A 461,373-nucleotide genomic window follows, 5' to 3' on the forward strand; every position below is an offset into this window, starting at 1 on the left:
GACCAGATAACTTGACGGGTCAGAGACCGTTTCCTGGATCACATTACAATCACTAATAGCATCCTGGTAATCCGGAATACCGTCATTATCACTATCGGTGTGACCTTCCTGGTTATCCGGGATCAAGTCACCATCACTGTCTGCATCACCAAGCACTGCCAGAGCAGCTACAACCTCAAGGTACACGTCTTCTTTCACTGACAGCGGCCCGCTATCCGTCACCGTCAGCTGCAAGTGATAAATCGCCGAGCTCAGCTCTGATGGCGAGAAGCTCAGGGTAGCTCCCTGCGTCTGACCCGCAATGGCTGCTGTCAGCTTGTCATCAGCGGCTACCCAGGCATAGGTATGGGTATCTCCGGCGTTCGGATCAGCTACCGTTGCGGTAACAGTCACAGCCTGATCGCTGTTTTCCACCTTGCTTCGCTGCTCTTCACCCTGCTTCACTGTTACGCTCACTTTCGGCGCGACATTCTGCTCATAGATAGTCAGCGTATACTGGTTTTTACTGCCCAGGTTCAGGGATGAATCCAACGCAATGGTAAGGGTTTCTGCTCCTTCAGATACCTCATCAGAGTTCACCTTAAAAGTAATCTCCCCGACAGTGCCTGTCGTAATGTTCACTTCGCCACTTGTCAGTGAATGATCTGCGTTATTATCACCAGGCCCAGTACTGCTTCCTGACACGGTATAAGGGATCGTCACTGGATACGAAGGGGCCGAACCATTGAGGTAGACTTTCACAGTATGCGAAGTGCCTTCCGTGGTTTCCCCGTCTTTTTCGATGCTCACCAATGGATGAACAGTCACCTTCTGACTCGCTTCGGCCACATTTCCTTGTGAGTCTTCCGTCTGCCAGTACACAGTATTCACACCGGGACGGAAGAAGGTCGTGTTCTCGGCCAGAGAAACAGGCAATGGTTTACCGGTACTGTCAAAGGCTACCGCTGTCCCCAGATCCACTTTGGTCGACAAGGCGGTCGCATTCACTTCCACTTCATCCGGTGCCGTGATCGTCGGTACCTCCAGTTTGTTGCTCTTAATGGTCACCGTAGCTTTAGCCGTCGCTTTCCCGCCGTTGCCATCAATAACCCCGTACTGCACCGTTACCGTACCGCTTTGTGTGGTAGCCAGCAGGATCTTGCCATCTTGATGGCTGGCCTGCCCTGAAGTTGGTTTCACCCAGTTCAGCTGCAATGTGTCTTCATCAACATCCGTATCATTGGTCAGAACATCCAACGTATAAGCCGCCTGATCATTAGCTGTCAGAGCAAAGCTGTCATCCAAAGCAACAGGGGCATCATTCACGGCAGTAACGTTCAACGTCACGGAATAAGTCACCGACGACGCCTGACCATCACTCACCTGGTACTCGAAAACATCGCTACCGTTGTAGTTTGCGGCAGGGGTATAGGTCCAGCCATTCGAGACTGCCACCAACGAACCATGTGATGGTGCAGAAACCACCTTCCGTGTCAGGTTGCTACTATCCACATCGGACAATGCCGGTGTAATGTCAGCGCTTGCATCTTCGTCCAAATTGATAGACAAAGACTCACCCACCGGCGCATCATTGACGTTTTTCACCGTTAGATTGAAGGCAGGTAGTGAGGCGCTTGCCGCCCCGTCAGAGACCGAAATCACAATCCCGCTGGTCGTGCCGACATGACTGTTATCAGGGGTACCACTCAGCGTCCCCGTCGCTTCATCGAAGCTAGCCCAAGTCGGTTTGTTGGTAATGCTGAATGTCAACGACGTACTGTCAACATCCGTCACCTGCGGTTTGTAATAATAGGCGCTATCCTCATTAACCTCCGTGGCCGGATTGCCACTGATCACCGGTGCATCGTTGACATTATTAACCGTCAGACTAAAGGCAGGCAGCGACACTTTTTCCGTGCCATCCGACACAGAAATGACAATATTACTGGTAATGCCAACATGAGCATTGCCTGGCGTGCCACTCAGAACCCCGGTTGCCTCATCAAAGTTGGCCCAGTTCGGCTTATTGGCGATACTGAAGCTCAGTGTGTCCGCCGTATCATTATCAAGACCCACAGGGGCGAAATGATAAGCCGTATCTTCATCAACCGAATTGTCTGGCGTACCACTGATCGTCGGTGCGTCATTGACCCCTGCAATTGTTATCGTAACTGTCGCAGGTACCGAATCCAGCTCACCGTCATTGGCCTTGTAGGTAAAGCTGTCCTGACCGAAGAAGTTAGCATCCGCCTGATACGTCACTTCATTGCCACTCAACAGAACACTGCCATTTTCCGGTTGCGTCACCAATTGATATGTCAGTGACGAGCTTTCCACATCGCTGCCTGCCAGAGTAATGGCCAGGGCTTTATCTTCTTCTCCGTCTACCGACAGGCTCTGTACACTTGGCGCGTCATTGACCGGATTAACCGTCAGCGACACTTCAACCGGTTCGGAGTCAAGCTCGCCGTCATTGACCTTGAACTTGAAGCTATCTGCACCGTTAAAGTGGGTATTCGGTGTATAACGCCAGCTATTTTCACTCAACTGCTCAAGTTTACCGTTACTGGTGCTTTCAGTAATGCTGTACACCAGGGAATCGTCTTCGATGTCTGTCCCGCTCAGTGTGAGTGTCAGTGTGGTATCTTCATCCAGCGTTTGAGACTGAGCGGTCGCAACCGGCGCATCATTGACCGGTGTAACAGTCATCGTCACGGTTGCTTCATTGGAGATCGCGCCTGCGGCATCTTTGACTGTATAAGTGAAGGTATCATCACCGTAATAGTTGGCATTGGCGGTATAGACAATCGCCCCTTGTGACGTCACTTGAACCTGGCCATTGGCCGGGGCATTTACCACCGTCACACTGGTCAGGTCAAAGCTATCATTGACATCGACATCGGTATCATTACCCAACACGTTGACTTCGAAAGAGCCTTCCTCCTGCAGCTCAGCCGTATTATCTTCCGCTACTGGCGCATCGTTGACCGGGGTAAGCGTAACCGTTACGGTCGCAGGCGCAGACTGCAACCCTTCGCTATCAGTCAGGGTATAGGTAAAGCTGAATGTACCATTTTTGTTTGCACGCGGCGTGATCACCAAGCTGCCATCGTCCCGAATACTGACTTCCGCTTTCGCATACCTTCCCGCACCATTGCCTTGATTTTCCAAGGTGATATCATTTTTGCTAAAGCTCTGATCTTCGATATCGGTATCGTTCGCCAAAATTGCCAAGGTGGTTGCCACATCTTCATCAGTGGTTACGCTGTCATTACCTGCGACCGGACGGTCGTTCACCGCACCAATATTTATCGTCACAATAGCTGGTTCAGAAACACCACTTTCGCTATCGGTAATGGTATAGGTAAAGGTATCCGTCCCAACTTCGTTCAAGTTTGGTGTGTACACCAAAGTGCCAGCAGTTTGATCAATCGCCACACTACCCATTGACGGCTCTGTGGCAATCGCTATATCACCCGTTGGCTTACCATCTTCAATATCGTTGGCCACCGCACGCACCGCTATTGCATCAGTGACGTTATCCTCATCAATCGTCGCAGTCTGGTTACTCACGATAGGCAAGTCATTGACCGCCGCGATAGTGACCGTTACCGTGGCTTCTGCCGACGTATTCAAGGCCGCATCTTTTACCGTATAGGTGAAGCTGTCCTGTCCATTCAAATTGGCAGTCGGTGTATAGGTGGCAATACCATTGGCAATTGTTACGCTGCCTTTGCCTGGCTGGGTCACCACTGCAGCTGAGGAAGCCACCATATCGTCTTCCGGATCATAATCATTATCCAGCAGTTTGATAATGACTGCGACATCCTCATTGGTGGCTGCCGTATCGTTGACAGTAACAGGTGCATCAGCCACCGCATTCATGGTCAAACTCACGGTACGGATTTCAGATCTTGCACTGGACGCATCAATAACCTGGAAAGTAAAGCTGTCGCTGTGGTTTTCACTGCCATTATGTTGATAGCTGAAGCTGCCATTTTCACTTAGGTTAAGCTGACCATATTGAGGGCCTGTGACAACGGACACCGTTAAGGTATCGCCACTGTCCGTATCGTCATCCGCCGCATTGCTGAGCAGACCATTTGCAGTAGCCACCGCCAGAGTGGCGGCTTCATCCAGGGTAAAGCTGAAGTTTTGCCCAACCGGGGCATCATTGGTATTGACAACTTCGATGTTGAAGCTGTCCAGGGTATCCTCATCCGTGCCATCGGAGACTTTAATTTGAACAGCACTGTAGCTGCCAACCGCAGCATCATCCGGTGTACCACTGAGCGCACCGGTCGAGGTATCAAACTCCGCCCAGCCCGGTTTGTTTTCAATACTATAGGTATGTGTATCCCCCTGATCCGAATCGATCAGAGTTGGGGTAAAGCTATAGGCGGCGTCCTCATTGACCGTGGTTGCAGGCGTGCCGGACAACTGCGGCGCGACATTATATTTCTTCACGACCGTCGCAGAAATGCTCGCGGCAGCATTGCCTGCTTCATCCGATATCACCACCGACAATGTCAAAGTACCCTCAGCCAACGAACTGACATCAATCCCCGTCACTTGCTCACTCACAGCATCAATTGCTACCGACGAAGAACCAGACACGCTGTTGGTACCGTCACTGATTTGATAGGTAAATGAACCGGCACTTTCCAGACCCGATACTGTAAAGCTGAGCGCAGCCTCGTTATTTCGGTTAATCAGCGCCTGATCGATAACCACGCTGTGCCCACTCGGTGCCTGGGTATCGACCGTCAGCTCCAGCTGGGTCGCTGCAGTATTGCCGTTGCCCGCCGCATCGGTGAAGGTATCTGCATTGATATCTAACGTCGCATTGGTTTCTGAGTTAGCTGTCGGGGTGAAGAGCACGCTGTACTGAGTACTGCTGGTTGCCACGAAATTCGACAACTCACCGCCGGTCACGCTGATATCACCAATATTGAAGTCGCTGCTGGCTTCACTCAGAACAATGGTGATCGTTGCGGTTTCATCCGCCTTCAGGCTAGTCTTGTCGCTGGTGATTGTCACGCTTGGCAGCACGGTATCGACTGTTTGGATACTTTGTGTCGCGGCGGTGTTGTTATTGCCTGCCGCATCGGAAGCCACGTTGGCAGCCACATTCACTGTGATGTTGGCGGTGCTGGACGCATCAGGTGTTACCACCAAGGTGTATACGCTGCTGCTCACGGCGGTGAAGGCACCCTTGCTGCCGCCGCTGACGGTGATATCGTCCGCGGCAAAGCCCGTCACCGACTCACTGAAGGTGAAGGTGTAGATCACATCCCCCGTCGCCGTCCCGGTGGTGTCATCGCTGATCGCCACGCTCGGTACGGCCGTGTCTACTGCCTGTGTGCTTTGTGTCGCGGCGGTGTTGTTATTGCCTGCCGCATCGGTGGCCACGTTGGCGGCCACATTCACCGTGATGTCACTGATGCTACTGGCATCCGGCGTCACCACCAGGGTGTATACGCTGCTGCTCACGGCGGTGAAGGCACCCTTGCTGCMGCCGCTGACGGTGATGTCATCCGCGGCAAAGCCCGTCACCGGCTCACTGAAGGTGAAGGTGTAGATCACATCCCCCGTCGCCGTCCCGGTGGTGTCATCGGTAATGACCACCGTCGGTACGGCCGTGTCCACCGCCTGTATGCTTTGGGTCGCCGCGGTGTTGTTATTGCCTGCCGCATCGGTGGCCACGTTGGCGGCCACATTCACCGTGATGTCACTGGTGCTGGACGCATCCGGTGTTACCACTAGCGTATAAACGCTACCACTCGCGGCAGTGAAGCTACCCTTGCTGCCGCCACTGACGGTGATATCGTCGGCGATAAAGCCCGTCACCGCCTCACTGAAGGTGAAGGTGTAGGTCACATCCCCTGTCGCCGTCCCGGTGGTGTCATCGGTAATGGCCACGCTCGGTACGGCCGTGTCCACCGCCTGTATGCTTTGGGTCGCGGCGGTGTTGTTGTTGCCTGCCGCATCGGTGGCCACGTTGGCGGCCACATTCACCGTGATGTCACTGGTGCTGGACGCATCAGGTGTTACCACCAAGGTGTATACGCTGCTGCTCACGGCGGTGAAGGCACCCTTGCTGCCGCCGCTGACGGTGATGTCATCCGCGGCAAAGCCCGTCACCGCCTCACTGAAGGTGAAGGTGTAGATCACATCCCCCGTCGCCGTCCCGGTGGTGTCATCGGTAATGGCCACCGTCGGCACGGCCGTGTCTACTGCCTGTGTGCTCTGGGTCGCAGCGGTGTTGTTATTGCCTGCCGCATCAGTAACCACGTTAGCGGCCACATTCACCGTGATGTTGGCGGTGCTGGACGCATCCGGCATCACCACTAGCGTATAGACGCCACCACTCACGGCAGTAAAGGCACCCTTGCTGCCGCCGCTGACGGTGATGTCGTCCGCAGTAAAGCCCGTCACCGACTCACTGAAGGTGAAGGTGTAGGTCACATCCCCCGTCGCCGTCCCGGTAGTGTCATCGCTGATCACCACGCTCGGTACGGCCGTGTCCACACTAATCATTTCTTGGATAGCCGCAGCATTATTATTACCTGCACTATCCGTAAACTTACCAACTACCACGTCAATAGTGGCAGTGACATTGCTATCCTCACTAGGAGTGAAAGTCGCTGTATAGCTTGTTCCGCTACCAGAAAGTGCACTTAGTGTTCCGCCAACCACGGTAACATCGTCTTTGATGAAGTCACTGCTGCTTTCACTTAACGTAAAACTAATTGCGGCCGTCTCGCCACGTTTCAGAACAGACTTATTGCTACTGATCGTGACTGTAGGTTGCGTAGTATCAATCACAAGCGCCTTATTGGCACCCAGGCTATTGGCTGCACCCGGCGATGCCAGCGTCAAATCTGCTGCATTGCCATTACTGTCATTGATGGTACCGCTGTTAAGCTCCAACGCTGTTGTGCTGGCATAATCAAGATCACTGGCGATATCACCCGTCTGTACCGTATATTGGAAGATTAATGCGGTGCTGCCCGAACCAGATGTATAGGCCGCATAACGATCTGTGGTACCCGTTTCTAACAATAAACGCGGTGAGCCTGTTGCTGTTACTGCCTCGTCAAAACTTACAGCAAGAGAAATACTATCGCCTGCTTTATATTGACCGTCAGCCGTACTGGCACTCACTCCCGTTACCGTCGGTGCCACACTATCGACCCGCACATTCGTCAACGAACCAACTGAATTAAGTGCAATATTTAAGTCATTTCCTGCCGCGTCCTGGATCTCGTTGGCATTCATACTCAATGCCGTTAACGAAATCCCATCATTATCGACCAGACCGGATTCGACAGAATAAGTAAAGACCAATGCCTGAGAGCCTGAACCCGACGCATAGGCTGCTGATTTCGTGGTGCCGCCAATATTCAGCGTCAGGCTGGGCGAACCGCTGACAGTCACGACCTCATCGGTATTGACGGTAAAACTAAATGATTGACCCGCAACATAGGTATTATCAGCAGGCACAGAAACGCTAGCTATCACAGGCGGGGTTGTATCATCATCATCACTGATCGTGATTGTCTGTTGCTGAACGCCATTTTCAGAAGCACCGCCACCAGCAACACTACTGACATCGATAATAATGGTTTCAGCACCTTCCTCGTCACCATCATCGCTGCCGGTTATACCCGTTGCAGCATTGCCCGAGGTAGTGCCACTTGAAATAGTGATGCTACTGCTCGGTGTCGCAAAGTCGGTACCACTTGTCGCGGTACCCGAATAGCTCAGGCCAACCGTAACATCTTCATAGGTCGCATGCCCCAGTGTCGCGGTTATGCTGGCAGTGCCGCCATTTTCGGCCACCGTGCTCGTGCCCACAGACAGCGACACAGTAGGAGCCGCTTCGGCATCAGTAATTGAAATTGTCTGTTGCTGAGTACCATCTTCAGTGCCAACCGACACAGTAGAAACGTCAACAATCACCGTTTCTGCGCTGGCCGCATCGTACAAGGTATCCGCCACGCCCGTGACCGCAGCGGTGCCAGAACTACTGCCCGCGGAAATAAAAATACTGTCGGATTTGGTATAGTCCGCCGTGATTGTGGCTGTCCCCGAATAGGACAAATTAACGGTAATATCTTCGGGCCACTGATTATTCAAACTATTTGTGAGCGAAGCCGTAAGGGTGCTGACCCCGCCATCTTCATTGATGGTATTGGTATCAGCCCCCAGTGAAACTTTAGGGTAGTTAGCATAAATAGCATCGTCTGACTGACTGATTGCTGTTAAATAGGCGCTAGAGGCATTACCGACGCTATCTGTGAGGGTAGCGTTAACCGCTACATCACTGCCCGCTGCGACATCGGTGCTGCCATCGACAACAGAAAAAGTTGCGCTATATGTTGTGTCGGTTAACTTAGCTAAGTTACCTAATGAATAACCGTTGATATTACTTGTATTAAGCGTATAGATATCAGAAGAAGAATCGACGGTAATCATAGCAGTGACCGTATCACCGACTTTATGCGAAGAGTTTGGAATAGAAACGTTGGTGATTACAGGACCAAGCGTGTCAACGCTAATCGTAAACTGCGATACTTGCGAAGTATCATCACCACCATTCGAAGTACCACCATCATCTTGTACTTGCACATTAATAGTCGCAGTTCCAGCAACATTAGATGCCGGAGTATAAGTTAATGTACCGCTATTACTTATCGCAACGCCTGAAACTACATTATTCGGGTCGCTAGCCTCACTAATTATAAACGAAGAGACAGACTGGGAGGTTTCATCACTTCCTCCACCCGGAGAACTCATACTGGCAAAACTAGTAACAGTTTGTAATACGCCGGCATCAGCCCCCGAATTATTTTGATTTGCACCTATAGTGAGTAAAGGCTCATCATTGACAGCATTAATATTTAAAGTCGATGTTGCAGCAGACCCATCGACAGTACCATCATTAGGGGTAAGCGTCAGAGTAACAGAGGAAGTTGAGTTAGAAGCAGTCGTATAATTAATTTTAGTTATTGAGTCCAAATAGCTATTAATGCTCGACGCAGTGCCAGCCAAAGTCATGCTGGTAGTTCCTGAATTTGAAACCGTTACCGACGAAAAAGTACCATTGCCATCACTGGATGCTATCACGCCTGAATTAACGGCTAACGTCAGTGTCACTGTGTCTCCATCAGCATCCGCAACGAATACTGATGATAAATCAATACTTGTAGCCACATCTTCGGAAACACTGGCACTTATCGGTAAGCCAGAGAGTGTAGGCGAACTGTTACCATCCCCCTGAACAACTTTGAATAGTAAGTCATAATCACCAACTATACTGCCTCCCACATATAAAGAACCACTAGAATAGCTACCTGACTGTTCGTATAGCAAGTCACTGCAATCTGACGGAGTAATTTCAAAGGTATATGCATTACCACTTATAATAGGTAAGCTTTGGTCCAAAACATATGTCGAAAAAGAGAAACTAGTAAGTGAATTTATCGTACTTGGCAAAACGCCAATATTTTGAGAATGCACAGCTTCACTGCTTGTCCCTGAGCCGTTATAAACCTTTAAAGTACATGAAGTTCCAAGTGTAGATGACCCACTAGCAAAACCTATACTAGTCAGAAGCCCATTCTTTGTAGCGATAAACGATTGTGCAAGAATTTGAGTTCCACCAGATGTACCATCTCCCTTCCCATCATTATTAGTAATCGACACAGAAGCAGCATTCGCAAAAACGGAAAAAGCGAGCAACAATATTGAGCAAACTTTCAATATTTTTGAAAGTGACGTTTGTATTTCGCCTCGATTGGTAAAAGCTAATAAAGTTTCTTCTGCATTTGCCTTGATTTTCTTTATGAGATTACCCATAAGCGTCCCTGCTTACTCTACTTCTGCGACCAAAGATTGACGAAATATATACCTTAATAATCAAATAACCACTTTCGTGCCTTTTGATTACTAATTCCTAGAAGGAAAAGTACCTATTAACGCCATTACATAATTAACACCCAGATAAGGGTTTTGAATATTAATAGATGCTCCGTTCCCAGTATTATCAATGACGACAGTACCATCTCCGCCGGAACCTGATACATTGAGGCCACCGATATCAACCGTTGTTCCTACATTATTTGGAGCAACAAACCCTTTCACACTGTTAAAACCTTGCTTACCGTTGGCAAAATAATTACCTGCAGCTGCATCTTGATTTCCATCCGACGTCGAAACTGACAATGTCCCACTGGAAGAGCCTCCACCACTTGGAGTAAATGTGGCTAAGTGGTTATGAGCAGGTAATTGAGAAACAGCTAAATTAATCTCTTGAGCCCCTCCTCTTTGTCCCCACGCTATAGGAGAAACAGGGGGCAATGGAGTTCCCATAACACTACTACCAACAGGTGTACGTCCCCGTAAATCAGGCACCCCCATTGATGTTCTGGCATCACCACCATAAGTCGCACCGATTAGGGCAAATAATGCTGAAAAATCTGAGATTTGGAGCAACTGACCCGCACAAAAAGCGTAATTTCTAGGAGCGAAAGTTAAATGCACTCGGATAGACAAACCCAATAAAAGATTCCATTACTTTATCTCCTTATTCCATTTTCTGAACTCTAGTTGGCTTCGGCCATAAATAGATAAAGCCACACAGAAACTAAACAATCATTCACCAACACTATTGAACTAATTTCGAGGCGGATAAATTCCTTTCATCGAAATAACATAATTCAAACCTAAATAAGGGTTTCGGATGTCTATCGGGGTACTACTGCCAGTAGTACCCACTTCTACAGCACCACCGCCTTCTGAACCCGATACATTTAAACCACCTACATCAACCGTCGTTCCTGCATCCGCCGAAGCCACAAACCCTTTCACACTATTGAAGCCTTGCTTACCATTGGCAAAATAATTTCCTGTCGCGGCATCTTGATTCCCATCCGACGTCGAAACTGCCAGTGTTCCGCTAGAAGAGCCTCCACCAATTGGAGTGAAAGATGCCACATGACTATGGGTAGGCATCTGAGCTACTGAAAGCGATGTATATTGCCTCCCTCCCAGTTCCCCCCAAGCTACTGGGTTAAGTGTTGGTAAAGAAGGTGACCCAAAACCTATTGGCGTACGCCCCCGTAAATCAGGCAGCCCCATAGTTGACCTTCCATCACCGCCATACGTCGACCCAAGCAACGAATACAGCGCTTGATTATCTGAAATCGTAATAATTTGACCTGCACAAAACGCGTAATTGACTGGTGCAAAATTAAATGCACTAGGATGGACAAAGCCTAAAAATGAATCCATAACACTACCTCCTTATTGTCATTACAAAAGCGACATCAACATAGAAGCAAACTAACCACTTGCGAGTAATTATTAGTTAATTTCGAGGCGGATAATCCCCTTCCATAGCAATAACGTAATTCATCCCTAAGTAAGGATTTCGTATATCTATTGAGCTACTACCACCTGTCGGATCAACTGCTACTGTGCCACCACTGCCAGAACCGGACACATTTAAACCACCTATATCAACCGTCGTTCCTACATCCGCCGAAGCCACAAACCCTTTCACACTATTGAAGCCTTGCTTACCATTGGCAAAATAACTACCTTCCCCGGCATTTTGCTCACCATTTGACGTCGAAACTGCCAGTGTTCCACTAGAAGAGCCTCCACCACTTGGAGTGAAAGATGCCACATGACTATGGGTTGGCATCTGAGCTACTGAAAGCGTTGTGTATTGCACTCCGTACATTTCTCCTGGAGCTATTGGAATTAATGGTGGCAAAGGGCTCCCCATTCTGCTTGAGCCTACGGGTGTACGGCCGCGTAAATCAGGCAGCCCCATCGTTGACCTTCCATCACCGCCATATGTCGACCCAAGCAACGAATACAACGCTTGATTATCTGAAATCAGAATAATTTGACCGGCACAAAACGCATAATCCCTCGGTGCAAAGTTAAATGCACAGGGGTAGACAAATCCCATAAACGAATACATTACCTCACCTCCCTATTTACAAATTTATTGTTATAAAAATTTCTGCGACTTAAGTGAACTCAAACGCGTAACCAAATTAACTATGCCACTTCATAATCACTCACTGCTTTTTATTGACTAATTTCGCGGAGGAAATAGCCCATCCATAGCAATGACGTAATTCATTCCTAAATACGGGTTTCGTATATCAATAAATGCATCGCCGCCTGTTTCACCAACAGCTACAGTCCCACCACCTCCAGCCCCTGATACATTTAAACCACCAATATCAACCGTCGTTCCTTTATTAGCCGACGTAACAAATCCTTTCACGCTATTAAAACCTTGCTTACCGTTTGCAAAGTAATTGCCTTCTCCAGCAATTTGATCGCCACCTGACGTAGAAACCGCCAAAGTTGCACTGGAAGAATCACCACCATCGGGAGTAAATGTTGCAGAATGACTGTGCGCAGGCAATTGAGCGGAAGACAGTTTCGTTATTTGCAGCCCTCCCCTCCATCCAAGACCTATAGGGCTTAGTGGAGGCGTGGGATAACCCATCTCCATAGATCCAACTGGTGTACGTCCTCGCAAGTCTGGTAACTCATAAGTTACCCTTCCGTCACCGCCATAGTAGGTACCGATCAATGCAAACAATGTTGTGTTATCAGCAATTGAGACAGGTTGCCCTGAGCAAAATGCATAATCTCGCGGTGGAAAATTAAATGCACAGGGATAAACAAAACCTATAAACGTTTCCATGTTTCCATCTCCTTATTCCCGATATATTGATAATTTCTATTAATAAAACGAACACAACAGCAAAATTACCAAAAACCCAAATAACTTACGTACTACAAAATAATGAGCTATGCTGGTTCAAATTAACTGAACGCCAGCATCTATCCCATACCGGATGGCATACTGATATCCGGAAAAATAACCACTCTGACTCGCCACGACATCCAATGACACACTACCGTTAGTGACTGCAACCACCCAGCCTTTAAACTTATCAACCAATAAAACGGTACCGGGCTCAGCACCATAGGTAGGCTGCTGACTTTTAGAGATCTGTAATATCTGAAACGGCCCTTGCGCACATGTCACCGATATCCCGCCATGATGCGGATTACCGGCTTTAGTCGCCCCGATATACTCATCAACGGTATTTTTATTCCAATTTAGCTGTAAATCTTCAGTGGTCAGCCGCCCGGCAGCATAATCATATTCTGTTAACTCACGCTGAGGTATCCAGACAACTGACTGATTTTTAAATGATTCAATAAATTCACTGGCTAACTGAGGTGCCAGTTGCATTATCTTCATATTCAATGTCTGAAAATTATCAAAAGGGTGAATGGGCAAAGACAGCTGATGACCAATATCACCACTGTCAAACTGTTGCACTAGTCTGTGTAATGTTAGCTTCGTTTCATCCAGGTTATGCCTTAGCTGCCAATAAACAGGCATACTTCCTCTATAATTTGGAAGGTCTGATGCATGAATATTGAATATTTCACCAGCAAAATAATTAACTATTTGATAAGGAATTCGTTTGGGGAAATTAAAAACTACCCCCATATTGGCCTGCCAGCTATCAAGTTCAGCGGCTAGAGACTCTTCTTCTGAAAAAGAAGCAATAGGTATCGACATTGCTTGTAAGTTAGCAACTAATTGCTGAGTATCTGCATTTGCTAGAGGATCCGTACTAACCGTCACAACCACACCAACTAACAGATGTTTATTCTGTAACATATTCACCAATGGTAAACACATACAGCTTGAGGAAAAAATAACAATCTTCAGAGGTTGCTGCATATTATTCCCTAATATCCCTTTCCACGATTTAATAGATTACGCACTGGCCTTCGTAGGTATAAACCTTGGTAGTCCAGTTAACTGATAGTAAAATTTGACAGCATCACCGCTATTAACGATAAAATGCTTTAACTCCGGAGCCTTTGGACGACTATCGATATAGAATGTCATATCAGGTAACGGGTGGCTGATACCTGAGTCGTACTGCTCTACCGACTCTTCATCAAACGTTTCTACACGAGCATATATAGCAAAAATGCGTTCCTTCACATCTTGAATGCCTGTTGGTAATAAAACAGTATTAGCCTCAACAACTTTTATTCCGTCATCAAGTTCAATCTCTTTCATTGCAAGCAAGGTAGATTTCGACACTTTCAGGATCTCGCCCAATTCAACCCTATCCGCTTGAGCGTTGTCACTGACATATTGTGAATGCGTATACTCAACATCTTTCCATTGTTGATTAAACTCAGTTTCACCATGAATCAGAATTCCACGTACCGATATTTCTTTTGGAATTAGCCAACCATCAATAGAAAGAAACTGGATCAAATGCTTTGCAATACTAAGCTGGCCTTCTTTCGTGAAACCATGCTGCATAGCCTCCAGCACCAACAGATCGATATCATGTTGAGGGACATACTGAGTTGCGTCCTGCTCAACAACTTCCTCAATGTAATCGCTGATAGAAAGGTCAGTGATAAGCTGACGAAGGGCTAATATGGCTCCCGGCTGAATATCAACTAAAGTCACTTTTAGCTGTTCGCTCGTAATATTTCCCTGCTCTTTATAAAACTGCAACAATGGCAGCAATAACGGAGCAAATGGCCCACAAGCAGGATATAAAATATGAATTTGTTTTTTATGTTCTAACTGCCCTTTTACTGCTTTATCAACACCGCGGGCAAACCCACTTATACGATAGATATCTTTAATCGTGGTACGGCAATTAAGGGGGGACATAATTAACCCCGATTCGCTCACGAACTGACAAGTTAACTGTTCCTGGCTAAGTCCAGCTTGCGCCATGGATAAAGCCGCACAGTCATACATGTCCGTAAACAACTTGGTTAAAGTATGATGTTCTACTTTTTCTTCTAGCAAAACAGCTTCAATCGCTTTGGTAAAACTCTTCTGTAATAAGTCCCTTCGCTCCCAATCAGACAACTTGGCTTTAGTCAAAGACTCAAGCTGTTCTCTCAGCGAGTGTTTAAGTAAATCATCCACTACAGGTTCAGCAAAACCAAGCGGCTGAGTTTGTTGCTGCTGTTTTTGTCTTATCATTCTAATTCACTTCTTTATCACTAAACCTGAAATGACCAGACTTGGTCTCCACTATTACCACCAATCACCACGATAGGATCTCGCCCGTCAATACTTCTCACCATCTGTACCGGGCTAAATCGCGCCTGACCGTACTGGCGTACAAATTGGTTATCGGGAGTGAATACTTTTATTTTTCGTGCCCCGGAGTCCCAGACATGAATATTACCCAGGGAATCTATCGTCAGTGAACTAGGCCCGTTTAACTGCTGGGGTTTATCAATGCCAAACTCACCAATTGTCTGGACGAAAGCCCCGTTTGAACTCAGATGAGTAATGGTGTGTCGGCCGGTAAAAAGCGCAAAAACATCGCCACTTTCGCTCACTGCAAAGTCTTTTAATATGCCTAGCTGAGCACCGAATGGGATTTCGAATCGAGGCAGCAAAGAGGTTGAATCATAGACATGTATTGAAGACTCGTTCTGGAAGGAGAGATACAAGAGATCCTGATATCGTCGCGCCATACGAAGCTGGCGTGTCAATGTCTGCATCTCACCTTGTGGCGTTTCAACCGTAAAGGTTGGCGCGTTTATTCCCATTGAAGCAACCTGCAGCTCCGTCAATCGACTGCAGTTATCTTTAGAGGCTCTTTCTGTTGATAATTGATTATTGGCAAATGCCGGCGCTGGTAACCCCGCCACACTGGCCACGCCAAAGGCGGCAAGACTTGAGCCGATAAAACGACGACGTTGCTGATCTAATTCTACAGGTGATCCTTTTCGCATTATTCTTAACCCTCGATAGCTGTAGTGTCAGTAGTTGATGGTATGAACGATAAGGTGTAACCCGGCTCTGAACCTGTGGAATATGCCAGCTGTACATCACCTCCAGCCTCTGACTTGTTAAAACCACTGATTATTTGCTGTGTCGGCAGTGAAAACGGGATCACGAAAGGAAGGTTAAGGCTACAGTCATAGTCGGTTAATCGGTGATGCCCATAAACTTGAATTTCAGTGCAAATCTCGATGGCCTGAATACTGCCCTGATCGGGTAAAGGTGCACTCATATCCAATGCTTGGTGATTACCATTAGCAAAATCACACGCTGTTGTCCGATCCAGCCGTCCTTTGGCCGTTAACGGTATGCGTTTACCGTTGAGATCCAGCCCGTTCACAGTCAGCTCAACGGCCTGCGGAATCAATGTTCCTGTCGGTTTAAGATATGACACCAAGTGCGAGAAAACACTGACCTGCGGCTCTGTAGCCAGCGCTGCCTTCATGGTTTCCGACACAACCAAATCAAACTGGGCTTCAGACTGCCAACTGGTTGCATCGGCACAGATATAATCTGCCACGCGATCTTCCAAACCAAACGCTTCGACTAAAGATTGGAGCTTCTCCAAAGACTCGGCGTGAATATCGAGCATGGTTACCTGAAGCTGGGCTGCTGAAAACATTCCCATCAGAGGCAGTAGCAAAGTCGCAAAAGGACCAGTTCCGGCATATAACACAGAAACTGGTTGTTCAGAGGGTAATCTTTCACTGATGGCCTGATGAATACCGCGTACAAGCACCGCTGTGCGCAACACTTCTTCCGCACACTGCGCTGCCGTTGTCATCGATACCGCTTTCCCAAAGGGTGTCATGGTAAAATCAGTGTCCAGGAAAATATCAGGATGCAATTCCAGCTCGACCAATTTAGCTAGGCTGGTTGCCAGTTCCCTTACCGGCTGACGTAATCCGTAACGCTCTTCATGCGGACAGGACACAATCTGCTCAGCCAATTTGGTTAACCAAGCTTGCCGCTCTGGAACTGAAGAGTCCGCTAGCTCACGATGCTCCGGCAGACCCAACATATTTCGCAGCCAATCATTGGCAATGCAGTCAATCACTACATGGATACGGTCTTTGCTTCCCCGATGGTAGACCGCATGTTCCATATCGGCATTGAGGTACCAAAATTCCCCCTCACCCATATGGACCGACTCGCCCTCGACGATAAACTCGACATCGGGATCAGTTTGCAGACATAGATGGAGTCGAGCCTGTCCCTTCGAAAAACACAATCCGTGATCACGGTGCGGAGCAATCGCCGCGCCGGGGCTCAAACGCATTAATCGAACAGAAAGAATGGGACAACTTAGCTGATTGAGAAAAGTGGTCAGCTCCGGGCAGCTCTGTAGCGAAGCATAGTTATCAAAATCTGCTTCAGATTCTGACTCTTCCAACGCAAATGCCTGCAGGATTGGGGACTGGTTTTGATACTTTGCAAGGCCGCGCAATGGGAATACATCCCATGCGCCGTCATAGCAGGCACGATTAACATGAGCGAGCCACTCACCATTCGAGAGCGCTTCAATAGAAGCCATCAACGTTGGAGAGATAGAACAATCTATCGGTAGGCGACGGAAACCAATGTCTAACATTTGACACCAAATCGCAAAGAAACATATACACAATACTAACCAATGCTTTTTATTGTGCAAAACTTACGCGATACAACCGAGATTATAAATTCAATATATGCAACACGAGTCACATTTACGCAATTTGTGCAAATGCTTCTCTGTGTAAGCATTATGCAAACCAATAGGTTACATCGGCATCACTCTTAGCGACCGGTCTCCTTCTCGCCCTATAGATTCAACTTAAACTCCTAGCCTTCCCCCCTCACTAACTGGTAAAATCCGCCCTCAACAAAAGTCCCAAATATCAACATAGAGAGTTATTCCTCATGGGAAGAAAGTTCGAAGTACGCAAATTGTCTATGGCAAAAACGGCAGGCGCAAAGATCAAGGTTTACTCAAAGTACGGTAAAGAAATCTACGTCTGTGCTAAGAACGGTAGCACTGACCCAGATAGCAACCTTGCACTTAAGCGTTTGATCGAAAAAGCGAAAAAAGACCAAGTACCATCTCACGTTATCGAGAAAGCGATCGATAAAGCCAAAGGTGGTGGCGGTGAAGATTTTGCAACTGCGCGCTACGAAGGTTTCGGCCCGGGTAACTGCATGGTTATCGTTGACTGTCTAACAGACAACAACAACCGTACTTTCATGGATGTTCGCCAGGCGTTCGTTAAGAACCATGCCAAAATTGGTGGTCCGGGTACTGTTGGCCACATGTTCGAACACCAGGCTGTATTCCAGTTTAACGGTGACGACGAAGAAGCCGTGCTAGAAAACCTGATGATGGAAGATGTTGACGTCAGCGACATCGAGTGTGAAGACGGTGTCATCACTGTTTATGCACCGCACACAGAATTCTTCAAGGTGAAAAATGCGCTAACGGCGACAATGCCAGAAGTTACGCTTGACGTTGAAGAGATCTCTTTCGTGCCTCAGACAATGACAGAGATTTCTGGCGATGATGTTGCGGCATTCGAGAAGTTCCTTGATACGCTGAACGACTGCGACGACGTACAGAACGTCTACCACAACGCTGAAATTGCTGAATAAGCTCAATTCCACGTTGAATGAAAAGGCCGAGCATTGCTCGGCTTTTTTGTTTTCTGCACTTCCCGAATAATCGCAAAAAAAACGGCGGCACAAGGCCACCGCTAGAAAAAACATTCTATAAAAACACAAGTTTAAAAAGGCTGCTCCAGACGATTCGTAAATGCGGTTTATTGCATCCGATACTAGAACCAGGTCTCCATCTGCATTGCGAAGATCACTTCACCACCTTCGCCCATGGTGCTTGCATCATTAGCCAAGCTCACAGAGTAATTGTTTAGATCTTCACTCCAATCAACATATGACGCCGCAAAACGAATTTCCGGACGCTGGAAGAAACCACCAGACGTATCTAGCTTAAAGGTTGGTGCAATCGTGGCCTTATAAAAGCTACCGTCTGCTTGCTCGGTACCGTTATCCAAATCCATGTACTGGTATGAGCCTTCATACACCATTTCAAAGTTTTTGGTTAGCTCCTGTGCCAAGCGCACATTCGCCGTCGCCCACAGGAACTCGTCGCCGTCTTTAACGCGATCTTTACTGAATTCACCTAGGAATGCCGGAGCAATACGCCAGTTATCGGCAAAGCGAGTGACACCGTAACTAAATAGTCGAACCGCCTGAGCATCTTCGTTCAGATCACCGTTGGAGCCTATCCCTTTCAACTCTGCACCTAGGCCCTGGCCAACTAGCACACCAGTCTTAGAGAAACCTTCACCACCACCGTAGAAGTTGTTGCCGTGATAGGCTAATAATGCGTGGAAACCATTATCGGCACGTTTGGTCGGTGTTGTTCCGTTAGTATTATCAGCTCTATCTTCATTGTCTCCCGCTGTCATAGCATTCAGCATTAACTGCCACTGACCGATGTAGTTGTTCATCGTGACGATATAGTTTTCAACTTCAAGGCTTGAGCTATCAATGGTTCCGAAGTCACGCCCATATACCGAGAAGTTAGTGCTCCAGTCCTCGCTGAACTGAACATCATAAATACCGGCACCAGTACCAGACAGGAAGACAATATCGGTATCCATGAAGTGAATATCAAAGTTATCTCGGTCAAAGCGTTTACCCGCCCAAATCGAAGCATGGGCCAGAGCTCCATCAAATGACTCCAGGCCACCCAGCTCGGCAAAAACCTGACGTACATTCAGTTTCGAATCATCGGCAGTCCATTCGTTGTTGGTTTCCGTGCTATCAGCCAGCATCACACGGTACTTCGACCATGAACCGTCATCCTGCTGGATATTATGATCAAGCACCACTTCAACGTAGTTATCATCTTCGACACCCAGACGACCAACCGCTCCACCTAGCGCACCAGCCGCTGTCATGTACGGGCCAGTCCCCGTTGCGCCATTCAGGTTGTCATCTATTAGCAAACCTGAGCGAGCATACCCGTGAAATTCAAATGCAGATGCTTGGCTTTCAGCATCAGCTGCCACCTGCTCAGTTTTTTCCAGACGCTTCTCTAGATCAGCAATCCTTTGCTCTAAGCTCGCCGCATCGTCTTGTGCAAAAGCAGCACCAGAACAAGTTACGGCAAAAGACACTGCAAGTGATAAGAGGCATTTTTTCATCATTCTAATTCCATCTATCCGTTAATTTGTAAACCACTACACAACTGAGCTGATTATTGCTAAACCGTTTTAGTTGATCGAGGAAAACCTGCTAAAACCGTTTAGCTTTGTGATCGTAGTGTCATATTTACTCAATATGTGATCTCGACATATGCAGAGAGGGAATATTATTCAGACACCAAATCGTGCGCTTACCACACATACGGTATTGTTATGCTGAAAATTCGACTGATTACTCGTTAGTGGAATTTCGCGTTGGGCTATTTGATAGAAGAGGAGAGAAAGAGTAGAAAGCTACACACTGGTGCATCCGCACCCATATAGTGCAAACCAAAATATGACTCTTTGCCCGTTTCAAGGGGTTTTGAAGAACTAAACAGTAAAAAAGAAATTATCGGCGCAATTTATCCTTTTAACTCTTCATTGTCCGCTCAATTGTCCCCTCTTTTTATCTTCATAGAAGATGGCACCAAGATTGCTTTAAAGGTATTAATATCATTAAGTTAAGGAAGACATAAGATGAAATTGTCGGAGAAAGAGAAGCGCTGGTTACCGTTCTGGGGCACGACGGGGAAACTAGCAATGCGCAAGGCCTGTTGGTTAAACCGCTCCCGCCGATCTACGCTAGAGCAAACGTTTGAGAATATTGCTAACAACCGTGTTCACTTACTCCAGTCATGGGTAAACAGCCAGTGGGATTTCCTACAAAATGCAGCTTTATATGTTGCAACAAAACCAGACAGCGAGAAAAACAACGTACTGAAGCATTTGCTAGAGCGCAATGGTGATTTCTCGGAACTATTCATTGTTCAGACAACAGGAAGTGTGAATTTCTCGAGCTATGCACGGCATATCGGTACCCAGCATGCTGACAGATCCGTGCTTACAAAAGGCTTAAACAACCAGTTTCTGCACGGACCCTATGTTGATAGAGCTACCTTGCACATCGGACCTTCAAGCTCAGCTTTTCATGACGAGGTAACACTGATGTTCTACCAGCCTCTTTGTTATGACAACCAGGTTGTCGGCTGCCTTTGTGGCCGTGTTCCTAATGATGTCATGGGTGATTTAATTCAGCGGGAAGCCGGTCATATTTATAATGAGTCTGGTGATAACTATATTTTTATGGTCGAATCTCACCTCAACCGAGACATACTTCCCGGTACCGCACTCTCCCGATCCCGTTTTGAAGACGACACTTTTTCCCATGGTGAGAATTTAAAATCCGGAGTAAACACCAATTGGGGAATGGTCAAGATCCGACAACATACCGAGTTTGAGATCCGATTTACCGATCCGGCTACCAACGAGCTGCACCCCGGCGTCAGGGAAACCATCGCCAATGGCTCCAACCTGTATATCGATTACCCGGGCTACTCTGATTATCGGCACATTCCGGTGATCGGCAAGGGCGTGACCTTTCAGCTAAAAGGATCACCCGATCGCTGGGGTATGATGTGCGAAGCCGATCTGGAAGAGGTCTACCGCCATCGTTCTCTTGGCTTCAACCTTAGCAAGCAATACACTCTAGCATTGGTATTCTCCCTTCTCACCCCGTTACTACTTACCCACTGGCTGTCACTGTCAGTCTTACAACAAGGGCTTGTCACCCTACTTACAATCATTATCAGTACTCTGGTCTTTACCTTTATGGCGGCAAACCCCATCGCCAGGCAGCTACAAAAGATGTCGGATGTCATTCAAACCATTGCTGAAGGAAATGGCAACCTAAAGCAGCGATTAAATACACGCCAGTTCAAACCGGACGAATCGGGTGATATGGGACGCTGGATCAACAGCTTCATCGACAACCTCGATGGGATCATGCGTGAAATGATCCATGCCTCCAGTGAAGTCAGGCAGGTCAGTGAATCCATGTTAAGACGCTGCGACATTGTTGATGAGTCAACCATTGCCACAGCAGGTTCTATCGAAGCAATGCTGTCTCTCGCCGACAGTCAGCAACGAGAAATATCCAATGCCACTATTGCCGCCAACACGATGCAGCATGAAATGCACAATACGGTTAATAGCGCCCAAAAGGAGTATCAACAAGCTGTCAGCAATACCAATAAAATCAAAGAGATTGTTGAGGCCTCTGCGCGCAGTGTCAACGATGTGAACAACCAAATGAAAGAGATCGACGATATTGTCAAACTGATTTCGGAGATCACCGACCAAACCAATTTGCTGGCCCTGAACGCTGCCATTGAGGCTGCCCGAGCAGGCGAACATGGTCGGGGATTCTCGGTTGTGGCTGACGAGGTACGTAATCTTGCAACCAAGACTTCACAAGCGGCAAATCACATCGGCAGTATTATGAACAAGTTACGAAAGGAATCGGAAACCGCAGTCAACTTCATGGAGAAAGGAGTCAAGAATGTCGAACAGAATTCTTTCCGTCTGGATGACGGACAACGAAGCGAGAAGCTTCAGCAAGCAGTCGACACTATGTTCGATAACATCAGCCACATCGCCAGTACAAGTGAAGAACACACCAATACCGCTAAAAGGGCTCAAAGCACCACACAATCTCTAGAGGTTTCATCACAGCAGCTAGGGCGAAGAACAGCGCTACTCAAAAATGCGGTCACCCGGCTAAACCAACTCGTCGATCGATTCGAAGTATCTAAAGCTGCCTAAAAGGCAGCGGTTTGCCGCTTACTGGCTTCGCCAGCAAATATTGGCATCAAGGGCAAAGGAGGTTGGTGTTACTCGCTGACTCGATAACAGTAGCCGGATCAGCTGAAAGCTGGTCTGGGCTATTTTTTCACTATCCTGAGCGACGGAATCAATATTCAGCGGCAGACAATCCAGCAAATCATGATTATCAAAGGTTGCCAGCCGCATCTTTTTACTGACCAGAGCCTCAAGGCAATTGTGCTCTTTAAGGTAGCGTAATACTCCTTCAAGCAAGGTGTAAGAGGCCGTAAACAATGCCTCAGGCAAACGCCCCAGTTCCTGGTGCAGCTGCTGCATCATTTCATAGCCCGAGCCAGGCTGATAATCACGGTGGCGGATCCATTCGGACTTTTCTTCAAGCCCAGCTCGCTTCAAACCAAGCTCAAAACCCGCCAAACGGTGACGGCTTGGGGACAGCTCTAGCTGACCACCAAAATAATAGAATTCAGAAACAGTAGAAGCGGCTATCGTCTCGACCAAATCTGCTGTCACTTTGGCTGCATCGGTCAGCACCAACGGCAACGTAGACTGGCCGATATGTCTGTCTAGCTGCAATACCGGGATCTGCTTGGTTAATGTTTGGTAGAACTCATCAGACGTTTGGCTTGAAGCAACAATCAACCCATCAATTTGTCGACGAACCAGCCCGTCAACCACCAGGCACTCTACTTCCGGATCATCTTCCGAGCAGGCAATCAACAATTGCAGCCCTGCCTGACGGCAAAGCTTTTCCAGCTCACGGGCGATCGAGGCAAAACCAAAGTTAGTCAAGTCGGGAATAACCAAACCAATTGCATCAGAGCGGTTTGCCTGTAATGACTTTGCATGCATGTTTGGCGAATAATGGTTTTCTCTCGCAACAGCCATCACCCGCTCACGGGTTTCTTCTTTGATCCGGAACGTAGACGCCCGGCCATTAAGTACCATACTCGCTGTCGTTTTAGAGACACCCGCCAGTTTGGCTATATCCGCAATTGTTATACGTTTTCTTTTTTCCACAACTAAACCGTTTTAGCCATTTTCATCTACTTATTATCTGGCCAATTAACTCGAATGGAAAGCAAAACGAATTAAAACTGGCTTTGGATCATAAGAAAATAGACTGAATTAAGCATAAATTCCGAACAAATAAAAAAGTCAGCTGGAAAACCAACTGACTTAATAAATATTGTTAAGCATACTTTTATGCTCAGGATCGCTATTTTACTGTCAAATCACACTCTCAATTCATTCAGCTTCACCTGAGCCTGACCGTAAACCGAATCCAGCGGATAGCCACTTTCATCAGACAAGATTCCAGCCGATTTACCAGTCAGGATCTCGAGTGCCTCAGTGACATGACTTATCGCCCAGATCTGGAATTCCCCTTTCTCGACTGCCGCCACAACGTCCTTGCGAAGCATCAAATTGTGCGCGTTAGATTTAGGAATAATGACACCCTGTGTTGGCAAGCGACCTTTGATGCCACAGACATCAAAGAAACCTTCAATTTTCTCATTCACACCGCCGATTGGCTGAGCCTCACCAAACTGGTTCATAGAACCGGTGATTGCCACATCCTGTCGAAGCGAGCTATTTGAAAAAGCGGAGACAATCGCACACAGTTCGGCCATTGATGCACTATCACCGTCAACACCGCCATACGATTGCTCAAATGTGAGATGAGTGGTTAACGGGATCTTCTTGGCCTTGCCAAAAATTGAAGCTAAATAAGCCGACAGAATCATGACACCTTTCGAGTGAATACTGCCTCCGAGCTTCACATTGCGTTCAATATCAAAGACCTCGCCTTCCCCGTAAGCAGTCGTTGCGGTGATGCGATTGGGGGCTCCAAACTGGTAGTCAGTTGTTGATATCACTGACAGAGCATTGATTTGACCAACAACCTCTCCCTGGGTATCGATCAGTGTCGTACCGTTGGTAAATGTTTGCATAACATGATCTTTGAGCCTGCTAACCCGCTTTTCCTGGCTCTGCAAGGCTTGCTCGACATGATTAGCCCGGATCATCGTCGCTTTCGATGACTTCGCCATGTAATTACTTTCGCGAAGCAAATTAGCAATATCGGCAGAGTGCAGAGACAGCTTGTTCTGATCATCGGCCTGCCGTGAACTGTAATCAATGATCCTGGCAATCGCTTTTCTATCGCAGTGCAGCATTTCGCTGTCATTCACAATACTGGAGATAAAACGGGCATATTGAACCTCGGACTCGTCAGTACGCGGCATCTCGTCTTCAAAGTCGGCGGTAACACGGAACAACTCGCTAAAATCCGGATCATAATGCTGAAGCAACTGGTAGGTCTGGTAGTCCCCGAACAAGATGATTTTAACATTCAGCGGAATATCTTCAGGCTCCAACGAGATAGTTCCAGACAGGGTTACTTCCCGTTCCAGCGAACTCACGTTCAACTTTCTGGCTCGCAGTGCTCGCTTAAGGCCATCCCATACATAAGGCCGCTCCAACACTTTTACCGCATCCATCAGCAACACACCACCGTTTGCCCGGTGCAGGCTGCCTGAGCGGATCAATGAAAAGTCGGTAAATACCGTTCCCTTGTAGGTCGCATTTTCCACATAACCGAATATGGAGTGGTAGCTCGGGCTATCTTCGACCACGATAGGAAACTTCTGCTCCGACTGGCTCACCAACACATTTACCTGATAACGCCGTGGCATTTTTTTGTCCAGCGCCGCGTAGGCAAGAGCAACTTGTTCTTCGCTTTCTTCCAGAAAGATATCCAGATTCTCCAGAATATCTTTCTGCATCGCTTTCAGATACGCCTTTATCTCTGACTGGCCCCGATAGGCCTCTTTGAGCGGCTTGATAAAATGCACCACCACATCGAGAGCAACTTCTTCATTCAGCTTCTGAATTTTATCGGAGAACTCTTCCTCTAGCTCGGTTAGCTGGCGTACGATGCCACGAAGTTTTTTCTCCAGATCGTTAATCGTTTCTTCAAATTGTTCCTGTTCTTCCTCTGACAGCTGAGCAAAGCTCTCTTCTGTATGAGGCTCCTCACCGTTCAGAGCCACCAGCTGATACTCGCCCTGAGTGGTCAACGACAGGCTGACACTGTTCTCTTTCGCCTCATTGGTCAGGGTTAACAGTGAACTTTCCTGCTTCTGCGTTAGCTGATTCTTCAATGTTTCAGAACGGCTATAATACATTTCATTGTCGAACGCCAGCGGCAAAGCCTTAACTAACCTCAACATCAGCTTTTCGATTTCTTTCTTGAATTTATTCCCGGTACCCGCTGGTAACTTCAATACTTTCGGGCTTCGGGTTTCTTCGAAATTCGCCACATAACACCAGTCATATAACGGTGTCCCATTCCCGTTCGGATCATGGCGGTTGAGATAACGCAGCACCATGGTGCGCTTGCCAAGACCGTTGCGGCCAATGGCATAGATGTTGTAACCCTTCTCTTTAATCGACATAGCAAACTCAACGGCCTGCTGTGCCCTTTCCTGCCCGACAATTTCATCAAGCGGAGTCAGGTGCTTGGTCGACTTGCAATCAGCCGCCAGCCCATTCAATTCTGATGCGCGATACAGCTTGTCACTGCTTAGAGGTTTAATTGACATAAAGATCCCTCTTCTTATGACACTAAATAACTTCAGTGTAGACAGTAAATTATTATATTTTAGTGACTTATCTACCGTTTAGCGGGCTAAGAGGCCATTCACGCTGCCTAACCGCTCACTTTGTGAACAGATACCATATAAGTTATAAGGTTTATAGAATAAAAACGAAGCATCTATTACCGCGCTACCGCTCCTTCATTTGCTTTGTTAGAATGCCGCGCTCTTTCATACCAGGTAAGCGGAAAACATTGATGAAAAATACCCAGGTCAGTATTGGACTAAGTAACCCGAAAAGCCCAACAAACGTCGGGGCCGTCATGCGCGCCGCAGGGTGCTATCGAGTCGACAATGTAATTTATACTGGCGAGCGTTATGATCGTGCAGCGAAATTTCAGACTGACACCAAAAGCATGTCACGCAAAATCCCGCTCACTGGCGTGAACTCTTTGCTTGATGACTTGCCTGCAGATACTCATATTGTTTGCGTTGAATTGGCAGAAGGTGCAATACCACTACCGCACTTTCAACACCCGGAAAACGCGCTATATGTATTTGGCCCCGAAGACGGCACGATTGCGCAGGATGTGGTCGACAGAGCTGATGCTGTCGTTTATGTTCCGACAGTCGGCTGTATGAATCTGGCCGCTACCGTGAATGTATTGCTTTATGACCGTTTGGCAAAGTCAGAAGATATGCTGGCTGGTGATGAGCTTATTCGCCAAAGCCGTGATAACCGTAACCACCTGGTGGTAAAAACCAAAGCCACAGCATAATCTATTTATACCCAAGCTAGCTTGGGTATAAAGCAGACCCTAAATAGGCACTTATGGGCCCACACCAGCTTGTTAATATCTACACAACAAGTCTTCTTAATCGCCGTCACTGTCAACACTGTAAGTTAACGCCTTCGCATATTGAATTAATCTCCAAAACCTTAACTAAACCTCTAACACCTTACGTTAACAACCACTCATTCTTACCCACATTTAGCCCTTATAAAAAGCAAGGTTATGGTGTTTTTGTGTGATGAATGTTCGATTGTTAAATATATAAAACATATATCATGTGCAACCAAATTTTTAATCTATCTTAAACGCTGTCATCAAGGAGATTGATGTGTTTTTTGTTGAATTTCTGATTGTACTTGTCTGTATTTTGATCGGTGCCCGGATCGGTGGTATCGGTTTGGGTGTTATGGGGGGCGTCGGCTTAGCCGTTTTAAGCTTCATCTTTGGCTTGCAGCCTACCAGTCCACCTATCAATGTAATGTTGATGATCATGGCTGTTGTTGCGGCAGCAGCATCAATGCAAGCTGCTGGCGGTCTTGATTTCCTGATCAAAATTGCTACCAATATCCTGCGCAAAAACCCTAAATACATTACTTTTATCGCGCCGGTTGTTACCTATGTATTCACTATGATGGCGGGTACAGGCCACGTAGCCTATTCCGTACTACCTGTGATTGCGGAAGTTAGCCGCCGCAGTGGCATTCGTCCAGAACGCCCAATGGGTATGGCAGTTATTGCCTCCCAGTTCGCCATTGTCGCCAGCCCAATTGCAGCCGCTGTTGTTGCTCTTGTTGCCTTCCTTGAGCCTCAGGGAATTACCCTTGCCGACGTTCTCATGGTTACGATTCCAGGCACCAGCCTAGGTCTAACGGCTGCCTGTGTTATCGTTAACAAGCTAGGCAAAGAGCTCAAAGACGATCCTGAATATCGCCGCCGTATGGAAGATCCTGTTTTCCGTAAAGAAATGGAACAGGAAGTGAAGGTTGAAGAGCTTGTGATCAAGCCTGAAGCCAAGAAAGCCGTATCACTGTTCTTGTTTGGTTCATTGATTGTTGTACTGATGGGAGCATTCCCGTCACTACGTCCGAGCTTTGATGGCAATGCCATGGGAATGGCCCACACGATTGAGATTGTCATGCTGTCTGTTGCAGCCATGATCATCCTAATCTGCAAGCCTGACGGTTATGCCATTACCCAAGGCTCGGTGTTCCATGCAGGTATGCGTGCCATTGTTGCTATCTTCGGTATCGCGTGGCTAGGTGACACCTTCATCGGCGGTCACGGTGTGATGGTAAAAGAAACTGTGGCTGGTTTGGTAGAAGTTGCTCCTTGGACCTTTGCCTTTGCTCTGTTTGCACTGTCTGTCATGGTGAACAGCCAAGGTGCGACAACCGCTGTACTTGTACCGGTTGCGATTACCCTAGGCCTTCCACCGGAAGTGATCATTGCAACATTTGTTGCAGTTAACGGTTACTTCTTCATTCCAAACTACGGCCCAATCATCGCTTCAATCGATTTTGACCGTACGGGCACAACAAACATCGGTAAATATATCTTTAACCACAGCTTCATGATCCCGGGTCTGTTGAGCATGGTCTTCAGTATTATGTTCGGCTTCCTGTTTGCCGGCATCGTACTGTAATAAGCAATATTATCTATCCAAGCCCTGCCGTCGCAGGGCTTTTTTTATCTCTATTTTCTTACTAAGCATACGGATAAATCGATGGCTTACTGTGGTTATTGCTATGTATCTTGCCCTAAGCTGCTCAAGATGAATCGAACTTTTTTTTCATTCTCTTCATAGTCCGTTATGGCCTGAACGACTTTGAGACAAGCGATTGTCAAACGATGCCAGTTGGTATGCCGAACATCGGTATAAATTGCGACCGGAAAATCATCAGGTATACCGAGCGGTTCAATATAATTAGCAGACGGCTCTTGATAGTCGCGGTGGTATTTCAAGCAGGGCCAACTAATAATTTCAACGGCTGCTTTGGCAATACCGACTTTCCATCCTTCTTTAGCTTCTTCCGGAGAGAGATCAACGTAACTATCGGTACTGACATCGGCATCAAGCCAGCTTTGAACCGTGGCAAGATAATGTTGATGATCATAGTCTTCAATCAATTCGTTGACGGCTGATGACTGGAAGGTAAAAGAAACATTGAGCTGATACAGCTCGGCCAGTGTCATGTCATCAAGTGCTGCAAGTGCAACCTCAAACGCCCTTTCATGCAACTTTGCTTCCGCTGCCAGGCGTTGTTTTTCCTCCCTGCGGCGCTTTTCTTTTAAATACCGGATTCGACTCTTGCCATCTTCAATTAGCTGCTGAGCTTGCTGCAAAACTTCAATTTCTGCAGGGGAATAGAGTTCGTTGAGATCGGACAAGATAACATTCTTGATAATATTGGATGCGGTGGTCGCTTTCGTCTGTTTGCTTTTCAAAGCTTGGCTGTTCGCAAAATCGAGCATGATCAATCCCTCAATATCAAAACAACAGTGCCTGAACCATCAATACAAAAACGGATTAAGCCAGATGTCCTCTAAGGCCTCGACGGGTATGGTCTATTGGCTGTATCTCTCCTCTTGCTTCGTTCCCAATACTTCTAGTGTAGACAAAAAATCATATTTTTTAGTGATTTGGCTCGAAAATGAATCACAGTACCAAGCAGAGAACCAAAGCACCTCCCCTAGGGCTGAGGTGCCATCAAAACGCTTTGCGAAATTACACTCAATTTAGCCTCATGCTAATTGCTATTACAAATCACTAAGGCGCATATTTTGCAAACACTTCCGCTTCGGTCATATTTTGAGTGTCATTACTAAAAGCATAATACCCAGGCTTTTTATCAATAAAAATTTGATGATCCATATTCATTTGATCTTGCTGCTCCAGAAGACCTGCAGAAATAATATGCTGGCCGCTATCCTTGAGCAGATAGAACAGATGCGTACCGCATTCCTTGCAAAAAACACGCTCTGCCCACTCCGAAGAAGAATAACGACTTACAAACTCTTCACCATTAATAGTGATTTCAGTTCCGCCATCGACCGCTAATAACGGGCCACCTCCCCATTTACGACACATACCGCAATGACACGCTCCAACATGTAAATCAGCGGCTTTAGCCTCAATCGCGATTTTTCCACACAGGCAACTGCCTGATACTGCTTGTTTCTCATCCATACATCCTTCCTTGTCTTTGTCTGTTTATACATAGTTCACATCAAAAATAACTGTACATACATACAGGTAAATTATTCAACTAAAGACGCTCAACTCTGCGATCAATGTATAATTATTAGCCAGTATCGATAGTAGATACTGGCTAACCGTCCAAACAGCCAATCCCAACTAAACCTTAATTCCAACCGCTATCAATAAATAAAAACACCCTAGTCGTTCAACGGAACAACTAGGGTATTTTTAAATCTAGGGTGCAATTAAATGCTTGGCAAACAGCTAAACCAGCAACTGGCTCCCCAGTGCCTTGGCCTGTTCGTCGTCGACGACCGCCTGCACCGAGATATCCATATCGCTATTCCATTTCAGGGCATAGGCAGATATCGCCTCGATGCTATCAGACTCACAAATTGCTACCCCTGTACCGCTGGCCAGATCATGCCAGCGTCCAATCATCTTGATATGTTCTCCCATCATAGCCTGATCCTGCTCTTCAGAAAGTTGAGAGAAATGGGCCAGAGTCGGGTGAAGCTTGCCTTGATGTAACTGCCAGGTAATTAAAAATGTCATCATCAGTACCTCGTTTAAGCACTGAGGATAAGTATAGATAAGCAGGTAGGTATCAGCGTCTAAGGCTGTGCTTGCGCAAGCTGCGAATAATCCAACCACTCCAGCCTGTCTTGCCACCAATATGTCGTACGCACTGGCAGAGAGAAATCCAGTGACTCACCGACCAAAGGGGTAACCAAATCCGCATTACGAACCTCAGCCTCGACAATTAGATCATTCACCGGCTCATCCCAGCGATGGAGAAACAGTTCGTAGGTTGACCAATGCACCGGAAAGAGTTTCTCGGCCCTGACATCCAAATGCGCCTGCATGGTATGAGCGGCCTGCATATGCCCCCAGCCTTCGACTGGATAGCCTTTTTCTTCCTTCACATTGGCTGCGACTTCGATAAACGATAAATCAAACGGACCTAGGCGATCACCAATCTGTTTGAAGTGTTCTCCGTAGGCTGAGTCACCACTGAAAAACACGCTACCAGCGTCTGCCTGAATCGCCCAGGATGACCACAAGGTTTTATTGGAATCAAACAGGCTACGTCCCGAATTATGATTAGCCGGTGCCGACGTAATCGTTACGCTATTGAGTTGCTGGCTCTCCCACCAGTCAAACTCTTGAATGTTTGACGGTTTCACTCCCCACTTTTCAAGGTGACGACCAACCCCTAACGGAACAAAGAATTTTACTTCTTTATTGGCATAGTATCGCGCAGTGTTTTCTTCCAAATGATCAAAATGATCGTGAGAAATTAAGATCACATCTGGAACAGGCAGATCCTCTCGGCTAACTGGTGCATCGACATTCCGCTCAAACCAGCGAGAAAAAAATGAAGGCGCAGCATAGTCAAAAACTGGATCGATCAACAAGCGGGTATTATCCACCTCAACAAACAAAGATGAGTGCCCCAACCAAGTCACTCTAAGTGATTTGCTTGGCTTAGCGAGTAATTGAGTATCGACAGCCTGAAACTGAAGTCGCTCAGCTGGCTTGAGCCGATCACGCTGCATGAAAAACTTCCACATGGTTTTTAGCATACCTTCTTCAGCGTTTACTTTAGGCAGATGAGAAACAACTTTACCATCAACAAATTGTGGGGAGCTAGCAATACGCTCTTGCCTCAGATCTGCGCTTCGAACGTAGTCGATATCAACCTTGTCGTTGCCACTCGCTACCGCTCCAAGCGCTGCCAATACTGCTACCATAGATATTTTTAATTTTGTGTTCATTCCTAGCTAGCCCCAAAAGTAAACGATGGTGTATACTTTTAATCTTAACGGGAATATTGAAAAAGTAAACACATGTGTTTACCTTTAAATTCATCAATGGTGTTGAAATGGCTAAAATCGCTGAAATAAAACAAGAAAATATCATTCTTGCTGCAATTGATATTTTCACTGATAAAGGACTGGAACAGGCGAGTATGGAAGCCATTTCAAAAAAGGCCGAAGTCTCGAAACGTACGCTTTACAAGTATTACCCAACCAAGGAAAGCTTGTTCAGTGCCATTATTGAGCGCTTGTTATCAAATGTAGGGGTCACCAGCCAGGTCCCCTTCAATCCTGACGTGTCTGTTAAGGCCCAGCTGACTGCAATGGCACAAACAAAAGTCGAGCTGCTATGCTGCCCGCACTTTCATTCATTAGCCAGAATGGTACTGTCCGAATGTATGCGTTCGAGCAGCTCAGCGACACTAATGGTAGAAAAAGTACAGCAACTAGAAGGCTGCCATGGGCTTACCAGATGGATTGAAGCAGGTGTTGCAGCTGGGAAACTTGATGTCGAGTATCCGGAGATTGCTTCCGAGCAATTTATCGCCGCCCTGAAGGCAATTGTGTTCTGGCCGCAAATACTGGTACATCTACCCGCAGCCAGCCAGCATGAGAGAGAGGTAGCCATTGAAATGGCCGTCGCGCAATTTCTTAGTGCCTATCTCAAAGAAAACTAACCGATATACCTGCCATATTTTACAACCAGATCATTAATGATCTGGTTTATAAATATCATGGTGTGTCACACAAAATATGAATTTATCCTTCACTTCAAGTTTAATAACTAATATTTATAAAAAAGTCTCACTTACAATCCGAACATATATGCTGAATGAGTTAGTGTGCTGCATCCAAATATTATTTACGTAATATTTCTATCCTCGATTCCCCCAGACGAATATTGTTCGAAATATTTTTAGATATCCTCATATATTTGATCTGCCTTCAATTTCATTTGATAGATATGTAGATATCGTCTCGGTTTATGAGAATTGCGTGCTGTATCCTCGGCAAAATCGATATTGAATAAATGCTCAACTTGCATTTTAAACACAGTTGTCATCGAACCCATGAGCGGATTTTTCGATTTTGCAATATTCGACTGATCATTCATGAAAACTAATGCCTCTAAAATATATCGTTATCTCTTAAGATCCTATCTATGGCCATCTTAAGGAACTGTCATTTAATAAAGCCATCGAAAGGAGTGTAAAAGTGAAGCTAACGATAAGAAATAAAGCGATACTGGCTACAGTATCTGCCGCTTTAGTGATCATTGCTGCGATGGGAACGTATTCCTTTAACTCGAGTTGGAACATACTGATCGACAAAACATTTCAGCGTGAGTTGCCCGCAGTCTTGGGAGAGGTGAGCAACGATTTAAATGCTCAACTCAACGTCCCCGTCACAGCTTCACAAGTTATCGCCCTATCCCCTCTTTTTACCCAATATTCAAGCAATAGCTCCAAGCAAGAAATTTCAGCGTACCTTTCCGAGGTGAGGACTGAATTTAATGCCATCACCTCTTACTTTATTTCGGACGAGGATAAGACCTACTATACCCCAGCCGGAATATTGAAAACGATGAGCGCCACCGGCGCAGCAGATCAATGGTTTCACCAATTCATGAAATCAAACAAACCCTTTGAGCTATCTATTGATACAGAAGGTGCAACAGGCATCCCAACGATGTTTGTTAACTATGCCGTCATGCGCAATGGCCGTCGGATAGGTGTCGCCGGTATCGGACTCACCCTCGACAAGGTTACCGAACTTATTAGCCAGTTTCGTATAGGTGAAAGCGGTATCGTCTTTCTGGCCGACGATAAAGGTATAATCAAAGTTCACCCTCAAAAACAGCTTGTTGGGCAATCACTTTCCGTTCTGGGCATAAACAACTTTCAATCCTTTCTCGGAACAAAAGAGTCCACAGTACGAGAATTAGAGCTTGCCGGTAGTCCACAGATAGTTGGTAGCAAGGCATTGCCGGGAATAGGCTGGACGCTGATCACCCAGTTGCCAAGGCAAGAAGTATTGGCCTACCTAAACAGCTTTAGCCTAAACATGATCATTATGGGGCTGGTCATCGCAGCGATATTTATTCCTCTCTCTGCCTGGTCAATCAACCGACTGCTTTCGCCTTTCGTGCATGTTGCCCTGCTATTGGAAAATATTGGCAAAGGTGGCGGCGATTTAACCCAAAGGCTAGATGATTCTCGTCATGATGAAGTCGGACAAATCGCCAGAGGATACAACCAGTTTGTGCAATACCTCAGCGAGTTGCTCCAAAATATATCTGATACCGAAAAAGAGATTTCGTCTTCGATTCAGAGTGTCGACCAGCTTGCCTGCTCGATGGAACAAGAAATCAAGCAACAGACAAGCAAAATAGAACAAGTTGCCACCGCAATACACGAAATGGGAGCGAGCTCGGACGAAGTAGCCCAAAGTGCCAATGGTGCAGCTACCAGTGCTGCTGCAGCCTCCGATGCGATATCAACAGGCCATCAGTCTGTTACCGCAACCTATGAAAGTGTCGAAAACATGAACAAACAACTGAGCGATACAGATGAGGTTGTGGCCCAGTTAGCTCAGGACGCCAATTCCATTGATACCGTACTTGATGTCATTAGCGGGGTATCAGAGCAGACCAATCTCCTTGCACTCAATGCCGCTATTGAAGCCGCCCGAGCCGGTGAGCAGGGACGTGGGTTCGCCGTCGTAGCAGATGAAGTCAGAACTCTGGCGTCAAGAAGCCAACAATCGACGGAAGAGATCCGCGTCATTATTGATCAACTGCAAAAACGTACCGATGCGGTAGTCAACGCGATAGCAACAAGTTCAGATCTCGGAAAAACCTGTCAGACCGAAGCTTCTCACTCAGAGCAACAGCTCACCGCAATTTCGACCAATGTCAGCGAAATGAATGCAATCAACATGCAAATCGCCTCCGCGACAAACCAGCAATCAAGTGTAATTAATGAGATATCTCCTCACGTCACCAGTATTGCAGAAATTGCCCATCAAAGTGACGCCATGGTTGAGCAGACAGCAAGAGATTGCCATCAGTTAAAACAGAAAGCCGATCACCTCTCAAGCTTGGTGAGTCAGTTTAAGTTTTAATTTATGAAAAAGCCCCCAAATCAATTGGGGGCCTTTTCATCATCCTAGTAAGTTTTATAGATTAATGTGCTATTGATCAAAAAACACTTCTGTTCAAAAAACGTTATTGGTCAAATATCATTATTAACCAAAATTTATTAATCCATTATTTTTTTCTGAGTTCAGCTAACCCATCTACACCAGACTTGGCGACGGTCTTACCAAGGTCACTTAAATCCACGCCTTCCTCATCATAATTAAAGAAGTAGAGCATTGCGTTTCCAAATATCGCAACGGCACAGCAGGCCATTACAATCATCGGTACCAATCCCAGCAAATCCAATTCTAATAAAACAAAGCAAACAACCATTACACTGGCATTCATCGCCATTGCGAATAATTTCTTTTTCTTATATTGAGTCATGATCAAACCTCGGTGCTTATTCAGCACTTTTTATTACCTAGCAATATATAAGCAATGAATATCATAGAGGTTTTACGCAAATGTCGACTCAGCTCTCATTTGTAGTGTTTCCTCTGTGTCAGCTCTGTTTATTTCTCGGCTAAAAAACGTCAGGTACATGCACGGGATCACGATAAGTACGACGGGCAATGAAAACAATAAGCCATAGCCCAATGTAAGTGACATCGGCCCCATGTAGACATCGGTTCCACCAACCCCATAAGCGAGGGGAAGCAATCCAGCAACAGTTGTCATTGATGTCAGAACAATCGGCCTCAATCTGCTTGTAGATGCTTCAATTATCGCTTCCAACACCACCACGCCTTCAGCTCTCAGTTCATTGATTCGGTTGATCAGTACCAACGAGTTATTCACCACAACCCCTGTCATCCCGAGAACACCAATCAGCGCAAAGAGTGACAATGGCTGCATGTGGACAAACAGCGCCATCAATGAAGCAGCAATTGCAAACGGGATCACCGTCATCACCAACATAGGTTGCAGCAAAGATCCGAACATAACAGCCAATACGAAATAAATCCCGATAATTGCCGCCGGAAAGGCAACAACAAAGCCACTCATGGTTTCATTGGTACTTTCGGCTTCACCGCCTATTTCTAGTTTTATATTAGCCGGCATTATGCCTTCAAGCGCTTGTGTCAGCGTTTGACTAATCATATTTGGCGTGAGCTCTTGATCGATAATTTGTGCCGTTACAATGACCTGGCGCTCACCATTGTAATGCTGGATCTGGCGCGGTACATCGATACGCTCAACTTTCGCCAGCCGACTAAGCGGCACCTGCGAGCCATTTGCCGTATATATTTTAGTTGTACTGAGGCGGCGAATATTACGATATTCCGCATCCATGAGAACACGCATCTCAACTTCCTGATCTCCCAGCCAGGTCGACGTTACTGTCTCACCTTCAAAAGCAATGCGTAGCGTGGTCGCCAAATCAGCCACTGTCAGGTTGTAACGAGCTAACCATTCGTACTGGGGAACGATTTGCAACTGAGGATCTTGCAGTGCTTCGGTATTGGTCACTTTACTGAGGCCTGACTGTTGATTTAGCCACTCCGTCACCAGCGCAACCGCTTCATCACGATCCTGCTGTTTCCCTCCAAGTACTCGTACTTCAACAGGTTCCCCGGGAGGGGGGCCGCCAGCATCAATCGACAGCTTGACGAAAGCCAATTCCGCAACATTCTCTAACTGTGTATTTAATTCAAGCAGGATATCCTCGGCACTGCGTTCACGCTGTTCAAAACTTGATAATACAATCAACCCCGTTGTCGCCGGACTACTAAAGGTAAGCTGATAGCTGACCAGCTCATTCTCGGGCAAAGACAGAATAGCCTGTTCAAGTAAGACATGCGCGGCTCTTACATCTTCGAGTGGTGTTCCCGGTATTACCTCGGTATACACTTCAATATATTTTGCCGATTCAGAAGGGAAAATATCTAACTTCAGTGTCGTTACCAGCCAACCGCTTAGACCGAGTATTAGCAGTGCGACAAACAATACGCTCTTTTTATAGTTCAGGCAGCGCGTAAGCAACCGGGTGTAGACCGACATGACAGACTGAAAACGATCTGGCTGGGAAGCCTTCTGCTCTGTATCTTTCAGTGAGTCGGCCAAGTGTGCTGGCAGGGTGAACGTACATTCCGCAAGCGAGAACAGCAGCGCGGCAATCACCGTTAATGGGATCACTACTATCGCCTTACCCATTGTTCCCGGAATAAAGAACATCGGGATGAAGACCAACGCCGTAGTCGTCAGGCTCGCCATTATGGGCTTAAGCACCTTTTGGGTTCCGTCGATCGCGGCTTCTAAGGCCTTTTTCCCTTTTTCTTTCTCTTGATAAATACTCTCGGCAATAATCACCGAGTCATCCACAATAATGCCGATAACCAGCAATAGCGCTGACAGAGTAATACTGTCGAGATTCATGCCCAAAGCGGGCAAGATTGCCATCACACCTAGTACGCAGAACGGGATAGATACCGAGACCCAAAAAGCAATTTGTCGCTTCAGGATAAAACTCAACACCAACAGCACCAATATCAACCCGATACCACCGTTAATCGAGACAATTGAGAACTTGTCGCTCATATCATCAGCCAGATTCAAGCCAATTTCAAAACGATATTGGTCACCCAAACGCTGCTGCTCGGTAGCAATAAGTGTCTTGATATTATTAACGGTGGCAATAATGTCGGCACTGGCGCTATTAGTAACACTGAACAAAATAGCCGGCTGACCATTGATCACCGCTTTCTCGGTCGCTTTCTCGAAGGTATCGGTCATCGTGGCAATATCAGACAGTCGAACCAAGCCTCCCGTCGGCAATACCTTGATCACCAGTTGGCCGAGCTCTTCCACCGACTGTATTTGAGTCATGGTCACAAGACGCTGCTCGCTATTCCAAGACTCCACCACACCGCCGGACAGCGACAGGTTTCGGCTGTTCACCGCGTTGATCACGTCATCAAACGTCAGTTGGTAGCGACTCACTTTTTCAGGATCGACTTCTATCCAAAACTCGCGTTCGCTAAAGCCCGTCATTGTCACGCTACCCACACCGGAAAGGCTTTTTAGCGACTTTTCAAGTGTTCGGGCATAAGGTTGCAGGCTCGCATAATCGCCGTCATGGCTTACACCAAAAGTCAGTACTTCGAACGAAGATGTACCGCGCTGTTCGACAACTGGCGGGTTGGTAATATCCTTAGGTAGGCCCTTAACACGATCGACCGCTTGCTGAATATCGCGCAGCACTTTGGCAATATCAGCCGCTTCATCCACCTCGATAGATATATGAGAGACGCCTTCTGTCGATTGCGACGAATATTTTCTGATCCCCTGAACTGACTTAAGCTCTTTTTCGATTTGGTTGGTAATATTTAGCTCAATATCCTGTGCCGTGGCACCAGGGTATTGCGTTGTTATATCAACTTCTTCAAAGGCAATATCAGGAAGCTCCTGAAGCTTCAACATGCTCAGCGAGGCCAGACCGATCATTAACACCATCATCGTCAAAATGCGGGCGAGAAAACTCCTACGGGAAAAATAAGCAATAAAACCCTTCATGATCCTGCCCTTTAAGATTGGTTATTAGAATGTGTAAGGCTGCCAGTCAATGTTGTCGATGCATGTATCGACATACCCGGCTTAAACAGATGATCGGGATTACTGATTTCCACCTCGACAGGGTAGGCAAAAGTGGCCGGATCAATTTCCACTCCGATTCGCTTGATTTGAGAACGAACCTTGTGATCAGGATTGGCTTCTGCCCAGACTTCTACCTCTTGCCCGATACGGAGCTCTCCAATGTCATACTCGCTGGCTAACAAACGTACATTAAGCACATCAATATTGACGACCTGATAAAGCAGATCGCCCTGATTCACCCAGGCACCGTCTTCTACTGAACGGTTGACAATGTAACCATCGATTTCGGCACTCACTCGAGTACTTCCCAAATCCAACTGGGCTTTCTGAAGTTCTATTTGTGCCAGAGCCACCGCAGCCTTGGCGGCATCAAAATCGGCGGCGGCAATATCTAGCTCGTTCTGTGACAGGCTGTTTTTGTTTCTCAATTCGTTATAACGGTTGTAGAGAGACTGTTTGATTGTCAGATCAGCCTTAACCAAAGCGAGGTTGGCTTTTTGCTTGCTAATTTCCAGTTCAAAATCCTGCGCCTTAATTTCTGCAAGCACACTGCCAACGGACACGATAGAACCAGTTTCAAAATCTGCCGATTCAACCATACCGCTAACTTCAGACACCACACTAACCATGCTTTTGCTTTTGGTGTGACCAATAAGATCCACAGCCAACGACGAAGTTGATAGCAAGGCTCCTGTTAACCCAATAGCAATCAAACTATTTTTCATGACGATACTCCTCAACTGTTAATGCGTTTAGTCTGACGGCAGGAATGTCGAGTTTTTGTCAAATGCACGAATTGACAAAAATTCGACAGAAAGTTGCTACCATAGAGAACAAAGACCATCGACTCCCGAGGCAACATGCTGACTGACAAACAAATATTGATTGTTGAAGATAACGACGAATTACAGGGGATTTTGGCCGATTTTCTGGAAGTTAAAGGCGCGGAAGTCGATTTTGCCGATAACGGCGAGCTTGGCCTAAAGCTCGCAATCGAGAATGAGTTCGATGCGATTATTCTTGATGTGATGATGCCGAAGAAAGACGGTTGGCAGGTCGCAAGGGAACTCAGGGATCAAGGCTGTACCACACCAATCTTGATGCTAACCGCTCTTAACGGTAAGAGTGATTTACTTAAAGGCTATCAAAGCGGCATCGATGACTTTGTTACCAAACCCTTTGATTTTCAGGAACTGGAAGTTCGCTTGGCGGCGATCATCAAGCGCTACCGTGGTGAGGTTGCCAGTGCAATCATTCAATTCGGCGACTTGAAAATTGACCAAAACTCGCACCGGATAACGCGTAACAATACCGAGTTAACCGTCACCCCGGTGATGTATCAAATACTGGTCAAGCTCGTCAAAGCGGCCCCTGAAGTTGTCTCGCGCGAAGCGCTAATCCAAGCGGTTTGGGGCGATGAGTCACCCGACAAAGATCTCCTGCGTGGCCATATTTATTTACTGCGTAGCGTACTGGACAAGCCTTTTGAGAAAGCAATGTTGGTAACGGTTCCTAAATTTGGCTTCAGGCTGGAAGGATAGACCAGATGTTCAAATCGGTTCGCGGCAACGCGATTAAACACGTCAAAGCCCGATTGCTATTTATTTTTTCAACAATTGCATTGATTTCGTCCTTTCTGGTCTTTTTTCCTTTCTCTATGTACTTAGTGCTCAATGAAGATAACCAGATAGCCCAACATCTGGTGTCCTTCAAACAAATTGCCACAAAGCATTACACCTTGGAACAAAATGATTTCGCTCAGCTTAGTCCTAATGTAAGCGCCTACTACAACCAAGAAGCCCTGCCGGACAGAATCAAAAAGCTGATACCTTTGGCAGAAAATGATATCACCCGGCATCGTTCGTTTTTCTCGGATGGTTTTGTCGTTTTCCACTCGAGTTTCACCGATCTCCAAGGTAAACAAATTCCCCTCTACCTGACGATTGATGCACGAGCGATGGAGTTTGGCGATGATGGCTGGGACGTGCTTTTACTGATATCGTTCGCGCTAATGATTTTCTTGATTACATTTTTGCGCTTTTCCCTCCGTCGAGTATTCGATGGCTTAATGTCGCCAATCACTGAACTCAGCCACCAGCTACAACATAACCCAAACGACAACTTTGCAGTATCGGATCGTTCAATTGACGAGTTGCAAACCCTCACCAGGCATTTGAATGAATACAAACAAATGAAAGAGCGCCTCGCCAAACAGGAGCTGATGTTTGCCAAGTATGCAAGCCACGAACTGAAAACCCCCATCGCCATCGTGCTAGGGGCAGCCAACCTCCAAGGAATGAAAGATGATCCTGTTTTTCAGGCCAAACAGCGGGAACGCATTCTCATCGCGGCCACCAATATGCATGCAACCGTTGAAGTACTCCTGAATATCGTAAAGCAGGAGAATGCCAACGAAGCTAATGCTATGCGGACGGTCAGTGAAAACGAAATATCACAGGATAAGTTTCGCACTAAACTCAGCGATGGAGTCGAGCTGAGGTTTTTGATTGAACCCGATACCCAAACCAACATGCCGGAACCGGTACTGCACATGATCATCAAAAACCTTGTAAACAACGCCATTCGCTTTACCCCGAAGGGACGAATAACCGTCCATATTGATAGCAATGCAGTCAGCGTAACAGACACCGGGTGTGGCCTGATAGGCAACACCGAGACCGAGCACGGTTTGGGGCTACTTATCGTCAGGCGGCTATGCCAAAGCTATGGCTGGGAATTTGAGCTAAGGCAGAATCCAGAACAGGGTTGTACGGCAGAGTTAAATTTGCTGCCGATATCAAACTAATTAGCTATGACTTTGATATAGCTTTATGGTGAAAAAAGCCAGCCGCAGGGCTGGCAAAGGTTGGCTCGTACACAGAACACAAACAAGGTTATGGTGCTGAATTATCAACATTGAGCATCAGGCCGCCCGCGAAGTCATCCGTCGCCACCACAGAGTAGACACCACCGTCCTCGACCATGGCCATCGCTTCGACAGCCGGAGAAAAAGTGCCGTCGCTAGCCAAGATCACCGCCAAGAAATAGGTACCGGCAGGTACGTTCAGCGTCGCTGTATCTTTAAAATCAACACCCTTGATGACCGCCGTTGTTTCATCAAACACACCGTCTGCCGACGCATGGATATCAACTAAACCTAGATCACCTGCTGTCGGGCTTGCATGAACAACACGTACTTTCCCGTACAGTGCAACAGAGCGGAGATCTTCAGCAATAACCAAAGGCTCTATGGTCGAGTCGGTAACGCTATTTAGTTTACCGACGGCATAAATACTGGTCGTGGTTCCAGCCTCGATACTGGTATCAGGCGCATCAATAACCACTAAACTGTTGTCTATTGAAGCAGCAACGCTCAAGTCATAGCTATCGGGTTCAAGATCCAAGCTCCGAAACTCCCTAAAGGCAATCATAGTTAGGCCATCAACAGGCGAACCAGAAGCCAGCACATCAACCTCGGGAGCATCATCTACTGCATGCACCACCCTCACAGTGGCTTTTTCCTCTTTATTTCTCAAAATTGCTGCGCCTTCCCCATCAGCCACCAAGAGGTTAACGGGTGATACTGCGCCTCCGTCAACATTCGGTACCGCCGTGATCATTAAATCACTTCCCCCAGCCAGATCTAACTCGCCACTGTCAAACACAATACTTTTTTCACCAGCAAGAGTTACTCGAATTCGGTAAGTACCAGACGAAATAGTCACCGGTAAGTCAGGGCTATCGATCTTGAATTCAAGCCCGCCGACAGACGGCTCAACGCCGTCAATAGTCTCATCCGTTGCCAGGTAGATGTCGACTCCAGACACATCAGGATGAGCATGCAGTACATCAATACGTACTTCACCGGCTTCAGGGCCGATACTCTCCCGGCTTAGCACGACAGGCTCAATATCAGCGGCACTATTCAATGCAATAATGTCGTACTGCATATCTGGCGCAAAATCCAGATTAGCCCCAATAACCTCGGTTTTCTCACCTCCGGCAAGCAGTGCCTCGACACCGATATTGTAAGTACCTTCCTCTAGATTCAAAAAGCCGCTCGCAACTTGATAATCCACTTCTTCCAGCCCATCAACCACTTTACCATTTATCGTAATAGCAACCAGCGGAGCATCGCTACTGGCATGAGTCACACGTAACTGCGGTTCATCTTCAAGCAAACAGCCAGTTAATAACACTGTCGAACCTAACACTAACGCTAACGAATTGGCTTTCATTCGAATACCCTCTTCCTGTTCATTGTTGGTCGGGATAAGTTACGAACAAGAATATTGATTCGATCATCAATATCTGGGGATATTCTTATATCCGGCGATAGGCCAATAATTTCACAGGCATTTTTATTTCAGTCATCTAAATCATCAATTGGTGCGTAATGAATAAAAACGACCACTTGGAGATGCTTGTGCAAAAGAAACTTTTTCAACCACACACACATCAAATACGCACTCTGCCTTTTCTCGCTACGACCGACCACCAGCTACCGCAAGGCAGGGATCAGATACGGGGAAGCGGAGTTCTGTTTAGCCAAATGGTTCTCGATGCTGTTCGCTCGGGGGGAATTTGGATCATGATGCAAGATTACAACGGAGTTAAAGCCGATAGACCAGGAGACATTGTTACATTCGCGCAGATCAACACCGTTGATTGGCTCTCCGGAGACCAAATTCAGGTAAATATCGAGCTTACCCATTGGGGCAAGATAGATCCCGTACAAAACAAACGATCGGATCAATATCTAACCGCGAACCCATTTCCTCTATGGCAAACCAACCAGACAATGAATGCGGATGACAGGCTCGTTGTTCGGCTAAAACAATGGCAGGCAGAATACGCACACCTGCAGCAAGCACAAGATGTTAGGCATACCTCAGCCAATGACCCATGCTGGCTTTGTTGGCGATGGCTGGAACTACTGCCCCTACCTATATGTACCAAGCAAAAACTGCTTAAAAAACCGGGGCCAAGTCTTTGTCTCCGCTACATCAAAAAAATGATCCACCAAAGTGATCGTTATACCGGCTTGTTGCGTTAAACAGGTATTGATCCCATGCTTGCAGTAGAACGATGATAAAAATCAGTCGATATACTCACTCCGAGAAGATCAAGGAGCCCATGCTCAACGAAGACTTACCTGCTATTGATGTGGCATCGCTATTGTTTAACATTGCTAATTCGCGGTGTAAGCACAGCTATGAAAAACTTTTTGTTCTGGTCGCTCCCAAACTACTCAATTTTTCGCGCAAACAGCTGAGAGATGATTCGATGGCGATGGAAGTTGTTCAGGAAACGATGCTCAAAATATGGCTCAAATCTCATCTCTATGATGAATCTAAAGGTGCCGCTTTAACATGGATTTACTCGGTCGCCCGAAACGTCAAATTTGATCTGCTGCGCAAATCAAAGCATCAAAACGACTGGGTGCAGGGAGATGACCTTTGGCCAACATTGAGTGAGGAACCTGATCCTGAACGTATCCCCAAAGAGTTTCATGCCATCGTCACTCGCGAACTCAAAGATCTTGTCGAAACCTTGCCACCGGCTCAGGCCGAGGTGGTCAGACTGATCTGTTTGCAGGGAGCGTCACACCAGGAAGTAGCTGACGCATTAGGCGTACCGTTAGGTACGATAAAAAGCCGGCTTCGATTAGCATTACAGAAAATGAAGGAGGCTATGGATGACTGATATCCGTTTCCACCCAACCGATGACACATTGGCATGCTACACCGCGGGCGATCTCGACTCTGCTTCCAGTATCATGCTTAGCGCACATCTGGAAATGTGCAGCCATTGTCGTGCCCGTGTTGACACACTTGAAAATACTCAGGCGCAACAACTGGCTTTGACGCCATCGGAGCCCCTATCCGATGAACTCAATAACCTGCTCGGTACTATTCTCTGTCATCAAGAAATGCCTCAAGAGGAAGCCCACGATTCTGACAAAGCTACCGAAGCACATATTGAAGTCAACAGTAAGACATTTCGACTACCCCGTGTATTGCAACGGCACGAAGACCAAATCGGTCCCTGGAGCCGCTTGCCGGGAAACATAAAGCGGGCCAATGTGTCAACTAGCGGCCACAGCAAAATGAACTTCATCTATATGGACTGTAATAGTTCTCTACCACAGCACACCCACCAAGGGCAGGAAATCACCCTGGTACTTGCTGGAGAGTTTATGGACGAACACGCCACCTACAAGCCCGGTGATTTTATTATCCAGACACCGAAGCATCAGCATTCGCCTAAAACTCGGGAGGATCAGGATTGCCTTTGCCTGACGTTATTAGATGCTCCGCTGCACTTTACTTCAGGCCTTGCTACCCTTCTGAATCCATTTAGCCAGTTGTTCTTCCGCTAACCCGTTTTTTGCTAGCCCGTTTCTTTTGCTAGCGTAGTATCTACTCTACCGGCCTAAATTGTCAGTTCACCATGCAACTGGCAATTGGGCGCTTAGTCACAATTACATCATTAGCACTGTTCAAAAAACATCCAATTAGGTTTATTGCTCTAAATCGCTCCCATACACTTCACCTTGCATTCCTTCGGGATGTTAGTACCGAACTATTATGCGAATCTAGCGTCCGCTATTGGTACAAGGCCTCTTCACTCCATCACTGACCAACCATTGAAGAGGCCTTCTTCTACCGCTTCCTTTTCAGGTTCGCTTCCAAAACTGCTACTTAAACTACAGCCTACTGATACCAAGCCATGTACACTGAGGGTTATTCCTAAAAAACAGCAACATAAGGATGGAGCATGCTTCGAATTGAAAGTAAAGAGCGGCCACACTGGCGAACTCTAGCCAAAGAATACGGATTTGGCTTTCATAGCATGTATGATCAACCCTATTGGGACGAAACCGCCTACTACCAATTTACTCTTGAGCAGATCGAGCGGGATCTGGAAGATCCCACCGAAGAAATTCACCAAATGTGTCTCGAGGTAGTTGATACTGTTATTCGCGACGAGTACTGGCTACGACGATTCCAGATCCCCGAGGCGATGTGGCAAAACGTCCTCGACTCCTGGCAGCGCAAAGAGCCCTCGCTCTATTCCCGACTCGATTTCGCCTATGACGGCAAAGGGCACGCAAAGCTGTACGAGAACAATGCCGATACGCCGACCTCCCTCTATGAAACCGGTTTTTGGCAATGGCTATGGCTGGAAGATCAGGTCAACAACGGCTCGCTAAGACGCGATGCCGATCAGTTCAATCTGCTCCAAGAACTGCTTATGGGACGATTCCAGCAACTGGCTAGCCGTCAACCGGGACAAACGCTGCACTTTTCCTGCTGCAAAGACACCGAAGAAGACCGCGGCACCGTGCAATACATGGAAGACTGTGCCAAGGAAGCCGGACTCTCGACCGCCTTCGTTCACGTCGAAGATATCGGCCTCAACGGCAAGGGGGAGTTTACCGATCTAAAGGACAGGCCTATTCGCTGGATGTTCAAACTCTATCCGTGGGAGTTCATGTTTCGAGAGGAATACGGTAACAAGTTAGCCAGTGCCAATGTCAACTGGCTAGAACCAATGTGGAAGTCAATACTGAGCAACAAAGCGCTGCTGCCGATGTTATGGCAAAAGTTCGAAGGTCACCCCAACCTGCTACCCGCCTACTTCCCCGATGACCGGAAACTCGGCAATCTGCAAGACTATGTCATCAAACCTATTTTTGCCCGAGAAGGCGCCAACATTGAGATTGTTCAGGGTGGACGGCAGACCCTGAGAACCGAAGGTCCCTATGGTGACGAAGGAGTGATCTACCAAGCCTATCACCCGTTGCCAAAATTTGGCGACTATTACACCCTGATCGGCAGCTGGCTGGTTGATGATAAACCAGGCGGGATCTCAATCAGGGAAGATACCTCACGCGTCACCCAGGACATGTCACGCTATCTGCCCCATGTGATCTTGTAATATTGCTCAATCTATTAGTGTCGAATCGGGTATACACATATACCCGATTCGACAATTCCTAAGCCCGTCGCAGCGCCATTCTTGAGAAGACCAAGGCCTCTACAGTACACAGAATCAGTCCGATCCAGATGAAACCAAAACTGACAATTTTCACCTGATCCAATACTTCGCCAAAAATAAAAACTGCCAATATAAACTGCAAGCTGGGCTCGATATATTGGGTTAAACCAATCATTGTCAACGTCGTTCTTTCCACCGCCAGGGCAAAAAACACCAATGGCAACAAGGTAACGGGTGCTGCACCCGCATAGAGCCAAAAAGTGGTCATATTGCCCGCCAATACCGTCGAACTCTGATCTAGGTACCCAAACAGTACATAACCCAGCGCGAATGGCATTAGCAATGTCACTTCAACGGACATCGAAGTCAGCGAGTCGAACTTGATATATTTCTTAGTTAATCCGTAAAGGGCAAAAAAGCTGCCCATAACTAACGATAACCAAGGCAACTCACCATAGTAGTGAACCTGATAAGCAATACCGCAGATGGCAAATACCACCGCCGCCTTTTGCGCCCAGGTGAGCCTATCTTTAAGAAACAGCACACCAAAGGCGATGGAGAACAGTGGATTGATAAAATAACCAAGGCTTGCAGCCAATACCTGGTCGTTGGTTATCGCCCAGGTAAACGCATACAGTGAAATGCAATTAAGAATTCCGGCGATAAAACACAAGCACAATGACTGCTTATTTTTCATCGCCTGAGTGAAAGACAGGTTGGGTATTTTCAGGCACTTTAGAATCAATAGCATTAGCGGCACTGAGAAGATGATCCGCATTGCTATTAATTCATTAGTATCAGCCTGAGGCAAAAACTGAAAGTACAGGGGTAACAGCCCCCATAATACAAACGCTATGGTCGCTATAACATTGCCATGTATTCGAGCAAACATAATACCCATCCTGTAGGCGAACGAAATTAAACAATAAACTTGTTCAACAAAGTCTCTTGCTGTTGAACTTTCGAAACCTGCTCATTCATTTGCACTGATGACTCATGGGCACGGTCCGATACCTGCTGAGAGAGATCTTTTATCTTCAGCGTATTGCTGTTGATCTCTTCCGCAACCAAGCTCTGCTCTTCTGCCGCTGAGGCTATCTGAAGGTTCATATCAGAGATCTGAATAATTGAGTGCTTGATTTGGTTAAGTGAGCCGCCAGCTTCCAGCGCCTTGGCAACAGCCTCGTCGGTCAACGCCTTGCTTTTCTCCATAACGCTAGTGGCAGAACGAGCACCAGACTGAAGCTGGGCAATCATACTGTGAATTTCTGTTGTCGATTGCTGAGTGCGCTGCGCCAACGTCCGAACTTCATCCGCCACAACCGCAAAACCTCGGCCTGAATCACCGGCCCGGGCCGCTTCAATGGCTGCATTCAGTGCCAGTAAGTTGGTTTGGTCTGCAATCTCGTTGATCACCGAAAGGATTGATTCAATATTCCCCGTCGCGTTTTCCAAGTCCTGAACAACAATAACCGTCTCATCGATTTGCGTCGCCAGCGTACTGATAGCATCGGTCGTATGGGATACAACACTGACACCATCCTCTGCCGCCTTATCTGCCTCTTGTGCAGCAGCAGCAGCACCTTGGGCATTACCCGCAACGTCTGCAGACGTCGAAGCCATTTCATTCATTGCCGTTGCAAGCTGTTCCACTTCTGCCAATTGATTTGTAATATCCGTTGCGGTCAGCTTGGCCCCCTGAGTCGTGACTTCGGCATCAGAACCAATTTCAGTCCCAAGGAGTTTGGTCTCTTGGATAAGGAGCTGTAACTTTCCGGTAAATGCATTAAAGTTTGTAGCCAGTTCGGAGAATTCAATATCCGTATTGGTATCTAACCGGCGAGTCAGATCACCCTGCCCTGAAGCCACATCCTTCATTGCCTCATTCAAAATGCCTAATGGGCGCATAAAGTATTTCAATACAAACACCAGCGCGAGAACAGCAATAAGAACAAAGGCAATCGTCATAACCATTGATGACGAACGAAGCTGCAGAATTGATGAATACGCTTTTTCATAATCAAGAATGACACCGATATACCAGTCTTGACTATCAATAGGGGTAAAATCGATATAGGTCGGCTTACCTTTATAATCGATGAGTTTGTAGTTTTCGCTGATATCTTGGTTGCCAAGGAAATCTTTCAGGTTTTTACCAACCAACTTAGGATCAGGGTGAGAAACAATCGTTCCCCCCTTATTCACCATGAATATATATCCGGCATCAAACAAAGAGATCTGGTTAATGGTGTCAGAAAGAATACCTAAATTTAAATCATAAAAAATAGCCGCATCAAAACGTCCATTGTTATAAACAGGTGTCGCAATCGAGACCAGAACACTGCCCGTATCCCCCATGTAGGGAGCCGTGATAATGGTTTTGCCTTCGTTTTTGGCTCGTCTGTACCATGGACGAGTTCTCGGATCGTACGAACTGCCCGGCTGCCAATTAGGATCGTTACTCTGTATACGCCCGTCGGCCTCAAAGCCCATGCCAATCAAGGAAAAGGCATTCTTGGCAACTGGCTTATTGATAATACTGGCAATATGACTGGTTGAAACTTCATTCTCAATCACCTGTGCAGTATAGGTAGCCAATTGTGATTTTGATTCAATTTCACTATCGACAGTTGTTTTTACACCATTAACAATTTCTGCAATGCTCTGATGAATTAATGGCTCTACTTGTGATTTAACCTGTTTGTACTGTTGAAGTGATAATACAGACAAAGCCGTAAACACAATGATTGAGGATATGAACACAACCTTATGTTGAAATTTTATTTTCATAAATAGAAGACTTAACGTTGATTAATATTTGTTGAGGGTTTATTTACCTATGTAACTTTACGATATTGTTTGAACGTGAATCTGACCATACCAGCATTTCTCGGTAGTAGTGTTTAAGCAATACAAAGAATAGGCTAAACAAAATGAACATCAGTGTAATAAGGTGACTACTGTCTTTCACATTTGATGATGTGATGCTGAGTATAATACCAAGCCCAACACCTATAAAGCATAATAATTGTAACATCGGATAGGAAAGATAAAAAAAAGACTTAAGACTGAAAAGAATAGTGAATAACCATTTTTTAATCATCATCAAAACAAACCCCTTCTACTTATTAAAACATTATAAATAACACAGTCAGTTCCTTTGTCATCAATATTATTATTTAGTGGTATTTACTGATGACTAACAATACCTTTTAAGCCTCACTCAACGTTTGTATCAGGAAGTATATATCCCAAGGTGGTACAAGCTGTATCTACTGATGATGGTTGTCGAAATACCATTGAAGAGAGGCAGTGACCCGTATATTTACAAGCCGCTGCCATCATAGTCGGGAGCAATTTCTATAAAGTAGGTGATCTAGCCTTTATCTAGTTGCTGCTCAACCAGTGCCTGCCAATAGTTGACACCTTTCACTAGGATATTGTCATTAAAGTCGTAGTTTGGATTATGCAGCGCCGTACCGCCACACTCACCCTGGCCATTACCGACAAGAATGTAACACCCCTTCACCTCACGCAGCATGAAAGAAAAGTCCTCACTGATCGTAAACGGTTCGCAGCTACCATTCACATTCTCAGTCCCAACGACAGCCTCGGCGGCTTTAATAGCATGGGCCGTCTCTTCCGGGGTATTGATGGTAGACAGGAAGCTATTATTGAAATGGTACTTATAGTCCACACCTGCCGACATGCATTGCCCTGCGACAATACGCTCAATGGCTTTTTCAATCTTATGCAGGGCTTCATCAGTAAAACTACGGGTATCACCCGTGATCTTCACCTGAGATGGAATAACATTTACGGTGCCGTTTGTGGCAAATTCAGTCACGGAAATAACAGCCGTTTCATTAATCGCACTTAGATTACGCGATACAATTGTCTGCATGGCAGTAACAATCTGCGCGCCGACAACAATCGGGTCAGTCCCCATATGCGGCATCGCAGCATGGCCACCCGTTGCGATGACATCAATCTCAAAACTGCTCTCACTGGCCATCAACGAACTGGGGCGTGTTACAAACTGTCCTTCTGGAATACCGGGCAAATTATGCATGGCATAAATCGCATCCATATTCCAACGTGTGAACAGACCGTCTTCAATCATGGCTTTTGCACCAGTACCACGCTCTTCATCTGGCTGAAAGATAAAGTAGACTGTGCCATCAAATTTTTTGTTTTTTGATAACTCAGATGCGGCACCAAGAAGCATTGCTGTATGACCATCATGACCGCAAGCGTGCATTGCCCCCTCATGAACGGAAGCGTGATCAAATGTATTCGCCTCACAGATACGCAATGCATCCATATCGGCCCGCAGGCCAATAGAACGCTCGCTATCGCCGCATTTTAGAATCCCGACGACACCTGTGCCACCAATACCGCGATGAACGTCAAGCCCAAACTCTTCGAGTTTGTTGGCAACAAACTCTGATGTTTTATACTCTTCAGTACCAAACTCAGGATGCTTATGTAAGTGACGACGCCAGTCGATAACTTTCTGTTCAATGGTCATTTTTATTCTCCAACAAAATCTGCGCAGTAATGCTTAGCCACTGCGCATCTATCAATTAAGCTTCTTGAGGTTTAAGCTCTTTTTCATCAGTTTCTGTCGTTTCAAACTTGGTGAACACATAAAGCGCCACAACAATCAGTGAAACAATAACGGTTTTGCCCAGTGCCATTTGCTCGCCAAGCGTCACAACTGCAACCAAGTAACCGACAAGTGGCATCAAGTTAAGTGCCATCGTCGCTTTTTCTACACCGATACGTTTGAATGAGTAAAGCTGAACGAGGTAACTACCACCAGATATACCCGTGCCAAGGAAAATAAGTAAGCCAATCAATAACGGGCTAGATAGGATAATGCTAATTTGTGATAAATCTAAATCCAGTACAAAGACCATTACAATACCAAGCGCGGCAACAGAGATGTACTGGTAAAGCATCGATACAACAGACCCATACTTATCAGCAAGGCTCGCACGTAAATGCGCCGTCCATGCCAGTGCCAGCATCGAACAAGTTACATAAACATAACCCAATAGCGGTGTACCGCCTTCAATGCTGTTAGTTGGCCCAACGCTCATTGCGTAGATACAAATCGCAGAGGCAATAAATGCTCCCCATTGGATTTTGTTCATTTTAAAGTTCATGAACATCATGCCAAAGAAAACCGTCGCAAATGGCTGCATTCCCTGAATTACACCGTTTTCCGTCGCACCAATATGAGACAAAGAGAGAAAGTTAAACAGTGAGAACACACCTTGGCCGACAATCCCGCACAGAGCTATTTTCAGATAGTCTTTTTTCTCTATCTTTAACGATGAACCTAAATCTTTGCTTAAACTTGTACTGCGCGATGTGAAGAAAAATATGATGGAAAGACCGATCACCGCAGTTACATAACGAAAGAAAACCAACGTCATTGGATCGACAGCCATAGACAATGGCTTAGATACAACACCGGTAACGCCCCATATTACTGCAACAGCAATTGCAGCAACCCAACCTAAAAATGTATCTTTTTTAGTAATACTCATGGTACATGCCTTTCAAATTGCAAAATTCTTTCATGCAAAATGGGCAGTACACATTATGTACTGCCACATTAACTTATTATTCAGTTACAGTTTTTGGTTCTGCCGCCGTTTCTTTATGAGCAAACTTCATAAATAGCATCATAGAAACAACAACCACAGCCATCGCAAGCAAGCGCATTGGCGTTACCGCTTCACCCAGTGCGAAGACAGCCAGTACAAACGAAGACAGCGGCATTAGGTTCAGAGCCATACCGGTACCATCAACACCAACACGCTCCATTGCGTAAATGTACACGAGGTAACTTGTACCGGAGATACCCACACCAAGGATTACGATACATAGAACGCGTAGCGGCGAGCTAAAGATACCCAACGCTGAAGCGAAGTCAGCACCAGAGAACATCAGGTAAACCCCAAAACCAATCGATGCGAAGATAAACTGGTGGAACATAGTGGCAACAGAGCCATACTTTTCAGCTAGTTTTGCGCGAGCGTATGCTGTGCAAGAGAAGCTTGCAGCACTACCTAGGCAAATTAAGTGACCGATGTTGAAGCCGTTCGTTTCTGAGTTCGGATCCATAACCAAGATTGCAACACCAACGAAAGCACCAACAGCAGCGAGCATTTGCAGCATTGTAAAGCGGGCATTGTGACGGAAGAATCCGACAGTCAGGATCAAGATTGGGATCAGGCCCTGAATAACGCCATTTTCAGAGGCTGTAATGTATTCTAACGATAGGAATGACAGATAACTAAATGCACCCTGACCGACGATGCCACAGGCAGCAGCCCAGAACACATCACTGCGGTTATCCCACGTTAGTTTGAAATCAGCTTTTTTCTTCATCTTGCCAGTTGATAAACCGACATTAAACACTATGCCTAAGGTAATGAAGGCCACGGTATAGCGAGCCCATACCAGTACCTGCGCATCCATCACTTCCAGAATAGGTGTACCGACAATCCACGGTATACCCCAAAGCAATCCGATAAAGATCGCTGCAATCCAACCCTTCACTGTGTTACTCATGATCTAATCCTTTCTTCTATCACTTATTGGTTTAGTAGGCGTCCATAACCTGGACACTGCGCTGCTTTTCCAGTCAGATGCATCGCATGCCAGAACATTGCTGAATTACTGCAAACAACGGGAATATCAAATTTGTCTTCAATTTCCTGAATATGATCGAGCACACGCAGGTTGGTACAAGACATAAAGACCAAATCGGCACCGGAATCCGGCAGGATTTTATCTAGTGCTTCTAGCATCGACTCTTTCGAGACTGTTGTTATATCTGTATCTTTTTCAATACCCAGCGAGCCCAAAACGACAACGTCAAATCCAGCGTTGGTCAACTGTTGATAAAGAGGGAAATTAACTTCAGTCGGGTATGGAGAGAAGACCGCAATTTTTTTTGCACCTAAATGCTTGAATGCAGCTTGTGCAGCGGTCCATGGGTTGGTCGCAGGAATGTCACCACGATTTTTCGTCAGCAGGTTAGCAACCTTCTCCTCACCAATAATGATAGAGGCCGAGGTACAACCGAAAGCCATCACATCCATCGGCAAACCTGTGGCAATTAAGTCCGAGGCTTCGCTGATTCCTGTTGCTATCTGATCCAGTGCTTCAGGTGTCATTTCACTGCTGTAATAAACGCGAGAGCTAAATACGCCAGCTTGGGTACCGAGCAACTTTGCCCAGTCCATTTCTAATGAATGATCAGTACTGAGCTGAACAAGGCCAATGTGAACACGACCAATACGCGGTGCCTGTACATGAGTAAGTGGCGTTTCAAACTTCTGGAATTCTTCAATCGTTTGCATGATTATGATCTTTTTATAGTTATGTTGCTTTGTTGCCATGCCGAATGAATCGACATGGCACACAGGAATCAATTTTATGGGATAACAATCAACTCAGGCTCGGCACGCTTGCTCAGCCACTCTGCACCGTCTTCGGTGATCACGATGTTCTCTTCGTGAACCATTGACTTACCAGGCGCATACACCATTCCCGGCTCAAGAGTCATCACCATTCCAGGCTTCAGAATCGTATTGTCAGTTGCTGTGTTGGATGGACGCTCAGTCAGCTCCATACCCAGGCCGTGGCCAAGACGGCCAACATCGTTGCCCAAGGCACCATTCGCTTCTAGCACCTTCCACATTGCGTTGTAGATATCGGTAGTAGTCGCGCCAGGACGTGCGGCTTCAAAGCCTTTCGTCGTTGCTTCATAGGTTGCGCGGTAAGCAGCTTTGGTTTCTTCGCTTGCACTTCCGAATGCCCAGTTACGGTCAAAGTCAGAGAAGTAACCATCACGAACTGCACCGGTATCAATGATCAGCACATCGCCCTCTTCGATGACGCGATCTGTTGGTCCCATAATGATGCTGTCGTAACCATCAGGACCAGAACCGGCGATGATATACGGACATTCATCGGCACCTTCAAGCAGCATGTCGATGCGGAACTGCTTACAAATTTCACGTTCTGTCATGCCTGAACGAGCATAATCAGGGATCTTGTTGAAACCGATGTTGGTGATGCGACAGATTTCACGAGTCTTCTCAATCTCAGCCTGTGATTTAATCTGACGTAGCTCGTGCATCGCTAGTGACACATCCACAAACTCTTTTTTCACCATGGTGGTCAGTTTCAGGTAATTGTTAACCGGCATACGTAGGTGAGATTCAATACCTAATGTTGCGCCCACTCGGCCGTAACGACATGACATTGAATTCAACGCACTGGCTACCAGGCTGATCCCGTCATCTTCAGGACGTGGTGACGGCCAGGTTATGATGTTTTCAACCCAGGTACCCGCCATACCGCTGGCGCCGATTTCAGGAATAATCGCAACTGGCTTACCTTCTGCAGGCACAATGACAAACCAAGGACGAGTCGGGCTGTGCCAGAATTGAGTATGGAAACCGGTAAAGTAGCGAACATTCGGCTCGGTAGTAAAAATCATCGCGTCGAGTTTCATCTCATGCATGACTTTCTGTGCACGCGCTGTTCTGTGTTCAAATTCAGACGTTTCAAAACCACGTTGTAAATAGTTAGTCATTACGACCTCTTCCTTATTGTCATGGCTGTGTGGTGATGGCTTTAGGGCACAGAAGTGAACGATAAGCGCCACACAGTTCAATATTGTTTACGTTACTGTGGTGCATCTTACTGAAAGCTGAGTTAAATAATGTGACCTGCGTCGCGCAGTTAACTTTAGTGCACTATCAAGAGAGTTATTTGGAATATTATGTGATTTAAGTCAATTTTAGTGACCTTTAGTTAACTTTGCAGTTGTCAGATATCGCAAATTATAGTTTTATAGTTACACAAAGTTGATTTTAAACTTGCTTTATAACCAACTGAGGAACAAAATAGTTAACAGTCTCAGTTCACAATAGTGGTCATAAATGAAAACAACAGCATATGCATCGTATAATGCAGAATTTACCGACAAAGACAGAGAGTTCTTAGTTACTTATTTTCGGTTAGCCGACACCATTGCTGATTTTATCGGTCCTCATTGCGAGGTAGTGATCCACTCGTTCGAAAGCTTAGAGAAATCAGTCGTCAAGATCGTCAATGGCCACCATACCGGTCGTACGGTTGGCTCTCCGATCACTGATCTCGGGCTAAAAATGCTTAGTCTGATCGAGAAAACAGGCGAAGTGACACCAAAGAGTTACTTCACCACCAGCAAAGACGGCTCTTTGCTTAAATCAACCACCTGCGTATTGGCAGGTGAGAACGGTAAACCGATAGGATTATTCTGTATCAACATGAATCTTTCCCATCCCTTTCCGGAAATTATCAAAACGCTAATGCCCGATATGGCAAACACGCATGTCGCTGTTAGCGAGAATTTCAGTTCATGTGCGACCGATGTGATTGAGCAGGCGCTTAGTCACGCTATTCAAGAAATTGAAAACGACGCATCGGTCAACTTGAAAGGCAAAAACAAAGCGATTACCAAGCTATTGCTTGAAAACGGGGTATTTGAATTAAAAGAGGCGACAGCAATGGTTTCCGAGCGACTCGGGATCACTCGCCATGCAGTTTATAAATATATCCGCGAATTCAAATCGTAACTACTGACACTAAAGAGAAAGACAATGAAAACAAAAATCCACACAGATCTAGCCCCAGCAGCAATTGGTCCATACTCACAGGGCCTTGCATTCAAAGATATGGTTTTCACCTCTGGCCAGCTTCCGCTAGACCCGAAAACAATGGCTTTTGTTGAAGGCGGCATTAAAGAGCAGGCTCGTAAGTCGCTTGAAAACCTGAAAGCGGTGCTGGAAGAGAGCGGTGCATCATTGGACTCTGTGCTGAAAACAACTTGTTTCCTGTCTGATATGGAAAACTTTGCGGCGTTTAACGAAGTGTATACCGAAGTATTTGGTACCGAAAACGCACCGGCTCGTTCATGTGTCGAAGCTGCCCGTCTACCTAAAGATGCACTGGTTGAAGTTGAAGCTATCGCTTTTATCAACCAATAAAATGAAGTGAGGCCATCCGTCGCCGACGATGGCCTCATCCCTGTTCAGCCCCTTTCGAAGTGATGATTATGCTTAAAGTATCTAATAACCAGTTTTATACCGGTGAAACCTGTTCTCTCTTCACGACAGAAATCGCGCAACGTACTCGCGAATTTCATCGTCAAATTGATGGTTACCAGCCAACACCTTTAGTTTCATTGCCTCAGCTTGCCTCTAAACTCGGCGTTAAAGCCATTTTGGTGAAAGATGAATCACACCGTTTCGGCCTAAATGCATTCAAGGTGCTAGGCGGTTCATATGCGCTGGGCAGACTGCTGGCTGAACACCTGGAAATGGATATTTCTGAAATCGACCTGAAAACCGTTGCCTCGAAGTTAGACAAGCCGCTGGTATTTACCACCGCGACCGCAGGCAACCATGGTACAGGCGTAGCATGGGCCGCTCGCGAAATGGGCCAGAAAGCCGTGGTATACATGCCAAAAGGCTCGGCACAAGCCAGTGTCAACCGAATCAAGGGGCTTGGTGCCGAGTGTATCGTTACCGATGTTAACTACGATGATACGGTTCGCCTCGCCAACAAGACCGCCGAAGAAAACGGCTGGATGTTGGTACAGGATACGGCGTGGGAAGGTTACGATAAAATTCCGACTTGGATTTCTCAGGGTTATATGACAATGGCCGACGAAGCCATTGAGCAAGCAACCGCAATGCCTGAAGGCCTGCCGACACACGTTATGCTTCAGGCTGGCGTTGGCGCTATGGCCGGTGGCGTTCTGGGCTACCTGGCTGACAAACTGGGTGCAGATAACTTTAAAACCGTTATTGCCGAGCCAAGTGCTGCTGATTGCATCTTCCGCTCTGGATCAAGCAAAGACGGCAACATGGTCAACGTAACGGGCGACCTAAACTCCATCATGGCCGGACTGGCCTGTGGCGAACCAAACCCTGTTACCTGGCCAATTCTACGTAATTGCAGCGATGTATTCGTCTCTGTAGACGATAATGTTGCCGCAACAGGGATGCGTATCCTTGGCAACCCTTTACACGGCGATACAGCTGTCACCAGCGGTGAGTCAGGCGCAATCACAATGGGTCTGCTGCACCTACTGGCAAATCATCCGGAAGGTCAGAAAGTCGCGCAAAATATTGGCCTTGACCAAGATGCTGTCGTTATGATTTTCAGCACCGAAGGCGATACCAATGCCGACCGTTACCGCCAAATCGTTTGGGAAGGCAAACTGCCTCTTAACGACTAAGCATAATCAGAGACCCATCATTAGCTTGATGGATTAACTGACAAAATATGACCCCCTCTAAACAACAAGTTTAGAGGGGGTTATTTTTCGCATTAGCTTAGTGTTGCAGCAAAGCCTTCTGAGACCGACGACGCCACCATTTATGCAGTTCTTCAACAACGAATAAGTTGGAAGCAATCAGCAGCAGTTGGATCCACTGGGCTAAAGAAATCGGCTGAATTACTAATACATCACTGATACCCGGAGTGTACATGGCTGCAATATGCACCAGTTGGGCGATAGGAACAGCGCACATCAAGAATGGGTTAGCAAATAATGGCAATGTAAATAATGACAGCGTTTCAGAACGGCTATTTAGCGCGTGAATATTGCCAAACAATACCATCAGCATAAGGGTCAGGTTTCTCGCCTCCTCCACCGGTTGGCCAGCTTCAAGAGCCAGGTAATAATGGACAAATGCCAGTCCCCCCATTACGGTTCCAGAAACCACGATATGCTCGATAATTAATTTTTCAAAAATCGGCTCGCTGGGCTTTCTTGGCTTGCAAGTTAATTCATTGCCTTCTTTAGGTTCAAACGCCAATGCGACGTCCTGCAACCCATTAGCAACTAAATTCAACCACAAAAGTTGGACTGCAATCATGGGCATAGGCAACCCAGCAAGAACTGAAAGGAAAAACAGCCAGAGAGCTGAAAATCCGGTTGCCACCAATAAGGCAATAACCTTGCGTATATTGTTGTATACCACACGGCCTTGCTCGATACCGGACACAATAGAGGCAAAATTATCGTCAGTAATAATGAGGTCTGCGGTTTCTTTAGCGACATCTGTGCCGCGTTTTCCCATCGCGATGCCAGTATTAGCCTGACGCATCGCCGGGGCATCGTTCACACCATCTCCGGTTACCGCTACAAAATGTCCTTGGCGCATGAAGCTATCAACAATCTGCTCTTTCTGTTGCGGCTCAATACGGGCAAAAACGCGGACTGGCCGGATTAATTCATCTGCGGCTTTTGGGCCTTTGGCATTGGCCTGGTGGATCATGTCACCGGTCACTACCGGGGCATCTTGCTCACACATACCAAGCTCTATTGCAATCGACTTTGCTGTCGCGGGATGATCTCCTGTGATCATCGCAACTTTAATACCACCATCACGGCACCGGGTTATAGCACCAAAAGCTTCATGACGAACAGGATCAATCATGGCCACCATACCTAAAAAGCTCATCTGCTCTAATCGCTTATGGCTATTTTCGATTACTTCCCTCTTCGCAAGGGCAATAATTCGATAGCCTTGTTTTGCAAGAGATTCAAATTGGTCTTCGATCAGAGCCTTGTCAATTTGTACCGAACCAGATGACGTTTCCATTTGACTACACATACTGAGCATTTTTTCAGGGCTACCTTTGGCGTATAACCAAGCTCTGTTACCATCAAAATTTACGCTCCCGCTGTAGGCTTTTTCTGGTTCGTAAGGAATAAGCTCCAACTGAGTTTGCTGTTGCCGCAGCTGAGTTATCGACATACCCAGCTTCTTGGCTAGCACCAGAAATGCAACGTCAACAATATCACCGTCCGATACCCACTCTCCCCCGGCATAACTTAGGTGGCTTTCATTAGCCAGAGCACCAGCAATGCACAGCTGCTGCAGGTGCTGTTGTTCGGTATTGCCACAAATCTCCCCCCCCGGTGAGATCCCCTCTCCCGTTACCTGGAATACCTTGCTATCAGGCAATACAACTTGACGGATCGTCAACTCATTCACGGTTAATGTGCCCGTTTTATCAGAGCAAATAAATGTGCATGAACCGAGTGATTCCACGGCAATCAGTTTGCGGATAATGACATTGTTCTTGGCCATTCTCCTCATGCCTATTGCCAAAGCAACAGTCAATGCTGCGGGCAACCCTTCCGGTATTACCGAGACGGCAAGGCCAATAGTCATTAAAATAATGGCCTCTGAGGTATAGCTCCCTTTCAGCAACATCATGACCGTAAGCGTTAAGATGGCCATAAAAATACCGCCAGCAACCTGATAGGTAAAAGCCCGAATGCGGATCATTAATGGGGGTTCGGAAACACGCTCTTTTGTGACATGACGAGCGATACGACCAATTTCGGTATTGGTAGCGGTTGCTATAACAATTGCTTGCGCACGGCCATGGGTAATAATACTCCCAGCAAAACACTGGTTTATCTTTTCAGAAATCGGCGCATCGTCATCAACCGTGGCCATCGCATTTTTACTTACCGCCAGAGATTCGCCTGTTAGCATCGACTCGTCAACAGCAAGATTCTGGCTGCTAATAAGAGTTACGTCAGCAGGAACCTTATCGCCGGAAGAGAGCAGTATCAGATCACCCGGTACAATTTCTTCAACATCAATAGTACGGGCGATACTGTCGCGGATAACATGAGCCACCCCTTTGATCATATTGCGTAACGCCACCGCTGATTGTTGTGCCGAATACTCCTGAACGGTACCTATGATGGCATTAAGGGTCAGTACCACAATGATAAAAAAACCACTGGGATTTTGTCCCAAAATAAATGAAATAATGGCGGCAACAACCAGGATATAGATAAATGGACTGAAAAACTGCCGAACAAAGATTAGTGCATAACCGGGCATCGGAGGATCAGGCAGGCGGTTGAGACCATATTCTTTCAGTCTCTCTTCTGCCTTCTTTTGCGTTAAGCCGTCAGAACCCTGATCAGTAGGATCCAAAATCTCTGGATTTTGGCCAACACACTCTGACTTTATACCTTCTTTCAGAGAATTTAACGTCATGTGCAAATTCCCGCACTTTCAAATTAATCATTCATCACTTAACTGAATGATCAATCATTACTGGGTACATGGGATGCATATTACAAATAAGAATAGACCGATCTGGTCAACAAAGCCTTGAAGCGTTCAGAAAATGCTCAATGGTTCCATTAACACTAATATCAGTTTGTCGTTAGACGTATGGCTTCCACTCTCTCGTGTCTAGCCTAAAGTGCGGTTATTACATTTTTAAAAGAATGAATAGATGTCATTTTCGAATTGGTTACTCTAACTCATTTTCCTGAAAACGAGTTAGAGTAACCTGTCAGGTTGCACCATTTTTTGTAAATTGACAGGTTACATCTGGACTAGTCCACATTAATATCTCATCATTCGTTACTTGCTTTTTTATCTATCTGCTTCTTTACTGATTTTGTCTCTGCCTTGCCTTTCGGTGTTAGCTCTACAACCTGCTCTTTTTCTGCTGGATGTGTACTGCCGAAAAACTTACCACCTTGTTCAATGCTCAAGTTATCACAGTAAATTGTGCCTGAAATTTTACCGTTATCGATAATTTCAATGGCATTGGCGTAGCAAGTACCTTCAATAAGCCCATTTACAATGATTTTATCGGCGTAAATTTCACCTTTAAGGCGCCCAGATTTGCTAACGACTAAGTTTTTCTCGATACGTAGCTTACCTTCAATAATACCATCAACCTGAATATCGCACGCTAGCTGGAATTCGCCGGTGATATTGCATCCCTTTGCAATGACAGTTGTAGTTGCATACTGACTTGTTGCTTTACTTTGTTTGTTAAAGATACCCATTTAACTTTTTTCTCTTTTTCAAAAATATGTTCAAAATTATTTATATCCCAATCCACAAATGGTCGAGGGTTGAGAGCCCTACCAATAAAGCGAACTTCATAATGCAAATGCGGACCAGATGACAGGCCTGAGTTACCGGAATATCCAATCAAATCACCTTTGCTGACAAAATCGCCACTTCGGACAGCAAATTTTTTCAGATGTGAATATGACGATGTAAAGCCAAAGGAATGCTGCAATCGCAGGAAATTTCCTGACCCTTTGTTATTCGGTCGTACTGTCGCGACAACCCCGTCAGCAGGAGCGTAGATTGGCGTACCAATATTCACCGCAAAATCCAACCCTCGGTGCAAACGTTTAGTACCTGTCACCGGGTGTATGCGTACACCAAACTGAGATGACTGCCTGGCATTCTTAACAGGAGCCCCGTTAGGTAAACTCTTCAGAATAGCCACTCTGACTGCCGAATTGAGCTCAGCCACATCCAGGCGGGACTCTAACTGCATGTCTCCGTCGGCATTGACGCCAAGCACATTTTCCAGGCTTCCCAATCGCTCAGACACCATGGTCAACTGGTTTTCTCGTTCATCAAGCTCGTGCTCAAGCTTTGTTCTGAGCTGCTCTAGCGTATTGAGATCCTCACTTAACGAATAGGACTGGTTTTCTAGCTCTTCTTGCTTAACTTTGGAAAAATAGACCTCGTTAATAAGGTATACAATTGTGCCAGCAATCAGTAATGAAGCGACCAACAGTGAAGCGACAGCCCAGCGAAAAGCTTTTTGTTTCGTCTTCCCTAAATGGAAGTGTTCAGATCCATTTATCGTGGATACCGAAATAGTGATACGATCCTTCATGAAATTGCATTTTTAATTGCCACCCTTATTAATTCATAGGCGACCGCTTTAGTAATATCTTAAGGGAGTATCACACCACAAATCCTTTATCATGGTTAAACTTATAGAGAAATAAATCTGTGGGTTCCGTTTATGCGTTTAATGGCTCTGATCATCATCTGCTTTGGCATCATTTCGTGCACCAGCCTGCCGGAACCAATACCGGAGACAGTATCTGATCAGCTTCAGCACTACCCAACATCCGTACAGAACTGCGCATTTCAACTCGTAGATTTCAAACGGGCCGTTCAGCAACAGGGTGTACAGGATGCACAGCTGCTGTGGACACCCCGCTATCCTCACCTCGCTTTTGACCGTTTTAGTGTGTCACTTATCCCTGGCCTGATTTCGCCTCAAAGCAAGAAACAATGGCTACGCTATGTTGCCCGGCAGGCCGAAATACAAAGGAAGGTTGAATTCCAAAACCTACCGAATAAGGCCGGCTTTCAGCTTGGAAGCAATGAGGAATGCGCCCAGCAGCTAACAGCCTCGACAATCAATGACCGTCAATTTTGGCTTCATTTACAGCAGCTTCCTCCGACAATTCCTTCAGACTATCAAAGTTGGCAACGTGTGTTCGGGCTTTACCCTATAAGCAAATCGCTGGCGACGCCTTCCATTGATTCAGAAAAGAAGCGAATAATCAGTGGTTTTATCCAGCCTTTGCATGATGACAATGTTACCTATGCCGTCACGGAGAAGTCCCCTCTCAACCAGCAAGAAATTCACCGCTGGTTCCAACAAGCAACCCAGCTGACACCGCTGAGTTGGCCGCTGCTTTCGGACAAGCAAATTGCCCGTTTGGCAAACCATTATGCGCCAGAGTTTCTCATTGAAACGGTATCCCTTGATGACAAACCCGGACAATTAGAATACCAACGCAATGGTCAGCCTCGGGTTAATACCAACAAGCCCACTCTCTATGTCAGCCAAAGCTATACCCAGTTTCACGGCAAAATTTTGCTTCAATTAAATTACAGCCTTTGGTTTGCTAACCGAACGGCCAAAGCCTCGCTAGATCCCTATGCCGGACAGTTCGACGGGATTCTCGTCAGGCTCACCTTAGACAGCCAAGGTAAGCCTTATATCCTTGACAGTATTCACCATTGCGGCTGCTACCATATGGTTTTTGCCCTGGATCAACAATTAGCATTCGCCAAACGAAATACGAATATAGAAGCCCCTATAACCATGCGATTACACCCGAAACAAAATGCCCAAACACTACGGGTCACATTTACCAATGGGGATCATATGGTTAAAGGGGTGCACTGGAGCCATAGCAGCTCTCAGGCCCGCCATTTGAACGTACTCAACTACCAGCAGTTGCGCAGCATGCCGATACAGGGAGGCCAATACAAAAGCTTGTTTGACGAACAAGGAATGCTGATGGCCAGCAAACGCCTAGAGCGCCTATATCTATGGCCCTTTGGCGTGAAGTCGCCTGGGACAATGCGTCAGGTGGGCCACCATGCCATTGCCTTTATTGGTGAAAGGCACTTCGATGACGCTTATGTATTAAGTGAGCTTTTCCTGAAGCCCTAACGGTTGTTCCCTACGGCTTCCTGCTCTGCTCGCCTCTCCATACACAACACGCATTCATTCCATCTCGAAGGTAAGAAAAGATTGCACAACTGAACAACCACGACCGATAACCCTTCACTACACTCAAGGTTAGTGATCAAGAAAAATGTCCACCCTGCTCATCAGTGAAATTTTCTTTTTCATCACTATTTTATACTGATTCAGAAAGTGGTCAGGCAAGCTAGGTTATACATGATCCCCATCAAAACATTTATAACGACAATAACAACCAAGGCAAAATGGCATTGTGATGAATACACGCAGTATCACGATATACACCTTATCTGGAGTAGCAGCACTCTGTAGCCCCCATTATGCAACAGCAGAGGACATTACCCGCTTTGATGACTACGGTCCGTTGAAGACCTACGCCCAGTCTCCCATACAATCCAATAGCCTGACGCCGCTAATGCGCAATGGCTTTAGCTACCAACCCGGTACGGTGGAACTCTACACCACCGCAACAATTGCCAGTGTCTGGGCACATACCGAAGAGTACAACGCCGATTACTATCAGAACGCGCTATCCATTGGCGGCCTGTGGCAGATCAGTAACAAATGGGTTGTCGAGCTCGATTATACGTTTCGCTTTGCTGCCAACAATCACCTAGACAGCCTGACTTCAGCCTTTCACGACGTATTTGGTCTCAGCCAGAACGGCAGGGATGAAGTCGACAAGCATTCTTTTGATATATCAGTGCCACAGTACGGGGTTGAAATTCATGATTTCAATCGTGAAACTCTAGGCAGCGCGCTAACCTTCTATACCGGTTACCAACTGATAGAAAACAAGCATCATGGTCTATCTATCGGTGGTTCGCTGTACTATAACTATGTGCCTAGCGGCCCGTTTGAAACCAGCAATTTCGAACAGGCATTACAGCTCAACTACAGCTATCGCCGCAATAAACATCTGTTTTACAGCCTACTTGGCCTGTCCTACCGACGTAACGACGAAGTGCTGGGAGATATACCCTATAACACCATGGCTTACGCAATCGGTGCAGGCTACCAGCTCCAATTAAATGAAAAGCATCGCCTGCTTTTCGAGTATCATATCTATGAAGGAGCAACCGATGCGGCATCTGATCTTTCCAAACCGTCCAATGAAGTACTGCTCGGCTATCGTTATCACATGAAAAGCAGTGCCATTGAAATATCTATGATTGAAAATGTCTTCAACATGGATAACAGTACCGATATCGCATTCACACTCGGCTATCGTCACCGGTTCTGATTTACATTGTAAAGTCTATTTTCACCGTATGTTTTTACGGCTTAGTAACCATCGATACCAGCCGGATGATCAGCACGATAATTTTGCCATTCCGGCTAATTGTTATAACTACTCTGGTTTGTCTCTCATCATATTCGTCGTATCGCGCTGTTCAAATCGTTCGATTAAGTAATCGATAAAAACCCTCAGTCGCTTAGGAAGCAACTTACGTTGTGGATAGACAAAGCTAATCGGTGCCTCCGGCATTTCCCAGTCCGGTAGTAGGTGCACCAGTTTGCCACTGGCAAAATGTTCTCGGCAGAGAAACTCCGGCAATAGAGCAATACCTAAACCGTCCAGACAAGCCATTAAGGAAGCCGTTATCGTATTAACCCTAAGCCGATAAGGTAAATCAATGGACACTTCATTATCGGCTTGCATCAAATGCCAGTTAGGTAGCTTTACGGCTTTATTATAGATTTTCACCTGATAGTGAGGAGCTTTCAGATCATCAGGACTGATGATCTGACCATTTTGCGCAAGATAGTACGGGCTTGCAGCCATCACCCGCTTTGAGGAATAAAACGTTCGGGCAACCATGCTGGAATCAGACACTTCACCAACCTGAGTATACAGGTCTATCCCCTCGCCGATGATGTCGACTTCACGATTTGTTAGTTCAAGGTGGACTGTTACATTGGGATATAACTTGAGGAACTCATTGATATAAGGACCAAACACCTGCTGGCCCACCTCGACAGGCATAACCACATTAAGCCGTCCTCGTATCAGATCTTGATTGGCTGTCACTTCAAGTTCTGCCTGCCCCATGATCTCGAGCATCTGCATGCAAGACTGATAGAAAGTCTCACCTTCCGGGGTCAGTGTTAGGCTGCGGGTTGAACGTGTGATCAATCGCACACCTAAGTGTTGTTCAAGCTCGGCCACTTTGCGGCTTACGGTCGATTTCGTTAAATCCAGAGCTTCAGCTGCTTGGGTAAAGCTTCCACATTCAACAACTTGAGAAAAAATAGCAATGGTATTGAGATCCATTCCGCCACCCATTAGTTAGATATCTGCAACAGTGTTTCCTTTTTCTCCTATCTAATCAACTAATCATTATCATTTACACTCTGTAACACAAAAAATCACAATATTTCAGATCACCAGAAGAGGCCCTCATGACAGATACCCCACAAACCAAAAAGCACAAAGCGCCGCTGATCGCAACCTTAATCATGCTGGCCCTGGGTCTTGGTGCCGGCGGGTATTGGTTTAGCTACGGACAATTCTTTGAATCGACAGACAACGCCTACCTGCAGGGTGATATCACCAATATCAGTCCCAAGGTATCCGGTTACATCACCAACTCGTATGTCATTGACAACCAAACAGTCAAAGCCGGACAGCTCCTGGCAAAAATTGATGAAAGAGATTTTATCGCGGCCCGTGACAAAGCCGAGGCAAATATTGCCGTCAGCCAGGCAGCTATCAGCAACCTGACCGCTCAGCAGCAATTACAAAAAACCCTGATCCGCCAGTCTGAAAGCCAAATCGCCTCGGCCAGTGCCGAATATGAACGAGCGCAGCAACAGGTTAACCGTACCCGTAGCCTGCTCAAGCGCAATTACTCTTCACAGGACGAACTAGACAGTACCACTTCTCACCTGAAAGTGACCAAGGCCCAGCTTGACGAAGCATCAGCCAGCTATCAGGCAGCCAAAGATCAGCTCGCTGTCATTGCCAGCCAGATAGGACAGGCAGAAGCATCTGTCGGCGAAGCCAATGTTCAACTTGAACAGGCACAACTCAATCTCAGCTATACCAATATTTATGCGCCAGTTGACGGTATTGTCGGCAAACGCAGCCTGCGAATCGGCTTATATGTGCAACCAGGTATGCCGCTAATGAGTCTGGTACCTACATCGAATGTTTGGATTGAGGCCAACTTCAAAGAAACCCAGTTGGCTGAGATCCATCAGGGCCAAAAAGTAACAGTCGAATTGGATGCCTTTCCAGACCAGGCATTGGAAGGTATTGTCGACAGCTTTTCACCGGCAACGGGGGCTAAATTTGCCCTGTTACCTCCGGAAAACGCGACCGGAAACTTCACCAAAATCGTCCAGCGCGTCCCCGTAAAAATTACCATCGTCGATTCTGCTCAGCTACAAGGGCGATTGATTCCGGGTCTTTCCGTTGTAGCCACTGTAGATACCCGAGGCTAACCCAATGAATTCCTCAGTCACTGCCACGGAGCAGCCGTCTATATCGCACATTGAGCAGGTAGATCAGTCACGAAACGATGTACCACGTCGTCACTGGATAGCCTTGATCGGTGGTCTGATCGGCGCATTTATGGCTATTTTGGATATCCAGATCACCAACTCTTCTCTGAAAGATATTCAGGGCGCACTCTCGGCAACGCTGGACGAAAGCTCATGGATTTCGACCTCTTATCTGGTGGCAGAGATGATTGCGATTCCGCTGAGCGGATGGCTCTCAATGGCACTGGGCAAACGTCGCTATCTGACCTGGACGACAGTGATCTTCACCCTGTCATCACTGCTGTGTTCAATTTCGTGGAATATGACCTCTATGATTACGTTTCGGGCATTGCAGGGGTTTAGTGGTGGCGCCTTGATCCCGCTGGCGTTTTCTCTGGTCGTTCAGTTGCTGCCGGTCCACAAACGAGCGATTGGTATGGCGATGTTCGGCGTTACTGCTACCTTCGCTCCGTCAATCGGGCCAACGCTTGGTGGCTGGCTGACGGAGAACTTATCATGGCACTATATTTTCTATATCAATATTCCACCTGCAATCCTGCTGATCACTATGGTGCGCTATGGTCTGGACGATGAGCCGCTGAATATCCAGAGCCTGTTAAAAGCCGATTGGGTTGGTATTGTTACCATGGCTCTAGGCCTGGGTTGCCTGGAAGTAGTATTGGAAGACGGTAACCGCGAGGAATGGTTCAACTCTGATTTTATTGTCACGCTGGCTACCATTTCCGCCGTCAGCCTAGTGTACTTTGTGATCAATGAACTGCAACACAAGAAACCGCTGGTCAATTTGCGACTGCTGAAAAATGGGCAATTTGCCATGTCATGCCTGGCTTATCTGATCCTCGGAATGGCTCTGCTAGGTTCGATTTATGTTTTGCCGCTCTACCTGACTCAAATTCAGCACTACAATGCAATGGAAATCGGCGAGGTACTTATGTGGATGGGGTTTCCGCAGCTATTAATTTTTCCGCTGGTACCTAAGCTGACCAATATCATCAAGCCAAAGTATTTGGTCACGTTTGGTTTTGTAATGTTTGGACTAAGCTGTTACGTCAACACTCACATGAGCATTGACTTCGGCGGGCAACAACTGATTTTCTCGATGCTACTTCGTGCCATCGGCAGTCCTTTCATCATGGTGCCGCTGTCGCTTGTTGCCATGCAGGGGATCAGCAAAGCAGATACGCCAGATGCTTCGACACTCACCAATGTTATGCGTAACCTTGGTGGTGCATTCAGCATCGCAATCATCGCGACAATGCTCGACAACAAAACCCGGGAACACCTGGCCCACATAAAAGAATCAGTACCGAGTGTCAGCTCCAATGCCTGGCAACAACTATTGCAGCAAAGCAGTTATTTTGTACAGGCAGGTAGTGATGCCAACACGGCAATGGTACAGGCTCAAGCCTCTTTAGTGGCAACCATGCAGCGTGACGCGGCGATCATGGCCTATAACGATGCCTTCCTGATGATGAGTGCCTTTTTAGCCATGGCTGCCGTCATCATGCTTAGCTCGAAGAGCTAGCCGAAACAACATTAAAAAGCGGCAACAACCTAAGGTTCTTGCCGCTGTCTATTGCGTACTTGGTTCTATCCGGTAGCTTACGCTGTAGCCAATTGCTGAACCATGACTTTCGGTTTACGCTGGGCCAGAACCACTCCCGCCAATACCATGCCACCACCAATATAATGATAGGCTGCAAGCTGTTCGTTCAACATCACGCTCGCGATACCAGCGGTAATAACAGGCATCAGATTCATAAACATAGCAGTACGATCCGCCCCCAGGCGCTGGATCCCTTGCATCCAGCACCACGGTGCTATAACCGACGCCGGAATGGCTGCATACATAATCAAAGGTAGCGACTCTGCCGTGATCTCCACCCGCTCACTGTTCAAAAACAGTGGAATTAGCATCAATACAGCCAGCACACCTTGGACATAAACAGACTGCCAAGTGCTCAGCGGCATCTGCCAACGTTTCAGCAAAACACAATACAGCGCATAAACAAACGCCGCCAGCAACAGCAAGGCGTCGCCCACCGTAATACCTTGTTCCGCCAGATGACGGATATCACCATGGCTAAGCATCAATACCAATCCAGCCAAGGATAATACGGCACCGACAATAGCCAACGGCAGCAAACGTTGGCCCAATAGCGGCACGCTCAGAAACATGCTGATAAGTGGCACCAAAGAAATAATTAATGCCATATTGGTAGCTGTCGTGGTTTCAGCCGCAAAGTAACCCAGCGATTGGTTCAGTACCATGCCTAGTAACGCCAAAAAAGCTAGCTTGGGGATATAACGACGGATCGTTGACCAGTTACGCCATACCGAACCCAGGACAAACGGCGTAAGTACCGACATGGCAACAAACCAGCGGTAAAAGGAAATCGCTCCCGGATCAATTACACTGATCGAAAGCTTGTTTACAATGGCATTCCCTGCCCAAATCGAAACTGTTAACAACGGAAATAAGTAGAACATGGCCTGCCTTTACAATACGTTTTCAGGTGTTTTCGCATGAATTATTATTCATCTACGTCATAGTTTGGCAGGTCATTTTAGATATAAATATCTCTAAAAAGACATTATAACTCTATTGTCAGACATTTAAGGAAAATACCCGTGTCACCTATACAATCGCTTTTCTTTCGAGATACCATTACAACAACTAAGCAATTGAATTATATTCATAATTTCACATTCAGATTGTATAGATTAAGAATCATTCCTGATAAGAAAGAGTGATCTTTCCATGAGGAAAAATCTAAAGGCTTACCAACACAATCCATACAGTTGCGATGTGTAATATGGCAGAGCTCGCGGGCAGAATAATGACAGATGTATCTGTAGCGGTAAAAAGCCGCTGGCTTCCGGTAGGCATGACTATGGAGTATTTAAAGAAAGCCACAAATACCATAGCCATACCGCCACATTAACGGTATGACTTACTGTTCCACAGGTTGATTAACCTCTTCAGGCAACCAGCTAAACATAGTATCAAACAGCTCTTGCTCTGTGGGCCTACCAAGCTTCCCGTTAATCAGCGAACTCATTTCCAGCAAATGCCCCACCTTCGCAACTGGCTTATAGGGCTCATCGAAAAAACGGAATATTGGAGAGTGGCGAATATAGAAGCTTGCTGCCGCCGACGCCTCGCTAACATCCTGATGCTCTGAGATCCGTCTAGGACAATCCCACGTGGCCCCATCAAGTACATAAACGCCAATCTGTCCCGTTTCGACATAACTGAGCTCATCAACAAAAGGAACATTCCACCAGCACCTTAGCTCTTCGTGTGTTCTTTCTTCATTCATGATATCGCTACGAGGAAACAAAGCCTGCGTACGTTCATTTCTTATGGGAATGTCACACTCGGTAAACTCAATCTCCATACCTTCAACACCTTATAAAACCAATTTGATATGAATTTTACAGCATAAGCTCATATTAAACAGGTCGCTATCAATAAAATTCAGGTATAAAAGGCAAGAAAAAAGCCGCATAGTGCGGCTTCATTAATAAAATTAAGGATTATTCATTCGGCGGGATGAATAATTTTTTGGCGAGACGGGCAAGGTTATAGGCATCAACGTAGCCTGAATGCTGGCGACCTTCCCACTCGACACCTGCCATCTCCATTGCCGCACGTTGACCGCAGCGCTTATTGTTTACATGACGTTGCAAGCGAAACAGTGTCGCCAAATTTAAATACTCGTTAAACGGAACCTTGAGCCCTTTCTCTTTGCACTCAGCGCGCAAAATCAGATCGTCACGTCCCCAGGCGGCATAAATTTTATGTCGACCGCCAAACTTCTGTTCAATCGATTTTAGAATCGTTGCCAATGGCTTGCCATTTTTAGCAATGACCTCCGGCTTGATACCTGTCAGCTCGGTACAGAACAGAGAAACGTCATCATGCTCCGGTGTCACATAATGCTGCGCTCGACGAACAATCTCACCAGTTACCAAATCCAGCTCGGCTACGCCAATCTCGATAATCTCTCCGGTCCTCGACTCCCGCCCATCATTCCAACAACACATTTCGAGGTCAAAGCAGACAATACGATTAAAATTCATTACTTTTCCGGCACAACATTAAAACTGGGCAGGCAGGATACCATCTAGGGCGGTGTTCGCCAAAGTAGGTACATGAGAAAAACACCGCTAGGCCTCGCAGCAGATCTCTGCAATCATACGCAAGCGGCGCTGTGGTTGGGCTATAAACGGGTTGGTTGTATCCCATGCATAATCACGTTGCCAATCGACAATTTCTCCGTTGAAGTGCTTGATCAGCAGATCCGTGGCCAACTCTGATGATTTCATCGCAATAGTCACCCTGATGAGAAGACAGGATCCAAAATTCACCCACATTACCCAGCAAGGCAAATTTATTGCTGCACAATGTGGTGACATTGGCAGAATACCCCCCAATCTCACCTACAGGGTTCGGATATTCAGCCTTGGCTGGCACGGTCGTATCAAGCACAAAATCGGCTTCGATTTGATATGTCTGCAGGTCCGCGTCAACCACGGCTAAAGTGCTGATATGTGATTTCGACACCTTGCGTTGCCGCTTCATCAGCCAGAACTTTATCAAACTGTGAACGCTGTTCCTAGAACGTGGTGCCTGCCCCTGCAGTGAATTTTTCGGTGAAATTAAAGCAAGTGTACGCGCCGTTACGTCGAAATGCCGCGCCGCCTTTACACATGCCTTCACAGCCGTGCCACACAAAAATTGACTGATTTTCTCATTTTATTGAGATCGAATTCATTTCCTCTGCCGTAAGATCAGTAAAAGAGAGGGAAATAATAATGAAGCACCTATTATTATCTGTACTGTTTCTGTATCTGCAGGGCTGTGCAAATAAAGCATTTTTCTCGCCATCCCAAGCTGCATCGTTAAACCCAGATATACAATGGTTATCATCCCTATCAGGAAACACCATTGCCTACCTGTGGATCCCTTCAAGTACAGCAACTCCAGCGAAAGGCATTGTTGCCCACTTCCATGGCAACAGTGGGCACATGGAAGCCACTCAAGAAAAAGTTAACTGGCTTTCAGAACATGGTTACGATGTGATGGTATTCGACTACTCTGGATTCGGTCACTCTACCGGTAAGGTCAGTGATGAAGCCGCCTATTACGATGCCATCACGGTACTTCAATACTTGGCTATATTACGCAGCGACTCCCAATTGCCATTGTTTGTAATCGCCACCTCGACTGGAGGCAACATTTTCATGCGTGCTCAAGCCGATTATCCGACAACAATTGATGGCATGGTCATCGACTCATCCTTCACCAGTTACATCAATGAGGCCGAGTACATACTTAATAAAGGATTTCTTGGCGATTGGTATTCTTGGCTAGCCCATATCGTGATGCGAGACGATTATGCAGCAAAAGAACGTGTTGATGCATTACCGGATACTGACAGTCTGGTAATTCATTGTGAGGGTGATCGTATTGTGCCAATTGCTTCGGGCGAAGCAATATACAGCCAATTGTCAGGTAAGAAACATTTCTGGCGCTTTAGCAACTGTTCGCATGCGCGTGCTATGACCAACGATTTTCCAGATAACCAGCGACGTATTGTCGAGTGGCTAGCACGATCAGCAAATGATCGCGACATGCCGAGCAATACCACAGATTCCAATAGCCATGATTTACAGCTGGCTAATGCGAGCAAGTAATTGTGCTCGCATTAGGTTAAAAAGAATGGAGATAGTACGATTAGCTTGCTTTTAAGGCCAACAACGTATGTCCTAGCCCGATATCATCAGTACGGCTTTCCACAATGAAACCCGCTTCCGACACGATTTCGAGGAAGTCTTCACTGCGATAGAAACGACTATTGCCATTCGCCAAGCACGTGAAGTATAACGAGGTCGCGTTCAGGCTGTACGCAGCAGCATCATAACGCTGTGCGTCCCAAAACAATTCCAAGATATACACAATCGCATCCTCAGACATCGCCGCTCTAACCCGACGTAAAATACTGAGAATTTCCATTGGTGAAAAGCAATCTAAGAATTGGCTCATCCACCACACATCCGCCCCTTGGGGTAATGCCTGCGTCTTATCCAACATGTTGGTAGGGTAACCATGAATCCGATCTGCAACCCCTTGAGCTTGTGCATTTTCCATCGCCATCGCAATTTGCTGAGGCAAGTCAATAATAGTGACCTCAACATCATCATCATGCTGACAGCACTGCAATGCCCACTTCCCAGTGTTACCGCCGATATCGAACAAACGCTTAGGTTTAGAGGCAAACACGCGCTCAAGCAATATCGGGAAAGAACGGTCAGAATAGAAATGATCGAAATTAAACCAGCTGGTTTTCGCTTTCTCAGGTAGCTGAGATAACCCTTCGTAGATGGTCGTCCACTCGCCAAGCTCTTTGAGGCCAGCAGGTGTCCCTTCTTCAATCGCTTCGGTTAGATGCATCATCGCTGCATAACAAACATCTGCGGTAAAATCCATATTGGCTCGGGTCATACCATCATTAACTAAGAAATGCCCTAAATTGGCCAACACATAATTGGGTTGTGACCAGGTCACAATGTTTGCACTCAGTGCCATATCCAATAGCACCTTGACACCATACTCACTAACTTCGGTTTGTGTCGCAATATCTTCCGCAGACAAGCCAGCTTTGCCTGCCTGATCCAGTACAGTCAGAATCCCTAAATCACGTAATGTTCTGGCGGTGTGGAACACAATTGGTGCAAAGGCCATTTTTTGTGCTTCCGTTTTGGCTTCTAAAGCATTAAACGGATCGTTTTGGTATGAAGTCACAGAAAGTCCAATTTAGCTAATAAAAATGTAATATCTCGACACAAGATAGGAAAAATCACTGCGCAACCATCGCCAGTTCTTTCTTAATATCGACATCTAAATTGTTCACCCAGCGATTGTAGTTACGATGTATTTTTCCATCTTCGTACATAAGGTTTTCTGAGCTAACATAATCAATAGAATAGGTTTTGTCACTGTAGACAATATCCACGATGGCAATATGTGTCCGAGCAGTATATTCAGCGCGAATAACGCCCGGTTTTGTTTCCATCATGACCCAGTTCCGACGCATTCCAGCTTCCATAATAGCCTGTTTTACCTGGGTAATTTGAAGGTTATACGCAACTGGGGTATTCTCTACATTTCGTAGAGGCTGAATACGGCCACAACCAGCTAGTGTTACTAACATAGCTGCAATAGCAAGACCCTTAAGGATTTTCATTGTCACTCCTTTATATAATCAAAGAGGGGGAGATAATGATCTCGTTACGACGGTACGGTAGCACAAAAATACTTGCATTCATTACCTCGTTAATTATCTAATGACTACTTTATTTGTTTTAGTGATAGAACTAACAAAATATCGAGTATACAATACCGCCAATGAACAGTGTACATTTCAATGTAATTAATTGGCTGGCGCTTTCACCTGGACTTACCGATTCATCGGCATGGACAACTTGGTCAAACGACAAACAGTGGCCTGAACACTGTGACGCCGTCCCTGCCACACTTATCCCTGCCATGATGCGTCGCCGCATGAGCTCGCTCAGCAAGATTGCTATGCAGGCAGCGATGTCGTTGGTTGATACACACGACACCCAGGTTGATTACATCGTCTTTGCTAGCCGCCACGGTGAACTGACCCGCACCGTTAAATTGATGCACGATATCCTAACCGGTGAAGATGCATCCCCAACCGCATTCTCTCAATCCGTACACAATACGGCATCTGGACTTTATACCATCGCCACCAAACAGGCGATTCCGGTAGCCTCATTAGGGGCCTGCGAGAACACCCTGCACGCAGCACTCATCGAAGTCGCAGCGTATTTAGTCGAGCATCCCTCTCACACGGTGTTATTAGTCGATTTTGATGAACCATTACCTGCGCCATACCAACGTTTTGATGCCCCTAATTATCAAGGTTATGCCTTTGGCATGTTACTGACAGGTGGTAATGACATAGAGTTGGCATGGGAGCCTCAGTTATCTTCTCATGGCACCTCAAACACTGACCGCGCTTTGATTGAAGCCAGCAAACAAGCTTTTCCTCAATCGTTAGATGTGCTTGCCCATTGGGTGAAGAACGACAGCTCTTGGACTATCGATAGCGCTCGGGCGCGTTGGCACTGGAAACGTAAATAAATGGCGAGAAAGACACTGCCCCTTACACAACGTATTAATAAGCTCTGGCGGGTGCTCGCCACGGGCTTCTGCTTTTCCATTTTTGGATTAGGAGCGCTTTGTCTGACGTTCATTGTCTTTCCTGTCATGACGCTATCGGCAAAAAATCAGCACCAGCGTGAAATGCGAGTGCAGTCAATCATTCAGCGATCATTCGCCTTTTTCTCTCACACCATGCGGTTTTTTGGCGCCATTGATTACAGTTTTGAAGGTGTTGAAAGCCTGCAGCAAGATCGCAACTGTCTTGTAATCGCCAATCACCCCAGCTTGATCGACTATGTCCTTATTGCTTCACGTCTACCGCAATGTGATTGCTTGGTAAAAGCAGCCATTTGGCATAATCCGTTCATGAAAGGTATCGTCAAAGCGGCTGGCTACATTCCAAACCGCGACCCGGAAAATTTGCTCGATGATTGCAGCGAGCGCTTACAAGACGGTAATGTATTGTTGGTTTTTCCTGAGGGGACACGCACATCACCGGGGAAACCCTCTAAGCTTCAACGAGGCGCGGCACAAATTGCGGTGCGTACGGAAACAGATTTGCGGTTAATCCACATCACAGTGGAACCCAGCTTTTTAACTAAAGAGAAGAAGTGGTACCAAGTACCCGACACCAAGCCCTTTTTTCGTGTCGCAATCAAAAGTAAGATAGCAATTGAGCCCTTTCTGCAACATGCCGATTCACCGACATCGGCCGCTCGTCATCTCAACCGTCATCTTACCGACGTGTTATTCCCATCCATAGATGAAAAAAAGGCGATAAAATAACGAATCTCGGTCCGTCAAGACAGAAACGGACCGTTATCAGGCGCATATTACATTCGCCAAACACATGGTAGTTTTATAAAACAACATCTTAGATAAATAAGTAGGTCACAGTGGAACAATTACACACAGAACTTAAAGCGCTAATCATAGAATCGCTTAACCTTGAAGACATCACTGTCGATGATATCGACACCGATGCACCACTGTTCGGCGACGGCCTTGGCTTAGATTCGATTGATGCGCTAGAGCTCGGCTTAGCCATAAAAAAAAGCTACAACATTGTGATCGATGCCGATGACACCAAGACCCGAGAGCATTTTGCGTCAGTTGCGAATCTCGCAAGTTATATCTCACAGAACAAAGCATAATATCACTTATGTCCTGCGGACTGATCCAGCAGGGTGATAACCATCGAAAGCGTAACCATTATGACAGAAGTAAACCGTAGTGAAGTATTTGACCAAGTCCGTGATGCCTTGGTGGAATTATTTGAAATTGATGCAGATGACATTAAACCTGAAGCGCAACTCTATCAGGAGCTAGATCTTGACAGCATTGATGCCGTGGATTTGGTTGTGCACCTGCAAAACCTGACCAATAAAAAAATCAAACCCGAAGAGTTCAAAACAGTTCGTACCGTCGATGATGTCGTCGATGCCGTAGTTGAACTATTGAAGGCAAACTAATGCGCTGGCTGACCGCGTTGTCAGCGATAGCGTTATTGGCATATCCGCTAGCGGTGTACTACGGGCTTAGTCGTGGGGGATTAGGCTTTGTAGCAGGTGTGCTAGCGGTATTGTTTTTACTGCGTATTGTCGCCGGAAGCCAAACTCGATTACGGGAATTGAAATACATCGCGTGGTTAAGCGGTGGCGCAGGGATCACGCTAGCCTTACTTGGCAGCGTGTTCAAACAAGAAGGGTGGTTCACCTTTTATCCGGTGATCGTCAATGCCCTGATGCTTGGGTTGTTCAGCGCCAGCCTGTTGCAAAAACAAACCTTGATTGAGCGCTTGGCGCGATTGCAAGAACCAGATCTTCCAAACAGTGGCATACGTTATACCCGTATGGTCACCAAAGTCTGGTGTGGATTTTTTGTAATCAACGGCGGTATCGCATTAGCAACATGCTTTATGCCACTCGCTACGTGGACCTTATATAACGGCTTAGTGAGCTATCTGTTGGCTGGCAGTCTATTTGCCGGTGAATGGATAGTGCGTCGCCATGTTCGTCATCAACAAGAAAATTAATACGTAATGGAAGCAGTAAGAATGAACATCCCGTCTATCGCAGCCTTAATGAGTCAACCACACGCAGACACGCATGTTGTTGCTATTTCTGCTACAGAAACGTTAGATTGGGCACAATTTCGTACTGATGTCAGTGTACTCACTCAGGCATTGCAACACAGTGAACACCAGCGGTGGGCTCTGTGCTTTGAGGACAGCTACTTCTTCGCCGTTGCGTTTTTGGCCGCCGCTCACGCAGGCCGTCACCTGATCTTACCCGGTAACCACCAACCTGCAGCCCTTGCGGAATTGGCACCACATTATGATGCCATCTTGCACGATGATATTGTCAATATAGCCGATGATGCCATGGCAGACTGTTTGGCATCTGGGCTGGGGCAGCGGACGGTTACTGAGCATGCGAATACCATTCAATCAACGAAAAATTTGGATAGCTTTACGCCACTTACCTTGTCAGATGTACCACTGACCTTGTTTACATCAGGCTCAAATGGTACCCCGAAAGCCATTGAGAAAACGCTTGCGCTTTTGGATGCCGAATTAGCCCAGTTACAAGCAATCTGGGGAGAACAGCTAAGCAACGCAACCATTGCCAGCACCGTGTCACACCAACATATCTATGGCTTACTGTTCCGAATTCTGTGGCCACTGTGTGCTGGCCGTGCATTCGAGCGTCACGATTTGGTTTACCCGGAACAAGTAATGACTCATGCCAATATGGACACGGTTTTAATCAGCAGCCCGGCTTTATTGAAGCGCTTGGCTGAAGAATCACCAACACAACCTTACCGTGCCATCTTTTCGTCAGGAGGTCCGTTATCACTGGCTGCAGCTCAACAAAGCCATCTTTTATTTGAGCAACTCCCGTTTGAAGTATTTGGTAGCACTGAAACAGGGGGCATCGGTTATCGTCAACAAATCATCGAAAACACACCTTGGCAACTCTTCCCCGCACTGTCCATGAAACTCAATGCCGAAGGTTGCCTACGCGTACTGTCGCCGTTTATTGATACCGAGCAGTGGTACCAAACCAGCGACCAATGCAAGCATTTGAGCGAAAGTACTTTCATGCTGAAAGGCCGTGCTGATCGCATTGTTAAAATTGAAGAAAAACGTATTTCACTCACCGACGTTGAACATCGTTTATGCCAATTACCATGGATTGAGGAGGCCGCTGTTTTGCCGTTGGAAGAAACCCAACGCCTAAGCCTGGCCGCGGTCATTACCTTGACACCAAGTGGCCACGAACGCATCGCTGCGATGGGCAAAGGAAAGTTCTGGTTGATGTTACGCCAATCGTTACGTCGATGGATAGAACCTGTCGGTGTTCCCCGCCGTTATCGTACGGTTGATGAGATTCCGCTTAACAGCCAAGGAAAACGCTTAGTGCGCGATTTAGAGCAATTGTTTGCAGACTGAGTAAGACATAACAAGTGGTGTGACTAAAGATACGAATCACTAGAACCTCGGAACTCGAACACGCTTGCTTCAATGACTGACTTTCACCACCAACACGAAGACCATAATGACAAAACGTAAGCCAACCATCACAGCTCAACACTGCACAGCCTCTCAGGTCGAACTGACGCTGCACGTCGAGGCGGACATTTTGGATTTCCAGGGACACTTTCCGCAACATCCCCTTTTACCTGGTGTTACCCAAATTGATTGGGCCATATATTATGGCCACAAACTGCTGAATACCTACCCGCATTTTGCGGGGATGGAAGTGATTAAATTCCAAGAGCCGATCTTACCCGGCAGTAACATTACGCTCACTTTGGAATGGTTTGCCGACAAGCAGAAACTGCATTTCGCTTATACCTCAACCAAAGGAACACATTCCTCAGGCCGTATAAAACTGGATACTAACGTATGAGTACGTTCCATCCTTGCTTCCTGATCCCATGCTATAACCATGGTACAACAGTACCTGACGTATTAGATGCGTTAGCTCCGTATGGTTTCCCGATCATCATCATCGATGATGGCAGCGAACCCGAGACACAAGGCATCTTGCAGGCACAAACTACCCGTAAAAACGTTATGCTGGTAACGCTGGCCAAAAACCAAGGCAAAGGCGGTGCGGTCACGGCAGGTTTATACGAAGCGTTCAAACGCAGTTTCAGTCATGCCATCCAAATTGACGCCGATGGGCAGCACAATTTGGATGCCTTGCCGACACTGATTACCGAATCGAAAACACATCTGACGTCGTTAATTTCCGGTCAACCGGTATACGATGACACCGTACCAAAATCCCGTTTGTACGGCCGCTATGCGACCCACATCTGGGTATGGATTGAGACGCTCTCCTTTGCCATCAAAGACAGTATGTGTGGCTTTCGCGCCTACCCAATCGGCCCTACGATAAAAGTACTGGAACGTAGCAACCTCGGTAAACGTATGGATTTCGATACCGAAATTATGGTGCGCATGTATTGGGACGATTGTGACATTCGTTTCATCGATACCAAGGTAATTTACCCGGAAGGCGGCGTTTCACATTTCGATGCACTATGGGACAACATCAAGATCAGTACCATGCATACCCGGCTCTTTTTTGGCATGCTGCCGCGCATTCCGAAACTGCTTAGGCGTCAACCTACCCAGCAGCAACATTGGTCATCCCATGCCGAGCGTGGCACCATCATGGGTATCAAAGCCTTGCTCACTATTTATTCGCTATTGGGACGCCGTGCGTTTAATCTGATCCTGAAAGGTGTAATGGCCTATTATTACCTCACAGGTAAATCTGCCCGCCGCGCCTCTGAAAACTATTTATCACGCCTGCAAACTTATGCCATTGAATGTAATAAGGTATTACCGTCTAAGCTCACCAGCTACAAGCATTTGCTATCATTCGGCCATACCATGCTTGATAAGCTGGCGGCATGGCGTGGCGATTTCTCAGCTGAGAATTTAACAGTTCATGGGCTTGAACATTTTGATCACATAGTAGAGCAACAGCGCGGGGTGGTCGTTTTAGGCTCGCACCTGGGAAATCTAGAGCTTTGCCGTGCACTGAGTCGACGTCATACGCATATCAAAATCAACGCGCTGGTCTTTACCGAACACGCTGAACGCTTCAATGCTGTCATGAAATCCGTTAACCCGAAATCCGACCTGAACCTGATCCAAGTCCGCGAGTTAGGACCAGATACCGCGATTTTATTACAACAAAAAATCGAACAGGGCGAATGGATTGTCATTGTCGGCGATCGTACCTCTGTTACCAAAGAACAACGTGTTGTGTGGGCAGATTTCCTCGGAAAACCGGCCCCCTTTCCGCAAGGTCCATTCATGTTAGCCACAGTGTTAAAAGCACCGGTTTACTTGATGTTTGGGCTACGAGACGACACACAAACATCGCCGCACTTTGATGTATATTTCGAACCCTTTAGTGAACAAATCAAACTGCCCAGAGGGCAACGCGAAGAAGCACTTACCCAAGTTGTTAGCCAGTACGCCAGCCGTCTAGAACATTACACGATGAAGGCGCCTCTGCAATGGTACAACTTCTTTAATTTCTGGCAGTTAAGTGGAAAAGATGATGAAAAATAACACCCAGCACCCCGTCACTTTTGGTGCAGAGCGCCTCACGATCGAAGACGTAATGGCTATTTCCAACGGCACACCAGCCGCCATGAACAACACGCCAGAATACTCCGCCAAAATCGACCGTGGTGTGGCATTCCTAGAGCGCCTGTTGAAAGAAGAAGGGGTGATTTACGGCGTCACAACCGGCTATGGCGACTCCTGTACGGTGGCGATTCCGCCAAACCTAGTCGATGAACTGCCGTTGCACCTGACCCGCTTTCACGGTTGTGGTTTGGGTGAGAACCTCGACCACCAGCAAGCCCGAGCTGTACTGGCAACGCGTTTATGTTCCTTGTCACAAGGTGTCTCGGGAGTCAGTCATGACTTGCTGAATCAACTGGTAACTCTGATCAACCACGACATTTCACCGCGTATTCCACAAGAAGGTTCAGTCGGTGCAAGTGGTGATTTGACCCCACTGTCCTACGTCGCAGCGGCCTTAATTGGCGAGCGTGAAGTGATCTACAAAGGCGAGATTCGCCCAACTGCCGAGGTCTTTGAAGAATTGGGGATAACCCCAATCAAACTCAAGCCCAAAGAAGGCCTGGCATTAATGAACGGCACTTCGGTGATGACAGCATTGGCTTGTATTGCTTACAAACGAGCAGAATACTTGGCACAACTGGCCACACGTATAACCGCGATGGTATCCGTCGGCATGCACGGTAACGACTTCCACTTTGACGAAGCATTATTCGCGGTAAAACCACACCCAGGTCAGCAGCAAATTGCCAGCTGGTTACGTTCTGACCTACAAGCCAATCGTCCGCCTCGCAACAGTGACCGTCTGCAAGATCGCTACTCGTTACGTTGCGCTCCTCATGTAATTGGCGTACTGCAAGATAGCCTGCCTTGGCTACGCCAGATGATCGAAAATGAGCTTAACAGCGCCAACGATAACCCAATCATCGACGGCGATAACGAGCGTGTCCTGCACGGTGGCCACTTCTATGGTGGCCACATTGCGATGGCTATGGATACCTTGAAAACCGCCGTGGCCAACATTGCTGACCTGTTGGATCGCCAAATGGCCCAGTTAATGGACTACAAGTTTAATAATGGTTTACCGTTTAACTTAACCGGCGCCGAAGGTGATCGTAAGCCGATTAACCATGGCTTCAAAGCGGTACAAATTGGTGTATCTGCCTGGACAGCGGAAGCGCTGAAAAATACCATGCCTGCCAGCGTGTTCTCTCGCTCGACCGAATGTCATAACCAAGACAAAGTCAGTATGGGCACCATAGCTTCACGCGATTGCTTACGCGTATTGCAATTGACCGAGCAAGTAACGGCAGCCTCATTATTAGCGGCCACTCAAGCCCTAGAGATCCGTAAACGCCATAACGAGTTGGATGCCAGTCACTTCAGTCCGGCATTGAGAACCATGACAGATGCAGTACTCAGCGACTTTAGCCCAGTGATAGAAGATCGTCCGCTAGAAGGGGATCTACGCAACTTCGTTGAGAAGATTCAACAGCAGCACTGGGCGCTGTACTGATTCAATTACAATCCAAACTCATGAGTCGATCCTGTTTACGGCGCCTAAAGCGATGCAGGATCGCAATTTTTATCCAAGGTGGATCGATTAATGACCGAACAACCTCGACCATTACGTACCGAGGTCACCATGGTGACCTCGTTTCAAGATGCCGATCCTATGGGTGTGGTATATCACGGTAACTACTTCCGCTTCTTTGAAGAGGCACGCCGTATCTTGATGGAAAAGATCGACTACAGTTATCACGCCATGATGGCGTCAGGCTACATGTGGCCGATCATTGATACCCGCGTGAAATACGTCAAACCAATCCCGTACAACCATGCGATTCGCATTTCCGCGACCTTAACAGAATGGGAAAACCGACTTCGTGTAGATTACGTGATTTATGATGCGAAAACCGAGCAACGTATGACCAAAGCCCACACCATGCAGGTGGCCGTTGGGATAGAAGACCAAGAAATGTGTTTTGTTTCGCCGAAAGTATTCACCGACAAAGTGGAGGCATGGCATGCAGGTAACGCCTAACACAACAGAACAAGTAACTACGTCAACATTAAAGCCAGTGAAAAAACGTCGCTTAATCAATACATTCAACGCTGCCTTGGCTTTATGTTGCATACTTGGCTTCGGCGGTTTGACTACAACCGCACAGGCTATTACGCTGCCGGAATTACAACAGACATTGTCATCACAACCTTTGGTTCGTGGCGATTTCGCGCAAACCCGCAAGATGGAAATGTTCGATGCGCCATTAACCTCACAAGGTCACTTTCTGTTAGCTGAGCAACACGGATTATTATGGCAACAAGCGACGCCGTTCCCGGTATCACTGGTGCTGACCAAAGACAAATTGAGTCAGCAGTTCGGCGATCAGGCTGCACAGGTAATGTCAGCCAGTGACAATCCAATGGTGTTCTATTTCAGCCATATCTTCCTGTCACTTTTCAAGGGCGATACCCGCCAATTGACCGAGCAGTTTAACCTCACCTTGAGTGACAAATCGGACGGTCGTTGGCAACTGCTGTTAACGCCGAAAGCAGCACCGTTGAATGCCGTCTTCAAAGCCATCGCTCTTGACGGTAAAACCTTCATTGATCACCTGATCCTGACCGAAGTGCGTGGAGACCAAACCACCATCACGTTCAGTAATCAGCGTACCACTCCCTCCGATCTGACGGCAGAAGAACAACGTGCTTTCCAATTCTAAACTGGGCCTTATGTGGCTGTGTACCATGCTGATGCTGGCGGGCATCTTGGGTTACCAACTGACCGCCAACGAACAGCTGCCGATCGAAACTAATATATTGGCTTTGCTGCCGGAAAACCGCCAAGACCCTATAGCTCAAGAAGCCTTTGATCATGTTGCCAATAGCATGAGCAACAAGGTCATCTTCTTGATCGGTGCACCAGCATCTGCTGATCAAAACAAGTACGATGATAAAGAGGAGAAAGGTAAGCCAGCACTGACGCTCGCCGCTCAACAATTTACCCAATCCTTAAACACGCTAGGCATGTTCAGCGAGGTCACCGGCCCTATTAGCCAAAGTGCCCAGCAAGCATGGGGCGAGCTGTATTTCCCGAAACGCCACCAGCTGCTGACCGCTGAACAACAAATCCGATTACGTGACGCGCCTGCACAGCAGGTTCAGCAGGTGGTTCAAGCTGTCTACAACCCTTTCTCAGGCGTCACAGGTACTGAATTGGCCAATGACCCTTTCCTACTGTTCCGTGACTTTTTATCGCAGTTAACCCGCCAAGCAGGCAATTTCACCCTGAAGGACGGCTTTTTAACCACGAAATATCAAGGCAAGACCTACGCATTGATCACGGCCGAGTTGAATGATTCCGCCTACAGTTTTACGTTACAAAAACAGCTGCCTGCATTGACCGAACTAGAGCACCAACTCGCAAGCCAGTACGACGTTGAAGTACTTCATACCGGCGTCATTTTCTATGCGGCATATGGGACCGACAGTGCAAAAAGTGAAATCAGTACCATCGGACTAGGCTCTCTTGTCGGCATCATTGTACTGTTACTAGCGGTATACCGCAGCCCATTGCCTCTTGCCCTGGCACTGCTCTCGATTGGTTGCGGCCTATTGGCTGCTTTTGTGTTTACCATCGCCCTCTTTGGCAAAGTGCATCTATTCAGTTTGGTGTTTGGTGCCAGCTTGATCGGCGTCTCAATTGACTACGCGTTCCATTACCTGACCGATCGATTATCCGCTGGTAAATCCTGGGATGCTCGTGCCGGGCTCAAGCACATTTTTACCGCCATCACGCTGGGGTTGATCACCAGTTTAATCGGCTATTTAGGAATGTTGATTGCGCCGTTTCCAGGCTTGCAGCAATTGTCGCTATTTTCAGCCATCGGTCTCTCTGCCGCTTACGGTACCGTGGTGTGTTGGTACCCGATTTTAGCGAAAGTACCGAGCAAGCCGCGCGCGCTGCCATTACGTCAGCCGATGACACAATGGCTCACGATCTGGCAGCACCGTGGCGTGCGCTTCGCCTTTCCAACGGTGCTTGTGTTAGCTTCAGCAACTGGGTTGTATCACGCCCAGTACAACGATGATATTCGTCAGCTTCAAGCATTACCGACACAATTGAAACAACAAGAAGACACGATCAAAACCATTACAGGTGTCAGCAGCAGCCAGCAAATATTGCTGGTAACAGCAGGCGATGAGCAGACGTTGTTAAGTCAGTTGCAACGCGTCAGCCAACAGCTCGACATATACCGCAAGCAAGGTGTGCTCGATGGCTTTCAAAGCTTAAGCCAATACTTACTGCCTGCGGATGTGCAAGCCGCCAACTTCACAGTAGTAAAAGGCCTCTATCAACAGCAAGGTGCGGAATTAAGTCAGCGTTTACAACTATCCACGCCTGTCCATTGGGAAGCAACCTTCAGTCCGCTGACACCGGATGTATTCTTGGCCTCGCCCGCCTCCAGGCACTTACGTTTTCTGTGGCTCGGACAGCTACACGGCACACAAGCGGCGATCGTAATGTTGAATGGCGTGTCACAACCCGGCGTGCTGAAAATGTTCGCGACTCGTGATGCCAACCTGAGTTACTTGGACAAAGCAGATGAAGTATCTGCCCTATTTGGCGAATACCGTATACGCGTCACTGAATTGCTGATTGCAGCAACCTTGGCAATTGGCGCATTATTGGCATGGCGTTACGGTTTCAAGAAAAGTCTGTTGCTAATTCTGCCACCGGTGATCGCCGGTTGTGCAGGGATTGCCGTGACCACGTTAACCGGCGTGCCATTGAACTTGTTTAACTTGCTCGCCTTAGTTTTGATTTTGGGCATTGGCATTGATTACACGTTATTCTTTGCGGAGCAGAGTCACAGCGATACATCGGCGAGTGAAACGATCAACGCCGACCATGCACAGAGCACCTTGTTAGCCATCAGTTTATCGGCTGCAACAACCTTATTGTCGTTTGGTTTACTGGCCCTGAGTGATACCCAAGCGATCCACAGTTTTGGCATTACTGTTCTAATCGGTATTTTGGTGGCCTGGTTATTGGCACCACTTTCTATGTCGATATCGCGCCCCCGTAAAAACACACAGCCGCAAACAGCATCACATGCGACCGCATCGATTCAGCAAGAGGAACAGGCATGAGTCATAGCTTTACCCAACACCGTACCATGTGGTGGTCAATGAAAGCGGCCCTACTCGGGGCCAGTTTGATCACCATAGCAGGCTGCAGCTTGACTCCCGTGCAACAAGCCAATCAGGTCAGTATTGCACCCAATACTTTTGTTACCTTGCCCACACCAGCGGATTTAGGCCAGACGCTATCAGCCAGCCAGCTGATTACTGCGCAATGGCCTGCATCACCAGGAAAAGAGACAAAGGGCAGCGCGGATAAGCACGGTAGTCAACCGCAAAACCAGCAACAATTGCCGGTACAGCTGCAAGTCGACAGTGGCAAGGTTGCACTTGCCGGATTCTCATCGTGGGGCTCGCGCATTCTCAGCCTGACTTATGAAAACAATGCTATTGAAGCCAGCGTACTACCGGGGTTGGGTGACACTTTGCCCAAGCCCGAACAAGTGCTATTTAATTTGATGATCACCTTGTGGCCATTGGATGCCTGGCAGGGCCCGCTGTCACAGGTAGGATGGCAACTAGTTGAAATCCAGCAACACCGCCAGCTAATAGATAATCACGGTACGGTTGTCGCCGACATCCGATATCAGGCAGCCGATCGCTTAACTGGAGATATTGTCTTTATTAACCATCAACTTGGTTACACCATCATCATCAAGACATTGCAGTACTCACACACCTGATAGTTGGAAAACCAACTGATCTTGTGCCCAAGTAAAACCTTAAACCACGCGTTTTATCGCGATAATGATAACAATGACCAACAACCAGACTGACACAACACGCCAAGCGTTATCCGCCTCACCCATTTATATCCACGGGTGCGGATTTCACTCGGCGTTAGGAAAGTGTCATAACGACATTCATGCCCATTTACAGCAAGGCAAGTCACCCGACATGGTGCCGGTATCAGGCTACCTGAATGACGGGAAGGATACCGTGATCGGTAAGGTCGCTGCTAAACTGCCCCCTATAGCGTCACGCTACCAGCACCAAGATACCTCAAACAATCGGTTGGCATTATCTGCCTTGCTTGATATTGCACCACATATAGAACATGCCGTTAAAAAATATGGTGCAGACCGTACAGCTGTGATTGTGGGCACCAGCACCTCCGGTATTTCGGATGGTGAACGCGCGTTACTCGCTAATGAGCGGGACGGGCACTTCCCAGGTGACTACCATTATTATCAGCAAGAAATTGGCAATACCGCGGAGTTCATTGCCGACTATTTTTCGTTGACGGGCCCAACCTACACACTATCGACGGCCTGTTCATCCAGTGGTCGTGTTTTTCTATCGGCTAAACGTTTATTGAAGGCCGGTATCGTCGATGCAGTGATCGTTGGTGGCGTCGATACTCTTTGCAAATTGACATTAAACGGTTTCCACTGTTTAGACGCACTCTCGCAGACAATGTGTAACCCTTTTAGCCAAAACCGGAACGGCATCAATATCGGTGAAGCCGCAGCCTTTATGTTGCTGTCTTTGTCTCCACAAGACAAAAAAGAAGTATCCACACCTACTCATGCTCCGGCCCACCCGCCTATCGCTTTGTTGGGTGCGGGTGATAGCTCAGACGCCCACCATATCTCAGCACCACACCCGGAAGGGATTGGTGCTGAAGCTGCAATGCGCAAAGCGCTAGACGATGCGAGTCTCATACCTGATGACATTGGCTACGTCAATGCCCATGGCACCGCAACTCAGTTGAACGATGCCATGGAAGCAAAAGCCATTCATCGAGTATTCGGTAGTCAAACCCCGGTGAGCTCGACCAAGCCGTTTACTGGCCACACCTTGGGGGCAGCAAGTGCGGTAGAAGCAGCGATTTGCTGGCACATACTGCATTATGGTATTGATCTACCCATGCAGGTCAATGACGGTCACATTGCCGAAAATTTGGCACCGATCAATTTGGTGACGCCACATCAAACACTGACCAAGTCAGCGATATTAAGTAATTCTTTTGCCTTTGGTGGCAACAACATTAGTCTGATTTTTGGATATGCACATGACTAAGATTCCACACCTTCATCAATTACTTCCCCACGACACACCCATGGTACTGGTCGATGAACTGATCGACGTTGGAGAAGAACATATCCACTGCCAAGTCACCGTTCGCGAAGACTGTATTTTTTTCAATGCGCATTCCCGTGCAATTCCTGGGTATGTCGGCATTGAATTTATGGCCCAATCCGTAGCCGGATGGTCGGGGTACCATTCATGGTTGCAAGACCAGCCGTCTCCGATCGGTTTTTTATTGGGTTGCCGTCGCTACCAAGCAGAATGCAGTGCTTTTTCTGAAGGCGATACCCTCGACATTTTTGCCGAGCGCCTGATGGAAAGTAATGGCATGGCCGTGTTTAGCTGTCGTATTGAACATCAAGGACAGCTGCTCGCCACCAGCCAATTGAATGCATTTGTACCATCACAAGAAAAATTAGATCAAATGATTGGTCATTCTCAAGATAATAGGACTACTTCATGATACGACACGTATTAGTGACAGGCGCAAGCAAAGGCATTGGACGTGCGATTGCCATTCAGCTTGCAAAAGATGGGTTTACCATTGCGGTTCACTACATGAGTGACAAAGCCGGTGCTGAGGCGACCTTAGCCGAGATTGAACGCGTGGGCGGTACCGCTCGCATACTTCAGTTTGATATCAGTGACCGTGCCCAGTGTCGCGACCAATTGGAAAGCGATATTGCCGAACATGGTGCGTATTATGGTGTAGTCAGCAATGCCGGCATCACCCGTGACACCGCCTTTCCTGCCATGACAGAAGCTGAGTGGGACGGCGTGATCCACACCAACCTCGATAGTTTTTATAATGTACTGCACCCGTGTGTAATGCCAATGGTGCGAAAACGCAAAGGCGGTCGAATTGTAACCTTAGCATCGGTATCAGGCATCACCGGTAACCGAGGACAAACCAACTACAGTGCGGCGAAAGCCGGTGTGATTGGTGCCACAAAATCGTTAGCCTTAGAGCTGGCCAAACGGAAGATCACCGTGAACTGCGTGGCCCCGGGCCTGATTGATACCGGCATGGTCGATGAACATGTCAAAGAACATGCCTTGCCGCAAGTACCGCTTCGCCGCATGGGTGAGCCAGAAGAAGTCGCCGGACTTGTTAGCTACCTAATGTCCGACATAGCATCTTATGTAACACGCCAAGTAATTTCAGTGAATGGAGGCCTAGTATGAGCCATCGTGTCGTTATCACTGGTATGTCAGGAGTTACCGCTTTCGGTAATGACTGGCAAACCGTCGAGCCAAAATTACGTGCCTGCGAAAATGCCACTATTTACATGGCTGATTACGAGCAATACGACGGCTTGAACACCAAGCTGGCGGCACCGATCGAAAACTTCACGCTACCGAAGCATTACACCCGTAAGAAGATCCGTTCGATGGGGCGCGTATCAAAACTCTCGACATTCGCGACTGAAAATGCCCTGCTGCAAAGTGGCCTGATCGATAATGAGGTACTCACCAACGGCCAAACAGGTATCGCCTACGGTTCTTCAACTGGCAGTACCCCAGCCGTTGGTGCATTTGGTGTGATGTTGAACGAAAAAAGCACTCGAGCTATTACGGCAACCACCTATGTACAAATGATGCCGCACACCACGGCCGTGAACGTCGGGTTGTTCTTTGGGCTGCGAGGTCGGGTGATCCCAACCAGCAGCGCCTGTACATCAGGCAGCCAAGCAATCGGTTATGCCTATGAAGCAATCAAACACGGCTACCAAACCGTAATGGTCGCTGGAGGGGCAGAAGAGCTGTGTCCGACTGAGTCAGCTGTTTTCGATACTTTATTTGCAACAAGCCTAAAAAACAACGCCCCGAAATCGACCCCTCGTCCATACGACACTGATCGTGATGGCTTGGTGATTGGCGAGGGTGCAGGCACCTTAGTTTTGGAAGAGTATGAGCATGCCATCGCACGTGGCGCCACAATTCACGCAGAATTGGTCGGCTTTGCCAGTAACTGCGATGCGGCCCATGTGACACAACCGCAAACGGAAACCATGCAATTATGTATGGAGATGGCGTTAAAAGACGCAAACTTATCACCTGATGCTATTGATTATATTTCTGCGCATGGAACAGCAACAGAAAAAGGTGATATTGCGGAAAGTAACGCTACCGCGAACATATTTGGTGATAACGCCCCGATTAGTTCGCTCAAGAGCTACTTCGGTCATACATTGGGGGCATGTGGTGCCATCGAAGCCTGGCTAAGCTTAGAAATGATGCGCTCTGGTTGGTTTAGCCCAACTCTCAACCTTGATAACATTGATGAACGTTGCGGGGCCTTGGACTACATCCGTGGTGAAGGTCGTAACTTAGATTGTCAGTACATAATGAGCAATAACTTTGCCTTTGGGGGTATCAACACCTCATTGATTTTCAAACGCTGGCAAGACTAACAACATTCCCTATGTTCCCTGAGCACCACGCTCAGGGAGCCATTTCTGCAACGCATTATCCCACGGCTTCACTCTCTGTTTTATCCCCCCCCCTCTCAGCTGTTCATTAACGCCCGTAATGGGACATAGACTCTGCTGCTCATGCTGTAACAACGCTCTAGAGCCCAAGAGAGCGCCTAACCTAAAACAAATATGCATCTCGTTCATTCAAATAAATGCTTATGGGATAAATATCACATCACTTTTACTTAACCCTCAGCGAAACACGTTAAATGTCATATTTGCACGCAAAAACTTACAGCGATGTACAATTATTTTGAGAGCTATTACATGCTGTTACATTGAAAGTAATAAACAACTTGCATTCACACATTGGATATTACTAGGCAACTAAGTATAGCTAAAACAATTGATAACTAAGTAATTAGCTATCGCTAAGCAACTAATATCACTATCAGCAAAACTCTACATACATCACAAAAATGAAGCAAGTTACATATCGGTACAATCAGTTTGTGTGAGCTGATATGTGTACATATTATCCCTCAACTATACTAGAGTATATACTCAATAAGTGTTTTGCCCTGATAATCCTGTATTTTCAGGATTTAGTAAAAACACATGGTTTGGTTAATAATATTCATTATCATAATTTACGGTAAAAAACAGACAACTAATAATTATTCACCAAATGTCTAAACACAAACTAAGAATAAATTAAATAAAGAGTAAGTAAAACCGAATTCAAATCAAATTGCATTTGATAATTAAAAATTACAAATTGATAAATAAACAAACTAAATAAAATTAACTTTTCAAATATACAAATCTCACATTAATTATTGCCATTTATTACACGCCGACTATTTAAACATTCAAGCAAATACAAATTTAAAAAATAATAATTAAAACAAATTTAACCATAAGTTATTTCATCAAAATATTAGTTTTGTTGAATTATAGTGTACAAAGTGTTTTTTGTGACACGCACATCAATATCAACAGCTCTTAACCAATAGAATAAAATCAAGCCAAATCATTGACACAACCACGCAAAACCAATAAAAACAACAGCTTACATAAAATGGAAATAACAAAAACGAAGAGTGACCTCACACCAGACAAAGTTTAATCAATATTTAAAGCCCCTTCATTCCAAATTATCAATTGCGTTATATGAAAAAGCATGTAGTTTAATAAAGACATATCTCGCGCAATAAATTGTGCATTCAGATATCACTGCAAAACTTGCTAATTGTTGAATCCTGTTCCATTTGAACAGTCTTAAAATCAATTTTTGCCCTGCCTGTTCGGCAGGGTTTTTTTTGTCATACCGAAAAGTAAAAATCCAGAATTCGACCTGAACACTATAAACCAAACACTGATAAATATTATTTAATCCGAAATTTCGCCATTTAGTGCAATCGTTTGCTTGAGCTTTGCGTCACGAATTTTGAAAGCAAATATGCACTTTTAACGAAATAACTTGTACGTCATTTCTCAAATGATTAATGTTTTTGCCGCGAAACATACACAATCTTTTACAAGGATTTTATAATGAAAAAAACAATTATAGCAGTGGCATTGACTTCCCTTATCTCTGGCGCAGCCCAAGCAGCAACAGTCTACAAAGCTGACAACGGCGACAACGTTAAAGTGTACGGCGGTGCGGAAGTTGGCGGTACTTTTGTGTCTGATACTGACAAAACTACTTTTGGCCCAGATACAACTTTTGTTGATGACTCTTTTGCTACTATCGGTCTTAAAGGCCAAACTGGCGACTTCTACGCGAAATTCGAGCTTGATGGCGAGCGCACTGACTGGACTAAAGATAACAACATGCGCATCGTTATCGATAAAGCGTATGTTGGTTACAACGTAACAAAAGGCCATTCAATCGAATTCGGTCGTACCGATACTGCATACGATCACGTTGATGCATTCGGCGACGTAACCAACGAACTAGGTCTTAGCATCTCTGAAGCGGGTGACCAGGACAGCACCATCAAGTACCGCGGCAAGTTCGGTAACGTGAAAGTGGGTATCTCTCATTCGCTAGAAGGCTGGGATGGCACAACAAAGGCTGATGGTCACCCAAAGGAATACAGCTACGAAACAGATTCACTATTTGGCCAAGTAACTAACGGTTACATCGGCTACTACGGTGAAACGTTCACTGTTATTGCTGGTGCTGAAGAAGGCGACGAAACATCTATCTACTCACTGCACGGTGAAGTAGAACTAGGCAAAATCACTCTTGCCGGCCTTGTATTCGATGAAACCAAGAACTTTGACAGAGGTTCCGATACAAACGAAGTGGGTGTGAACCTGGGTGGTAAGTACGCAATGACAGAGAAACTAAACCTGCTTGCTAACGTTAACTACTCTGACTCAGATGCATTTGCTGATGAAGCATACTTTGGTGTTGTTGGTGCTGAGTACCGCTACGCATCAAACGTAAAACTGGCTGCTGAAGTTGCATTTGGTGACGTGCTTAAAGGTGCTAAGGATGCAAACAAGAAGAAGACAACTGAATCAGGTGCTTTAGCCTACCTAATGGCTTACTACTGGTTCTAATTTAACCCGATACAACAAGAGAGCTAATCTTTCGTCCCTTGATTAGCTCTCTATCTTTTCTTCCCCCCTTCTTATGAGGCATCTCATGAAAAAAATCGTTTTATCGGCTCTCGCACTTGCAGTTGCTACCGGATGCACAGCCCAAAATTCTTCTGTCCAAGAGCCATCACATGAATGGGTTCAAGATCAGGAATATAACCTAACCATTCTTCATACCAATGATAACCATGGCAACTTCTGGCAAAACAAATACGGCGAACGCGGTATGGCAGCTCGCGCCACACTGATTAAGCAAATTCGATCAGAAGTAGAAGGTGAAGGTGGTTCTGTTCTTCTTCTCTCTGGTGGTGATATCAACACCGGCGTTCCTGAGTCAGATCTTCAAGATGCAGAGCCAGATTTCATTGGTATGAACATGCTAGGTTACGATGCAATGGCCGTCGGTAACCACGAGTTTGATAACCCGCTTGATGTGTTGGCAAAACAAGAAGGATGGGCTGAATTTCCATTCCTTGCCGCTAACATCTACAAAGACGGCGAACGTATGTTCGATGCTTACAAAGTCTTTGATAAACAAGGTATTAAAATCGCCGTTATCGGCCTGACGACTGAAGATACAGCGAAAATCGGTAACCCGGAATATGTCGGCGCTGTTGAGTTCAAAGATCCTAAAGAAGAAGCAAAGAAAGTTATCGCTGAGCTGAAAAGCAAGTACAACCCTGATGTGATCATTGCCGCTACCCATATGGGCCATTACCAAGATGGTCAGCACGGTTCAAATGCGGCAGGTGATGTGAAACTAGCCCGTTATTTGAACGAAGGCGATCTGGATATGATCGTTGGCGGTCACTCACAAGAGCCAGTCTGTATGGAAGGCGCAAACGAGTATGCCTCATTCAAAGCAGGCGATACCTGTAAGCCAGATGTACAAAATGGCACCACAATTGTTCAGGCACACGAGTGGGGCAAGTATGTGGGTCGTGCTGACTACACATTCAAAAACGGTGAGTTCACATTAAAGTCTTACGACTTAATCCCTGTTAACTTGAAGAAAAAAATCAAAGTTGACGGTAAAAAAGTTCGTGTCTTCATCCAAGATGAAATCTCCCAAGACGAAACCGTCTTCAACACACTGAAACCTTTCCAGGACAAAGGCCAGGAAGCACTAAGTGTGAAAATCGGTTCTTCAAACGGTGATCTTATCGGTGAACGTAAGATCGTTCGTAACAACCAGACAAACCTTGGTCGTCTAATCGCTACTGCTCATATGGAGCGCGCCAAAGCTGACTTCGGCGTAATGAACTCAGGTGGTGTGCGTGCTTCTATCGCAGGTGGTGATATCACCTATAAAGATGTTCTGACTGTACAGCCGTTCGGCAATATCGTGACTTATGTCGATATGACAGGTACCGAAATTCAGGACTACCTGGATGTTGTCGGTACGAAAACTAAAGATTCAGGTGCTTACGCTCAGTTCGCAGGTCTTACTATGACAGTCAATGGCGACACCGTTTCTGATGTTAAAATTAGCGGTAAAGCCCTGAACGAAAAAGAAACTTACCGTTTCACCATTCCTTCTTTCAACGCTGCTGGCGGTGACGGTTACCCGAACATCACTCAGCACCCTGCATTTGTAAACACAGGTTATGTTGACGCTGAAGTACTTAAAGATTTCATCGAATCTAAAGGTGCTGTTGACGTTACTGCATTCCAGCCAAATGGCGAAATTGTTTATAAGTAAGTATGGATTTATGCCCTGTTAAGGATAGCAGGGCTTCTTTAGGATAAAAATAATGAAAAAATCAATTCTAGCACTATCCATCGGTGCTGCTGTTTCATACGGTGCTCAGGCAAATATCATCATCTCTGAGACTACTGAAAGCTCCGGATTTAATAAAGCCATTGAAATTGCGAATACAGGTACTGATACAATTCCGCTAACAGGCTACTCATTAGTTAAAGCTTCTAACGGCGGAGGCTCTTGGGGTGAGCCTATTGATTTAAGTGCATATACGTTAGCACCTAACGAAACACTTGTTATTGTTCACAATAGTACGCAAGAAGGAAAAATATCTGATGAACTACTCGCTGCAGCAGACATCCGTGATGGCAGCGTTGCCAACTTCAACGGTGATGATGCTTTAGCACTACTAAAAAATGGCGTTGAACACGACGTCATGGGCAAGAAAGATGTACAAGAAAACTATAATAAAGATGTAACGTTACGCCGTGTAGATACAACGCCTTCTGCAGTATATGATGCGTCTAAGTTTTCTACTCATGATGGTAGCGATCACAGCAATTTTGGTAAATTCAGTAACGAACCTACGCCTCCCCCTGTAGCAACACCATCAACAATTCAGGAAATTCAAGGCCAGAGCTGGTCATCAACAATTGATGGTATTGATGTACCAAACAAAGTTTATGAATCAGCGAGTTACCACGAAGTAACAGGCGTTGTCACCGCTATTCAAAAAACAGCACTAGGAAGTGATCTTAAAGTCGGTTTCTTCATGCAGGCCCCAAGTGATAGTGACGCACTAACTTCCGACGGTATCTTTGTTGAAACAAGCAATATCTCAGATCTTTCTGTCGGTTCTGCTGTTACCGTTGTTGCAAAAGTTAAAGAAGACTACGGCTGGACAAAGCTTGTTAAAGTTGACTCTGTAAAAGTGACAGGCTCAGAAACAGCGCCAGCAGCAACGACTCTACGTGTTCTTGATTCAGACAAAGAAGACTTTGATTTCACACTAGAACGCCACGAAGGCATGTTGATTCAATTCAACAAAGACTCTGACATGCGTGTCAGCCGTACCTTCGGCTTCGACTATGGTCCGAAACGCAACAACATGGTGGTTTCTAATGGTCAGGTGAACCTGCATCCAAACCAAAATAATGCACCTGTTGTTCATGACAGAACAATCGATACTGCCCCAGAAAGACAAACCGACTGCAACAAAGACAAGCGTATTATTGTTGAGTCTTTCGAAGCTGTTACAAAAGGTACTCACATTCCTTGGTATCCAGACTTTGGTAAAGAAAGTGCAGTACCAATGCCAGATGGCAGCACAACTTCTGATGATTACGTTCGTATCGGTGATGTTCTTGACGGCTTCGAGGGCGTAGTAAGTTATTCCTACGGCGAATACCGCTTCTATGTCACCAACACAGTGACAAAAGATAACTTCGCTCGTGAAAGCTCCGAGCGCACACAAGCACCAGTACTAAAGGAAGGCGGAAACCTTCGTGTGGCTACCTTCAACGTTCTGAACTACTTCAACTCACCGTTTGGTGGCGACTGTAACCCAACAGACCCAAGCGATAGAGACTCTGTTTCAGGGGGAAGCTGCAGTAATCGTGGAGCAGCATCAGAACAAGAGTTTCAGTTACAGGGCGATAAAATTGCTCGAGCAATTATTGCAGTCAATGCTGACATCGTCGGTCTGATGGAAATCGAAAACAACGGCTTTGGTGAAAAGTCTGCTGTTGCACACTTAGTTGCCAAAATTAATAACCTCATTGATGATGAAAAAGATCACTACTCGTACGTTGCCGATAAAGATGGCAGTCAATACGTCGGTTCTGATGCGATTGCCAGTCAGGTTATCTTCAAAGAAAGCAAAGTTTCTCTAGATACTTATCGTCTAATTGAAATGCCAGAACAACATGCACCTAAAACTGACGGTGAAAGCGGAGATAACTATCAACGTGATACCATCACGCCAACATTCAAAATCAACGGAACAGAAGAAAAAATTACTGTCGCTGTTAACCACCTAAAATCAAAAGGGTCTAAATGTTGGGAAGACGCTGCACCTGTCGCCGAAGGCGGTCAGGCTGGTAAAGACCCTGACAAACAAGGTTCTTGTGAAAACTTCCGTGTATCAGCGGCTTTCCACCTAGGTCAAGAGCTAAGCAAGATCGATGGTTCCAAGCTAATTCTTGGTGACTTAAATTCTTACGGTAACGAAGATCCAATCATGGTTCTGACTAACCGCGATAACGCACCTCAAGATCATGTAATCAAATCTGCACGTAATACGTATATTGGTGGTGATAAAGACGTACTGGGAACACCGCTACACGGTGATGAGGGTGCTGTAATTACCGATTCTTATGGTTATGTTAACATTGTTCGTCAGCTTCACCCTGATTCATACAGCTACTCCTACAACGATGAAGTTGGCACACTCGACTACATCCTTGTTACGCCAGAGCTTGTGGGTAAAGTAATCGATGCAACCGACTGGAACATCAACGCTGGCGAATCGACTCTATTCCAATATGCAGATAAAAATAACTGTCTGGATGGCGAGTGCTCAACACGATTCAAAGATATGTACCGTGCTTCGGATCACGATCCAGCGATTGTTGTTCTTAACTTCGACGGTTCCGTTGTTCCACCACTAGACCCATGTGATGATCCAAATGATGACTCATGTGTGCCTTGGACTCCAATTGGCCCAAGCGATCCTATTGACCCACTAGACCCATGTGATGATCCAAATGACGACTCATGTGTGCCTTGGACTCCAATTGGCCCAAGCGATCCTATTGACCCAACAGAACCACCGGTTGAAATTACTCCACCATCTAATCCAGTAAATCCGCCAGCAGATTTGCCTGAGATTCCATCTGCACCTGTTGTTGGCGAACCGATTAAGGTTATGTTCGACTTAACAAATATCAATGGCACCCAGCTTCATGCCGGTGACAAAGCTGTACTGAACATCGCCAAGATCAGCGCGTTCAAAGCGGCTGTTGCAGGGGCTGATACCAACACAGTGATTCTAACAAAAGCAATCATTGAGCAAGGCTGGGTCGAGCTTGAAGGTGATATTTCTGAGGCCGGTGAATTCAAGATGACGAAACAAATCATCGATGGAGTAACAGGTCTGCCAACCTATACTTCTCCGGCAGAGACTATCAAAGTTGCCGAGAAAAACGATGACAAAACTCAGCCAGTTGATTCTAACCCTGGCCACAGCCACGGTGGTTCAACCGGTCTGTTCGGTCTATTGTCACTACTAGGTCTTGGTTTCTTCCGTCGCAAGATGAACAAATAACTCAAACCTAGCTAATCAAGGGAGGCTTTCAATGCCTCCCTTTTTTCTGAGACTAAGATATGAAAAAGACACTGCTCGCTATACTGACCCTCTCTTGTTTCAGCGCCAACGCAGCTTATGTTCAGGCTGATGACCCGCACGTTGTCGCACCGTTTTCTGTTACTTGTAAAACTAAGCAAGTGGCGCCACCGGTTAATCCGGGCGACATTAACAACCCAGACGGTTACTACAATTTAGCGCTGAACAAAACGGGTGACGAGCTAAAGAGTACGCTTAACATCATCATCTCGACCGGTATAGCCAAGCTTCCCTACTCTTCTTCTTCGTTTGATGTATGGGATGCATTAGATATTACCGATGAAGACCCTAACAACTCAGATAACGTTATTCTTATCTACACTGGGCGCTCACAAGCGAAAGGGCAAAAAACCGGACAGGGCAACCTCGGGCGTGATAACTGGAACCGAGAACACTCCTACCCTAAGTCCAATGGCGGCTTCAATGACAGAGGTGCTTATGGGTATACCGATATTCACCACCTTCGTCCATCCGACGAAAGCGTAAACTCAACGCGTGGTAACCTAGAATACGACTATAGCGATAAGCCTGTCGCCGAAGCACCTGAAAACCGCTACGACTCCGATTCATTTGAACCGCGCGACGCCGTAAAAGGTGATGTGGCGCGTATGATGTTCTACATGGCGACCCGCTATGAAGGCAAGGACAGTATCACGCCGGATTTGGAACTGGTACCAAGCATTTCCAACAATGGTACAGCTCTAGGTAATGTTTGCTCCTTGCTTCAGTGGAACCAGCTTGATCCTGTAGATGATTTTGAGTCAAACAGAAATACTAAAATCCAAAAGATTCAAGGAAATAGAAACCCATTCGTTGATAACCCTCAATGGGCAGACGAAATCTTTGCCAAGGATTGTAAATAACAAAAATAAAGGTCAACGCAAGTTGACCTTTATTTCATCATGCTACGCTATAGAAAAAGTACGAGATCAGATACGATCTGTATCTCTAATCATCTCTTTATCACGGTCTTGTCTATCAGCATACTCATCATCGACGGTCGGTTGATAAGAAAGCTCATCTGTGGAGCTGCACCCTAGTAATGTTAATCCGAACAGTAAAATTATTATTCTCATATCACATCCTTTTCTACCTATGGCAACATAATCCTAGTACATTAGTCTGATTTATCCACACAATAACCATCAACATAGAAACAAATACGGTTTTATATAATAAAATACAATTTATTATTTATTGAATAGATCATAAAAAGGAGGATACAGTGCTAATTAATTAATGACTTACTATTTTCAGACCGGGTGCATCCTTGCTAGCTACATTCTTTAATGCCTAATTATATCTATTTGTTTTTAGAGGCATTTAACTATACCCCTTTCACTATTCTTCGCTTTCACCCACAGACACAACAAGCCTCGCATAACTATTGCTTACTCAAAATGTTACCCTGTTATGATGATAGAGTTGGCAAATAAAACCGTATTCATTCGCCCTATTAATAAACGGAAGTATATCAACTGGCAACTGGCATATTTAACGAAGGAGGTAACCATGAAAAAGGTATTTGGCTCCGCCAGTATAATACTACTATTCATTTTCGGCGCTTCTATTTTTTATAAAACTGAACTGTTACAGCTCTATCATACTGTTAGATTATTCGACCATGATGTGGTCGTTGGGAACTTTTCCAACATGAAACGGCTGGCTCCCACAAAGACCATTGCACCTTCCGGTACCATTGACAAGCTCGGGCAACATCCCTTCCCTCTACCTCGGCACTTTACCTATAACAACCAGACAATTGACATGCAGCACTGGATTGAAGGCTCAAGTACTACCGCTCTGATCGTCTTGAAGGAAAACAACATTACCTTTGAAAAATACTACCAAGGCACCGATGAGTTTGACCAAAGGATCTCCTGGTCAATGGCCAAATCATTTCTCAGTGCTATTTTCGGCGTTGCTGTCGAAGAAGGACTCATTCCTGATTTAAGTGAACCCGTTACACAATACGTTCCCAGTTTAATCGGATCGGGCTACGACGGTGTAAGCATTAAAAATGTGCTGCAGATGTCCAGTGGTATTTATTTCAATGAAGACTATAGCGACTTTGGCAGTGATATTAACCGGATGGGACGACTCATGGCTTTTGGCGGTAGTTTTGATGAATTCGCAACCACACTGACTCGTGTTCGAGAACAAGGAACTTATATGTCGTATGTCAGTATGGATAGTCATGTCGTTGGTATGGTACTTCGGGCAGCGACGGGAATGAATATCGAAGACTATTTTGATGAAAAACTATGGTCAAAATTAAATACTGAACGCGAAGCTATCTATATCACCGACAGCACCGGAGAGCCGATGGTATTGGGAGGGTTAAACCTGATAAGCCGCGATTATCTTCGCCTGGGTAAACTCTATCGCGACGACGGCCGACTCGATAACGAACAAATTATTCCCGCCCGCTGGATTGAGGACAGTATAACGCCTGATGCTCCCCATTTGATGCCAGGAAAAAGAAACAGTGCCGATACCCATTGGGGATATGGCTATCAATGGTGGATACCTGAAAACGCCAATGAAGAGTTTCTGGCGATTGGAATATATGGCCAATATATTTATATCAATCGCCTAGCGAATGTCGTCATTGTTAAAAATAGCGCCGATCTCGAATTTATGGCCAACGGTTATGAAAGCATGGATTATGCTCTAGCCGCATTTAGGGTTATCGCTCATTCATTATCTGACAAGCCATAAGCACATCCAGCGGCCTTGTTGAATCTATGTGCAAATGTGCTCAAACAGCTGGTCGGCAAGGCTCTGAAGCGTACCTTCGGAAGGCTGGGTATGCGAAAACGTTCTAATCCCGTAGATCCCCATAACCAAAAATTGTGCCAACTGATGATGATCACGCTCTGACGATAGCTCATTGTCCTGCTGTGCTTGTTGGATTTTTGCTGCAATGGCTTCTTCCCACTGGTTAAGCATTTGGGTGATCACGTTTTCGACTTCGTCATCTTGCTTAGTAAGTTCAGTCAACGCCTTTTGTAACAAACAATCTTTGATTTCTTCTCGCTCGCACTCATCTACAACACTATCGAGATACCGTTTTAGCGCATCAAGACTTGATACTTCACCATCGAATAACGCCATAAATTCAGCTTGACGATCGGAGCGATATTGTTCAAGTGCAGCCAACAACAGTCCGCGCTTATTATCAAATGCACAATATATTGACCCTGGGTGTAATCCCGTGGCTTTCTTGAGATCTTGCATGCTGGTTTTACTATAGCCCTTGGCGATAAATGCAGCCATGGCAGCTCTTAATACATGCTCTCGGTCAAACTCAGCACTTCTCATCGGTAAACTCTTTCTAACAGCTCTATATTTCTCAATTCTACTGAATCTTGAGTGAACATTCAAAAAACAACTTGAATGTTCGTTCAAATAAGTCTAACTTGAACATGTATTCAAGAATGAGGCGAGACACATGACGGAAAGTTTATTTCAACCATTTGTACTTAACGCTACGCTTACACTCGACAACCGCATTTTAATGGCACCACTAACACGCTGTATGGCCGACGATAATCTGGTTCCGACCCAGGCTATGGCTGACTATTACGCTCGAAGGGCTGATACCGGATTAATTATTTCTGAAGCAGCCATTATCCGTCCCGATGGTCAGGGTTATCCCAATACCCCAGGTCTTTTCTCGGCAGAACAAATTGCTGGTTGGCAGAACGTAACAAGTGCCGTGCATGCAAAAGGCGGGAAGATTTTCGCTCAACTTTGGCATACCGGCCGAGTCGCTCATTCTCACTTCTTCGGCGGCGAATACGCACTAGCACCCTCAGCGAAAAAAGTCAATGGCAGTGTGCCGCGTATGCGTGAACTAACTTACACGGTACCGAAACCAGCAACAGCTGAAGAAATCGAACAGTTAGTTGCTGATTACGCACTAGCAGCAGAAAATGCGATCAAAGCCGGTTTTGATGGTGTGGAAATCCATGGCGCCAACGGCTATCTGATCGATCAGTTCCTGCACTACAGCAGTAACGACCGTGAAGATGAGTTCGGTAGTACGCCTGAAAATATGACTCGTTTCCCGCTTGCCGTTGTTGATGCCGTCGCCAGCCAAATTGGTACAGATCGGACAGCGCTGCGCGTTTCACCTGGCGCATATTTTAATATTGAAGGTGATAAGCGCGATCGCCAGGTATTCGATCACTTCCTTGCTGAGCTGGAACAGCGTGAACTCGCCTTCCTGCATATCGGTATTTTCGATGACAGCATGGAGTTTGACTACCTAGGAGGAACCGCCTCCAACTACGTTCGTAGTCGATACTCAAAAACCTTGGTGGGTGTGGGTAGCTATACCGCAGAAACAGGTAGCGAGGCTATCCATAACGATAAGTTTGACCTGCTGGCGATAGGCAGACCACTGATTGCCAATCCGGACTACGTCGAGAAAGTGAAGAAGGGCGTAGCGCTGGTTGAATATTCCGATACAATGCTCGCCGAGTTAGTGTAACTCTCCCCCTTTACCAGAATGACGGAGAGGCCCCTTGCCTCTCCGTTACTACACCTCATTAACCCATTAGCCTCAAGTTGCTCATTCTTGCAATGTAGTGGCATAGCCAAATTCTCCCAGATAACCTCCTATCCCGTTTAGGCATCTTGCAACTAAGGAAAATCGAGATCTTTACCACAGAACATATGCACACAATCGAATAGAGTAGGCGTAACATCTTGCAAGATAAAACAATTTAAGGCTCTTTATACAAGTAATCATTAAATGAAGCCAAGAGTGTGCTGCTATTCGCTACAAGCAACTATGTCTATTCGCCATTACCTCCAGAGTAATACGACAAGTCCACTTTCGTTTGCAACTCTAGAGCAATAGCAAACATAAATTGGTTTTTATCTCACTGATTATATTTTAATGAATACTGAGAAACGTATTTCTACGTTTGTAACATGGCTTTATTGCGTTAATTGCCAGTAACACTTTCTGCTCAGGATTTTGAACAATGAAGTTTTCTCATAAACTGGTTATTTCAAGTACATTAATTGCAACCGGTGCCATTGCGGCTTTGTCAGCCGTTCTGTATTTCAACTCATACAAAGATATTACTACCAATGTCACCCACCAAATGGAAACTGACTCCGTCTCTATGGCAAACCACATAGGTACCTGGTTACAGGGGAAGGAAAAGCAGATAAGAATGCTTCGTCAGAGTATTTCACAAGCAACCAATGATGAGGGTATACAAAATCTTATCGACCTACCACTTCTCAAGCAGGAGTTTTCTGTTACCTATGTCGGCCTCGAAGATCGGCCAAACCTTATTATTAACTACCCTTTCAATAAAAAGGATTACGATGCCCGAAAGCGTTCTTGGTACAAGGAAGCGAGGGCGAAAGGTGACATTAACATCAAGAAACCCTACCTCGACACCAAAACCCAAAAACTGATGTTTGCAATAGGTGCGCCGATTGCCGACTCCCGTGGTATTCAAGGTGTGGTAAACGGAAAAATTGAATTAGATGCATTACTTGCGATCCTCAATCACCACTCTTTAGGTAATAGTGGTTATGCCTATCTTGTGGGAGATGACGGTATTATCATCAGCCACCCAGATCAGAGCTATAATGGCAAACCGCTTTCTGCACTCTTCGCGCAAACACCGACAATGGGAAACAAACTCCAAGTAGCCCAAATTAGCAGTGAAGATAAACTGCTCTCTTTTGCACCAGTCAATATTAAGGGGGCAGGCTGGAAAGTTGGCCTGGTAATGGACTCATCAACAGCCTACGCATCCATCAGCCATATGAGGAGTCTCATTATCGGCTTTATGCTTGGAACAGCCGTTCTCTGTTTCTTTTTCTACCAACTGATCATTGCTCGGCTTCTCAAGCCCATGCAATTAATCAGCGATGCCATGCGTCAAATCGCCAGTGGCAAAGCAAATCTCGGCCAGCGCATTAATACTAGCAGCGGCGATGAGTTTCAAGATTTAGCCGATGACTTCAACCACTTTATGGGTTCACTCCAGAACCTGGTTGGCGAAATTCAGACTATCGGAAACAACTTGCTAGATACCAGCCTTGCAGCCAAAACGACAGCGGGTGATGCCGCCAGCCATACTTCGAATCAACGCCAAGAAATTGATCAGCTCGCAGCCTCTATCAATGAGATGGCAACAACCTCTAACGATGTTGCCGAAAATGCCCAGCAGGTGGCACATTATACCGAAGATGCCAACAAAGCCGTTTGTGAAGGCAGTAATATGGTGCAAAACACCGCTGTCGCTATCAACGTATTGTCTGAACAGCTTGAGCAGGCACGGCAGACCGTTAATGTTCTCGCAGAGCATAGTGAGGGGATCGAATCAATCACTAGTGTTATCAGTGCTATTGCCGATCAAACCAACCTATTGGCACTGAATGCGGCCATTGAAGCAGCCAGAGCCGGAGAACAAGGCAGAGGCTTTGCGGTCGTGGCCGACGAAGTTCGCAGCCTCGCATCCCGCACCCAAGATGCCACCAGCGAAATTAACACCATGATTGGCATACTTCGCGAAAAAACCAACGAGACGGTAAACGTGATTGAAACCAGCCGTAAAGGTGCTCAAAAGACCGTTGAAGAGGCAGAGCTAGCCAGAGATTCTCTAAGTAAGATCAACAGTTCAATTGAACAAATCTCGGGTATGACACTACAAATAGCCAGTGCTGCAGAGCAACAAAGCTCTACAACCGAAGAAATAAGCCGAAACTCTGAAGCGCTCCTGGCTGCTACCGCCTCACTCAACCAGAGTGCATCCGACACACATAACATGAGTGAATCTCTGCAGGAGCAATCACAACAGCAGCAGGTACTGCTCGGCCAGTTTAGCCACTAGAGGCATACCTAACTACATACCTTAGGACAACCAAGTCACATCCGAACACCTCAACACAGCAAGGGTGGGAAGTCTCACCCTTGTTCCTCCTACAGCAACACCTACAACAAGACCAAGCAGCTATTGCTCGATACTGGGAGTAGCTAAAGCTCTGCTATGCTTTGAAAAGTGTCCGACTGTTTCGCAGAACCTTTTTTCAGCCGTACTTTTTTAAGTAATGTTTTTCGGTAGCCGTTATTCAACGATAGTTTTTGCAGGGGATCTCGTATGGAACAATCACCAGACAAAATCATGACCCGGCTTGCTTACCTCGGACTCCTGCCATTTGTTATCAGCCTTGTTTGCATCTGGACCGATAAAACCTTATTTGGCCTAAGTGCCCAAAAAGTATTTATTGCCTACAGCGCGGTGATATTGAGTTTTCTTGCCGGGATCCTATGGGGAAATGCGATTGATCACATCAAACATAAGCTCAGCCGCAATGCACTGATCCTCAGTATTCTGTTCTCTCTCATTGCATGGGGCGTACTGCTTCACTCTCCCGAGAGCTATGTGGCTTCTATACTGGTGCTGTTGTTTGGGTTTGTGGCAGTATGGTTTGCCGAAATGAAGATCCGCCAAATAGAAAAAGAAGGGAAACCTGAAGGCTACCAACCAATGCGCAACAGGCTGACTGGACTCGTGGCCCTGATACACCTAGTGGCTTTGGCTAGCTGACAGATTTAGGTGATTTGGTTGGGGGAGAGTTAGAGGTTCGCGCATAGCGCAAACCTCTTTTCATATGTTACGAGGGATAGACTAACTGGCAATCAATTTAAATCGGATCACTTCAAGGGTTTGGGGATGGATAACATGAACCTCTGTTTCCGTGTACTGCTTCACCACAATATGACCACTTTTAGGGAGGACCTTTTTTGCCGAGCCGACCACATGATGGGCCTTGAAGGCTTGGCCTGTAATATTCAGCACACCCGTTAACGCTCCTTCAGAGTCATCATTGGCGTTAGGGTTAACCGAAAGAATGAACCCGCCCTTCTCATTGACCTTCAAGATAAAGTGATAGTCTTTGCCGCTATACCCCTCCCAAGTGCCCACAGGCATAGGAATGTTGTCCAAGCTCGAATAATGGAGATACAAGTTTCTATGCTCTTCGCTTTCGGGTTGGTACTTAGCCGTCACAAACTTGTATTTAGGCCCTTCATTATCCTGCTCTGGCGCACTTTGTAAGATAAAAAAGCCAGCCACTGCCAACAAAGCGATAGCGATTAAAAATTGAAAAAAGCGAATCACCACAGTTCCTTTTGATACCCGTTCAATACAGCAGATCGTGGATCACCATCCACAATGGCGTTACTGGTATTACTTCGGTTAAATAATAAACTTCTTTAGCCAGATAGCAAAAATACGCTTCCCAACTAGCTTCCAAAAACCAGCATAGAGTGCCATATCATTGCTACTGATAGATATATGCAACCCCTATTAATAATCGAAAGACTGTGCCGCGTATCACTAATCACCATTTAAAATAAGCACTTCCTGCCATGTTTTCTATGCTTAATAAACTAAATAATTTGCCTGATGCACGAAGCTCATAAGTAACAGAACTCTCATTTCGACAATATAGATGTAACGACATGTGAATAAATTGATCTTAATCATGAAGATAAATTAAAAGATACATCTAAAATACCACATTATACATAGCCACTTGAGCAACACGATTGCACGGGAGTTCGTTGGTGAAAGCAATCAGTCTATTTAACATCGCAATATTACGTGTGATCTTGTTCATCTCGCTCTTTGTGGGGGGAATATCACCCGCGAGTGCACTGTTTGTCAGTCCACCTAAAGATCCAATGCCCCTGATCAAAGAAACCTTCCCTAACGCAACCAATATCGATGACAAACAGGGAGACCCCCCGGTCTGGCGTATCTATAACGATCAGGACATCATAGGCTATGCCTTTGAAACTAATGATATAGCTAAAATTCCGGCCTACTCGGGTGAACCGGTCAATATGTTGGTTGCTATCGACCCTCAGGGAAACTACCTGACAACAAAGGTACTCGAGCATCATGAACCCATTATTTTGGCCGGTATTCCGGAACAAAAACTATGGCGATTTGCCGATCAGTACACCGGACTGTCAGTAAAGGACAGGATCAAGGTCGGTGGTAATAGAAATGAAGGATATGTTGCGGTTGATGGCCTGTCTGGGGCAACGGTAACCGTTATGGTCATGAATGTGGCCGTAACCAAGGCGGCAACAAAGGTGGCCCAGGCTCTGGGGATTGTTAAGAAGCAACAAAGCATTATTCAACCTCCATCCACCATCCTACAAGACCAATTTGAAAAAGCAGACTGGCTCCAGCTCACTGGTGACGGTTCAATCCGTAAACTCTACCTTACCAATGAGAAAATAGATGAAGCTTTTGTCGGCACTGATGCCGAACATATTGATAACGCTCCGGCTGATGAAAAGCAGGACATGTTCGCCGAGATCTACTTTGCCTTAGCCGACGTCCCCACCATCGGGCGCAACCTGTTCGGCGATGCTGACTACGAGTGGTTAACGTCAGCTCTCAAACCAGGAGAACACCTGGTTGCCGTACTGGGCAACGGTTATTCGTTCAAGGGCTCGGGTTATGTTCGCGGCGGGATATTCGATCGTATACAAATCCATCAAGGTGAGAACGAAGTTTCGTTTCGCGATCTCGACCACAACCGTATTACCGATCTCTATATCAATGGCGCACCGTCGTTCAAAGAAATGTCTGTCTTTAGGGTACAGGCTCACCATGAACTGGATCCGGGAGCCAGCTGGCAACTCGAGCTACTGGTAAGACGACAAACCGGTCCGGTCGACAGCCTTTTTACCAGCTTCAAAGGCAGCTACGACATGCTGGAAAAATATGTCGATACGCCACCTGCAATTGTCCCCGAACCTGAATTATCACTCACCCAGCAGGTATGGAAAGAACGTCAGGTCGAAGTCGTAATACTCCTCATTTTATTGGCTGTCTTGTTAATGATCCTGTTCTTCCAGGACATACTGGTTCGCCACCCAACCTTTGTCCACAACCTGCGTCATGGCTTCCTGGCGGTCACGGTGGTATTCATTGGCTGGGCTTGGAGCGGACAGCTGTCGGTAGTCAATGTGTTCACCTTCTTGCATTCGCTCATGAGTGACTTCTCGTGGGATCTCTTCCTGCTCGATCCGATAATCTTCACCCTGTGGTGTGCCGCCGCCGTTACCATTCTGCTGTGGGGACGCGCTGTTTATTGTGGCTGGTTATGTCCGTTCGGGGCACTGCAGGAGCTAGTCAACCAATTTGCCCGTCACTTCAAAATACCCCAATTTGAATTGCCGTATGCGGTTCATGAACGCCTGTGGGCAATCAAGTACCTAATCCTGCTGGTACTGTTCGGTATTTCTCTCGACTCGCTGGCACTGGCTGAGCAGTTTGCAGAAATCGAACCGTTTAAGACAACCTTCTTGCTGAAATTTGACCGGGAGTGGCCGTTCATTGCCTGGGCCGTATTCCTGATTCTGATAAACCTAATAAACCGCAAGCCCTTCTGTCGCTATTTGTGTCCGCTAGGTGCGGCCTTGTCGGTAACTAACAATATGCGTCTGTTCAGCTGGCTTAAACGCCGCCCTGACTGCGGCACACCTTGTAAAACCTGTGCGAAAGAATGCGAAATACAGGCCATCCAGCCCGATGGTGTGATCAACATGCGTGAATGCCATTACTGCCTGGATTGCCAAATCACCTATTACAACGATGAAAAATGTCCGCCACTGAAAAAACTCGCGCGCAAGAAACGCCGGGGCTCGGAACTGGATATCCCTGTCGTTGTTACCGAATAAAGAGGAAATACGAGCAAAAAACAGAACATCGAATGTATATGACCCTACAACTATAAATAACCGTGGCGCGTAGATAATAACGGTATGGAGAGCCAACCATGAGCGACAACAAGAACAATGATCTGATAGAGCAATCTAACCAAGACACATTGCCTAACGAAGAACGACGTAAATTTTTCGGTAAAACCGCCGCTATCGGTCTAGGTGCGGCGGTTGCCCCAATGTCTGCAGCAATGTTTGCCTCGATGGCACAAGCCAAGGCAGCAGAAGCGGCTAACAGCCCGTTTGTTCACCCGGGCGATCTGGATGAATACTATGGATTCTGGAGTGGTGGCCATTCCGGTGAAGTACGTATTATGGGTTTGCCATCAATGCGTGAATTAATGCGTATCCCTGTATTTAACATTGATAGTGCAACCGGATGGGGCCTTACCAACGAAAGTAAACGTGTTAAAGGCGACAGTGCGGATGTGCTGGCGGGAGATTCACACCACCCTCATATGAGCATGACGGACGGTCGATACAACGGTAAATACGTTTTTATTAACGACAAGGCCAACAGCCGCGTAGCCCGTATCCGCTGTAATGTAATGAAAACAGATAAGATGCTGACCGTCCCGAATGTCCAGGCTATCCACGGCCTGCGGGTACAGAAAGCGCCTGAAACCAAGTACGTGATCTGTAACGGTGAGTTCGAAATTCCGATGGACAATAACGGCAAGTCGACACTGGAAGATGTCAGCACTTACCGCTCACTGTTCAACATCATTGATGCCGAGAAGATGGAAGTCGCTTTCCAGGTAATGGTTGACGGCAACCTCGACAACACGGATGCTGATTACGACGGTAAATACTTCGCCTCGACGTGTTATAACTCTGAAATGGGTATGACGCTGGGCGAGATGATCACCGCCGAACGTGACCATGTGGTTGTATTCAATCTGGCGCGTTGTGAAGCGGCATTAAAAGCCGGCGAGTTCAAAACTTACAACGGTAACGATGTGCCCGTTCTTGATGGCCGCAAAGGCTCCGAGCTTACCCGCTACATTCCGGTTCCGAAATCACCGCATGGCCTGAATACATCGTCAGATGGTAAGTATTTTGTAGCCAACGGCAAGCTATCGCCAACAGTATCGGTTATTGCTATCAATAAACTTGATGATCTGTTCAGTGATAAAATCAAGCCGCGTGACACAATCGTCGCAGAGCCGGAACTGGGCCTCGGTCCTCTTCATACCGCCTTTGACAACCGCGGCAACGCCTATACCACCCTGTTCCTTGATAGCCAGATTGCCAAGTGGAACGTCGAAGACGCCATCAAGGCCTACAACGGCGAAAAAGTAAACTATATCCGCCAGAAACTGGATGTGCACTATCAGCCGGGACACAATCATACATCACAAGGTGAAACCCGTGATGCCGATGGCAAATGGTTGGTATCACTATGTAAATTCTCGAAAGACCGCTTCCTGCCGGTCGGTCCGCTACGTCCAGAAAATGACCAGCTGATTGACATTTCCGGTGACGAAATGAAGCTGGTACACGACGGACCCACTTTTGCCGAACCTCATGACTGTATAATTGTTCACCGCAGTAAGGTCAAGCCGCAGAAACTATGGACACGTGACGATCCAATCTTCGCCGAAACACTGGCTATGGCAAAAAAAGACGGTGTTGATGTCATGACCCAGAACAAGGTGATCCGAGATGGCAACAAGGTCCGAGTCTACATGACCTCCGTTGCACCGAATTTCGGGCTCACGGAATTCAAGGTCAAACTGGGTGACGAAGTGACCATGGTTGTGACCAACCTCGACATGGTGGAAGACGTAACCCACGGTTTCTGTATGACCAACCATGGCGTGCAGATGGAAATTGGTCCGCAGGCAACGGCATCCATTACTTTCATTGCCAACAAGCCCGGGGTTCAATGGTACTACTGTAACTGGTTCTGTCACGCACTACACATGGAGATGCGTGGTCGGATGCTAGTTGAAGCTTAATCCGCTGATTCAGTTAGCATAATCCGCTAACCTGACCGACAAAGTGCCAGCAGGGCTGGCACTTTCCCCCCAGGAAATTAAACAGCCGATGATGAAACCAATAATTGCTCTGTTAGTTCTGCTCTGTTTCCAACCCGTCGTGTTGGCCAAAACAGTGCAGGTAACGCTCAACGATAACTTGCAGGCAGTGCTGGACTCAGCCTCTGATGGCGATGTCGTCTCGCTCTCCGCTGGCGAATATAAAGGTAATTTCATTCTTCGCCATGCAATTTCCCTTACGGGTAACAACACAGCCACTATCAACGCAGGCGGACAGGGACATGCCCTACTGCTGAAAAGCTCAAACATCCTGATAGAAGATCTCACTATCATCAACTGGGGCAGCGATTTAACGGCACAAAATGCCGGTATCTACTCCGACAAAAAAGCCAACAACCTGATCATTCGCAACAACAAACTAAAAGGTGACGGTTTCGGCATCTGGCTACAGAGCGGAAAACATATCAAAGTCGAAGGGAATGAGGTTGAAGGCAACCCCACTCTACGCTCGGCCGACAGAGGCAACGGTATTCAGCTGTCCAAGGTTGAAGATGTTGAAGTTACCGGCAATACCGTCAGCAAAACCCGTGATGGTCTTTACATCATTGCAAGTCAGCAAAACATACTGAAAAACAATACTATGCATGACCTTCGCTACGGGATCCACTACATGTACTCCCACAGCAACCAAGTTTTGGATAACTTGGCCTACAACACCCGGGCAGGGTACGCACTGATGAGCTCGCGCAAGCTGACAGTGCGTGGCAACGAAAGCCGCGACAGCGAAGATTACGGTTTCCTGATGAACTTTATCACCTACTCCGACATCAGCCACAATCGAATTAAGAATGTCTGGACCAAACCCGAGAACAAGGTAATGGGTCGCGATGGCAAGGGGTTATTTGTCTACAACTCCGGCTATAACACCATTAGCTACAACAGTATCGATACTGCCGAGATAGGAGTTCACCTCACGGCGGGATCAGAGAACGTCAAAGTATTCGGCAACAGCTTCATCAATAATCCGGTGCAGGTGAAGTATGTCTCTAATCGCAAACAGGAATGGAGCCAAGACGGGGTAGGCAACTTCTGGAGCAACTACCTTGGCTGGGATTTAGACAATGATGGCCGCGGTGATACGCCCTTCGAGCCCAACGACGGAATAGACAAGCTTATCTGGCAATATCCGGAAGCCAAGGTATTACTTGATAGCCCGGCAATTATTATGCTCCGCTGGATACAAAAGCAATTTCCGGTACTCAAGCCTGCCGGTGTCAAAGACAGCTTCCCTCTGATGTCGGTTCCTACGACAACAGAGAGCAAGCAACCAATTCACGACCGAGCTGCGGGGTAACAGCATTACTATGACCACTTCAAATAAAGCGACTACTCCAATTGTCTCATTGCACAATACAAGCAAGCATTACCAGCAGGTTGAAGCATTGAAAAACATCAACTTGCAGTTAGATGCGGGTGAAGTTCTCGGCCTGTTCGGTCACAACGGGGCCGGCAAGACAACCATGATGAAGCTCATTCTCGGCGTTATCGAAGCCAGCCAGGGTGATGTAAGAATATTCGGTGTCGATCCGCAGTCCAAGCAAGCCTGGCACAGCAGGCGCCAAATCGGCTACTTACCGGAAAATGTCAGCTTTTATGACCACCTTACAGGGCTAGAGGTACTGACTTATTTCTCGCGACTAAAGTCGGTGAGCAAACAACAAGTCATCGCCCTGCTAGAACAGGTCGGACTTACCGCAGCCATGAAACGCAAGGTAAAGACTTACTCCAAAGGAATGCGTCAGCGGCTGGGCCTTGCCCAGGCTTTTTTGGGTGAGCCTAAACTACTGCTGCTCGACGAACCAACCGTCGGGCTTGATCCTATTGCGACGAAAGAGTTCTATCAAACCGTCGATGCGCTAAAAAGCAACGGGGCCAGTATTATTCTGTGTTCCCATATCCTGCCAGGCGTGGAACAACATATCGACCGGGCCATGATTTTATCGGGCGGTAAACAGCGGGCAATGGGAACCCTGTCCCAACTACGCGAACAGGCCAGCTTGCCTGTCACAATTCACGCCCAAGGGCTCGGCACAAAACTGCAAGATGATCCGTTACTCTGCCAATACCTGGCCAATGACAGCCAATTACGGGTCCCCGAGAGCGATAAGCTGGCTGTACTCCGTAAGCTACTCGATTATGAACAAATGAGTGATCTACACATCGAGCCGGCCAACTTAGACCAGCTCTATCAATACTATCTCAACGATAGCACAGCCTTTGACTCTGCAGCACCGGAGCAACAGGAAGCACCAAGTCAATCTGCCGTTCACAACAAATCGGAGGCCGTCAGCTCATGAATCCTGTTTTTGCCGTCGCGATTAAAGAGTTTCAGGATGGCCTGCGCAACCGCTGGCTGATTTCTATCACCCTGATTTTTGCTGTGCTTTCACTAGGGCTGAGCTATTACGGCTCGGTCGCATCCGGACAACTCGGGGTGGCGTCGTTGTCTTCGACAATTGCCAGCTTGTCCAGCCTTGCGGTATTTCTGATCCCGCTGATTGCGCTGCTTTTAAGTTACGACAGCTTTGTCGGCGAGCAGGAATCCGGTACGCTGCTACTGCTACTGACCTACCCAATCAGCCATGTCCAGTTGCTGCTCGGTAAATTTTTGGGACAAGGAGCCATCATCACCCTGGCAACCTGCCTCGGTTTTGGTAGTGCCGCCTTATTGCTTGCCATACAGTCTGATTTCATTGCTGTCATCCCTGCGTTTAGCCTGTTTATTCTCACTGCAACCCTGCTAGGGCTCTGTTTTATCGCTATTGCCTATGTGATCAGCCTGGCGGTATCAGAGAAGTCCAAAGCGGCAGGTATTGCACTGATGATCTGGTTTTTCTTTGTCCTGGTTTTTGACTTAGCGCTACTGGCTATCTTGGTTGGGATCGAAGATGGGCTATCGCAGCAGCACTTGATACAGCTGATGATGTTCAATCCGGCAGACTTGTTCAGGCTTATCAACCTTGCCGCATTAGACACGGGAGATGTTAACGGTGTGCTGGCGGTTGCAATAGATCAAAGCCGTTCACCCGCAAGCCTGCTACTGATGATGATTGGCTGGGTGGTAACGCCGCTGGCTGTCGCCTCTCTGGTATTTAAAAAGAAAAAGCTTTAATAGCAAATAACTCAAATCAATTAAGCGTTTAATGATTCAATAAGTAAGGAAACAATAATGCGTAGTTTACACCCACTAAGGACTGTCAGTGTTGCCCTAATGCTTGTATTGGGCGTGGCCTGCAGCGAACAGGACTCAGCGGAACAAGCCATGGTGCGACAAGCCGTTGCAATAGAGCAGGCAGATGAATGCCACCTGTGCGGTATGATCATCAGTAATTTCCCGGGACCAAAAGGAGAGAACTATACCAAGTCATCCGATTCGGTGAACAAGTTCTGCTCTACCCGAGATTTGTTCAGCTTTGTTCTCCAGCCGGAAAACAAGCGTCAGGTCAAAGAGATCTACGTGCATGACATGAGCAAAACACCTTGGCAGAGTCCGGAAGATGAATACTTTATCGACGCCCGGGAAGCATGGTTTGTGATCGGTTCAGAGAAAAAAGGGGCGATGGGCAAGACACTGGCCAGTTTTGCCCAGCAAGCTGATGCGGAGGTATTCATCAAAGAGTTTGGCGGAAAGCTATACCGCTTTGACGATATCACCATTGATGTGCTGTAAAGCCTCTATCTATACAATGACCTAGCTAAGCAATAACCCTATCAAAACAAGCCCGTAGATCGGCGGGCTTACATTACCTCTCATTACTGCGTTTGCAGATCTTTCGATACCGTTCATACTTTTTCTATACGCAAAATTGTTCCTAGAATTGTTCCCAGAAAACAATAAAAACTCAGCGAGGAAGCATCAGGCGGTCACCAATTGAAGAAGGGGTAATCAGCATGTGCGGACGATTCAGAGTGTCAGGCGCGATGTTCAACCAAATGGTTAGCGACGAAATCGGATGTGATTTTAAAGCCGAGGAAAACCCAGATCTTCGCCCTAGCCAAAATGTATCAACCATTATCTATGTGCAGGGTTCGGTAGAACAGCAAGACGCCCAGTGGGGGATCAAACCGGATTGGGCCAAAAAGCAGATCATCAATGCACAGGCCGAAACGGTCAACGAGAAAAAAACCTTTCACCATGCGATGCAAAATCACCGTTGCCTCATCCCCTGTAGTGGCTGGTTTGAATGGCATGACGAGGGAGCACCACGCAAACAGAAATACCTGTTTAGCCACCGTGACGAAAAGCCGTTTTACATGGCCGGGATATGGTTTCCTGGCGACGTTCTGCAGCTAGTCATCCTAACGACAGCCGCCAATAACATCTGCCGCCCCTACCATGACCGGATACCGGTACTTATCCCGACCAAAGCGGCATGGAAGTGGCTGGAAGAAAGTATCACCACTGTTACCCCATTGCTCACTGTCAGCAACAAACTCCCCATCACGGTTACCGCTGTTCACTAAGACTACCATTAGATATTTTGAATGCACCTCGCATTCCTGACGAAAAGATCATTGGCGCCTAGATAACAATACATTAACGCCAAGACTGTTTACTACAATTCTTATTGTCTCCGTCAATGTGAGGTGCTCCCTATGAAACCTGTTCTATTTTTGGTTCACGGTATGGGTAACCATACCGAGGCTTCATTCAAATCCGAGGTCGTCACATCGCTGAATGCGGCCTTATCCTATTATCCCAACCCAGACACCACCAATATTGAATCCGCCTTTGATATTGTCGTTTTTTCTTATAATGACATTTTCGAAAATTATCTAGAAAAGTTAAAAAACGAATTTGGCGATATCATTACTGCCGCCACATCAATGCCTGAACTAGCCGCTATAAATGATGTTGTAGACTTTAAAAATGACCTGCGATCAATAAGCGAAAAAGTCCTCTTCACCACCCATTGGCTCGATGTGGTGCTATATCGCTTTACATTACTTGGGGAGGCCATCCGGGCTCGTTTCACCAGCCAGCTGAGCCAGCTTATTCGCAGCCGGGGTTCCAGCAATGTCCATATCATTGCCCACTCGCTGGGAACCGCTGTCACTCTCGATGCCTTGAGCATTCTCTATGACAAAAATCTGCTCATTGATCCTACCGATGGCAAACTAAATCCTATCGTCAACCGACTGGGTAGCGTGACCTATCTGGCCAATGTAGCCAAGATACTCGAAGACATCGTTCCCGTTGACCAGACTGTCGTCAACCCGTCAGACACGGGATGCTCCAACCGTGTTTTCAACGTCAACCATCAACTCGATCCTTTCACCAAGGTCCGCCCTTACAAGCCAACCGGCGCTCTTTGGACCCAACTAACCAACATCGATGACGAGCTTGAACATCTGGCCACCAAGTTCCCGCATGATGTCGGCAACTACCTCAAGAACCCTGTCGTTAATCAACCATTATTTGAAGTTTATTTCAATAGCCCGAACTACAGCGAAGGCGTTGATATCGCCCAACGCCAATTCCTAGCAAATAACAAGCTGGTAGCTGCCAGTGAAGAGGTTATCCAGCTCATTGAGGCACTCAAACAACCTGATGGCAACGACTGGCAACGCTTCTATTCCGCCTTCAAAGCTGTCTATCAATTAATCAAGGAGTAGTCACATGTCCAGATGGCTGATTTATCTTGTTCTTCTTTATGGTGTTGCTAGCGCATCAGCTCAGACCGAGCAGGAATATTGCGACAACCTAGAAAAACATCATCAAAACACACAACGTACAGTCCATGCCTCATTGAAGCCTTTTGCAAACGAGATGCAGACCATCCAGCAAAATTACTGCATTGAATTTCACACACAGAAGACATTGGATAACGCTGACTATACCGACATCAATAACATGTTGATCCGCGCGATAGAAAAACAAAACAATGTTCTCATCCGCAACACAGATATGGGTCAAACAAGCTTTGACCGCTACATCAAGCAGCTAAAGAGCCAGCCATACATTCCCCCTCAAGAAAAGCCACTATATATCAGCAATCGCGAACTCCCTGACGGGTACTATGACGCAAGTAAGTCCATATTGCTGTGCAACAAAAATAATCCTGACTGTACACGTTTCATGACTAGCTTTTTCCAATTGCTGGGTCACTCTCATAAATTACTCACACTGCAAGACGTTGACGCCGCAGCAGTTGTTCACACCAATGCCAGCAAGCAATGGGATCAATTCCTGGAAGACAGCCTAGTCCAAATGCCGTGGGAACTTTGGTTCAATAGCAACCGCTTGTATTCACAACGACAGTCATCTGCTAATCCTCAGCTTTTATCACCTCCAAGCTACCAGTATATTTTCCTGAGACCCGGACTTGTCTATGACTTTGTCAGCAATGCCGAAGACGGCAGCCAGAACAAGGCCACCTTAATGCTGGAAGGCCTCGGAATTGATGTCTGGAATCGTAAGCAGTGGTATATACCGTCAGGAATATCGGTTGTCGGACTGTATACCGATCGCGACGGCGTAGATGACCTTGGATGGGGAGTCGCACTCAGGTTCAAGACCAAATTCATGCTCGGCGCCTCTTTCTACGGCAGCGACGATACGGGCGTATTCTTGTCGGTCGACTTACTTGAGCTCTTCAGAGACAAAAAACAAACCTTCAAACAGTACAAATCGGAATTTTATCAAGCCCAGCGCGAGCTCAGCCGTCAAGGCCAACATTATTGATGATCAGCTCCCGTAGCCAGCGATGACTGGGATCGAGTTCAAAATGCTTATGCCATAACAAGACATAGCCTCCCGGTTCCACCATCACTGGCACATCAAGCGTCAGCAAGTCAAAGTGTTGGCTCATTTTGGCGGTATATCTTGCTGGCGCACACAAAATAAGATCGCTCTGCTCGCACAGGCTCATCGCACTATAGAAATCCGTCATATTCACAGCAATATCACGCTTCAGGTGCTGAAGGCTCAGCACCTCGTCCAGTAACCAATGCTCAATCCCGCCAAAAGTAACCTGGAGATGACGATACTTTAGGAAAGTCGCCAGATCCCACGTTTCTTGAAGCAGTGGGTGCTCCTTTCTTATTAAACACACCGGGCGATCACGTACCAGCTCGATATAATTCAGTTCGCCGGGAATCGTATTAATATGTAGCTGCGAGCGCTCATCCCACTCCCGTGTACAGATTGCCATGTCAATGTCGCAACGAAGCAGATTAGCGATACTTTCTTGATTCCAAGTTTGGCTATTGAGAGTAATGTTCGGAGCCTGTGCCAACAAGTCCGGCATAAAAAATGGGTAGGTGAGCGAGTAAGCCGTCTCGACCAAATCAATGCGAAACACCCGCTGGCTAAGCGATGGATCAAACGAGCTCGGGCGAGTAAACTGATCGAGCTGTTGCAATACCTGACGTAACTGCGGTGCCAGCTGCATGGCTCGCGGCGTCGCTCTCAACCCGTGAGCCGTTCGCTCGAACAACTGATCATCAAAGGTTTCCCTGAGTTTGGCCAGCTGCTTACTGACAGCCGACTGGCTAAGGTGCAGTCGTGATGCTGCCGCCGTTACGCTTTGTTCCTCAAGCAATATCTCAAGCACCCGGAGCAAGTTATAATCGAAATGATTCAAGGTTTTAACACCATCCAGCCAATAAGCATTAATCATATACCCAAGCTACCTCAAGATGCTCGTTTCAGCGAGAATTACTTGACTACTAGGTTAGGTGCCGATTAGACAAGCCAGTGGCTATAAATGAAAATAATTCGCAACAAATTGCTTGCAATTCAAATGAGAATGGTTATTATTAACAGGCACTCAGGCGAGAGGAAAAAGATTCATCCCTCTTGCTCTGAAGGCACGACATTGCTCACATTGCTTCCAGTGTACTTCAGCTTCGGTTGAGTGTTTTTAGTGTAGGGCTAGAAACAGATTACCACTTTTGCTGAGCGGCTCTCCTGCCAAAGTAGAGCCGCTTTTTCTTTCCATAAACAAAATGATTACTTCTCAAGGTCGTACACCACATAGCCCTTGTTATCTAAACAACGACGAAGCACTTTAGCCTGAACCTCTGTGGCATCATTTGCACCTGATACCGCACCCGCTCCCCCTCCGATAGCCCCACCAGCCAAGGCACCAACGGCTACACCGGCAAGCCCGTCTTCAAGACCACCGACAACCGCCCCCACTACAGCTCCTGATGCCGCACCGTTTTGTGCGTTAACTTTGGCCGACTCAGCTTTATCGACACTCTTGGCATAAGATTGGCAGTATGAAAAATCCTGTTCGTATTGCGCCTGATCGACATTAGTCATATCGACAACAGGCTTTTGCTGATACGCACAGGCAGATAACAGGGTAGCAATCGTGGTGGCAATAAAGAGCTTTTTCATCGGTATCTCTCTCGGTTGAAGGCAGCGCAAGAACATCCTGCTCTGACAATGTAGGTCATTGGTGACAAATGTACGCTGTTTTTTATTTTACCTATAACACATCTCTGTCCGTATTTGTCGCCATCGATACAAAGCCATACATTGTTACAGTGATATACCTAACCCGCTTTATAATGTGAACTCCTGAGTGTTCACTAGAATATGCCCGGCGATCTCAAAATGCTTGGGGATCGTCCTGTGCACACGGAGAAACACTCTTATTACCTCTTACGCGTATTTCAACCCGTGAATATTCGTTAATATAAAATTCAGCATCATAATAAAACACAAAACAAGCACACTGTTATCAGTGAAATGGCACACATAGAAAACAAATTTAAATCAATGTATTAAACATTGCTCTTAGTGTACCGAGTACAACAAAATAGGATTTCAAGGATAAGAAATGTCCGATATTAAAACGCTTGGTGAATTCATCATCGAGAAACAGAATGACTTCCCCCATGCCAGTGGTGATCTGTCTTCGCTACTGGGTTCGATAAAATTAGCAGCCAAGATCGTAAACCGTGAAATCAACAAAGCGGGATTAATTGATATTACGGGATCCGTCGGCAAGGAAAATATTCAAGGAGAACAACAACAAAAACTCGACCTTTACGCCAATGAAAAATTTAAAGCAGCACTAGAAGCGCACGCCCAGGTATGCGGGATTGCCAGTGAAGAAGAAGATGAAGTTGTCGCTTTCAGCAAAGAACAAAACCGTAATGCCAAGTATGTTGTTCTGATAGACCCGTTGGACGGATCTTCAAACATTGATGTAAATGCTTCCGTCGGCACTATATTTTCCATCTATCGCCGCTTATCGCCAGTTGGCACCCCGGCGACTGAAAGCGACTTTCTTCAACCTGGTAATTGCCAGATTGCCGCTGGATATGTCATTTATGGCTCTTCTACCATGTTGGTTTATACCACAGGAAAAGGGGTTCATGGTTTCACCTATGATCCTTCTCTCGGGGTATTTTGTCTTTCCCATGAAAATATTCGAATCAGTGAAAACGGCAGTTGCTATTCAACCAATGAGGGCAACTATATCCGCTTTCCTATCGGTGTAAAAAAATACATCAAGTATTGCCAAGAGAATGTACCCAAGGACAATCGCCCATATACATCGCGTTATATTGGCTCTTTAATTTCAGATATTCACCGTAACCTGCTGAAGGGAGGGATTTACCTTTACCCTAGCACTGCTGCTTATCCAAATGGTAAGCTACGCCTGCTCTATGAATGCAACCCTATGGCTTTTATTATGGAGCAAGCTGGCGGTAAAGCATGCAATGGGTCAAGCCGGATCCTGGATATTAAACCGACATCGCTACATCAAAGAATACCTTTTTTTGCCGGCTCAACAGAAATGATCCGCAAACTCGAGCAGTTTCTCACCGAACCCTCGCATAATGTACAGTCATAAATACAGCGCCAAAATACTCACTGATATTTTGACTTAGCGACTCGTTTCAGAAAAACATTTTCCAGAAAGAACACCCTGTTCTTTCTGGTGGCTCATATCTCTCCAGCTAAGAGCTGACGATGTCAATTTTATCGCCCTTCACTAAGCTTGGTACTAAAGTGAGCCTGCTGAACTTTCGTCGGTGGCAAGCGCCTGCGGCACAATCAGCGTAAACCGCGCACCGCCAGATTCGCTCGAGCCAATTTCTATCCTGCCCTGATGGCGAGCCATTATTTGTGCCACAATAGCCAAACCAAGACCGTGCCCTCCAGACTCGCGGTCCCTTGCGGTGCCGACTCGGTAAAACGGTTCTAAAATTCGCTCTCTCTCAGTATCGGGGATCCCGATGCCGTCATCGTCTACTTGAATGTGCAACTCATGATCACTGCGGAATACACTGACATCAATGCCTTGTTCGGCATAGCGGGATGCATTTCGGACAATATTCGACACAGCACGTGTCAACTGGTACACATCGACACTTGCTCGCTCTTCGTGTTGATAATTGACCGTAATCGGAATATCCGTTTCTTTCTGGCAGTTTGTCACCAACTTGTCGAGCCACTCACTCATATAAGGCGAGGTAAGATTCAGTGGAATTACCGCTCGATCCATCTTGGCAAAGTAAAGCAGCTCTTCAATCATTAGCTCTAACTCGGCCATATCATCATGAATGCCAACAGCATAATTCAACTGATCTGGTGTTAACCCCAAATCTTCCAGCATTTCAAGCTGGCACTGCACCCGAAACACCGGCGTACGCAATTCATGGGCAACGGCATTGGTAAGCTGTTTATGGCTAGTAATCAATGCAGAGATCTTATCTGCCATCTGGTTAAAGCTGCTGTTTAAGCTTCCCAGCCGATCGCCGGGTTTTTCCGAAGCCCTAACAGCAAAATCCCCTTCGGCAAAGGCCAGTGTTGTTTGCTCCAGAACACGAAACCGACGAGATAATATCTTCAACATCAACGCGCTGTAGATAGCAAACGTGGTATAGAAGAATACCCACAATAATGTATCGTCGAAATCGATCTGTTCCCATATTGGCTTTGATAGATCAGGGGCAATGCTGTAAATCTGGCGTCCGTCACCGTAAACAACAAAGTAGCTATACATATCATCGCAATAAATACGTCTTTGCTTCAAACTATCGATAATCTCAGCCGAGAGTTCCGGGCTTTCCCACGAATATGCAACAATACTTAACTGATTTTCTTCCGCATACTGAACGAACCACTCATCGGCACGATGTTGGCCCAGATCATGAGCAACCTTATCCAGAATGCTTATTACGCTATGCACTTGGTTAATCTCAACAATTTCTACGTAATCAGGTGTCAGTTCCTCGGTGACATAGATATAACTAACAATACTCAGAAAAAAGAGCACCGCAACGCCAATAAAAAACTCACAGTACAACCGTTTCATCAGTCGCACCTACCAACGATCAGGAACAAAAAGATATCCTTTACCGCGTACCGTGATTATTTTCCGCGGCAATGCCGGATTGTCATTGAGCTTTTTACGCAGCGACACGATTTTATTATCGATGGTGCGATCAAGGCCGTCATATTCTATCCCCCGGGTACTCTTGACCAGAAAGTCACGCGACAGTACCTCATCAGGGCGGCAAGCCAATAACCACAAAAGATCGAACTCGCTATCAGTCAGACAGATCTCTTCGTTATCGAGCGAACATGACTTTCGTCGGCAATTAAGACTCAAACTGCCATGGTTGCGTTCTGTTGCTCCATCACCGGACAAGCTCTCATCCAACAAAGCAGGTTCAGAATCTACCGTATGCTCCTCATCCCCGCGGCGTAGAAGCATACGGATTCTGGCTAGCAAGACTCTGGGTTTGATGGGTTTGTTGACGAAGTCATCGGCACCTATTTCCAGGCCGGCAACATGGTCGATATCATCATCGCTCGCAGTTAGCATCAAGATCTTGCTGCTTACCATCGGCCTGACGTTTCTACAAATCGTCAGCCCGTCAACACCGGGTAACATTAAATCAAGTACAACGAGATCAGGTTGATGTTGAATAATCGTATCAGTGGCCAAGTTTCCGTCGGAGACGGTCACAACGTCAAATTGCTGCTGTCTGAAATAGTGCGCCAGCAACTCACATAACTTGAGGTCATCCTCGACTAGTACGATCTTTGTCATCTCATCCCATCCATCAAATTAAACAGCGTTCAAAACCGTATGACGCGCATTACATAATGAAATGACAACTTTATCAAGCAATAGTGTCAATATCCGTTGCAAATGATTTATTCCGTTACATCACGCTCGCAAATCAATTAAATCCCCTAGTGAAATCTGTGCCGGTCCGCACTTTGACTATATGGCTGTTTCTTCCTTTAATTGAAGTAGCCATATCCCGAGGCTGACATCAACAACATATCAGCATGGAACATGTATATACTGACCAACATACAAACCTGCACCCGATCGTTCTAGTAGTATTGACGGGGGCCTTGCTCGCTCCACTTTCAATGTCGGCCGACAATACTCTGCTCGAACCATTACAAGGTTGCTGGCAGGGGAGGGCCATCAAAACACCTCGCGGGCCTTTGCCCTACTCTATCTGCTTTGAACTACAAAATGACAATACACTCTATGGTGTTGCAGACTTGAATGTTTCTCACCATCACTGGCGTTTCTATTTAGAGGAGGATATGAATCAGCTGAGCTTTATCTCAACCTTTGCCGGCAATGAAACTCCGCTTTATCTGTCAACGAGCCAAGTTGGTTCCGATCATCTCACTTTTAGCACGGTGGATGGTCAATACCTACAAGTTCAGGTGCAACAGCAAAAGGAGGGATACCGCTTCACGATCAAGGTTAAAGGAAAGGAACTCAGTGAGACACATCAGGGAATTTATGCATTTATAACGACATAAATGATGCACCAATGATGCCTGTTCTTGAGTTTGAATGAACTTATTGTGATCAACTTATCAAAATTGGATTAAATTCATCGGATAGAGCATTTAAATCACTGAGATTATATTCACAATTGACGAATCATTCGTGACAAAAAATGACATAAAAGCCAGATTAACCGCATAATCGTGGATAATTAATCGAATAATGACTATTAATTCTATTAATAGGCAATTGCTAGTGAAATGATATTTTGAAGTGCCTCACATTTACCCTAAATAATTTAACTTACCATTGCGCCACTATAAATATTCTTTCAAATACGATCTATTAAAGATAAATACGTATTTCTGTACTCTATTAAAAGGATAAATGTCTAATGAGCGACGATATCATTAAGTTTTCAAGAAACACTGAAAATGCACCAAAAAGTTCTGTATCTACACAAACTGTAGCTTTTTCTCATTATAATAATATTTCAGCTCAATTACCTATAGATCCTAAAACTGGTGAGATTGTAGTTGGTTCTGTAAAAGACCAAGCTAAACAATGTTTAGAAAATATTAAAGCAATTGTAGAAAGTATCGACCACGTGATGGACGATGTTGTTAAGCTAAATATCTTTGTTAAAAACATTTCAGATATTGAAGCTATCGACGAAGTTTATACAACCTTCTTCCAAAGTGCTCTTCCTACACGTACGTGTGTAGCAGTTGCAGCTCTACCTATGAGTGATGCTTTGGTTCAAATTGATGCACTTATTTCAAACGGTGAAGGTACAACGCCACAAGCGCCTTGTGATCTAATTAAAGTTTCAAGAAATACAGAAAATGCACCAAAAGGTCTATACTCACAAACTGTAGCTTTCTCTCATTACAATAACCTAGCATCTCAATTACCTGTTGATCCAAAAACAGGTGAAGTAGTAGATGGTGGTGTTAAAGAGCAGACTGAACAGTGCTTGAACAACATTAAAACAATTTTAGAAAGTATCGACCACGTGATGGGCGATATTGTTAAAACAACTATTTTCCTTAAAGATATCTCGGATGCTGAAGTTGTAAACGAAGTTTGTGCAAAATTCTTCCCAAGCTATGTTCCTGCACGCACAGTTGTTAGCGCTGCAGCTCTACCTATGGGTGCGTTGGTACAAATTGATACAGCAGTATCACATGGCGATGGTACACCACCACAACTTCCTGAAGATACTCGTTTACTTGTTATCGAAGCAAGCAATACGGAAAATGCACCAAAAGCACCGTATTCACACACTGTAGCTTTCTCTCACTACAACCATGTTTCTGGTCAATTACCTCTAGATCCAAAAACAAATGAACTAGTTGCTGGTGATGTAAAAGCGCAGGCTGAGCAATGCTTGAACAATATTAAGGCAATTATTGAAAGTGTTGACCATGTAATGGACGATACAGTTAAAATCAATATCCAACTTACAAATATCGATGATATTGATGCTGTGAATGAAGTTTACACTACTTTCTTTAAAGGCGATCTTCCTGCAAGAACAGTAGTTGGTGTTTCAGCTATCCCTATGGGTGCTTTAGTACAAATTGATGCTGTTGTTTCTAACTGTGAAGGTACACCTCCACAGGCATAATAGGCATTTGAAAGCAGCTAAGTAATTTTGAAATTGCTATAGCTGCTTTCAGTTTTCAACTGATTGGGCAGGTTTTTATTATTTGATAGTTTAAACAACGATCAAATGATAAAATCCTGCCCTTATTTTTTGCCCATCATGATTAGTGGCAATAATGCTATTACCGATATATATTTCAAACTAAAATTAATTTCTTTTATATTTTACGCCTAAATAAAAACGTTAATTTATATCGTCAAAATTAAATTTATTACTTCAAAGCTCTAATACAACTTCATTTACTATGATAATTGGTGGGACATAAAAATAATTAATGACCTTAAGAGAAGGGATAAAATAAACTGATACAGAGGAATTCTAGCCAAGCCCAAAGGGCTTGACTATCAGATAAGGGAAATAAAAGGTACTTTTACTTAAGGAAACGCACACAAAGATCAGTAAAAACTGACTTTGCATTTTCCTCAATAATATCACCGTGAGTCACGATGATCCGCTTAAAATCCCAGCTCTGGACGTGACGAATAAATTCAGTGAACTTCGGCTTGTCTTTGATCATAAAGCCTATTTTAAGCGGCGGAGCAATACAGGTGCCCTTAAACCCAATAGGCTGGAATACATATTTGGTCATGATACCGGCAAACCCTGTCGGTACATGATCAGGATAATTCTGGATCAAATCAGTGACAATCAGTGACTGGGTCTTTTTATGAAAAAAAACGGTTTCATTAAACATCGGAACCGCAGGCATAAATTCCCACGACAGATCTTCTTCCCAGACGTTTTCAAAACCATCACGCAATATATGGTAATTGGACAGTGGCACTTTTCTCGGAATACCGGCACTAACATAAGCTTCGGCCTCGGGATAAGCCTCGCACCAGTCCTGCAGCCAAGTGTTATGAGCGTTGCTGGCCGCAACGATATGCTTCACTTCACCGATCTGATCGATCTCCTGCTTCAACTCCGGAGACAGCGCGGTGACTGAATGCACCCACAACGAACCATTAGCAAGCTTCACTACTGTCATTCGTAACCTGAGCTTGGTGCCAGCTAATTTCATTGAATCATCATGTACCCAAAGATCGTCTCCGACTTTTTGCATTCTTGGCCTCATTAGCTATCTGAATCTATTCAATTATATTGCCAGACCACTCACATTTCGCACCCTGTCGCGATCACAGAACACTACTGAAATCAGACTGAAACCATGATCATTCTCTCAGGCTTAAGATATCTATACCCAGCCACCACCATCAAGTACTGACCAATAGTCAACTTAACGCCCAGCCATTGGATGGCTCGGGTCAAGCTCAAGCAAATCCCATAGGTTGCCATACAAATCTTCGAACACTGCTACCGTGCCGTAGTCCTGCTTTTTAGCTTCACGCACGAAGTTGATGCCTTCGGCTTTCATTCTGTTGTAATCTCGCCAGAAATCATCGGTACTAAGAAAGAGAAACACCCTACCGCCACTTTGGTTACCAATAAACGCTTCCTGCTCAGTTTTCGAGGCTTTTGCCAGCAAAATGGCTGCACCATTGGAGCCCGGCGGAGAAACCACGACCCAGCGCTTGTCTTGCTCTGGCTGGTAGGTATCTTCTATCAGTTCAAATTTTAGCTTTTGGGTATAAAAATCGATGGCCTCGTCATAATCTTTTACAACCAGGGCAATGTGAATTAGAGACTGCTTCACACACTTCACTCCTCTTGATGCGGCATATCTTGCGGTTGGCTAGAGGGTATATCATATCCAAGCTTTTTCAGCGAAAAAATCGCCCCCCATTACCAACTCCCCCAACAGTCAAAACACCATAAATACTCAGGAAGTATCTTTTGTGTCTTCACATTGCCCTTAAATAGAAAGCAGCCATTCTCTCATGACCTAAAGCCCCGAAATTTTAAGTGTGACCCTAAGCAGGGAAATATAATTCCCCCTCCGAGTTAAACAACACTTATATGCAACTAATGACACAGATCAAAAATAAGATGCAGGCTCTGTTATATACCGACCACTCACAACTTAACACTGCTTATGAGGAATTAATGAGCATCTTTATCTCCATAATAGTGGTATCCATAGTCGGATTCGCCATTCTAAAAAAGTATAACGCAATTGCCACCCTGTTCTTGGGTGCCGCAGTATTGATGGCGGTTTGCGCCATTATGGGTTTGCCGGTTATTCCAGAGGCAAAATCAAGTGGTAGCGCTTGGCTGGATATCTTTGAAGCAATGAACATTATGTTCAACAACCGCTTTGGTGGTATGGGGCTGATCTTATTTTCATTGCTGGCATATGCCCGCTACATGACCTACATCGGCGCTAATGACATTGTCATCAACAATGCACTTAGGCTACTTGGCGGGATCAATAAGCCCTACCTATTACTTGCCGTCACTTTCCTTATCGGTAGCTTTATCTCTTTGGCAGGGTTCGGTGCTACCAGCCTCGCCGTACTCCTTATGTCGACACTATTCCCGGTATTGAATGCCCTAGGTCTGCCTGCGATATCAATTGCCGCCGCAATCGCGACCACAGCAACAATCAGCTTCTCGCCGCTTGCTGTCGATTCGGTGATTGCAGCAGAAAATGTGGGTATGTCTGTCGAAATCTACACCCTCAAATATCAAATTCCTCTGGCTATTCCAAGTATGCTGGCTATGGCGGCCGCCCATTACTTTTGGCAGCAGTACATGGACAAGAAACAGGGCTTGCTACAGCAAAGTAACAGCAAGAAAGTCGATCTCAAAAACGTCGATGTCCGTACCGCCGAGGTAGAAGGCAAGGCTCCAGGTTTCTACGGCTGGCTGCCTATGCTGCCGATTATTGTACTTATCGTAACCAGTGGCGAGCTAGGGCTGGTTGAAGGCGTCACAATGAATATCGGCACCATTGCCATCCTCTGCTTGTTTACCGCAATGGCCCTAGAAGCCATCCGTCACCGCAGCGGTCGCTCGGCCATGGAAGGCATGAGTGCGATTGTTAAAGGCATGGAAGATGCGCTGCCGGTGGTATTGATCTTGGTCGGTGCCGGTGTTTTTGCCCAAGGCCTGAAGGCCATCGGTGCCATTACTATGCTCATTGAAACAGCCTCCCAAGTCGGATTCGGGGCAACCGCTATGATGTTGGCACTCGTCGGCTTAACCGGCGCTGTTGCGTTTTTAACCGGTTCAGGCAATGCGGCATTCTATGCATTCGTCGAGCTGATCCCCAAAATTGCCGATGGCATGGGCATCAACGGTGTGTACTTAGTGATGCCAATGCAGCAGGCTTCGAATGCCTGCCGGGCTATGTCGCCAGTTGCCGGGGTTATTGTGGCGTCTTCGGGCATGGCAAAGGTATCGCCATTTGATCTGATCAAGCGAACAATTCCGCCTATTACCTTCGGATTGGCCGTGAACATTATCCTGAGTATTATCTTCTTACCAATGGCGTTATAACTACCATCAAAAAAGCCTGATACCCGTTGTATGGGGTATCAGGCTTTTATACTGGACAGGTCAATCTTGATAAACACCCTCTTGCCGAAGTAACCTGAAGAGGCACACTAACCAGAGCCCAGTACGTCTGTTATTGCTAACTTGCTTATGCCTTACAATATACTCTCGCATCTCGAGGTGTATAAATTCCAAATGTAACAGTCCTCAGGACACCATTTAAGAAAGTCTCTTGAACCTCAACTCTTGATACATTTTCAATTCCACCACAAACTTCAGCGGCATTGATTTCCTTTTCCTGAGCCAGTCCATTGATAAAGAAGTGCTGAGAATTTTCTTCTTTAATCTCACCGTTACTATCAGACATCACAAATGATTGTTGAGCACATCCACTCATAAGCAAAGCCAAACATGCCGCAAAAATTACTTTTTTCATATTCACCAAACTGATTTAAATAGCAAAAAAAGTATTAGAACAAATAACGATTATAAAAACGATGTTTTCAATTTACCTACCCCAGCCACACACTTGTATAATGAGAGAATCCCACATTAAATCATTTTATTTTTTCATTTAAAATCAACAAATAACCATCGCCCTACCTAATTTGTATCCCTCTGTATGACATTGTATCTTTGTGGTTATAGAATCGATAACGAGCTTACTAGATAATTCCCCCCTCAACGGGCAAACTAATATAATAAAATAATGTGATAGACCGCTAATATATTCATGAAACCCATAAATACATAATTCAAATTTGTGATACTCACCCACTCTTAACAGTTGATTAACCTTTATCCTTTATTGACTTTTACGTCAATAAACAGAAGGTTACATGTTAAATAGAATATTTACCCTAAGTGCCGTGGCCCTGCTCTCCTCAAATAGTGCTTTTGCTCAAATTGAGAACGGCGACTTCGAAAAATGGAATGGCAATACGCCTGAAAACTGGAGTGTCATTGACTCCGGTATCGCTGTTTCCCCTTCATCGACACAGGTTAAAGCCGGTGGACTTGCGGCTGAAATAACCGTAAATACGGGATCACAAAGCAATACTGACTTTTTGCAGACCGTCAGTGTTGAACAAGGTAAAACCTATCATTTCGCCGTGTCCCTCTACCATACTGAAGGCAAAGTAAAAGCACGCCTACTTGTCGATGGTTATCATGATTACTCCAACAACTTGCAAACCAATCAATGGCAAGACATTCGCTACTCTTACACCGCGACGGCCAGTAAAGACATTCAGGTAGGCTTACGCTTCTATGATGTGGCGGGCTTTGACGGTTCCGAAGTGGTCTATGTCGACAACTTCCAGCCAACAGAGGCAGGCTCTACACCACCTATCAGCAGCTGCGGCGATACAACAACAACGTTAACTCTAGTGACGGATCAATATGCCTCTGAGACAAGCTGGGTACTCAACAACAGTAGTGGTAATACCCTTTTTTCAGGCTCTGGCTACGACAATTCAACCACTAACACCAAGGAAATGTGCCTGACCGATGGAGATTATACCTTTGTAATCAGTGATTCTTATGGTGACGGTATCTGCTGCGGTACTGGAAACGGCTCATTTACCCTTGGGGCCAATGGCAAAACATTCGCCTCTGGCGGCGAGTTTCAGTCAAGTCAATCGTTCAACTTCACTATCGGCAACTCCGGCACCACACCGCCGACCGAGCCGCCAGTGGTTGGCGAATACTATAAGTCAGCAGAAGGTAAATCTGGCTTCGTGCTGAAAACAGCCCTCTACAACATCATTACTAATCACAACAGCCAGGGATATAGCGCTATTTGGGATCTGGCAAAAGTTGCCGATCTGGACAGCTACTACGAGAAAGATGGTTCTATCTTGGATATGTATTCTGAAAAACCATCTTCTGGTGATAGCACCAGCTTTACCAAAGTAACCAACCAGTGTGGACAGTACCGTAAAGAAGGCGATTGCTATAACAGAGAGCACTCTTTTCCGAAAAGCTGGTTTGGCGGCAAAGTAGAGCCAATGAACTCAGACGGCCACCATATTTTTGCTACCGACGGCTACGTTAACTCCAAGCGTAGCAATTGGCCATTTGGTGAAGTTGGCACAACTTCGTATACCTCCAGCAACGGCTCCAAACTGGGTTCCGCCAAATCTGGGCTCGGTTACTCTGGCACGGTTTTCGAACCGTTGGATGAGTTCAAGGGTGATTTCGCCCGCGCTTACTTTTATATGGCTACACGATATGAAAATGCGATCGCAACTTGGGAGGGGAATTCAATCAACTCTAATGCGGTGCTTGATGGTACAAACACCTCTGTATTTGAACCATGGATGCTTAGCATGCTAAAGCGCTGGCACAAAAATGATCCGGTAAGCCAAAAAGAAATCGACCGTAATCAGGCTGTGTTCAATTTCCAGGGCAACAGAAACCCATTTATTGATCACCCTGAATTTGTTGACGCTATCTGGAGCAACTAGTTCTACTCTCCCCCGAGGTTTCGGCCTTGGGGGACTGGGCATCGTTTGTCTATACCCTCGCGGGACTTTGAGGAGCGACCGGAACAGCCATCGCTGATGGCGCAGAACATTGTAACCAAAGAACGCTGGGGCAAAATAATGAGGGCGGCAGGGTTTAATGAGGAGGAAATGCAAAACTGGCATAAGCAATTAGAATTGGGCTTTTAGGAAAAGCCCATAACCTTCACTCTTTCATTTCTTTGGCTCAATGAATTTGGCTGATGCACGTGCCAATACTTGTTGTTCTTGGGTAATTAACGCCTCCAGTTGATAAATACCTCTTCTATGCCCGACAAGGTGCGCAGTTAGCATGACTTGCTGTTCTGTACGGACAGGGGCAATAAACCGAACTGTCAGCTCTGCAGTCAAAGCCTGAATACCGTGAGTAAACAAGCAGTGGGTCATCGCCGCATCTAGAAGAGTGCTGGCCATCCCTCCGTGTAACAGCCCATCATACCCCTGATGGCGTGACGTCACCTGGAACGGAGCCGTTACATTCCCTTCGCTATCTTGGCTAAATGCCAATAGCAATGTATCAGGGTTATTTTCAACCGTCCCACAAACCATACAGCTGTTATGAGCTTGCTTAGTAAAATGATAAGAAGTCATCGGAATAACCACTGTCGTCAATTAATGGGAGCTTTTGTGGCAACAGCGTCGACCCTTCGATTCTCCGTGCCCACCACGTCCGTGGCCCTTGCCACAACCGTTGCCGTGTCCCTTGTCATTACCGTGACGATGGCCACATCCGTCGCCGTGCCCCTTGTCATTACCGTGACGATGGCCACATCCGTCGCCGTGCCCCTTGTCATGGCTATGGCATCGACGCTGACCATGACGACAACCGTCATGGTTGGGTGAAGGGCGCCCCTGTTCAGGATCAGTCAGAGAAACCAAGCCCACAGCCTCTGAATTAACAAGCTCAACCGCACTACGGCGACCGGAATCAGTTTGAACAACCGCTAACTGATGTGAAAGCAGCTTTCCTAACATCTGTTGGCCTATATTGCGCACAACAATGCGCTTAGCCTGTTGTTCGAGCAACAGCTTCAATAACTCTTTTTTACCGGCATAATGGGCACCTTGGACTGGATTAGGATACCGGCTAATTTCTACCCCTTGTTCGTTAATAAACAGAAAATGCTCTGCCTTAGAAAAATGATTGGCGATGTGATTTTCATTCATCGGAATTGCCGTGATCATAATGTATTACTCCTTTTTATTGTCACTTTGGATTGTAAGAGCCTTGTCATCAGGCTCTTTTAATTGGCATATGCCATTTATACGCCTAGTTTCTGGCATATGCCAGAAACTTTTATATGACAATTGAGGCAAATCAAAGATTGGGAGATCTTTCTCATACCTAAGGTGGTTGTTAAGAAGGAGTACCAGGACATCACCGCCTGACAACAGGCTTATATCTCCGTGATCAACCTACTGATACTGAGCCGCCGTAATAAACTGGCCAAACGTCTCGCACCAAATAATCACGGTCGTATATTGGGCGGGATCAATAGCAGAATCCAAGGGCACCATGAACCTCGAGAAAGTTTTAATTTCACCCACTTTGATCATGCTGGATTTCAATCGATTAAAATCGGCTTCTGTTTCGACAAACTGCGGCGACAAATACAGTTTGTAGTCAGGCCCAGGTGCCAGCTCACCCTGAAATGAAACCACATCAGAGCTAATAGAAACTTGCCCCTCGCCCCAGTGAAGAAAATCACTATCGGCAAGATCACGGCGGAACTCACCGCTAAACCGGGCATTTTGTACAACCTGCTGAACCTCGCCCGAAGAAGGGTTATCAGGTGCAATTAAAATAGGTAATGCGTAAATCCCGGCGGCGAAGCCAAAGGCCAGCATCAATAAATGGCTTAGCAATAGTCCAATTGCTTTAATCATAACGGTTGCATCCCTACATGGTAAGTTTCACATTAATATAGCAAATCATAAGTATAACAATGAGACAACCAGTCTTTGGTTACCGCTTTTCTCTATGCCCGAATACCATCCTTAATACCTCGACAATGGCTTCTCTGACGGGACCACTTTGATGCCGGCGGGTCGTCACCAAGTCGATAGTATTCATCCAACCATTAGGCTCATACTCAATATTCAACGCCTGTAACGTACCGGTATCAAGAGACATAGCGGCCAACTGTTTAGGTACAATCGTCCAACCAACGCCTTGTTCGGCTAAAGCCAGCAAAATCTGATGGGAGCTGGCATACCATACTTGGGAGCTAATGGCATAACTGAACCATAACTCTTTACCACTCGAGGAACGCTGCACCAACTGCCGGTAATTGCGCAAATCAGTATCTTTGACACTCGGCAGATCCGCCAAGGGATGAGAGGGCGATGATACGGTGATAAAGTGGTTATAGCCGAGCGTTACAAAATCAATATCATCTTGCATGCTACCGTCCGCATATACTACACCAATATGCGCCTTGCCCTGACTTACCATCTGCTTGATATCAAACGTCGAGGCCGCCGTGATATCGATATTGGTCATAGGGAAATGTTCCGCCAACTCACCCAGTTTTCCAAGCAAATCCGGACCAACCAAGCTTTCCTCTATAGCCAGAACCAGCTCATGTTCATACCTTGCCTCTAGGGCCGCGACCTTCTGATCAAAATGTAACTGCTGATGTAAAATCGACTTGGCGATAGGCAGTAACGCTTTTCCCTCGGAGGTCAAAACCGGTGTATTTCCGCTCCGGTCAAACAATGGCTGATTAAGAGTAATTTCCAAATTCGATACTGACTGGCTCACCCCTGACTGCGCGCGTTTCAGCTTACGTGCCGCCGCAGAAAAAGAACCGTATTCACAGACCGATACAAATATCTTTAACTGCTCAAAGCTATACATCACGAACCCACTCGCTTTCATTATTTAGCTCAAGGCTATCACAGTTTGTGATAGCTGCTAACTTTCACCTATTTTCATCGTCTTTAAGATGAGAATTAAAAATACGCTATTGATATTAGCCAATCAGCACAAGATTCACTCCAATAGCAACCAACCTTCTTGTCGGAAAGAAGGATAGCTATTTTGCAATCCATCGAGATACATATCAGGTAATACGATAATAAAAATACCATCCCTGCAATATCAAGCGTCATACCATGCTAACTCACAGTAAGCTAAGCCACATAAGGAAAATTCATGCCTTCACTGCAACAAGTGCTCGAGATCATAAAACGCGGCACCAATAGCATCATTCCCGAAGCAGAACTTGTCAGCAAACTCGCTCTAAATCGACCGCTACGGGTTAAATTGGGTGCCGATCCAACAGCTCCGGATATCCACCTTGGCCATACGGTGATCCTCACCAAGCTACGCCAGTTTCAGGATCTGGGACATCATATTACTTTTCTGATCGGCGACTTTACCGGCCGTATCGGTGATCCTTCAGGCAAGAATACCACCCGGCCACCACTGACTACCGAACAGGTTCTGTCCAATGCCGACACCTACCAACAACAGGTATTTAAGATCCTCGATCCTAAGAAAACGACCATTGAATTCAATTCACGCTGGCTGTCTCAGCTAGGTGCCGAAGGCATGTTGAAGTTAGCCGCCAGCCAAACCGTCGCCCGAATGCTGGAACGTGAAGACTTCAAGCAACGCTTTGCAGATCATCGAACCATAGGGATCCACGAATTTATCTACCCATTGCTACAAGCCCATGACTCTGTCGAGCTAGACGCCGATATCGAACTTGGCGGGACCGACCAGACTTTCAACCTGCTGATGGGACGCGAGCTGCAAAAGCACCACGGTATGCAACCTCAGGTAGTAATATTAATGCCGTTGTTGATTGGCCTTGACGGAGTAAAAAAGATGTCTAAATCGGCCAACAACTATATTGGTGTCACAGAGTCACCCGACAGCATGTACGGCAAACTGATGTCGATCTCCGACACGCTAATGTGGAACTACTTTGAGCTGTTATCTTTTAAATCAATGATAGAAATAGACCAGCTAAAAGCTGATATCGAAACAGGAAGGAACCCGAAAGAAGTTAAGGTTCTGCTGGCAAAAGAGATCGTTGCCCGTTTCCATACCGAACAAGACGCCAATCTTGCCGAACAGGCATTTGAGCAACAGTTTAAGCACAATGTCATTCCCGATGATCTGATAACCATCGAGCTCAATCATGGCCTGGCTATCGCCAATGTTCTCAAGGAGGCTGGGCTGGTGACTTCTACCTCCGAGGCAATGCGCTTGATTCGCCAAGGGGCCGCAAAAATCGATGGTCAGAAAATCACTGATACCCATATCGTACCGGCACAAGGAACTGCGGTTTATCAAGTAGGAAAACGCCGCTTTGCACGGATATACCTAGAGAGCAAATAAAAGTAATAAGCAACAATGGCCGCGGTGTAATCTGCGGCCATTGTGATTTCAATAAGTACCGTTACTTCTTACCTTCTATAGCACCTTGTATTGCGGGACCAATCTGGCGCTTACGGGATGTCACGCCGTCCAACACCAACCAGCCTTGCTTCGGTTGACCAGTGAAGGCTTGCGCCGCTATAGCCGCGTCAATATCGTCAATCCATAATAGATTGGCGCGCTTGTTCTTGGTGTCTATCACCGCAAAGAACAAGTGATCCAGTTTCTGGCTTTCTTTATACGTTATCATCGCGGCAACAAACTCATTGCGACGATCAAGCAACTGCTGGGCTGTCAAAGTTTCAGCTACACCGATACCGACTTTCTTCCCCCCGTAAGAGAAGTTTTTATAATCCATGGTCAAGATCTCAGCAGCGCTGACGTGGCTAAGATCCGACTTAGCCTCCAACATTTTCTGGCCAAAGGCTGTCAGATCCGCGATACCGGCTTCCTTCGCCAACTCTTTTGCATAGTAACGATCATACTCAGTGGTGGTCGAAGACTGGAATACCACCGTATCAGACAGGATCCCGGCCAGAGTAGTACAGGCTAAATGAGCCGGTAAATCGACATCCAAGCTCTCGGCACGATCGGCCAGGATAGTCGCTGCTGATCCCCATGCACGGATATCAATCGGGACAACCTGAGACATATTGACAGGCGCTCCGCCAATCGCGTGGTGGTCAACTATCGCAACGATGCTGCTTTCATCAATCGTCGGATGCAACTGTGTTTTTTGGTTAAAATCAACCAGACCGACAGCCTTCTGGCTGAAGTCACTCAATTGGTTAGGTGCATTCACCTGGCAATAATCCAAAACAAATTGGCTTTCCGGATTAATGCCTTCCGGAACAACAGCGGTACCACCGTATATATGGGCAGCAATTAATGCCGATGTAACGGAGTCGGTATCCGGACTAAGATGCCCGGTCCACACAAGGTTATCCGTGTTATTGTGTTTCGGTGCATTTAGCTCAAATGCAGCAGCGCTCGTACTCGCCAATGACAGCAGCAAAAGAAGGTGACTCGATTTCATGATTTTACCTATGATTATCAGATAATTAGACCGAGAAAGATATTCTACATTCATGACGGTACAGTGACAGCAGTTTGACTTTATCTTGCTGAATCTATTGTGAATATTTTAAAAGACTCGCAAAAAAGAATGTCAGATAACAGACGTTGCATCATCAACCGAAAAATGCCGCCCAAAGTATTGGTGGAATAACAAAACCCATTGTCTGTCATATTATTGATTTCGACTTGCAACCTTGTTTCTCCGTTTCATCGCCCGACTCACACTTTTCCCCACCTCAACAAGGTACATTCTTTTAAAAACAATGGAGTACCCTCATGAGCCGTCCAATAATTATTGACTGCGATCCTGGTCACGATGATGCTATCGCCCTTATCCTTGCCTGTGCCTCACCTTCCCTTGATATCAAGGCAGTCACAACCAGTGCCGGCAATCAGACCCCGGACAAAACCCTCAACAATGCCCTGCGCATCCTGACCTTGCTCGGTCGCAGCGATATACCGGTCGCAGGCGGCGCGTTAAAACCACTGGCCCGCGAGCTCATTATTGCAGACAACGTTCATGGGGAAACTGGGCTTGACGGCCCAGCTCTGCCCGATCCAGGCTTTAAGCCGCAAACAGAACATGCCGTTGAACTGATGGCGCGTGTCCTTGAAGAAAGCGACAAGCCAGTAACACTGGTACCGACAGGGCCGCTTACCAACATTGCCCTGCTGCTGGCCACCCACCGCGAGCTGACCGATAAAATAGAACGCATTGTATTGATGGGCGGTGGTGCAGAAACCGGTAACTGGTCACCTGCAGCTGAATTTAATATCTATGTTGATCCGCAGGCCGCCGATGTAGTGTTCCGTTCCGGTATTCCGATCACCATGTGCGGGCTGGATGTTACCCACCGAGCCCAGATCATGGATGAAGATATCGAACAAATTCGCGCTATCGGCAACCCGGTCTCCGATGTCGTCGCCGGCTTGCTCGATTTCTTTATGATCTACCACCGTGATCCCAAATGGGGACTGGAAGGTGCTCCACTCCATGATCCGTGCACCATTGCCTGGCTACTCGCTCCGGAATTATTCACAATACAAGAATGCTGGGTCGGCATTGAAACCCAAGGTGAATATACCAAAGGTATGACAGTCGTCGATCGCTACCAGCTCTCCGGAAAACCAGCCAATGCAACCGTACTGTTTGATGTCTACCGTCAGGGGTTTGTCGATTTGCTGGCAAAGAGCCTGCGGTATTTCGATTAAATAAATAACGCTAACCTGACATTAACAAGGGAGATAATTAATCTCCCTTGTTATTGAATATTAACGGCTACTAGCATTACACGTTAACCCCGTGACTCTATCCCGGCAAGGATAGAGGGACTTTTTGTAATGATTAACAATGAAAGAAACAGTACTTAATCCCCAAGACGGTGATTCAGCCAACCCCCGATTAAATCATCGGCCACTACGGCGCAATCCAACGCTTAAAGACAAATTCGCCTTCTTTGACCTCAAGCAGCACCGCACTTTTCGTTGGGTCACCAGAACCCTTAAACTCGATTCGCCCGGTAACCCCTTCAAAGCCAACTAGGGCATTCAATGCATCGCGAATGCCCTTCGGATCAATACCGCCATGATGCCTTACGGCTTCAAACAATACTCCGAAGGCATCATATGTCAGCGCGGCAATATCATTCGGATCCTTGTTATAGGCCTCTCTAAAACGTGCCCTGAAGTTCAATGCTTCGCCATCCGCTTTATCAACAGCGTAATGAGTACTGAAGAAAGCGCCTTCAAGCGCATCGCGATCGACTGCCGGGATTTGAGTCCAGGTATCACTGCCAAGCAACTGAGCACTGATCCCCAGCTCTCTTGCCAGACGGGCCTGTTCAGGCACTTCATTATAATAATTAGGTAAGAACAAGACCCCGGGGTCAGTCGCCTGGATCCGATGCAACTGCTCAGTCACGTCAGGCGCATCCCGGGTATACAATTCAAAAGCCACAACCCTCCCCCCAAGAGCCCTGAAGGCGGTTCGAAATACTTCAGCCAGGTTACGATTGTACTCGCTGGAGACATCGTAAAGCACCGCCGCTTTTTGATAACCGAGATCTTGGAAGGCAAATCTTGCCATCCGTTGTCCCTGAAAAGTATCATCAAAGGCAATACGGTATACCCAGTTTTTATTTCTCGTGGTTTCCGGATTTGTCGACCAGGGGCTGAGCATAGGGAGCTGGGCGAATTCAGCATACCTTGCTGCTGGAATGGCATTTCGGCTCGCCTGCGGGCCAATAATAGCGCTGACGTTTTGCTGATTGATAAGCCGCAATGCGGCACTGATTGTTTGTTCGGCATTATCCTGATTATCTTCAATCAGCAAAGCAACGTGATAATGCTTGTTATCAATAATCAACCCACCGCGATCATTCACTTCTCGCACTGCCAGCTCGGCGGCTTCAATTGTCGCCTGTCCGACTTCCGGAATTTGTCCGCTAATCGGTGCAATTAGGCCAATTCTCAACTCTCGGCTCTGCGGTGGCTGACTATCGCAGCCCGTTATCAGCAAAGCAAAAACAATAAACAAACTGGAAGCTAACTTCATACTCCTATCCTTATTCGTTGACCGCTTCTTCCTTACGTCCTTTGAGCATATAAGTGTGCATTTCTCCTTTTCCCTTGATCACGACGATTCCTCGGTCGTCAAAAACATAGTTATTCTGCAAATGCTTGTAAGTTGCTTCGGTGATCTGAATACCGCCTTTCAGCCCTTGTGACTCCATACGGGAAGCCGTATTGACGGCATCTCCCCAAATATCATAAATAAACTTTTTGGTACCGATCACCCCGGCGACAACCGGCCCGCTATTGATCCCGATACGAATACTCAATGTCTTGCCATGCCGGCGATTAAAACTCGCAATCACCTCCAGCATATCCAGCGCCGTTTCGGCGACCACTTCAGCATGATCATCACGTGGAATAGGGATCCCAGCCCCTACCATGTAGGCATCGCCGATAGTCTTGATTTTTTCCAGTCCACGACGTTCACTCAAGCTGTCAAATCCACAAAATATCTCATTGAGCATCCCCACGACTTCTGCCGCAGGCAGACCCGCAGACATTGGCGTAAAATTAACAATATCTGCAAACAAAATGCTCACCTCGGAAAAGCTATCCGCGATAGTATCTTCACCATGCTTCAGGCGTTCGGCAATCGGTGCCGGCAGAATGTTCAGCAATAGATGCTCTGATCGTTCCTGCTCTTCGGCCAAATCATCGAGTGTTTTTTTCAACCTGCAGATCATATAGTTGAAATTTTGTGCCAATAATCCAGTTTCATCCTGAGTCAGCACTGGTGCTGTCTGGGTCAGATCTCCCGCGGTAATTTTCAGGGTCGTGTCCGTTACTGCCAAAATGGGCCGAGTGATCCGAACCGCAATCAGGTAAATACCGATACTCAACAAGCCGACAGCCAGCAAACCAACAGCCAGGATCATCACACCAAACCGGTTGGCCGGAGCCAATGCTGCCGATGCCTTCACTTCAGAAATCAAGGCCACTCCCAATTCGGGAAGCCAGCGATAGCTACCTATTACAGAAACACCGGCATAGTTATCATAAAGCCCGGCCCCATTTTCTCCCTTCAAGGCCGCTTCAATACCAAAGCTATGGACACCTCGTGGATAAGATGCCTCACCAAATCGCTCGGTAGAAATAAAACGGTTGTGAGCATCAATAAGATACGCCTCACCGCTTTCTCCCAAACCGGTCCGTCTGCTGACAATCTCAACCAGCACCGACAAGCGGATATGAGCAGCCAGCACCCCCAACAGCTCACCAGCCGGACTAAGCAGCGGCGTTGACACCGTTAGAGTCGGTGCGGCAGTCCCCGGGGTCGGATACACCTTTTGCAAAAATGTATCCTGGCGTCCTTTGATGAAATACTGATCATTGAGCCGATACTCACCCTCATCAGAGGGCTGCGTCGAGAAAAAAACCCGCCCCCCCACCTTGGTCATCATGAATATTTCAGTCAAATCAGATGCCGTCGCCAAACCATAATCAAGAAAGGTAGACAGAAACAGTACCTCAGCCAACTTAAAATAAGCCTTCTCGTATTGCTCGCTTCCTGTTTCTTCCGCGAGCAATACATCAGCAGCACTGCGCAACTCATCAAGTTCTGCAATATTTGCCACAATCGTAACTTGCTCGGAAATATAGCGATTGATTTCGAATTCTTTATGGTCAGCCGTCAAATCAAACTGAGCAATTGCCATCTCTTTTTGCGTCTCAGCCGCAAGAAAATACGTCACCGATGCCAGGGCTACCACCACCAATACTGACACCAATAAAAAATAGGCAGTCATACGGGCCTTCAGACTCTTTTGCAAAAGCCCCATTAAATCCCCCTCAAAAATAAAAACATCCCAATCAAAATCAGTATAGACGCCCAGACTACCTCCTTTTCTCAATTGCGTACGAGTTCTCCACCAGCAACTGCCAGCACGTAAGCTAACCTCAATAGATAGGTGATATCGCACAGGGTGCCGAACAGCCGATAACCAACTACTGACCAGAGAGACAATCCCAAAGGCAATCTAAGAGGCAGTCTGAGAAGCAATGGTCCAGAAACACTCAAGAAAAAGAAACGTTCAAGTTCACTTAAATCAACTGAGCAGGCGGCGTATTCTCCGCACCGCCAGTTTGATAGGTACGGCCGGAACGATTTCCTTACTCGTTCCGGGGCTCCTTCATGCCCGAGACAGCGATCCACCAGAAATAACTCTTCCTTCTATAAAGATCGGAGCCTGCGGGCCATTTAGCGGCCCAGCCAAGCACACCGGCGATGCCATCAAGCAGGGGATCCTGATGGCGCTCGAAGATGCCCGTACTGCAGGTGAAGTCCCCATTACTATTGATGGTACGTTACATGATATCGATATCGTATGGGTAGATAGCCGCTCAGCCCCAGCCAGCGCAGTCAACGCTGCTACCGATGCCATAACACGCCAAAATGTGAAACTGATGATTGGCGGCTGGCACTCATCCGTCGCACTGGCGCTAATGGAAACCGAAGCTGATCTCAACACCATTCATATCGGTCACCTCGGGGCTTCACAGTATATTGCGGCCAAAATTAACGATGATCCCCAACGCTATAGAGGCTGGTTTAAAGGTTGGCCCTCGCCGCCGAAACTGGCTGGCCTGTATGGTGCACCTCTGAAGTACATGCGGAAACAAGGGCTTTGGCAACCGGCCAATAACCGGGCCGCCATATTGGTAGAAGACAGTGCATTCGGGCGAGGCTGGGGCGAGGCCCTGATGACCAGCCTCAGTGAAGCCGGATTCGACCCGCTGCCCTACGATGTTGCCGCGCTCGACGAAACCGAATTTAGGCCACTGTTGAATAAATACAAATCCGAGCAGGTTTCGCTGGTAGCCATGACCTCAACCGGTGATGTTGCTGTCAGCAATTTCGTCAGACAGTTCAAGGAACTTGGCATCAAAGCCTTATTAATTGGACACGGACTACGCTGGTCAAGTAATTGGTATGCAGTAACAGGTGATGCTTCAAATTTCGTGATCGCCATGGACTCAGCAATGCCTATCGCACTTTGGCAACGATGGTGGGTTAGGCGATTTAAAGCCAAATATGGCGAAGATCCCAGTATTCCGGCAGCTGGCTTTCACTACGACTATACCCGGATGGCGATCAGGGCTCTCAATACCGCAAATACATTCGATTTCAATACACTGACAGCGACTCTCAGCCAACTCTCATACAAAGGGGTCTGGAATTACTACCAGTTCTCGACGGAGCCCGGAGCACATGCACTATCTGCCAACGAGGTCATGACAGGCCACTTTATGAAAGGGTTTTACCTCCCGATGGTTCAGCTATTCGATGGGCAGGCAAAAATAATCTGGCCAATTAAATATGCCGAACAGCGTTTCAGGCAACCCCCGTGGATCTAGGCTGAATACTCAAATGGAGGCTATAGCATGCACGAAACATTCCTTTTGGTGCTGGGGCTTGTCGGCCTACTGACTATTGCCAGCCTGCTGCTGCCGATTGCCAATCGTATCAACTTTCCCTACACCGTATTGCTCGCCGTCGCTGGTTGTATACTGGGCGGAATAGTCTTGGCAACCAGCAACCTTGATCCTCCGGGAATATTGGGTGATTTCCTCATATCACTCGAGGCAATGGATATCACCTCCGAGGTGGTGTTCTTTGTTTTCCTGCCGGCTCTGATCTTTGAATCAGCCCTTAATATCAATGCCCGTCACCTAATGACAGATATTGGCCCCATCCTGTTGCTGGCAATACTCGGGCTGCTCATCTCCACCATGCTGGTCGGCGTATTTGTGTGGAGTGTATCGGGGCTCAGCCTGGTTGCCTGCCTGCTGCTCGGTGCTATCGTATCAGCTACCGATCCCGTCGCCATTGTCGCCATTTTCAAAAACCTAGGCGCCCCAAAGCGACTTACCATCCTGGTCGAAGGTGAAAGCCTGTTTAACGACGCAACAGCGATCGTCCTCTTTACTATTCTGGTAACCATACTGCTCGGCAACACCGAGGCAGGCATCATCTCTGCAGCCGGAAATTTTCTGGAGGTCTTTTTCGGAGGAATACTGGTTGGCCTGTTTGCATCTTGGCTTGTCGCATCTCTGATAGGCCGACTGCGTAATCTACCGCTGGTCGAAATCACGCTGACTATCTGTCTTGCCTACCTGAGCTTTCTGCTTGCAGAGCACTACCTACATGTTTCGGGAGTAATGGCGGTCGTCACTGCCGGGTTGGTGATCAACTCATTCGGTCGAACCCAGATTTCCCCTCACACCTGGCATACCCTGACCGAAACATGGGAAGAACTGGTTTTCTGGGCCAACTCGCTGATCTTCTTCTTAGTTGGCCTGATCGTACCCAAAGTATTGGTCGACTTTACCATGGCTCACTTTATCTCGTTAATTGCCCTGATCTTTGCCGCATTTACCGCCCGCACAGCCGTGTTGTATCTGGTACTGCCGCTCATCAATAGAGTCGGCCTGGGGCAGCAGATCAGCATAGCCTTTCGCACCGTTATGTTGTGGGGAGGATTACGCGGCGCCGTCTCTCTGGCGCTGGCCTTGGTGATCCTCGAAACACCGGGGATCGCGACCGAGATCAAGACTTTTATTGCCTCGCTGGTGACCGGCTTTGTTCTGTTCACCCTGTTTGTCAATGCACCGACCATGGGCATGATGATGCGGATTTTCGGGCTTGATCGGCTTCCCCCTACAGAACGGATGATCCGCAACCGCGTGATGGCACTATCGATCAAGCGGATCCGTGAAGGACTCGAGCGTGCCGCTCACGTTGACAACATCAAGTCCACGATTGCCACCGGCGTAGCTGATATTTATGAACAGCGTTTAAACCGCGTCGAACACTCAATGTCGAAAGGTGAAAAGCAGTCCGATACCGTCACCCTCAGTGTCGGATTAAGTACCCTGACCAATCACGAACGCCATCTCTACCTCAAACGTTTTTCTGACGGGTTGGACTCGGCCAAGATCACCCGATCCCTACTATTCCATGCCGATGATCTACAAGATGGGCTAAAGATCAGCAAAGTGCATGGTTACCAGGAAGCCTATATGAATGCACTTCGATTTGGGCTATTGTTCCGAATGGCCCTATGGCTTCAGCGGCATGTGAAGCTAACCCGCCCTCTGGCTATCCAGCTGGCCAACCGTTTTGAGGTACTGAGCGTCCACGAAACTGCCGTGACAGCACTGATCGACTATAGCCAAGACAAAATCCCGCCCTTATTCGGCGAAAGCCTGGCTTTGAGCCTGGATCCATTGCTAACCGGGCGCCTGAAAGCGACTCAGCAGGCACTTGATGCCCTTCGGCTGCAATACCCGGAATACGCGGAAACATTGCAGAAACGCCACTTGGTCCGCGTTGCCCTACGGCTTGAAGAAGCCAGCTACCATCAAATGCTTGATGAGAACATTATCAGTCCGGAAGTATTCAATGACTTGGCCCGGGAACTGGACAAACGCAACCGTATCATGGATCGCCAGCCGAAACTTGACCTTGGGCTTGAACCCACCAAACTCGTGGCTAAAGTGCCGTTTTTCACCAAGATAGGCGCGCACCGGATCAGCGAAATAGCATCAATGCTTATGCCCCGGCTTGTTGTTCCGGGTGAACGTATTATCAACCGGGGAGAGCCCGGTACAGCAATGTATTTTATTTCCAGCGGTGCTGTTGAGGCCACAACGAAATACCAGCCAGTCCGCCTTGGAAGCGGTGATTTCTTCGGTGAACTGGCATTACTTACCCAAGAGCCCCGTAGTGCCACTGTCACTGCCATTAGCTATTGTCAGCTACTGGTCCTGCAGCTGGACGATTTCAACCGCATTACTTCTGCCCACCCTTATCTGCAGGAGCGGATCACCGAGGTTGCCGGCAAGCGATTGGATCTGGATATGCTGATCGCCAAGGTGCCCTTGTTCACTTCGCTTGATAGCAGCGATATCACTGCAATTACCAAGCAATTGAAGCCGCGAATGGCGGCTCCTGGTGAGAAAATCATCGTTCAGGGAGAGTCCGGCGATGCCATGTTCTTTATTGCGGCAGGTAATGTTGAAGTCACCTCGAATCAGCAAACATCTATTCGCCTTGGGCCCGGTGATTTCTTCGGAGAATTAGCGTTGCTTACTCGGGAAACACGAAACGCAGACGTCATCGCAATTGGCTATTGCGAGCTGCTGGTTTTACCCAAACAAGACTTTTACTTGCTGCTTGAAACTCAACCAACTCTAAAGGCACGGCTTAACCCTCGAGAAGATGGCAAGCAATCTTGAAAAGATCCAAAAGGTAAACCTACCAACTAGATAAGACCAGCAACGAGTATCCCCCGAAAGCATGATCAAGGTAGATTTCAAGACATCTGTGTATTCTTTTCTGTTTTCTTAATGATGACTCAAAGTACTAACAATATTTATCTAGTGTTGTATAGAAGGAGATAAATTGCGGATGGATTGTTGGTAACTATGGCAAAAAGAAGCAAAGGGGTACGATGAAGAAACTATTTATAATAATTCTAATCAATATTATTCCTCTGTTGGTATTATTAATCAGTTCATTAAGTGTTAACTGCAACTCTTCGTTAAGCCATAATAGTAACAATCAAGAGAGATGGGAGGATCAGGCAAATTTCAGTGTAAAATGTAATTTCACCGAGTCGTCTCCGACAGCAAAGTGATTATTTCATCTACTTTTTTCTTTACAAGATCAGCACAATACCGAGCTTCGATATTTAGCCTCACTAGATTTTCGGTATTTGATTGACGCAGGCTAAACCGCCAATCATCAAATTCAAGGCTGATCCCATCAGTTTCATCCACCGTTATTGCCTCCAACTGGTATTTATCTCGTACCCGTAAAATCGCTCGATCTGGCAATGAAGGGGCTGTATTAATCTCACCTGATGACGGGAACGCCTTTACCCTCTCACCAATTGCTCGAGAAAGCGGTATCTTTTTAATACTCAACAGTTCAGCGACAACCAACCAAGGAATCATTCCACTATCACAATAGGCAAAATCTCGAAAATAATGATGACCACTCATTTCACCGCCATATACGGCATTTTCATTGCGCATCGCCTGTTTTATATAGGTATGCCCGGCCTTTGACTGAACTGGCACCCCTCCAGCCGCTTTTACAATGTCTATCGTATTCCAGCTCAATCTTGGATCGTGAATAATAGTTGCTCCTTCATGCTTATAAAGGAACAATTCGGCGAGTAAGCCGACTATATAGTAACTCTCGATAAACTGCCCTTTTTCATCAAAAAAGAAACAACGGTCAAAATCACCATCCCATGCAATACCTAAATCGGCCTGATGCTCCCGTACAGCGATTGAAGTCGCTTTGCGACATTCAACAAGCATCGGGTTTGGTACGCCGTTAGGAAAATCCCCGTTCGGCTCATTGTCGATTTTTATAAATTCAATCGGAATCGCGAGCTGGGAAAAACGGTTTTCCAACGCATCGACAATATGCCCTGCAGCTCCATTGCCAGAGTTGGCAACAATGCGCATTGGCCGGATATTTTCTGGAGAAATATAGCTAAGTAAATAATCAACATATGCCGAAATATAACTCTTGTTAGTCAAGATCCCTTTCACCTCAGCATCTTCAAATTGACCACTCTCGGCAATCAACCTGATCTCAGTTAAGCCAGACTCTTTTCCAATTGGCCTAGCCCCCAGCCCAACAAACTTGATGCCATTATAGTTGGCAGGATTATGGCTTGCCGTCACTTCAAGCCCACCATCAACCTTGAGATGCTGGACGGCAAAATAGATTTCTTCCGTCCCTGTCAGCCCGAGATCAATCACATTGACTCCTGCATCCATCAGTCCCTGGCAGATCGCAGACTTAATCTCAGCAGTAGACAATCTGGCATCGCCACCAATGACAACAGTTTCCGGACGCAAGTGCTGGCCATACGCCCGTCCAATGCGGTAAGCAATGTCGATATTAAAATCCTCACCCAATTCACCACGTACGTCATAGGCTTTGAAGCAGGTCAATTTGGCCATTGTCTTTTCCTTGCTATCGAGAGTGACAAGAATGGATCAAGCACGTTTATCAGGCACATCAATACGCTCAATATCATCTTCATCCAAGTAGCTACCCGTTCGGACCTCAATAATTTCAAGCATCACCTTGCCAGGGTTTTCAAACGAATGGGGAACACCTATAGGGATGTAGGTTGACTCATTTTCAGAGAGCAAATAGCACTTACTGCCGTTGCTAACCCTCGCAGTTCCGGTCACCACAATCCAATGCTCGGCCCGGTTATAATGAATTTGGGTTGTTGTCTTCTCGCCAGGTTTTACCCTTACTTTTTTCACATGATAACGATCGCCTTCGGTAATTGCGTCGTGTGATCCCCAGGGCCGGAATATCTCCCTATGTTGCAGGCATTCGTTCCGTGATTGCTGCTGTAACTGAGATACAACATGCTTGATCTCCTGCACCTTATTTTTATTGGCCACAAGAACCGCATCTTTGGTCTCAACGATAACGAGATCATCCGCGCCAACAACCGATACCAACCGGTGTTGGGCGTTGATGTAACAATTACTGCTACTCTGAGGAAGTACATCGCCTGTAATCACATTACCGTTATCATCCTTACTATTGATATCCCATAGAGCTTGCCATGATCCGATATCACTCCAGTTTGCGTCCATCGGAGCAACCACTACATTTCGGGACTTTTCCATGACCGCATAATCAATAGAATCACTCGGGCAAGCACGGAAAGCAGCCTCATCCAATCGAACAAAATCCAAATCAAAACTGCGCCCTTCAACCGCCTCTTTGCAGAAAGACAATATTTCGGGATGGTATTTCTCCAGTTCATGGATAAACGCCGAGGCCTTGAACAAGAACATACCGCTATTCCACAGATAATCACCCGAAAGAACATACTGCTTGGCAGTCTCAATATCCGGCTTCTCAACAAACGCTTTTACCTGATAGATATATTCTGATAATGCCTCGCCTTTGCTGATATACCCGTAACCCGTTTCCGGGGCCGAAGCCGTACAACCAAATGCGACAAGTTTGCCAGCCTGTGCAGCAGGAACCGCCTGAGACACTGCAGCTGTAAAACCTGCCGGATTCAAGATGGCATGATCGGCAGCTAAAATAAGCAGAAGTGGATCAGAATCTTGTTCCAGAGCCAGTAAGGCCGCTGCTGTGATGGCTGGCGCCGTATTGCGGCCGACCGGTTCAAGAAGAATACCGCTGTGAGATAAATCTCGCTGTCGCAGTTGTTCGGCGACAACAAACCGATGCTCTTCATTGCAGACAATCATTGGCGCAAGGCAAGGCAGCGAATCCAGTCTGGTAATCGTCTCCTGCAGCATCGAGCCCTTCCCTGTCAGGGACAAAAACTGCTTGGGATACAGAGAACGAGAAAGTGGCCATAGACGCGATCCCGAGCCTCCGGCCATAACCAAAGGAAGAAGTTCGACTTTATCCATATTCAAGCTCCTTGATGATAGAGATCGGCGTAGGCACCGACCATTACCCGTTGGCTAAAATGCTCTTCAACTCTTGCCCGTGACAACAGCCCCATTGCCTCGCGTAGCGCGCGATCATGGAATAGTATTAGCAAGCCATCTGCCAATGAGTTCTGATCCTGACTCTCTACGCCCAGCCCGGTTTCACCCTCCAGAATAACTTCCTTTATCCCCCCCACCCGGGTAACTACGTGAGGAACGCCCATAGCCATCGACTCAAGCAGGGTAACCGGGATCCCTTCGGCAATCGATGACATGGCAAAGACATCGAAACGTGAGTAGTAATCACGGACACTTTGCTGCCTACCGGCAAATACTATTTTTTTTGCACTCAGAGGATCGGCATTAGACAGCGCTTTCAACACTTGCAGTTCATCTCCGCTCCCCACCAAAATCAACTCGGCAAGTCGTGAAAAATCGCAATCTTGACGGCAAGCTTGTTGAAACGCATTAATTAACAGCTCTTGGTTTTTAATTCCCTGAAGGCGGGCCACATGCCCGACAGTAAACTTCGCCAAATTTGTTTTTTTGAAATATGGGGAGAAATAATCGACATCCACTCCATTGGTGATCAATACCAGTTTAGTTTCATTGATCCCAACGTCACATTGCAGCCACCGATACAGATCCTGTGAGACGGCAACCACTTTATGGATGATCAATGAACTGATTTGGCGTAGATATCGATATTTAGCCACTTTTCCATGCGGATCATAGGTATCTCTGCCATGTTCGGCATGGATCCGCTTCGGCACCTTGGCCAACCATGCCACCCATTGATATTCGATTGTGCCCAGATTATAGCTATGAAAAACATCCGGCTTCAGATCTAACAGCAGCCGAAACAAACGCCAATGTATCGACAGATCATTACCCGCCTTCTTATTCATCTCGATAACGGTTACCGAAGACGGTAGCTCTTCGACTAAGTCACCCGCCTGAGTCAATACCACGATCGTATGTTGATATTGGTCTCCCAACTCATTAATACAATTGACAATAATCTTTTCCAACCCGCCGACATGAAAACCATAGACGAGATGACAAATATGTTTTTTGGCTATCATATTCCGACAAATATCCTTTCATCATGGTGAGGAACAAGACGACACTATTCATGCCAATCACCAACCAGTACAGATTTATACGCTTGATTTTATAGAGTATTCATCAACAGCCTTGATTTGCCCTCTCGACAATACCTCAAAGAGTTTGGCTATTTTTGTCGCATTCTGATGCCACGTTAACTGCCTGCATTCAATTGTCTGGATAGCCTGCTGCTGTACCTCGGCTTTTAACTCAGCCTCCACCGCCAGCCGTTTGATTGCTTCTAGCATCTGGTTGTTATCCCCGTCTTCAAACAGAAGAGCGTTCGACTCATGTACTAACAACTCTCTGATATTGGGGGAATCAGGGGCGACCACCGCCTTGCCTGTCGCAAGGTATTCAATGAGCTTTAACGGCGAGCACCAAGGGGTTACAGCTGGCTGAAGGGCAATATCAATCTGCGCCAGCCATCTGGGCATGGCTTCACGGCTGACTAATCCGGTAACACGTACCTGTTGTTCAATATTTAGTTCACGGGCTTTCTGTTGCAAATCATCCAGCACCGAGCCTATACCGATAATTAACAGCACAATGTTCGGGTTGTTCATCTCTGCTATCGTTTCAACAACCAAATCTAAGCGATGCCACTCGCGACAAAACCCAACAAAACCAATCACCATTTTATCGGCCAGTTCAGGCAACCTCTCATGATGTGTCGTTACGTTAAACTGGCTGGCATCTATCCCGTTGGCAATCACCGTCACATTATGCGGCTTGACACCAGCCCGGTATAAATAGCCAGCCAGTACATGTGTCACAGGCAAAATATGATCTGCATTACGCCAAGCATAAAGCTCAGACCATTTGGCCAGCATGGAAAGAGATATCCCACCATAGGCTGCTCGTTCTTTATATAGCGGTGAGTTAACCTCAAGGATCAGCGGCAACTTGAACAACTGTTTGGCCCAGACTCCTGATGGCAGAAATAAGTTATAGCGCTCGTAAATCGCCTCTGGTCGGTGCTTTCTGATAGCCAGACAAAGCTTGATGAAATCATAGAAGCTATAGCCAAACTCAAGCAGTTCGCTGATAAACCCAGGCAAAGCGTGGCGGAGCCTCGACATCCAGCCGCCATCATCACCGAACTCGGTGGCATCAGCGATGGTCGGGGCCACAATAATAACCTCATGCCCCTGCTGCCTCAGCGCACTAATAATCGCCTCGATATGTACGAACTGCCCGTCTCTTGAAGCAACGCGGTGATGATAAAGTATCTTCATACTGTTACCTCTTTGTCGTTTTCTACCGTGTCACTGTCCGTGCTCGATGAAGAGCTATCGTGCGTACCGCTACCCAGCAAATTTGAAAATATTCGGTATAGCTGATCGGTTGTTTCATCCCATGAAAACTGCTCTGCATATTGCCGTGTTTCAGCCCGCGGAGCCGGGGAGTTCAATAGCCGACCAATCGCAGTCGCAATGTCTTGGCTGTTTCGGTCAACCAACACACCCGCAGCACATGTTTTGACGACCTCCGGTGTTCCCCAAATATTAGTCGCAACCACGGGGGTTCCACATGCCATTGACTCCAGCAACACATTTGCCCACCCTTCTCGGCTTGAAGCCAGCACAGAGAGATCACAGGCCTGAAAATAGCGGGCAAGCTCGGGCTGGGAAAGCCCGCCAAGAAAGGTCACCCGATTTGATACGTTCAATTTTTTGGCCAGTCGCTTTAGCTTGAATTTATCCGGTCCCATGCCCACGATCAGTAACTGCGCCTCAGGGTGAGCCTTCATGGCTTCAATCACCAGATGATGCCCCTTTCGCTCAATGAGCAGTCCGGCCGAGAGTAATATTGGCGTGCTTAGCGGTAATTTCAGCTGCTGCCGCACTGCCTGCTGTTTCCTCTCATCGGTAAATGAGAACAGATCCAAATCAACACCGTTGCGCGAGGCAGACACCTTGGCAGGATCGGCCCCCAGATCGATCATTTCCTGCCGAAGCGCTTCGCAAACAGCAAGGTTGTGATCGCTGGCATGAAAAGTATCCTGAATTTGCTGGCGCGGCGTTTCATACTGGGGAATAAGGTTAATATCCGATCCCCTAGCCGTTACGGTAAACGGCTTATTGAGTTTTCTGGCCACCTCAGCGATCGCCACCCCGTCAGGATAAAAATAGTGTCCATCAATAAGGTCAAAATCTTCCCCCTTTGCCATCAGTGCCTTGATTTGCCGATAAAGGCTAAATGCCATTGTTTTAGGGGCTAATGTCATTCCGACCTTAGGTAGCACCAGATAACGAGGGTGATAGACCGACATGCCAAAGCGCTTTTCAAAATAGGGCGCTTTGGCGTATTGGCTATATTGACCAAAAATTGACGACTTAAAAGGAAACCAAGGGATTGGGGCTATCACTGTGATCTCGACGTCTGGATAACGCTGCCGCAACTGTTTCAGTCGAGTTTCGATAAATACACCGTGCTTAGGGTCTGCAGCATTTGGAAACAAACTCGAGATTGTCAGGATTTTCATTGCTACTGCCTCGCCATAAATAGAGAAAACATCAACAGACACCATAATGACGCGCCGTGATCCCGGTAACCTTGCTGATGGTCGCTGACCATTTTTCTCAGCCAGTCAACATCGAAAAATCCGCTATCACACATGTTGGTCGATAGAACGTGACTAGTAAGCGTATCCCTGAGGTTGGTTCTGAACCACTTTGAAATCGGCATACTGAACCCCATTTTTGGGCGATATAAAATGTTATGACCGACATAGTTTTCAAGCGAACGCTTGAATGCGTATTTTCCCTCACGGTTTCGAATATTATTTTTGCTGTTAATCGAATACGCCCACTCAACAAACTCGTGATCCAGCATCGGCGCCCTTACCTCCAGCGAATTGGCCATACTTGCCCGGTCAACCTTGGTCAGGATGTCGCCGACCAGCCATGTTTTCATATCGAGATACTGAACTTGTTTAAGAGGATCATCGGTGGTGAAAAAACGGGCATGGTGCTTGAGGATTTCAATGCCGTTATAACCATTTAAGCTTTGCTGATACCGGGAACTAAACAGGGATTGACGCTCATCACGCCGTAACTTCGATATTGAATTGGCATAGCCTTCTACGGCGTCCATTGCCAGAGACTGAAAAGTTGTTTTGGCCCGCAATGGGCGCGGAGCCCAGTCAGCCTTCGGATACAAATGCCCCAGCGGGCCAAAAAAAGACTTCCTGATTGGTCGAGGAATTGCATTTCGCAGTCGCTGCTCGACAAGGTGCATTCGATGGCGCCGGTAGCCACCAAATATTTCATCCCCACCGTCCCCAGACAGCGCTACTTTTACCGACTTACTGGCCAACTGGCAGACCCTAAAAGTTGGCAAAGCCGAGCTATCGGCATACGGCTCATCATAAATATCGACCAAGGTATCAATCAGGCTAATATCATTCGGGTCAACAATCTGCTGGCTATGCTCGGTATGATAGCGACTGGCGACCTGTTGGGCATACTCGCTTTCATCAAAAGCCTGCTCACTAAAGCCGATAGCACAGGTGTGGACGGGCTTGGTTTGCAGAGAAGCCATTAGCGACACCACCGCACTCGAATCTACACCACCGGAAAGAAATGCCCCAAGGGGAACATCTGCCGCGAGACGGATCCTTACCGCCTCCTGTAGCTTGTCGATCAGCGAGTCTTGGGTTTGCTCCCAGGACAAGACCTGATCCGGCGCACACAAATCCCAATATTGCTTAGGAGCTATCTCGCTCCCGGGGCTTAATGTCAGGTGATGACCGGGGTTGAGCTTGAATATATGTTTATAGGCACTGAATGGCTCGGGAATATAGCCATACATAAAGAACTCTTCCGCCATTTCATTCCTGAGCGTGGTGTCGACCTCAGGGTGTCCCAACAACACCTTCAGCTCAGAAGCAAAAAGAAACTGTCCATGTACTGTAACCGTATAAAACAACGGCTTCTTTCCGAGTCGGTCGCGGGCTATAAATAGCTGTTTTTTACTGCGATCCCATACTGCGAAGGCAAACATCCCGCGAAACCGTTTAACGCAATCTTCCCCCCAAGACTCCCAGGCATGAACAATCACCTCGGTATCACTGTATGTTGTAAACTGGTGGCCGAGTCCTACCAACTCATCAGCTAATTCCAGATAGTTATATATTTCCCCGTTAAACACGACAACAACAGACTGATCTTCGTTAAATAACGGCTGGTGGCCACCAGCCAGATCGATGATAGACAAACGGCGATGCGCCAGTCCGATATACTGATCGAAAAAGTACCCTTCGTCATCCGGACCACGGTGGCTCTGCAGCCGATTGATCTTCTCGAGCAAGGGCCTATCAATTCGATAAGGCTGACGCAAATTAAACACCCCAGAAATCCCGCACATTTTCAACCTCCTTACGAAGTCCTAGCGTCCCGTCTTCATGAGTTCTGTATTGGTCCGACAGGCTTTGAACTCAGCATGGGAAGGCTCTAGGTAGCCAAGCAATGGAGAGAGCTGAGCATCCCAACTATAGTGTTGCTCTATCCACTCCCTTGACTCAGTGGCAACGGACTGCTTAGCCTTCAATTTGTCGACCACCCAGCCAGCAATGTCACTTGGGCTGTCGGAGACTGCAACATGACAGGGTGGATAATTATCTAGCCCTTCCATACCCTGCGGTGAGGCAATCACCGCGCGTGACATTGACATCGCCTCCAGAATTTTATTTTGAACCCCTCTTGCTATACGCATCGGTGCAACAGCGGCTTTCGCTTTCTGAAGGTAGGGACGCACATCAACTACACGCCCCGTGACAATAATTCCCGGGATCTCAGCCAAGGACTTCACCTTTGCGGTCGGCGAGCTACCGACAATGTAGAATTTCCCATCCGGTATTTCGGCCAGTACCTTTGGCCAGACAACACGGGCAAACCAGGCGACCGCATCTTCGTTGGCCCAATAATCCATCACACCGGTAAACACCACATAATTTTCATCTTCTAGTCGATAGGCCTCTGCCAGCGGAGTGGATACAGATGAAGAGAAGAATTGGCTGTCTAAACCATTTTCCAATGTCTTTATACGGCCCCGTATACGATTATCAGCCATGTGTCGGAAAGCCCTGGTCTCCGCCTCGGTCACAAAGCAACTGATCTCAAACGTCGAGGCGACTTTTTTCTCATATCGTTCAAGCGTTCGGTGCTCCCGCCGGTACACCGCACGCATGATGCCTTGCTTTTTCTCTGCATACTGGCGCCATTTGTCAGAATCAATATCAACAAAATGCATCACCGTTCGAGGCCTGTATCGACTTGAGAGCAGGTACTGAGCCATGCAGCCCGACACAACAAACGCCTTACTAACCTGATGCTGCTCAATCGTAGAGTCGACCCACTGCTGCATCTCTTTTCGCGAATAATAAGGAAGCGTAATCGGTTTGCCGGTCAACAACGCACTTGCCCCCTTTAGCTTGCTAAAAGACGGAGAGATAGAAATAAAAAGGCTCTCTTTGCAGTATTTTTTAACTTTGGACTGATACTGCAAATCAAATGGATCATCAATGAAACAGCCCAAGTACACATCAAAGTGTCTGCTGAGATATTTAAGGATATGATAATTGGCTATTTTATCTCCCTTATTGGGAGGATAAGGAATGCGGTGGCACAGATATAATAATGGCTCTTTCATATTGCTACCCCAGATACTTAGATAAAGCCGGGCCAATAAGGCGGCTGAGCGGAAGAGGAAGCTTTTTCCAAGCTTTGATGAAGTACTTATATTTCGGGTTATCTGGTGACAAATTCGGCAATGACTTGGCATTTACCAGCGCCACCTTGTAATGAAGCGGATGGTGATCCATCCCCCAATGCTTCTTGTTGTTATACGCGCCAGAATTATTCTTGCTTCTGCCATAATCAAACAACGTTACACCTCTTCGCAGAGCGATGTGCATCAGCTGAAATATCATGTAATCACTACCACTCAACGCCTTGGATTCATAGTTTCCACCACCGTAATAGGGCATTATTTGGTCTTTGTAATAAAAGCTCAGCATGCCGGATATCGGTTGCTGATCTTTGTCATGCACCAATATCGTTTCGCAACTATCGGAAAATGTTTCTTTTAACTTCGAAAATAATTTAGGACTGAACACTGGTGTACCTAAGTTTCTGACACTTTCTGAATAGACGTCATAACAGGCTTCAATATTGTCGGAATTATCCCAGCTCAGGTTATTTTTCAACGAATGACGAATTACGTTACGTCGTTTGCGTTTTATAGTGGCTAATATCGCATCGGGTTCTTCAGGCAACGAGAGTGTAAAACGGGTATGGTGGCAATGCTTCTGCCAAGGCTCATCAGACTCGACATCGTGTTTGTCTCGCAGCTCGACATAGTCAACGTTCAGCTTACATCCCAACGCCAAGGCTTCCGCCTCAAGCATTTTTCTGATATTTGCATCGTCGGCAAGGGCGCCGCCATAAACACAAAATGGCGTGGAAACTAAGGTATGACCAAACAGCCAGCTTTTTTGCTCAAAAAGTGGGAGTACACCGACAAGGCTATCTTCTGTTTCAGCCAGCATATAATGGTGTTTGTGACCAAAGACAGAATCAATCACATCAAGCCAGCCCGATAGATGAAAAAAGCTGCCTTCCTGATGATTGTCAACATAGCTATCCCATGCTGGGTAATCGTTCCTTGATAACTTCCTGATTGCTACTTCTTGCATCGCTCTCAAATCCATTTAGTTGATAAACATTGCGCATCGTGCTCCAGCGAAAATCAGTTAATAACCGGTGGAGCTTTGCTTCCATACTGCCCAGGTTCAGATAGTGGCGGAACCTAGATTTTGCAGATACCCCCATAATCCTCGGTTGTTGCGGGTCAACTTCCCACGGATGAAAGTAGAAACTGTAAGGCTGAGATGTCTGGGTCATGAATGCATTGATGAGGTATTTGCTCAGCCAATAAGGATAAAGCCGAAAGAAGCCCCCTCCCCCGATTGGAATATTCCTTTCCAGCTTTTGAAGCGTCGGGATCGGCACTTCAACAACCCCTTCCTCACGGACATGCCGGAACCGAGGCCAATCCGGTACCCCATAGAGATCATGTTTTACCGGGTAGGTACTACTGGAATAAGCAAAACCCAACGTCTTTAATACCTCGAACGCCCACGGGTTACTGGTATCAATGGAAAAACTCGGTGCGCGGTAGCCTAATACAGCCTGACCGCTAATATCCTCCAGTAATTTTTTGCTGCGTACGACGTCATCATAAAAAGCTTGCCGTGACTGCCTGTTGGCACGCTGATGGAAATACCCGTGACTGGCAACCTCATGTCCCTCATTCACTATTGCTCTAACGATTGAAGGGCATTGCTGAGCCACCCATCCCAGTACAAAAAAAGTCGCTTTAACATCATGCTCATCGAGAATGGTCAACACACGCTCGGTATTCACCTGAGCACGCAATGGGTACCGCTTTCCCCAATGAGAAGATTTAATGACCGATGAAAAAGCCTCCACATGAAAATAATCTTCGACATCGATCGTCATGGCATTAGCAACTTGGTTTATATCTGCAGCCTTAGACCCAGCAATATTACTCCTAGAAGCCTTAGGCATAGTCACCTTCCTTTCCCAAACAAAATGATCTCAGACGTTCTGATCAGGATCAGAATATCGAGCATAAAACTACGATGTTTGATGTAGTAAAGGTCAAATTTTAACTTCTCGATTGCATCATCAAGGCTATCCCCATAGGGATATTTCAGCTGAGCCCATCCCGTAAGTCCCGGCATCACATCATGACGCTGGCTGTAATAAGGAATACTACTGTCGAATCTTTGGCAAAATTCAGGTCTTTCTGGCCTTGGCCCGACAAAGCTCATATCCCCTTTGATAACGTTATATAACTGCGGCAATTCATCAATTCGATATTTCCTCAAGAAAGCACCGACCCTAGTGATCCTCTCATCCGACTTGAATGACATTTGCGCACCATTATCTTCGGCATTAACGCACATGCTACGAAACTTATATATAGAAAAAATCTTACCTTGCCTTCCAACACGTTGCTGGGAATACAATATCGGAGAAAAAACGCCATCCTCGAGTTTAATAAACAGCGCGGCAATAATGATTAACGGCCAGGTAAGCAGTAAAACAAAAGAAGAAACAAAGCAATTAAAAAGCCACTGACCAAACTTACCAATATAACTGCGTGATGATTTCGTATTATATATAACCCATGACGGATGAATGTGGCTAACAGCTATCTGTCCGGTTTCACGCTCAATAAAATCAATAATATCAGTAATTAAAACACCATTAAGCTTACAATTGAATAATACATTGGTCGGAAGGTTACCTCGTCGTTCATCTGCCCCAATAATTATTTCTTCTATGCTATTGTCTATAACGTATTGTTCCAGTGAAGAGCTTAACTCAATTTTTGGAACAGTAGCGCTCATACATACACTATCCCCATTCATATGAACATAACCAACTAAATCAAAATTGACTCGGTCAGCACGCCTTTTCATACAAGTATTGATCAGGCTTGCCCGTTCACCAGAACCAAGCACGATAACTTTTCGGCGGTTTAAATTGGTATAATCTGTTGATAATGCTATTTGACGGCAAATCAACAGCCCTGTTGCAGAGCAAACATACAACAGCTCTCGCAGTAAAAATGGAAACGATGTGACTGGTATAAAAAAGAAAACAAAAGAAGAGAGACCATAAGCAAGGATTATTGCCACCAGAATTCTAATAGCAACACTCTTGAAAGTCGCCCTAAGCTTTTCATTATATAGTCCTACTGCTAGTGTGGATATCTGCAACGTTGAAGAAAACAGAAAAAGCTGAATGAAATAAAGGTATCCTCCAGCTTTTGGCAAACTCTCAGCATAATACACTTCAGCAAAATTCAAACCTAACGCAAACACAATAAAAATAACAATAAAGTCAGAGACAATTAATACGGTGTTACTTCTATTTAAATCATGGTATCGCATATTGGCGTTCCCGAACCTTTATATGACAATCCGTTTTATTGTTACCCTATTATTGTACATAATAAAAAAGCTGCACCATAAAAAAGTATTATATAGTTAAATAAGTTAAACATAATTATTCAACTACACTGAAGAACATAGACTTAGGTAGGCATAGATATATGCCACAATACGCAGGATGGGTATGTTTATGATAAAGAAAGGGAAATGCTTTATAACATTATTAATTGCATTTATTTCAACAAACTTATTAACTGGATGTTCATCATCTGACTTGCAAAATTTACCGTCAGCAACTACTCATCCTTCACTAACCAAGAATATAAATGATTACAATTATTTAATCGGGCCCGGTGATAGCTTGAATATTTTCGTATGGGGAAACCCAGAAATATCAGGCACATTTGATGTCCGCCCAGATGGTAAAATTTCAACCTCTCTGGTTGATGATATTGACGCATCTGGTAGAACACCGTCAGATCTAGCTCGCAGCATTGAAGCACGTCTTTCAGAATATGTCCGGGATCCGATTGTCACCGTCATCGTACAGGATTTTGTCGGCCCCTATAGCGAACAAGTGCGTGTTATCGGCGAAGCTTCCCAGCCAAAGGCAATTAATTACCGCGAGAATATGACACTGCTTGATGTCATGGTCGCTGTCGGAGGATTAACTGAATACGCTGACGGAAACGATGCCCGCCTCATTCGGGTCATCAATGGTCAGCAGCGTCAGTTCGGATTAAAAATGGGGGACCTCATCCGAGATGGTGATATCCAGGCAAACATCGATATTTTGCCCGGTGATATCATCATTATTCCTGAAGCATGGTTTTAGGAGGAAACGAAATGAAAGAGCAATTCGACCTCCTTTTACAATACCTGCAAGGGATCTGGCTTCAGCGTCGATGGGTAGTTATCTCTCTCTGGGTCATTTGCCCGCTAGGCTGGATAGCCGTGACCTTGATGCCGAACCAATATAGCGCCGAAGCACGCGTCTATGCCGATACGCAATCCATTTTACAGCCTTTGCTTCGAGGTATAGCCATTGATACTGATCCTTCGCAGGAACTGGCACTGATGATCAAAACGCTATTAAGCCGCCCGAACCTTGAAAAAATAGCGCGTTACACCGACGCTGATATGCGTGCCAGCACCAGCCAAGAGTTCGGAAAGATCGTTTCCGATCTCAAAAAGAATATATCAATAAAATCGGCAGGAGAAGAAAACCTTTTCACTATCAACTATTCAGGCTCTGATCCGCAATACACCAAAGAGGTTGTTCAGGCTGCTATTGATGTTTTCATTGAAAATACCGTAGGTCAAAAGCGTCAAGATACTGATAAAGCAAATAAATTCCTTACAAGCCAATTAAAGGAATATGAAACTCGACTGATCGATGCCGAAGTGCAACTTGCCGATTTTAAACGACTAAATACAGGCTACATGCCGGGATCTGAACAAAACTACTATCGCCGATTGCAAACCTTGCAGGATCAGTTAGAAGACACCCGGCTAAGCGTGCTAGAAACCGAAATACAGCTCGCAACAGCGCAAAAGCAGCTCAGTGACGAAACCGCAATTGCTGCTCAACAAATGGCCAACTTTAGTACTGAGTACGACATACGCCTAGCCAGTCTCGAAACACGCCTCGATGAATTGCTCTTCCGTTTCACCGACAAGCATCCGGATGTCATTGAAACCAGACGTCAGATTGCCGATCTTAAATTGCTACAACAAGGGTCTCAGAAACGGGCGTCATCCAACTCTCCCTACTCCAACGCAGTCTTGCAGGATATTAAACTCAATATCAGCCAACTTGAAAATCAACTCGCCTCCCTGAAGGTCCGCGAGGCCAACCAGATCGAAAAGAATAACCTTCTCGCTCAAAAGCTAAAACAAGTACCGCACGTCGAAGCACAGCTGACCAACTTGATGCGTAACTACGATATAACCAAATCCAAATACGAAGATTTGCTTTCACGCCGCGAAGCTGCGCTAATATCAAAAAACGTAGATGCCAGCTCAGACGAAATCAACTTCCGTGTCATCGATCCCCCTCTCGCCCCCCAAAGCCCTTCAGGCCCCATAAGGCCATTGCTGCTAACTGTTGTGCTGATTGCAGCTATCGGGGCGGGAGGATGCATAGCCTTCGTGTCGAGTCAGCTCTCACCTGTTGTGGTCTCGTCGGTACAGCTTTACCGTCTAACTAACCTACCTGTATTCGGTCATGTTTCGCTTACAGAAAGCTCTGGCTTAGTTACCAAGGAACGACGCAAGATTTGGCTCTTTTCCTTTATCTGCATCGTGCTCGTTGTCTTCTACGTTGGTTTTATTGCTATTAACTCAACACCTTCCATTCATTCTCGTATTATCCAGGAGATTGAATACCTATGAGCATCATTGAAAAAGCACTTCAGAAACAGAAAAAGGCGGCCAAGCCAAGCCTCATTAGCCAGGCAATGGCAGATCACCCCGTCAAGGACCCTCAACGGGTTTCACCTCAGCTGAAAGAAAAAAACACACAAACTCAAACTAGTGTTCTTTTAAACATAGACACCGACAAACTGGAAAAGAACGGAATGGTGTCGCATACCAATAACAAAGCCAATCCGCAGATCACCAATGAGTACCGTTCAATCAAACAAAAAATTATTCACAATGCCTTTGGCCCTGCCGCTTCTCATCATGAAAATGGCAACTTGGTCATGGTCTCTAGCTCACGCCCTTCAGAAGGGAAGACATTCACAACAATTAACCTCGCACTTAGCCTGGCCTCAGAAAAAGACAAAACAGTATTGCTGGTCGATGCCGATGTGCTGAAGCCGTCAGTCAGCAAAGTACTCGATCTCGATATCGACAAAAAGCCGGGCTTAATTGATTACCTGTTGGGTGATGCTGAGTCACTCTCAGACATCATTTATCAAACAACCATTCCGAATCTTCGTATCTTGCCGGCAGGCACTGCTCACCATCTGAGCAATGAGCTATTGGCAAGCGACAAGATGAGAGATCTCACCAAAGAGCTCGCTTCACGCTATCCTGATCGCATTGTCCTGTTTGATTGTCCCCCTCTATTAGGGGTTGTGGAAACCATCACCGTTTCAAAGTTGCTCGGGCAGGCGATGATTGTCGTGGAATACGGGAAGACCAAGATGGCTGATGTAGAAAACGCCATTTCAGAGCTTAACAAGAACATGGCAATAGGGTTTATTGTCAACAAAGCCATGCAAGGTGCATATAGTCAATATGAGTATGGATATGGGTATGACTATACAAAAGAGAGCCAATCATAAACGCTGGCTACTTAGCGGCATGGTCTTGATGACAGCTCGCTGTCTGGCTGCAGGTGTCGAGTTTCACCCGTATGTCGGCGGTGGATTCACTTATACCGACAATATCGACCGAGTTTCCGAAGGGCAACAAGGCAGCCTGATCTCTGACATTAGTGCCGGCATTTCCACCGATATCCAAGGTGTCGATGGTACGGTTGATCTCGACTATGAACTGAATCAACTCATTTATAGCCATGACTCAAACAACAATGAAACCTATCAGACCCTCTCATTCGCAGCAGATAAAGGGATCAATAGAACAGGGTTCCGGATTAATGCCGATGCCTCGATAGAAAATATCGCCAGAGCCGTCGATCAGAACGCCAACGCCGATATTCTTTCTGGAGATACCATTGAGAACAAAGATGCCAGCTTAGGGGTAAATTACCACTCCAACCCACGCAGTAAAATCGACCTGTCAGCCAAGGCTTACACCGATATCGTCAATAACGAAGACGATATTGGCAACTACAACGGCTATGGTGCCGAGTTTTCTTTTGCCAACGGTTCAACGGTAAAAAAAGTTTTTTGGAAAATAGACGGCTCCTATCAATATAAAGAAAGCAGAGATAACGAAGACGATACCGCTTTTACCCTATTCAGACAGGACTTTGGCCTACAGACTTTGTCAGGCTGGGTACCTTTTATTCGTCTCAACTTCGAAGACTACGAAGGCACAACAGACGCTGACAGTGCTGATTCATTAAGCTGGGGCCCTGGACTGAAGTACTTTTGGACCAAAAGATCTTACCTCGAGCTTAGCTATAACTTCTCTGAAGATGATAACAACCCCGATTTTTGGGCAGGTGCAGTCAATATCAATCCAACCCCCAGAACACGGCTATTTGTCTCCTATGACAAACGCTTCTTTGGTGATGCCTATGAAGCCTTGCTGTCCCACCGTTCGAGACGCGTGAACAACAGTATTCGCTACACCGAAGAAGCGGTAAGTTTTGATCGTGATTTATTCACCACAGGATCCTCCGTCGAGGAAATCTCTCTCAGTCGCCGGCTCGAATGGTCATCAGCATTAACCGGAAGGCGAACCGAGTATGAACTCACCATTTACCGGGACGAGCGCGAAAGCCTTGACGTCGACGCCGAGGAGCAGAACGACGAAGTTGATGGTATAGGTATCGCAGTACGTCATCGCCTATCTCGGCGCTTTAGCGTAGCTGGTAGTTTCGATTATGAGTATTACCAATTTACCGGCCGTACCCTCCCCACCCAGAACGATTACTATCGAGTTTATGAACTTGAAGGGCAATACCAGCTCAATCGACACCTTTCAACCTCTCTGGGATTCAAGCACAACAATAAATCGTCATCATTTGAACCCAACAGCTACGATGAAACTCGAATTTTTATCGACTTAAGGATGCAATTATAATTATGTACGAATCCCATTTTGGCCTCTCGGACAAGCCATTCAAACTGAGCCCGGATCCCCGCTTTTTCTTTTCTAGCCCTCATCATGAAAAGGCCGCTTCTTATTTGAAGTATGGGTTGTCGCAAGGGGAAGGGTTCATCGTTATTACCGGTCCAATCGGAACCGGCAAAACAACAATCGCCAGAAGCCTTGTGGCCTCTTTGGATGAATCGATTGTTGCGGTACAAATAGCAACAACTCGCCTTACTCCCGAAGAGCTGGTCAGGCTGGTCGCGGCCAAGTTTGATATTCAGGTCGAAGGCCTGGGTAAGGCAGAAATACTCAAACGACTCGAACAATATTTGCTGAAGCTGCATCAACAACAACGGCGGGCACTGTTAATCGTCGATGAAGCCCAAAACCTCCCGCCTGAAACCGTCGAAGAGCTGCGCATGCTCTCCAACTTCCAACTCGATGACAAACCGCTTATCCAGAGCTTCCTATTGGGACAAGAGGAACTCAAAGGGATCATCGAACTACCCGAAATGGAGCAATTCAGACAAAGGATCATTGCCTCATGCCACTTGAAACCATTCGATTGCGAGCAGACCTGCAACTATATCCACCACCGCCTAAGGCAAGTTGGATGGCAGGGAAAGCCAAGCCTGTGCGAAAATATCTTCGAAATAATCACTAAACACAGCCAAGGAATACCTCGTAAAATTAACATCTTGACCGACAGGCTATTCTTATACGCCTATCTGGAAGACCTAACCGCGATAAAAGCCGTCGATGTTCACCATGTTCTTGAAGAGATGCAAAGCGAGTTATCCGGATCCATGATGCCGAGCAGCCGTCGGAAAGGTGAAGATGACGAATCGCCAGTCTCTCAGGAAAATACATCCCTACACATATTAGCCGCCCAAGGAGAATCACACGCAGCTCAAACGCTGGAAGCTGTGTCGGAAATACTCGATACGGTTATTGATAGAAAAATTTCTACTATCCGCCACTTAGATAAACTATTAAGGCAAAAAAGGAAATCATTATCAGAGTTAGGAACAACGCTACATGACGAAACAATTTTAGAAAGCGATGAATTAGATAACGAAAAAAACAATTCCGCATTACAGAAAAAATATTGGTGCAGGGAGTTAATGGCCAAGAAAAGCTCTTACCACAATTAGATGATATAACAAGTTCTATTCCGGCTAAGGCAACCAAATATATCCAAGCAGAATCAAGATGCTCGTTCCGCCGAGAATTAGTTGGGCACCCTAATTACACCCTTTATTACAAACCGCTGTGTCGATACTATTAAGCTAATAGATATACCGACTAATGCCCAAAAGAATTCTAGGTAAGCCAGTGACACTGCAGCTCCTGCCGTACCGTAAGCAATCATTGATAATTGAAGCATTCTGGCCAATTCTGATCGCCACCGGTGCTCTTCACCCAGGTGCTGAGTTTCTCTAGCAACCCAAGCTAACTTAAGAAAACAAGTTGCCATTATAGTGAGATATATTATCAGCCCAAGTACGCCATGATCGCCCAAGACCTGAAAATAAATGCTATGCGCGGCCCATCCTGCATCATCAGAGGGAAGCGGGGTTTCAATAAAATCCAGCTTGTCGAAATCTTGTGCCTTCTCTTGCCAAATATAGCTATATGATCCAGTTTTGAATCCCCCTCCTAATAAAGGCCTATCCATGGCTAGCAACGTATGGACTTTCCAAGAATTCAGCCTCGTCACAAATGAGCTATCTTCAGTTGCCGATTCGATGGTATTCATTCTGTTATACCAATCCTGAGAAAGGTAAAGAGCCGCGATACCAACGACAATCAGTATTCCGCTGGTTACAATAAACTTATGATTCGACTTAAACCAGTAATAGCCACCCACAACTAACAGACCGATAAACCCACCTCGCGAGTGGGTACCTAGAACTGCAACCGTGCATAAACATAGCACTCCAATCAGGCTTATTTTCAACCATTTACTACGAGACACCTGTAAGAGAAATACGACCAGAGGAATGAGCATGCATAAAGCAACCGCAAAGTGATTATTATCCGACAACAAGTGTCCCTGAGGGCCTACAATTTTATGAGCACCACCAGTGAGGATAAATTTCAAGCTTTCAACAGAACCGTAAAACCCTATCGATAATATGGTGATCCAACAGATCAGCTCTAGCTCATGCTTCTCTCTTATACATAAAAAAATCATCACGGTAAGCAGGATAATTTTTGTTAATTTTATCCATTCATCCCATACCAGATCAGGAACACCTATTGTCAATACACTCGTAAGAGTTGTATGGATCCAAAAACAAATCACCCAAAAAAAGCTAAAGTTGAAGCTGAATTTTTTCTTATTGCTCTGAAACAAATAACCAATCAAAGCTGTAAACGCAAAAATACTATTGAAACTTATGTTTTGCGCAAATCCATAAAGCCAGTAAACAGGAACAAATAAACCCACCCAAAGCCAGAGAGAGATAGCAACATATGGTTTTTTAAAAGAAAGATACATTAGGTACGTTGAAAAAATAAGAAATACAATGTCTCTCATCATTTTTCCCTCTTTCCACGTTGCTCAGTTGCTCCTTTCTGGTTTTCATTATCATGTTTCAGTGCTTGACGACATCTATGGACTAGCATTACCAAACAAAAAACGAATAATAATGACTCCATAGTATGCTCTCCAGTTTATTAAGCCGAAAATAGTTAAAACTTCTTTCCGGCCATCAAAAATATCAACAATCTTCCACGCTAATAAATACCTTATGCAACGCTTCTCTGCAGACCTAAACGTAAGCTGGCTTGCTTTTTTAATTGCTGAACAATAATTTGAAATTCATATACCCTACTCTTAAGAAGACTAACACTAACAATAGCTAGCACCGCATACAAAACAAACCCAGACACGATAGCAAGTACTAACTTATAATGATCATTATCAACGAAACCAATCAACCAGGAGACAGCTTCATACATAAACCAAGAACACCCCAGCGGAAGAAGAACTAACGAAAGCAGGTGGATTGAGTTTAGCTCTGCAACAACCGTATATAAACCAATCATAAATAATAAAAAGAACATACCAATCAATAGTCTATTAAAAGAAATAACATCAATCGAAGACCCAAAAGATAAATAGAGCATAATTGAAATGAGAATCACGATTATCACATCGGCTACGAACAAAATATGCATTTTGTTCTTCACCGTTAGAATGACCGTCAAAGGCATATACACCGTCATAACGACCATTAATCCAGCTAAGTTACTCATCACAGGTATAGCTTCTAGCCATTGTTGCCCGAGAACAACCTTAACAAAAGGCTCGCTAATAACACTCACCCCAAAAGCACAAGGCATTACAACAAACAATAATACTGCCAGCTGCTGGTAGATACTTTTTTTAAATTCATCCGGATTATTTCTTAACTGCGATATCACCGCGAAAAAACCACGGTTAAGCGGTGCGACAACATCAGTAAAGGGCAACCATGCCAGCTCCTGAGCAAAATTATAAATTCCAAACGTTCGACTGCTAAGCTGATTACTTAGAATCATCACATCAACGCGAGAACGTAAATAACCTGATATTGTCGTTAAATATAGCCACTTTGAAAAATGCCACTGTTTTCGCCACAAACTGGTAGACCACCGAGGACGGTAGCTGCAAACTCGATATCCAATAACCACTTCGATAAAATTACTGAGAATAACGGCAACGATCATGGACCAGTAGTTTTGCCATATTACCGCTATAACAATTGAACAAATAGTACCTATCGTTTTGGCCGCAATACTGACAACCGTAATCGTTTTAAAATTGAGTTGTTTTTCATAGACCTCTAAACCGATATTTCGAAAAGCCATAAGAAAAGGAATGATGGCAACAACCTGAATAACAAGCTCCGCTCTTGTTTCGTTGGTATACGATGCGATTAGAGGGGCAGAAATAAAGAGCAAGAGAGCACACACCACCCTTAAAACCAAGTTTAACGACCAAATGCTGTTAAGGCTCTCATCCGATACCTCCTCTTCCAGAATCACTATTCGGTTCGTTCCAACAGAAGTAAACGCCAAGAATAAATAAATAAAGAACGAGGATATCGCAACAATGCCAAAATCTTCTGGAGTTAGCAGCCGGGCCAAAATAAAGGTACTGACCAGCCCCAATACTCGGTTATACCATGTTGCTATGATCGCCCACTTAGCCCCTGAGATAAGTGCACTGCTATACTTGTTGTTCATAATACAGTACCAAGCATCACTTCCCTACCCGTAACATTGACTCTATCTAGTACACAAGTTGCTTGGGAAGCATTGCTTGTCCTCCTTGTTCACCAATAAACCAACAAACAAAGTCTCGGGTATTTAATGCAAGCTGCTTTGATTCTATATGGTTTTTGGCATAGGACGTCATCGCAGCCTTAACACTGGGCGAATGCAATGACAATATGAAATCCCTTTGTCCAATTTTTTTCTGGGAGTGCGTCAACTGCTGCATTTCCTTCAAGGAAAAACCTTCGGGAGAAAGACGATATCTACGCAATCTCAAACATTTACTAATAACTTTTTTAATCATATTATTTTGACACTGGGTAAAAAAGGAAGTGTGCTTATTTGCATAATCTTGTAACACAGAAACTGTCGATAAAATTGAACAAGTGTGGGGGAAATAAATAATCTCATCCCGTTCAAAAATCGTATTTCCATAATGACTAAAATCTGGCCCACCCTGGCTTGTAAAATCACAATACGCACTAATACTTAAATCTATTTTATAGCCTAGCCTGACTAAACTCCGGGCCGTGTTATTACCGATACCATATCGACCAGCCAAATACGTCACAGGTCGTACTCCCGATACTGACTCTATCTTTTCTGTCAAGCTTGCCAGCTTCTTATACTCCAGCTCTTTAGGTAAATTACCCGGGTAGGTATTCACCGCTGCGACACTATCGCCTGAGGCGAGATCCTCAAAAGGAGGATTAACCCAAGGATGTAGGTGAGCCGCAAATTCAATGTTACTATCAGCCAAACCCCGGTATCTCTCAACAACAGAAGCACCTTCAGGACTAGAGATGAATGGATAGTCCATAGCCAAAGTCACTTTTGCCCCAGCAGCCAACAGCTCGTCAATAAGCAATATCAGCTCATTGTGGTGAGTAACCGACTGGTTTGTCGTCTTAACCCCTTTGCTCCAATCAAACTCTTCTTCTGCATGGATAACTACAGCAAGCCTGTAGGCCATAGCATGCCTCCGTAACAAAAAAGTGCCGCCTACATCAAAATTTTCTTCTCATTGATAATGGCACAGCACAAGAAATTTAACCGAAAAAGAACAAAAAAATTACATCTGAATATATTTCCGCATTCCGTCTTTCCTCAATATTCCACTGGCGAAACTAGGGCTCATTGTGAAAATCTTGCCATAGACAACCTATACTCATTGCTAACAATAGCTTAGAGAGAAAAGGGAATGACCTGTCTTTTTTTAAAGTTTAACCGCACTTTTATGTTTATTGGTTTATTTGCCACTTTTTCACTGGGGCCAAATTTTCATTCGCTTGCCCAACCGAATCTATTCCAAGATGATAAGTTACCGACAAAAGCTATACAGATAAAAGCCCCCCCAATAAGAGCAATAGAATACAAAACGGATACTTCTCGCTACTTTTGGCGTCGGTTCTCAGTGGCCTATTGGCCGACTGTTGGCCCTGACTGGTCAAAGGGAAGCAAAAATAGTCACATACCGAAAAATGCGATTCTAGTTGCTGACCCCGAAAATCTAAGTAAAGCGCTACAAGAAGTATTGCCCGGTCAACACATCGTTATTAAAAGCGGTATATACCCAATTAGCGGAAAACGTCTCCGGATCACTAACCGGTCCCCAAGTAGGCACCAGCCGATTACGCTACGGGCCCTCGAGCCGGGAAAAGTCACCATCGAACTTGATAGTACTGAAGGCCTCTATCTCAACCAGCCATATTGGCGAATATCAGGCCTGCGTTTTGTGGGAAAGTGCTTAAGCCAGTCCAACTGTGAGCATGCTATCCATGTGGTAGGAAAAGCCAGCCATACTATTATTGAGCATAATGAATTCATCGATTTCAATGCCGCAATAAAAGTGAACCGAGACAAGAATGCCTTCCCTGATCACGGTGTAATCCAAAACAACCACTTCTATTTCACCAGCCTCAGAGACGTCACCAAACCCGTCACTCCCATCAATGTCGATCATGGCAACAACTGGCTCATTAGCCGAAATATTATCCGTGATTTTGTCAAGCTCGGCGGAAATAAAACCAGTTATGGCGCCTTTATCAAAGGAGGGACGATAAAGGGGACGATAGAAAATAATCTTGTGATCTGCAATACCACCAATCGGCATTATCCCGGAGCTCAAGTAGGTTTATCTCTGGGAGGCGGAGGCATGGCACAAAAGCACCGCCGGGAAGAAATTAAAGCCGAAACCGTTGGAGCAACCATACGAAATAACATTGTTATGCATTGCAATGATGTGGGCTTATATATAAACAAGGGTAAACAGGCGACAATAAGTAACAATATCCTGTACAACACTCAGGGAATAGATATCAGGTACTCTCAATCAAATGCCCATATCATAAATAACATTCTAAACGGTAAAATCCGCCTGAGAGATAATGGCAAAGCTGAGTCGACAGCCAATTTAATCAGCTCCCGTAGCTTTTGGTCTGGACGAGAGGACATTGATAGCTGGTTCCAATCTCCGAGCATTGGTAACTTCACCATCAAGACAAACCGCGCCAGAAAACAATTACATTCGCAGGCTACGCCCTACCGGCTTTTACCGGGCCAGGAAAATACCGATTTCTGTGGAAATACTATCACTGACAATGACCGGTTTAGTGGCCCATTCAAAGAGGCGAAGGCCTGTTTCCAGTAGTAAACCGCTGCTTCAAGCCTCGAAGAGTCGCTTCAATTTTCAGTACCAGTTGGGGGAATTGATAGTGATAGATAGCAAGTGATGACTCGCAGTTAGCAAACGTTTTCTTATAGCGAGTAGTGCCGCCCATGAAGTCGTAGCTGAGCATGCCGTCAGCTAGCGCCCGCTCTATTAAAAGGTAATGAGCAGTCAATCCTGGCTTCATGTGTTTATCCTCCAGTTCATAATTCAGTGCACTCAAATAAAAATACACCTGATTGCCGTAATGAAAATTGTAAATAACCCCTAAAGGCTCATCACCGGCACGAATATAGTGCAGAACGACCTCACCGCTTTCTACCCCGCGTTTAATCAAGGTATGGTGGAAATGCTTAAATTTGGGATTTGAAAATCCGCTCTGACCCAGCTGGTTCCCCCAACGTTTGATATGAAAAGGCTCTGCTAGTGCAAACACCTTCAACGCCTCTTCCGTCGTCGTTGCTGTCGATATGGTTATCTCGCCTTTGCTCTCATATTTGCGCAGGCTTCTCCTTATTTGATACCGACCACTGCGTGAAAGACTCTGATCCAGTGAGCAATTGTTATCCCGAAGCTGAGTAAAATCCAGTTTATACGCAATAGAATCCCAAACACATCGACGTTCAGCGCCTAGACTCAAAGCTCCGTCAAAAACACCTTTCTCACTCGCCCCGACAACAAAAGTGCCATTGCCAATGACTGAAAGCATCACTGTTGATAACATTGCTGTACGCGTTTTTCCTTCATACTGCGGTAGCAACAAGAAGTCATTGTACTCGATCCATAGCTGATCCAGTCCCTGATCCCCAGTTCGGTGAAGGTAATAGGCCTTCCTTGAGTCAAATGGTAATTTGCTCTTTTTGCCAACAAGGATCCCTAAGCCGACGACCTCGCTCCCAATGCTGGCTTCGATAAGAATACAGTCATCAACACAGCAATCTAACCATGAGCCAATCCATAACCATGACAGGAAAATATTCGGTTGAGTCTGCTCTTCAAGTTGTTGCCATACACTGGCAAGTCTGTCTCTATCCGGATTATAAAAAACCTCACAATGCACAGGATTATTACAGTGTTCCATGGATGACAACCTCGTCTTAATACCTGAAAAACCTTCTATTGAGCATAAGCATAGCAGTCAGGAAAAATATGAGACCGTAAATTAAAACTAATCAATCTCAGGCAAATTAATTGTTTCTGGCTATTATAAAAATAATGAGCTTTTTTGATATTAGAGGGAAAAACATGGACAAAGCCAACTATTTAAAACCCAGCTTGAGGAGCAACTGGACAACTATCAATGCTTGTTGATCGCCATCCTTTCCCATGGCTAATACTGGCGTGCTACTCCATCTTCATCACCTACATTTCATTACTACCGGGCCAGGGCAATGGTGATATTACCGATCTCAAACAATACAAAATTCCGCACCTAGATAAGGTGCTTCATGTAGGGGCATACTGGGTCTATGCACTGCTGGCTCTATTTGCCGCAAAAATGAAATATGAACGCTGGCTGGTCTGTTGCTTACTATTGCTGCACGGTATTCTTCTTGAATATCTTCAGATAACGCTGGCAACGGGTCGAGAAGCCTCAATACCAGATATCATTGCCAACACCGCAGGGGTTATTTTGGGGTATTTTACAGCCCTGATTTATCAACATCATCCGTCTAATCCTCATCATTAAATCATTACATCAGGTTCATCCTTTTTCATCGGGTTTAACCTATAGACACTCTTTCGGATTAGATGCGGAACCAGCTTGGAAAAAGGCAAACGCTTTAGGTGCCCTCTCAAATAGAGAACAAGCAAATACCACTGATCACCAAAGTCATTGTGAACCGGATAAATCGAGCTGAATACTTTACGAAAAGCAGGATCGGTTAAATAGAACACCAATTGGCCCGGCCTGAACTGCTCATAGAAGGCAACCACATCTTCAGGCACATCAAGTTGGTAAATAATGCGACAATAGCGAATGGCATAGAACATACATTCTCCATTGCCAATTGAATGCTGTAACCGTACAAGGTTTTCCCAAAAGTCAGGCTGTTGACTAAAATATTTAATTAACTGAACAATATCGAAAAGATCTCTCACGCCTTTATGAAACTCACTCTCATAAAAAAGATGTATCGCACTGTGAAGGACCATGGCCTCCGGGCTAAGAGTCTGGGCACCGCTACTGTCAGGAATCATATGGGTATGAGTAAGCAAGGTAACGGGATCTGGCCCATGGTTTAATACTGTTGGCAATATATTGAAATGTACATCCAGCTCGGTCTGACGATCAAAATGTCTTAAAGGCGGGATCTCTTGTGAATAATCCCGGTAAAACTTATCATCATAGTCAGTCAGTTTTTTATGCAGCCAGCCATGCTCCATCAAAGCCTGCTCAGCCGTAGCAATCTGCTCTTGCGGAACCAAAATATCAATATCACTCATCAGTCGGCCCTGCATACACCTAATATCTGTAAGCTGGTAAGCCGCCCCTTTTAAATAGACCCAGCGAATATTAAGCCGACTAAACAACTGGCTAATATGCTGATGCTCTTGCACCAGCAACCTCAATTGATTGGTATAGGTATATTCAGCAGATAATACATGCCGCTGAAATTCAACCGGGAGCTCAAACCAAATATCGCACTGTTCACAAAGCGGCTTCAGCTGCGCTAACATATTATAATAACGAGCTTCAGCAATAATTTGTGACAGCTCACGAGGGCTCATTGAGAGTAAAGTCGTGGGGGTCTGAAGAATATCGACCAACTTTAGTGTCGTTATCTTTTTCATCGATCCCTTTCCTGATTGCCACTTCGCAATCTGCTAACTGGTTATATTCAATATATATTGCATCTGCAGCCTCAACGATCTGCTTGGCACAGGCAAAGCCCGTCTGATTCAGTAAACCAAAGTTAAAGCTGTTGGTGATCAGTTCCATCAGTACTTCGCATTTTTCAACCTGTTCGACATAACACTGCTCGGCCGCAGAATACTTTACAAACACAATAAGCGAAATCGGCGCGCTGATATGGACTCTGGCCACACTGGGCTTAGGCGGTTTAACCAGACACACTTTTCCCTTGAGGGTATCAGCAATTTCCTCACCGAAACTCGCGGAAGGCAAGAAACACCGCGCAAGCTCAATGGCATTATTTTTCAGGTTGATCGGTCTTGCCAGACCATGGATTTGCAGCGTTTCGGGGCAAACCAATGCTAATTCATCCGATAATAAGCGCCAGCCTTGTGAGACAAGATAGGCGCACAGGGTACTTTTCCCCGAGCCCGAAGGGGCTGAAATAACGATACCTTTACCGTTCTTTTCTAATGTAGCCGCATGGATAATCAGATATTGATGGGCATGATTGGTAATAAGCCAGTTCATTCCCCATTCCAGCATGGCCGGAGCCTGGTTGAGCGGAAGAGGCTTGAAAGGTTCGCGACCATTGAAATAAAAGCGTGCCTGAGGTTTTATCCATCTGCGCCCTAGCATTCCCGGAATCATCGACACATGAAAATCAACAAAATGCAGTTCAGGATCAGCAAGCAGATTATCTTGATAATGCGTTTTCAGATAACGCTGGACGCTAGGAATTGACGTTTCTACCTCGGTGATAAAAGGGCCGGTTTGCAAATAATAACGCTGCGTTGAAAGGAGCATCCTGCTAGTCCTTAGCTGGCAATAAGATCTGCATCGAAAGTAACTCTTTAATCACACCCAACGCAGATTCAGGCCGCTTTTTCACATAGCTGTCGACTTCACCTGTCATGCAATCCGCATGACTTAAGCGTTCGAGCAACTCTACGACGGAGATATCACATAACATTGACTCAGATGTAAACGGGCTATAGATAACACTTCGAGATTGGTGCTTGAAAGTGCAGTGAATAATGGAAAACTTGCCGTTCAACTCTATCCTTTCGGGTCGCTTGTCTTTCATGCGCCTCCCTGTTTATTAACTCCACAGCTGTAGCTGGCTGATTAAATCATGAAAAGATTTTTTTATCGCAGGGGACTGCTCGTTAACACTGGAATTGTTGTTGAGCTCGTCTGCCAACCTTGAGGCTAGCACCATGATCATTTCAATAACGGCGCTTTCAATTTGCCGAGTATTATAGGGATAACGGATAATACTCGAAGAAAAGAAAGCATTTAAATAAGCAGTAACAAGTACCTGATGAAAGTGCCTGGGCCGAAGTACAACATTCACACCTTTACCTGTGGAACTGGACTCCGTGGGTTCCAGTTTAATTGCCAGCTTAAACTGACCACCACCATGTGCACCCAGTACATGCTTGATTCTCACATCACCGGATTGCTGAACGTTGATCTTAAATTTCCAACCTTTCATGGGGAGGTTTTGCCAATGATAAAATGGCGTGAGAAAGAGTTGGCTGAAGTATGTGCTGCCGCTTATTCTGCTATTGTTTAAAGCTTGCCTCAACGGATAGGTACTATCTCCCTTGCGACTACGAATTACTTGGCTCCAGCGATGGGGGCCAGCAGCATCATTGCTACATAACTCCGGATTCGATGCATTACCAGACACCATTATTGAGCAGTTTTGCCCACCCGCTCCGCTCCCCCAACCTGCGTGACTTTTCAATGAAAACAGGACTGGTGAGATTGCCGCCGAAGTATGAAGAAAACGACGCCGGGAAAAGCGGGATTGTTCTATTGCCGGTCGATCTACAACTTTATCGGCAGTATCTCCATCCAGGTGACTATTCTCCTGAAGACCCGGCTTATCTTGATCCATAATAATCCCTACCGAAAGTACAACACACCGATTGAATACGAGTAAAACTTCTACCACATAAACTTACAACAAAAGTAAAGTTCATATCTTTTGGCCTTGCAAGTTTATTTCCGCTGAAGAAACATCGACTCTCTTGCCAATATTTCTGATAATACCTTCACCTATTTTATAAGCGATCGCCCCCGCCCCAGGAACCAGAACAACTTAAAATTAACAGCCTTTTCTATCTGAGCGGGCCAAGCACCCAAATCAAATTCTAATAATTTTCTTAGCTGAACTTTTCAATAGTCGTAAAAATTCCACGATCACAATACCTTGCCAAATTTGTTCAAAATTTACACTGCATCGACGTTTGAAACATGACAAAAAGCTGACAAAAGGTGACGTAATTTTATCCACAATGCTTCGAGACAAACACAGCAGCAGCGTGAATAACAATGAAATATCAAAAGCTTACAATAAAAACAAGCGCATTGGCTTGCGTATTGCTCCTTAGCGCCTGTGGCTCAGGATCGACCTCATCCACGGGGATCGGTTCAGAACAACCAGGCGGTACACCAGGTATCCCTAGTGAAGGAACACCAACCAATCCGGGAAGCGGTACACCGAGCAACCCCGGCACCGGGATCCCCGACAAACCCACCGTTCCTGTCCCACCGGTACAAAACTCGGTGATAGTCGTTGACGGCAAAACGTTTACGTCCCCAAGCGAGGCCGAGAACGCGATCCAGAATAATAGCCTAGTGCAGTTTGGCAGCGGTGTATTCACCCAGGGGATGACAATCCGTCCAGATAACGTGAAACTCGTCGGTAGCGACGGCACCCACTTCAAAGGCGCACAAGTTCAGAACAAGGCAACTTTTGTGATCGCGGGTGACAATGTCAGCATGGACAACATCGAGTGCAGTGGTGTTAGTGTTCCGAACGAAAATGGTGCCTGTATCAGGCAGGAAGGCAAAGACCTACGACTTAGCGGTGTCTACTTTCACGACAGCGAACAGGGGATCTTAACAGCCAAAAATACCGGCAGTCTGATCATTGAATACAGCACCTTTGAGCGACTAGGAAAGGCAGGATATGCCCACGCGGTTTACAGTGCGAACGATCGCCTTGAGATCCGCTACAGCAAATTTTATCGCTCTAAGGACAACGGCCATGAAATCAAATCCCGGGCGAAGGAAACTCTTATCGAATATAGCGAGATTGCCTCGCTGGATAGCGCAGATAGCCGACTGGTTGATATCTCCAACGGCGGCAAGCTAACAATAAGAAACAGTCTTCTTGAGCAGGGACCAAACACCGCCAACTTTCAGGTAATCGGGTTTGGTATGGAAGGTATCGATCAATCTGTTCCGCAGTCTGTCGAGCTGACCAACAACATCATTCTGATGGAAAGACAAAAGGGAAATGTACTATTGGGTCTGCCTTCTGACAGCTCCTCGGTTCAGATATCTATCACCGGCAATAACCTTATCGGAACACCCTTCAATGACAAGGCTGAACATAACATTCAGCAGAACAACAATATCTATGACAGCCGTTCAGCCTACGGGCTTGGCGCTTTTCCTGAGCTGCCGAGCATCGGCCTTTAAGGCTGACTCGCCAGATAGCAGCTTACGTTCTGTATAAATACCACGGTTACTGCGTTGTGATTTGCGGATTCAGCATGAATTCGCTATCACTCGCAGCACAGTCGATCTCAACCACGGCCTTGATTCTAAGTCCCTAAACGAGAAGCACTCTCCCTCACCTCCAAGCTTCCGGCTTCACTCTACGTTACTCAGAACTTAATTAAGCTTGAACTGCTACACTCTCACAATGACTAAGCTTGGCGCTTAACGCACCCGGAGAGAGTAAGCATGAAAATTATTGCTTTTGCCGCAAGTACCCACAAGAAATCAATCAACAAACAGCTGGTTCACTATGCCTGTGAGCTGTTGGATAAAGCGGAAGTCGAAGTATTGGATCTCAACAATTATGAATTACCGCTATACAGCCAGGATAAAGAAGAAGAGCTTGGCCATCCACAGCTTGCCAAGGAATTTCTGAATAAAATAGGTGAAAGCGATGGCGTGCTCATCTCATTCGCCGAGCATAACGGTTCGTATTCCGTCGCCTACAAGAACATTTTTGACTGGTGTTCACGCATCGAGCCGAAAGTATTTCAGAGCAAACCCATGGTGCTGTTATCCACCTCGCCAGGCTCGATGGGCGGTGCCAGCGTACTGGCCGCAGCCGTACAATCAGCCCCCTACTTCGATGGCATCGTCAAAGCTAGCCTGTCTATACCGAGCTTTTACGATAACTTCGATACCGAAAAACAAACCCTGAACCATGAAGAACTCAATGAGCAGTTTAAAGATGCCGTCAGTCACTTAAATCACTTTAAATAGCCGTATAATTTTAGAAACAATCAAAATGTTAGCACCATTGTTCAGGCAAAAAAAAGCCACCTCGACAGGTGGCTTGTTTTAGCAGTGTTATTTCTTGTTAGCCAATACTGTTAGATTGATAGTTAGCCAACTTGTTTTACGGAGTCAGCAGATACAGGCTGCTTTTGAGCAAACTTGTTTACCCACAGCGATATAGCACCATCACCCGTGATATTACACGCAGTACCAAAACTGTCTTGCGCCATATACAGGGCAATCATCAGTGCCAGCTCGGCTTCGCCAAAGCCAAGCATCGTCGACATTAATCCCAGTGCCGCCATTACGCCGCCGCCCGGGGCACCTGGAGCTGCAATCATGGTAATACCCAGCATCATGATAAACGGCAGCATCTCAATCAAGGATGGCAGAGCAATATGCTGACTTAATGCCATCACCGCCGTCGAGCAGGTGATCAGAGTAATGGTAGAACCAGACAAATGAATAGTGGCACATAGTGGAATGGTGAAATTGGCAATGGAATCATCGACGCCATTGTTCTTGGTCTGTCGCAGGGTAACAGGAATAGTCGCCGCTGAAGACATAGTGCCAATAGCCGTAAAATAGGCCGGTAGCATATTTTTGATCAGCTTAACTGGTGACAAACCCAATGCGACGCCTGTCAAGGTATACTGAATGGTGATCCAAACCCAATGCATCAAGACAGCCAGTGCCAAGACGACACCAAAGGTTTTCAAGGTCGTAAATACAGTGCCCTCTGCTGCCATCTCGGCAAAGATACCGGCAATATAAAATGGCAGTAGCGGAATAATAACATTTGATAACAGCAGATCGATAATACTGCGACCGTCATCGGCAATTTCTTTAAGCCGAACACTGTTGGTTATACTGATCCCCAATCCAAACAAGAAGGCGGTTGCCAGCGCCGTCATGACCCCAAACATTGGCGGAATTTCCAAACTGATAAAACTGGTCAGTTTAGCACCCGCATCGGTAGCGGCTTGATCTGGTGCTGGTAGACCTGCGATCACCGAACTGGCGACAAGAAACGCCAGGCTTCCGGCAAGAACAGTTGAACCGTAAGAAAGTGCGACCGTCTTACCCAATAAGCTACCTGAGTTTTTCGGCAAGCTGGCAATGCCGCTGGTAATGTAGAAAAGAATAATTAAGGGAATGGTAAATCCGATCAGTTGGCCACCGAGCAGTTTCACTGTCAGCAGAATGCGGATGACGGCTTCTGGGGCAAAAAATCCGATTAAAATACCGGCAACGATACCGGCAATTAATTTCAGTATTAATTTCATTAAGTTGTTTCCTGATGTGTGTTTGATAACAGCTGAACGCATGAGAATCTGAATGATCCATTGATATGCACTACTTGGCATTATATTTTTAGAATATGGATACTCTGGAGCATTATTTCAGCCGTAAGGTCTATTTAGCATCTTTATGCTTACATGTCACTTTTTTTGAAAACTTACGGATGGATTTTAGCCTTGATAATAAAAAGCAGAGCGGCAGTAGCACGCAAGGGCATGTAAAAAGCAATTACACGGAAGGAGTTCTGAACGGAAAACAGCCAGCACGTTGCAAGTACTGGCTGGTATTTTTATTGATAGGTGGGCCTACACCTATTTAACGTTAACGGCCATAGGTCGACACAATGTATTGCTCAAACTCGTCGCACATACCACTGTCGGAACGCTGGTTGTTGGCTATCTGGCTGGCGCCGTCAACAATATAAATAGTGGCATTGAGCGGAGCGACCTCAGCTCGGGCTCTTGACTGCAGCGCCGATATTTTTTGCTGTTCCATTTCCCACGCCTGTGCTGCGGACAGGTTGCACTCGTCTGCCAGGTACTTGGCGTTAAAGCCTTCGCCCGTCAAGTTCAATATGGTCGCGTTATGGTTAACGCTATTACCGCCATGCCAGTAGTGTTTCGCCAGTAGCGGTCCAATCTGTGGGTTATCGGTTAAGTAGCCAAACTTCTCGGTAAAGTATGCCCTTGTCTGGTACACCGCCATGTTGGCCAGCAGGTAGCCTTGATAAGCGCATGCCGCCTCATCCGATAGCAAATGCGGAATCGCCATCAACGGACGCGGACCGCAAGCCAGCCCAAGGATCTGTTGCTCAGTTGCCCTTGCCAGCTTTGTAACGGCTTCACCACTCAGCTCATCATCACTCAGACGGTACAATGCCCGCTCAAAATATGGGACAACCAAGATGCTTCTTTCGCCATACGCTCTAAAAGGCTGCTTGCTGTCAATCATTGACTTAATCACGCTATCCGGTACAGCATCACCGTTGGCATCCAGTGCGTACTGCTTCAACCAGTCTGCATCGCTAAGCAAGCTATCACAGAACATTGACTGAGTTTCTGCATACGCCATCGAAGTTGGCGCAAACTCCTGCGAGAAACACGGCGCATTCATCTTCACATTAGAGAAATGTGCGGCATGTCCACCTTCATGAAACAAGGTGTTGATACCGTCATACCCGCTTCCAACCTGATCCGGTTTGGCGTTGCTGGTGAAGTTCACCTTGGCTGGTATCCAGCGGCCTTGATCATAAAATGAAGGAACCGGGCCATGACAAAAACCATTTTGGTATTTACCTTTACGATCAAGAAGATCCAGCGTCAGCTCAGCACCTGAGTATTCAATATTCAAGCGACCAAATGATTCAACCCAGCGCCGCAACGACTGTGAAAACGGGACATAGGGATCCAAGTCTCGCATTGCATCCCCAGAAAACGAGAACACAAAGTTATATCCTTTCAACGATTGCTCACCCTTGGCATCGGCCAACCGATCCAAGCTGCTTAGATGGCTATCTCTTGTTCTCGCTTCAAAATCATCAAGAATCGTAAACAGCTCTGTCGTCGTCATCTGCTCAGTTTTGACAACAGAGTAATCAAAGAAGTTGTCATACCCTAACGACCGTGCAAACTCGTTGCGCAGCTTTACCAACTCTAAAAAGCCGTTTTCAAGTAGCCACTGTTCTAAGTCGAGCAAAGCCTGATGCGAGGAGCGGCGAACACTTTCATTACTGCTCGTACGAATATTGGCAGCAAGAACAGGCAACGATCCTTCCGCTTCGTTTCCGTCTTCCTCGACATATTTCATCACATGGTTTTGTTTTTTCTCAAACAAATCCGCTTCGAATTTAATCAGTTTTGCTTTTAGCTTCTGCGCCTGCTCTGATTCCAGCGCATGAGCCCGAAAAGTATTCAACCAGCCATTAAGTCCAATCAAGGTTTGCGTTTTTTCATCAGAGTCAGCGAGTAACTCGACAGCCTCGATCTGCTTTCTTAGCTCGGTGATCTGGGCTGGAGAACTTAGGAATGCCGCCCATTCCGTCTCTGCTTGTGTCGATCCCTCATGGTCATCACTGGTTCCCATGTAGGTTTCCCAAAAGAAATCTTCTTTGGCTCGATGCAAAGATAAATAGCGCTGGTTCAATGAATCAAGAAAAGCTATTGCTGTCATTTTCGTCCCTATAAATGTAAGTGCCTGATTAGGTTCTTTTTATCTTTCATTCAATGATAATACAATCATAATAGCTCGCAACATCAGCCGTCATTTATTGCAATAATTATTAATACGGTTTCGATTAGCTAAAATCTGCGTCATTTACATTGTAAATTCATTTCTCCGATACATTCAGCCCCTCTTAAGCCACATCAGCATATTATTTTACATGAAAATGATAGTAAGCCATCAAGCGATGACCTTATGAAACAACCCTGCGACAACCTTGATAGCAGATCGCTGCTACGTTTATATCTCGAACAGATCAATATTTGACCACGTTCGCCTACAAGCGCGGAGGAAACACATGAAAAAAGTTATAGCAGTACTTTGCATTACCTTTTCTGGTATTGTCTTTTCTGGCTTAGCCTTTGCCGAAATGGGAGGAGGCAGCAGAGTAACCGTTCCTCATATTATCTGTATGCAAGATGGTAAAATGATCAGTACCACAGCGATCCCGGTTACCGAATGCAATAAACTCAAAGCGGAAAAAGCAGACAACAAATAACCAACCGATTAATCTGCTCATCTCCTCAAGGCCGGCATTTCGCTGGCCTTTTCTATTCACCCTCGGTGAATTACCTCTTTATAACAAAAACATACAAAGATCATATGTCGAATAGCCATCTATTCGTGCTATATATGAACGGCGTTCAGTATTAACGAAAACCAATAAGTCATGGGCGCAACTTGTTTATTCTTAAAATGACCAACAAGGATTATGTCATGAGACCATTCGCGCGCTGTTCATTACTTGCCGCACTCATTTCCAGTTTGCTATCACCGGCCTTTGCTTCCGGTAGCCAGCCGCTTTCCGCTCCCAATACTGATAGCCCCCTCTGGTTGCGCAATACCGCCTTATCACCAGATGGAAAGCAACTCGCATTTACCTATCAAAGCCGTATCTACTTGGCATCCAGTGACGGCGGTAATGCACGAGCAATAACCAATGGTGAGTTCTACCCTCATGCCTTGATTTGGTCACCTGACAATACGACACTGGCTTTTGCCGCCAACCCATACGGAAATGATGATGTTTTCACTGTTTCCTTAAAGACAGGTGAGATGACCCGTCTCACCTATCACTCTTCAGCCGATATCCCGACAGCCTTTACCGACAATGGCGATACGGTTCTATTCAACACCACACGTTTAACCGCTGGCACGCAAGATTTTTACAGCCTGCCAGTTTATGCGTTCGGTACCAAAGGCAATCAGCTTTACCGTGTTGATACGAAACAAAAAGCTGCACAGGCTTTATTACCGATCCCCGCCAAGTCTGCCGTCTGGAACAATCAAAAAACACAACTGCTCTATAACTCCCCACACAAAGATCAGTTATTTAGAAAACATCAAACATCTTTTGCCGTTCCCAGCATTTGGCTATTTGATGCAACGACAGGTAAGCACAAGCAGCTGACAGAAAACAAAGTCGCGGCGCAACACCCGCTTTGGAACAGTAACAATAGCGGCTTTTACTTTCTGAGCGAACGCAGCGGCAGCTTCAATGTCTGGTATTACGACCTAGGCACCAATCAAGAAACCCAGCTCACAACCTTAACCGATCACCCCGTCCGTCACCTGTCGGCATCGGACAATGGCGATTTGGCTTTTTCCTATAACGGCGAGCTGTACCGGTTAGAAAAAAACCAAACAACGCCGAAGAAACTTGATATCAATATCAATAGCTACGCTGTCACGCCAAGCCAGTTCTTTCATAGCGATACCGCAACTCGCTTTATGCCATCCGCTTTTGATGCCGACGAGGTGCTATTCAGCACCTATGGTGACATCTATGCCATGAATACAAAAACCGAAAAGGTCAAAAAACTGACCCAGTCAGCCTCTGAAGAAAAACAAATGGTTTTTACCCCCGATGGGTATGGCGTGATGTATTCAGCCATGCGCAATGGACACTGGGGGTTATACCAGGCTCACTCCTCCAGCAAGGAAGAAATGCTGTCCAATGCACCAGCAGTCAACGAACAACCTTTCTTGGTCCTGCCTGATCACGATGTCTCGCAGCCAGTTTACTCGCCTGACGGGCTCAAGCTCGCCTTTGTTATTGACGGCCGTGCATTACATGTGGTTGACCTTGAAACTTATGACACTAATTCCTCCGAGCCATCTTGGCTCAGCACCGTACCGTCACTGCTATCGACTAAAAATGATACCAAGACCAAGGCCAACTCACGACCAAACACAGGCAAGGAGCTGATTGCCGCTGACATGGTAAGCGAGTCAAACCGTCTTGAATTTGTGTGGTCACCCGACTCCACTCAGCTGGCGGTTCACCTTTCGCCGCGTCCCTATGTAGAGCAGATCTATGTTGTCGATGCCGAAGGTAAAAATCCCGCAGTGAATGTCTCTCAGAGCGGATTCTACAATGGCAAACCCAAGTGGAGCCAGGACAATCGCATACTCACCTGGACAACCTCGAAGTTTGGCTTGAAAACCGCCGATGGCGAAGACTGGGATGAAACCGTCACCGGTATTTTCACCAATAGCAGCGCGATGAAAGATTTTAAGGATGCTCGAGAAGTGCCGGAAGAGGTCGAAAGCTATCCGTTTTCAGCCAGCAACATCGAATATCGCGATGCGTTTCATCTGCCTTTTTCCAGTGCCGTACTAGAAACACACTTGCTGGGTGATCAACTGCTGGTGGTTGATATGGTTGCTTCACCTTCCGGCGACGAAACCACTCGCGGTTTTATTTACAACCTTCGAACCGAAGAGTCTCATACCGTATTTGCCGACCAACCAATGGCAACCGATGTCTATATCACGGCAGATCAAAGCTATGTCTACCTTCTGGCTGAAGGTGAAGTATTCGAAGTGGATACGGCTACAGGAGAGTCAATCAGTTTACCTATCGAGCTACCCGTTGATTATCAAGAAGCGCCAAGAAAACTGGCGGCGTACCAGCAGTTCGTACGACAAACACAGGATCTGTATTATCGCCCCGACATGGATAATGTCGACTGGGCATTCTACAGCGAAAACTACCAACGCTTTCTCCCGCACATCAATAACAACCGTGACTTTGTCAATGTGCTCAAAGAACTTAGCGGGGAGCTAAATGCTTCGCACACTGGTGCCTATGCTGAGCCTGCCTATACTATGCGAGAAGATGCAACCGCGGAACTCGGGCTGATCTTCAACCAGCATATCGCCCCCACTTCACAGTCGTCAGACTCCGGACGTGAAAACAAGCAAAATCAGACCGATGGGTTGATTATTAGCGATATTCTTCCGGGCGGCCCGTCAGATAATGATGCCTACGAAATCCAGTCGGGCGATCGTCTTGTTGCCGTAAACAACATACCGGTTCAAACCCTGGCAGAACTTGCCATAGCACTAAACAACAAGGCCGATGAACCTGTTGCGCTGACACTGCAACGCAATGACGAGAGCAGCTGGCAGCAACGTATTACTCCCGTTGACCGCTACGAGGCCTATTCACTAATTCTGAAACGCTGGGAGATCGCCCGACGAAACTATGTCACGCAGAAAACCAACGGTAAGGTAGGTTATGTCTATCTACCAGATATGAGCAATGACGCTTTTCTGCACCTTCGTTCTGAAGCGCTGGGTCGATTGAGAAATGCCGAGGCACTGATTGTCGATGTCCGCTTTAATGGCGGCGGTTTTCTGGCTGATACGCTCATCGAATTCCTTACAGCGCGTAAAGTGGCCGATGTTGTCCCTCATATAGGCCAAGCTGCGTCGGATGCCAGCCGTCGTAGTTGGCTAAAACCGTCCGTGGTCATCGCTAACTCGGGATCATATTCAGAAGCTTCTGCCTTTAGCCAATACTACAAAGATCTCAATGTAGGTCCGATTATCGGTGAGCCGGTTCCGGGCACAGGCACGACGGTAATGGGCGTGGAGTCTCAGGTCTATCAGGGCGTGGGTTATATGTTCCCCTATCAACCGTTGCGAACTATTGACGGAAAGTTGTATGAAAACCTCGAGCTTCAGCCCGATGTTACCGTATTCAATACTCCATCCGAGGTCGCAACCGGCAAGGACAGCCAGCTCGATACCGCTATTGCAGAAGCGCTCAAGAACATATAAGTCACACAGCATAATCTTAACGATACAAAGCCGGCACTACGCCGGCTTTGTTGTATCAAATCTTTGCTGAATGCCGTCAAATAGACACGAGATAAATTATTATCAAGCCAGCTAGAAAGAAACGTCTTTAGTAGCTCAGCTCAAATACCACTGAGCCGCTATCGACTTCGATGGCCTGATCATCAATTACCTCGCCGCCAGCCTCGACCGAAATGCTGAAATCTTCGGTGGCATTAAATTTCAAGCCTGCACCAAACTCCGTAGGATCAGTTTGGTTTTTATCTTGGTAGACACTATCTTTATCCACCATCGTATTGCCGACAGGCCTATTGCCTCCGCCAATAAACTCAAGCTTCTGCTCAGAGCCCGCGGCATCAACAAAGACCTCCCCCAGCTCCCGCTCATCAGCCTGCGAGGCCAAAGAAAACAGCAAAGCTGTAACAACCAATCCAATGCGCACCTGCATCCTCCTTCACCCTAAGAGCACTAAGCAGTATCAGCTTAACCATACTCATTAAATAACCTAACACGAAAAGAAAAACAATCTAGCCCTTACTAAATAACAGTCGAAGAAACCATTTCTAACCCGTTCAATTACGCGTACGCTTATAACAACGGTACTCGAGACAGGAACCTAGTAATGTCAGTCAACCTTCCATTAGAAATCGTCCAGCTCGGCAATCCCATCCTGCGCCAGCTGGCAGCCCCGCTGACTCCAAGTCAATTCAAGGCGTATGCGCCGTTCTTTGTTGCACTGGAAAAAAAGATGCTGGATCACAGTGGCGTCGGTATTGCCGCGCCACAGGTTGACAAATCTGTCCGTGCGTTCATCGTTGCTTCCAGTCCCAACCCTCGTTATCCCAATGCCCCGCACATGGAACCAACCCTGATGCTCAACCCCGAGCTGACATGGTCGAGCAAAGAAACAGAAAAAGACTGGGAAGGCTGCCTGAGTATTCCCGGCATGCGGGCGAAGGTAAGCCGCCACAAGCAAATTGAAGTGCGCTATACCACCCTCGAGGGACACGAGATAAAAGCCACCATGGAAGGGTTTATTGCTCGGATCTTCCAACATGAGCTGGATCACCTCAACGGAATCGTCTTTCTCGACCGGGCAGAAAAACATGATTACGCCACCGAGGCGGAATTTATCAAGATCATCAGCTAGTTTTACTTAGGTATGCACCTTTGCAAACGCTTTAAGCTCATCGCAGCAACCAGTTAATAAAGGGGTAAACTATGTCCGACCATACATACAAACTGATAGAGCTGGTAGGCTCGTCTCCGAACGGTGTGGAAGATGCTGTCAATTCAGCCCTTAGCAAGGCTAACAGCAGTATTAGCAACATGCGGTGGTTTGAAGTCTGCGATATTCGGGGCAATATCGAGAGTGGAGAGGTCGACCACTGGCAGGTAACGGTAAAAGTTGGCTTTACCCTCAAAGAAGAATAAACCTTTACCATGTATATTCGGTGATCACATAGGCTGGTTAATTACTGATTGGTTACCGAATCCGCGCCCCCATTTACTGTCGAGGGAAGAGGAGACGATGTCACTTTTGCCCTCAATAATGTCAAATATGCCACTCAAACTCTATTATCGTTATTGTCATACTGTCTGCCGTACCTCACTAAAACGTTATACGGGAGAACACTATGACTCAACAATCCGGCAAAGCCCTTATTATTATCGATCCACAGAATGACTATTTCCCAGAAGGAAAATATCCATTATGGGACATCAGCAATACACTGGAAAAAATCAAAAAGGCGATTGAACGAGCCAACCAGCAAGACACGCCGATCATCCTTGTCCAGCATATTGCCAGTCGCGATATAAGTGTTGCTCCTTTTTTTAACGAAGGAACGCAAGGCGCAGCAATCCACCCAGAAATAACAGCAGCAGCGCCTAATGCCATCATAGTTACCAAAACATTTGCCGACAGCTTCGAGCAAACCAATCTGGATCAGGTATTAAGCGAGCAAGGTATTAACACGCTGCTGCTGTGCGGGATGATGACCCAGAACTGCGTCACCCACACGGCAATATCCAAGCAGGCTGAAAAGTATCAGGTCGTAGTACTGGCAGATTGCTGTACCACAGTTGACGAAATGCTCCACAATATCGCCTTGAATGCAATTTCACCACGAATAACGCTTTTACCTGCAAAACAAGTTATATAGCTGGTTTCAAACCAGCATACTAATATAAACGGGTGTTTTTTATAGGTGGCGGGGTAAAAATACTTACCCCGTAAAACCTATTTAAATCTTATATGGCATCATCTATTACTAGCCCAATTTTTTAAACTCGACAGTATTCTCTTCTGCCAGCTGCTGCTCCAGTTTATGCGCCACAAACTCCGGACTGTTGGTATGTCGAGCCAGCAAACTATACACAACAGGGATCACCAACAGGGTAAAGAAGGTTGCTACCAGTATCCCTGTCAATACCACAATACCAATAACGAACCGAGTTTCTGCTCCCGCCCCTGTTGCCAGGATCAAAGGCACGGCACCAGCCGCCGTCGTAATCGCCGTCATCAGGATCGGACGTAACCGAGCCACCGAGGCCTCCTCAATAGCCTGCTCAAACGTCATCCCCTGATCGCGTAATTGATTGGCGAACTCAACAATCAATATCCCATTCTTTGCTGCCAGCCCAACCAACATAATGATCCCGATCTGCGAATAAATATTTAAGCTCTGATCGGTAAAATACAGCCCAAGCAATGCCCCGAACGTTGCCAGCGGCACCGTCAGCATGATCACCAACGGGTGAATATAGCTCTCAAACTGTGCAGCCAATACCAGAAACACCACCACCAGAGCCAATATAAACACAAATAATACCGAGGAGCTGGAATCCTGATAGTCCTGCGATGCTCCTTTGTAATTCACAACAGCATCGGCAGGCAGAAACTGCCGAACCAGTTCATTCAAGTAAGACAGCCCTTCTCCCAGGGTGTAGTTATCCGCAAGATTGGCCTCAATGGTAATAGCCCTCACTCGGTTATAGCGGTTTAGCTGCGGCGCGCTGGCAAACTCTGTCACGGTGATCAAACTAGAGAGCGGGATCAACTCATCACTGCGATCCGAACGAACGTACAAATTACTGAGATCGGCGGCGGTATTCTGCCTTTCTCGCTGGCCTTCAATCACTACATCATATTCTTCGCCACGCCACTTATAAGTGGTAACCAACCTAGAGCCAAGCATCGACTCCAAAGTCTGGCCGATATCACGAAGCGATACCCCGAGATCACCGGCCCTGTCACGATCAATCTGAATTCGGAGCTGGGGCTTGGTTTCCTTATAATCATGGTCAACACTGGTCAGCCGCGGATTTTCTGCCACTTTATCAAGCAAGATATCCCGCCACTGAGCAAGCTCTTCATAACTGCTGCCTCCGAGAACAAACTGTACTGGTTTGCCGACCCCGCGGCCAAACGGCTGGCGCATGACCGGAAACGCCCTTACTCCGGCCAAATCAGACAATCTGCGATGAATGTCGCCAATGATTGCCGAGGCACCGCGTCGCAGCGCCCAATCTTCCAGCACCACAATGGCAAAACCGTTGGAAAAGTCCTCGAGCCGCCCCCAGCCACGCGGAGCACGCACCAGCAAACGCTTGATCTCTCCGGACTCAACCAAGGGCATTAGCCGGTGCTCAATTTCATTCATGTAAGGCTGCATAAATGCATAGCTAGCCCCCTGCGGCCCGTTGATAATGATAAACATCGCCCCCCGATCTTCCCGCGGGGCAAATTCCGACGGGATCCGACTTGCCAGCCAACCGCTGCCCGCCAACGCAATCACCATGATCCCGGCAATCAAGTACGGACGCTTAAGCCAACTATCGAGTACCTGACGATAAAATGCAGTTACCGAAGCCAGGATATGGCCTGTTTTTCTCACCAGCCAAGGCTCATGTTCTACACGACGCATTATCTTCGAGCCCATCATCGGGCTTAGCGTCAACGCGACCAGTGACGATAGAATTACGGCCGTACTGATAGCAATCGAAAATTCACGGAACAGCTTGCCCAAGTCTCCTTCCAAAAAACCAATCGGCAAAAATACGGACACCAGTACGACAGTGGTGGCAATGATCGCAAAGCTCACTTGGCGGGCCCCCAGAAAAGCTGCTTTTAACGGTGGTTCTCCCAGTTCGATGCGGCGATGAATGTTTTCCAGCATCACGATGGCATCATCGACCACAATGCCGATTGCCAATATCAGCGCCAGTAAGGTCAGCAGGTTAATGGTAAAGCCCAGTGCATACAGCACCGTAAAACTGCCAATCAACGATACCGGCAATGTCAGCACCGGGATCAGCATTGCGCGAACACTGCCGAGAAACAGATAAATCACCAGAACGACCAGCAGCAAGGCAATCAGCAAGGTCTTATAGACCTCATCTATCGAGGCCTGAATAAACACCGATGAATCATACGAGCGCTTGATTTCCATGCCTTCCGGCAGGGTCGGATTTAACTTATCAACCAGGGTATTGACGGCCCTGGCCACCTGCAGGGTGTTGGCCGTCGACTGGCGGTTGATCCCCAGCCCAATCATGTCTTGGGTATTGCCCCGGAAGGTAATTCGCTCTTCTTCGGCCGCCAGATCTACCCGGGCAACATCACCTAACCGGATCAAATGACCATCCGTCCCGGCACCAACCACCAGCCTGGCGAAGTCCTCTGGCGCGACAAAGCTGCGTTGGGTACGGATAGAGAACTGCCGGCTCTGCGACTCGATTGTTCCGGCTGGCAGCTCGACATTATCGGCACGCAAGGCGTCTTCAATATCCGTCACGGTCAATCCCCGGGCAGCCAGCTTCTGCCTGTCTATCCAGATCCTCAAAGCATATTCCTTACCACCGCCAATGCGAATATTGGCGATGCCGTCAATGACCGAAAAACGATCGACAAGATACCGGCGGGCATAATCGGTCAGCTCCAGTGTCCCCATCCGATCGGACACTAGGTTCAACCACATGATCACTTCCGAGCTTCCTGCCGCTTTTTGAACCTCTGGCGGCTCGGCCTCGTCCGGCAAATTGTTCAGGATCCCGGAAATCCTGTCCCGGACGTCATTGGCAGCAGCATCTATATCGCGACCAATGCCAAATTCCAATGTCACCGTCGAACGTCCATCGCGACTTTGCGAGCTGATATTGCGGATCCCTTCCAGCCCGGAAATGCGATCTTCCACCAGCTGGGTAATGCTGGTTTCAACAATTGAGGCCGACGCCCCGCGGTAGCTGGTAGAAACGGTAACAATGGGAGGATCGATATTGGGATATTCGCGCAGCGGCAACCTCTCATAGGCCACCAGGCCAAAGGTGATCAGCAGCAAACTGATCACCGAGCCAAACACAGGGCGTTTGACCGAGATATCAGTCAATAACATCAGCCCGCCTCCTGATAGCTAAAACGCTCGCCCGTGCGGGTCTCAACAGCCTGTCCGGGTCTTACCCGTTGGATCCCCCGGGTAATAATGTGTTCGCCTTCCGCAACACCACTGAGGATTTCAGCCTCTCCCCGGCTGCGAAAGCCGACTTCGACCAGGCGCTGCTCAACAATATTCTCCCTGTTGACGACAAACAAATAATTGTCGCGCTGTCGCGGGACCAGGGCTTCTTCCGGCACCACCAGTCCCTGCCGCTGCTCGACAATCAAACTTAGCGTCATGAGCATGCCGGGGCGTAGCAGTAGTTTTGGGTTGTTGATTTCAGCCCGTACCACAATTGCCCGCGTCAGCGGATTTACCCTGCTGTCGATCCCCGTCACGCTGCCGGCAAACAGCCGATCGGGAAAGGCAGCTACGCCTCCCTCAATGACGGAGCCTAGCCGCAACTGGCCGATAAACTGCTCCGGAACGGTAAAGTCGAGCTTGACCTTGACAAGATCATCGAGTGTGGTGATCACCGTCCCCGGCGTTAGCAATGCACCGGGGCTGATCTGGCGAAACCCCAACACGCCAGCAAACGGCGCCTGAATAAATCTGGCTTCCAGCTCAGCCTGATTCTGCGCCAGCACGGCACGGGCTATCTCTATATCGGTGAATAGCTTATCCAGCTCGGAGCTGGCAATCGTATTGCGCCTGACCAAGCCTTCAATCCGTTTATATTCCCGCTGCTGCTCTTTCAGATTGGCTTTGGCGGCGCGCATCTTGGCCTTCTGCTCACCCGATCTCAAGGTCACCAGCAGATCGCCGGCATTGACTTGCTGGCCATCTCTAAAATGTACCTGCTCGACTTTTTCAGTCACCTTGGCCGACACGACCACCGATTCGCGAGATTTAATTGTGCCGAGTGCCTCGACCTCATGCCGGACATTCTGCCGACTCACCACCGCGACAATGACACTCGGAGTACCGCCTCGAGAAAACGAGGAATTCTGACTACGGGCCTGTTCCTTGTACCAAATTCCAGCCGCCAGGCCGGACACCAAGATAATACCGATGATCAAGGTTGTTCTCATGGTCCCTGCCTGATAAAGAATCGCTGCGTCCAATCGAAAAGATAGTTATTTTTTAAGTATAGTGTGACAATAAATTACTGAATTTCCTGACTCAGCTGTGGATAGATAGGCCGTAATTGTTCTTACTAATCCAGTATTTTCTAATCAGGGCTACATTCTTTTGCACAACAAACCGCTAAAATGCCCTCACATTAAATAAGCCGTTATAGTTTCTATGCCCCCTCGTCATGCGTTGACCAAAGAGATTTGGCAAGCCTTTGTATCGCAGCCTTCTGTTGAGGCCAGCCTTCCCGATATGGATCCTCACTTACAGCAGGTCTGGGCGCGATGTCGTCGACAACAACGCCATGATCATTGGCCGGTTCCCCACCGGGCCAAAGGCGTGACATTCGACTCAATATTAAAAAGCAAAGCGTCTTTTCTGAATGTTGCCGTACCAGCTATTGAGGACATCTACGAATACCTGGAAAACGACAGCTGCGCCTTTCTCGTTTGCGATGAAACCGGCTGTAGCTTATATGGCTGCGCTACCCCCGAAATGGAGGATAAGCTGCATGCTCTGGGCATCGCTGAAGGGGTGTACTGGCGGGAAGGTGTTATCGGCAACAACGCGATTTCCAGCGCCATGCATTTGGCCAAAGCAACCCAAACAACAGGCTATGAACATTTTAAACAGGCGCTGCACGATCTTGCTGTCTATGCCGCTCCAGTCTTTGATGGTAACGGCTCGGCACAAGGCTGTATTGCCTTGGTACTGCCCGTCGAAAAAGCGAGCGTATCCGCCCTTGGATTGATCCATTCTGCCGCCCGGGATATTGCCAGCCAAATGCGGGCCGAAAGTATGCTGACGGAATCGAATCAGCACTTATCCGAGGTACATGTGCTGCTGGAAGGCGTTGAGGAAGGTGTACTGGCCTGGTATCCCAGCGGGAAAATCCATTACCTGAATCAGAAGGGATGCGAACTGCTCGGCCTGACCACCAGCGAATCAGGCCGAGAGATCAATACCATATTGGCATTACCCCAGTGCGTCCAACAAGCCATCAGACATGGCAAAGGACTGGATATGGTCGAAACAACGATAGAGTGCAAAGGAAAACTGATTTCCCTGGTGATATCACTCAAAATAGTCAGGAACGATCACAACGAAACCCATTGCTATATCGCCCTTCTCTATCCGCTTAAGCATATTCGTGATTTGGTCCACCAGCATGCCGGTAACCGGGCCAGACTGACGTTCGATGACATTGTCGGGGTCTCTGATGCGATGCACCGGACAATCCGCCAGGCTCGCCATGCGGCAAAAGGACGTGGGCCCGTCCTACTCCATGGCGAAGACGGGCTGGGGAAAAGTCACCTTGCCCAGGCGATTCACAATGCCAGCGAAAGGCGGGGGCAGCCATTTATCGCCATGAACTGCCAGGCGATTCCCAAAGAGCTGATGGCAACTGAGTTTTTGGGATCGGTACAGGACGGCGACAAAACCTCGCCATCCAAGTTCGAACTGGCCCACGGCGGCACCCTGTTTCTCGATCAGGTAGAATGCCTGTCCTCCGAGGTACAGGCTGCACTGCTTCACTTATTAAAAACAGGTCTGCTCAACCGGATGAACGGTAATATCATTGCTGTCGATGTTCGGATCATTGCATCCTCCACAATCGACTTGATTCAGTCTGTCGAAGAGAAACACTTTCGCGGGCAGCTACTGCTGGAACTGCAGACATTTGATATTCATATTCCGCCGTTACGGGATCGCCTCGAGGATGTACCGGCCCTGGCCGAGCGAAAGCGGCGTCACCTGGAGGCAGAAAAAAAGCTATCCCTTTCTATCAGCCAGGAAGCAATGTCATACCTTGAACGCTATCGCTGGCCCGGCAATCACCGTGAACTTCGCAACGTTATCGAACGCGCGGCGAACTTTGCCCATGGCAATATCATCCTGGCCAGAGATCTTCCCGATAGTATTCTTCACACAGCAGAACATGAAACAACCGGCAACCAGCCGCAATATTCGAACAATCTGGCCGATGCCGAGAAAAGTACCATCATTCGTTCTGCCATCCATTGCCACGGTATTATCAGCAAGATGTGTGACGATCTACAGATAAGCAGAACGACATTGTGGCGCAAACTGAAACACTACGGCATCAAAATGGGCGATTACAAGTAACCGCCCGATATACCCAATTACAGCAATGACATCACTTGTTTCAACGTTGCAGCATTAAGTACCTTGCCAGCCGTTTGTTCAGCCAGCTTGCTCTCTGTTGCCCTTACTGCCTGCTTGACTGCCGCGATACGGTTCGAGCTCATGCTGAGCTCATCAATTCCCATACCGATCAATGCCGCGGTTAGCTTGGGATCACCAGCCATCTCACCGCAGATCCCGATAGTTATCCCGGCCTCATGGGCTGCCTGCGCAGCCTGTTCGATCATTCTTAGCACTGCAGGCTGGGCAGCGGAAACCAAGTAGGAAACACGATCGTTGCCTCTGTCCGCCGCCATCACATACTGAGTAAGATCATTGGTACCGACACTAAAGAAGCTAACCTCTTTCGCCAACTGTCTCGCATTGGCGACCGCAGCAGGCACCTCTATCATGATGCCAATTTCTGGCATCGCTGCCGGGATCCCACTATCTTGCAGGGCTTCATAACAGCCATTGAGCAGATACTTGGCCTGGTTCAGCTCCTCCATGGTCGACACCATCGGAAACATTATTTGCAAATTAGGGCTCTTGGCTCGGGCGCGAAGCAGGGCATTGAGCTGCACTTTGAACACCTCAACATTTTGCAGACACAGACGCAGACCGCGACAGCCCAGGAACGGGTTATCCTCCCCCCCTTGTTGCAGGTAGGCCAAAGGCTTATCACCACCAATATCCAAGGTACGAATGATCACCGGCTTGTCACCAAAAGCCGCGGCTATCTGGGCATAACTTTCGTACTGGCTCTGCTCTGAAGGTGCCTGCTCGCTATCCATAAACAAGAATTCACTGCGAACCAATCCAACCCCTTCAGCGCCATGGCACAGCGCCTGTTGTGCGTCCTCCAGACTGGCAAGGTTGGCATAGACATTCAATGCCTTGCCGTCTTGGGTTCGGGCATCTTCCATCGCCTGCGCTCTGGCCAGCTTGCTTTGACGGTCTAGGCTGTCTTGCTCTCGGCGAGCTTTTTCTAGCCGTTGGGCTGTTGGTGCCAACCAAACCTCGCCGCTACTGCCACGGATAACGGCAAGCTGTCCTTCCTGGCACTTCGCTGTTACCCCATTAAGACCGACAACGGCCGGAATACCCAGCGAGCGAGCCAAAATAGCAGAATGCGACGTACTCCCCCCCTGTTCGAGGATAATCCCCTTCACCATTGCTGGATCAAGCTGGGCGGTATCTGACGGTGACAGATCGGTGGCAACCAAAATAACCGGCTCGGTAAGCGTAATCTGTTGTTCTGCCTCGCCGATAAGCAATCCCATCACTCGACGGCCGACGTCATAGACATCATTGGCTCGCGCCTGCATATAATCACTGGGGGAGTCTTTATAGGCCTGCGCCGTCTTCTCGATAAGCTGAGACCACGCAATTTCTACATTGACCGCTTCTTTGAGTCGCTGTTTGATGGTCTCGACCAGCTCGGGATCAGTCAGTATCTGGCTATGAGCCGTAAAAATCTCACTGTCAGATTGCGAGCCAGTCATTGCTGTCTGCTCTGCCAGCTCGGCAAGGGTCTTCTGGGCTGCACCGCTGGCATCGGAAAATAATGCCCATTCCCGTCCGTACCCGAGGTAATCACGATCTCGGGCTTTGGGCATGGTGGCGCGGTAATGCCAAATGGGCGCTATCGCGATCCCTTCAGATGCCGCGATTGCACTCAGGCGGCCATCTTGATGCCGAGTAATTTGTTGCCTAACAGCTTGATGATGTTGCTGATGAGAAACCGGCACGGCAGGCGCATCAATCGACTCATTGAAATGATTTTCGGCAAGCGAAGCAAATGCCTGTAGCGCCTGCGAAGCCTCATTACCGCTGGCTATGCATGTAAGGTTATCGCCTTGCCCTGCCCCCAGTAGCGCAATACTGTTTATGCTCCTCGCACTGACTCTTGTTCCGTGACACTCAAGCCAAATCTGGGTATCGAAGGGACTGACAGTACCCACAATAGCCGAGGCGGGCCTGGCATGAATGCCATGGGGATTTTGTACCTGCCATTCAAATGTGATTTCATCTTCGGCGGCGGGCAGTTCAGGTGAAGTATTATCCTGCACGCTCCCCGTACCGGGAAGTTTTTTACCCTGATCAAGCAAAGTATATTTTGCTACCAAGGCAGTGTGGGCTTCATTGATCACCTCTTCCAGGGGCATACCCGCCGCTGCAGCAACACAGGCTGACATGGCACCTTCAATCAGCGGGGCCGCGCAGACATGTACATTTGCAGCCTGTTCGCTATCAATGAGCTCCAGCGCCGTATCGGTGCTTAGGATCGCACTGCCCATATCAACAAGTACCAATACACCCTGTGGTGAATAGACATCTTCAATCGCCGTCATTACCGCAATCGCATCGGTACCGATTGGGTTTTCAGGATCGTCCACCCCTGCCGCAACGGCAATTTTGACCTTTCCCTGGGTCATCTGGGAAGCCAGAGCATGGACGCCTTTGGCCAAGTCCGGGCTATGGGAAACAATTACAATACTGACCATAATCTAACCTTAAATGAGGTGGCACGATGCCACCTCGAACAGCAAAGAAAGTGAGGTTATTGCGCAGAAGCGCTGCGGAGTGCAGAGAAGAGCAAATAGGTGGAAGTGGCACCTGGATCCTGATGCCCGATAGAACGTTCACCCAGATAGCTCGCACGCCCTTTTCTCGCCTGTAGCGGAATTGTCCCCTTCATCGCCTTTTCTGCATCGGTAACTGCACCGTCCAAGGCATCGTACAGCGTGATATCCTGATTGGTATTCAGGCTGGCAAGGATACCGTTCCAGGTATCAACCATGGTCTTGTCGCCTACTTCGGCTTTACCCCGCTGGACAATACCGTCAACACCGTCCTGAAGCATCTTGGTCAGCTCGGCCAGATTGAGCTCTTCCTTGGCCATTACGCTAGCCGCACTTCGAATAAAGAAAGTGCCGTATAGTGGGCCGCTGGCCCCACCAATACTCGATAGCAAGGTCATTCCCGTGGTTTTCAATATTGTGCCGATATCCTTGTCCGCCACGCTTGGCAGTTTCTCTTTGACTTTCTTGAAGCCACGGTTCATGTTGAGGCCATGATCCGCATCACCAATCTCTCGATCCAAGTCAGTCAGAAAATCTTGCTCGTTCTTGAAGATCTCGGCCGACAGCTCAAGCCACTGGACGATTTGTTGTTTGGTTATTGTCATCCTGTTCTCCTTTACGCTTAGCAGCCCCAGCGCATCGCAGGTGTATTTACCGGTGTGTCGTACAGCGACAGCATTTCATCATCGACTTTCAGCAGTGTGATGGAAACACCCTGCATATCCAGCGACGTGCAATAGCTCCCAATCAGATTGCGCTCGATAGAGATATCCAACGGTTCGAGGATCTCCGCTACCTTGCGATAGACCATATACAGCTCAGACTGCGGGGTAGCACCAAGGTTGTTGACCAGCACAATCACTCTGTCGCCGGCCTGAAGAGATTCGGTGACCCAGGTTTCGTCCTGCCATTCACCGCTATCATTATCCCAGCGACGAACGGTGCGCTCATAGGGTTGGTTATCCAGGATCTCACTCATCATATCGGTTGTGATGGAATCTCCGTCAGTAAATGCCCGGCGCTCGATACCCGGCTCACCGTGGATCCCGACACCAAACTCAATTTCTTGATCATTAAGCTCAAAACTTGGCTTACCTGCCGCCGGTACGGTGCAGGCTGCGAGCGCGACACCCAGTGAACGGCCACGATTGGCAATTCGTTTTGCCAGCTCGCTGATTTTATCCAGATCATAGCCTTCCTCGGCGGCGGCCCCGAGAATTTTTTCGGCCAATACCGTCGTTGCTACACCGCGACGACCAGCGGTATACAGGCTATCTTTAACGGCAACATCATCATCAACCAAGGTTGACTGTACCTTGATCCCCTCGGCATGCAGCAGCTCGACCGCGGTTTCAAAATTCAGTACATCACCGGTATAGTTCTTGACCAGAAACAAAACACCTTCGCCAGAATCCACTTTCTGGCCGCATTCATACATCTGATCAGGGGTTGGCGAGGTGAACATTTCCCCCGGACAGGCTCCATCCAACATACCCTTGCCGACAAAACCGCCGTGCATCGGTTCGTGGCCACTACCTCCGCCAGAAATAAGCGCAACCTTGGCCGCCTTGCGATCGCCTCGGACGATATACATAGGATCCAAATTCACCTCGAGTTCAGGATGAGCTTTGGCAACCCCCTGAAGTTGCTCCTTAACCACATTATCGACTTGATTAATCATCTTTTTCATCGTTCTATCCTTATTATTCTGCGCGGGGTAGCGGTGATACAAAACTGAACAATTGTCTGATGGTATGCCAGCAATAAAATATATGTTACTCGGGTTGATTTGTTTCATTATGGAACGCCATTCATTCCAACGCCGTTTCAGAATGAAACTCAGAACGTGTTCAAGTTATTGATCCTTGAACTTCATCATGGTTTTTCATGGGTTACAGAGATGCAACAGCACACACAAGCCACAATTACAGACGAGCCCGCAGAAAACTTATTTGCTGATTTGGAAGGTTGCTCACAAAAGAGCATCAGTAATGCCCCGGGGGGCTATCGGAGAGGCAAAAAAAAGCGAGCCAGTGACGGGCTCGCAAAAACTCATATATTGCTTTTCGAAAGGGTGGTTAGATGAAAAAGCACCGACATCCATGCCGGGGCCCTATCTCTATCTTCGAAAGGGACAAAGGTTATATCAGGGACCAGTTTATCCGGTCAGCCAGATGGAATGTCAGTAAATTGTCAAAACATTCATTTAGTTAAATGCACTTCCCACCGAGAGATAAAATGAGCTCTCACCGGCTTCTGCCTGACCGTAGCCAAAGTACAACGGACCTACCGGCGAATCGACACCGACGAATATGCTCGCAGCACCAATGCTGCTATCCCAGCTAACATCACTACTCTCATCCCACACCCCGCCGCGTTCGATTGAGCCACCAATATAGACTGGGGCAGAAAAAGCGCCGAAATGATTATCCAGTAGACGGTAGCGGTAATTCAACGCACCAAATAGCCGATAACGGCCGTTCAGCTCATAGCGATGAAAACCGGAAAGATTAAACAATCCCCCCAAATCCTGAACATAGATCGGGATTAACTCATCAGACTCAGAGCCGCCGGCCTTGAACATAGCGATCAAAGTATGGCGTTGAAAATTGAGCGGCTTCATCAATTGGGCATCATAGAAGATATTCTCCCCGTTGATTGATGAGTCATTATTGAGCGTACTGCGGCTGATCCCAAGTCCCACTTCGGCTTCGAGCAACAAACCTTCCGTCGGGAAATAGAGATTATCCAGATCATCATAGGCAAACGACAGGTAAGGACCATGGGCGGTATAGTCCTGCTGATCATTGCCATCAATTTCTTTGGCTGTTCCGCTGATCCCGTTATAGCCAAGAGCAACGGCACTCCACGGCCTAATATTCCAGCCAATTTCAGCAAAAGTTGTAAATTGCTGATACTCAGCATCGATAATAGTCAGATCCTCGCGGCCAATCTGCTCTCTTTGTTCCTGCGTGAGGTTAAACTCGCGATTCTCGCGGTTCCAGCCAAGGCCCAAAGCGGTGAAATACTGCTTTTTGTAGTCCAGCGGGAAATACAATTCGGTATTGACCTGCTTCCAGCTTCCGAGCAGCCATTCAAACTTCCACTCGCCCCCCTTGTCTGTCAGGTCGGTATAGATGTACTGGGCACCAAACGAGAAATCCGACCGGTTGGCAAAATCATCTTCAAAGGCAAATTTAAAATTGAGGTAACCGGGTCCCCAGGACTTCTCATTCACTTTGATGGCCAACACATTTTCATCACCCTGCTGTTTTATTGTATAAGTGATCCGGGCAAAGATATCTTGGGCGTTGAGCTGGTTGACCGCTTGTTCCAGCTCCTCATTCGGTATCACTCTGCCAACCTCTAAATCCAACAGGGCAATCAGCGCCTGATCCGACCGCAGGGTATTGTTCTCAAGCTCGATCCTATCGATATAATAGGCCGTACTGGCTATCACCTGGCTTCGTCGATCATACTTCCGCTTCATGTAAGACTGGTAGTCTTGCGGCGAAAGCTGAAAGCGAAGCAGCTCAGGCAGCGCTGCAAGGGCAACCTTTCTTCCGGCAACATAGGCCAGTTCCATCTTGTCAAAGTCAGGAGCGAGCATAAATGAAACCTCGGGCGCGAGATACACATCACCCGGCTTCATCAGCATCTTCTGCTGATCCGCACTACTGTTGGTCATGAAGGTGGTTAATTGGGCAATAATATTAAGCGCACTGTCGAGATCATTTTCTTCAAACAGCGCATCACGCAAGTCAACGGCAATAATTGCATCGGCCCCCAGCTGGTGGGCGGCATCAACCGGCATATTATTGACCACTCCGCCATCAACCAATAAGTGCTGCTGCCAGGTAACAGGCTTAAGAGCACCCGGCACCGTCATCGACGCCTGCATCGCAGCAGCAAGGTGGCCGCTGTCAATCATGATCGGTTTCACTTTGGCAATATCGGTAGCAACCGCACGGTAGGGAATAGCCAGATCATCGAAACTAGTCAGCTCCGGTAAGTTCTCAGTCAGGGATCGCAGCAAAACAGCCATGCCCTGCCCCTGAAAAGCGCCGGGCTTTGCCTGGAATTCACCATCAAGATCGAGCCCGATATCGGCATAAATCTGGTAATCGTCGCTTTGCTTTTTGCGTCTGAGGATCAGATCATTGCGGCTGGCACGATCTTCATAGCCGCTTTGCCAGTCTGCTGCCAGGGTACGGTTTTTGATTTCCTCGGCAGACAGTCCCATTGCATACATCCCACCAACATATGCCCCCATGCTTGTGCCGGTAACGACATCTACGGGTATGCGGTTTTCTTCCAGAACAGCAAGCACCCCGATATGGGCAGCGCCTTTGGCACCGCCGCCACTTAGCACCAAGCCAATTTTCTCTCTTTCGCCGGTTACAGCCGCTTGCGCCTGCGGGGCGAGTGAGCAGAATAACGTCAGCAAAATAAGTCCAATGCTGCTGCAGATCCTTTCTGTCGACGACATGATGAGTCCTTCAAAGCTCGCTAAACAAATAGTTACCGCTTAAAGCTACCCTTCTCCTTCATTAATCGCAACGTGCAATAATCTGCTTTTGGCTGGTTATATCAAGGCATAGCTATTGCGCCACACGCGATCAAAAAAGCCGGGAAAGAAGCTGTCTTTCCCGGCTTTGCTCATCATTTGGAGGCGCTCAGTTAACGCCCGAACTGGTTATATTATTTACAGTGTAAATAATATAACTGAACGAGAAACAGTCAATTATATTCCACGTGCCATATCATCCAGAGCCTTCATGACCTGTTCATTCATATGTCCTTCCTGCACCAGCTTACAAACCTTACGCCGTACGGCAAGTCCGGAAATCAGTTTTTCAATGGAAAGATGGTTTGATTCCTGCTCATTGTTGTATAACTCGATAGTTTTGCTTAACGTCTCGTAAGTCATCGCTTCCTTACCGACCCGAAGCCAATCAAGCTTCTCTAGCAGCCCATGGCACTCTTCTGTGATAGAAGTCGCCGAATGACCCGTCATTGCAGATAAAGCCGTTATACTGCGTTGCAGGGCCTCTGGCGAGGTATATTTGGACAGAGTAATTGTCAACTCATCCGCATTTATCTCAACCAGATGCTTTCTAAGCTTCACCCGGCGTCCTAATCGGCCTTTTGTCCGTCCCTCTTTCCGCTGAATGGGTTCAAACTCACCGTCAACGATCTCGGAAAGCTGATCAAGCTCCTGCCGGGGCATAATTTCATTACGCAACGGATTCGGCATCGTCGGTGCCATCGAGCGCTTACCTTCGTTGGTCGTTTTTGCCCGCGAATACCGGATCACCTCATCGGCATCACACTTAATATCAATGCGGTAGTCACTATAACGCTTGTCTTGATCCTCCGGTGTGATCGTCAGGTGATAGCCCCATAGATTAACCGCGAAAACATCCTCGGTGATCTTGTCTTCGGCCAATTTGCGCAGTTCACGGATCAAGTCAGACGAAAAGCGCCGCCATTCGATGTTTCGAGCCAGTTTCTGATTGAGCTCACTCAGCAGCATAGAGTCATTGATCCGACGGGACATACGGCTTCGGAAGAACGTATATAACTGGAATACCAAGGTATGCTGGCGAAGGATCTCAGGCGGAAAGAGGAAGAAATAATCCCGCGTTAGCAATTCGTCAAAAAACGACGGTTCCCACACCAGAATATACAGATTTGGCTTGATCCTGATCTCACCGTCGTCACCTTCCTGCGGTGCCTCTTCAGAAGCGGTGATCGTCCTGGCAAGGAAGCGGAAACGATCACTCTTAAAACCTTCAGGCATATTATCGCTTAACCAGCGGCCGGTAAGCTCGTGGAGCTGAAAATCAGTAAATTCAATACGATCAATGCTTTCACGGATAGAATCCCGTGCAGGTCCGCTGTCTTTCTTCCCGCGCAAAGCCAAAATATCAGTGATATAAATTGGGGTTTTGTTGCCCATATTACGCGTCTGGATCTCGTAATCCGACAAATGATGATCATGATATTGAACAGTGAGGGTGAACAGGGCAAATAATGTCATCAGATCATCAACCGTCATGATCGATTTTGAAGATCGTGTCTCAATAATCGCCTTGGTGCCACTGATCGCGACCATCGATTTCTGATAACTTTTTTTAGTTCTTGGGGGAGCCAATGCCTGATCAATGATCCCGGCCCAGCTTGTTGGTGATACCACAATCTGATCAGCTTCGTCTGGCATCATCGGAGGGGTACCGAGGCCATATTCGTTTAAGAGTCGTCGATTTACATGGTTTTGCGCCAGTGCCTTGGAGCGTTTTTGTTTTTCTTTGGCCTTACTTTGCTCCGAGTTCAAACTACCGGTTCCAAGCTGAGAGATCAGCATGGCTGGATTGATAAAATGGTGGAGCATGGTTTTGCCAGCCAAGCCTTCTTCGAAACGAACAGGCTGTTGGCTGAATAAGCCTATATTTACCGCTGCACGCAGGCGTTGCTGAATAGCCGCTCGGGTAAGCTGGCCTTCTGTTGCTTCTACAAGCTCAGTTGTTGACACCATACCATCCTGGCTGGATAGACCACGTAACGAAATTAAATTCAGCAGTTCGATAATACTTTTTGTCACACCTTTGAAATGCTGATACTGCGGAAGCCAGTCAACAAGTGCCTGTGGTATTGCGAACATGTGGCCGTCTTTGTGTGATCGTGGCGCAGGGATCAAAATCTTTTCGCCGGTTTTATTTTCGTTGTTACCAGGGGCTTTCATTTGTCATTAGCCGTAGAAGCATCATCTTTCCGGAAAGATTAATAGAAAAAGATCAAGAAATAAAGCTCTTTTTATTTAATTAGTTAAATACTGATCTTTATGTTTAATGTGATCTTATTGATATAGTGATCTTATGATCCGGGCGAAAAATTATGCGTAAACTCATGATTGTAATGCTATTTTTTTTAGGTGCCTATGGAACAATGATCAACGGTAATCCGGAACGCTGATCATAACCGGGCAGAAACGATGATCAAATGGCACCTGAAAGCATGATCATCAAAATGTCGCAACGATGATCAGCATTGCCCAGAAACAATGATCATGTAATTAATACAGGTTATCCACAAGGTTATTCAGTAATGATCTTCGATTAAGCCACATATATCTATTTTGCGTCCTGTTCAGCTTCGGAAAAATGATCATAGCAGCGTCAGTTCAACTTCGGATCCTGTCTTTATCATTGCGATTGCGGATATATTAATCAAAATTGAAATAGCATTAACCGTAATAAGTCTGCTGGTTATCATGTGTCCGAGTCCGGATAAATGATCAAGTATCTGACTGTGCATTTCAACTTATGCTGCAATACTGGATATCTTGCTGTTGTCCGGGTTATTTACAGGAACCTATCGGTCATTATACCAGTTGCAACCTACAACCACCGTAAGTTAGTAAGAGAAGAGCATGCTTCCGGTATGTGGTCCGTTATCGAAAGAGCCCGGATCGTTCTCTTGATCATTTTTCCGGGTTTGTGGATATGATCGATGCGCTGTATCTCTGTTTGTTTACACGGTATTTCGCCTTGATCATTGTTTCAGATCGCGAGGTTTTCTGCGGAAGAATGATCAAGTGATAATGGTTGAATCTTGTCCATGCGACTGACGTGCTGCTGTTGAGCTTGATTTTCAGGCTGATTTTACGCAATTCACCATTATTATAATGAAAGCCTACCCTTTTTCGCTCGGTTGTCTTGTATTTCAAATTGAAATCACACTGACCGTAAATTGTACTGTTATTTATACGCTTCCGAGCGAGTCTAGCTCCATATTGAAATTTACATTGTAAAATGGTGACGCTGTAACACTTTTGTCCAAATGTATTTCTAGACGTATTGTCGGTGAATATTTACGTTTGAATTGATACCAATATGATGTTTTTTGCTTCTTATGCTTGTTTTCATTTGAGAAGAATATCACACCGGCTTGTTCAGCTTTTTATTGTATCAGCTCGATGTTGCTGTACAATGTGGTCAAAAATAAATAATGGTGAACTATACAATGAATAGGGAACAGACGATTCAAAATTTGCTCAATATTGCCGAGCAAACCAAGCAGGTACAAGCTGACCGGATCGAGATCGTATTGGAAGAGCGCCGTGAAGAGCTTTTCCCGCCTATGTCCAAAGCACTAATGGAAACACGTTCAGGCCTTACCCGCCGCAAGCTAGATGATGCTATTTCTCGTGTTGAAGCAACAGGACACCAGTTCACCAAGAATAATGCTAACCATTATTCAATCACGTTGGACGAAGCGCATCAGCTGATGGATGCGGCAAAAAAGCCAGCGTTCCATGAGCGTGAAGGTGCCGGGCGTAAGCCTTGGATTGTTAATGTGCAAAACCAAAAAGGGGGCACTGGCAAATCGATGACCGCGGTACATCTTGCGGCCTGTCTGGCGCTTGATCTTGATAAACGCTACCGTATTTGTCTTATCGACCTTGATCCGCAGGGCTCTCTTCGTTTGTTTCTCAATCCGCAGATCAGTGTCGGAGAGCAGGAAACTATCTATTCCGCCGTTGATGTGATGCTGGGAAATGTACCCGAAGGGCAGGTAATGGATAAGGATTTCTTGATGGATAATGTGGTAATGCCGACCCAATATCCAAACTTGAAGACGATAGCTGCCTTTCCTGAAGATGCGATGTTTAATGCCGATGCTTGGCAGGATCTGGCTGTGAACCAGGATTTGGATATTGTCCGTTTGCTTAAGGAGCGGATGATTGATCCGATAGCCAGTGAATTTGACATCATTATGATTGATACCGGGCCGCATATTGACCCGTTGGTATGGAACGCTATGTATGCGTCGAATGCACTGATCATTCCTTGTGCGGCAAAGCGTCTTGACTGGGCATCAACTGTCAACTTTTTTCAGCACCTCCCGACGGTGTATGAGATGTTTCCCGAAAAATGGCACGGGCTTGAATTCATTCGTTTGATGCCGACGATGTTTGAGGATGATAACAAGAAACAGGTATCGGTTTTGACCGAAATGAACTACCTATTGCGTGAGCAAGTGATGATGGCGACAGTTCCCCGCAGCCGTGCATTTGAAACCTGTGCAGATACCTACAGTACGGTATTTGATTTGACGGCGGCTGAATTTGAAGGTGGAAAGAAAACCTTGTCGACCGCCCAAGATGCAATCCAGCGTGTCGGCCTCGAGTTAGAGCGAGTCATGCACAGCCACTGGGCGAATTTGAATCAGGAGTAACATAGCAGATGGCAATTAAAACCAAAGATCTGAATGCTCGTCTGTTTGGAAAAGCAGATAAACGCCGGGCGACGACTGTAACCGAGGCACAGAAGGCTGCCCGTGACAAAGCTTCTGTCATTGAGCTGGCTGTTGCCGGTGAAGATATGGTTGCATTTGAGTTGGTCAAGATTAATGCGGCCGATGTTGAGAAAACAACACAGGTATTTGCAGAAAATGCTCGAGAGCAGGCTTTCTTGAATGAGCATGCTCTGGCCGATATTTTGACTACCCTGAAAGATCGAGGGCAACAGTATCCGGCAGTCGGGCGTTGGCTTGATGATGGGAGTATCGAAGTCCTTGACGGTAGCCGCCGTCGAATGTCGTGTATTCTGGCTCAGAAAGATTTCCTAATTTATGTTGCTAAAGGGATCAATGGCGAACATGCCAAGTTCCTGTCGGATGTGGCAAATGCACACAAGCCGCTGTCTCTATATGAGCGAGGCAAAGAAATGCAGCTGCTGCTGACATCGGGCAAGGTTGCAGATCAAAAAGAGCTGGCAAAATACTGCCAATGCAGTGAAGCCTTGGTAAGCGGCGCGCTGAAAGCGGCAAGTCTGCCGATGGAGCTGCTGATGGCCTATCCAAGTGTCGGAGAGCTAGGACGTCCGACGATTGTTAAGCTGCACCGCTTGTTTTTCGGCTTGAACGACGAACAGCGATCTCAGTTGGTAGGCAAGCTTACTGACGGCGAAGATGCAATGTGGAAGACAATCGACGCGCAGGGGATCACCCGTATCACTCGCGAAGTGACGATGCTGCTCGAAGAAATCAGCGAAGAGCTTCAGCCAAAGATTGAAATTGAAAAGCCTAAATCTCAGGATTTGATCAAGGGAAAAGCCAGCTTTACTCGTGACGGTGATAAGCTGCAGCTTAAGCTGAAGAAACTTACCGAGAGACAGGCTGATGATATTCTTGCTTACCTGTCGGACTATTTGAAATAGACACGAATTAGACTTGCAATTGATTTTAAAAGCCACGCATAGCGTGGCTTTTTTACACGTTTACTTAGAGGAGTTTTATTACTCCTTTCAGCCTCCTTGTTGGATTCGGTATTAATCTCGCCGCTATCAACACCGTCATGCTATGATCCGTGCGTTAGTTATTGTTGAGTACCCCAATGTTCGATCTTATCTGTTTTAGCACTGCACTTATCGATAGTGCTCAGCTGGCAAACATACGCTACCTCATTGTTGCTGAAGGCGATGAGCTGTGGGGACGCGAGACCGCCCGTTGTTTCATTGACCGCTATAATCATCCTTTGTGGGCTGGCGATTCTGCACCGGAGCACATTGACTCGGTAACATTTAAAAAGGCAAAACAGCTTCTCGGACAGGAATGTGGCTGCTTGATCTACAATGCCCATCATGCTTTTGATGCCGAAGCGTTAGGGGCATTATCGGGCACGGTAACCGGAGGTGGTGTGTTGCTTTTGCTTGTCCCGCCAGACTGGTTTCAACGAACTGAAGCTCAGCGGCCATTTATCCGTAGAATGACGCGTTTATTATCTCTGTATGACACCATACATCTTCGCCAGGATCATCCTTTGCCTGACCTGCCTGCCACTACCACCACACCGGATCGATATGAAGACCCGGAGTTTGGCTGCCTGACGCCGGAGCAGTATGAAGCTGTTGTATCTATTCGCCGAGTTGTGACCGGTCATCGCAAGCGGCCGTTAGTGCTAACGGCAGATCGTGGACGGGGTAAATCATCTGCCCTTGGTATCGCGGCGGCTAGTCTGATGACTGAGCGGACGATACGGATAGGAGTGACTGCGCCCGCCTTTGCCAATGTTGTGACCTTATTTTCTCATGCAGCCCGACGGCTTGGTGTTGACTATGACCGTCAGGGATCGTTGATTTTTGGTGATAGTGAACTGCGGTTTCTTGCGCCAGATGCGCTACTGGCGGAAAAAATTCCGCTCGATTTTTTGATTGTTGACGAGGCTGCGGCGATCCCTGCTCCTATGCTGAACCAGTTGTTACGGCAATATAACCGGATCGCTTTCGCCAGTACGGTCCATGGCTACGAAGGAACCGGGCGAGGATTTGCGATAAAGTTTCGCCAGCAGCTCGATGCCGTGTCTCCACAATGGCGTCAGCTCAGGATCAGTCAGCCAATCCGCTGGGCGGAAAACGATCCGCTTGAGCGATGGGTATTTAGAGCCCTGCTGCTTGATGCTGAATACGCATCGCTGGCATCGGCACACTGCGACGTGATTAAATACCGGTGTGTCCCTACCGAGAGTTTGCTCGGGGACGAACAACTTTTATCCCAGCTGTTTGGTTTGCTGGTGAATGCGCATTATCAGACCTCACCGGCCGATATTGTTCAGCTGCTTGATGATGAGTCGGTTCGTCTTGTCGTTGCAGAGTCCGGTATAAATATTGTGGCTTGTTGCCTGCTTAGCCTTGAAGGTGAATTTTCACCTGATCTGGCACGACAAGTAATGCTGGGACAGCGTCGGCCCAAGGGACATTTGTTGGCGCAGTCAGTTGCTGCCCATATTGGTTTCGAGCTGGGAGCAATTCAGCGCTGTGCTCGGGTGATGCGAATTGCCGTTCACCCTGACAAACAACAACAAGGTATTGGATTATCGTTATTGCAGTATTGTCGCGACTGGGCCAACTCTCAAAATCTCGATTATCTTGGCACCAGCTTTGGCTTGGTATCTGAGCTATATGATTTTTGGCTTAAGGCCGGATATACCCCTGTTCGGCTTGGTATTAGTAAGGATGCTTCTAGTGGAGCCCACTCGTTATTAACTGTGTTGCCTCTGTCACCTTCCGCTACCTCTTGGTCTACTCAGGCGGTTCAGTTGTTTGCTTCGAATTTTCAGGCCCAGCGAGTTGAACAGTTCAGTGATTTGGATACGCCTTTGTTCAGTCAACTTTATCGGTTAGCTCTTCAAGTAGGCTCGCGGAACACGACAACAAGCGATAGCCTTGTTGAGCATCAGGTCGGTATTTATGCTAACGGCGGGCTAGGGTATGATCTGGCTGTCGGATGTTTGGAAAAGTGGTTATCTGATTACCTGGCTAGCCAACAGGGTGAGTTGGATTCTAGTGACTATCTGGCCATTGCCAAGTTACTCCAGCGCCAAGAGTGGTCGAAGGTTGTGGCTGACTATGGCTTCGCTAGTCGAAAAATGGCAGAAAAAGCACTTCGTGATTATGTCAGTCAGCACACACCTCATCATCATTTCATGTCTGACAGTAAAGATAATAGGCGCTCGATATAAATGTTATTTCTAGCTTAAGGAGCTGAGTTTATGCAATTTTCGATTGATACCCACACCCATACGATTTCAAGTGGTCATGCATATAGTACGTTGCTAGAAAATGCCCAGGCGGCAGCGAGCAAAGAATTGGCTTTATTCTGTGTAACCGATCATGCACCGTCGATGCCGGGAGCTCCGCACTTTTGGCATTTTGCCAATCAGCGTGTATTGCCTCGATTTCTCCATGGGGTGGGCATCCTGCGTGGTATCGAAGCGAATATTCTAAACCAACAGGGAGAGATTGATATTGCTCCCCGAATTTCATCCCAGCTAGACTGGGTTATCGGCAGTCTTCATGAGCCAATCTTTTCGCCAGCAACAAGGCAGTTGCATACAGAAGCGCTATTAAATGTTATTCGCTCCGGCCGCATCCATGCTCTGGGGCATCTTGGCAACCCTAATTTCGATTTTGATTTCGAAGCAGTTGTTTCTGCTGCGGCTGAACACGATGTGTTGGTTGAGATTAATAACTCTTCTTTGTGTGGCTCTCGAGAAGGTAGTCAACCTCGATGCGAGCAGATAGCAGCTTTTGCCAAAGAGGTGGGAGCAAGAATAACGACCGGTTCGGATGCCCATTTTGCGCATGATGTCGGTAATTTCAGTCATGTAAGCCAGCTGCTTAAAAAGGTTGGGTTTCCGCTCGAACAAGTGGTCACGCATCATCCTCGTTGTTTTCTCGATTTTCTTCAGGATCGTGGACAACAGCCGATCGAAGCTTTTGCTGATTTATAGCGTTAGTTTCAATGGTTATTTACACTGTAAATTATACTATTCTTTAAGATGGAAAATGGTTTACAGTGTAAATCAAACATAGCATTATTTTTAAGCTAACTTCTTCATACCTATCTAATCGTATTTGTTTGGCATTAGGCAACCTCAAGATTGCTGCGTATTGAATTTCTTCAAAATAACCATAGACTTATCAATAAGAAAAATAATAAAGCGTATTTCATTCCATATATAGCGTGGAAAAAATTTGGTATTGCTCCCAAAAAATGGTCTAGAGTTAAATAACTAAGGGAGGAATTATTTGTTGTAAAATTCGGCCCATAAAGTGGATTGGAATGATAGTTTATGGGGGTGCCATGAGTTTAGTTAAAGTTCAAAACAAAGCCCTTGAAAAGATGATGGCTTCAGCGCATCACTGTGTCCAGCCGGATATCGCCTTCTCACCAGGCCAAGATGGACTAGCAGCACGGCTTCACAAAAATTCAATTCATAGTGATAACAGTCGGTTCGATATTGGCTCCCGTGTCACGGTTTCTCGGTTGAGCAAACGTTGTTTGTTTTTGCATTCAGCTGCATCACTTGAACTGAAAGCCTCATACGAGCTGACCCTGCAAGGTTTTTATGAGCTAACAGGTTATCTCACACCGGTTACAAATGATGATGATAGCATTCACCAGTATATGTTCCATTCAAACACATGGCTGACAGACGAGCAGCTGATGCGACTGGTCATTGATTATGATTAGAAAAAATTGAAAAAAAAGCCCCGAAAGCCGGGGCGAATTTGGACTAAATAATTGCTGCTCAATCGGGGGGAACAGCAGCAATGGATAATAAAAGTCCTAGAGTTCCTATTTATATAGCTAATTCCGTGCCATATCTCATCATCTTTAAAATACCTCATAACCTATTGATTTATTTGTTATCATAATTTTGTATGTACATTTATCCACTTACCAATGGGTGCTTTTCCACCCCTGGGCGATATTTGCTGTGTCAGTACCCACCCATTCCTCTGCAAGCCATTACCTTATTTGATGCGGTTTTATTGATCATTGATAACAACTTTTCCGTTCTTTAAGCATAATTACTTACACTTATCGGTTAAGTTGCTAACGGATCTGTGACTTGGCGTGTACATGATTTGGATGTGGTTAGGTTAAGATGAACAGTGACATCGTAATTATGATGCAACCGGTTATTAGTGTAAGGAGTGCTCTATGACGCAACAGCTTCTTCAGCTGTCTCAAGATGGTCAGACGATATCTTTGATCGCCAAGCCTTTCAAGGAAAGTCCAGATCATGTGATATCCCGAAGTGATATAGCTGGCGAGCTAGTAGAAATAGATGCAATAAACTTTTACCTTTTTGAAAATGCAATTGATTCTGCGCTGGGCATTATTAACTCCAGACAAAAAGACAGTGATGTTGAAGTAAAAGTTCAGCAGTTTGTGATTGCCGAACGACGCGACTCTAGTCTGTTGATAAAGACTGAGCCGGATCTGATGAAAACCTCGATAACCGTTATCGGGGCCTATGGCGGAGCTCCTGTCACCGGAAACGCATTGATTGATGCGCTTAAAGAGAATCATATCGTCAAGGGGATCCGCAAGACCCAGCTTCAGGAATTACTCGGTAGGTCGAAGCTATTGGCGCCAGGTGAGAAGCTTACCATGCCAGTGGCCTTTGGCCGTTTTCCCGTACACGGCACGGATACGACCTTTGAGCCTCTTGTTGATGATTCAAGCCAGCGTATTCTGCGACCGCAATCGACTGATGACGGTAAGGTCGATATGCTTGATCTTGGTGATTTAATTACTGTAAAAGCCGGTCAGGCAATTATGAAGCTGGTTCCTGCTACGACGGGCTGTAATGGTTTCAATGTTCTCGGCAAGGAGATTGCTGCAATCCCTGGAAATGAGCTGGTATTTGACTGCGGTGATGGGACGGCTATTAGCGAAGATGACGTGAATATCTTAGTGGCGACTAAGTCTGGTGTGCCACTACGGAAACCCTGTGGCATGCAGGTCGATGACGCCCTCACGTTGAAAGGCGTCAACGTTACAACTGGTCACATCGATTTTGATGGCAGTATATTGATCACTGGTGATGTGACGCCGGGAATGAAGGTCAGTGCGACAGGAAACATTATTGTTAGTGGTTTTGTCGAGCTTGGTGAACTGAAGGCCGGCGGTGATATTGCCGTCGCGAAGGGCATTATTGGACGCCAGCAAGAAGGAAAGCATCTAGCTTGCTATTTGCAAGCTGCCGGCAAGGTAACCAGCAAGTTTGCGCAGTTCGTCGAAATTGATGCCGGCCAAGATGTTAGTTTTTCTATTCATGCCCTCCATTGCCTTATTCGCACCAAGGGTGAGCTGAGTGTTATTGACCAGATCAAGCGTCACGGGACGCTAAGTGGTGGATATGTAGAGGCTGGCTCTCGCGTTAAAGCGCTCAACATTGGTGCCCTCGCAGGCGTCCCGACAGAGATCATTGCATTTACTCAACACTCTGCCTTGCGTGAACAGTTAAACACAGCTTATCAGGCGGTTGAACGTGAAAAGACGCAGATGCATAAAATCAAAGAGGCGCAGCTAAAGTTATTGAAAATTCCTTCCACAAAACGTCCACCTGAGCTGGTCGAAAAAGTTAAAGCTTCTATTCAGCTACATAGACAAAGAATGTCCGAGCTAAATTCGGCTTTCCAGAACTTAAAGCAGGATTACGAGGAGCAACTGGCACAAGCCTCTATCGTAGCTGTTGGACGACTGTTTTCTGGCGTGAGCTGTCAGATTGAAAAGGAAAAACTAAATATTTTGCAAGAACATGGGCCGTCAGTGGTTGTCTATAAAGACCGAGCCCTCCAGCGACTCTCCTATAATGCCTGAGTTTACACTGTAAATTTAGGCTTCTTTATTTCAGATTCTTATAGTCGGACAGATCTGTTTTCTTACCTACATCGCTAATATTTACAGTGTAAATCACTTGTCCTTCCTCCATCCTCCCCTGAGGCCTTCCTACTTGATCATTATTATTATCAATCTGCTGAGTTAGTACCGAATGACCAACGGGAAAGCGATTAGTCTTTAGTTGTTCAGTCTGTTGCTCTGCGTTGAAACGTTCGATTATAAAACCTTGAAATCCACTTACAAAAAGTTCAGACAATCGCTCTAGCTGAGTTTCCGTCTCCACGCGAGTCGCAATTGTCATGATATTGAGGCTGTGAGCTGTTCTTGATATTGATGACAAGAGGCGTGACTTGCTCTTGTCATTGAGCTGGTGTGTATAGACGAAGTCAATTTTCACATAGTCAGGGCGAAACTCCGTCAGGTAGTCCAATGATTTGAAGTGGCGGCCATAATTATCGACACCAAACCTGAATTTGTAAAAGCGAATAGCAGAGCAGAGCAAATTGGTCGCGTCTGGGTGACGAACAAAACTGGCTTCGGGCAACTCGAAAAACAAGCGTGAAGATAATGATTGGTTGTGCTCCAAAATTTTGCTTAGCCAACGTATGAAGGCTGGCTCACAAATACTACTGTGTGTGATGTTAATAGCTAAGGGGCCGAGTTGATGATCAGCATTTAAGCGGTTAATAAGCTGTGCGACAACATGGCGGTCGAATAAACTACCGATCCCCAGATCTTCAATCGCTCCTAAAAACTGGCTCGCGGTATAGACATCATTATTGGTTTTTATTGCGCTGAACACCTCATGGTGATATATGCCATTTCTATTGTTGGCGACGGGTTGAAAGTGATAGATGAACAGGTCGTTGTCAATAGCCTCTACCAGCAATGATTTCCACTGCTGTTTACCAAAGGCTATTTGTGCCGAGGCCTCTTTGATTAACGTGATCGGCTGCTGTGGAGTCAGTGCCGCCTTGCTAAGTGCGTTATCAAGCTGCGAGAGTAGCGTGCTCGATGTCGAGGGTTGATGATTGAGCAGTAGGCCGACATGTGCCGAGTGTGGAATTGTTACAGCACTCTCGGATTGTAAATCATCGATAACGGATAGCATTGTTTCGCCGACTATTTTCAGTTTATCTGCGCTAATGTCCGGAGCGAGCAAGGCAAATTCGTCATAAGATAGGCGCGCGAGCGTGATATCGTTGTAAATGATCCCCTCATTCAGGCCCGTCGCAATTTCTTTTACTAGCTGGTCACCTCGGTTGAATCCGTGGTTCTGATAGCAATCTTCTATCAATGACGTCTTCAGCAGAGCGAGGCCACCCTTGGGGGATTTGGCGAGCCAGGAATTGAGTTGGCTGATAAAGAAACTTCGGTTTCCCATGCCCGATACGGAATCGCGATAGACTTGCTCGCGCAGTTTGGCGGCCTCGCGGGCTTGGGTTTTGAAGTTGATTTCTAATTGGGAGGATAAATGGTTAATTGTTTTGACTATGATCCTTAAGTCATTGCTAGATGGCTGTGGTATCGGGGAACCAAACTGGTTCGTTGCCAGATTTTGTGCGCGGTGAACGATGGTATCTAAGGGCTTGAGACCGCGTCTGAGAGCAACAATGATTACTGTCACACTAACTATCAATGAAAGCAGGGTCGTTAATATTAAGTGGTCAATAGCCTGCCACAGTTGTCGGTTTGCGGATATCGAGTCAGCAGTGATGGAAAGTGTTGCCAGCTGTTCCCAGCCATAGCTTATTGTGTGTGACTTCGTGAGTGGCTCAAAAAGACCCAGATTGACAAACCAATTCGGTATCTCATCATTGTTCACGGGTCGTTGCTTTTCGATGACGCCTTTATTCTGCGAGAGGATAAGGCGAAAACGAAGCCAGTCTTGACCGGAAAATACCTGTTCAATAACACTTGTCAGTTGTTGGGTATTTTGGCTAATAAGTGAAGGCTTAACTGCCGCTTCTGCGCTTAATATATCATGATGTAAACGCACATACGCCTGTAATGCTATCTGGTCTCTTAGTGAGCTGAAATGACTGGCTGTAACAGTTAGGCTAAAGAGAATAAAAATAGCCAGAATCCAAGTGGTTAACTGTTTGTATAGGGTCATAGGATTTTCTCTAGCGATGACGATGTAATAAAAGGTCAGAGATATCGGCGAGTGATATTGTGGTTACAATTGCTTTGCTATCAGCTGGATCTGACAAAACTTGATGATTATTAAGCTAAATTTATCAAAAGTTCTGGCCTGTCTGCGTATTCATTTTTGCTGCGATAGTGGTTTTTGAAGATACTTCGAAGTTATTCTGAAACGGTGCAGGTGTTTCATTGCATTGATGTATATGGCCTAGCGGCCACGGTGTTATAGATAATATGCTGAGTGGTAATATGATTCGAACAGAAGTGAAGAAGCATGACTCTGCCAGTCATGCTTCTTTGGGAAGGGACGCTCTCAGCCAGAAACTTTGAAATCGTCTTTGTCTATATGGTGCTTTCTCATTTTGTCATACAGTGTTTTGCGAGCAAGCCCGAGTTCGGCCTGAACTTCTTTAAGGCGGCCGTTATGACGTTTTAATGCATCACTTAGCAGCGTATGTTCGAACTGATTCATGCGCTCTGCCAACGTATGTATCAAAGGCGTGTCGCTAAACTGGCTATTATCGCTGAGCGTTGATGTATCGCCCATTAACAGCAGACGTTCGGCTAGGTTCCGTAGCTCTCTGACATTGCCGGGCCAGTCATGTTCGAGAAGTTTTTGTTGTTGTTCAAGACTGATTGAAGGCGGCTCAATGCCATATCGGGTTGAGGCTGAGCGGGTGAAGTTTTGAAAAAGCATTGGTATATCATCTTTGCGGTTACGCAGCGGAGGAATATCGACACTGACAACATTGAGTCGATAATAGAGATCATGCCGGAATAGTCCGCGATCACTCATCAGCTTTAGATCTTTTTTGGTTGCGGCGATGATCCGTAAATCAAGTGCAACCGACTTGTTGGTGCCGAGTGGCTCGACAGACCTTTCCTCCAGTACCCGCAGAAGCTTGATTTGAAGTGACATCGGCATCGATTCAATTTCATCAAGGAATAACGTCCCGCCATTAGCATGAGCAATTTTGCCTATCCGCTTTTTTTGGGCGCCTGTAAAAGCGCCGGGCTCGTAGCCAAACAGTTCACTTTCGATCATTGTTTCTGGAATAGCCCCGCAGTTGATGGCCACAAACGGATTGTTTTGACGCACGCTGTGGTCATGGAGAAAGCGTGCAACCAGTTCTTTCCCGGTGCCAGTCTCACCGTGGATCATTACATCGGCTGGGGTATCTTTGATATGGGAAAGAATACGTCGGAGCTGTTTTATCTGCGGAGTGTTGCCTAAGATCCGTGGTCCCGGGCCACTTTGTGCTTCAAGCTCACGTCGTAGATCGCGGTTTTCGAGGACCAATTCTCGTTTGTCGGCGGCACGTTTTACTACATCAAGTAGGTTCTCGGTCGAAAAGGGTTTTTCGAGAAAATCATAAGCGCCGAGCCGCATGGCATCGACGGCCATTGAAATATCGCCGTGCCCTGTTAGGAGAATGATCGATAGCTCAGGATCAATGGCCAGGGCTTGTTTTAGGAAGTCAATTCCGCTTATTCCTGGCATGTTGATATCAGAAATAATCACGCCCGGATACTGGCTGTCGAGCATTTCCAATGCCGGTTTGGCACTTGAAAACAAACTGACATCATAATCTTCAAGTTCCAGTGTTTGCCCCAGTGCATCACGGATGGATCTCTCGTCATCGATAAAAATCACTTGTTGGTTCATTGTGTATCCTCAGTGCTGCGGGGAAGGGTGATCACGAATTCGGCACCGCCACCTGAATGATCGGCGACTGATAGGGTGCCGGAGAAGGAATCGATGATCCGACGTGAAATAGTCAGGCCCAGCCCAAGTCCATCGCTCTTGGTGGTAAAAAAGGGCATGAAGATCCGCTTCTTTTGGTCATCATCCAGGCCTGGTCCATTATCCCAGATGCGGATTTCGACGAGATTGTCGAGTGCTGCCAGCTGAATACCAATCTGCGGTTGGTGTGCTGTTGCCAGTGCCTGAATGGCGTTATGCATAAGGTTGACTATTACCTGCTCAATTTGGACTGCATCGACATTGATCAAAATATCTGAGGGCAAGTCACCGACACGTAAAATGACCCCTTCCTTAATCAATTTGTTGCGTAGCAGGCTAGTTGCTGACCGAATCGAGTCGGCAGCGACAGTGCGGTTGTTATTCTCGTTAGCCTTGCGGGCGAATACTTTAAAGCGAGCAATAATATCCGCTACCATTTGGTTAAGCTTAATAATTTCGTCAACATTAGTGGCGACGCATTCATAGCGCTCTTTTTTCAATAGCTTGCGGGAATTTTCAGCATAGGTACGCATGGCGGCGAGAGGCTGGTTGATTTCGTGGTTAATGCTTGCAGACAGTTCGCCTAGCATCGCAAGCTTGGCTGCCTGCACTAATTCACTTTGGGTCTGTTTAAGCTCTGCCTGGCTACGTTCATACTGGCCGAGAGTATCGCGCAGCTGCTGGTTGCTCTCTTGTAAGTTATTGGTACGTTTAACCACCAGCAGTTCTAGCCTGTCATTTAATTGGGCAAGAGCTTTCTGGGCCTTGAGCGTCTGCCACCAAGATGCAACGGCCAAGCCGAGCAGAGAGTAAAATACAGTGAACATCAGCACTGCCTGGATGACATACTGATAGGCGGCATTGATAGGGCTGAAGCCGTAAATCGACCATCCTGCTTGTGTCATATTATGGTTGGCGACAACGAAGGCCTCGGTGTCGTTTTGTGCCGGCAGCTTGATGTCGATAGTTTCGCGGTGTTTAAGATCATCGAGTTGAGAATAATCGGTTAGCGGATCAAGCTTGGCATTGCCGTATTGTCTCGACGCCAAAACCTGCTGCTTTTGCTTATCGTCCAACGGGATCAGAGAGCGATATAACCAGCTGTTTTCAGAGCTGTAGAATACGACGCCTACAGAGTCGGCAATGGTATATTCGATGTCTTCATATTGCCAGATATCCTCTATCAGTGATAAATCGACCTTGATGGTCATAACACCAATAATTGATTGTTGATTAAAGATAGGTGCGGAAAAATAGTAGCCTCGTTTGTCTGAACTCGCTCCCAACGCGAAATATTGGCCGGGCTTTCCTTCAATTGCATCTCTAAAGTAGGGACGGTAGGCATAGTTTTGTCCGACAAAACTGCCTGTTTGCTGCCAGTTGCTTGCTGCCAGTGTTTTGCCGTGCTGGTTGATCAGATAAATAGTATCTGCGCCAAGGGTTGTCGCCCATTGCTGCAATAGCAGACTGGTTTTAAGGTACTGATTGTCGGTGTTTGCTGACGAGGCTTGGTCGGTCAGCAGTGGTTGCAGCAGTCGAGGATCATTAGCCAGTACCTCCGGTAGTTTGCTGTAGCGCATTAGCTGCGCATCAAGCTTTTGTCCTAGTTGGTTGACATCAAGAGAGACTTTGTCAGCCAGATGCTGTTTGATCTGCTGGTAAGTTAACTGAGCGATAACGACGTTGAGTACCAAGCCGATAGCAACGATGAGAATGAGACACTTACTTTTTTGCACTTGATGTTTCCGTGGCATTTTTATGAAGTTGTATAGCAAACTTTATTCAATGAAAACACGAGCTGTGTTGCAGAGATGAAATGACGCAGTCTGTGACTTAATAAATAGCCTTAAAAATCATTCATATCAACAGTGGAACTTGTTTTTCCCTGAGGCAAAGCGCACAATTTCAGCTGAATGACTAAGAAGCGGAGTTAACAATGGAGTTGTCTGATATTCGTCGCGAGTACACGCGAGGTGGTTTACGTCGTCATGATTTACCAGATGAGCCGCTAAGTTTATTCGATAAGTGGCTAAAGCAAGCTATTGAGGCGAATTTAAGTGATCCTACTGCTATGACCGTAGCGACAGTTGATGAGAGCGGGCAGCCTTATCAGCGTATTGTGCTGTTAAAACACTATGATAAAGAAGGCTTTGTTTTCTATACCAACCTCGGCAGCCGTAAGGCGATGCATTTGGGCAACAACGCCAAGATCAGTCTGCATTTTCCATGGCATGCTATCGAGCGTCAGGTGCACATAACGGGCGAGGCGGAAAAGCTGTCGAAGATTGAGGTCATGAAATATTTTACTTCACGTCCTAAAGAAAGTCAGATTGCCGCTTGGGCCAGCAAGCAGAGTAGCCGGATATCAGCACGTCAGGCGCTGGAAAGTAAATTTATGGAATTGAAACAGAAGTTTTCCAGTGGTGAAGTGCCTTTACCGACATTTTGGGGCGGCTACCGGGTAAAAATTACCTCGATAGAATTTTGGCAGGGGGGAGAAAACCGTCTGCATGATCGTTTTCTGTATAGTGATGAAGGCGATAATTGGGCAATTGAGCGTCTAGCGCCCTAATTTGTCTCCTTGCTTAAAACAAAAAAGTGTAGCCTAGTTGCTACACTTTCCTATTAACGTTTTGAATTAATTCATTAACGTTGATAGCTTGTAACAATACTCACCCCTTCAGGGTGGCGTACTCTTAATGCTTTTTCCGCAGATTGAATTGATGCAATTTCGTTTTCTGCTGATATTTCGTATTTACACGGAATATTAAAATGTGGATGTACAACGTAGGTAATAGTAAATTGTTTCATACTTGTTTCCAGTTCAATAATAATATCAAGCCATGGAGTCAATTAAAGCTATTTAATTACTCGGCTAATTAATTCTGGTGCTATTGTAGGCGGTGTTAAACCTGCAATGTTTGATCTGGAAACAGGCTTATACTGACAAAATTTCAAACTAAGAGTGCATGAAACATGAGTATTCGTCGCTGATTCTTATTCTTTAAGGATTACGGACAGTTGGCGTTTGAGCATGCTCTCTGGGATATGTGAACCAAAACCGAGGTCTAGAGCCAGATCCAGCAGCTCACCTTTCGAGTTTGCGTTGAATTTCTCACGTAGACGCAGCACATAGTTTTCAACAGTTTTCACTGAAACATTTAGCACTTTGGCGATATATTGCGGTTTTTTACCGTAAAGTAGCAAAAAGAGAACTTCCGATTCTCGGGTATTTAGACTGACAGCCTGGTTATGTAAATCGAGGCTAAAAGAGGCTTGCTCTTTGTTGCTCAAGCCTGCGGCACGACAAATCCAGTGCCCGACTTCAAGGATCGCTGTATCTTTTAATTCGACCCCGGAGAAAATAGTCCCGACAGTCTCGTCCTGTTCATTTTTCCACGGTGTCTTCGTGAATAGATGTGCACGCCAGCTGCCATCAGAATATGGGTGAATATCGAGGATACGCATTCTGTTTCCTGAAGAAATAACAAGGTTATCTTGTTCTCTAAATGAATCAGCACACTCGACAGTCGGACTCGGCATATCAAAGTCAGTTCGCCCAATACAATCAAGATGGTGGTCGACACCAATAATTTTCCCGTATTCTGCATTGGCATAAATAAATACGGAGTCTTTATCTTTGCAACCCCAGCATCCGGGAAGCTGATTAAAAATATGTAGTAGGGTAGGGTCGACTTTATCTTTCACTCTGCGTGCCTAATGAAATTGGCTGGTTTAATTGACTGTACAGAGTTTAATTGAAAGAAGGAATCTTACAATAACCATATGACGGAATATTGGACATATTTATGGCTTTTCAAAAAAAAAGCCGGTCTAAAAGACCGGCAAAGACAAGAGTTTGACTCCGAAGAGCACAATCCTGTACGACGTGTAGAAGAGGTATCCAATTAAGTTCATCTCTTTAATATGAGGGTATATATCAAAGAAAACTTCATTGGCATGTATCCAATGCTGGATACTGCAGACAATGAACAGTGAAGTTCGTTCGTTGTCTACGGGATGAACTATAGCTTACAGGCGTATTGTTTATAAGGGGGGAAATCACCTATTGACGCAGGGAGAATAGTGTGTAGTGGTAATGTTCCTTGCGAACAGGTATGTGCTTGCAGTGGCTATACAACTTATTGATAGAAAAGTAGTTCATTAAAGAAAGGGAATTCAATCCCTTTCTTTATGCTTAAAAGCTGAATTGTTACTCAAAGATGAAAAAGTAACTGTAAGCTGCAATCACGGCAGGAATAGTTGAATATAGTGTGGCCATCAAGGCTGCTTTTGGCGCCAGAGCAATTGCAGGGAAGAGTGCATCGCCATCATTGCTGATTGCATTGCCTAGCTGTGCAGACAGTGGAATTGCACCGCTGATATACAGGCTGGTGACGAGTATTTGTGGACCACAGCCCGGAAGTAGTCCGATAAGTACCCCCATTAGCGGCAGCATAATTGCCCAGTTGGAGAATACCGCTTCCGGATCGAGGCCAGTCCAGAATATGGTGAGCTCAAATAGCAAGAAAGCGCCAATTACCCAGCTGGTGACAAAGTTCGTATCTTGGGCAACGCGTTGAAAAAGATTGCTGCTTCCGCCTTTAGGATCTTCCGATACTGCAGATTGGTAGTCTGTTACATCACGGCTCGTGGCCCATAGTAGCATCGCGACCAGTGCAGCGCCGGCGCCGATGTAGTTGATTGTACCAGCTTCGAGGTGAAAGGCCTTATCAATATCAACCTGCAGCGAGCCCATTATTGCAATGATAGCCGACGGGATGAGTGCCCATTTCCAAAATAACCCCTGAACTTTGAGCACCGGCTTTTTGTCGTCAATATCACTGTGCGCAGTATGCTGGTTTGTGTTCGAGCAGACATCGGGGCGCATGAAGTCTTTGCCGTGCAGGGCATCGACTGCCCATCCGGACATAAGGCCAACAAAAAAACCGATCACAATAATCGCTAACCCAGTAGCGGGCTTGGCGGCAAGTAATAGGAACGCGGCATCTCCCATCGTTGCCGTTAGTACTGCAACCACGGCACCAAAGCTGAGACGGCCGCTGACATATTGGGTGATCACGACAATTGCTCCCCCGCAACCAGGCAATGCCCCCATAAAGGAAGCAAACAGCACCTGATAGCGGGAGTTACTCTCTAAAATAGTATTTAGCTTGCCGCGCTGGCTCAATCTGGCTGAAATGACATGATAGAGCGCCAAGGTAGCTGCCACATAGCTGGCTACCTGCCAGAAAGCATCTGATAAGACAGAGACGGTGAGATTGGTGGTACTTGGTGTCGCAAGCAATGCGAATAAAATTACGGGTAAAATAAGGCGTTTATTAGCCAGGCGCCATTTTGGGCTATGAATTTGCTGGCTGAAGGCTTTTTGCAGCGATGCCATAACGGACTCCAAATAATTTCACACAAGATTGATTAAGACTGTTCTTATTTAAATGCAAATGAGAATGATTATCAAGTGGTTTTTGGCGATCAATTGTCGACTTGGTGATCACCGCAGCAATCCGGCGTGATTTAACAACGCGATTATTCTCGGATCGATGATCAAGAAGGGCTAATTAACGGGGAGTGTGATTTCAACTGGAACGATGATCAAGTTGGATCCGGCCTTGATCGGCCTTGCTCGGAAAGATGATCAAGGTTAATGAGTATGCTTCTGGTAATAAGTGTCTGATCTTGGCAATGTTTAAGTTAGCTATCAGAAAGTATAATCAAAGTGCTTTGGTATTAAGTTATTGATAAATATTAGTATGGAACAGGTGTTGTTTAATGATTGTTCAGACATTGGTCACATGACTTTTACGCTATAAGGTGCCGTATTTGCTATGTTGTACCTGCCGTGAAAAATTGAAATGACAACAGCCGTAAAAAAGTTGCTCTTGATCATTTTTCCGGAACCGTAGTGGGCCTTTTTTAGCTTGATACCCGCGTATCTGTGTTGGTGTTTATACACCTCTATACTAAAGGTAGGCGTTAACTAGAGCGTGACAAATCAAGATGATCCTACTACAAGTAGACTGGTAAACCGGATGCTATGGGTTTTAATGATACTACGGGGGGAATATGTCGATTAACTTGCCATTGTGCGGTTGCTGTATGGTCATATAGTTATCTGGTTATATGAGTGGATATGTTATTCTGGGCCGATAATAGATAAACACATTTTATGTTTGTAATGACATATGGAAATTAAGCTTAAACAGCCGAGCTTTAAACCCTCTGAGATCGTAGCTCTGCCACAACAGATGGATCATCATAATCATGGTTATAATCAGGTGGTGATCGGATTATCTGGCCAGACAGAGTTTGATATTGAAGGTTACGGCAATCTTGTCTGCTCCGGCCAAGGGTGCTTGGTGACGGCAGATTCAGAACATGCTTTTTCCGGGATCGGCAAAAATGAGATCCTGGTACTAAACGTACCTATTGATCAGGTGCAGCCTTCCTATTCACTGGAAAGAATGGAGCGGTTGTTTGACCAGTCCAGCTATTTTCATCTTGACAGCCAGGCTCAGAATTTGATCCAGGCACTAACCGCTGAGATGACTGCCCACCCCGATGATTTGCTGCTCAGCAGGGCCTGTACCGATACTTTGCTGTGCGTATTACAGCGTCATTTCAAGCCGTTGAATGATGAGAGACAGAGTTACCGCCTGAACATAGATATTATCGATCAGTACATACTTCAGCATCTTACTCGCAAAATTGCCGTAACACAGTTGGCTGGACTGGTCTTTTTAGGCGAAAGCCAGTTCCATCATTTGTTCAAAGAACAGACAGGCGTTACACCGCATCAATATGTACTGAAAAAACGCCTTGAGATGGCAAAACAGCTCATTGAAGAGTCTCAGCTTAGCCTGGCCCAAGTGGCACAAAGCTCAGGTTTTGCGAGCCAGAGTAGTTTTACCCAGGCATTTTCCCGCCTTTACGGTATGCCTCCAGCTCGTTATCGAAAGATCCATAGCTAGCATTGTTTATTGTTAAACTGTATAAAATCAATCACTTACCTTCTTGTGGCAAGCGGCTCTCCAGTCTCATTTGAGCGTTATTCTTGAAATAACCGTTTCAGACCTACTTATATCTTCCCTCCTTGATCATCGTTCCTTAGGAACGTTATTTACATACCAGTCAACAACACCAGATAAATGAACATATTTGGTGTTTCGCTATATGAAATTACGTTTTTTGATGTAGTTTTGTGTCTATTCCTGTTAAAAAACGGACTTTTTCTAAAAATTATCGGAGAATACAGCAAGACTAACAGCGTGGCGGAAAATAGAATCTCCTCAATGCTAACACTGATGTAACATTTAACCTGAGCTAGAGCACCTCGTAATTACGTATACAGGTATTCAATCAGGTTCACTATTGAGGGATTGATTATGTTCAATGCGGCGGATGTACTTCAGCCAACATTTATTGAGCGACCATTGGATGAAATCTGGACGTTGATTTCACCGCTCTATTCTGTTGATGAGTCTCTGTGGCTCAAACAGCTATTACCGTTGGCTGAGCCTTCAGAGCAGGAACGTAAACACACCACGGAACAGGCAGCGACGCTGATCGAGCGTGTTCGTGCCGATCAGAATGCAATTCAGATGATTGATGCGCTGTTGCTGGAATATAGCCTGGATACCAAAGAAGGCATATTGCTGATGTGCCTGGCCGAGGCGTTGATGCGGATACCAGATACGGCAACAGCTGATGCGCTGATCCGTGACAAGCTCAGCGTAGCGGATTGGAAATCGCACCTGAAAAGCTCTGACTCGCTGTTTGTGAACGCATCCACCTGGGGCCTGATGCTGACCGGTAAAGTAGTCACGATGGATGCCAAGGAAGATGGAACACCCAGCCACGTGATCAACCGGTTGGTAAACAAAATGTCTGAGCCGGTGATCCGTCAGGCGATGAACCAGGCAATGAAAATCATGGGCCACCAGTTTGTCCTTGGTCGTACCATTGCCGAAGCGATGAAGAACGGCAAAGGCAAGCGTGATCAGGGCTTCACTTATTCATTCGATATGCTGGGCGAGGCGGCACTGACGGCGCAAGATGCCCAGAAGTATTTTAAAGACTACATCATGGCTATCGAAGCTGTAGGCCGCGATGCGTATTCGAGCCAGAAAGGGAGCAATCCGAAATCGCCGGATCCGACGGTCTCTATCAAGCTATCGGCTTTGCATCCGCGCTATGACGTCGCCAGTGAAACTCGCGTATTGGACGAGATGTACGAGTCGGTACTGTCTTTGCTCAAGCGTGCTCGGGAGCTGAATGTCGGGATCACTATTGATGCCGAAGAGGCTGACCGCCTGGAGCTGTCACTGAAATTGTTCGAGAAGCTGTATCGCTCTGAAGTGGTACAGGGCTGGGGCCGTTTTGGCCTGGTTGTTCAGGCGTATTCGAAGCGCGCCTTGCCGGTACTGGCATGGCTTGCGGCCTTGAGCAAACAGCAGGGTGATGTGATCCCGCTTCGTTTGGTGAAAGGAGCGTACTGGGACAGCGAGCTGAAAATGTCTCAACAGAGCGGTTTTTCCGGTTACCCGGTGTTTACCCGCAAAGAAGCGACGGACAGCTCCTATCTGGCCTGTGCCCGATTCCTGCTGTCTGGGCATTTGCGTGGTTTGGTTTATCCGCAGTTTGCCAGTCATAACGCCCACACGGTATCGGCTATTGTGGCAATGGCGAGCTCGAATACGGATTATGAGTTCCAGCGTCTGCATGGGATGGGTGATGCCCTGTATAACCATGTCATGGATATGCATCAGGCGAATGTCCGCATCTACGCGCCGGTAGGCAGCCATAAAGATTTGCTGCCATACCTGGTACGTCGTTTGCTGGAAAATGGTGCCAATAGTTCGTTTGTTCACCGTCTGGTTGATGCGAACTGTCCGGTTGAGTCCCTGACACAACATCCGGTGGATGAGCTTCTTGAAAGGCCGACATTGCATAACGCCTTGATCCCGCTGCCATCGCAGATCTTTGGTGAGCAGCGTAAGAACTCGGCGGGTATTAACATTGATATTGAGTCGGAATGGCGTCCGTTTTCGGAATCTATTCAAACGTTTAGACAGCATCAGTGGCAGGCCGGGCCAATTGTTAACGGTGAAATACTGACGGGCGAAACATTAGCGATCACTGCGCCTTATGACCGTCGTGAAGCGGTCGGCAGCGTAGTATTTGCCAATGCCGAGCAGGTCGAGAAGGCAATTTCCGTCGCGGCTGAAGCGTACCCTAGCTGGTCACAGTTGCCTGCGGCCGAACGGGCTCAAAGCATTAGCCGCCTGGGCGATTTACTGGAAGCGCATACTGGCGAGTTGGTGGCTCTTTGTCACCGCGAAGCGGGCAAGACGATTCAGGACAGCATTGACGAAATTCGTGAGGCGGTCGACTTCTGTCGCTTCTATGCTGCTCAAGCCGCGACGGATTTTGCCGAGCCGAAGCAAGTTATTGGTTTTGACGGTACGACCAAGCTGCTGAGTTACCAAGGACGAGGCGTGTTTGCCTGTATCAGCCCATGGAACTTCCCGTTGGCGATTTTCCTTGGTCAGGTATCGGCGGCCTTGGCCGCGGGTAATACCGTGATTGCAAAACCAGCTGAACAGACCTCGCTTATCGCTTTTCGTGCGATTGAGCTGATGCTGGAAGCGGGTGTACCGGCTGGTGTCATCCAGTTCGTGCCCGGTACCGGCGCGGAAGTCGGTGCGTCGTTGACATCGGATCCACGTATTGCCGGTGTTGCCTTTACCGGTTCGACTGAAACAGCCCAGCGGATCAATCGCACGCTGGCTGCGCGTGATTGTGAACCGGCAGCATTCATTGCCGAGACCGGTGGTCAGAATGCGATGATTGTCGACAGTACGGCACTGCCTGAGCAGGTTGTCCGTGATGTTGTGCGCTCGGCCTTTGCATCTGCCGGCCAGCGTTGTTCGGCCCTGCGGGTACTGTTTGTTCAGGAAGACATTGCTGATCGTATTACAGCTCTGATCAAGGGGGCGATGGCCGAGCTGTCGGTTGGTCGCCCGGAGCTGCACAGTACCGATGTAGGTCCGGTGATTGATGCCGGGGCTCGCGAAAAGTTGCTGACGCATATCGAGTCACTGAAGAACCAGGCCAAGGTTGTGGCTCAGGCGGAGTTGGGGGAAGCGTGTTTGCATGGTGATTTTGTCGCACCGACAGCATTTGAGATCGGCAGCATTGAAATGCTGAAAAATGAAAACTTCGGTCCGATCCTTCATATCGTTCGCTTCAAGGCCAGTGAGCTGGAGCAAGTGATCGATCAAATCAACAATACCGGCTTTGGCCTGACGATGGGGATCCATAGCCGAAATGAGCGAACCTATTGCCATATCGAGCGTCGTGCCCGTGTCGGAAACTGCTATATCAACCGTGATCAGGTTGGTGCTGTGGTTGGAGTACAGCCTTTTGGTGGGCAGGGATTGTCGGGAACCGGGCCAAAAGCCGGCGGACCGCACTACCTGTACCATTTTACCAAAGATGTGTTTAACGCTTAATGGCCGCTGAGTTGAGAAGGAAAAAGCTATGACGATAAGTATTCAAGCAATGGTAGATAACAGCTCAGCAGCCTGGGAAGGATGGAACGGCCTGGGCTATGAGGCGCGTATTCAAATTCTGGGGCGTTGGACGGAAGAATTGGCACCAGAGCTGCGGGCAATGGTGGAATTTCAGAGCCGTAATGCTGCAGAGCATGTAGCAGAAACACTGTTGATGCCTGGCCCGACAGGCGAGACCAATGAACTGTACTGCGCCGGCCGCGGTAGTTTCATTGTGGCGGCTGATGTCGAGACATCACTGGTCGCGGTTGCCGGGCAAATAGCGGCCGCTCTGGTAACCGGAAATACGGTTTTCGTTTGCCTACCGTCTGACTTTGCGCTGTCGGCAGGCGAACTGGTTGCACAACTGGAGAAAAGCGGTTGTGCTCGCGGTGTTATTACCGCAATTGATAGCGATCAGCTTGCAGATTTGGTTAGTCATCCGGCGATTGCTGGTGTGGCATATGCCGGAAAGCTATCAACATCACAGGCATTGGCACGCCAACTGGCTGCCCGTGACGGATTATTGGCTCAGTTGATCAGCGAGACTGATTGTGAGTCACTGCCTGTCATCGGTAGCCCAACGTACTCACTGCGATTCGTGACCGAAAGAACACGAACCATCAATATCACAGCAGTTGGCGGTAACGCGACATTGCTTGAGTTGGGGAGCGGTGAAGAACACTAACGAGAGTTGTTCTAAACAACTCAGCTGAAATATTTTCAGCACCATAAACAAAAAGCCCCTGCTATGGACAGGGGCTCTAAGTGAGGGAACTCGACAATGATAGAAAATAGCTTTGCTATTACAGGAACGTTTATCGTTTATCTGATCGGTATGATGGCGATTGGGTATATTGCTTACAAACGGACAGCAAACTCAGCCGACTACTTCCTCGGCGGCCGTACTCTTGGCCCTTGGCCTGCAGCGCTGTCTGCCGGTGCATCGGATATGAGCGGCTGGCTACTGCTTGGCCTACCGGGTTATGCCTATGCCGCGGGTATCGAATCACTGTGGCTGGCTGGCGGCCTGCTAATCGGAACCTGGCTAAACTGGCTGATTTGTGCCAAGCGCCTGCGTACCTACAGTATTACCACTGATAATGCGTTGACGCTGCCTGAGTTCCTTGCTCGCCGTTTTGACGATAAATCTAAACTGCTCCAAACCATTTCAGCATTCTTCATCTTGCTGTTCTTCCTTTTCTATACCAGTTCAGGTTTGGTTGCCGGTGGTAAGCTGTTTGAAACGGTATTCGGTCTTGATTACACCGTGGCTGTCATTGTCGGTACGGTTTGTGTGGTCTCGTATACCCTGTTTGGTGGTTTCCTTGCCGTTTCATGGACAGACCTTGTTCAGGGCCTGTTGATGTCGGCAGCATTGCTTATTGTGCCGATTGCTGCGATGAGTGGCGGTGTGGGTGATCTGGCTACGGCTCTGGAAGCAAAAAACCCTGAGCTGATGACGCTGTTCAATGATGTTAAGGGTGAGCCGCTGTCGGCAATTGCGATCATTTCTCTTGCAGCCTGGGGGCTTGGCTACTTTGGTCAGCCGCATATCCTGGCACGTTTCAAGGCAACTCGCTCGAACAAAGATATTGGTACAGCCCGTCGCATTGCCGTGATTTGGACTGCGCTGTCGATGGCTGGGGCAATTCTGGTTGGTCTGGTCGGTATTTTGTTTGTCGACAACCAGCTGGCAGGTGAACTGGCAGACGGTGAAAAAATCTTCATGTTGCTGGTGAACTCAATTTTCCATCCAGTGGTTGCCGGAATTCTATTGGCGGCAATTCTGGCAGCAATCATGAGTACAGCTGATTCGCAGCTGTTGGTGTCTTCATCGGCGCTGGCAGAAGATTTCTACAAGCAGGTATTCCGTCCACAGGCTTCAACAGAAGAGATTGTGTTGGTTGGTCGTGTAGCGGTGATTGGATTGTCTATCGTTGCGCTTATTCTGGCGATGAACCCTGATAGTACGGTATTGGGTCTGGTGTCTTATGCCTGGGCTGGTTTTGGCGCGGCATTTGGTCCAGCCTTGCTGCTTAGCCTGTTCTGGAAAGGCATGAACCGTAACGGTGCCCTGACGGGTATCGTGGTCGGTGCACTGACCGTTGTTATCTGGAAACAGCTAACAGGCGGTCTTTTTGATGTGTACGAAATCGTACCTGGTTTCATTTTCGCGACGGTATCAATTATTGCGGTGAGCTCAATGACGGGCGGTGCCTCGAAAACAGTAGAAGCCCAGTTTGATAACTACGAGAAGAACTTGGTCGAGTTTGACTAACGGATACGTCAAGCCGGTACACCATATCTTGAGATGAAAAGCCAGCCGCTAAACAGCGGCTGGCTTTTTTTGTCTTATTCACAAGGTGGGGCAAGGTGGATTATAGCCAGGCCTCCGAGCGAGGTTTCCCGGTACTTCTTGTTCATGTCCTTGCCGGTTTGGTACATGGTTTCGATAACCTTGTCTAGCGACACCAATGATTTACTATTGCGCTTGAGGGCCATGCGTGAGGCATTGATTGCTTTTATCGCCCCCATTGCATTGCGCTCGATACACGGGATCTGTACCAGTCCGCCAATTGGATCACAGGTCATTCCCAGCGAGTGCTCCATAGCAATTTCAGCGGCCATGCAGATTTGCTCGTTGCTGCCTCCGCGGATCGCCGTCAGGCCAGCTGCCGCCATGGATGACGAGACGCCGATTTCACCCTGGCAGCCGACTTCTGCACCAGAGATTGAAGCGTTCATCTTATACAACATGCCTATTGCTGCCGACACCGCCAGGAAGTCTTTTATTTGGGGCGTGTCGAGCTCGCAGATAAACTTGTTGTAGTACATCAGAACAGAAGGGATCACCCCGGCAGCGCCGTTAGTCGGTGAAGTTACTACTTGCCCTCCCGCGGCATTTTCTTCGCTGACGGCAAAGGCAAATAGATTCACCCAGTCAAGAATGGTCATCGGATCATTATCAACGTCTTTATTGGCTTCCAGCATTTTCAGCAGTGCCGGAGCGCGGCGAGTAACATTCAACCCTCCTTCCAAGATCCCCTCGGTTTTAAAGCCCCGTTGCATACACGAAGACATAACTGCCCAAATTTGTTCGGCCTTGGCATCAAGTTCTTGTTGGGAGCGGAAAGCCAGCTCGTTGCGTAGGATCATTGCTCCAATGCACAGGCCTTCTTTCTCTGCGTTGTTGAGGATGTCTTCGGCAGAGTGAAAGCTGTAAGGAACGGTGACTTTGTCGGATGATTTCCCCTGTTGCAGCTCATCGGCAGTGGCTACGAAGCCACCACCTATCGAATAGTAGGTTTCAATAAAGAGTTGCTTGCCGCTGGTATCAAACGCACTGATGGTCATGCCGTTTTCATGCAGTGGCAGGTTGTCATTGTGAAAGAGCATGTCGGAATCTGGCTCAAAGCCGATGACCTTTTGGTTTGCCAGTCTGATTGTCTTGGTCTGAATACCTTCGGCCATTGTTTTGTTGGCCTGCTCAATGTCAATGTTATCCGGCGTGTTGTTCATTAGGCCGAGAATGGTGGCGCGGTCGGTGTGATGCCCTTTTCCTGTCAGTGATAATGAGCCGTAGAGATCTACTTGAACTCGTTCAATGGTGCCAATGAAGGCATTCACCTTTTGGCAAAAATTGAATCCCGCGAGCATCGGACCGTTGGTGTGGGAGCTGGACGGCCCCACTCCTATTTTGTAGATATCGAAAATAGATAACATGGTCACTTTCCTCATTCTATGTATCAGTTAGACAACCAAATTGGATCGAAGATTACAGTGATAGTTGTCTAACTCTCGGATCAATGATCAAGGAATAGGTAGTTTTGCCAGCTCTTCATCCTAATCAGGACTTTTCTCATTACCGACACATGCTCGAAGCTGTCTGAATAGACGGCAATCTCGACATTGGTACCTTGTGGCAAGTTAAAAGGAGTCAGGTTATCGGTTACCCGTAGCTTGACCAATGGACGCCCTTGTCGCAGAAGCAAGTCGCTGCCGTAAAGTACGCCTGATGCCTGGACTTGGCTTTCGCCGATAGCGGGCAGGACTTCAACCACTTCGCCTTTGAATGTCTTACCGGGTAGGGCACGAAAGACAAAATCAGCCTTGAACCCTGCTTCTAGCCGCAGCAAGGAGTTCTGACGGAAGGCTCCGATGAATAGCTGCTCTTCCTGGTGAATGAAAGTCATGACTGGTTTTAGCGGCAGCGGAACGGCCATCATTCCCGGGCGAAGCGTAACCTGGGTGACATAGCCATCCGTAGGGGCATGTACTACGGTTTCAGCAAGATTGAATTCTGCCTGGATGAGTTGCGCGCGTATTTTGGCTACTGCCGTATTTTCACCCATAATTTGTGATTCATAGGCTAGCTTGGATCGGCGTTCCTCGGCTCTTGCCGCTGAAAGCGAGGCTTCGGCACTGAGATAGAACTGGCGCCGGTTATCGACTTCCGACTGGGTAAATGCCCCGCGCTTGAAGCCTTTCTGATAGCGCTTGAACTGCTGCTGGGTTCGGTCTCGTTCGGCAATGGCTTTTGCTGTTGTGGCTTTGGCTGAGTTATAGGCTGCTTCAAGGCCGAGGACATACTGTTTTGCTTCGGCCAGTGAGGCCTGCTGCAACCTAACCTCTGCCTCAAATGGCGTTGGGTCTATTTTGAACAGTACTTCCCCTTTTTTGATGGGTTGGTTGGGTGCTACCGGCACGCTTGTTACTTTGCCCCTTACACCCGGGACGATAGGCGTAGTGACAAAAAATTGCCCTCCGTAGTTGGTGTGGGGATGGTTGTAGTTCATGAGTAATATCAGCGTACCGACAAGGACTATGCCTCCCAGTACTGCGGTAGGTACTGTCCACTTGTTGAGAGGGATCCGGAATATCTTAAAGACCGCGATACACAGTGCTGTATAGGTTAGGACGAGCAATAAATCCATTAGTCCTCCTCTCTTTGGTTGGTTTCTTTGCTTCGTAGGGGGACGGTGGATTGTCGCGCCTGGGCGACTTCCAGTTGAGCAACTTTTTCGGTGAGTTTTTCTACCTGCTCGGTTAGCTGAAGGACTTCGTGGTGGAGCTCATGTTGCTCATTTTGGATTTTGGTGAACCCCCAGCCACGGTCTTCTCGCCACAGCGTGGCCCAGATCCACAGAAATGGCCAGATGGCATGGAGGGTAAATAAGCTAACCCAGCCAGCATAATGAATTGCATCTTGGTGGGGATGATTACGCTTTTTTGATATTTCGTAGGGGATATCATGGATTGCGATGATGCCATAGAATAGAAATATGGCGACAAAAAACAATAGTCCCAGAGCAAAGTAGTCGAGAAACATCCATGATCCTTAATGTTCTATTGGCAACTGTATAGATAAAAAGTAGCACTGATTAACAGCACTATCTGTATTTGTATATTTCGTTATCTCTCTGTTTTCCTAAACAGTATTTATTGTGTGGGTACTTCCTCTGGCATAATAGCTGTAGTTATGCGGCAAGTTGCCGTTATATACAGTGTAGAAAATTGTTGTATGAGGGGTTATGTCAAACCTGGTAATCGGTCTGAGTCTTGTTGGCGTGGTGTTAGCCTGGGTGATTGTTCGCTATTCTTCGGTGATGAAAACACAGCGCAGCAAGGTGCAGGAACAGTCTCTAAAAGATCAAAAGTATAAACGGGTCCTGGAAAAAGCCAGGGTGGCTGAGCGCGAAGATAAAATCTTCAAGGCGCAGACTGGACACGTGTCTAGTCAGTTGTCACTGGCGAAGGAATATGAGTTGACCAGTATCAGCCAGGCGATATTTTGGTACCGAAAGGCCGCAGGCCTCGAAAATGAGATTGCCCAGAATGCTCTGGCCCGTTTATGTCGGCATGATCCGGAAGATTCCGATGGCGAGGCAAAGTCGAAGTACTGGGAGCAGGTCGTCTTGGCCAAACGCAAAGAGCCGGAAGCCTTATATCAGTTGGGATATTACCAGGTGACAGCCTATGGTACCGAAGCTGATACTGATGCCGGGATTAAAAATATCGTGGTTGCGGCAGAGAAAGGTTATGTTGAGGCGCAGCTATTTCTGGGCGACTGGTATGTCGCAGAAATAAACCAGCAGAAAGCTCCTCTGTTGGCATTCGGTTGGCGAGTTCGTGCCGCGATTAGCCACGATGTTAAAGGCTGTATCAAAACAGCCTTTTGCTACCAGAGCGGTGTCGGGGTTGCCAAGGACCGGGCCCGCGCCATTTACTGGTTGGAAAGGGCGGCAGAAATGGGCAGTGGAGAAGCGCAGTTTCTGGCAGCGAAAATGCATTTGGGCTCGGACGCCAATGATACGGCTATTGCTTATGTCTGGTTTTCGATAGCCCACGCTTTCGGCCACAAAACGGCCAGAAGTGAACGTGATGATGCGGCACAGTATGTCGGGATTGAATCAATTTTGGCTTCCCAGAGTGTTGCCAATTCCGTATACAAGATCCTTAGACACCAGCCTGTTGCGCTCCACACCGTTATCGATCTGTTAGATAGGGTGTACGGACGGCAGAGTTATCGGCCAGTTGAAGACGTATTGGCATCGCTGACTGCTGGTGAGCTTTCGGGTGATACGGCACAGGCTGACGCTATTGCCAGCCGGGATGGTGAAGCAGAGTGTGTCAACGTACCGGACTCAACAGTATCGTCAGAACAAGATAGCGGCTTGGAAAGAAAGAGCCGCGTGAAAGTTGAAACCGAATCGCAGGATGACGACAGCGCTGACACTTCGGGGGCTCAGAATGCTACAGCCACCAAGGAGTACCAGCAGCAAAACTGGGCAACATCCTGGGATAGCTTATCGACGGAAAACGATAAGTTATAGTAATGTTGTTGGTGCAATGTCACATTCGAGATGCTCAAGTAGCTGTGGCATTGCCGTTATGGTTGTGACTCGGGGATGACTTATTTGGGCCGAATACGGTGTGGCCGCAAAGTGAAACGTGCGCATGCCTGCATTTATGCCGGCTTGCACACCGTTGAGGGTATCATCGACAAAGACACACTCTTTAAGCATTACTCCCATGTGCATTGCGGCGAAATGAAGGATATCCGGATCTGGCTTCCAGCTATTGGCCTCAAATCCGCTAAAAAGTTTACCTTCAAAATAGGGCAATAGCCCAGTCAGGCTCAGAGTGTGCTCTATTTTGCTGATTGGTGCATTGGAAGCAATACACATATCACAGCCCATATTCGACAGAGCTTCAAGCAGCTCCGGTACTCCCTTGATCGGATAAAGCCCTTGTTCAAACAGCTGTCGACACTCTTCTCTATACAGCGGTTCAAGGTCATCAACGCGGGCGTTTATGCCGCTGCGATCCCGAGTCTCGGCCAGAATATCGACCATCTTACCGCCCTGAAAATGACTCAGACATTCTTCAAGGCTTAGGGTGGCACCAAGCCGGTTGAAGATGTTGACCAGCGCTTGATTACAGAGTGTTTCACTGTCGACTAGAGTACCGTCACAATCAAAAATGATACAGCGTATATCTGTTTTTCGTCTTGTTGCCGTGATATCGAGTTTATCCATAACTGGCACTCCAATAGGTTTCATTTGCTAACATTTCATTGTTAATACACACTATTGAGTACCACAATATGCATATTAACTTTTTGCTATCCTTATCGTGCTTACTTGCCTTTTTTTATGGTTTCTGGGATTTGAGCCTTATTCTGTATAGAAACATGGATGGTAAATAACGGGTAACTAGTTACTGTTGGGCAACTTAACCGTGATAGCAGGAAAGGAAGCGATCTAAAGCTGCTAGGCTGTTTTTGTCTTGGCGTTGTTCCGCGTGCAGAAAGGCCAGAATAGCGTCCTCATGCGCCTGTACAAGTTGATATAAGGCTAGGTGCGCTTGTGCTTGCTGGGCTTGCTGGCGGTATTTTAGCGCATAGGGTTCGACCCATGATGCCATGGTGTCGACCAGTACTGGCCACTCTAGCGATAGCCATTTCTCTGCATCCAGTCGGCCCTTCTGTTCCATTTCCAAATGGCGGTCAGGGCATTCTACACCTAGCTTTTCTAGCCCCGATTTCAGGTGCTGTGCTGTGATGCGTTCAACAAGAATCAGCTTCTGCCATTTGTTGATATGATTATCATCACTATACTTTTCAGCAAAAGCAGTAAAAAAGGCAATGCCGTACAGTTCACCAAGATAGGCAGAAAAAAGTTGTTCAATTAGCATTTTGCAAGACTCAATAGTGTTGGGGGATGTTGGGTCAGTATTTTACTCTACTTTTTCTGGTGTGATTAGACGGTTATACATAATAAAAAAGGGGTGACTATGTCATCATCAATATTTCCTTCATGGCTTGGCGGCTATGAAGTGCGAGAACATATCAATAACCCGAATATTTCTGTTGGGGCGCATACCTATTATTCTGGTTATTATCACGACAAGCACTTTGAGGATCAGTGTGTACGATATTTACTGGGGGATCATTCTAGCCGGGCGGTGTGGGAGTCGGGTATTTTCGGTGAGGTAGACAGGCTCGTTATCGGTAAGTATTGCTCGATTGCGTCAGGTGCTACCTTCATGCTGGCCGGCAATCAGGGACACCGTCATGATTGGGTATCTTCGTTTCCCTTTGATGTCAGCCAGTTTGGCAATAAGGTGAAATCAGGTTTTGAGCGGTCTGGGGATACGGTGATTGGTAATGATGTGTGGATTGGATCTGAGTGCGTCATTATGCCCGGTGTTACGATTAGTGACGGGGCGGTAATTGGTGCCCGGGCTGTGGTGACAAAAGACGTTGAGCCGTATGCAGTGGTCGTCGGTAATCCCGGCCAGGTGATCAAAAAGCGATTTAATGAAGATCAGATCATTATGTTGCGGGAGATGAAGTGGTGGGATTGGTCGCTGGATCTGTTGCAACAAAACATGGACTTGATGTGTAGCAATGACATCGAAGGCCTGTTTGAGCGCTATTGTCATTTTGAGAAGTGATAGCGGTTGCAGACTAGAGCAATAACATTATCGATTTACCGAAGGGGCTCCTAGGAGCCCCTTATCAGTCATGAAACTAATCATAATTGAACCTAAGCATACTCAGATTGGCTTCGCCAACTCTGCTGGAGGGCGAGCTCTAGTGGGGTATGAATAAACTTGGACTTTGAATGAAGCTGCATCGTATCGGCTGGTGGCTTCCCTCCATGTTGCCATAGTCTCCGGGTTTTAAGAAAGCGACGAAACAGTGGCGAGAAAAAGGCAATGAACTCAAGTATGGTCCAAGGAAGTTGGGTTATCGACACCGGTTTTCCGCTGCTAAGGGCCAGGCAGCGAGCAATATCATTGATGCTGGCCCTATGTCCGGGGTAATAGACAATATTTAATACGGGTTGGTCTAATCGCTCATTGGTCAAGAGGTGGGCGATATTGTTCGCAAGATCAGGTAAGAATGTCCAGTAGTGACAAAGAGATTCAGAGCTGGGCGACTGGATGATCACTTTGTGCCGGGTTTCTTTTATGAGCATACCTAGGTAGCCATGGCACAACGCGCAGCTAAGGCTGTGTCCGCAGCATATTACCAGTATTTTGGTTCCGTTTTTACTTGCCTGCCGCAGGCGGTTTTTTAGCCTTTTGGGTAAATATACCGTAATGGGTTGTTTTTTGGTCCAAAAAGGAAGTGAAGGAAACCAGTGTTGTTGCATATCATATTTATTGGTTGTGATCACGAGCCGGAGTTTAAGCTGCTCTGCGAGCGAAATGATTTGATCAATCGAAAAAATGAGCTCCTTCTTGGCTGCGGCTGATTCCGGGAGATGAACAAAGACAGTATCGACCTCTTTGGCGATTTGATATAGGAACTCAATATCGTCGCTGTCCATCTCAGCCAAAGTCAGTTGGCTGAGGATAGGTGCGTGGGCACTGTCGTCACGTACTACGCCGGTTACGTCCCAGTTGTTGCTGATCAGGGTACGGCAGAGATTATCTCCCATTTCCTGACAGGCACCGAAAACTAAGGCTTTTCTCATAGTTAACCTCAATCATGCGATTCATATCAATATACTAATATGCAGTTTGGGTCTTATTGTGGCTATAGTAAATACACAGATAGGCATAGTAGGTATACGAGTATGAATAACATGGAATGGGACAGTATTCGGATATTTCTGGCTGTCGTTGAAGAGGGAAGTATGTCAGCAGCGGCTCAAGTACTCGGGGTGTCGCAGCCTACGGTGAGCCGTTATATTTTGGCACTGGAAGAGAAAGTCGGTCTTAATTTATTTGACCGTTCATATAACGGGCTCAAAGTGACAGAGGTTGGGGCCAGCTTATTAGAATCGGCCCAGGCAACGGCAAGGGGGGCTGAGAGTTTTACCAGGCAAATCAATGCCACCTCTGAACATATTGATGGCCACGTTCGTCTGGCAGTTAGCGAACTTATGGCATATTACTTTCTACCAGATGCAATTACAGCATTTAAGCATCAATATCCATACATAGAAGTCGAGATATTGATCTCAGACCATGGTGTGAATCTTAATAAGCGGGATGCTGATTTATTGGTGTCTATAGAAAAACCGGAACAGCCTGACCTCGTTGTCAGTCATTTATTTGAAGAGAAATTAGGCTTTTTTGCTCATCGTGATTATCTGTCAGAGAATGGAGAACCTCAATCCCTTCAAGATTTGCACTCAGGTGCGTATCAAATTATAGGTGATGATCGTAATGGATTATATATTCAGCAAGCGGATCGTGCTGGTCGGACATTGAATAAATCACATTTTAGTTTTCGTACCGATAGCAAAAAAATGCAAGTAGATTTAGTGAAGGCCAAAGCAGGTGTAGCCGTGACTACCCAGGCGGTTGCAGGGAAGTATCCAGAGCTTGTTCAGTTATTTCCTGAAATAGCGTTGCCGCCAGTCAATTGGTGGTTGGTCTGTCATCGGGATGTAAATGTTAATCCGCGCATTCATAATTTGATGACTTTTCTTAGTCAGTGGTTTCAGCAGAAAAAATGGCTAGGGTGTAAGCTGGGTAAAAAATGAATAATGTTGCACTGCTGTAAGTTTAGGGCACTTGCATTGTGGCTGCTTTAGAAGTTGAAAATATATCAGGAATATTCAACAAAATTTTAGGTTATGGGTGATTATTGCCCAAGGTTAAACGTTTTCGTTGCCATAAACTTGATCTGAACCAGTGACTTTTAACTTTTTTTGATTTTTTCGAAAACAAAAGTTGAGTTATTCAAAAAAAATTGAATAATGTAACTAAAACATATAATGCCGAGAAGATGCTGCTCCACACATTTTCCTCTGCTGTCTAGATAAAGACGTGTGACGGGACAACAAGTTGTCCTTAGGCCCTATACATTCTGATGAGATAACCATGAGCAATTCTTTAGTTCTTGTAATCAACTCCGGTAGTTCTTCATTGAAGTTCGCGCTAATCGATACAGTTAGCGGTGAAGCAACTTTGAGTGGTTTGGGTGAGTGTTTCGGCATGCCTGAAGCTAATGTTAGCTGGAAAATCGACGGCGAAAAGCAGGAATACACACTAAACGATTCTGGTAACCACCACCAACAAGCTGTAGACCGCATCGTAGCCTTGCTTGAAGAGCTTGGTATCAAGCAAGATATCGTCGCTGTTGGCCACCGTGTCGTACATGGTGGTGAGAAATTCACGAAGACAGTCAAGATTGACGATAGCGTTCTTGAAGAAATAGAGAAGCTAAGTGACTTGGCTCCGCTGCACAACCCTGCTCATGTTATTGGTATGCGTGCTGCTATTAAAGCTTTCCCGACGCTGGCTCAGTACGCTGTCTTTGATACAGCCTTCCACCAGACAATGCCTGCTAGGGCGTATACCGGTGCAATCTCTCAGAAGCTTTACACTGAATACGGTATCCGCCGTTACGGCTTCCACGGTACGAGCCACTACTTCGTAAGCCGTGAAGCCGCCAAAATGATCAATAAGCCAGTGGAAGAGAGCAGTTTTATCTCTGTTCACCTGGGTAACGGTGCTTCTGTCTGTGCTATCAAGAACGGCGAGAGTGTGGATACGAGCATGGGCTTTACCCCGCTTGCCGGCCTGATGATGGGTACACGCTGTGGTGACCTTGATCCAAGCATCATTGAGTTCCTGCTGAAAAAAGGCTGGGCTCAGGAAGACGTTTTCACCGAGCTGAATTCAAAGTCAGGTCTGCTAGGTGTTTCCGGCCTGACAAGTGACTGCCGCGGTATTATCGAAGCGATGGAAAATGGTCATGAGGGTGCCGCTCTGGCATTTGAAATTTTCACTTACCGTGTTGCTAAATATATCGGTTCTTACATGGTGTCACTGGATGAGCTAGACAGCATCATCTTCACTGCGGGTATTGGTGAGAACTCTCAGCCAATTCGTAGCAAGATCCTCGAAAACCTGAAGATCTTCGGTTACCGTGAAGACGAAGAAGCGAACGCCGCTGCTCGTTTTGGTAACAGTGGCATCATTACCAAGCCAAATACACCTGTTGCTATGGTAATCCCAACCAACGAAGAGTGGGTTATCGCAAAAGAATCTATGGCGTTACTGCACGCGTAATAGATTTCGGCCAACCAGAGTGTTGGCCTAACCAAGCTGCCCAAGGGCTTGGTTAATCTCCTGCTTGGAACACAGGGGAATTACGGAACGGGAAACGGCCCTGAGCATCTGCTCAGGGCCGTTTTTTCATTCTGTAACTGGAGGTTGCTACTTCACCATACTCTTGATGTACTCGCCCAGCTCAGAGTGGTGCATGATTTTTGATACCGGGACAATCTCTTTCAGCGGCCCCCAGGCAAACACGTTGACAGGGGTGTGAGTGTGGGTTCCTGTCCCCCAAACCGTGTTTTGGCCCGTTGCGTGTTCACGGGCCAGCAGGTTGCCCCGGTCGTTGTATGGGAAGAAGGCATCGAAATCGTTGATTGCCGGTATGTCTTTTACTTTGAGGTATTTGTGATTTTCCCGAAAGTACGGGTTTGGCTTGGTTGCCAGCACGTTAGCCGCTTGCGCTTCCGTGATTGGGAAACTGCTGTTGGCATTGACGATAGCAGCCAGTTTTTCTGGGGTTTGCTGCGTATGTTCTAGTTTGTCAAACTCGCTGAACATTGCGGCGTAACTCATTTTCTGATTATAGAGGCCGTCAAGGATCTCGAATTTACCAAAGTTGAAATTAGGAGCGTAACCGCGATTTTGAAATGCCTCACCGGAACGCTTCTCTGGTTTTGGCAACTCGTGTGACGAATAACTAAAGCCGAATGAACCCGTTTCATGATCGGCTGTGACGATGATGAGCGTATCATCACGATCTTTGGCCCACTCATAAACAGAGCTTACCGCCTCGTCAAACTTGATCATTTCATGCAACATTGTACCCGCATCATTGCTGTGTCCTGCCCAGTCAATCTGACCGCCTTCAACCATGAGAAAGAAGCCGTCCTTGTCTTTTGACAGCAGCGAGAGTGCTTTTTCTGTCATCTCTTTCAGTGTCGGCTGTGTCCGGTCCGGGGCATTTTTGGTGTTGCTATAGGCGATGCCGTCATTCATGCCTGAATAGGCAAACAGGCCCAGCAGTTTATCGCCCTGTGCTGCTTCTAGCGTGTCTTTGTTAAAGGCGAGGCTGTAACCTTCACCTTGTGCTTCAGTGAGAAGATTGCGGTCATCTTTACGTTTGGATTTTAATTTCACGTCACCCTGTGTTAGGGCCTCAAGCTCTTTGTACACGCTTCCTTTATCGTTGGTTGATTTGGGGATCCAGTGACGTAGACCGCCAGATAGCATGACATCTACCCCGGTTTTCAGCATGTCAGAAGCAATATCATTTTCCAAAGAGCGGTGCGGCTGGTGAGCTGCGAATGCGGCGGGCGTAGCATGCGTCAGGCGAGTATCGGAAACCAACCCGGTTGCTTTGCCTATGCTCTTGGCTTTTTCCAGTACCGTTTCTACGTGGTTACCCTTTGAGTCGATGCCGATCACTTCTGAAGCGGTGTAGATACCGGTTGCCAGCATAGTTGCTGAGCACGCCGAATCGACAACAATTGCGTCTTCAGGGTGAGTCAACGACGAGCCGATGACACCCTCTTGAGCAAGTTTATACAATGCCGTGGTTTCCCCCTTGTAGATAGAGTGTGGTGCACTGTTGGCGTAGGTCTCCAATAAGCCGACTTGCTGTGGTCCCATACCGTCACCAATCATTAAGATAACGTTTTTGATTTCTGCCGATAATGCAGAAAAGGAGATTGTAGAAGTGGCTGCGACAAGGACGAGAGGTTTAACTATGTGTTTCATTTTATAATCCTGATATAAATACGGCCTCAGTAAATCAAGGAGTTATGACGTATTTATTGCAACTATAAGTATTTAATATGAACAGCTTATTCTCTCAATCGAGCAATAAACTTTTCGATGCGCGATCTCCGTCGCAAACGGATAACCGTTTAGTTGGTAATGAGTTTTTAATTGCTCGGATCACACTTATTGATAATGAGCATATATTTATCAGATTACCTATAGGATGATGACATCATTAATTTACCATTGCTTTTTTATTTAGGAACATAAAATGGACGTGTACCTCAAATTGCAATCTACCGCTACATTGGCGTTGTCAGCCTGGTATAACGTTGATCACAAGCTTTCCTTTCATCTGTCTTCAGAATAAGCTTTAGAGACGCTATTTTCGTCTCCTTACTACATTCAGCATCTAAAAAAACAGTCTTGTGATGGTTTGATATTATTTGTGAAAGCAAAGGTATGCTAATACTATTAATACAAATCAATGGCTATTCAACTTATATTTTCATGTGAGAGCATAAAATGAATGTGTATCTTAAGTGGAATATCTCATCATTGCCATTGTTGACACCATGGTATGTTGAAGACTATAAGATATCTTACTACTTTCCTATATTGTGAAAAATGGAAGCGTCATGCTTCTATTGTTTTAAATAAATTTTAAACTATTGATGTTTCGTTATTTATTTGACGCGAATTTGTTCGCCCTAAAATCAGTGCGTTAGATCTATAACAAAAGCATTTATTTGTCTCGATACAAACAGAATAACAATTTTTTATGGTGCGACTAAACACCAAAGATAATTAAAGGCATTTTTATGGAAAACTTTAAACATTTACCTGAACCATTCCGTATTCGTGTTATTGAACCTGTTAAGCGTACTACTCGTGCCTATCGTGAAGAGGCTGTTTTAAAGGCTGGCATGAACCCGTTTCTGCTAGATAGTGAAGATGTGTTTATCGATCTTCTTACCGATAGCGGTACAGGTGCCATTACACAAGACATGCAGGCAGCGATGCTTCGTGGCGATGAAGCTTACAGCGGAAGCCGTAGCTACCATGCGCTTGCGAACGCGGTTAAAGATATCTTTGGTTATGAGTTAACGATTCCGACTCACCAGGGGCGTGGTGCCGAGCAAATCTATATTCCGGTACTGATCAAAAAGCGCGAAGCAGAGAAAGGGTTGGATCGCAGCAAAATGGTTGCATTGTCTAACTACTTTTTTGATACCACACAAGGCCATACTCAGGTGAACTGCTGTGTGGCGAAAAACGTATATACAGAAGAAGCGTTTGATACCGCGGTTAATGCGGACTTCAAAGGTAACTTTGATCTGATCAAACTCGAAGAAGCGATCCTCGAAGCTGGCCCTGCGAACGTACCGTATATTGTGAGTACGATTACCTGCAACTCTGCCGGTGGACAGCCTGTTTCCATCGCTAACCTAAAAGCCGTTTATGAAATTGCGCAGAAGTATGACATTCCGGTGATCATGGACTCTGCTCGTTACGCCGAGAATGCCTACTTTATCCAGCAGCGTGAGGCTGGCTATCAGGACTGGACTATCGAAGAGATCACCCGTGAGAGCTACAAATATGCCGATGGACTCGCCATGTCAGCGAAGAAAGATGCCATGGTACAAATGGGTGGTTTGCTTTGCTTCAAAGATGAATTGATGATGGATGTGTACACTGAGTGCCGTACTTTGTGTGTGGTTCAGGAAGGGTTCCCAACCTACGGTGGTCTTGAAGGCGGCGCGATGGAACGTCTGTCTGTTGGCCTTTATGATGGTATGCGTCAGGAATGGCTGGCATACCGCATTGGTCAGGTTCAGTATTTGGTCGATGGGCTGGAGGCATTGGGTATCGTCTGCCAGCAAGCCGGTGGTCACGCCGCATTCGTTGACGCCGGGAAGCTGTTACCACATATTCCAGCCGAGCAGTTCCCTGCGCATGCCCTTGCCTGTGAACTTTATAAAGTGGCAGGTATTCGTGCCGTTGAGATTGGCTCTTTGCTATTAGGTCGAGATCCCGCAACGGGTAAACAGCACCCTTGTCCCGCAGAGTTGCTTCGCTTGACGATCCCACGTGCGACTTACACCCAAACGCATATGGATTTCATTATTGAGGCATTCCAAGAGGTGAAGAAAAATGCAGGGAATGTGAAAGGGCTTGATTTTACTTACGAGCCCTCGGTGCTTCGCCACTTTACTGCTCGGCTCAAGGAGGTTGAGCCCGTGAAGCCGGCAGTGACGAAACCGGAAACCAAGGTATTAGAAGAAGCCTAGCAGCATTAAAAGAGCGTCCCAATGGGACGCTCTTTTTCTAACACATAATCAAATAATACTGCTTAGGCTCATGATTTCAATAACGTGAAATTAGAAGAGTGACTGAATTATGGAAAAGAGTCCTTCATTAGTAGCCTAGGCGGAACCGCAATTGCACTGGGACTCTACTTCCTATGGTTGTTTAGTATTTTCGGTAACTTACCGAGAAACCAATGCGGGGCTGTTATTGAGCTGATATGATTGCTTCAAGATAGCTATCATGGCTTTAAAATGTATGATAAATTTTAAATGAATTACAGCTCTATCCTATGAAGGGTAGAGCTGAGTGTTTTTATAGAATTCATCGCGATTATTTTTAGTTAATATATATAAAAGTAATGAAAAGACAGAAACTGTTTTAGATTATTTCCATTCTCTAAATTCGCAATTTTGAAGTCTTCTTGAGGTGATTTGGAAATATCAAAAGGAAAACATTATGCGTGGCATCTTATCCATTCAATCACATGTAACTTACGGGCATGCAGGAAATAGCTCTGCGGTTTTCCCGATGCAAAGAATGGGGTTTGAAGTATGGCCGATCCATACGGTCCAATTTTCCAACCATACTCAATATAAGCAAGGTTGGACTGGGCGTGCTTTCTCAGCTTCAGATATTGATGAACTGGTTCAGGGACTTGATAACATTGGTGCGTTAACACGCTGTGGCGCAATTCTTACCGGTTATCAAGGAAGTGCCGAACAGTGCGAGGCCGTTGTCAGAACAGTCGAAAAAGTAAAGGATCAAAACCCTTCATCTTTATATATCTGTGATCCCGTGATGGGGGCGCCGGATAAAGGCTGTATCGTTGCGCCTGGTATAACTGAGCATTTAGTCAATGATCTAATGCCTATTGCAGATGTTATCGTGCCGAATCAATTCGAACTCAGTCAATTTGCACAAATGGAAATTAACACACTTTCTGATGCCGTAACGGCTTGTAATATAGCTTTAGCCAAAGGCCCTAAAGTTGTTTTGGTCAAGCATCTCTATTGTATCTCCGATGATAAGTTCAGCATGATGTTAGCGACTCAGGATGGCTGTTTTCTTGCTCAGCGCCCTCAATTACCTTTTGAGCAGCAACCCGTAGGTGTCGGCGATTTGATATCTGCAGTATTTACGGCTGGCCTCTTGAAAGGCGACTCTCCCATGGACGCATTCCAGCATTGCCATGATGCTTGCTATGGTGTGCTTAAGCAGACGCACCAACAGAATGAATGGGAGCTACAAACCGTTCTTGCGCAAAACGAACTTGTCGAGCCAAGCGAGACATTTGCGGTCGAAATGATCGATGCTCAATTGATGACGGCATAAGACCCAATCAGATAACAGACTACTCCGGAGAGAGACTCCGAGACCCTAACGACCCTGAACATCTGCTCAGGGTCTTTTATATGTCAGAAGGTTGGCGTCAGATCTTTACTCCACCATACCTTTAACGTATTCCCCTAGCTCTGAGTGGTGCAAGATTTTCGATACCGGGACGATTTCGTTTAGTGGCCCCCAGGCGAATACGTTGACCGGAGTGTGAGTATGGGTTCCTGTTCCCCAAACTGTGTGTTGTGCTGTTGCCTGTTCGCGCGCGAGCAAGTTTTCACGGTAGTTGTAGGGGAAGAAGGCATCAAAGTCATTGATCTTCGGAACCTCTTTTGCGGCGAGGTGCTTGTGATTTTCTCGGTAGTACGGATTTGGCTTTTTCTCCAATACGTTGGCCGCTTGAGCCGTTGTGATGGGAAAGTCGCTATTTGCATTGACGATTTCAGCCAGTCTTTCCGGTGTTTGTTGCACTTCCTCAAGTGCATCAAACTCGTTTATCATCGCGGAGTAAGTCTTTTTCTGGTTGTATAGCCCATCGAGGATATCGAATGAGCCAAAATTATAGTTTGGGGCGTAATCGTATTTCTTGAAAGCCTCACCGGATCGCTTTTCTGGCTCGGGTAGCCCTTTTGATGAATAGCTAAAACCAAAGGATCCTGTTTCGTGATCAGCTGTTACGATGATGAGGGTATCATCACGGTCTTTGGCCCATTCATAGACTGAGTGTATCGTCTCGTCGAACTTGATCATTTCATGCAGCATTCTGCCGGCATCATTTCTGTGTCCGGCCCAGTCAATCTGGCCGCCTTCAACCATGAGGAAGAAACCGTCTTTATCTCTGGACAGTAAGCTCAGTGCCTTTTCTGTCATCTCCTTCAGTGTCGGTTGCGTACGGGCGGGATCACTTTGGGTACTGCTATGGACGATACCGTCATTCATACCTGAATATGAAAATAGCCCCAGCAGTTTGTCGCCTTGGGTTTTTTCTAGCATTTTTTTGTTAAAGGCGAGGCTATAACCGTCGGCTTTTGCTTCAGTAAGCAGGTTTCGTTCATCCTTACGTTTTGATTTTAGCTTCACGTCACCTTGGGTGAGCTGTTCAAGCTCGTTGTAGATTGCACCTTTGTCGTTTGTTGATTGGGGGATCCAGTGGCGCAGGCCGCCGGAAAGCATGACATCAGCACCGGTTTCTAGCATATCTGCTGCGATATCGTTTTCTAGTGAGCGATGTGGCTGGTGGGCAGCAAAAGAGGCAGGGGTGGCATGAGTCAGACGAGTATCGGATACTAATCCTGTTGCTTTGCCAAGGCGCTTTGCTTTTTGCAGTACGGTTTCGATATGGTTGCCGTTTGAGTCGATACCAATGACTTCGGAAGCGGTGTAAATTCCGGTAGCCAGCATCGTTGCTGAGCATGCAGAGTCGACAACGATAGCGTCTTCAGGATGAGTCAGCGACGAGCCGACGACACCTTCTTGAGCGAGTTTATATAAGGCGGTGGTTTCACCGTTGTAAATTGAATGTGGCGCATGGTTGGCGTATGTCTCTAATAAGCCGACTTGCTGCGGCCCCATACCGTCGCCAATCATGAAGATAACATTTTTGATTTCTGCCGATAATACAGAAAAGGAGAATGTAGACGTTGCTGCGGCGAGAATGAGCGGTTTGATAGGGTACTTCATCTTATCTTCCTGATACTGGTGTTGTTACAGTGTGAAGCTCAATATATCAATTGATTCAATTGTTTGCGGTGGGTGGAAGGGGTTGCAGTTGGGTTTCAACGCATTTCTCGAGCCGCTATTCATATCCTAAGTCAGCATGTCTTTTTTGACAATTACAGACCGGAATGTGAAACGGCGCAGAGCATTTTCTCGACGCCGCTTATTCGGGGGGTGCTAATAACTAATAGTTTAATCAAAACTACTTTTGGGAGAGGTGCAGTGGCTTGCTGATCAGGCGAGCAATCATTTTGTTAATCGCTACCATCTGCGGTGCATCTTTGCTGTAGTAATTATACGGAGGAAGGTTGTTGGTACTATAACCCCAGAAATCCCAACATCCTTTAGGGTTCATTGGGTTTAGTGTTGATTTCTTTACTTGGGGGAAAAGCACAATTGTGCTGTTGGTATCAGCAGCTTCCAAATAGCCTGTTTCTCTGACGTAGGTTGTTCCTATAACAGAGGCGCCTTGCTCGCAGCCATGTACAGAGACATGAACTTTGCATTGTTCATTATGGCAATTTTCGGGGATATACACGAAGGCGGTTTCATTCATGCTCGTGAGCGGGCTGTCGAAAAAGGCGCTCTGATCAAATTCAATCAGCTCGCCGCTTAATGTCTTGGCTGCCGGGTTCTGCTCACCATAAATGTGCTTGAGAATACGCTGGGCCTGTGGAATATCGCAATCATTGATATAGGGTTCTTGGGTCTTGTCGCACTGGTTGTCGTTTTGATCGGTGGTGATAAAGGCATGGCCAGCATTAATTTGGTTGTTGTACAGAATATGATCGTCACTTACTCCCAGCTTCTGGTAAAACTCAGCGGTAGTGTCGACAACGCCGGTTACTACGGTTTCATCACTTGATCCCGAGAATATATAGATCTTGTCGTCTTTTAGGTTGTCTACAGCATCAATTTTGCCTGAGTCGGCAGTGAGCTTGGCAAGGTCGACCAAGAAACCACTGTTCGGATACATCATTGACGGGCAACCGACAATACTGCCTTTACAGGGATTCATACAGGTCGTTGTGGCGGTCAGGATCGGTGTAATAAACGGGTTGCTGAAAGGGTTGTTACCGGCACAGTTCCATGGGCCACCAGCGACTATTCCGGCACCGACCAACTTTTCTGAGTAGGCGACATGGAATTGTGCAGCCATAAACGCACCGGAGGATAACCCTGAAATAGACGTTTCGTTGGGCAGGGCATTCAGTGCCGGCAGCTCCGTTTGTGTTGCTTGGGTGGTGGTACTGAGCGAAATAAATAACAGAGCAATTGTGATTTTGAGTTCCTTTACCATGTTTGCCTCCTGGCAATATAAAAAATGTATACAATTTTGGTGCTGGTGGGTCAGCTCCCCTGAGGCGAGAATATGCACATAAGCACTTTGTTGTATAAAAAATTGCGATTGACGAAAGAAAAATGCGAGAGGGGTATGATTCTGTAGTGTTTGAGTGGTGAGGCTTCTTGGTGGGGCGTGATCAGGCCCAATACTAATTACTTTTCGAATGAAATCTTAGTTTTATCAGTAAAAAGCTAGAATTAATCGCTTTAGTCACATTTCTGTTTTATATCCAATCATACTATCCGATAATTCCAGTTAATAATGAAAAGTTAGCATTAATCACTGCCTTTTAGTGTTAAATGTGAAATTATTAACCTGTTAAAGATTATTTAAAGAAGTTAAATATTAATGAGGTTGTATGTTATCAATAATTATTGCGCTTGTTGTCACTTGTCTGGTGGCCAGGTTCGTACTTAAAGGCTACAAAGCGCAGGCTGTATTACTTGCAGGCGGTATTGTTCTCATGATTGCCGCGATTTTAATCGGCCAAGATCTTCCATTACCCGAAGCGGCATCTACCGGTTCAAAATGGCTTGATATTTTTCAGTTCATCAAAAACACCTTTTCCAGCCAGAGTGCAGGGCTTGGTTTAAAAATTATGGCGATTGCAGGCTTTGCCGTTTATATGCATGAAATAGGCGCGTCAGAAGCGTTGGTTAAAGTACTTACCCGTCCCTTGGTTAAGATAAAACATATGCCTTATATGTTTATGGCGATGTGTTTTATTATCGGAGAATTCCTGTCTATTTTCATCACGAGTGCTTCTGGACTAGGGGTGCTGTTAATGGTTACGCTGTATCCATTGATGCGTAGTGTTGGGCTTAGCCGTTTATCGGCATGTGCACCGATTGCCACTGCGGTCGCCGTCGAAATGGGGCCTGGGCAAGGGAATGTAAACTTTGCAGCCGAAATTATAGGTATTGATGTTGTTGACTATGTTGTTGATTATCAACTGGTCGTTGCCTTTGCCGCCTTGTTGGTTGTAGCGATACTTCATATTATTATTCAAAAGCATTTTGATCTAAAAATTGGCCACATTGCCAGCGAGCACCGTCATCTTGGCGAATCAGAGTTAAACACCGAGCAGAGTGATAACAAGGAAGAAGCACCCGCGATCTACGCTATCCTTCCGGTCATCCCTTTAGTGCTTATTTTTACCTTTAGTAAATTAGTTATTACCACGATAAAAATGGATGTTACGACGGCGATGTTTGTATCGTTGGTTGTCACATTAATATTTGAATTCTTCCGCCGCCACAGTGCAATGGCCGTTGTTGATTCAATCCAGCACTTTTTTGATGGTATGGGCCGACAATTTGCCAACGTGGTCACGTTCATCGTTGCCGGTCAAACATTTGCCCAAGGATTAAAAGCGATTGGCGCGATTAATGTCATCGTTAACTCAGCAGAAACCGCAGGCTTTAGCCCTGTATTAATGACCATCGTCATGGTTTTGATCATCATGATTTCCGCTATATTAATGGGCTCAGGTAATGCTGCCTTTTTCTCTTTCGCGAATCTGGTACCAGACATTGCCGCCAAAATGGGCATCGCCCCTGTAATGATGTTATTACCGATGCAGTTTGTTGCTGGGATGAGCCGAAATATATCCCCTATCGCTCCTAACATGGTCGCCATTGCGGGTGTAGCAGACACCTCACCATTTGAGTTAGCCAAGCGAACAGCCATCCCAATGCTTGGTGGTATTATGATTTCAGTGGTCGTCAGTATTATGAGTTTCTAATCAACTAAGTTAACCCCCATGGAACGATGGTGGGTATTCCTGTGCAACTATCTGAACAATGACAGAAACGGCCCTGAAGCAATTCGGGGCCGTTTCATTATTGGATGACAGCTTCTAATAGCTCGCTTCTATCTCATTGGCCTTATGGAAAGCCGGATGAGTGCTTAGCTGCTGGGCATAAGCGGCGATATTCGGGAAACTGTCCAGTGTATTGTTGTTTGCTAATATCTCGACAATAAAAGACATCATAATGTCAGCTCCTGTGAGCTTATCGGCCACCAGGTAGCGCTTGTCCTGAAGTGACTGGTCAAAATAGCTCACGACCTTGACGGTTTCAGCATCGGCGTAACCTGCAAGGAAGTTGGTCTCGCAACCATCTTTGTCAACGAACATTTTCAGCAATAAAGGAAGAATGGCTGAACTCTCGGCAAAATGCATCCACTGCGAATACTCGACGAAATCTTGAGTACCTTTTGCTGGCGACAATTGCCCCGAGGCATGTTTTTCGATGAGATACTCTGTGATGGCACCTGACTCGGTGATCACTAAATCGTCGTCCTCAATTACAGGAGACTTGCCCAGCGGGTGAACAGCCTTAAGCTCGGGCGGCGCAAGAAAAGTTACACTGTCTCGCTGGTAAGGTACGATTTGGTAGTCAAGACCTAACTCTTCCAACAACCAGATAATACGTTTTGAGCGGGACTTATTAAGGTGATGCAATTTGATCATTGGTTTCATCCTTTGAATGCTTATAGTGGCTGATTGATCTGGATAACCAGCTTGCCGAAATTCTTGCCTTCCAATAAGCCGATGAATGATTCAGGAGCTTTATCTAGCCCTTTCACCAAGTGCTCCCGATACTGGATTTTGTCTTCAGATAGCCACTGCGTCATATCTTGAGCGAATTCGTTATAGCGATGTGCGTAGTCATCAAAAATAATGAAACCTTGCATTCTAATGCGTTTGACTAAGATAGTCCCCATCAGCATAGACATGCGATCCGGCCCTTCAGGCAGAGAGGTTGCGTTGTATTGGGAAATCAAACCGCATACCGGTACACGGGCCCCAGTGTTGAGCAGTGGTAATACCGCATCAAACACTTTGCCACCGACATTTTCGAAATAGACATCAATACCGTTGCTACACACAGCCTGTAGCTGTTGCTCGAAATCGTCTGCCTTGTGATCAATACATTCATCAAAGCCCAGTACTTCCTTGGCGTAACGACACTTTTTTTCGCCACCGGCGACACCGACAACACGGCAGCCTTTGAGTTTGCCGATTTGTCCAACAGTCGCGCCTACCGGACCAGTTGCTGCCGCTACTACCAACGTATCACCTGGCTTTGGCTGGCCGATATCGAGCAAACCCATATAGGCCGTAAAACCGGGCATCCCCATAATGCCTAATGCATAGGATGGGGCTGCTGGTTGTTTGCCTAGCTTAAGCAGGCCTTCACCATCGGAAACGCAGTAATCTTGCCAGCCGGTATAGGCAAGTACCCACTCGCCAATTTCAAATTCAGGGTTATTTGACTCGGCGACTTGGCAAACAGTTGCGCCCACCATTACATCATTGACCGCCACAGGATCAGCGTAAGATTTTGCGTCGCTCATGCGTCCGCGCATATACGGATCAAGCGAGAGGTAGACGCTGCGAAGTAGTACTTCGCCGTTTGCCGGAACGGGCTTTGTAACGGTTTCCAAGCGGAAGTTGTCTTGTGTTGGAGCGCCTACTGGTCGTGAAGCCAATACAATACGTGAGTTGATGCTTTGGGTATCTGTCATTGGAAATTCCTTGTTGAATCTCTACTTACACTAGAAAGCCTGGTCTGATTAGACCGGTCGTCTAGTGGGTGGTTAAAAAAATCCCCGTCCTCAAAAGGGCGGGGCTATTTGATTCGTTAGTCGTTTAACAGCAAGCTTCGCCAGCCAATATTTTCTTGGTAGTTTCCATGGCGAGCTCTAGGCTCGCTTGATTCTGAGTGAGTTTTCTCATCAAGCTGGCACCAATCCAAAGGTTATAGAGTAGCTGAGCGGTTTCTTGGCTATTGCCCACAGTCACTGAGCCCTCTTTGTTGCCATCTTCAATACATTGGCTGATCGCTGAAATAATACTGGTGGCACCTTTTAGTAGCGCCAAACGCATCGGATCAGATAGATCGGACACTTCGGCAGTCAATTTAACGACTAGGCATTTTTGTGCCCCGCAGACTCCCTCCTGAACATCTATCCAGCGTTGCCAATAGCCGATAAGACGATCGTAAGCAGATCCGTCGTTGCTGCAGAGCAGGGCATTCAAGCGTTCTAAATAGTTGGTGAAGTAGCCATTGATCAAGGCCTCACCAAACTGTTCTTTTGACTTGAAGTAGTGATAAAACGAGCCCTTTGGCACTTCTGCATGCTTTAAGAGCTGTGACAAACCAACATTTGAAAATCCCTTAGCCACGATCAAGTCGTAACCAGTATCAAGAATATGTTGGCGAGTTTCTTTAGTTTGTACGTTCATGAGGCAAGAATAAAATAAACTAGACCAGTCGTCTAGTCTTTTGTGATGTATTGAAATTCGTTCAGCATTATAAGCCTAAAGTCATTGAACAGATGCCCTTGAGAACAAGCCTCTAGGTTGATGGCTGTTTGGAGATAGCAGCTTTCGGCCAGTAATAACCGAGGTAATTCCACCCTACCCAGATGACCAGGCCAGTCGCGACTGTCAGTTCAAAGAGCCCCAGGTTTCCAAGCCAGGCCCAATGAGGATAATCGATTATCAGCCATTGGGTTAGGCGTTCAATGGCGACGGCACTGATTACCGAAGGGAAAGTGACCGCCGCGATAGAGGGTTGAAAGCGCTGCTTGAGCAGGTTGAAGTAGCATAGATAGACCAGGATGGTCATGGTAATGCCGACACCGGCCAGTGCGCCAGTCAGTACCGGATCTGGTTGTTCGACGTTGAGCAGGTAGGCGGTAAGGGACAGATTAACTGGCGCCGCCATAATTGCCAGTGTCGGCCTTGCCGGGCGCGGAAGGCGACCGGCAAAGCAGAGCCGGTATAGCACAACGGGTAGCATCAGGAAGTAGATACCGACACAGGTATTGGTCATGGTAATGGCAAAATCAGTATGTCCCAATTGCGGGCCAGCCAGAGTGCCGCTGATTGCCCCGACCGGATACAGAAACCAGCTTGGGTACAGGTTAGTCAGGCGGAATCGGCTTAGCTGGAAACAGAAAAAGTAGATCAGCATGGCAAAGTGGAGCATCAGTGCCGGATACCAAAGCAGGCGGGCACTTTCAATATGAATAGAAGACAGATAGTCGGCCAGTACCAGCATGGTCATTGTTACCGGTGCCATCAGACTACCATAGAGAGGATGACGAAGATCCTGGAAAAAGCATTGTGGATTGAGCAGGTATTTGATAATGACTGGTGCTAGCAGGCATGCGCCGACAAAAGCACAGAAGCTGCGGATCATCTCCCCGCCACCCGGTAAAAACAGTGACCAGGCAAGTCCGGTCCCTGTTGTTGCCAGTGCTAATGCAGCCTGTGCCGTGGGCACATGTTTCACAGCATTCCCTATTGCCACCATGAAATCCCTATTCCTACTCCAATGAACAGCTCGTGATGTGATGTTGAATCTTACACCAGATTGGTGATAAAAAGCGCTCCTTTGATTTAAGTCAAAAAGTGCTGTCGGTCACGTTTCAAACAGCTTTTTCTATAAATTGAAGTTGCGAAAAGTAGATTTTCATACCATATTTAATATGAAGCTTGTGATGAGCTGTTTCTTGCTTAGCTTCTGGAGGATTAAGCCGTATTCATAGGGCTCAAGGGCGCAAGTTTCGTGTTGATGCTGATGTGAATCAACGTTAACAAAGCGAAAAGCTAAGTGCTTATTGCTTAGTGACTTACAATTTGGTTAAGTGACAAAAACATATAAATACTTCTTCGCCAATTGATAAAGATGTCCGATTTAAAGAAGTGACTGTATCGGGCACGGCATACTCAACGTAATGAGTGGCGAAGCCTCAAGATGTAAACGTACATCGTAAAAGCCTTACGTGTGCTGAGTAGGTAGACTAAGGTGAGAAAAAATATAATTAAGCCGCACTGCAATGGTGCGGCTTTTCATGTCTTTAGCCCCTTCCGAATAGGCCAAAGGCATCGCAGGCTCTCCCAAAGGTCATCTAAAAGTGAGCATCCCTATGGTATTCGGATGACTGCATATTGCTCCCCTGCTCAGTGAGTTCTTGTGGGACTATCCGGATATAAAGCTGCCCCTGTCGATGGATGACAGAGTGACCGATCTGGTGGATGAGGGGCTAGACATGGTGTTGAGGATTGGTGCCTTGTCGGATTCGAATCTGATTGCCCGCAAGTTGTCGCCGTGTCGCAGTGTGATCTGTGCATCTCCGGGATACCTTAAAAGCCAGAGCTGGTAAACACAAGAATATGGTTAAGCAGCGGTGAACGAACAGCCTGTTTAACGAAGTGAATCATTGGGTAATACGAATAAGCATGAAAAGAGTACTCATTATTGGCAATTCAGGCTCGGGGAAGAGCTGGTTATCGTCCCGTTTGTCGTCATTGTTGCAAGTGAAAGAAGTTAACCTCGATAGCGTTGTTTGGGAGCCTGGAGGGTACAATCAAAAACGTTCCCAAGAGTCGATAGATCGCGAGTTAGAAAAGCTTTCCACCGAATCGAGCTGGGTTGTCGAGGGGGTGTTTGGCGCTTTGGCCGAGAAGTTAGTTTCTTCAGCAGATACGTTAATTTTTTTGGATCTTGACTGGCCTTTGTGTGAGCAATCATTGTTATCACGAGGATCGGAGAGTTCAAAGCAATTGGATCATGAATTAGCGGAGGAGAATTTCCGGGCACTTCTAAAATGGGCGTCCGAATACGGTTCGAGAACATCGAAAAGTTCACGCGAATTTCATCACCATTTGTATGCTGGCTTTAAGGGCACTAAGTTACATTTCACAACTCGCGAGGAAGTTAACGCCTATGTTGTCTCTGCAACATGCTAATTAGAGCATGAAGGCTTCAAATTCAGATCAGCACCCAGAAGTGTTCTATGCCGCCCAGTGTTGGGCGGCATTTTTCATGTGATCGCAGAGGTTTCTAAATTTTTACTCACTTAAAGTGATGACGGGGAGTGCATCCCAAATTTTGGGTTCTGATTTATCGTTACCTGTGAAATTCCACGGTCCCTTTTGGGTGTCTAACGGACGGTAGACGGCCGATAATCCGTCGATATCCCATGTCGTGACATAGATGCTGATACCGTTAAGCGAGTTGGGGCGGCCAAGAGCATCACTGGCAAAATCGAGATAAATTGCTCTGTTAGCCTTATCGACCGTGACAACCGGGGCGGGTGAGACTGTTTCTCCCCATGTTTGTGAGTCTGCACCTGTTGAACTATAGATTGAGCTTTGCCAGCCAAATATCACTGCGTTTCGGTTCCAAGTGCCAGAAGGCATTTCGGCATTAAGCTTAGGCAGTGTTGTTAAGCCCTTCTCACTTTCATCGGGCAAACCAAGAAAAACCGAAAAGCCGACATGATCAAAGCCGTTGGGCGGTAGCCAGCTGTTGGTGACGTTATCCATGGTCATTTTTAAGCGAACGTTGCTGCCTACGGTATAAACCTCTGCCTTTTCAATCGAGAGCTGGTTCTTGTCTTTATTGAAAGAGGGATCAGTGGGTAGAGAATATGAGCCGTATGGTCCGCCACTACCATCTTGGGCATCGCCTGCATCATCAATGATTTTCTCGGGTGTGTCTGCCCATGACAGATCAGAAGTAAACGCAATATCTTTTGTTCCAGTTTTCGCTTCTGGGTAGTAAATCGCAAAGCGGTGCTGTTGCTCCCCGATAGCAAAATGACGTATTGAAATTGTTGTTTTCCAATCCCCGCTAGCATCAACAGCTATGTCTTTTGCCACGGCCAAGTTACCATCGACGACCAGTTTTAACATCGCATTGGGTGTTGCTGTTCCGGTAATTTCGGTGTTTCGTGTTATCACCGATTCTTTCCAGTCGCCATTTAACTCGACGGTTGCCTTCGGGGTCTCGACATTACCGCTTTTAGCTGTTTTGAAATAAATCACAGCAGATTTTGGTGCGAGTTCAAGGCTGACTTCACCATGATTATCGGTTGTTAGTGTTTCTGGTGCGGCTTGCCAGTTAGATTGAATCTTCCGTTCAAAAACCGTTCCTGCGTCTTGTTCTAGATCTAGCTGGTTTAACAGCATAGGGGATGAAGAGGTATTCATGACTACGAACACTTCATCATCATTTAGGCGACGAGTGAAACTGAATATACCGGCTCCCGCTTTATCACTGGCGATGACTTTCAATTCTCCTCGCGTTAAGACTTTGTTTTCAGTCCGAAGCTGGGCCAATGATTGAATAAATCGGTACATTTTATTGTCTGAATCGAAAGAATCGGCAAGTTGACCGTCTGTACGGTAGCCGCCGTTAAACATACTGTCGCGGCTGTTGACGATCGCTTGCTCAGTACCCTGATAGATAACCGGAATACCGGGTACTGTCATCATGGTAATTAAAGCCTGCTGCATATCTTCCGGGCTAGCCTGGGACAAGAAGCGCGGCATATCATGGTTATCGATAAAGTTAGGCATGATGTAAGGGTTAGGGAACATCTCCATCATACGCTCTAGACGGAAGCGTAAATAATCCGTTGGCTGGCCTGATGCAAAAACACGGGTCATGGTGGTCTGCAGCGGGAAGTTCAATACAGACGTTAACTGCGCCGGAGAGCCATTCTCACCAATATAGGTGAGCATTTTTTCTTCGCCTTCTGTCTTGTACGGCGTAGAGGCTTCAAAGACTTCACCAAAGGTTAGGAAATTATCACGACCTGTTTCTTTGGCTTGTGATAAGACGCCGTCTTCACTGTGGAAAAAATCGTTCCAGAAATCGTGCTCGACAAACTTTGCGGTATCTACTCGATATGCATCTACGCCGACGTCTTTGATCCATTTGCGGTAGCTTTCTTTTAGGTACTTTCTGACTTCAGGATCCGAGGTATTGAGATCATCTAAATCAGAGAGTTGCCATGTTTTTTCTTGTATCGGATTCTTGTGATCGGTAATGCTTGGTGTCCAATGATAACTACCTGTGCCGTCGTCTTTGCACTGATTCTGATTTAATGGGTATGGTAGGGGTTGGTTTGCAGCCAATGCGCTGTCAATGAGACGGAAACCGGTACAAGGGTTTGAAGCATCATAATTGTACGGGTTATCGTAAGTGAAAAAGTTACCAACATGATTCGTTACAATATCTTGAATGAGGAACATATTTCGGCTGTGTATTTCACGAGAAAGAGCTTGGTAGTCTTCTAGGTCTCCGAAATGCTTATCTACTTTCTGAAAATCACGCGCCCAGTAGCCATGATAACCGCCGTAATTTTGTTCAGAATCCCACCATTGATTAGCTACGGGGGGAGTGATCCAGATAGAGGTTGCCCCTAAATCCTGGATGTAGCTAAGTTGATCGGTTACGCCTTGTAGATCGCCACCGCTGAACTTCTTGTCTGATGTCGGGTCATATTCATTCTGGCCTTGGTCATTATTCTGGCTATTACCATCATTAAATCGATCGATCATCAAAAAGTAGATGACCTGGTCTTGCCAGTCAGGTGATGCCACTTGATTATCAACTGGCGCCACAGCATTATTGTCTTTTTCGATGGCTTTACTGTCTGAGTGACAGCCGGTAAGAGCGAGTGCTATCGATAATGTCAAAAACTTAATATTATTCAGTGTTTTATATTTTTTGTGTTCCACGTTTAAATTTCCCGTCTACAAATCTGCGTAAACAGTAATGGAAATCTAATACGATGAGAGTGTCACTTCGCGCCAAGTTATTGGTTGTGGCGTGTCATCTGACGATAAATTTGAGCTTGTTATCATTTATGTTGGCTATGACAGTGGTGAGCTGAATAGATAGCCTTGTTGATAATTATCACACCGTAGATGTTCGCCTTGCTGTGAAATTAATTCAAAATGGCATTTCTGAGGGGATTCGGCTAGAAACGTAGATAGAGACCATGATGAAAAGTGACGGTTTTGGGCCGTTTTTGTCATTGCCCAATGGTTGTTTTCGTGAGTATCAATATGACAACGGATGATTTCAATATCTGGCAGACGGCATGCTAGCTGTATAACAACACGGAAACCGTTCATTTCGGGCACAACGACAAGGGCTGGGACGACAATAATAGGATGGCCTAGCAAAATCGGCTCGTCGACAAGAAAGTTGCGTTGAAGGTTATCATCGATGAATTGATTGCCGTCGACTTCGTAACATAAGCGAAAACGCAATGGATGGGCGACAGGTAGATTTGCCGTTGACCAAAGTTCTATGCCGTCAGCCAGAAAGTAATCAAAAAAGGCCGGGTATCGACGCCAGACACCATCTCTGTCTTCACATTCTACCGCCACTTTTTTTTCAAATGCGATGTTGTCAACTTCAATCCAGACTCGGCTACTTTGGCCTTGTTTGCCTGTACTCGATTCGATCACGGCTGTCGCATAGTGCAACCGGATGGGATTTTTTCGCTGGATGACTCGGTTGGTTCGGCATTGCTCACGGTACATTTGGGGCGAAAATGGATACCATTTTCGAAATGCGCGGTGGAAGTTCGAAGGGTCATCATAACCGAGCTGGTTTGCGATGTTGGAAACGCTAATTTGTGTATCGGCAAGCAGGCGTAAAGCGATGGATTTTTTCTCGCCATCAACCAATGTGGTGAAGTTGATCTGTTTTTCTTGCAGGCGCCGCTGCAGTGTTCTGGGTGATAAGCCGAGATGAACGGCTAAGTCGGATAAACGTAAAGGTGAACGGATGTCATCATGGATACGTTTTTTCAATCGGCAGACCAGATCTTCTTTCTCAATACGGACGTGCTGAAGCAGTAAAAAAAACTGCTTGGCGAGAGAAAATAACTTGGGGTCAGGGGTTGCACTTACCTGAATCTCTTGATGGTCAAAATGCATTTGTAGCGACTCTCCGTATTCGTTGCGAATTAAAGAGTTGCGTTGGCCAGGGGTTTGCATCCAAGTATGCGTTAAGTTAGTAAATGAAGAAACGTGCTCGAGTAAATCTTGGGTCAGGTAATGTACCCACAAAGGCAATTCAGTATTTGTTCGTGATTTAAAATGTAGCGATAGGCCGTCATAGCGAGATGCGGGTTCAACATAGATTGTGCGATCGTACAATGACACAGATTTGCTCCACCAAAGTAACCCTTCTTTGATTGTCGGGGCAGTTAACAGCAAGAGGTGTTGCAGGGATAGTAATTCCTCAATGTACCAATGATCATGCCCAATGCGAAAATAGGAACTGCCTACGGCTTGAGAAAACATTACGGAGAAAGTTTTTTTGGAACCCACGATTTTTCCCTGGTCAGGATTACATGCGCGTATTTTAGCGAAACCGTTCCTGTGGCGCATGATTTTGTTTCAATATTTCCCTATGTCAAAGGAGATAAATTTAGAGTGCTATTGCAAGTAAGGCTTTGTCTCAACGTGAGCCCCGAGAATAAAAGTATCGGGGCTCAAGATATACCATTAATGCTACTAGAGGTTTTGGATAAACGTCGCTTCCTGCAGCTCAGGTGCCTCTGATTGGTTTGACGGTGATTTTACCGCGCCAAGTTCCAGCAATAGATGTCTGACTAATATGGCATAGATAAACATCATTGGCATGCCAGCGACTACACACAATGATTTAATCGTATTAATGCCCCCGCCACACAGAAACACACTGAAGCTGATGAGCGCGATGGCTCCGGCCCACAGTAGCCTAACCTTGTTATCAGGGTCGCCATTCAAAGCCAGTTCGTTAGTCGTTAGCATTGCTGTCGCGACGCTTGCGCTCGACATGGTAGTGAGCATTAAGAAGAACTGGATAACCAAAAATAGGGCCAGAATAGCGGATTTTGCGGGTAATGTTTTTATTAGGGATACCACGGCAAAGGTTAAACCGCCATCGGTCATCCATTCTTGAACAGGGAAGCCGCCGATTAACTGAGCCCATACGGCATAGCCGCCAAAAATAGAGATAAAGAATGTGCAGCCAAGAGAGCCCATAGAAATCGCATACAAGATAACTTCCCGAATGGTTCTTCCTCTGGAGATCCGAGTAATGAACAATCCCATCATAATTAGGTAGGCGTAATACCAGAACCAATAATACTGGGTCCAGCCCTGAGGGAAACCGCTTTGCTGTACCGGATCAGTCCATAGCGACATTCTGAAGAAGTTATCCAGCATTACCCCGATTGAGTCGGTGAAATTATTAAGGATAAACTGGGAATTTGAGGAGAACAGAACAAATAAAGCAAACCCGATGGCAATCGTGACGGTGTAATCGGATACTTTGCTGATCCCCTGATTAAACCCGACCAGCATTACGCAAAGCAGGGCAATTACAAACAGCAGGATAATACTGCCTTGCAACAGTAACCCATTTTCAATACCCAGCAACTCAGATGCCCCTGCGCTAAGCAAGGTAACAGTCAGTGCCAGTGAGCTGGCGAAAGCCGCCAGTGTTCCAAAGATCGCTAGGAGGTCGATGGTCTTTGCGACGATAGGGTGCTCGCCGACGATTGAAGCGCACAGCGTGGATAGTTTCAGGGTACGCTTCTTCTGTACATAGAATGCGTAGGCAAAAGGAATCGCCGGGAAGCAGTAAATAGCCCAGCCGGTGATCCCCCAATGGAATATTGAGTAGGTAACACTCCATGCGGCGGCAGAATAGCTGTTTGGCTCTGCAAAAAGAGGAGGGGACTGTAAGTAATACATGGGCTCACCAATACCCCAGTAGATAAGGGATGCCCCGACCCCTGCAGTAAAAATCATGCCGCCATATGAAAAATTACTGTATTCAGGCTTTTCCTCTCCGAGCTGGATGTCCCCATATCGAGAGAATGCCAGCCAGAATAAAAAGCCAACCAGTGCCAGGCTGCCAAGTTCAACTATCCAGCCGAACCATGTGGTCACAAAAGCCATTGCCCCATTTGCCATCGCCTGCGATTGCTCTGGGTAGGTAGAGGAGATAACGAGCAAGGCAAGTACAAGTACGATTGCTGGCAGAGCCAGGCCATAATTAAGATTCTTCAAGCGTATCTCTCCATTCAGCGATAGCCTGAATATGGTCAGGGCCGATTCCACAGCATCCGCCTATAATGGTGGCGCCAAGTTCGTACCAACGCTTGGCGAACACCAGATAATCTTCAGGCGAGAGCTCGCGCATGGATTGCAATGTGTCGTTGGCCTGATGGTCAGGTTGAATCGGCGTGAAGTTGTTGGCATAGACACCAATTTCAACATCGACACCATATTGCTCTATTACCGCCTTTGCATCCTTGATAGCCTGCTCCATCACTTCGGGAACGGAACAGTTAAATAAAATACCTTTGCCGCCGGCAAAGCATACCAGTGCAGTCGCAATGCTGACGGGCTGTCCCGATCTCAACGTCGCATCATTCTCGGTGTCATCTTGCAGGGAGAAGGAGTAGTACCTGTCTTTGCTAGAGTTTTTCAATACAGAATGGATTACCTCAAACTCCTGCAGGCTAGAAATTGTTTCAGCAATCCACAGGTCAACATGGGGCTCCTGCGCATCAAAAAGTACAGTGAAGATTTTTTTTGCTTCATCAGCCTTAAATAGATCTGGGCGATAGCTACCGAAAGCTGGCGGCATTGCGCCGGCGACATGAACAGGGTTATTACGGTTAGTGTGTTCATCTTGTGCAACAGACTGAGCGATAATAGCAGCCCGACGAGCCAGCAGAGCGCCGTCTGTTCTATATAGCTCATCGCCAAGATGAAAGGGGACGCAGGCATAGCTGTTGGCGATGATAATTTCAGCGCCAGAATCAATAAAATTCTGATGGGCTTTACGAATATGATCGGGCGATTCAATAAGCGCCTGTGCGCTCCATAGGGGTTGTGAAAATGGTGCGCCAATGCGTTTAAGCTCGCGGCCCATTCCACCATCGAGAATGGATAACTTCTTCATAATAGAGTTTCTATACAACTTAATTTATAGCTGCTATTAAACATATAGTGTGATCAAGACAAAATTGAAATGTACTCAAAGAGAGCATGAGGAAAATTCAAGTCGATAAGTTTTGCCGAAAAGTCGTATACAGGTCAGTACGTCAATATCCTTAATGGTCTAAAAATCCTACAATTAGCATTGCAATTGATAAGTTTATGTTTTTAATGGGTTAAATAAGTTTATCCACAAAAACAGTGGGTAACTTTATGGTAAATGTCGCAGCGTGTTGATTGTTTATTCGGCGTTTAAAACGGAGCTAAATATAATCAACCTAGTTGCTGGCAGCACAGTATAGTTGTGCGGTGTCGGTATCCGTTGTTTATATAAAATCCACACAGGGCGTTTTAACATTGATTTATCTTGGTCTTAACACTGGTATCCTAGATACAGAGCACTGACTTGGCTTGCATACTCATTGGAGTTGATAAAGTATGTACCATACAAGCTTGAATATGCATATAGTTTGCATCTAATGGGCTGTTTTATAAGTGGTTTGCAAGGTTGGCTTGAAAGGCGTTGCACTTCTGGGTAAGTATGATTTGAGCTGGGTCATAAATCTCTATAATATGCGCAAGCAGTATTTTGGCATACCTGTTGCCTTTGCTATTTTGTATTAGAAATGAAAATAATTATAACGTTAAGGTTGCAGTATGTTTAACCCTACCCGTGCTCTGAATATTCGAACGACGCTATTTACCGTCTTTATTATTCCAACAACTTTGCTTTTGGTATTTATTGGCATACAGATAAAAGATGCCAATGATCAGCTAGCTTATGCCGAGCTTTCTCAAGAAACGGTAGAGCTGTTTAACCTTTATGATAATGTCGCGCATCAGTTTGCCGTCGAACGAGGTCTGACGGCTGGTGTGATCGCGGCAAAAGGCCAAAGCAAGCAGAGTGATAAGCTGCAAAAACAGCGACATGCTGCAGACGTTGCCTACAATAACTTATTGGCTTTCCAACCTGAAAGTTTGGATCCCGCAGTGGTTACGACTTTGCTGAGTGAAGTCAAAGCAGAACTGGATCAGCGACAAAATATTCGCTCTCAGGTCGATAGCCGGAACTTGGTTGATTCACCCTTTGCTTATTATTCGAATGTGAACCGGCTGTCACTGGATAATTTGGCTATTGTCATGTCTCTTGTCAGCAACCGTGAGCTTAAGCAGGAGCTACAGGGGTTGCTTTCATTGCTAGTGATCAAAGAGCAGGCCGGGATGGCAAGAGGGGCGCTTAATGGCGTATTTGCCGGCAAGCGTGCGACACTCGATCGGTATGCGCAGATTTCTACCTATATTAAAGCGGAGCGCTATGCACTAAGGCAGGCGGAAATGCTGTTAACTGATGAGCCGCTTAAACAACTTCAGGCCATCATGCGCCAGCCAACGTGGCAGCAGGTGATGGCTATCCAGCAGCAATTTCTGGCTCAGAAAGGTAATTTGTCAGAAGTAAACGGCCCTGAAGCCTCGGCTTGGTTTGGGTTGGCGACAGAACGTATCGGGATGGTGAAAGAGGTACGTGATAATTTAGCCGTTATCATCACTAACAAAGCGATTGAGGATCGAGCTGACGCCAGCATGATGCGCATGGTGTATATCGCCGTGACACTCCTGATTGTACTGCCGTTGATCTTACTGACAGTCCAGATAGTGAATAACGTGCGTCGTCGGGTTGAGAGTTTTACGACCCAGCTTGATCAGATGGCTTCGAATAAAGATCTGACTATCCGTCTTTCGGATGGTAGCCGAGATGAATTTGGCGAGATTGCCCAGCACTTTGACCACTTGGCGGTTAGCCTTGGTGATACCTTGAATAAGGCGTTACAGGTAGCTAGTCAGACCGAGAAAGAAATGGTCGCAATGGTGAATCTTGTCAACCAGGCCCGTGATGCCAGTGAGCAGACTCATTTACGCTGCGACAATATTGCCACCGCGATGACAGAAATGGCCCAGACCAGTGAACAGGTTGCCGATATTACCGTGGATGCCCAGCGCGGAACAGACTCGGTGAAAAATAATGCTGAATCGTGCCATAAACATAGCGAGCAGTCATTCTCTTCGACAACGACGCTGCTTGAGAGTGTAAACCAGACTTTCGATTGTATCGAAACACTGGAAAAACAAATGGGCAATGTATCGGAGATCCTCGACACTATTAATGCGATTTCTGAACAGACCAACTTATTGGCATTGAATGCGGCTATCGAGGCTGCACGTGCTGGCGAGCAGGGGCGAGGTTTTGCGGTTGTCGCCGACGAGGTCCGTACGCTGGCCCAGCGCAGCAAGCAGTCGACAGAAGATATTCGTCAGTTGCTTAGCGGTATCGGTCAAAATGCCAAGGATTCTTTCGACAATATGCAGCAAAGCCGTGAAGCCAGCTACGAGACTCAGCAAGTGGTGTCTGATACCAAGTCACTGGTTGAAAACCTGATTGTGACGGTGAATGAGATTGCCGAGTTCAATGCCAGCATTGCCACGGCGTCAAATGAGCAATCCCAAACGGCGAAAAGTGTCGATACCGATGTCGATGAGCTGCTGGAAATGGCGAGCAATACCAAGAAGACGATTTTTGATATTCAAAATGAAATGGAGCTGGTGAAGCTGCGAATGACCGAGCTGGTGGATGAGGTCAATAAGTTTACGATTAGTGGGGCTGGAGCTGGTATGAGTATGCTGATTCATCAATGATGACGAATAAAGACCAGTTTCAAACAACGAACACCGGGCTTACTGCCCGGTGTTTTTCTATGTACTGAAAGTGAGTAACGGCTAGTCGTACATTTTCCAAGCTTGTTGCTGGATCTTGGTGATGAACAAGCGAAGGTCGTTTTCTAGCGGGCGGTCTTCGCTAACGACTTCGAAGTCTTTCAGTACCGAGCTCTTCATAGCCTGTAGCGCAGGACTGAGCTGGTTTTCATCCAGCTCTCCCTGTTGCTTGCGAAGCTCCAGCGCCTGTGTGGCAGCTAACAAAGAAGCGGAAGCCACTTGTTCCGTGAGTTCGAGCACACGCAGGCAATCACGGGAGGCAATGGTCCCCATACTGACTTTGTCCTGGTTGTGACACTCGGTCGAGCGTGAGAAGACGCTGGCTGGCATTGTGTGTTTGAGTGCTTCGGCTGTCCATGCTGAAATCCCGATTTGAACAGCTTTGAGTCCGTGGTTAATGGGCTTGCGGCTACCGGTTGCACCAGTGAGGTTGAATGGCAGGCCGTTATTGAATTTGTAGTCCATCAACTGGGCCATTTGGCGATCCAGCAAGTCGGCAATATTGGCAGTGGCTGTTTTGAGTGTATCCATTGCCATGGCAATATGGCCGCCGTAGAAATGTCCGCCGTGCAAGATCCTCTCGTTATCACCATCGATAATTGGATTGTCGTTGGCACTGTTGAGCTCGTTCTCAATCAGTTGCCGCAACCACGGCAGGCTGTCTTGCAAAGCACCTATCACGTGAGGGGCACAGCGCAGTGAATAACGGTCCTGTATTCGGTCGCTGTTTCGTGGCGGCTTTGCGGCTTGCAAGTCGGCACGAACCCAGCTGGCAATTTGCTGTTGCCCCGGGTGGGGTTTGACATTAAACAGTGCTTCGTCAAAGTGGAAGTCATTGCCTTGAATGCCAACGGATACCATCGAGGTGATCCGAGTGGCGAGTTGGGCCAAATATTCAGCACGTTTATAAGCCAGGCAGGCCAATGCCGTCATGACCGATGTGCCGTTCATTAATGCCAGCCCTTCTTTGGGCTTTAGCTTGATAGGGCTAAGATCGAGCTCGGCATACACTTCTGTTGTCGGTCGGACTTCTCCTTTATAGAGAACTTCGCGTTCGCCAATCAGTGCGGCAGCGAGATAGGACAAGGGAGTCAGATCGCCACTGGCACCTACCGAGCCTTCCTGCGGGATCCGCGGCGAAATATCATGATTGACCAAGGTAACAATTTGGTTCAGCAATTCTCTGCTGACCCCCGAGACACCTTGTGACAGTGAGCAGAGCCGGGTGGCCAGTACTGCACGGGTCTGCTGATGATTAAGGTGTTCACCTAAGCCGCAGCCATGGAAGCGGGTTAAGTGGAGTGGTAGCTCGTCGACTAGCTCGGGAGGAATCGCCACAGTACAGGAATCCCCGTAACCTGTCGTTACACCGTAAATCACCCCTTCTTCCTTCAGTAAGCGCTCAAGAAAAGCCGCTCCCCGGTCAATTTTGCTCGTGAATTCCGGCGAGCTGTTTAATGCCGCCGATGCCCCATTTGCAATGTCGATGACATCTTCGATAGTCAGGCGATCGGCTCCAAAAAGGATAGAACCTGGAGTATGTACTGTCATGTTGAATTCCCACTTAAGTGTCAGAATATTAAGCGCTTATAGCGATATTAACGGTTCGCCTATCGTATATAATATGTGCTTGATTGCGTATTGTCGGAGGATTGTTTTTCGAGTCTTGTCACGTAGAAGTTACATTGTTGGAGTAATCAACAGGATGTTTTGGAGGACATTTGGGAAAGTAAAGAATAACGATGAGGAATACCGACAGGCTTAGTGACGACCTTATCGGTATTCTCTGGGTAAAACTATCAAGCAGCTTGAGTTGTTGAGATAAAGTCGGCGAGGCTGGCTACCGAAGCGAAGTGTCGACGTGCATCGGTATCATCGGCATCAATGGTAATGCTGTAGCGCTTTTTAATCGCGAGGCCGAGTTCCAGTGCATCGATAGAGTCCAATCCCAGCCCGTCATTGAACAGCGAATCATTGCTACCGATGTCGTCTACGCTAAGATCTTCAAGATTTAATGAATTGATGATGAGTGTTTTCAATTCCGTGTGTAATTGTTCCATAGCCATTTATTTCCTAATTAGTTATTAATTCAACTTGTTTTATATGTTTATTGTGCCATAACGACTTAAGTTCAGAACTGTCAGCCGTAATAAATTCGAGCCAATTAACAATGTTGATAGTCATTTCTTGTGAATGGTTGTTCATGCGCCAGAACGTTGCCAGTGCCAACATTGCGAGCCGGATGCGATTGTCCAGCTGGTTGCATCACTGACTAGCTGGCGAATCACATGCAGCGAATTGGGAACGGAAGGCTGTACCGGATTGGTATGTGGTTCCCACTGAAGCTGATACTCATCTCCTCCGGTGAGTAGCATTCCAAGCGCATAGCCCTGGTACTGACCATGATCGAAATCGCGGAAAGGCTCGGGGAGTGGCTCGTCAAAGTCAACGACGAGCACTTGATGATGAGGACATTCACCAAGATAAGCGGCTGCTTCAATTAACGCGCTATGGAGCGTATTTGGGCCAGATGCCAATGAGACTGCTGGAACAGGGCGTTTGGCGGCAATAGTAAATAGCCCGGCAGCCGTGTTATGGACTGACTGAGAGAAAATCGTTGGCGAGACGTCTTCACCTTGCAGAGTTTTCTCGATTAAAGGAATGGATCGCGTGAGCTCACCATGACGACTGGCAAAAACAATGTAGTCTATGTCCTTGCCTTCGGTAAGAGTTAGAGCGGTTTGCAGAGCGAGCTTGCTCAGGCTACTGGTGCGTCTTCGCATCATCGGCGGGATCAGATTGGCCGGAATTGCCTGTGGATTTTCCGGCCAGGTCATCTCGAGTTCGGCCCACGTTTTCCAACTATCGATATCAGTCAGGCCGGGAGACAAAGCAACCCAGTTATTTAGTTTAAAAGAAATGGAGTTCATGACAATAGCCGTTGATTACAAGTTTATGGTCATAATTGCATATGGTTGGGCGTGAATCCCTGTAGTGCTTGCTATATTTTGAGTCACTTCACTTTTTGTTTGATATTTTGCTCGGTATTTTGATTGGCATAAAGTGAGTCCGCCCCACTCCTGTACAAGGTAGGACGGATGACAGAAAGGAAATTTATTGGTGGCGGGTATCCCACCACTGCTGCGCCTGTATGAGTGCCGATTGTTGATCGGGGCAAACCTGCATCATTTTCAGCACGATAGCCATAGTCGAAACGACAGCATGGATACCGTAGTTGTTGTCGATCTCGCCACTCCAGACTTGCTGGAGGTAGTTACCACTGATCTCCCCGTGCTTACCTGAAGCGCCCTCAAGAAATGTCGGCCATTCCTCATTATAAATTTGTCCGCTTGAGACTCCAGCTATGCGGCAGGCAGTGCGCGGACTGCGTTCGCTCTCGCCGCCTTCGCCTTTGAAGGCGACCATATTGGCATCGCCTACCAGGGCAGCGGCTTGGGCATGAAGTTTTTCGTAGCCCTGGTGGAAAATGCCATGGATTGCAAATGGCGCTGCAGACGGGTTGAGACCGCGGGCGACGGTATTGAGCGGGGTACGCAGGCCCACTTTGCTGCGCAGTGCCAGCAGATCGACCAAAGGCTCGCAGTAGGCTGAAAGTGGTATATAGCAGATGTTGTCGTGGGCGAGGATGATTTTGGTCTGCTCGGGAGTTTCTGCCTGTCGGATCCCCAGAGCCGGGCAGGCAGACTCAATTTGGTATTTGACGGCGTCGACAGCAGCATGACCATGTAGCAGAACGCGAATACCATTTTGCGCCAGTAGTTTAGCTGCCAGCAGTAGCCAGGGTGGCTGACGTCGTTTGCCTGCAAAGCACGGCCAGTCGAGATCGATATCGAGATCTTGCCACTCGTCACCCACATGGTCACGTAAAGCCTGGATATATCCGGCGGCTTCTTCACCAGTCTCGCAGCGAACACGTTGCAGCATTAGCAGAACGGCTAGCTGGAGCAATTCTGCCTTACCGTCAATATACATAGATAGTGCTTCGCGTGCTTCATCTTGGGTTAGCGGCCGGCGGCCCTTCTCACCTCGACCGACATGTTTAATAAATTCTGAAAAGGCTGGCATTTCAATCCCTGATTTTTGAGTTATTCGAATAATAGTATATGCAGGATTTGATGTGATATCAGTAAGTTCTGCCCGCGGTAAGGGAGCAGGGACACCGGCTGCGGAGAATCCGAACAAGAGTGGCCAATAATCTATACTGATAGAACTGTGTTGAATTTAGGATAGGCTGATGGTGGTGCGCCTCATGCGTTCACAGTCTATGGATCGGATAATTACCGCGAAGTGGCAGACTACAAATCATGGCAGCGATTTTTGGCCTATCTTGATGTAGTAATTGATTGATTTATTGGTGTTTGTTCTTCATGCTTTATTTCAGAGAAGGAGCGTAAGATGAACAAGTGCCAAGAGAAGACGATACGCTGGGGGATCATCGGTTGCGGCAACGTGACTGAGGTAAAAAGTGGCCCGGCCTATCAGCAAAACGAGGGCTTTGAACTCGTTGCTGTTATGCGGCGGGATGAGGAAAAGGCCCGGGATTATGCCGAGCGCCATGGTGTCAATAAGTACTATACAGACGCCGATCAATTGATTGGCGATGATGAGGTTGATGCGGTCTATATTGCCACGCCGCCTGACAGCCATAAGCACTACGCCTTGAAAGTTGCCTCGGCAGGCAAGCCGTGCTGTATCGAAAAGCCGTTGGCACCGAGCCATGAAGAATGCAAAGCGATTGTTGCTGCCTTTGAGCAACAGCAGCTTCCCTTGTTTGTTGCTTATTACCGTCGTTCTCTGCCGCGTTTTCAGCAAGTGAAGGCATGGTTGGATGCCGGAAAAATCGGGGATGTACGTCATGTCAGCTGGCATTTGAGCAAACCCGCCAACCCTCTCGATTTATCCGGGGACTATAACTGGCGCACGGATGCAGCCATTGCGACGGGAGGTTATTTCGATGATCTTGCCAGCCACGGGCTTGATCTGTTGATTTATCTACTGGGTGATATTAAGCAGGCATCGGGTTTCCGCGCTAATCAGCAAGGGCTGTATACCGCCAGTGATGCTGTTACTGGGTGTTGGTTGCATCAAAATGGTATCACGGGTTCCGGGAGCTGGAACTTTGGATCGGCAAAACGGGAAGACCGGGTCGAGATCATCGGTAGTCAGGGTAAGCTGGTTTTTTCTGTCTTTGACGAGGCCCCTGTGCATCTTGTCAACGAAGACGGTGAACAGAGCCGGTTTATCGACAACCCCAAACATATCCAGCAATATCACGTAGCAGCAATCAACAAACACTTGCGGAAACAGATCAGTCATCCATCAACCGGCGATACTGCTGCACACACTAGCTGGGTAATGGAACGAATCCTAGGCGGTTGAGGTGCTGAACCTTTCTGCTTGTTGTCAGTCAAAAATTCAAACACTGTTTTTATTATGAGGAATGGATCTATGTTGTGTGTAACAACGCCTGATATTGCCAATCAAACTATCAAGGAAGTGCTCGGGACTGTCACCGGGAATGTCGTTCAGTCCAAGCATGTCGGTCGCGACATTATGGCGGGCTTCAAGACGATTTTCGGCGGTGAGATCCGCGGTTATACCGAAATGCTCACCGAAGCCCGCGAGCAGGCATTGAGCCGAGCGATCGCCGAAGCCGAGGCCATGGGAGCCGATGCGATTGTGAATATGCGTTTTACTACCAGTGCGATTATGCAGGGCGCGTCTGAAATTCTAGTTTATGGTACCGCGGTAAAGCTGCGTTAAGTGATATCAGGTCTGTTGTGTCGCTGAAAGCATAAAGCGTCCTAAACTGATTTTAGTTGTTTGTTTACAACAATTAGCTAAACGGATTTAGGACACTTTTATGTATATCAGAAATTTTCGCAAACCATCACCAACAAAAACAGTTCACCATGTTTACTGATATGACAGACTTGTAGAGTATTTTTAGCTAAATCAATTCCGATAATATTAGATTTCAACATGATCATGGCCTCTTTACTTAACTGGAACACCTTTGGTTAAGCTTATCTCAGGAGAGTGGAGCCCACACATCTTGTTAGTGCTTATACTCACTCGTATGCTGTTTATAATAATTTGCCATATGTGAACTAATGTCAGGATCTCAATTTAAGTTTGAATACATTCGCCTGACGTGATTAATTCAAGATAAGAACGTATAGTGCCATTCACTGATATTATCGAGAATGAACCATAATTTAGTGCGTATTTGAATTAGTCTAAGCCTATGAACTCATTACACTTGAAAGCACTCTTGTTGGCCGCCGAAGCAGGTTCAATATCTGCTGCTGCCCGTAAGTTAGGAAAAAAACAACCTCAGGTTAGCCAATGGATCTCTGATCTGGAAATCGATCTTGGCGTTAACTTTTTTGACCGAACTGGTAATAAAACGACATTAAGTAAAGAGGGGGAACGTTTACTGCCTTACCTCACGCACACCATGATCCAACTCGATAAGTTTGTTCAAAGTGCCGAAATGATCGCGCATGGTGAATCAACCGTAGTGACTATTGGGATTGAAAACTATATTCCCGACCTCGTCTTCACACAGCCACTCGCATTGACGTTGGATTTACCCCATTTAAGTGTGGAAGTGTATCGCGAGGAAAAGCACCAACTGACGCAAGACTTGAACGAAGGCAATGTCGATATCATCATTATTCATGAATCCGACACCCTTCATCACCAGCATTTTGAGTATTGCCGTTTAGGTCATTATAAAGAAGTGTTGGTATGCAGCCCAAACCATCCTCTCGCGACATTACCTCTGGTAACCACCAGTGATTTAAGCCAATACCGTGAGTTAATTTGGGGTGAAACGAATAGCAATAGCAATAGCAGTAAGCAACATAAAGATGATAACAGCGATGGGTTCAGCCCTAACTACGGTATTTTCTCAGATATTCAACCACTTGTCGCGATGTTGAAACGCAATAAAGGCTTTGCGTTTTTGCCCGCAGAATGTGTTAACACCTATATCGAAAATGACCAATTGAGCGCCCTGAACTGTGATTTTGAACCTGCTGGCATCGACCGAAGAATTGAGCTGTGTTGGCGCAATGGATTAACGCTGTCTCAAGATGGTAGTCAAATAGTAGAGGCCTTCAAAATTAACCACCAACTCGCAGACAAGCCTGTATCTTAAGCTAATTTTCGGACTTAATTTCACGTTGGGATTGTATTTCAGATTTAGGCAGGGGTTCTGACTCGACCTGAAGATTATATTTTGATTTAAGCTCTGGAGTAGAAACAGAAGCGGCAATTAGTGCATCCCACCAATCGTATACGTACAAAGATGCGTAAATTGGAAGGATTGCCCAAAGTAGCGGGTCATCCCATACTGTTGTAGTAATTCCAATTGCGGCGATTGCCAAGATGATAAGTTCAGAGATACCAGTAAACAGTAGCAGTTTAGTTAGGTGGGCAAGCGTACGTTGAAGTTGGTAGGTAAGCTGTGTTTTCTGATAGGTAGCCTCAAAAACACCAATAATACCCGCGGCCATCAAGAGCCCTATCACCGCTAATATTGCAGACTGATTGCCTTGATCCATCTTACGCATACTATCAAAAGTGCAACTAAACAATATGGGCACAATGAATATCAGCAGAACCAGCTGTCTTACTGCCACCTCAATATAAAAACGCTTTTGTTGCACACTGACCTCCATAAAAAAGACGGTGCAGAGCAAGCCCTGCACCTATTGTTTTATTCTTCTGCGTCGAAGACGATATCACCTTGTAGCACTGTCATTAAGATTTCCGTGTCTGCTATATCATCGGCTGATAAACGGGTAATGTCTTTTTCGAGAATGGCAAAGTCGGCCGATTTCCCAACGGTTATCGAACCCGTAATGTCGCTAATCCCTAAACTATCAGCAGCATTGATCGTGTAGGAATCTATCGCGGATTGCACGTCTGGCAAGCCTGTTTCACCCATTTTCAAACTATTCGCGATTCCAACTAATGGATTGATGTCATTAACGTTCCAATCACTACTTAACGTAACATTAGCACCTGTATCAAAAATGGCTCTTGGATTCATCAATGCGTGGGTTCGCTTAGCCCCTAAAAAGGGTTCTGCCCACTCATGATCATGATGTACGACATAATCAGACCCCACTTGGAAATCGGCTGTCGCATCCAGTTCTGCGAAACGAGGGACGTCTTTTAAGTCCACCAATTCCACGTGCGTTAGCGTATAAGGTTTTTTCGAACCTTGGCTGCGAACATGCTCAATAGCATTTAATGATTCGCGAACGGCTCCATCACCAATCGCATGGATATGAGCGCTATAGCCAATCTTGTTCAATGTATCCAGCCAGGATTTCATTTTATGTGGCGGAATGTAATTGATGCCGAAAGGCTCATCTGGAATATAAGTATCTAAATACGGTGCTAACGTTTTCGCTGTGCCATTAATAATGATGCCATCGCTATACATTTTTACCTGGTCTAGCAATAACAAACGCGACTTATCGCTCGATTGTACTTTCTTTAAAAATGCTAACTGCGGTGCCATTGAGTCAGTCGGGTAAATCCACGGTCGCAGTGAAACTCGGGCGGTTAAATTACCGTCTTTCTCTGCTTGCTGCCATACGTCATACCAGCCGCGTTTCCAATAAAGTCGGCCATCACCAATGGTTGTTATGCCATGCGCGGCGGATTCTTCAAGACCAGCAATTAAGCCTTCGTAGCTTTTCTCGAACTTGTTTTCCAAGCTATTCCATGCCATCTCCATGATGAGATCGCCTGCGTTATCAAACAAAATACCGTTCAGCTCACCAGTTTTTTCGTCTTTGAGGATCTTACCACCTTGCGGTTCGGGAGAGTCTTTGGTGATACCTGCTAATTTAAGCGCTGCGGAGTTGACCCACATAGAATGTGAGGTTTGCTCCATGAACACGACTGGTCGTTTCGGGAAAATGCGGTCAATTACTTCAAGTGGTGTGTAGCGATTATCTTCACTCATAATTGCATCCAAAGAAAAACCATAGCCCATTAGCCAGCTATCCGACTTAGTTTTTCTACTGCATGCTTTTAAATAGGGAATTTGTCCTTCAAGCGACGCATCCATATCGAGTTCACAATTGCTGCCGGCTTCTGAAGCCGCCTCAAATACATGGTTATGATTATCAATAAAACCCGGCATAACATAGGCTTGTTCAAGGTCGATAAGTTCGGTATTTTTGTTACGATATGTATCTGCTTCTGCCGCTTTACCTACAAACACAATATGGCCATCGTGAATGGCAATTGCATCGGCATTGTCATGACCGTAGATTTTTGCGTTCGTTAAAATCATGTCGGCTTGTTCGACAGCCAGCGCATTCGAACTCATGATTAGGCTCGCTATTAGTGTCAAAGGGTAAATTCGGTTCATTATTCATTCCTTTCATGCCCCACAATCATTGTGAGTATAGGGAGTGTTAGTATGTTGCGATGAAGAAAGACTACTGCAACATAAAAACAAAAGAAAAATAGTGAGTATAAGAATACTGGGATAACCTAAAAACTTAGAATTACCATCATTAGTAATACCTAACTGCTTGGCGACGAATGAACGATTGATGACAATAACTTAACAAGCCCAAGTATACGACCAAACTAAAAAACGCTCGCAGCCTATTCGAGATAAAGCTTAGCGAGCGGAAAATTCAGTGAGAGCAACCAAGCGGAATCACTTCGGTGGAGCTCGAAGTATCATCAGTATTGAAAACAACATCAAAAATATGGGGGAGGGGGAAGCAAAACAGACTTAAGCTGCTGATTGCTCGAACATATTCGGTAGTTTGATAAAACGGCAAATATCGGTATCTCCAGAATTTTCCAGTGATTCGAGCTGGGTGAGGATCAGTGAATCAACATTATTCAGCATATCTGCATGAAATAAATGCGCTTTTACTTTTTCCGCCAAAGCGTGCCCTGACATCCCTTGATGATCAAAGCGAACAGGTATCACACCGCGTAATATTGCCAATTGACGCAATACACGAGGCTCATGAGATAAAGCCCAGATATTTTGTTTGCCCTGGAAGCGGGACATCAGACGAGGGGTATCACCTTGCTCGGTAAGAATAGCTACGCCTAAGTTCTGTTTTGAACTTGATGCAGATAACATCGCAGCCAATGCCATGCTTTTGCGTGGCTCAGAACATAAGTTAATTAAGTTTTTCCAGCTCTCACCCGCCTCATTCACTCGCCCTTCAGCCCCACAAGCAATGTTGGCCATATAGGCAACCGCTTCAACCGGAAACTTCCCCGCAGCTGATTCAGCTGAAAGCATCAGTGCATCAGTACCTTCAAGGACCGCATTCGCGACATCTGAGACTTCCGCGCGCGTCGGCATTGGGTTTTCGATCATAGACTCCATCATTTGCGTTGCAGTGATCACTGGGCGACCATGATAACGGGAGCGTTCTATTAATCGTTTCTGAACCAAAGGCAGATTAGCGTCCCCTATTTCAACGCCCAAATCGCCCCGTGCAACCATAATCACATCAGAAGCGAGAATAACGTCATCCATAGCCTTCACTGACGCAACCACTTCAGCACGTTCAACTTTGGCTACAATCGCCGCAGAACATCCTGCCGCCTGCACCAGATCTCGCGCTTCATTCAACTCCGCTGAATTACGCGGGAACGACACAGCAACAAAGTCAGCATCAAGCTCAGCCGCAGTAATGATATCTTGCTTATCTTTCTCAGTCAGTGCTGGCGCAGACAAACCACCACCTAATAAATTGATGCCTTTTCGGTTTGACAACATGCCTGAGTTCAACACCTTCGTCAGCACCTTCATGCCATCAATATTCTTAACTTTTAGACGTATACGGCCATCATCCAATAGCAGCGTATCACCCACTTGTATATCGCTCACTAGCTGCGGAAAATCTAACCCGACCGCCTGTTCTGTTCCCGCATCTAATGCCATATTTGCATCAAGCGTAAATAGCTGCCCTTTTTCGAGCTTCACTTGACCATTGAGGAAAGCTGCGATGCGAATTTTAGGCCCTTGTAAATCAACCAAAACGCCAACATGGCGATCCAGCCGTAAAGCGATTGAACGCACTAGTTCAGCGCGTGCAATATGCTCTTCAGACGAGCCATGAGAGAAGTTTAAACGGACAACGTTAACACCAGCCAGAATCAGTTTTTCGATAATTTGAGGGTTATTACTTGCAGGGCCTAAAGTGGCGACAATTTTAGTTTTGCACATGGTATTACCTAGGAATATGATGAAAGAAAGCAGTAGCGACATCGTATCGCTACTGCTAAATAGCCTTTTACTTCTCCAAAATTAGCTCGTTATCGATTGAAGACGGAGTATCAATGTCTGTTACTTTCTTCGCATTCCACACGGTCAAAGCCAAGAACACAGAAAGCACTGCTGTACTTAACCAGAAATATTGTGCATTGCCGAAGTCATACACTTTTACAACTTCTCCTGCATCATTAACAATCTCAGTAATTGTGATTAATTGAGATGAAATCAGTTCCTGTGCTGACGCTGCCATATATGAGAATAAGCCAATGAAACCTTTTACTGCTCCCACTGCATTTTTAGGCATCAGATCGCATGCGGTCAGACCCGCAAGGAATACAACCAGACCACCAATGGCATAACCGATTAAAGACAGTGCCACAGCATCCATCATTCGGCTTTGTGGGCCAAAGAACAACAGAAGCATCCCCGTGATATTTGCAATACCGTATAGCAGTGTTGGAATATGGCGATTAGAGTTAAAGATTTTATCGGAAATAATGCCGGATAAAATCGCACCAGCAAGGCCGGCAATAGGATACGCGGACATTGCGAAGCCAGCATCAATCAGGCTGTAGCCTTTTACTTCTTGAAGGTATAAAACTGCCCAAGAAGATATTGCATAACGTGAGGAGTACATCGCCGCACACGCCAGTGCTATTAACCACACAGTCGGCTGTTTTAAAATAAAGAGCTGGGCACGGCGTGTTTCTTTCGGATCATTCGCTTTTTTAATATCAGGCTCTTCACCAAAAGCAGTGGCAGAATCAGGCAGACCATAAGTTTGTGGACGGTCACGCAGAACAAAGAACATGCATAGCGCAGCAATAACAGCTGCAATACCAGCACCAATAAAGCCCGCACGCCAGCCAAAATAGCTCACCATCGTTGCAGTCAGGATCCAGGTAATCCCCTCACCGATGTTACGTGATCCGCCCCAAATTGAATAACGGCTACCACGTTGTTTCGGCGAAAACCATTGAAAAATAGATACACATGAGGGGGCTGATCCTACTGACTGGAACCAACCATTTAACCCCCATAAAAGGACAAAGAAAAATGCGGTGGTGTTCATCCCCAGACTGATAGCAGTTAGGCCTGACAGAAACAGCGAAAAGGACATAAACCGTCCGATATTGGCGTAATCTGACAAGAAGCCATTCGAGAACTTACCGATCGCGTAAGTAAAGAAGAAAGCCGAGCCCATAATTCCCAACTCTGCTTTGGTGACGATATCTGCATCCAGCATTGGTTTTTTCACGACACCTAAGCTCATGCGCACTACGTAGAATACGGCATAACCAAACACCAGGCCGAGAAAAACAGACCATTGGTGACGTTTATAAATGGACTGAATTTTTTCCGGGCTTCCTGCCATAACCGGTTTATCCGGTCTGGTTTTAAAAAAATTAAACATATTAATCTCCATGCATAAAAAGGGTTTTTATGAGCATTGCTATTAAGCTAAAGTGCTTGCGGTGAATAATATGACGTTAAAAAAAACCAGCAAGAGAGGCATTTTGGGAGCGATTTGTCACAAATTTAAATTCACTTGGGACAAAAAAGGGACATCTGAGTTGGAGATAATTATATCTCTCGGTAATAATGATTCAGAGAATAAATGAAATGTTCCCAAAGTGGTTCAAATAGATTTTTGAATGTTTACCGTTTATTTCTATTTTTTTGATAGAGTGCACAAAACATGCTGCTTTTGTGTTTTCTACAGGCATATGCATCACGAGCAGTAACGATGGTTATCATGAAAAGCAAAAAAAAATTGATTGTGTTATTAATATTTTTATTAACATCTGTAAGGTGTCTCGCAGCTGAAAGCAAACCCATTGTTATTTTAACAACATTCTCTGAGCACACTATTTCTCAAATTGTTGATAAATATCATGAGTTTTATCCTGGTGCTGACATTAGAATCATTTTTAGACGCACTCGCTCTATGTTACGTTTATTAGAGAAAGATGATTATCAGAATATTGATATCGTTATCTCATCTTCTCCCGTGTTGTTTCATCACCTCGCTAACAACAAAAAGCTGCATACATTCTCACCCCCATATAGCGTTCCAAGCTGGTTAGCACCGCATATTTTAGATATCTCCGGAAAAGTTACGGCATTCGGCTATTCTGGCTTTGGTCTAATATCGAATGAACAATACTTAACAAGCCATGGCTTGCCGATACCTGAAACATGGGAAGATCTTACCAACGCGCAATTTTTTCAGCATATCACCATGAGCACGCCCTCTCGCTCCGGTACCACCAACTTAATGGTAGAAAATATTCTTCAGCATTATGGCTGGGAAGAAGGCTGGCGATTATTAATGAAAATAGGCGGCAATATCGCCTTTATTTCTTCACGAAGTTTTGGTGTCAGTGAAGCCGTTTCTCGTGGTTTAATTGGTGCTGGCCCGGTTATCGACAGTTATGCTATTAATAGTATCAAAGTCTTTGACTATGTTGGTTTTAAGTATCTAACTAGCTCAATCTTGATGCCGACATATATAGGCATTGCGAAGAACAGCCAGCATATAAATGACGCTATAAAATTCGTAGATTTTCTACGCTCTAAGTCAGGACAACAGCTATTAGAAAAAACATCTATCGCTAAGTTTTCACTTTCTCAACCCAAATTAGCTGAAACAACATCTTTTATATTAAATAAACAGCTTGTTCACAGCAGAGATAAGTTAATTTCATTCCTGTTTGATCAGGCTATTACTGAACAGTTACATCAGCTGAACACTACATGGGAATCCATTCATCAGCTTGAATCTCAAGTGAATTTATCATCAGAAGCGCTAAAAAAGCTCGTACGTGCAAAACAATATGCATCACAAGTTCCCGTTACCGCTGAACAATCAATATCAGAAGAGTACCTAGTATTATTCAACAACGATAATGCGAAGCGAGGAAGGGACCCCATTATGGCAAAGGAAATCCAGCAATGGAAAGAAACCTTAAGAAATAACCTACAACAAGCAAATTTGCTGACGAGTCAAATTCATCAAGAGCAAGAGTAAGCCACTTTGACATTTAAATTTACCACTATCGGTTCGCGATTAGTTGCTGCGTTTACCTGCATCTTGCTCATGATTTGTTTAGTGAGTACTGTTGCATTCACTACTTGGAATACCTTAGAAAACCAAGTCGATCTGATGATTGATGAGAATATTCCTGCGCTGAAAGCAAGCTATCAAATAGAGCGTAGTAGTGCCGAACTACAAGCTTACTTAAACGAAATTCATACCACCCAAAATTTGGTAAGGCTCAATCAACTCAAACTCGGGCTACAAAACAAAATCAACGAAATTAAACAAACGACTATTGAGCTGACTACCATTCCTCTGGTCAATAGCTTACGACAAGAATACCATCGGCTGGATGCCGATATTCAGGAGTATACTGAACCGCTGATACAGAAACTAAAACTAAAACAAAATCTGGATAAAATATCAGAGACTATTTTATGGCTTCACCAAGACATTGTTGATGAGGTCAACCCTTTGAGACAAGAGGTTGAATGGCAGATCACTCACGATCGGGCCATTACTCTTAATGCCGCAACCCAAACCGCGCTATATACCGATTTTTCAACCTTACAGATGCTGACCATTAATGAAAATGAGCTAATCTCTCTCGTACAAGAGGTGATCCGTCAGCACCAACAACGTAACTTAAATAGTGCTTTTCAATTCATAGGCTATAAAACCGATGAAATACAAACACTAAGTAATACCCTACTACACAATGCTGCAAGTATTACCCACCGCCAACTATTACTTGAACTCATTGAGCTCGTTCAGCCGGAAGGAAGACTGCATACGGTATTGCAACAGATTGCAACAATTACCAAGCAAACGAACAGTCAAGAAGTGATGATAAAAGAACGCTTAAATTATCAGCAAGAGCAAGTTAAAAACCTGGTTACGAAGGCTAGCAGTGAATTAAACGGTATTAAGCTAAAGGCAAAAAAAACCGTCAGTATGGGCAATGGTGTTCTCTTGATCGTTTTATTGTTCGCCTTGTTTTCTAGTGCATTTATTTGTACTTATTTTGTGCGCAAACGTATTGTTGGCCGGTTAAACGATCTCAGTTTAGCCCTTAATGCCGTTGTCGCTGGCGAAGTAAGTCTGCCTATTTCAGTGACCGGTCAGGACGAAATTGGAAAGCTCGGGACCAACCTCCGTAATTTCTGCTCTCAAATGCAACAAATCGAGAAAACCAATGCGTTAAATCTCATCAATAATACTCAAGCAAGTATTATCACCTGCACCACTGAAGGTGTTATTGAATCGATGAACTCAAGTGCAAAAGAGTTATTTGCTCTACTATCTTCCTCTTCCGTTGAGTCAGAGGACATTTGGAATTTGTTTGAATCTAAAGAGCATCAACAACTTAAATCAATTTTCTTTCCAAACAGTACGTTACTGAGAGATGGGGCCTATAACCTGACTTTAGCGATTAACCATACTCACCATCAAATTCGTTACTTCCGGCTGGATCTGCGTGTATTCCAACAAAACACACACCCGAAGGTCATCATTACGCTAACTGACATTACAGAACAAGAAAATATCACGCGTTGGCTTGAACAGAAGGTGCAAGAAAAAACACAATCACTGACTACAACGAATGCCGCATTGCAGGATGAGATTGAAGAAAGAAAACGCGCTGAATTCAATCTTGTCGCTACTCAGGATGAATTAATTCAAGCGGCTAAAATGGCGGTAGTCGGTCAAGCAATGACGACGCTGGCCCATGAACTGAATCAGCCTCTTTCAGCGCTGTCGACTTACATTTTTACTGTACAGATGACCTACGACTCTAACCAATATCCAGACATCCACAACACCATGGAAAAAATGAATGAAATCTGTGAGCGCATGGATCAGATCATTGCGAATCTACGTAGTTTTTCCAAAAAACCAATGGTACCAAACCCCGCAGTGATCGTAGGGCTACAACAGGCGGCTGAGAATGCCATTGGCATCGTTGCATACCGTGCTAAACAACATAATATTCAACTTCGTAATCACCTGGGTGATAACTGCTTATGCATAGGTGAATTAATTCAAATTGAACAAGTTCTTGTTAACTTGTTCATCAACAGCTGTGATGCGCTAGCCCCGTTTGTCGACAAACAAGGCAAAGTCGAGATCATAGAGTTAAGTCGTACTGACCAATTTATAATAATCGCCTGTTGTGATAACGGATCAGGCTTTGGTTGCGACATTATCAATCAGCTGTTCACCCCATTCACTACAACCAAAGAAGTGGGTTTAGGACTTGGATTGAGCATTTGCCGTTCAATCATGACCCGTTTGAAAGGTTCAATTCAACTCGCCTCCACACTGGATGGCGGTGCAATGATCGTTTTGGAGTTCCCAGCAAATGAAACTAAGTAATGATATTCAAATCGTACTTATTGATGATGATCAGCACGTACTTGATTCATGCCAGCACTTATTAGAATTGGCTGGTTATCAAACACGTGCATTTCTGGACCCTCATATGGCACTGCAAGAGATTCATCCGAATTGGTCTGGCGTTATTCTTACAGATATTTACATGCCAACCATGAGTGGAATGGAGCTCATTGATAAAGTTAAAGCCATTAGTCCGCATTTACCGATCATCACAATCACAGGACATGGTGATATCGAAATGGCGGTAGAAGCCATGCAAAAAGGAGCCATTGACTATTTAGAAAAACCACTAAAGCCAAAGAAATTACTTTCACTTATTGAAAAAGTAATCACAAAACGTAAAAAAATGATCGAACAATGGCAAATTATCGAGAACGTGTTACCTGAACAGTTACTTGGTGAAAGCCAGGAGATTATAGAAATCCGAAAACATATTAAACTCTTGGCGACAGCTGATAGGGATGCTCTCATCCAGGGAGAAAATGGGGCAGGACGATACACAACAGCCAAACTATTGCATGAGCTTAGCTCCCGACAATCACAACCTATGATCGTAAAAAATGGTGATGATTTACTGTCTGTTGAAGAGCTAGAAAAAGTATTAACAGAAGCCAAACATGGGAGTTTAATATTACATGATCTATGCTCAATACCAACAGAGGTACAACGTTTTCTCAGTCATTTTTTGTTAAATCAAGAACGCTCGGGAAAGCGTACCGTTAAGCTGCTGGCAATCTTTGGTCAATGTCCGGAAAATGATCTAAAAGAACACCGTTTACTACCAGAACTCTTTTATTTTCTGAGCCAGGTTCGATTTATCATTCCCCCCTTACGTAAACGTAAAGATGATGTCATCCCGCTATTTCGCCATTTTTTAAGAAAAAGCTGTCTGTTATTGGGAAAACAACGCCCTAAAATTGATAAGGCTTATTTAGAGACATTAAAACGTCATCAATGGCCAGGAAATGTACGGGAACTAAAAAGTGTGGCTGAATTGTACGCCATTGGTGTTGTTAAACTCTCAAGTACTGAGCACTCGCACCCCATCGAACAAATGACGAGCCCGTTAGATGATTTGGTTGAACAATATGAAAAGCAGTTAATAGAAGATGCACTCTATCTGTTTGCCGGGCGCATCAATGATGTATCAGATTACCTGAAAATTCAGCGAAAAAAGCTGTATCTTCGAATGAGAAAATACGATCTAGACAAAGCCAATTATAAAATAAACTAGGCAGAGTCTTTCAATCATCTTTCTGCTATCTCAGCTGTTATTTTCAAGAAGAAACGTCTTCCATGAATGCCTGATGCTTATAAGGCATTCATTTCCCCCCTCTCTTACGCCTTTACTGATAAAAATCACAAAGTGAGTAATTTGACCGTCAGGGAAGCAATTTATGACTGCCGCCAACAAGGAATGGGATAGACATTTGTTTTGTCTGTTACGTGAAATGGTGGTGCTGGTTAAACAGTAACTAATGCATTGTGGACATAAGTAAATTGCAAATACATGAATTTTACGCATAGATTGAATGCAAACGTTTCATTTTCTCGTAAAAAATATCCGTAGTATTTTTATGGCGTAAGTCTGTTTATGGGCTCTTATTTTTTATATGAAATATCTCTTTTGAGCGCTCTTGTGAGTTTAGGAATATTTCATATAAGAATTAATCTGTATGAGGAATGTTGGTAAATGACTAAGTTAATCGAAGAAATAAAGCTTGGATTATCACACGCTACGCTTAAAAACCGTATTGTAATGGCCCCTATGACCATTCAGTCCGCTTTTTTTGATGGTGGTGTCACGCAGGAGATGGTTGATTATTACGCTTCTCGTTCAGGTGATGCCGGCGCAATCATCGTTGAAAGCGCTTTCGTTGAAAATTACGGTCGAGCTTTTCCTGGTGCGTTAGGTATCAATAGCGACAGCAAAATTGCGGGACTTAAAAAGCTTGCAACCGCCATTAAAGCAAAAGGTTCTAAAGCGATTCTTCAAATCTACCATGCCGGACGTATGGCAAACGGAGAATATAATGGCGGTCATCAGCCAATTTCTGCTAGTCCAGTAGCCGCACTTCGCGACAGCGCAGAAACCCCTATTGAAATGACTCAAGAACAAATCGAAGGCATGATCGAGAGCTTTGGTCATGCAGTAAATCGTGCAATTCTTGCGGGATTTGAGGGTGTTGAAATTCATGGCGCCAATACATACCTTATCCAACAATTCTTCTCACCTCATTCAAACCGTCGTACTGACAAATGGGGTGGCAATATTGAAAAGCGCACAGCATTTCCGGTCGTGATATTAGAAGAAGTGAAAAGAGTTGTTGCCTCTCACCAGTTAACAGATTTCATTATTGGCTACCGCTTCTCTCCTGAAGAAATTGAAGAGCCAGGTATTCGCTTTGAAGATAGTATGTTTCTTCTGGATAAGCTTGCAACATGTGGCCTTGATTACTTCCACTTCTCAATGGGGAACTACACCCGCAATTCTATTGTGAACCCTGAAGATAAAGAGCCTCTCATCAATAAATATCATACTCTGAAGTCTGAAAGTGTTGCTAAGATTCCCGTCATTGGTGTGGGTGGAATCGCCCAGCGCTCTGATGCTGATAATGCGATCGAACAAGGTTATGACCTGGTAAGCATTGGTAAAGGCTTTCTAGTTGAACCAACATGGGCAACGAAAGCGATTAACGGTGAGCTTTGTGCAGAATTTGCAGACATCGCACAGCAAGAAGAACTAATGATCCCGACTCCGCTGTGGGAAATCATGGATTACATGATTGTTGATAGTGCTGCCGAGGCATTGAAGCACCAACGTATCAAAGAACTTCAGAATATTGACATTAAATTCGAGCCCGGTGAATACACAGCTTATGGCTACGGTCATAACGGCAAACTGCCTGTAACGGTGACACTCTCTGAAGACAAAATTCTTGAGGTGTTGGTTGATTCATCGAAGGAATCTGATGGTATCGCGAACCCGGCATTTGAACGCATTCCTCAACAAATTCTCGATGGTCAAACACTAAACATTGATGTTATCTCAGGCGCAACAGTAAGTAGTCAGGCCGTTATTGATGGCGTATCCAATGCAGTAGATTTGGCTGGTGGTAACTCAGAAGCGCTTCGCTGTAAGGCTCGTGACGCTGTGGAATGGTCAACGGAAACTATCGAAGAAACCGTTGACGTTGTCGTTGTTGGTGGCGGCGGTGCGGGTTTGAGTGCAGCACTGACAGCGCTAGACAGCGGCAAGTCTGTTGTCGTACTTGAGAAGTTTCCTGCTATTGGTGGCAACACTGTTCGCACCGGTGGTTGGGTTAACGCTGCTGAACCTAAGTGGCAAAAAGACTTCCCAGCGATTGCAGGTGAAGCTGACTACTTAAAAGGTATTGCTGATACCCCAGAGTCTGACATTGCACAAGAGTACCTATCGGATTTCCGTGCACTTAAAGATCAATTGGCTAATTACTTCCTCGATATTGAAAGTGGCAAAAATTATCTGTTTGATTCAATGGAACTTCATTTAATCCAAACGTATCTTGGTGGTAAACGAACGAACCTTGATGGTGCATCAATCCATGGCCAGTATGATCTCGTTCATACTCTTACCAGTCGTGCTATGGAATCGATCGATTGGCTGACAGAAAAAGGGATCGATTTTAACCGCGACATGGTTGATATCGCTGTCGGTGCGCTATGGCGCCGTGCACATAAGCCTACTCGTCCAAAAGGTGTTGAGTTTGTCGAGAAACTTCAAAAACACATCATTGCTCAAGGTGGACGCATTATCACTGATACGCGTGCCGAAGATTTAATTGTTGAAGATAGTAAGGTCGTCGGCATTAAAGCAACTCATTCTAATGGCACCAAATACAAATTGAATACGAATAATGGTGTGGTGCTAGCTTCTGGTGGTTTTGGTGCCAACACGAAAATGCTTCAAAAGTACAACAACTATTGGAACGAGATCGCGGATGACATTAAAACGACTAACTCACCGGCGCTAATTGGTGACGGTATTGAGATTGGTGAAAAAGCAGGTGCTGATGTAGTTGGTATGGAATACATACAGCTAATGCCAATTGGCGACCCTAAATCCGGTGCGCTTCTCACTGGTCTAATTGTTCCACCTGAAAACTTTGTTTTTGTTAACAAGCAAGGTAAGCGATTCGTTGATGAGTGCGAGAGCCGCGACGTTCTTTCTAACTCATTCTTTGATAACGGTGGCGTGATTTACATGATTGCTGACGAAGAGATTCGCAAGACCGCTGCTAATACGACTTACGAAACAATTGAGCGCGAAATTGAGGAAGGCATCATCATAAAAGCTGACTCTATTGAAGAGTTGGCGGAGAAAATTGATGTTTCGCCAGCTGAACTCTCCGAGACGATTCGTCGCTATAATTCTTATGTAGATGAAGGTCGTGATCCTGAGTTTCATAAGGGTGCGCTTGGTCTGAAAGTTGAGAAGGCTCCGTTCTACGCAACACCACGTAAACCATCAGTGCACCATACTATGGGTGGTCTGAAGATTGATACCAAAGCTTGTGTATTGGATAAAAATGGCTTACCTATCCCTGGTTTATATGCCGCTGGTGAGATAACTGGTGGTATTCATGCCGGTAACCGTCTAGGTGGTAACGCTTTGATTGATATATTCACTTACGGTCGCATTGCGGGCGACAGTGTATCTGAATGAGCTTAGTCAAATAAAAGGGAAGCCAAGAGCTTCCCTCTCTTTTTCATTCAAACGTGGGTTTACAAAATGCAAAGCTACAAAACTCGCTTTCAAATGATGGGAACCTTCATTGATCTCGCTATTCATCATGATAATGGTGAGCAGTTAATAAGAGATAGTTACCTTCAGCTTCAGCAATTCGCGCAACGCTTCACTGTCAATCAGCCACAATCTGAACTCATGCACGTAAATAACAACGCGGGAGTTCGTCCCGTTCGTGTTAGAGCGGATTTGTATGAGTTATTAAAGAAAGCCAAAGAAATTAGCGTCGATACCGCTAACCCCTTTAATGTCGCGATTGGACCGCTTGTCAAGGCATGGCGTATTGGATTCCAAGATGCGAGGCTTCCAACCAGTGCTGAACTTACTGATAAGCTAACCATTGTTGATCCTACAAAAATCGTTTTAGACGAACTGTATCAGACGGTATATCTAACTAAACATGACATGCAGATAGATCTGGGAGCGATAGCAAAAGGCTATTTTGCCGATCGGATAAAAGAATACCTTGTGAGTGAAGGGGTTGAGTATGGTTATATTAATTTAGGTGGCAACGTGCTAACCATCGGGTATTCACCTGACAATGCGTCTAAAGCATGGAACGTAGGGATTCAAGACCCGCTATCTTCTCGAGGTGAAATTAGCCGAGTTGTACCTCTTCGAGATCACTCAATGGTGACTTCTGGTATAAACGAACGTTACTTTGGGGTGAATGGCCAACGATATCATCATCTACTTGATGCAAAAACAGGTAGACCGATTACAACAAATATCGCGAGTGTAACCATTATTTCAAAGCAGTCTGTTGATGGTGAAATATGGAGCACGGCTGGGTTTCTAGCGTCAATTGAAGAAGCATTATCCTACTTAAACAAGCAAGTTGGTATTGAGGCAGTCTTGATTTCGGATCAAGGTAAAGTTTATGTAACAAATGGTCTGAAGGACGATGGTCGATGCATTCTGCAGAAATGAAATCATTGTGCCGAGCTTACTTTAAGTCGGAAGCGAGTCTTTTGGCAACGTAGTATATGGAACTGAACTTAATGTCTTCACATTGTTAGAGTCATAACACTAACACGTTCCTGCCCCATTCGAAGTTAGAGACGCCCAACCTCCCAGAGTAAAGTGATACTGTGTACCATAATTTTTCTCATACCTAATCTATTAAATTTTTCGCTCTCAGCAGTAAGCGAAACTCGATTTCTGCACCACATCCATATAAAAAGTGTTTTCCCTAACGAACGACTAACGTACAGAACTCTGCATCGACACCACTTGACTTGATTCTAAAAAAGACACTTTATTGCAGGCAATTAGAGTAGCGAGTTAACTGCCTAACGTCTTGCGCACAACCACTCATTGCGCAAGCTATCAAAAAACAATTAATCCACTTCATGTCTTAATGAGTGCTCTACACTCCATAGAAAACGCCTGGCCTCGATTTCTTGGAGCATTTCACGTTTGGCATCTCCGCATTCTTTATCAGTCGCAGACAGCCCTCTTTGCTCTAACTCTTGAATCACTGCCTCATCGTAGGCATAGGCAAGAGATTGACAGAGTTTATATGAATCTTGATGTCCAAAAGGAGTACTCGCGCACCCGGCCATCAGCGAGGCGCTAAACCAAATCACATACGTTAGTTTCATCATCGCTTCCCAAAAACGCGCAACCCTCAAAGGACTGCGCGTGGCTATCTTACTCTAACTCTCTAGTAAGCCTTGGATCTTACTTATCAAGACAAACACGTTGGAAGTCATTCCACTCACCCACACCTGGAGTAACTTCCATACAGCCTTTTTTTGTATCCATCACTGCTGTTAACGTAGAGATGAAGTCAGAGCCATAAGCAGCATGCTGAGCAATTGGCTTAGTATTAAGTACATATTTCGCAGCGTCGACATTACCTTCTGGCGTGTTGTCGATGAATTGCTGTGCGAACTCTGCGCGCCACTCAGTGTAAGCGGTAGCAACTGTGCGCTGCTTATTTTTCTCACCAAGGCCAACTGACTCTGCAAAGGCTTGCATCACTCCCGGACGCTCAGAGTGGTTCGCATGACCGACCCCAGCTTGACGCTTGATGACGTAGTTTTCGCCATCGAGCATTTCCACTCCAACCGTGTTTCCGTGGCTGTCAGCGAAGTTGAAGTGAGACGCGACGACTGTGCGGTATTTGTCTAGGATCTTCTCTGCATCATCAACATTCTTGGCATTGCGAACTAGGTAGTTTTGCAGTGCACCGAGTTCGATAGCACTGTCTGCATCAAGGCCAACACCTTTCGAATCTGTACCTTGGAAGTTAATCACAACACCAATGTCTTTACCTAGCGTTTGACCCGAGCCATAGAAACCAGATGCCATTACTTGTACATAATCATCCGCTTGCAACACCCAGTAGTTACCGCCAGATAGCGATGGCGTGTCGTTTACTTGACCAACAACACCCGTATCCACGAAGCTGACTGTTGTGCATCCGCTAAGTGCAGACTGAGCGGCCGACGCTAATGCTGCATCTAGCTGAGACAGAGTGAACATGGTTTCTAGTGAAATCCCACCTACTTTGGCAAGCGCTTTAACAACATCGAAATATTCAGGGTTTAGCTTTCGAGAGTTTTCCAACACCTTCACCGAACTTTTCTCAAATTCGACCACATCAATGCTTGCTAGTTTATAGACATATTGCGCTTCCTTAATACCACGTCGTACTTCTTCACCTACCTGCTTTTCAAACAGCTCAGCGTAGTCAGCAGGCTTTACACCACGAATATCGACAATCGGCAGACTTTCTTGTTGAACAAATGCCTGAGGGCTGTAATAAGGCTGATTCACATCCAACCCTGGAGCTGGCTCAAGAGAAATAGCATGAGCTGCGCCAGAAAGTGCAAGTGCTGTAGCAAGGATTGCGCGTTTAGTCGTTAGCATGGTGTTTACCCTTATGTATTTGGTTCATCATCTGAGACAGTTCGTGTCTCTGTATCTGGCTATTAAATTATCATTTCAAATTTCCGAAATTCAGATACTGTTAAGGTAATAATTCCAGAAAAATGGACAGGCACGATGGCAGAAATAGAAACTGAAGGGTTCGAGTTTTTCGGTGTTGAAGAGACAGTGTTTCGTAAAATGGTGATCGAGCGTATCGAAGCGCTCATGGTTCAAGAGGGGCTGTCTAAGAACTCACTGGCAAAAAAAGCGGACATTGGACGCTCTGCTCTTTATGAGAAAATGGATCGAGAAGCGAAAAGTCATTTCACTATCTTGGATTTTTTCCGAATTGCCAAAGCGCTTGATGTCAGTTTGCTACAACTATTCCCAATGACACAATTAGAGCGACTCCATGGCGGTCAACTGCCTCTTTCTGCCAGTACACTAAAGTTTCTCGACCTCATGCTCGCCGCGCCCAAAGAGGACATTGAGTTTTTATCCAACTTTTATGCGTCACTTAAAAAGCGGGATAGCGTAGACGAAGATAAATAACCGAATACATATCCAGAATTCATACATTCAGCACTAATTATTTCCAAATTATGGAAACGCGCTCTATGTAGTGGATGAGTAAAATTGGCCACTAGATAAGAGGTTTTGCAATATCTTGAGTAATCCGTCACATGCTAATTTAGCAAAATTACTGACAAACTCCTGTCCAGCTTCGTGCCTGTCTCTTCATCAGGCACGATTGTGCTTCATTATCTGTCTGTTAGTGCTAGAGAGTGGATATATTTCTGGCATATGCCAGAAACCGTGATGTATAATTGGCATACATCAATAATGGAAGGCCCGCTGATAGCTACTTTAAATTCAACCGGATCTCAATGAGTCAGCTTGAACAAGTTCTAACCATTTATATTGGATTGAGCAAGAAAGGAAGATAATGCTTGTGAATGAAAATAATGATGATAGTGCCTCCATTGATATTAGAGGCGGTAATGATATTGGTGAAACAAAAATGGTAGGGTTTAAAAAACTGTTATGTTAAAAGATACAGAGAGTAATATTGTTGCTCATATTTTTTTTGATTTAGAGTTCAAGATCCAAAATCTTCAAATAGATAGTGAACAAAAAAAAGAGCTTTCTCAAATTGTTACAAATATGAAAACTGGCTTTGGTTCAGAATCTTTCGAAGAGGCATATAAAGAATTCGCATCATTTTCATCTAATCATGTGGCGACTATGAATCCAATGCTGCCGTTCATTATACAGTTAGCAGCCTATTTGCCGCTAAGACATTAATAAATCGCATATTTAATGTAACAACTTTAAACCATGGCCATCTATATAAATTGAGCTAAACTCATAAGCTTGTACAATTATTGTCTTATACTTTTTTGTTGTGCTGTATATGGTTGTTGGTTACCGTTAACGAAATGCTAGCTATTGTGTACGGCATGGATTTGTTCCAACGTTTCCAGATGGTATAGAAAGTGAAAAGCTCTACTTAAAGAAGAGTAGGGCTTACTTCTGGTAAATGGTTTGTGACAGAACCTTAAATATCCTTTGTTGAGTTTTTTATGATCAACAGGGTATTCGAGGGGGAATGGTTATTTTTGCCACACCAATAAAAAGTTGTTGGCCGGCATAGCGACCCTAGCAGCTAGTTGCATTCCCTCACCCCAAGTGATCAGTTGCTCGATGTCCCGTAGGCCGCCAAAACCTTTTTGCTTTAGGTTTTTATCAAACTCTCGGTTGCTGTCGCTGGTGTATCGGCCATTTACATTCATTGGGCCATATTGGCAAAAAACACCGCCTTCGGGTAGGTTGATAGATATGATCTCCATCATCTGCCTGGCTTCAGAAGGTTGCATGATATGAGTGGTGTTAGCCGTGAATACCGCATCCGCATGGATCCCGGGCCAAGGATCCTGCCCTATGGTAAACGTGATGGGAGGAGTAATATTTTTTGAGGGAGATTCGGCTATCCAGGCAAGAATATTTGCATGATTTTCAGGCATATCGCTGGTGTGCCAGGTTAATTGGGGCATCTGTGACGCAAAAAATACCGCATGCTGACCAGTACCTGAACCGATTTCCAGAGCGTTTTGGCAGTTCTTAAAGTGGATGGACAGCTGTTCTAGGATTGGCTGTTTATTGTTTTCGCAGTGCTGACTAAAACGCTTGGACATATTGCTTCATATGGTTGGATTAGATTATTTATATAGTTTTCATTAATTATTGCTATAAGGCAAGATGTTATACGAGTGATTGTCTGATCGTTGGTGTGAAACTCTGAGGGAAATTAGTACAGCTCTTGGAATAAATTATAAAGGTATTAAATTTACAACAGAGTTATTTGCAGAATGAATATCGTCCCTTGTTTTTACCTAATAAAGGCTTAGGGGGCAGCCCTAAGCCGGATTTCAGGTAGAATGACAATGTGCAAGCTTTGTAGGGTAGAGTCACTTATTGTATTAATTCAAGTAACCTAGCAGCAACAAACAGATCTTGTACAGCAATACCTGAGCTATCAAAGACAGTAATGTCCTCGGCTGATGCTCTGCCGGGTGAATGAGCGGTAATTACTTCCCCTATCTCAGTTATCGGGGCATTGGTTGTATGCTGAAACTCACCGATAACTACAGATTGCGACTTATAATCACAAAATAGCGTGGCATGCTGATATAGTTCGACAGGTAACTCATGTTTACCTACTTTATCTGCCCCCATTGCAGAGATATGCGTACCAGGCTTGACCCAATGCGCCTTGAATAACGGTTCACTGGCTGTGGTTGCCGTCACTATAATATCTGCTTGTGCGCAACCATATTGCGCCTCGCCAGCTTCAGCCGACACCCCTTTCTCAGTAAGTCGCCCGATAAATTTGTCTGTCTTAGTTTTACTTCTTCCTACAACAATCACCCTGGAAATATTACGGATAGCCGATATTGCCAAGATTTCATACTCTGCCTGATGACCTGTTCCAAATACGGTCAATACGGATGCGTCGTCCCGAGCCAGATAATCGACAGCAACGGCATCGGCTGCCGCAGTGCGGTAAGCGTTGACCTTGCTTGAAGCAACTGCGGCAATCAATTCACCCGTTTCAGGGCTCAACAAAAATACCGTGGTTCCGTGGCATGGTTTATTTTGAAGGTGATTGTTTGGCCAATAGGTACCCGTTTTCCATCCCACTAGCGTTGAGGTCGAAGCGGATTTCAATGAAAACATGGAGCCAGTTTGCGGGCCCGATGCATTGACTACCGGAAACAGTGTTACTTCGTTGCTGATGGCCGCAACAAGCGCCTCTTTTACTGCTGAATATGCAAGTTCATGAGTAATAAGGCTTGCTGTTTGAGTTTCGCTCATATAAATCATTTTACCACCCCTGAATTCTGGTCCAAACGTCGTAGGTTTGGTCTTGTGTATCAAACACATGATATTGTTTGTGCATAGACGCTGTAGCGCAGGCATGATTAGGCAGAATGTGCAATCGACAGCCAAGGGGATAATCTTCGAAATTTATGTCACAACCATTCACAGCTTCAATAATGCCATGCTCCTGGTTTGCAGTGGTGACTTGTAAATCGCCAATTTGTTTTCCATCGCACTTGGTTACCAGGCCATATCCACAATCTCTTGGTTGATTTTCTGTACCGCGATCAGAAGAGAGTGCCATCCACCCGGCATCGACGATTAGCCAACCTTTATCTTTATTGTGACCTATTACTGTGGTGACGACGCTAGCGGCGATATCATTAATATTGCAGATACCGATCCCGGCCATGACCAAATCAAAGAAAGCATAAACTCCGGCTCTAACCTCCGTTATTCCGTCCAGATTCTGATAATGATGTGCCGTGGGTGTCGAACCAATGCTGACGATTTCACATGCTATCCCCACTGAACGAAGCTGTTTGGTAGCCTTAAGTGCCGCTTCTACTTCGTTCTTCGCGCTTTCACGTAATGATATTTGGTCAAAGCAATGGTAAGACTCGCCGGCATGAGTCAATATCCCCTGAAATTGTGCAAATCCATCAAGCAGTAATAGAGCGATTTGGATTAACGCCGGATCATTCGGATTAATGCCTCCTCTATGCCCGTCACAGTCAATTTCTACCAATGCCGCAATAGAGCAATGGTTGTCTTGGCAAAACTGGTTCAAGATCTGAGCTTGCTCCATACTATCCAGCAATACTCTAACCTTTGCCCCTTTAGAGTTAAGGTCACGTATTCTGGATAACTTTGAGGCTGAAATTCCTACGGCATAGAGGATGTCGCTGTAGCCTTCATTTGCGAGAGCTTCTGCTTCTTTTACGGTCGATACCGTTACCGGAGATGTCTTGTCAGGCAATAAATACTGTATCGCATCGAGTGATCTTACTGTTTTAAAATGTGGCCTCAGACTTGTCCCTAATCCTTCAATTTTATTGCTTAGCCTGGCTAGGTTATTAAGAAATGTTGGTTTGTTGACAAGAAAGAAAGGCGTATCCAGACCTCGTACTTTTTCCATAGTTGGGCATCCAGGTTTTCACTACATAACATGGTCTTTTTCCTTACGTACCAGAAGTAAAAATAGATAATGCATTTGAACTGCATCAAATCCGATGACTAATATGAGTATCCAAGAATTAGGTTTTGTTTTACATTAATAAAAATTAACTGATAGGTTTGGTTGAAACCAAATGATTACAACTGAAGATCTCAGATTTATTATGACCGTCGCCAGCCATCGAACGTTGGCGGATACGGCCAGAGCCCTAAATATCACTCCGCCCTCGGTGACGCTTCGGCTCCAACATATTGAAAGAAAACTGTCGATTAAGCTGATTCAACGTCCGTCTCGAATCGTTAGCCTTACAGAAGAAGGACAACTTCTCCTTGATAAAGGGCTCCCTATCCTCAAGGGGCTGGATGATTTACAAGAGCAGCTTGATGAGAGAAAAGAACAAGTGTGCGGAAAGCTAAGGGTGCTGGCCCCCCTTGGTTTTGGAAATGATTATGTTGCCCCGTTGCTTGGGGAATATAAAGCGAAGCATCCACAGTTAGATATTGAGCTGGAGCTGTCCGATAATCCTAATTGGGCAAGTCATCATAAATGGGACATTATCATCTATATCGGTGCTTTGAATGACTCATCATTGAAAATGATCACTTTAGCGAAAAATCAAAGATTTATATGTGCTTCTCCTGAATATATTCAGGAAATGGGGTGTCCCGAGGAACCGCAGGATCTGATCAGGCATCGTTGCATTGCGTTGAGGGAAAATAATGAAGATGTTACTTTGTGGCAGTTTATAAATGGTGTCGATGGAAAGAGTGAGGTGGTTAGAATCAATCCGACACTGGCAAGTAATGAAGGTCGAGTGATTAAAGATTGGGCCATGGCCGGTTTAGGTATCATTATGCGTTCTGAATGGGATGTCCAACCTCAGATTAACAGTGGTGAGCTAGTTCGCTTATTGCCCACGTACTCTTTGCCAAACGCCAATATTGTCGCGTTATTAAGTAGCCCAGAGAAAGAACGCTCAGCTCGTATTTCTGGCTTTATTTCGCTAATGAAAGAGCGGTTAGTCCCATTACCCTGGAAGTAGAAATGCTTAAAGCGAGGGCTATAAATCTAACTTATACCAATGTGATTTAACCCACATTGGTATATACCCAAGCTACCTCAAGATGCTCGTTTCAGCGAGAATTACTTGGCTACTAGGCTAGGCATCGATTAGAAGATCTAGTGGCTCTAAATTAATAATCGGTAACAACGCATAGCAGCCAAGTAAACTCGCCCTTTGGGAGTGAGCCAGCGAACCCATTTCTGTGTCAAATAACGTTGAAAGGGAATAGCCATTTCTTCCGTCATTTTCCTTGAACTGAGCTCGCTGGCCTCACTCTGAATCCTGTATCTTGAGGTAGCTTGGGTATAAATGTGTACTAAGGCATTAACTTACATCCGAAATAACTCAACCCGAAGATGGTTTTCGTCTTCGTATGCGACAACCGATTGAAAATAGCCGCTTCGCTCTATAATGTTAGAAAATAAATCTTTATGATCAGAACTACCGATGAAAAGTATCTGGGTTGATTTGATCATCAGCCCTTCATCATCAAAGCTCGATGTTAAATCTTCATCAACCACACATACTAGTACCTTGCCATATCGAGCATTCAGGTCGATATTGTGGGCCAGCGAGTATTGAGCATTGGTACGAAGCTGAGATTCGACTTCCCTAATGAGCCCGACAAAACGGTACAGGTCCGTTGAGCAGGTTTGCAGTAAGCGCTCGTGGTTCCGAACTAGAATTGATTCTAAGTTGGTCCCCGCTTGTCGCCCGAGCAATAGCCAATTTTTAGTCGACTTTCTGACAGTCCGGTACCGACTGGCTTTGACTACGGGTTTGAGATACTGAACAAGTAGATTATTCTTCTCAGTTAGGGTGAGGCGTTTGTCGAGTTTTTTAAATTCTAAGTGTAATAAGGCATGAGTACTAATGTCTAACAGCAGTTGGGATTGGTTCATTCGAGTACCCAGTTGGAACAGAACTTAACAATAATATCATACTATTACTGTCATAAGATAACCGTAGCGTTCGTTATCTTTTTCCTTGAACAAGTATCGTATCTAGGGTTCAGTGCCGATTCTGGCTAGTGTTGCTCTCGAAAGTCTTTAGACTTAGCAGAAGATAAGCCATCGAGAGTTCTGTCATGGAAATGACCCCAATTCAATGCCAGCAGGCCAGGTTAGCAAGAGATACCCGCTATGATGGCTTGTTTTTTACCGCAGTGAAAACCACCGGTATCTATTGCCGTTCAATCTGCCCGGCCCCTGCACCAAAAGAAAAAAATGTCGAGTATTTTCCGACGGCTGTTGCGGCAGCCAATGCGGGTTATCGTCCGTGTCTGCGCTGTCGTCCCGACAGTGCTCCGGGTTCCCCTGCTTGGCTGGGGAAAAATGCGACCCTCAATCGGGCATTACGGCTGATTGATGAAGGAGCTCTGACGGAGCAACCGCTTACTCATCTTGCCGATAGGCTGGGGATCACCGAGCGTTATCTTCGCCAGTTGTTTGTGGATGAAGTTGGTCTGTCTCCCAAGTCTTACAGTTTATACCAGCAATGCTTGTTGGCAAAAAAATTGCTGCATGATACCTGCTTACCGGTAACTGACGTTGCGATGGCATGTGGTTTCAATAGCATTCGGCGGTTCAACGACTGCTTTAAACAACAATTTTTCCTGACGCCGTCTCAGATCCGCAAACAGCAAAAGGTAACAGCCGACGCCGGCAAAGGAATTGCCCTATCGCTTGCCTACCGTCCGCCGTATAACTGGGCATACCTGCACCAGTTTTTCGCATCACGCCTAATTCCGGGGCTGGAATGGCTTGATGAGCAAAGCTATGGCCGAACATTTCAGTATGACGAATGTGTAGGCAGATTCACGGCGACTCATCATGAAGAGAAATCTTCTTTTAGGGTTGAGATATATCTGACCGACCTGAAATATCTTCCCCGGGTGATCAAGACGATCCGTCGTTGCCTTGATTTGGATGCAGATTCCTCGCTGATTGAGCAGCAGTTGCAGCAAGCTATGAACGGTGAAGAGCTTGATATGGCCGGTGTTCGTCTGCCGGGGATCTGGAGTCCGTTTGAAGCCGGTATCCGTGCCATTCTCGGTCAGCAGGTATCGGTGAAGGCGGCGCGAAATCTGGTCGGTCGATTTGTTGCCTTTAATCCGAATAACGCCAACGACTATTGCTACTTTCCGGCTCCGGAGCAAGTCAGCCAGTTTGACTTAGATCTGCTTGGTATGCCGCAGCGGCGGCGGGAAACGCTATGGCAGTTCTCGGCGTTTGCCGTAGACAATCCGTTGGATGATGGAAAAAGTTTATTGGCTTTGCCGGGAATTGGCCCTTGGACGGTGGATTATCTGCGGATGCGCGGACTCAGTGATCCTGATATCTTTCTGGTCAGTGATTTAGGTGTGAAAAAAGCACTGGCAATGATCCCTGAACCTATCGATGATTCACTTGCCGCGCCATGGCGCAGTTATTTAACTTTGTATTTATGGAGCACGTTGTCATGAACAACCAACTATTGCAGACGCCGATCGGCTGGTTGAATATCGTCGCAGATAAATCGGCAGTAATAGCCATTGAATTTGATGCCGATCCGGCGGGCAGCGAAGCGCCCAACGCAATTTCCCTGCAGTGTTGTAAGCAATTAGAAGCTTATTTTAATGGAGATATACAAGACTTTGATGTGCCGCTCAAGATGAACGGCACCGACTTTCAGCGCCAGGTTTGGCAGGCTCTCAATAATGTTCCTTATGGCGAAACTTGCTCGTACGCCGATATCGCTAACCGCATTGGTAACCCCAAGGCGGTGAGGGCGGTTGGGGCGGCTAATGGCAAAAACCCAATTCCTATTATCGTACCGTGTCATCGGGTGATTGGTAGTTCCGGAAAACTGACTGGTTATGCAGGTGGGCTGGATCTAAAAGTCTGGCTACTCGAGCATGAAAAGCCACTAAAACCCACCAAAAGATAGGGTCATTTTAGTTTTTCTGGCTGGCCAAATTCGTGCTGTGATAGTGATAATTGTATCAAAAGGTGATGAGGTTAACGGATTGTTAATGTTTTGTGATTGGATCGCCATTCACTGCTTGTAGATGAAATAGTAACAATCTGGCCTGCTCGGTTGTCAGATAATGGTTGATGATCGTGTTTTTTTGAAATAAGCCAAAATTTAAATCTACGCCAAGATGAATTGGAATGTTGAGATCATGTTTCCTTATTGCTAATTTTTTTCTCCACAGGGAAATGTTGGCGAATATGTAAACACGGTACTGAATGGTGAAAAATTCTGCTGTGCTCCGCCAACATAAATAAAAACACAGGTGGAACGGAATATGATATCAAAAATTAGTTGTTATCTTGCTGTAGCGTTAACCATGTTTACCTCTTCGGCTTTTGCCTCGGGTGAGCAAGGTGGGTTTGATAAGGCTGTCGATCACTTTTTTAGCGAATACCTCGGTTGGTTCGCGAACACCATTTTTGCGTCGGTACCTGTCAATGGAGCAAACTTCCCGGTCATTGTTGGCTGGTTGTTTGTTGCGGCCATTATTTTCACGCTGTATTTCGGTTTTGTGCAGTTCAAGCGTTTTGGTTTGGCGGTGAAAATCGTGAAAGGTGACTTTTCTGATCCGGATAACAAGGATCCGGGTCAGGTGTCTCATTTCCAGGCGCTGGCAACAGCACTCTCCGGTACGGTCGGACTTGGTAATATTGCCGGTGTCGGTGCGGCGCTGGCGATTGGTGGTCCGGGTGCAACATTTTGGATGATCCTGTGTGGCCTGTTGGGGATGGCCTCGAAGTTCTGTGAGTGTACTCTTGGGGTTAAGTACCGAAACGAATTGCCAAATGGCGATGTGTCGGGTGGTCCAATGTACTACCTGAGCAAAGGTTTGAAAGAAAGAGGCTTTGGCGGTCTGGGTAAAGGACTGGCTGTGGGCTTCGCCGTGATGACCATCTTGGGTGCGCTGGGTGCCGGTAATATGTTCCAGGGTAACCAGGCCAATGCGATGATTGTACAGACTCTGGACTTGCCTGCAGGCTATGGCTGGGTGACGGGTCTTATTATGGCGGGTATGGTCGGCTCGGTTATCATTGGCGGCATGCCATCGATTGCCCGGGTAACGGGCAAGCTGGTTCCTGCAATGGCCTTGATTTATGTCGGTATGTCGGTGATTGTTCTAACGGTAAATGCCTCGATGATCGGTGATGCATTTGGCCAGATCATTGACGGTGCCTTTACCGGTGCTGGTGTGGCTGGTGGTTTCGTCGGTGCGCTTATCCAAGGTATGAAACGTGCGACTTTCTCGAACGAAGCGGGTGTCGGTTCGGCGGCGATTGCTCATGCGGCAGTAAAAACCAAAGAGCCCGTAACTGAAGGACTGGTTTCTGTTCTGGAACCTTTCATCGATACCGTCGTGATTTGTACCATGACGGCATTGGTTATTACGATTTCGGGGATGAATACTGGCGAGCTAAGCGGTGTAACACTGACAGCGGCGGCGTTTACCCAAACAGCTGACATCTTCCAGTATGTATTGGCAGTAGCGGTTGTAATGTTTGCTTTCTCAACCATGATTTCATGGTCTTACTACGGCCTGAAAGCTTGGACTTACCTGTTTGGCGAAAGCAAGCTGACGGATCTGGTTTATAAAGTTATCTTCTGCTTGTTTGTCGTGGTCGGTGCCAGCGTTAGCTTCGGCGCAGTAATTGACTTCTCTGATGCGGCTATCTTCGCAATGTCTATCTTCAACATCATCGGCTTGTACTTCCTGATGCCGGTAGTGAAGAAAGAACTGCATTCGTTCCTGGCACGTGTCCAGTCGGGCGAAATTAAAGACTACAGCAAAGAAGGTGAGAAGGGGCTGGCTTTCTCTAAGACTGACAACTAAATTCGTCTACTAGACTTTTTAGTCTGCACACGACAGGTCAGCCAATATCATTGGCTGACTTGTTTTTTTTCCCGATAAGCGCGGCCTGCGGTGTTTAGAGTTGCAGATCGATCAGCTCGAACTTTTCAACATCGACCAGTCCTTTTACCGTCATCTTAAGCGACGGGATCACGGGCAGGGCGAGGAAACTCATTTGTACAAAGGGCTCGGCAACCTCAACTCCGATGGTTTGTGCCGCTTGCTTTAGGGCAATGATTTGGTCGGTAATGGCTTCAGAGCTGTCCAGGCTCATTATCCCCCCTAGCGGCAGCTTTAGGTCGGCTGTCACATTATCGTTTTGCACCACACAGTACCCGCCACCAATAGTTAGCAAGTGGTTGATAGCCAGAGCCATGCTGTGTTTGTCGGCACCGATCGCCACGATATTGTGCGAGTCGTGACCGACACTGGTCGCAATCGCACCCTGATTGAGCTCAAATCCTTTTACCAGTCCCATTGCCGGCGGTAGCTGATGGCCATAGCGTTCGACTACAGCCAGCCTGTTGACGCCCTGCTTATCAAATTGCTGGCCGTCAAAACGGCACACAAGATGGTTAGTCAGCAGCTCGTCCTTGACGATTTCGATAACGTGGTAGTCTCCGGTTGTAAGCGGAATGGCCAGCTCGTCTGCTGTTACCGTCTTGTGTTTCATTGTTGGTTGCAAGGGAGGGACAGAAGCGCGTAGCTTGTCTGCGACTGAGCCCGCTAGGTTCAGCTCGTCAACAAACTGCCCGCCGATCACGACCCGCTGGATATCAACATTTCTGAGTGTTTTGACCAGATTGATATCTGCCTTGTAACCCGGTGCTAACAGCCCCAGCCGACGTAGGCCAAAGTGCTGGGCTGCCGACCATGAAGCAACCCGATAGGCTAGATGAGGTTTGATCCAATGGTGTTGGATCAACCGTTTAACCATGTAGTTGATATGGCCTTCTTTGGCAATTTCATGGGGGTTGCGATCGTCGGTACAGAGCAGGCACTGCGGCGAGCTGTAGTCGGTGATCAGCGGAGCCAGTGCATCCAGATTTTTGGCCACCGAGCCCTCACGCATGATCACTGCCATCCCCTTGGCCAGCTTCTCTTTGCCTTCTTGGTAACTGGTAGTCTCGTGGCAGTTTTGGATCCCACTGGCCACGTAGGCGGAGAGTTCACGGCCGCTGAGCAGAGGGCAGTGCCCGTCAATATTGAGCGGATTAAAAGCTGCCAGTTTATCCAACATGTCCGGATTGCCATTGAGGACGGCAGGGTAGTCCATGACTTCAGCCAGCCCCAGAACATGCGGGTGCTCAAGGTAGGCCTTCATTTCTTCCAGGGTGAAGTCGCTACCGTTGATGTCCAGCTCGGCTACGGCCGGTACACAGGAGCTGACCTGGACAAACATGTTCTGTCTCATCATCTCGCTGCAGCGCAGGAACCACTCTATTCCCGGTTTGCCCATTACATTGACGAGCTCATGGGGATCACACACGATGCTGGTGGTGCCGAGCGGCAAGGTGGTGCGTTCGAACTCAAATGGCGTCATGGTCGAGGTTTCGACATGCATGTGGCCGTCGATAAAACCCGGTGTGGCAATCTGGCCGTTGCAGTCGACAGTACGTTTTGCCTGCAATGTGTCGGCTTCCGGGCCAACAGCAACGATGTAGCCTTGATCGATAACGATAGGGCCGGAAGTCACATCTCCGTTGATAAGATCGAGCACCGACAGATTGGTCAATTTTAGATCGGCACTTTTCTCTTTGCGTAGCACGGCGAGCAGACGCAATAATTGCTCCCTGTCGAGCTGCTGGGTGTGTTTGTGTTTTAGGTTCGGCATCCTTTCACTCCTGATTAATGGCTGTCGACGAAGACAAACTTGACGATGAACAGCAGGGCAACAAGGGCCACTCCCGGGTGAATTTCACGCCAGCGGTTGGTACCGGCTTTCATCACGCAGTAGGTAATAAAGCCGGTGGCAATACCTTCTGTGATCGAAAAGCTAAACGGCATCATGACGGTGGTAATAAAGGCCGGAGCGGCTTCGGTCATATCCGTCCAGTTGACTTTCGCCAGCCCCGAGGACATCAGGATCCCGACATAGATCAGCGCACCTGCGACTGCGTAGCCCGGAACCATCGCGGCCAGCGGGGAAAAGAAGATCACCACAATGAATAGCAGCCCGGCGACAATAGCGGTCAATCCGGTTCGGCCACCGACGGCAACACCTGCAGAGCTCTCGATATAGGCGGTGACGGTAGACGTTCCCATATAGGCACCGGTGACCGAAGTAATCGAGTCTGTCATCAGGGCTTGTTTCATTCTAGGGAAACGGCCTCGCTCGTCAGTAATGCCGCACTTCTCGGTCACGCCAATCATGGTACCCGAGCTGTCGAACAGGCTGACCAAGGCGAATGAGAAAATGACACCAGCCAGCGCAATATCGAATGAACCAGCAAGATCGAGCTGGCCGAATGTGCTTTCAATGCTTGGTGGCATGGAGATGATCCCCGTGTACTCGACATCGCCCATCAGTGCGGCAATGGAGGTCACCACCACAATAGAGATCAGTACGGCGGCGTGGATGTTGCGCGAGGACAGGATCACGATGATAAAGAAGCCTAATGCGCCCAATACGCACTGCAGCGAGCTCAGATCGCCGACGGTGATCATGGTTGCCGGGCTAGCGACGACAATACCGGCATTACTCAGCCCGACAAGAGCGATCAGCAGGCCGATCCCGCTAGGAATACCGATCCGCAGGCAGTTTGGGATGTTGCTTAAGATCCAGGAACGGATACCGAGTGCAGACATCAGGGCAAAGCAGATTGCGCCCCAAAAAATAGTACCCATCCCGATCTGCCAGCTGATACCCATGCCGACGACAACAGAAAAGGCGAAAAAAGCATTGAGTCCCATGGCGGGAGCCAGGGCGATAGGCAGGTTGGCGATGAGCCCCATGGCAATACAGCCGATGGCACTGATCATACAGGTTACGACAAAGACGCCGCTGGGATCCATGCCTGCGGCAGACAGTATTTGTGGGTTTACAAACACAATATAAACCATGGTCATAAAGGTAGTGATACCTGCGATGACCTCAGTTGAAGCTGTGGTGTTGTGGGCCGCTAGTTTAAAATAGCGCTCGAGCCAACCATGCTGAGTTTCGGTTTGCGGTTTGGCTGTCGAATCCTTGGGGAGATCGCTAATGGGGGCGCTGCTTTCATTGCTCGGTACGTTCATAAATGATTCCTTTTCCGTCTTCCATCCAGCAGATGAGCACCAGTGGTAACCATGTTGTCCCGAATTATTGTTAAATGATTGTGCTGCAGTTCTCGTATTCAGTAGGGAGATCACTGCCCTAAGGGACTGATATCAAGGTGCTGACGACTTATGATTTTTGGGTTGTATGTTTTTTGATCAGTTCTATTCTAAGGAAGTGGCAGGCTAGGAGGGGGTGATGGAGGTCTCATTTGATTGGGTTAATTATTCCGCAAACGTTGGCTTTTGATGAATACGTAAATAACAACATTGATGCACGTCAAATTCCTCAGTGGAATTTGACATTAAATATGGGAAGTTTGAACAGTCCTTAGTTTTCCTATAGTTAGTTAAGGTCTAATTATAGTAGTGCCTAAATTTTGAGTGGATATGTAGCCTCATGAATGCCCTAACCAAATCTCGTGGTCGTCCGAAACAAGAAGCCGAGCTGCCTAGTAGCCAGCAGGTTATTCTCGATGTTGCCAGACGTTTGTTTATGGAACATTCTTACAATAAAGTCACTACTCGTCGGATAGCGCAGGAAGCCGGAGTTGATGTTGCACTAATCAGTTATTACTTTGAAAGTAAGGCTGGGCTGTACAAGGCTGTATTCGATGATATTTATGCCCCCTTTTTCGACAAACTCAATCAGTTGAAGAAAGCCTCTTCAGACCGAAATACCATTGAAGAGTTGTTTATGACAATTTTTCACTTGGATATAGAACACCCAGAATTGCTGGGTATTATTTATAAGACGCTGGTGCTTAACGATGGCCCGCGCCGTAGCTACATCGATAAATCTATCCTGTCCCACACTGATGCTTTTCATATTAAGATCTTCACGACTTTACAGCAAAAAGGCTTTATTGATCCCAGCCTGGATGTCTCCTTGCTTAAAGACAGCTTCAACGCGCTGGTTATGATGCCTTTTTTCTTCTATCCGTTAAAAAGGGAAGGCCAATCGAAAGAAGAGACTATTGGGTATTTGGAAAGTCTGTACCGACAAAATATCCGGTTGTTTCTTTATGGTTGTGCCGTGGATTAGGGACTACCCGTAAGGAAGGCGTATGACAACTTTAAGCCTTGCCATCAAAAAATGGTTGTTTGATCGTAACAGTGTTATTTTTCTTGCCGATGTCGCACTGTTTGTGTTGATGTTAAATACCTTGCCGTTTGAGCCCGACGTTGTTGTTGGCCTCAGCCTGTTAACTTTCATTGCTATCCTGTGGCTGACAGAAGCTATTCATGTGAGTATCACCGCTGTGTTGGTTCCCCTGCTTGCTGTCTGGCTGGGGATATTCGACACCCCTCAGGCACTGGGTAACTTCGCGAATCCGATCATCTTTCTTTTTCTTGGTGGCTTTGCGCTGGCTGCTGCCATGCACCGCCAGGAACTGGATAAAGCCATCGCTGACAAAGTTCTGTTGTTGGCCAAAGGCCATATGACCGTCGCTGTCTTGATGCTGTTCGGGGTAACCGCTGTTCTTTCTATGTGGATCAGCAACACGGCAACAACGGCGATGATGTTGCCTCTGGTGCTGGGCATACTCAACAAAGTCGATGCCAAGCGAGAGCATGGAACCTACGTTTTTGTTCTGCTCGGGATTGCTTATTGCGCGAGTATCGGTGGCATCGCCACGATCGTCGGTAGTCCGCCGAATGCAATAGCGGCAACTGAAGTCGGATTGAGTTTTACAGAGTGGATGGCGCTGGGCCTGCCGGTCACACTGGTTCTGTTGCCTCTGGTGGTTGCTCTGCTCTATCTGATGCTAAGGCCGAACCTGAAGTACACGTTTGAGATCACCCATGAACCGGTCAAGTGGGACAATGCGAAACTGACCACCTTGGTTATTTTTGGCATTACCGTATTCATGTGGATATTTAGCAAGCCGCTCAATGCTTTCCTTGGTGGATTTAGCAAGTTTGATAGCCTGGTTGCAATGACCGCTATCGTGATGCTGGGCATTTCTCGGGTTGTTGAATGGAAAGATATAGATAAAACAACCGATTGGGGTGTATTGCTACTGTTCGGGGGCGGGATCTGCCTGAGCAATGTACTCAAGGCTACCGGTGCCAGTGTCTTTCTGGCTCACAGTTTGAGCGGGCTGCTTGAGCAAGCCGGTCTGTTTTTTGTGTTTCTGATTGTGGTTGCTTTCGTGGTGTTTCTGACAGAGTTTGCCAGCAATACCGCAAGCGCTGCGTTGTTGGTGCCGATCTTTGTCTCTATCGCCGAGGTTTTAGGAATATCACCGGTGATCCTGTCGGTACTGATCGGCGTTGCTGCTTCTTGCGCCTTTATGTTGCCTGTGGCCACCCCGCCCAATGCTATCGTGTTCGGCTCGGGCCATATTAAACAGCGCGAAATGATGAAAGTCGGGGTGATTGTCAATATTGTCTGTATTGTCACTCTTGCTATCTTTGCCTGGTTGTTCTGGCGGTAGCCGCTTCCATTCCATATCCTTGTATTGCAAATACACAACAAACAAAAAGGCCGCCACACGGCGACCTTAGTACTTCATTCCCTGAAGATTGGCGGGATTTTCTATAAATCCCGTTGGCTGTGCTAGAAGATAAACCATAGCCAATGGTTAGCTATTGTTAGTGAGTGTATAGGTGCTTTTTTCCAAAGCTTTTAAGCGCAATTTGGTGGCATGCTGGGTAGATACTGGCTCGTCACGATCACGTTGTACAAATGGTTCGGCGTTGCGTGTAGGTGGCGTTAAAGCTTGTATGCGTAGTTCGGTAGCATGTCGTGTTGAGACTGGCTCATCTCGATCAACAAACTGTAGTGGGGCTACTTGTGCTTGAAAAGAAGGCTCACTTTCTAAGGCTTGTAGACGCAACTCTTTAGCCGAGCGGTCAGTGATATGTTGATGATCATTGCCCGGCGCGGCAATGGCAGTCGATGCTGAAACCAATAGTAATGTAGATAGAGCAACTGTTTTAATAGACATAATATTCACCTTTCGAATAACTAAACTAAACTGTTTCGTTTTATTTGTTGTTAAGGTTAGCTCACAAAAAATATAAGTCAAGACTTTTAATACGAAACAGTTTAGTTTACTTTTTAGGTATAGAGTTATAGGGAGACAGAAGATGAGCAGGAAAGACGAGAAGATACAAAAAATACTTGAGGTGACGGCGGAGCTTTGTATCCGTAACGGTTATCAAGGGACGAGTATGGATGAGCTTACGTCAAAAACAGGTTTCTCCAAAGCAACGATATACCGTTACTTCAAGTCAAAAGAGTGCTTGATCGCAGCAACTCTCGGTCATTATTCGAAGATGCATACAAAGGCGCTGATAGCGCTGATTAATGATACGGAGCTCTCGTTGCAAGAAAAAATAGACCAGCGGTTTGAGAAACTTCGCCAATTGGTGATGGATAAGCAGTTTTACGGCTGTTACTTCCAGCTGGCCTATAGCGAGTTTTGCAACAAAGATGAAGATATTACCTCGATTTGCACTCAATATAGCCACGATCGGGTCGAGCTGATCGCTAAGATGCTAGATCAGCATGAGGTTGAAGATGCGCAAATGAGGGCAACTAAAGCTGAGCTGGTTTTCAGTGGTCTGATTGCGACTTTGCCTATAAGTAAAGACACTAAGCTTATTGATATTGCAAAAGAAATGTATCTAAAGGAGATATTTTCAGCACATTAACTGACAGGCTTGTACGGCGCGTATAGACGTTCCGTACGTTTGGGTTGTTAGTACTCTCAACATTATCCGCGAACCAAAAATACCGATACATCTGCATGGTCTGAAATGTAGTTCCCGTGGTTGGCAAAAATATAGTCACTGACATCGGGAATATGGGTTGCCATAACAACGAGGTCTGCGCCTAACTCATCAATAGAATCTAGCAGCTTATCGTTGAGATCTGCGGTAGGGTCAACACTGAAGATTGGGTGGCTTTCGGCATGAATACCGTGTTGATTAGATTGCTCTTGGGTGAAGAGAGCGAGCTTGGCTGTATACTCTTCAGGATTGCGAGAAATTTCTGTTGGCGCTGCTAACGATACTCCGACAAAGACAACCTTGGATTTATACGTTTTTGCAAGATTACCGACCACATTCAGTGACTTTTTAAGCTGTTCTTCATGCCTTAAGTCTACGGGCACCATGATTTTGCTAAACATAACCCACCTCTCCGACCATGATTGATAACCTACTGCATAGTTTAATGTATCTGGTGGAATGCGCGAGCTTTCTGGTTACTGCACAGATTGGAACTTTTGTTAATCCTCACTCAGGTGGCGGTAAGATCAATGCAGTGGCTCGGGACGATCGGGTATTGTTGATTGATATTGATGATTACCGTGTTGCTAGTACACAGTTAGGAGTTACCATGATTATTGAACCTGTTGTGAAAGGGGTCGTTGCACGCTCTGCGCATCCGTATGGCTGCCAGCAGGCGATTCGAAACCAGATCAACTATGTCAGCTCGGCTGAGCCTATTGTCGGTGGACCGAAGAAAGTTCTCATTCTTGGTGCCTCCTCTGGCTTTGGTCTTGCTTCACGTATCTCACTGGCTTTTGGCGGTTCTAATGCCGACACCGTTGGGGTGTCTTTTGAACGCGGACCAAGTGAGAAAGGGATCGGGACTGCCGGTTGGTACAACAATATTTTCTTTCGTGAAGAAGCTGAAAATAACGGCCTGATTGGCAAGAACTTTGTCGGTGATGCCTTTTCGGTACAGATGCGTCAGCAGGTTATTGACTACATCAAGGCGGAATTTGGCGGGAAGCTTGATTTGGTCGTCTATAGTCTGGCAACGGGCGTCCGCCCTGATCCTGAGACCGGGGAACTGTGGCGATCTTCGATTAAGACCATTGGTGAACCTGTGACAGGACCGACAATTAACATCGAAACCGACACCATGGAGCTGATGACAATTGAAACGGCGACAGAAGAAGAAATTGAAGCGACGAAAAAGGTGATGGGCGGCGAGGATTGGGCAAGCTGGATAGATATTCTCTCGGAGGCCGGTGTACTGGCCGAAGGCTGCAAAACAGTGGCTTATTCCTATATTGGCCCTGAAGCGACCCATCCTATTTATCACCGGGGAACATTGGGTAGGGCGAAAACCCATCTCCATGCAACCGGCGATCAGCTTAATGACAAAATGGCGCAGATTGGCGGCGAGGCCTATGTCTCGGTGTGCAAGGCGTTGGTGACCAAGGCGAGCGTCTTTATTCCTGCATTTTCACCTTACATTTTGGCCTTGTTCAAGGTAATGAAAGAGAAAGGGCTGCATGAAGGGTGTATAGAGCAGATGCAGCGCCTGTTTTCCCAACGTCTTTACGGCCAGGAAAAATGTGTTCCTGTTGATAGGCAGCGCTTGATCCGTGTTGATGACTGGGAGCTGGACGAGGATGTGCAGCAGCAGGTAAGCCAACTGATGGCCCAGATCACGCCGGAGAACTTTACCACGGTGGGGGACTACCAAAGGTATAAAACGGACTTTATGCAGTTGAATGGTTTTTGGCTGGAAGGCGTCGACTACAAGGCAAGGGTCAATATGGAGACTTTGAAGCAGTTAGCACCATAAACTCGGTAAAGCTTGCCAACGTGATTCGGCATATACAGCAGGCGACAAGATATTCATGAAGTGCCTCGGAAATCGGCAGCACCCTACATGGATAACATGTTTGCGATGACCTACGATTTTCTTGGTGGCTGGGGGGCACAAACCGGTCACCTGACTAATTTGCATGCAACCAAGCGTAGCTGGTGGGGGCAGGGAGCGGATGTTTTCATTGAGCAGATGATCGATCTTGGTGTTCCGGCTGAAAAATTGGTACTTGGCGCGGCGTATTATGGCCGAGGCTGGGAAGGTACAAAGGACTTTGACGGTAAACTTCCGACCGGTAGCTTAGTGTCAGACAAAGGGGCATCGTTTGGTACTGATATCGAGGAGCCTGGTTATTTTATGTACTGGGATCTAAAACGCAACTATACGTCGGAGCAAGGGTATCAGTACGGTTATGATGAAGCCTCCGAGGCTCCATTTCTCTGGCACCCCAAAAAACAGATCTATATCACTTTTGAGGACAAGCGTTCAGTGAAAGCCAAAACAGAATGGGCGAAGGAAAAAGGCCTTGCTGGCGTGTTCACCTGGGAGTTGTCGGGAGACGTCGACGGGGAAATGACGGAAGTCATTCATCAAACGATAAATAACTAGTTACTGCTGATCCGCAAAAGAAATAGTGCCGATAAATACCAAGGCATTGTTGCCTTGGTGTTGCTCCGAAAGATAATCGTTGATCAGGTATCTGAAATCGCGACAACGGGCTTCTTTGGAGTAAAACAACCCTTAACTTAGCTATTGACCATGATAGGCACATGCCGCACTGGTTTTTTAGTTGTGGAGGTATTTTTTTCTATAGTCAGATGCTTTTGCGAAAAGGACTAATGGGAATATGGCTATTAGTAGACCAAACGTAAATATCAACTTTTCTTGTAATAGTAAGAGAGCCATGCTGACAATGATAGACAGCACCATTAAGGCAACAAAAGTGACATGTGTCTTGGGGTGTTTTTGAGAAAAGCGAGCGTATTTTATTACCATCGATAAAAACAAAAAGTTTAGGGTTATATATTATTTAAGCGTCCGCTTTTCAAGAAACTTAACACCCGTTTATCAGACTCAGAAAGGTCGCTATCAGCGGCCTTCCAAATCTTGGGATATAGCATGGCCGTGTCGTATTAGAAATTTCGCTCAATTGACTGTGACATAGCAAACCGTAATTTTTCTTTTAAGGCTTTTTGTTTTTGTAATTGCTTTTCTTCTTTGGTCATTACACTGCAAATCTTTCTTAAAAACGTCATACCAAGAACCTATTTATATGTGGCCATTCATTGCCGCTTAATGGTTTTAAGCAAAAGTCATGCCATATCAAACAAAAAGAACGAGTACATACTGAAACGAGCTTCTTGAAGTCACTTGGGTATAAATTGTTTCTTTTACCGCCAAAGGCTGGTAGTGTCGCAGCCCTTGAGACAGCGTCTAGTACGCTAACTGTATACTGCTGCCAGACGTTCCAGCATCACATAGGATATTTCCCTTGAGCCAGACTGCCTTTTCTACCCTGAATCTGAAACCAGATTTACTGTCAAACCTGTCTTCGCTTGGTTATGAAGCGATGACGCCAATTCAGGCGCAGAGCCTGCCGCATATTCTTGCGGGTAAGGATGTGATTGCACAGGGTAAAACGGGGTCGGGAAAAACGGCGGCTTTTGGTCTGGGCCTGCTTGATCACCTAAATGTGAAGCGTTTCCGTGTCCAGTCTTTGGTACTGTGCCCGACACGTGAGCTGGCGGATCAGGTTGCCAAAGAGATTCGTAAGCTGGCTCGTGCTATTCATAACATCAAGGTACTGACCTTGTGTGGCGGAATGCCGTTTGGTCCACAAATTGGCTCGTTGGAGCACGGTGCACATATTATTGTCGGCACTCCAGGTCGAGTAGAAGAGCACGTTCGCAAAGGCTTTTTGAATCTTGATGACCTGAACATGCTGATCCTCGATGAAGCTGATCGCATGTTGGAAATGGGGTTCCAGGATGCCCTTGATACAATCATCGATGCGGCACCAGAGCGCCGTCAAACGTTGTTGTTCAGCGCAACATATCCGAAGCAGATCGAGTCGATTGCCAAGCGCATTATGCACAAGCCGGTAATGGCAAAGGTTGAATCAACGCACGATAACAGCAGTATCCAGCAGCATTTCTACAAGGTAGACAGCAACGAGGATAGAATGATAGGTCTTCGCCTGTTGCTGTCACAGCATCGCCCTGAGTCGGCGGTGGTGTTCTGTAATACCAAACGTGAAACGCAGGAAGTAGCTGACGATCTCGAGCATTATGGTTTTAGTGCGATTGCCCTGCACGGTGATCTCGAGCAGCGCGAACGTGACCAGACGCTGGTTCGTTTTGCCAACAAGAGTGCTTCTGTACTGGTAGCAACTGATGTGGCAGCCCGCGGTCTGGATATTGACGCGCTGGATGCTGTGATCAACTATCACGTAGCACGTGATACGGAAGTTCACGTACACCGTATTGGTCGTACTGGCCGTGCTGGTAGCAAGGGTATTGCCTGTTCGTTCTTCAGCGACAAAGAGCATTACAAGATTGCCTTGCTGGAAGATTACCTTGATAAAACTATCGAAGGTGAAGAATTGCCTCCGATGCACCTGCTCGATCAGCCGACGCATCGTCCGGCAATGGTGACACTGCAGATTGGTGGTGGCAAGAAGCAAAAAGTACGTCCTGGTGATATTCTTGGCGCTCTAACCGGCGATAACGGCATTGCTGGCAACCAAGTTGGTAAGATCAACGTATTTGACATGTGTGCTTATGTTGCCGTGCATCGCGAAGTTGCCCGTGCTGCACTGAAGAAGCTGGAAAACGGAAAAATGAAAGGTCGCTCGTTCCGCGTGCGTCAAATCCGCGACTAAAAGCCTTTTAAACAGACAAAAGAAAAGCCCGCCTTGATAGTTCAAGGCGGGCTTTTTGCTTTTGGATTTGCGGGTATTGTCTATCTGGTTTTCAACGTATTTTGATGTTGGTCGAGAAAGTTATTAATTTCTTATTCGTCATATAGTTTGCGCAGTATGCTGAGGATAGGTTTCTGGATCGAGCTTGGTTTTTGTGAAAAAGAAGGGGGGAGAGTATTTGAGTGCGTGATGAGAGTAGCACGCCAAAGTGGTTTTATTTTTGCCGTGGCTGAGGTAGCTTGGGTATTACAAGAACGACAACAGCCACGTAGAGTAGAGGGTAAGGATTTGGAAAAGGATGTGTATCTTGTTGACTCGTTTACTTTCAACGGAAAGGGCGGGAACCCGGCTGGTGTAGTGTTCGATGCTGAAGACTTGACCGCGGCGCAAATGCAGAAAATTGCCAGTCAGGTTGGCTATTCGGAAACGGCATTTGTATTGCCAGATCCTGAGTGTGATTTTCATGTGCGCTTTTTTACTCCGACCTCGGAAGTTGATTTTTGTGGTCATGCTACTCTGGCGACGTTTTCTGAACTGTTTAGCCAGGGCGTGATTCAGGCAGGGCTGTATAATCAGCGAACTAAAGCGGGAATTTTGAATGTTGCTGTCTCACCGGATGGTTTTGTCGAGATGGATCAGCAACTGCCTGTTTTTGGTGGTGAACTCGATGTATTCGAAGTTGCCGAGGCTCTAGGCATTCCTGCTGAAGTGATCACCAATACCGGACTTCCGGTTGAAGTGATTTCTACGGGATTGGCCGATGCCATCATTCCGGTTATGCCGGGTACGTTAGACGATATTTACCCCGATAACAGTGTGTTGGCTGAATTTTGCCGAGCCAGGCAGCTGGTGGGGGTGCATCTTTTTGAGTTATGTTCGTGGGCCGACTTTACTGCCCGGTGTCGAAATTTTGCTCCTTTGTTCGGGATCCCCGAAGAATCTGCAACAGGCAGCGCCAGTGGTGCGTTGGCTTGCTACCTCGCCCAGCACCGACCGTTTCTCGGTTATCAGTATGAGTTCGAACAAGGGCGAGCAATGAATCGTAGCTCGTTATTGTCGGCGTCGATTCTGCAGCAATCCGGCTGTATTGAAGCGGTGAAAGTCGGGGGCTATGCCAAACACAAAGGAACTCAGCGTGTAAGCTTTGATAAAGCATTAACGATCAGAAAGATGCGTAAGGAAGATCGCCGTTTGTTGTGTGATCTGGCAGTTGCCGATCACCAGTCTGACTTTGTTCTGCCTATTGCTGATATCTTGGCGAGCCAGAAATCGAATGAAGATTTTCATGTGATATGCCAGGGGTATGCTGAACCTGATAGCACGATCCTCGGTTTCTTCATTCTCGACCATTCTTTTGCGAACCACCCAGAGTTTAGTCAATTTGGTGAACTGGGCTTGCGGGCATACTTTATTGATGCGCGCTATCAGGGTAAGGGCTATGGACGTCTCTCATGCCGCCAGTTGCAGGAGTATGTTGCAGAGCAGTATCCACAGATATCCAACTTGGTATTAACGGTGAATCAACGAAACGTTCCTGCTCGGGCATTGTATCTTTATTGTGGTTTTTTTGACTCTCAAGTGATGTATCTGGATGGACCTGCGGGCCCCCAACACATAATGTATCTACCGTTGTCCTCTTGAATTTAAGGCCGGCTTTTACACTGTAAACTTAGAGCCTAAATTGAACAGCCAACTGATTTCACCTGTTAATTCATCATTATTTCCAGCGCTACACTCTATACGTTGTGTATAGGGTGTAACCCCAGTTGCTTCCCCTTTTATAGCTTGCTTTTTCTTGCCGTGGTTGTTTTCGATAATACCGTTCTGTTTAGCGAAAATTAGGTTCGCTCTCACTTTTTATTATTCCGCATATTAGATTCTTGATAGCGTGATCGGCCAAACAATAAACAAATAAGTAGATATATACACTGCTCAGGTGGTATTTATTGACATAATCAGTATAAGAAAGATAAATATACCATAGAAGTGAATTTTTATTCATGTTGAGTTTTGTTCCTATATGGAGATATACGATGAAAAAAATGTCTGTGACTCTGTTATCTGCTGCAATTTTGTCTGCGCTCAGCCTGAGCGCTAACGCGTGTACGGGTCTTATTGTTGGCAAGGGTGCATCTGCTGATGGCAGCATAATGATTGCCCGTAATGAAGATTTTGGTATCAATAACTGGAATAAATATCTGACTTACCGCCCGGCGCAAGAAAATGAAGCCGGAGATTGGACGTTAGGCAATGGTCTGGTTGTACCAATGCCAGCGAAATTCTACGGTTACTCCGCAATTCCTGATTGGGATGCCAACACAGTTGATGGTCAGGGTAAATTCTACGAAGAACGTGGGATAAACGAATATAACGTTGCCATTTCAGCAACAACCAGTGCTGAAGTGAATGATAAGGCACAGGCCGCTGATCCGTTGATTGACGATGGTATCATTGAAGCCGTTATACCGACGCTAATTTTGCCGCAGGTGAAAACAGCGAAGGAAGGTGTTGAGTTGCTGGGCAAATATATTGAGCAATATGGTGCCGGCGAAGGAAATAGCCTCTATATCGCGGATGTCAACGAGGCCTGGTTGGTTGAGATTGGCTCGGGCCACCATTGGATTGCAGTGAAAGTACCGGATGATAGCTATGCTATGATCGCCAACGGCTTGCGTGTTCACGGAGTTGATCTGGCGAGCCAGGATGTTCTGCATTCCACTGGGCTTATGGCGTTTGTTGAGAAGAATGAACTGTTGGACAAGCCAGATACAACATCGTTTAACTTTGCCAAAGCCTTTGGTGTAACAGGGGATGTTTATAATATCGACCGCGAATGGTTGGGACAAAGCATGCTTTCGGCATCGAGCGAGCAGCCAACCCGTCAGGATCAGTATCCGTTGTTTATGCAGCCGGATCAGAAGATTTCGGTTCAGGATGTGGCAAATGTATTGGGGGCCACTTATAAAGGCACTCAGCTAGAAGAGAATGGCGAGCGTCCAATGCGTGTTGAACGCCAGCTTGAATCTCACATTATTCAACTACGTAAAGATATGCCGCAAGAACTGCAAGGTTTGATCTGGCAAAGCTTTGGGGTATTACCGGAATCTGTACTTGTACCGCTTTATTCAAGCCTGCAAGACTATCCTACACCTTACCAGACAGGCAGTGACACCTATTCTGATCAGTCTGCCTATTGGCAGTTCCGTAGTTTGACAGCGTTGGCGGCAGCCGCTCCGGACAAATACTTGCCTATGTTAAAAGCGACCTGGGACAAGGAAGAAACCAAGTTGTACAAGCAAGTCAGCAGTTTGGATATGACCCTGAAATCACTGTATCAATCCGATAAACAAGCTGCGTTGAACATGGCCTCGGATTATTCCTACGGTCAGCTTCAGCGTACTTTGTCGATGGCGACAGAAATTCGTTATAAGATGATGACGGATCTGACTAAGAGTACGGAAAAGAAATACTCTGAAGAAGAATTTAAGAAGATCATGAGCTTGTAGAAATAAATTTATATAAGTAGCAAAGCCCTCGGTGATTCGTTCGCCGAGGGTTTTTTAGGTGTTGCGGGGTGAGATTTAAACACCTAAAGGAGTGTCTGTACAAAAGATGCGCGGTTGGCTTTTGGGAGGGTTTACATCTTCGGAAAGCTTCCGTATTATTCGCCGCATAACGGAGAGATGGCTGAGTGGTTGAAAGCACCGGTCTTGAAAACCGGCATACGTTTGTAGCGTATCTAGGGTTCAAATCCCTATCTCTCCGCCACATTCAAGAAAACCGCTGAAAATTCAGCGGTTTTTTTATGCCTAAATTTTATGTTGTAAAGAGAGGGTGAAGTAAATTCCTATCTCTCCGCCACATTTAGAAAGCCCTGCAGATTAATCATGCTGTTCAACGTTCAACGTTCAACATTTAACAGTTCACTTGTCCACAATCATAGCTGAAATTATCTATTGATGTATCAGGTGAGTGTCTATCGTTAAATTGGCTGTTTGTAAATAGTTAGGAAACCTCCAAGGTATAAGTGATAAAGGTATTTATTTGTAGTCAATCGGAAGTGAGGCTTATATTTAATTTCATTATCCCTTGTTCATATTAATACATATTTAATTTTTGGACTGTATTAGTGAGCGGGTTAAGTATGCCGCATTATTTGTTATTTCTCTGTTTTGTTTCGATATTGACTCAAAATTTTGTTTTGAACTCACGCGTGAACAGAATACAATGTGGCTGTCTGGTCAATATAATTTCTGATAGGTTAAATAACTATAATTTATAGCTTTGTATTGAGCTAAAATGAGGCTGTTTGTCTGTTTGATAAATAGAATGTTCATTATTATGCCAATACAGTGAATGGATTCCTTTATAGCTGGTTTGTTATCGAGTTGAAACTTGAATAAATTGTATTTATCGCATGGCTGCTAATTGTAATTTTTGTATAAATATGAGCTTTATGCTTGTTGTTTATATTAATTGATAATTATCTTGTTTGATAAATTTAAGTGAAGAGTTGGTTATTTTATGTCGTTTAAAGACTTGTCAATAGGCAAGAAAATTGCGCTTGTTTTCTCTGCTATCATTGCGATTATTATTGCCTTGGGTGTGTTTTTAATGAGCGAGTTGAGTGTAATTCGCGCCGGGGTATTAAATTTCTCTGACTCTACAGTACCGAGTCTTCTTTCTGTCGATGAAATAGTTTTTGAGGTGTCTTATGTGCGACGGACTCAATATGCCATTTTGACTTACAGTGATTTGCAACAGATCCGCAAAAGAGTGGACAAGGCTGATCAGCAAAATCACCACATCGAGACGTTGTTGGATGCTTATAAAGCCTCTGTGGGCTCTGATGCAACTGAACATGAGCGCCAAGCGCTCAGAGATATCACTCAGGCTTGGGGTAATTATCAGAAGGCATTGAATGGCTTTGCTGAGGCGGCGGTGAAAGGAGATTTCGATACTGCACAGCCAATTCTTGCGGGCACATTTAATGAATTTAATGATTTGACGGCTGCATTGGAAGAGTTGAAAGAGGTCAATTTAGGTTTCGTTAAGCGTAACCGAACTGAGATGCTAGCCAGTACAGATCGAGTTACCACCATGTCATTTGCAGCGGTAAGTGCACTTATTCTGTTTATGGTGATTATGAATCTGTTCCTGACGCGCCAGATTTGCCGTCCGTTAAATCAAGTGATCGATCTATCGAGCGAAATTGCATCGGGTAATTTAACTCATCATCTGAAGCGTGATGAAATTGGCAATGATGAGTTGGGAGTGCTGGCTGATTCTTGTGTTGAAATGCAAGATAACTTACGTGATCTGGTTGGGGAGATTGTAGCTGCAGTTACCCAGCTTAGCGCAGCGGTTGAAGAAGTTAGTGCGGTATCCGAACAGTCATCTCAAGGTATGCAGCAACAACAGAATGAGATCACTATGGTGGCAACGGCAATGGATCAAATGAAAGCGACTGTTGCCGAAGTTGCCAGTAATACCGAAGTCGCTTCCGTCTCGGCGACATCTGCAAGTGATGAAGCGAAACTGGGTTGCCAGGATATTCAGCAAAGCATTAAATCAATTTTGTCTGTTTCCCAAGAGATTGAAAATGCAGGTCAGATGGTTGAACAGCTGGAAAAAGAGTCTAACAATATCAGTATGGTTGTTGATGTTATCCGCGATATTGCTGAACAGACTAACTTACTGGCATTGAACGCGGCGATTGAGGCGGCTCGTGCGGGTGAGCAAGGTCGTGGTTTTGCTGTTGTTGCTGATGAAGTTCGTACCCTAGCTGGTCGAACCCAGCAATCAACTGGCGAGATCATTACAATTATCGAGAAGCTTCAGAAAAGTGCAAGTGAAGCAAAAGAGGCGACAACTGAAAGCTGCGGCATGATCAGGGGTTGTGTAGAACAGAGCCAGAATACCGGCAAAATGATTGAGAACATTGAACAGAGAGTTGCACAGATTGCTGATATGGGACAGCAAGTTGCGAGTGCATGTAGCGAGCAGGACTCTGTTACTGAAGAATTGGGACGCAATGTTGAAAGCATTAACCAGTCATCGACAGAAGTGGCGATTGGAGCCAGCCAAACTGCCCAGGCAAGTGTCGAGTTAGGTCAGCTAGCGGCTAACTTGCAAACAATGATGAGTCGATTTCGTGTTTCTTAATTAATTGATATTACTAATAATATAACTATAAATACCGCTGCGAGAGCAGCGGTTTTTTTATGTCAAAAATCTTAATTTTTCATATTGATATGAGTGTTGTTGTATTTGTCTGGGTGGAAATGTAACCAATAATATATTTCTTGCAAATGATTTTGAGATTTGTTTTTATTCGCATTCTCAAATTGAATGTGCAAATGGATTTTTGATAATGAATTGCTCTTTAAAGTTGAAGCCGCTCGTTTCCTGTATCAGTCTCGTCTTGGCTGCAGGTAGTTCAAGTATTGTTTATGCGGAAGAGTTAGCCGTTCTCGACCAAGCTAGTGTCGAAGCTCAGCAATATCAGGGTTATGCCGAGTATTCCCCGGCTTCCGGCAGTAAAACAGATTTGCCCTGGCTGAAAGTACCCCAGTCAGTTTCCGTGGTTACGAAGGCTGAAATGGAAGATAAGGGGGCATTGCGTTTGGTCGACGCCCTTGATGGGATCGCGGGAGTCAATAACACGCTGGGAGAAGGCAGCCGGGATCAGTTTGTGATCCGGGGGTTTGATGCGCTGAATGATACTTACCGTGATGGTATGCGTGATGACGGAAACCTACAGTCGTTTCGTAGTCTGGCCAATGTTGAGCGTGTCGAAGTGGTTAAAGGACCAGCCGGTGCCTTGTACGGTCGAGGTTCGGCAGGTGGTCTGATTAATATTGTGACCAAACGTGCTGATGGCCGTGATATTACCACACTGACAGCCGCCGCGGGCAGCGATAGCCGCCTGTCTGGACAGGTTGATGTGGGCAGACAGTTGAGCGATAACGTTAACGGCCGGGTGAATGTGGAATTTCGCGACGGTGATAGTTATGTCGATCATGTTGATTATCAGGACTACTTTATTGCACCTACCGTCCGTATAGCGGCGGGAGACCAGCATGTTATTGACCTGGATCTTGAATATCAGCATCAGGAAGTTATGCCATACCGAGGTGTACCTTCAAAGGGTGGCAAGCCGGTTGATGTCGCTGTCGACACCTATTATGGCGGAGCTAACGATTACCAAGAATCGGACAGCATTCGCCTTGCTGTTAGTCATCAAATGACGATTAACGATCAGCTGTTATGGGTCAACCGGGCAGCGTGGAACCAGATAGAACTGGAGCAGAAAGGGACCCGTCAAGGAAAGATGACAGGTGATCAGGTTAGTCAGACAGCAAACAATTTTGGTTACGATCCGAGAACCACCAGTACCCTTCAGTCTGAAATTACCTGGCAAACAGAACAGAACCAGCTTCTGGCCGGTGCTGACTACAATGTTATCGATATCGATTTGCTACTGGCTAAAGACACCAGCCTTTCCCCGCAAGATATCCATAACCCGGTGACCCGACCGACGCCGAACCCAGGTTTTGACCCGTTCCGCCAGAACAAGACCGAGACACTCGGCGCTTATCTGCAAGATGTATTTACCTATAAAAAAGTGTCGGTACTAGGCGGCCTTCGCTACGACAGCATGAAACTCAAGCAGCGCAAGCAAGGAGCGGAGCTTGAAACCATGGATGATAATAAGCTGAGTTACCGCGCTGGGTTGGTTTATCAGCTGACAGATGAGTTCTCGGCCTATACTAGCTTGGGACGCTCATGGCAGCTCCCTTATGCCGGGACTTATATCAATCCGAAGCTGGCGGAGCTGTTCAGAACCGATCTTCAGGAGGTGGGAGTGAAAGCCTTCATGCTGGATGATCGGTTGATGCTGAACGCGGCCCTGTTCCAGATTGATCAAGAGCAGCCTCGAACGGATACCAATGGTGATGTTGTCGACAAGGATGAGTTTCGTCATAAGGGGATTGAGCTAGAAGCCCGCGGTCAGATCACTGAAGTGTGGAATATTTCTGCTGGCTATAGCTATCTAGACGCCGAAGATAAAGAAACGGGCGATAAGCCGAATGATGTATCCGATCATTTGTTCTCGTTATGGACGACTTACTACTTAACACCTGAATTTAAGTTCGGTGGGGGCGTTAAGTATGTCGGTGATCGTTATGCGGGCAATAATGAAGGAACAAAGCTAGATGCTTATACCAAAGCTGATTTGATGGCCGCCTACCAGTGGCAGCAACATAAAGTTCAGCTAAACCTAGATAACGTATTCGATGAAAAATATGCGCTTGGTGCAACCGGCGGTGGCTCCGGATTGAACCAGGTGGGATATGGCGCTCCGTTTGAAGTGATGTTGAGTTATCAATATAGCTTGTAATTGGACGTTGAAATCTAGAATCACAACTTTTGATAGTTTGAGATTTATATTTTCGTGTTTCCGTTAATGACAGAGGGTTAAGCCTGCAAAGGCTTAATCCCTATTGTTTATAAAGTTATTAATGGTGTTGGTAATAAGGAATAGTTGCACCATGGCAAAATCAATAATAAAGAAGTTAATAGGCACGCTAAGTATATTTATTCTGGTGTTTGTCTTTCCGGCAAAGGCAGATGTGACACGAACAATTAATGATGAAATGGGTGAGCTTAGCCTGTCAGGCACCCCGAAAAGAATAGTTGCGCTGGAGTTTTCATTTGTAGATGCAATGGCAGCCGTTAATATTGCTCCCCTTGGTATTGCCGATGATAACAAACCCGAGCGGTTGATCCCTGCGGTGACACAGGTGGTGCCGGAATGGACTTCGGTGGGTTCGCGTTATCAGCCCAGCCTTGAGGTGATAGCTGATCTTAAACCGGATTTGATTATTGCCGATGTCGAGCGGCACAGTGCTATTTACGATGATCTGAAGCGTATTGCGCCGACTTTAATTATTAAGAGTCGTGGTGAAACCTACCAGGAAAATTTAGATGCGGTAATAAAAGTCGGCAAGGCCATCAACCGAGAAGAGACGATGAAACAACGGCTGGCGTTGCATAAACAGCGGATGGCTTCGTTTAAGGCTCAATTAAAATCTATCAAACCGACGTTTGCAGAAAATACGATTCAGTTTGCAGTGATCAGCGAGCGCGGTATGTGGATGCACGGGCCGACATCTTATGCCGGAGGTGTCGTCAACCAGCTGGGGCTCCGCAGTCCTATTCCTGAGCAGATCAGCACCGCCTATATTCCGACAAGCCTTGAGCTGCTATTAAAAGCCAATCCTGATTATCTCCTGATCGGGCGATACAGTGACAACACCGTACTGGAAGAATGGAAGAAGAACCCTCTGTTTAGCATGCTTACCGCGAAGAAAAAGGGCCATATTATCGAAATATCGCCGGGATTATGGTCTTTGAGTCGCGGCATGCTGGCCGCCGAAGGGGTAGCCCAGGATCTGGTGCGCATTTTCGGGGAAGAAAGTTAACATCATGCAAGTGATTGCTCGGCTTCCCCAAACAAAAGCATCGCTGATCAGCCTATGGACGGTTACTGGACTGGTCTTGTCGCTGTTTTTGTCGCTGGTCTTGTCTCTCGTTTTGTCACTAATAGCCTGGTCGACATTTGGCCTGTCGATAGATGATGTGTATCAGGTATTGGTTGCCTTTGACCCCGATTCAATGTCGCAGCAGCTGATCATTACACTCCGCTTGCCACGGACATTGGTGGCCTTGCTGATTGGCGCAAATTTAGCGGTTGCCGGAGTGCTGATGCAGGGGATAACCCGTAATGCGTTGGCTTCCCCGGCGATACTCGGAATTAACGCGGGAGCCGCATGCTGTATGGCTTTGGCCTCCGTTGGCGTTGGCTTTCTGAGTATTCTTCCTCCTGTGCTCACTGCGGCGATAGGCGGAACAATGGGGGGCATGCTGGTCTTTTTGCTTGGCGGTTTTTTTTCCGGCCGAATTCACCCACTGCGTCTGGTTCTGGCTGGTATTGCCGTAAATGCATTGCTGACCGGGCTCACCCGTGCGGCAGTGATTATATCCGACGAACTGGCTTATAGCGTGTTGCACTGGCTCGCGGGCTCGGTAGCCGAAGCCGGATGGGAACAGTGGCAGCTAATATGGCCGGTGAGCATGGTTGGGTTGATGTTGGCACTTAGCCTTGCTGGAAAGCTGAATATTCTCTCGCTGGGAGAAGACATGGCCTGTGGTTTGGGGATCAATATTACACGAGTGCGGATGCTGGCCTGCATTGCCGTTGTTCTTCTCACCTCTGTCAGTGTTTCAATTGCCGGTCCGATTGCTTTTGTCGGTTTGTTGATCCCACATATCAGCCGAAAATTGGTGGGGCATGAGCATCGTCGTCTGATCCCTATTGCCGCCTTGTTAGGCGCCTCCTTGTTGGTATGGTCCGATTTACTGGCCCGCGGGGTTGCGTTTCCTGCCGAAACACCCGTTGGGATTATCACCGCATTGATTGGTACGCCTTGTTTCATCCTGTTGGCCATGAGGAGCAAGCTGTCATGAGCGAAATTGTTAATCGAAGCCAGAATATGGATACCAGCAAGACCAGTACCGGGCAGACGGGCAAGCGCCGGATAACGTTACTGGTGCTGCTTATCGCGCTGGTAGTGCTTGCTACCTGCAGCTTATATATCGGTGCACTTTCTCTATCGACAGATGAAATATGGGCGGCACTTGTTGGTGGCGGGGATCATGATTTTGTCATTAACCACTACCGTTTGCCGAGAATGGTACTGGCGATGTTGGTTGGAGCAGGGCTGGGCCTGTCCGGCGCTTTGGTGCAGGGGGTTATTCGCAATCCGCTAGCATCGCCTGATCTGATGGGGATCAGTGCCGGAGCCGGACTCGCCGCCACCTCGTTACTGGTTATCTTTCCTGCCGCGCCTGTTTACTGGTTACCGGTGGCCGCTGTGATCGGGGGATTCAGTGCCGCTTTCTGTATTTACCTGGCTGCGGCGGCTATTAAGCCTACACCGGCGCGTCTTGCTTTGCTCGGTATTGCAATTAGTGCCTTTATAAGTAGCGGCATCGACTTTCTGCTTATTGTCCATCCTGTCGAAATCAATACTGCCATGGTGTGGCTGACTGGCAGTTTGTGGGGGCGAAACTGGGAGCAAGTTCCGTTCATTTTCGTGACATTGCTGGTACTTATCCCGCTCGCCTTCTGGCTGGCATGGCGCTTGGATGTGATGGCGCTGGGGGAGCAGACCGCAACGGCGCTGGGTGTCAGTGTCGGGCGTACCCAGATGCTGGCACTGCTGACGGCTGTGATGCTGGCCAGTATTAGTGTGTCAGTGTCCGGCACAATCAGCTTTGTTGGCCTGCTGGCCCCGCATTTGGCACGACTGCTGGTTGGCAGCCAGCACCGATGGTTACTGCCCGTCGCGGCAAGTTGCGGTGCATTGCTAGTCTTGGTGGCTGATATTTTGGCCCGGGGTATTCAGCCTCCTTTGGAATTGCCCGCCGGTGTACTGACGTCTCTAATTGGTGCGCCGTATTTTATTTTTCTTCTTTCCCGCTATAAGGGCTGGTAAATGCTAAAAGCTGAACGTATTACCGTTGGTTATGATAGAACCACCATATTGTCTGATCTGAGCTTGAGACTTCTCAAAGGTAAAATCACCGCCCTAATCGGTCCGAATGGTTGCGGTAAATCGACGTTGTTAAAGGCTTTATCGCGCATTTTAGCGCCGACGTCTGGCAGGATATTGCTAAATGGCGAAACCGTGCACGGTATGTCAGATAAGGCCGTAGCCCAGAAAATCTCCCTGTTACCACAAACATTAGTCAACCCCGAAGGCATCACCGTACAACAGCTGGTTGAGTATGGCCGTACGCCTTACCTATCCCATTGGGGGCGGCTAACAGAAGAAGACCGAGCTCAGGTCGCAATGGCGATGGGGGAAACAGGTGTACTTGATTTGGCCCAGCGTCCCTTGGAAGCACTGTCGGGCGGGCAGCGGCAACGAGTCTGGATAGCGATGATCCTGGCGCAGAATACCGATATCGTCATGCTGGACGAGCCCACGACCTATCTGGATCTCTCTCATCAGGTCGAACTGATGAACATGATGCGAGCCATGAATGATAAAGGAAAAACCGTGGTGGTCGTGCTGCATGATCTTAACCAGGCCTGCCGCTATTGCGATCATCTGGTTGTCTTGAAAGAAGGGGTGATTGTGGCAGAAGGGGATCCTGAGTCGGTCTTTGATGCCGAGTTACTCAGTGATGTCTTTAACCTGAAGGCGACTGTAATACCTGATCCGATTGCCGGCACACCAATGTGTATTCCCTACTAATCGACTTCTGCCGGATTTAAAGAATTTTTATAATAAACGAGGCTGGTATCAGCCCGACTACACCAGAATAGCAATGGAGCCTTTTATTCTTCAAATCAGTGCAATGTTGCTGACTTGGACAACACTAATAAAGGTTATAAAAAGAAGTTATGAAATCAACAAGGAAAAGTTTTCAGTATTCAGTGCTGGCAACAGCAATCGGCGCGAGCCTAATTGCGAATACTGCTTTAGCTCAAGAGTTACAAGTTCTCGAACAAACGACAGTGAACAGCAGTGTTATTGGTGAATCCCACATAGATGAAGTGAAAAGCTATGCCGGTAACCGAACCGTTGTGACCAGCGAGCAAATGGAAAAGACGGCTGTACTGTCTATCGATGATGCGTTGCAGCGTGTGCCGGGTGTTCAGGTTCAGGATGAATCAGGAACAGGTGTATTGCCTAATATCTCTGTGCGAGGGCTGAAAGCGAGCCGAAGTGGCCATGCTCAGTTTCTTATGGACGGCGTGCCAATGACGCTGGCACCTTATGGCCATACCGGACAATCAATCTTCCCGGCCACGCTCAGTATGCTTGATCGTATTGATATCGTCAGAGGGGGAGCGACAGTTCAATATGGCCCGAATAATGTCGGCGGTGTGATTAACCTGGTAACCAAGTCTATTCCTGAAAAATGGCAGACATCGATTGAGAACAAGCTGACGGTATTTGAAGGCGGGGATAAACCACTCAACGACTTTTATCTCCGTACCGGTGGTCGAGTTTCGGATCAGTTTGCGATTCAGCTAGAAGGCAATGTATTACAAGGCGAGACCTTCCGGGATAATACGGATACCGATGTGACCAACTTCCAGGTGAAAACGGAGTGGTTGATCGATGATGCGCAGATGCTGACAGCATTTGTCCAGCGTTATGACGCTGATACCGATATGCCAGGCGCACTTACCCCGGCGGACTATGATCAGGATCGCAGTCAGTCAACTCGCCCTCATGATCACTATGAAGGAGAAACCACTCGCTGGAACTTACGTTATAATCGCCTGTTTAACCAATTCCTGTTTGCCGATTATGGTGAGTTTGATGCATTGGTATTTGGCCATACGGCGAAACGAAACTTTGAGTGGGGCTATAACGCGGTTAAAGGTGAACACTGGGCCGATCCGGGTAAACCTTCCACTCACCTGAGAACATCCCCTCGAGAGTTCAATGTACTGGGCGTCGAGCCGAGAGCGAGTTTCTATATTGATGGTGCAACGGTTAACCAGAAGCTGATCGTCGGCATGCGTTTTGTTAACGAGGACATTGATTACAAGCTGACTCAAACCAGCTTTACAGATAACACCACGAAAGTACCGCGTGACTGGAGCTTGGACACCAAGGCGTGGGCGGCCTATATCAGTGATGAGATCAAACTGGCCAACGACAAGCTAACGATCACCCCGGGTATTCGCTATGAACACATCGATATGGACTTTGTCGATATTGGCAAAAACACCGGGGATCAGAATACGGTCAACGAGTGGCTGCCTGGTTTTACTGCCTCATATCAGTTAACCGATACTTGGCTGGCGTATACCAATGCCCAGCGTTCGCTGCGTGCACCGCAGATCGCCTATATACGAGGTAAGGCGGATGAAGGTGCCGAAATGGCATGGAACTATGAACTGGGCGGACGCTATACACAGGGTAGAAATAGCCTGAACCTTGCACTTTACCGCATTGATTTTGACGATCAGCTACAGTGGAACAAAACCGATCAGACCTTTGACAATATTGGCCGGACCGTACATCAGGGCTTTGAGGTTGAAGGCTTCTACGTTCCTGATTCATTACCGTTGCTAACGTTGCACATGGGGTATAACTACCTGGATGCAGAACAAAAAGAGGGTACCAACAAAGGCAATGAGCTGCCTTATGTTTCCAAGCACCAGCTATTGTGGGATGCAAGCTACGATCTGAATGGTTACGAGACAACGGTATCAGGCGTGTATTTCAGCAAGTCGTTTAGCGACAATGCAAATACCAAAGAGGAAGATGCAACGGGAGCGAAAGGTGAAGTGCCTGCCTACATGGTATGGAACTTCAACATCAGCAAAGATCTGTACAAGAAAGATGATTCCGTATTGCGAGCCGGTTTCTCGGTGAACAACCTGTTTGATGAAGACTATTACTTCCGAGGCATTGATGTCAGCCCTGTCGGCCGCTACCCGGCCCCGGGACGTTCATTCAGCCTAGATGTGAAGTACACTTTCTAACGCTTAACGATTCAACTGTTAGTGCAACGTAATATAAACAAGCCGCCTTAATGTTGTTAAGGCGGCTTTTTATCGGCTTAAGCCCACCTTAGTTTTCTTACCTCGTTTCCCTGTTCTGGCTGACAGGGAATGTTGAACGCTAAAATCAGGGATAAACCTGCCATCATGGTGCCTGCAATGAATACGCTTGAAGGTGAGACTAGCCATAGCAAACCGAAAGTGACGGGTATTACAACTGCCGCAATATGGTTGATGGTAAAGGCAACACCAGCAGTTGAGGCAATATCAGCCGGGTCGGCAATTTTCTGAAAATAGGTTTTGATGGCGAGTGCCAGAGCAAAAAATAGATGATCGACAACATATAGCCCGGCAGCCCATTGTGCGGACTCGACAAAGGCATAGCCTGCAAAGACCAGTATTAAGCCAACGTATTCGAATATTAGCGCTTTTCGCTCGCCGACCTTGCCGATGATTTGGCCAATTTTCTTGGCAAAAAACCAATTGAACAGGTGATTAATCAAAAATAATAGCGCGATGTCGGAGGCAGAGTAGCCGAACTTCTCAACCATTAAGAAACCGGCAAAGACGGTAAAAATTTGTCTTCTGGCACCACTCATAAAGGTGAGGGCGTAATAGAGCCAGTATCTTTTGCGCAAAATAAGCTTCTTATGCTGAACGGTTTTTGCTTCAAAAGTGGGGAAACCGAGCCAGATGAAGATAACCAAACTTAAGGATACGGCACCGGCAATCAGGTAAATCCATTTAAAGTCCAGTGCTAACTGTTCAAGTAACACCCAAAGGCAAGCATAGGTAATGAGCGAGGCCAGAGCGCCGATTGAAATCAGCTTACCCAATACCTCGGGGGCTTGTTCTTTTGACAGCCATTGCAGTGATAGAGACTGTTTCAGGGTTTCGAAGTAATGAAAGCCAACAGACATCAGCAAGGTCGTACACAGCAGCCCTGAGAACGAGGGAAAGAATCCCGTAATCGCGACGCCTACGGCTAATAGGGCCAAAGAGAGAATGATGAACTTCTGCTCTTTTATAAACAACAGCATAAAGACAGCTGTAAAAGCCAGAAATCCAGGAATTTCCCGTACGCTTTGCAAAACGCCGATGTCAGCACCGGTAAATGCCGCTTTCTCAATCACAAAGTTGTTGAGCAAGGCTTGCCAGCTGGCAAAGGCAATAGGAACGACGATAGAGATTAGTATTAAAAAGGTTTGTGGTGTTTGCCAGGATCGATTCTGTGCTGAGATCTTCATGGAGTGTCCTAACCGCAAGGAATTTGATGCCTTGTAGATTATCAAGTATGTTGATGGCTTACTTTCGACAATGGGCCAAGTTATGTCGCCAAAAAGACAAGGTGAAGAAAAAGCAGGGTTATCTCATATAAGCTCCAATGAACAGATAACCAATGCTGGCGACAAACGGGTATTGGCAAGGCAGGTGGACATGCCGCCCGGGCACAAAGGATCTTTCCATAGTCATACCTGGTATCAGCTGATGTATTCCTCTGAAGGGGTGTTAAATGTAGATGTTAGCGATCAGGCAATGGTGGTTCCGCCGCAAAGGGCCGTTTGGCTTCCGCCTGAATGCACCCATCGGGCATTTGCACCGAGTGGGGCTAAGTTCCGAAGCCTGTATTTTCGTCCGGATCAAGTTGGGTACCTAGGGCACGCTTGCAAAGTATTTAATATCACAAACCTAACTCGAGAGTTGATATTGGCCGTGGTGGCGCGGTGTGATGTTGATGCCCAGTGGCAGCAGCCTGACTTTAACTTACTGACAGTACTGCTCGACCAGCTCAGTGCCCAGCCTCAGGTATCGCTATCGCTTCTGATGCCGCAAGACCCCCGGCTTGATGTATTGGTAAAAACGTTGCAATTGAGTCCAGAAAACGATCTCAGTATGCAGCTCTGGGCCAGCAAGCTGGGGGTGTCTAGCCGAACCCTAACCCGGATCTTTTTATCAGAGACGGGGATGGGGTTTAGAGAGTGGCGGCAAAGGCAGAGGTTGCTGCATTCGCTGACGCTGCTTGAGCAAGGCAAGCCCGTGACCCAGGTGGCATTGGATGTCGGCTATAACTCGCCATCGGCTTTTTCTCATGCTTTTCAACAGTTTTTCGACTGCTCACCGAGAGATTATTTTGCCAAATAACATTGGCTATCTTTACAGCAAGAGGAGTGCAGAAGGTCTGGCGTCTGCACTCCTCATTACTTTACCAAGTGCTGAAACAATATTAGCTAAAGTTACTATTTATCGGTTTACTAACCGTTCAACCACCTTGATGTGCTGATCTAGCTGGCGCTGATTTTCCGGGGCGAGTTGTTTTGCTTGCTCAAGCAATGATAAGGCTTTGCCATAGCGGTTTTGGTCTAGGGAAAGCTGGGCGTATTGCTGCAAAGCCTGCAGGCGGCTCTGGTTGATCCCCGCCGCCCGGATCAGCAGCAGTTCGGCGTCGTTGTTATTGCCTTGCTCGGTCTTGACTGTAGCCAAGGCCAGTAACGCTTCCCCATTGACGGGAGAGCGCTTTAAGGCTTTATTGAGGTTAGTTGTGGCGGTAGTTAGCTGTCCTTGTCTGAGTGCCAGCTGCCCGACTCGGGTATAGAGCTTGCCGCTGGCATTGGTTGACAGTTTGGGATGCTGTTTAGATGCAGCTGCGATGAGCTTTTTCGCCGTGTCGAGTTCATCAATATTGAGCAAGTATTGGATAGCTCTATCTAGCCTCTGGTAGTTTTTGGCAATCTCTGATGGCTGGCTAAGGTAGTAGTGGCTTGCTAGAGAAAATTGCTTTTGCTGTAAATACAGATCGGCCAGTTGCCAGGCCGTCGCTTTCCTTTTTCCAAGCCGGTAGGCGACTTCCAAACTACTGATAGACTCGACGACACTGTCTTCGCTGAGCGCGATATTTGCTCGTAGCAGCCACAATTGTGCGTCATTGGGGGTTTTCTCCAGCATTGGTTGCAGCATTGATTTCGCTTGGGAGTGAGCGCCTGAGGCAACATAGCTCTGCAGTAGCCCTTGCTGCCAAGATGTATCTTCCGGCTCTAGCAAAGCAGCCTGTTGGTAAGCGGCTGTCGCGCCCTGGTAGTTTTCAGATTGCAGGTGAATATAACCGAGGTAGCCATATAAGCGACCATTTGCGCCACCGAGAGAGATAGATTGGGTCAGGTGACGCTTGGCTTTCTGATACTGGTTGTTTTGCAGATAAAGTATGCCAAGGTTGTCATGCGCACGAACAAAGTCCGGCTGTTTTTTTAATGCAGAGAGGAAATAGGTTTCAGCGGTGCCTGGTTGTTTCAGGCTAAATGCCAGTTGCCCAAGCAGAAAGTCATAGGCTGCACTACTTTCTTTCGGCTGGCTGGTCTTAAGCTGTTTCAGCGTTTTTGCGTACTGCTGTTTTTCCAGTAATGGCTGAACTTTTGCCAGCAGTCTGGCTTCGCTATCGGAGAACGTTGCTTCTCGTTTTAATAGTGGCTGACGGCTGAAATCAACGGTGATTGACGGTTTTGATACCGTGACACTGGCATAGGATTCCGGGCTGATAATTGTAATTATGAATACAGCAATTAATTGGGAAAATATTTTCATTATTCAGTAATCCGTACTGGCCATAGGAATTCCGTTCTTACCGGTACGCCCTCTTTGGTCGGGGCGGTAAAACGGGCTGATTTGACCACTTTTGTAACAATGGGTTTGAGTACCGGGTATTCCATTTTCCGAATGTTCCTCAAGCTGGCTTGGCCGTGTTCATCTATTTCAATATGTAAAATCACATCGGCGAATTTGATGCCTCGACGTGTCAACTGACGAGGCAGGCTCGGTACCTGAAGCGTATTGATTAGAGTAGGAGTCTGATCCAGTTCGGCAACCGCAAATTTAGCCACGGTTTTGATCACTTCCTGAACGATCTCTTGTTGTGGCAAATCGAACTCGATATTGGCCTCTACGTTTAAATCCGGCTTTAGCGTTGTTAAATCAACCCTGATGGGGTGTAGTTCGAGCTGAACGTCATTTGCCACTTGAGTAAGATCCAGCTTAGATCTGGTGACTTCCTGCTGTTGGCTCTGCGGGCGGGAAGGTGGCGGAGGAGGTGGGGGTAAAACGACCGTTTCTACTTGTCTGACCGTGAGCGTTTCTGGCTTAGTAAACGGAATGTTCTGGCTGGCGATGATCAGCAGCAGGATCACACCCAGCGGAATTATCGTAAGCAGGTATGTCAGCAGACGTTGTTTTAATCGCACTGCTATTCTCCTTGCGTGGCGACATTCACCTGAGTCGCTCCTGCCAGTTTGATTGCGTCTAATACCTTGATCAGCAGCTCGGCAGAAACCTGTTTGTCTGCCTGGATAATGACGGGTTGAGGGTTAGTCGCTATCAGCTGTTTGATGGTCGGCTTGATGCCCGCCAAACCAATACGCGAACCGCCGTACCAAACTTCTCCGTCGTTCGAAACTGCAATGAAGATGCTTTTCTTTGCCAGCAGAGAGGCTGAAAGTGCCTGGGGGCGATCAATCTCTACGCCGGACTCTTTGACAAATACTGTGGTGACGATGAAGAAGATCAGCAGGATAAACACCACATCTAGCAGTGGTGACATGTCGATACCAAGCCCTTGTTGTTCATCGCTAAAAATAGAGCGTCGTGCCATTAGAGGCTGCCTCCATCGTTAATGTGTTGGCTCGCTGGCGCTAGGGTGTCAGTGTGGTTTGTCGCTACGGATATCGCGCACTGTTGGAGTTTTCGCTGGTAACCAATGTTCAGCAATAATGCCGGTATGGCGATGATTAACCCGGCTTGCGTTGTCAGTAGCGCCTCGGAAATACCTGATGCGATACCGTTCATCGGATCTTGGGTGGCCCCTGTGATCCGGGAAGTGGTTCCCATGCTCTGGAATGTGGTAAGCATGCCGATGACTGTGCCAAGAAGGCCTAAAAGGGGAGCGACGGATACCCATACTGCGAGTGTTTTGGTTTTTTCTGTCAGCTCTCGGTGCTCCTCGGGCAAGGTGTGGCAGCGAATCGTCAGCCAGATATCAATGATCTGGCTATATACGATAAATGCCACGACAGCGAGCACCGCCATGATGATGCCGCCTTGGCTGAATATCTGCTCAATAGACTGGATAACAGCAGAGCCAGAGAAACGATCAGGCATAGTCAGCGTCTCTTTTGTCGGACTGGTGGATCTGGCCTAGCTGACTAAGTAGTACGCTGTCAGCCTCCAGTGCGGTGAGGTAGCGACGAGCGCGACGGGTGAGATAGGCATGACAGATCAATGCTGGAATTGCCACAATCAAGCCCAGCTCCGTCGTGATCAGCGCCTGGGCGATCCCCGTCGACAACATGCTTTCGTCACCAGAACCAAACAGTGTGAGCAGTTTGAAAGTGCTGATCATGCCGGTAACCGTACCCAGGAGACCTAACAAAGGGGCTACGGCAGCAGTGGCGGCAATCCCAGTCAGCATGCGCTCGAGCTTGCCTTTGGTCAGTAATAGGTACTGGTACATCAGATCATCAATGACTTCCCGTCCGCTATGGCGGTGAGTAACGGCAAGCCGGATTAATTCCTGCTGGTAGCCGGTGGCCTGAGTTAATCCCTGCTGCGGGGGGATTTCTCGATTCAGTATTTGGCCGATCAGAGCGGGATCGCGCTTGGGCAAGCGGATAAACTGGATGGCCTTGAACAGGGCGATGAGCAAGGCGAAAGATCCGAACGCAAGGATCGGTATTGTCCAGATCCCGCCTTTTGCCAGATGATCTTGTATCGATTCTTGCTGCGCCTCAAGCGCCGTCGCTCGTGTTAACGTCGGATCCAGTGACAGGCGTGTAAGCTGTCCTTGCTGGTGGAGGTTGAGCTGAGACTGTTGGTCGTCATCGAATGTGTATATCAGCATCGGCAGGGGTTGATGTGTACGATCAACCAAACCAGCCTGAGTTGCATTGATAAACCATTGCACAGGACCTGCGGTTAATGTCTGTCCCTGAATGATGTCACCTGATGGTGATAATACTGAACGATTGTTTACCCATTGCGGTCTTAGCGCCTGATGAAGTGTCACAAGCGAGCGCTCTATGGCATCGAACGAAGAGTACGCGGCCAGCCCTTGCTTGCTGGCTTGGGCTGTATGGCCGGGAGGAACGGTTATACCTGATTGATTATGGTTAAATTCCCGCAATAGGTTGTTGATATAGGCATCCTGCTCTTTCCACTGGGCCAACCGCTTTTTGAGCTGCTCTATACCTAAGTACTGTTCGTCTTTTTGTCGCTGAACGGTGGCGGCGTTTACTCGTAGTGATGAGAGTTCTTTTTCAAGCTTGTTAAGCTGCGCTGATAGTGGCTGGCGTTCATTTCTGACCTGCTTTTCTGCAGCTGTGTACTGCTGAATCGACTTTTTCAAATCGTTTCTGATGCTGCTTTCGACTGTTGATATTGTTGCTGAATGGCTTGCGAAACTGGCCATTAATGTTGTTATGGCGAGCAAGGTTGCTGTCATTACTTTAGGGCGGGGGTGGCCCGGAATGAAATTATTGAACATCATCGTTCTCCGCAACCTTTGACGCAATGACTGGCAAATCGACAAAACTAGCTTGTCGGGTACGTTTAAACACGGCGAGGGCCTCGGCGATAGCATCGGCATACTCAGGCACAACTTGCCATTGCCAGCCCTCTGCGGAGGTAGAACCTATACCGGCCGTTTTACCATCTGAGGAAATGAACCACGCCTGACTCAGGCCTAAATAGAGCTGCTCTACTGCCACCTGTTTGCCATTTTCTAGGGTTAGGATCTCTTTATTCAGCGTTAATATGGCATTAAATCGCTGCATTTCATCGAGCATACTTAACAAGCTTTGCATGTGGTTAGCCAGGGAGGCACTGGTATCGAGCAGGGATGCATTTGCCTCCTCTAGTTGTCGTTGTAGCGGTACCGGTAACCAGGGCCACAACTTTGTCATCGCTGTTTTTGCATGGGCTAGAATCCGTTCTGCCTGAGCCGCGTTTGCCTCATAACCATCTTGTTGTTCTGCGAGGGCAATACGTGTTTGATCCACTTCGGATGCAGAGACGGAGGCAGAAGTAACTTTGTCGGTTAGGGCCTTCTTTTCCGCTTGATACAGTTTGATGAGGGAAGAGATCTGCTGCTTTTCAGCTGCCCAACGGGACTGGAGATCGGCTCGTGCGGTTTCAGTTTCCATCCATTGTTTTACTAAGGCATCCATTTCCTGCGCTGTACTTCCCCATGAAGGAGTGCACCAAAGTAAGCTAGACAGAACTACTGAAGAGAGTAGTTTCTTGTTCATTCGTAAGTGTTAATTTAATTATCAATGATTGTGATTCGTATTTACACATAATCCATTGGTAGAGTCAATGGATGTGTTGTTTGTTAGTTAAACAAAATAGATATCTGAAAGGCATGATTTGTGATGAATAATTACGCCTGATTTTGTGAATGATCAGGCGTAATGAGGCGATGAAAAGTAAGGCTTAGTGCAAGCCTTCCTGATCCGTTGGCAGATATAGTTTGCCGTTAAAGGCGATGTAGACTCCTGGTGTTGCCAAGCGTGCAGCAACAAATGCCGAACCTAGGTTAAAGCCGGCATCGTTGGGGGAAAAGCCGACCAATGGCCACATTGCACCCGTGAAAACAATAACCTGTCCATGATTGTCGGGCAGCATTGCCATCAGCGTTCGCGCACTTTCAAACAGTGTGAAAGTACCATGAGTGACAATATGGCGAGAACTCTTACTATTGATAATGGCATTACTTACTTCTTGTATGTCTTCGTTACTGATCTCTCGGCTGTCTTTCATGCAAGCCTCAAACAGCTCATACTCATCGGCGGTAATATTGGCAAATTTAGCCAAGAAGTCAGGAATGGCCGTTTCATCATGGCATACCGTTGTACATTGGTCGGTATCATAGAATGAATCAATCGTGCCTCCGGTAACGATAAGCTGTATTTTGTGCTCATCATTAATATTGCTCATGTGGGTCTCCAACAGAAAGTTGCTAATAGAAAGTTTAAGAAAAAAATGAATTATTTTTCGTCTTTTCTGCTGACGGTTCGTCTTATAGGTACTTAAACAGAAGATGAGAGTTAGGGTTCAAGATGATTAAAGTAATTAGTTTCAAAATCTGTCCGTTTGTCCAGCGTGTTACTGCTGCCCTGGAAGCAAAGCAAATTCCTTACGAAATTGAATATATCAGCCTGAAAGATAAGCCTCAGTGGTTCCTAGATCTGGCACCGAACGGTCAGGTTCCCGTTCTTGTCACTGAGTCGGGGACTGCGCTTTTTGAGTCAGATGCCATTATTGAGTATATCGAAGACGAGTTTGGCCCTATCGAAGCCGGCGTTAGCAACGAGCAGCGTGCCCTTGACCGAGCCTGGAGCTACCTGGGTTCAAAAAATTACCTGACTCAGTGCGGTACGATGAGTAGCAAAGACAAGGCAACGTTTGAAGATCGTGTCGAAAGGTTTACCAAGGCATTTGGCAAGGTTGAAGCGCACCTGTCGGGAGAAACCAAGTTTTTCAAATCAGAAGAGCTCAGCAATGTTGATTTGGCATGGCTGCCATTGCTTCACCGTGCGGCAATTATTAAAAAGCATACTGACTTTGACTTCTTGTGCGGGTTACCAAAAACCCAGGCTTGGCAGTCAGCTCTATTGGAAACAGGGATTGCTGAAAAAACGGTATCGGCAGATTTTGAGTCGCTATTTACTGACTTTTATCTGTCTAGCACCTACTTAGGCACCGGTGAAGATGTTCAACAAAGCAGTGTCTGTTCTTCAAGCAGCTGCTGCGGTTAATAGATCGCGAAAACATAATTACGCGTAGCGTACAAACGTTAAAACTAAGGCTGTGAACTTATAGGTTCATAGCCTTTTGTGGTTGTTGATGTTTCAGTGGTGGTGGCTTTGGCCAAAGGCCAGATACTTGCTTAAGATGATTCATGTAGATCCTTGAACCCCAGATCTCAGCCCCTAACACCTGACATAGTACAGAGAGAGTAAAATGAACTTGGAAGTAATTTGGAACGAATATCGAGCAAGTTTGAAGGCATTTTTGCATTCCAATGTTTCCAACCCTGATGATGTGGATGATCTCCTTCAGGAAATACTGATCAAGACTTATCACAACCTCAGTGAAGTGAAGGAGACGAAGAAGGTTAAGTCTTGGCTTTTTCAGGTGGCCAATAACTCGATAATTGATTTTTATCGTAAAAGGGCGAAAGGAAAGGATCTTACTCAGGATGAACTGTGGTACACCGAGGGAGGTATGACCGTCCACCAGCAGCTATCAACCTGTATTTTGCCTTTTATTCAGGCCCTGCCGGATGATGAAGCAGATATGCTGACATCAATCGATATTCACGGCCAGTCCCAGAAGGAGTATGCCGAGAAAAATGGCATGAAGTACTCGACGCTAAAATCACGGGTACAAAAAAGCCGGGACAAGATGACCATGCTGTTTAAAGAGTGCTGTGAACTGTCGATTGATAGCCGCGGGAATATCATGGATTTTCAAGCAAAAAGCAAACGATGCAAGCAGTGCTAGTTGTCTTAAATGCAGATAAATCATTTGGCGTATTTCTACAATACCTGGCTTCAAGCGACCTGTACGATGGCAGCCTTCAACAGAATGAGGAAGCCAAAACATGTCAAACGTATTCAAAGCCGCGTTTATTTTTGTCGCACCAGAAGCCAATCCGTCAACTGATTACTCTTGGGTTCGTACCAAGGAAGTACATGTAAAAAATATTGCAGTGTCCGGTTATAAAGAAGCATGCGAGCTTATTGATTCTTTGGTTGATGAAGGGATTAAGGCTGTAGAGCTGTGTGGCGGGTTTGGCCACCAGGGGGTTGCTGAAGTCGTGAAGGCTGCTGGTAGTCGCCTGCATGTCGGCGTCGTTCGCTTTGATAAACACCCGTGTCTGGACTTTGCCAGCGGTGATGAATTGTTTTTATCTTGATTGCTAATAGCCGCTTCTATTCGCTCTAGGGGCGGTATGATAAAGTCATTCCATGCAAACAAGACTAATTAGGCCAAGCTCACCGCTTGCTGGATATATAGCGCAGTATTGGATGTGGGAGCAAAGCTCTCCTTTGATGATACCCGATATACTGCCGGGGACCGGGGTTGAGATAATGCTTAATCTCGGCGCGCCACTGGTAATTGAATCTCCGGCATCAGCTCAGCTTAAATTCGGCAGCGGACTTGTGATATGTCCTCGTAGGTCTGCTTATAAGGTGAAGGTGACGGGAGCGACTAAATTGCTTTCAATTCGTTTTCGCTCTGCGGGTTTCTTCCAGTTATTTGGTATCCCTTTGACTACTATTGCCGATCAGGTTGTAGACGTCAGTCAAATAATGCCGAAAGAATTATTGCTGCGGATCATCGAGTCAGATTCGACTATTGAGGCGATAGCTTTGTTGGAAGTCTGGCTAATGCAGCAGATTGGACCTAGGTGTGCCGGTGCTTCTGAATTGGAGTGGGCAATAGATAGAATTTATTACCAAAGTAGCCATGATGTTATTGCTGATGTTAAGCGAAGTCTGAATATCAGCGAGCGAACATTTCAGCGTAAGTTCAAGGCTTATACCGGGGTCGATGCCAAATACTTTGAAAGGACGTCGCGCTTTCAATCAACGCTAAGGACGCTGTTAAGCGGATGCCATCACCAGTACACTGCTGTTGTATTAGAGCACGGCTATTACGACCAGCCCCATTTTATTAAGGACTGTAAGTACTTTACAGGCTTGACCCCTAAGCAATTCCTTACTGAAGATAACTTTGTGCTTAATCATTATAACAACGACATATATGCTTAATGTCTTCAAGCTCATAATCATCATCAGTCAGATGACTCATCAGGATGAACACGGATTTAGTCTGTCGACTTGGGATAATGCTGGATTTCATCAAGGATGCTTTTAGTCATAAACCACTGATTTAGAGGGCCTGAGCGCTATGTTCTGTAAATGTAAGAATCTGGCTTACAGTTTCATTATGGACTTAGAATTGTCCGACATAAGCCTTTCCTATCAACTCTACATCCTTGTTTAGTAAGTATTTATTGATAGAGGCAAGCATTTCTGTTTTATTCTCTTTAAGTGAACCTTTTATCGATAATAAATTAGAAGCATGGCTACCATCGACATACAAGTCTTGTAGGTTAATATGTTCCAGCAATATCTTTATTTCTTCCAGAACCTCATATGGATCGAGTAACTTAAAATCACCTTTGACTGTTTGTCTGAACAAAACAGTGCCTTCGATTGGTACAGTCGTTAATACCCCCAGTAGATAAGGTTTCATCTGATTAATTAACTGAGCTGTTTTTTTTGCGTGGATCTGTGAAAGTTCCCCTCGGCCTCCTAGTCCAATCATTACCATTGCGACTAATTTGATTCCGGACTTAACGATATTACTACCTGCTTCAAGCATCTCTTCGGCGGTTACGCCTTTACGTACTGCGGTGAGCACTTCATCAGAACCGGATTCCACTCCCAAATAGGTCATGGTCAAGCCTGCTTTTCTTAATTGCTTTAATTCTTTCTGCGTTTTGCTCAGTGTACTTTGGGGGCCTGCGTATGTACTTACATGATTTAGCTTTGGAAAAGCAGAATAAAGCTCGGATAGAATTTCTAATAGCATGCTTGTTGGAAGCGAAATAGCATCGCCATCGCTTAAGAATACTTTTTCAACTCTAGAGCCAATAGCCTTTTGGGCCATTTGTATATCTTCTTTAAGCTCTTCGATAGGCCGAACTCGATACCGGACATCTTTATACATCGCACAATAGGTACATTTGTTGTAAGAACAGCCAACAGTGCATTGCAAGATGTACGCATCAGCTTCTGGTGGCGGACGATAAATATTACCTTCGTATCTCATTTTTTACCTCATACTGAATTTTGAAACTGGTCATAATGAATGATTAACCAAGTAGATAAGGCTATTTATTTACTTAATTTAATCGGCTTATAGCTCTCTGATTTTCAAAAAAGCAGCCTTGGCATTTCGTTTCGGCTGCTTTTGATGTTTTTATTTTGCAAGTTCGGCAGCAGTGTCCACAAAGATACCTTGAATATCTTCTGCCTCCCGCTCAGTTTGACCTCCATGCTTAAGAAACGCAGTTATGATTGCTTGGGTCTTTTCCTCTTTTGCGCGCTCTAGGAAGTAGCGTAACTCTAATTCAGCACCAGCGTTTTCATCTTTAATTGATGTTTCGATGATGTCTTTGTACATCACGATATCGCGAATTTCTAACTGGCTAATAACGCCAAGGATTTGAGCCAAAAAGGCATCCATTTCTATTCTAGGTACATACTGAGTAATAATATTCAATGTTTCTGCTTGCTGAGCAGTAAAATCATTACCGACAAGCAGTGCTTGTAATGCTTTGTTTTTACCCATTCTTCTTGCAAAGTGAACCGCACCTTGGCCGCCGGTTGGGATATTGACGTGAATTTCCGGCTGAGCAAATGCTGAGTTTTCCGTGCCGTAGGCTAAATCGCAAGCCATGACAAATTCATTACCGCCCCCTCGGGCTACACCGTCTACAACGGCAACCGAGACTTGCTTCATTGCTTTGATATTGGCAATCATATGATTAAATTCTATTGATGCCGCCTGGCCACCCTGAGTTCCGTTGATCACATGCAGATCTAAGTGAGCTAAGAAGAATTGCTCGTGAAGTGATTTGAATACCACCACTTTTGTATCGCGATCATCTTTTAGTGATAACACAAATGTGTTGATTTCGTTGATCAGGTCAATTGTTAGAATATTCACTGGCGGATTATTGATAGTTACTGTTGCAATGCCGCTGTTATGGGTAATCGATAACTTGCTCATGGCATCTTCCTCACTTGGTTATATGGGCTTTATTCGTTTATGCCCTTAATGTGTAGCTACTATAAGTTTGTCTTGGTTGGAGAAAAATGCTCAAATTGGCACGTTATTGGTGCTGTTATCGCAACAAAGGGTGTGTATGGATTTTCCTAGTCGATTATTGCTGCTACTTGAAGTAGTAGAATTTGGCTCGTTTACTAAAGTGGCGGATCAAAGAAATGTTGATAGATCAGTTGTTTCGAAACATATAAGCCGATTGGAAGATGAGCTTGGTGTCCGGTTGCTAAACCGAACAACACGTTCACTATCATTAACCGCAGCTGGCAATGAAATGGTGAACCAGGCCAGATCATTACGGACTCTGTTAAGTGACACTTATCGGCTGGCACAGAATTACCATGCCGAGCCCAAAGGCGTATTGCGGATCACCAGTTCAACCTTGTTTGGTCGTCAATATGTTCAGCAAGCGGTGCTGGCATTTCAGCAACAATACCCCGATGTAGATATTGAGCTTTGTTTAGAAGATCGGGTTGTGGATATGGTAAGAGAAGGGTTTGATATTGGCTTTCGCATCGGCAAGCCGAAAAATTCGAGTTTGATTACTCGGAAAATAGCTCGTAACAGGTTATTGATTGTTGCATCCCCCGAGTTCATCCAAAAGCACGGAGAAATCAAAACTGTTGAGCAGTTGGAATCATTACCTGCTACGGTCTATGCTGCTCCGGGGCTTTTGATCGACAAATTCAAATATTTTGATGACAACAAAGAGAGTAAGCTCTTTCAGTTGAAGGTTGCTTATAAAGTGAATGATGTTGAAATGGTCACGACAAGTGCGGTAGCGGGGAACACGCTAGCTGTAGTAACTGCGCAGATGATTGAAAACGAAATCTTGGACGGTAAGCTCATCCCGATAATGACGCAGCTTCATTTAGACGATTTCGGGACTTTTTATGCTGTGTATCCTCACCGAGACGCCCCCATCAAAACTAAATTGTTTATAGATACGCTGAAATCCATCATCGGGGAAGATGTGCCTGTGTGGGAAAAGCATATCCCTAATTTTGAGGGGATGTATGGTGAGTGAGCTAGAGTAATTTTTTATATCCAAGCCGCTTAGTTCTGGTCTATCCAAAGCTTTGTAAAATCACACCATCCAATAGAGTTTATTTCTACGTTTCGAACCCTTGATGGGACGGTTAACATGAGATCTTCTGACTTTATGATCGCGAGTACGTTGCTGTCATAAAGTGTTTCAAGCAAGCTATCGAGTAATGCCTCCCGCTGAACAAGGGACACACAACTGCGAACTGATTGCAAAACGAGCAGTAAATTCTCATGTTGCTTCCAAGTCAGGTTTTTATCCCAATAAGGGTAAAGTTTAAAGAAGGCGAATAAACTGGTTGCTCGATCACCTTCTAGCCGAATACCGCCGATAGCTAGATCTTGGTTTGAGAGGGTATGCCCGTACACGACCTGACTGCCCGATGGCTTAGCGCTTGTTGGCGAGCTTATATTCATTAACTTATTAGCAAAGCTGCGGTTGTCATTGTTATTCTCGTAACTAAATGAAATTGGGAAGGGCAAGTGAAAAGAAGCGACGTTATTATTTTCTAATAGCCTAAGCAGTGCTTTTTTTGTGGCTCTGGTTTGTAAATCTCGATGATTTAAGAGAATAAAGAAGTACCCAATATTGGTCGTAGATACCTTATAGTTTTTCTCATCACCATCGAGGAAAAAGAAATTTTCGGCACATTTTTTATCCAGAGCCCATTCTTGATGAATCCAAATTTCGATTTGTTCAATTAGTGCATTCTGACCGTTGTAGAAATTGTTTCTCTTAAGCCGGAGCACTTTATTCGAGTTAATATCAACGATAAATGGACCAGAACCAATAGGAATGTAGGTCCCCTCTGGTTGGTAGATATTGCGGTGAGGAATAATCGAAGTTTCGGCTCTGCTTAGCAAGTAAGGTAAACAGGGATCTGCATCCTTTAAAGTGATAACTACGCAGTGCAGTGAAGCCGTTTCTATTACATTGATGTGATCATAAAGTCGCTGCCAATATGAAGATAGAGTCAAAGCTTTGAGGCTTTCAACGACATCTGCCGCAGTCACTGGGGATTGGTCATGAAATGTTGCCCCAGTTCTCAGATGAAAGGTCCATCGCGTATGGTCTTTATCACTTTCCCAGTGGTGAGCAAGTTCTCCTTTGAGCTCAGAGCCATGATAAGTTACCAGTGTCTGGAATACCTCGTGAATCAGGTGCCTTTCTGTCCGCTCCATTGAGTGATGAGGGTGTAACCAGCCTAGCTTTCTATGAAAGGGGGCATATATAGTTTTCTCACTATGGCTGGATGCCTGACCCAAATAATGCTTTAAACCGAAAGCAACGTTACGTCCATTGAAACCAATGAGCTGATGTGCCAGCTCATATTTTTCTTGCTTAATGGCAATATCTACCGCCTGATAGCACGCCTGAATAGGTTCGATATGACAGTTAAGTTCTCCTTTCTGTCCACGCCCTTTTATTGGATGCCAAGTTAACCAATTGTTTTCAGACATTTGTTTGAGTAACGTGCGAGCGTGTCTGTCACTGCAGTTGAAAGCGCTAGCAATGTCGCCAATGGTGATCTTGTTAGCACCGGGCCCTACTTTCTTAAATAGACCTTCATAGAGTTCTAATTTACGTTTGCTCATCTTTGCTCGAGATACCTTTGTTTAGGCTGTTGTTCCGACATTTGTGTTTGAGTAGTACTGAGAGCCGAGGTGTTCTCCCAAAACTTGTTTGTATCGAATATTTCGTTTAGACGCTGAACTCTTTCAGCTGGCGATAAATAAAACAGCCGAGCCCAAAAGCCTTGGGTTTTATCATATTTATAAGTGGATTGGATATAGTTTGCAACGTAGTCATAGATAGTCATCATGTTTACCTTCTGAACTGGAACATAGGCAGACTATATGATTCGAGGAAAATAAAACCGGAACAGATTTCTGCACTGTTCCGGTTTTATTGTTCAGGAAAAAGTTAAATGCTTTGAAGACAGTGTATGAGCCAATGTAGGCCTTTAACCAAACATTGTGTTATAAGAGCCGGTAAATAGAGGCGAAATCCCATGAGTGCGTATCTACACCACATATGACAAACCAACGCTTTCTTCTAATAAGACGACTCATTGCCAGAAGTGTCCAGATTAAGCACTTAGTCAGGAAAAATAACAATACCCAGCGCTTCGAGAAGCTGTGCTTGTTGCCAGGCGGCAATTTTAATACCCGATGTATCGACTTTGCGAGGATCTAAGCCATCGAGTTCAGCGTGGCATAAATTTGCGCCCTGTAGGCTGAATTGTCCCCAGACATCTTCGGAAAAAACACCTCGACTTAAGTCTGACTCTTTCAGTGATGCCCCCGCGAGGTGAGTACCTATCCAGCGATTCTCAAACAGTTCACACTTTTCCAAACAAAGCCGCTCCATATTGGCATAGGAAAGGTTACATCCAGTTATAAAGGCAGAGCAAAAGTACATTCGATTACTTACCTGGTTGGCAAAATTTGCCCGGGAAAAGTTGGCCCCCTTCAAGTCACACTCGCGTAACTCAATACCGTAGCAATTGGCGTTACTAAAATTAGCCATTGAAAGCTGGCATTGTTGGAAACTAGCATCGCGAAGATCTGCGACATCAAAGTGGCAGCCTTCGATATCACCTTGTTCAATGAACTTACAGTTAACGAATGTTGTATCGCGTAAGTTAGTACGTCGAAAATCGCAGCGAATAAAAGTGCAAGTGGTAAAAGAGAGATCGCTTAAGTCTTGATGAGAAAAGCTGTGGTGCCGATAGGTATGATTGTAAGTTTCCATGAGGGCTCCTTGTATGAACTGAAAGCAAGACTACCACTATATTCATACGGGAACACTATAATAAAACCTCATAAAATCATGGCGTTAAAGATGCTTGATTTGCCTGTTTTAAGGGGTTAAATTGGCACGTGGCACCCTTTTCGCTCGCCTAATAATATGCGGCGTCGTTGAAAAAAGTTAACCGCCTTATATTGAGATAGACGAGCCTGCCCAAGGGCAATGAGTGCAGCGTTAAAGGTGAACCAGCGGCTCGCCTATATGTTTTGTGTGATTATTTTGACATGCTTTTTGACTTAATGGACCGTGCGGGATTACCAGCAACTCGGTCGCCGGGAGCGACATCCCGAGTAACCACAGAGCCGGCGCCAATTACCGCTTCGGCTCCGATTGTGATCCCTGGCATCAAGATGGCACCACCGCCAATCCAGACATTATCTTCGATTACTACAGGGTGAGCCGTTTCATCTCCTGCCAAACGTCGTTCAGCGTCAAGGGCGTGTGCGGCGGTATAAATTTGCACTCTCGGGCCTATCATTACGCCTGAGCCTATATCCACTCGACCATTATCTAGAATGACAGCATCCCAGTTGATATAGCTACCGTTACCAACGGATAGATGGCAGCCATAAGTGAGGCGTAGAGGCGGTTGGATGCAGGAATCTTCGCCTAAAGAAATCCCCAGCTCAATAAGCAGTTGTCTTTGAGTCGCGGTATCGGGTTCATGATTGAAGCGAAATATTAGTGCAGAAGTGCGATCCCGCATTGCCTGCAATTCATCATCCAGGCAGTTATAAGTTTCTCCGGCCTGCATTCGAATCAGTTCTGACATATCAAAGCCCTTACAAAGAGTCTGTAACAAGGTAAACAATGATATAGCAGACGCTATACCCAATCAAATTAAGGGCTTAATCTTAAGTGGTTGAAAATTATCACTAATTATGCAAGTTGAAATATCGGTGAATAAGTGTTGTGACTTGACTCATAAACGAGCAGGTAAAGGAGGCTTGAGCCGTATGCAGTGAAAGTTGCACGTACGGTTCTTATATCTCAACCAGCTAAAGAAAAGCACCGAGAAGCTATACAATACTCGACTTGCGAGGTCGCAGCATGGGATACTCATTCACAGGAAACCTTAAAGTAGCCACATATGTCTAAAGATTTTGATTTCACCACAGAATACACCCTCGACAAGGCCTTTTTTGCAGAGTGTTATGATCAAACTAGTCGTCCTGCTGAATTTCCCCAAGCCTATTTAAAAGGAATACTTTTTCTTTTTTTTGGGGTGGTTTTAGTAAAATTTGAGCTACTACCCAGCGGTTACGTTGGTTGGTTTTTTATTGTTTTGAGTATTATTGAGGCGTTTAGTGTTTATTTTAAGAGAACCTGGTGGTTATGGCGACAAACACTCAGCATGAGCTCTGGCAGCAAAGTGGTATTTCATGTTGACTCTAACGGTGTGAGTTATAAAAGCGGTAAAAACACCCGTAATATCGCCTGGAGTGAAATCGACCAACTTCAACAAAGCGATTTAGGTTTTATCCTTCATATGGGTAAACAGCGCCAATATGTCAGTAAATCTTGCTTAAATGATGAAGTGATCGCGTTCATGGTAGAGCAGCACGCAGTATCAAAATGAACTAGCGTCAATGCGCGCAAAATAGAGGTAATGAAACGAATACGGTTAGGTCTTTCATTTTGCTTTTGATTAGAATGGTTGAGCTTCTAGCTAGGGGTGCAGCAACTGAGGTTATCCGAGTTTACTCTGTAATATGAAGTTCGGAACAAGGTTTTGTCCAAATCTAAGCTAGAAGGTGATGCTCATTTTCGGGAGTAAGTACGTTAGTAGTTGTACCGTTATGCGAGTTACTTAACGACTATCTCCTCAGTATTTTAAGTAAATCTCCTTGTTCGATATGGCACATACACTATTGCTGATACCGTGTGCTTATGCTTAACCGAGATTCACGCCATTCTTGATGTTTGGCTTGATTTCGGTTCAAGGCAGGTATGGATGCCCTAAAGCAAGATGTGTTAACCGAAACTCGCCGCTTTGATGCAGAGTGCGTAATAGACGAAATGGACTCTGACCAAATCACGCGGTTTGGTATTGGGAGTGATGCTCTGGTTAATACTGGCTTTTCCCGATTTAAAAACCTTGTTTCAGAAGTTAAAAAAGAGTGAAAGCATAAAGTGTGACGCTGAATGTCACGTTCAGCGTAACGTGACGTTTATGGATTGTAACGTGTCTTTCAGTGAACAATTGGAGACACAAACATGCAGTCAGCATCACAAGACCCAGTTGATGGGCGGTGTGTTCTGTAAGCGTAAGGAGCAGGCTTTTCAGCCTCACTATGAGGTGTCGATTCTGATACTAGACAAGCCAGTATTGCGCGAGCGAGCTTGTTAGGGCGCTTAAAGGTGTCGCGATTGCGGGTAAAGCAATCATCACCCGCTACATGAGTGGCGCATAGCGTTTTAGGTGCCATGCGTGCCTTAACTTGGAGTTCTGTGAATAAGTGTATTCTAGTCATTTGATGTTAAACAATGCCATGTTACTGGACCTACGATACCATCGATGGCAGTATTCTTTTGCTCTTGAAAGGCCATTACAGCAGACTTCGTTTGTTGCCCAAAGATGCCATCTTCAACTAGTGCTATCTGTTGTTTTTGGTTTAGAAGCTTTTGAAGTGCTAAAACGGCAGCCCCTCTTGATGTAAGTTTTAATGTCTCTTGGTAGATATTTGATGGATTTTCTGTGGGCTGAGCATTGGGAGCAAAGTCCATTTCACCAAAATTGCTTAGGCCAAGTATTTTTTGGTAATCAAAAACCGGACAGTTTTTATCTGATACCTCACGATGGCCTCGAAATACAATTTGCTCCTCATAAGCTTTATTGATTAGCTTGCATAAATCGATCAAAGATTCGAATTGCTTCTTAGTGAAGAGCTCCTTTTTTAATCCATGAAGACAAATAGCTATTGAGTTTTTGTTATGACCACTTTGTGCAGCAGGTATTTTCTCAAGATCTCGGCCTACATCTAGCTGTCCATTTTTTCGAATAAAATAGTGGTAGCCAACATCTTGCCAACCTCTCTCTAGGTGCCATTTTCTCATCGTTTCTACATTATCGTGTTGAGGGTAGTCACTTGCACTGCAATGGATGAACACTTTCTCTATATGGCGATTGGGTTTTATGAATGTCATAGGTAATCCTCCATTTTTAAAGAAATGAAATTGTCATCTTAGATAAATTACATTCTAAATCTGACTTAACTTAGAGCCCGTTTTTTTATCGAGAGTGCCATTTTTTATCTGGAGGTCATGCAATGTTTGAAATGCTTTAACCGCATTTTGAGTCTTCTTTCCAAAGTCACCGTCAATGATAAGGCCTGATTTTAGGTGATGGTTGAGAGCGGCTTGAAGCTCTTCAACAACTTTACCATGGGCACCAAGGGAAAGTTCCCCTCTGAATACAAAACGTTTAGGTTTGTATTCATCAGAAAGGTGTATCCGTGTGGCTAGTTTTACTTCTATAGTCGATTGGCTTGATTGGTTGGTGTTCACTAATGCAACAAGCTTTGCTGTATTCTTGCTTATTGTTGTATTTAGCTTGATGCCAATATCGACGTCTCCTTTGAAGCCCATATTCCCACTCATACGAAGTACGTCAGAGATAGTGGAATATAGTATATTCCCAATATCTACGGCTTCTAACTCTGTTTTAGTCATTACCTGATCCTCCAATCACTTGGATATCTGTATTTATTGTTCCCTTCAAATTTATAGATATCCCACCATCATTTGATTGTTTAAGTTTATCCGCTTCTAAATTACATTTGAGGTCGAGTTCAAAATTAAGGTCACCTATTATCAAAGCTCGGGCTCTGTCTTTTGCCACACTACTTGAACTTTCATTTACTCGGCTTATCGATTTTTGTAGAGATACTAATATTTGCTCTAAAGACTTGGGTTCTAAATTGTCCAATTTTTCATTTTCATTTTGCATAGTGTTGTATCCTTATTTCGACTCAGCTTTGAGCAACATTGGTATGTGGAATGTTGATCTTCCCCAATTTTTTTATCGCATTGTCAAGATCTCCGGTGTTATCTAAAGTATTGATTCCAAGCATATTTAGATAATCTTTTAGAGAGGTTTCAGTATCATTTGTAAGGTTGTAAATCGCTTGAGCCTGTAAAGTGCTTTCTGTAGTGGTTTCCTTGGTGAAGCCAAATGAGCCGCTTCCGTGAATCATTCCAATACCTAAGCCTAAAGATACGCCACCCTCGGTTCTCTCTATTGAGGCGATTCGCATTGAAAGTGAGAGGGATAGTTGGGCAGACATTTTCCATGATGGAGCTAGTTTGAGGTGTTCATTGATGATTTTCCTGCTGACATCCTCAGGCTCACCTTTAATAAGCTTTGTCAGGTCGGTTAACCATTTCATCCATATATATCGCTGTGTAGCGGATGCTTGAACAACGGCATCAGCAGGAGCGGTGAGGAGTGTGGAGATAATGTTTGAGAGGTTTTCAGTAGCCATCATCTTTCCTTATCACAATAAGTTAATAGATAGGGCACGACCATACAGCCTACTCACTGCCAATAAAGGCAGGTAAAGTCTGTCCGTTTTTTAACCGCTTAAAGCTAGTCAAGCACAGTTTGTTTAATTAAAATGTGATAGATGCTAGATAATATGCTACTGGGTGATTATTGATTGACTCGATATCAAGATGAGAGTTAAGAGTAAAATGTCTGAAAAATATGCTACACAGGATTTCAAAAAACCAAGATTGCAAGCGTTCACTAACCCTGTGCGTCGCATGTAACATGCGGTTCGCTTCGAGGGTGAACAATCAGCAAAGCGATTAGGAGTCGCCCAGCTCTTCCCTTCATAATCAATGGTGCATTGTACCTTGTAGGATATATTTCTGCTTGGGCGTACAAGGTAAATGCCAACGAGTCAGAGCGCGGTACTCTGCCATTGATGTTAGGCTCCTTTATTAGTAGATACAAGGAAGCCTGGTGACCCTGTCACCTTTGTTTGTGCTTTTTCGAACTGACACTAGCAGTGTTATTGGGCTGATTGAATACTCAGAGCTCGATAATGTGTGAGGGTATTACCTTCAAAACATAAATTATTGCTGGCTAGGCTTTCAATAAAGGGTAAAGGTTCAAAGAGTTGCTCAATATGGAAGACGCCAGGTTCAAATGAAGATATGTGGAGCTCTTCAGCGACTTTGGCTGCGACTAATCCGGTAATGTGCCCTTCGCCATTTCCACTGACAGAGCATTCATATAGGATGCCTGTATCCCGAGATCTTCCCGCTTCAACTTTGACAACATATTGGTCCGTTCCAAAAGGAAAAAGGGTTAACAATTTGATCAGGTAGTCCTGTACTGCCCTGAACTTAAGGATCTTGCTTCCCCCCCATTCCTAATAAAATATTGATATCAGCGAAGTGCATATCACGAATCACCGTGTTGCAATGCTTAGCCAGAAGGTTCGACATACCTGGTGCCAAGCCGTCAATTTGAAAAAGTTGTTCTGCGTGACATTTCTCATGTCGGGCGTTATGTCTTTCAAAAATATAATATTGTTATTCACGCCGATATTCTTTGGGCATTGCATTGGGTGCATTCTTTCCCTGTCTTTTTTCGGGTGATTGTTAACAGTCTAGACTAAGGTCTAATACATATTGTTAACAATGCGCTTGATCGAAGCCGTTTTTAGGGCTAAATTTGTTCACAAGTTAACCAATTGTTGACAATGATGATGACCAAACAAGACGTAATACTTGAAACTGTCGACAATCTTGCTGGGAATGGGATTGCCAAGGAGCTCACCAAGTCAGAGAACCTGACAGAGCAATTAATTGATTTAATCGTAAACGGTGATTACCCGGCTGGCAGTAAGATTTCTGAACCTGAGTTAGCCCGCCGCTTTGGCGTCAGCCGAGGTCCGTTGCGTGAAGCGATGATGCGAGTGGAGTCTCTGGGTTTGGTGGAACGTGTACCGCATGTGGGGGCGAGAGTCGTTGCCCTGACTCAGGAAAAGCTGATTGAAATTTACTCGGTACGAGAAGCATTGGAAGGCATGGCCGCCCGTCTGGCATGTATCCATATTACTGACAAAGAAATTAATGCCCTGCAGCAATTGCTGGAAACCCACCAAAAGCATATCGAGCAGGTTGATGGTGCTTCTTATTTTCATCAGCAGGGGGATTTTGATTTTCACTACCGAATAATCAAAGCCAGTCGAAATAGCAAATTAATCAGCTTGTTGTGTGATGAACTCTATCACTTGCTCCGGATGTATCGCTATCAGTCTCAGCGTTTGCATTCGCGTCCACAACAGGCTTTGAGAGAACACTTCCATTTGCTTGCCGCATTGCGGGAAAGAGATGGAGAGCTGGCGGAAATGCTGATGCGACGCCATATCATGCGCAGCCGGCTGCTGATTGAACAACAACTGAAAGATGACAAGGAGATAGCCTCATGAGTCCAGGGAAAAGCTTCCGGCATGCCGTTGCTGCCAACCATCCGCTGCAGATTGTCGGCACTGTTAACCCTTATTGCGCCATGATGGCCGAGCAGGTAGGACACCAGGCCATATATCTGTCGGGCGGCGGGATTGCCAATGCTTCATACGGTCTGCCGGATCTGGGGATCACAACCTTGAATGATGTTCTGGAAGATGTACGCCGAATTACCGCAGCAACGACCTTGCCGCTGTTGGTTGATATCGATACTGGTTTTGGTGGCGCATTTAATATTGCCCGCACCGTCAAAGAGATGGAGCGAGCGGGAGCGGCGGCAATACACATGGAGGATCAGGTTGCACAGAAGCGTTGCGGCCACCGTCCGAACAAGGCCATTGTTAGCCAGGAGGAAATGGTTGACCGTATCAAGGCGGCTGTCGATGCCCGCGTTGATAAGGACTTTGTCATCATGGCGCGTACCGATGCGCTGGCCGTGGAGGGGATGGACGCCGCCATTGAGCGGGCGATAGCCTGTGTCGAAGCTGGCGCAGATATGATTTTCCCGGAGGCCATCAATACTCTTGAGCAGTATCAGCAGTTTTCGGATGCCGTGAAAGTACCGATCCTTGCCAATATTACTGAGTTTGGTCAAACGCCGTTGTTCAGTGGTGAAGAGCTGGCAGAATGTGGTGTCGACATGGTGCTGTATCCGTTGTCCGCGTTTCGGGCGATGAACCTCGCGGCGCTGAATGTCTATCAGCATATAAGGAAAGATGGCCATCAGCGCAATGTGGTGGATCAGATGCAAACCCGTGAACAGCTCTACCATTACTTGGGTTACCACGATTATGAGCAGAAGCTCGATAAACTGTTCAACGAAAAGTAAATCAAAGCTACAGTAATTTACTGTATATAAAACAACGAGTGTAGTAGATGACTTATTATTCTAAATAATAAGTGTAATAACAATAATATAAACAAAAATAATAAAAAACAGATAACAACAGTAATAATAAATAGGCAGGGAAGCCAGCTCGCTAATAAGCGGGAAGCCTAAGAAATTTAATACCTATAATAATATTACTAATAATTGACTATTTATTTAGTACTGATTCAGTCGCTGCCATTTCGAAGGGTACGAGTCTCACCTGTAGCTAGCGAAATCGCAATGGATTAACGTGAACAAATAAGGAGTCTGCTATGACTGCTATAGCCGTAGCTGATACGAACAAGGACAAGAAGCAAGACGATAAGAAATCATTGAGCGGTGCGGGTCTGCGCGGTCAAAGCGCCGGAACAACGTCACTGTGTACTGTTGGCCAAAGCGGGACGGGGTTGACTTACCGTGGTTATGACATCACTGATTTGGCGAACCATGCCGAATTTGAAGAAGTGGCGCACCTGTTACTCAAGGGAAAATTACCGACTCAAGCTGAACTGGATGGTTATAAGCAGGTACTGAAGAGTGCCCGTGGACTGCCACCATCACTGTGCCAGGTTCTGGAAGCGATTCCGGCTGACGCCCACCCGATGGATGTGATGCGTACCGGTTGTTCGATGCTAGGAAATCTCGATCAGGAACTCGACTTTTCCGAGCAGGACGAGAAAACCGATACTTTGCTTGCCATGCTTCCGGCCATTATCTGCTACTGGTATCGCTACAGTCATGATGGTGTTCGTATCGATACAGCTAATAGCAGTCAGGATAGTATTGGCGGCTATTTCCTCGAGATGCTGACAGGCAAAGCCCCGTCAGAACTGCACAAGCAGGTTATGCATTGCTCGCTGGTTCTGTATGCCGAACATGAGTTCAATGCTTCGACGTTTACCGCTCGTGTTTGCGCTTCGACATTGTCTGATCTCCATTCTTGTATTACGGCTGCCATTGGTAGTTTGCGCGGTCCCTTGCATGGTGGTGCCAATGAAGCGGCCATGGCGATGATCGAGCAGTGGCAGACTGCGGATGAGGCTGAAGCTGGCATCATGGAGATGCTGGCGAACAAAGACAAAATTATGGGCTTCGGCCATGCAATTTACCGTGAATCTGATCCCCGAAATGCTTTAATTAAAGCATGGTCGGAAAAGCTCTCTGCCGATGTTGGCGATACCCATCTGTATGCAGTCTCTGAGCGTGTCGAGCAGGTGATGAAGCGGGAAAAGGGGCTGTTTTGTAACGCAGACTTTTTCCATGCCTCGGCCTATCACTTCATGGGGATACCGACCAAGTTGTTTACCCCCATTTTTGTTATGAGCCGAGTCACAGGCTGGGCTGCCCATGTCTATGAGCAGCGTGCCAATAACCGGATTATCCGTCCGAGTGCCGATTACGAAGGACCGGAGCATCAGGATTGGCTGCCAATTGAAGGGCGCAGTTAACGCTTAAATACAGACTTCGTGCCAAGGAGTTACACCTCAAACTCCTCCCTTAAAAGGGGGGAGAGCCAATTGCCTGATAGGTCTGCGAGCAGTAAATTCACGGATGTAAGCTATGAATATTAATACAAAATACCGTAAGCCTCTTGCAGGCAGCGGGCTTGATTTCTTTGATACCCGAGAAGCCGTAAACGATATATCTCCCGGTGCGTACGAGACGCTCCCCTATACCTCGCGCGTGTTGGCCGAGCAGCTGGTCAGACGCTGCGATCCGGATTCATTAACCAATAGCCTGAAACAGATCATCGAACGTAAGCGCGACCTTGATTTTCCATGGTATCCGGCGCGTGTGGTGTGCCACGATATCCTGGGACAAACTGCTTTAGTCGATTTAGCAGGTCTGCGGGATGCCATTGCCGATCAGGGGGGCGACCCGGCGAAGGTCAATCCGGTTGTGGAAACGCAATTGATTGTCGACCACTCGTTGGCGGTTGAGCATGCTGGTTCTGATCCTGATGCATTTGATAAAAACCGTGCGATAGAAGATCGCCGCAACGAAGACCGTTTCCACTTTATCGAGTGGTGTAAAACTGCATTTGAAAACGTCAGCGTGATCCCTGCCGGTAACGGCATCATGCACCAGATCAACCTGGAAAAAATGTCGCCAGTGGTTCAGGCCAAGAACGGTATCGCCTACCCCGATACGTGTGTCGGCACCGACAGCCACACACCGCACGTTGATGCGCTGGGTGTGATCGCGATTGGAGTGGGTGGGCTTGAAGCGGAAACGGTAATGCTGGGTCGCCCATCCATGATGCGTCTGCCGGATATTGTCGGTATAAAACTGACAGGTAAACGCCAGCCTGGCATTACTGCCACCGATATTGTCCTCGCTATCACCGAGTTTTTACGTAACGAGCGTGTGGTTTCATCTTATCTGGAATTCTTTGGCGAAGGGGCGAAAGATCTCACCATCGGTGATCGCGCGACCATCTCCAATATGACGCCAGAATATGGTGCCACTGCGGGTATGTTCTATATTGATGAGCAGACCATAAACTACCTCAAGTTGACAGGCCGAGATGAGCAGCAAGTCGAGTTGGTGGAACAATACGCCAAGCAAACGGGTTTGTGGGCAGACTCTCTGGAGAGTGCAGTTTACGAGCGAGTGCTGGAATTCGATTTATCGACAGTTTCCCGCAATATGGCAGGTCCGTCGAACCCTCATCGTCGCCTGCCGACTTCAGAGCTTGCTTCTCGCGGGATTTCTGGCGAATGGGAAGAGAAAGAGGGCGAACTGCCTGATGGTGCAGTGATTATTGCCGCCATCACCTCTTGTACCAACACCAGTAACCCGCGCAACGTGATAGCTGCCGCTCTGTTGGCGAAGAAAGCCAATGAGCTGGGCTTGATCCGTAAACCCTGGGTGAAATCGTCGTTTGCCCCGGGGTCGAAAGTCGCCAAGTTGTATTTGGAAGAAGCAGGGCTACTGCCAGAGCTGGAAAAATTGGGCTTTGGTATTGTTGGTTATGCCTGTACGACCTGTAATGGCATGAGTGGTGCTTTGGATCCCAAAATCCAGCAAGAGATCATCGATCGTGATCTATATACAACCGCAGTACTTTCCGGCAACCGTAACTTTGATGGTCGTATTCATCCCTATGCCAAGCAGGCGTTTTTGGCTTCACCGCCTCTGGTTGTTGCTTATGCGTTAGCGGGTTCTATTCGCTTTGATATCGAGCGTGATGCCCTTGGTACCGATAATCAGGGTAATCCCATTTACCTCAATGATTTGTGGCCAAGTGATGAAGAAATTGATGCGGTTGTCGGTAAGTGTGTTAGGCCGGAGCAGTTCAATCAGGTCTACATCCAGATGTTTAAGCTGAACGACGAAGCGCGCAACAGCAATCCGCTATACGACTGGCGTCCAATGAGTACCTATATTCGCCGCCCACCTTATTGGGAAGGTGCTTTGGCGGGAGAACGAACGCTGTCGGGCATGCGTCCACTGGCGGTTCTGGGTGACAACATTACGACCGACCATTTGTCGCCGTCTAATGCGATTCTGGCTTCCAGCGCAGCAGGGGAGTATCTGGCCAAAATGGAGGTGCCGGAAGAGGACTTTAACTCTTATGCAACGCACCGTGGTGATCATTTGACGGCGCAGCGTGCTACGTTCGCCAACCCTAAACTCTTCAACGAAATGGTCAAAGAGAATGGCGAAGTTGTGCAGGGGTCAATGGCTCGTATTGAGCCGGAAGGCAAGGTTACTCGCATGTGGGAAGCGATTGAAACCTATATGAACCGCAAACAGCCTTTGATTGTGGTGGCTGGCGCGGATTACGGTCAGGGCTCTTCCCGTGACTGGGCGGCGAAAGGAGTTCGCTTGGCCGGGGTAGAGGCTATTGCTGCTGAAGGCTTCGAGCGTATTCACCGAACTAATTTGGTGGGGATGGGCATACTGCCACTGCAGTTTAAGCAGGGCACCAACCGTAATACCCTGGAGTTGGACGGTACCGAGCTATACGACGTTATCGGTGTGATAACACCCGGTGCAGATTTAGCTTTGGTGATCACTCGCGCCAACGGTGAAAAAGTCGATGTGGCAGTCACCTGTCGTCTCGATACGGCTGATGAAGTGGCCGTTTATGACGCTGGCGGTGTGTTGCAGCGCTTTGCCCAAGACTTCTTGGCTCAGTAGGGGGAGATGATAATGACAAATTCAACGTTCCAGTTACGACCCCAGTCACAACCCCTGTCGCAAATCAAAGTGCCTGCCACCTATATGCGTGGCGGCACCAGCAAGGGTATGTTTTTTAGCTTGGAAGATTTGCCGCCTGAAGCTCAGGTATCTGGCGGTGCTCGTAACAAGTTGCTGCTGAGAGTTATAGGCAGCCCGGATCCTTACGCCAAGCAGATAGACGGTATGGGCGGTGCAACCTCGAGTACCAGCAAAGCGGTTATCGTTTCCAAAAGTAGCAAGGCTGATCACGATGTCGATTATCTGTTTGGTCAGGTATCGATTGATAAGCCCTTTGTTGACTGGAGCGGTAACTGCGGAAACCTCTCTGCGGCGGTAGGCCCATTTGCTATTCAGGCTGGTCTGCTTCCTGAAGGACGTATTCCTGCCAACGGCATCGTCACGGTTCGTGTTTGGCAAGTTAATATCGAGAAAACTATCGTTGTACATGTGCCTATTGTGAATGGGGTTGTACAGGAAACCGGTGACTTTGAGCTCGACGGGGTGACATTCCCCGCCGCCGAGATTCAGGTGGACTTTATGGATCCGGCTGACGGCGATGGTTCGATGTTTCCGACCGGTAATCTGGTTGATGATCTTGAAGTGCCGGGTATCGGTACCTTCAATGCCACACTGATTAATGCGGGTATTCCGACTATTTTTGTCGATGCCGAGGCGATTGGTTACACCGGCACCGAGCTGCAGGATAACATCAATAATGATGATAAAGCATTGGCGATGTTCGAGACCATTCGTGCCTACGGGGCGTTGAAAATGGGGTTGATAACTTGCTTGGAAGAGGCCGAAACTCGCCAGCATACGCCGAAGATCGCTTTTGTTTCCAAGCCGAAAACCTATCAGTCTTCGAGTGGTAAAACCGTTGCTGGTAGTGAGGTGGATATTTTGGTTCGCGCCCTTTCGATGGGTAAGTTACATCACGCCATGATGGGGACGGCAGCCGTCGCGATTGCATCAGCTGCCTGTGTTCCTGGGACGCTGGTTAATTTGGCGGCTGGTGGCGGCGAAAAAGAATCGGTGACGTTCGGGCATCCGTCCGGAACGTTAAAAGTGGGCGCGAAAGCCAAACAGGCAAACCAAGGCTGGGTAGTCGAGAAAGCCATTATGAGCCGCAGCGCTCGCATTTTGATGGAGGGCTTTGTACGTGTTCCCTCTAATGTCTTTGAATAAGATCCTTTGAATAAGCAATGTCAGGACATACTGGAGGAAGCAATATGTCTGCATATCAGAAACAATATCAGTTGGCACAAACTGCGCCGGAAGAATTTTGGAAACAACAGGCAGAAGATATTGCCTGGTTCAAATTTCCTCAAACTATCCTCAGCCAGGATGAACAGGGTATCGAGCGATGGTTTGCCGATGGTGAACTCAATACCGCTTACCTGGCCTTGGATCACCATGTTGAACAGGGCAGAGGTGATCAAACCGCACTGATTTATGACTCCCCTGTCACGGGTCAGAAAGCCCGCTATACCTATCGTGTTCTGCGTGATCAGGTCGCCAAGACTGCTGGCATGCTAGCAAACCTGGGCGTTACCAAAGGGGATCGGGTAGTCATTTATATGCCGATGATCCCGGAAGCGGCGATGGCAATGTTGGCCTGTGCTCGTCTGGGGGCCATTCACTCGGTCGTCTTTGGCGGCTTTGCGCCGAATGAGCTGGCGGTGCGTATTGAAGATGCCGAACCGAAAGTGATCATGACGGCCAGCTGTGGTGTTGAGATCAACAAGGTGCTTCCCTATAAGCCGCTGGTTGATCAGGCCATTATGGACAGCCGTTGGAAACCTGATCATGTGGTGGTTCATCAGCGTAAACAATGCCCGGCAGATCTGAATCAGGAACGCGACAAGGATTGGTCAGCATTATTGCGTACAGCCAAAGCGCATGACTGTGTGTCGGTGAAGGCAACCGATCCGCTCTACATTCTTTATACCTCCGGAACGACGGGCAAACCCAAGGGGGTGGTGCGCGATAATGGCGGTCATGCCGTTGCGATGAAGTACAGCATGGGAACAATCTATGATGTCGAGCCGGGGGATGTGTACTGGGCGGCATCAGATGTCGGGTGGGTGGTCGGGCACTCCTATATTGTCTATGCGCCGTTAATTCATGGCTGTACCACGATTATGTATGAAGGCAAACCTGTACGCACCCCTGATCCGGGCGCTTTCTGGCGAGTTTGTCAGGAGTATGGAGTCAAGGCTCTGTTCTCGGCACCGACGGCTTTCCGAGCGATAAAAAAAGAAGATCCAGAAGGTGGGCACCTCAAGCAGTACCCGATGCCCTCACTGAAAACCATTTTTATGGCTGGTGAGCGCTTGGATCCGCCGACACTGGAATGGGTCGAAAGTAAGACCGGGCGTCCGGTGGTCGATCATTGGTGGCAGACCGAGACGGGCTGGGCCATTGCCGGAAACCCGATTGGCTTGGAAAACTTTGCTGTCAAGCCGGGCTCGGCGACCAAACCTATTCCCGGTTATCTGGTGGAAGTGCTTAACGAAATCGGTGAGCCACAAAAAGCCAGCGAGCAGGGTTACATTGCGATTAAGCGACCATTGCCACCGGGTTGTCTGCCCACTGTTTGGCGTAACCACGATCGTTTTGAATCAGGCTATCTTAGTCAGTTCCCGGGTTACTACGTTTCTGGTGACGGTGGTTATATTGATGAAGACGGTTACCTGTTCGTGATGGGACGTATTGATGATGTGATCAACGTTGCCGGTCACCGTCTGTCTACTGGTGAGATGGAGGAGGTTGTCGGTGGTCATGAAGCCGTTGCAGAGTGTGCGGTAATCGGTATTCATGATGATCTCAAGGGCCAGTTACCATTGGGGCTGGTGGTGCTAAAAGACGGATACGTATCTGAAGGTGGTGCCATAGAGAATGAACTGTTGCAAAAAGTGCGGCAGGAAATTGGTGCTGTAGCCTGCTTCAAACGAGCATTGATTGTCGATCGTCTGCCAAAAACACGATCTGGTAAGATCTTGCGCCGGGTGATCCGCCAGATAGCCGATGGCGAGCAATATGTCGTGCCATCTACAATCGATGATCCAACCAGCCTGCAGGAGATTGAGCGGGTACTGGAATAAGTATTTCTAAAGTTAAAAAAGACTCCCAGAGCAAACAGCTTTTGCATCGCAAGATGCAACGGCTGTTTTTTTATGGGGATAGTTAATGTCCAGGTTAACCGATGATCCTCTGGTCACAACAGCGCTGCTAGTGGCGGTGAAATATAATTCCAATATCCACAGAGTTTTGGCTCTAAACTTGCTTATGAGCTTGTTTAGAGTGGACTAACTCAAGGAGACATTGGATGTCGATTAACGTAACGGTACTGTGTCTTGCATTGGCGGCTGTAGCGTTTGACTATTTTGCGAATAGGGATGGTCTGAATAGCAAGCCACAATCGCAATTTCAAGAGATTAGCGATAGTGATTCAGTGCAGCAGAAAGGTGAGGGTAAGCCGGTCAAGATCGAATTGCCGCCTCGTGGTGTTGTGCTGGGAGCCGTATATGTCGGCCAATGAATGGGATTGTTTTATCTTCCTGATAAAAAAGGGAAATCCCCGCGACACTTGTCGAGGGGATTTTTGCTGATGCAGATAAGATCTAATCGGCTTGATCGTATTTCTTTAGAAATGAGTCTCTTGTTTTTTTCAGAGCGGATTGGGATTGATATTTCAATTTTTGCCTAACCCGTTTTGTGTTCTTATCCATAGTAATAGTTCAATACACTCCCTGTATGCTGGCTAACTGGTGTAGATTATTAATAGCAGCAAAAGGTAGTCATTACATGCTAATTACGGCTTGTAATAGTGATGTGCATTCCAGATTTTGAGCCTCGGGAATAGGCATTGTTATAAGTCACTGAAATGGTAAAAACAAGATGATGACAATTATTAGCTACAGCCTAGCGAGTAATGCAGTCTCTAAGGGGAGGTATTTCTGGTTTGCTGTTCATTGTTAAGGCTGTCACGTAAATCAATCAGCGGTTGTTGGCTGATTTCAATAATGCTGCGAACGGGTCTATCGAGTTCGATGATCAGGGTAAGCACCAATGAGAAGGACATTGCGAAGGGAAGAGCAGCAACAAGCAGTCGGCTTTTTCCCTGCGCGCTGACCTGAACACCATTGAGCGCTATGGTCAGAAAGGTCAGAAGCGTTAGCGTTATCCAGATACTGAGCGGGATTCGCCCTCTCAGTCCGTAGTTTACCCGTTCGCTATGGATGTCAAAGACAATATTTAGTGAATCAATATACAGCATGCTTTGGATTGGCGGCGAGCTATGGTGGGCATTGACGACGATTTGCCACAAATCTTGCTGGATTTGCTCACTTTCAGTAATTACTTGATTAACAATTTTTTTTGCCTGACTTTGATCTTCTACGACACGAATATTGACGTACTTGACTAGCCGCTCTCGACTCTGGCTCCTATAGGGTTCATCCAGCAGCCCCGTTCGCAGTATTGCTGTACCTACCGCATTGGCTTCTTTTAATACCAACTGCTTTCTGATGTCATTTTTTGAGGCGGCCATGCTGAATGTAATAGCCAGAATAAAGGCGAGAAGACTGGCAAGCCCGGTTGCCATCGGGCTGATGGCTTTGCTGATCTGGCTAGAGGCGAAACGACGGGTAAGGCGAAAGCCAAACTCAAACATGATGCTAATTGAACAAAAAACCAGAGCCAGAATGAGAAAAATAGACAATGAATCAATGTAGGTGTCTTGAAACATAAATAGCCTTGTACCTTTGTTTTTATTGGTAGCGCTTCAACGCTTTTGGTTGTCAAAAGTATAGCGGCTTACAACGAGAGGGAGTATGAACAGGAATAAAATAGAATATCAGAATTAGCATCGACAGGAATGAACGTGCATAAAATGGCATTCATGCCTACTTCAATTGGGCATTATCTTCTATGGTTTGTGTAGTGTCTTTGTCGAAGGAGAACTCCATGGGATATAAGCATGTGCTGCTGGCATTGAATCTGGATGAAAATGCCGAGTATTTGATACTCAAGGCGGCGGAGATGGCCCGCATCTACCATGCGCTGTTCAGCGTGATCCATATTGACCCTGATCTAGGTCACCTAGAGCAAGGCGTCAGGGAGTTTGATGCTGTCAATATTGATGATAGCGAGCATTACGAATCGGTAGCAAAGATGAAGCGGCTTCTCAAAGGGACCAATTACCCGCTGTATAAGCATTTGTTCTATACCGGCTATATTGAAGATCAGATGGAAAATGCAATAAATCAGTATGATGTCGATTTATTGGTCTTGGGCCACCATCAGTCCAATATCTTCCGTCAGCTGATGTTATCGCTTAGCGAACCTTTGGTCAGGCAAATGCCTTGCGATATTCAGTTACTGAAGCTAGAGAAATAGCGCTAAAGCGCTGTGTAGTCGTTGCCATTTTACTTGTCGATAAGGGGCGGGACGGATTGCCAGCGATAGACAAATTCATCAACCTTGCTACCGTCCGGGGCTTGCCATTGCTGGGCTTTGGTATTGAACGCCCCGAGTTTTTGGTAGAATTTCTGGGCGGCTTGATTGCCAGCCAATACCTCAAGATACATCCCTTTGTTCGGTGCCTGCTGATGGGATAGCTTGGCAGCTGATTGTAAAAGCTGCTTGCCAAGCCCAAGCCCCTGATAGCCTTGATTGATATGCAGGTTTTCTATCAGCGTTCCCCATTCCTGATGGTTATCCAAATAAACACAGATGAACCCGCAGAGACTTTCTCCTTCACAGGCAACCAAAATCCTTTGGTGGATTTTAGGCGCAGCAAAACGTTGCTGCCAAATATTTCGTCGATCCGGAAAAATATCGTGACTGAGGTATTTATCGGATAATAATCCTCTATATATCGCCTGCCAGCTTGAAGCGTGTAATGCAGCAATCGCAGCCATATCATCAGTTGTGGCGATGTTAATCTCTATCATTGGCTCAACCATAGTCACTTTCTCATTCCTTTTAGCTTTGCGTTTGGGTATATCCGTGTATATCGGCCTTTGAGGATAAGTTAATATCGTTAATGTACATAAAGTTAGAATATCAGTTATTTGAAACTGAAGGGAAACGTAACTTGAATTGGAATTGTAGATGAATATTCAGCACCTGAAAGCATTTGTACAGGCTGCACATCTTGGATCTATTTCTGCCGCAGCTCGTGAAATGGGAAAGCGCCAGTCTTAGGTTAGCCAGTGGATAGCCGATCTGGAAGTTGATTTTGGGGTAGAGCTGTTTGTCCGTACCGGCAACAGTACCCGCCCTGCGGCTCTGGCGAAGTCTTGCTAATTCCGGCGATCTGATTGCTGCCGACGTAGAGGATCTTCCCGTTGGCGATAGCAACGGCTTCGGCAGGTTTGTCGGTATAAACCTTGGCATTTGTAAAAATGGTATCGGCCAGTTCGGCGGCAGTCGCGTGTTGCGCAGACATCAGTGCGATGCCGTGCAGGGCAGCTTGTCGGGCTTTATTCATTATTGTGATCCTAATTGCTTTATGGTTGCGAGTAAATGAGCTGTGAACTCTAACAAGGCCATATCTGTCGTTCCTGACAGTACAGTATGGGCAATGATTAGAGAAAGAATAGGAAATAAATATTGATAACAAACAGGTAAGCTAAGTTGGCATACTATTTTTTTAAAATGCTATAGCAATCATACAAATAGACACGCTCGTGTGTGAATATACCATAATGTAAATATTGGAAGTTGAAATAGAGTGAGTGAAAGGAATGAAGCCGGGAGAGACAGGTCTAAAACGTGTTTTTGATGCCACTATCTATTCTATTCAGGGGCTTAAAGCTGCTTGGAAATATGAAGAAGCATTTCGAATGGAGATTGTGTTGCTGGTTTTGCTCACTACCCTCACTTTCTTTTTGCCTGTGACTAAGTTTGAGCAGTTGGCAATGATTGCCAGCCTCTTTTTGGTAGTGATTGTCGAGCTGCTGAATTCGGCCGTTGAAGCCGTTGTTGATCGCATTGGTTCTGACTATCACGAGTTGTCCGGAAGAGCAAAAGATATTGGTTCTGCGGCTGTTTTTGTGTCAATGATCTTTGTCGGGATCACGTGGTTTGTGGTGCTGTTTGTATAGCAGGTTATACCTAACCAGGCTCGACAGTGAAATGTTATGGTGTCGAGCCATATGGTAACAAAGAGATGAAATAAGCTATTATTAATAAAGTAAAATGCTATTTTTATTATTAAAAATCAAATACATTAATTTGTTCGTTATTAACGCTTAAATCGCTATGAACGAGAAATCGTCCAGCTTTCGGAACAGTCTTTACATTCCATATCTGCATCGGTAATACTTTTTGATTTAATATAAGTATTAGATGATTCACATTTAGGGCATTGTGTCCGTGATGGTGGACAGTTAACATCGACGCAGTGGTTATCTTTGTCCGTCGATTTTATCATCGGTTGTTTGCAGTCTGGACATAACATTTAATAACACTCCTTTTATTAAATTTAAGACATTGCTTTTAATAATGCTGACATTTAATATCATTGCAATTGATAAAAGACTATAGCCGCCGAATGCTTATTATATATTCATTGATCACAGTCATTATTTATTTCTTTAAGAGAAAATCCTGTTATTCGCTGTTTCTTGTTGATCTTTAATATGTAATTACTATCCATACATGATTTTTCATTAGTCTTGGTTGTTTTTAAGTTTTTTGTCTCATCAAGAACGTAATGTGTGTGCTTGTTATAAATCCATACGAGTGCAGTTGCATCCTCAAGTGCTTTTTTGTGCTGGGCGCATAACAACTTGTAGCATAGTGGGCTTAATGTAGATCAATAAAAGTCTCGGTTATTAATTCATTTAATAATAAGAAGTTTACATATTCCGCCTACAAATACAGTATTCGATTTTTGTGCGAAAAGGGCAGAGGGTAAGTACTCTCATGCTGGACTATGTGGAATATAATTAATAATAAAAGTATAGGGTTTCAGCTGAAGTTAGTAATAAGCGTGTTAATCATCACCGCTTTTACTTCAGTCGCAACCATTGTTTACCGTAATTCTTCTGAAATACTGCTAGAGCATACTCTGGAAGAGCAGCAGTCGAAACTGGATGCGTTGGCCGTTACTATTTCAAGCCAGTTTGAAATTTATCTGGATAATGCTCGCGAGCTGGAAAGTGCATTTCGTCAGGGCTACCTGCATGGCTTGTCCTTTGAAGATCAAAAGGTAAGTTTTGCCGGACAGCAGGTACAGAATGTCACGCTGAACAATAAATCACTGATCAACAATACCGACATAGTGGATCGTTTCAGCCGTGATACGGGGGCGATTGCGACATTGTTTGTTGCATCGGGCAATGATTTTGTTCGTGTTGCTACTTCTTTGAAAGATGATAGCGGTAAGCGGGCGTTGGGGACAAAGCTTGGGCATGGACACCCTGGTTTTAACAACATAAGCAGCGGCCAGGCATATTACGCCAAGGTTGTGTTATTTGGTGATACCTATCTGACTTACTACTCGCCGATCAAAGATGAGAATGGCCGAGTGGTTGCTATTTCATTCATCGGCATTCCGATTGATGAAGCGACAAAGGCTGTCTTTGCAAGTCTGGCCAATATTCGTTGGGGCGATACGGGCTATACCATTGTGGTGGATAATGACAAGGACAGCCTAGGCGAGTATCTCTATCACCCTGTCATTAAAGAGAAAGGGACATCAATTCTTAATATGACTGACTATAACGGCAACAAGCCGTTTGGTGAGTTATTTGAGTCAACAAGTGGCTTGATGACATACCCGTATGAATATAATGGTGTTGTAGGCGACAAATACCTTGTCTATACCGAGGTTCCGGGCTGGAACTGGAAGCTGCTGGGCGGTACGTTCGTTAGTGAGGTTACCAAGGGCAGCCAGCATTTATTGATGGTGATAATTATTGTCGCCGTCGCTGCCTGCCTGGTTACTTTTGTTATTCTTAGCCTGTACCTGAGTAAACTGATAAAGCCTCTGAAGACGTTGACGGGTTATATGGATCGTTTAGGCAAAGGTGAAGTGACACTGGTAATGGAACAAGGCAATGGCCAGTCAGGGAACGAGATCGAGCGCCTGACATACGGTGTTGCTTCGATGGCGACTAAGCTAAACAGTTTGGTCGGGGAGATCAGAACAAGCAGTGAGTCGGTTCAGAGCCAGGCAAGCAGCCTGTCGAGCGATGCCCACCAGAGCCTGAGTCAGTCTGATATCCAGCAGGATCAGGTTGAGCAAGTTGTGACTGCCATAGAAGAAATGGCGTCGTCAGCCAAGTCGGTAGCAGAGCAGGTCGAGGCGATAGCCGAAAGTGTCCGTTCGGCAAACGATGACAGTGTTTCTGGTTCTGATCTGGTTTCACAGGTTAGTGTAGAAATCGCCAGCCTTAACGAGCAATTGATACAGTCGGCAGAAGCGATCAATATGGTTAGTCGTGAAAGTGACAACATTCAAACTGTTACGCGCATGATTGACGAGATCGCCGAGCAAACCAACCTGCTGGCACTGAATGCGGCTATCGAAGCTGCCCGTGCCGGTGAGCAAGGGCGCGGGTTTGCCGTGGTGGCTGATGAAGTGAGAACACTGGCTCACCGGACCCAGGAATCGGTCAAGGAAGTGGTTAGTATTATCGAACAATTGCGCGGCTGTACCAGCAGCGCGGTGTCAATGATGTCCGAGAGCCAAAAGAAAGGAAAACTGGTGACCGAGCAGGCCACTCAGGCTGGCTTGGCGCTCGAAGGGATAACGACTCAGGTAACGGCGATTGCCGCCCAGTCCGAGACGATTGCCGCGACATCGGAAGAACAGGCTCAGGTCTCACAGGAGATTGCCACCAATGCGACAGAAATCAGTAACCTGAACCGTCAGGGACGAGATATTGCTGCGCAGACGTCGAAGCGTGCTGATCATTTGCAGGAGCTCTCTGTTGAGTTGAAACAGCAGGTGGATTATTTCCATTAATCCATAATCAGAACGTTACTGTTTAATAAAGTTAAAGAGAGGCTCGCCTCTCTTTTTTTCTGCCATGTCGTTAGCGAACAGGGGGGGTATGAGCCAAGTCCGGCTCCCCGCAATAACGCAGAATATCGGCTCTTGCCTCATCCCTGAGCTGCAGAGCGGCATTCCAGTCATTGCCTTGCGGGTGTTTGAGCGGACTAATTGTGACACTGATATCTCCCCGCCTCGGAAACAGAGAGCGATTGCGGAGTTTGGAGCGGGTACCGCACAGAGTAACAGGAAGCACGGGGAGTCCCGCATCAGCTGCTGCAATAAATGCCCCCATGTGAAACTCGTGCAACCCGGCCATCCGATAGAGCGTTCCTTCGGGAAAGAAGAATAAAGGCTGGCTGCTATTGGCGCTGTCAGCAATCCGTTTGGCATCCAGAATTCCCTTTTCAACGTCGAAGCGTTCGACAAATTCAGTATCCAGCTTGGATAGGAAAATACGGGCAAAAAGATTGTTCTTCAGCTCGGACTTGGCGACAAAGCGGCACTTTAGATGAGTGGCTGCAACCATGACCAAGCCGTCGAGATAGCTGGCGTGATTAGCAACCAAAATGCAGGGCGTATCGTTGTCTGGTAGGTGTTCCTCGCCTTTTATGGTCAGTTTTGTCCCCGTTAGCTTGATCAGTGCCCGAGCCCCGGCACGGGTGATAGCCCAGCACCAGTCTCGGTTTGGCACAATTGCAACCAGAGACCAGACACTAGGCGCGAGTATACCCATCATCAGCCACATGTAGGCGGCATAGCCTATATCTAACCCTGTTCGCCAGTACCGCCTGAATTGCGGTGCAATACCTGCCGTCATCAGTCTTAATGCCTGCCACCAGACTGCACGTTGCCGAATATCGAGGCTGTCTTGTTCGTATAGATCCTTGCAGGCCGCACGGCGTATCTTGCCACTGGAGGTTTTGGGGACGGTATGCGGCAGCCCGATAACGACGTCGTCAGGCGGGCTGCCCAGTAAATCCAGCGCCAGATTATTAATTTGATGTTTTAGCTGTTGGTGTTTGGTGGTGTCGGTTTCACGGCTTTCGGCAAGTACGATAAGGCGTTCGGTACCAGAGCGGCTGTCATGGCTGGCAAAAGCCGCAACGCAGCCCTTGCGGATCCCGGGAACATTGCTTACGGCTTCTTCCAGTTCATGGGGGTAAATGTTTCTCCCAGCGCGAATGATGATGTCCTTGCTTCGTCCGGTCAGAAAGAGCTCGCCACCAATGGTAAAAGCGCGGTCGCCGGTATTGAGCCAGTCGCCGTGATACAGGGCCTTGGTTTTTTCCGGATCGTGGTAATAGCCTGTTGTGGCCGAAGGCCCTTTAAATTCTAGTTCACCCTCTTCCCGTTCAGGCAGTTCCTGGCCAAGATCACCCATGATCCGGATTTGGTGTCCGGGCAATGGTTGGCCGAGTCCGATAACTTGCATCGCATCGGGATCATCACTGCTGGCAGCTTCGGCACGGCCAAAGCGTGTCATCGGTTCCCGTTTGACTCGTTCTATCCGCGGTCTCCTTATCTCGGTCGGGAAAGTCAGTCCAACGGTTGATTCAGCGAGGCCATAAACCGGTGACATGGTTTCGGGGCGAAAACCGTATTTGGAAAATCGCTCGGTAAAGCGTTCTATCGTACTGGGGCTAACAGGTTCGGCGCCGTTCCACGCCAGTCGCCAGCAGCTGAGATCCAAGCCTTCAAGTTCGCTCTCATCGATTTTGTTGATGCAAAGCTCGTAGGCAAAATTGGGAGCCGGTGACACCGTGCCCCCGTGGCGGTGAATCGCCCACAGCCAGCGCTGAGGTTTTGAGAGAAACAACAAAGGCGACATGATCACCAGCGGGCTGGCATAGTACAGGCTACCGAACCAGGTGCCGATCAGTCCCATATCGTGATAAACCGGCAGCCAGCTGACAAACACATCGCTCGAGCTGGCTTTGACAACCTTGCCCATTGCTCTGATATTGGCCAACAGGTTGGCATGGGTAAGTGCAACGCCCTTGGGAATTCCGGTGCTGCCCGAAGTGTACTGCAAGAAAGCGATATCAGATGTACTGGCCACTCCGACATCTGGAGGCATTGGTGCCTGCATGATCTCTGAAACCGCAACCACTGCCTTGATAGAAGGAACCTGCAATCGCAGTAGCTGCGACAGTGGCTTGGCTTCGGGTACCGTTATCAGCAACCGGGCCTCGGCATTTTGCAAGATATTGGCATGGCGCTTTAGATGGTCTTCTATTTGCGAAGGCCGTGCCGGGGGATAAATCGGCACGGGGATCGCTCGGGCATATAGTATCCCGAAGAAGCAGTAGAAATAATCACTGCTGGTTGGCAGCATTATGGCAACGCACTCCCCCGGGGCGATATCCTGTTCGATTAAGCCATTGGCGATTTGCAGCGCTTTCTCTCGCACTGTTCGGTAGCTAATTTCGGTAACCTGGTCGGCATTCTGGTATACGTAAAGATGCGGCCTGTCAGGATGGGCATTGACGTGCCAGTCAAGAACCTGCTGAAGGGAGTGGACATGCTCAGGAGCTGACTCGACAATATCAAGCTGGATTTGCTCGATAAGTTGTTCGGAAACCGGTGTGCTGCCGAGTTGGGTTGCCTGCAATAGCTCCCGGACTAAATCGCGTGGCGTTTCGATACTGGCCAGTGTTTGATCAGGCAGTGCAACACTAAACTGTTTTTCTGTGCGCAGAATCAGTTCTGCCCGAGCTAAACTATCAAACCCCAAATCCTGATCAAACCGACAATCGAGCTGCAGGGGAACATCAGGTTGCTGCCCTTGCCGCAGTTCATCCACCAGATCCTTGACCAGCTGCAAGACCAATTCTGCGGTTTGTTCTGGCGTATCACCGAATTGGCGCTGCGTATTTCCCGACATAGTAAGCATCCTGCGACGAAGCATTCTTCCCGACGCATTCATAGTGGTTGAGCCTGACGGGTAAATGCCTAATTATTCGGTAGGGTCTGCTTGAAGTGTAGTTAACTTCTGCGATATTAAAGGAAATTGCTGTTTAAATTTGAGAACATTAACAGAGGAGTTGTTGCTCGCGCGGAACCGAGATCATTAGGTTTGATAGTGATAACGACAAGAAATGATTGTGATGTGGCTATCATCGACTGCATAAACAAGACGATTGGATTCGTCTATACGGCGAGACCAGAAGCCAGATAAATTTTCTTTTAAAGCTTCTGGTTTACCAATTCCTTCGAAAGGTGAACGCTTTGTATCTACGATTAGTTTATTAATGCGCTTGAGCGTTTTCTTATCCTGACTTTGCCAATATAAATAATCATCCCAAGCCGCATCAGTCCAGGCCAGCATTCTACTCATCGATGATATCTCGTTCAGTTACTTTACCCGCTTTATACTGCTCAATTGACTTGTTTAAGTGAGCGGCATTTGCCGGTGATTTAAGTAGATGAACCGTTTCCATAAGGCTGTTGTAGTAATCCATTGACATAACAACCGCATCTTCAGAATCTCGGCGAGTGATAACAGTACAATCTGCATCATTAACGACGCCATCAAGCACAGATTTCAAACCATTCCGTGCTTCAGTAAAAGAAACAATGCGCATAATTAACCTCGATTTAAGTTGTACACGTTACTGCACAAGTTTAACTCACCGTTCAGACATGTACAAGAACATGCACAGAACCTAATTAAAATCAGGCACTATGCTTGCGCAGATAGACACCCCATAACGGGGTATAGAAGCGATATATTCTGACGAGCAAATATAGTGTTGTCACAATCGTCGAACAGACTGCCGCAGCTTTCATGCCGAGCCCCGCAACGACACCGACAGCCATCACGGCAAAGGAAATAAGTGTTACCCGCCAAATAGTCTCAATGTCATAGGACACCCAGTAGGCGAAGTTAGATTCGCCAAAGCGATACCGTAGCAGAAGCAGGCAAGCCAGATAGAAAATCGGAAATAAGCTGATTAGCGGTATTGGCCAGCCATGATACAGCGTTGAACCGACCAACAGTTTCCCGGATACGGTATAAGACAGTGCCAGCGACTCGGTAAAATCGATAGGAATAACGAGAGAAAGCAGATACAGGCAGAGGCCGACGAAATAGCTAATTGAGCCTGCAAAAATCACAAAGAACAGGGGCATACCGATAAAGAGATGTGCGATAGGTGCTAGGGTAAGGAAATGCATGAACAGCCTGACTATCTTCGGTTTTCTATCTTCAGACATTTTATTGTTAGGCATCCTACTCTCAGGCATGGTGGCCTCCTTAAACGCTGGTCAATGAACGTTTGGCTAACCGATATTGTCTCCCGCCATCGACAACAGCGCGATTGGATCTCCCTTTATTTTTGATTTTCATCATAGATTGGTTTTGTCTAACCAGAAAACGGCTTATGCATGCACGTGAGTATTTGTGTTCTACGTATACTTGTATAGAGGTTGGGTTTGATGATGACTTGCAGGTGTTAGTAATGCCGGACATGAGGCTGTTTCATTCCAAGAATACCAAGCTGGAGGTTGATCTCAGAAAATTCCTTTTTGCCAGAGGCTTCCGTTACCGCCTCCATGACAAAAGGCTGAAGGGGACTCCTGATTTGGTATTTCCAAAATACAAAGCCGTGATTTTTGTGCACGGGTGTTTTTGGCATGCCCATGAGAATTGTTCCCATGCATCTATTCCGAAGACTAATACCGAATTTTGGCTTGAAAAGTTCGCAAAAAACAAAGAAAGAGATGAGAAAGCCCAGAAATGGCTGGAAGATAACGGTTGGCGTGTACTTACTCTTTGGGAGTGCGCAATTAGAAAACCGGAACAGTTTTGCTTTGATGAGCTGCTGGATTTTGTGGAGTGTTGGCTGGTGGGAGGGGCTAGATCTTGTGAAGTTTCGGGACGCAATGAAATACCGTTGCTTGATCTAGCCATTGAAAGTGGCCAGCTATGTATGAAGGTTATCTAACAAAGTCTGAGTTAATTGCTGTGTTTCACTAGAATAATGCAGCTTACGGTGACAGTTCGGACATAGGGCTACACAATTATCAACAATATCGGGCCCACCATCAGCAAGCCTGATGAGGTGGTGAACTTCTAAATAGTCTTTGCCACTTTTAGTTTTAAATGGTGCAGGAACCTTACACATTTCGCATTGCCCATTTGCTCTGTCGAGAACCCAGCCCTTTACTTCAGGTGAGCGTTCATATTTTACAATTTTTCCAAAACTGGACTTTGGCTCTCTGATCCCTTCTGGCAATGATTTACGTTGTTTTTGACGGTAAGAATCTACTTGAGCTTCAAAAGGTACTTCCTCATTAAAAGGACGATTTTCGAGTTCGGCAAGTATCTCTTCGATTGCTGAAGTTACGTTTCGTCCAACATTTTTGGCGGGTTTTAACCCTTCAACCCAATCACGATCATGAAGTAGGTATATATAGGATATATTCTGCATTCGGTATTCATAAGCTTTTTCTGAACGACCGAATTGTTCTGAGAGCATCCGGTAGAATGCTTTTTTGTTACAGCTTTGGCCTTGCTGTTGTAACGTGTGCATCTGTAAGTAGACATCTATTGTGGCTTTTAACTCTTCCTTGGTCCATCTATCTCGCATGTTAAGGTACAACTCATTGATATAAAACGAGAGTTATATTAACGCTTTTGTATATAAGATCTATTGATGGATGTCTAATTTTCCTTACTTTGATGGGGGGTGAATGGCTGCAAGAGCACAAGATAATAGTAGCCTTTGAAATCTGGACTCTAGATTAATACCAATGAGCTTTATAGTTATCAACACCTAAGAAGCTCACCCATAAGTCTCCTCCAAATACCACAAGATATCCTTCGACTCAAACATGTCTATACCGGTGTTGGGATCCATTAGATAGGGCACCTGCACGTTGCCGTGCTGCTTGAAAAACTCATCTCGCTTGGTATTAGGCAGTGGCTTGTAAGGCTTAAGGCTCCAATGGAGTTTGGCTGGCCCCATGTCGGAGAATTGCTGTTTGCCGAGGTTAATCAGAATGTAAGTCAGTTCAAGCTCACACAACCTTTCGCGGACCGGGCGGGAGAACGGACTGGATTCAAAGCTGTACAGAACCAGCGGCAGAGAAGGCTGCCGAGATGATCGCGCTTTAACGCCTGCGCCCAAACGTATGCCTGTTGCCAGCTTGGATGTCAGGGTGCTGCTGAGTTGTCCGAGGCATGCCTTGGGTGGCTTGCTGCCGCGGTATTGCAGAAACAAGTGATGAATGATCTCTTCAGCGCCTTTGACGACGTCCGGGCTGTTAGAGTCAACTAGAACGGGCGGGGTAATACCATTGAATGCTGATTTGAGCTTCGCGAGATTTTCTCCGCCCGTAGGGCAGGGGGCGATGATCACATTCAAATTTAGCTCTGTGAGCACTTCGCGAACTAGCCGACATTTTGAATCGCCTTCCTGATCAAACAGAATAAGCGTTTGTTCTGGTTGTTCTATGGCTTTGCTGGCAACAGTTCCACGCCAGAAGCGATAGGTTGAAGCCAATGTCGATGTTGTAATGTTCAGCAAATGGTTCATGTACTCACCTGTTATCCGCTTTAGTCCGTTAAGAGGGATGGAGTTATGTATAGAACAAATAAAGCCGTTGTACTGATTATTTAATCTAAAAAACACCGGGTTGGCTACTTTTTATTCACATGTATTCTTATGGGTAGATGTCTCTATTGAAATAACTCACTCCCCAATCCACTCCCATCGTTTTTGCACTTCATGTACTTTCTTGCCCAGAATAATTTCCCTGATATCCGTGACAAATTCCTCAATCATGTTGCCAAATTCACCTTTTCGGCAGATAACCGCCAGCTGTCGAGTGATCCCCGGGGCTGGCAGCGGCTGGCATTCAAGCTTGTCGAGCAACTCAAGCTGACGGGCCAAAAATGTCGGTGTTGTTAGCGACCATCCCAACCCCTCTGCCACCATGCCCAACACGTTGTCGGCACGATCGAGGGAGAACTGGCTCTGTGGCTTGTAGTTCCGCCATCGCAGCCAGTTGTTGGTCTGGGTGCCTGTCGGCGTCCAGTTCTCATAGGCGATATAGGGCTGGTGCTTTGCCAGCCACTGAATGTTTTTCGGCTCCCAGTCTGCGGGCGTAACAACCACATACTGCTCGCTGAGCAGCGGGAACATGGCAAGTTCCTGCGGAATGTCCTGATTGGTCATAGAGATGATGATATCGACCTTGCCAGACTGCAGCGATGCCAGCAGCTCCGGTGCCGTGCCGGTCATCTGGTTGATATGGGCAACTTTGGGCTGGAGGTATTTGAGCAATTCTATTCCGGCGACCTGAGTGACCGAATCGACCATTCCGATCCGTAATCTCGGCAGCTTGCCTTTTTCGATCGAGTGCATCCAGTCTTGCAGTTTGCGTGATTCCGCCAGTAGCTTGCTGCCTTGCTCATAAAGTTCTCTGCCTGCCAGTGTGAGTTGTATCGGCCGTTTGCTCCTGTCCAGCAGCTTGCAGTCAAGCACTTGCTCCAGGCTCTGGACCAGCTGTGATACTGCAGATTGGGTTTGGTTGAGGTGGTTGGCGGCTTTGCTGAACGAGCCAGTTTCCACCACAGTTATATAAGTTCTGAGTTGGCGAAGATCAAATGCAATCGAGTCCATATCAGGCTCTAGTATAAATCAAACTAATACTCTGCATTATATTCCCCACTGGTATCTAAGTACGGAGCTAGTTCAAACAATCCCGATAATCCTTGCCTTAGAATTCTAATCATCAAAGAAAATTGAATAAAACCGCAGGATTGAACCATGAGAAAAGAATCTGATGTATTAGGTGAGATGATGTTGCCGGACGAGGCTTATTATGGCATTCAGACGGTACGAGCCCGCGATAACTTTGCGGTTTCCGGTCGCACGGCAGTCGAAGTGCCGCATTACCTGTGGTCGGTAGCTGCTATTAAGCAGGCTGCAGCCAAGGCGAACTGTAAAATTGGTGCGCTGGACGAAAAGCTGGCTGACGCCATTGTTCAGGCCTCGCAGGAAGTGATGGATCATCGTTTTGACGATCAGTTTCCTATCGATATCTTTCAGGGCGGCGGCGGTACCTCGACCAATATGAATGCCAACGAGGTAATAGCCAACCGCGCCAACGAAATTATCACCGGCCAGAAAGGCTATGAGACGGTACACCCCAATACTCACGTCAACATGGGCCAGTCGACCAACGATGTGATCCCGGCGGCGATGAAGATGACTTGTCGCCTGAATCTGCATCAGCTGATCAAGGAAGTGGCGGCATTGGAAGCCATGCTTGAGGAGAAAACCCAAGCGTTCGAGCATGTCGTGAAGTTAGCCAGAACTTGTTTGCAGGATGCGGTGCCAATTACTCTCGGCCAGCAGTTCAGCGGTTATCTTCATCAGGTTCGACGCCTGCACCAGTCATTGAAAGCGGCCAGCGAACAAACCCTGGACTTGCCACTGGGGGCGACAGCGGTCGGTACCGGACTTTCCACTCATGAAGGCTATCTGGATCAGGTATACGTCGAGCTTCGCGAGATCAGCGGCGAGCAGTTTGTAGCCGAGGAGAACTTCTTCGATGGGCTGCAAAACGGCGATACCTACCTTGAGGTGGCCGCCCAGATCAAAAAGCTGGCTGCTTTCCTTTCAAAAATGGCAACGGATTTCCGGATTCAGGGTAGCGGCCCGCGTGCAGGGTTTAACGAGTTGTTCCTGCCAGCGGTTCAGCCGGGCTCTTCTATCATGCCGGGCAAGATCAATCCGGTAATGCCGGAGCTGATCAACCAGATCGCCTATCAGGTTATTGGCAACGATGTCGCGATCACTATGGCTGTCGAGGGCGGTGAGCTGGATCTGAATGTCTGGGAGCCGGTGATCATCAAGGCGCTGTTCGAGTCCTGTACCTTGCTCACTAACGCTATCCCGCTGTTTGTTGAAAAATGCCTGAAAGATCTGCTGCCAAACGAGCCTGTGTGCCGCGAATATGCCGAAAAGAGTACGGCACTGGCAACCGTGATTGCGACCCTGTTCGGTTACAAGGTGGGAAGCCGTATCGCGACAGCGGCCTTTGAGCAGAACCTCAGTGTGCGTGAAGTGGTGCTGGCTGAGCAGCTGTTGACCCCGGCGCAGGCCGATTATCTGCTGGATCCGATGGTGATGACCGATCCCAAGGCCAGTACGGCAGCGGTGAAGCGTTATCAGCAGGAGATGGCTGGGTCTGACCAAACAAACGGGCAGCCAAAACAGGTTGAGGAAACCGTATGAAACCAGATCCGTTACTGAGGCAGATCGCACATTGGTGCGTGAATCTTCGGCTCGATGATGTTCCCGACGAGGTGACACATGTAGCCAAGACCGCCCTGACCGATTATGTCGCCGTTACTATCGCCGGTAGTGAGATGCCGGTCGCCAGAAAGCTGCAGCAGTTTGCCATGCAGCGCGCGCCGCAGGGCAATTGCAGTGTATTTGGTACTGAGCAGAAAACCAGTATGGCCTACGCCAGCTATGCCAATGGCGCCGCATCCCATGCGCTTGATTTTGATGATGTCAGCTGGGCGACGATTGGTCATCCGACCGTAACCGTAGCCCCCGTTGCCTTTGCTGCCGCCGAGGAAGGCAAGCTAGGTGGCGAAAGCGTGTTGCTTGCTTATATCGCTGGCGTCGAGGCCCAGCATCAGATAGCGAAGTGGGTGATGCCGCAGCTGTCTGAACAGGGCTGGCATACCACGCCTGCGATCGGAGTGTTCGGGGCGACAGTAGCGGCTGGTTTGCTGCAAGGGCTTGATGAGACGGCTCTGACCAATGCACTAGCGATTGCTGCATCGTCGGCCTCCGGGGTTCGGGGAAATTTTGGTAGCCAGACCAAGGCAATGCATGCCGGAATGGCTGCTTTTAATGGTGTCAATGCTGTGGAGCTGGCGATGCTGGGAGTAACAGGCAAGCCCAATGTCATTGAGGCCGCTGATGGTTTTGCCCAGTGCTTTACCGGGATCTCCTCCCTAGAAGGGGTCGAGGTGACGCTTGGCAGGCAATGGGACTTGCTGGAAAACGGTTTGGTGTTCAAGCAATACCCGTGCTGTAGCGGCAGCCATCCTGCCATTGATTGCTGGGATGCTTTGATTGTAGAGAGAGGGCTTGTTGAAAGAGGGCTTGTTGGAAAGGAGCTCGGCGAAAGAGTACTGGATCCTGATGACATTGAATATATCCAGGTTGGTGCCAGCTTGCTCGGGCCGCGTGAACTGGTGTGCGACCACCCGCAAAATGTCATCGAAGCCAAGTTCTCGATGCAGTACGCCTTGGCTGCCCGTCTGATCCATGGCGCGGTCGGGCTGGATCAATTTACCGACGAGGCCGTGCGTGATCCCCGCGTACAGGCTCTGATGTCAAAGATCCGGATGAGGGTCGATCCCGAGTTGGAAAAATTGGGTTTCATCGGAACAGCACCAGTCAAGATCCGGGTGTATCTGGCAAACGGTGAAACGCTGAGTATCGAAAACGATCTAGCCAAAGGTACGCCGGAAAAGCCGCTGTCTCAGGCGGAAATAGAAAAGAAATTTACTTCCTGTGTCGTGCCAAGGGTAGGCGAACACAAGTGCCAGCACTGGCTAAGCGCATTGGCCAATTTAGAAGCCATGACTTTTTCAGAGCTTAATCAACTTTTGAATTCATAACAGCAACTCCCGAACCAATAACGGGAGTGGAGGTATCCAATGATTATTATCCAAACGTGTCTGTTGCTTGGGGCCATTATTTTGGCCGCTCGCCTTGGTGGGATCGGTGTCGGTCTGGCCGGAGGCTTAGGAATGGCGATTGCCGTTTTTGGCCTTGGTCTGCCGCCGGGCAGTATTCCGGTATCGGTTATTTTGATCATCATGTCGGTGATCCTGGCGCTGTCAGTGATGCAGCAGGCTGGTGGCATGAGCTATATGGTCAGCTGTGCCGAGAAAATGCTGCGTAATCATCCCAAGTACATCAATATATTGGCCCCGGCTACAACCTTTGTACTGACGACACTGGCCGGGACGGGTTATACCGCGATGTCGGTACTGAATGTGATCCAGCAGGTTGCCAAGGAAAACGGTGTGCGCCCGAGCCAGCCGTTGAGTTCGGCAGTTGTTGCTTCGCAGATCGCCATTACAGCTTCGCCAATCTCGGCGGCTACTGCGGCGATGTATGTGGTGGTCGAACAAATGGGCGTGAGCTTCGGCACTGCGCTGAGCGTGATCATGCCGTCGGCCTTGTTCGGGGTGGTTGTGGCATCGTTTGTTGCCAGCCGTCAGGGCTGTGAGCTCAAAGATGATCCGATCTTCAAGGATCGTGTCGAAAAAGGCTTGGTAAATTTCACCCCTGAAGAGCAGAAGCAAATTGAGCCGAGCATCGAGGCCAAGCGCTCGGTTTGGTTGTTCCTCGCTGGTGTGATGTTCATTGTTGTTTTGCTGCTGTTCAAGCCGTTGATCGGCCATACTTTGGGATCGCGCGATATTATCGTTATCGTGATGCTGCTAACCAGTTTTATTATGGCGATGGTGTGCAAGGTCCAGCTCACCACAATCAAGAAAGCACCGATTTTTGCTGACGGGGCGGAAAGCCTGATTGTGATCCTCGGTATTGTGTGGCTGAGCTCGACAATTATTGGGGTTCACATTCCGGAGATCAAAACGATGGCTGGCGATGTGCTGAGCGAGTATCCGGCACTGTTGGCTGTGGTATTCTTCGGGACGTCGGCGTTGCTGTTCAGTCAGGGGGCAACCAGTGCTTTGTTAGTGCCTATCGCGGCATCGCTGAATGTGGATCCTGCGACTATTCTGGCTAGCTTTGTTGCGGTGAGTGCGCTGTATATGACCAACATCTACCCAACAACGGCGTTTGCCATCGCAACGGATGATACGGGCTCTTTTCTCAGCAATAAGTGGAATGGTTCTTATATCGTCAACCACCCGTTCTTCCTACCGGGTATGCTGGGCATTGTCGGTGCTGTACCGTTCGGGTTTGTTCTGGCCAATATCTTTGTTTAGAAATGGCGAGTTCGCTTAATAACTAGCCTATTCACTCGTTGCCACTATCCCCGCGACTATTCTTACGGTTGCACTCGAAGCCCTCATTATTGAGGGCTTTCTATCCCGCGCATCTTTTCTACCTTTTCCTGAGTCACTTGCTTAACTTGCTAGGATTGATAACCTGAAACTCCTATATTCTAAGCAATGAATAATATAGGTGTATCTTCCTTAGTCTTGCTCTTGAATAATTATCTATGCTGACAATTTACAAATGAGAGGTGTGGATAGCTAGGTAAGCATGGTCAAATAAAACTGACTAAGAGTGTGTTAGGAGGGTAGGGGTGATGAGCTACCTTGGTAACTGCATTCATTTTTCTTCAATGCTTGAGAGGCGGTGTTTTTTCCGGGTTTATTACATTTAGCTGGATTGTATATTTTTCATTGAAGGGTGACCTACTGAATTTAAATAGTAAATGACACATGACTTAGATAGAGGGTAATGTGAAAGTACTAGACATAAATATCAATCCATTAGAACAAAGGTAATGATTAAAATAGGACAGTGATATAAGGATTACCAGTGGCTTGGTACCAGATAAATGGTGTGTAACCTGGTGTCTGTTGTTTGGATTATACGAGTTTCTTATGGATATAAGCATATTTATAAGCTGCTACTTAGTACTTTTTTTGTGGATATCAAGTGCTCAGTATTAATAAAACAAATAATGTATAAGGTTATTTCCTTTTATTAACATGCGCTTAATGTTACTTGTGTGATTTTTTGCTTTTTATATGTCTAGTTTGTTGTGTTTTTTTATCTTATCAATTATTAGAATCTTTACATCATACAGCCTTAATTCTTATAACTAAGAAGAATATCTGATGAAGCTACAATAGTGAGAACTAGTACAAACGCATGCGAATTTCTAATAAAAAAGAATGAGCGAAAATGTGATTCTCAATATGCGAATTTTTATGATTGAAATTTTTCATTCTTCAATATAATTCTGATGGGGCTACTAGTCGGTGATTTTAAAGAGAGTTAAAGGTTTTAATCAATGTTATTGAGCAGGATATAGGTATTTATTACTGGCTTTCTCTACTCATAACTCTAGTTTTTATTCGCAATTATATAAATGGTGCGTATTTTGAGTTATTGCGAGTAGTTATTTTTTACTAGGTTGATTCTTATTACCTTGTGAATTTCAGCTTTTTATGCGGTCGCATGTTTTTATTATTGGAGCTAAATTTTTGGGTAAGGGGGAATGTTCATCTTTCACTGATGAAAATGATGTGGTCCCCGATAACAAATAACATGATCCATTATTTTTTTTGGTCTGTTTAATTGACCAAATAGCAGGAGTTGAGTTATGCACAATAAACCGAGGCGATTGGCAAAATATGCAACGATACCTTTATTCGTTGCTTTTTCATTGGCCAGTTCAATTGCTAGCGGCGGTATCGAAGAAGAAATGCAACTGACGTTGCAGGAACAAGGCTTGGATTATAAAACACTCTTGGAGCAGCATCGGACGGAGCGGCAAAGTATCAAACAGGAGATTAGGCAGGCCACGCGAAGTCGACCTGTAGACCATGAGCTGATAGCTAGTCTGCGAGAGCAGGATCGGGATTTACGTCAGAGCCAGAGAGATGAAAAAAACTTACTGAAGCGCCTTCAAGAGCGTGATAATTCAGAGTTGAGGCTTGCGCTGAGGCGCTCGGCTGGAACCGGCGAAGAACTTGAACCGGATCATGAGTTCAATGCGCTGCTTACTTTAGTAAACGGTGTTGAACTTACTGATGCCAATGGCATTCCCGTTGGTGGGGAGGCGGGCATTGCCACCTTTGGTGATAAATTGGATATTGAAATTGCTATTGGTGGTATTACTTCCGCGAGTGATGTTGCATCGATAGAACTAACGAACTGTAGCACGGGTGAATTGTTTCTATCACTGCCGCCAAACGAACTGCTTGGGGAAGTGATTATCGGTCCGGAAATTCCACCACAAATACCTGATGTCAATGTAGGTCCGTTGGCTCCGACACCTGAATTTAGCCTGCTTCAGCTTAACCTTCCGTTGACTGATGCCATGTTGATGGCGTTAGAGAATGGCAATATGTGTGCTCCGGTTGTAATGGCTTCTCATGAGGAATCTCATCCAGAGGGGGCTTTGACAGGCAACTTCATCGATCACCTTCGTTTCGAAGCGCTGGAATATGTGATGGATCCTTCATTGCTGCCTGAACCCAGGGTCATGGATCGCCAGTTTAATACCATAGGATCACTCAGCGATCTGGTTGTAAAGGATCAATACGCACTGGAAAAATTGGGTAAAGCTTTATTCTGGGATACCCAGGTTGGATCAGATAACAAGGTGGCCTGTGCATCTTGCCATAGTTTGTCTGGTGCTGACTGGCGGACCAAAAACCAATTTGCAGACGGACCGGGCAATTTAGAGGTAACGTCATCTGATTTCCCGCTTAATACTGTGCTTGGTTCACAAGGGGTAATGAATGCTGAGTTTGTCGAAATTAACCCTGATCAGTCGGGTGAGGATATATGTCAAGATCTAGAGGGTGATTTCAGGCTGGTTACTGGTCGTCAGGCTCCGACAGTTATCAATGCCGCCTTCAACACTTTCCAGTTCTGGGACGGAAGGGCGCACCGCTTATTTAACGGCGAAAACCCGCTGGGACCCGTTGATAAAGAAGCCGGTGTTTATAAGGTTACTGGCTCCGGCGTGATTGAAAAAGACACTGACTTCCTCCTTGATTTCTCCTCTTTGGCCTCACAGGCTGTTGGTCCGTTTGAAAGCCATGTTGAAATGGCTTGTGGGCCGGTAGACCGCAGCCGCTTCTTCCCTCAGCTTGCGATGAAACTACTTGATAGCCGGGTTAAGCCACTTGGCCTTCAGAAAGTACATTCTGAAGATAGTATGCTTGGCGGAATAGCTGAAAATGATAAAGGGCTCACAACCAGCTACGAGGAAATGATCAAGAGTGCTTTCCAAGAGCAGTACTGGGATAGTGCCCTGCCTGTATCGCTGCAACATCCGGTAACTAACGTGTGGGAAGATTACAGCATGATGGAAGCAAACTTTGCCTTCATCTTTGGTATTGCTGTACAGGCTTACGAGCGTACTTTGTTATCAGGCGAGAGTAAGTTTGATAAGTTTGCCCGTGGTGAGGGTGACTTGACTGAGGCAGAAAAAGAAGGGTTCAGTCGATTCCTCAGCGGCGGCACTGGCTGTAATGGCTGCCATGACGGCCCGATGTTCAGTACTGCTACGCTTGAGTTCACACTTGTTGAACCCATTGAAGCAATGCGACTTGCTAATAGTGCCGATAAGGGATTGTATGATTCAGGGTTCTACAATGTTGGTGTCCGCTCAACAGAGGAAGATTTAGGTCGAGGTCGACAAGACCTACCTGGCCCAATTGCGCTATCAATCCAGTCGAACAATGGTAATGATACACTGTGGCCAAATTTGCCTCTTGTGTCAGCCGAGGAGGGTAAGGCCAGCGTGAAGGGCCACATGAAAGTGCCGACTCTGCGTAATATTGAGTTAACGGCACCTTATTTCCACAACGGTAAATATCTGTCGCTGGAAGATGTTGTGGCCTTCTATACCCGTGGTGGTGACTTCCCGGGAAATGAAGATCTTGATCCGGATATCGAGCCAATTGGTCAGCTGCTAGGTAAACCTGAGCGACAGGCGAAGATTGCAGCCTGGATGCGTACTCTGACTGATGAGCGTATTCGTTATCGTTCTGCACCGTTTGATGGTCCTGAGTTATCAATTGCCAATGGCCATAAAATGGAAAACGGTCAGATTGTCGATGATATGATCACGTTAGAGGCGACAGGTAAGGATGGGTCTACGGAAATGTTCGCTACCTTCTTCGAGCGAGTGGGCGGCACCATTCCTGACATCCCATAGGATGATTAAGTAGAAAGTTATAAATAGCCAAAACACAGGCTGACTGAAAAGGGCTTGGTTCTCCGTGAACCAAGCCCTTTTTTGCTATCTAGCAGCACTGAAGGTATTAATTAAACGCGATACAAACAGGGCTGCCCGTTTCGAATTGATGGCCAGAAGTGATGAGTTTTCCACTATTAGGGTTTCGTTTAAAGCTCACGATATTGTGAGAATTTTGATTGGCGACAACCAACCATTTGTCATCGGCGCTGAGATTAAAATCTCTTGGGAATAGGCCTAAGGTGCTGGTGCGCTCCACCAAGTGAAGTGAATATTGGGAATCTACCTCAAGGCAGGCAATTTGGGCTTGATGGCGTCCTGATACATAGATAAACCTTTCGTCCGCGGATAGCCGAATTGCGGCTGTTGCTCCGCCAAGGTTATGCGGCTCAAAGGGTTGGTATCGCATAGTGATTTGCCATTGACCTTTTGTATGGCGTAAGACGATCACTTCTTCCGATAGCTCACACAGCACAAATGCTGTTGTTTCATCTTTAGTGAAAATGACATGACGAGGCCCACATCCTTTTGGCAGTTCAACCTGCTTGGCCTGTTGGCTGAGTATTTTCCCCTGGCTTCTATCAAAGGGGTAGAAGCCTATTGTATCAATGCCTAAATCTACGGTAACTAAGGTGTCACTGTGATTTAAAAAGGAGATATGGTGCCCGTGAGGGCCTTCTTGGCGATCAAGGTTTGGGCCACTGCCTTGATGTTGAATTAGATCACAGGCAGGGCCGAGATCGTTATTCTTATTTAACGGAAACAGTTCAAAACTGCCACTGCCGTATTGAGCCGTAGTGACAAATTCACCTTGAGGATCAATCGCAAGATGACAAGCAAATTCGCCGCTCATTGAAACATCTTGGCAGTGGTTGAGCTCCCCATCACCATTTATATAGTAGCGACTTAGCACAGGCTGTTGCCCAGCAAACGCCTCTTGTATACAAAAGAGTGAATTATTTTTGGTTGTGATTAGGTAAGAGGGATTGATGGTAACGGCACTAAGTTTCAGATCGGAAAATTCGCCAGTATTAGTATCCAATAGGCAGCTAACAATACCTTCACCTTCATTTTTCATTGTGCCAATTGGTGCTGAATAACAACCAATAAACATTCTTTCACTTGTCATAATAGCCTCACATCATGCCGACTTTCTCTAATTAAACTGAGTTCGGCGACAACAAATACAATACGCGTTGCACTAACCGAGCGGGGGCTCGAAAGAGATATATGTATTCAGTAAATCCATTGTTTTATTTGTCTATTGAACAGTGGTCTCGGAACAAGAGTTTGGGACCATTTAAGATAATACACCATATGCATGTTGGGGCGCATCATCCCTTCTTGTTCTTTCTCAGGTGTAGATGGGTAGCAGGCGGGGCGTAGAATTGAAGTAAAGATAATGTTACAAGGTATTCATTATGTTCAAATTAACTCATTTGCTCACAAAGGATTAACATTCAATTTGCCGTTTTGCTCTTATCTGAAGATTCGCTCTTGTGATGTAGCGAAAACACTGCTTATTGTTGGCACAATGAAAGCGATGATCGAGTAAATGATGGTTGGATTTAAGGTTGGTAACAGAATGTAGGGCGCTACTTTTACAGGCCTTGCCCAGTGTTATCGTGTGTAAACAGAAACAGCGTCCGTTGCAACACTAAGCAACGTGGTCTTTTGATACGTTAGGCGACTCGGCTAATCAAGGCTCAGAATTCCAATATTGATTCTGTTGCATATTGTGGGTTTTTAATAAAAACCATAAAAATCAATATTTTAGTACCTACTCCCTCTGACTCACCCTTATCCTCATGGAGTTGGGAGGATGTTTTTAGTGGCATAGAAAGGCAACATAGACAGCAGTTGAGATAATCCAAGGGAAAGGAAGACCTATGGAAACACATGGCCAGACACACGCAGCTGGTATCCATTTGTGGGAATGTCGTTCACCAGTGCCATTTAACCTAGCTAGTTAGCAATCTAATTGAGTTAATACATAGCCGATAATTAATATTCTTTATAGATATCAGCAAAACTAACATTGTAGCGGTCTCAAGGTTGCTGTCGGATGGCTTTGTTGCATTGGTATTTTGTCTAATAATGTTTTAATTACTAAAAACAAGGAAAGGTAATAGTGAAGTTTCAAAAAAAAACTCTGGGTTATACTTCTAATCTAAGTTGCAACGAAAACTTAAGACCAAAAAAGTTGGCTTTATATATATTGCCAGTTATTGCAATGATAAGTTGGGGCTCAGCGTTCGCAAATTGCACCGTAGGGAAAACTCCAGTCAATCAAGAAATGGAGTATGTTGATATTTGTGACAAAGAAAACGATTGTAAAAAGTTTTCTAGATTAGTTATGGGTACTGATCACTTGATCCAAGCCAATTGGGTTGTAGACGGACAACAAGAAATTTCAGATGAAGAGCTACATGCTATTCTTGATGAAGCTGTTAAGTTGGGAATAAATACTTTTGATACCTCTCCAATTTATGTTGGCAATATCGAAGACAAGCTGGGGAAATGGCTGGACTATAAAAATAGTGAAATACACGAGGACGGATTCTATAGCAATGGCAGTCTGAATCCAGATAGAAATCTTTATACGATATCAAAAGGGGGGTTCCCCCTTGACTTATACTACTCGCAAAAGCTTGATTCAGGCAGTCATTCTGAGGAATTGCTAACGGTTCTTCGTGAGCAGGGGCTATTGGGTGAAAAACCGACCATTACGGACGACGGGGGAATTGAGGTAAAAAATGCACCTAGCGGTACATATTCCAGTCGTTTATACGGTAGCGAAGAGCAGATTAAATCCCGCGTATCGGGAGAGCTACATCATACGGCTAACCATTTAAGCAATGATATTACAGTTTATCTGATGCACCGTGATGATGCCGATTTCTTCAAATTTGATGAGATTGATAGACCGCAAACACCGGTAAATAGAATTTTGAAGGCACTCAGCGCCCAAGAAATAACAGACAAGGTTTGGCAAATTGGTGTATCTAATTGGAGAACACCAAGAGTTAATGAATCTTTAAAGTTAGCCTCGGAAAATTCTGACTTACTTAAACCGGTACTGAATAGTCCCTATTTCTCTTTATTTGAAATGTCCGAGAGATCAATACACGCTGGAGGTATACAAGTCTTTCACAAGGAAATGAGTAGCCCAGAGTTTCAGAAAGGTATCAAAATAATGTCATACTCTCCTCTGGGAGGTTTTAGTATTCTGGATAAACCCGAACCTCGGTGGCAGAATGCTAAGGCGTCTGCAAAAGAGAAGTATGATGCGGGTGACCCATATTGGAAAAATGTATTTTATTCAATTTTCACTGAAGACAATAGGCAGAGATATGAGAGAGTGGTGCAATTTACTGATGATTTCAACAGTGAGCATTGTACCATCTATACAGTAGACCAGATGATCAATGCATATGCGCTTGCACATGAAAGAGCGGATATGTTGGCTGTCGGTCCTATCACAATTCCTCAGCTACGACGAACGGTTGCTTCGCTTGGTCTCTCAAAAATGCTGACGGACGATGATCTTGAATATCTATATGATGGTGTTGTAGTTAAACAATAACTGGATGTCGACGAGTACCTGACTGAAAAGGGCTTGGTTCTCCGTGAACCAAGTCCTTTTTTAGATTCAAAGGTGAAGGGTACGGCGAATCTTTCTGCATCGTTCCTTGTTGAGTGGCTCCGAGAGATAAATTCCCTTCTGTTCAGCCTTCTTTCTATAGACAAGCGCCTTTGCTCGGTCCCCTGAATCTAGTTGCTCGTATTCTTTTAGTGTCTTGATCCCCAACAGGTTGTATTTACCTTGATTCGAGGTGTCTATTTTTTTGCAATATTGCATAGCGCCGGCATTTGCGCCGAGCTTGGCGGCATTGCTAAAGATCTCTGCGTGGGCTGGTAGGGTACTGAATAATGTTATAGAGACGGCGGCTAATAGCGATAATCGTTTCATGGTTTATTCTCCGATTGGTTTTGTCTCCACTGTACTGGTGCGGGTGTTACTGTTTTTACCAATTTGCGACATGGATAAATCAGAGTACTTTGTATTCAGATGGCGTGAAATGATAAATAAAGCATGGCGAAACCTTTAATTTATGGCACTAGACACAGTCATTAACCAAAGAGGTACGCCATGTCTCATCAGTTTAACCAGTACAGCAAGCTGCTGAACCGCTCACTTTCCCATGCCGTTGATTATCTGGAATCTTTGCCGGAAAGGCCTATTGATAAGCAGGTCACTTCTCAATCGCTGCGCCGAAAGATCGGTGGAAGCCTGCCGCAGAAACCGAGCAATCCGGAACAGGTGTTGGATGAGCTGGTGACCAATGTTGAAAGCGGCCTGATTGGATCGGGCGGCCCTCGTTATTTCGGCTATGCCATCGGTGGTTCCTTCCCGGTTGCTCTGGCTGCAGACTGGCTGGTAAGCGCCTGGGATCAGAATGTACCGTATTATGTTTCCAGCCCGGGCACATCGGTTGTTGAAGAAACTGCTGCCGAGTGGATGCTGGAGTTGCTCGGCCTGCCAGATACCGCCGGAGTCGGCTTTACCTCCGGAGCTCAAGAAGCTATCTATACCGCACTGATCACAGCCCGTAACAGCCTGCTGCAAAAGGCCGGATGGGATGTGGCGACTCAGGGCCTGTATAACGCGCCGCGTATTCATGTTGTGGTGAGTGATCAGATCCACTCAACCATTAAGCGTGCGCTCTCGATGATCGGTATCGGTGTGAACGATATCAAGACCATTCCTACCGACAACAACTTGAGAATTATTCCTGACCACCTGCCGGCGATTTTGGACCGATGCGATGGCCCGACACTGGTTTGTGCCCAGGCTGGTTGTATTGATTCCGGAGCATTTGATCCGTTCGAGGAGATTGCAGCTCATGTCCAGGCTCACCCTAATGCCTGGCTGCATGTCGACGGAGCGATTGGCCTTTGGTCTGCCGTGAGCGATAACCAGAAGCACCTGCTCAAAGGGATTGAGAAAGCGGATTCGTGGGATACCGACGGTCACAAATGGTTCAACATGCCCTATGACAGCGGGATGGTGATTGTCCGTGATGCCACCTTGCTGGCAACAGCCATGGGGGGCAACAGCATGGGTGACTACCTGACAGATGCGATTGCCAAGCCGGATCGCAATGCGATTAATTTTGGAATTTCGGCATCGCGTCGGGCCCGTGGTGTGCCTGTCTATGCCGCTATCAAGGCGCTGGGCAAAGAGGGTATTCAGGCGCACCTCGACAATTGTTGTGTGTTGGCACAGAGAATGGCTGACAGGCTTCGCCACGTCGACGGGATCACCATTCTCAATGATGTAGTGTCCAACCGATTTTCGGCGCAGTTCGGTATCGGTGGCGACGAGTTCCGAAACCACCTGACCGCGCGAGTTGTACACCAGTTGCAGCAAGATGGCTTCTGCTACCCGTCAACGTCGGGCTACAAGGGGTTAAAGACCATGCTTTTCTCTGTCCTGAACTGCCATACCACGGCAGAGGATATTGACGCTACGGCGGAGAAAATTATCGAAATCTACCATATCGAACTGGAAGCGTGCCAGCTAGGCGAAGCGACTGCACAGTGTGAGTAACCCGGCAGATTGCCTGAACAAGTATTGACAGGAGATAGATTATGAAAGTGCTAGTAAAGAATGTTTCACTGTTTGACGGGATTAATGAGGTGGTAAAACCGGGGTGTTTTATCAGTGTCGAAGATGGGGTTGTCACTGAGATTGCCTGTCAGCAACATTCTGGGGCGGAATATGACCAGGTGATTGACGCGGCAGGCTATACGGTGATCCCGGGCTTGATTGATGCTCATACTCACATCTCTTTTTCGGATACCTTCAAGGCCATGGATAACATGACCTCGGAAGAGGTAGCGGTGCGTTCGACGGTGATTGCCCGCCAGATGCTGGAACGGGGTTTTACCACGGTCCGAGATGTCGGCAGTAACTGCTATGGTTTGAAGCAGAGTATCGACAATCATTTTGTGCCTGGTCCGCGGATTTACCCGAGCTATGGTGCGATTTCACAAACCTGTGGTCATGCCGACTATAGGCAAAGCCGGACCCAGCGTTCCAATTTCAACCAGAATCTGGAGGACTCGAGCTTCATGCGTCAGGGGCATCTGATACTGGCTGACGGCGTACCGGAGTGCCTGAAGCGAACCCGTGACCAAATCTTCATGGGGGCCTCTCACATAAAGGTGTTTGGCGGCGGCGGGGCATCATCGCTGTTTGATCCGCTTGATACGATCCAATATACCCGGGAAGAGCTACGGGCGATTGTAGAAACCGTGACCAATTACGGATCGTATGTTTGCAGCCATATTCATGCCGGCCCTGCGATGAAGATTGCGGTGGAAGAGGGGGTGAAGTCCCTTGAGCATGCCACTTTTATGGATGATGAGATAGCACGGATGTGCTTGGACAAGGAAGTCTGGATTGTTCCGCAATATGCGACAGCCGAGCTGATTGCCAACCGGATGATCCCGCTTGATAGCGAAATCCTCTACCGGAAGACCGAACGGGTCGGAAGGGGCTTGCTCAAGCAGGCTGAGCTGGTCGAGAAATACGGCCTGAAATGTGCGTTCGGTACCGATTTGGTCGGGACACCAGAGGTTCATGCCAAACAAAACGCAGAGTTTTCTGCGCGGAAGAAATACTTCGGTTCGTTCCGCGGTATCAAGCAGGCGACCTCGGATGCCGGTGAGTTGCTGAAAATGTCCGGATTGCTGGACTCATATCCGGAGGGCGATATTGGTGTGATCCGTGAAGGGGCGTTTGCCGATATGCTCTTAGTCAGCGGTAACCCGGTTGAGGATTTGGATATTCTTGCCAACCCGGACAATATCAAGGTTGTGATGAAAGGCGGGGAACTCTTCAAAGATATCCGCACCCTGTAATCAAAACGTTTTGCCTGATTTGAAACCGCCTCTCGTGAGGCGGTTTTTTTGTCGTTGCAGTTAGGTCCGGAAACGCTTGCGGTAATCCTTGGGCGGAAAGCCTGTCAGCTTTTTGAATGCCCGCGAGAAGTGGGCGATATCGGCATAGCCTAGCTCGGATGCGATATCGGTTAGTGAGTAATGTCGGTTTTCCATCAGCTGGCAGGCGGTTGCCAGCATAATGTTTTCCCTTATGTTCTTGAAGCTGGTGTTTTCCGCAGACAGGCGGCGCTGTAGGGTACGGGGGCTGGTGTTCAGCAAAGCGGCAGCCTGCTGGATAGACAGGGTTTGCCGCGACAGGTAAGGAGCAAGGGCCAGATAGATGGTTTCCACATAGCCCAGAGGCTTTGGGCGATTATCCAACTTGTCGGGCGAAGTGAAGCTGACAGGTAGATTGAAGGGCATTGCCAGCATGTCATTAGAAAGTTCGACGGCGGCCAGGCTGCGGTTGGCATAGAGCACGGTTTGAGGGCTGTTCAGCATACCAGCCAGTTTGTCGGCACTGGGAGATTGCACGGCAATACAGTTCGGTAGCCATTGGGTTTTGCTGGCAAAGCGGATGAATTCAATAAGGAACAGAATGGCAAAAACCTCTGCCCATAGGAAGCCGTCTGATAGCTCTTTTTGCTTGTGGCGGCAGAACCACGGCGTGCCGTTGAAATATTCGAGACTGACTTTGGCGGTTGGGGAGTCGTGCTGCACTGCGGTTTGCAATTGCTCTATGGCCTCGCCAATTGTTTTCGGGCTGTGTAAGTGCCTGAGCATTTTGGGAATAAAGTACTCGCGAATAGCAGTACGGAGCAAATCACCATAATGATCCGGATCGGCCTTTTCGGCCATCATGGCCAGCAGATGTTTGATTGGGGTTTCAGGAACAAATTCATGGTGTGTCTGGAGGATATCTTCGGGCAGTCCCGCTGTTTTGAGGAGCGGGTAGATATCTGCTTCGAAATGTTTGAGCATTTCAATCAGGGTAGCGGCATGGGCAGTTTTGATCAGCGGGACCAGTTGGCCTTGGGTCATTCCTTTTGCTCCGCGGGTGTGGCTAAGTCCGGAGTATTATATCAAAGCTATCAAGAATTATACCGGGTTAGCGGACTGCATCCCTGCAGTATAGGGGGATTTTTTCAGTTATGTGTTCAGGCTTGGGTGGCTTGTTGCACTTTTTTAGGGGAGCTGCGAAAGATGCTAATAATGGCTTCGATTGTGTAGTAACCGCAGATAGCAGTAAAACTTACCACGCTGGCGTTTTCTCCCATTGAGACCGATGCGCCAATCATTTCAAACAGTTCGCCGCCAAATTTTCTGACATAGTCCAGTGCCCATTTGTACACCAGATAGAGTTTGGTAAGGGTGATAAAGACCAGATAAGCTTTGCCGTAGGGAGTAAGCAGGAACTGTTTTATTTTGGCCCAGATGCTTTTCATCTTAATTTCTCGCTGTGATGTTGGTTTGTTTGTTGAACGAGAGGAAGTATAAAAAATGATCGGTGCGGTATTTATCATTTTACGCCATTAGGGTTGTTTGATTTACTTTTCTTTGTGGCGTGAAATGATAAAAAAGAAGACTCGTCACCAGATAGGATTGCGGCATACATTTTATTGCTTGCAATGAGCAGTGAAGCTGATGAGGTCGGAATGAGCCAAAGAGAACCGGAACTGAAACAACAAGAATCAAAATCTTCTCCAGTTGCCGAGCAAGCCGAACAGGATAATCATAGCTATCAGGAGCAGGCCGCGGGGCGAACACCGAGCCCCCGCTCTGTCACCTTGTTAGTGCTGCTGATCTGTATTGGGTTGTTTGCCTTCTATCTAGTTGCAGATAGGATTATTCCTAATACTGATATGGCGCGGGTACGGGCTAATGTGATCCCGTTGGCTCCTTTGGTTTCGGGTGAAGTGACTAAGGTAAATGTCGCTCCTAATGATTTGGTACAGACCGGTGACCCCTTGCTCCAGATTGATCCGACGGATTATCAGATAGCGTTAAGGAAAGCCGAGCAGGGGCTGGAGGAGGCCGGGAAGCAGATTGGCGTACAGACTGCATCGGTGGAAGCTGCACAGGTCAAGCTGTCTGATGCGCTAGTCAATCAGGAAAATATTCGACGTCAGGCAGGCCGTGTACTGGCGATGGCCGATAAAGGCATTGTCACTCAGGCTGATGCTGATAAAACCCGCGCCGCCGTTGCTCATGCCAGGGCGCAGGTAGAAACGGCCCGGGCAGGATTGGTACAGGCCAAAAAGCAATTGGGTAAGGTCGGTGAGGACAATACCGAGATGCAGGTGGCATTGCTGGCCCTGCAGAAAGCGCAACTTGACCTAGAGCGTACAGTTATTCGAGCCCCGGCAATGGGTGGGGTCTCGAACTTTCGCCTTGATGAGGGTTTTTATGCTAACAAAGGCCAGCCATTGCTGACTTTTGTTTCTGGTGAAGACAGTTGGGTAGAGGCTTATTATCGCGAGAACAGTCTGGGCAATATCCGCGTTGGCGATTTGGTAGAGTTAGCCCTCGATAATGCGCCTGGAGAGGTTTTCCGGGGAAGGGTTGCCAGTATGGATTACGGCGTCAATTGGGAACAATCTCAGGCTTCCGGGCAGCTGGCAACTGTTGCCAACCAGTCTGGGTGGCTGCGGCAGAGCCAGCGGTTTCCGGTGGTGATCCGCTTTGAGGACAATCGGCCAGGCGGCCTGTTGCGGGTTGGCGGTCAGGCGGATGTCATGGTGTATACCGACGGAGATTCAGTAATGAATATCTTTGGCAAAATGTGGATCCGCCTGATCAGCTGGATGTCTTATGTCCGCTAATTGTGATGCAACAACCAAGACGCTGCCCTGTTTCTTTGGTCGCCGTACTCTGAGATATACCCTCGGTGTCGTGTTGGCGATAGCGCTGGCATACAGTATTGACTGGACGCTGGCCTATATAATGCCGGTATTTGTGGCAAAGTTCTTTGTCGACAGGCCTGCACCAAGCCGGGGGACGTTTGACGAACTTTTTCTGGCAATGGTGGTTACGGTGTTGATTGCGCTGGTGGTAAGTCACGGTGTAACGCAGTATCCGCTCATCCTGCTGTTGTTGATCGGGCTGCTGATGTTCTGGGCTTATTACTTGTTTCAGGATCCACGCTGGAACTTTTTTGCCATGATCCTGATGATTGCTGTTTTGCTGGTGCCCTATATGGGGATCATCCACCCAGCTGCGGCGCTGCTGCTGGGTAAGGGGTTGATGGTATCTGGTATCGGGGCGGTGGTTATTTTTTGGTTGATGCACCAGATCCTGCCTGAGCCGATTATTGAGCCGGATGGGTCCTCGGCTCAACGTCGTGATGTCTCCCTGTCTGAGCCCCTGCGTGTTGGCAATGCACTGAAGGCGTTGGCGATCAGTTTTCCGGTTATAGTGTATTTCTATTATTTTCAGGCCAGCGGCGCTTTGCTGACATTGGCATTTATAGGAATATTGTCACTACAGCTTACGAGCCCGGGCAGTATCAAGCTGAGCATTTTTCTTCTGCTGACTAATATGGTGGGAGGGATATTGGCGGTAATTGCCTATGAGCTGTTGGTTGTGGCTCCCTGGTTCCCGTTCTTGCTGGCTATGATGACATTGTTTGCTTGGCTGTTTGCACAAAAGCTCTACCTTGAACCGCATAAAGCCCCGGTTTATGCCGGTATCTTCTCAGCCATGCTGGTGGTGTTCGGCTCGGTGATCTCAGGTGGCGGCAAAGAGATTGATGTTAGCTTCTATACTCGTATCGGCCAAATCTTCCTGGCCAGCATATATCTGGTACTGGTGGCGTGGTTGGTAGACAGGCACGCTAGCGTATCCGGAAGCCGTTAGTATTACGGCATAGTCAGTGCACGAAGTCGTTTGAGAACGACTCCCCTCTAATTGATACCGCGCATAACTTTAATCAATCTGTTCGATTACATTGATGGCCAAATAATTCTTACAATAACAACACAGTCGTCATGAAATGATGAATTTATACATTGTTGCGTAAGATGACTGATTGCCCTTACTTTAAGCGACAGACATAACGATGAAAAAATGCCACACAGTAAATCTTAACGAACTGCGCCAGCTCGGTGCGATTCGTTTTCAGAGCAATAGTCAGAAAATTATTCCGGGTGATGTGTTTGTTTGTCGCCAGGGGCCGAACTGGGACAGCCATCAATCAGTCGATGAAGCGATCCAGAAAGGCGCTGTTGGTGTGATTGCCAATAAACCGCTCGATATCGATATTCCTTGTCTATTGACGCCCAGCTTTAGTAGCAGTGTTAGTTTGATTAACCAGTATTACCAGTACCCGCAGGATAAGCTGGTGCAAATTGGTGTTACGGGGACAAACGGTAAAACCACGGTGGCCTATTGCCTCAATGCCTTGTTAAACCGTCAGTTTAAGTCAGCCTATACTGGTACGCTGGGCTGCCAGTTCAGTGATGAACAGGTTGAGCTGGACAATACCACACCGGATGCGATCAGCCTGCTGAACCTGTTTCATGCCATGGAGCAATCGGGCGTGACTCACAATGTGATGGAAGTCAGCAGCCATGCACTGTCACAAGACAGAGTGAGCATTGTGGATTTCGATGTGGTGGTCATCACCAACATCGGCAGTGATCATCTTGATTATCACCGAAGTCGCGATGATTATATTCAGGCTAAGTTGAGGTTGATTGACCGGCTTAAACCCGGCGGTGTGGCGATAGTCAACCTTGACGATGAATTGGCGCTGGCGATGATCGAACGCTGTCGAAGCAAGGCGCGGGTTGTCACCTTTAGTATGCAAGATCCCGGAGCAGATCTATTCGCCTCTGACATCGCTTCATCCTGTCATGGCGGGCAGTTTTCGCTTAGCTATCAAGAGCAGCAGTTTTCGGTTAGCACCTCCCTGCCATTTACGTTCAATATCGAAAATTCTCTTGCAGTATTGGCAATGCTGACGGCAATGGACATTGAGATGTCAGCAGCCGTAGAGATGCTGGCTACTATGGAGCATGCCCCCGGACGCAGTGAGGTCTATCCACTGAAAAATGGTGCCACGGCAATCATAGACTATGCCCATAATTACGATAGTTTGCTTAACCTTTTGGATAATGTGCGACGCCACAGTCAGGGGCGGGTTTATACCGTAATTGGAGTAACGGGAGACCGCTTGGCGGATGCGGCAGCCATTGGCGAGTTGTGCAGCTCGCACTCGGACTACGTCTTCTTTACGACCGACAATCCGTTGGGAGTTTGCCAGGATACTTTGTTTGCAGCTATGGGGAGCAAGCTGGTAATAGGCAACAGCAGTACGAATCCTGATCGCCAGTGCGTTATCGAGCGTGCCGTTTCTTGTCTGATGCCTGATGACGTGTTGTTGCTGTGTGGCAAGGGACCGGAGAAGCATCAATATATCAGCGACAATAAAAACGACCCTCAGCCCTATATTGGAGATCTTGCTGCTCTGAGGTTGGCTGCAGGTATGTAAGTAAACCGATAACAAGTACAGCGGCGGGTTAAGTGAAGTAACGACCATCGATAGGCAATGAGTATGGCAACTGAAACGATCACTACAACGCTACCGATGCGGAAAAATACCACCTATCTGAAGTTGCTCAGTGCCCAGATTATTTCGCTGATCGGTACTGGGATCAGTTCGTTGACGCTGGCCTTGCTGGCCTGGGAGCTGGAGGCCGAAGGTGCCAGCGCCGTGCTGGGAACCGCATTTGCGCTGAAGATGATCGCCTATGTCGGTCTGGCGCCGGTTTTTGGCGCTGTTGCCCACAAACTGCCGCGAAAGCAGTTCATGTTTGCGTTGGATATTATCCGTGCAGGATTGATCCTCTGTCTGCCGCTTGTCACCCAAAGCTGGCAGATTTATGTCTTGGTCTTTGTGATTAATGCGTGCTCGGCAGGTTTTACCCCGTTGTTTCAGTCTACGCTGCCGCAAATTTTACCAGACCGGGATCAGTATGTTCGAGCCTTGTCCTACAGTCGAATGGCGTATGATTTGGAACAGATCATCAGTCCGTTGCTGACTGCGATGTTGCTGTTGCTGATCGGCTTTCGCGATCTGTTTATTCTTGATGCGCTGACTTTTATTCTGTCTGGTGTGCTAATCATTAGCTGCACCCTGCCTGCGGTGATGCCTGTCGACCACGGCAGGGGCGTATGGAATAACCTAAAATTTGGTATCCAGTCCTATTTGGAGACACCGAGACTCAGAGCCTTGTGGGTAGCGTATCTTGCCGCTGCAGGTGCCAGTGCCATGGTGATTGTAAATACCGTGGTGTATATCAACCAGGTTCTGGAAGGCGGAGACAGAGAAACAGCGCTGGCCATGGCTGTGGTCGGTTTTGGCTCAATGATGGTTGCGCTCAAGTTGCCCGGCTGGCTGGAAAAGCGCACTATTAGGCCATTTATGATTGCAGGTGGCGTGAGTATTTCGCTGGCGTTGTTATTCGGTGCATTGACACCGTCTTGGCCGGGTTTTGTTGCGGTGTGCCTGCTATTAGGAATAGGCATGTCCTGTATTCAGACGCCGGCAGGAGTATTGGTCACCCGCTCTTGCAAAGAACCTGATGCACCAGCGTTTTTTGCCGCGCATTTTTCTCTGTCTCACCTGTGGTGGTTTTTCACCTATCTGCTGGCGGGGTGGAGTAGTGCGGCAATTGGCTTGTCAATGTCATATTTGCTGATGGGCGGGCTGTGTACTGTAAGCCTGATAGTGGTGAGCCTGATGTTTCCCCGAGAGGATTAATAATCAACAATCTCACATGTTCCTTGGTAGCCAATTGGTAGGCGTGAGGAGTCTTATAACCACATCGCCCACCGTATGGCATAACCACTAACAATCTACTGCGACTGGAAGGCTAACCCAACGGCAATGGACTGTGCTAAGCATAATGTCGCCGACTGTGAGCGGAAAGCATCAACTTGTGTCTCTTTTACCACGAAGCAGACATCGCTTAATGTTGCTAACGGGCTAATTTGGCTGTCTGTAATGACGATTTGTTTTGCACCAGCTTGTGCCGCAGTATTATTGACCATCACGGTTTCTTCTGCGTAAGGAGAAAAGCTGACTGATACTACAACATCTTTGTCGCTGATAACATTCAGCTGCTCGCGGAACATTCCGCCCAAACCATCAACCAAAACGGTTCTACGTTCAATGTGGCGAAGCGCATAGGTTAAATACGTAGCTACGCTGAAAGATCGCCCCAGCCCCATGACATATATGGTGTCTGCCGCTTTGAGCAAATCAATGGCATGCTGGAGATCGTCAGCAGAGGTTTGTGCAGCGAGTTGTTGCATGGCTTGCGCGTTGGCACGGGCAAATTCGTTCAGAATATCTTTGGGACGGTCAATCGAGGCATTTTCACCGCCAATTTCACGAACTAATCGCACTCGCTCGGTGTAACTTGCCGTCTCTTTGATCAAGTTGGTTCGAAATAGCTGCTTCATTTCATTAAAGCCACTAAAGCCAAAAGTGTTAGCGAAGCGAATCAGTGTTGAAGGCGGAACATTGGCTTCTTTGGCAATCACGGCAACAGTATCGAAGGCAACACTGTTATTATTATCAATGACATACTGTGCAACCTGTTGGAGCCGTTTGCTTAAGTCACTGTAACGGGTTCGAATCTGCTCCTGCAATTCTGCCAGGTTCTTGGCTACTGTCATATTACCCTCAAAATGAAATATTTAGGTCAATTGTAGAGTGATAGTTAGAACAAGGGAATCCTTTTTATCATGAGCTACTTCTAAAATTTGCCAATAATGAAATGTTTCGTTTGACATTTGTCACACAAAATTAGTGGTTCGATACCTGTTTTATAAGGGTTTAGTACGTATATTGAGCAATTAATGGAAATATACTCAACGTCACACTTATGAAATTTTCGCGCGCATAATCATTTAAATGAAATGTTTATTTCATTATAGTTCTGGCGTAGGCTTTACCACATCCGAATTCGAAAAGAAGAGAGAAGAAGATGGAAACTATCCAGAATTATATCGGTGGCCAATATGTTGCCAGCCAGAGTTCCCGGTTTGCACCTGTCTATAATCCGGCAACCGGAAAGCAAGTTCGCCAAGTTGTATTGAGTTCGTCGGAAGAAGTAGAAAAAGCGGTTGCTGCGGCAGATAGTGCTTTTCCTGCTTGGGCTAAAACCTCTCCACTTAAACGTGCCCGCGTTATGTTCAAGTTCAAAGTTCTACTGGAACAGAACAGCGAGGAACTGGCCAAGCTCATTTCACAAGAGCATGGCAAGGTGTATTCAGATGCACTTGGCGAATTAACCCGTGGTCTCGAAGTGGTCGAGTTCGCCTGTGGGATCCCCCACCTGCAAAAAGGCGAGCATTCTGCGAACGTTGGTACTGGAGTCGACAGCCATTCCCTTATGCAGCCTCTTGGTGTGTGCGCAGGTATTACTCCTTTTAACTTCCCTGCAATGGTACCGATGTGGATGTTCCCAATTGCAATTGCCACGGGTAATACATTTGTACTTAAACCTTCAGAAAAAGATCCATCGTTTGCTATAAAGCTGGCAGAACTGCTCCAGCAGGCTGGTTTACCCGATGGTGTTTTCAATGTCGTAAATGGCGACAAAGAAGCGGTTGATGTACTTCTAACAGACTCACGGATTCAAGCTGTCAGTTTTGTCGGTTCAACACCGATTGCAGAATACATCTATGCGACGGCTTCTGCGCACGGTAAACGCTGTCAAGCACTGGGCGGGGCGAAAAACCATTGTATTATGATGCCTGATGCAGAGCTTGATATGGCAGCTAATGCCATTATGGGGGCGGCATTTGGTGCGGCGGGTGAGCGCTGTATGGCGTTATCTGTTGCTGTTGCTGTCGGTGATGAAATTGCGGATGACTTGGTGGCGGCGCTACAAACCCGTATCGCAGAAATGCGGGTGGGACCGGGTGTGGTAGAAGGCCGGGAAAATGACATGGGACCGGTTATAACAGCCCAGCATAAAGCGAGTATTTGTGACTATATTAAGTCGGGTGTAGATCAGGGAGCGACATTGCTTGTTGATGGTCGTGAACTGGTTGTTGATGATTATGAAGACGGATTTTTTGTCGGTCCGACCTTGTTTGATGGTGTAACACCGGATATGACTATCTATGAAGAAGAAATCTTTGGCCCAGTGCTTGCTGTGGTTCGGGTACCTGATTACCAAACTGCACTGACGCTGATTAATCGTCATCAATACGGCAACGGAACGGCAATCTTTACCCGCGATGGTGAAACCGCCCGCCAGTTTAGCGAAGATGTTCAGGTAGGGATGGTTGGGATCAACGTGCCAATTCCTGTGCCAATGGCGTTCCATAGTTTTGGTGGGTGGAAGCGTTCTGTATTTGGGCCGCTAAACGTGCATGGCAATGATGGGGTTCGTTTTTACACCCGAATGAAAACGGTGACGAGTCGCTGGCCTGCGAGTGTTCGCCTGGAACATCATGCGAGCAGCTTTACGATGCCGACAATGTAATAGCCTTGCTTTCTTCTTTTATTGGCGCCTACGGGCGTCTTTTTCGTGCGAGCAAGCAAAGTCTGATATGGAGGTTAATCGCTGGCATATGAAAGGGTTTTTCTATTGGGATCACAAAAAGAACCATACGTTTCATTTTGGTGTTGATGTGAAAAAATAATTCCATATAGTGAGGTTATTACTGGATCTAAGTGCGTGGCAGCACTTGTTGGGCTGGCAATCGCCCTGCCCGATATGAAGCATGTGGAGTTTTGGCTATGAACACCTTAAGAATGACGACCGCCCAGGCGTTAGTGAAATTTCTCAATCAACAGTATGTGGAAGTCGATGGCTGCGAGCATAAGTTTGTTCATGGTGTCATGACTATTTTCGGCCATGGCAATGTACTTGGACTTGGGCAGGCTCTTGAGCAAGATGCTGGGGACTTAATTGTTCATCAAGGCTGCAACGAGCAAGGCATGGCGCATATTGCGATGGGGTTTGCCAAACAACAAAAACGCAAAAAAATCTATGCAGTAACATCCTCTGTCGGCCCCGGTGCTGCCAATATGGTAACCGCTGCCGCCACCGCAACAGCAAACAGGATCCCTGTTCTGTTTTTACCCGGGGATGTATTTGCAACACGTCAGCCTGATCCTGTCTTGCAACAGGTGGAGCAGTATCACGATTGCTCCATCAGTACCAATGACTGTTTCAGACCCGTCTCGCGTTACTGGGATCGAGTCTCTCGCCCTGAACAACTTATGACAGCGATGATTAATGCGATGCGTGTGTTGACCGATCCTGCTGATACTGGCGCGGTAACTATCAGCCTGCCTCAAGATGTTCAGGGTGAAGCTCATGACTTTCCGGAGTATTTCTTTAAGAAACGTGTCCACCGTATCGAGCGTCGTCCGGCAACAGAGGCAATGCTAAATGATGCCCTTTCACTGATTATGCGCAAGAAAAAGCCAATGTTGGTGTGTGGGGGCGGAGTACGGTATGCCGAAGCGCATGATGCTTTCCGTCAGTTTGCCGAGATATTCAATATTCCGTTTGGTGAAACCCAGGCCGGAAAGAGCAGTATCGTGGCGAATCACCCCTTAAACTGCGGCGGCGTCGGAACGACAGGGTGCTTGTCGGCTAACCTGATAGCCAAAGAAGCCGATTTGGTAATTGGTGTTGGTACCCGTTTTACTGATTTTACGACTGCATCGAAATCATTGTTCCAAAACCCGGAAGTGGAGTTTCTGACTATTAACGTTGCTGAATTTGATGCAGGTAAGCTTGATGCTGTACCCGTTGTCGCGGATGCCCAAGCGGCGCTGTTGGCGCTGAAGGCTAAATTGTCGCAAGCGGGTTATATCAGTAGCTATGGCGATGAGATATCTCATGCCCGTAATCTCTGGAAAAATGAATTAGATCGGCTGTTTTCGATACAGGTTGAAACGGGCTTTGTGCCAGAGGTGCCAGGCCATCTTGATGACAAGCTACCGGAATACTGCGACACGCTGAAGACCCAGTTAACCCAAACGGGTGTACTGGGACTACTGGATAGCCAGCTCGAAGACAATGCCATAATTGTGGGCGCCGCGGGCTCTCTCCCAGGTGATCTACAACGTATCTGGCAACCGAAACAACCCGATACCTATCATATGGAATATGGTTATTCATGCATGGGGTACGAAGTTGCAGCTGCTGTTGGTGCAAAAATCGCCAGCCCTAACCAACCTGTTTATGCCATGCTGGGAGATGGATCTTACATGATGCTTCATTCGGAATTGCAAACTGCAATCCAGGAAGGCATTAAAGTTACCTTGCTGCTGTTTGATAACGCGGGCTTTGGTTGCATCAACAACCTGCAGATGGGGCAGGGGATGGGCAGCTACGGAACGGAAAACCGTCAACGCGATCCCAATACCGGGCGCATGACAGGGCCGCTGGTCAAGGTGGATTTTGCCAAGAACGCGGAGAGCTATGGCTGCAAAGGCTATACCGTTCACACAAGAGATCAGCTATTGGCTGCGTTGGAAGATGCCAAGAAACAGCCTGTAGCGACGTTGATTGATATAAAGGTACTGCCAAAGACGATGACGCACGGTTATGAGTCTTGGTGGCGAACTGGGACGGCCCAGGTGGCAGACAATCCTGAAATCGTAGCGGCGGCGGACGAGATTAAGCAGGTATTGTCGACTAAGGCGCGCCATTACTAATTATCCCCTAACCCCCATTAGCCTTCTTTTCGTATGCATTGCATGCGGGAGGAAGGCTTCTTTCATCTTACCTGCCTTGCTTTTTTTCTTCGTTGTTGCAATGCCAAGTTAACTTTAAGCGAAACAGCTGCATTATTGCTGGGTGTGTTGGTTACTGCGATGAAACGTTTATTCCTAAAGCTTCTAGTGGCTGATGGTTTGCTGTTTGCCGATTTTTATACTTTTTTACGCAAAATAGAGCCTTTCTCATGAATCTTCACATTATATTCGTGATCTGTCTGACATGTTTTACTTAAAAGAACAGAGAAAGTGATAGGTCATCAGCAAAAATAAAATATTCAATAATTGAACGATTGAAATAAATGTTTCGTTTGGTGTATTTTAATCATCAGAAGGAAGACGTGAGTTACTGTCCTCCGATAGTAGGAACAATAACAAATATCTATTTAGTTGATTTTGGTTACGTACATTTTTAGTCGTCGACCAGATACCTATCGTGAAATTATGTCGGGCATTAAACAGCTCGGTGCCAAGGAGTCTCTATGTACAATATCGCGTTATTCGGTGCAGGCCGTATTGGTCAGGTTCACGCAGTTAACATCGCAGAACACAAAGAAACCTCGCTTTATTCAGTGATCGACCCGTACCTTGACGGTGCAAATGCACTGGCAGAAAAATATGGAGCGAAAGTACAGTCGACTGAAGAGGCGATAGCTGATCCGAATGTGCATGGAGTGCTGATTGCATCGGCAACTGATACCCATGCGAACCTGATTGAGTTGGCAGCCAAAGCCGGTAAAACCATCTTCTGTGAAAAGCCCGTTCACCTCGATATTGCACGAGTCAGAGATTGCCTGGCGACGGTTAAGGCGAATAACGTTCCGCTGTTTGTTGGCTTCAACCGCCGTTATGACCCGCAATTCCGTAAAGTGCGTGAAATGCTGAGTGCTGGCTCGATTGGCAAAGCCGAATCACTCTTGATCACTTCTCGCGATCCATCGCCACCACCAGCCGAATACGTGAAAGTCTCTGGTGGCATGTTCCGTGATATGACAATCCATGATTTTGATATGGCACGTTTTATCATGGGTGAGGATCCTGTCTCTATCTATGCGAAGGGCAGCAATATGGTTGATCCTGAGATCGGCAAGGCTGGTGACATTGACACCGCATTCGTTGTGATGAAATTCCCTTCAGGTGCGATGGCGACAATTTCTAACAGCCGACGTTCTGGCTACGGTTATGATCAGCGTATTGAACTGCATGGTGAAAAAGGCTTACTGACGGCGAACAATATCAAAGAAGATGCTGTTGAGCAGTGGGGTGAAAATGGTTGCGTAGCGGCTAAACCTGAACACTTCTTTTTGCAGCGCTATGACGCGGCATATAAAGCAGAGTGGAATCACTTTGTAGATGTACTTGCAGGGCGTGCGAAGCCAGAATGCAGTGGCTATGACGGCGAACAGGCTCTATTGCTCGCTGATAGCGCAATTGAATCGTTGAAATCGGGCCTGGAAGTCAAACTCTAGTCCTCGTTATCAGGGGGCGCTATCTACCAGCGCCCCCTTTTTTTATCTGTTTTTCCTGTAAGCCTACCTCAGCATCGGGCGAAGAGTGTGCCCGGTACTGGCAATCAATGCGTAAACGAAAGATATGGAGGACATGATGTTGGCTTTTATCTCGTTTATTGGTTTTACCCTATTTGTAGCAGGTTTTGCATACTACAAAACCCATAACGCCCACCTGACTAATTCTGCTGAAGGTTACTTCTTGGGCGGGCGTTCCCTTACCGGGGTCTATATCGGTGGCTCGATGCTGCTGATGAACCTCTCTACCGAGCATCTGGTTGGTCTCAACGGCCTTTCGTTCCGTACCGGGTTTATCGTGATGGCATGGGAAGTCATGGCGGCGATGACCATCGTTTTGTTTGCAATCTTCTTTTTGCCGCGCTATCTCAAGCTGGGTATCTCTACCATTCCCGAGTTTCTGGAGCGCCGTTTTGATAAGCAGACACTGACTATCACCTCGTTTCTGTTTCTTGGTATGTATGTGATTTCCCTGCTGCCCATCGTGCTTTATACCGGTGCTATCGCGTTGGAAAGCCTGTTCCAGGTTTCGACGGTATTTAACGTCGACAAAACTACAGCGCTTTGGCTGGTTGTGTGGGGCGTTGGAGGTATGGGGGCCATTTACGCCGTGTTTGGAGGTATCAAGGCGATTGCTATTGCCGATACAATTAACGGGGTGGGCCTTATCACCGGCGGTTTAATGGTGACCTTCTTTGCTCTGTCCTATGTTGGTGATGGTGATGTATGGCAAGGCCTGGTGGATGTCTACAATACCAACCCTGGAAAGTTTAACTCGATCGGTGACAAGGATTCGCTGGTGCCGTTCTCGACCTTGTTTACGGGGCTTATCGTTTCCAACATGTTCTTCTGGTGTACTAATCAGTCAATTGTGCAAAAAGCGCTGGGGGCTAAAAATCTTGCAGAAGGCCAGAAGGGGGTACTGCTGTGTGCTTTCTTCAAATTGATGATCCCATCTATCATCATTTTGCCCGGCATCATTGCTTTCCATATTTTCCAGGGGCAAATTGACAACCCGGATCACGCGTATCCAAATTTGGTTCAATTGGTGCTACCGGAAGTCTTGGTTGGTTTCTTTGCTGCGGTTGTGGTGGGAGCGGTGTTCTCGACCTTTAGTGGCGGCTTGAACTCATCAGTGACGCTGTTTACGGTCAATATTTTCAAGAAGAGTCTAAAGCCGGATGCCACTGAAGCACAGATTGTTGCTGTGGGTAAATACCTCGGTTTGGGGCTCGCGCTAACGGCGATGATCGTTGCACCGCTGGTGGCCAATGCGCCGGATGGACTTTTCTATCTTATCCAGCAGCTGCAGGGTATTTTTAACTCACCTATTTTGAGTGTGGTATTGGTTGGCCTGCTGACCAAGCGTGTGCCGGCGATTGCGGCCAAGCTCGGTCTGCTGTTCGGTATGTCAGCGTATATTCTGTTTAACTTTGTTATTCAGGTTGATATTCATTTCTTCCATTTGGTGGGGTTACTGTTTGTTGTCAACGTTGTCTTTATGCTGACGGTCGGTTACTTCTACCCTCAGGAGGCATATGTGGAAGTCTACACCGAGCAAGTGGATATCCAGCCTTGGTCAATGGTTAAGCCGGTTTCGTTGTTGATTGCTCTAGGCTCGGTATCCATGTACATCTACCTTGCTCAAAATGTACCGAGTTGGGTGATGGGTGGCTACAATATTTTTGCCATCGCGTCTCTGGCTTATGTGTTCTGGTCTATTGCTCGCGAGTTAATGAAAAGTCCTCGTGTCGCTAGGCGTGCGCAAGATAACGCATAGTTAAGCCATTAATACGTCAAAATAACCCCTGATAGCCTCAGGGGTTTTTCCGTATGGGGAATTATATGGATCAATCACTGTTACCCAATATTTTAAGTTTCCTTTCTGATACAGACCCATTTGATAAGCTGCCTGCCGATGCAAGGTGCCAGCTTGCAGCGTCGGTAGATATTTCCTACCTAGCAAAAGGTGAACGGCTCGACGGGGAGCGAATCGTAGGTGCTGGGCTTTATATGGTTCGGGTGGGTGCGGTAGAGCAGCGTCATCATGATCTGTCGCTACGGGCAAGGCTGGCTAGCGGGGATCTGTTCGGATTTAGCCAATTAAAAAGAGACTGTGACTGCGAATATACGGTCTGCGCATTGGAAAACACCCTTCTTTACCTGATCCCCCAGGCCGTACTCAATCTCCTGATGGCAGAGAATCCCGCAGTACGGGATCATTTTGCCGGCAAGGAAGGCCAGCGTTTGGCGGGCACACAAAGCAGGGATCAAAAAGCGGGAGACAACACACTATACCTTAAGTCGGTTGCCGGAGTTTTGCATCCCAATGTCGCAATCGTCGAGCCTACTGCCACCATTCAGCAAGCAGCCGGTGAAATGGTGCGCCAGCATCGTTCAAATGCATTGGTAATGGATGGGGAGGTACTACTGGGAATTATTACAGATCGTGATATGACCAAACGGGTTATCGCACAGGGGCGGGATTTCACTGATCCTGTTACCACGGTGATGACTGATGCGCCATGTACTATTGATGCCGATGCGCCGCTTGTACGGGCCGTAGAGCTGATGATGCAGCAGAATGTGCGTAGTCTACCGGTTGTTGAGGGGGGCAAAATTAAAGGTGTGCTAACCGCTACCAGTATGATTGAAAAAAGTCGGGTTCAGGCCGTCTATCTGATCAGCCGAATTTATCGTCAGGAGTCGGTGGCAGAGCTCAAGGCTCTCTCGTTGCAACGCCAGTCTGTCTTTGAAACTCTGACCGAAACAGGGGTTCACCCTCGATCTATTCAACAGATGATGAGTCTGATTGCAGATGCATTTAATAAGCGCCTGCTCCTGCTTGCTGAGCGCAAGTTTGGCCCGCCGCCGTGCGATTATGCTTGGATTGTTGCTGGCTCACAGGCTCGAAATGAGGTTCATTATCTTTCGGATCAGGATAACGGCTTGATTCTGGCCTGTGAACCTGATGAGAGGCAGAAGGATTATTTTCGTCGGTTAACCGAGTATGTTTGCTCTGGTTTGGCCGAATGTGGTTACCCTCTCTGCTCTGGTTATATGATGGCAACTAACCCAAAGTGGTGTGTTTCGCACGAGACTTGGTTGAGCTATTACTGCCGGTGGGTGATGCAGCCGGAAGCTGAGGCATTGCTTAATATCAGTGTCTTTCTGGACACGCGATTTCTGTATGGCAATGAAGCCCTTTTTAGACGCCAGCAACAGCGTGTTTCCGAGTACACTAAAGGGAATCGCCGTTTCCTTGCTGTGCTAGTGGCCAATTCCCTGCGCATCAGTCCGCCACTGGGAATGTTCCGTCAGTTTGTTCTGGCAAAAGATGGCGAAAACGGCAGCGTATTCAATATAAAGACACAGGCCCTTAATTTACTGGTGGAGCTGGCTCGAATTTATGCTCTGGCGGCGAATAGTTCCGAGACGGAAACGTCTGCCCGGTTGAAGGCGGCGGTAGAGGCACAGGTGATCAGTGATAGTAGTAGAAAGGAACTGCTGGAAGCATTTCATTTTATCAATCAGGTCCGCTTCAACCATCAGAGAAGTGCCCTTATTGAGGGGAAAGCAGCCAGCAATAAGATCGCTCCTGCATTGCTCACCCAATTCGAACGTAATCATCTTAAAGACGCGTTTCGGATCATTGCTCGAACTCAGGAAGCGGCATTGTTACGGTATAATGCTAAAGGCGTGATTACATGATAGAACGCTTGTTCCGTTTTCGGCATCCTCTTGTGCAGTTGGAAAAGCATCGATTAACCAGAGTGGCACGAGGTTTCATTCCTGAGGAGCTGGCACCGCTTTACCAACGGGTTGTCCCCGATCCGGAAACGGCGATCGATCAGCTTGAATTTTTGGTGGTTGATTTTGAAACATCAGGACTTGATCCCGAACGGGATACCATCTTGTCTATAGGCATGGTCGAAATACGCCAGCAAACGCTGTCATTATCCTCTGCTAGCCATTTTTATGTGGCTAAACCTCAGCAGGTAAAACCTGATACTGCAGTTATCAACCATATCACGCCTGAAACGCTGGCAGCAGGCGTTTCACTTGAACAGAGTATTCATGACTTGCTCGAACGTATGCCTGGGAAAATACTTGTTGCTCATGGCGCGGCAATAGAGCGGGACTTTTTACGCCGTGCATTGGCTGTCGATCGTAGTGCCGACCTCCCTGTCGTCTGGCTCGATACATTGATGCTCGAGCGCTCACTTGCAACGAATCGAGGCAAAGAAGGGAAGGACTACCGTCTTTGCCAAATAAGACAAGAAAAAGGCTTGCCGGGTTATCTCGCTCACAATGCGCTGGCCGATTCTGTAGCCACAGGGGAGCTGTTTCTCGTTTTGCTCAAAGAGATATTTGCCGGTTTGCCCCCCACCCTAGGTCCTCTCTATTATCGTTCACTGTATGGCCGCGCCTAAGCGGGCACTTTTTAGTGTTAGTGAAATGAAAATTCCAACTTGATCACGTTATGAAATTTATATCCTGAAATGTCTTGATGGTGAAATAAACATTCCGTATAAAGTACATATCGAAACGAACTTCAATAGCGAACCGTCGGGTTCCAATTTAATTGTTGGGGATGTTATGAAAGAAGTACGCATTGGACTTATCGGCACTGGGTATATTGGGCGCGCTCATGCGATCGCTTTTTCTCAGGTTTCTACTGTATTTCAGCTCCAGGGCAAGCTCGTTCGCGAAATGGTTGCGGAAATCAATCCTGAACTCGCTGCCCGGCGTGCCGAAGAGTTCGGCTTTAATCGCTCAACAGGCGACTGGCGCGAGTTGGTGGCCGATCCGAACATTGATGTGGTTGATATCTGTTCGCCTAACTTTCTACATAAAGAAATGGCACTGGAAGCGATTAAGCATGGCAAACATGTTTATTCTGAAAAACCGCTGGCACTGAGCTCTGCTGATGCAAAAGAAATGGTGGAAGCGGCGCGAAAAGCTGGTGTTAAAACACTGGTTGGCTTCAATTATATGAAGAACCCGACTGCCAAGCTGGCTAAAGAAATTATTGCCAACGGCGAAATCGGTGAAGTCGTGCATTTTTATGGCACCCACAATGAAGATTATATGGCTGATCCTCTGGCTCCGATCCACTGGCACTGTTTCAAAGAAACGGCAGGCCTTGGCACTTTGGGTGATTTGGCAGCTCACATCGTTAATATGGCTCAATACCTAGTGGGTGATGTGGAGTCTGTGTGTGGTGATTTGCAAACGGTTATCAAAGAGCGCCCTGAAAAAGAAGGTTCCAGTGTCATGGTTCCTGTCGAAAACGAAGATCAGGCTCATGCGATGATGCGCTTTAGTAATGGTGCAATGGGCGTGATTGAGTCTTCTCGAATCGCCTGCGGCCGCAAAATGGGCCTTAACTATGTGATCACCGGCACCAAAGGTTCCCTGATGTTTACGCAGGAACGTATGGCAGAAATCAAACTCTACCGACATGACGAGCCAGCAAACCGACAAGGCTTCAAGACGTTATTGGTCGGTCCTGAACATCCTGACTATGCCCCGTTTTGCGGCGGTGCTGGCCACGGCATCGGTTTTAACGACCAGAAAACAGTTGAAGTGCGTGATTTGATTAACGGTCTTGCAGCCGATACACCAATCTGGCCGGACTTTGAAGAGGGCTGGAAAGTCTCCCGAGTATTGGATGCGATTGCATTGTCGCATGAACAAGGCCGCTGGATTCAGGTCCAGGAACTTTGAGCCGATTAGTTTCCATTTTCAATTAGTTTGTAGGTACATGTTGGGACGATAGACAGTTAACCGTCCCGAAGGAGTCATACATGAACACTGAAAAGCATTTAGATTTAATTTGTATGGGGCGGATAGCCGTCGATCTTTATGGTCAACAAATTGGTTCGCGCCTTGAAGATATGGGGAGCTTTGCCAAATACCTTGGTGGTTCTTCCGGTAACGTCGCATACGGTACCGCCCGCCAGGGATTAAAATCCTCGATGCTGGCGCGAGTAGGTGATGAACATATGGGGCGTTTCCTTCGTGAAGAACTCAATACCGTTGGTTGCGATACCAGCCACCTTATTACCGATAAAGATCACCTGACCGGACTTGTTATTCTCGGTATCAAGGACGAGGATACGTTCCCTCTCATATTCTACCGTGATAATTGTGCCGACATGGCGATTACCCGGGGTGATTTTAGCGAGGAATACATTGCCTCTGCCCGTTGTCTGGCAATTACGGGGACTCACTTATCACACCCTAAAACTCGCGATGCAGTACTTACTGCCCTTGAGTATGCACGTCGTAACGGAGTGAAGACGGCGATTGATATCGATTACCGTCCTGTACTTTGGGGACTAACCTCAATTGGCGATGGGGAAACACGTTTTATTGAGTCGGAGCAGGTTACCGAGCAGCTGCAAGAAGTGCTTGGATTGTTTGATTTGATTGTCGGTACCGAAGAGGAGTTTCATATTGCCGGAGGTTCGACCGACACCGTAATAGCACTGCGTAAAGTCCGCGAAATGACAGGGGCTGAGCTGGTGTGCAAGCGTGGCCCACTTGGTTGCTCCGTCTTTACCGATACGATCCCGGATACACTGGATGAAGGTATAACCGTCGAAGGGGTACGCGTTGATGTGCTTAACGTACTCGGTGCGGGCGATGCATTTATGTCTGGCCTGCTGCGCGGATACCTTAACGGGGAAGGCTGGGAAAAAGCCTGTACCTACGCCAATGCTTGTGGGGCGCTGGTGGTTTCGCGCCACGGTTGTGCCCCGGCTATGCCAACCAAGATTGAGCTGGATAACTACCTAGAGCGTGTTGGGGAAGTACCTCGTCCAGATCTTGATAGTGAGTTGAATCACCTGCACCGTGTAACAGCCCGTAAAACAGAGTGGAATGAGCTGTGCGTGATGGCTTTCGATCACCGTATCCAGTTTGTGAATATGGCCCGTGACGTCGGTGCCGACATCAGCCGTATTAAGCCACTGAAAAAACTTATTTTGCAGGCAAGCCGTGAAGTCGCAAAAGAGGCAAATCTCCAGAATAAGCTAGGCCTGCTATGCGACAGCACTTTCGGTCAGGATGTTCTTAACGAGGTTACCGGCGACGGCTGGTGGGTAGGACGACCAATCGAATTGCCAGGATCGCGTCCGCTGGAGTTTGAGCACGGCAATATCGGATCTCAACTGATCGATTGGCCGCTTGAGCATGTTGTTAAGTGCCTCGTGTTCTTCCATCCGGAAGATGATCATGCCCTGCGTCTTGAGCATGAGGCCAAGGTAAAAGAAGTGTACAGCGCCTGCTGTAAGAGTGGCCATGAGCTGCTGCTTGAAATCATCCTCCCGGCAGATATGGAACGAACCGACGAGCTTTATCTTCGTGCCGTCAAACGATTCTATAACCTTGGCGTGAAGCCTGATTGGTGGAAACTCCCGCCATTGCAGAGCGAAAGCTGGGATGCTCTTGGTTCATTGGTTATTGAACGAGACCCATATTGCCGTGGCGTGGTATTGCTCGGCCTAGATGCTCCGCAAGAAGTGTTGGCTGCTGGTTTTGCAGCGGCAGCAAAACAACCTTTAGTCAAAGGGTTTGCTGTAGGGCGCACCTTGTTTGGGCAACCCTCTAAAGCCTGGCTTGCCGGCGAAATTGATGACAAGACTCTTGTTGAGAATATTAAAGCTAACTATCACAACCTAATTACCCTGTGGCGCCAAAGAGGCTAAACCTCGTGATTTTTGTCGAATTATTTTAAGGAGCAACACCATGACTGTTAAATTAGGCATCAACCCTCTAACTTGGACTAACGACGATTTACCAACTCTGGGCGCAGAAACCCCATTGGAAACTTGCCTGACGGAAGGTCGTCAAGCTGGCTTTGTTGGCTTTGAACTGGGTAATAAGTTTCCTCGTGAAGCGAGTGTTCTTGGTCCGATACTTGCTGCACATGATGTAGAACTGGTCTCAGGCTGGTATTCGTGTGAACTGTTGAGCCGCTCTGTTGAAGAGGAAATTGAAGCGGTTCAGCCACACCTGACGCTGCTACGCGAATTGGGTGCCAATGTCATGGTATTGTGCGAAGTGACTGGTTGTATCCATGGCGAACAAAATGTACCCGTTCATCTACGTCCGCAGTTCCCGGCTGAACGCTGGCAGGAATACGGCAAAAAGTTGACAGAGTTTGCCCGTTATACGCAGAGCCAGGGGGTACAAATTGCCTACCACCATCATATGGGCACTGTCGTTGAGACTGCTGAAGATATCGATAACCTGATGGAGCATACTGGTCTGGAGGTTGGCCTGCTGTTAGATACCGGCCATCTGACGTTTGCAGGAGCTGATCCGGTTGCAGTGGCAAAACGTTGGGCCCACCGTCTTAATCATGTGCATTGTAAAGATGTGCGCAAAGATGTCTTGGCTGATGTGAAAAACCGCAAGACAAGCTTCTTGGATGCGGTACTTTGTGGTGTGTATACCGTTCCTGGTGATGGTTGTGTCGATTACCCCGCTGTATTTACCATTCTCAAAGAGCAAAACTATAAGGGGTGGCTAGTGGTTGAAGCCGAGCAAGATCCGGCGATTGCCCACCCGTTAACCTACGCGACAATGGGTTATAACAATCTTCATAACTACGCGAAAGACGCAGGTTTATTATAATAATAGCCCTGTTGAAGCGCTGGTTTATACCGGCGCTTTTTGCCGTATAGACATTATAAGGAGTGTCAAATGTCATCATTACTTTCAAAATATCAGGCCCCAGATGCACAAGGTCGCACCCAGCACGTCACGCCGGAAAATGCGGGTTGGCAACATGTCGGCTTTAAAGCGTACGAACTTGAACCTGGACAAACTCTGACTTTGACTGGTGATGAAAATGAATACTGTCTTGTGCTGGTCGCTGGAAAAGCCACAGTAAAAACAAAGGACGCGATATTTGAGAATATCGGTGATCGTATGGATCCGTTTGAGCGTAAAAAACCCTATGCGGTATACGTTACTCAGGGCGAAGGTTGTGAGGTGGTAGCCAACACAGCACTTGAGCTGGCGGTATGTTCAGCCCCGGGAATAGGTACTTATCCGACACGGTTGATCGTACCATCAGACATTGATGCCGAGCAGCGTGGACATGGCTACAACAAGCGCTATGTACACAATATTCTGCCTGATTATAAAGATGCAGATAGCTTGTTAGTTGTCGAAGTGTTTACCGACGAGGGATGTACTAGCTCATATCCCAGCCATAAGCATGATACAGATAATGAACCCCACGAGACCTATTTGGAAGAAACGTACTATCACCGCTTGAATCCCGCACAAGGTTTTTGCTTCCAGCGTGTGTATACCGATGACCGTTTATTGGACGAATCCGTGGCCGTTTATAATAAAGATGTCGTAAAAGCACCGAAGGGTTATCACCCAGTAGCCACAGTGGCAGGGTATGACAATTACTATCTGAACGTGATGGCCGGGCCGACTCGTAAGTGGCTATTTACCTGGGAAGAAGACCACAACTGGGTTAACAGTGAAAGCTATGCTAGAAAACATGCGGAATAAAGTTGAAAAAGCCACGTGAAGTGGCTTTTTCTGTATTTGCTTCTAGTCGATTTATAGCCAATGACGATGTCTGAAATGCATCGTTTTATTTATAGTTAGTATTATTCCACTTAATTATCTTTATAGCTTTATGACTTTTCCGCATTCAGTGCAGCGGTGTATTGACTTGTAGACCAAGCGTTGCCAGAAATTCCGTTTTACACGTATAACTTGAGTGCAGCGGCATTCCATATGTGATATCCCTCTAACGAATTATTGTGCGTATAGTTTCTCAACTACTTGCTGAATAAATGCTGAATATTACATGTCTCTGGCACGCATTTCCTTCTTTTGTTAGTACTTTCTTACAATTATCAGTTGGATGAAGTCATGACACTATCAGTGGCAAACATATGAATTATATGTTCAAAGAAAAAACATAGGCCAATGAATGAATTGACCTGTCTAGCCTAGTTGTTCACTCAGGTAATCAACCAACATCCGGACTTTTGGTGACAGGTGGCGGTTGTGTGGGTACAGAGCCCAGATCCCGTCATCACTTTCGGTAAACTGGGTCAGCAGCGGGATCAGCTGGCCGTTGTCGATATACTCTTGCACGTAGTAATCCGGGAGCTGGACAATGCCAATTCCCTTGAGTGCAGCGTCGGTAAGCGCATGGCCGCTGTTGCAGCTAAGGCTGCCTTTGACCCGGATATTACGCGCTTTACCCTGCTCCTGGAAACGCCAGTAGTCCAACGTACCCTGAAGGCAGTTATGCTGCTCCAGCTCTGACAATGAATAAGGTACGCCATGGGTGGTTAGGTATTCTTCAGAGGCACAGACATACTGGGTACGAGAATCCAGCCGCTTTGCCATCATGCTGGAATCTTCCAGTTTGCCGAGTCGGATTGCCAAATCGAAGCCTTGATCGACCAAGTCTACTTTCTGGTTTGACAGCTGCAGGTGAACTTCGAGATCCGGGTATTGGAGGGCAAAGTTGTTGATCAGTGGTGCAATAGTGCCTTCGCCGTAGGTGACGGGAGCCGTTACTTTCAGTACTCCTCGCGGCGAACTCTGTAGATTACCGATTGCACGTTCAGCTTCTTCCAGCCCATCAAGTACCTGACGGCAGTGCTGATAATAAACACGGCCGACATCGGTGACCGACACTTTGCGGGTCGTACGATAAAACAGCTTGGCTGCGAGCCTTGTTTCTAGTGAGCTGATCTGGCGGCTAACCTGAGCTGTTGATATTCCCAATCTTTTTGAAGCTGCCGTAAAACTTTCTGCTTCAGCGACAGCGACAAATTCGCTGACCCCTTCCCAGTTAAACATTGTTACACCCACGTAAAGGTTACTTGCTAATGATTGAGATTATCTGCTTGTCGACAATAAATGCAAGAAGTTTGAACAGAGAAACGACGTCTGGGGAATTAGTTTTTCCAAGCTTTCATTGTTACATATGGGTAAAAGTCATTTGTGATTTATCCTGATTATCATCGGAAGGGAAGTCAATATAATGCACCCCATTGAAACGGAGCACACCGTTCGTATCGAATTATAAAAGACTGAAGATAGGACAAAGAAATGACTGCACAAACTCTAAAATCCCGTGCTGCTGAATACCTGAACAGTTAGGGCGAGTTGACATCTTATTAGCGTCAACTCGCCACCATGTTTCATGATCTTTCGTTGTATTTACTGCCTTTCCCGCCCAGCCTCGGCTTGGCGGGCTTTTTTGCATCTGGATAAGTGGTGCTGTTTGGCTACTTCAGCTTGAACTTACCTACAATTGCTGCAAGTTGGGCGTTAACCGCAGCGATATTGACCGTTTCCTCAGCGGTATGCTTACCCCCTGTATCTAACTGGGCAACAATCTCGCTAATCGCTGACATGTTTCGGCTGACTTCCTGGGTCACACTGCTTTGTTCTTCTGCCGCCGTCGCGATTTGAGTACTCAGATCGTTAATCTCGGAGACATAGTTGTTCATTGTCTCCAGACTTGTCGCGACGTCACTGGCACCATTTGCCGTTTCTTGGCAACGGATCTTGGTGTTGTCCATGGCTTCAACCATAGATTTGTTACCGAGCAACAGCTGTTCTAGCGCTTCTTCTATTTCTGTTGTGCTTGCCTTCGTTCGGCTGGCTAGGTTACGCACTTCATCGGCAACGACGGCAAAACCACGTCCTTGCTCACCGGCTCGTGCCGCTTCGATAGCTGCATTCAAGGCTAACAAGTTAGTCTGCTCGGCTATCTCACCAATAACATTCAAAATGGCATTAATACTCTGTGTCTCATCACTCATTCTCTGTACATTACTTGCGGCTGCATCGACATCGTTAATCAGTGCAGCAACAGTAATTTGAGCCTGGTTGACGATAACTTTTGATTTCTCGCTGGTGAGGTTTGCTTCCTGGGTAAACTGAGCCGCCTCTGCAGCATTAACGGCTACCGATTCCGCGGTTGAGTTCATTTCTTCAACGGCTGTTACCACCTGCTCGGTTTCTGTAACATGGCTTTGTAAGATGGCTGTATTGTTGTCGGCTTGGGTCTTCAGGGCTGTAACATTCGATTGTAGGTGACTTGACGCGGCTTGAATTTCCAGCATCATCTTTTGCAGGCTTTCAATAAACAGGTTTATGCCATTGGCTATCTGACCCAAATCATCATCTGATTTTACATCCAAGCGTTGAGTTAAATCGCCATTCCCTTGCGAAAGGCTAACGACTGTTTCTTTTAGCTGCAAAATAGGGCGATAGAGTAGTCTTAAAACAGCTAGCACGAGAGCAATACCGAATACCACGAATCCTACAGTTGTAAGTAATGCATCCTTGCGAGCTGAATCGAGAGACGCATAGGTAATCGATTTATCGAGCCCTATCATCAGAAACCACTTCTTATTTCCAATTTTTATTTCGTGGGCAAACATCGTTTTATCTAATCCTGTTGGATTTATATAATCCTGAACTAGATATGTGTTTGAAACAGCGGCAAGGGCGAGTTCTTTAAACTGTGAATAATTGGTGAGTTTATTTCCGTTTTCAATCTGGCTTGTCGACGTGGCAAGTATTGTAGTATTACTGTCTACGATAATAGATATAGATCCTGGAATATCAATGGACTTAACGACATCATTTAATAAATCGAGTTCGATATCGCCTAATAATATACCGTCGTTAACATTTTCACCAAAACTGACCATAAGCTTTTTTGTTGAGCTGTCTGCGTAGACATCAGTAAATACAACGCCTGAACGGCTATTGACTTGATTCCACCATGGACGCTGCCTAGGATCGTAGAAATCAGGATTTTTATAATCGACCCATTTCGTATCTGGTGTTGATTTGTAGGCGGTACCGTCATCAAACCCAATCATCAAGTTACCAAGATTAGCAATTGCTGCCCCATCAATCATACGTTGGACATGTCCGTCGGTATAATTATTCACTTTATATTTAGAGGCCAAATTATGTAAGCCCTGAGATTTTTGCGTTATGAACCCTTCAATGGCTGAACTTTGGTCTCTTACCAGGGTTAATGTCGAGCGAGTCACCTCGTTAATTAATGCGTCTCTTTGATTGAGATACGAAATATAGTTTGCGGCTCCAATTGACATTATTGTCCATAACGCGATTGAAACGATCAGTGAATTCTTAAATCCCAGATTCTTCATACAGCCTCATCTTTGTTTTTTATATTATTATGTATTAACTTCACCTGGTTAATTAACTAAACTGTCAATAAATCGAATGAAATAGAGTGTATTGTATTGGTGCGCTTAATTTTGGAGGGGCATAATACATAAAATGGTTATGAGTTAAAATATATCTATGAGTTATTTCTTCCTATTTTTCAAATGAAACTTAATTTTCCACTAATGTTTGTAAGTTATATTCATCTTAATTAGTTTTAATTGTCACTTGATAAAGCTTTTACTCTAAATGGCAAAATAATATTCTGATAGAATTATATTTGTGGTTTTTACTTTTGATTATGAGGGGAGACATTAACGCATTGTCAAAGGTTTGATGGCGGTTCAAATAAAAGGCTTGATATGTAGCTTGAATTTATACTTCGAAACAGAAATAACAGATTGATATGTCTACTGTTGACTATTGGGCTGAGTGCTTAAAGTTCGGAGAGATCGCTCATGCCGCTGTGGCGAAACATATACCACAGCGACAAATATAACTAACGCATGCTTGGGTTAGATAAAGCGAATTTTAACCGCTTGGAGCTTGCTGGCTGAGTCATCCATGATGAACTCGACAAGGCTACCGGAAACGGGTTGGCAGCTGCCATTGATATTGGCCGCATCAAATCGGATGTCACCGCCAAGATCGCAAGTAATTAGGCCAGTTTTTTCTTTAGTGTTGAAGCTACGGATAATACCGGTTTGTGAAATCATTTTATTTTCCTTTTTTGCCCAAACAATGCTTTAGGAGCGTTATGTTTGTGGCTATCAAATTGAGTAGATAATTCAGTTCCGCTCACTTCAGGTGGCGGTCGTTATCGTTTTAACTCATTGACCTTTATCTATTTACCGCTACGAGCTCACCCTACTCAATAGCGCATCACTGCATAGTCGATTGCAACGATACCAAAACAAAAATTGACCTGAACCGAGTTAGACCCGTTTAGGCTGTTTGGTATACACGACGGCAGTGGAAATAAATCATGTATATGATCTTTTGGAGGTTCTTCTTTACAGCAGGCTTTGGCGAGAAGCTAGGAGTGTGAAGTGTTCTTCGAAAATCATTTTTCAGGTCTGAGTTACAGACAACAAAACACTAACTATAAATGTGCTCGGTGTAAACACATTTATTGCAAATAAATGTGATTCAGGTTGTTAAATGTTGCTGTGTTGGTATTAAGTTGTTGATATATTTGGCTTTTATTGCGATTGTTTCGTTCGTCACAAACCTCTGACTATACTGATTGTAAGTATTAACCTGCCAAGGGAAGGATGACGTGATGAGTACAACCTGCCTGGCTACATCAGACATCACACTGGTGTTGTCATCTTGGTACAATCAAGACTTCCGCCTCTCCCACGACTTTCCGTCTGCATAATTCCGAATAACAATCTAACTAAATATCTTGTTATTTTCGAGTCTGTTATTGGCTCTCTATACCTGTAGAAAGCAGAGCAGAACGGTAACGTATGAGGCAATCTCTATGAAACGTATTCCAGAGCCTTTTCGCATTAAAATGGTTGAATCGATCCGAATGACCAATGAGGATGATCGCCGTGAAGCTTTGATCGAAGCTTGCTACAACCCGTTTATGCTAAAAAGCGAGGATGTCTATATTGACTTGTTGACTGACTCCGGTACCGGTGCGATGAGTGATGTGCAGTGGGCTGGCTTGATGATGGGGGATGAGTCCTATGCAGGAAGCCGCAACTACTATAATTTATGCGAGGCAGTACAGCACTTCTTTGGTTATAAACTGACCGTGCCTGCACACCAGGGGCGAGGTGCCGAGCAGATTTTGTTCCCGTGTTTGATCGAACGGATGAAAACTGTGCGTGGTGGTGACAAGCCGGTATTTATTTCCAACTACCATTTCGACACGACGGCTGGGCACATCGAGCTCAATGGCGGCAAGGCTATCAATGTATTGACCAAGAAAGCCTTTGATACCGATATCTACGAAGACTGGAAGGGCAACTTCGATCTTGACCAGCTCGAATTAACGATTAAGCATTATGGCTCGCACAATATTGCAGCCATTATTACCACAGTGACCTGTAACAGCTCAGGCGGTCAGCCGGTATCGATGGCCAATATGCGGGCCGTCTACGAGATTGCGAAAAGAAATGATATTCCGCTCGTGATTGACTCAGCCCGTTGTTGTGAGAATGCTTATTTTATCAAGGATCGTGAGCCGGGTTATCAGAATAGCTCGATACTCGAGATCATCCGTGAGATGTACCAATATGGCGATATGCTGACGATGTCGGCTAAAAAGGATCCGATGGTCAATATCGGTGGCCTGTGCTGTATTCGTGATCACGAGGAATTGTTTCAGGCTGTCCGGACTCGCTGTGTTCCGATGGAAGGTTTTGTGACCTATGGCGGTATGGCCGGGCGTGATATGGAAGCGCTGGCTCGCGGGTTGTATGAAGGAGCCGATGAAGACTTCCTGCATTACCGGATCAATCAGGTTAAGTATCTTGGTGAACGACTTCGTGAAGGTGGCGTGCCGATCCAGTATCCGACGGGTGGCCATGCTGTGTTTGTCGATGCCAAAAAGATATTGCCGCATATTCCGCCGGAACAGTTTCCTGCCCATGCGTTGTGCAATGAGCTTTATCTTGAAGCGGGTGTCCGCGCGGTAGAAATTGGTTCACTGCTGCTGGGACGCGACCCGGAAACGGGCAAGCAGAAGGAAACCCCGCTGGAGCTGATGCGTTTGACTATTCCGCGCAGGGTCTATACCAACGATCACATGGATTATGTTGCCGATGCCCTAATAGCCGTCTGCAAACGAGCCGATGAAATTAAAGGGCTGATCTTTGAATATGAGCCATCGGTATTGCGTCATTTTATGGCCAAACTCAAACCCGTTGGGTGAGTGGCACCATAAAGGTGCGCTTGTGATTTTTACTGCACCAAATAAGAGCGCGCCTTCCGGCGGGTAAGGTGCACTACAAGCAGATTTTACCTATGGTACGCGATGTAATGCACGATGCTCGTGCGTCAATTTTTGGGAGTATCTATTATAAAACAGTGCTTTAGGTTAAGTGTTGAGTCGTCATTCCAAATTGGAACCCTAGAATGGGTCAAAACGGCACAAAATCTGCTATATCCATGTTGCAAACAAGATTAATCAACAAGGATGTGGAGACGTTTGTGGAAAACATCAACAGTGCTGTAGAAATATTGATTCAAAGCTCAAATACATTATTCATTTTGTTAGGGGCAATCATGGTTCTGGCCATGCATGCCGGTTTTGCCTTTTTAGAAGTAGGAACGGTTAGACAGAAAAACCAAGTTAACGCTCTCGTTAAGATTATTGCTGACTTTGGTTTCTCTGCCATTGCCTATTTCTTTATCGGATACTGGGTGGCTTATGACATCACGTTTTTGTCCAGTGCCGAGCAATTGAGTGCCAATAGTGGCTATGAGCTGGTGAAGTTCTTCTTTCTGATGACTTTCGCGGCAGCAATTCCGGCCATTATTTCAGGTGGTATCGCTGAGCGTGCCCGTTTCTATCCTATGTTGGTAGGATCATTTTTTACTGTTGGTTTGGTATATCCATTTTTTGAAGGACTCATCTGGAACAGTAATTACGGTTTTCAAGATTGGCTGGCCGAGACATTTGGTGCCCCATTTCATGATTTTGCCGGATCCGTCGTGGTCCACAGTGTCGGCGGTTGGATAGCCTTGGTTGTTGTCGCCATGCTGGGGATCCGAAATGGCCGTTATCGCGGTGGTCGCCTTATCGCGTTTGCGCCGTCAAACATTCCATTATTGGCTCTGGGTGCGTGGATTCTGACTGTCGGTTGGTTTGGGTTCAATGTGATGTCGGCACAAACAATGGGTGGCATCAGTGGCTTGGTGGCGGTGAATAGTTTGATGGCGATGGTTGGCGGGATCATTACAGCGCTCTTTGTCGGCAAGAATGACCCCGGCTTTATACACAATGGTCCGCTGGCGGGGTTGGTTGCCGTCTGTGCCGGTTCGGATTTGATGCACCCTGTAGGGGCGCTGGTTACTGGCGCGGTTGCGGGGGCTCTGTTTGTTTGGCTGTTTACCTATATCCAGAACAAACTTATGCTTGATGATGTATTGGGCGTATGGCCGTTGCACGGTGTTTGTGGTGCATGGGGCGGCATTGCAGCGGGTATTTTTGGCAGCGAGGCATTTGGCGGACTAGGAGGCATTAGTCTGGCGAGCCAGTTCATCGGGACGATTGCTGGTATCGTGGTTGCCGTGGTGGGCTCCGCCATTGTCTACGGGATCATTAAGAAAACCGTCGGCTTACGTTTAACAGACGAAGAAGAATACAACGGCGCTGATTTGTCTATCCATAAAATTGGGGCGATTAACGAGGATTAACGGTTTTTCTACAAGCCAGTATCATACGATGCTGGCTTAGTCATTGTAAGTTTCCTCCTATTTATCCTCTCCTCTTTGTTTCGCTAATTACCGAAGTGATCATACTAATCAATATCTTATTTGCTATGTCATTGTGTTTTTTATCGTGACGATAAAAAAGTTAGTTTGCCACCATGCGAGCAACAACCGACTATTCCTACAGAACGCAAAGCGCTGAATGCCATCAGGCGTATTATCATGACTGAGTATGTTCATTGACCAAATATATAGGTGCCTTTTTATATAACAAAAAATCAAACAGACAAAGAACACAAAATGACAATATGGATTAGACTTAAATGACAAATTTGTCACCCTAGTGGCAGTATTAATAATCTAAGAATAACCATGATTTATTAATATATTTCTGTAGATGAGGCCATTGAACATGTTTAAGAGCTATGCAATCTTTTCAGTTAAATACCCGTTGTTCCATGCGTTTAACTTGTTACTTATCAATGGTTTGTTTTTATTTTGCTGTTATCAGCTGATAGCGTATGAAAATATAGAGTATGCATCTGGGTTCCTGGTTGTTTTATTATTTGGTTTTATATTTGCAAAGGCTGCAGACTATAGGACAAAGTATTTAACTCTCGATAAGTAATCGTTGAAATTGATTATAATAAATTCATAAGCTTGGTACATATTAATTATGTATTTACGTTCATTCCTTCCGAATAGGCTTATTCTTAATGTAACTATGTTGCCCTTGCCGTTTATCCCGTAGAATTACTGGCTATTGCGATTGTGACAGTAGAGAGCCCGATGAAGATTGATCTATCCAAGATGGTAACGGAAAGCCGCAACACAGCCAGTCAGCACATTGATACCTTGTCGACGATGGAGATGTTAAAAGTTATCAACGATGAAGACAAAAAAGTGGCATTGGCCGTTGAGCAGGCATTGCCGGAGATTGCACGGGCTGTAGATGCTATTGCAGTGGCTTTTCGGCAGGGCGGACGATTGATCTACTCTGGTGCGGGTACGTCTGGTAGGTTAGGTATTCTTGATGCCAGTGAGTGCCCGCCAACCTATGGGAGTAAGCCCGAGCAGGTTGTGGGCTTGATCGCTGGCGGACATAAAGCCATTCTCAAAGCAGTCGAAAATGCCGAGGATAACCAGACTCTTGGAGCCGATGATCTTAAGGCGCTCAATTTTAATCAGCACGATGTATTGGTAGGCATTGCGGCAAGCGGGCGCACACCGTATGTATTGGGTGCAATGAGCTATGCCAAATCTGTCGGCGCAACCGTTGCCTGTATCAGTTGTAACCCGCAGAGTGCAATGACAGAGGTGGCAGATATCTCTATCACGCCGGTCGTCGGCCCCGAAGTCGTGACGGGCTCGTCGCGGATGAAAGCGGGAACGGCGCAGAAGCTGGTACTGAACATGCTGACCACAGGAGCAATGATCCGCACCGGCAAGGTGTATGGCAACTTAATGGTGGATGTGGAAGCGACCAATGCCAAGTTGGTGGAGCGGCAAAAAAACATTGTGGTTGCTGCAACCGAATGTAGCAGTGAAGACGCAGAATCGGCCTTGGCTGCCTGTAACGGCCACTGCAAGACGGCAATCGTGATGATATTGGCAAACCTTACTGCCGATGAAGCTCGGACCCTTCTAGAACAAAATCAAGGTTTTATCCGTCAGGCAACCAGCGCAGCGAACAGCTGAGTTTTCCTTCTGGGTAATACAGGGCAGGACTCGTTTTTGCATTTTTGCAAAAGAAGCCTGCCCTGTTTTGCTGTTGACGTCTGAATGCGCCTTAGCTCTTAAGAACGAAACTCCACATCCGTCTTCGGAATACAGCAGCACGCCAGTACCTTACCGTCTTCCCTCTCTCCAGGCAGCAGCGCCGGAACGTCCGGTTGCTCGACCTCGCCAGATTCTAGCGTTACCTTGCATGTGCCACAGAAACCGGCACGGCAGCTGTTTGACACGGAAAGTCCGGCATTTTCTGCCTGCTCAAGCAAGGTTTGCTGGTTGTCTCCCTGGAACAGGTTGCCATCGAGGCTGATAGTGACAGCTTTGCTTGTTTCGACATTGCCTCTGGCAGGGCCGAAGGCTTCTTGATGGTAGTTCGATTTATCCACCCCAGCTTCGGTTAGCAGGTGCTTGGCATCACTCATGAAGGTGTCTGGTCCGCAGACAAAGACCTGACGCTCCGTCAAGGTCGGAATGTGCTGAAGGTGCAACTTCGAGAGGCGGCCAGTGAGGCCTTTCCAGTTTTCATCTGGGCGGCTAAGGGCAATGTGTACCGTTAGTTGCGGATATTGCTCGACCAGAGCATCAAGCTCTTGCTGGTAGGGGATATCCGCCTGGCTACGGCATTGGTGGTAGAACACTATATCGTGCACTTGATTATGATCGGCAAGATATCGCAGCATAGATAGCATCGGTGTAATGCCGCTACCTGCCGACAGCAACAATAACTTGTCTGTATGCAAGCCGAGATGGAAGCTCCCGTCCGGTTTTTCGGCAACCAAGGTATCACCGACCATCAAGTGGTCATGGAGCCAGTTGGAGACGCGTCCGTCATCAATGCGCTTGACCGAAATTGCGTACTTTCCTGGCCGCGAAGGGCTTGATGAAAGCGTATAACGGCGGGCAACAAATTCACCGTTGATCTCTACCTGAAGCGGCAGATGTTGACCGGGCTGATAGGTGGGCAGCGCTTGCTGCTTGGTTGGTTCCAGCCAGAATGTGCAAAAATCGCGGGCAATGTCTTCACGTTCGACGCAAGTAAGCGTTAGGTTTAGTTCACTGTTGTCTGGATATTCTTCTCTGTGCTTGGATTCCAGTACTTCAACGGTATCACCTGCCTTGATTACACCTTCGTTCAGGGCTACTAGGTTTTGACCGAAATAAACATCACCCGATGTATCAGAGCGGAATTTTGACAGCGTAGCCAGAGGTTCTTTCATTTCATTGAAGTGACCGGTTTTCGGGTCGACAGTAGTAAGAATACAGCGCGCACAGGGTTTAACTGCTTCAAATTCGACTTCGCCAATCCGAATGCGCTTCCAGCTGTCTTCGGCAAAGGCATCGGTGCCGGCAATAACCAGATTGGTACGGAACTGATCCATAGTATGGTGTTGCGAGCTGCGGTCATTCAGGGCCTCGAGTGAGGCTTCGCTTATTACCAATAGTGGGTAGCCATCGGCAAAGCTGACATTTTGCTGGATCTTAGGGCGTACTCGGTTGGACTGGTCGCCAGTGTAGAGCAGGCGAACCGGTTCACCGGTGATATGGCTGAACCAGGCATCGGCTTTTGTGAGGGTGGTATAGGCACAGAAGGTGTCATTCCATACCTGGGCATTGGCCTCGTTCATTGTAAAGTCGGTATATTTCAGCACTAATGGCGACATATCCGGAAAGGTCAGTGTCAGGCCGTGGGGTTGCAGTGTTGCAGTGACTTTCACTAGCTCCGGGTATTTGCGGGCAGTAAGCATCGTGCCGTCTTTTTTGGCCACCATAAACCGCCGGTCAAAGCATAACCCCTGCTTTTCCACCCAGGCCTGCGATTGGCTTAGCCCTCCGATGGATTTGACGGGAAATACGTTTATTTGCGAAAGAATAGGTTTTTGCGAATGAACCGGGGATCCGGTAGAGACTGACTTGCTCACAGCGACTGTCCTTGATGTTGTTATTTTCATAGGCTTCGGCGATGTATATTACCAGAGCATATAAAAGAAAATGAGAACAGCGGGCTTAATCTGAAAAAAAAGCGCCTCATGGGGGCTGAGGCACTTGGGGGAATTGGCTAATGTTTTTCTTCTGTTAGCGGCTTTGTATTAGCGGCCTTTTATTAACTATTGTTGTCCAGCAGGAACAGGTTACTCGGGTTGATAGTCAAATATGCATGGTCGGACAGGTTGGCATCGAACTGCGAGGAGTTAAGCTGTAGCAATAGCTCCTGCTCATGCCAGCGAACCGAAACTTCGTACATCGACCCCATATACACCACACTTTCAACGATACATTGCTGGCAAGGTTCGCCTTCGTGGGCCAGCAAGATTGCCTCTGGACGGACACCAACCTTATAGTTACCCGGTGCCTTGCCGTCAACAACGTTCGGATCGGCCGGAATTCGGTAACCATTGATTTCGATGTGCTGGCCGTCATAACTGCCCGAGAAAATGTTGGCATCACCCATGAAGTTCGCCATAAACATTGAGGCAGGGGTCTTATAAAGATCATCCGGTGAGCCTTGCTGCATGATTTCACCGTCTTTCATTACGATGACGGTATCAGAGACGGCAAAGGCTTCAGTCTGATCATGGGTGACATACAGCGAGGTAATATTGAATTTCTGCTGCAGTTCACGGATGGTTTCCCGCATGTTGCGGCGTAAGTTGGCATCTAGGTTACTCAGTGGCTCGTCAAACAGCAGTACCTTGGGTTTGAGCACAAGTGCACGAGCCAGTGCTACACGCTGCTGCTGGCCACCGGAGATTTGATCAACAAAGCGATCGCCGAAGCCTTCCAAATCGACCAGTTTTAGTGCCTCGTCGACCCGTTGCTTGATCTCGGCAGCAGGCAGTTTGAGCATCTTCAGGCCGTAGCCGACATTGTCGTGCAGTGACATGTGCGGAAACAGTGCATAGGACTGGAATACCATACAGATGTCACGTTGCTGAATAGAGGTGTTGGTAACATCCTCACCATCGATAAAAATCTGGCCGCTGGTTGGTTTTTCCAAGCCGGCAACCAAACGAAGTACCGTGGTTTTACCACAGCCGGAAGGGCCGAGCAGGGTCACGAGGCTGCCTTTTTTGATCTCTAAATCAAGGTCGCCAATTACCGTATTGTTACCAAAGCGTTTGCAGATATTTTTAAGAACTACAAAGTTGTCGTTTGCCATTAGAATTATCTCCAATCGTTATTCTTGGTTGTTGGCTTTTGAGCGTGAGACACGGGCTTCGCCGACGAGGTAGTCGAACGTTAAAATGATGCCGAGCATGACGAAAATAAGAATCGAACCATAGGCGATGGCAATACCATATTCGCCGTCTTCGACTCGGTTAAGGATGTACGAGGTCGCTACGCGGGTTTCCGGAGTAACCAGGAAGATGATCGCACTGACGGTGGTCATGGCACGAACAAAGCTGTAGATCAGCGTTGACAGGATGGCCGGGCGTAACAGCGGGATCAAAATATGGGTTATGGTTTTGAATGAGTTGGCACGTAAGCTGAGCGAGGCTTCGTCCAGCGATTTGTCCAGCTGACCTAAACCCGCGACCCCGGCACGAATACCGACAGGTACGTTACGCATCACCATCGAGATCACCACGATAGCAGCGGTCCCTGTCAGGTAGACGGGTGCATCGTTGAACGCCAGAATGTAAGACACACCAGCAACGGTTCCCGGCACGGCAAAACAGAGCATGGTGGAAAACTCGACGACTTTCTTGCCATAGAACTGCTGGCGAACCACGATGTAGGCAATTAGCAGGCCGAACAATGCTGTGATTGGTGCCGCGATACCGGCGTAGGTCATTGTGGTGATCAGTGACGGCCACGCACCTTCGCCCATTCCCATGCCGAACAGATTGATGTAGTTGTCGAGTGTTAGGCTGTAATCGACACCCCAGTTGACGGTGAAGCTGCCGTAAACAATGCTGCCGTACAGTAGGACATTGAATGCCATCCAAAAATACAGGGTGCCGGTCACGCCGTGCTTCAGTGATGTCGGCAATGGCTGGACATCGCCACGATACGACTTGCCAGAAATGGTGACGTAGGAGCGTTTACCGATCCACACATATTGGATCACGAAGATAGCTAGTGAGAACAGCAGCAGTACAGCGCCCAGGGTACTGGCAGAGGCATAATCCAGCTGCGCCCCGGCAATGTAGAAGTAGATCTGGGTTGCCAGAACATCAAAGCTGCCGCCGAGTACCAATGGGTTACTGAAATCGGCCAGTGACTGGACAAAGATGATCAAGAAAGAGTTGGCCAGTGCCGGTTTAAGCAGCGGCATAACGATTTTGAAGAAAGTCTGGTAGCGGTTGGCGCGCAGAGTATAGGATGCCTCTTCCAGTGATGGATGTAGCGATTTCATTGCTCCGTCGAGGATCATAAATGACATCGGTGCAAAAGCCAGTACCTGAGCCATCCAGATTCCGGTGAAGCCGTACAGCCAGTTGGTCTGCTGCAGACCGAACCAGTCAGCCATCAGCTCGGTGATATATCCCGAGCGACCGAGCATTAGGGTAACCCCTAGGCCGACAACAAATGGCGGTGTAACAATAGGTAGGATAGAGAAAATACGGGCGATGAAGGCCGAACGCTTGGCTATTCGGGTCGTATAAATAGCGAAGACAAGGCCGAAGAAAGTTGCCGTGATCCCGACCGAGGTGCCGAGGGTGATCGAGTTAAGGATAATTTGGATGATCTGAGAGCGGGACAGGATATCGATAAACTGCCACATCACGAAGTTGCCCATGTCGTCTTTGAACATAGGGACAAAAATGGCGATGCTCGGGTAGATGATAAATACAGAGATCAGCGAAACAATGGTGACAAGCGCGCCGATAACAAAGACATCACCGCCAAGATACTCCAGTCGCGCGAGTGCCAAGGTGAGTACGCAGCCTAGTGCAATGAACAGGACGATGCTGGCATAGCCTAGACCTTGTTCGGTATACCATGACGACAGCAGGGCAAATAGCATACAAAAGCTGCTATAACCGATATCGAAGTGATGGCGTTTCTTGGCATATTTATTCTGTGCCTTGAACGGGCGGATCAACAATATCAAAGGCAGTGCGAACCACAGCCATGATATATTCATGCTGCTCCAGCCCATAGCATCTTTGAATTCCTGTGAGGTAGATTCAAACACCCCGTAGTCTAGAGCGAAGGATGGCAGTAACACGAAAGCCCCAACTAGCGCGATTATCCAGTAGAAGACCGGGTCGCGCTGTTCTGAACTTTGGAGCTGCCTTGACGGGATGTCAGCTGCTAAGTCATTCATTGTTTAGTACCAATTTTGTTGTTTGATTTTATTTATATCGCAGTTTTTTCGTAATATCTGTTGCAGTGCTTGTCGTAAAATAAGTCGTACTTTGCTGATTTCCGGGCGCACAAAGCCCCAAGAAACCATCTTGTTATTGAGCTGGTAGTAAATGAGCAGCAGGGATGTGCTGCTCATGATTAGGTGCGGTCGGGGATTACTCGCCCATCTTGACGACGTTAACCCATTTGTTGATCAAACGCTTACGCTCGTCGGAAGAACCATAGGTTTCCATATCGTAGTTGATAAGAGAAAGTTTCTTCGGATCCAGAGCATTAGGAGATTGCTCGGCCTGAGTGTTAGTCAGGATCTGGAATGACTTGCCTTTTTGCCATGCCAGCTGCTGGCCTTCTTTAGACAGTACCCAGTCAACGAATAGCTTGGCGTTATCCATGTTACGGGCACCTTTGATGATGCTGACACCACCAATTTCATAGCCTGTACCTTCACATGGGGAAATTAGCTCAAGTGGTGCGCCTTTTGACTGCTCCAGGGAGTAATCGTGAAGGAACCCGATACCAATCGCGATTTCGCCGCGTGCAGAGTTACGCGACGGAGTTACGCCGGATTTGGTGTACTGGGAAATGTTCTTATCAAGCTTCTTGAAGTAATCGAATGCCTTGTCTTCGTCCCATAGCTGGATGAAGGTAGCCAGTGCGGTATATGCAGTACCCGAGCTTTGCGGATCGGCAATCTGGATTTCTTCCTTGTATTCCGGCTTGGTCAGGTCGTTCCAGCAGCGTGGGATCTCCAGGCCTTTTTCGGCAAGACGCTCTTTGTTGACACCAAAACCAAGAATACCCATGTAAACAGCAGAGGAGTAGTTGCCTTTACGCTTGGCTGGATCTTTGAAGTTAGCCATGATGTTTTCTAGCTGAGGCGACTTGTAAGCGTGAAGCAGGTTCATTTCACCGGCTTGAGATTGTGGGTCGAGCGTACCGCCGTACCAGACATCGGCACGAGGGTTTTTCTTCTCGGCTTCAATCTTCGCCAGCGTACTGCCTGAACCGTTACGTACGAATGAAGTTTTTACGTCGTATTTATCAGAAAAAGCTTTGGTTTCCGCTTCGCACATTGCGTTGGTTGCGCTGCAATAAACGACTAGGCGACCGTCAGCCATGGCCTGGGGAGCAGCCATTGCCGAACCAAGGATGCAGGCTGCAAGCAAGCTGCGTTTAGTATTTGCTTTCATTATTGTTTCCTCTGCTTTTGTTATAGTCTCAATGCCAGAGATCGTAGGTAGGATGCATTGAGCTGATTACCGCAATCCTGCGGTAAATTTGTATTCGTCAGCAGGTCTGCAATAACAAAAGGGGAGAGCCCGAATGCTAGTTTGTTGTTGCTACAGAGCGCTGTTGTGCTTTGACAAAAGGCAAGATCAGCAGGCCGATAGAAGCCGCAGCCAAGGTAATGACACTGAAGAAGCCTTCCCAGCTAAATTGTTCAATAATCAGTGATACCGGATAACTGGCCAGTGCTGCGCCGAGGTAGCCAAACAGGCCAACAAACCCGGTTGCCGTGCCCGCTACATCTTTGTGCGAGCACTCGGCCGCAGCCATTCCGATCATCATCTGCGGGCCGAAGACAAAAAAGCCGATGGCAAAGAAGCACCCTGACAGCACGGCAAAGCTGTCCATCGGGGTTAGCCAGAGCGCGGCCACAGATATAAATATCCCCAGTGCAAAAATCAGGTTCATCGGTGCCCGGTTACCGTGGAAGAATCGGTCGGATCCCCAGCCACCGAACAGTGATCCCAGAAAGCCGCCAACTTCAAACATCGATACCGCGGTATTGGCCGTCAGCAGGTCAAAACCATGGCGTTCGGTCAGGTACAGGTTGCCCCAGTCATTAATGGCTATCCGGACTACATACACCAGCAGGTATGAGCTGCACAGTAGCCAGATGTACTTGTTGCCGATCACGTAGGTGGTCAGGATTTGTTTAAATGACAATCCCAGTCCTTCGCGCTCCTGTTGTAGCTCAAGCTCGTCGTTGCGCCATTGACCTACCGTCGGCAGCCCCATCGTTGTTGGCTTGTCCCGCATGTTAAAGCACAGCATCAGGCCAATGGCGATCCCGACGGTGCCGGGAATAATAAAACCGTAACGCCAGCCCCAGGCGACGGTGGCGAAGCCAATGATCAGCGGTACCATCGCGCCACCCAAGTTGTGGCAGGTGTTCCAGATTGACCACCAGAAGCCACGTTCTGAACGTGAATACCAGGTGGTGAGCAGCTTGGCACATGGCGGCCAGCCCCAGCCCTGAAAGAAGGCATTGCATGTCCATAATACGGCGAACATGGTCAGGGACGAACTCAGTCCGAAACAGATATTGATGATGCCCGTTGCTATCAAACCCAGCCCCATGAAATAGCTCGGGTTTGACTGATCACTCACCATGCCGGATATAAATTTCGAGATTCCGTAGGTGATATAGAACAGGGTGCCGAGAAAGCCGATATCTGAATGCGTCAGGCCAAGATCTGCCAGCATAGCCGGCATGGCGAAATTCAGGCTTTTTCGGGTGAAGTAAAAAACGCCGTAACCGATATACATCGAAAACATTAAGTGCAATCGCCAGTGTTTATAGGTGGCGTTAATTTGCTGTTTGTCCGATATGGTCTGCGCAGGTTGTTCTGATGTAAGAAAACCCATCATGGCGGCGCTATCTCCCTGTTGCTGAATAGATAGTACGTAATCGTTTACGGAAATGAATGAGACAGGTTTTTAAGTCACTAGGAAAATTTCCTAGTTTGTCTCTGTTGTTGGCATTTTTGTGGGCAAGTTAACAATAAATCGTGTTCCCTGGCCGGACTGGATTGAAAGGTTTCCCCCCAGTGCGCTCACCCGCTCCTCGATACCCTTTAGTCCCTGACCTTTAGTACGCCAGTTGTCCGGCAGGCCGCAGCCGTTGTCGCGAAGCTCGAGGCTGAACATGGTTCCCGGCATCAGGCTCAGCTGAACTTCAGTGGCGTGCGAGTGCTTGGTCACATTGTTCAGGAGTTCCTGAACAATACGATAAAGAGTGACCGCGGTAATATCATCCAGCTTATGGTTGGCGATACCGATGTTGAACTGAAAGTCGATGTTCCGTTCGGCAAACTTCATCTCGTGAGCCAGCTGGCGCAGCGCATTTTCCAGCCCGAGTTCATCAAGGATCTGCGGGCGGAGCTGGGTTAACAGTTGTCGGGTCGAGCTATGAATACGCATCGACAAGGAGTGGATCGCCTCGGCAATGTTCTTGGTATTTTCTTCCTGGGTGGTACGGTCGGCGAGCATTGCCTGGATTTGGATCGCGGTGATATTCTGGCCGATTTCGTCGTGCAGTTCTCTTGCAACGGATTTGCGGATATCCTCCTCGACCTGAACCAGTTGGCGGGCGAGGTGCTGTTTGTTATCAAGTTCACGCGCCAGCTTCTGGTTTACCTGCTGGAGCCTCTGTGCCAGCAGATATTGGCGGCTGATAGCAATTCCGAGTCCGAGCCCGACGAGTGCCTGGGTGGTGATAAAGACTTTCAGTTCCTGATCACTGGAGAAAGAACCCGAGATCTGTCGTGCAGTCGTCAGCAAAATACTGTTCATTACCGAGGCCATAACGCCGCCTTGCCAGCCGTAACGGTAGGCCATAAAAATGTTGGGCAGCAGCATTACCAGCAGAACCAGCGGCTCCATCTGATCGAGGAAAGTTAGTTCGGCCATCAGACCGATAGAGAAAAAGCCGATTGTCCATAACAGAGCGGAAGGGCGAATCGTGATTTCCTGATGGATCAGGGTCGGGCTCAAAGGCTCCCAGACTTTGTTGAGGTAATCATAGAGGAGATAGAAAAAAGGTGTCAGCAGGATCCCGCCGGTGATAGCAGCAATGGTGCCGGAGAAGGCGTAGCCTGCTGGAAAAGCCAAGGGCTTGCTGAGCAGCAGGATCATTAGGCCGATTGCCAACCCGTGCACCAGAACCAGCGCCACCAATGCCAACAGGCGCTGCCAGTACGTTGTTAGTTGTTGCCAAAATGAAGAAAAAGGGAAAGCAAGGAAGTAGCTGACGAATGGACTGAGTAGTAAGAGCCAGTCGTGGGGATCGTTGTGGAGCATTGACAGCAACCAGCCACTGATGGCCAGTTCACTGACGAGATATAACGTCCAGAATCGGCGGGGAGTCAGTACCAGTACTGCCAGCTTGAGCCCGATAGGTAAAAAGATCCCGGCGAGAAAAAGATCGGGCGAAAGGTAGCTGCTTATACTCCAGAGGCAGAACCAGCTGATAGTAAAAATCACGAAGCTAAAGGCAAATGAAAAATATTTGCCTACAATCTGGCTTGCCTGTTTCATTAATCGACCAGTAATTTGTGCTGGAGGGCAAAGCGGATCAGGTCGACGTTATTGGACAAGCCGAGTTTGCTGAGGATATTGGCCCGATGGACATGAATCGTTTTATGGCTAATGGCCAGTTCCGCACCGACTTCTTTTACATCCATACCTTTGATGAGGTGGTTGAATACCTCCCGCTCGCGCTTGGTGAGTTCGTCTAGAGCCTTTGGCTCGGCCGGCGCATTGCTGAGGTTGAACAGCGCATCGGCACATAGGTAACGATCGCCGCTGGCAACCGTGCGAATGGCAGTAACCAATTCTCCCGGACCGCAGCGCTTGGAGAGGTAGCCGCAGGCACCGGCTTCGATAGCCTTGCTAACAAATGAAGCCGAATCATAAATGCTGAGAATGATGGCGCGGAAGTTGGGATTGTCCTTTTTAAGACGTTCAAGCAGGCTTAATCCGCTTTCATCCGGCATTGAAATATCAATCACCGCGACATCAACCGTAGTTTGTGACAGCGCTGAAAACGCGTCTTTGGCACAACTGTATTCCCCCTTCACTTCAATATCGGACTCTACGTTAAGAAGCTGGGCAAAACCGGAGCGCACCATGATGTGGTCATCGACCAAGGCGACAGAAATCATTTTTAATCCTTTTTGCAAATCGTCGCAAAATGACCGAGTGCATTCAATCCACTTATAATACGACGTGATGATAACCGCTAAATATATTTCAGATACCCTACTTAGATCTCAAAACACAAATTGCATCATCTATTATTTTGCTTCGGAGAGGTGATTAATGTCCACTATCGATATTTCTGTTATGCACTATGTTGAAACGGTGACTTGTATTCTCACATTCATTTTTTGCGGTATGATATCCCTATCATTACCGTAAAATTGGCCTTCAGTTTACATACAAAGCATTGATGATAATCAAGACGTGAATAAGGCTATAAACCAATGAAAGGCTATTGACTACTTATAGTATGTGCTATTTAATTTTTGACAATTACAAATGCCTTTATATGTTTAATGAATGTATCGCATCGTGGAAACTAGAGAACATGTCAATATTTGTTACTCTCTGGCTGTAACTGATTTTTCCGAAGTTATTAATGCTTAAAACTGCTGGTGTTGATAGGCCTCTAAATATTCCTGAATCAATAGCAACGCCATAATGTTCAGTAAAGCTTTTATTATGGAAGAAGCTGGCCGTTTTAATGTAGTCTAGACCTTCTCTTTCACAAAACTCACGCATAGCTAGAGGTAAATCTGCGGATATACAGAGGAAAACAATATTACTATTTTTGGAAGCAATCAGATTGAAATCTCTGATCGATTGTGCACATTCTGGTATATGAACAGATAAGAATATGTTCAAAATTATATTCTTTCCTTTTAAGTCAGCAAGAGATAAGTCTGTAATATCTTTATCAACTAATGTAAAGAAAGGTGCGCTATCGCCGACAAAAGGAAGTTTTCCAGAGGTATCTATGGATTCATTTCTATAAAGTACGGTAGACATTAATTCTCTCACATGACTTTTTCATAGTGTGGGCTAGAAATTTCAAAGTTTAGGAGGTTCAAAATATGTTGAAACTCCCTCGTATTATTAAGTGCTGTAATAAAAACGGTTGGCTGAGAACGGTATGTTGCCATTAAAGCGACTTCTAAATTGTTATCATGTATGTCTTCACACATGAAAACAGCGATAATACATGACTTTATATTATCATCGTCAATGTTGAGCTCTAAAAGTTCACTTATATTGATAAGTTTTCTTAATCGAGATTGTCTATTGAAAAATGACATTTTATTTCCATATTTAGATTTACTGTTAATCAGCAGTTTGTTCTATTTTTTATGTGTTCTTCGATCAACAGCATCACCAACAAGGTAAAGTAGTTCGTTAAACTCATTAGATTTCTTGATTGTTTTTACAAAGATTGAATCTCGTAATGACATGGTTTTAATTAGTTCCATTTCGAGAGATCCTGACTCCACTATGTCATCATAATTGATTACGACTGCAGCAATACTCACTTTTACAATATCAGAGCTTAGATCCAAGTTTATTTTTTTTGATATGTCTAGTAATTCGCGTGATCTTTGTCTTGTTTGATATCGATGAATACATTCCTTCAAATTGTATTCATCAAATGTAATACCAATTTCTTTTAGTTCTTCAATCGTTGAAATCAAATTTTTCATGGTATACCTCTTTACTATAAATAAAATGGTTCATCTGTAAAAATGAACTCATGTTTGCAGTGAATGCATTATGATTATTTTTATATATAACTATTAGTTATTGTTCTTTATGCGTTTAAATGATATGTGTAACGTTTAAAACAAATATTTTGATACCTTGTTGCTAATACCAAAATCAGATTTCTCAGTGGTTTTACTTGTGAATGGCATAACTCTATTTTTTGTTCCATCCAATTTAATTGTTAGCTCATTACCTTCGTTAAGTAGAATCTTATATCCAGTAATAACTGTTTGAGTCATGCCATTCACATCAAAGTATTCTTCGATATTGTTAAATCCTGTGACTTGTTGTAACTGCAGACCATCATTAAAGAAAATAGAAATATTTGGCTTTTCTGATTTGTTTTTAAGCATATCGCAGATGTATGCAGCTGAATCAATATTAAATACGATCATTATGAAACCTAATGTTAACTTGTGGAATTTATTTGTGAAATGTATCACTTTTTTGCGATTGTCTGGTCTAACCATCAACACTTTTTTGTAACGAAGATCACACTTTATCTGGTTATCTGTGCATTACAGCGTTGAAATGCATGCAATTTATTTCTGCGAATTATGTTACATTTCTAATTTATCCCTATTGCGTATATCGCTTGTGTGTACTCAATTTACACCTTACCAGTCGTGATAATTGCTGTTCATTACATTTCATCTGTCTTGTTTGGGCTTCAGTAATCATATTGTGATTACGGTTTTTAGCAGAGTGAGAAGTGTTCCTTCTGCTTTGTTATTTGATTGCCTTCGTTACGTCACCACTTACAAGTAATTGATTCGCATAAGTGTGAACTCAGTAGCATCCATTTATTGATCTATCTCAAAGAGGTATGGCCTTTACCCCCTAATGGGTATGCCTTGTTTGTTTTTTGAGCATAAATTATTAATAGACCACATAAAAAATGTGTGTATGTGGTGCGTGATTGGTGTGATGCCTGCTCGGGAGGGCTCAATAAATGAATGATTACCATGTCAGCAGTTTGGTTGTGTATGTGTCGGCCGAGCATGCTGAATCCGTGAAGAAAACCATAGAGAGCCTAGAAGGGGCCGAAGTACCTGTAAGCAATGAAGTAGGAAAGATGGTTGTGGTGCTTGAGGGAGACAGCAAGGACGGGTTGGTAGAACGCTTCGACAAAATCAAAACAATACCCGGCGTAATAACCGTCACTCTGGTGTACCACCAAATGGATGAGCAATCTGAGCTTAAGGAAGCCAAAAATGACAGTCAGTAGACGTAGTTTCTTAAAGGCCAATGCAGCGGCAGCGGCCGCGGCGGCAGCAGGTTTGACCTTGCCTGTTTCTGTTGCCCAAGCTGCTGGTGAGGATAAGAACGTTAAGTGGGACAAGGCGCCGTGTCGATTTTGTGGTACCGGCTGTAGCGTACTGGTCGGTACGCAAAATGGACGGGTAGTGGCATCCCAGGGGGATCCGGATGCGCCGGTGAATAAAGGGTTGAACTGTATCAAGGGTTATTTCCTGCCTAAGATCATGTACGGAAAAGATCGTCTGACACAACCGATGTTGCGTAAAACCGATGGCGTTTACGACAAAGAAGGAGAGTTCACACCGGTAAGCTGGGATGAAGCTTTTGATGTAATGGCAGACAAATTTAAGCAGGCTCTGAAGGAAAAAGGGCCGACTTCTGTTGGGATGTTTGGTTCGGGGCAGTGGACAGTATGGGAAGGTTATGCGGCTGCCAAGTTGTATAAGGCCGGTTTCCGCTCGAACAATATTGATCCTAATGCCCGCCATTGTATGGCGTCTGCCGTTGTTGGTTTTGCACGTACCTTTGGTATGGATGAACCGATGGGGAGTTATGACGATCTGGAACACGCCGATGCTTTCGTGCTTTGGGGCTCGAACATGGCAGAGATGCATCCAATTTTGTGGACTCGTCTTACCGATCGCCGGCTTTCGTCTGACAAGGTGAAAGTGGCTGTGCTTTCTACCTTTACCCACCGTAGTTATGAGCTTGCCGATAATCCGATTATTTTTACCCCGCAAACAGATCTGGCGATTCTTAACTTCATCGCGCATTACATTATTTCCAATAACAAGGTGAATAAAGCTTTCCTCGACAAGCACGTTAACATTCGCAAGGGTGAAACGGATATCGGTTATGGCTTGCGCCCGACCCACCCGCTGGAAAAAGCGGCCAAGAATCCGGGCAGCAAGAAATCATCGCCGATGAGTTTCGACGAGTACGCCAAGTTTGTCTCGACCTATACGGCCGAATATACCTCCGAGCTGTCAGGAGTACCGGTTGATCAGCTTAATGAGCTGGCAGAAATGTATGCTGATCCTGACATAAAGGTAGTTTCCTACTGGACCATGGGTTTCAACCAGCACACCCGCGGGGTCTGGGCCAATAATCTGGTCTACAACATTCACCTACTCACAGGAAAGATCTCCAAGCCCGGCTGCGGTCCGTTCTCGTTGACCGGACAACCATCCGCTTGTGGCACGGCGCGTGAGGTCGGTACCTTTGCCCATCGTCTACCAGCCGATATGGTAGTGATGAACCCCAAGCACCGAGAAATGTGCGAAACCAAATGGAACATTCCAGCCGGTACTATTCCGCCTAAACCCGGCTACCATGCGGTTCTTCAGGATAGGATGCTCAAAGATCGCAAGCTCAATGCTTATTGGGTGATGTGTAATAACAATATGCAGGCAGGACCAAATATTAATGAGGAACGCCTGCCAGGCTATCGTGATCCGGCTAACTTTATTGTTACCTCCGATCCGTACCCAACCGTAACGGCCATGGCCTCGGATCTGATTTTGCCAACGGCAATGTGGGTTGAAAAAGAAGGGGCCTACGGCAACGCAGAGCGCCGAACTCAGTTTTGGCGTCAGCAAATCTCGCCACCGGGCGAGGCCAAGTCGGACCTTTGGCAGCTAATGGAATTCTCCAAGCGCTTCAAGGTCGAGGAAGTCTGGCCGCAGGAACTGATTGCCAAAAAACCGGAGCTTAAAGGAAAAACATTATTCGAGGTGCTGTATAAGAACGGCAATGTCGACAAGTTCAGCGTCGATGAACTGGCGGCGGATCAGCTGAATGATGAGTCGCGTGATTTTGGTTTCTACGTGCAAAAGGGGCTATTTGAGGAATACGCCTATTTTGGTCGTGGCCATGCCCACGATTTGGCGCCATTTGACATGTACCATCAGGCTCGTGGTCTGCGCTGGCCTGTTGTCGACGGCAAGGAAACCGTGTGGCGTTACGCCGAAGGATATGACCCTTACGTTAACAAGGGCGAGGAGTTTGCGTTTTACGGTAAGCCGGACAAGAAAGCGGTGATCTTTGCGCTGCCTTATGAACCTGCCGCCGAATCACCGGACGAAGAGTACGATCTCTGGTTGTCGACGGGCCGTGTACTAGAACACTGGCACACCGGTTCGATGACTCGCCGTGTGCCCGAGCTTTACCGCTCTTTCCCTGATGCTGTGGTTTACATGCATCCTCTCGATGCGAAGAAACGCGGCCTGCGCCGAGGTGATGCAATAAAGATTGCATCGCGTCGTGGGGAAGTGCTGTCCCATGTCGAAACTCGGGGACGGAACAGGGTGCCGCAGGGCTTGGTGTATATGCCGTTTTTTGATGCCAGCCAGCTTACCAACAAGCTAACACTGGATGCCACGGATCCGCTTTCCAAAGAAACCGACTTCAAGAAATGTGCGGTGAAAGTGGTTAAGGCCTAACTAACGGGTACAGAATGATGAAGACTTCGCGCTTTAGAACTTCTGACAGTCGCCGGCGTTTCTTGCGAGATGCGATGCGAACAGCCGTCGGTGTCGGTGCTGCGGCAACGGTATTGGGTTTGCAGTCAAGGCAAAGCCAGGCCGATGTTGGTGTACCGATCCGTCCGCCGGGAGCGCTGGATGAGCCTGATTTTCTTCAGGCTTGCCTCCGGTGCGGCTTGTGCGTGCAGGCCTGCCCCTATGACACCTTGAAGCTGGCTACGCTTGTCTCGCCAGTCGCGGCCGGAACACCGTATTTTACGGCCCGGGAGATACCGTGCGAGATGTGTGAAGACATTCCTTGTGTGGTCGCTTGTCCGAGCGGTGCCCTAGAGCATAACCTGACGGATATTGATGACGCCAGAATGGGAACGGCGGTACTGATTGACCATGAAACCTGCCTTAACTGGCTGGGTTTACGTTGTGATGTCTGCCATCGGGTGTGTCCGTTAATAGACGAGGCGATTACTTTGGAACCTGTTCGTAACCAGCGTACGGGCTACCACGCCAAGTTTATTCCTACCGTGCACTCTGATGTCTGTACCGGCTGTGGTAAATGCGAGCTCGCCTGCGTGCTGGAAGAAGCGGCGATTAAGGTTGTACCGACAGCATTGGCCAAAGGACAGATGGGGCAACATTACCGGTTAGGTTGGGAGGAAAAGGCCCGTCAAGGTGAGAGCCTGATCTCCGATGATCTGACGCTGCCAGTCCGCAAACCGGAAGGTACAGGGGGAGGTCAGTAATGGCAGAGCACTTTGCAAAAAAACGAGCGGTAAAAAATCGAGCGAAAGATGCCGGCAAGGCCGCGGTTAAAGCATTGGGTTGGTGGAAAGCTCATCGCTTTTTGCTGCTGCGTCGTAGCTGTCAGTTGCTGATCATCGGCTTGTTTATGGTCGGTCCGACATTGGGTGTATTGCGTGGCAACCTGTCATCAAGCTCTCTGTTCGACACCATACCGATGACGGACCCGCTGATCTTGCTGCAGACCATTGCCGCTGGGCATCTGCCTGAGCTAACAGCTTTGCTGGGGGCGCTGATCGTGGTGGTGTTCTATGCCGTGATCGGGCCTCGGGTATTTTGTGGCTGGGTATGCCCGCTGAATATGGTGACGGATGCGGCAGCATGGCTGCGGCGTAAGCTGGGGCTCAAGGTTAGTTACAACTGGTCGCCTCGTCTTCGCTACTGGCTACTGCCAGTATTGCTGCTGGGCAGTGCCGTCTCGGGTACCGTGCTGTGGAGCTGGATAGACCCGGTTGCCGCATTGCATCGTGGCCTGATCTTCGGCATGGGGGCAAGTTGGATCCTGATTGTACTTGTGTTTGCGCTTGATTTACTGCTGGTCGAACACGGCTGGTGCGGGCATTTATGTCCGCTAGGCGCGGCCTATGGTGTAATTGGCCGCAAGAGCCTGATCAGGGTAACCGCCACCAATCGTGAGGCATGCAATAAGTGCATGGATTGCTTTAATGTATGCCCCGAGCCAGAGATTTTGCGCCAGCCACTAAAAGAAGGGGATCGCCGGGTTATGAGCCAGGACTGTATCAGCTGCGGACGATGCATCGATGTCTGTTCCGAAAGGGTATTGGAATTTAAAACAAGAATTGGAGCCAAATATGAAGGGTAAGTTTGTTGTGTCTGCACTGCTTGCAGTATGTGTTAGCGCCGCAGCATTTGCTGAGGTTACCTCGCTACGCGGCGATCAGGGAATAGGCGAAGGCAATGAAGTGGTGGCAATTAAGCAAGTGCCGAAAAAACAGGATCGTCTCGCGCTTGACTATGTTAACCAGCCACCGTTGATCCCACACTCCACCGATCAGGTACAGCTTAATCCGAGCAACAACGGATGTCTGGAATGTCATGATGTTGACAAGTACCGTAAGTCGGGAGCACCACGTGTCAGCCCAACTCACTATATGGACAGTGATAACAAGGTGCTGGGAGATGTGGCACCGCGTCGTTATTTTTGTTTGCAGTGCCACGTAACTCAGGTCGATGCGACGCCATTGGTTGAAAATACCTTTCAGCCTGCCGGTAAATTTGGCCAATAGGAGGTTGTATGGGGATTAAGTTACCCGGCTTTATTCAGCGCTTCTGGAAATGGTTCAGGAAACCGAGTCATTTCGCCATCGGAAGCATACTGACGGTAGGTATTGTGATGGGGATTGTTTTCTGGGGCGGGTTCAATACCGCGATGGAAATGAGTAACCAGGAAGACTTTTGTATCAGTTGTCATGAAATGGAGAACAACGTTTACCAGGAATATGTCGGCACCATTCACTACAACAACCGCAGTGGCGTAAGGGCGACCTGCCCTGACTGTCACGTACCCAAAGAGTGGGTACCGAAAATGGTACGAAAAATCCAGGCCAGCAAAGAGTTGTATGCCAAGGCGTTTGGCATTGTCGACACGCCCAAGAAGTTTGAAGAGCATCGCTTCGAGATGGCTTCTCGCGAATGGGAGAGGATGAAGGCCAACGATTCGCAGGAATGCCGTAACTGCCATAACTTCGAATATATGGATCTTACCACCCAGAAACCAGTAGCTTCGAAGATCCACAATGAGGCAGAGGATGAAGGAAAAACTTGTATTGACTGCCACAAAGGGATAGCGCACCAGCTACCGAAAGATCACAAGATAGAGAAAGCAATCTAATAATATCCTTTACAAAATAAATCCCCAATTGAGTAATCAGTTGGGGATTTTTTCACTCTCCGCCTGCTTATCTTCCAATGCAAAGTAAACCTTGCTGATTGTGATTTCGGCAATAAGAATGGCAAAGATAACAGCAAAGAAGGCTACGACACCATTTAGCGGTCCGCTAAAAGTGACCTTGTCACCAAATAATATATTGATTGCCTCTAGCATAATAATTTTGGAGCCGACTAAAATAATGTAGGTTGAAAGCCCGCGGTATACCTTAGGAGCCAGACCTTCTTTGCTTTTAAAATAATTGGCCAGTCGGTGTTCGGCAGCAATAGAGAGTTTAAGCAGAACTTGTAGCAAGATAGCGGCAGCCAGAGAAACAGTGAACGATTGTATCGTTACATAACGCCAGAATTCCTCGAACAAGTTCAATACGGTTAGGTCGACCAGTACAGCAAGCGTGTAGCCAACAAAGAGTCGTTGTGGAGTATTAAATCCGTAATGGCGCGGTAGGTTATTCCCGGTGCTTTCACTTTGTTCTGCCATAAGGGCTTCCGAAATGCGCGGTTTGTGTTGATAAATAAACTTGGCATGGGCTAGCCGCTTTGTCCAATTCAAGCTTTGAGCAATGTAGCGCATCATATGCAAACGTTTGCCTTTGTTGTGGCCGTTATTTGTGACGGCGGTACCAATTTGTGTGGGTAGGATCAACTTATCCTGTTCATGATTGCGTTATTTTAGGGGCAAATTGGTGCTCTTAAGAGATGAATTATTTTCATTAAAGTACTGTTTTTTTGCCCTTGCATTAGAGTAAAAAATCTAAAATATGTTGGCGTTTAAGCTGGTGTGTAACCTCCTCACCCCGTGATTGCTTAATTTTATACTAATAAGGTGATGTGCCTGTGAGCCCTAATACGGCCTTTAACGAACAATTATTCATTGAATCCCATTATGGTGTCGTCATTCACCGCGATTTCAAACCGCTCTATGCGGATGACACTTATGCGCGTTATTTTGGTTATCAAAGCAGTCAGGACATTCTCGCCTTATCGAGCCTATTAGAGCTTATTGTTCCCCATGAGCAACAAAATGCGATTCTTGCCTATGAGGAGACAATGACGGGAAAGGCGAGGCCGGGGGTTCGTACTTACAAGAACGTTGATAACGAAGGCAATGAGCTTGTCGTTCTGACAGTTGATCATGTGATTGATTGGCAAGGGCAAGCTGCCATGCAGGTAACCCTTATTGATTTGAGTCCGCAGGTTGAAATTCAACGCCAGCTACTGGCCAGTGAAGAACGTTATCGCGCATTGGTTGATGGGTCGATTCAGGGGATTCTCGTTCACAAAAATTTCAAACCACTCTTTTGTAATCTGGCATATGCGCAGATGCTAGGATTTGCCGATGAACATGCTTTAATGGCTCAAAACTCACTCTTGCCGTTTATTGCTTCTAATCATCACCTTCAGGCACATAAAGATAACCACAAGCTATTAATTGGCGAAAAACCGTCGATTAAAAGGGAAGCTCAGAGCATTCGCAGCGATGGCTCGACAGTTTGGCTTAGTTTATTGTCGAGACCCATTCTATGGGATGGTGAACAGGTGGTGCAGGTTACGGCTATGGATATCACCGAACAACAATTGTTGCGTCAACGGCTTGAGCACCGTGCCAACTATGACGGATTAACTAATTTGCTTAATCGTCGTGCCGTTATGGAGCTATTGGAAAAGCAATTTTCCCATGACCGAATGTATGCCAATTCTTTGTGTTGTGTGCTGATTGATTTCGACAACTTTAAATCCATTAATGATCAATATGGCCATCATATTGGTGATGAAGTGCTTAAGCTTTTTGCTGTTAGTTGTAAAAAAAGTATCAGAAAGAGTGATTTTATCGGCCGCTGGGGAGGCGAGGAATTTGTACTGGTCTTGCCGAATACTGAAATTAGGCAAGCTGTAATAACTGCCGAGCGGATCTGTGAAAATGTCTCCAAGCTGAGAGTAAAGGCTGAAAATACATCCGTAGGGTTTTCTGTCAGTATGGGCGTGTCCTATTTGTCTTTTGATATTACCAGTGTTGAGCAGCTGCTATCGGCGGCAGACAAAGCGCTATATCAAGCTAAGTATCTGGGCAAAAATCGTGTCGTAGTTGCAACGGAAGATATGATCGATAGTGAATAGGCTTATTGCGGTTGAATGCCGCAATAAGCCGCTTCATATTATGGGGTACTATTATCTCTACGTTTTGCTCTTATGACTTGTTTTTAGTAGCAGGCCATTGAAGCGGATCATCGACTCTTGTTTGAGCAAATCAAGGAAGCGGTTGAACGCTTCAAGTTGATTCTTTTTGATTTGTTGTTCAGGAATTTCAATATCAGTTGTGACGATGAGCTTCTTTGACGGAGTGAGTTCAATCTGTCGACGTAATGAGCCGAAGTTATATTTAAAGTTTAGCACCGGTGGGGTTCTGGTAATTTTCCAAATACCTTTAGTATCATAGAGATATTCAGTATGAAGCTTCAGTCCGGTGAAGTGTTCATCATAATGCTTGTTCTGAAGGCGCATGGAATTAAGCTCATCAATTAGCCAGGCATCATTTTCTTCATATTCAAGGTTTGCGCTCGAATCGAGAAACGGCTTGATTTTCGCACGGGAATTGATGACTAGTTGAGGCGCCATCTCTGACAAGTTAATGACATCAAATTCAGGTTCGGAAAGGCTAGTGACTTTGTCGTGATATTGGTTTGTCAGCCATGTTTCTCTTTCTTCTTCTGTCCTGGAAAGTAAAATATTTTTCATAGAAGATGCATATTCGCCGATAAACTGCCGTTTTTGATCCTCACTCTGGCCACCATCCCGGTTGAAGGTAATCTGGGTGCTGGCATTTAGTTGCCAACGATAGAGGCTATTGGCAAGTATTGATGGTTGTTTGCTATTAACGAGAGGCAAAGTGACTGTATTCTGGATCCATGATGGTGTGTACAGCCAATAAGTATCTTGATTCGTTGCATCTAGGCAATGTTGTTGACTCTGACGGTCGAAACAAATGACTACGTGATTAAAGTAGCCGAGGGTTGGAATGAGCAATTCTTCAGGGGCCGAGCGGTCGGTTGCGACTAAAACAGGATAAGAATTGATCCCGATACGCCTTAACAGCTCATTGAGCAGCATTGATTTGTCTTTACAGTCACCGTAGCGATTTTTAATAACCGATGCGACATCGTGCGGGGTAATAGTATGTCCAAGTTCGGATATCGAGACATAGCGGATATCCCTGGCAACAAACTCATGAATTTTGCTGATTTTTTCATCAATGCTTGGTGAATCTGCGGTGATTGATTGAACCAGTTCATCGGCACCTGTTGTATCTGAGAGTGCCTTGTTCATTGCGTCTTTCGACGTATCAATTACTTGTTGCCAGTTCTGTAACTCGCCGATGGCGATTTGTCCGATATGATCTCGCCAGTAAATGTTATTGTCATTTTTGAAGGCTGGTATATCCGACCCAGAACAAAGGAGTTGGTTTTCTTCTGCTTTACACATTACATCTGAGCTGTTGGATGACCAAAAAAGTTGCTTTGATGCTGGCCAGTTGATGGATAAGTTAAACTGATCAGCAGGGTATCCCCATTGTGTAAAGTGGATTTTTGACCAGTCAGATTCTTGTTTTGAAAGATCACGTATTAATTTATATTCAATGATTGAGAGGCTGCCTCCGGCTAAACCAGGAATCGTCAGAACAACTTTTTTGCTATCGGAGAAAGAACGGGAATTATCAGTATCGAGGACCTGAATGACAGAAGGGTCCATCGACTTAACTTCACCAAGGCTATTCATAGAAGCAATGGAGAGCAGTGTTAGGCGCTCAATTTTTTCATTGTAATAAATGGAATGATCACCGTCATTTTCGACATCTCTGGCGTTTGGATAGAACCAGATTTTTTTTACGTGCTCGGTGACATGATTGTCTGCAACATGAACATCATTAGCCTGCAAAATCAGAGTGACTTCGTCAGGGAGTTCAGCTTGTTTTTGATAAGTACGAGCGATGTCAAACAGATCTCCAGACTCGGTTAGTTGCCAGTCGATCCCTTTTGATGCATGAGCACTGATTATGCAACTGAATCCGATAAGGCTTATACAAAGGCGTAAGAAGACTCTCATAACGGTTGGAACTCCTTTGCCATCTGTTTGAATTCAGCTGAAAGTGCTGAATAGGTCAACTTCGGAGTGGAGAGAGTGCCAAATAATTCATAGGTATCGTTACCCTTTTCGAATGCAGTGATAGTTTGAAGTACGGGATCTCGCATATATTGGCCTTCGCACATGACATGAATCATGACAGCGAGTTGACCTTGAACAAGGCTTCTTTCTTCGTGGCATTTGATGTCAGGATATTGGGTTTGAATGAAGGCGATTCTAGAATCAACAATATCGTTCAAAGTGATGGGGGGACTGGTTTTAAATACTAGAAAAAAAGCATCTTCAACACTGCCTGCCAATTCTAGTTCTGCTGTGCCATCTGACAATGAGCCGACTTCTACTTCCCGCCAACCATCGCCATGTACAGTTAATTGAAAGTGGTTGTTTGGATCGATATAAGCGGTTTGGTCTGGCAGTGAGCTGATTTCATTTAGCATAAACGGGGAGATCGAAGCGTAAATGAGTGCACCGAATGTTATAGGGGTAAGCAGGATCACAATCAACCACTCCCAGAACGCATACCCTGATGATTTCCCTTTAAATTCAACATGACTTAACTGCTGTTTAATGGTGTTAAGCCGTTGACTGAAAAGACTAAATAAGCCAGACCAGAATATCAAGGCGACAAGTGATAACCAGTTCGGTGTTGCGTATTCGGTCGATAACCAGAAAAAAGCAGAAACAAGAAAAACAGCAGCAAGCCATAGGTTGAAACGATTGTCCGGATGACGAATATCCGCGTTACCTTCTATCTTGCAGAGGATTTTATCGAGTTTTGGAAACGCGAAGGGTTGTACAAATACGAGACTTGGGACAAATAGCCATAACCAGGGTTTTAACGGATGGCCCGAAAGGCGCTTGATCTCTTTGACACGAACGACCAACCAAAAGTTGGTATAAAAGCCAAATGTGGCGAAATGCAAAAAGAATTCCCACCATGGTGATCGTGGTGCTCTTACAATAATACTGCTGACGGGTTGTTCAGCAGATAGTGTTTCTGGGGTTGGTGTCTCAGGAGTGGTGGTCATTTGCGCTTGTCTTGGTTCTGAACTGAGCTCATGGAGGTGCGTCTCAGGCAATGCAGGTGTTTGCTGGGTCATTTGTTTGGTTTTGTCGTGAGTTATTAGCTCATCATATGAAATTGGATTCTTTTGGGGTATCGCTCAGAACCATTGATGTGAAGTCAGTCTACTATTGGTTCTTTATCGGTGAGTATTGAGGTATTGGCTTTATATCCTCTCGACAATTAAAAGGCACAGTTACTATTTTAAGTGTCAGGTTATTGACGTGTATATTAATTATTATGTTAATAATGATGCTTCTTCGTTCTGGCATTGTTTGTCATTATTTTGATTATCGTTTATGCGCCTAGTTGTATTTAGTGCCTTACCTAGTTAACTCCTTCTAAGAGCATGAAATTGTTCATTTCCTATCGTAAATCACTTAAGTTGCATGTATTATGCATGTTATGATTTGTTAATCGACCAGTATTTGTCGTTGATAATAGGGCACGGTGTAATGGGTGTAGTTTCTTTTCTGTATAAAAAAGTAGCAAAACGTGATGTGGATAATCACGAGCAATTAAAAGTTGAATTTAACCAATTGCAAGATGAGTTAAAACAACAGCGAGAACTTTCTCTGCGCCAGCAAGCGCAATTACAGGAAAAGGAACAAGAACTCAAAGGTGTACTTGCTACCCAACAACATTACGAAGTTGAGTTATCGGCGTTATACCAGCGAATGGGAAGAATGCGTAAATCTTTTCAGTGGCTGGATGAAAACTTGTTGCAAAGTAGCCAGGCTATCGGCACTGCGGTCTCTGTTTCTCATGATGCCAAGGCGCGTATTGAAAAATTGGCGTGTGAATTGACTGATCTGACTGAACTTCAAGGGCAGCAGATGAGTACTTTCGATGGCTTGAATGCAGAGATCAACAAAACGACAGCTGTGATCAGTGATATTAGCAAGATAGCCGGGCAGACTAACCTATTGTCATTGAATGCTGCGATTGAAGCTGCCAGGGCTGGCGAACACGGTAGGGGATTTGCCATTGTTGCCAACGAAGTGCGAGCGTTATCGGGTACAACGGGAGCGTCAGCCAAGGATGCCGATGTCTTCCTGTCCAGCCTTACTCAATGTTCCTCACAGCTTGGCGATTTAAATCAAACGTTATCCGGCCGAATAGATCAAGTTGCCGGTGATACGGCAACGACTATGGATAATCTAGGTACTCAGCTTGCTCGAATAGGAGAGACTCAAGCTGATCTGGAGGCCGCCAACTGGCGCTCTAAGCTCGAACTTGCAATGATCGATGAGACTTTCTTGCGCAGTGATATTATCAAATTTGTCAATAGTCCGGATCAGCCAGTGCCGCCTTCGGTTATTTCATCACAAGAGTGTGGCATCGGTAAGTGGTATTACTCTGACAATGTCCGCCAGGAGTTTAAAGGGAACCATCTGTTTATGTCATTAGAAGTACCGCATAAACGAGTACATGATCATGCCGAGGCCGCTGTTGAGCAAGCCGTTCAAGGCGATGAAAAAGGTGCTCGCGAGCAGATAGCGCTGATGGAGGAGCAATACCTTATTGTCGAGCAGGCGCTGCTGAAACTAACTGGATCGTTAGACTAGCGGGTAGGGTTGTGCGGGTAAGTGAGGTTCCTATTCCGTAAGTTCCGTATTTCACTTACCCGCACATATTTTCAAAGAGGTTTATTGTGCCAGTGGCAGGCTTGCGCCGAGCAAGGCAAAAATCCCACCGCAGCCTTGGTTAAACCGTTTGCCGCTACGTTCTAGCCATGGACGGATTTTGTAGGCAACCCGGGCAAGCAGATACTCAACCGAAAATTCAACCACCGCGAATGTTGCGGCCATTACGACAAACTGTGGAAGCAGTGCCTGCTCGGGTTTAATAAACTGGGGCAGGAAAGCACCGAAAAACAGTAAGACTTTCGGGTTCGAGATTGCGGCAAGTCCGCCTTGTCTGAACAGAGCGATATGGCTTTTTTCTGCCTTTCCCTCAATGGGGGTGAGACTGATCGCAGGCGATCGCCAGAGTTGGATCCCCAGCCAGATCAAGTAAGCCCCACCTAACCATTTAAAGACTGTTAATATTTCCGAGGAAGCCAGTAAAACTGCCCCGATACCAAACATAGACAGTGCTATCAGTATAATGAAGCCAAGTACACCTCCACAGATAGTCGCGAGGGTTTTTCGATGGCCGTACATAGCGCCGTGGGTGAGTGCTAACAAACCGTTGGGTCCTGGAGCAAAAGATAATCCGATAACCGCAATCAGGTATATAAGCCAGGCTTCTAAAGCCATAAATGTTCCTATCTCTACGTAGTAGCCTGAAGCAATGCAACCAGTATAGGGTGATAGTGCATATAATTTTGGTGCTACTTGGCCCTCTTGCGGTAATATTTAGACATTAAGGTCATGAGTAAGCGTCTAATGCCTCAATCAAACTCTTTTCAACAGCTCCCGTTACCACCTGCATCTGCGCCGGACGTACGCTTTCTGCTATTACCGTTGCCTGAATTTAATATGCTGCCGTTTGGCGGCTTCCTCGATAAGCTGCGTTTTTCTGCTGATGAAGAAGATCATAGTCGACAGCGCTATTGCAGCTGGGAGGTCGTCGGAGTAGAGAAGGATCATGTTGTGTCAAGCAGCGGTGTACCTGTTGTCGTGTCGCGGACTGTCGATGAGGTTGAGTTGGCTGGCTATGATTACTTGGTAGTTTTTGGTGGTCGCAGCGCGCGAAGCAGCCAGCAGCTGAACGATATCTATGGTGGTATATTGCGCGAGGCAGCAGCCAAAGGGGTTGCATTGGTGAGTATCGACAATGCCTGCTTCTTATTTGCAGCGGCTGGATTATTGCACAACCATAACGTGGCTGTTCATTGGCGACATGTTCAGGAATTTCATACGGCTTATCCGAGAATCGCTGTTCGAACAGAGCAGCTTTACTGTATTGATGGCAAGAGGATCAGCTGTGCCGGAGGCAGTGCTGCGGTAGATTTAGCCGTCGAGCTTGTGGCGCGCCACTGTGGCCGAACCAAGGCATTGAAAGGGCTGGCAGATATGTTGGTGGATGAGGCTAGAGGGCAGCTTCATCAGTTGAAGTCTCTGGATGAAGATATCCGTGCGAACAATACAGCTGGGCGCCATGTCGGACGGGCAATCAGTTTGATGCGTCAGTTACTGGCAGAGCCAAAGACGTTGGATGAGCTTGCCAGTATGCTGGCTATCAGTCGGCGACAGCTCGACCGGTTGTTCAAAGAAAACCTGGGCCTGACGGCGAGAGAGTACTGGGCCGAGATGCGCCTAAAGCACGTTCACTGGCGGGTGATAAACTCAAATCATAGCTTACAGTGCTTAGCTGATGAGGTTGGGATTCAGGATGTCAGTTACCTGTGTAAGCTTTTCCGTAAGCGGTTCGGGGTTAGTCCAAATACGCTGAGAAAATCAAATTCTTCATTGTGACACCAGTTAACAATATGATAGTCAAAAGCTGGTATGTTGGGGCTCTTTGGAGTGGTAAGTATCTGTTTTAAATCATCGGTTCGTGACATTACCTTGCGGTGAAAGGTACTGATTATCCATTCGAGAACAAGGATATGAGGTATTATGATGGCTGCTGTGTACTGGATGGTTGGCACCTTGTTGTCTTTTTCATTAATGGCGATAGGTGTAAGGGAGTTGGGAGATCGTATTTCACCATTTGAGATGCTTTTTTTCCGAAGCCTGATTGGACTGGCGGTGATCTCGTCTATCGTATTTTATAACCGTCAGCAGACGTTGCTCAAAACAGAACGGACTGTTTTACATATCGGCCGGAGCCTCATGAACTTCCTCGGTCAGTATTGCTGGTTTGTCGGTATCACTTTGTTGCCATTGGCAGAGGTGTTCGCGCTCGAGTTTACCGTACCCTTATGGACGCTGATGATTGCCTGCGTATTTCTGGGTGAAAAATTAACCAAGGTAAAGATTGCCTCGCTGGGGATGGGTTTACTGGGGGTGATTCTTATTATTCAGCCGACAGCGGCCGTATTTAATCCGGCATCCTTAATCGTATTGTTGGCGGCGGTCAGCTTTGCCGCTTCCTATGTGGCGACCAAGTCGCTTTCTCTGACCGAGTCCCCGTTAACTATCCTGTTTTATATGTCTCTTATCCAGCTACCTATTAGCCTGGTGTTGATGTTGTCTGATTGGCAAACGCCGCAAGGAGCCGAGTGGCTGTATTTGCTAATCGTTGGGCTAACTGGTTTGTCGGCACACTTTTGTATCGCCAAGGCCATGCAATATGCCGATGCCAGTGTTGTGGTGACTCTTGATTTTCTTCGCCTGCCGCTGATTGCCGTGGTCGGTATGCTGTTCTACGGTGAAGCGATTGAATTGGCTGTTATGGCTGGTGGTTTGCTTATGGTTGTCGGAAATATTATCAACGTCAGGGCGAGCAACAAGCGAGTACAACTTGAGACGAAAGCAATGGTGGAAGGCTAAACGAGTAACTACGTCCTTGTAGCTGTTCGTTTTCTAACTCAGTAGCGTTTTTAGTTGAGTTGCTTGATGACTCGGGCCGGAGAGCCGCCAACCATTGTATCTGGCGGAACATCTTTGGTAACAGTGGAGTTTGCCGCAACGACTGAGCGGGCACCGATAGTGATACCTTGGCAGATCACCACTTGGCCACCAATCCATACGTCGTCTTCAACGACGATGGGCTTGCAGGTCGTCTCCCAGCGTCGTCGGCTCTGATAGTCCAGCGAGTGAGTCGGAGTATAGAACTGGGTGTTCGGCCCGATGAGCACGTTATCACCAATGCGGATTTCGGTATTGTCGAGCATGGTGACGCCCATATTGAGGAAGGTATTGCTGCCGATATGGATAGTTTTGCCGAATTCGCACAAGAATGGCGGTGTAACGATGCTGCCTTCACCAAAGGTGCCAAGTAGTTGTTGCATAAGTTCCTGCAGGGCATCGCCAGGATTGTTGTTAATTTGCTGCTTCAATGCCGCAGCATTATTTCTGAGTAAAGTGATCTCCGGGTCTCGACCGTCAAAGTCGTCGCCGTTTACCATTTTTTCGAACTCGCTCATTGCTTACCTTCGCTGGACTAACAAAGTGGGTTAGAGGGCTAAGTGTAATCTGTAAGAAGGATTAGGTATTGATAACTCTCAAAAGAATGTCATTTTGGAATTCAAGCATTTCTTAATTGGTATTAACCCAGTTAATCATTGGCTGAGTTGTTGCCACTGAGTTCGTCTCTCACCGAATGTGATCCTGAATATGTTTTATGATTCTGGATATGTATTTCGCTGCCATTATATTGCCGATGGTCTTCATAATGTCGCCAAAGCGTTTTTTAAATATGTGGAAATACAATGACTGAAAAAGAAAAGATGCTCTCGGGACTGATGTATCAGGCTTGGGATGCTGAACTACTTGATGAGCGCCAGAAAGCGAAAGAGTTGTGTTATAAGCTCAACCATCTCAGCCCAAGCCAGCCGCAAGTGCGAAAGGCATTGATCAGTGAGCTGTTGGGACTAGAAAGCGATGCTAGTTTAGAATCGCCTTTTAATTGCGATTACGGTTATAACATTAAGGCAGGCAAAGGCTTTTACGCGAATCATGGCTGTACAATTCTTGACTGTGCACCAATCCATATCGGTGACAACTGTTTGCTGGCACCGGGTGTGGTAATTTCAACCGCTGTGCACCCGCTTGACCCGGTTGAGCGGGCATCTGGTGAGGAGTTTGCCAAGAGTATTACAATCGGAAATGACGTGTGGTTCGGCGCGAATGTGACCGTGTGTCCGGGAGTCACAATTGGCGATAATGTGGTTGTTGGTGCCGGTAGTGTCGTGAACAAGGATTTACCCTCTAACACAGTATGCGTCGGGGCCCCGGCAAAACCGATCAAAGAAATAGCGCCAAAGCCATAAAGCTGATTAAGCAAATTGGTACATGACAAACATGTGATTGAGCGAAAGGTGAGTGATCGTTTGGATCACTCACAATAAACGGCAATTAAGAATAATTGTAGCAATTATGAAAGGGTGTTCTCGTTTTTTTTCTTGGCCATGTTTCTGAATTCATGATCGGGTTTGTTGCGTAAGTGTAATGATGGTTTGAGCGGTTAATTATACATACAGATGCTGCGTGACAATGATTTAGAGATGGGCGTACTAATCATTTGTAATTGTTCGATAAACAACCCAAGCATAGATGATATTCAAAATATCGTCATAAAACGTAATTTTATTAGATGATATTCAGTCAGAGCTTATCATTTTGATGCTAAGTGGTTTTTTCGTTGCTTTTTTTTAGTGAATATCTACTTTGGCCAAGCCTTAATAAACGAGATTGGAATGAATCGTATTATTAGAACATGAAGTACATAGTAATTCGTTCCTGATTTTGGTGTTAAGGCTTATGAATGTAACGAGGTTGTTGGCAAAATAGTTAGCAAACGTTTGAATTTGCCACTTTGTGATATCAATAAAAAGACAGGTCAATGTAATGAAGCTGATTATAAAGCTACTGTGTGGAATAGTTGTAGGTATTCTGATGGGGATGATAGCCCCCGACATAATAATAAGAGGCCTGATTACTGCCAAGGTATTCATTAGTCAATTAATCAAGTTCACTATCCCTTTGCTCATATTATTTTATGTTACCAGCGGCATCGCAAACCTACCTAGAAATTCAGGGAAACTGTTGGGAAAAACGGTCGGCTTGGCTTATTTGTCTACTTTGGGCGCGGGTATTTTTGCATTTACTGTCGCGGAGAATTTGTTCCCGGCTCTATTGAGTGGTGCCGGTGAAATGCCTGAGGCTAAAACCATTCTTGCGCCATTTATCCAGCTTAAAATCCCACCACTAATGAACATTATGACGGCACTTACCATTGCCTTTATGTTCGGTTTGGGGATCTCAAGTACAGGTGCGGATCAGCTGAAAAAAGTCAGTGACCAGGGCCGGGATATCATTGAACTATTTTTGAATAAAGTCATTATTCCGGCACTGCCGTTTTATATTGCAGGTGTATTTGCTGATATGACGGTAAAAGGCACGGTATTTGCCACCTTACATACCTTTAGTTTGGTATTGTTGGCTGTTATTACGATGCACTGGTTCTGGTTGGCTGTCCAGTTTATTACCGCAGGTGCGGCTCTGCAGCAATCACCAATTAAGTTATTACGGACCATGATGCCTGCTTACTTAACAGCTGTCGGTACGATGTCTTCAGCGGCGACTATTCCAGTCACTTTACAGCAGACTAAGCGTAACGGCGTCTCTAACACTATTGCTAACTTTGTAGTACCACTGTGTGCCAATATCCATATGTCTGGTTCAGTGATCAGTATCGCGAGTGTGGCTGTTGCTGTCATCATTATGACCGGGGCTGGTGCGGTACCATCCTTATTCGAAGCCTTACCATTCATCGCGATGCTAGGTGTTACCATGGTTGCTGCTCCTGGTGCTCCGGGTGGGGCAGTAATGGCTTCGGTTGGCTTGCTTGGCTCTATGCTCGGTTTTACCGAAGAAATGATAGCCTTACAAATAGTACTTCATTTAGCTCAGGATAGTTTTGGTACAGCCTGTAATGTAACAGGCGATGGTGTTGTTGCGTTGATGATTGACAAGCTTTCCGGTACCCAAGATGAGGTACAAGAAGAGCTGGTGCCCGTAGAAGACGCAATCTAGTTCATGTTCTTTTTGGGCTAATGAAGAAGGCACGGAAGCCTTCTTATTCAAAACTCTGCTGTTTTAACCATCGACCTAACGTCACAATATCGGTTTGTTTGGCCCGCGATTTATCATATACAAAATAGAAACTGTCTCCGGTAAGCAGTTCATGCATGGGAATACGGACAAAGTCTTGCTGACGCTCCTGATCTGTCATGAGGTAATTATTCATCAGGGCTATGCCTTGATTGTAGCGAGTAGCTTCTGCAGCCAGTAAGACATGACTAAAGTGGTTTATTCTGACGTGCTCTGGTAATTCAAACTCACCATTCTGGCACCAACGTAACCAGTCTTCGCCGGGGCTTTCAGAGGCCGATGAGTATTGCACCGATAGTAGCGGGTGCTGCCATAGTGCATCGGGAAGTGGTCTATTTTTGATTTTCTGCCATAGCTTCTGACCGCACACAGGATAGAGGCGTTCAGTGTACAGAAACTGACTGATAAAGTTATGTTTCGGCGGGCTCACTGTAATAAAACAATCGGCGACCTGATCACTGCACTCGGGCTCATCCGCCACCATGTTTAGCGTAAGTTCTATCTCAGGGTATTGCTTGCGTAAGTCTTCTAATCGTGGGATCAGCCATTTCACTGCCAATGAACTGTATAGCGCAAGACGAATTTTTCCGGATTTGTCTTCCCGAATTTGCTGGCTGACATTTGACAGGTTACCTAACGACTGAGTCACTTCATCAAAATAGCGCTTGCCAATCTCACTCAATGAGAAGGATCGCCCCTGACGGATAAACATGGCCTTACCAAGGTATTCTTCCAGTAACTTGACCTGATGGCTGACCGCACTCTGGGTTACATTTAACTCGTTGGCTGCTTTAGAAAAACTGCCCAATCGTGCGACAGACTCAAAGCATTGCAATGCTCGCAAAGGCGGTAATTTCATTATTAGCTCAGCTCATACTTAAACAATTTTGATCATTATACATGAGCATTATTCATAAGTTATGTTATTGGCTATTAATCAATTCCAGTGTAAAGGAACATAAAATGTCAAAAAAGCTGGCTGATATGGTGTTTGCATATTTGTTTTGTATTCAATCTGTTGCGATGGGTTCAAGAGATATTATCGGTGTGCGTTTGCAACAAAAAGACCGTAATTATTCCTTCTTGAAGGATTGCGAGCAGAATCTGGCTAGTCACCAGCCTTGAACACTTTTGTGTCTGGATAGAATGCATACCATGCAAACCAGTACAACATGGTGGAGGCAAGCTGTTTGCCCTCTGCATCGCTGATCCAGGCCGATTGATTCTGGCTATCCCAATGAATGTTCAGCTGCTGCCCTTCAAACAGGTAACTGAACATTTTTCGATCATGCTTTCGTAGTTCTGATAATGGGAAGGCTATATTTTCCTTGCTTCCTTTGTACCCCAATATTGTTTCTTTAACCGCATAACTTGATGGTGCCTGAATGGCGACCGGGAAGAAAAGACGTGGAGTACGACTATAGCCTGCATAAGGATCTTGTGAATAGCTTCGATAATACCCTGTTTTGGTCGAGAGAACTTTTGTGTCAGGGTGATCAGACTGCCACTGCTTCCAGCGTGTCAACGTCAACGGGTATTGCTTTAAGGAAGTCCCCGCAGCCATTCCGCTAATGGCTTGACCACGAATTTGCGACCATAGCGATTCTGTCTGGTGGTCATACATGAGCACGTCAGAGTTATAGAGCAGGCCAGAGACACCGAAAGTCAGTGTTTGCTTGTCTGACCGGGCAAGGAAAGCCATTCCCGAGCCACAAAGTGGGCAATAGCTAATAACAAACTTGCGACCATCGATACTATCGTTAACGACTTCATGCCAGTTGAGAATTTTAATCGGATAGGCCCGGCTTTTACCGTTCATGATCAGGCCCAATACGGTATCGTGTCCTTTCAGGAATTTTGCTTTGCCTGCATCAATAAAATGCGGGTTGAGGATTGCGGGTATGCCATCTCTCCCCGGCCCGCCAGAAAGGATCTGTTCGGTAGGAACGGTAAGGCGGTCGAGGTTAAAGCCGTTAAGCGATGCGGCATGCATACTTAACGGCAGAGTGAAGATAAGTCCGTAGAAAAAAGTTAACAATAGCTTCATTATTCCCCCTATTCGCGCTTATTAGATATAGACCGTGGCCTGATAGGGATCTTTCAATAAACTGTCGACTATTTTACCTTGATCAACGTTCTGTATTTGAATAGAAACGTTGCCGATATTGTTCCGGAGTACATTGGGCATGCCGTTTAAACAGTGTGATAAACGGAGAGGCCTGATGATAGCCCAAGGTTAGGGCAATTTCCTTTATCGACATGCCCTTACGTAATAGGTGAAGTGAGTAAATAAACTTACGACGCTGTCGCCATTCGGTAAAACTCATTCCTAGCTTGTCTTGGCAGTGCCTTGCCAGCGTCCGCTCTGTAGTATGAAGCTGAATGGCCCAGTCCTTGACTGTTTTTGCGGTGGTTGGGTCTTGGTCAAGCTCCTGCAAAATTGGTTTGAGCAGCTTGTCGTCACTATTGGGTAAAAATTGGTCGTGCTCTTGGGCTTTGAGTACCTGATCCAGCAGAACTTTCACTAACCGCAGATCTTGTTCAGATTCAGGTACGGCAATACGCCTCTCTTTCAGATCACCAACAATGGCCTCCATGATCGGACTGACTTCAAGCAGACAGGCGTAGCGAGGAAGTGCGTCGGCTAGTGGTGATACAATGTTCATTGAACAGTAATTCAAGCTACGGCGCATGTAGCTCTCGTGCTCGATACCGGCGGGTACCCAAACGGCATACTGTGAAGGTGACAGAAAACGCTTTTCATCGGTTGTGAGTTCGAGAATACCGCCGTTGATCAGTTGCAGCTGTCCCCACGGATGGCTGTGCCGCGGAGTCGTAGTTTTGGGAAGAAAGACTTCGTGGCCAAAGAAAATCTCCCCCGGGGGGTTATTGTTATCAAATAATGGTTGGTAGATTTTCTTCATCTTAAAGGATTTCTATATACAGCGGGCGTAAGGGCTACGTTAATAATCTACGCATGGCTTGGCAAGGACTTCTACTTTGTAGTGAGTAACGATAGGTCTCGTTAATACAAGACTTGTTGCTAGAAAAGGGCTGACACTTGTGTCTGGGGCTGACAAGCCGTAGCATTAGCTGTTTGTTGCCTATTTAAATATTGTCTCCAGTAAATAAAACAAGGAATTAAATGACATTTATCGTTCGTCAAGTCCACAGGCACTGGGTTGCTGTTACGCTTTTTTTCTTACTTGCTATAACTTTCCTTTCTCTTACCCCACAGGCGAGTTTACCTAGTGTGCCTGGAACAGATAAAAGCCATCATTTTATTGCCTATGCAGCATTGATGTTTGTGGTTGCCTTGAGAAGGCCGAAATACTGGTTGTTGATTGGTCTGTTTTTTTTCTGCTGGAGTGGCGGGATTGAAATTTTGCAACCCTACGTTAACCGCTATGGTGAATGGCTGGATTTGGCTGCAAACGGGGGAGGTCTGATTTGCGGGGTGATCTTGGCGACAGTTATAACCTGGCTGTTTCCGCAAGTCGTTAATGAATACAGCTAGAGCAAATAGCTAACGCAAACAGCCTCATGATAGAGTTTTCTATCAAATTCAGCCTCCGATCAACACGGTTGGCATTCCCATAACAATGGTTCCGCCATGGGCTGTGGTGTCTCCCATACGAGCCGCGGGCTTACTGTTTACCAGTACGGTAGCGCTGCCTTTCACCACACTGTCCGGTGGGCCGACGCAGATACATATCTGCCCCAATGTTGCCGCGGGCATATTGCCGATTAATACTGTTGTTGGCAGTGGGAGAAGTGGCCCTCCAACATGCGGGATCGGCACGACGGCCGGGGTTTGCATTGGGCAGACATGCATATCGGTAGCCCTTGCTGCTGGTAGCATGATTACACTCCTATTTGACCATTACCGCCCTGCGCGATATGTAAACCGATTTTGAAATACTGTGCATAACGAGATTTTGCAGAGAGGCCGTCAGGCAATACTGCGCACAGATTTACCGCGCCTGCTACTGCGTGGGAATATAAATATTCCGGCGGTGGTACCACAGGCTCTCCTGCCGCAATCATACTTCCGCCGCTCCAAAAAGCCGCCTGGGCTACCCAGCCTGCGCCGGTTTGTAACTGAGCCTGCTCTGCCATTTGCTCAGCAAACCGGCGAGAGGTTTCATCTGGCGTATGAACCCAGGCTTTTGCTGCCCGGATCGCATTGGCTTCATCCGGGCTCCAGTCATTTCGCTGATCAGCGCAGCAGCATGCCCACCAGACGGCTTCTCTTACGGGCAGGGCATGGGCGATAAAGATGGCTGTATCGCTAAAAAACTCGGCTTTTATAGCTGCATCAATCAGGGCTGCCGGTTCAATATATTGTTCTACCAGCTCGAGGATCTCGTCGCTTGCTTCATAGCAGGACAAAATATCCTTGGCTGATTGGTGTGGGATCTTTAAATAAGTCATTAGTTAACCTTCGCTATTGCACCCTGGATCTGAACCATCGCACCCGCTTTTACTTGTGTCATTGCGCTACCGTTTACTTCGACCAGCGCTCCTTTGACATCGGTTTTCGCCTGACTTTCGATGGTAACCATTGCGGCTTTCATTTCTGCTTTTGCCTGCCCTTTTATTGATATCTGCGCGCCTGAAATCTTAATCCCGCTTTGGCTGAGTTCAATAGAGGTACTGCCAACGGAGAGTTTGATTTTGGTTTGGCCTTTGATGTCGATGCTCTGGCCATCGACGAGGACCTTGGATGAGGCACTTATTTCTGCGTTTTTACCGGCTTTGCTATTAATGGTGGCATCAGATTGTAATGATAGATCTTTTTTGGCGCTGGCCGAGAACTTATCCTCCGTTTCAAAGCCCATTGCTTCTTTGCTTTTCCAACTGACAGTTTTTTCGGCCTCTAGGCTGGCAAGTCCTTTGATGGTTTGTTTGAGGTCATTTTTGACATTGATATTGAAATCTTTCTCGGCCTGGAGGAATACTTCTTCTTTGTCTTTTTTGTCCTCAAACCTGAGTTCATTGGCGGTGTTACTGCTGCCCTTGGGGGTGGATCTTGTCTTTATACCGCTCTGGGTTGCAGCGCTGTATGGAGGCTTGTTCTTGCCATTATATATCGAGCCTGAGATCACTGGACGGTCAGGGTCGCCATCAATGAAGCTTACCAGTACCTCGTCACCTATACGTGGAATGAACTGGATGCCAAAGCCATTGCTGGCAGTAGGCTGGGCGACAGGGATCCAGCATGAGCTGTTTTCGTCCTTTTTACCGTCTTTGTTCCAGTGGAAGTGAACCTTGATCCGGCCGAGTTTATCTTGGTTGACTTCTTCTCCGCTGGGCCCGCTCACTTCTCCGCTCTGGATACTATGTATACGTGGTTTATCAATAAAAGCCGGTCGCCAAGCCACGCTTGCCGGGATACATTGGAAGTTGTTCTGATACTCGGTATGGGAGCCTGACTCACTGGCATCAAAGACGTGTTCTGCCTGGGTTATTACATATTCCTGGTTGAACGCGGCCTCGGTATGATCGGTAAGGGTAAAACGCATACCGGCACCGAGTGATGAAATTGCGGAGGAGGCTTGAACTATCACTTTCTGGCAATCGCGACTTTCCATCTGTCTTTTGGCGGCATCCCGAATGGCACTTTTAGTGGTATTACCCTGACCAAAAAAGTATTCGCTGAGGGCGCTATTTTTAACCGAGGCTGTCGTATTCCTCTCTCCACTGGTTAAACATTCGGCCAGTTCTTCACTATGGTCGGCTAGAGATAATTTACTGATGCCAAGTTGGTTCCGGTAGTGCCATTGGCTAATCGAAAATGTTTTGTCACTTGCTTGAATAACAAAAGGAACTACGCTGTTTTCTGCTTTAGCAAAATCCTGATTACTGTCCGCGATGACGACGGTGGGCTGTCTGCCGCTATGGTCACAATGGTAGTGCCAGCCTTCGGATGCCATCAAGCGTTTAATAAAAATCAAGTCACTTTCATTATATTGAATGCAGTAGCTGTGTTTGATGCCTGCCCTACGAGGCGAAAGTTTGAAGTAGCTTTTTAAGCCGGAGTCGGACAATACCTTTTCTATGATTTGTTTTGTGGTCATGTCCTGAAAACTACGACTGGTTGTTCGGTAGGCAAAGATAGAAAGCGGGTCGATGGCTTCGACACGGTAAGTATAAAGTTGCTTGTTGATACTAAATTCAAGGTTTTCTAATGATGTGATTATGGCAAAGAAAGCTCGGGCTTTCTTTCTATGTCCTTCGATACCTGGCGAGTATTGAACCTCCAGAGTTTTACCAAGGGCTTTCTCGGATAATTTTTCTTTTGAAATAAGAGTTGCCGTGAAACTTGAACTATCGGAGATCTGTTCTTTTATCGTTAAGTGGGTAACGATGTACGGCCCTTTGCCATCCAACTTTGCAAGAATAGGGCGCTGTTCTTCATTATAATTGGGGGCTGACATGTCGTGACTCTCTTATTGTTCTACAAAGATTTTTAAAAACTCAAAAGTGAAAGCATATTAAGTTGAGATTGAGTGTCAAGTGTTGCATTGCTGTTAAGTGCTGTTCTATTTTTGTTGGTTTTCATGGCGTGTTAACAAAACTGGCCTTTAAAACTGACCTTTATTTATAAATCATCAAAGATGTTAAATATAATTATATATTAAATATACCTTTCAAACAGCTCAGATGAGTTTGTTTAATTGACCACCAAAAACTTAATATCATGAGTATATTAAGTAGGGTATAAAGGTGTAAATATATTACACCTTTAATGTGTCCAGTTAAACCTGCTTATTCTAATTAATACTATCATTGCAAATAAAATAGCGTTTTAAAAATATTTTTCATGCTGAAATCGATTTCACTGGTGGATTCAGGTCAAAATATACCCCTTTAGTGTTATATGCAATTCCATTTATTGTCATATATTCCGAAATAAAGTATTCCAATGCGTCGCTTTAAGATGTCCAGTATTCAATACATATGTTTTGTGTGGTCTGATGAGGAAAAAAATATTGTTAAATTACATAATCAGCTGATAGGATTCACAAATTATATATTAAATGTAATTAATGATTATAAGCGCATGAGCAACAGGTCTCATTGCCATGTACGGTTTTTTTTAATATTAAAATATATGCATGCAACTTGTTTTTTATTAAAGGGCTGTTGTAATTAGAATTATTAACAGCTTATTTAGTGATTACTAATAAATATAAGTGACGGATACAATGAAATTTACTGAGAGCCAACGTCAGGGTTTATTGTCGCCATTGATGGAAGATAGTTTCTGCGGCTTGTATTTAAAATCAGATAGGCAGGCATTTCGGCCGCTTCGCAATGAGTTCAATTTAGCTCAGACATCATTAAGAAAACTTACTCAACATCCTGAATTGAGTGAGCTCGATGTATTACTGGAAGAGAACAGTAATAATTGGGACACATTGTCTACTAGCCTTGTCAATGTGTTTGCTAATTCATCCCGAGATATTGAACTTGTGGGCTGGATGATGGCGGCACAAATTATTATTGACCCTAGTTTATCTGGGACTAAAGAAGCTGCTGCATGGTTTCAGGAATTAGTGACCAAGCATTGGGACTCACTTCAGCCTATTTTGCCAGATAACAAAATTAAAGCAGAGGGTGACGGTGAGCGATCTCGTGAACGTAATGCATTTAAGGTCAAGGCATTTGTCCAGTTGGTTGGTGAGAGCGAAAATAGCGGCCTGCTGTATTCACCGCTGCTGATGACGCCATTAATTGGTGACTTGGACTACACCCTCTTCCAGAGTGAAGAGCATAAAGGTAATTTGTCTGATCTTCGCAGCCAATACCATAACCTTGCCCTGAGTCAGCGAGCAAAGGTGGTTGCACTTATCAACAACCTTGAAGCTACCAAACAGAGCTTTGTTGCGATTGAGCAAAAAGTGACTGATATCTGTAAGCAAAATGGTCAGCCAACGGTTGGTTTTAATTTTGTTATTAGCCTAATAAACAAGATGCTGCGTGCGATTGAATTCATCTCTGGGTTAACGGTAACAGCAGCCCCGCCGGTGAGCGATATACAGCCAGTGCCTGCTGTGCAAACGGAACAGGCTGTAGAGCACTCACAAGGAACCATTTCGGAATACGCTGATATGCAAGGGAACCCTGCTGCTACCCACACTGTTTCAATCTCATCACTTGCCGATCAGCAAGTGACTAACCGTGATCAGGCATTTCACCAAATACGAGATATTGCAGACTATTTCAGAAAAACTGAACCCCACAGCCCGGTGGCGTATTTGCTTGAGAAGGCCATACGCTGGGGGTATATGCCATTACCTGAACTAATGACTGAGTTGCTATCGAATCAACAAGAAACGATTGATCGGATATTCAACCTGACCGGGCTGGATGAAGAAGGGGCGATAACATTGCCTGAGGTTAATCATGCAGTGACTCCGTCTCCCATTCTATCTCCGTCGGCGGGCACGCACGAGCCAGAGCCAGCGGTAGAAATGAAGCCTGTTTCCCCTGTTATTGAAACAGAGAAAACACCTAATCAAGAACCACAAAAAACAGAGCAGCAAGCGAAATCTAACAATGCATTGCAGTGGTAGATCATGCTGTTACTGCTTAATCATAAAAAAAGAGGATAGTTATTATGGCGAGCATTTACATGCGTATCGACGGTGTTCAAGTTGATGGCGGAGCAACCGTTGAAGGGTTGCCGGGCGAGGGTTGGTTCGCACTAAATTCATACAGCTGGGGTGCAGTACGTTCTGTTGCTATGGATATTGGTAACGGTACGAATGCTGATTCAGGCATGGTTGCTATGAGTGAAGTGAACGTAACTAAGGAAGTGGACGGTGCATCTGAAGATCTGCTGTCTTTCCTATTCAGCCCTGGTCCTGAAGGCAAAGATGTTGAGATCGTTTTCACTAAGCCTGCACGCGACGGTTCTGGTGCAGAAATCTACTTCCAGGTGAAGCTGGATAAAGCCCGTCTTGTTTCATACAACGTAAGTGGTTCTGACGGTTCACAGCCATTTGAAAGCATTGCGCTTTCTTACATTCAGCTAGATCAGCTGCACTGGCATGAAGACAACGGCGGCAAAATGGAAAAAGGTGGTCTTGTTTCTTACCACGTACCACAAGGCAAGATGCTTTCAGGCTCGAAGTAATCTGCAGTTGTGCGCCGTTGATAAAACGGCGCATAGCAACTGTTTTGTTAGGCTTCATCATTAATCAAAAGGTAGGGAAGCATGGCTCTCAACTCGCAACATAAGCGTGTTAGCAAAAACCGCGTCAGCATCACTTATGACGTAGAAACCAATGGTGCAACTGAAACAAAAGAACTGCCTTTTGTTGTGGGTGTTATTGGTGAGTTCTCTGGTCATAAGCCAGAAAGTGAAAAAGTCGATCTTGAAGAACGTGAATTTACCGGTGTCGATAAAGATAACTTCGACACTG

At 46.6% G+C, this 461,373-nt stretch carries 371 protein-coding genes, 1 tRNA gene and 4 pseudogenes (2 of these 376 running past the window's edge); 196 read left to right on the forward strand and 180 right to left on the reverse strand.

What is annotated here, in order from left to right:
- The 9 genes from EDI28_RS06530 to EDI28_RS06570 form a co-directional block, all read right to left on the reverse strand.
- Positions 1–9,312 carry the 5' portion of a tandem-95 repeat protein gene (locus tag EDI28_RS06530; RefSeq protein WP_164918488.1) on the reverse strand. Its footprint begins 1,716 nt before the window's first position, so the window shows 9,312 of its 11,028 coding nt (coding positions 1–9,312); its start codon is at positions 9,310–9,312; its stop codon lies beyond the left edge, outside the window.
- A 621-nt stretch (positions 9,313–9,933) separates the two neighbouring features.
- Entirely contained in the window at positions 9,934–10,545 is a 612-nt protein-coding gene (locus EDI28_RS06535) for a phage tail protein (protein ID WP_128783055.1), read from the reverse strand.
- Between the two features lie 114 nt (positions 10,546–10,659).
- Entirely contained in the window at positions 10,660–11,277 is a 618-nt protein-coding gene (locus EDI28_RS06540) for a phage tail protein (protein ID WP_128783056.1), read from the reverse strand.
- A 76-nt stretch (positions 11,278–11,353) separates the two neighbouring features.
- The gene (locus EDI28_RS06545) at positions 11,354–11,977 is read right to left on the reverse strand and encodes a phage tail protein (protein WP_128783057.1); all 624 of its coding nucleotides are present in this window, start codon (positions 11,975–11,977) and stop codon (positions 11,354–11,356) included.
- A 117-nt stretch (positions 11,978–12,094) separates the two neighbouring features.
- A complete protein-coding gene (locus EDI28_RS06550) occupies positions 12,095–12,718 on the reverse strand; it encodes a phage tail protein (protein WP_128783058.1) in 624 nt (207 codons plus the stop codon).
- A 117-nt stretch (positions 12,719–12,835) separates the two neighbouring features.
- Entirely contained in the window at positions 12,836–13,777 is a 942-nt protein-coding gene (locus tag EDI28_RS06555) for a methionyl-tRNA formyltransferase (RefSeq protein WP_128783059.1), read from the reverse strand.
- A 36-nt stretch (positions 13,778–13,813) separates the two neighbouring features.
- Complete coding sequence (locus EDI28_RS06560; RefSeq protein ID WP_199287384.1) at positions 13,814–15,004, reverse strand: SAM-dependent methyltransferase; 1,191 nt, start codon at positions 15,002–15,004, stop codon at positions 13,814–13,816.
- 77 nt (positions 15,005–15,081) lie between these two features.
- Positions 15,082–15,825, reverse strand: coding sequence for an NHL repeat-containing protein (locus EDI28_RS06565; protein WP_128783061.1), 744 nt, complete (start codon positions 15,823–15,825; stop codon positions 15,082–15,084).
- 5 nt (positions 15,826–15,830) lie between these two features.
- Positions 15,831–17,465, reverse strand: a complete 1,635-nt coding sequence (locus EDI28_RS06570; RefSeq protein ID WP_199287385.1) for an aspartyl/asparaginyl beta-hydroxylase domain-containing protein — start codon at positions 17,463–17,465, stop codon at positions 15,831–15,833.
- A 308-nt stretch (positions 17,466–17,773) separates the two neighbouring features.
- Here EDI28_RS06570 and EDI28_RS06575 point away from each other — a divergent pair, with 308 nt between their 5' ends.
- On the forward strand, positions 17,774–18,496 hold the full coding sequence (locus EDI28_RS06575) for a YebC/PmpR family DNA-binding transcriptional regulator (protein WP_128783063.1): 723 nt from the start codon (positions 17,774–17,776) through the stop codon (positions 18,494–18,496).
- 182 nt (positions 18,497–18,678) lie between these two features.
- Here EDI28_RS06575 and EDI28_RS06580 read toward each other — a convergent pair whose 3' ends face one another.
- Positions 18,679–20,073 carry a carbohydrate porin gene (locus tag EDI28_RS06580; protein WP_128783524.1) on the reverse strand — a complete coding sequence of 465 codons (1,395 nt, stop codon included), beginning with the start codon at positions 20,071–20,073 and terminating at the stop codon, positions 18,679–18,681.
- Between the two features lie 519 nt (positions 20,074–20,592).
- On the opposite strand from EDI28_RS06580, the gene EDI28_RS06585 reads away from it, so the two are divergent.
- On the forward strand, positions 20,593–22,716 hold the full coding sequence (locus EDI28_RS06585) for a methyl-accepting chemotaxis protein (protein WP_128783064.1): 2,124 nt from the start codon (positions 20,593–20,595) through the stop codon (positions 22,714–22,716).
- An 18-nt stretch (positions 22,717–22,734) separates the two neighbouring features.
- Here the strand turns inward: EDI28_RS06585 and EDI28_RS06590 are convergent, their stop codons facing one another.
- Entirely contained in the window at positions 22,735–23,754 is a 1,020-nt protein-coding gene (locus tag EDI28_RS06590) for a LacI family DNA-binding transcriptional regulator (protein ID WP_128783065.1), read from the reverse strand.
- Positions 23,755–23,969: 215 nt separating this feature from the next.
- Complete coding sequence (locus EDI28_RS06595; RefSeq protein WP_128783066.1) at positions 23,970–26,342, reverse strand: Lon protease family protein; 2,373 nt, start codon at positions 26,340–26,342, stop codon at positions 23,970–23,972.
- Between the two features lie 251 nt (positions 26,343–26,593).
- Between EDI28_RS06595 and EDI28_RS06600 the strand changes: the two genes are divergently transcribed.
- Complete coding sequence (locus EDI28_RS06600; RefSeq protein WP_128783067.1) at positions 26,594–27,115, forward strand: RNA methyltransferase; 522 nt, start codon at positions 26,594–26,596, stop codon at positions 27,113–27,115.
- 343 nt (positions 27,116–27,458) lie between these two features.
- Positions 27,459–28,772, forward strand: coding sequence for an anaerobic C4-dicarboxylate transporter family protein (locus EDI28_RS06605; RefSeq protein ID WP_128783068.1), 1,314 nt, complete (start codon positions 27,459–27,461; stop codon positions 28,770–28,772).
- Between the two features lie 101 nt (positions 28,773–28,873).
- Here the strand turns inward: EDI28_RS06605 and EDI28_RS06610 are convergent, their stop codons facing one another.
- The 4 genes from EDI28_RS06610 to EDI28_RS06625 all read right to left on the reverse strand — a co-directional run bounded on the left by EDI28_RS06610 (position 28,874) and on the right by EDI28_RS06625 (position 32,107).
- A complete protein-coding gene (locus EDI28_RS06610; RefSeq protein WP_128783069.1) occupies positions 28,874–29,602 on the reverse strand; it encodes a hypothetical protein in 729 nt (242 codons plus the stop codon).
- 295 nt (positions 29,603–29,897) lie between these two features.
- A complete protein-coding gene (locus tag EDI28_RS06615; protein ID WP_128783070.1) occupies positions 29,898–30,317 on the reverse strand; it encodes a GFA family protein in 420 nt (139 codons plus the stop codon).
- A gap of 276 nt (positions 30,318–30,593) precedes the next feature.
- The gene (locus tag EDI28_RS06620) at positions 30,594–30,887 is read right to left on the reverse strand and encodes a DUF3303 domain-containing protein (RefSeq protein WP_233353299.1); all 294 of its coding nucleotides are present in this window, start codon (positions 30,885–30,887) and stop codon (positions 30,594–30,596) included.
- Between the two features lie 56 nt (positions 30,888–30,943).
- Complete coding sequence (locus EDI28_RS06625) at positions 30,944–32,107, reverse strand: MBL fold metallo-hydrolase (RefSeq protein WP_128783071.1); 1,164 nt, start codon at positions 32,105–32,107, stop codon at positions 30,944–30,946.
- Between the two features lie 107 nt (positions 32,108–32,214).
- Here EDI28_RS06625 and EDI28_RS06630 point away from each other — a divergent pair, with 107 nt between their 5' ends.
- Positions 32,215–32,826: a TetR/AcrR family transcriptional regulator gene (locus tag EDI28_RS06630; RefSeq protein WP_128783072.1), complete on the forward strand. Its 612-nt coding sequence runs from the start codon at positions 32,215–32,217 to the stop codon at positions 32,824–32,826.
- A gap of 538 nt (positions 32,827–33,364) precedes the next feature.
- Positions 33,365–35,272, forward strand: coding sequence for a methyl-accepting chemotaxis protein (locus EDI28_RS06635; protein ID WP_233353300.1), 1,908 nt, complete (start codon positions 33,365–33,367; stop codon positions 35,270–35,272).
- A 145-nt stretch (positions 35,273–35,417) separates the two neighbouring features.
- On the opposite strand, the gene EDI28_RS06640 is transcribed toward EDI28_RS06635, so the two are convergent.
- From EDI28_RS06640 to EDI28_RS06650, 3 genes are all read right to left on the reverse strand, one after another.
- Complete coding sequence (locus tag EDI28_RS06640) at positions 35,418–35,675, reverse strand: hypothetical protein (RefSeq protein ID WP_128783073.1); 258 nt, start codon at positions 35,673–35,675, stop codon at positions 35,418–35,420.
- A 72-nt stretch (positions 35,676–35,747) separates the two neighbouring features.
- Positions 35,748–38,804, reverse strand: a complete 3,057-nt coding sequence (locus EDI28_RS06645) for an efflux RND transporter permease subunit (RefSeq protein ID WP_128783074.1) — start codon at positions 38,802–38,804, stop codon at positions 35,748–35,750.
- An 11-nt stretch (positions 38,805–38,815) separates the two neighbouring features.
- Complete coding sequence (locus EDI28_RS06650) at positions 38,816–39,610, reverse strand: efflux RND transporter periplasmic adaptor subunit (protein ID WP_128783075.1); 795 nt, start codon at positions 39,608–39,610, stop codon at positions 38,816–38,818.
- A 135-nt stretch (positions 39,611–39,745) separates the two neighbouring features.
- Between EDI28_RS06650 and EDI28_RS06655 the strand changes: the two genes are divergently transcribed.
- Together EDI28_RS06655 and EDI28_RS06660 are read left to right on the forward strand one after the other, a co-directional pair.
- Positions 39,746–40,426: a response regulator transcription factor gene (locus tag EDI28_RS06655; RefSeq protein WP_128783076.1), complete on the forward strand. Its 681-nt coding sequence runs from the start codon at positions 39,746–39,748 to the stop codon at positions 40,424–40,426.
- Positions 40,427–40,431: 5 nt separating this feature from the next.
- Positions 40,432–41,691, forward strand: coding sequence for a sensor histidine kinase (locus tag EDI28_RS06660; protein WP_128783077.1), 1,260 nt, complete (start codon positions 40,432–40,434; stop codon positions 41,689–41,691).
- A gap of 88 nt (positions 41,692–41,779) precedes the next feature.
- On the opposite strand, the gene EDI28_RS06665 is transcribed toward EDI28_RS06660, so the two are convergent.
- A complete protein-coding gene (locus EDI28_RS06665) occupies positions 41,780–43,123 on the reverse strand; it encodes a DUF4397 domain-containing protein (RefSeq protein ID WP_128783078.1) in 1,344 nt (447 codons plus the stop codon).
- 188 nt (positions 43,124–43,311) lie between these two features.
- Here EDI28_RS06665 and EDI28_RS06670 point away from each other — a divergent pair, with 188 nt between their 5' ends.
- The 4 genes from EDI28_RS06670 to EDI28_RS06685 all read left to right on the forward strand — a co-directional run bounded on the left by EDI28_RS06670 (position 43,312) and on the right by EDI28_RS06685 (position 46,829).
- Entirely contained in the window at positions 43,312–43,941 is a 630-nt protein-coding gene (locus tag EDI28_RS06670) for a hypothetical protein (RefSeq protein ID WP_128783079.1), read from the forward strand.
- A gap of 80 nt (positions 43,942–44,021) precedes the next feature.
- Positions 44,022–44,591, forward strand: a complete 570-nt coding sequence (locus EDI28_RS06675) for a sigma-70 family RNA polymerase sigma factor (RefSeq protein ID WP_128783080.1) — start codon at positions 44,022–44,024, stop codon at positions 44,589–44,591.
- Complete coding sequence (locus tag EDI28_RS06680; protein ID WP_128783081.1) at positions 44,584–45,267, forward strand: ChrR family anti-sigma-E factor; 684 nt, start codon at positions 44,584–44,586, stop codon at positions 45,265–45,267. The genes EDI28_RS06675 and EDI28_RS06680 overlap by 8 nt, the downstream gene beginning before the upstream one ends.
- 398 nt (positions 45,268–45,665) lie before the next feature.
- Positions 45,666–46,829 carry a glutathionylspermidine synthase family protein gene (locus EDI28_RS06685; protein ID WP_128783082.1) on the forward strand — a complete coding sequence of 388 codons (1,164 nt, stop codon included), beginning with the start codon at positions 45,666–45,668 and terminating at the stop codon, positions 46,827–46,829.
- A 58-nt stretch (positions 46,830–46,887) separates the two neighbouring features.
- Here the strand turns inward: EDI28_RS06685 and rarD are convergent, their stop codons facing one another.
- The 7 genes from rarD to EDI28_RS06720 form a co-directional block, all read right to left on the reverse strand.
- Positions 46,888–47,781, reverse strand: coding sequence for an EamA family transporter RarD (gene rarD, locus EDI28_RS06690; RefSeq protein WP_128783083.1), 894 nt, complete (start codon positions 47,779–47,781; stop codon positions 46,888–46,890).
- A gap of 26 nt (positions 47,782–47,807) precedes the next feature.
- On the reverse strand, positions 47,808–49,673 hold the full coding sequence (locus EDI28_RS06695) for a methyl-accepting chemotaxis protein (protein WP_128783527.1): 1,866 nt from the start codon (positions 49,671–49,673) through the stop codon (positions 47,808–47,810).
- 592 nt (positions 49,674–50,265) lie between these two features.
- Positions 50,266–51,420: a M20 aminoacylase family protein gene (locus tag EDI28_RS06700; protein WP_128783084.1), complete on the reverse strand. Its 1,155-nt coding sequence runs from the start codon at positions 51,418–51,420 to the stop codon at positions 50,266–50,268.
- A gap of 55 nt (positions 51,421–51,475) precedes the next feature.
- Positions 51,476–52,447, reverse strand: a complete 972-nt coding sequence (locus EDI28_RS06705; RefSeq protein WP_128783085.1) for a DMT family transporter — start codon at positions 52,445–52,447, stop codon at positions 51,476–51,478.
- 76 nt (positions 52,448–52,523) lie between these two features.
- A complete protein-coding gene (locus EDI28_RS06710) occupies positions 52,524–53,477 on the reverse strand; it encodes a DMT family transporter (protein WP_128783086.1) in 954 nt (317 codons plus the stop codon).
- 23 nt (positions 53,478–53,500) lie between these two features.
- Positions 53,501–54,271: a maleate cis-trans isomerase family protein gene (locus tag EDI28_RS06715; protein ID WP_128783087.1), complete on the reverse strand. Its 771-nt coding sequence runs from the start codon at positions 54,269–54,271 to the stop codon at positions 53,501–53,503.
- A gap of 74 nt (positions 54,272–54,345) precedes the next feature.
- Entirely contained in the window at positions 54,346–55,512 is a 1,167-nt protein-coding gene (locus EDI28_RS06720; RefSeq protein ID WP_128783088.1) for a M24 family metallopeptidase, read from the reverse strand.
- A gap of 349 nt (positions 55,513–55,861) precedes the next feature.
- Here EDI28_RS06720 and EDI28_RS06725 point away from each other — a divergent pair, with 349 nt between their 5' ends.
- The 3 genes from EDI28_RS06725 (at position 55,862) to dpaL (ending at position 58,206) form a co-directional block, all read left to right on the forward strand.
- On the forward strand, positions 55,862–56,539 hold the full coding sequence (locus EDI28_RS06725) for a helix-turn-helix transcriptional regulator (RefSeq protein ID WP_128783089.1): 678 nt from the start codon (positions 55,862–55,864) through the stop codon (positions 56,537–56,539).
- Between the two features lie 24 nt (positions 56,540–56,563).
- On the forward strand, positions 56,564–56,950 hold the full coding sequence (locus tag EDI28_RS06730; RefSeq protein WP_128783090.1) for a RidA family protein: 387 nt from the start codon (positions 56,564–56,566) through the stop codon (positions 56,948–56,950).
- Between the two features lie 68 nt (positions 56,951–57,018).
- A complete protein-coding gene (gene dpaL, locus EDI28_RS06735) occupies positions 57,019–58,206 on the forward strand; it encodes a diaminopropionate ammonia-lyase (protein WP_128783091.1) in 1,188 nt (395 codons plus the stop codon).
- 97 nt (positions 58,207–58,303) lie between these two features.
- On the opposite strand, the gene EDI28_RS06740 is transcribed toward dpaL, so the two are convergent.
- From EDI28_RS06740 to EDI28_RS06750, 3 genes are all read right to left on the reverse strand, one after another.
- Positions 58,304–61,000: a cation-translocating P-type ATPase gene (locus EDI28_RS06740; protein WP_128783092.1), complete on the reverse strand. Its 2,697-nt coding sequence runs from the start codon at positions 60,998–61,000 to the stop codon at positions 58,304–58,306.
- Between the two features lie 368 nt (positions 61,001–61,368).
- Positions 61,369–61,809 carry a bactofilin family protein gene (locus tag EDI28_RS06745; RefSeq protein WP_128783093.1) on the reverse strand — a complete coding sequence of 147 codons (441 nt, stop codon included), beginning with the start codon at positions 61,807–61,809 and terminating at the stop codon, positions 61,369–61,371.
- The gene (locus EDI28_RS06750; protein ID WP_128783094.1) at positions 61,713–62,663 is read right to left on the reverse strand and encodes a M23 family metallopeptidase; all 951 of its coding nucleotides are present in this window, start codon (positions 62,661–62,663) and stop codon (positions 61,713–61,715) included. The genes EDI28_RS06745 and EDI28_RS06750 overlap by 97 nt, the downstream gene beginning before the upstream one ends.
- A gap of 132 nt (positions 62,664–62,795) precedes the next feature.
- Here EDI28_RS06750 and EDI28_RS06755 point away from each other — a divergent pair, with 132 nt between their 5' ends.
- Together EDI28_RS06755 and EDI28_RS06760 are read left to right on the forward strand one after the other, a co-directional pair.
- Complete coding sequence (locus EDI28_RS06755; protein ID WP_128783095.1) at positions 62,796–64,247, forward strand: hypothetical protein; 1,452 nt, start codon at positions 62,796–62,798, stop codon at positions 64,245–64,247.
- Positions 64,248–64,536: 289 nt separating this feature from the next.
- The gene (locus EDI28_RS06760) at positions 64,537–65,523 is read left to right on the forward strand and encodes a DUF3187 family protein (RefSeq protein WP_128783096.1); all 987 of its coding nucleotides are present in this window, start codon (positions 64,537–64,539) and stop codon (positions 65,521–65,523) included.
- Positions 65,524–65,631: 108 nt separating this feature from the next.
- Here the strand turns inward: EDI28_RS06760 and EDI28_RS06765 are convergent, their stop codons facing one another.
- Positions 65,632–66,555 carry a LysR family transcriptional regulator gene (locus EDI28_RS06765; protein ID WP_128783097.1) on the reverse strand — a complete coding sequence of 308 codons (924 nt, stop codon included), beginning with the start codon at positions 66,553–66,555 and terminating at the stop codon, positions 65,632–65,634.
- Between the two features lie 128 nt (positions 66,556–66,683).
- On the opposite strand from EDI28_RS06765, the gene EDI28_RS06770 reads away from it, so the two are divergent.
- Positions 66,684–67,727: an HlyD family secretion protein gene (locus EDI28_RS06770; protein ID WP_128783098.1), complete on the forward strand. Its 1,044-nt coding sequence runs from the start codon at positions 66,684–66,686 to the stop codon at positions 67,725–67,727.
- Positions 67,728–67,731: 4 nt separating this feature from the next.
- Entirely contained in the window at positions 67,732–69,312 is a 1,581-nt protein-coding gene (locus EDI28_RS06775) for a DHA2 family efflux MFS transporter permease subunit (RefSeq protein ID WP_128783099.1), read from the forward strand.
- Between the two features lie 77 nt (positions 69,313–69,389).
- On the opposite strand, the gene EDI28_RS06780 is transcribed toward EDI28_RS06775, so the two are convergent.
- Positions 69,390–70,277, reverse strand: a complete 888-nt coding sequence (locus EDI28_RS06780) for a DMT family transporter (RefSeq protein WP_128783100.1) — start codon at positions 70,275–70,277, stop codon at positions 69,390–69,392.
- A gap of 302 nt (positions 70,278–70,579) precedes the next feature.
- Between EDI28_RS06780 and EDI28_RS06785 the strand changes: the two genes are divergently transcribed.
- Positions 70,580–70,732, forward strand: a complete 153-nt coding sequence (locus tag EDI28_RS06785) for a DUF4442 domain-containing protein (protein WP_267900004.1) — start codon at positions 70,580–70,582, stop codon at positions 70,730–70,732.
- Positions 70,733–70,741: 9 nt separating this feature from the next.
- Here EDI28_RS06785 and EDI28_RS06790 read toward each other — a convergent pair whose 3' ends face one another.
- The 3 genes and pseudogenes from EDI28_RS06790 to EDI28_RS06800 form a co-directional block, all read right to left on the reverse strand.
- Positions 70,742–71,188, reverse strand: coding sequence for a hypothetical protein (locus tag EDI28_RS06790; RefSeq protein ID WP_128783102.1), 447 nt, complete (start codon positions 71,186–71,188; stop codon positions 70,742–70,744).
- A 139-nt stretch (positions 71,189–71,327) separates the two neighbouring features.
- On the reverse strand, positions 71,328–71,873 hold the full coding sequence (locus tag EDI28_RS06795; protein WP_128783103.1) for a 3'-5' exonuclease: 546 nt from the start codon (positions 71,871–71,873) through the stop codon (positions 71,328–71,330).
- 87 nt (positions 71,874–71,960) lie between these two features.
- Positions 71,961–72,499, reverse strand: a pseudogene (locus EDI28_RS06800) (NAD(P)/FAD-dependent oxidoreductase); the annotation flags it as partial.
- 109 nt (positions 72,500–72,608) lie between these two features.
- Between EDI28_RS06800 and EDI28_RS06805 the strand changes: the two are divergent.
- On the forward strand, positions 72,609–73,490 hold the full coding sequence (locus EDI28_RS06805; RefSeq protein WP_128783104.1) for an alpha/beta hydrolase: 882 nt from the start codon (positions 72,609–72,611) through the stop codon (positions 73,488–73,490).
- A gap of 40 nt (positions 73,491–73,530) precedes the next feature.
- Here the strand turns inward: EDI28_RS06805 and EDI28_RS06810 are convergent, their stop codons facing one another.
- Positions 73,531–74,538: a methyltransferase gene (locus EDI28_RS06810; protein WP_500048342.1), complete on the reverse strand. Its 1,008-nt coding sequence runs from the start codon at positions 74,536–74,538 to the stop codon at positions 73,531–73,533.
- A gap of 115 nt (positions 74,539–74,653) precedes the next feature.
- Positions 74,654–75,040, reverse strand: coding sequence for an LptM family lipoprotein (locus EDI28_RS06815; RefSeq protein ID WP_128783106.1), 387 nt, complete (start codon positions 75,038–75,040; stop codon positions 74,654–74,656).
- A gap of 161 nt (positions 75,041–75,201) precedes the next feature.
- Between EDI28_RS06815 and EDI28_RS06820 the strand changes: the two genes are divergently transcribed.
- The 22 genes from EDI28_RS06820 to EDI28_RS06925 all read left to right on the forward strand — a co-directional run bounded on the left by EDI28_RS06820 (position 75,202) and on the right by EDI28_RS06925 (position 101,639).
- Positions 75,202–75,966: a beta-ketoacyl synthase chain length factor gene (locus EDI28_RS06820; protein WP_128783107.1), complete on the forward strand. Its 765-nt coding sequence runs from the start codon at positions 75,202–75,204 to the stop codon at positions 75,964–75,966.
- On the forward strand, positions 75,967–76,773 hold the full coding sequence (locus tag EDI28_RS06825) for a lysophospholipid acyltransferase family protein (protein ID WP_128783108.1): 807 nt from the start codon (positions 75,967–75,969) through the stop codon (positions 76,771–76,773).
- 110 nt (positions 76,774–76,883) lie between these two features.
- Complete coding sequence (locus EDI28_RS06830; protein ID WP_128783109.1) at positions 76,884–77,141, forward strand: phosphopantetheine-binding protein; 258 nt, start codon at positions 76,884–76,886, stop codon at positions 77,139–77,141.
- Between the two features lie 60 nt (positions 77,142–77,201).
- Positions 77,202–77,459, forward strand: coding sequence for an acyl carrier protein (locus EDI28_RS06835; RefSeq protein ID WP_128783110.1), 258 nt, complete (start codon positions 77,202–77,204; stop codon positions 77,457–77,459).
- Positions 77,459–78,022 carry a COG4648 family protein gene (locus tag EDI28_RS06840; RefSeq protein ID WP_128783111.1) on the forward strand — a complete coding sequence of 188 codons (564 nt, stop codon included), beginning with the start codon at positions 77,459–77,461 and terminating at the stop codon, positions 78,020–78,022. Before EDI28_RS06835 ends, EDI28_RS06840 begins: the two co-directional genes overlap by 1 nt.
- A gap of 6 nt (positions 78,023–78,028) precedes the next feature.
- On the forward strand, positions 78,029–79,441 hold the full coding sequence (locus EDI28_RS06845; protein ID WP_128783112.1) for an AMP-binding protein: 1,413 nt from the start codon (positions 78,029–78,031) through the stop codon (positions 79,439–79,441).
- A gap of 106 nt (positions 79,442–79,547) precedes the next feature.
- Positions 79,548–79,901, forward strand: a complete 354-nt coding sequence (locus tag EDI28_RS06850) for an ApeI family dehydratase (protein ID WP_128783113.1) — start codon at positions 79,548–79,550, stop codon at positions 79,899–79,901.
- Entirely contained in the window at positions 79,898–81,586 is a 1,689-nt protein-coding gene (locus tag EDI28_RS06855) for a glycosyltransferase family 2 protein (protein WP_128783114.1), read from the forward strand. Before EDI28_RS06850 ends, EDI28_RS06855 begins: the two co-directional genes overlap by 4 nt.
- A complete protein-coding gene (locus EDI28_RS06860) occupies positions 81,576–83,120 on the forward strand; it encodes an HAL/PAL/TAL family ammonia-lyase (RefSeq protein WP_128783528.1) in 1,545 nt (514 codons plus the stop codon). The genes EDI28_RS06855 and EDI28_RS06860 overlap by 11 nt, the downstream gene beginning before the upstream one ends.
- 90 nt (positions 83,121–83,210) lie before the next feature.
- Complete coding sequence (locus tag EDI28_RS06865; protein WP_128783115.1) at positions 83,211–83,648, forward strand: acyl-CoA thioesterase; 438 nt, start codon at positions 83,211–83,213, stop codon at positions 83,646–83,648.
- A complete protein-coding gene (locus tag EDI28_RS06870) occupies positions 83,632–84,330 on the forward strand; it encodes a LolA family protein (RefSeq protein WP_128783116.1) in 699 nt (232 codons plus the stop codon). Before EDI28_RS06865 ends, EDI28_RS06870 begins: the two co-directional genes overlap by 17 nt.
- Complete coding sequence (locus EDI28_RS06875; RefSeq protein ID WP_128783117.1) at positions 84,314–86,761, forward strand: MMPL family transporter; 2,448 nt, start codon at positions 84,314–84,316, stop codon at positions 86,759–86,761. Before EDI28_RS06870 ends, EDI28_RS06875 begins: the two co-directional genes overlap by 17 nt.
- A 38-nt stretch (positions 86,762–86,799) precedes the next feature.
- On the forward strand, positions 86,800–87,435 hold the full coding sequence (locus EDI28_RS06880) for a DUF3261 domain-containing protein (protein WP_128783529.1): 636 nt from the start codon (positions 86,800–86,802) through the stop codon (positions 87,433–87,435).
- Between the two features lie 73 nt (positions 87,436–87,508).
- Positions 87,509–88,774: a beta-ketoacyl-[acyl-carrier-protein] synthase family protein gene (locus EDI28_RS06885; RefSeq protein ID WP_128783118.1), complete on the forward strand. Its 1,266-nt coding sequence runs from the start codon at positions 87,509–87,511 to the stop codon at positions 88,772–88,774.
- Complete coding sequence (locus tag EDI28_RS06890; protein ID WP_128783119.1) at positions 88,767–89,246, forward strand: hotdog family protein; 480 nt, start codon at positions 88,767–88,769, stop codon at positions 89,244–89,246. Before EDI28_RS06885 ends, EDI28_RS06890 begins: the two co-directional genes overlap by 8 nt.
- Positions 89,243–89,968: a 3-ketoacyl-ACP reductase FabG2 gene (locus tag EDI28_RS06895; protein ID WP_128783120.1), complete on the forward strand. Its 726-nt coding sequence runs from the start codon at positions 89,243–89,245 to the stop codon at positions 89,966–89,968. The genes EDI28_RS06890 and EDI28_RS06895 overlap by 4 nt, the downstream gene beginning before the upstream one ends.
- Positions 89,965–91,197 (forward strand): beta-ketoacyl-ACP synthase, encoded by a 1,233-nt coding sequence (locus tag EDI28_RS06900; protein WP_128783121.1) that lies wholly within the window; start codon positions 89,965–89,967, stop codon positions 91,195–91,197. Before EDI28_RS06895 ends, EDI28_RS06900 begins: the two co-directional genes overlap by 4 nt.
- Before the next feature lie 1,557 nt (positions 91,198–92,754).
- Positions 92,755–93,774, forward strand: coding sequence for a porin (locus EDI28_RS06905; protein WP_128783122.1), 1,020 nt, complete (start codon positions 92,755–92,757; stop codon positions 93,772–93,774).
- Positions 93,775–93,847: 73 nt separating this feature from the next.
- On the forward strand, positions 93,848–95,515 hold the full coding sequence (ushA, locus tag EDI28_RS06910) for a bifunctional UDP-sugar hydrolase/5'-nucleotidase UshA (RefSeq protein ID WP_199287386.1): 1,668 nt from the start codon (positions 93,848–93,850) through the stop codon (positions 95,513–95,515).
- 52 nt (positions 95,516–95,567) lie between these two features.
- On the forward strand, positions 95,568–98,840 hold the full coding sequence (locus EDI28_RS06915; RefSeq protein WP_128783124.1) for an ExeM/NucH family extracellular endonuclease: 3,273 nt from the start codon (positions 95,568–95,570) through the stop codon (positions 98,838–98,840).
- Positions 98,841–98,899: 59 nt separating this feature from the next.
- Complete coding sequence (locus EDI28_RS06920; protein ID WP_128783125.1) at positions 98,900–99,781, forward strand: endonuclease I family protein; 882 nt, start codon at positions 98,900–98,902, stop codon at positions 99,779–99,781.
- 649 nt (positions 99,782–100,430) lie between these two features.
- On the forward strand, positions 100,431–101,639 hold the full coding sequence (locus tag EDI28_RS06925) for a serine hydrolase domain-containing protein (RefSeq protein WP_128783126.1): 1,209 nt from the start codon (positions 100,431–100,433) through the stop codon (positions 101,637–101,639).
- A 24-nt stretch (positions 101,640–101,663) separates the two neighbouring features.
- On the opposite strand, the gene EDI28_RS06930 is transcribed toward EDI28_RS06925, so the two are convergent.
- The gene (locus tag EDI28_RS06930; RefSeq protein WP_128783127.1) at positions 101,664–102,242 is read right to left on the reverse strand and encodes a TetR/AcrR family transcriptional regulator; all 579 of its coding nucleotides are present in this window, start codon (positions 102,240–102,242) and stop codon (positions 101,664–101,666) included.
- A 130-nt stretch (positions 102,243–102,372) separates the two neighbouring features.
- On the opposite strand from EDI28_RS06930, the gene EDI28_RS06935 reads away from it, so the two are divergent.
- The 3 genes from EDI28_RS06935 (at position 102,373) to EDI28_RS06945 (ending at position 106,504) form a co-directional block, all read left to right on the forward strand.
- The gene (locus EDI28_RS06935; protein ID WP_128783128.1) at positions 102,373–103,416 is read left to right on the forward strand and encodes an alkene reductase; all 1,044 of its coding nucleotides are present in this window, start codon (positions 102,373–102,375) and stop codon (positions 103,414–103,416) included.
- 499 nt (positions 103,417–103,915) lie between these two features.
- Entirely contained in the window at positions 103,916–105,787 is a 1,872-nt protein-coding gene (locus EDI28_RS06940; protein WP_128783129.1) for a methyl-accepting chemotaxis protein, read from the forward strand.
- Between the two features lie 267 nt (positions 105,788–106,054).
- Positions 106,055–106,504: a DUF3429 domain-containing protein gene (locus EDI28_RS06945; RefSeq protein ID WP_128783130.1), complete on the forward strand. Its 450-nt coding sequence runs from the start codon at positions 106,055–106,057 to the stop codon at positions 106,502–106,504.
- A gap of 81 nt (positions 106,505–106,585) precedes the next feature.
- Here the strand turns inward: EDI28_RS06945 and EDI28_RS06950 are convergent, their stop codons facing one another.
- Positions 106,586–107,077 carry a hypothetical protein gene (locus EDI28_RS06950; protein WP_128783131.1) on the reverse strand — a complete coding sequence of 164 codons (492 nt, stop codon included), beginning with the start codon at positions 107,075–107,077 and terminating at the stop codon, positions 106,586–106,588.
- Between the two features lie 449 nt (positions 107,078–107,526).
- Here EDI28_RS06950 and nosR point away from each other — a divergent pair, with 449 nt between their 5' ends.
- From nosR to EDI28_RS06995, 9 genes are all read left to right on the forward strand, one after another.
- A complete protein-coding gene (nosR, locus tag EDI28_RS06955) occupies positions 107,527–109,659 on the forward strand; it encodes a transcriptional regulator NosR (RefSeq protein WP_233353302.1) in 2,133 nt (710 codons plus the stop codon).
- Between the two features lie 98 nt (positions 109,660–109,757).
- On the forward strand, positions 109,758–111,662 hold the full coding sequence (gene nosZ / locus EDI28_RS06960) for a TAT-dependent nitrous-oxide reductase (RefSeq protein WP_128783133.1): 1,905 nt from the start codon (positions 109,758–109,760) through the stop codon (positions 111,660–111,662).
- Between the two features lie 88 nt (positions 111,663–111,750).
- On the forward strand, positions 111,751–113,055 hold the full coding sequence (locus tag EDI28_RS06965) for a nitrous oxide reductase family maturation protein NosD (RefSeq protein ID WP_128783134.1): 1,305 nt from the start codon (positions 111,751–111,753) through the stop codon (positions 113,053–113,055).
- A 10-nt stretch (positions 113,056–113,065) separates the two neighbouring features.
- On the forward strand, positions 113,066–114,058 hold the full coding sequence (locus EDI28_RS06970) for an ABC transporter ATP-binding protein (protein ID WP_128783135.1): 993 nt from the start codon (positions 113,066–113,068) through the stop codon (positions 114,056–114,058).
- Entirely contained in the window at positions 114,055–114,873 is an 819-nt protein-coding gene (locus tag EDI28_RS06975) for an ABC transporter permease (protein ID WP_128783136.1), read from the forward strand. Before EDI28_RS06970 ends, EDI28_RS06975 begins: the two co-directional genes overlap by 4 nt.
- 57 nt (positions 114,874–114,930) lie before the next feature.
- On the forward strand, positions 114,931–115,431 hold the full coding sequence (locus EDI28_RS06980; RefSeq protein WP_128783137.1) for a nitrous oxide reductase accessory protein NosL: 501 nt from the start codon (positions 114,931–114,933) through the stop codon (positions 115,429–115,431).
- Positions 115,432–115,652: 221 nt separating this feature from the next.
- Positions 115,653–116,225, forward strand: coding sequence for an SOS response-associated peptidase (locus EDI28_RS06985; RefSeq protein WP_128783138.1), 573 nt, complete (start codon positions 115,653–115,655; stop codon positions 116,223–116,225).
- Between the two features lie 132 nt (positions 116,226–116,357).
- The gene (locus EDI28_RS06990; protein ID WP_128783139.1) at positions 116,358–117,377 is read left to right on the forward strand and encodes a hypothetical protein; all 1,020 of its coding nucleotides are present in this window, start codon (positions 116,358–116,360) and stop codon (positions 117,375–117,377) included.
- Positions 117,378–117,381: 4 nt separating this feature from the next.
- Positions 117,382–118,446, forward strand: a complete 1,065-nt coding sequence (locus tag EDI28_RS06995; protein ID WP_128783140.1) for a hypothetical protein — start codon at positions 117,382–117,384, stop codon at positions 118,444–118,446.
- On the opposite strand, the gene EDI28_RS07000 is transcribed toward EDI28_RS06995, so the two are convergent.
- Positions 118,421–119,347 carry a LysR family transcriptional regulator gene (locus EDI28_RS07000; RefSeq protein ID WP_128783530.1) on the reverse strand — a complete coding sequence of 309 codons (927 nt, stop codon included), beginning with the start codon at positions 119,345–119,347 and terminating at the stop codon, positions 118,421–118,423. The two genes, EDI28_RS06995 and EDI28_RS07000, sit on opposite strands and share 26 nt — an antisense overlap.
- A gap of 368 nt (positions 119,348–119,715) precedes the next feature.
- On the reverse strand, positions 119,716–120,108 hold the full coding sequence (locus EDI28_RS07005) for a YMGG-like glycine zipper-containing protein (RefSeq protein ID WP_128783141.1): 393 nt from the start codon (positions 120,106–120,108) through the stop codon (positions 119,716–119,718).
- A gap of 445 nt (positions 120,109–120,553) precedes the next feature.
- On the opposite strand from EDI28_RS07005, the gene fbp reads away from it, so the two are divergent.
- Entirely contained in the window at positions 120,554–121,576 is a 1,023-nt protein-coding gene (gene fbp / locus EDI28_RS07010) for a class 1 fructose-bisphosphatase (protein ID WP_128783142.1), read from the forward strand.
- A gap of 153 nt (positions 121,577–121,729) precedes the next feature.
- On the opposite strand, the gene EDI28_RS07015 is transcribed toward fbp, so the two are convergent.
- Positions 121,730–123,043 (reverse strand): ATP-binding protein, encoded by a 1,314-nt coding sequence (locus tag EDI28_RS07015; RefSeq protein ID WP_128783143.1) that lies wholly within the window; start codon positions 123,041–123,043, stop codon positions 121,730–121,732.
- Between the two features lie 9 nt (positions 123,044–123,052).
- Positions 123,053–123,784, reverse strand: a complete 732-nt coding sequence (locus EDI28_RS07020; RefSeq protein ID WP_128783144.1) for a response regulator — start codon at positions 123,782–123,784, stop codon at positions 123,053–123,055.
- Between the two features lie 245 nt (positions 123,785–124,029).
- On the opposite strand from EDI28_RS07020, the gene EDI28_RS07025 reads away from it, so the two are divergent.
- Both EDI28_RS07025 and EDI28_RS07030 read left to right on the forward strand, forming a co-directional pair.
- The gene (locus EDI28_RS07025; RefSeq protein ID WP_128783145.1) at positions 124,030–124,524 is read left to right on the forward strand and encodes a hypothetical protein; all 495 of its coding nucleotides are present in this window, start codon (positions 124,030–124,032) and stop codon (positions 124,522–124,524) included.
- A 362-nt stretch (positions 124,525–124,886) separates the two neighbouring features.
- Positions 124,887–126,122, forward strand: coding sequence for a RidA family protein (locus tag EDI28_RS07030; RefSeq protein WP_128783146.1), 1,236 nt, complete (start codon positions 124,887–124,889; stop codon positions 126,120–126,122).
- Positions 126,123–126,531: 409 nt separating this feature from the next.
- Here the strand turns inward: EDI28_RS07030 and EDI28_RS07035 are convergent, their stop codons facing one another.
- Both EDI28_RS07035 and EDI28_RS07040 read right to left on the reverse strand, forming a co-directional pair.
- Positions 126,532–127,224: a DUF4336 domain-containing protein gene (locus EDI28_RS07035; RefSeq protein WP_128783147.1), complete on the reverse strand. Its 693-nt coding sequence runs from the start codon at positions 127,222–127,224 to the stop codon at positions 126,532–126,534.
- A 174-nt stretch (positions 127,225–127,398) separates the two neighbouring features.
- The gene (locus EDI28_RS07040) at positions 127,399–127,815 is read right to left on the reverse strand and encodes a VOC family protein (RefSeq protein ID WP_128783148.1); all 417 of its coding nucleotides are present in this window, start codon (positions 127,813–127,815) and stop codon (positions 127,399–127,401) included.
- A 350-nt stretch (positions 127,816–128,165) separates the two neighbouring features.
- On the opposite strand from EDI28_RS07040, the gene dcuC (EDI28_RS07045) reads away from it, so the two are divergent.
- The gene (dcuC, locus tag EDI28_RS07045; RefSeq protein WP_164918491.1) at positions 128,166–129,560 is read left to right on the forward strand and encodes a C4-dicarboxylate transporter DcuC; all 1,395 of its coding nucleotides are present in this window, start codon (positions 128,166–128,168) and stop codon (positions 129,558–129,560) included.
- A gap of 145 nt (positions 129,561–129,705) precedes the next feature.
- Here the strand turns inward: dcuC (EDI28_RS07045) and EDI28_RS07050 are convergent, their stop codons facing one another.
- Positions 129,706–129,993 carry a Bor family protein gene (locus EDI28_RS07050; RefSeq protein ID WP_128783150.1) on the reverse strand — a complete coding sequence of 96 codons (288 nt, stop codon included), beginning with the start codon at positions 129,991–129,993 and terminating at the stop codon, positions 129,706–129,708.
- 403 nt (positions 129,994–130,396) lie between these two features.
- Here EDI28_RS07050 and EDI28_RS07055 point away from each other — a divergent pair, with 403 nt between their 5' ends.
- The gene (locus EDI28_RS07055; RefSeq protein ID WP_128783151.1) at positions 130,397–132,025 is read left to right on the forward strand and encodes an endonuclease; all 1,629 of its coding nucleotides are present in this window, start codon (positions 130,397–130,399) and stop codon (positions 132,023–132,025) included.
- A 231-nt stretch (positions 132,026–132,256) separates the two neighbouring features.
- Here the strand turns inward: EDI28_RS07055 and EDI28_RS07065 are convergent, their stop codons facing one another.
- From EDI28_RS07065 to EDI28_RS07080, 4 genes are all read right to left on the reverse strand, one after another.
- Complete coding sequence (locus EDI28_RS07065) at positions 132,257–132,673, reverse strand: PaaI family thioesterase (protein WP_128783152.1); 417 nt, start codon at positions 132,671–132,673, stop codon at positions 132,257–132,259.
- A 21-nt stretch (positions 132,674–132,694) separates the two neighbouring features.
- On the reverse strand, positions 132,695–133,267 hold the full coding sequence (locus EDI28_RS07070; protein WP_128783153.1) for a NifB/NifX family molybdenum-iron cluster-binding protein: 573 nt from the start codon (positions 133,265–133,267) through the stop codon (positions 132,695–132,697).
- Between the two features lie 231 nt (positions 133,268–133,498).
- Entirely contained in the window at positions 133,499–133,966 is a 468-nt protein-coding gene (locus EDI28_RS07075; RefSeq protein ID WP_199287392.1) for a DM13 domain-containing protein, read from the reverse strand.
- Positions 133,967–134,048: 82 nt separating this feature from the next.
- The gene (locus tag EDI28_RS07080; protein WP_128783531.1) at positions 134,049–134,942 is read right to left on the reverse strand and encodes a LysR family transcriptional regulator; all 894 of its coding nucleotides are present in this window, start codon (positions 134,940–134,942) and stop codon (positions 134,049–134,051) included.
- 297 nt (positions 134,943–135,239) lie between these two features.
- Between EDI28_RS07080 and tyrS the strand changes: the two genes are divergently transcribed.
- Positions 135,240–136,433 (forward strand): tyrosine--tRNA ligase, encoded by a 1,194-nt coding sequence (tyrS, locus tag EDI28_RS07085; protein WP_128783155.1) that lies wholly within the window; start codon positions 135,240–135,242, stop codon positions 136,431–136,433.
- A gap of 61 nt (positions 136,434–136,494) precedes the next feature.
- Here tyrS and EDI28_RS07090 read toward each other — a convergent pair whose 3' ends face one another.
- Positions 136,495–137,508, reverse strand: coding sequence for a manganese-dependent inorganic pyrophosphatase (locus EDI28_RS07090; RefSeq protein WP_128783156.1), 1,014 nt, complete (start codon positions 137,506–137,508; stop codon positions 136,495–136,497).
- A 317-nt stretch (positions 137,509–137,825) separates the two neighbouring features.
- Between EDI28_RS07090 and rihA the strand changes: the two genes are divergently transcribed.
- Positions 137,826–138,761 (forward strand): pyrimidine-specific ribonucleoside hydrolase RihA, encoded by a 936-nt coding sequence (rihA, locus tag EDI28_RS07095; RefSeq protein ID WP_128783157.1) that lies wholly within the window; start codon positions 137,826–137,828, stop codon positions 138,759–138,761.
- Between the two features lie 205 nt (positions 138,762–138,966).
- Here the strand turns inward: rihA and EDI28_RS07100 are convergent, their stop codons facing one another.
- Both EDI28_RS07100 and EDI28_RS07105 read right to left on the reverse strand, forming a co-directional pair.
- Positions 138,967–140,103 carry an ABC transporter substrate-binding protein gene (locus EDI28_RS07100; RefSeq protein ID WP_128783158.1) on the reverse strand — a complete coding sequence of 379 codons (1,137 nt, stop codon included), beginning with the start codon at positions 140,101–140,103 and terminating at the stop codon, positions 138,967–138,969.
- Positions 140,104–140,113: 10 nt separating this feature from the next.
- Positions 140,114–141,901 (reverse strand): adenylate/guanylate cyclase domain-containing protein, encoded by a 1,788-nt coding sequence (locus tag EDI28_RS07105; protein WP_128783159.1) that lies wholly within the window; start codon positions 141,899–141,901, stop codon positions 140,114–140,116.
- A 220-nt stretch (positions 141,902–142,121) separates the two neighbouring features.
- On the opposite strand from EDI28_RS07105, the gene EDI28_RS07110 reads away from it, so the two are divergent.
- Positions 142,122–143,477 carry an ABC transporter substrate-binding protein gene (locus EDI28_RS07110; protein ID WP_128783160.1) on the forward strand — a complete coding sequence of 452 codons (1,356 nt, stop codon included), beginning with the start codon at positions 142,122–142,124 and terminating at the stop codon, positions 143,475–143,477.
- A 27-nt stretch (positions 143,478–143,504) separates the two neighbouring features.
- A complete protein-coding gene (locus EDI28_RS07115; protein ID WP_128783161.1) occupies positions 143,505–146,360 on the forward strand; it encodes a cation:proton antiporter in 2,856 nt (951 codons plus the stop codon).
- 372 nt (positions 146,361–146,732) lie between these two features.
- Here the strand turns inward: EDI28_RS07115 and EDI28_RS07120 are convergent, their stop codons facing one another.
- The 10 genes from EDI28_RS07120 to EDI28_RS07165 all read right to left on the reverse strand — a co-directional run bounded on the left by EDI28_RS07120 (position 146,733) and on the right by EDI28_RS07165 (position 159,678).
- Positions 146,733–148,106, reverse strand: a complete 1,374-nt coding sequence (locus EDI28_RS07120; protein WP_128783162.1) for a phosphohexomutase domain-containing protein — start codon at positions 148,104–148,106, stop codon at positions 146,733–146,735.
- A gap of 36 nt (positions 148,107–148,142) precedes the next feature.
- A complete protein-coding gene (locus tag EDI28_RS07125) occupies positions 148,143–149,561 on the reverse strand; it encodes a mannose-1-phosphate guanylyltransferase/mannose-6-phosphate isomerase (RefSeq protein WP_199287387.1) in 1,419 nt (472 codons plus the stop codon).
- A 2-nt stretch (positions 149,562–149,563) separates the two neighbouring features.
- Complete coding sequence (locus EDI28_RS07130) at positions 149,564–150,667, reverse strand: glycosyltransferase (RefSeq protein WP_128783163.1); 1,104 nt, start codon at positions 150,665–150,667, stop codon at positions 149,564–149,566.
- A gap of 75 nt (positions 150,668–150,742) precedes the next feature.
- Positions 150,743–151,927 carry a glycosyltransferase family 4 protein gene (locus EDI28_RS07135; protein WP_128783164.1) on the reverse strand — a complete coding sequence of 395 codons (1,185 nt, stop codon included), beginning with the start codon at positions 151,925–151,927 and terminating at the stop codon, positions 150,743–150,745.
- Positions 151,924–153,177, reverse strand: a complete 1,254-nt coding sequence (locus tag EDI28_RS07140) for a glycosyltransferase family 4 protein (protein WP_128783533.1) — start codon at positions 153,175–153,177, stop codon at positions 151,924–151,926. Before EDI28_RS07140 ends, EDI28_RS07135 begins: the two co-directional genes overlap by 4 nt.
- A gap of 2 nt (positions 153,178–153,179) precedes the next feature.
- Positions 153,180–155,060, reverse strand: a complete 1,881-nt coding sequence (locus EDI28_RS07145) for an XrtA/PEP-CTERM system amidotransferase (RefSeq protein ID WP_128783165.1) — start codon at positions 155,058–155,060, stop codon at positions 153,180–153,182.
- A gap of 21 nt (positions 155,061–155,081) precedes the next feature.
- Positions 155,082–156,344, reverse strand: a complete 1,263-nt coding sequence (locus EDI28_RS07150) for a TIGR03087 family PEP-CTERM/XrtA system glycosyltransferase (protein WP_128783166.1) — start codon at positions 156,342–156,344, stop codon at positions 155,082–155,084.
- A gap of 4 nt (positions 156,345–156,348) precedes the next feature.
- Positions 156,349–157,389, reverse strand: coding sequence for a FemAB family XrtA/PEP-CTERM system-associated protein (locus EDI28_RS07155; protein WP_128783167.1), 1,041 nt, complete (start codon positions 157,387–157,389; stop codon positions 156,349–156,351).
- Positions 157,334–158,284, reverse strand: a complete 951-nt coding sequence (locus tag EDI28_RS07160; RefSeq protein ID WP_199287388.1) for an XrtA system polysaccharide deacetylase — start codon at positions 158,282–158,284, stop codon at positions 157,334–157,336. The genes EDI28_RS07155 and EDI28_RS07160 overlap by 56 nt, the downstream gene beginning before the upstream one ends.
- A 2-nt stretch (positions 158,285–158,286) precedes the next feature.
- Positions 158,287–159,678 (reverse strand): TIGR03013 family XrtA/PEP-CTERM system glycosyltransferase, encoded by a 1,392-nt coding sequence (locus EDI28_RS07165; RefSeq protein ID WP_128783168.1) that lies wholly within the window; start codon positions 159,676–159,678, stop codon positions 158,287–158,289.
- Positions 159,679–159,868: 190 nt separating this feature from the next.
- Here EDI28_RS07165 and EDI28_RS07170 point away from each other — a divergent pair, with 190 nt between their 5' ends.
- The 5 genes from EDI28_RS07170 to EDI28_RS07190 are packed head-to-tail and all read left to right on the forward strand — an operon-like array spanning position 159,869 to position 165,566.
- On the forward strand, positions 159,869–160,513 hold the full coding sequence (locus EDI28_RS07170; protein ID WP_267900005.1) for an XrtA/PEP-CTERM system exopolysaccharide export protein: 645 nt from the start codon (positions 159,869–159,871) through the stop codon (positions 160,511–160,513).
- 11 nt (positions 160,514–160,524) lie between these two features.
- Positions 160,525–162,072: an XrtA system polysaccharide chain length determinant gene (locus tag EDI28_RS07175; RefSeq protein WP_164918492.1), complete on the forward strand. Its 1,548-nt coding sequence runs from the start codon at positions 160,525–160,527 to the stop codon at positions 162,070–162,072.
- Positions 162,069–162,971: an XrtA-associated tyrosine autokinase gene (locus EDI28_RS07180; protein ID WP_128783171.1), complete on the forward strand. Its 903-nt coding sequence runs from the start codon at positions 162,069–162,071 to the stop codon at positions 162,969–162,971. Before EDI28_RS07175 ends, EDI28_RS07180 begins: the two co-directional genes overlap by 4 nt.
- Positions 162,943–164,400 carry a TIGR03016 family PEP-CTERM system-associated outer membrane protein gene (locus tag EDI28_RS07185; RefSeq protein ID WP_164918493.1) on the forward strand — a complete coding sequence of 486 codons (1,458 nt, stop codon included), beginning with the start codon at positions 162,943–162,945 and terminating at the stop codon, positions 164,398–164,400. Before EDI28_RS07180 ends, EDI28_RS07185 begins: the two co-directional genes overlap by 29 nt.
- Before the next feature lie 2 nt (positions 164,401–164,402).
- Entirely contained in the window at positions 164,403–165,566 is a 1,164-nt protein-coding gene (locus EDI28_RS07190) for an XrtA/PEP-CTERM system-associated ATPase (RefSeq protein ID WP_128783173.1), read from the forward strand.
- 77 nt (positions 165,567–165,643) lie between these two features.
- On the opposite strand, the gene EDI28_RS07195 is transcribed toward EDI28_RS07190, so the two are convergent.
- The 3 genes from EDI28_RS07195 to EDI28_RS07205 form a co-directional block, all read right to left on the reverse strand.
- A complete protein-coding gene (locus tag EDI28_RS07195) occupies positions 165,644–166,957 on the reverse strand; it encodes a putative O-glycosylation ligase, exosortase A system-associated (protein WP_128783174.1) in 1,314 nt (437 codons plus the stop codon).
- Positions 166,958–167,166: 209 nt separating this feature from the next.
- Positions 167,167–168,648 (reverse strand): oligosaccharide flippase family protein, encoded by a 1,482-nt coding sequence (locus EDI28_RS07200; protein WP_128783175.1) that lies wholly within the window; start codon positions 168,646–168,648, stop codon positions 167,167–167,169.
- A 46-nt stretch (positions 168,649–168,694) separates the two neighbouring features.
- Entirely contained in the window at positions 168,695–169,651 is a 957-nt protein-coding gene (locus EDI28_RS07205; protein ID WP_128783176.1) for a polysaccharide deacetylase family protein, read from the reverse strand.
- 441 nt (positions 169,652–170,092) lie between these two features.
- Between EDI28_RS07205 and EDI28_RS07210 the strand changes: the two genes are divergently transcribed.
- Positions 170,093–171,328, forward strand: a complete 1,236-nt coding sequence (locus tag EDI28_RS07210) for a chondroitinase-B domain-containing protein (RefSeq protein ID WP_233353303.1) — start codon at positions 170,093–170,095, stop codon at positions 171,326–171,328.
- Here EDI28_RS07210 and EDI28_RS07215 read toward each other — a convergent pair.
- A complete protein-coding gene (locus EDI28_RS07215) occupies positions 171,300–172,427 on the reverse strand; it encodes a GNAT family N-acetyltransferase (protein WP_128783178.1) in 1,128 nt (375 codons plus the stop codon). The genes EDI28_RS07210 and EDI28_RS07215 overlap by 29 nt on opposite strands.
- Positions 172,428–172,646: 219 nt before the next feature.
- Between EDI28_RS07215 and EDI28_RS07220 the strand changes: the two genes are divergently transcribed.
- Positions 172,647–173,036: a VanZ family protein gene (locus tag EDI28_RS07220; RefSeq protein WP_128783179.1), complete on the forward strand. Its 390-nt coding sequence runs from the start codon at positions 172,647–172,649 to the stop codon at positions 173,034–173,036.
- Here EDI28_RS07220 and EDI28_RS07225 read toward each other — a convergent pair.
- From EDI28_RS07225 to EDI28_RS07240, 4 genes are read right to left on the reverse strand one after another with little or no spacing between them, the layout of a single operon-like run.
- A complete protein-coding gene (locus EDI28_RS07225; RefSeq protein WP_128783180.1) occupies positions 173,033–174,142 on the reverse strand; it encodes a nucleotidyltransferase family protein in 1,110 nt (369 codons plus the stop codon). The two genes, EDI28_RS07220 and EDI28_RS07225, sit on opposite strands and share 4 nt — an antisense overlap.
- Positions 174,066–175,010: an HprK-related kinase A gene (locus EDI28_RS07230; RefSeq protein ID WP_128783181.1), complete on the reverse strand. Its 945-nt coding sequence runs from the start codon at positions 175,008–175,010 to the stop codon at positions 174,066–174,068. Before EDI28_RS07230 ends, EDI28_RS07225 begins: the two co-directional genes overlap by 77 nt.
- A 4-nt stretch (positions 175,011–175,014) precedes the next feature.
- Entirely contained in the window at positions 175,015–175,290 is a 276-nt protein-coding gene (locus EDI28_RS07235; RefSeq protein WP_128783182.1) for a hypothetical protein, read from the reverse strand.
- Between the two features lie 15 nt (positions 175,291–175,305).
- Positions 175,306–176,109 (reverse strand): hypothetical protein, encoded by an 804-nt coding sequence (locus tag EDI28_RS07240; protein ID WP_128783183.1) that lies wholly within the window; start codon positions 176,107–176,109, stop codon positions 175,306–175,308.
- Positions 176,110–176,546: 437 nt separating this feature from the next.
- On the opposite strand from EDI28_RS07240, the gene EDI28_RS07245 reads away from it, so the two are divergent.
- Together EDI28_RS07245 and EDI28_RS07250 are read left to right on the forward strand one after the other, a co-directional pair.
- Positions 176,547–177,701, forward strand: a complete 1,155-nt coding sequence (locus EDI28_RS07245; RefSeq protein ID WP_128783184.1) for a right-handed parallel beta-helix repeat-containing protein — start codon at positions 176,547–176,549, stop codon at positions 177,699–177,701.
- Positions 177,702–177,968: 267 nt separating this feature from the next.
- Positions 177,969–178,502, forward strand: a complete 534-nt coding sequence (locus EDI28_RS07250) for an NADPH-dependent FMN reductase (RefSeq protein WP_128783185.1) — start codon at positions 177,969–177,971, stop codon at positions 178,500–178,502.
- A gap of 122 nt (positions 178,503–178,624) precedes the next feature.
- Here the strand turns inward: EDI28_RS07250 and EDI28_RS07255 are convergent, their stop codons facing one another.
- Positions 178,625–179,803 carry a dicarboxylate/amino acid:cation symporter gene (locus EDI28_RS07255; protein ID WP_128783186.1) on the reverse strand — a complete coding sequence of 393 codons (1,179 nt, stop codon included), beginning with the start codon at positions 179,801–179,803 and terminating at the stop codon, positions 178,625–178,627.
- Positions 179,804–180,140: 337 nt separating this feature from the next.
- A complete protein-coding gene (locus EDI28_RS07260; RefSeq protein ID WP_128783187.1) occupies positions 180,141–181,988 on the reverse strand; it encodes a M3 family metallopeptidase in 1,848 nt (615 codons plus the stop codon).
- Positions 181,989–182,337: 349 nt separating this feature from the next.
- On the opposite strand from EDI28_RS07260, the gene EDI28_RS07265 reads away from it, so the two are divergent.
- Together EDI28_RS07265 and EDI28_RS07270 are read left to right on the forward strand one after the other, a co-directional pair.
- The gene (locus EDI28_RS07265) at positions 182,338–182,538 is read left to right on the forward strand and encodes a hypothetical protein (protein ID WP_128783188.1); all 201 of its coding nucleotides are present in this window, start codon (positions 182,338–182,340) and stop codon (positions 182,536–182,538) included.
- Positions 182,539–182,756: 218 nt separating this feature from the next.
- Positions 182,757–186,107, forward strand: coding sequence for a S41 family peptidase (locus tag EDI28_RS07270; protein ID WP_128783189.1), 3,351 nt, complete (start codon positions 182,757–182,759; stop codon positions 186,105–186,107).
- 127 nt (positions 186,108–186,234) lie between these two features.
- Here EDI28_RS07270 and EDI28_RS07275 read toward each other — a convergent pair whose 3' ends face one another.
- Complete coding sequence (locus EDI28_RS07275) at positions 186,235–186,567, reverse strand: hypothetical protein (RefSeq protein ID WP_128783190.1); 333 nt, start codon at positions 186,565–186,567, stop codon at positions 186,235–186,237.
- Positions 186,568–186,747: 180 nt separating this feature from the next.
- Here EDI28_RS07275 and def point away from each other — a divergent pair, with 180 nt between their 5' ends.
- From def to EDI28_RS07290, 3 genes are all read left to right on the forward strand, one after another.
- A complete protein-coding gene (gene def, locus EDI28_RS07280; protein WP_128783191.1) occupies positions 186,748–187,275 on the forward strand; it encodes a peptide deformylase in 528 nt (175 codons plus the stop codon).
- A gap of 71 nt (positions 187,276–187,346) precedes the next feature.
- Complete coding sequence (locus EDI28_RS07285) at positions 187,347–187,559, forward strand: dodecin (RefSeq protein ID WP_128783192.1); 213 nt, start codon at positions 187,347–187,349, stop codon at positions 187,557–187,559.
- Positions 187,560–187,762: 203 nt separating this feature from the next.
- A complete protein-coding gene (locus EDI28_RS07290; RefSeq protein ID WP_128783193.1) occupies positions 187,763–188,290 on the forward strand; it encodes a cysteine hydrolase family protein in 528 nt (175 codons plus the stop codon).
- Between the two features lie 108 nt (positions 188,291–188,398).
- On the opposite strand, the gene EDI28_RS07295 is transcribed toward EDI28_RS07290, so the two are convergent.
- Both EDI28_RS07295 and EDI28_RS07300 read right to left on the reverse strand, forming a co-directional pair.
- Positions 188,399–191,521 (reverse strand): efflux RND transporter permease subunit, encoded by a 3,123-nt coding sequence (locus EDI28_RS07295; protein ID WP_128783194.1) that lies wholly within the window; start codon positions 191,519–191,521, stop codon positions 188,399–188,401.
- Positions 191,521–192,594 (reverse strand): efflux RND transporter periplasmic adaptor subunit, encoded by a 1,074-nt coding sequence (locus EDI28_RS07300; RefSeq protein ID WP_233353304.1) that lies wholly within the window; start codon positions 192,592–192,594, stop codon positions 191,521–191,523. The genes EDI28_RS07295 and EDI28_RS07300 overlap by 1 nt, the downstream gene beginning before the upstream one ends.
- 214 nt (positions 192,595–192,808) lie before the next feature.
- On the opposite strand from EDI28_RS07300, the gene dhaR reads away from it, so the two are divergent.
- Positions 192,809–194,764, forward strand: a complete 1,956-nt coding sequence (gene dhaR, locus EDI28_RS07305) for a dihydroxyacetone kinase operon transcriptional regulator DhaR (RefSeq protein WP_128783195.1) — start codon at positions 192,809–192,811, stop codon at positions 194,762–194,764.
- A 17-nt stretch (positions 194,765–194,781) separates the two neighbouring features.
- Here the strand turns inward: dhaR and ptsP are convergent, their stop codons facing one another.
- The 5 genes from ptsP to EDI28_RS07330 all read right to left on the reverse strand — a co-directional run bounded on the left by ptsP (position 194,782) and on the right by EDI28_RS07330 (position 204,112).
- The gene (ptsP, locus tag EDI28_RS07310; protein ID WP_128783196.1) at positions 194,782–197,289 is read right to left on the reverse strand and encodes a phosphoenolpyruvate--protein phosphotransferase; all 2,508 of its coding nucleotides are present in this window, start codon (positions 197,287–197,289) and stop codon (positions 194,782–194,784) included.
- A 56-nt stretch (positions 197,290–197,345) separates the two neighbouring features.
- On the reverse strand, positions 197,346–197,972 hold the full coding sequence (gene dhaL, locus EDI28_RS07315) for a dihydroxyacetone kinase subunit DhaL (protein ID WP_128783197.1): 627 nt from the start codon (positions 197,970–197,972) through the stop codon (positions 197,346–197,348).
- 17 nt (positions 197,973–197,989) lie between these two features.
- Complete coding sequence (dhaK, locus tag EDI28_RS07320) at positions 197,990–199,057, reverse strand: dihydroxyacetone kinase subunit DhaK (protein WP_128783198.1); 1,068 nt, start codon at positions 199,055–199,057, stop codon at positions 197,990–197,992.
- A gap of 516 nt (positions 199,058–199,573) precedes the next feature.
- Positions 199,574–201,856, reverse strand: coding sequence for a patatin-like phospholipase family protein (locus tag EDI28_RS07325; protein ID WP_128783199.1), 2,283 nt, complete (start codon positions 201,854–201,856; stop codon positions 199,574–199,576).
- 255 nt (positions 201,857–202,111) lie between these two features.
- Complete coding sequence (locus EDI28_RS07330) at positions 202,112–204,112, reverse strand: replication initiator protein RctB domain-containing protein (protein WP_128783200.1); 2,001 nt, start codon at positions 204,110–204,112, stop codon at positions 202,112–202,114.
- A 1,280-nt stretch (positions 204,113–205,392) separates the two neighbouring features.
- Here EDI28_RS07330 and EDI28_RS07335 point away from each other — a divergent pair.
- The 6 genes from EDI28_RS07335 to EDI28_RS07360 all read left to right on the forward strand — a co-directional run bounded on the left by EDI28_RS07335 (position 205,393) and on the right by EDI28_RS07360 (position 213,546).
- A complete protein-coding gene (locus EDI28_RS07335) occupies positions 205,393–206,607 on the forward strand; it encodes a ParA family protein (protein ID WP_128783201.1) in 1,215 nt (404 codons plus the stop codon).
- A gap of 8 nt (positions 206,608–206,615) precedes the next feature.
- Positions 206,616–207,590 (forward strand): ParB/RepB/Spo0J family partition protein, encoded by a 975-nt coding sequence (locus EDI28_RS07340; protein ID WP_128783202.1) that lies wholly within the window; start codon positions 206,616–206,618, stop codon positions 207,588–207,590.
- Positions 207,591–207,766: 176 nt separating this feature from the next.
- Positions 207,767–209,890: a tRNA(Met) cytidine acetyltransferase TmcA gene (locus EDI28_RS07345; RefSeq protein WP_128783203.1), complete on the forward strand. Its 2,124-nt coding sequence runs from the start codon at positions 207,767–207,769 to the stop codon at positions 209,888–209,890.
- Positions 209,891–209,920: 30 nt separating this feature from the next.
- The gene (locus EDI28_RS07350; protein WP_128783204.1) at positions 209,921–210,661 is read left to right on the forward strand and encodes a phosphatase; all 741 of its coding nucleotides are present in this window, start codon (positions 209,921–209,923) and stop codon (positions 210,659–210,661) included.
- Between the two features lie 353 nt (positions 210,662–211,014).
- The gene (locus EDI28_RS07355) at positions 211,015–211,404 is read left to right on the forward strand and encodes a hypothetical protein (RefSeq protein ID WP_128783205.1); all 390 of its coding nucleotides are present in this window, start codon (positions 211,015–211,017) and stop codon (positions 211,402–211,404) included.
- Positions 211,405–211,878: 474 nt separating this feature from the next.
- Positions 211,879–213,546 (forward strand): flagellar assembly protein A, encoded by a 1,668-nt coding sequence (locus tag EDI28_RS07360; RefSeq protein WP_128783206.1) that lies wholly within the window; start codon positions 211,879–211,881, stop codon positions 213,544–213,546.
- Between the two features lie 25 nt (positions 213,547–213,571).
- Here EDI28_RS07360 and EDI28_RS07365 read toward each other — a convergent pair whose 3' ends face one another.
- The 3 genes from EDI28_RS07365 to EDI28_RS07375 all read right to left on the reverse strand — a co-directional run bounded on the left by EDI28_RS07365 (position 213,572) and on the right by EDI28_RS07375 (position 219,192).
- Positions 213,572–215,683, reverse strand: coding sequence for a bifunctional diguanylate cyclase/phosphodiesterase (locus EDI28_RS07365; RefSeq protein ID WP_233353305.1), 2,112 nt, complete (start codon positions 215,681–215,683; stop codon positions 213,572–213,574).
- A gap of 342 nt (positions 215,684–216,025) precedes the next feature.
- A complete protein-coding gene (locus EDI28_RS07370) occupies positions 216,026–217,378 on the reverse strand; it encodes a sigma-54-dependent transcriptional regulator (protein WP_128783207.1) in 1,353 nt (450 codons plus the stop codon).
- A complete protein-coding gene (locus EDI28_RS07375) occupies positions 217,375–219,192 on the reverse strand; it encodes a sensor histidine kinase (RefSeq protein WP_128783208.1) in 1,818 nt (605 codons plus the stop codon). Before EDI28_RS07375 ends, EDI28_RS07370 begins: the two co-directional genes overlap by 4 nt.
- Before the next feature lie 200 nt (positions 219,193–219,392).
- Between EDI28_RS07375 and pdxH the strand changes: the two genes are divergently transcribed.
- Complete coding sequence (gene pdxH, locus EDI28_RS07380; protein WP_128783209.1) at positions 219,393–220,028, forward strand: pyridoxamine 5'-phosphate oxidase; 636 nt, start codon at positions 219,393–219,395, stop codon at positions 220,026–220,028.
- A 74-nt stretch (positions 220,029–220,102) separates the two neighbouring features.
- On the opposite strand, the gene EDI28_RS07385 is transcribed toward pdxH, so the two are convergent.
- From EDI28_RS07385 to EDI28_RS07395, 3 genes are all read right to left on the reverse strand, one after another.
- The gene (locus tag EDI28_RS07385) at positions 220,103–220,267 is read right to left on the reverse strand and encodes an addiction module component (RefSeq protein ID WP_128783210.1); all 165 of its coding nucleotides are present in this window, start codon (positions 220,265–220,267) and stop codon (positions 220,103–220,105) included.
- Between the two features lie 186 nt (positions 220,268–220,453).
- Positions 220,454–221,164 (reverse strand): helix-turn-helix transcriptional regulator, encoded by a 711-nt coding sequence (locus EDI28_RS07390; RefSeq protein WP_128783211.1) that lies wholly within the window; start codon positions 221,162–221,164, stop codon positions 220,454–220,456.
- Positions 221,165–221,669: 505 nt separating this feature from the next.
- Positions 221,670–222,860 (reverse strand): putative manganese transporter, encoded by a 1,191-nt coding sequence (locus tag EDI28_RS07395; protein ID WP_128783212.1) that lies wholly within the window; start codon positions 222,858–222,860, stop codon positions 221,670–221,672.
- Positions 222,861–223,659: 799 nt separating this feature from the next.
- Here EDI28_RS07395 and EDI28_RS07400 point away from each other — a divergent pair.
- From EDI28_RS07400 to putP, 4 genes are all read left to right on the forward strand, one after another.
- Positions 223,660–224,445, forward strand: a complete 786-nt coding sequence (locus EDI28_RS07400; protein WP_128783213.1) for an AraC family transcriptional regulator — start codon at positions 223,660–223,662, stop codon at positions 224,443–224,445.
- A gap of 414 nt (positions 224,446–224,859) precedes the next feature.
- Positions 224,860–227,988: a bifunctional proline dehydrogenase/L-glutamate gamma-semialdehyde dehydrogenase PutA gene (putA, locus tag EDI28_RS07405; RefSeq protein WP_128783214.1), complete on the forward strand. Its 3,129-nt coding sequence runs from the start codon at positions 224,860–224,862 to the stop codon at positions 227,986–227,988.
- 28 nt (positions 227,989–228,016) lie between these two features.
- Positions 228,017–228,715 (forward strand): aldehyde dehydrogenase family protein, encoded by a 699-nt coding sequence (locus EDI28_RS07410; RefSeq protein WP_128783215.1) that lies wholly within the window; start codon positions 228,017–228,019, stop codon positions 228,713–228,715.
- A 96-nt stretch (positions 228,716–228,811) separates the two neighbouring features.
- Positions 228,812–230,308 (forward strand): sodium/proline symporter PutP, encoded by a 1,497-nt coding sequence (gene putP / locus EDI28_RS07415; RefSeq protein ID WP_128783216.1) that lies wholly within the window; start codon positions 228,812–228,814, stop codon positions 230,306–230,308.
- A gap of 74 nt (positions 230,309–230,382) precedes the next feature.
- Here the strand turns inward: putP and EDI28_RS07420 are convergent, their stop codons facing one another.
- From EDI28_RS07420 to EDI28_RS07430, 3 genes are all read right to left on the reverse strand, one after another.
- Positions 230,383–231,753, reverse strand: coding sequence for an L-serine ammonia-lyase (locus EDI28_RS07420; protein ID WP_128783217.1), 1,371 nt, complete (start codon positions 231,751–231,753; stop codon positions 230,383–230,385).
- Positions 231,754–231,833: 80 nt separating this feature from the next.
- Positions 231,834–232,964: an HlyD family secretion protein gene (locus EDI28_RS07425; protein WP_128783218.1), complete on the reverse strand. Its 1,131-nt coding sequence runs from the start codon at positions 232,962–232,964 to the stop codon at positions 231,834–231,836.
- Positions 232,964–233,359 (reverse strand): DUF3302 domain-containing protein, encoded by a 396-nt coding sequence (locus EDI28_RS07430; RefSeq protein ID WP_128783219.1) that lies wholly within the window; start codon positions 233,357–233,359, stop codon positions 232,964–232,966. Before EDI28_RS07430 ends, EDI28_RS07425 begins: the two co-directional genes overlap by 1 nt.
- A gap of 202 nt (positions 233,360–233,561) precedes the next feature.
- Here EDI28_RS07430 and EDI28_RS07435 point away from each other — a divergent pair, with 202 nt between their 5' ends.
- Positions 233,562–234,863 carry a tetratricopeptide repeat protein gene (locus tag EDI28_RS07435; RefSeq protein ID WP_128783220.1) on the forward strand — a complete coding sequence of 434 codons (1,302 nt, stop codon included), beginning with the start codon at positions 233,562–233,564 and terminating at the stop codon, positions 234,861–234,863.
- Here the strand turns inward: EDI28_RS07435 and yieH are convergent.
- A complete protein-coding gene (gene yieH / locus EDI28_RS07440; RefSeq protein ID WP_128783221.1) occupies positions 234,858–235,568 on the reverse strand; it encodes a 6-phosphogluconate phosphatase in 711 nt (236 codons plus the stop codon). The genes EDI28_RS07435 and yieH overlap by 6 nt on opposite strands.
- A gap of 196 nt (positions 235,569–235,764) precedes the next feature.
- The gene (locus EDI28_RS07445) at positions 235,765–236,226 is read right to left on the reverse strand and encodes a hypothetical protein (protein WP_128783222.1); all 462 of its coding nucleotides are present in this window, start codon (positions 236,224–236,226) and stop codon (positions 235,765–235,767) included.
- Positions 236,227–236,325: 99 nt separating this feature from the next.
- Here EDI28_RS07445 and EDI28_RS07450 point away from each other — a divergent pair, with 99 nt between their 5' ends.
- Positions 236,326–236,988: a CatB-related O-acetyltransferase gene (locus EDI28_RS07450; protein ID WP_128783223.1), complete on the forward strand. Its 663-nt coding sequence runs from the start codon at positions 236,326–236,328 to the stop codon at positions 236,986–236,988.
- 92 nt (positions 236,989–237,080) lie between these two features.
- Here the strand turns inward: EDI28_RS07450 and EDI28_RS07455 are convergent, their stop codons facing one another.
- Positions 237,081–238,016: an NmrA family NAD(P)-binding protein gene (locus EDI28_RS07455; RefSeq protein ID WP_128783224.1), complete on the reverse strand. Its 936-nt coding sequence runs from the start codon at positions 238,014–238,016 to the stop codon at positions 237,081–237,083.
- A gap of 102 nt (positions 238,017–238,118) precedes the next feature.
- On the opposite strand from EDI28_RS07455, the gene EDI28_RS07460 reads away from it, so the two are divergent.
- Together EDI28_RS07460 and EDI28_RS07465 are read left to right on the forward strand one after the other, a co-directional pair.
- Positions 238,119–239,033: a LysR family transcriptional regulator gene (locus tag EDI28_RS07460; protein ID WP_128783225.1), complete on the forward strand. Its 915-nt coding sequence runs from the start codon at positions 238,119–238,121 to the stop codon at positions 239,031–239,033.
- A 340-nt stretch (positions 239,034–239,373) separates the two neighbouring features.
- Positions 239,374–240,567: an acetate/propionate family kinase gene (locus tag EDI28_RS07465; RefSeq protein WP_128783226.1), complete on the forward strand. Its 1,194-nt coding sequence runs from the start codon at positions 239,374–239,376 to the stop codon at positions 240,565–240,567.
- Between the two features lie 147 nt (positions 240,568–240,714).
- On the opposite strand, the gene EDI28_RS07470 is transcribed toward EDI28_RS07465, so the two are convergent.
- The gene (locus EDI28_RS07470) at positions 240,715–242,292 is read right to left on the reverse strand and encodes an alkaline phosphatase (protein ID WP_128783227.1); all 1,578 of its coding nucleotides are present in this window, start codon (positions 242,290–242,292) and stop codon (positions 240,715–240,717) included.
- Between the two features lie 274 nt (positions 242,293–242,566).
- On the opposite strand from EDI28_RS07470, the gene tnaC (EDI28_RS27635) reads away from it, so the two are divergent.
- The 5 genes and pseudogenes from tnaC (EDI28_RS27635) to pdxY all read left to right on the forward strand — a co-directional run bounded on the left by tnaC (EDI28_RS27635) (position 242,567) and on the right by pdxY (position 245,937).
- Positions 242,567–242,665, forward strand: coding sequence for a tryptophanase leader peptide (tnaC, locus tag EDI28_RS27635; RefSeq protein WP_128783228.1), 99 nt, complete (start codon positions 242,567–242,569; stop codon positions 242,663–242,665).
- Positions 242,666–242,820: 155 nt separating this feature from the next.
- Positions 242,821–242,919 carry a tryptophanase leader peptide gene (tnaC, locus tag EDI28_RS27640; RefSeq protein ID WP_128783229.1) on the forward strand — a complete coding sequence of 33 codons (99 nt, stop codon included), beginning with the start codon at positions 242,821–242,823 and terminating at the stop codon, positions 242,917–242,919.
- 197 nt (positions 242,920–243,116) lie between these two features.
- A complete protein-coding gene (gene tnaA, locus EDI28_RS07485; protein WP_128783230.1) occupies positions 243,117–244,586 on the forward strand; it encodes a tryptophanase in 1,470 nt (489 codons plus the stop codon).
- Between the two features lie 132 nt (positions 244,587–244,718).
- Positions 244,719–244,817, forward strand: a pseudogene (locus EDI28_RS07490) (aromatic amino acid transport family protein); the annotation flags it as partial.
- A gap of 244 nt (positions 244,818–245,061) precedes the next feature.
- The gene (gene pdxY, locus EDI28_RS07495) at positions 245,062–245,937 is read left to right on the forward strand and encodes a pyridoxal kinase PdxY (protein WP_128783231.1); all 876 of its coding nucleotides are present in this window, start codon (positions 245,062–245,064) and stop codon (positions 245,935–245,937) included.
- A gap of 105 nt (positions 245,938–246,042) precedes the next feature.
- Here the strand turns inward: pdxY and EDI28_RS07500 are convergent, their stop codons facing one another.
- On the reverse strand, positions 246,043–247,620 hold the full coding sequence (locus tag EDI28_RS07500; protein WP_128783232.1) for an alkaline phosphatase: 1,578 nt from the start codon (positions 247,618–247,620) through the stop codon (positions 246,043–246,045).
- 238 nt (positions 247,621–247,858) lie between these two features.
- Positions 247,859–248,956 (reverse strand): extracellular catalytic domain type 2 short-chain-length polyhydroxyalkanoate depolymerase, encoded by a 1,098-nt coding sequence (locus tag EDI28_RS07505; RefSeq protein ID WP_128783233.1) that lies wholly within the window; start codon positions 248,954–248,956, stop codon positions 247,859–247,861.
- 403 nt (positions 248,957–249,359) lie between these two features.
- Here EDI28_RS07505 and dcuC (EDI28_RS07510) point away from each other — a divergent pair, with 403 nt between their 5' ends.
- The gene (gene dcuC, locus EDI28_RS07510; protein WP_128783234.1) at positions 249,360–250,745 is read left to right on the forward strand and encodes a C4-dicarboxylate transporter DcuC; all 1,386 of its coding nucleotides are present in this window, start codon (positions 249,360–249,362) and stop codon (positions 250,743–250,745) included.
- A gap of 114 nt (positions 250,746–250,859) precedes the next feature.
- On the opposite strand, the gene EDI28_RS07515 is transcribed toward dcuC (EDI28_RS07510), so the two are convergent.
- From EDI28_RS07515 to EDI28_RS07530, 4 genes are all read right to left on the reverse strand, one after another.
- Positions 250,860–251,474 (reverse strand): glutathione S-transferase family protein, encoded by a 615-nt coding sequence (locus tag EDI28_RS07515; protein WP_128783235.1) that lies wholly within the window; start codon positions 251,472–251,474, stop codon positions 250,860–250,862.
- A gap of 20 nt (positions 251,475–251,494) precedes the next feature.
- Positions 251,495–252,532: an NADPH-dependent curcumin/dihydrocurcumin reductase gene (curA, locus tag EDI28_RS07520; RefSeq protein WP_128783236.1), complete on the reverse strand. Its 1,038-nt coding sequence runs from the start codon at positions 252,530–252,532 to the stop codon at positions 251,495–251,497.
- Positions 252,533–252,656: 124 nt separating this feature from the next.
- A complete protein-coding gene (locus EDI28_RS07525; protein WP_128783237.1) occupies positions 252,657–253,253 on the reverse strand; it encodes a TetR/AcrR family transcriptional regulator in 597 nt (198 codons plus the stop codon).
- 112 nt (positions 253,254–253,365) lie between these two features.
- Positions 253,366–254,328 carry a TDT family transporter gene (locus EDI28_RS07530; RefSeq protein ID WP_128783238.1) on the reverse strand — a complete coding sequence of 321 codons (963 nt, stop codon included), beginning with the start codon at positions 254,326–254,328 and terminating at the stop codon, positions 253,366–253,368.
- Positions 254,329–254,974: 646 nt separating this feature from the next.
- Between EDI28_RS07530 and EDI28_RS07535 the strand changes: the two genes are divergently transcribed.
- Together EDI28_RS07535 and EDI28_RS07540 are read left to right on the forward strand one after the other, a co-directional pair.
- Positions 254,975–255,181: a LysR substrate-binding domain-containing protein gene (locus EDI28_RS07535; RefSeq protein ID WP_267900006.1), complete on the forward strand. Its 207-nt coding sequence runs from the start codon at positions 254,975–254,977 to the stop codon at positions 255,179–255,181.
- Between the two features lie 76 nt (positions 255,182–255,257).
- A complete protein-coding gene (locus EDI28_RS07540) occupies positions 255,258–255,767 on the forward strand; it encodes a P-loop NTPase family protein (RefSeq protein ID WP_128783239.1) in 510 nt (169 codons plus the stop codon).
- Between the two features lie 102 nt (positions 255,768–255,869).
- On the opposite strand, the gene EDI28_RS07545 is transcribed toward EDI28_RS07540, so the two are convergent.
- The 4 genes from EDI28_RS07545 to EDI28_RS07560 form a co-directional block, all read right to left on the reverse strand.
- Positions 255,870–258,548, reverse strand: coding sequence for an alpha-amylase family glycosyl hydrolase (locus EDI28_RS07545; protein WP_233353307.1), 2,679 nt, complete (start codon positions 258,546–258,548; stop codon positions 255,870–255,872).
- Between the two features lie 135 nt (positions 258,549–258,683).
- Complete coding sequence (locus tag EDI28_RS07550) at positions 258,684–259,988, reverse strand: helix-turn-helix transcriptional regulator (RefSeq protein ID WP_164918495.1); 1,305 nt, start codon at positions 259,986–259,988, stop codon at positions 258,684–258,686.
- 354 nt (positions 259,989–260,342) lie between these two features.
- The gene (locus tag EDI28_RS07555) at positions 260,343–261,887 is read right to left on the reverse strand and encodes a BCCT family transporter (protein ID WP_128783241.1); all 1,545 of its coding nucleotides are present in this window, start codon (positions 261,885–261,887) and stop codon (positions 260,343–260,345) included.
- Entirely contained in the window at positions 261,874–262,788 is a 915-nt protein-coding gene (locus EDI28_RS07560; RefSeq protein ID WP_128783242.1) for a homocysteine S-methyltransferase family protein, read from the reverse strand. The genes EDI28_RS07555 and EDI28_RS07560 overlap by 14 nt, the downstream gene beginning before the upstream one ends.
- A gap of 692 nt (positions 262,789–263,480) precedes the next feature.
- On the opposite strand from EDI28_RS07560, the gene EDI28_RS07565 reads away from it, so the two are divergent.
- Positions 263,481–265,514, forward strand: coding sequence for a methyl-accepting chemotaxis protein (locus tag EDI28_RS07565; protein WP_128783243.1), 2,034 nt, complete (start codon positions 263,481–263,483; stop codon positions 265,512–265,514).
- Positions 265,515–265,595: 81 nt separating this feature from the next.
- Here EDI28_RS07565 and EDI28_RS07570 read toward each other — a convergent pair whose 3' ends face one another.
- The 4 genes from EDI28_RS07570 to EDI28_RS07585 form a co-directional block, all read right to left on the reverse strand.
- Entirely contained in the window at positions 265,596–267,143 is a 1,548-nt protein-coding gene (locus EDI28_RS07570; RefSeq protein WP_128783244.1) for an HAL/PAL/TAL family ammonia-lyase, read from the reverse strand.
- Positions 267,144–267,391: 248 nt separating this feature from the next.
- Positions 267,392–267,652, reverse strand: a complete 261-nt coding sequence (locus EDI28_RS07575) for a phosphopantetheine-binding protein (RefSeq protein ID WP_128783245.1) — start codon at positions 267,650–267,652, stop codon at positions 267,392–267,394.
- Positions 267,653–267,793: 141 nt separating this feature from the next.
- Positions 267,794–268,522: a beta-ketoacyl synthase chain length factor gene (locus EDI28_RS07580; protein WP_128783246.1), complete on the reverse strand. Its 729-nt coding sequence runs from the start codon at positions 268,520–268,522 to the stop codon at positions 267,794–267,796.
- Positions 268,523–268,706: 184 nt separating this feature from the next.
- Positions 268,707–269,678 (reverse strand): glycosyl transferase family protein, encoded by a 972-nt coding sequence (locus EDI28_RS07585; RefSeq protein ID WP_128783247.1) that lies wholly within the window; start codon positions 269,676–269,678, stop codon positions 268,707–268,709.
- 174 nt (positions 269,679–269,852) lie between these two features.
- Between EDI28_RS07585 and EDI28_RS27285 the strand changes: the two are divergent.
- The 4 genes and pseudogenes from EDI28_RS27285 to EDI28_RS07605 all read left to right on the forward strand — a co-directional run.
- Positions 269,853–269,960: pseudogene (locus tag EDI28_RS27285) on the forward strand (dienelactone hydrolase family protein); the annotation flags it as partial.
- A gap of 48 nt (positions 269,961–270,008) precedes the next feature.
- On the forward strand, positions 270,009–270,992 hold the full coding sequence (locus tag EDI28_RS07595; RefSeq protein WP_128783248.1) for a Gfo/Idh/MocA family protein: 984 nt from the start codon (positions 270,009–270,011) through the stop codon (positions 270,990–270,992).
- A gap of 69 nt (positions 270,993–271,061) precedes the next feature.
- On the forward strand, positions 271,062–271,376 hold the full coding sequence (locus EDI28_RS07600) for a heavy metal-binding domain-containing protein (RefSeq protein WP_128783249.1): 315 nt from the start codon (positions 271,062–271,064) through the stop codon (positions 271,374–271,376).
- A 484-nt stretch (positions 271,377–271,860) separates the two neighbouring features.
- Complete coding sequence (locus EDI28_RS07605; RefSeq protein WP_128783250.1) at positions 271,861–272,778, forward strand: LysR family transcriptional regulator; 918 nt, start codon at positions 271,861–271,863, stop codon at positions 272,776–272,778.
- 1 nt (position 272,779) lies between these two features.
- On the opposite strand, the gene EDI28_RS07610 is transcribed toward EDI28_RS07605, so the two are convergent.
- The 4 genes from EDI28_RS07610 to EDI28_RS07625 form a co-directional block, all read right to left on the reverse strand.
- A complete protein-coding gene (locus EDI28_RS07610; RefSeq protein WP_233353308.1) occupies positions 272,780–273,289 on the reverse strand; it encodes a hypothetical protein in 510 nt (169 codons plus the stop codon).
- Positions 273,290–273,339: 50 nt separating this feature from the next.
- Positions 273,340–275,013 (reverse strand): amidohydrolase, encoded by a 1,674-nt coding sequence (locus tag EDI28_RS07615; RefSeq protein WP_128783251.1) that lies wholly within the window; start codon positions 275,011–275,013, stop codon positions 273,340–273,342.
- A gap of 375 nt (positions 275,014–275,388) precedes the next feature.
- The gene (pyk, locus tag EDI28_RS07620; RefSeq protein ID WP_128783252.1) at positions 275,389–276,849 is read right to left on the reverse strand and encodes a pyruvate kinase; all 1,461 of its coding nucleotides are present in this window, start codon (positions 276,847–276,849) and stop codon (positions 275,389–275,391) included.
- 67 nt (positions 276,850–276,916) lie between these two features.
- Positions 276,917–278,311, reverse strand: a complete 1,395-nt coding sequence (locus EDI28_RS07625; RefSeq protein ID WP_128783253.1) for an MFS transporter — start codon at positions 278,309–278,311, stop codon at positions 276,917–276,919.
- A 342-nt stretch (positions 278,312–278,653) separates the two neighbouring features.
- Between EDI28_RS07625 and EDI28_RS07630 the strand changes: the two genes are divergently transcribed.
- From EDI28_RS07630 to EDI28_RS07650, 5 genes are all read left to right on the forward strand, one after another.
- Positions 278,654–279,928, forward strand: coding sequence for an ABC transporter substrate-binding protein (locus tag EDI28_RS07630; protein ID WP_164918496.1), 1,275 nt, complete (start codon positions 278,654–278,656; stop codon positions 279,926–279,928).
- Between the two features lie 6 nt (positions 279,929–279,934).
- Complete coding sequence (locus EDI28_RS07635; protein WP_128783255.1) at positions 279,935–282,313, forward strand: ATP-binding protein; 2,379 nt, start codon at positions 279,935–279,937, stop codon at positions 282,311–282,313.
- A complete protein-coding gene (locus EDI28_RS07640; protein ID WP_128783256.1) occupies positions 282,300–283,568 on the forward strand; it encodes a sigma-54-dependent transcriptional regulator in 1,269 nt (422 codons plus the stop codon). Before EDI28_RS07635 ends, EDI28_RS07640 begins: the two co-directional genes overlap by 14 nt.
- A gap of 459 nt (positions 283,569–284,027) precedes the next feature.
- On the forward strand, positions 284,028–287,039 hold the full coding sequence (locus EDI28_RS07645; RefSeq protein ID WP_128783257.1) for an NADH-dependent flavin oxidoreductase: 3,012 nt from the start codon (positions 284,028–284,030) through the stop codon (positions 287,037–287,039).
- A gap of 66 nt (positions 287,040–287,105) precedes the next feature.
- Complete coding sequence (locus EDI28_RS07650; protein WP_128783258.1) at positions 287,106–288,050, forward strand: FAD:protein FMN transferase; 945 nt, start codon at positions 287,106–287,108, stop codon at positions 288,048–288,050.
- Positions 288,051–288,460: 410 nt separating this feature from the next.
- Here the strand turns inward: EDI28_RS07650 and EDI28_RS07655 are convergent, their stop codons facing one another.
- Complete coding sequence (locus EDI28_RS07655) at positions 288,461–288,727, reverse strand: hypothetical protein (protein ID WP_128783259.1); 267 nt, start codon at positions 288,725–288,727, stop codon at positions 288,461–288,463.
- Positions 288,728–288,803: 76 nt separating this feature from the next.
- Positions 288,804–289,997: a C45 family autoproteolytic acyltransferase/hydrolase gene (locus tag EDI28_RS07660; protein WP_128783260.1), complete on the reverse strand. Its 1,194-nt coding sequence runs from the start codon at positions 289,995–289,997 to the stop codon at positions 288,804–288,806.
- Between the two features lie 135 nt (positions 289,998–290,132).
- Between EDI28_RS07660 and EDI28_RS07665 the strand changes: the two genes are divergently transcribed.
- Positions 290,133–290,549 (forward strand): helix-turn-helix domain-containing protein, encoded by a 417-nt coding sequence (locus tag EDI28_RS07665; RefSeq protein WP_128783261.1) that lies wholly within the window; start codon positions 290,133–290,135, stop codon positions 290,547–290,549.
- A gap of 492 nt (positions 290,550–291,041) precedes the next feature.
- Positions 291,042–291,302, forward strand: a complete 261-nt coding sequence (locus EDI28_RS07670) for a hypothetical protein (RefSeq protein ID WP_128783262.1) — start codon at positions 291,042–291,044, stop codon at positions 291,300–291,302.
- 308 nt (positions 291,303–291,610) lie between these two features.
- On the opposite strand, the gene EDI28_RS07675 is transcribed toward EDI28_RS07670, so the two are convergent.
- The 3 genes from EDI28_RS07675 to EDI28_RS07685 all read right to left on the reverse strand — a co-directional run bounded on the left by EDI28_RS07675 (position 291,611) and on the right by EDI28_RS07685 (position 294,516).
- A complete protein-coding gene (locus tag EDI28_RS07675) occupies positions 291,611–292,192 on the reverse strand; it encodes a DUF938 domain-containing protein (protein WP_128783263.1) in 582 nt (193 codons plus the stop codon).
- 277 nt (positions 292,193–292,469) lie between these two features.
- Entirely contained in the window at positions 292,470–293,381 is a 912-nt protein-coding gene (locus tag EDI28_RS07680) for an ornithine cyclodeaminase family protein (RefSeq protein WP_128783264.1), read from the reverse strand.
- 1 nt (position 293,382) lies between these two features.
- On the reverse strand, positions 293,383–294,516 hold the full coding sequence (locus tag EDI28_RS07685) for an alanine racemase (RefSeq protein ID WP_128783265.1): 1,134 nt from the start codon (positions 294,514–294,516) through the stop codon (positions 293,383–293,385).
- 172 nt (positions 294,517–294,688) lie between these two features.
- On the opposite strand from EDI28_RS07685, the gene EDI28_RS07690 reads away from it, so the two are divergent.
- Positions 294,689–295,597, forward strand: a complete 909-nt coding sequence (locus EDI28_RS07690; protein ID WP_128783266.1) for a LysR substrate-binding domain-containing protein — start codon at positions 294,689–294,691, stop codon at positions 295,595–295,597.
- Between the two features lie 350 nt (positions 295,598–295,947).
- Here the strand turns inward: EDI28_RS07690 and EDI28_RS07695 are convergent, their stop codons facing one another.
- The gene (locus EDI28_RS07695) at positions 295,948–296,520 is read right to left on the reverse strand and encodes a DUF2913 family protein (RefSeq protein ID WP_128783267.1); all 573 of its coding nucleotides are present in this window, start codon (positions 296,518–296,520) and stop codon (positions 295,948–295,950) included.
- A 185-nt stretch (positions 296,521–296,705) separates the two neighbouring features.
- Here EDI28_RS07695 and EDI28_RS07700 point away from each other — a divergent pair, with 185 nt between their 5' ends.
- From EDI28_RS07700 to EDI28_RS07710, 3 genes are all read left to right on the forward strand, one after another.
- Complete coding sequence (locus tag EDI28_RS07700) at positions 296,706–298,082, forward strand: DNA-3-methyladenine glycosylase 2 family protein (protein WP_128783268.1); 1,377 nt, start codon at positions 296,706–296,708, stop codon at positions 298,080–298,082.
- Positions 298,079–298,546: a methylated-DNA--[protein]-cysteine S-methyltransferase gene (locus EDI28_RS07705; protein WP_128783269.1), complete on the forward strand. Its 468-nt coding sequence runs from the start codon at positions 298,079–298,081 to the stop codon at positions 298,544–298,546. Before EDI28_RS07700 ends, EDI28_RS07705 begins: the two co-directional genes overlap by 4 nt.
- Before the next feature lie 361 nt (positions 298,547–298,907).
- Positions 298,908–300,461 carry an alanine/glycine:cation symporter family protein gene (locus tag EDI28_RS07710; protein ID WP_128783270.1) on the forward strand — a complete coding sequence of 518 codons (1,554 nt, stop codon included), beginning with the start codon at positions 298,908–298,910 and terminating at the stop codon, positions 300,459–300,461.
- A 94-nt stretch (positions 300,462–300,555) separates the two neighbouring features.
- On the opposite strand, the gene adeD is transcribed toward EDI28_RS07710, so the two are convergent.
- Positions 300,556–302,313, reverse strand: coding sequence for an adenine deaminase (gene adeD, locus EDI28_RS07715; RefSeq protein WP_128783271.1), 1,758 nt, complete (start codon positions 302,311–302,313; stop codon positions 300,556–300,558).
- Positions 302,314–302,327: 14 nt separating this feature from the next.
- The gene (locus EDI28_RS07720; RefSeq protein WP_128783272.1) at positions 302,328–303,716 is read right to left on the reverse strand and encodes an NCS2 family permease; all 1,389 of its coding nucleotides are present in this window, start codon (positions 303,714–303,716) and stop codon (positions 302,328–302,330) included.
- Between the two features lie 418 nt (positions 303,717–304,134).
- On the opposite strand from EDI28_RS07720, the gene EDI28_RS07725 reads away from it, so the two are divergent.
- The gene (locus EDI28_RS07725; protein WP_128783273.1) at positions 304,135–304,779 is read left to right on the forward strand and encodes a TetR/AcrR family transcriptional regulator; all 645 of its coding nucleotides are present in this window, start codon (positions 304,135–304,137) and stop codon (positions 304,777–304,779) included.
- Between the two features lie 22 nt (positions 304,780–304,801).
- Positions 304,802–306,175: an SLC13 family permease gene (locus tag EDI28_RS07730; RefSeq protein WP_128783274.1), complete on the forward strand. Its 1,374-nt coding sequence runs from the start codon at positions 304,802–304,804 to the stop codon at positions 306,173–306,175.
- A gap of 147 nt (positions 306,176–306,322) precedes the next feature.
- Here EDI28_RS07730 and EDI28_RS07735 read toward each other — a convergent pair whose 3' ends face one another.
- Positions 306,323–306,688 carry a hypothetical protein gene (locus tag EDI28_RS07735; RefSeq protein ID WP_128783275.1) on the reverse strand — a complete coding sequence of 122 codons (366 nt, stop codon included), beginning with the start codon at positions 306,686–306,688 and terminating at the stop codon, positions 306,323–306,325.
- A gap of 142 nt (positions 306,689–306,830) precedes the next feature.
- Here EDI28_RS07735 and EDI28_RS07740 point away from each other — a divergent pair, with 142 nt between their 5' ends.
- On the forward strand, positions 306,831–307,397 hold the full coding sequence (locus EDI28_RS07740) for a TetR/AcrR family transcriptional regulator (protein ID WP_128783276.1): 567 nt from the start codon (positions 306,831–306,833) through the stop codon (positions 307,395–307,397).
- 62 nt (positions 307,398–307,459) lie between these two features.
- On the opposite strand, the gene EDI28_RS07745 is transcribed toward EDI28_RS07740, so the two are convergent.
- Complete coding sequence (locus EDI28_RS07745; RefSeq protein WP_128783277.1) at positions 307,460–307,876, reverse strand: universal stress protein; 417 nt, start codon at positions 307,874–307,876, stop codon at positions 307,460–307,462.
- Between the two features lie 209 nt (positions 307,877–308,085).
- On the opposite strand from EDI28_RS07745, the gene fabV reads away from it, so the two are divergent.
- Both fabV and EDI28_RS07755 read left to right on the forward strand, forming a co-directional pair.
- Positions 308,086–309,288 carry an enoyl-ACP reductase FabV gene (gene fabV / locus EDI28_RS07750; RefSeq protein WP_128783538.1) on the forward strand — a complete coding sequence of 401 codons (1,203 nt, stop codon included), beginning with the start codon at positions 308,086–308,088 and terminating at the stop codon, positions 309,286–309,288.
- Positions 309,289–309,357: 69 nt separating this feature from the next.
- Positions 309,358–309,921, forward strand: a pseudogene (locus EDI28_RS07755) (glycoside hydrolase family 18 protein); the annotation flags it as partial.
- Positions 309,922–310,445: 524 nt separating this feature from the next.
- Here the strand turns inward: EDI28_RS07755 and EDI28_RS27525 are convergent.
- Positions 310,446–310,568, reverse strand: coding sequence for a hypothetical protein (locus tag EDI28_RS27525; protein ID WP_267900003.1), 123 nt, complete (start codon positions 310,566–310,568; stop codon positions 310,446–310,448).
- A 236-nt stretch (positions 310,569–310,804) separates the two neighbouring features.
- Here EDI28_RS27525 and dbpA point away from each other — a divergent pair, with 236 nt between their 5' ends.
- Together dbpA and EDI28_RS07770 are read left to right on the forward strand one after the other, a co-directional pair.
- Complete coding sequence (gene dbpA / locus EDI28_RS07765) at positions 310,805–312,193, forward strand: ATP-dependent RNA helicase DbpA (RefSeq protein ID WP_128783280.1); 1,389 nt, start codon at positions 310,805–310,807, stop codon at positions 312,191–312,193.
- 228 nt (positions 312,194–312,421) lie between these two features.
- Positions 312,422–313,873: a PhzF family phenazine biosynthesis isomerase gene (locus EDI28_RS07770; RefSeq protein ID WP_233353309.1), complete on the forward strand. Its 1,452-nt coding sequence runs from the start codon at positions 312,422–312,424 to the stop codon at positions 313,871–313,873.
- A gap of 15 nt (positions 313,874–313,888) precedes the next feature.
- On the opposite strand, the gene EDI28_RS27290 is transcribed toward EDI28_RS07770, so the two are convergent.
- A complete protein-coding gene (locus tag EDI28_RS27290; RefSeq protein ID WP_128783281.1) occupies positions 313,889–314,086 on the reverse strand; it encodes a hypothetical protein in 198 nt (65 codons plus the stop codon).
- Between the two features lie 179 nt (positions 314,087–314,265).
- Here EDI28_RS27290 and EDI28_RS07780 point away from each other — a divergent pair, with 179 nt between their 5' ends.
- The 9 genes from EDI28_RS07780 to EDI28_RS07820 all read left to right on the forward strand — a co-directional run bounded on the left by EDI28_RS07780 (position 314,266) and on the right by EDI28_RS07820 (position 326,813).
- The gene (locus tag EDI28_RS07780) at positions 314,266–315,738 is read left to right on the forward strand and encodes a C69 family dipeptidase (RefSeq protein ID WP_128783282.1); all 1,473 of its coding nucleotides are present in this window, start codon (positions 314,266–314,268) and stop codon (positions 315,736–315,738) included.
- Between the two features lie 171 nt (positions 315,739–315,909).
- Positions 315,910–316,000 (forward strand) — tRNA-Ser (locus tag EDI28_RS07785).
- A 756-nt stretch (positions 316,001–316,756) separates the two neighbouring features.
- A complete protein-coding gene (locus EDI28_RS07790) occupies positions 316,757–318,397 on the forward strand; it encodes a methyl-accepting chemotaxis protein (protein ID WP_128783283.1) in 1,641 nt (546 codons plus the stop codon).
- 208 nt (positions 318,398–318,605) lie between these two features.
- On the forward strand, positions 318,606–320,636 hold the full coding sequence (locus EDI28_RS07795) for a TonB-dependent receptor (protein ID WP_128783284.1): 2,031 nt from the start codon (positions 318,606–318,608) through the stop codon (positions 320,634–320,636).
- Between the two features lie 151 nt (positions 320,637–320,787).
- Positions 320,788–321,720, forward strand: a complete 933-nt coding sequence (locus tag EDI28_RS07800; RefSeq protein WP_128783285.1) for a Fe(3+) dicitrate ABC transporter substrate-binding protein — start codon at positions 320,788–320,790, stop codon at positions 321,718–321,720.
- Positions 321,721–321,724: 4 nt separating this feature from the next.
- The gene (locus EDI28_RS07805) at positions 321,725–322,765 is read left to right on the forward strand and encodes a FecCD family ABC transporter permease (RefSeq protein WP_128783286.1); all 1,041 of its coding nucleotides are present in this window, start codon (positions 321,725–321,727) and stop codon (positions 322,763–322,765) included.
- Positions 322,766–322,791: 26 nt separating this feature from the next.
- On the forward strand, positions 322,792–323,796 hold the full coding sequence (locus tag EDI28_RS07810) for a FecCD family ABC transporter permease (protein WP_128783539.1): 1,005 nt from the start codon (positions 322,792–322,794) through the stop codon (positions 323,794–323,796).
- A complete protein-coding gene (gene fecE / locus EDI28_RS07815; RefSeq protein WP_128783287.1) occupies positions 323,797–324,561 on the forward strand; it encodes a Fe(3+) dicitrate ABC transporter ATP-binding protein FecE in 765 nt (254 codons plus the stop codon). It begins immediately after the preceding gene.
- Between the two features lie 149 nt (positions 324,562–324,710).
- Positions 324,711–326,813, forward strand: coding sequence for a TonB-dependent receptor family protein (locus EDI28_RS07820; protein WP_128783288.1), 2,103 nt, complete (start codon positions 324,711–324,713; stop codon positions 326,811–326,813).
- 77 nt (positions 326,814–326,890) lie between these two features.
- Here EDI28_RS07820 and EDI28_RS07825 read toward each other — a convergent pair whose 3' ends face one another.
- Positions 326,891–328,078 (reverse strand): MFS transporter, encoded by a 1,188-nt coding sequence (locus EDI28_RS07825; protein WP_128783289.1) that lies wholly within the window; start codon positions 328,076–328,078, stop codon positions 326,891–326,893.
- An 82-nt stretch (positions 328,079–328,160) separates the two neighbouring features.
- Here EDI28_RS07825 and EDI28_RS07830 point away from each other — a divergent pair, with 82 nt between their 5' ends.
- Positions 328,161–328,973: an AraC family transcriptional regulator gene (locus tag EDI28_RS07830; protein ID WP_164918498.1), complete on the forward strand. Its 813-nt coding sequence runs from the start codon at positions 328,161–328,163 to the stop codon at positions 328,971–328,973.
- A 99-nt stretch (positions 328,974–329,072) separates the two neighbouring features.
- On the opposite strand, the gene EDI28_RS07835 is transcribed toward EDI28_RS07830, so the two are convergent.
- The 7 genes from EDI28_RS07835 to EDI28_RS07865 form a co-directional block, all read right to left on the reverse strand.
- The gene (locus EDI28_RS07835) at positions 329,073–330,407 is read right to left on the reverse strand and encodes a tetratricopeptide repeat protein (protein WP_128783291.1); all 1,335 of its coding nucleotides are present in this window, start codon (positions 330,405–330,407) and stop codon (positions 329,073–329,075) included.
- Positions 330,407–331,060 (reverse strand): energy transducer TonB, encoded by a 654-nt coding sequence (locus EDI28_RS07840; RefSeq protein ID WP_128783292.1) that lies wholly within the window; start codon positions 331,058–331,060, stop codon positions 330,407–330,409. Before EDI28_RS07840 ends, EDI28_RS07835 begins: the two co-directional genes overlap by 1 nt.
- Positions 331,061–331,062: 2 nt before the next feature.
- On the reverse strand, positions 331,063–331,467 hold the full coding sequence (locus EDI28_RS07845; protein ID WP_128783293.1) for an ExbD/TolR family protein: 405 nt from the start codon (positions 331,465–331,467) through the stop codon (positions 331,063–331,065).
- Positions 331,467–331,973: a MotA/TolQ/ExbB proton channel family protein gene (locus tag EDI28_RS07850; RefSeq protein WP_128783294.1), complete on the reverse strand. Its 507-nt coding sequence runs from the start codon at positions 331,971–331,973 to the stop codon at positions 331,467–331,469. The genes EDI28_RS07845 and EDI28_RS07850 overlap by 1 nt, the downstream gene beginning before the upstream one ends.
- Positions 331,966–333,357, reverse strand: coding sequence for a MotA/TolQ/ExbB proton channel family protein (locus tag EDI28_RS07855; protein ID WP_164918499.1), 1,392 nt, complete (start codon positions 333,355–333,357; stop codon positions 331,966–331,968). Before EDI28_RS07855 ends, EDI28_RS07850 begins: the two co-directional genes overlap by 8 nt.
- A complete protein-coding gene (locus EDI28_RS07860; protein ID WP_128783296.1) occupies positions 333,344–334,117 on the reverse strand; it encodes a DUF3450 family protein in 774 nt (257 codons plus the stop codon). Before EDI28_RS07860 ends, EDI28_RS07855 begins: the two co-directional genes overlap by 14 nt.
- Positions 334,118–334,301: 184 nt before the next feature.
- Complete coding sequence (locus tag EDI28_RS07865) at positions 334,302–334,805, reverse strand: asparaginase domain-containing protein (RefSeq protein ID WP_128783297.1); 504 nt, start codon at positions 334,803–334,805, stop codon at positions 334,302–334,304.
- A 122-nt stretch (positions 334,806–334,927) separates the two neighbouring features.
- Between EDI28_RS07865 and EDI28_RS07870 the strand changes: the two genes are divergently transcribed.
- The 4 genes from EDI28_RS07870 to EDI28_RS07885 all read left to right on the forward strand — a co-directional run bounded on the left by EDI28_RS07870 (position 334,928) and on the right by EDI28_RS07885 (position 337,648).
- Positions 334,928–335,626: a glutathione S-transferase family protein gene (locus EDI28_RS07870; protein ID WP_128783298.1), complete on the forward strand. Its 699-nt coding sequence runs from the start codon at positions 334,928–334,930 to the stop codon at positions 335,624–335,626.
- Positions 335,627–335,831: 205 nt separating this feature from the next.
- Complete coding sequence (gene sigZ / locus EDI28_RS07875; RefSeq protein ID WP_128783299.1) at positions 335,832–336,374, forward strand: RNA polymerase sigma factor SigZ; 543 nt, start codon at positions 335,832–335,834, stop codon at positions 336,372–336,374.
- Between the two features lie 100 nt (positions 336,375–336,474).
- Positions 336,475–336,789: a DUF6506 family protein gene (locus EDI28_RS07880; RefSeq protein ID WP_128783300.1), complete on the forward strand. Its 315-nt coding sequence runs from the start codon at positions 336,475–336,477 to the stop codon at positions 336,787–336,789.
- Between the two features lie 52 nt (positions 336,790–336,841).
- The gene (locus EDI28_RS07885) at positions 336,842–337,648 is read left to right on the forward strand and encodes a helix-turn-helix domain-containing protein (protein WP_128783301.1); all 807 of its coding nucleotides are present in this window, start codon (positions 336,842–336,844) and stop codon (positions 337,646–337,648) included.
- Positions 337,649–337,832: 184 nt separating this feature from the next.
- Here EDI28_RS07885 and EDI28_RS07890 read toward each other — a convergent pair whose 3' ends face one another.
- Together EDI28_RS07890 and EDI28_RS07895 are read right to left on the reverse strand one after the other, a co-directional pair.
- Positions 337,833–338,714: a radical SAM protein gene (locus tag EDI28_RS07890; protein WP_128783302.1), complete on the reverse strand. Its 882-nt coding sequence runs from the start codon at positions 338,712–338,714 to the stop codon at positions 337,833–337,835.
- A gap of 150 nt (positions 338,715–338,864) precedes the next feature.
- Complete coding sequence (locus EDI28_RS07895; RefSeq protein ID WP_128783303.1) at positions 338,865–339,677, reverse strand: enoyl-CoA hydratase/isomerase family protein; 813 nt, start codon at positions 339,675–339,677, stop codon at positions 338,865–338,867.
- 136 nt (positions 339,678–339,813) lie between these two features.
- Between EDI28_RS07895 and EDI28_RS07900 the strand changes: the two genes are divergently transcribed.
- Positions 339,814–340,758 carry a LysR family transcriptional regulator gene (locus EDI28_RS07900; protein WP_128783304.1) on the forward strand — a complete coding sequence of 315 codons (945 nt, stop codon included), beginning with the start codon at positions 339,814–339,816 and terminating at the stop codon, positions 340,756–340,758.
- A 29-nt stretch (positions 340,759–340,787) separates the two neighbouring features.
- Here EDI28_RS07900 and EDI28_RS07905 read toward each other — a convergent pair whose 3' ends face one another.
- The 3 genes from EDI28_RS07905 to EDI28_RS07920 all read right to left on the reverse strand — a co-directional run bounded on the left by EDI28_RS07905 (position 340,788) and on the right by EDI28_RS07920 (position 344,359).
- Complete coding sequence (locus EDI28_RS07905) at positions 340,788–342,371, reverse strand: SgrR family transcriptional regulator (protein ID WP_128783305.1); 1,584 nt, start codon at positions 342,369–342,371, stop codon at positions 340,788–340,790.
- Positions 342,372–342,873: 502 nt separating this feature from the next.
- Positions 342,874–343,530, reverse strand: a complete 657-nt coding sequence (locus tag EDI28_RS07915) for a QnrS family quinolone resistance pentapeptide repeat protein (RefSeq protein WP_128783307.1) — start codon at positions 343,528–343,530, stop codon at positions 342,874–342,876.
- A 271-nt stretch (positions 343,531–343,801) separates the two neighbouring features.
- Positions 343,802–344,359, reverse strand: a complete 558-nt coding sequence (locus tag EDI28_RS07920; protein WP_128783308.1) for a sugar O-acetyltransferase — start codon at positions 344,357–344,359, stop codon at positions 343,802–343,804.
- A gap of 318 nt (positions 344,360–344,677) precedes the next feature.
- Here EDI28_RS07920 and EDI28_RS07925 point away from each other — a divergent pair, with 318 nt between their 5' ends.
- From EDI28_RS07925 to EDI28_RS27295, 3 genes are all read left to right on the forward strand, one after another.
- A complete protein-coding gene (locus EDI28_RS07925; protein ID WP_128783309.1) occupies positions 344,678–345,166 on the forward strand; it encodes a YcxB family protein in 489 nt (162 codons plus the stop codon).
- Positions 345,167–345,537: 371 nt separating this feature from the next.
- Positions 345,538–345,711 (forward strand): hypothetical protein, encoded by a 174-nt coding sequence (locus EDI28_RS26885; protein ID WP_164918500.1) that lies wholly within the window; start codon positions 345,538–345,540, stop codon positions 345,709–345,711.
- A gap of 49 nt (positions 345,712–345,760) precedes the next feature.
- Positions 345,761–345,937 (forward strand): hypothetical protein, encoded by a 177-nt coding sequence (locus tag EDI28_RS27295; RefSeq protein WP_233353310.1) that lies wholly within the window; start codon positions 345,761–345,763, stop codon positions 345,935–345,937.
- A 116-nt stretch (positions 345,938–346,053) separates the two neighbouring features.
- On the opposite strand, the gene EDI28_RS07935 is transcribed toward EDI28_RS27295, so the two are convergent.
- Genes EDI28_RS07935 through EDI28_RS07950 form a run of 4 tightly spaced genes read right to left on the reverse strand, consistent with a single transcriptional unit; the run spans position 346,054 to position 348,071 of the window.
- The gene (locus tag EDI28_RS07935) at positions 346,054–346,734 is read right to left on the reverse strand and encodes a peptidoglycan recognition protein family protein (RefSeq protein WP_128783310.1); all 681 of its coding nucleotides are present in this window, start codon (positions 346,732–346,734) and stop codon (positions 346,054–346,056) included.
- 54 nt (positions 346,735–346,788) lie between these two features.
- Complete coding sequence (locus EDI28_RS07940) at positions 346,789–347,259, reverse strand: peptidoglycan-binding domain-containing protein (protein WP_128783311.1); 471 nt, start codon at positions 347,257–347,259, stop codon at positions 346,789–346,791.
- Positions 347,252–347,536 carry a hypothetical protein gene (locus EDI28_RS07945; RefSeq protein ID WP_128783312.1) on the reverse strand — a complete coding sequence of 95 codons (285 nt, stop codon included), beginning with the start codon at positions 347,534–347,536 and terminating at the stop codon, positions 347,252–347,254. Before EDI28_RS07945 ends, EDI28_RS07940 begins: the two co-directional genes overlap by 8 nt.
- Before the next feature lie 22 nt (positions 347,537–347,558).
- A complete protein-coding gene (locus tag EDI28_RS07950; protein ID WP_128783313.1) occupies positions 347,559–348,071 on the reverse strand; it encodes a phage tail tape measure protein in 513 nt (170 codons plus the stop codon).
- 1,233 nt (positions 348,072–349,304) lie between these two features.
- Here EDI28_RS07950 and EDI28_RS07955 point away from each other — a divergent pair.
- The 7 genes from EDI28_RS07955 to EDI28_RS07985 all read left to right on the forward strand — a co-directional run bounded on the left by EDI28_RS07955 (position 349,305) and on the right by EDI28_RS07985 (position 358,667).
- The gene (locus EDI28_RS07955) at positions 349,305–350,030 is read left to right on the forward strand and encodes a GntR family transcriptional regulator (RefSeq protein WP_128783540.1); all 726 of its coding nucleotides are present in this window, start codon (positions 349,305–349,307) and stop codon (positions 350,028–350,030) included.
- Entirely contained in the window at positions 350,027–350,896 is an 870-nt protein-coding gene (gene prpB / locus EDI28_RS07960) for a methylisocitrate lyase (RefSeq protein ID WP_128783314.1), read from the forward strand. Before EDI28_RS07955 ends, prpB begins: the two co-directional genes overlap by 4 nt.
- Before the next feature lie 314 nt (positions 350,897–351,210).
- Positions 351,211–352,386, forward strand: a complete 1,176-nt coding sequence (gene prpC, locus EDI28_RS07965) for a bifunctional 2-methylcitrate synthase/citrate synthase (RefSeq protein WP_233353311.1) — start codon at positions 351,211–351,213, stop codon at positions 352,384–352,386.
- Between the two features lie 112 nt (positions 352,387–352,498).
- The gene (gene acnD / locus EDI28_RS07970; RefSeq protein ID WP_128783315.1) at positions 352,499–355,084 is read left to right on the forward strand and encodes a Fe/S-dependent 2-methylisocitrate dehydratase AcnD; all 2,586 of its coding nucleotides are present in this window, start codon (positions 352,499–352,501) and stop codon (positions 355,082–355,084) included.
- Positions 355,085–355,096: 12 nt separating this feature from the next.
- The gene (prpF, locus tag EDI28_RS07975) at positions 355,097–356,311 is read left to right on the forward strand and encodes a 2-methylaconitate cis-trans isomerase PrpF (protein WP_128783316.1); all 1,215 of its coding nucleotides are present in this window, start codon (positions 355,097–355,099) and stop codon (positions 356,309–356,311) included.
- 44 nt (positions 356,312–356,355) lie between these two features.
- The gene (locus tag EDI28_RS07980; protein WP_164918501.1) at positions 356,356–358,230 is read left to right on the forward strand and encodes a propionyl-CoA synthetase; all 1,875 of its coding nucleotides are present in this window, start codon (positions 356,356–356,358) and stop codon (positions 358,228–358,230) included.
- 224 nt (positions 358,231–358,454) lie between these two features.
- Complete coding sequence (locus tag EDI28_RS07985; protein ID WP_128783318.1) at positions 358,455–358,667, forward strand: hypothetical protein; 213 nt, start codon at positions 358,455–358,457, stop codon at positions 358,665–358,667.
- Positions 358,668–359,069: 402 nt separating this feature from the next.
- On the opposite strand, the gene EDI28_RS07990 is transcribed toward EDI28_RS07985, so the two are convergent.
- A complete protein-coding gene (locus tag EDI28_RS07990; protein ID WP_128783319.1) occupies positions 359,070–359,876 on the reverse strand; it encodes a bestrophin-like domain in 807 nt (268 codons plus the stop codon).
- Between the two features lie 218 nt (positions 359,877–360,094).
- Between EDI28_RS07990 and EDI28_RS07995 the strand changes: the two genes are divergently transcribed.
- Entirely contained in the window at positions 360,095–360,526 is a 432-nt protein-coding gene (locus EDI28_RS07995) for a universal stress protein (RefSeq protein ID WP_164918502.1), read from the forward strand.
- A gap of 29 nt (positions 360,527–360,555) precedes the next feature.
- On the opposite strand, the gene EDI28_RS08000 is transcribed toward EDI28_RS07995, so the two are convergent.
- Positions 360,556–361,095 carry a GNAT family N-acetyltransferase gene (locus tag EDI28_RS08000; protein ID WP_233353323.1) on the reverse strand — a complete coding sequence of 180 codons (540 nt, stop codon included), beginning with the start codon at positions 361,093–361,095 and terminating at the stop codon, positions 360,556–360,558.
- A 148-nt stretch (positions 361,096–361,243) separates the two neighbouring features.
- Between EDI28_RS08000 and EDI28_RS27870 the strand changes: the two genes are divergently transcribed.
- On the forward strand, positions 361,244–361,336 hold the full coding sequence (locus tag EDI28_RS27870; RefSeq protein ID WP_438942783.1) for a LysR family transcriptional regulator: 93 nt from the start codon (positions 361,244–361,246) through the stop codon (positions 361,334–361,336).
- A 1-nt stretch (position 361,337) separates the two neighbouring features.
- Here EDI28_RS27870 and EDI28_RS27875 read toward each other — a convergent pair whose 3' ends face one another.
- Positions 361,338–361,622: a hypothetical protein gene (locus EDI28_RS27875; protein ID WP_438942784.1), complete on the reverse strand. Its 285-nt coding sequence runs from the start codon at positions 361,620–361,622 to the stop codon at positions 361,338–361,340.
- Between the two features lie 256 nt (positions 361,623–361,878).
- On the opposite strand from EDI28_RS27875, the gene EDI28_RS08010 reads away from it, so the two are divergent.
- The gene (locus EDI28_RS08010; RefSeq protein ID WP_128783322.1) at positions 361,879–362,238 is read left to right on the forward strand and encodes a diacylglycerol kinase; all 360 of its coding nucleotides are present in this window, start codon (positions 361,879–361,881) and stop codon (positions 362,236–362,238) included.
- Positions 362,239–363,071: 833 nt separating this feature from the next.
- Positions 363,072–365,108, forward strand: coding sequence for a methyl-accepting chemotaxis protein (locus EDI28_RS08015; protein WP_128783323.1), 2,037 nt, complete (start codon positions 363,072–363,074; stop codon positions 365,106–365,108).
- A 70-nt stretch (positions 365,109–365,178) separates the two neighbouring features.
- On the opposite strand, the gene EDI28_RS08020 is transcribed toward EDI28_RS08015, so the two are convergent.
- The 4 genes from EDI28_RS08020 to EDI28_RS08035 all read right to left on the reverse strand — a co-directional run bounded on the left by EDI28_RS08020 (position 365,179) and on the right by EDI28_RS08035 (position 369,383).
- A complete protein-coding gene (locus tag EDI28_RS08020; protein WP_128783324.1) occupies positions 365,179–368,022 on the reverse strand; it encodes an AMP-binding protein in 2,844 nt (947 codons plus the stop codon).
- Positions 368,023–368,208: 186 nt separating this feature from the next.
- Positions 368,209–368,475, reverse strand: coding sequence for a Txe/YoeB family addiction module toxin (locus EDI28_RS08025; RefSeq protein ID WP_128783325.1), 267 nt, complete (start codon positions 368,473–368,475; stop codon positions 368,209–368,211).
- Positions 368,468–368,722, reverse strand: coding sequence for a type II toxin-antitoxin system Phd/YefM family antitoxin (locus EDI28_RS08030; protein ID WP_128783326.1), 255 nt, complete (start codon positions 368,720–368,722; stop codon positions 368,468–368,470). Before EDI28_RS08030 ends, EDI28_RS08025 begins: the two co-directional genes overlap by 8 nt.
- Positions 368,723–368,813: 91 nt before the next feature.
- Positions 368,814–369,383, reverse strand: coding sequence for a hypothetical protein (locus EDI28_RS08035; protein ID WP_128783327.1), 570 nt, complete (start codon positions 369,381–369,383; stop codon positions 368,814–368,816).
- A 215-nt stretch (positions 369,384–369,598) separates the two neighbouring features.
- Between EDI28_RS08035 and EDI28_RS08040 the strand changes: the two genes are divergently transcribed.
- Positions 369,599–370,084 (forward strand): very short patch repair endonuclease, encoded by a 486-nt coding sequence (locus EDI28_RS08040; RefSeq protein WP_128783328.1) that lies wholly within the window; start codon positions 369,599–369,601, stop codon positions 370,082–370,084.
- On the opposite strand, the gene EDI28_RS08045 is transcribed toward EDI28_RS08040, so the two are convergent.
- The 3 genes from EDI28_RS08045 to EDI28_RS08055 all read right to left on the reverse strand — a co-directional run bounded on the left by EDI28_RS08045 (position 370,064) and on the right by EDI28_RS08055 (position 372,766).
- Positions 370,064–370,729, reverse strand: coding sequence for an HNH endonuclease (locus EDI28_RS08045; protein ID WP_128783329.1), 666 nt, complete (start codon positions 370,727–370,729; stop codon positions 370,064–370,066). The genes EDI28_RS08040 and EDI28_RS08045 overlap by 21 nt on opposite strands.
- Positions 370,730–370,924: 195 nt before the next feature.
- Complete coding sequence (locus EDI28_RS08050; RefSeq protein ID WP_128783330.1) at positions 370,925–371,677, reverse strand: glutathione S-transferase N-terminal domain-containing protein; 753 nt, start codon at positions 371,675–371,677, stop codon at positions 370,925–370,927.
- Positions 371,678–371,833: 156 nt separating this feature from the next.
- Entirely contained in the window at positions 371,834–372,766 is a 933-nt protein-coding gene (locus tag EDI28_RS08055; RefSeq protein ID WP_128783331.1) for a LysR family transcriptional regulator, read from the reverse strand.
- Between the two features lie 147 nt (positions 372,767–372,913).
- On the opposite strand from EDI28_RS08055, the gene EDI28_RS08060 reads away from it, so the two are divergent.
- The 4 genes from EDI28_RS08060 (at position 372,914) to EDI28_RS08075 (ending at position 381,059) form a co-directional block, all read left to right on the forward strand.
- Positions 372,914–374,386: an aspartate ammonia-lyase gene (locus EDI28_RS08060; protein ID WP_128783332.1), complete on the forward strand. Its 1,473-nt coding sequence runs from the start codon at positions 372,914–372,916 to the stop codon at positions 374,384–374,386.
- Positions 374,383–375,792, forward strand: a complete 1,410-nt coding sequence (locus EDI28_RS08065; RefSeq protein ID WP_128783333.1) for an MmgE/PrpD family protein — start codon at positions 374,383–374,385, stop codon at positions 375,790–375,792. Before EDI28_RS08060 ends, EDI28_RS08065 begins: the two co-directional genes overlap by 4 nt.
- 39 nt (positions 375,793–375,831) lie before the next feature.
- Positions 375,832–377,136, forward strand: a complete 1,305-nt coding sequence (locus EDI28_RS08070; RefSeq protein WP_128783334.1) for an anaerobic C4-dicarboxylate transporter — start codon at positions 375,832–375,834, stop codon at positions 377,134–377,136.
- Between the two features lie 1,352 nt (positions 377,137–378,488).
- Positions 378,489–381,059 (forward strand): cytochrome-c peroxidase, encoded by a 2,571-nt coding sequence (locus EDI28_RS08075; RefSeq protein WP_128783335.1) that lies wholly within the window; start codon positions 378,489–378,491, stop codon positions 381,057–381,059.
- A 106-nt stretch (positions 381,060–381,165) separates the two neighbouring features.
- Here the strand turns inward: EDI28_RS08075 and EDI28_RS08080 are convergent, their stop codons facing one another.
- The gene (locus EDI28_RS08080) at positions 381,166–382,227 is read right to left on the reverse strand and encodes a lactonase family protein (protein WP_128783336.1); all 1,062 of its coding nucleotides are present in this window, start codon (positions 382,225–382,227) and stop codon (positions 381,166–381,168) included.
- A 1,002-nt stretch (positions 382,228–383,229) separates the two neighbouring features.
- On the opposite strand from EDI28_RS08080, the gene EDI28_RS08085 reads away from it, so the two are divergent.
- A complete protein-coding gene (locus EDI28_RS08085) occupies positions 383,230–384,684 on the forward strand; it encodes an aldo/keto reductase (RefSeq protein WP_128783337.1) in 1,455 nt (484 codons plus the stop codon).
- A gap of 66 nt (positions 384,685–384,750) precedes the next feature.
- Here the strand turns inward: EDI28_RS08085 and EDI28_RS08090 are convergent, their stop codons facing one another.
- Positions 384,751–385,071, reverse strand: a complete 321-nt coding sequence (locus EDI28_RS08090; protein WP_128783338.1) for a hypothetical protein — start codon at positions 385,069–385,071, stop codon at positions 384,751–384,753.
- A gap of 180 nt (positions 385,072–385,251) precedes the next feature.
- On the opposite strand from EDI28_RS08090, the gene EDI28_RS08095 reads away from it, so the two are divergent.
- Positions 385,252–386,712 (forward strand): pyridoxal phosphate-dependent decarboxylase family protein, encoded by a 1,461-nt coding sequence (locus EDI28_RS08095; protein ID WP_128783339.1) that lies wholly within the window; start codon positions 385,252–385,254, stop codon positions 386,710–386,712.
- 41 nt (positions 386,713–386,753) lie between these two features.
- A complete protein-coding gene (locus tag EDI28_RS08100) occupies positions 386,754–388,028 on the forward strand; it encodes a metal-dependent hydrolase family protein (protein WP_128783340.1) in 1,275 nt (424 codons plus the stop codon).
- Positions 388,029–388,088: 60 nt separating this feature from the next.
- Here EDI28_RS08100 and EDI28_RS08105 read toward each other — a convergent pair whose 3' ends face one another.
- Both EDI28_RS08105 and EDI28_RS08110 read right to left on the reverse strand, forming a co-directional pair.
- Positions 388,089–389,090, reverse strand: coding sequence for a helix-turn-helix transcriptional regulator (locus tag EDI28_RS08105; RefSeq protein ID WP_128783341.1), 1,002 nt, complete (start codon positions 389,088–389,090; stop codon positions 388,089–388,091).
- Positions 389,091–389,206: 116 nt separating this feature from the next.
- The gene (locus EDI28_RS08110; protein ID WP_233353312.1) at positions 389,207–389,572 is read right to left on the reverse strand and encodes a hypothetical protein; all 366 of its coding nucleotides are present in this window, start codon (positions 389,570–389,572) and stop codon (positions 389,207–389,209) included.
- Between the two features lie 132 nt (positions 389,573–389,704).
- On the opposite strand from EDI28_RS08110, the gene EDI28_RS08115 reads away from it, so the two are divergent.
- The 4 genes from EDI28_RS08115 (at position 389,705) to EDI28_RS08130 (ending at position 394,812) form a co-directional block, all read left to right on the forward strand.
- Positions 389,705–390,871 carry an HlyD family secretion protein gene (locus EDI28_RS08115; RefSeq protein WP_128783342.1) on the forward strand — a complete coding sequence of 389 codons (1,167 nt, stop codon included), beginning with the start codon at positions 389,705–389,707 and terminating at the stop codon, positions 390,869–390,871.
- Positions 390,861–391,904 (forward strand): DUF2955 domain-containing protein, encoded by a 1,044-nt coding sequence (locus EDI28_RS08120; protein ID WP_128783343.1) that lies wholly within the window; start codon positions 390,861–390,863, stop codon positions 391,902–391,904. The genes EDI28_RS08115 and EDI28_RS08120 overlap by 11 nt, the downstream gene beginning before the upstream one ends.
- A 202-nt stretch (positions 391,905–392,106) precedes the next feature.
- Positions 392,107–393,540 carry a Mur ligase family protein gene (locus EDI28_RS08125; RefSeq protein WP_128783344.1) on the forward strand — a complete coding sequence of 478 codons (1,434 nt, stop codon included), beginning with the start codon at positions 392,107–392,109 and terminating at the stop codon, positions 393,538–393,540.
- Between the two features lie 63 nt (positions 393,541–393,603).
- Positions 393,604–394,812: an MFS transporter gene (locus tag EDI28_RS08130; protein WP_325062639.1), complete on the forward strand. Its 1,209-nt coding sequence runs from the start codon at positions 393,604–393,606 to the stop codon at positions 394,810–394,812.
- Positions 394,813–394,907: 95 nt separating this feature from the next.
- On the opposite strand, the gene EDI28_RS08135 is transcribed toward EDI28_RS08130, so the two are convergent.
- Positions 394,908–395,732, reverse strand: a complete 825-nt coding sequence (locus EDI28_RS08135) for a MurR/RpiR family transcriptional regulator (RefSeq protein ID WP_128783346.1) — start codon at positions 395,730–395,732, stop codon at positions 394,908–394,910.
- A 311-nt stretch (positions 395,733–396,043) separates the two neighbouring features.
- Here EDI28_RS08135 and EDI28_RS08140 point away from each other — a divergent pair, with 311 nt between their 5' ends.
- The 10 genes from EDI28_RS08140 to iolB all read left to right on the forward strand — a co-directional run bounded on the left by EDI28_RS08140 (position 396,044) and on the right by iolB (position 410,873).
- A complete protein-coding gene (locus EDI28_RS08140; protein WP_128783347.1) occupies positions 396,044–397,552 on the forward strand; it encodes a CoA-acylating methylmalonate-semialdehyde dehydrogenase in 1,509 nt (502 codons plus the stop codon).
- Positions 397,553–397,809: 257 nt separating this feature from the next.
- On the forward strand, positions 397,810–399,744 hold the full coding sequence (gene iolD, locus EDI28_RS08145; protein WP_128783348.1) for a 3D-(3,5/4)-trihydroxycyclohexane-1,2-dione acylhydrolase (decyclizing): 1,935 nt from the start codon (positions 397,810–397,812) through the stop codon (positions 399,742–399,744).
- A 542-nt stretch (positions 399,745–400,286) separates the two neighbouring features.
- Positions 400,287–401,273, forward strand: a complete 987-nt coding sequence (iolG, locus tag EDI28_RS08150; protein WP_128783349.1) for an inositol 2-dehydrogenase — start codon at positions 400,287–400,289, stop codon at positions 401,271–401,273.
- Between the two features lie 133 nt (positions 401,274–401,406).
- A complete protein-coding gene (locus tag EDI28_RS08155) occupies positions 401,407–403,110 on the forward strand; it encodes a solute:sodium symporter family transporter (RefSeq protein ID WP_233353313.1) in 1,704 nt (567 codons plus the stop codon).
- A 65-nt stretch (positions 403,111–403,175) separates the two neighbouring features.
- On the forward strand, positions 403,176–405,041 hold the full coding sequence (locus EDI28_RS08160; protein ID WP_128783350.1) for a DUF294 nucleotidyltransferase-like domain-containing protein: 1,866 nt from the start codon (positions 403,176–403,178) through the stop codon (positions 405,039–405,041).
- Positions 405,038–405,763, forward strand: a complete 726-nt coding sequence (locus EDI28_RS08165) for an exonuclease domain-containing protein (RefSeq protein ID WP_128783351.1) — start codon at positions 405,038–405,040, stop codon at positions 405,761–405,763. The genes EDI28_RS08160 and EDI28_RS08165 overlap by 4 nt, the downstream gene beginning before the upstream one ends.
- Positions 405,764–405,929: 166 nt before the next feature.
- Complete coding sequence (locus EDI28_RS08170; protein ID WP_128783352.1) at positions 405,930–407,060, forward strand: Gfo/Idh/MocA family protein; 1,131 nt, start codon at positions 405,930–405,932, stop codon at positions 407,058–407,060.
- 80 nt (positions 407,061–407,140) lie between these two features.
- Positions 407,141–409,045 (forward strand): bifunctional 5-dehydro-2-deoxygluconokinase/5-dehydro-2-deoxyphosphogluconate aldolase, encoded by a 1,905-nt coding sequence (locus EDI28_RS08175; RefSeq protein WP_128783353.1) that lies wholly within the window; start codon positions 407,141–407,143, stop codon positions 409,043–409,045.
- Between the two features lie 40 nt (positions 409,046–409,085).
- The gene (gene iolE, locus EDI28_RS08180; protein WP_128783354.1) at positions 409,086–409,976 is read left to right on the forward strand and encodes a myo-inosose-2 dehydratase; all 891 of its coding nucleotides are present in this window, start codon (positions 409,086–409,088) and stop codon (positions 409,974–409,976) included.
- Positions 409,977–410,045: 69 nt separating this feature from the next.
- Complete coding sequence (iolB, locus tag EDI28_RS08185; RefSeq protein ID WP_128783355.1) at positions 410,046–410,873, forward strand: 5-deoxy-glucuronate isomerase; 828 nt, start codon at positions 410,046–410,048, stop codon at positions 410,871–410,873.
- A gap of 444 nt (positions 410,874–411,317) precedes the next feature.
- Here the strand turns inward: iolB and EDI28_RS08190 are convergent, their stop codons facing one another.
- The 3 genes from EDI28_RS08190 to EDI28_RS08200 all read right to left on the reverse strand — a co-directional run bounded on the left by EDI28_RS08190 (position 411,318) and on the right by EDI28_RS08200 (position 415,261).
- Positions 411,318–412,187: a LysR substrate-binding domain-containing protein gene (locus EDI28_RS08190; protein WP_128783356.1), complete on the reverse strand. Its 870-nt coding sequence runs from the start codon at positions 412,185–412,187 to the stop codon at positions 411,318–411,320.
- 431 nt (positions 412,188–412,618) lie between these two features.
- Positions 412,619–414,469 carry a methyl-accepting chemotaxis protein gene (locus tag EDI28_RS08195; protein ID WP_233353314.1) on the reverse strand — a complete coding sequence of 617 codons (1,851 nt, stop codon included), beginning with the start codon at positions 414,467–414,469 and terminating at the stop codon, positions 412,619–412,621.
- Positions 414,470–415,060: 591 nt separating this feature from the next.
- Complete coding sequence (locus EDI28_RS08200; protein WP_128783358.1) at positions 415,061–415,261, reverse strand: hypothetical protein; 201 nt, start codon at positions 415,259–415,261, stop codon at positions 415,061–415,063.
- A gap of 770 nt (positions 415,262–416,031) precedes the next feature.
- Between EDI28_RS08200 and EDI28_RS08205 the strand changes: the two genes are divergently transcribed.
- The 3 genes from EDI28_RS08205 (at position 416,032) to murQ (ending at position 420,632) form a co-directional block, all read left to right on the forward strand.
- Positions 416,032–417,432, forward strand: a complete 1,401-nt coding sequence (locus tag EDI28_RS08205) for a tryptophanase (RefSeq protein ID WP_128783359.1) — start codon at positions 416,032–416,034, stop codon at positions 417,430–417,432.
- A 236-nt stretch (positions 417,433–417,668) separates the two neighbouring features.
- A complete protein-coding gene (locus tag EDI28_RS08210) occupies positions 417,669–418,919 on the forward strand; it encodes an ammonium transporter (protein WP_199287393.1) in 1,251 nt (416 codons plus the stop codon).
- Positions 418,920–419,723: 804 nt separating this feature from the next.
- The gene (gene murQ / locus EDI28_RS08220) at positions 419,724–420,632 is read left to right on the forward strand and encodes an N-acetylmuramic acid 6-phosphate etherase (RefSeq protein WP_128783362.1); all 909 of its coding nucleotides are present in this window, start codon (positions 419,724–419,726) and stop codon (positions 420,630–420,632) included.
- A gap of 98 nt (positions 420,633–420,730) precedes the next feature.
- Here murQ and EDI28_RS08225 read toward each other — a convergent pair whose 3' ends face one another.
- From EDI28_RS08225 to EDI28_RS08270, 10 genes are all read right to left on the reverse strand, one after another.
- Positions 420,731–422,584: a hybrid-cluster NAD(P)-dependent oxidoreductase gene (locus EDI28_RS08225; RefSeq protein ID WP_233353315.1), complete on the reverse strand. Its 1,854-nt coding sequence runs from the start codon at positions 422,582–422,584 to the stop codon at positions 420,731–420,733.
- 182 nt (positions 422,585–422,766) lie between these two features.
- Positions 422,767–423,822: a ferric ABC transporter ATP-binding protein gene (gene fbpC, locus EDI28_RS08230; RefSeq protein ID WP_128783364.1), complete on the reverse strand. Its 1,056-nt coding sequence runs from the start codon at positions 423,820–423,822 to the stop codon at positions 422,767–422,769.
- 18 nt (positions 423,823–423,840) lie between these two features.
- Positions 423,841–425,937, reverse strand: a complete 2,097-nt coding sequence (locus EDI28_RS08235; protein WP_128783365.1) for an ABC transporter permease — start codon at positions 425,935–425,937, stop codon at positions 423,841–423,843.
- 196 nt (positions 425,938–426,133) lie between these two features.
- Positions 426,134–427,168, reverse strand: coding sequence for an ABC transporter substrate-binding protein (locus EDI28_RS08240; protein ID WP_128783366.1), 1,035 nt, complete (start codon positions 427,166–427,168; stop codon positions 426,134–426,136).
- A gap of 136 nt (positions 427,169–427,304) precedes the next feature.
- Complete coding sequence (locus EDI28_RS08245; protein WP_128783367.1) at positions 427,305–428,633, reverse strand: MFS transporter; 1,329 nt, start codon at positions 428,631–428,633, stop codon at positions 427,305–427,307.
- A gap of 90 nt (positions 428,634–428,723) precedes the next feature.
- Positions 428,724–430,301 carry an MASE1 domain-containing sensor histidine kinase gene (locus EDI28_RS08250; RefSeq protein WP_128783368.1) on the reverse strand — a complete coding sequence of 526 codons (1,578 nt, stop codon included), beginning with the start codon at positions 430,299–430,301 and terminating at the stop codon, positions 428,724–428,726.
- Positions 430,301–430,927, reverse strand: coding sequence for a response regulator (locus EDI28_RS08255; protein ID WP_128783369.1), 627 nt, complete (start codon positions 430,925–430,927; stop codon positions 430,301–430,303). The genes EDI28_RS08250 and EDI28_RS08255 overlap by 1 nt, the downstream gene beginning before the upstream one ends.
- A 382-nt stretch (positions 430,928–431,309) precedes the next feature.
- Positions 431,310–431,813, reverse strand: coding sequence for a thiol peroxidase (gene tpx, locus EDI28_RS08260; protein WP_128783370.1), 504 nt, complete (start codon positions 431,811–431,813; stop codon positions 431,310–431,312).
- Between the two features lie 329 nt (positions 431,814–432,142).
- Entirely contained in the window at positions 432,143–432,499 is a 357-nt protein-coding gene (locus EDI28_RS08265; RefSeq protein ID WP_128783371.1) for a hypothetical protein, read from the reverse strand.
- A gap of 135 nt (positions 432,500–432,634) precedes the next feature.
- Complete coding sequence (locus EDI28_RS08270) at positions 432,635–432,955, reverse strand: hypothetical protein (RefSeq protein ID WP_128783372.1); 321 nt, start codon at positions 432,953–432,955, stop codon at positions 432,635–432,637.
- 557 nt (positions 432,956–433,512) lie between these two features.
- On the opposite strand from EDI28_RS08270, the gene EDI28_RS08275 reads away from it, so the two are divergent.
- Genes EDI28_RS08275 through napC form a run of 6 tightly spaced genes read left to right on the forward strand, consistent with a single transcriptional unit; the run spans position 433,513 to position 438,953 of the window.
- Positions 433,513–433,788, forward strand: a complete 276-nt coding sequence (locus EDI28_RS08275; protein ID WP_128783373.1) for a chaperone NapD — start codon at positions 433,513–433,515, stop codon at positions 433,786–433,788.
- Positions 433,775–436,261 (forward strand): nitrate reductase catalytic subunit NapA, encoded by a 2,487-nt coding sequence (gene napA, locus EDI28_RS08280; protein WP_128783374.1) that lies wholly within the window; start codon positions 433,775–433,777, stop codon positions 436,259–436,261. The genes EDI28_RS08275 and napA overlap by 14 nt, the downstream gene beginning before the upstream one ends.
- 17 nt (positions 436,262–436,278) lie before the next feature.
- The gene (gene napG / locus EDI28_RS08285) at positions 436,279–437,043 is read left to right on the forward strand and encodes a ferredoxin-type protein NapG (protein ID WP_128783544.1); all 765 of its coding nucleotides are present in this window, start codon (positions 436,279–436,281) and stop codon (positions 437,041–437,043) included.
- On the forward strand, positions 437,043–437,924 hold the full coding sequence (gene napH / locus EDI28_RS08290; RefSeq protein ID WP_128783375.1) for a quinol dehydrogenase ferredoxin subunit NapH: 882 nt from the start codon (positions 437,043–437,045) through the stop codon (positions 437,922–437,924). The genes napG and napH overlap by 1 nt, the downstream gene beginning before the upstream one ends.
- The gene (locus tag EDI28_RS08295; protein WP_128783376.1) at positions 437,914–438,348 is read left to right on the forward strand and encodes a nitrate reductase cytochrome c-type subunit; all 435 of its coding nucleotides are present in this window, start codon (positions 437,914–437,916) and stop codon (positions 438,346–438,348) included. Before napH ends, EDI28_RS08295 begins: the two co-directional genes overlap by 11 nt.
- Positions 438,349–438,356: 8 nt before the next feature.
- Positions 438,357–438,953 (forward strand): cytochrome c-type protein NapC, encoded by a 597-nt coding sequence (napC, locus tag EDI28_RS08300; RefSeq protein ID WP_164918503.1) that lies wholly within the window; start codon positions 438,357–438,359, stop codon positions 438,951–438,953.
- Between the two features lie 36 nt (positions 438,954–438,989).
- Here napC and EDI28_RS08305 read toward each other — a convergent pair whose 3' ends face one another.
- Entirely contained in the window at positions 438,990–439,490 is a 501-nt protein-coding gene (locus tag EDI28_RS08305; protein WP_128783377.1) for a hypothetical protein, read from the reverse strand.
- Between the two features lie 356 nt (positions 439,491–439,846).
- On the opposite strand from EDI28_RS08305, the gene EDI28_RS08310 reads away from it, so the two are divergent.
- Positions 439,847–441,127, forward strand: coding sequence for a sensor domain-containing diguanylate cyclase (locus EDI28_RS08310; protein ID WP_164918504.1), 1,281 nt, complete (start codon positions 439,847–439,849; stop codon positions 441,125–441,127).
- A gap of 57 nt (positions 441,128–441,184) precedes the next feature.
- Here the strand turns inward: EDI28_RS08310 and EDI28_RS08315 are convergent, their stop codons facing one another.
- Together EDI28_RS08315 and EDI28_RS08320 are read right to left on the reverse strand one after the other, a co-directional pair.
- Positions 441,185–443,110: a DUF3857 domain-containing transglutaminase family protein gene (locus tag EDI28_RS08315; protein ID WP_128783379.1), complete on the reverse strand. Its 1,926-nt coding sequence runs from the start codon at positions 443,108–443,110 to the stop codon at positions 441,185–441,187.
- Complete coding sequence (locus EDI28_RS08320; RefSeq protein ID WP_128783380.1) at positions 443,107–444,249, reverse strand: hypothetical protein; 1,143 nt, start codon at positions 444,247–444,249, stop codon at positions 443,107–443,109. Before EDI28_RS08320 ends, EDI28_RS08315 begins: the two co-directional genes overlap by 4 nt.
- Before the next feature lie 418 nt (positions 444,250–444,667).
- Between EDI28_RS08320 and EDI28_RS27600 the strand changes: the two genes are divergently transcribed.
- Entirely contained in the window at positions 444,668–445,780 is a 1,113-nt protein-coding gene (locus EDI28_RS27600) for a methyl-accepting chemotaxis protein (RefSeq protein WP_325062640.1), read from the forward strand.
- Between the two features lie 81 nt (positions 445,781–445,861).
- On the opposite strand, the gene EDI28_RS08330 is transcribed toward EDI28_RS27600, so the two are convergent.
- Positions 445,862–446,473 carry a LysE family translocator gene (locus EDI28_RS08330; protein ID WP_128783382.1) on the reverse strand — a complete coding sequence of 204 codons (612 nt, stop codon included), beginning with the start codon at positions 446,471–446,473 and terminating at the stop codon, positions 445,862–445,864.
- Between the two features lie 114 nt (positions 446,474–446,587).
- On the opposite strand from EDI28_RS08330, the gene EDI28_RS08335 reads away from it, so the two are divergent.
- Both EDI28_RS08335 and EDI28_RS08340 read left to right on the forward strand, forming a co-directional pair.
- On the forward strand, positions 446,588–447,634 hold the full coding sequence (locus tag EDI28_RS08335; RefSeq protein WP_233353316.1) for a GlxA family transcriptional regulator: 1,047 nt from the start codon (positions 446,588–446,590) through the stop codon (positions 447,632–447,634).
- A 144-nt stretch (positions 447,635–447,778) separates the two neighbouring features.
- Entirely contained in the window at positions 447,779–448,654 is an 876-nt protein-coding gene (locus EDI28_RS08340) for a DMT family transporter (protein ID WP_128783383.1), read from the forward strand.
- A 50-nt stretch (positions 448,655–448,704) separates the two neighbouring features.
- Here EDI28_RS08340 and EDI28_RS08345 read toward each other — a convergent pair whose 3' ends face one another.
- Positions 448,705–449,250: a sugar O-acetyltransferase gene (locus tag EDI28_RS08345; RefSeq protein WP_128783384.1), complete on the reverse strand. Its 546-nt coding sequence runs from the start codon at positions 449,248–449,250 to the stop codon at positions 448,705–448,707.
- 285 nt (positions 449,251–449,535) lie between these two features.
- Here EDI28_RS08345 and EDI28_RS08350 point away from each other — a divergent pair, with 285 nt between their 5' ends.
- Together EDI28_RS08350 and EDI28_RS08355 are read left to right on the forward strand one after the other, a co-directional pair.
- Positions 449,536–450,096, forward strand: a complete 561-nt coding sequence (locus tag EDI28_RS08350; protein WP_128783385.1) for a sugar O-acetyltransferase — start codon at positions 449,536–449,538, stop codon at positions 450,094–450,096.
- Between the two features lie 577 nt (positions 450,097–450,673).
- Positions 450,674–451,861: a dicarboxylate/amino acid:cation symporter gene (locus tag EDI28_RS08355; RefSeq protein ID WP_128783386.1), complete on the forward strand. Its 1,188-nt coding sequence runs from the start codon at positions 450,674–450,676 to the stop codon at positions 451,859–451,861.
- A 43-nt stretch (positions 451,862–451,904) separates the two neighbouring features.
- Here EDI28_RS08355 and EDI28_RS08360 read toward each other — a convergent pair whose 3' ends face one another.
- Positions 451,905–452,798, reverse strand: a complete 894-nt coding sequence (locus EDI28_RS08360; protein ID WP_128783387.1) for a LysR substrate-binding domain-containing protein — start codon at positions 452,796–452,798, stop codon at positions 451,905–451,907.
- Positions 452,799–452,902: 104 nt separating this feature from the next.
- Here EDI28_RS08360 and EDI28_RS26890 point away from each other — a divergent pair, with 104 nt between their 5' ends.
- A complete protein-coding gene (locus tag EDI28_RS26890; protein ID WP_164918505.1) occupies positions 452,903–453,064 on the forward strand; it encodes a hypothetical protein in 162 nt (53 codons plus the stop codon).
- On the opposite strand, the gene EDI28_RS08365 is transcribed toward EDI28_RS26890, so the two are convergent.
- Together EDI28_RS08365 and EDI28_RS08370 are read right to left on the reverse strand one after the other, a co-directional pair.
- Positions 453,048–453,986: a DUF3179 domain-containing protein gene (locus EDI28_RS08365; protein ID WP_128783388.1), complete on the reverse strand. Its 939-nt coding sequence runs from the start codon at positions 453,984–453,986 to the stop codon at positions 453,048–453,050. The two genes, EDI28_RS26890 and EDI28_RS08365, sit on opposite strands and share 17 nt — an antisense overlap.
- Before the next feature lie 82 nt (positions 453,987–454,068).
- Complete coding sequence (locus EDI28_RS08370) at positions 454,069–454,863, reverse strand: AraC family transcriptional regulator (protein ID WP_128783389.1); 795 nt, start codon at positions 454,861–454,863, stop codon at positions 454,069–454,071.
- Positions 454,864–455,084: 221 nt separating this feature from the next.
- Between EDI28_RS08370 and EDI28_RS08375 the strand changes: the two genes are divergently transcribed.
- Positions 455,085–455,456, forward strand: a complete 372-nt coding sequence (locus tag EDI28_RS08375) for a VanZ family protein (protein WP_128783390.1) — start codon at positions 455,085–455,087, stop codon at positions 455,454–455,456.
- A gap of 48 nt (positions 455,457–455,504) precedes the next feature.
- Here EDI28_RS08375 and EDI28_RS08380 read toward each other — a convergent pair whose 3' ends face one another.
- From EDI28_RS08380 to EDI28_RS08390, 3 genes are read right to left on the reverse strand one after another with little or no spacing between them, the layout of a single operon-like run.
- Entirely contained in the window at positions 455,505–455,801 is a 297-nt protein-coding gene (locus tag EDI28_RS08380) for a PAAR domain-containing protein (protein ID WP_128783391.1), read from the reverse strand.
- A gap of 2 nt (positions 455,802–455,803) precedes the next feature.
- The gene (locus EDI28_RS08385; RefSeq protein WP_128783392.1) at positions 455,804–456,373 is read right to left on the reverse strand and encodes a DUF6931 family protein; all 570 of its coding nucleotides are present in this window, start codon (positions 456,371–456,373) and stop codon (positions 455,804–455,806) included.
- Positions 456,373–458,379 carry a type VI secretion system Vgr family protein gene (locus EDI28_RS08390; protein ID WP_128783393.1) on the reverse strand — a complete coding sequence of 669 codons (2,007 nt, stop codon included), beginning with the start codon at positions 458,377–458,379 and terminating at the stop codon, positions 456,373–456,375. Before EDI28_RS08390 ends, EDI28_RS08385 begins: the two co-directional genes overlap by 1 nt.
- A gap of 771 nt (positions 458,380–459,150) precedes the next feature.
- Between EDI28_RS08390 and EDI28_RS08395 the strand changes: the two genes are divergently transcribed.
- The 3 genes from EDI28_RS08395 to tssB all read left to right on the forward strand — a co-directional run.
- Entirely contained in the window at positions 459,151–460,521 is a 1,371-nt protein-coding gene (locus EDI28_RS08395; RefSeq protein ID WP_128783394.1) for a type VI secretion system protein TssA, read from the forward strand.
- A 44-nt stretch (positions 460,522–460,565) separates the two neighbouring features.
- Positions 460,566–461,084, forward strand: coding sequence for an Hcp family type VI secretion system effector (locus tag EDI28_RS08400; RefSeq protein WP_128783395.1), 519 nt, complete (start codon positions 460,566–460,568; stop codon positions 461,082–461,084).
- Between the two features lie 81 nt (positions 461,085–461,165).
- Positions 461,166–461,373: the 5' portion of a type VI secretion system contractile sheath small subunit gene (tssB, locus tag EDI28_RS08405; RefSeq protein ID WP_128783396.1), read on the forward strand. The gene runs 302 nt beyond the window's last position; 208 of the gene's 510 nt are visible here — the first part of the coding sequence; it begins with the start codon at positions 461,166–461,168; its stop codon lies off the right edge, out of view.

Source organism: Photobacterium chitinilyticum, from assembly GCF_004104355.1.
Taxonomy (GTDB): domain Bacteria; phylum Pseudomonadota; class Gammaproteobacteria; order Enterobacterales; family Vibrionaceae; genus Photobacterium; species Photobacterium chitinilyticum.

Coding starts and splice junctions, on each gene's coding strand:
- EDI28_RS06540 (WP_128783056.1), bottom strand. CDS start 11,277: ATGGATTCATTTTTAGGCTTTGTCCATCCTAGTGCATTTAATTTTGCA.
- EDI28_RS06545 (WP_128783057.1), bottom strand. CDS start 11,977: ATGTATTCGTTTATGGGATTTGTCTACCCCTGTGCATTTAACTTTGCA.
- EDI28_RS06550 (WP_128783058.1), bottom strand. CDS start 12,718: ATGGAAACGTTTATAGGTTTTGTTTATCCCTGTGCATTTAATTTTCCA.
- EDI28_RS06555 (WP_128783059.1), bottom strand. CDS start 13,777: ATGCAGCAACCTCTGAAGATTGTTATTTTTTCCTCAAGCTGTATGTGT.
- EDI28_RS06565 (WP_128783061.1), bottom strand. CDS start 15,825: ATGCGAAAAGGATCACCTGTAGAATTAGATCAGCAACGTCGTCGTTTT.
- EDI28_RS06570 (WP_199287385.1), bottom strand. CDS start 17,465: ATGTTAGACATTGGTTTCCGTCGCCTACCGATAGATTGTTCTATCTCT.
- EDI28_RS06575 (WP_128783063.1), top strand. CDS start 17,774: ATGGGAAGAAAGTTCGAAGTACGCAAATTGTCTATGGCAAAAACGGCA.
- EDI28_RS06580 (WP_128783524.1), bottom strand. CDS start 20,073: ATGAAAAAATGCCTCTTATCACTTGCAGTGTCTTTTGCCGTAACTTGT.
- EDI28_RS06585 (WP_128783064.1), top strand. CDS start 20,593: ATGAAATTGTCGGAGAAAGAGAAGCGCTGGTTACCGTTCTGGGGCACG.
- EDI28_RS06595 (WP_128783066.1), bottom strand. CDS start 26,342: ATGTCAATTAAACCTCTAAGCAGTGACAAGCTGTATCGCGCATCAGAA.
- EDI28_RS06600 (WP_128783067.1), top strand. CDS start 26,594: ATGAAAAATACCCAGGTCAGTATTGGACTAAGTAACCCGAAAAGCCCA.
- EDI28_RS06610 (WP_128783069.1), bottom strand. CDS start 29,602: ATGCTCGATTTTGCGAACAGCCAAGCTTTGAAAAGCAAACAGACGAAA.
- EDI28_RS06615 (WP_128783070.1), bottom strand. CDS start 30,317: ATGGATGAGAAACAAGCAGTATCAGGCAGTTGCCTGTGTGGAAAAATC.
- EDI28_RS06620 (WP_233353299.1), bottom strand. CDS start 30,887: ATGATGACATTTTTAATTACCTGGCAGTTACATCAAGGCAAGCTTCAC.
- EDI28_RS06625 (WP_128783071.1), bottom strand. CDS start 32,107: ATGAACACAAAATTAAAAATATCTATGGTAGCAGTATTGGCAGCGCTT.
- EDI28_RS06630 (WP_128783072.1), top strand. CDS start 32,215: ATGGCTAAAATCGCTGAAATAAAACAAGAAAATATCATTCTTGCTGCA.
- EDI28_RS06640 (WP_128783073.1), bottom strand. CDS start 35,675: ATGACTCAATATAAGAAAAAGAAATTATTCGCAATGGCGATGAATGCC.
- EDI28_RS06645 (WP_128783074.1), bottom strand. CDS start 38,804: ATGAAGGGTTTTATTGCTTATTTTTCCCGTAGGAGTTTTCTCGCCCGC.
- EDI28_RS06650 (WP_128783075.1), bottom strand. CDS start 39,610: ATGAAAAATAGTTTGATTGCTATTGGGTTAACAGGAGCCTTGCTATCA.
- EDI28_RS06655 (WP_128783076.1), top strand. CDS start 39,746: ATGCTGACTGACAAACAAATATTGATTGTTGAAGATAACGACGAATTA.
- EDI28_RS06660 (WP_128783077.1), top strand. CDS start 40,432: ATGTTCAAATCGGTTCGCGGCAACGCGATTAAACACGTCAAAGCCCGA.
- EDI28_RS06665 (WP_128783078.1), bottom strand. CDS start 43,123: ATGAAAGCCAATTCGTTAGCGTTAGTGTTAGGTTCGACAGTGTTATTA.
- EDI28_RS06675 (WP_128783080.1), top strand. CDS start 44,022: ATGCTCAACGAAGACTTACCTGCTATTGATGTGGCATCGCTATTGTTT.
- EDI28_RS06680 (WP_128783081.1), top strand. CDS start 44,584: ATGACTGATATCCGTTTCCACCCAACCGATGACACATTGGCATGCTAC.
- EDI28_RS06685 (WP_128783082.1), top strand. CDS start 45,666: ATGCTTCGAATTGAAAGTAAAGAGCGGCCACACTGGCGAACTCTAGCC.
- rarD (WP_128783083.1), bottom strand. CDS start 47,781: ATGTTTGCTCGAATACATGGCAATGTTATAGCGACCATAGCGTTTGTA.
- EDI28_RS06700 (WP_128783084.1), bottom strand. CDS start 51,420: ATGACCATTGAACAGAAAGTTATCGACTGGCGTCGTCACTTACATAAG.
- EDI28_RS06705 (WP_128783085.1), bottom strand. CDS start 52,447: ATGAGTATTACTAAAAAAGATACATTTTTAGGTTGGGTTGCTGCAATT.
- EDI28_RS06710 (WP_128783086.1), bottom strand. CDS start 53,477: ATGAGTAACACAGTGAAGGGTTGGATTGCAGCGATCTTTATCGGATTG.
- EDI28_RS06715 (WP_128783087.1), bottom strand. CDS start 54,271: ATGCAAACGATTGAAGAATTCCAGAAGTTTGAAACGCCACTTACTCAT.
- EDI28_RS06720 (WP_128783088.1), bottom strand. CDS start 55,512: ATGACTAACTATTTACAACGTGGTTTTGAAACGTCTGAATTTGAACAC.
- EDI28_RS06725 (WP_128783089.1), top strand. CDS start 55,862: ATGAAAACAACAGCATATGCATCGTATAATGCAGAATTTACCGACAAA.
- EDI28_RS06730 (WP_128783090.1), top strand. CDS start 56,564: ATGAAAACAAAAATCCACACAGATCTAGCCCCAGCAGCAATTGGTCCA.
- dpaL (WP_128783091.1), top strand. CDS start 57,019: ATGCTTAAAGTATCTAATAACCAGTTTTATACCGGTGAAACCTGTTCT.
- EDI28_RS06740 (WP_128783092.1), bottom strand. CDS start 61,000: ATGACGTTAAATTCTCTGAAAGAAGGTATAAAGTCAGAGTGTGTTGGC.
- EDI28_RS06745 (WP_128783093.1), bottom strand. CDS start 61,809: ATGGGTATCTTTAACAAACAAAGTAAAGCAACAAGTCAGTATGCAACT.
- EDI28_RS06750 (WP_128783094.1), bottom strand. CDS start 62,663: ATGAAGGATCGTATCACTATTTCGGTATCCACGATAAATGGATCTGAA.
- EDI28_RS06755 (WP_128783095.1), top strand. CDS start 62,796: ATGCGTTTAATGGCTCTGATCATCATCTGCTTTGGCATCATTTCGTGC.
- EDI28_RS06760 (WP_128783096.1), top strand. CDS start 64,537: ATGAATACACGCAGTATCACGATATACACCTTATCTGGAGTAGCAGCA.
- EDI28_RS06765 (WP_128783097.1), bottom strand. CDS start 66,555: ATGGATCTCAATACCATTGCTATTTTTTCTCAAGTTGTTGAATGTGGA.
- EDI28_RS06770 (WP_128783098.1), top strand. CDS start 66,684: ATGACAGATACCCCACAAACCAAAAAGCACAAAGCGCCGCTGATCGCA.
- EDI28_RS06775 (WP_128783099.1), top strand. CDS start 67,732: ATGAATTCCTCAGTCACTGCCACGGAGCAGCCGTCTATATCGCACATT.
- EDI28_RS06780 (WP_128783100.1), bottom strand. CDS start 70,277: ATGTTCTACTTATTTCCGTTGTTAACAGTTTCGATTTGGGCAGGGAAT.
- EDI28_RS06790 (WP_128783102.1), bottom strand. CDS start 71,188: ATGGAGATTGAGTTTACCGAGTGTGACATTCCCATAAGAAATGAACGT.
- EDI28_RS06795 (WP_128783103.1), bottom strand. CDS start 71,873: ATGAATTTTAATCGTATTGTCTGCTTTGACCTCGAAATGTGTTGTTGG.
- EDI28_RS06805 (WP_128783104.1), top strand. CDS start 72,609: ATGAAGCACCTATTATTATCTGTACTGTTTCTGTATCTGCAGGGCTGT.
- EDI28_RS06810 (WP_500048342.1), bottom strand. CDS start 74,538: ATGGCCTTTGCACCAATTGTGTTCCACACCGCCAGAACATTACGTGAT.
- EDI28_RS06815 (WP_128783106.1), bottom strand. CDS start 75,040: ATGAAAATCCTTAAGGGTCTTGCTATTGCAGCTATGTTAGTAACACTA.
- EDI28_RS06820 (WP_128783107.1), top strand. CDS start 75,202: ATGAACAGTGTACATTTCAATGTAATTAATTGGCTGGCGCTTTCACCT.
- EDI28_RS06825 (WP_128783108.1), top strand. CDS start 75,967: ATGGCGAGAAAGACACTGCCCCTTACACAACGTATTAATAAGCTCTGG.
- EDI28_RS06835 (WP_128783110.1), top strand. CDS start 77,202: ATGACAGAAGTAAACCGTAGTGAAGTATTTGACCAAGTCCGTGATGCC.
- EDI28_RS06840 (WP_128783111.1), top strand. CDS start 77,459: ATGCGCTGGCTGACCGCGTTGTCAGCGATAGCGTTATTGGCATATCCG.
- EDI28_RS06845 (WP_128783112.1), top strand. CDS start 78,029: ATGGAAGCAGTAAGAATGAACATCCCGTCTATCGCAGCCTTAATGAGT.
- EDI28_RS06850 (WP_128783113.1), top strand. CDS start 79,548: ATGACAAAACGTAAGCCAACCATCACAGCTCAACACTGCACAGCCTCT.
- EDI28_RS06855 (WP_128783114.1), top strand. CDS start 79,898: ATGAGTACGTTCCATCCTTGCTTCCTGATCCCATGCTATAACCATGGT.
- EDI28_RS06860 (WP_128783528.1), top strand. CDS start 81,576: ATGAAAAATAACACCCAGCACCCCGTCACTTTTGGTGCAGAGCGCCTC.
- EDI28_RS06865 (WP_128783115.1), top strand. CDS start 83,211: ATGACCGAACAACCTCGACCATTACGTACCGAGGTCACCATGGTGACC.
- EDI28_RS06870 (WP_128783116.1), top strand. CDS start 83,632: ATGCAGGTAACGCCTAACACAACAGAACAAGTAACTACGTCAACATTA.
- EDI28_RS06880 (WP_128783529.1), top strand. CDS start 86,800: ATGAAAGCGGCCCTACTCGGGGCCAGTTTGATCACCATAGCAGGCTGC.
- EDI28_RS06885 (WP_128783118.1), top strand. CDS start 87,509: ATGACCAACAACCAGACTGACACAACACGCCAAGCGTTATCCGCCTCA.
- EDI28_RS06890 (WP_128783119.1), top strand. CDS start 88,767: ATGACTAAGATTCCACACCTTCATCAATTACTTCCCCACGACACACCC.
- EDI28_RS06895 (WP_128783120.1), top strand. CDS start 89,243: ATGATACGACACGTATTAGTGACAGGCGCAAGCAAAGGCATTGGACGT.
- EDI28_RS06900 (WP_128783121.1), top strand. CDS start 89,965: ATGAGCCATCGTGTCGTTATCACTGGTATGTCAGGAGTTACCGCTTTC.
- EDI28_RS06905 (WP_128783122.1), top strand. CDS start 92,755: ATGAAAAAAACAATTATAGCAGTGGCATTGACTTCCCTTATCTCTGGC.
- ushA (WP_199287386.1), top strand. CDS start 93,848: ATGAGGCATCTCATGAAAAAAATCGTTTTATCGGCTCTCGCACTTGCA.
- EDI28_RS06915 (WP_128783124.1), top strand. CDS start 95,568: ATGAAAAAATCAATTCTAGCACTATCCATCGGTGCTGCTGTTTCATAC.
- EDI28_RS06920 (WP_128783125.1), top strand. CDS start 98,900: ATGAAAAAGACACTGCTCGCTATACTGACCCTCTCTTGTTTCAGCGCC.
- EDI28_RS06925 (WP_128783126.1), top strand. CDS start 100,431: ATGAAAAAGGTATTTGGCTCCGCCAGTATAATACTACTATTCATTTTC.
- EDI28_RS06930 (WP_128783127.1), bottom strand. CDS start 102,242: ATGAGAAGTGCTGAGTTTGACCGAGAGCATGTATTAAGAGCTGCCATG.
- EDI28_RS06935 (WP_128783128.1), top strand. CDS start 102,373: ATGACGGAAAGTTTATTTCAACCATTTGTACTTAACGCTACGCTTACA.
- EDI28_RS06940 (WP_128783129.1), top strand. CDS start 103,916: ATGAAGTTTTCTCATAAACTGGTTATTTCAAGTACATTAATTGCAACC.
- EDI28_RS06945 (WP_128783130.1), top strand. CDS start 106,055: ATGGAACAATCACCAGACAAAATCATGACCCGGCTTGCTTACCTCGGA.
- nosZ (WP_128783133.1), top strand. CDS start 109,758: ATGAGCGACAACAAGAACAATGATCTGATAGAGCAATCTAACCAAGAC.
- EDI28_RS06965 (WP_128783134.1), top strand. CDS start 111,751: ATGATGAAACCAATAATTGCTCTGTTAGTTCTGCTCTGTTTCCAACCC.
- EDI28_RS06970 (WP_128783135.1), top strand. CDS start 113,066: ATGACCACTTCAAATAAAGCGACTACTCCAATTGTCTCATTGCACAAT.
- EDI28_RS06975 (WP_128783136.1), top strand. CDS start 114,055: ATGAATCCTGTTTTTGCCGTCGCGATTAAAGAGTTTCAGGATGGCCTG.
- EDI28_RS06980 (WP_128783137.1), top strand. CDS start 114,931: ATGCGTAGTTTACACCCACTAAGGACTGTCAGTGTTGCCCTAATGCTT.
- EDI28_RS06985 (WP_128783138.1), top strand. CDS start 115,653: ATGTGCGGACGATTCAGAGTGTCAGGCGCGATGTTCAACCAAATGGTT.
- EDI28_RS06990 (WP_128783139.1), top strand. CDS start 116,358: ATGAAACCTGTTCTATTTTTGGTTCACGGTATGGGTAACCATACCGAG.
- EDI28_RS06995 (WP_128783140.1), top strand. CDS start 117,382: ATGTCCAGATGGCTGATTTATCTTGTTCTTCTTTATGGTGTTGCTAGC.
- EDI28_RS07005 (WP_128783141.1), bottom strand. CDS start 120,108: ATGAAAAAGCTCTTTATTGCCACCACGATTGCTACCCTGTTATCTGCC.
- fbp (WP_128783142.1), top strand. CDS start 120,554: ATGTCCGATATTAAAACGCTTGGTGAATTCATCATCGAGAAACAGAAT.
- EDI28_RS07015 (WP_128783143.1), bottom strand. CDS start 123,043: ATGAAACGGTTGTACTGTGAGTTTTTTATTGGCGTTGCGGTGCTCTTT.
- EDI28_RS07020 (WP_128783144.1), bottom strand. CDS start 123,784: ATGACAAAGATCGTACTAGTCGAGGATGACCTCAAGTTATGTGAGTTG.
- EDI28_RS07025 (WP_128783145.1), top strand. CDS start 124,030: ATGGAACATGTATATACTGACCAACATACAAACCTGCACCCGATCGTT.
- EDI28_RS07030 (WP_128783146.1), top strand. CDS start 124,887: ATGAGCGACGATATCATTAAGTTTTCAAGAAACACTGAAAATGCACCA.
- EDI28_RS07035 (WP_128783147.1), bottom strand. CDS start 127,224: ATGCAAAAAGTCGGAGACGATCTTTGGGTACATGATGATTCAATGAAA.
- dcuC (WP_164918491.1), top strand. CDS start 128,166: ATGAGCATCTTTATCTCCATAATAGTGGTATCCATAGTCGGATTCGCC.
- EDI28_RS07050 (WP_128783150.1), bottom strand. CDS start 129,993: ATGAAAAAAGTAATTTTTGCGGCATGTTTGGCTTTGCTTATGAGTGGA.
- EDI28_RS07055 (WP_128783151.1), top strand. CDS start 130,397: ATGTTAAATAGAATATTTACCCTAAGTGCCGTGGCCCTGCTCTCCTCA.
- EDI28_RS07065 (WP_128783152.1), bottom strand. CDS start 132,673: ATGACTTCTTATCATTTTACTAAGCAAGCTCATAACAGCTGTATGGTT.
- EDI28_RS07070 (WP_128783153.1), bottom strand. CDS start 133,267: ATGATCACGGCAATTCCGATGAATGAAAATCACATCGCCAATCATTTT.
- EDI28_RS07080 (WP_128783531.1), bottom strand. CDS start 134,942: ATGTATAGCTTTGAGCAGTTAAAGATATTTGTATCGGTCTGTGAATAC.
- tyrS (WP_128783155.1), top strand. CDS start 135,240: ATGCCTTCACTGCAACAAGTGCTCGAGATCATAAAACGCGGCACCAAT.
- EDI28_RS07090 (WP_128783156.1), bottom strand. CDS start 137,508: ATGAAATCGAGTCACCTTCTTTTGCTGCTGTCATTGGCGAGTACGAGC.
- rihA (WP_128783157.1), top strand. CDS start 137,826: ATGAGCCGTCCAATAATTATTGACTGCGATCCTGGTCACGATGATGCT.
- EDI28_RS07100 (WP_128783158.1), bottom strand. CDS start 140,103: ATGAAGTTAGCTTCCAGTTTGTTTATTGTTTTTGCTTTGCTGATAACG.
- EDI28_RS07105 (WP_128783159.1), bottom strand. CDS start 141,901: ATGGGGCTTTTGCAAAAGAGTCTGAAGGCCCGTATGACTGCCTATTTT.
- EDI28_RS07110 (WP_128783160.1), top strand. CDS start 142,122: ATGGTCCAGAAACACTCAAGAAAAAGAAACGTTCAAGTTCACTTAAAT.
- EDI28_RS07115 (WP_128783161.1), top strand. CDS start 143,505: ATGCACGAAACATTCCTTTTGGTGCTGGGGCTTGTCGGCCTACTGACT.
- EDI28_RS07120 (WP_128783162.1), bottom strand. CDS start 148,106: ATGGCCAAATTGACCTGCTTCAAAGCCTATGACGTACGTGGTGAATTG.
- EDI28_RS07125 (WP_199287387.1), bottom strand. CDS start 149,561: ATGGATAAAGTCGAACTTCTTCCTTTGGTTATGGCCGGAGGCTCGGGA.
- EDI28_RS07130 (WP_128783163.1), bottom strand. CDS start 150,667: ATGATAGCCAAAAAACATATTTGTCATCTCGTCTATGGTTTTCATGTC.
- EDI28_RS07135 (WP_128783164.1), bottom strand. CDS start 151,927: ATGAAGATACTTTATCATCACCGCGTTGCTTCAAGAGACGGGCAGTTC.
- EDI28_RS07140 (WP_128783533.1), bottom strand. CDS start 153,177: ATGAAAATCCTGACAATCTCGAGTTTGTTTCCAAATGCTGCAGACCCT.
- EDI28_RS07145 (WP_128783165.1), bottom strand. CDS start 155,060: ATGTGCGGGATTTCTGGGGTGTTTAATTTGCGTCAGCCTTATCGAATT.
- EDI28_RS07150 (WP_128783166.1), bottom strand. CDS start 156,344: ATGAAAGAGCCATTATTATATCTGTGCCACCGCATTCCTTATCCTCCC.
- EDI28_RS07155 (WP_128783167.1), bottom strand. CDS start 157,389: ATGCAAGAAGTAGCAATCAGGAAGTTATCAAGGAACGATTACCCAGCA.
- EDI28_RS07160 (WP_199287388.1), bottom strand. CDS start 158,284: ATGCCTAAGGCTTCTAGGAGTAATATTGCTGGGTCTAAGGCTGCAGAT.
- EDI28_RS07165 (WP_128783168.1), bottom strand. CDS start 159,678: ATGCGATACCATGATTTAAATAGAAGTAACACCGTATTAATTGTCTCT.
- EDI28_RS07170 (WP_267900005.1), top strand. CDS start 159,869: ATGATAAAGAAAGGGAAATGCTTTATAACATTATTAATTGCATTTATT.
- EDI28_RS07175 (WP_164918492.1), top strand. CDS start 160,525: ATGAAAGAGCAATTCGACCTCCTTTTACAATACCTGCAAGGGATCTGG.
- EDI28_RS07180 (WP_128783171.1), top strand. CDS start 162,069: ATGAGCATCATTGAAAAAGCACTTCAGAAACAGAAAAAGGCGGCCAAG.
- EDI28_RS07185 (WP_164918493.1), top strand. CDS start 162,943: ATGACTATACAAAAGAGAGCCAATCATAAACGCTGGCTACTTAGCGGC.
- EDI28_RS07190 (WP_128783173.1), top strand. CDS start 164,403: ATGTACGAATCCCATTTTGGCCTCTCGGACAAGCCATTCAAACTGAGC.
- EDI28_RS07195 (WP_128783174.1), bottom strand. CDS start 166,957: ATGATGAGAGACATTGTATTTCTTATTTTTTCAACGTACCTAATGTAT.
- EDI28_RS07200 (WP_128783175.1), bottom strand. CDS start 168,648: ATGAACAACAAGTATAGCAGTGCACTTATCTCAGGGGCTAAGTGGGCG.
- EDI28_RS07205 (WP_128783176.1), bottom strand. CDS start 169,651: ATGGCCTACAGGCTTGCTGTAGTTATCCATGCAGAAGAAGAGTTTGAT.
- EDI28_RS07215 (WP_128783178.1), bottom strand. CDS start 172,427: ATGGAACACTGTAATAATCCTGTGCATTGTGAGGTTTTTTATAATCCG.
- EDI28_RS07220 (WP_128783179.1), top strand. CDS start 172,647: ATGCTTGTTGATCGCCATCCTTTCCCATGGCTAATACTGGCGTGCTAC.
- EDI28_RS07225 (WP_128783180.1), bottom strand. CDS start 174,142: ATGAAAAAGATAACGACACTAAAGTTGGTCGATATTCTTCAGACCCCC.
- EDI28_RS07230 (WP_128783181.1), bottom strand. CDS start 175,010: ATGCTCCTTTCAACGCAGCGTTATTATTTGCAAACCGGCCCTTTTATC.
- EDI28_RS07235 (WP_128783182.1), bottom strand. CDS start 175,290: ATGAAAGACAAGCGACCCGAAAGGATAGAGTTGAACGGCAAGTTTTCC.
- EDI28_RS07240 (WP_128783183.1), bottom strand. CDS start 176,109: ATGGATCAAGATAAGCCGGGTCTTCAGGAGAATAGTCACCTGGATGGA.
- EDI28_RS07245 (WP_128783184.1), top strand. CDS start 176,547: ATGAAATATCAAAAGCTTACAATAAAAACAAGCGCATTGGCTTGCGTA.
- EDI28_RS07250 (WP_128783185.1), top strand. CDS start 177,969: ATGAAAATTATTGCTTTTGCCGCAAGTACCCACAAGAAATCAATCAAC.
- EDI28_RS07255 (WP_128783186.1), bottom strand. CDS start 179,803: ATGAAATTAATACTGAAATTAATTGCCGGTATCGTTGCCGGTATTTTA.
- EDI28_RS07260 (WP_128783187.1), bottom strand. CDS start 181,988: ATGACAGCAATAGCTTTTCTTGATTCATTGAACCAGCGCTATTTATCT.
- EDI28_RS07265 (WP_128783188.1), top strand. CDS start 182,338: ATGAAAAAAGTTATAGCAGTACTTTGCATTACCTTTTCTGGTATTGTC.
- EDI28_RS07270 (WP_128783189.1), top strand. CDS start 182,757: ATGAGACCATTCGCGCGCTGTTCATTACTTGCCGCACTCATTTCCAGT.
- def (WP_128783191.1), top strand. CDS start 186,748: ATGTCAGTCAACCTTCCATTAGAAATCGTCCAGCTCGGCAATCCCATC.
- EDI28_RS07285 (WP_128783192.1), top strand. CDS start 187,347: ATGTCCGACCATACATACAAACTGATAGAGCTGGTAGGCTCGTCTCCG.
- EDI28_RS07290 (WP_128783193.1), top strand. CDS start 187,763: ATGACTCAACAATCCGGCAAAGCCCTTATTATTATCGATCCACAGAAT.
- EDI28_RS07295 (WP_128783194.1), bottom strand. CDS start 191,521: ATGTTATTGACTGATATCTCGGTCAAACGCCCTGTGTTTGGCTCGGTG.
- EDI28_RS07300 (WP_233353304.1), bottom strand. CDS start 192,594: ATGAGAACAACCTTGATCATCGGTATTATCTTGGTGTCCGGCCTGGCG.
- dhaR (WP_128783195.1), top strand. CDS start 192,809: ATGCCCCCTCGTCATGCGTTGACCAAAGAGATTTGGCAAGCCTTTGTA.
- ptsP (WP_128783196.1), bottom strand. CDS start 197,289: ATGGTCAGTATTGTAATTGTTTCCCATAGCCCGGACTTGGCCAAAGGC.
- dhaL (WP_128783197.1), bottom strand. CDS start 197,972: ATGACAATAACCAAACAACAAATCGTCCAGTGGCTTGAGCTGTCGGCC.
- dhaK (WP_128783198.1), bottom strand. CDS start 199,057: ATGAAAAAGATGATTAATCAAGTCGATAATGTGGTTAAGGAGCAACTT.
- EDI28_RS07325 (WP_128783199.1), bottom strand. CDS start 201,856: ATGTCGTCGACAGAAAGGATCTGCAGCAGCATTGGACTTATTTTGCTG.
- EDI28_RS07330 (WP_128783200.1), bottom strand. CDS start 204,112: ATGAAAGCCCCTGGTAACAACGAAAATAAAACCGGCGAAAAGATTTTG.
- EDI28_RS07335 (WP_128783201.1), top strand. CDS start 205,393: ATGAATAGGGAACAGACGATTCAAAATTTGCTCAATATTGCCGAGCAA.
- EDI28_RS07340 (WP_128783202.1), top strand. CDS start 206,616: ATGGCAATTAAAACCAAAGATCTGAATGCTCGTCTGTTTGGAAAAGCA.
- EDI28_RS07345 (WP_128783203.1), top strand. CDS start 207,767: ATGTTCGATCTTATCTGTTTTAGCACTGCACTTATCGATAGTGCTCAG.
- EDI28_RS07350 (WP_128783204.1), top strand. CDS start 209,921: ATGCAATTTTCGATTGATACCCACACCCATACGATTTCAAGTGGTCAT.
- EDI28_RS07355 (WP_128783205.1), top strand. CDS start 211,015: ATGAGTTTAGTTAAAGTTCAAAACAAAGCCCTTGAAAAGATGATGGCT.
- EDI28_RS07360 (WP_128783206.1), top strand. CDS start 211,879: ATGACGCAACAGCTTCTTCAGCTGTCTCAAGATGGTCAGACGATATCT.
- EDI28_RS07365 (WP_233353305.1), bottom strand. CDS start 215,683: ATGACCCTATACAAACAGTTAACCACTTGGATTCTGGCTATTTTTATT.
- EDI28_RS07370 (WP_128783207.1), bottom strand. CDS start 217,378: ATGAACCAACAAGTGATTTTTATCGATGACGAGAGATCCATCCGTGAT.
- pdxH (WP_128783209.1), top strand. CDS start 219,393: ATGGAGTTGTCTGATATTCGTCGCGAGTACACGCGAGGTGGTTTACGT.
- EDI28_RS07385 (WP_128783210.1), bottom strand. CDS start 220,267: ATGAAACAATTTACTATTACCTACGTTGTACATCCACATTTTAATATT.
- EDI28_RS07395 (WP_128783212.1), bottom strand. CDS start 222,860: ATGGCATCGCTGCAAAAAGCCTTCAGCCAGCAAATTCATAGCCCAAAA.
- EDI28_RS07400 (WP_128783213.1), top strand. CDS start 223,660: ATGGAAATTAAGCTTAAACAGCCGAGCTTTAAACCCTCTGAGATCGTA.
- putA (WP_128783214.1), top strand. CDS start 224,860: ATGTTCAATGCGGCGGATGTACTTCAGCCAACATTTATTGAGCGACCA.
- EDI28_RS07410 (WP_128783215.1), top strand. CDS start 228,017: ATGACGATAAGTATTCAAGCAATGGTAGATAACAGCTCAGCAGCCTGG.
- putP (WP_128783216.1), top strand. CDS start 228,812: ATGATAGAAAATAGCTTTGCTATTACAGGAACGTTTATCGTTTATCTG.
- EDI28_RS07420 (WP_128783217.1), bottom strand. CDS start 231,753: ATGTTATCTATTTTCGATATCTACAAAATAGGAGTGGGGCCGTCCAGC.
- EDI28_RS07425 (WP_128783218.1), bottom strand. CDS start 232,964: ATGGATTTATTGCTCGTCCTAACCTATACAGCACTGTGTATCGCGGTC.
- EDI28_RS07430 (WP_128783219.1), bottom strand. CDS start 233,359: ATGTTTCTCGACTACTTTGCTCTGGGACTATTGTTTTTTGTCGCCATA.
- EDI28_RS07435 (WP_128783220.1), top strand. CDS start 233,562: ATGTCAAACCTGGTAATCGGTCTGAGTCTTGTTGGCGTGGTGTTAGCC.
- yieH (WP_128783221.1), bottom strand. CDS start 235,568: ATGGATAAACTCGATATCACGGCAACAAGACGAAAAACAGATATACGC.
- EDI28_RS07445 (WP_128783222.1), bottom strand. CDS start 236,226: ATGCTAATTGAACAACTTTTTTCTGCCTATCTTGGTGAACTGTACGGC.
- EDI28_RS07450 (WP_128783223.1), top strand. CDS start 236,326: ATGTCATCATCAATATTTCCTTCATGGCTTGGCGGCTATGAAGTGCGA.
- EDI28_RS07455 (WP_128783224.1), bottom strand. CDS start 238,016: ATGAGAAAAGCCTTAGTTTTCGGTGCCTGTCAGGAAATGGGAGATAAT.
- EDI28_RS07460 (WP_128783225.1), top strand. CDS start 238,119: ATGAATAACATGGAATGGGACAGTATTCGGATATTTCTGGCTGTCGTT.
- EDI28_RS07465 (WP_128783226.1), top strand. CDS start 239,374: ATGAGCAATTCTTTAGTTCTTGTAATCAACTCCGGTAGTTCTTCATTG.
- EDI28_RS07470 (WP_128783227.1), bottom strand. CDS start 242,292: ATGAAACACATAGTTAAACCTCTCGTCCTTGTCGCAGCCACTTCTACA.
- tnaC (WP_128783228.1), top strand. CDS start 242,567: ATGGACGTGTACCTCAAATTGCAATCTACCGCTACATTGGCGTTGTCA.
- tnaC (WP_128783229.1), top strand. CDS start 242,821: ATGAATGTGTATCTTAAGTGGAATATCTCATCATTGCCATTGTTGACA.
- tnaA (WP_128783230.1), top strand. CDS start 243,117: ATGGAAAACTTTAAACATTTACCTGAACCATTCCGTATTCGTGTTATT.
- pdxY (WP_128783231.1), top strand. CDS start 245,062: ATGCGTGGCATCTTATCCATTCAATCACATGTAACTTACGGGCATGCA.
- EDI28_RS07500 (WP_128783232.1), bottom strand. CDS start 247,620: ATGAAGTACCCTATCAAACCGCTCATTCTCGCCGCAGCAACGTCTACA.
- EDI28_RS07505 (WP_128783233.1), bottom strand. CDS start 248,956: ATGGTAAAGGAACTCAAAATCACAATTGCTCTGTTATTTATTTCGCTC.
- dcuC (WP_128783234.1), top strand. CDS start 249,360: ATGTTATCAATAATTATTGCGCTTGTTGTCACTTGTCTGGTGGCCAGG.
- EDI28_RS07515 (WP_128783235.1), bottom strand. CDS start 251,474: ATGATCAAATTGCATCACCTTAATAAGTCCCGCTCAAAACGTATTATC.
- curA (WP_128783236.1), bottom strand. CDS start 252,532: ATGACAGATACCCAAAGCATCAACTCACGTATTGTATTGGCTTCACGA.
- EDI28_RS07525 (WP_128783237.1), bottom strand. CDS start 253,253: ATGAACGTACAAACTAAAGAAACTCGCCAACATATTCTTGATACTGGT.
- EDI28_RS07530 (WP_128783238.1), bottom strand. CDS start 254,328: ATGGTGGCAATAGGGAATGCTGTGAAACATGTGCCCACGGCACAGGCT.
- EDI28_RS07540 (WP_128783239.1), top strand. CDS start 255,258: ATGAAAAGAGTACTCATTATTGGCAATTCAGGCTCGGGGAAGAGCTGG.
- EDI28_RS07560 (WP_128783242.1), bottom strand. CDS start 262,788: ATGAAGAAGTTATCCATTCTCGATGGTGGAATGGGCCGCGAGCTTAAA.
- EDI28_RS07565 (WP_128783243.1), top strand. CDS start 263,481: ATGTTTAACCCTACCCGTGCTCTGAATATTCGAACGACGCTATTTACC.
- EDI28_RS07570 (WP_128783244.1), bottom strand. CDS start 267,143: ATGACAGTACATACTCCAGGTTCTATCCTTTTTGGAGCCGATCGCCTG.
- EDI28_RS07575 (WP_128783245.1), bottom strand. CDS start 267,652: ATGGAACAATTACACACGGAATTGAAAACACTCATCATCAATTCATTA.
- EDI28_RS07580 (WP_128783246.1), bottom strand. CDS start 268,522: ATGAACTCCATTTCTTTTAAACTAAATAACTGGGTTGCTTTGTCTCCC.
- EDI28_RS07585 (WP_128783247.1), bottom strand. CDS start 269,678: ATGCCAGCCTTTTCAGAATTTATTAAACATGTCGGTCGAGGTGAGAAG.
- EDI28_RS07595 (WP_128783248.1), top strand. CDS start 270,009: ATGAACAAGTGCCAAGAGAAGACGATACGCTGGGGGATCATCGGTTGC.
- EDI28_RS07600 (WP_128783249.1), top strand. CDS start 271,062: ATGTTGTGTGTAACAACGCCTGATATTGCCAATCAAACTATCAAGGAA.
- EDI28_RS07605 (WP_128783250.1), top strand. CDS start 271,861: ATGAACTCATTACACTTGAAAGCACTCTTGTTGGCCGCCGAAGCAGGT.
- EDI28_RS07615 (WP_128783251.1), bottom strand. CDS start 275,013: ATGAACCGAATTTACCCTTTGACACTAATAGCGAGCCTAATCATGAGT.
- pyk (WP_128783252.1), bottom strand. CDS start 276,849: ATGTGCAAAACTAAAATTGTCGCCACTTTAGGCCCTGCAAGTAATAAC.
- EDI28_RS07625 (WP_128783253.1), bottom strand. CDS start 278,311: ATGTTTAATTTTTTTAAAACCAGACCGGATAAACCGGTTATGGCAGGA.
- EDI28_RS07630 (WP_164918496.1), top strand. CDS start 278,654: ATGAAAAGCAAAAAAAAATTGATTGTGTTATTAATATTTTTATTAACA.
- EDI28_RS07640 (WP_128783256.1), top strand. CDS start 282,300: ATGAAACTAAGTAATGATATTCAAATCGTACTTATTGATGATGATCAG.
- EDI28_RS07645 (WP_128783257.1), top strand. CDS start 284,028: ATGACTAAGTTAATCGAAGAAATAAAGCTTGGATTATCACACGCTACG.
- EDI28_RS07650 (WP_128783258.1), top strand. CDS start 287,106: ATGCAAAGCTACAAAACTCGCTTTCAAATGATGGGAACCTTCATTGAT.
- EDI28_RS07655 (WP_128783259.1), bottom strand. CDS start 288,727: ATGATGAAACTAACGTATGTGATTTGGTTTAGCGCCTCGCTGATGGCC.
- EDI28_RS07660 (WP_128783260.1), bottom strand. CDS start 289,997: ATGCTAACGACTAAACGCGCAATCCTTGCTACAGCACTTGCACTTTCT.
- EDI28_RS07665 (WP_128783261.1), top strand. CDS start 290,133: ATGGCAGAAATAGAAACTGAAGGGTTCGAGTTTTTCGGTGTTGAAGAG.
- EDI28_RS07670 (WP_128783262.1), top strand. CDS start 291,042: ATGTTAAAAGATACAGAGAGTAATATTGTTGCTCATATTTTTTTTGAT.
- EDI28_RS07675 (WP_128783263.1), bottom strand. CDS start 292,192: ATGTCCAAGCGTTTTAGTCAGCACTGCGAAAACAATAAACAGCCAATC.
- EDI28_RS07680 (WP_128783264.1), bottom strand. CDS start 293,381: ATGATTTATATGAGCGAAACTCAAACAGCAAGCCTTATTACTCATGAA.
- EDI28_RS07685 (WP_128783265.1), bottom strand. CDS start 294,516: ATGGAAAAAGTACGAGGTCTGGATACGCCTTTCTTTCTTGTCAACAAA.
- EDI28_RS07690 (WP_128783266.1), top strand. CDS start 294,689: ATGATTACAACTGAAGATCTCAGATTTATTATGACCGTCGCCAGCCAT.
- EDI28_RS07695 (WP_128783267.1), bottom strand. CDS start 296,520: ATGAACCAATCCCAACTGCTGTTAGACATTAGTACTCATGCCTTATTA.
- EDI28_RS07700 (WP_128783268.1), top strand. CDS start 296,706: ATGGAAATGACCCCAATTCAATGCCAGCAGGCCAGGTTAGCAAGAGAT.
- EDI28_RS07705 (WP_128783269.1), top strand. CDS start 298,079: ATGAACAACCAACTATTGCAGACGCCGATCGGCTGGTTGAATATCGTC.
- EDI28_RS07710 (WP_128783270.1), top strand. CDS start 298,908: ATGATATCAAAAATTAGTTGTTATCTTGCTGTAGCGTTAACCATGTTT.
- adeD (WP_128783271.1), bottom strand. CDS start 302,313: ATGCCGAACCTAAAACACAAACACACCCAGCAGCTCGACAGGGAGCAA.
- EDI28_RS07720 (WP_128783272.1), bottom strand. CDS start 303,716: ATGAACGTACCGAGCAATGAAAGCAGCGCCCCCATTAGCGATCTCCCC.
- EDI28_RS07725 (WP_128783273.1), top strand. CDS start 304,135: ATGAATGCCCTAACCAAATCTCGTGGTCGTCCGAAACAAGAAGCCGAG.
- EDI28_RS07730 (WP_128783274.1), top strand. CDS start 304,802: ATGACAACTTTAAGCCTTGCCATCAAAAAATGGTTGTTTGATCGTAAC.
- EDI28_RS07735 (WP_128783275.1), bottom strand. CDS start 306,688: ATGTCTATTAAAACAGTTGCTCTATCTACATTACTATTGGTTTCAGCA.
- EDI28_RS07740 (WP_128783276.1), top strand. CDS start 306,831: ATGAGCAGGAAAGACGAGAAGATACAAAAAATACTTGAGGTGACGGCG.
- EDI28_RS07745 (WP_128783277.1), bottom strand. CDS start 307,876: ATGTTTAGCAAAATCATGGTGCCCGTAGACTTAAGGCATGAAGAACAG.
- fabV (WP_128783538.1), top strand. CDS start 308,086: ATGATTATTGAACCTGTTGTGAAAGGGGTCGTTGCACGCTCTGCGCAT.
- EDI28_RS27525 (WP_267900003.1), bottom strand. CDS start 310,568: ATGACGTTTTTAAGAAAGATTTGCAGTGTAATGACCAAAGAAGAAAAG.
- EDI28_RS07770 (WP_233353309.1), top strand. CDS start 312,422: ATGAGAGTAGCACGCCAAAGTGGTTTTATTTTTGCCGTGGCTGAGGTA.
- EDI28_RS07780 (WP_128783282.1), top strand. CDS start 314,266: ATGAAAAAAATGTCTGTGACTCTGTTATCTGCTGCAATTTTGTCTGCG.
- EDI28_RS07790 (WP_128783283.1), top strand. CDS start 316,757: ATGTCGTTTAAAGACTTGTCAATAGGCAAGAAAATTGCGCTTGTTTTC.
- EDI28_RS07795 (WP_128783284.1), top strand. CDS start 318,606: ATGAATTGCTCTTTAAAGTTGAAGCCGCTCGTTTCCTGTATCAGTCTC.
- EDI28_RS07800 (WP_128783285.1), top strand. CDS start 320,788: ATGGCAAAATCAATAATAAAGAAGTTAATAGGCACGCTAAGTATATTT.
- EDI28_RS07805 (WP_128783286.1), top strand. CDS start 321,725: ATGCAAGTGATTGCTCGGCTTCCCCAAACAAAAGCATCGCTGATCAGC.
- EDI28_RS07810 (WP_128783539.1), top strand. CDS start 322,792: ATGGATACCAGCAAGACCAGTACCGGGCAGACGGGCAAGCGCCGGATA.
- fecE (WP_128783287.1), top strand. CDS start 323,797: ATGCTAAAAGCTGAACGTATTACCGTTGGTTATGATAGAACCACCATA.
- EDI28_RS07820 (WP_128783288.1), top strand. CDS start 324,711: ATGAAATCAACAAGGAAAAGTTTTCAGTATTCAGTGCTGGCAACAGCA.
- EDI28_RS07825 (WP_128783289.1), bottom strand. CDS start 328,078: ATGAAGATCTCAGCACAGAATCGATCCTGGCAAACACCACAAACCTTT.
- EDI28_RS07830 (WP_164918498.1), top strand. CDS start 328,161: ATGTCGCCAAAAAGACAAGGTGAAGAAAAAGCAGGGTTATCTCATATA.
- EDI28_RS07835 (WP_128783291.1), bottom strand. CDS start 330,407: ATGAAAATATTTTCCCAATTAATTGCTGTATTCATAATTACAATTATC.
- EDI28_RS07845 (WP_128783293.1), bottom strand. CDS start 331,467: ATGGCACGACGCTCTATTTTTAGCGATGAACAACAAGGGCTTGGTATC.
- EDI28_RS07850 (WP_128783294.1), bottom strand. CDS start 331,973: ATGCCTGATCGTTTCTCTGGCTCTGCTGTTATCCAGTCTATTGAGCAG.
- EDI28_RS07855 (WP_164918499.1), bottom strand. CDS start 333,357: ATGATGTTCAATAATTTCATTCCGGGCCACCCCCGCCCTAAAGTAATG.
- EDI28_RS07860 (WP_128783296.1), bottom strand. CDS start 334,117: ATGAACAAGAAACTACTCTCTTCAGTAGTTCTGTCTAGCTTACTTTGG.
- EDI28_RS07865 (WP_128783297.1), bottom strand. CDS start 334,805: ATGAGCAATATTAATGATGAGCACAAAATACAGCTTATCGTTACCGGA.
- EDI28_RS07870 (WP_128783298.1), top strand. CDS start 334,928: ATGATTAAAGTAATTAGTTTCAAAATCTGTCCGTTTGTCCAGCGTGTT.
- sigZ (WP_128783299.1), top strand. CDS start 335,832: ATGAACTTGGAAGTAATTTGGAACGAATATCGAGCAAGTTTGAAGGCA.
- EDI28_RS07880 (WP_128783300.1), top strand. CDS start 336,475: ATGTCAAACGTATTCAAAGCCGCGTTTATTTTTGTCGCACCAGAAGCC.
- EDI28_RS07885 (WP_128783301.1), top strand. CDS start 336,842: ATGCAAACAAGACTAATTAGGCCAAGCTCACCGCTTGCTGGATATATA.
- EDI28_RS07890 (WP_128783302.1), bottom strand. CDS start 338,714: ATGAGATACGAAGGTAATATTTATCGTCCGCCACCAGAAGCTGATGCG.
- EDI28_RS07895 (WP_128783303.1), bottom strand. CDS start 339,677: ATGAGCAAGTTATCGATTACCCATAACAGCGGCATTGCAACAGTAACT.
- EDI28_RS07900 (WP_128783304.1), top strand. CDS start 339,814: ATGGATTTTCCTAGTCGATTATTGCTGCTACTTGAAGTAGTAGAATTT.
- EDI28_RS07905 (WP_128783305.1), bottom strand. CDS start 342,371: ATGAGCAAACGTAAATTAGAACTCTATGAAGGTCTATTTAAGAAAGTA.
- EDI28_RS07915 (WP_128783307.1), bottom strand. CDS start 343,530: ATGGAAACTTACAATCATACCTATCGGCACCACAGCTTTTCTCATCAA.
- EDI28_RS07920 (WP_128783308.1), bottom strand. CDS start 344,359: ATGTCAGAACTGATTCGAATGCAGGCCGGAGAAACTTATAACTGCCTG.
- EDI28_RS07925 (WP_128783309.1), top strand. CDS start 344,678: ATGTCTAAAGATTTTGATTTCACCACAGAATACACCCTCGACAAGGCC.
- EDI28_RS26885 (WP_164918500.1), top strand. CDS start 345,538: ATGGATGCCCTAAAGCAAGATGTGTTAACCGAAACTCGCCGCTTTGAT.
- EDI28_RS27295 (WP_233353310.1), top strand. CDS start 345,761: ATGGATTGTAACGTGTCTTTCAGTGAACAATTGGAGACACAAACATGC.
- EDI28_RS07935 (WP_128783310.1), bottom strand. CDS start 346,734: ATGACATTCATAAAACCCAATCGCCATATAGAGAAAGTGTTCATCCAT.
- EDI28_RS07940 (WP_128783311.1), bottom strand. CDS start 347,259: ATGACTAAAACAGAGTTAGAAGCCGTAGATATTGGGAATATACTATAT.
- EDI28_RS07945 (WP_128783312.1), bottom strand. CDS start 347,536: ATGCAAAATGAAAATGAAAAATTGGACAATTTAGAACCCAAGTCTTTA.
- EDI28_RS07950 (WP_128783313.1), bottom strand. CDS start 348,071: ATGGCTACTGAAAACCTCTCAAACATTATCTCCACACTCCTCACCGCT.
- EDI28_RS07955 (WP_128783540.1), top strand. CDS start 349,305: ATGACCAAACAAGACGTAATACTTGAAACTGTCGACAATCTTGCTGGG.
- prpB (WP_128783314.1), top strand. CDS start 350,027: ATGAGTCCAGGGAAAAGCTTCCGGCATGCCGTTGCTGCCAACCATCCG.
- prpC (WP_233353311.1), top strand. CDS start 351,211: ATGACTGCTATAGCCGTAGCTGATACGAACAAGGACAAGAAGCAAGAC.
- acnD (WP_128783315.1), top strand. CDS start 352,499: ATGAATATTAATACAAAATACCGTAAGCCTCTTGCAGGCAGCGGGCTT.
- prpF (WP_128783316.1), top strand. CDS start 355,097: ATGACAAATTCAACGTTCCAGTTACGACCCCAGTCACAACCCCTGTCG.
- EDI28_RS07980 (WP_164918501.1), top strand. CDS start 356,356: ATGTCTGCATATCAGAAACAATATCAGTTGGCACAAACTGCGCCGGAA.
- EDI28_RS07985 (WP_128783318.1), top strand. CDS start 358,455: ATGTCGATTAACGTAACGGTACTGTGTCTTGCATTGGCGGCTGTAGCG.
- EDI28_RS07990 (WP_128783319.1), bottom strand. CDS start 359,876: ATGTTTCAAGACACCTACATTGATTCATTGTCTATTTTTCTCATTCTG.
- EDI28_RS07995 (WP_164918502.1), top strand. CDS start 360,095: ATGGGATATAAGCATGTGCTGCTGGCATTGAATCTGGATGAAAATGCC.
- EDI28_RS08000 (WP_233353323.1), bottom strand. CDS start 361,095: ATGGTTGAGCCAATGATAGAGATTAACATCGCCACAACTGATGATATG.
- EDI28_RS27870 (WP_438942783.1), top strand. CDS start 361,244: ATGAATATTCAGCACCTGAAAGCATTTGTACAGGCTGCACATCTTGGA.
- EDI28_RS27875 (WP_438942784.1), bottom strand. CDS start 361,622: ATGAATAAAGCCCGACAAGCTGCCCTGCACGGCATCGCACTGATGTCT.
- EDI28_RS08010 (WP_128783322.1), top strand. CDS start 361,879: ATGAAGCCGGGAGAGACAGGTCTAAAACGTGTTTTTGATGCCACTATC.
- EDI28_RS08015 (WP_128783323.1), top strand. CDS start 363,072: ATGTGGAATATAATTAATAATAAAAGTATAGGGTTTCAGCTGAAGTTA.
- EDI28_RS08020 (WP_128783324.1), bottom strand. CDS start 368,022: ATGTCGGGAAATACGCAGCGCCAATTCGGTGATACGCCAGAACAAACC.
- EDI28_RS08025 (WP_128783325.1), bottom strand. CDS start 368,475: ATGAGTAGAATGCTGGCCTGGACTGATGCGGCTTGGGATGATTATTTA.
- EDI28_RS08030 (WP_128783326.1), bottom strand. CDS start 368,722: ATGCGCATTGTTTCTTTTACTGAAGCACGGAATGGTTTGAAATCTGTG.
- EDI28_RS08035 (WP_128783327.1), bottom strand. CDS start 369,383: ATGCCTGAGAGTAGGATGCCTAACAATAAAATGTCTGAAGATAGAAAA.
- EDI28_RS08040 (WP_128783328.1), top strand. CDS start 369,599: ATGCCGGACATGAGGCTGTTTCATTCCAAGAATACCAAGCTGGAGGTT.
- EDI28_RS08045 (WP_128783329.1), bottom strand. CDS start 370,729: ATGCGAGATAGATGGACCAAGGAAGAGTTAAAAGCCACAATAGATGTC.
- EDI28_RS08050 (WP_128783330.1), bottom strand. CDS start 371,677: ATGAACCATTTGCTGAACATTACAACATCGACATTGGCTTCAACCTAT.
- EDI28_RS08055 (WP_128783331.1), bottom strand. CDS start 372,766: ATGGACTCGATTGCATTTGATCTTCGCCAACTCAGAACTTATATAACT.
- EDI28_RS08060 (WP_128783332.1), top strand. CDS start 372,914: ATGAGAAAAGAATCTGATGTATTAGGTGAGATGATGTTGCCGGACGAG.
- EDI28_RS08065 (WP_128783333.1), top strand. CDS start 374,383: ATGAAACCAGATCCGTTACTGAGGCAGATCGCACATTGGTGCGTGAAT.
- EDI28_RS08070 (WP_128783334.1), top strand. CDS start 375,832: ATGATTATTATCCAAACGTGTCTGTTGCTTGGGGCCATTATTTTGGCC.
- EDI28_RS08075 (WP_128783335.1), top strand. CDS start 378,489: ATGCACAATAAACCGAGGCGATTGGCAAAATATGCAACGATACCTTTA.
- EDI28_RS08080 (WP_128783336.1), bottom strand. CDS start 382,227: ATGACAAGTGAAAGAATGTTTATTGGTTGTTATTCAGCACCAATTGGC.
- EDI28_RS08090 (WP_128783338.1), bottom strand. CDS start 385,071: ATGAAACGATTATCGCTATTAGCCGCCGTCTCTATAACATTATTCAGT.
- EDI28_RS08095 (WP_128783339.1), top strand. CDS start 385,252: ATGTCTCATCAGTTTAACCAGTACAGCAAGCTGCTGAACCGCTCACTT.
- EDI28_RS08100 (WP_128783340.1), top strand. CDS start 386,754: ATGAAAGTGCTAGTAAAGAATGTTTCACTGTTTGACGGGATTAATGAG.
- EDI28_RS08105 (WP_128783341.1), bottom strand. CDS start 389,090: ATGACCCAAGGCCAACTGGTCCCGCTGATCAAAACTGCCCATGCCGCT.
- EDI28_RS08110 (WP_233353312.1), bottom strand. CDS start 389,572: ATGATAAATACCGCACCGATCATTTTTTATACTTCCTCTCGTTCAACA.
- EDI28_RS08115 (WP_128783342.1), top strand. CDS start 389,705: ATGAGCCAAAGAGAACCGGAACTGAAACAACAAGAATCAAAATCTTCT.
- EDI28_RS08120 (WP_128783343.1), top strand. CDS start 390,861: ATGTCCGCTAATTGTGATGCAACAACCAAGACGCTGCCCTGTTTCTTT.
- EDI28_RS08125 (WP_128783344.1), top strand. CDS start 392,107: ATGAAAAAATGCCACACAGTAAATCTTAACGAACTGCGCCAGCTCGGT.
- EDI28_RS08130 (WP_325062639.1), top strand. CDS start 393,604: ATGGCAACTGAAACGATCACTACAACGCTACCGATGCGGAAAAATACC.
- EDI28_RS08135 (WP_128783346.1), bottom strand. CDS start 395,732: ATGACAGTAGCCAAGAACCTGGCAGAATTGCAGGAGCAGATTCGAACC.
- EDI28_RS08140 (WP_128783347.1), top strand. CDS start 396,044: ATGGAAACTATCCAGAATTATATCGGTGGCCAATATGTTGCCAGCCAG.
- iolD (WP_128783348.1), top strand. CDS start 397,810: ATGAACACCTTAAGAATGACGACCGCCCAGGCGTTAGTGAAATTTCTC.
- iolG (WP_128783349.1), top strand. CDS start 400,287: ATGTACAATATCGCGTTATTCGGTGCAGGCCGTATTGGTCAGGTTCAC.
- EDI28_RS08155 (WP_233353313.1), top strand. CDS start 401,407: ATGATGTTGGCTTTTATCTCGTTTATTGGTTTTACCCTATTTGTAGCA.
- EDI28_RS08160 (WP_128783350.1), top strand. CDS start 403,176: ATGGATCAATCACTGTTACCCAATATTTTAAGTTTCCTTTCTGATACA.
- EDI28_RS08165 (WP_128783351.1), top strand. CDS start 405,038: ATGATAGAACGCTTGTTCCGTTTTCGGCATCCTCTTGTGCAGTTGGAA.
- EDI28_RS08170 (WP_128783352.1), top strand. CDS start 405,930: ATGAAAGAAGTACGCATTGGACTTATCGGCACTGGGTATATTGGGCGC.
- EDI28_RS08175 (WP_128783353.1), top strand. CDS start 407,141: ATGAACACTGAAAAGCATTTAGATTTAATTTGTATGGGGCGGATAGCC.
- iolE (WP_128783354.1), top strand. CDS start 409,086: ATGACTGTTAAATTAGGCATCAACCCTCTAACTTGGACTAACGACGAT.
- iolB (WP_128783355.1), top strand. CDS start 410,046: ATGTCATCATTACTTTCAAAATATCAGGCCCCAGATGCACAAGGTCGC.
- EDI28_RS08190 (WP_128783356.1), bottom strand. CDS start 412,187: ATGTTTAACTGGGAAGGGGTCAGCGAATTTGTCGCTGTCGCTGAAGCA.
- EDI28_RS08195 (WP_233353314.1), bottom strand. CDS start 414,469: ATGTCAATTGGAGCCGCAAACTATATTTCGTATCTCAATCAAAGAGAC.
- EDI28_RS08200 (WP_128783358.1), bottom strand. CDS start 415,261: ATGATTTCACAAACCGGTATTATCCGTAGCTTCAACACTAAAGAAAAA.
- EDI28_RS08205 (WP_128783359.1), top strand. CDS start 416,032: ATGAAACGTATTCCAGAGCCTTTTCGCATTAAAATGGTTGAATCGATC.
- EDI28_RS08210 (WP_199287393.1), top strand. CDS start 417,669: ATGTTGCAAACAAGATTAATCAACAAGGATGTGGAGACGTTTGTGGAA.
- murQ (WP_128783362.1), top strand. CDS start 419,724: ATGAAGATTGATCTATCCAAGATGGTAACGGAAAGCCGCAACACAGCC.
- fbpC (WP_128783364.1), bottom strand. CDS start 423,822: ATGGCAAACGACAACTTTGTAGTTCTTAAAAATATCTGCAAACGCTTT.
- EDI28_RS08235 (WP_128783365.1), bottom strand. CDS start 425,937: ATGAATGACTTAGCAGCTGACATCCCGTCAAGGCAGCTCCAAAGTTCA.
- EDI28_RS08240 (WP_128783366.1), bottom strand. CDS start 427,168: ATGAAAGCAAATACTAAACGCAGCTTGCTTGCAGCCTGCATCCTTGGT.
- EDI28_RS08245 (WP_128783367.1), bottom strand. CDS start 428,633: ATGATGGGTTTTCTTACATCAGAACAACCTGCGCAGACCATATCGGAC.
- EDI28_RS08250 (WP_128783368.1), bottom strand. CDS start 430,301: ATGAAACAGGCAAGCCAGATTGTAGGCAAATATTTTTCATTTGCCTTT.
- EDI28_RS08255 (WP_128783369.1), bottom strand. CDS start 430,927: ATGATTTCTGTCGCCTTGGTCGATGACCACATCATGGTGCGCTCCGGT.
- tpx (WP_128783370.1), bottom strand. CDS start 431,813: ATGTCTACCGTACTTTATAGAAATGAATCCATAGATACCTCTGGAAAA.
- EDI28_RS08265 (WP_128783371.1), bottom strand. CDS start 432,499: ATGAAAAATTTGATTTCAACGATTGAAGAACTAAAAGAAATTGGTATT.
- EDI28_RS08270 (WP_128783372.1), bottom strand. CDS start 432,955: ATGATCGTATTTAATATTGATTCAGCTGCATACATCTGCGATATGCTT.
- EDI28_RS08275 (WP_128783373.1), top strand. CDS start 433,513: ATGAATGATTACCATGTCAGCAGTTTGGTTGTGTATGTGTCGGCCGAG.
- napA (WP_128783374.1), top strand. CDS start 433,775: ATGACAGTCAGTAGACGTAGTTTCTTAAAGGCCAATGCAGCGGCAGCG.
- napG (WP_128783544.1), top strand. CDS start 436,279: ATGAAGACTTCGCGCTTTAGAACTTCTGACAGTCGCCGGCGTTTCTTG.
- napH (WP_128783375.1), top strand. CDS start 437,043: ATGGCAGAGCACTTTGCAAAAAAACGAGCGGTAAAAAATCGAGCGAAA.
- EDI28_RS08295 (WP_128783376.1), top strand. CDS start 437,914: ATGAAGGGTAAGTTTGTTGTGTCTGCACTGCTTGCAGTATGTGTTAGC.
- napC (WP_164918503.1), top strand. CDS start 438,357: ATGGGGATTAAGTTACCCGGCTTTATTCAGCGCTTCTGGAAATGGTTC.
- EDI28_RS08305 (WP_128783377.1), bottom strand. CDS start 439,490: ATGGCAGAACAAAGTGAAAGCACCGGGAATAACCTACCGCGCCATTAC.
- EDI28_RS08315 (WP_128783379.1), bottom strand. CDS start 443,110: ATGAGAGTCTTCTTACGCCTTTGTATAAGCCTTATCGGATTCAGTTGC.
- EDI28_RS08320 (WP_128783380.1), bottom strand. CDS start 444,249: ATGACCCAGCAAACACCTGCATTGCCTGAGACGCACCTCCATGAGCTC.
- EDI28_RS27600 (WP_325062640.1), top strand. CDS start 444,668: ATGGGTGTAGTTTCTTTTCTGTATAAAAAAGTAGCAAAACGTGATGTG.
- EDI28_RS08330 (WP_128783382.1), bottom strand. CDS start 446,473: ATGGCTTTAGAAGCCTGGCTTATATACCTGATTGCGGTTATCGGATTA.
- EDI28_RS08335 (WP_233353316.1), top strand. CDS start 446,588: ATGAGTAAGCGTCTAATGCCTCAATCAAACTCTTTTCAACAGCTCCCG.
- EDI28_RS08340 (WP_128783383.1), top strand. CDS start 447,779: ATGATGGCTGCTGTGTACTGGATGGTTGGCACCTTGTTGTCTTTTTCA.
- EDI28_RS08345 (WP_128783384.1), bottom strand. CDS start 449,250: ATGAGCGAGTTCGAAAAAATGGTAAACGGCGACGACTTTGACGGTCGA.
- EDI28_RS08350 (WP_128783385.1), top strand. CDS start 449,536: ATGACTGAAAAAGAAAAGATGCTCTCGGGACTGATGTATCAGGCTTGG.
- EDI28_RS08355 (WP_128783386.1), top strand. CDS start 450,674: ATGAAGCTGATTATAAAGCTACTGTGTGGAATAGTTGTAGGTATTCTG.
- EDI28_RS08360 (WP_128783387.1), bottom strand. CDS start 452,798: ATGAAATTACCGCCTTTGCGAGCATTGCAATGCTTTGAGTCTGTCGCA.
- EDI28_RS26890 (WP_164918505.1), top strand. CDS start 452,903: ATGTCAAAAAAGCTGGCTGATATGGTGTTTGCATATTTGTTTTGTATT.
- EDI28_RS08365 (WP_128783388.1), bottom strand. CDS start 453,986: ATGAAGCTATTGTTAACTTTTTTCTACGGACTTATCTTCACTCTGCCG.
- EDI28_RS08370 (WP_128783389.1), bottom strand. CDS start 454,863: ATGAAGAAAATCTACCAACCATTATTTGATAACAATAACCCCCCGGGG.
- EDI28_RS08375 (WP_128783390.1), top strand. CDS start 455,085: ATGACATTTATCGTTCGTCAAGTCCACAGGCACTGGGTTGCTGTTACG.
- EDI28_RS08380 (WP_128783391.1), bottom strand. CDS start 455,801: ATGCTACCAGCAGCAAGGGCTACCGATATGCATGTCTGCCCAATGCAA.
- EDI28_RS08385 (WP_128783392.1), bottom strand. CDS start 456,373: ATGACTTATTTAAAGATCCCACACCAATCAGCCAAGGATATTTTGTCC.
- EDI28_RS08390 (WP_128783393.1), bottom strand. CDS start 458,379: ATGTCAGCCCCCAATTATAATGAAGAACAGCGCCCTATTCTTGCAAAG.
- EDI28_RS08395 (WP_128783394.1), top strand. CDS start 459,151: ATGAAATTTACTGAGAGCCAACGTCAGGGTTTATTGTCGCCATTGATG.
- EDI28_RS08400 (WP_128783395.1), top strand. CDS start 460,566: ATGGCGAGCATTTACATGCGTATCGACGGTGTTCAAGTTGATGGCGGA.